At 55.8% G+C, this 461373-nt stretch carries 389 protein-coding genes, 2 tRNA genes, 2 pseudogenes, 1 CRISPR repeat array and 2 riboswitches (2 of these 396 only partly in view); of the genes and pseudogenes, 191 read left to right on the plus strand and 202 right to left on the minus strand.

All coding sequences use genetic code 11. The features are described 5' to 3' along the window. Together H7A51_01715 and H7A51_01720 are read left to right on the plus strand one after the other, a co-directional pair. Positions 1 to 2775: the 3' portion of a DUF1553 domain-containing protein gene (locus H7A51_01715; protein MCP5534930.1), read on the plus strand. The gene continues 579 nt to the left of window position 1, outside the view; only the last 2775 of its 3354 coding nucleotides appear in the window; its start codon lies beyond the left edge, outside the window; it ends in the stop codon at positions 2773 to 2775. A 19-nt stretch (positions 2776 to 2794) separates the two neighbouring features. Beyond that, complete coding sequence (locus H7A51_01720) at positions 2795 to 4267, plus strand: DUF1501 domain-containing protein (protein MCP5534931.1); 1473 nt, start codon at positions 2795 to 2797, stop codon at positions 4265 to 4267. Positions 4268 to 4337: 70 nt separating this feature from the next. Here H7A51_01720 and H7A51_01725 read toward each other — a convergent pair whose 3' ends face one another. Continuing rightward, positions 4338 to 5273, minus strand: a complete 936-nt coding sequence (locus tag H7A51_01725; protein MCP5534932.1) for a helix-hairpin-helix domain-containing protein — start codon at positions 5271 to 5273, stop codon at positions 4338 to 4340. 193 nt (positions 5274 to 5466) lie between these two features. Between H7A51_01725 and H7A51_01730 the strand changes: the two genes are divergently transcribed. After that, entirely contained in the window at positions 5467 to 5706 is a 240-nt protein-coding gene (locus H7A51_01730) for a helix-turn-helix transcriptional regulator (GenBank protein ID MCP5534933.1), read from the plus strand. Positions 5707 to 5719: 13 nt separating this feature from the next. After that, on the plus strand, positions 5720 to 7315 hold the full coding sequence (locus H7A51_01735; protein MCP5534934.1) for a DNA cytosine methyltransferase: 1596 nt from the start codon (positions 5720 to 5722) through the stop codon (positions 7313 to 7315). A gap of 11 nt (positions 7316 to 7326) precedes the next feature. Here H7A51_01735 and H7A51_01740 read toward each other — a convergent pair whose 3' ends face one another. Genes H7A51_01740 through H7A51_01755 form a run of 4 tightly spaced genes read right to left on the minus strand, consistent with a single transcriptional unit; the run spans position 7327 to position 11009 of the window. After that, on the minus strand, positions 7327 to 8076 hold the full coding sequence (locus tag H7A51_01740; protein MCP5534935.1) for a hypothetical protein: 750 nt from the start codon (positions 8074 to 8076) through the stop codon (positions 7327 to 7329). Further along, the gene (locus tag H7A51_01745) at positions 8073 to 8840 is read right to left on the minus strand and encodes a hypothetical protein (GenBank protein ID MCP5534936.1); all 768 of its coding nucleotides are present in this window, start codon (positions 8838 to 8840) and stop codon (positions 8073 to 8075) included. Before H7A51_01745 ends, H7A51_01740 begins: the two co-directional genes overlap by 4 nt. After that, a complete protein-coding gene (locus tag H7A51_01750; protein ID MCP5534937.1) occupies positions 8837 to 10777 on the minus strand; it encodes a hypothetical protein in 1941 nt (646 codons plus the stop codon). The genes H7A51_01745 and H7A51_01750 overlap by 4 nt, the downstream gene beginning before the upstream one ends. Positions 10778 to 10781: 4 nt before the next feature. Beyond that, the gene (locus tag H7A51_01755; protein ID MCP5534938.1) at positions 10782 to 11009 is read right to left on the minus strand and encodes a hypothetical protein; all 228 of its coding nucleotides are present in this window, start codon (positions 11007 to 11009) and stop codon (positions 10782 to 10784) included. An 800-nt stretch (positions 11010 to 11809) separates the two neighbouring features. Here H7A51_01755 and H7A51_01760 point away from each other — a divergent pair. Together H7A51_01760 and H7A51_01765 are read left to right on the plus strand one after the other, a co-directional pair. Continuing rightward, positions 11810 to 12034 carry a DUF433 domain-containing protein gene (locus H7A51_01760; protein MCP5534939.1) on the plus strand — a complete coding sequence of 75 codons (225 nt, stop codon included), beginning with the start codon at positions 11810 to 11812 and terminating at the stop codon, positions 12032 to 12034. Continuing rightward, positions 12031 to 12360, plus strand: coding sequence for a DUF5615 family PIN-like protein (locus tag H7A51_01765; GenBank protein MCP5534940.1), 330 nt, complete (start codon positions 12031 to 12033; stop codon positions 12358 to 12360). The genes H7A51_01760 and H7A51_01765 overlap by 4 nt, the downstream gene beginning before the upstream one ends. A 213-nt stretch (positions 12361 to 12573) precedes the next feature. Here H7A51_01765 and H7A51_01770 read toward each other — a convergent pair whose 3' ends face one another. From H7A51_01770 to H7A51_01795, 6 genes are all read right to left on the minus strand, one after another. Next, positions 12574 to 13245 carry a 2OG-Fe(II) oxygenase gene (locus H7A51_01770; protein MCP5534941.1) on the minus strand — a complete coding sequence of 224 codons (672 nt, stop codon included), beginning with the start codon at positions 13243 to 13245 and terminating at the stop codon, positions 12574 to 12576. A 193-nt stretch (positions 13246 to 13438) separates the two neighbouring features. Beyond that, a complete protein-coding gene (locus tag H7A51_01775) occupies positions 13439 to 15328 on the minus strand; it encodes a 1-deoxy-D-xylulose-5-phosphate synthase (protein MCP5534942.1) in 1890 nt (629 codons plus the stop codon). Further along, positions 15303 to 15641, minus strand: coding sequence for an exodeoxyribonuclease VII small subunit (gene xseB, locus H7A51_01780; GenBank protein ID MCP5534943.1), 339 nt, complete (start codon positions 15639 to 15641; stop codon positions 15303 to 15305). Before xseB ends, H7A51_01775 begins: the two co-directional genes overlap by 26 nt. A 20-nt stretch (positions 15642 to 15661) precedes the next feature. Continuing rightward, positions 15662 to 17479, minus strand: coding sequence for a hypothetical protein (locus H7A51_01785; GenBank protein ID MCP5534944.1), 1818 nt, complete (start codon positions 17477 to 17479; stop codon positions 15662 to 15664). Positions 17480 to 17564: 85 nt separating this feature from the next. Then, positions 17565 to 19007 carry a sigma-54-dependent Fis family transcriptional regulator gene (locus tag H7A51_01790; protein MCP5534945.1) on the minus strand — a complete coding sequence of 481 codons (1443 nt, stop codon included), beginning with the start codon at positions 19005 to 19007 and terminating at the stop codon, positions 17565 to 17567. Then, a complete protein-coding gene (locus H7A51_01795; GenBank protein ID MCP5534946.1) occupies positions 19004 to 20212 on the minus strand; it encodes a PAS domain-containing protein in 1209 nt (402 codons plus the stop codon). The genes H7A51_01790 and H7A51_01795 overlap by 4 nt, the downstream gene beginning before the upstream one ends. Before the next feature lie 52 nt (positions 20213 to 20264). On the opposite strand from H7A51_01795, the gene H7A51_01800 reads away from it, so the two are divergent. From H7A51_01800 to H7A51_01830, 7 genes are all read left to right on the plus strand, one after another. Beyond that, a complete protein-coding gene (locus tag H7A51_01800) occupies positions 20265 to 20585 on the plus strand; it encodes a divalent-cation tolerance protein CutA (protein ID MCP5534947.1) in 321 nt (106 codons plus the stop codon). 245 nt (positions 20586 to 20830) lie between these two features. Continuing rightward, positions 20831 to 24475 (plus strand): DEAD/DEAH box helicase, encoded by a 3645-nt coding sequence (locus H7A51_01805; GenBank protein MCP5534948.1) that lies wholly within the window; start codon positions 20831 to 20833, stop codon positions 24473 to 24475. Between the two features lie 219 nt (positions 24476 to 24694). Next, on the plus strand, positions 24695 to 24931 hold the full coding sequence (locus tag H7A51_01810; GenBank protein MCP5534949.1) for a DUF1232 domain-containing protein: 237 nt from the start codon (positions 24695 to 24697) through the stop codon (positions 24929 to 24931). 61 nt (positions 24932 to 24992) lie between these two features. Further along, positions 24993 to 25448 (plus strand): biopolymer transporter ExbD, encoded by a 456-nt coding sequence (locus H7A51_01815; protein MCP5534950.1) that lies wholly within the window; start codon positions 24993 to 24995, stop codon positions 25446 to 25448. Between the two features lie 186 nt (positions 25449 to 25634). Next, positions 25635 to 26321 carry a prepilin-type N-terminal cleavage/methylation domain-containing protein gene (locus tag H7A51_01820; GenBank protein ID MCP5534951.1) on the plus strand — a complete coding sequence of 229 codons (687 nt, stop codon included), beginning with the start codon at positions 25635 to 25637 and terminating at the stop codon, positions 26319 to 26321. 153 nt (positions 26322 to 26474) lie between these two features. After that, the gene (locus H7A51_01825; protein MCP5534952.1) at positions 26475 to 27239 is read left to right on the plus strand and encodes a hypothetical protein; all 765 of its coding nucleotides are present in this window, start codon (positions 26475 to 26477) and stop codon (positions 27237 to 27239) included. A gap of 63 nt (positions 27240 to 27302) precedes the next feature. Beyond that, the gene (locus H7A51_01830) at positions 27303 to 28232 is read left to right on the plus strand and encodes a type II secretion system protein (protein ID MCP5534953.1); all 930 of its coding nucleotides are present in this window, start codon (positions 27303 to 27305) and stop codon (positions 28230 to 28232) included. A 157-nt stretch (positions 28233 to 28389) separates the two neighbouring features. On the opposite strand, the gene H7A51_01835 is transcribed toward H7A51_01830, so the two are convergent. Continuing rightward, positions 28390 to 29979: a S8 family serine peptidase gene (locus tag H7A51_01835; GenBank protein MCP5534954.1), complete on the minus strand. Its 1590-nt coding sequence runs from the start codon at positions 29977 to 29979 to the stop codon at positions 28390 to 28392. A 432-nt stretch (positions 29980 to 30411) separates the two neighbouring features. Here H7A51_01835 and H7A51_01840 point away from each other — a divergent pair, with 432 nt between their 5' ends. Together H7A51_01840 and H7A51_01845 are read left to right on the plus strand one after the other, a co-directional pair. Beyond that, complete coding sequence (locus tag H7A51_01840) at positions 30412 to 30756, plus strand: hypothetical protein (GenBank protein MCP5534955.1); 345 nt, start codon at positions 30412 to 30414, stop codon at positions 30754 to 30756. 139 nt (positions 30757 to 30895) lie between these two features. Then, positions 30896 to 31849 (plus strand): methionyl-tRNA formyltransferase, encoded by a 954-nt coding sequence (locus H7A51_01845; GenBank protein MCP5534956.1) that lies wholly within the window; start codon positions 30896 to 30898, stop codon positions 31847 to 31849. Positions 31850 to 31860: 11 nt separating this feature from the next. Here the strand turns inward: H7A51_01845 and H7A51_01850 are convergent, their stop codons facing one another. Continuing rightward, positions 31861 to 32598 carry a hypothetical protein gene (locus H7A51_01850; GenBank protein ID MCP5534957.1) on the minus strand — a complete coding sequence of 246 codons (738 nt, stop codon included), beginning with the start codon at positions 32596 to 32598 and terminating at the stop codon, positions 31861 to 31863. 133 nt (positions 32599 to 32731) lie between these two features. Next, positions 32732 to 35011 carry a ribonuclease R gene (gene rnr, locus H7A51_01855; GenBank protein MCP5534958.1) on the minus strand — a complete coding sequence of 760 codons (2280 nt, stop codon included), beginning with the start codon at positions 35009 to 35011 and terminating at the stop codon, positions 32732 to 32734. Positions 35012 to 35287: 276 nt separating this feature from the next. Between rnr and H7A51_01860 the strand changes: the two genes are divergently transcribed. Beyond that, entirely contained in the window at positions 35288 to 35866 is a 579-nt protein-coding gene (locus tag H7A51_01860) for a type II secretion system protein (GenBank protein MCP5534959.1), read from the plus strand. A 173-nt stretch (positions 35867 to 36039) separates the two neighbouring features. Here H7A51_01860 and trmB read toward each other — a convergent pair whose 3' ends face one another. Then, the gene (gene trmB / locus H7A51_01865) at positions 36040 to 36678 is read right to left on the minus strand and encodes a tRNA (guanosine(46)-N7)-methyltransferase TrmB (protein ID MCP5534960.1); all 639 of its coding nucleotides are present in this window, start codon (positions 36676 to 36678) and stop codon (positions 36040 to 36042) included. Between the two features lie 42 nt (positions 36679 to 36720). On the opposite strand from trmB, the gene H7A51_01870 reads away from it, so the two are divergent. From H7A51_01870 to rpsD, 5 genes are all read left to right on the plus strand, one after another. Further along, the gene (locus tag H7A51_01870) at positions 36721 to 37860 is read left to right on the plus strand and encodes a beta-lactamase family protein (protein MCP5534961.1); all 1140 of its coding nucleotides are present in this window, start codon (positions 36721 to 36723) and stop codon (positions 37858 to 37860) included. Between the two features lie 79 nt (positions 37861 to 37939). Further along, positions 37940 to 39232, plus strand: a complete 1293-nt coding sequence (lysA, locus tag H7A51_01875) for a diaminopimelate decarboxylase (protein ID MCP5534962.1) — start codon at positions 37940 to 37942, stop codon at positions 39230 to 39232. Between the two features lie 242 nt (positions 39233 to 39474). Then, positions 39475 to 39843 carry a 30S ribosomal protein S13 gene (rpsM, locus tag H7A51_01880; protein ID MCP5534963.1) on the plus strand — a complete coding sequence of 123 codons (369 nt, stop codon included), beginning with the start codon at positions 39475 to 39477 and terminating at the stop codon, positions 39841 to 39843. Between the two features lie 208 nt (positions 39844 to 40051). Further along, positions 40052 to 40429, plus strand: a complete 378-nt coding sequence (gene rpsK / locus H7A51_01885) for a 30S ribosomal protein S11 (protein ID MCP5534964.1) — start codon at positions 40052 to 40054, stop codon at positions 40427 to 40429. Between the two features lie 37 nt (positions 40430 to 40466). Then, entirely contained in the window at positions 40467 to 41078 is a 612-nt protein-coding gene (gene rpsD, locus H7A51_01890) for a 30S ribosomal protein S4 (GenBank protein MCP5534965.1), read from the plus strand. Positions 41079 to 41165: 87 nt separating this feature from the next. Here the strand turns inward: rpsD and H7A51_01895 are convergent, their stop codons facing one another. Next, positions 41166 to 42884, minus strand: a complete 1719-nt coding sequence (locus tag H7A51_01895) for an ABC transporter ATP-binding protein (GenBank protein ID MCP5534966.1) — start codon at positions 42882 to 42884, stop codon at positions 41166 to 41168. Between the two features lie 160 nt (positions 42885 to 43044). Between H7A51_01895 and H7A51_01900 the strand changes: the two genes are divergently transcribed. Both H7A51_01900 and H7A51_01905 read left to right on the plus strand, forming a co-directional pair. Then, complete coding sequence (locus H7A51_01900; protein MCP5534967.1) at positions 43045 to 43824, plus strand: hypothetical protein; 780 nt, start codon at positions 43045 to 43047, stop codon at positions 43822 to 43824. A 66-nt stretch (positions 43825 to 43890) separates the two neighbouring features. Beyond that, on the plus strand, positions 43891 to 44700 hold the full coding sequence (locus H7A51_01905; GenBank protein ID MCP5534968.1) for a hypothetical protein: 810 nt from the start codon (positions 43891 to 43893) through the stop codon (positions 44698 to 44700). Positions 44701 to 44932: 232 nt separating this feature from the next. Here the strand turns inward: H7A51_01905 and dnaG are convergent, their stop codons facing one another. After that, positions 44933 to 46777 (minus strand): DNA primase, encoded by a 1845-nt coding sequence (gene dnaG, locus H7A51_01910; GenBank protein MCP5534969.1) that lies wholly within the window; start codon positions 46775 to 46777, stop codon positions 44933 to 44935. A gap of 99 nt (positions 46778 to 46876) precedes the next feature. On the opposite strand from dnaG, the gene H7A51_01915 reads away from it, so the two are divergent. The 3 genes from H7A51_01915 (at position 46877) to H7A51_01925 (ending at position 50296) form a co-directional block, all read left to right on the plus strand. Then, entirely contained in the window at positions 46877 to 47902 is a 1026-nt protein-coding gene (locus H7A51_01915) for a chorismate-binding protein (GenBank protein MCP5534970.1), read from the plus strand. 150 nt (positions 47903 to 48052) lie between these two features. After that, on the plus strand, positions 48053 to 49222 hold the full coding sequence (locus tag H7A51_01920) for a helix-turn-helix transcriptional regulator (protein ID MCP5534971.1): 1170 nt from the start codon (positions 48053 to 48055) through the stop codon (positions 49220 to 49222). 177 nt (positions 49223 to 49399) lie between these two features. Beyond that, complete coding sequence (locus tag H7A51_01925; GenBank protein MCP5534972.1) at positions 49400 to 50296, plus strand: PEP-CTERM sorting domain-containing protein; 897 nt, start codon at positions 49400 to 49402, stop codon at positions 50294 to 50296. A 437-nt stretch (positions 50297 to 50733) separates the two neighbouring features. Here the strand turns inward: H7A51_01925 and H7A51_01930 are convergent, their stop codons facing one another. From H7A51_01930 to H7A51_01945, 4 genes are read right to left on the minus strand one after another with little or no spacing between them, the layout of a single operon-like run. Continuing rightward, on the minus strand, positions 50734 to 50964 hold the full coding sequence (locus H7A51_01930; protein MCP5534973.1) for a hypothetical protein: 231 nt from the start codon (positions 50962 to 50964) through the stop codon (positions 50734 to 50736). Positions 50965 to 51014: 50 nt separating this feature from the next. Continuing rightward, the gene (locus tag H7A51_01935; GenBank protein ID MCP5534974.1) at positions 51015 to 52562 is read right to left on the minus strand and encodes an IS66 family transposase; all 1548 of its coding nucleotides are present in this window, start codon (positions 52560 to 52562) and stop codon (positions 51015 to 51017) included. Between the two features lie 51 nt (positions 52563 to 52613). Next, a complete protein-coding gene (gene tnpB, locus H7A51_01940) occupies positions 52614 to 52967 on the minus strand; it encodes an IS66 family insertion sequence element accessory protein TnpB (protein MCP5534975.1) in 354 nt (117 codons plus the stop codon). A 4-nt stretch (positions 52968 to 52971) separates the two neighbouring features. Continuing rightward, entirely contained in the window at positions 52972 to 53340 is a 369-nt protein-coding gene (locus H7A51_01945; protein MCP5534976.1) for an IS66 family insertion sequence element accessory protein TnpB, read from the minus strand. A gap of 86 nt (positions 53341 to 53426) precedes the next feature. Here H7A51_01945 and H7A51_01950 point away from each other — a divergent pair, with 86 nt between their 5' ends. Continuing rightward, positions 53427 to 53927 carry a PEP-CTERM sorting domain-containing protein gene (locus H7A51_01950; protein MCP5534977.1) on the plus strand — a complete coding sequence of 167 codons (501 nt, stop codon included), beginning with the start codon at positions 53427 to 53429 and terminating at the stop codon, positions 53925 to 53927. Positions 53928 to 53996: 69 nt separating this feature from the next. Here H7A51_01950 and H7A51_01955 read toward each other — a convergent pair whose 3' ends face one another. The 6 genes from H7A51_01955 to H7A51_01980 all read right to left on the minus strand — a co-directional run bounded on the left by H7A51_01955 (position 53997) and on the right by H7A51_01980 (position 60489). After that, the gene (locus tag H7A51_01955; GenBank protein ID MCP5534978.1) at positions 53997 to 54929 is read right to left on the minus strand and encodes a sugar phosphate isomerase/epimerase; all 933 of its coding nucleotides are present in this window, start codon (positions 54927 to 54929) and stop codon (positions 53997 to 53999) included. Positions 54930 to 54975: 46 nt separating this feature from the next. Continuing rightward, the gene (locus H7A51_01960; GenBank protein MCP5534979.1) at positions 54976 to 55704 is read right to left on the minus strand and encodes a hypothetical protein; all 729 of its coding nucleotides are present in this window, start codon (positions 55702 to 55704) and stop codon (positions 54976 to 54978) included. 106 nt (positions 55705 to 55810) lie between these two features. Next, on the minus strand, positions 55811 to 57955 hold the full coding sequence (locus H7A51_01965) for an AMP-binding protein (protein ID MCP5534980.1): 2145 nt from the start codon (positions 57953 to 57955) through the stop codon (positions 55811 to 55813). 162 nt (positions 57956 to 58117) lie between these two features. Next, on the minus strand, positions 58118 to 58873 hold the full coding sequence (gene nusB, locus H7A51_01970; protein ID MCP5534981.1) for a transcription antitermination factor NusB: 756 nt from the start codon (positions 58871 to 58873) through the stop codon (positions 58118 to 58120). Between the two features lie 110 nt (positions 58874 to 58983). Continuing rightward, on the minus strand, positions 58984 to 59487 hold the full coding sequence (ribH, locus tag H7A51_01975; GenBank protein ID MCP5534982.1) for a 6,7-dimethyl-8-ribityllumazine synthase: 504 nt from the start codon (positions 59485 to 59487) through the stop codon (positions 58984 to 58986). Positions 59488 to 59568: 81 nt separating this feature from the next. Continuing rightward, positions 59569 to 60489 (minus strand): hypothetical protein, encoded by a 921-nt coding sequence (locus H7A51_01980; GenBank protein MCP5534983.1) that lies wholly within the window; start codon positions 60487 to 60489, stop codon positions 59569 to 59571. 113 nt (positions 60490 to 60602) lie between these two features. Here H7A51_01980 and clpB point away from each other — a divergent pair, with 113 nt between their 5' ends. From clpB to H7A51_01995, 3 genes are all read left to right on the plus strand, one after another. Beyond that, positions 60603 to 63197 (plus strand): ATP-dependent chaperone ClpB, encoded by a 2595-nt coding sequence (gene clpB, locus H7A51_01985; GenBank protein ID MCP5534984.1) that lies wholly within the window; start codon positions 60603 to 60605, stop codon positions 63195 to 63197. Positions 63198 to 63588: 391 nt separating this feature from the next. Beyond that, positions 63589 to 64635: a hypothetical protein gene (locus tag H7A51_01990; GenBank protein MCP5534985.1), complete on the plus strand. Its 1047-nt coding sequence runs from the start codon at positions 63589 to 63591 to the stop codon at positions 64633 to 64635. 86 nt (positions 64636 to 64721) lie between these two features. Next, positions 64722 to 65315: a hypothetical protein gene (locus tag H7A51_01995; GenBank protein MCP5534986.1), complete on the plus strand. Its 594-nt coding sequence runs from the start codon at positions 64722 to 64724 to the stop codon at positions 65313 to 65315. 22 nt (positions 65316 to 65337) lie between these two features. Here the strand turns inward: H7A51_01995 and gatA are convergent, their stop codons facing one another. The 16 genes from gatA to H7A51_02075 all read right to left on the minus strand — a co-directional run bounded on the left by gatA (position 65338) and on the right by H7A51_02075 (position 83897). Further along, positions 65338 to 66765, minus strand: coding sequence for an Asp-tRNA(Asn)/Glu-tRNA(Gln) amidotransferase subunit GatA (gatA, locus tag H7A51_02000; GenBank protein MCP5534987.1), 1428 nt, complete (start codon positions 66763 to 66765; stop codon positions 65338 to 65340). A 105-nt stretch (positions 66766 to 66870) separates the two neighbouring features. Further along, positions 66871 to 67161, minus strand: a complete 291-nt coding sequence (gene gatC, locus H7A51_02005; GenBank protein ID MCP5534988.1) for an Asp-tRNA(Asn)/Glu-tRNA(Gln) amidotransferase subunit GatC — start codon at positions 67159 to 67161, stop codon at positions 66871 to 66873. A gap of 62 nt (positions 67162 to 67223) precedes the next feature. Next, the gene (locus H7A51_02010; GenBank protein ID MCP5534989.1) at positions 67224 to 67613 is read right to left on the minus strand and encodes a hypothetical protein; all 390 of its coding nucleotides are present in this window, start codon (positions 67611 to 67613) and stop codon (positions 67224 to 67226) included. A gap of 297 nt (positions 67614 to 67910) precedes the next feature. Continuing rightward, positions 67911 to 68267, minus strand: coding sequence for a hypothetical protein (locus H7A51_02015; GenBank protein ID MCP5534990.1), 357 nt, complete (start codon positions 68265 to 68267; stop codon positions 67911 to 67913). Between the two features lie 27 nt (positions 68268 to 68294). Beyond that, a complete protein-coding gene (locus tag H7A51_02020; protein MCP5534991.1) occupies positions 68295 to 68936 on the minus strand; it encodes a hypothetical protein in 642 nt (213 codons plus the stop codon). Positions 68937 to 69491: 555 nt separating this feature from the next. Next, positions 69492 to 70445, minus strand: a complete 954-nt coding sequence (locus tag H7A51_02025; protein ID MCP5534992.1) for a homoserine kinase — start codon at positions 70443 to 70445, stop codon at positions 69492 to 69494. Between the two features lie 99 nt (positions 70446 to 70544). Then, a complete protein-coding gene (locus H7A51_02030) occupies positions 70545 to 71375 on the minus strand; it encodes an amidohydrolase family protein (GenBank protein ID MCP5534993.1) in 831 nt (276 codons plus the stop codon). A 39-nt stretch (positions 71376 to 71414) separates the two neighbouring features. Then, a complete protein-coding gene (locus H7A51_02035; GenBank protein MCP5534994.1) occupies positions 71415 to 72965 on the minus strand; it encodes an AMP-binding protein in 1551 nt (516 codons plus the stop codon). Next, positions 72962 to 73909, minus strand: coding sequence for a GNAT family N-acetyltransferase (locus H7A51_02040; GenBank protein MCP5534995.1), 948 nt, complete (start codon positions 73907 to 73909; stop codon positions 72962 to 72964). Before H7A51_02040 ends, H7A51_02035 begins: the two co-directional genes overlap by 4 nt. Beyond that, complete coding sequence (locus tag H7A51_02045) at positions 73906 to 75204, minus strand: hypothetical protein (protein ID MCP5534996.1); 1299 nt, start codon at positions 75202 to 75204, stop codon at positions 73906 to 73908. The genes H7A51_02040 and H7A51_02045 overlap by 4 nt, the downstream gene beginning before the upstream one ends. Before the next feature lie 5 nt (positions 75205 to 75209). Next, a complete protein-coding gene (locus H7A51_02050) occupies positions 75210 to 76301 on the minus strand; it encodes a DUF3419 family protein (GenBank protein ID MCP5534997.1) in 1092 nt (363 codons plus the stop codon). Between the two features lie 19 nt (positions 76302 to 76320). After that, positions 76321 to 77202, minus strand: a complete 882-nt coding sequence (locus tag H7A51_02055) for an SdiA-regulated domain-containing protein (GenBank protein ID MCP5534998.1) — start codon at positions 77200 to 77202, stop codon at positions 76321 to 76323. Between the two features lie 31 nt (positions 77203 to 77233). Continuing rightward, positions 77234 to 79756, minus strand: coding sequence for a phosphoenolpyruvate synthase (locus H7A51_02060; GenBank protein ID MCP5534999.1), 2523 nt, complete (start codon positions 79754 to 79756; stop codon positions 77234 to 77236). Position 79757: 1 nt separating this feature from the next. Beyond that, on the minus strand, positions 79758 to 80636 hold the full coding sequence (locus H7A51_02065) for a UbiA family prenyltransferase (protein ID MCP5535000.1): 879 nt from the start codon (positions 80634 to 80636) through the stop codon (positions 79758 to 79760). A 74-nt stretch (positions 80637 to 80710) separates the two neighbouring features. Further along, complete coding sequence (locus H7A51_02070) at positions 80711 to 81967, minus strand: hydroxymethylglutaryl-CoA reductase (protein ID MCP5535001.1); 1257 nt, start codon at positions 81965 to 81967, stop codon at positions 80711 to 80713. Positions 81968 to 82082: 115 nt separating this feature from the next. Continuing rightward, a complete protein-coding gene (locus H7A51_02075) occupies positions 82083 to 83897 on the minus strand; it encodes an APC family permease (GenBank protein MCP5535002.1) in 1815 nt (604 codons plus the stop codon). A 184-nt stretch (positions 83898 to 84081) separates the two neighbouring features. Here H7A51_02075 and H7A51_02080 point away from each other — a divergent pair, with 184 nt between their 5' ends. Next, positions 84082 to 85026: an AEC family transporter gene (locus tag H7A51_02080; GenBank protein ID MCP5535003.1), complete on the plus strand. Its 945-nt coding sequence runs from the start codon at positions 84082 to 84084 to the stop codon at positions 85024 to 85026. Between the two features lie 75 nt (positions 85027 to 85101). Then, positions 85102 to 86172, plus strand: coding sequence for a succinylglutamate desuccinylase/aspartoacylase family protein (locus tag H7A51_02085; protein ID MCP5535004.1), 1071 nt, complete (start codon positions 85102 to 85104; stop codon positions 86170 to 86172). A gap of 9 nt (positions 86173 to 86181) precedes the next feature. On the opposite strand, the gene H7A51_02090 is transcribed toward H7A51_02085, so the two are convergent. Further along, on the minus strand, positions 86182 to 87066 hold the full coding sequence (locus H7A51_02090) for a helix-turn-helix domain-containing protein (GenBank protein MCP5535005.1): 885 nt from the start codon (positions 87064 to 87066) through the stop codon (positions 86182 to 86184). 82 nt (positions 87067 to 87148) lie between these two features. Between H7A51_02090 and H7A51_02095 the strand changes: the two genes are divergently transcribed. Both H7A51_02095 and H7A51_02100 read left to right on the plus strand, forming a co-directional pair. After that, positions 87149 to 88813 (plus strand): sugar porter family MFS transporter, encoded by a 1665-nt coding sequence (locus H7A51_02095; GenBank protein ID MCP5535006.1) that lies wholly within the window; start codon positions 87149 to 87151, stop codon positions 88811 to 88813. A 38-nt stretch (positions 88814 to 88851) separates the two neighbouring features. Beyond that, complete coding sequence (locus H7A51_02100; GenBank protein MCP5535007.1) at positions 88852 to 92202, plus strand: DUF5107 domain-containing protein; 3351 nt, start codon at positions 88852 to 88854, stop codon at positions 92200 to 92202. A gap of 16 nt (positions 92203 to 92218) precedes the next feature. On the opposite strand, the gene H7A51_02105 is transcribed toward H7A51_02100, so the two are convergent. Beyond that, the gene (locus tag H7A51_02105; GenBank protein ID MCP5535008.1) at positions 92219 to 92443 is read right to left on the minus strand and encodes a LapA family protein; all 225 of its coding nucleotides are present in this window, start codon (positions 92441 to 92443) and stop codon (positions 92219 to 92221) included. A gap of 225 nt (positions 92444 to 92668) precedes the next feature. Between H7A51_02105 and H7A51_02110 the strand changes: the two genes are divergently transcribed. Beyond that, positions 92669 to 93013, plus strand: coding sequence for a Dabb family protein (locus H7A51_02110; GenBank protein MCP5535009.1), 345 nt, complete (start codon positions 92669 to 92671; stop codon positions 93011 to 93013). A 72-nt stretch (positions 93014 to 93085) separates the two neighbouring features. Here the strand turns inward: H7A51_02110 and H7A51_02115 are convergent, their stop codons facing one another. The 6 genes from H7A51_02115 to H7A51_02140 form a co-directional block, all read right to left on the minus strand. Continuing rightward, the gene (locus tag H7A51_02115; GenBank protein ID MCP5535010.1) at positions 93086 to 94447 is read right to left on the minus strand and encodes a sugar porter family MFS transporter; all 1362 of its coding nucleotides are present in this window, start codon (positions 94445 to 94447) and stop codon (positions 93086 to 93088) included. Between the two features lie 15 nt (positions 94448 to 94462). Further along, positions 94463 to 95353: an SMP-30/gluconolactonase/LRE family protein gene (locus H7A51_02120; protein ID MCP5535011.1), complete on the minus strand. Its 891-nt coding sequence runs from the start codon at positions 95351 to 95353 to the stop codon at positions 94463 to 94465. Positions 95354 to 95366: 13 nt separating this feature from the next. Then, a complete protein-coding gene (locus tag H7A51_02125) occupies positions 95367 to 96221 on the minus strand; it encodes a fumarylacetoacetate hydrolase family protein (protein ID MCP5535012.1) in 855 nt (284 codons plus the stop codon). A gap of 41 nt (positions 96222 to 96262) precedes the next feature. Next, positions 96263 to 97051: an SDR family oxidoreductase gene (locus H7A51_02130; protein ID MCP5535013.1), complete on the minus strand. Its 789-nt coding sequence runs from the start codon at positions 97049 to 97051 to the stop codon at positions 96263 to 96265. A gap of 55 nt (positions 97052 to 97106) precedes the next feature. Then, positions 97107 to 98276, minus strand: a complete 1170-nt coding sequence (gene dgoD / locus H7A51_02135; protein MCP5535014.1) for a galactonate dehydratase — start codon at positions 98274 to 98276, stop codon at positions 97107 to 97109. 181 nt (positions 98277 to 98457) lie between these two features. After that, positions 98458 to 101415 carry a discoidin domain-containing protein gene (locus H7A51_02140; protein ID MCP5535015.1) on the minus strand — a complete coding sequence of 986 codons (2958 nt, stop codon included), beginning with the start codon at positions 101413 to 101415 and terminating at the stop codon, positions 98458 to 98460. 244 nt (positions 101416 to 101659) lie between these two features. Between H7A51_02140 and H7A51_02145 the strand changes: the two genes are divergently transcribed. Beyond that, positions 101660 to 102466, plus strand: coding sequence for a PEP-CTERM sorting domain-containing protein (locus H7A51_02145; protein ID MCP5535016.1), 807 nt, complete (start codon positions 101660 to 101662; stop codon positions 102464 to 102466). Positions 102467 to 102579: 113 nt separating this feature from the next. Here H7A51_02145 and H7A51_02150 read toward each other — a convergent pair whose 3' ends face one another. Further along, positions 102580 to 104799 (minus strand): alpha-N-acetylglucosaminidase, encoded by a 2220-nt coding sequence (locus tag H7A51_02150; protein MCP5535017.1) that lies wholly within the window; start codon positions 104797 to 104799, stop codon positions 102580 to 102582. 939 nt (positions 104800 to 105738) lie between these two features. Between H7A51_02150 and H7A51_02155 the strand changes: the two are divergent. From H7A51_02155 to H7A51_02170, 4 genes and pseudogenes are all read left to right on the plus strand, one after another. Further along, a pseudogene (locus H7A51_02155) lies at positions 105739 to 105813 on the plus strand (PEP-CTERM sorting domain-containing protein). 107 nt (positions 105814 to 105920) lie between these two features. Then, positions 105921 to 108359 carry a PIG-L family deacetylase gene (locus H7A51_02160; GenBank protein MCP5535018.1) on the plus strand — a complete coding sequence of 813 codons (2439 nt, stop codon included), beginning with the start codon at positions 105921 to 105923 and terminating at the stop codon, positions 108357 to 108359. Positions 108360 to 108421: 62 nt separating this feature from the next. After that, positions 108422 to 109615, plus strand: a complete 1194-nt coding sequence (locus H7A51_02165; protein MCP5535019.1) for a DUF5009 domain-containing protein — start codon at positions 108422 to 108424, stop codon at positions 109613 to 109615. Further along, positions 109612 to 110166, plus strand: a complete 555-nt coding sequence (locus H7A51_02170; GenBank protein ID MCP5535020.1) for a hypothetical protein — start codon at positions 109612 to 109614, stop codon at positions 110164 to 110166. Before H7A51_02165 ends, H7A51_02170 begins: the two co-directional genes overlap by 4 nt. A 76-nt stretch (positions 110167 to 110242) precedes the next feature. Here H7A51_02170 and H7A51_02175 read toward each other — a convergent pair whose 3' ends face one another. Next, complete coding sequence (locus tag H7A51_02175) at positions 110243 to 111142, minus strand: helix-turn-helix transcriptional regulator (protein MCP5535021.1); 900 nt, start codon at positions 111140 to 111142, stop codon at positions 110243 to 110245. Between the two features lie 128 nt (positions 111143 to 111270). Between H7A51_02175 and H7A51_02180 the strand changes: the two genes are divergently transcribed. Both H7A51_02180 and H7A51_02185 read left to right on the plus strand, forming a co-directional pair. After that, on the plus strand, positions 111271 to 112041 hold the full coding sequence (locus tag H7A51_02180) for a sugar isomerase domain-containing protein (GenBank protein MCP5535022.1): 771 nt from the start codon (positions 111271 to 111273) through the stop codon (positions 112039 to 112041). A gap of 32 nt (positions 112042 to 112073) precedes the next feature. Next, positions 112074 to 113105, plus strand: a complete 1032-nt coding sequence (locus H7A51_02185; GenBank protein ID MCP5535023.1) for a hypothetical protein — start codon at positions 112074 to 112076, stop codon at positions 113103 to 113105. 46 nt (positions 113106 to 113151) lie between these two features. On the opposite strand, the gene H7A51_02190 is transcribed toward H7A51_02185, so the two are convergent. The 4 genes from H7A51_02190 to H7A51_02205 form a co-directional block, all read right to left on the minus strand. Then, positions 113152 to 114735 carry an arylsulfatase gene (locus H7A51_02190; protein ID MCP5535024.1) on the minus strand — a complete coding sequence of 528 codons (1584 nt, stop codon included), beginning with the start codon at positions 114733 to 114735 and terminating at the stop codon, positions 113152 to 113154. Between the two features lie 48 nt (positions 114736 to 114783). Continuing rightward, on the minus strand, positions 114784 to 116241 hold the full coding sequence (locus H7A51_02195) for a sulfatase (protein ID MCP5535025.1): 1458 nt from the start codon (positions 116239 to 116241) through the stop codon (positions 114784 to 114786). A gap of 103 nt (positions 116242 to 116344) precedes the next feature. Further along, positions 116345 to 118897: a protein kinase gene (locus tag H7A51_02200; GenBank protein ID MCP5535026.1), complete on the minus strand. Its 2553-nt coding sequence runs from the start codon at positions 118895 to 118897 to the stop codon at positions 116345 to 116347. A 237-nt stretch (positions 118898 to 119134) separates the two neighbouring features. Next, positions 119135 to 120178, minus strand: coding sequence for an IS5 family transposase (locus H7A51_02205; protein ID MCP5535027.1), 1044 nt, complete (start codon positions 120176 to 120178; stop codon positions 119135 to 119137). 221 nt (positions 120179 to 120399) lie between these two features. On the opposite strand from H7A51_02205, the gene purM reads away from it, so the two are divergent. The 8 genes from purM to H7A51_02245 all read left to right on the plus strand — a co-directional run bounded on the left by purM (position 120400) and on the right by H7A51_02245 (position 128280). Further along, entirely contained in the window at positions 120400 to 121392 is a 993-nt protein-coding gene (gene purM, locus H7A51_02210) for a phosphoribosylformylglycinamidine cyclo-ligase (GenBank protein MCP5535028.1), read from the plus strand. Between the two features lie 39 nt (positions 121393 to 121431). Further along, entirely contained in the window at positions 121432 to 123357 is a 1926-nt protein-coding gene (locus H7A51_02215; protein ID MCP5535029.1) for an amidophosphoribosyltransferase, read from the plus strand. Positions 123358 to 123537: 180 nt separating this feature from the next. Next, the gene (locus H7A51_02220) at positions 123538 to 124188 is read left to right on the plus strand and encodes a PEP-CTERM sorting domain-containing protein (protein MCP5535030.1); all 651 of its coding nucleotides are present in this window, start codon (positions 123538 to 123540) and stop codon (positions 124186 to 124188) included. 247 nt (positions 124189 to 124435) lie between these two features. Beyond that, positions 124436 to 125095 carry a DUF805 domain-containing protein gene (locus tag H7A51_02225; GenBank protein MCP5535031.1) on the plus strand — a complete coding sequence of 220 codons (660 nt, stop codon included), beginning with the start codon at positions 124436 to 124438 and terminating at the stop codon, positions 125093 to 125095. A gap of 60 nt (positions 125096 to 125155) precedes the next feature. Beyond that, entirely contained in the window at positions 125156 to 126232 is a 1077-nt protein-coding gene (locus tag H7A51_02230) for an HD domain-containing protein (protein ID MCP5535032.1), read from the plus strand. A 128-nt stretch (positions 126233 to 126360) separates the two neighbouring features. Further along, positions 126361 to 127041 (plus strand): sigma-70 family RNA polymerase sigma factor, encoded by a 681-nt coding sequence (locus H7A51_02235; GenBank protein MCP5535033.1) that lies wholly within the window; start codon positions 126361 to 126363, stop codon positions 127039 to 127041. Next, the gene (locus H7A51_02240) at positions 127038 to 127298 is read left to right on the plus strand and encodes a hypothetical protein (GenBank protein ID MCP5535034.1); all 261 of its coding nucleotides are present in this window, start codon (positions 127038 to 127040) and stop codon (positions 127296 to 127298) included. Before H7A51_02235 ends, H7A51_02240 begins: the two co-directional genes overlap by 4 nt. An 82-nt stretch (positions 127299 to 127380) precedes the next feature. Further along, on the plus strand, positions 127381 to 128280 hold the full coding sequence (locus H7A51_02245) for a mechanosensitive ion channel (protein MCP5535035.1): 900 nt from the start codon (positions 127381 to 127383) through the stop codon (positions 128278 to 128280). Positions 128281 to 128525: 245 nt separating this feature from the next. Here the strand turns inward: H7A51_02245 and H7A51_02250 are convergent, their stop codons facing one another. Beyond that, positions 128526 to 129275, minus strand: coding sequence for a hypothetical protein (locus tag H7A51_02250; protein ID MCP5535036.1), 750 nt, complete (start codon positions 129273 to 129275; stop codon positions 128526 to 128528). Positions 129276 to 129518: 243 nt separating this feature from the next. Here H7A51_02250 and leuC point away from each other — a divergent pair, with 243 nt between their 5' ends. After that, positions 129519 to 130931, plus strand: a complete 1413-nt coding sequence (gene leuC / locus H7A51_02255; protein MCP5535037.1) for a 3-isopropylmalate dehydratase large subunit — start codon at positions 129519 to 129521, stop codon at positions 130929 to 130931. 24 nt (positions 130932 to 130955) lie between these two features. Continuing rightward, a complete protein-coding gene (locus H7A51_02260; protein ID MCP5535038.1) occupies positions 130956 to 131552 on the plus strand; it encodes a 3-isopropylmalate dehydratase small subunit in 597 nt (198 codons plus the stop codon). A 60-nt stretch (positions 131553 to 131612) separates the two neighbouring features. On the opposite strand, the gene metH is transcribed toward H7A51_02260, so the two are convergent. After that, positions 131613 to 135473, minus strand: a complete 3861-nt coding sequence (gene metH / locus H7A51_02265; GenBank protein ID MCP5535039.1) for a methionine synthase — start codon at positions 135471 to 135473, stop codon at positions 131613 to 131615. 153 nt (positions 135474 to 135626) lie between these two features. On the opposite strand from metH, the gene H7A51_02270 reads away from it, so the two are divergent. The 5 genes from H7A51_02270 (at position 135627) to H7A51_02290 (ending at position 142122) form a co-directional block, all read left to right on the plus strand. Further along, complete coding sequence (locus H7A51_02270) at positions 135627 to 137111, plus strand: DUF2868 domain-containing protein (protein MCP5535040.1); 1485 nt, start codon at positions 135627 to 135629, stop codon at positions 137109 to 137111. Positions 137112 to 137208: 97 nt separating this feature from the next. Beyond that, the gene (locus tag H7A51_02275; GenBank protein MCP5535041.1) at positions 137209 to 138690 is read left to right on the plus strand and encodes a GTPase/DUF3482 domain-containing protein; all 1482 of its coding nucleotides are present in this window, start codon (positions 137209 to 137211) and stop codon (positions 138688 to 138690) included. Between the two features lie 139 nt (positions 138691 to 138829). After that, the gene (locus tag H7A51_02280; protein MCP5535042.1) at positions 138830 to 141475 is read left to right on the plus strand and encodes a YdbH domain-containing protein; all 2646 of its coding nucleotides are present in this window, start codon (positions 138830 to 138832) and stop codon (positions 141473 to 141475) included. Between the two features lie 45 nt (positions 141476 to 141520). Then, entirely contained in the window at positions 141521 to 141718 is a 198-nt protein-coding gene (locus H7A51_02285; GenBank protein MCP5535043.1) for a YnbE family lipoprotein, read from the plus strand. Positions 141719 to 141744: 26 nt separating this feature from the next. Next, positions 141745 to 142122 carry a YdbL family protein gene (locus H7A51_02290; GenBank protein ID MCP5535044.1) on the plus strand — a complete coding sequence of 126 codons (378 nt, stop codon included), beginning with the start codon at positions 141745 to 141747 and terminating at the stop codon, positions 142120 to 142122. A gap of 81 nt (positions 142123 to 142203) precedes the next feature. Here the strand turns inward: H7A51_02290 and prfA are convergent, their stop codons facing one another. The 3 genes from prfA to H7A51_02305 form a co-directional block, all read right to left on the minus strand. Then, complete coding sequence (gene prfA, locus H7A51_02295; GenBank protein MCP5535045.1) at positions 142204 to 143280, minus strand: peptide chain release factor 1; 1077 nt, start codon at positions 143278 to 143280, stop codon at positions 142204 to 142206. Between the two features lie 225 nt (positions 143281 to 143505). Next, positions 143506 to 144240 carry a tRNA pseudouridine(55) synthase TruB gene (gene truB, locus H7A51_02300; protein MCP5535046.1) on the minus strand — a complete coding sequence of 245 codons (735 nt, stop codon included), beginning with the start codon at positions 144238 to 144240 and terminating at the stop codon, positions 143506 to 143508. 91 nt (positions 144241 to 144331) lie between these two features. Continuing rightward, positions 144332 to 145309 carry a bifunctional oligoribonuclease/PAP phosphatase NrnA gene (locus H7A51_02305; protein ID MCP5535047.1) on the minus strand — a complete coding sequence of 326 codons (978 nt, stop codon included), beginning with the start codon at positions 145307 to 145309 and terminating at the stop codon, positions 144332 to 144334. A 134-nt stretch (positions 145310 to 145443) separates the two neighbouring features. Here H7A51_02305 and H7A51_02310 point away from each other — a divergent pair, with 134 nt between their 5' ends. The 7 genes from H7A51_02310 to mnmE all read left to right on the plus strand — a co-directional run bounded on the left by H7A51_02310 (position 145444) and on the right by mnmE (position 152104). Next, positions 145444 to 146280 carry a TIGR00159 family protein gene (locus H7A51_02310; GenBank protein MCP5535048.1) on the plus strand — a complete coding sequence of 279 codons (837 nt, stop codon included), beginning with the start codon at positions 145444 to 145446 and terminating at the stop codon, positions 146278 to 146280. A gap of 84 nt (positions 146281 to 146364) precedes the next feature. Then, positions 146365 to 147009: a dethiobiotin synthase gene (gene bioD, locus H7A51_02315; GenBank protein ID MCP5535049.1), complete on the plus strand. Its 645-nt coding sequence runs from the start codon at positions 146365 to 146367 to the stop codon at positions 147007 to 147009. A gap of 46 nt (positions 147010 to 147055) precedes the next feature. Further along, complete coding sequence (locus H7A51_02320) at positions 147056 to 147529, plus strand: GNAT family N-acetyltransferase (protein MCP5535050.1); 474 nt, start codon at positions 147056 to 147058, stop codon at positions 147527 to 147529. Between the two features lie 37 nt (positions 147530 to 147566). Further along, positions 147567 to 148238 carry a ubiquinone/menaquinone biosynthesis methyltransferase gene (locus tag H7A51_02325; GenBank protein ID MCP5535051.1) on the plus strand — a complete coding sequence of 224 codons (672 nt, stop codon included), beginning with the start codon at positions 147567 to 147569 and terminating at the stop codon, positions 148236 to 148238. Positions 148239 to 148285: 47 nt separating this feature from the next. Next, a complete protein-coding gene (locus tag H7A51_02330; GenBank protein ID MCP5535052.1) occupies positions 148286 to 149380 on the plus strand; it encodes a histidinol-phosphate transaminase in 1095 nt (364 codons plus the stop codon). A 91-nt stretch (positions 149381 to 149471) separates the two neighbouring features. Beyond that, complete coding sequence (locus H7A51_02335) at positions 149472 to 150755, plus strand: hypothetical protein (GenBank protein MCP5535053.1); 1284 nt, start codon at positions 149472 to 149474, stop codon at positions 150753 to 150755. A 5-nt stretch (positions 150756 to 150760) separates the two neighbouring features. After that, complete coding sequence (mnmE, locus tag H7A51_02340) at positions 150761 to 152104, plus strand: tRNA uridine-5-carboxymethylaminomethyl(34) synthesis GTPase MnmE (protein MCP5535054.1); 1344 nt, start codon at positions 150761 to 150763, stop codon at positions 152102 to 152104. A gap of 62 nt (positions 152105 to 152166) precedes the next feature. On the opposite strand, the gene H7A51_02345 is transcribed toward mnmE, so the two are convergent. The 5 genes from H7A51_02345 to floA all read right to left on the minus strand — a co-directional run bounded on the left by H7A51_02345 (position 152167) and on the right by floA (position 158646). Continuing rightward, positions 152167 to 154023, minus strand: coding sequence for a SulP family inorganic anion transporter (locus H7A51_02345; protein MCP5535055.1), 1857 nt, complete (start codon positions 154021 to 154023; stop codon positions 152167 to 152169). Positions 154024 to 154028: 5 nt separating this feature from the next. Further along, positions 154029 to 155882, minus strand: a complete 1854-nt coding sequence (locus H7A51_02350; GenBank protein ID MCP5535056.1) for a SulP family inorganic anion transporter — start codon at positions 155880 to 155882, stop codon at positions 154029 to 154031. A gap of 6 nt (positions 155883 to 155888) precedes the next feature. Then, entirely contained in the window at positions 155889 to 157001 is a 1113-nt protein-coding gene (locus H7A51_02355; protein ID MCP5535057.1) for an LptF/LptG family permease, read from the minus strand. 70 nt (positions 157002 to 157071) lie between these two features. After that, positions 157072 to 157557 carry a hypothetical protein gene (locus tag H7A51_02360; protein MCP5535058.1) on the minus strand — a complete coding sequence of 162 codons (486 nt, stop codon included), beginning with the start codon at positions 157555 to 157557 and terminating at the stop codon, positions 157072 to 157074. A gap of 84 nt (positions 157558 to 157641) precedes the next feature. Next, positions 157642 to 158646 (minus strand): flotillin-like protein FloA, encoded by a 1005-nt coding sequence (gene floA / locus H7A51_02365; protein MCP5535059.1) that lies wholly within the window; start codon positions 158644 to 158646, stop codon positions 157642 to 157644. Between the two features lie 180 nt (positions 158647 to 158826). On the opposite strand from floA, the gene H7A51_02370 reads away from it, so the two are divergent. The 3 genes from H7A51_02370 to H7A51_02380 all read left to right on the plus strand — a co-directional run bounded on the left by H7A51_02370 (position 158827) and on the right by H7A51_02380 (position 160681). Next, positions 158827 to 159021, plus strand: coding sequence for a hypothetical protein (locus H7A51_02370; GenBank protein ID MCP5535060.1), 195 nt, complete (start codon positions 158827 to 158829; stop codon positions 159019 to 159021). A gap of 97 nt (positions 159022 to 159118) precedes the next feature. Further along, positions 159119 to 160048 (plus strand): hypothetical protein, encoded by a 930-nt coding sequence (locus H7A51_02375; protein ID MCP5535061.1) that lies wholly within the window; start codon positions 159119 to 159121, stop codon positions 160046 to 160048. 27 nt (positions 160049 to 160075) lie between these two features. Then, a complete protein-coding gene (locus H7A51_02380; protein MCP5535062.1) occupies positions 160076 to 160681 on the plus strand; it encodes a SprT-like domain-containing protein in 606 nt (201 codons plus the stop codon). 11 nt (positions 160682 to 160692) lie between these two features. Here H7A51_02380 and H7A51_02385 read toward each other — a convergent pair whose 3' ends face one another. Next, positions 160693 to 160995: a DUF3817 domain-containing protein gene (locus H7A51_02385; GenBank protein ID MCP5535063.1), complete on the minus strand. Its 303-nt coding sequence runs from the start codon at positions 160993 to 160995 to the stop codon at positions 160693 to 160695. Between the two features lie 240 nt (positions 160996 to 161235). Between H7A51_02385 and chrA the strand changes: the two genes are divergently transcribed. Continuing rightward, positions 161236 to 162432 (plus strand): chromate efflux transporter, encoded by a 1197-nt coding sequence (gene chrA / locus H7A51_02390; protein MCP5535064.1) that lies wholly within the window; start codon positions 161236 to 161238, stop codon positions 162430 to 162432. 307 nt (positions 162433 to 162739) lie between these two features. Here chrA and H7A51_02395 read toward each other — a convergent pair whose 3' ends face one another. Together H7A51_02395 and H7A51_02400 are read right to left on the minus strand one after the other, a co-directional pair. Then, the gene (locus H7A51_02395; protein ID MCP5535065.1) at positions 162740 to 163210 is read right to left on the minus strand and encodes a hypothetical protein; all 471 of its coding nucleotides are present in this window, start codon (positions 163208 to 163210) and stop codon (positions 162740 to 162742) included. 30 nt (positions 163211 to 163240) lie between these two features. Continuing rightward, positions 163241 to 164017: an RHS repeat-associated core domain-containing protein gene (locus tag H7A51_02400; GenBank protein MCP5535066.1), complete on the minus strand. Its 777-nt coding sequence runs from the start codon at positions 164015 to 164017 to the stop codon at positions 163241 to 163243. Between H7A51_02400 and H7A51_02405 the strand changes: the two genes are divergently transcribed. Further along, positions 163901 to 164665 carry an RHS repeat-associated core domain-containing protein gene (locus tag H7A51_02405; protein MCP5535067.1) on the plus strand — a complete coding sequence of 255 codons (765 nt, stop codon included), beginning with the start codon at positions 163901 to 163903 and terminating at the stop codon, positions 164663 to 164665. The genes H7A51_02400 and H7A51_02405 overlap by 117 nt on opposite strands. Positions 164666 to 164697: 32 nt before the next feature. Here the strand turns inward: H7A51_02405 and H7A51_02410 are convergent, their stop codons facing one another. Then, positions 164698 to 165870 (minus strand): IS256 family transposase, encoded by a 1173-nt coding sequence (locus H7A51_02410; GenBank protein ID MCP5535068.1) that lies wholly within the window; start codon positions 165868 to 165870, stop codon positions 164698 to 164700. A gap of 220 nt (positions 165871 to 166090) precedes the next feature. Between H7A51_02410 and H7A51_02415 the strand changes: the two genes are divergently transcribed. From H7A51_02415 to H7A51_02435, 5 genes are all read left to right on the plus strand, one after another. Further along, complete coding sequence (locus H7A51_02415) at positions 166091 to 166858, plus strand: hypothetical protein (protein ID MCP5535069.1); 768 nt, start codon at positions 166091 to 166093, stop codon at positions 166856 to 166858. 306 nt (positions 166859 to 167164) lie between these two features. Beyond that, a complete protein-coding gene (cyoE, locus tag H7A51_02420; GenBank protein ID MCP5535070.1) occupies positions 167165 to 168091 on the plus strand; it encodes a protoheme IX farnesyltransferase in 927 nt (308 codons plus the stop codon). A 34-nt stretch (positions 168092 to 168125) separates the two neighbouring features. Continuing rightward, complete coding sequence (locus H7A51_02425; GenBank protein MCP5535071.1) at positions 168126 to 168914, plus strand: hypothetical protein; 789 nt, start codon at positions 168126 to 168128, stop codon at positions 168912 to 168914. Next, positions 168911 to 169606, plus strand: coding sequence for an SCO family protein (locus H7A51_02430; protein MCP5535072.1), 696 nt, complete (start codon positions 168911 to 168913; stop codon positions 169604 to 169606). Before H7A51_02425 ends, H7A51_02430 begins: the two co-directional genes overlap by 4 nt. A 4-nt stretch (positions 169607 to 169610) precedes the next feature. Further along, positions 169611 to 170165 (plus strand): DUF420 domain-containing protein, encoded by a 555-nt coding sequence (locus H7A51_02435; protein ID MCP5535073.1) that lies wholly within the window; start codon positions 169611 to 169613, stop codon positions 170163 to 170165. Between the two features lie 9 nt (positions 170166 to 170174). Here H7A51_02435 and H7A51_02440 read toward each other — a convergent pair whose 3' ends face one another. Together H7A51_02440 and H7A51_02445 are read right to left on the minus strand one after the other, a co-directional pair. Then, positions 170175 to 171614: a nitronate monooxygenase gene (locus tag H7A51_02440; GenBank protein MCP5535074.1), complete on the minus strand. Its 1440-nt coding sequence runs from the start codon at positions 171612 to 171614 to the stop codon at positions 170175 to 170177. A gap of 209 nt (positions 171615 to 171823) precedes the next feature. After that, positions 171824 to 173017: a metallophosphoesterase gene (locus tag H7A51_02445; GenBank protein MCP5535075.1), complete on the minus strand. Its 1194-nt coding sequence runs from the start codon at positions 173015 to 173017 to the stop codon at positions 171824 to 171826. Positions 173018 to 173234: 217 nt separating this feature from the next. Between H7A51_02445 and H7A51_02450 the strand changes: the two genes are divergently transcribed. Both H7A51_02450 and H7A51_02455 read left to right on the plus strand, forming a co-directional pair. After that, positions 173235 to 174779: an arylsulfatase gene (locus H7A51_02450; protein MCP5535076.1), complete on the plus strand. Its 1545-nt coding sequence runs from the start codon at positions 173235 to 173237 to the stop codon at positions 174777 to 174779. 104 nt (positions 174780 to 174883) lie between these two features. Then, a complete protein-coding gene (locus tag H7A51_02455) occupies positions 174884 to 176170 on the plus strand; it encodes a DEAD/DEAH box helicase (GenBank protein ID MCP5535077.1) in 1287 nt (428 codons plus the stop codon). Between the two features lie 269 nt (positions 176171 to 176439). On the opposite strand, the gene H7A51_02460 is transcribed toward H7A51_02455, so the two are convergent. Next, positions 176440 to 177309 carry an elongation factor Ts gene (locus H7A51_02460; GenBank protein ID MCP5535078.1) on the minus strand — a complete coding sequence of 290 codons (870 nt, stop codon included), beginning with the start codon at positions 177307 to 177309 and terminating at the stop codon, positions 176440 to 176442. Positions 177310 to 177374: 65 nt separating this feature from the next. Then, entirely contained in the window at positions 177375 to 178055 is a 681-nt protein-coding gene (gene rpsB, locus H7A51_02465; protein ID MCP5535079.1) for a 30S ribosomal protein S2, read from the minus strand. Positions 178056 to 178291: 236 nt separating this feature from the next. Here rpsB and H7A51_02470 point away from each other — a divergent pair, with 236 nt between their 5' ends. The 3 genes from H7A51_02470 to H7A51_02480 all read left to right on the plus strand — a co-directional run bounded on the left by H7A51_02470 (position 178292) and on the right by H7A51_02480 (position 179439). After that, positions 178292 to 178894, plus strand: coding sequence for a polysaccharide biosynthesis/export family protein (locus tag H7A51_02470; protein MCP5535080.1), 603 nt, complete (start codon positions 178292 to 178294; stop codon positions 178892 to 178894). Positions 178895 to 179008: 114 nt separating this feature from the next. Continuing rightward, complete coding sequence (locus H7A51_02475) at positions 179009 to 179218, plus strand: type II toxin-antitoxin system HicB family antitoxin (GenBank protein MCP5535081.1); 210 nt, start codon at positions 179009 to 179011, stop codon at positions 179216 to 179218. Beyond that, positions 179215 to 179439 (plus strand): type II toxin-antitoxin system HicA family toxin, encoded by a 225-nt coding sequence (locus tag H7A51_02480; protein ID MCP5535082.1) that lies wholly within the window; start codon positions 179215 to 179217, stop codon positions 179437 to 179439. Before H7A51_02475 ends, H7A51_02480 begins: the two co-directional genes overlap by 4 nt. An 8-nt stretch (positions 179440 to 179447) precedes the next feature. Here H7A51_02480 and H7A51_02485 read toward each other — a convergent pair whose 3' ends face one another. Continuing rightward, positions 179448 to 180728, minus strand: coding sequence for a hypothetical protein (locus tag H7A51_02485; protein MCP5535083.1), 1281 nt, complete (start codon positions 180726 to 180728; stop codon positions 179448 to 179450). A 333-nt stretch (positions 180729 to 181061) separates the two neighbouring features. Between H7A51_02485 and H7A51_02490 the strand changes: the two genes are divergently transcribed. Together H7A51_02490 and H7A51_02495 are read left to right on the plus strand one after the other, a co-directional pair. Continuing rightward, entirely contained in the window at positions 181062 to 181595 is a 534-nt protein-coding gene (locus tag H7A51_02490) for an acyloxyacyl hydrolase (GenBank protein ID MCP5535084.1), read from the plus strand. Positions 181596 to 181685: 90 nt separating this feature from the next. Then, on the plus strand, positions 181686 to 184340 hold the full coding sequence (locus H7A51_02495; GenBank protein ID MCP5535085.1) for a hypothetical protein: 2655 nt from the start codon (positions 181686 to 181688) through the stop codon (positions 184338 to 184340). 106 nt (positions 184341 to 184446) lie between these two features. On the opposite strand, the gene H7A51_02500 is transcribed toward H7A51_02495, so the two are convergent. From H7A51_02500 to trpE, 4 genes are all read right to left on the minus strand, one after another. Beyond that, on the minus strand, positions 184447 to 186021 hold the full coding sequence (locus tag H7A51_02500; GenBank protein ID MCP5535086.1) for a sulfatase: 1575 nt from the start codon (positions 186019 to 186021) through the stop codon (positions 184447 to 184449). Between the two features lie 117 nt (positions 186022 to 186138). Beyond that, positions 186139 to 190566 carry a hypothetical protein gene (locus H7A51_02505; protein ID MCP5535087.1) on the minus strand — a complete coding sequence of 1476 codons (4428 nt, stop codon included), beginning with the start codon at positions 190564 to 190566 and terminating at the stop codon, positions 186139 to 186141. Between the two features lie 300 nt (positions 190567 to 190866). Next, complete coding sequence (locus H7A51_02510) at positions 190867 to 191430, minus strand: aminodeoxychorismate/anthranilate synthase component II (protein MCP5535088.1); 564 nt, start codon at positions 191428 to 191430, stop codon at positions 190867 to 190869. 33 nt (positions 191431 to 191463) lie between these two features. Then, positions 191464 to 192996, minus strand: a complete 1533-nt coding sequence (trpE, locus tag H7A51_02515) for an anthranilate synthase component I (GenBank protein ID MCP5535089.1) — start codon at positions 192994 to 192996, stop codon at positions 191464 to 191466. Positions 192997 to 193229: 233 nt separating this feature from the next. On the opposite strand from trpE, the gene H7A51_02520 reads away from it, so the two are divergent. The 6 genes from H7A51_02520 to H7A51_02545 all read left to right on the plus strand — a co-directional run bounded on the left by H7A51_02520 (position 193230) and on the right by H7A51_02545 (position 198940). Next, complete coding sequence (locus H7A51_02520) at positions 193230 to 194909, plus strand: chloride channel protein (GenBank protein ID MCP5535090.1); 1680 nt, start codon at positions 193230 to 193232, stop codon at positions 194907 to 194909. 170 nt (positions 194910 to 195079) lie between these two features. After that, positions 195080 to 197434 (plus strand): RNA-binding transcriptional accessory protein, encoded by a 2355-nt coding sequence (locus tag H7A51_02525; protein MCP5535091.1) that lies wholly within the window; start codon positions 195080 to 195082, stop codon positions 197432 to 197434. Between the two features lie 109 nt (positions 197435 to 197543). Continuing rightward, positions 197544 to 197780, plus strand: a complete 237-nt coding sequence (locus H7A51_02530; GenBank protein ID MCP5535092.1) for an RES family NAD+ phosphorylase — start codon at positions 197544 to 197546, stop codon at positions 197778 to 197780. 48 nt (positions 197781 to 197828) lie between these two features. Then, positions 197829 to 198167 carry an RES family NAD+ phosphorylase gene (locus H7A51_02535; GenBank protein MCP5535093.1) on the plus strand — a complete coding sequence of 113 codons (339 nt, stop codon included), beginning with the start codon at positions 197829 to 197831 and terminating at the stop codon, positions 198165 to 198167. Positions 198168 to 198260: 93 nt separating this feature from the next. Further along, entirely contained in the window at positions 198261 to 198581 is a 321-nt protein-coding gene (locus tag H7A51_02540) for a DUF2384 domain-containing protein (GenBank protein ID MCP5535094.1), read from the plus strand. A gap of 20 nt (positions 198582 to 198601) precedes the next feature. Then, positions 198602 to 198940 carry a hypothetical protein gene (locus H7A51_02545; GenBank protein ID MCP5535095.1) on the plus strand — a complete coding sequence of 113 codons (339 nt, stop codon included), beginning with the start codon at positions 198602 to 198604 and terminating at the stop codon, positions 198938 to 198940. Positions 198941 to 198971: 31 nt separating this feature from the next. Here H7A51_02545 and glpX read toward each other — a convergent pair whose 3' ends face one another. The 3 genes from glpX to H7A51_02560 all read right to left on the minus strand — a co-directional run bounded on the left by glpX (position 198972) and on the right by H7A51_02560 (position 202876). Next, positions 198972 to 200030: a class II fructose-bisphosphatase gene (gene glpX / locus H7A51_02550; GenBank protein MCP5535096.1), complete on the minus strand. Its 1059-nt coding sequence runs from the start codon at positions 200028 to 200030 to the stop codon at positions 198972 to 198974. Between the two features lie 134 nt (positions 200031 to 200164). Next, positions 200165 to 201070, minus strand: coding sequence for a GNAT family N-acetyltransferase (locus H7A51_02555; protein ID MCP5535097.1), 906 nt, complete (start codon positions 201068 to 201070; stop codon positions 200165 to 200167). 63 nt (positions 201071 to 201133) lie between these two features. Further along, positions 201134 to 202876, minus strand: a complete 1743-nt coding sequence (locus H7A51_02560; protein ID MCP5535098.1) for an aminopeptidase P family protein — start codon at positions 202874 to 202876, stop codon at positions 201134 to 201136. Positions 202877 to 203093: 217 nt separating this feature from the next. On the opposite strand from H7A51_02560, the gene H7A51_02565 reads away from it, so the two are divergent. From H7A51_02565 to H7A51_02605, 9 genes are all read left to right on the plus strand, one after another. Continuing rightward, a complete protein-coding gene (locus tag H7A51_02565) occupies positions 203094 to 203690 on the plus strand; it encodes a hypothetical protein (GenBank protein MCP5535099.1) in 597 nt (198 codons plus the stop codon). Positions 203691 to 203763: 73 nt separating this feature from the next. Further along, a complete protein-coding gene (locus H7A51_02570; protein ID MCP5535100.1) occupies positions 203764 to 203949 on the plus strand; it encodes an endonuclease in 186 nt (61 codons plus the stop codon). Then, positions 203927 to 204031: an endonuclease gene (locus tag H7A51_02575; protein MCP5535101.1), complete on the plus strand. Its 105-nt coding sequence runs from the start codon at positions 203927 to 203929 to the stop codon at positions 204029 to 204031. The genes H7A51_02570 and H7A51_02575 overlap by 23 nt, the downstream gene beginning before the upstream one ends. A gap of 105 nt (positions 204032 to 204136) precedes the next feature. Then, positions 204137 to 204208: transfer RNA gene (locus H7A51_02580), tRNA-Arg, on the plus strand. A 299-nt stretch (positions 204209 to 204507) separates the two neighbouring features. After that, a complete protein-coding gene (locus H7A51_02585) occupies positions 204508 to 207606 on the plus strand; it encodes a type I restriction endonuclease subunit R (protein ID MCP5535102.1) in 3099 nt (1032 codons plus the stop codon). Then, entirely contained in the window at positions 207603 to 209237 is a 1635-nt protein-coding gene (locus H7A51_02590; protein ID MCP5535103.1) for an SAM-dependent DNA methyltransferase, read from the plus strand. Before H7A51_02585 ends, H7A51_02590 begins: the two co-directional genes overlap by 4 nt. Next, positions 209234 to 210514 carry a restriction endonuclease subunit S gene (locus H7A51_02595; protein ID MCP5535104.1) on the plus strand — a complete coding sequence of 427 codons (1281 nt, stop codon included), beginning with the start codon at positions 209234 to 209236 and terminating at the stop codon, positions 210512 to 210514. Before H7A51_02590 ends, H7A51_02595 begins: the two co-directional genes overlap by 4 nt. Before the next feature lie 4 nt (positions 210515 to 210518). Then, positions 210519 to 211460: an ATP-binding protein gene (locus tag H7A51_02600; protein ID MCP5535105.1), complete on the plus strand. Its 942-nt coding sequence runs from the start codon at positions 210519 to 210521 to the stop codon at positions 211458 to 211460. A 1-nt stretch (position 211461) separates the two neighbouring features. Next, the gene (locus H7A51_02605) at positions 211462 to 211770 is read left to right on the plus strand and encodes an STAS-like domain-containing protein (GenBank protein MCP5535106.1); all 309 of its coding nucleotides are present in this window, start codon (positions 211462 to 211464) and stop codon (positions 211768 to 211770) included. Positions 211771 to 211880: 110 nt separating this feature from the next. Here H7A51_02605 and H7A51_02610 read toward each other — a convergent pair whose 3' ends face one another. The 7 genes from H7A51_02610 to H7A51_02640 form a co-directional block, all read right to left on the minus strand. After that, the gene (locus tag H7A51_02610; GenBank protein ID MCP5535107.1) at positions 211881 to 212054 is read right to left on the minus strand and encodes a hypothetical protein; all 174 of its coding nucleotides are present in this window, start codon (positions 212052 to 212054) and stop codon (positions 211881 to 211883) included. 14 nt (positions 212055 to 212068) lie between these two features. Beyond that, positions 212069 to 212245: a hypothetical protein gene (locus H7A51_02615; GenBank protein ID MCP5535108.1), complete on the minus strand. Its 177-nt coding sequence runs from the start codon at positions 212243 to 212245 to the stop codon at positions 212069 to 212071. A gap of 2 nt (positions 212246 to 212247) precedes the next feature. After that, positions 212248 to 212493, minus strand: coding sequence for a hypothetical protein (locus tag H7A51_02620; protein MCP5535109.1), 246 nt, complete (start codon positions 212491 to 212493; stop codon positions 212248 to 212250). Positions 212494 to 212776: 283 nt separating this feature from the next. Further along, complete coding sequence (locus H7A51_02625) at positions 212777 to 214555, minus strand: family 78 glycoside hydrolase catalytic domain (protein MCP5535110.1); 1779 nt, start codon at positions 214553 to 214555, stop codon at positions 212777 to 212779. Positions 214556 to 214599: 44 nt separating this feature from the next. Beyond that, positions 214600 to 214776 carry a hypothetical protein gene (locus H7A51_02630; GenBank protein MCP5535111.1) on the minus strand — a complete coding sequence of 59 codons (177 nt, stop codon included), beginning with the start codon at positions 214774 to 214776 and terminating at the stop codon, positions 214600 to 214602. Further along, a complete protein-coding gene (locus tag H7A51_02635; GenBank protein ID MCP5535112.1) occupies positions 214773 to 216209 on the minus strand; it encodes a hypothetical protein in 1437 nt (478 codons plus the stop codon). The genes H7A51_02630 and H7A51_02635 overlap by 4 nt, the downstream gene beginning before the upstream one ends. Positions 216210 to 216350: 141 nt before the next feature. Further along, a complete protein-coding gene (locus tag H7A51_02640) occupies positions 216351 to 217328 on the minus strand; it encodes a ThuA domain-containing protein (GenBank protein ID MCP5535113.1) in 978 nt (325 codons plus the stop codon). A gap of 462 nt (positions 217329 to 217790) precedes the next feature. Here H7A51_02640 and H7A51_02645 point away from each other — a divergent pair, with 462 nt between their 5' ends. Together H7A51_02645 and H7A51_02650 are read left to right on the plus strand one after the other, a co-directional pair. After that, entirely contained in the window at positions 217791 to 219614 is a 1824-nt protein-coding gene (locus H7A51_02645) for an arylsulfatase (GenBank protein MCP5535114.1), read from the plus strand. A gap of 334 nt (positions 219615 to 219948) precedes the next feature. Then, a complete protein-coding gene (locus tag H7A51_02650) occupies positions 219949 to 221646 on the plus strand; it encodes an alpha-L-fucosidase (GenBank protein MCP5535115.1) in 1698 nt (565 codons plus the stop codon). A 168-nt stretch (positions 221647 to 221814) separates the two neighbouring features. Here the strand turns inward: H7A51_02650 and H7A51_02655 are convergent, their stop codons facing one another. Continuing rightward, entirely contained in the window at positions 221815 to 222195 is a 381-nt protein-coding gene (locus H7A51_02655; GenBank protein MCP5535116.1) for a hypothetical protein, read from the minus strand. A 274-nt stretch (positions 222196 to 222469) separates the two neighbouring features. Here H7A51_02655 and H7A51_02660 point away from each other — a divergent pair, with 274 nt between their 5' ends. The 7 genes from H7A51_02660 (at position 222470) to H7A51_02690 (ending at position 230236) form a co-directional block, all read left to right on the plus strand. Beyond that, positions 222470 to 223660 carry a hypothetical protein gene (locus tag H7A51_02660; GenBank protein ID MCP5535117.1) on the plus strand — a complete coding sequence of 397 codons (1191 nt, stop codon included), beginning with the start codon at positions 222470 to 222472 and terminating at the stop codon, positions 223658 to 223660. Between the two features lie 54 nt (positions 223661 to 223714). Then, complete coding sequence (locus tag H7A51_02665) at positions 223715 to 224584, plus strand: trypsin-like peptidase domain-containing protein (GenBank protein ID MCP5535118.1); 870 nt, start codon at positions 223715 to 223717, stop codon at positions 224582 to 224584. 84 nt (positions 224585 to 224668) lie between these two features. Next, positions 224669 to 225211 (plus strand): sigma-70 family RNA polymerase sigma factor, encoded by a 543-nt coding sequence (locus H7A51_02670; protein ID MCP5535119.1) that lies wholly within the window; start codon positions 224669 to 224671, stop codon positions 225209 to 225211. Next, on the plus strand, positions 225204 to 226175 hold the full coding sequence (locus H7A51_02675; protein MCP5535120.1) for a hypothetical protein: 972 nt from the start codon (positions 225204 to 225206) through the stop codon (positions 226173 to 226175). The genes H7A51_02670 and H7A51_02675 overlap by 8 nt, the downstream gene beginning before the upstream one ends. Before the next feature lie 354 nt (positions 226176 to 226529). Continuing rightward, positions 226530 to 229169: a chitobiase/beta-hexosaminidase C-terminal domain-containing protein gene (locus tag H7A51_02680; protein MCP5535121.1), complete on the plus strand. Its 2640-nt coding sequence runs from the start codon at positions 226530 to 226532 to the stop codon at positions 229167 to 229169. Positions 229170 to 229292: 123 nt separating this feature from the next. Further along, the gene (locus tag H7A51_02685; protein MCP5535122.1) at positions 229293 to 229883 is read left to right on the plus strand and encodes a dual specificity protein phosphatase family protein; all 591 of its coding nucleotides are present in this window, start codon (positions 229293 to 229295) and stop codon (positions 229881 to 229883) included. Positions 229884 to 229963: 80 nt separating this feature from the next. Beyond that, positions 229964 to 230236 (plus strand): type B 50S ribosomal protein L31, encoded by a 273-nt coding sequence (locus H7A51_02690; GenBank protein MCP5535123.1) that lies wholly within the window; start codon positions 229964 to 229966, stop codon positions 230234 to 230236. Between the two features lie 119 nt (positions 230237 to 230355). On the opposite strand, the gene H7A51_02695 is transcribed toward H7A51_02690, so the two are convergent. Further along, positions 230356 to 230565 carry a hypothetical protein gene (locus tag H7A51_02695; protein MCP5535124.1) on the minus strand — a complete coding sequence of 70 codons (210 nt, stop codon included), beginning with the start codon at positions 230563 to 230565 and terminating at the stop codon, positions 230356 to 230358. A 67-nt stretch (positions 230566 to 230632) separates the two neighbouring features. On the opposite strand from H7A51_02695, the gene dprA reads away from it, so the two are divergent. The 6 genes from dprA to H7A51_02725 all read left to right on the plus strand — a co-directional run bounded on the left by dprA (position 230633) and on the right by H7A51_02725 (position 236053). Continuing rightward, complete coding sequence (gene dprA, locus H7A51_02700; GenBank protein MCP5535125.1) at positions 230633 to 231763, plus strand: DNA-protecting protein DprA; 1131 nt, start codon at positions 230633 to 230635, stop codon at positions 231761 to 231763. Between the two features lie 96 nt (positions 231764 to 231859). Next, positions 231860 to 232207, plus strand: a complete 348-nt coding sequence (locus tag H7A51_02705) for a P-II family nitrogen regulator (GenBank protein ID MCP5535126.1) — start codon at positions 231860 to 231862, stop codon at positions 232205 to 232207. Positions 232208 to 232291: 84 nt separating this feature from the next. Continuing rightward, on the plus strand, positions 232292 to 232780 hold the full coding sequence (locus H7A51_02710) for a hypothetical protein (protein MCP5535127.1): 489 nt from the start codon (positions 232292 to 232294) through the stop codon (positions 232778 to 232780). A 266-nt stretch (positions 232781 to 233046) separates the two neighbouring features. Continuing rightward, positions 233047 to 234408: a transposase gene (locus H7A51_02715; GenBank protein MCP5535128.1), complete on the plus strand. Its 1362-nt coding sequence runs from the start codon at positions 233047 to 233049 to the stop codon at positions 234406 to 234408. 295 nt (positions 234409 to 234703) lie between these two features. Next, the gene (locus H7A51_02720) at positions 234704 to 235222 is read left to right on the plus strand and encodes a M15 family metallopeptidase (GenBank protein MCP5535129.1); all 519 of its coding nucleotides are present in this window, start codon (positions 234704 to 234706) and stop codon (positions 235220 to 235222) included. Positions 235223 to 235234: 12 nt separating this feature from the next. Next, a complete protein-coding gene (locus H7A51_02725) occupies positions 235235 to 236053 on the plus strand; it encodes a VanW family protein (protein MCP5535130.1) in 819 nt (272 codons plus the stop codon). A gap of 11 nt (positions 236054 to 236064) precedes the next feature. Here H7A51_02725 and H7A51_02730 read toward each other — a convergent pair whose 3' ends face one another. The 9 genes from H7A51_02730 to H7A51_02770 all read right to left on the minus strand — a co-directional run bounded on the left by H7A51_02730 (position 236065) and on the right by H7A51_02770 (position 252351). Continuing rightward, positions 236065 to 237267 (minus strand): terpene cyclase/mutase family protein, encoded by a 1203-nt coding sequence (locus tag H7A51_02730; GenBank protein ID MCP5535131.1) that lies wholly within the window; start codon positions 237265 to 237267, stop codon positions 236065 to 236067. Beyond that, entirely contained in the window at positions 237267 to 240803 is a 3537-nt protein-coding gene (locus H7A51_02735; protein MCP5535132.1) for a hypothetical protein, read from the minus strand. The genes H7A51_02730 and H7A51_02735 overlap by 1 nt, the downstream gene beginning before the upstream one ends. Before the next feature lie 28 nt (positions 240804 to 240831). Then, complete coding sequence (locus tag H7A51_02740; protein MCP5535133.1) at positions 240832 to 243261, minus strand: hypothetical protein; 2430 nt, start codon at positions 243259 to 243261, stop codon at positions 240832 to 240834. After that, complete coding sequence (locus H7A51_02745) at positions 243258 to 246158, minus strand: BatA domain-containing protein (protein MCP5535134.1); 2901 nt, start codon at positions 246156 to 246158, stop codon at positions 243258 to 243260. The genes H7A51_02740 and H7A51_02745 overlap by 4 nt, the downstream gene beginning before the upstream one ends. A 15-nt stretch (positions 246159 to 246173) precedes the next feature. Further along, positions 246174 to 247085 (minus strand): DUF58 domain-containing protein, encoded by a 912-nt coding sequence (locus tag H7A51_02750; protein MCP5535135.1) that lies wholly within the window; start codon positions 247083 to 247085, stop codon positions 246174 to 246176. Between the two features lie 53 nt (positions 247086 to 247138). After that, on the minus strand, positions 247139 to 248149 hold the full coding sequence (locus H7A51_02755; protein MCP5535136.1) for a MoxR family ATPase: 1011 nt from the start codon (positions 248147 to 248149) through the stop codon (positions 247139 to 247141). 463 nt (positions 248150 to 248612) lie between these two features. Beyond that, positions 248613 to 250730 carry an excinuclease ABC subunit UvrB gene (locus H7A51_02760; protein ID MCP5535137.1) on the minus strand — a complete coding sequence of 706 codons (2118 nt, stop codon included), beginning with the start codon at positions 250728 to 250730 and terminating at the stop codon, positions 248613 to 248615. Positions 250731 to 250822: 92 nt separating this feature from the next. Further along, a complete protein-coding gene (locus H7A51_02765) occupies positions 250823 to 251215 on the minus strand; it encodes an ACT domain-containing protein (protein MCP5535138.1) in 393 nt (130 codons plus the stop codon). Beyond that, positions 251212 to 252351, minus strand: a complete 1140-nt coding sequence (locus H7A51_02770; GenBank protein MCP5535139.1) for a histidine decarboxylase — start codon at positions 252349 to 252351, stop codon at positions 251212 to 251214. Before H7A51_02770 ends, H7A51_02765 begins: the two co-directional genes overlap by 4 nt. Positions 252352 to 252418: 67 nt before the next feature. Here H7A51_02770 and H7A51_02775 point away from each other — a divergent pair, with 67 nt between their 5' ends. Together H7A51_02775 and H7A51_02780 are read left to right on the plus strand one after the other, a co-directional pair. Then, positions 252419 to 252964 carry a hypothetical protein gene (locus H7A51_02775; protein MCP5535140.1) on the plus strand — a complete coding sequence of 182 codons (546 nt, stop codon included), beginning with the start codon at positions 252419 to 252421 and terminating at the stop codon, positions 252962 to 252964. Positions 252965 to 253263: 299 nt separating this feature from the next. Then, positions 253264 to 253779 (plus strand): YbjN domain-containing protein, encoded by a 516-nt coding sequence (locus tag H7A51_02780; protein MCP5535141.1) that lies wholly within the window; start codon positions 253264 to 253266, stop codon positions 253777 to 253779. Positions 253780 to 254029: 250 nt separating this feature from the next. Here the strand turns inward: H7A51_02780 and H7A51_02785 are convergent, their stop codons facing one another. Next, the gene (locus tag H7A51_02785) at positions 254030 to 254950 is read right to left on the minus strand and encodes a hypothetical protein (protein ID MCP5535142.1); all 921 of its coding nucleotides are present in this window, start codon (positions 254948 to 254950) and stop codon (positions 254030 to 254032) included. Positions 254951 to 255112: 162 nt separating this feature from the next. Here H7A51_02785 and H7A51_02790 point away from each other — a divergent pair, with 162 nt between their 5' ends. Next, entirely contained in the window at positions 255113 to 256483 is a 1371-nt protein-coding gene (locus H7A51_02790) for a DUF2851 family protein (protein MCP5535143.1), read from the plus strand. 110 nt (positions 256484 to 256593) lie between these two features. Here H7A51_02790 and H7A51_02795 read toward each other — a convergent pair whose 3' ends face one another. Further along, positions 256594 to 257910 (minus strand): C39 family peptidase, encoded by a 1317-nt coding sequence (locus H7A51_02795; protein ID MCP5535144.1) that lies wholly within the window; start codon positions 257908 to 257910, stop codon positions 256594 to 256596. Between the two features lie 44 nt (positions 257911 to 257954). Then, positions 257955 to 258899, minus strand: a complete 945-nt coding sequence (locus tag H7A51_02800) for an MBL fold metallo-hydrolase (GenBank protein MCP5535145.1) — start codon at positions 258897 to 258899, stop codon at positions 257955 to 257957. Between the two features lie 109 nt (positions 258900 to 259008). On the opposite strand from H7A51_02800, the gene pdxA reads away from it, so the two are divergent. Both pdxA and H7A51_02810 read left to right on the plus strand, forming a co-directional pair. Then, positions 259009 to 259890: a 4-hydroxythreonine-4-phosphate dehydrogenase PdxA gene (gene pdxA / locus H7A51_02805; GenBank protein ID MCP5535146.1), complete on the plus strand. Its 882-nt coding sequence runs from the start codon at positions 259009 to 259011 to the stop codon at positions 259888 to 259890. Between the two features lies 1 nt (position 259891). Next, positions 259892 to 261808, plus strand: coding sequence for an ATP-dependent DNA helicase RecQ (locus H7A51_02810; protein MCP5535147.1), 1917 nt, complete (start codon positions 259892 to 259894; stop codon positions 261806 to 261808). A 34-nt stretch (positions 261809 to 261842) separates the two neighbouring features. Here H7A51_02810 and H7A51_02815 read toward each other — a convergent pair whose 3' ends face one another. Then, complete coding sequence (locus H7A51_02815; GenBank protein ID MCP5535148.1) at positions 261843 to 261998, minus strand: leucine-rich repeat domain-containing protein; 156 nt, start codon at positions 261996 to 261998, stop codon at positions 261843 to 261845. A gap of 30 nt (positions 261999 to 262028) precedes the next feature. Here H7A51_02815 and H7A51_02820 point away from each other — a divergent pair, with 30 nt between their 5' ends. Then, positions 262029 to 265730 (plus strand): hypothetical protein, encoded by a 3702-nt coding sequence (locus tag H7A51_02820; protein MCP5535149.1) that lies wholly within the window; start codon positions 262029 to 262031, stop codon positions 265728 to 265730. Between the two features lie 28 nt (positions 265731 to 265758). On the opposite strand, the gene H7A51_02825 is transcribed toward H7A51_02820, so the two are convergent. Continuing rightward, on the minus strand, positions 265759 to 266625 hold the full coding sequence (locus H7A51_02825; protein MCP5535150.1) for an SMP-30/gluconolactonase/LRE family protein: 867 nt from the start codon (positions 266623 to 266625) through the stop codon (positions 265759 to 265761). 274 nt (positions 266626 to 266899) lie between these two features. Here H7A51_02825 and H7A51_02830 point away from each other — a divergent pair, with 274 nt between their 5' ends. Continuing rightward, positions 266900 to 267775: an N-acetylmuramoyl-L-alanine amidase gene (locus tag H7A51_02830; GenBank protein ID MCP5535151.1), complete on the plus strand. Its 876-nt coding sequence runs from the start codon at positions 266900 to 266902 to the stop codon at positions 267773 to 267775. A 14-nt stretch (positions 267776 to 267789) separates the two neighbouring features. Here H7A51_02830 and H7A51_02835 read toward each other — a convergent pair whose 3' ends face one another. From H7A51_02835 to grpE, 4 genes are all read right to left on the minus strand, one after another. Next, positions 267790 to 270003 (minus strand): hypothetical protein, encoded by a 2214-nt coding sequence (locus tag H7A51_02835; protein ID MCP5535152.1) that lies wholly within the window; start codon positions 270001 to 270003, stop codon positions 267790 to 267792. A 207-nt stretch (positions 270004 to 270210) separates the two neighbouring features. After that, complete coding sequence (locus tag H7A51_02840; GenBank protein ID MCP5535153.1) at positions 270211 to 270939, minus strand: 16S rRNA (uracil(1498)-N(3))-methyltransferase; 729 nt, start codon at positions 270937 to 270939, stop codon at positions 270211 to 270213. A gap of 175 nt (positions 270940 to 271114) precedes the next feature. Beyond that, on the minus strand, positions 271115 to 272269 hold the full coding sequence (gene dnaJ, locus H7A51_02845) for a molecular chaperone DnaJ (protein ID MCP5535154.1): 1155 nt from the start codon (positions 272267 to 272269) through the stop codon (positions 271115 to 271117). 3 nt (positions 272270 to 272272) lie between these two features. After that, on the minus strand, positions 272273 to 272911 hold the full coding sequence (grpE, locus tag H7A51_02850) for a nucleotide exchange factor GrpE (GenBank protein ID MCP5535155.1): 639 nt from the start codon (positions 272909 to 272911) through the stop codon (positions 272273 to 272275). A gap of 112 nt (positions 272912 to 273023) precedes the next feature. Between grpE and H7A51_02855 the strand changes: the two genes are divergently transcribed. After that, the gene (locus H7A51_02855; GenBank protein ID MCP5535156.1) at positions 273024 to 273440 is read left to right on the plus strand and encodes a hypothetical protein; all 417 of its coding nucleotides are present in this window, start codon (positions 273024 to 273026) and stop codon (positions 273438 to 273440) included. 253 nt (positions 273441 to 273693) lie between these two features. Continuing rightward, positions 273694 to 274779, plus strand: coding sequence for a transporter (locus tag H7A51_02860; protein MCP5535157.1), 1086 nt, complete (start codon positions 273694 to 273696; stop codon positions 274777 to 274779). Between the two features lie 796 nt (positions 274780 to 275575). On the opposite strand, the gene H7A51_02865 is transcribed toward H7A51_02860, so the two are convergent. The 9 genes from H7A51_02865 to H7A51_02905 form a co-directional block, all read right to left on the minus strand. Then, positions 275576 to 277102: a GIY-YIG nuclease family protein gene (locus H7A51_02865; protein ID MCP5535158.1), complete on the minus strand. Its 1527-nt coding sequence runs from the start codon at positions 277100 to 277102 to the stop codon at positions 275576 to 275578. After that, entirely contained in the window at positions 277086 to 278636 is a 1551-nt protein-coding gene (locus H7A51_02870; GenBank protein ID MCP5535159.1) for a sulfatase-like hydrolase/transferase, read from the minus strand. Before H7A51_02870 ends, H7A51_02865 begins: the two co-directional genes overlap by 17 nt. A 14-nt stretch (positions 278637 to 278650) precedes the next feature. After that, positions 278651 to 280177 carry a DUF1566 domain-containing protein gene (locus H7A51_02875; GenBank protein ID MCP5535160.1) on the minus strand — a complete coding sequence of 509 codons (1527 nt, stop codon included), beginning with the start codon at positions 280175 to 280177 and terminating at the stop codon, positions 278651 to 278653. 222 nt (positions 280178 to 280399) lie between these two features. Beyond that, complete coding sequence (locus tag H7A51_02880) at positions 280400 to 283726, minus strand: SUMF1/EgtB/PvdO family nonheme iron enzyme (GenBank protein ID MCP5535161.1); 3327 nt, start codon at positions 283724 to 283726, stop codon at positions 280400 to 280402. 134 nt (positions 283727 to 283860) lie between these two features. After that, a complete protein-coding gene (locus H7A51_02885; protein ID MCP5535162.1) occupies positions 283861 to 286170 on the minus strand; it encodes a glycoside hydrolase N-terminal domain-containing protein in 2310 nt (769 codons plus the stop codon). A gap of 81 nt (positions 286171 to 286251) precedes the next feature. Beyond that, positions 286252 to 287667, minus strand: coding sequence for an efflux transporter outer membrane subunit (locus tag H7A51_02890; GenBank protein ID MCP5535163.1), 1416 nt, complete (start codon positions 287665 to 287667; stop codon positions 286252 to 286254). Then, positions 287664 to 288902 carry an HlyD family efflux transporter periplasmic adaptor subunit gene (locus tag H7A51_02895; protein MCP5535164.1) on the minus strand — a complete coding sequence of 413 codons (1239 nt, stop codon included), beginning with the start codon at positions 288900 to 288902 and terminating at the stop codon, positions 287664 to 287666. Before H7A51_02895 ends, H7A51_02890 begins: the two co-directional genes overlap by 4 nt. After that, positions 288899 to 291262: an FtsX-like permease family protein gene (locus H7A51_02900; protein ID MCP5535165.1), complete on the minus strand. Its 2364-nt coding sequence runs from the start codon at positions 291260 to 291262 to the stop codon at positions 288899 to 288901. The genes H7A51_02895 and H7A51_02900 overlap by 4 nt, the downstream gene beginning before the upstream one ends. 13 nt (positions 291263 to 291275) lie before the next feature. Continuing rightward, complete coding sequence (locus H7A51_02905) at positions 291276 to 292037, minus strand: ABC transporter ATP-binding protein (protein ID MCP5535166.1); 762 nt, start codon at positions 292035 to 292037, stop codon at positions 291276 to 291278. A gap of 164 nt (positions 292038 to 292201) precedes the next feature. On the opposite strand from H7A51_02905, the gene H7A51_02910 reads away from it, so the two are divergent. After that, on the plus strand, positions 292202 to 294046 hold the full coding sequence (locus tag H7A51_02910) for a GNAT family N-acetyltransferase (GenBank protein ID MCP5535167.1): 1845 nt from the start codon (positions 292202 to 292204) through the stop codon (positions 294044 to 294046). Between the two features lie 68 nt (positions 294047 to 294114). On the opposite strand, the gene H7A51_02915 is transcribed toward H7A51_02910, so the two are convergent. Next, entirely contained in the window at positions 294115 to 295002 is an 888-nt protein-coding gene (locus H7A51_02915) for a PEP-CTERM sorting domain-containing protein (GenBank protein ID MCP5535168.1), read from the minus strand. A gap of 268 nt (positions 295003 to 295270) precedes the next feature. On the opposite strand from H7A51_02915, the gene H7A51_02920 reads away from it, so the two are divergent. Further along, a complete protein-coding gene (locus H7A51_02920) occupies positions 295271 to 295981 on the plus strand; it encodes a YebC/PmpR family DNA-binding transcriptional regulator (protein ID MCP5535169.1) in 711 nt (236 codons plus the stop codon). On the opposite strand, the gene H7A51_02925 is transcribed toward H7A51_02920, so the two are convergent. From H7A51_02925 to H7A51_02935, 3 genes are all read right to left on the minus strand, one after another. After that, the gene (locus H7A51_02925) at positions 295982 to 296185 is read right to left on the minus strand and encodes a DUF4177 domain-containing protein (GenBank protein MCP5535170.1); all 204 of its coding nucleotides are present in this window, start codon (positions 296183 to 296185) and stop codon (positions 295982 to 295984) included. A gap of 6 nt (positions 296186 to 296191) precedes the next feature. Continuing rightward, positions 296192 to 296467, minus strand: a complete 276-nt coding sequence (locus H7A51_02930) for an acylphosphatase (protein MCP5535171.1) — start codon at positions 296465 to 296467, stop codon at positions 296192 to 296194. Between the two features lie 108 nt (positions 296468 to 296575). Then, positions 296576 to 297166 carry a YhgN family NAAT transporter gene (locus H7A51_02935; protein ID MCP5535172.1) on the minus strand — a complete coding sequence of 197 codons (591 nt, stop codon included), beginning with the start codon at positions 297164 to 297166 and terminating at the stop codon, positions 296576 to 296578. A gap of 66 nt (positions 297167 to 297232) precedes the next feature. Between H7A51_02935 and menA the strand changes: the two genes are divergently transcribed. The 6 genes from menA to H7A51_02965 all read left to right on the plus strand — a co-directional run bounded on the left by menA (position 297233) and on the right by H7A51_02965 (position 303115). Continuing rightward, positions 297233 to 298096, plus strand: a complete 864-nt coding sequence (gene menA / locus H7A51_02940; protein ID MCP5535173.1) for a 1,4-dihydroxy-2-naphthoate octaprenyltransferase — start codon at positions 297233 to 297235, stop codon at positions 298094 to 298096. A 5-nt stretch (positions 298097 to 298101) separates the two neighbouring features. Then, positions 298102 to 299073 carry a hypothetical protein gene (locus H7A51_02945; protein ID MCP5535174.1) on the plus strand — a complete coding sequence of 324 codons (972 nt, stop codon included), beginning with the start codon at positions 298102 to 298104 and terminating at the stop codon, positions 299071 to 299073. Then, a complete protein-coding gene (locus H7A51_02950; GenBank protein ID MCP5535175.1) occupies positions 299055 to 300215 on the plus strand; it encodes an AMP-binding protein in 1161 nt (386 codons plus the stop codon). Before H7A51_02945 ends, H7A51_02950 begins: the two co-directional genes overlap by 19 nt. 254 nt (positions 300216 to 300469) lie before the next feature. Beyond that, entirely contained in the window at positions 300470 to 301999 is a 1530-nt protein-coding gene (locus H7A51_02955; GenBank protein MCP5535176.1) for a PhoH family protein, read from the plus strand. 108 nt (positions 302000 to 302107) lie between these two features. Then, positions 302108 to 302665: a hypothetical protein gene (locus tag H7A51_02960; protein MCP5535177.1), complete on the plus strand. Its 558-nt coding sequence runs from the start codon at positions 302108 to 302110 to the stop codon at positions 302663 to 302665. Between the two features lie 120 nt (positions 302666 to 302785). Then, a complete protein-coding gene (locus H7A51_02965) occupies positions 302786 to 303115 on the plus strand; it encodes a hypothetical protein (GenBank protein ID MCP5535178.1) in 330 nt (109 codons plus the stop codon). A 35-nt stretch (positions 303116 to 303150) separates the two neighbouring features. Here H7A51_02965 and H7A51_02970 read toward each other — a convergent pair whose 3' ends face one another. After that, complete coding sequence (locus H7A51_02970) at positions 303151 to 304293, minus strand: M20 family metallopeptidase (GenBank protein ID MCP5535179.1); 1143 nt, start codon at positions 304291 to 304293, stop codon at positions 303151 to 303153. Positions 304294 to 304436: 143 nt separating this feature from the next. Here H7A51_02970 and hpt point away from each other — a divergent pair, with 143 nt between their 5' ends. Further along, the gene (gene hpt / locus H7A51_02975) at positions 304437 to 304970 is read left to right on the plus strand and encodes a hypoxanthine phosphoribosyltransferase (GenBank protein ID MCP5535180.1); all 534 of its coding nucleotides are present in this window, start codon (positions 304437 to 304439) and stop codon (positions 304968 to 304970) included. Positions 304971 to 304983: 13 nt separating this feature from the next. Beyond that, positions 304984 to 306111, plus strand: a complete 1128-nt coding sequence (locus tag H7A51_02980) for a hypothetical protein (protein ID MCP5535181.1) — start codon at positions 304984 to 304986, stop codon at positions 306109 to 306111. Between the two features lie 22 nt (positions 306112 to 306133). On the opposite strand, the gene H7A51_02985 is transcribed toward H7A51_02980, so the two are convergent. The 3 genes from H7A51_02985 to H7A51_02995 form a co-directional block, all read right to left on the minus strand. Further along, positions 306134 to 308332, minus strand: a complete 2199-nt coding sequence (locus tag H7A51_02985) for a DUF5110 domain-containing protein (protein ID MCP5535182.1) — start codon at positions 308330 to 308332, stop codon at positions 306134 to 306136. A gap of 15 nt (positions 308333 to 308347) precedes the next feature. After that, positions 308348 to 311200 (minus strand): hypothetical protein, encoded by a 2853-nt coding sequence (locus H7A51_02990; GenBank protein ID MCP5535183.1) that lies wholly within the window; start codon positions 311198 to 311200, stop codon positions 308348 to 308350. Positions 311201 to 311381: 181 nt separating this feature from the next. Continuing rightward, a complete protein-coding gene (locus H7A51_02995) occupies positions 311382 to 311711 on the minus strand; it encodes a hypothetical protein (protein MCP5535184.1) in 330 nt (109 codons plus the stop codon). A gap of 254 nt (positions 311712 to 311965) precedes the next feature. Between H7A51_02995 and H7A51_03000 the strand changes: the two genes are divergently transcribed. Both H7A51_03000 and H7A51_03005 read left to right on the plus strand, forming a co-directional pair. Then, a complete protein-coding gene (locus tag H7A51_03000; GenBank protein MCP5535185.1) occupies positions 311966 to 312739 on the plus strand; it encodes a redoxin domain-containing protein in 774 nt (257 codons plus the stop codon). A gap of 15 nt (positions 312740 to 312754) precedes the next feature. Further along, positions 312755 to 313054, plus strand: a complete 300-nt coding sequence (locus H7A51_03005; GenBank protein ID MCP5535186.1) for a TlpA family protein disulfide reductase — start codon at positions 312755 to 312757, stop codon at positions 313052 to 313054. A gap of 90 nt (positions 313055 to 313144) precedes the next feature. Here the strand turns inward: H7A51_03005 and H7A51_03010 are convergent, their stop codons facing one another. From H7A51_03010 to H7A51_03110, 21 genes are all read right to left on the minus strand, one after another. Then, on the minus strand, positions 313145 to 313387 hold the full coding sequence (locus tag H7A51_03010) for a Dna2/Cas4 domain-containing protein (GenBank protein ID MCP5535187.1): 243 nt from the start codon (positions 313385 to 313387) through the stop codon (positions 313145 to 313147). Between the two features lie 15 nt (positions 313388 to 313402). After that, the gene (locus tag H7A51_03015) at positions 313403 to 313828 is read right to left on the minus strand and encodes a PIN domain-containing protein (GenBank protein ID MCP5535188.1); all 426 of its coding nucleotides are present in this window, start codon (positions 313826 to 313828) and stop codon (positions 313403 to 313405) included. A gap of 7 nt (positions 313829 to 313835) precedes the next feature. Then, a complete protein-coding gene (locus H7A51_03020; protein MCP5535189.1) occupies positions 313836 to 314054 on the minus strand; it encodes a hypothetical protein in 219 nt (72 codons plus the stop codon). 205 nt (positions 314055 to 314259) lie between these two features. Next, entirely contained in the window at positions 314260 to 314412 is a 153-nt protein-coding gene (locus tag H7A51_03025) for a hypothetical protein (protein MCP5535190.1), read from the minus strand. 8 nt (positions 314413 to 314420) lie between these two features. Further along, positions 314421 to 318171: a CRISPR direct-repeat array (repeat unit 29 nt; unit sequence CGGGTCATCCCCGCGTGGGCGGGGAAAGC). A gap of 71 nt (positions 318172 to 318242) precedes the next feature. After that, complete coding sequence (cas2e, locus tag H7A51_03030) at positions 318243 to 318554, minus strand: type I-E CRISPR-associated endoribonuclease Cas2 (GenBank protein ID MCP5535191.1); 312 nt, start codon at positions 318552 to 318554, stop codon at positions 318243 to 318245. After that, positions 318551 to 319441, minus strand: a complete 891-nt coding sequence (cas1e, locus tag H7A51_03035; protein MCP5535192.1) for a type I-E CRISPR-associated endonuclease Cas1 — start codon at positions 319439 to 319441, stop codon at positions 318551 to 318553. The genes cas2e and cas1e overlap by 4 nt, the downstream gene beginning before the upstream one ends. A gap of 3 nt (positions 319442 to 319444) precedes the next feature. Next, the gene (locus H7A51_03040) at positions 319445 to 320605 is read right to left on the minus strand and encodes a DUF1016 family protein (protein MCP5535193.1); all 1161 of its coding nucleotides are present in this window, start codon (positions 320603 to 320605) and stop codon (positions 319445 to 319447) included. Further along, entirely contained in the window at positions 320602 to 321363 is a 762-nt protein-coding gene (gene cas5e, locus H7A51_03045) for a type I-E CRISPR-associated protein Cas5/CasD (protein ID MCP5535194.1), read from the minus strand. Before cas5e ends, H7A51_03040 begins: the two co-directional genes overlap by 4 nt. A gap of 3 nt (positions 321364 to 321366) precedes the next feature. Then, on the minus strand, positions 321367 to 322437 hold the full coding sequence (gene cas7e / locus H7A51_03050; protein ID MCP5535195.1) for a type I-E CRISPR-associated protein Cas7/Cse4/CasC: 1071 nt from the start codon (positions 322435 to 322437) through the stop codon (positions 321367 to 321369). Positions 322438 to 322473: 36 nt separating this feature from the next. Continuing rightward, positions 322474 to 323109 carry a type I-E CRISPR-associated protein Cas6/Cse3/CasE gene (cas6e, locus tag H7A51_03055; protein MCP5535196.1) on the minus strand — a complete coding sequence of 212 codons (636 nt, stop codon included), beginning with the start codon at positions 323107 to 323109 and terminating at the stop codon, positions 322474 to 322476. 5 nt (positions 323110 to 323114) lie between these two features. Continuing rightward, positions 323115 to 323612, minus strand: coding sequence for a type I-E CRISPR-associated protein Cse2/CasB (gene casB, locus H7A51_03060; GenBank protein MCP5535197.1), 498 nt, complete (start codon positions 323610 to 323612; stop codon positions 323115 to 323117). Positions 323613 to 323653: 41 nt separating this feature from the next. Next, the gene (gene casA / locus H7A51_03065) at positions 323654 to 325129 is read right to left on the minus strand and encodes a type I-E CRISPR-associated protein Cse1/CasA (protein MCP5535198.1); all 1476 of its coding nucleotides are present in this window, start codon (positions 325127 to 325129) and stop codon (positions 323654 to 323656) included. A 15-nt stretch (positions 325130 to 325144) separates the two neighbouring features. Beyond that, the gene (gene cas3, locus H7A51_03070) at positions 325145 to 327829 is read right to left on the minus strand and encodes a CRISPR-associated helicase Cas3' (protein MCP5535199.1); all 2685 of its coding nucleotides are present in this window, start codon (positions 327827 to 327829) and stop codon (positions 325145 to 325147) included. Between the two features lie 596 nt (positions 327830 to 328425). Continuing rightward, complete coding sequence (locus H7A51_03075) at positions 328426 to 329664, minus strand: hypothetical protein (GenBank protein MCP5535200.1); 1239 nt, start codon at positions 329662 to 329664, stop codon at positions 328426 to 328428. 112 nt (positions 329665 to 329776) lie between these two features. Further along, positions 329777 to 332242 (minus strand): BatD family protein, encoded by a 2466-nt coding sequence (locus H7A51_03080; GenBank protein ID MCP5535201.1) that lies wholly within the window; start codon positions 332240 to 332242, stop codon positions 329777 to 329779. 65 nt (positions 332243 to 332307) lie between these two features. Continuing rightward, on the minus strand, positions 332308 to 334269 hold the full coding sequence (locus tag H7A51_03085; protein ID MCP5535202.1) for a VWA domain-containing protein: 1962 nt from the start codon (positions 334267 to 334269) through the stop codon (positions 332308 to 332310). Between the two features lie 129 nt (positions 334270 to 334398). Then, positions 334399 to 335397, minus strand: a complete 999-nt coding sequence (locus H7A51_03090) for a VWA domain-containing protein (protein ID MCP5535203.1) — start codon at positions 335395 to 335397, stop codon at positions 334399 to 334401. Further along, positions 335394 to 335924 (minus strand): DUF4381 family protein, encoded by a 531-nt coding sequence (locus H7A51_03095; protein ID MCP5535204.1) that lies wholly within the window; start codon positions 335922 to 335924, stop codon positions 335394 to 335396. Before H7A51_03095 ends, H7A51_03090 begins: the two co-directional genes overlap by 4 nt. Before the next feature lie 19 nt (positions 335925 to 335943). Then, positions 335944 to 336834, minus strand: coding sequence for a DUF58 domain-containing protein (locus H7A51_03100; protein ID MCP5535205.1), 891 nt, complete (start codon positions 336832 to 336834; stop codon positions 335944 to 335946). Positions 336835 to 337086: 252 nt separating this feature from the next. Further along, entirely contained in the window at positions 337087 to 337665 is a 579-nt protein-coding gene (locus H7A51_03105) for a helix-turn-helix domain-containing protein (GenBank protein ID MCP5535206.1), read from the minus strand. A gap of 3 nt (positions 337666 to 337668) precedes the next feature. Next, positions 337669 to 338217 (minus strand): hypothetical protein, encoded by a 549-nt coding sequence (locus H7A51_03110; GenBank protein ID MCP5535207.1) that lies wholly within the window; start codon positions 338215 to 338217, stop codon positions 337669 to 337671. Positions 338218 to 338479: 262 nt separating this feature from the next. Between H7A51_03110 and H7A51_03115 the strand changes: the two genes are divergently transcribed. After that, positions 338480 to 339130, plus strand: coding sequence for a PEP-CTERM sorting domain-containing protein (locus H7A51_03115; protein MCP5535208.1), 651 nt, complete (start codon positions 338480 to 338482; stop codon positions 339128 to 339130). Positions 339131 to 339227: 97 nt separating this feature from the next. On the opposite strand, the gene H7A51_03120 is transcribed toward H7A51_03115, so the two are convergent. Next, a complete protein-coding gene (locus H7A51_03120) occupies positions 339228 to 340301 on the minus strand; it encodes a substrate-binding domain-containing protein (GenBank protein MCP5535209.1) in 1074 nt (357 codons plus the stop codon). A 153-nt stretch (positions 340302 to 340454) separates the two neighbouring features. Here H7A51_03120 and H7A51_03125 point away from each other — a divergent pair, with 153 nt between their 5' ends. The 4 genes from H7A51_03125 to H7A51_03140 all read left to right on the plus strand — a co-directional run bounded on the left by H7A51_03125 (position 340455) and on the right by H7A51_03140 (position 344566). Then, positions 340455 to 341165, plus strand: a complete 711-nt coding sequence (locus tag H7A51_03125; protein MCP5535210.1) for a PEP-CTERM sorting domain-containing protein — start codon at positions 340455 to 340457, stop codon at positions 341163 to 341165. Positions 341166 to 341505: 340 nt separating this feature from the next. Further along, a complete protein-coding gene (locus tag H7A51_03130; GenBank protein ID MCP5535211.1) occupies positions 341506 to 342222 on the plus strand; it encodes a hypothetical protein in 717 nt (238 codons plus the stop codon). Positions 342223 to 342274: 52 nt separating this feature from the next. Next, positions 342275 to 343270 carry a biotin synthase BioB gene (bioB, locus tag H7A51_03135; GenBank protein MCP5535212.1) on the plus strand — a complete coding sequence of 332 codons (996 nt, stop codon included), beginning with the start codon at positions 342275 to 342277 and terminating at the stop codon, positions 343268 to 343270. Between the two features lie 54 nt (positions 343271 to 343324). Next, positions 343325 to 344566, plus strand: coding sequence for a hypothetical protein (locus H7A51_03140; GenBank protein MCP5535213.1), 1242 nt, complete (start codon positions 343325 to 343327; stop codon positions 344564 to 344566). Here H7A51_03140 and H7A51_03145 read toward each other — a convergent pair. Further along, positions 344535 to 345038, minus strand: coding sequence for a low molecular weight phosphotyrosine protein phosphatase (locus tag H7A51_03145; GenBank protein ID MCP5535214.1), 504 nt, complete (start codon positions 345036 to 345038; stop codon positions 344535 to 344537). The genes H7A51_03140 and H7A51_03145 overlap by 32 nt on opposite strands. Positions 345039 to 345129: 91 nt before the next feature. Here H7A51_03145 and H7A51_03150 point away from each other — a divergent pair, with 91 nt between their 5' ends. Further along, complete coding sequence (locus tag H7A51_03150; GenBank protein ID MCP5535215.1) at positions 345130 to 346707, plus strand: hypothetical protein; 1578 nt, start codon at positions 345130 to 345132, stop codon at positions 346705 to 346707. Between the two features lie 71 nt (positions 346708 to 346778). Here the strand turns inward: H7A51_03150 and H7A51_03155 are convergent, their stop codons facing one another. The 5 genes from H7A51_03155 to H7A51_03175 form a co-directional block, all read right to left on the minus strand. Then, positions 346779 to 348251, minus strand: coding sequence for a hypothetical protein (locus tag H7A51_03155; GenBank protein ID MCP5535216.1), 1473 nt, complete (start codon positions 348249 to 348251; stop codon positions 346779 to 346781). A 204-nt stretch (positions 348252 to 348455) separates the two neighbouring features. Further along, positions 348456 to 349463, minus strand: a complete 1008-nt coding sequence (locus H7A51_03160) for an iron ABC transporter permease (protein ID MCP5535217.1) — start codon at positions 349461 to 349463, stop codon at positions 348456 to 348458. Positions 349464 to 349473: 10 nt separating this feature from the next. Then, positions 349474 to 350271 (minus strand): ABC transporter ATP-binding protein, encoded by a 798-nt coding sequence (locus tag H7A51_03165; GenBank protein MCP5535218.1) that lies wholly within the window; start codon positions 350269 to 350271, stop codon positions 349474 to 349476. 70 nt (positions 350272 to 350341) lie between these two features. After that, complete coding sequence (locus H7A51_03170) at positions 350342 to 351277, minus strand: ABC transporter substrate-binding protein (protein ID MCP5535219.1); 936 nt, start codon at positions 351275 to 351277, stop codon at positions 350342 to 350344. An 80-nt stretch (positions 351278 to 351357) separates the two neighbouring features. After that, the gene (locus H7A51_03175) at positions 351358 to 353211 is read right to left on the minus strand and encodes a TonB-dependent receptor (GenBank protein MCP5535220.1); all 1854 of its coding nucleotides are present in this window, start codon (positions 353209 to 353211) and stop codon (positions 351358 to 351360) included. Between the two features lie 32 nt (positions 353212 to 353243). After that, positions 353244 to 353406: riboswitch (cobalamin riboswitch) on the minus strand. Between the two features lie 171 nt (positions 353407 to 353577). Between H7A51_03175 and H7A51_03180 the strand changes: the two genes are divergently transcribed. Next, positions 353578 to 353931 carry a TraR/DksA C4-type zinc finger protein gene (locus tag H7A51_03180; GenBank protein MCP5535221.1) on the plus strand — a complete coding sequence of 118 codons (354 nt, stop codon included), beginning with the start codon at positions 353578 to 353580 and terminating at the stop codon, positions 353929 to 353931. 60 nt (positions 353932 to 353991) lie between these two features. Here the strand turns inward: H7A51_03180 and H7A51_03185 are convergent, their stop codons facing one another. Further along, positions 353992 to 355410: an arylsulfatase gene (locus H7A51_03185; protein MCP5535222.1), complete on the minus strand. Its 1419-nt coding sequence runs from the start codon at positions 355408 to 355410 to the stop codon at positions 353992 to 353994. 11 nt (positions 355411 to 355421) lie between these two features. Continuing rightward, positions 355422 to 356957, minus strand: a complete 1536-nt coding sequence (locus H7A51_03190; protein MCP5535223.1) for an arylsulfatase — start codon at positions 356955 to 356957, stop codon at positions 355422 to 355424. Positions 356958 to 357167: 210 nt separating this feature from the next. On the opposite strand from H7A51_03190, the gene H7A51_03195 reads away from it, so the two are divergent. The 4 genes from H7A51_03195 to H7A51_03210 all read left to right on the plus strand — a co-directional run bounded on the left by H7A51_03195 (position 357168) and on the right by H7A51_03210 (position 365514). Continuing rightward, entirely contained in the window at positions 357168 to 359606 is a 2439-nt protein-coding gene (locus H7A51_03195; protein MCP5535224.1) for a glycoside hydrolase family 95 protein, read from the plus strand. 189 nt (positions 359607 to 359795) lie between these two features. Next, positions 359796 to 361883 (plus strand): DUF2961 domain-containing protein, encoded by a 2088-nt coding sequence (locus H7A51_03200; GenBank protein ID MCP5535225.1) that lies wholly within the window; start codon positions 359796 to 359798, stop codon positions 361881 to 361883. 168 nt (positions 361884 to 362051) lie between these two features. Then, entirely contained in the window at positions 362052 to 363440 is a 1389-nt protein-coding gene (locus H7A51_03205) for a sulfatase (GenBank protein ID MCP5535226.1), read from the plus strand. Positions 363441 to 363468: 28 nt separating this feature from the next. After that, positions 363469 to 365514 (plus strand): raffinose synthase, encoded by a 2046-nt coding sequence (locus tag H7A51_03210; protein MCP5535227.1) that lies wholly within the window; start codon positions 363469 to 363471, stop codon positions 365512 to 365514. 147 nt (positions 365515 to 365661) lie between these two features. On the opposite strand, the gene H7A51_03215 is transcribed toward H7A51_03210, so the two are convergent. From H7A51_03215 to H7A51_03245, 7 genes are all read right to left on the minus strand, one after another. Further along, positions 365662 to 365749 (minus strand) — tRNA-Leu (locus tag H7A51_03215). 124 nt (positions 365750 to 365873) lie between these two features. Continuing rightward, the gene (locus H7A51_03220; protein ID MCP5535228.1) at positions 365874 to 366638 is read right to left on the minus strand and encodes a hypothetical protein; all 765 of its coding nucleotides are present in this window, start codon (positions 366636 to 366638) and stop codon (positions 365874 to 365876) included. A 118-nt stretch (positions 366639 to 366756) separates the two neighbouring features. Then, positions 366757 to 368370, minus strand: a complete 1614-nt coding sequence (gene nadB / locus H7A51_03225) for an L-aspartate oxidase (GenBank protein ID MCP5535229.1) — start codon at positions 368368 to 368370, stop codon at positions 366757 to 366759. A 65-nt stretch (positions 368371 to 368435) separates the two neighbouring features. Further along, positions 368436 to 369104, minus strand: coding sequence for a DUF4349 domain-containing protein (locus tag H7A51_03230; GenBank protein MCP5535230.1), 669 nt, complete (start codon positions 369102 to 369104; stop codon positions 368436 to 368438). A gap of 99 nt (positions 369105 to 369203) precedes the next feature. Next, positions 369204 to 369956 carry an ATP-binding protein gene (locus tag H7A51_03235; GenBank protein MCP5535231.1) on the minus strand — a complete coding sequence of 251 codons (753 nt, stop codon included), beginning with the start codon at positions 369954 to 369956 and terminating at the stop codon, positions 369204 to 369206. After that, positions 369953 to 370471, minus strand: coding sequence for an AAA family ATPase (locus H7A51_03240; protein MCP5535232.1), 519 nt, complete (start codon positions 370469 to 370471; stop codon positions 369953 to 369955). Before H7A51_03240 ends, H7A51_03235 begins: the two co-directional genes overlap by 4 nt. A gap of 151 nt (positions 370472 to 370622) precedes the next feature. Continuing rightward, entirely contained in the window at positions 370623 to 370886 is a 264-nt protein-coding gene (locus tag H7A51_03245) for a HigA family addiction module antidote protein (protein MCP5535233.1), read from the minus strand. A 381-nt stretch (positions 370887 to 371267) separates the two neighbouring features. Here H7A51_03245 and H7A51_03250 point away from each other — a divergent pair, with 381 nt between their 5' ends. Then, positions 371268 to 371714, plus strand: a complete 447-nt coding sequence (locus tag H7A51_03250) for a hypothetical protein (GenBank protein MCP5535234.1) — start codon at positions 371268 to 371270, stop codon at positions 371712 to 371714. Positions 371715 to 372172: 458 nt separating this feature from the next. On the opposite strand, the gene H7A51_03255 is transcribed toward H7A51_03250, so the two are convergent. Further along, entirely contained in the window at positions 372173 to 372853 is a 681-nt protein-coding gene (locus tag H7A51_03255) for a helix-turn-helix transcriptional regulator (protein MCP5535235.1), read from the minus strand. Between the two features lie 212 nt (positions 372854 to 373065). On the opposite strand from H7A51_03255, the gene H7A51_03260 reads away from it, so the two are divergent. The 8 genes from H7A51_03260 to H7A51_03295 all read left to right on the plus strand — a co-directional run bounded on the left by H7A51_03260 (position 373066) and on the right by H7A51_03295 (position 384033). Further along, entirely contained in the window at positions 373066 to 373851 is a 786-nt protein-coding gene (locus tag H7A51_03260; GenBank protein MCP5535236.1) for an SDR family oxidoreductase, read from the plus strand. Positions 373852 to 373861: 10 nt separating this feature from the next. Continuing rightward, positions 373862 to 375271, plus strand: a complete 1410-nt coding sequence (gene uxaC / locus H7A51_03265) for a glucuronate isomerase (protein MCP5535237.1) — start codon at positions 373862 to 373864, stop codon at positions 375269 to 375271. A gap of 59 nt (positions 375272 to 375330) precedes the next feature. Next, complete coding sequence (locus tag H7A51_03270; GenBank protein MCP5535238.1) at positions 375331 to 376308, plus strand: phosphoglycerate dehydrogenase; 978 nt, start codon at positions 375331 to 375333, stop codon at positions 376306 to 376308. A 64-nt stretch (positions 376309 to 376372) separates the two neighbouring features. After that, a complete protein-coding gene (locus H7A51_03275) occupies positions 376373 to 377461 on the plus strand; it encodes an Ldh family oxidoreductase (GenBank protein ID MCP5535239.1) in 1089 nt (362 codons plus the stop codon). 37 nt (positions 377462 to 377498) lie between these two features. Then, the gene (locus H7A51_03280) at positions 377499 to 378596 is read left to right on the plus strand and encodes a sugar kinase (GenBank protein MCP5535240.1); all 1098 of its coding nucleotides are present in this window, start codon (positions 377499 to 377501) and stop codon (positions 378594 to 378596) included. Positions 378597 to 378814: 218 nt separating this feature from the next. Beyond that, complete coding sequence (locus H7A51_03285) at positions 378815 to 381064, plus strand: glycosyltransferase (GenBank protein MCP5535241.1); 2250 nt, start codon at positions 378815 to 378817, stop codon at positions 381062 to 381064. A gap of 14 nt (positions 381065 to 381078) precedes the next feature. Then, the gene (locus tag H7A51_03290; protein ID MCP5535242.1) at positions 381079 to 382533 is read left to right on the plus strand and encodes a glycosidase; all 1455 of its coding nucleotides are present in this window, start codon (positions 381079 to 381081) and stop codon (positions 382531 to 382533) included. Between the two features lie 48 nt (positions 382534 to 382581). Then, the gene (locus H7A51_03295; protein MCP5535243.1) at positions 382582 to 384033 is read left to right on the plus strand and encodes an SGNH/GDSL hydrolase family protein; all 1452 of its coding nucleotides are present in this window, start codon (positions 382582 to 382584) and stop codon (positions 384031 to 384033) included. A 19-nt stretch (positions 384034 to 384052) separates the two neighbouring features. Here H7A51_03295 and H7A51_03300 read toward each other — a convergent pair whose 3' ends face one another. The 4 genes and pseudogenes from H7A51_03300 to H7A51_03315 form a co-directional block, all read right to left on the minus strand. Continuing rightward, positions 384053 to 384424: a DUF3127 domain-containing protein gene (locus H7A51_03300; protein MCP5535244.1), complete on the minus strand. Its 372-nt coding sequence runs from the start codon at positions 384422 to 384424 to the stop codon at positions 384053 to 384055. A 131-nt stretch (positions 384425 to 384555) separates the two neighbouring features. After that, positions 384556 to 385349 (minus strand): annotated as a pseudogene (locus tag H7A51_03305) (topoisomerase DNA-binding C4 zinc finger domain-containing protein). Further along, positions 385346 to 387424: a phosphomethylpyrimidine synthase ThiC gene (gene thiC, locus H7A51_03310; protein MCP5535245.1), complete on the minus strand. Its 2079-nt coding sequence runs from the start codon at positions 387422 to 387424 to the stop codon at positions 385346 to 385348. The pseudogene H7A51_03305 and the gene thiC overlap by 4 nt, the downstream one beginning before the upstream one ends. Before the next feature lie 71 nt (positions 387425 to 387495). Continuing rightward, positions 387496 to 387609, minus strand: a riboswitch (TPP riboswitch). An 80-nt stretch (positions 387610 to 387689) separates the two neighbouring features. After that, positions 387690 to 389072 (minus strand): cobalamin B12-binding domain-containing protein, encoded by a 1383-nt coding sequence (locus tag H7A51_03315; GenBank protein ID MCP5535246.1) that lies wholly within the window; start codon positions 389070 to 389072, stop codon positions 387690 to 387692. Positions 389073 to 389197: 125 nt separating this feature from the next. Here H7A51_03315 and H7A51_03320 point away from each other — a divergent pair, with 125 nt between their 5' ends. From H7A51_03320 to H7A51_03355, 8 genes are all read left to right on the plus strand, one after another. Further along, on the plus strand, positions 389198 to 390010 hold the full coding sequence (locus H7A51_03320) for a glycoside hydrolase family 16 protein (GenBank protein ID MCP5535247.1): 813 nt from the start codon (positions 389198 to 389200) through the stop codon (positions 390008 to 390010). A gap of 167 nt (positions 390011 to 390177) precedes the next feature. Next, entirely contained in the window at positions 390178 to 391626 is a 1449-nt protein-coding gene (locus H7A51_03325; GenBank protein ID MCP5535248.1) for an efflux transporter outer membrane subunit, read from the plus strand. Positions 391627 to 391665: 39 nt separating this feature from the next. After that, complete coding sequence (locus tag H7A51_03330) at positions 391666 to 393003, plus strand: efflux RND transporter periplasmic adaptor subunit (protein MCP5535249.1); 1338 nt, start codon at positions 391666 to 391668, stop codon at positions 393001 to 393003. Next, complete coding sequence (locus tag H7A51_03335; GenBank protein MCP5535250.1) at positions 393000 to 393695, plus strand: ABC transporter ATP-binding protein; 696 nt, start codon at positions 393000 to 393002, stop codon at positions 393693 to 393695. Before H7A51_03330 ends, H7A51_03335 begins: the two co-directional genes overlap by 4 nt. A gap of 8 nt (positions 393696 to 393703) precedes the next feature. After that, positions 393704 to 394921 carry an ABC transporter permease gene (locus H7A51_03340; protein ID MCP5535251.1) on the plus strand — a complete coding sequence of 406 codons (1218 nt, stop codon included), beginning with the start codon at positions 393704 to 393706 and terminating at the stop codon, positions 394919 to 394921. Positions 394922 to 394936: 15 nt separating this feature from the next. Continuing rightward, positions 394937 to 395590, plus strand: coding sequence for a response regulator transcription factor (locus tag H7A51_03345; GenBank protein ID MCP5535252.1), 654 nt, complete (start codon positions 394937 to 394939; stop codon positions 395588 to 395590). Between the two features lie 4 nt (positions 395591 to 395594). After that, a complete protein-coding gene (locus tag H7A51_03350; GenBank protein MCP5535253.1) occupies positions 395595 to 397004 on the plus strand; it encodes a HAMP domain-containing protein in 1410 nt (469 codons plus the stop codon). Positions 397005 to 397503: 499 nt separating this feature from the next. Next, complete coding sequence (locus tag H7A51_03355; GenBank protein MCP5535254.1) at positions 397504 to 399543, plus strand: hypothetical protein; 2040 nt, start codon at positions 397504 to 397506, stop codon at positions 399541 to 399543. Between the two features lie 14 nt (positions 399544 to 399557). Here H7A51_03355 and H7A51_03360 read toward each other — a convergent pair whose 3' ends face one another. Continuing rightward, positions 399558 to 400913 (minus strand): SGNH/GDSL hydrolase family protein, encoded by a 1356-nt coding sequence (locus H7A51_03360; GenBank protein ID MCP5535255.1) that lies wholly within the window; start codon positions 400911 to 400913, stop codon positions 399558 to 399560. Between the two features lie 116 nt (positions 400914 to 401029). Here H7A51_03360 and H7A51_03365 point away from each other — a divergent pair, with 116 nt between their 5' ends. The 3 genes from H7A51_03365 (at position 401030) to H7A51_03375 (ending at position 405446) form a co-directional block, all read left to right on the plus strand. Beyond that, positions 401030 to 401743, plus strand: a complete 714-nt coding sequence (locus tag H7A51_03365; GenBank protein ID MCP5535256.1) for a DUF502 domain-containing protein — start codon at positions 401030 to 401032, stop codon at positions 401741 to 401743. 177 nt (positions 401744 to 401920) lie between these two features. Next, entirely contained in the window at positions 401921 to 404491 is a 2571-nt protein-coding gene (locus H7A51_03370) for an autotransporter-associated beta strand repeat-containing protein (protein MCP5535257.1), read from the plus strand. A 97-nt stretch (positions 404492 to 404588) separates the two neighbouring features. Further along, positions 404589 to 405446 (plus strand): hypothetical protein, encoded by an 858-nt coding sequence (locus H7A51_03375; GenBank protein ID MCP5535258.1) that lies wholly within the window; start codon positions 404589 to 404591, stop codon positions 405444 to 405446. Positions 405447 to 405659: 213 nt separating this feature from the next. Here the strand turns inward: H7A51_03375 and dusB are convergent, their stop codons facing one another. Together dusB and H7A51_03385 are read right to left on the minus strand one after the other, a co-directional pair. Continuing rightward, entirely contained in the window at positions 405660 to 406670 is a 1011-nt protein-coding gene (gene dusB / locus H7A51_03380; GenBank protein ID MCP5535259.1) for a tRNA dihydrouridine synthase DusB, read from the minus strand. A gap of 97 nt (positions 406671 to 406767) precedes the next feature. Beyond that, complete coding sequence (locus H7A51_03385) at positions 406768 to 407406, minus strand: hypothetical protein (GenBank protein ID MCP5535260.1); 639 nt, start codon at positions 407404 to 407406, stop codon at positions 406768 to 406770. A 173-nt stretch (positions 407407 to 407579) separates the two neighbouring features. Between H7A51_03385 and H7A51_03390 the strand changes: the two genes are divergently transcribed. Next, positions 407580 to 408260: a DUF4230 domain-containing protein gene (locus H7A51_03390; protein MCP5535261.1), complete on the plus strand. Its 681-nt coding sequence runs from the start codon at positions 407580 to 407582 to the stop codon at positions 408258 to 408260. A 58-nt stretch (positions 408261 to 408318) separates the two neighbouring features. Here H7A51_03390 and H7A51_03395 read toward each other — a convergent pair whose 3' ends face one another. From H7A51_03395 to H7A51_03415, 5 genes are all read right to left on the minus strand, one after another. Beyond that, positions 408319 to 409428 carry a PilT/PilU family type 4a pilus ATPase gene (locus H7A51_03395; protein MCP5535262.1) on the minus strand — a complete coding sequence of 370 codons (1110 nt, stop codon included), beginning with the start codon at positions 409426 to 409428 and terminating at the stop codon, positions 408319 to 408321. A 38-nt stretch (positions 409429 to 409466) separates the two neighbouring features. Beyond that, positions 409467 to 410549, minus strand: a complete 1083-nt coding sequence (locus tag H7A51_03400; protein ID MCP5535263.1) for a type IV pilus twitching motility protein PilT — start codon at positions 410547 to 410549, stop codon at positions 409467 to 409469. A gap of 200 nt (positions 410550 to 410749) precedes the next feature. Beyond that, entirely contained in the window at positions 410750 to 411199 is a 450-nt protein-coding gene (locus H7A51_03405; protein MCP5535264.1) for a hypothetical protein, read from the minus strand. A 65-nt stretch (positions 411200 to 411264) separates the two neighbouring features. Then, positions 411265 to 412017: a 7-carboxy-7-deazaguanine synthase QueE gene (locus tag H7A51_03410; GenBank protein ID MCP5535265.1), complete on the minus strand. Its 753-nt coding sequence runs from the start codon at positions 412015 to 412017 to the stop codon at positions 411265 to 411267. Positions 412018 to 412070: 53 nt separating this feature from the next. Further along, positions 412071 to 412973, minus strand: a complete 903-nt coding sequence (locus H7A51_03415; protein ID MCP5535266.1) for a sugar phosphate isomerase/epimerase — start codon at positions 412971 to 412973, stop codon at positions 412071 to 412073. Between the two features lie 80 nt (positions 412974 to 413053). Between H7A51_03415 and H7A51_03420 the strand changes: the two genes are divergently transcribed. Then, on the plus strand, positions 413054 to 413572 hold the full coding sequence (locus tag H7A51_03420) for an ATP:cob(I)alamin adenosyltransferase (protein MCP5535267.1): 519 nt from the start codon (positions 413054 to 413056) through the stop codon (positions 413570 to 413572). Between the two features lie 45 nt (positions 413573 to 413617). Then, the gene (locus H7A51_03425; protein ID MCP5535268.1) at positions 413618 to 414100 is read left to right on the plus strand and encodes a hypothetical protein; all 483 of its coding nucleotides are present in this window, start codon (positions 413618 to 413620) and stop codon (positions 414098 to 414100) included. Positions 414101 to 414113: 13 nt separating this feature from the next. On the opposite strand, the gene H7A51_03430 is transcribed toward H7A51_03425, so the two are convergent. Continuing rightward, positions 414114 to 414641, minus strand: a complete 528-nt coding sequence (locus H7A51_03430; protein ID MCP5535269.1) for a rhomboid family intramembrane serine protease — start codon at positions 414639 to 414641, stop codon at positions 414114 to 414116. A gap of 2 nt (positions 414642 to 414643) precedes the next feature. On the opposite strand from H7A51_03430, the gene H7A51_03435 reads away from it, so the two are divergent. Continuing rightward, positions 414644 to 414751, plus strand: a complete 108-nt coding sequence (locus H7A51_03435) for a hypothetical protein (GenBank protein ID MCP5535270.1) — start codon at positions 414644 to 414646, stop codon at positions 414749 to 414751. A 205-nt stretch (positions 414752 to 414956) separates the two neighbouring features. After that, positions 414957 to 415136, plus strand: a complete 180-nt coding sequence (locus tag H7A51_03440) for a hypothetical protein (protein MCP5535271.1) — start codon at positions 414957 to 414959, stop codon at positions 415134 to 415136. On the opposite strand, the gene H7A51_03445 is transcribed toward H7A51_03440, so the two are convergent. Beyond that, on the minus strand, positions 415127 to 415564 hold the full coding sequence (locus tag H7A51_03445) for a 23S rRNA (pseudouridine(1915)-N(3))-methyltransferase RlmH (GenBank protein ID MCP5535272.1): 438 nt from the start codon (positions 415562 to 415564) through the stop codon (positions 415127 to 415129). The two genes, H7A51_03440 and H7A51_03445, sit on opposite strands and share 10 nt — an antisense overlap. 23 nt (positions 415565 to 415587) lie before the next feature. Then, positions 415588 to 416988: a glycine--tRNA ligase gene (locus H7A51_03450; GenBank protein ID MCP5535273.1), complete on the minus strand. Its 1401-nt coding sequence runs from the start codon at positions 416986 to 416988 to the stop codon at positions 415588 to 415590. A gap of 56 nt (positions 416989 to 417044) precedes the next feature. Here H7A51_03450 and xseA point away from each other — a divergent pair, with 56 nt between their 5' ends. Then, positions 417045 to 418406, plus strand: a complete 1362-nt coding sequence (gene xseA, locus H7A51_03455) for an exodeoxyribonuclease VII large subunit (protein ID MCP5535274.1) — start codon at positions 417045 to 417047, stop codon at positions 418404 to 418406. A 5-nt stretch (positions 418407 to 418411) separates the two neighbouring features. Beyond that, complete coding sequence (locus H7A51_03460) at positions 418412 to 419398, plus strand: hypothetical protein (protein MCP5535275.1); 987 nt, start codon at positions 418412 to 418414, stop codon at positions 419396 to 419398. A 59-nt stretch (positions 419399 to 419457) separates the two neighbouring features. Here the strand turns inward: H7A51_03460 and H7A51_03465 are convergent, their stop codons facing one another. From H7A51_03465 to H7A51_03475, 3 genes are all read right to left on the minus strand, one after another. Further along, positions 419458 to 420492, minus strand: coding sequence for a PEP-CTERM sorting domain-containing protein (locus H7A51_03465; protein ID MCP5535276.1), 1035 nt, complete (start codon positions 420490 to 420492; stop codon positions 419458 to 419460). A gap of 106 nt (positions 420493 to 420598) precedes the next feature. After that, positions 420599 to 421651 carry a hypothetical protein gene (locus H7A51_03470; protein ID MCP5535277.1) on the minus strand — a complete coding sequence of 351 codons (1053 nt, stop codon included), beginning with the start codon at positions 421649 to 421651 and terminating at the stop codon, positions 420599 to 420601. Positions 421652 to 421840: 189 nt separating this feature from the next. Next, entirely contained in the window at positions 421841 to 422899 is a 1059-nt protein-coding gene (locus H7A51_03475) for a hypothetical protein (protein ID MCP5535278.1), read from the minus strand. 233 nt (positions 422900 to 423132) lie between these two features. Here H7A51_03475 and H7A51_03480 point away from each other — a divergent pair, with 233 nt between their 5' ends. The 4 genes from H7A51_03480 to H7A51_03495 are packed head-to-tail and all read left to right on the plus strand — an operon-like array spanning position 423133 to position 426213. Beyond that, positions 423133 to 423540 carry a hypothetical protein gene (locus H7A51_03480; GenBank protein MCP5535279.1) on the plus strand — a complete coding sequence of 136 codons (408 nt, stop codon included), beginning with the start codon at positions 423133 to 423135 and terminating at the stop codon, positions 423538 to 423540. A 42-nt stretch (positions 423541 to 423582) separates the two neighbouring features. Next, positions 423583 to 424554, plus strand: a complete 972-nt coding sequence (locus H7A51_03485; GenBank protein ID MCP5535280.1) for an ABC transporter ATP-binding protein — start codon at positions 423583 to 423585, stop codon at positions 424552 to 424554. Next, positions 424551 to 425567 (plus strand): ABC transporter permease, encoded by a 1017-nt coding sequence (locus H7A51_03490; GenBank protein MCP5535281.1) that lies wholly within the window; start codon positions 424551 to 424553, stop codon positions 425565 to 425567. The genes H7A51_03485 and H7A51_03490 overlap by 4 nt, the downstream gene beginning before the upstream one ends. Before the next feature lie 13 nt (positions 425568 to 425580). Continuing rightward, on the plus strand, positions 425581 to 426213 hold the full coding sequence (locus H7A51_03495; GenBank protein ID MCP5535282.1) for a LysE family translocator: 633 nt from the start codon (positions 425581 to 425583) through the stop codon (positions 426211 to 426213). A gap of 75 nt (positions 426214 to 426288) precedes the next feature. Here H7A51_03495 and leuB read toward each other — a convergent pair whose 3' ends face one another. Beyond that, positions 426289 to 427392, minus strand: coding sequence for a 3-isopropylmalate dehydrogenase (leuB, locus tag H7A51_03500; protein MCP5535283.1), 1104 nt, complete (start codon positions 427390 to 427392; stop codon positions 426289 to 426291). 84 nt (positions 427393 to 427476) lie between these two features. On the opposite strand from leuB, the gene H7A51_03505 reads away from it, so the two are divergent. Next, entirely contained in the window at positions 427477 to 428499 is a 1023-nt protein-coding gene (locus H7A51_03505) for a calcium/sodium antiporter (protein ID MCP5535284.1), read from the plus strand. Between the two features lie 129 nt (positions 428500 to 428628). On the opposite strand, the gene H7A51_03510 is transcribed toward H7A51_03505, so the two are convergent. The 3 genes from H7A51_03510 to H7A51_03520 all read right to left on the minus strand — a co-directional run bounded on the left by H7A51_03510 (position 428629) and on the right by H7A51_03520 (position 431928). Beyond that, a complete protein-coding gene (locus tag H7A51_03510; GenBank protein ID MCP5535285.1) occupies positions 428629 to 429057 on the minus strand; it encodes a hypothetical protein in 429 nt (142 codons plus the stop codon). Positions 429058 to 429117: 60 nt separating this feature from the next. Continuing rightward, on the minus strand, positions 429118 to 430191 hold the full coding sequence (locus tag H7A51_03515; GenBank protein MCP5535286.1) for a PEP-CTERM sorting domain-containing protein: 1074 nt from the start codon (positions 430189 to 430191) through the stop codon (positions 429118 to 429120). A gap of 105 nt (positions 430192 to 430296) precedes the next feature. Further along, positions 430297 to 431928: a fumarate hydratase gene (locus tag H7A51_03520; protein MCP5535287.1), complete on the minus strand. Its 1632-nt coding sequence runs from the start codon at positions 431926 to 431928 to the stop codon at positions 430297 to 430299. A gap of 127 nt (positions 431929 to 432055) precedes the next feature. Between H7A51_03520 and rpsN the strand changes: the two genes are divergently transcribed. The 4 genes from rpsN to H7A51_03540 all read left to right on the plus strand — a co-directional run bounded on the left by rpsN (position 432056) and on the right by H7A51_03540 (position 435034). Then, on the plus strand, positions 432056 to 432325 hold the full coding sequence (rpsN, locus tag H7A51_03525; protein ID MCP5535288.1) for a 30S ribosomal protein S14: 270 nt from the start codon (positions 432056 to 432058) through the stop codon (positions 432323 to 432325). Positions 432326 to 432452: 127 nt separating this feature from the next. Beyond that, positions 432453 to 432713: a zinc ribbon domain-containing protein gene (locus H7A51_03530; protein ID MCP5535289.1), complete on the plus strand. Its 261-nt coding sequence runs from the start codon at positions 432453 to 432455 to the stop codon at positions 432711 to 432713. Between the two features lie 2 nt (positions 432714 to 432715). Further along, positions 432716 to 434104: an HlyC/CorC family transporter gene (locus tag H7A51_03535; GenBank protein MCP5535290.1), complete on the plus strand. Its 1389-nt coding sequence runs from the start codon at positions 432716 to 432718 to the stop codon at positions 434102 to 434104. A 42-nt stretch (positions 434105 to 434146) separates the two neighbouring features. Next, positions 434147 to 435034 (plus strand): tyrosine recombinase, encoded by an 888-nt coding sequence (locus tag H7A51_03540; GenBank protein ID MCP5535291.1) that lies wholly within the window; start codon positions 434147 to 434149, stop codon positions 435032 to 435034. A gap of 72 nt (positions 435035 to 435106) precedes the next feature. Here the strand turns inward: H7A51_03540 and H7A51_03545 are convergent, their stop codons facing one another. Then, the gene (locus H7A51_03545; GenBank protein MCP5535292.1) at positions 435107 to 435508 is read right to left on the minus strand and encodes a phnA protein; all 402 of its coding nucleotides are present in this window, start codon (positions 435506 to 435508) and stop codon (positions 435107 to 435109) included. A gap of 139 nt (positions 435509 to 435647) precedes the next feature. Here H7A51_03545 and H7A51_03550 point away from each other — a divergent pair, with 139 nt between their 5' ends. Beyond that, positions 435648 to 436550, plus strand: coding sequence for a LysR family transcriptional regulator (locus H7A51_03550; GenBank protein ID MCP5535293.1), 903 nt, complete (start codon positions 435648 to 435650; stop codon positions 436548 to 436550). Positions 436551 to 436615: 65 nt separating this feature from the next. On the opposite strand, the gene H7A51_03555 is transcribed toward H7A51_03550, so the two are convergent. Then, positions 436616 to 437716: an alanine--glyoxylate aminotransferase family protein gene (locus H7A51_03555; GenBank protein ID MCP5535294.1), complete on the minus strand. Its 1101-nt coding sequence runs from the start codon at positions 437714 to 437716 to the stop codon at positions 436616 to 436618. 191 nt (positions 437717 to 437907) lie between these two features. Between H7A51_03555 and H7A51_03560 the strand changes: the two genes are divergently transcribed. From H7A51_03560 to H7A51_03580, 5 genes are all read left to right on the plus strand, one after another. Further along, positions 437908 to 438243 carry a hypothetical protein gene (locus H7A51_03560; GenBank protein MCP5535295.1) on the plus strand — a complete coding sequence of 112 codons (336 nt, stop codon included), beginning with the start codon at positions 437908 to 437910 and terminating at the stop codon, positions 438241 to 438243. A 34-nt stretch (positions 438244 to 438277) separates the two neighbouring features. Beyond that, a complete protein-coding gene (locus tag H7A51_03565; GenBank protein MCP5535296.1) occupies positions 438278 to 439279 on the plus strand; it encodes a hypothetical protein in 1002 nt (333 codons plus the stop codon). 17 nt (positions 439280 to 439296) lie between these two features. Next, positions 439297 to 440370 (plus strand): hypothetical protein, encoded by a 1074-nt coding sequence (locus H7A51_03570; GenBank protein MCP5535297.1) that lies wholly within the window; start codon positions 439297 to 439299, stop codon positions 440368 to 440370. Positions 440371 to 440498: 128 nt separating this feature from the next. Continuing rightward, entirely contained in the window at positions 440499 to 440780 is a 282-nt protein-coding gene (gene rpsO / locus H7A51_03575) for a 30S ribosomal protein S15 (protein ID MCP5535298.1), read from the plus strand. 322 nt (positions 440781 to 441102) lie between these two features. Then, positions 441103 to 443244 carry a polyribonucleotide nucleotidyltransferase gene (locus H7A51_03580; GenBank protein MCP5535299.1) on the plus strand — a complete coding sequence of 714 codons (2142 nt, stop codon included), beginning with the start codon at positions 441103 to 441105 and terminating at the stop codon, positions 443242 to 443244. 266 nt (positions 443245 to 443510) lie between these two features. On the opposite strand, the gene H7A51_03585 is transcribed toward H7A51_03580, so the two are convergent. Beyond that, complete coding sequence (locus tag H7A51_03585; GenBank protein ID MCP5535300.1) at positions 443511 to 444968, minus strand: Gfo/Idh/MocA family oxidoreductase; 1458 nt, start codon at positions 444966 to 444968, stop codon at positions 443511 to 443513. A 313-nt stretch (positions 444969 to 445281) separates the two neighbouring features. On the opposite strand from H7A51_03585, the gene H7A51_03590 reads away from it, so the two are divergent. The 4 genes from H7A51_03590 (at position 445282) to H7A51_03605 (ending at position 447450) form a co-directional block, all read left to right on the plus strand. Next, complete coding sequence (locus H7A51_03590) at positions 445282 to 445899, plus strand: hypothetical protein (GenBank protein ID MCP5535301.1); 618 nt, start codon at positions 445282 to 445284, stop codon at positions 445897 to 445899. Positions 445900 to 446253: 354 nt separating this feature from the next. Next, the gene (trxA, locus tag H7A51_03595) at positions 446254 to 446574 is read left to right on the plus strand and encodes a thioredoxin (protein ID MCP5535302.1); all 321 of its coding nucleotides are present in this window, start codon (positions 446254 to 446256) and stop codon (positions 446572 to 446574) included. A gap of 30 nt (positions 446575 to 446604) precedes the next feature. After that, positions 446605 to 447075, plus strand: coding sequence for a VanZ family protein (vanZ, locus tag H7A51_03600; protein ID MCP5535303.1), 471 nt, complete (start codon positions 446605 to 446607; stop codon positions 447073 to 447075). A 111-nt stretch (positions 447076 to 447186) separates the two neighbouring features. Further along, complete coding sequence (locus H7A51_03605; GenBank protein MCP5535304.1) at positions 447187 to 447450, plus strand: 50S ribosomal protein L28; 264 nt, start codon at positions 447187 to 447189, stop codon at positions 447448 to 447450. 72 nt (positions 447451 to 447522) lie between these two features. Here the strand turns inward: H7A51_03605 and H7A51_03610 are convergent, their stop codons facing one another. The 3 genes from H7A51_03610 to H7A51_03620 form a co-directional block, all read right to left on the minus strand. Further along, complete coding sequence (locus H7A51_03610; GenBank protein ID MCP5535305.1) at positions 447523 to 449313, minus strand: heparinase II/III family protein; 1791 nt, start codon at positions 449311 to 449313, stop codon at positions 447523 to 447525. Between the two features lie 76 nt (positions 449314 to 449389). Beyond that, a complete protein-coding gene (locus H7A51_03615; GenBank protein ID MCP5535306.1) occupies positions 449390 to 450499 on the minus strand; it encodes an 8-amino-7-oxononanoate synthase in 1110 nt (369 codons plus the stop codon). A gap of 52 nt (positions 450500 to 450551) precedes the next feature. After that, a complete protein-coding gene (locus H7A51_03620; protein MCP5535307.1) occupies positions 450552 to 451418 on the minus strand; it encodes a D-alanyl-D-alanine carboxypeptidase in 867 nt (288 codons plus the stop codon). Between the two features lie 345 nt (positions 451419 to 451763). Here H7A51_03620 and H7A51_03625 point away from each other — a divergent pair, with 345 nt between their 5' ends. Further along, the gene (locus H7A51_03625; protein ID MCP5535308.1) at positions 451764 to 452678 is read left to right on the plus strand and encodes a hypothetical protein; all 915 of its coding nucleotides are present in this window, start codon (positions 451764 to 451766) and stop codon (positions 452676 to 452678) included. A gap of 68 nt (positions 452679 to 452746) precedes the next feature. Further along, the gene (locus H7A51_03630) at positions 452747 to 453358 is read left to right on the plus strand and encodes a hypothetical protein (protein MCP5535309.1); all 612 of its coding nucleotides are present in this window, start codon (positions 452747 to 452749) and stop codon (positions 453356 to 453358) included. Here the strand turns inward: H7A51_03630 and H7A51_03635 are convergent, their stop codons facing one another. The 9 genes from H7A51_03635 to H7A51_03675 all read right to left on the minus strand — a co-directional run. Further along, a complete protein-coding gene (locus tag H7A51_03635) occupies positions 453359 to 453700 on the minus strand; it encodes a hypothetical protein (protein ID MCP5535310.1) in 342 nt (113 codons plus the stop codon). It abuts the gene before it with no gap. A 64-nt stretch (positions 453701 to 453764) separates the two neighbouring features. Further along, positions 453765 to 455354, minus strand: coding sequence for an Rne/Rng family ribonuclease (locus tag H7A51_03640; GenBank protein ID MCP5535311.1), 1590 nt, complete (start codon positions 455352 to 455354; stop codon positions 453765 to 453767). A gap of 65 nt (positions 455355 to 455419) precedes the next feature. After that, complete coding sequence (mrdA, locus tag H7A51_03645) at positions 455420 to 457543, minus strand: penicillin-binding protein 2 (protein MCP5535312.1); 2124 nt, start codon at positions 457541 to 457543, stop codon at positions 455420 to 455422. A 47-nt stretch (positions 457544 to 457590) separates the two neighbouring features. Beyond that, on the minus strand, positions 457591 to 458157 hold the full coding sequence (locus tag H7A51_03650) for a hypothetical protein (protein MCP5535313.1): 567 nt from the start codon (positions 458155 to 458157) through the stop codon (positions 457591 to 457593). Between the two features lie 57 nt (positions 458158 to 458214). Next, a complete protein-coding gene (mreC, locus tag H7A51_03655) occupies positions 458215 to 459030 on the minus strand; it encodes a rod shape-determining protein MreC (GenBank protein ID MCP5535314.1) in 816 nt (271 codons plus the stop codon). Between the two features lie 48 nt (positions 459031 to 459078). Next, positions 459079 to 460110 (minus strand): rod shape-determining protein, encoded by a 1032-nt coding sequence (locus H7A51_03660; GenBank protein ID MCP5535315.1) that lies wholly within the window; start codon positions 460108 to 460110, stop codon positions 459079 to 459081. 294 nt (positions 460111 to 460404) lie between these two features. Beyond that, positions 460405 to 460905 carry a hypothetical protein gene (locus tag H7A51_03665; GenBank protein ID MCP5535316.1) on the minus strand — a complete coding sequence of 167 codons (501 nt, stop codon included), beginning with the start codon at positions 460903 to 460905 and terminating at the stop codon, positions 460405 to 460407. Positions 460906 to 460973: 68 nt separating this feature from the next. Continuing rightward, positions 460974 to 461270, minus strand: a complete 297-nt coding sequence (locus H7A51_03670) for a DUF4190 domain-containing protein (protein MCP5535317.1) — start codon at positions 461268 to 461270, stop codon at positions 460974 to 460976. Positions 461271 to 461287: 17 nt separating this feature from the next. Continuing rightward, positions 461288 to 461373 carry the end of a tyrosine--tRNA ligase gene (locus tag H7A51_03675; protein MCP5535318.1) on the minus strand. It continues 1099 nt past the right edge of the window, so the window shows 86 of its 1185 coding nt (coding positions 1100-1185); the start codon falls outside the window, past its right edge; it ends in the stop codon at positions 461288 to 461290.

Consider the following 461373-nt stretch of genomic DNA (forward strand, 5'->3'; position numbering starts at 1 on the left):
CCGGTAACGCGCACCAAGGAGCTGGAGCACTGGGCGACCAATCCGATCGATCAGTTCACGCTGGCGAAGATGGAGGAGAACGGGCTCGAACCCAACCCGGAACAGGCACCCCGCCGGCTGCTGCGCCGGATCTATTTTGATATCACAGGCCTGCCACCCACCCCCGAGGCTACGGAGGCATTTGTCACCGCCCATGCCGCCAATCCGACGAAAGCCGTAAACGATGTCCTGGACCACCTCTTTAAATCCCCGGCCTACGGTGAACAACAGGGCCGGCTTTGGCTCGATGCCGCGCGCTACGCCGATACCCACGGCATCCACATCGACAATTACCGCGAAATATGGCCCTACCGCGACTGGGTGGTTGACGCCTTCAACCGGAACATGCCCTTCGACCAATTCACCATCGAGCAGCTCGGCGGCGATTTGCTTCCGAATCCAAGTCTCGACCAGAAAGTGGCCACCGGCTTCAACCGCTGTTTGCCGACCACCGGGGAAGGCGGGTCGATCGCCGAGGAGGTCAACGCCATGTATGCCACCGACAGGGTGAATACAACCTTCGGCGTGTGGCAGGGCTTGACCGTTGGGTGCGCGGAATGCCACGACCATAAATTCGACCCGGTGTCGCAGAAGGAGTTCTATCAGATCTCAGCGTATTTCCGTAATACCACCATGGCCGCACTGGATCGCAACGATGGCCGCCATCCTCCAAGCATCTACGTGGCGCCGCGTGGTGCCCGTTCCCGGATGGATGCCATCACCCGGGAAGTCGAGACACTCCAGAAAACGCTCGCGGCCAGGAAGAAGGAGCAGGACGCTGCCCGTGAGGCCGACTACCAGGCCTGGCTCACCCAGTTGGTGAAGAACAAGCCACCGGGTGTTGACCAGCCGGTCCCGGGCCAGGAAGTTTACCTGCCGCTGGTGAATCCTGCGAATGACCTCCTCACCGGAACAGCCAACGGTCAGCCGGTCTCGCTTCATGCTGCTGTAAAAACACTGCCTGGCGTGTTCGGCCACGCTCTGCAGATCGGGGACCGCCCCAGTGTGGAAATCGGGGATTTCGGGAACTTCAAAAACAACCCGGGCTTTTCCTACGGAGGCTTTATCTATGTCGATGGAACTCCCAACGGCGCGGTCCTTGCCCGCATGGACCCCGCCGACAAGCACCGGGGGTGGGATCTATGGCTCCAAAGCGGACACGTGGCAGCCCATGTGATTGAGCAATGGCCCACCCAGGCTGTTAAAGCGTTTACCCAATCGCCCCTGGCACCCAGGCAATGGCATCACGTCATGGTGGTGTATGACCCCTCCAGAAAGAAGGACAGTCTGACGGTGTATCTCAACGGCAAGCCGGCACCCCTGACCTATTCCCACAATCATCCGGGTCAGAATATCCAGACCCGCGTGCCCCTGCGCCTGGGAAGCCGCGCCGGGAACGATTCACTGCTCCGCGGGGTGGTGGCCGCCCAGGACCTCAGGGTGGTCAGCCGCCCCCTGAAGGAGAAGGAAGTGCAGGATCTGGCATACCAATGCTTGGTAACGGCCCTGCATCACTCGCCCGAAAGCAAGCTGCCACGCACGGCCTTGCGCCACCAGTTTGACGCCCGTTTCCCGGCCAAGCCGTTGACCGGACAATCGCGGATCGCGGAACTGACCAGGGAAAGGGAGGCTCTGGCCAAACGCGGCTCCTATTCATTGATCATGGAGGAAAAGCCGAAAAGCCAGGCGTTTGCCCACATTCTCGAGCGTGGCAATTATGCCTCCAAAGGGGAGAAGGTGTTTCCCGGGGTGCCCTCTGTGCTTTCGGGCAAAGACACGAAGGTGCCCCCGAACCGCCTCGGCCTCGCCCAGTGGCTGGTGAATCCGGAAAACCCCTTGACCGCCCGGGTCACCGTCAACCGCTACTGGCACTACATGTTCGGCAGGGGTATTGTTGAAACCACCGAGGACTTTGGCATCATGGGGAGCCGTCCCAGTCACCCGCAACTACTCGATTGGTTGGCCACCGAGTTTGTGGAAAGCGGCTGGGATGTGCAACACATGCTGCGCCTGATGGTTACCTCATCGACCTATCGCCAGTCGGCGGTTCTCACCGACGATAAAAAGCAGACCGACCCGAAAAACATCCTCTTCGCACGCTCGTCCCGTTTCCGCCTCCACGGCGAGCAACTGCGGGACCTGGTGCTCAGTGCCTCCGGCTTGTTGGTCGATGAACTCGGTGGCCCCCCTGTCAAACCATACCAGCCGGACGGGATCTGGTCGGCTGTGGCCATGAAGGAATCCAATACCCGTAACTACCAACGTGATACCGGGGAGAAGCTCTACCGCCGGTCGATCTACACCATCTGGAAACGCACCGCTCCGCATCCATCGATGGAGTTGCTCAACGCGCCCCCGCGCGAGACCTTCTGTGTGCGCCGGGAGTTGACCAACACGCCGCTCGCCGCCCTGGTCACCATGAACGATGTGCAGTTTGTCGAGGCGGTCAGGGTATTGGCGACCAAGGCGATCAAGGCAACGGCCGATGATGCCGGACGTCTCGACTACATCACCCTGCGCCTGATGTCCCGGGAGCTGGACACCGGGGAAAAGGCGATCGCTGCCGATACCCTGGGACATGCCCGGGAAAAATTCAAAGCGACCCCGGAGGAGGCGGCCAAGCTGGTTGCCGTGGGCGATAGTCCGGTGGACCCGTCCATCCCACCCGCCGAACTCGCAGCCTGGACCTTGATCGCGTCCCAGATTCTCAACCTCGACGAAACCCTCACCCATTAATCCTCTAACATTTTTCATCATGAACGACCTTTTTGACCTCAACGGTATTATCAACCGCCGACAGTTCTTCCGCAAAAACGTCACCGGACTGGGTGCCGCCGCGCTGGCGTCCCTGCTGCCCAAGGAGCTGATGGCTGCCGGCGACCACGGGGCGCTGGACGCCGCCGCAACGCTTCCCCACTTCGCGCCTAAAGCCAAACGTGTGATCTACATGTCGATGATCGGCGCCCCCAGCCAGCTGGATACCTTCGATTACAAACCGGGCCTGGAAAAACGCTTTAAGGAAGACCTGAGCGGGTTTCTGAAAAAGTCCGGTGTCCGCCTGACGACCATGACATCGGGCCAGAAAGGTTTCCCCGTGGCGCCCTCCCGGTTTAAGTTCAAGCAGCACGGCCAGTCCGGCGCCTGGATCAGTGAGTTGTTACCCTACACCGCCAGGATGGCCGATGATATCTGTATCATCAAATCGATGCACACCGATGCCATCAACCATGAGCCTGCCAACTATCTCATGTACACCGGCTCCATGATCCGTGGTAAGGCATCCATCGGCTCATGGCTTTCCTATGGCCTTGGTAGCATGAACCAGGACCTGCCGACGTTCTGCGTCCTCCACGCCTACCACACCAACCCCAAGTCCAACGTGCAGGCCATTTCCGCAGGCCTCTGGGGAAGCGGGTTCCTTCCCGGTGAACACGCCGGTGTTTCCCTCCGTGGAAAAGGCGACCCCGTGCTCTACTTGAAAAACTCTCCCGGGATTTCACGCGAAATGAGACGCATGATGCTGGATGGACTCAACGACTTGAACAGGAAATCCTACGAGCGGGTCGGCGATCCCGAAATCCAGACCCGCATCCAGCAGTACGAGATGGCATTCAGAATGCAGGCCAGCGTGCCGGAACTCACCGATATCGATAGCGAGTCGCAGCACACCTTTGACCTCTACGGCCCCGAGGTAAAGAAACGCGGCTCTTTCGCCAACTCATGCCTGATGGCACGCCGTCTCGTTGAGCGGGGCACGCGCTTCGTCCAGATCTTCCACCGCGGCTGGGACCAGCACGGCGCTCTTCAGCGCGACCTGCCCGAGCAGTGCAAGGACGTCGACCAGGGGGCTTACGCCCTGATTCAGGACCTGAAACAACGCGGTATGTTAGACGACACCCTCGTCGTATGGGGCGGTGAATTTGGCCGGACCGTCTACTGCCAGGGCGCGCTGTCAGAAACGAATTATGGACGCGACCACCACCCTAAATGTTTCACCATCTGGATGGCTGGCGGCGGTATCAAGGGCGGCATGGTTTACGGTGACACCGATGAGATGTCATTCAATATCTCCACTCCGGACCAGGCCGTGCATGTGCGCGACCTGCAGGCCACGATCCTACACCAACTCGGCATCGAGCACGAGCGGTTGTCGTTTAAATACCAAGGCCTGGACAATCGACTGACTGGCGTCCTGCCGGCCAGGGTGGTGAAGGACATCCTCGCCTGACCTGGCGCGGGGACGGCCTGTTGTTGAACCGCCTCCAGGATCATCCAGCCAACAATCTAACAAAGTCGTCCTACCCTGCGGGGAAAACTAGAAACGGCCTGAGCTTCTCCAACGTCTTTTTGCCAATGCCGGTCACCTTGAGCAGGTCCTCTGCCTTCCGGTAGGGTCTTTTTTCGATGATGCGGTTCGCCATGGCTTCGCCGATGCCAGGTAAACTCATCAGCTCGTCCCGCGAGGCCTTGTTGATGTGGATTTTGTTCGCGGGCACCTTTTGTTTTTTATCGATACCGATCTCGTTCTCCCGGTCGTCATCGCGTTGCGCTTGACGCTGCCCGGGGAGGTTTTCCCAATCGGTATGCTCCCACACGCCGGCACCCTTCTTCGCCGCCTGCAGTTCCAGGTCGGCGAGCTGCGCCTTGTACTCCTTGGCGGTCCGGCCATCAAAGGTCTCGCGATACACGCCAAAGGCCCTGGCAAGCCCCTTCGACACCAGCAGGGACGCCAGATCCTTACCGTCGGCAGTAACCACAAAGGCATAATACCGCTTGAAATTGGGATCCCCCCGGCCGTCAGCAAACGCCGTCTGGACCGTGAACGGCTGCGCCAGCAAATCCGGAATCTCTTTCGCGGCGATGTTCCCATACTTCAGCGCAAGGGCAATCGACGCCTGCGGACTGCCGCCCACCTCCGTGATGCCGAAATACCGCCGCTGTGCACGCACCCGCCTGCCGTCCGTGGCATCGTGGATCTTCGACTCAATACAGTCCGCCCCATAAAGCCGGACGTTGATTTCCCGCGCCTTGTGCCCGGGATTTTTCCCATCCCCCGCCTTCGCCGGAATCTGAATTTGGAAACTATCGCCATCCGCCCACGGGGCGGGAACAAGCGTGCAGTTCTCAATTTTTTTGAGGCCCGCTGTATGGGCCACGCCGGAAAGCAACACCCAGGCCACCACGGCAAACACACGAGCCCCGGACACGCAATCAACCCAACAAGCCCTTTTCATGGCCGGACACTATCGCCCATATTTCAAAATGCAAGGAGATGCGGGATGGGCTGAGTGAGGTTCAATGGCTCCGTCGCTTGAGCATCAATTCAGTCAATGAAACTATGCCTGTCGCCTAGCCTCATATCAAAAATCACTCTGAAGATACTCATAGTCCGTGGACTGTTAAGTATCATCCTGCCCATGGTCTGGCATGAGCGAAAAAGACCCATGCCTTGTTAAACTAGGTCAAAATATAAGGATGATGCGTGAAGCTAGGCATCTATCACAAGAGGACCTAGCGCTTAGTGCTGAGCTGGATCGAACTTACGTCGGCGGAGTGGAGCGTGGCGAGAGAAACATCACCATCCTCTCAGCGCTGAAACTTTGCAAAGCGCTAGATTGTGATTTGGTCGACTTGGTCGATGGAATTTCCGCCATTGCTAACAAATAAACTGTTTATTGTTATGCAAAATAAACAGGGGCCGATCCCTATCATTGATTTATTTGCTGGACCTGGCGGGCTGGGAGAAGGTTTTTCCAGCGTTCTCGGAAAGAATAACGAACCCGTTTTCAAAATTAACCTTTCTATCGAAAAGGATCCAGTAGCACACAAAACACTGACGCTGCGTGCCTTTTACAGGCAGTTCCCTAAGGATAGAGCCCCTGTTGAATACTACGAGTATCTACGAGGCAACATAGAACGCGCTGAGTTGTTTGCGGCATTCCCAAAACAAGCCAAAGAGGCACGCGAAGAGGCAAGATGCATGACTTTAGGTAAAGACGATGTTTCTTCCCGTGTCGGAGAAAAACTAAAGGGCCGTAAAGATTGGGTTTTAATCGGAGGACCTCCCTGCCAAGCATATTCGCTTGTGGGTAGGTCCAGAATGTCCGGGGCAGGCGCAAGAAAAGAGGGCGAGTCAAAGGCGCGCTACAAGCAACGAGCAGCCGCGAAGCAGTCTCAGTTCCAAGAAGATCATAGACACCTATTATATCGGGAGTATTTGCGGATTATCGCCGACCATTCACCTGCGGTCTTCGTGATGGAGAATGTGAAAGGTATTCTTTCGGCTAAACTGAAGGGTGAGAAAATCTTCCCTCAAATAACGTCTGATCTCCAATTTCCAAATAAGGCACTTGGAAGAAAAGTTAAAAGCACGGGATACACAATTCATTCTTTTGTAGCTGAATCTGACGACTTAAACGGAGGGGCGCTCAATAATACCGACTATCTCATACGCTCAGAAAAATATGGAATACCGCAAGCGAGGCACCGCGTAATCTTACTCGGGATTCGTAATGATCTTGGTGTCAGAGAAATTGGCAAGCTGCAGCCAAAGCCCCAAGTGTCTGTTGGAGAGGCGATTGGAGACCTTCCTCCATTAACGCCGGGGTTGACTCGGGAGAAGGGCCTAAAGCCTGTTGATGCGCTATTGAAATTATTGGAGGCGGATTGGTGGTTGGAATTTGAAAATAACGAAAGGACTTCGCAATTAGCCAAATTCATGCGGAAGCAACTGATCGGGTCTAAAGGCGTGCGACATAGAGAAAGTCGAGGTGGGCCATTTGTTGAATGGCATAAACATGCACTATTTGATTGGTACAAGGATAAGAAACTACAGGGAGTATGCAATCACGAAACTAGAGGCCATATCCGTGAGGATTTATGGAGGTATTTTTTCTGTGCGTGTTTTGCTAGAAAAGAGGGACGTGCTCCCCATTTACGGGATTTCCCCGAGGGGCTGTTACCCAAACATATGAATGTAGAAGAAGCTGTAAATGGTTCAAAATTTGGGGATCGATTTCGTGTTCAGCTAGAAGATGAACCCTCAACAACAGTAGTCTCTCATATATCAAAAGATGGGCATTATTATATTCACTACGACCCTAGGCAATACCGTAGTTTGACAGTGCGAGAAGCTGCTAGACTTCAAACGTTTCCAGACAACTATTTTTTTGAAGGGCCAAGAACCCAACAGTATCATCAAGTGGGAAACGCTGTCCCTCCGCTATTGGCTGCAAAGATAGCTGAAACAGTACGGGGTCTTCTGGAGGGGGAATGAAATCGAAGAGGCTATGACTCAAGCCATCGTCCAAACTCATCTGGCAAAAACGAAAAGAAAGCATCAGGTTGAGCTTCGTAGATGTCATACACACGAGCTAACTGATTAGTGACTTGGCCGAATCTTCTAAGGGTTCCTGGTTTGCCGATTGTTTTTTTCTTTGAACCTTTTCGCGAAAAAGTTTCTGTGGTCGTAATCCCTGTTAGAAGAGATTTATCGGTTTTTGATAAATATAGAGTTTTCAAAATTGCGAGTAGGTTTGGATTCCCTGCAATCTGTTGACGGCTTCCGAAGTTAGATTCGTATTCACCCATCACGTGCGGAGGCACATCAAAAAAAGGCTCCACATTTTTCCTTCCTGCTAGCACCAACGTTATGGGGCCAAGAATCCTGTGGCGATACCGCCTTTGCGAGTTCGGGTTATAGCAATAGAATTCTTGGCCCGATAGCTCCTTGGGAGCTGGCGGGCAGATTAAATTGAAGTATAGAAGTGCCAAAGTATCATACACAAGGGGGAAATTTGTTTTTTCAAATTCGCCACTCTCTAACTCCTGTATTAAGGGTATCAGTTCATCAGCGAAGGTGAATTTATTTATATAATCATGATAGACGGGTAGTTCAAATTTTATTGGATGGTAAAATGACATGTCCGTATCATAGAGCAATTTAAGCGGAGGTTCTGTGCGTGTGCGATGCCCATTTTTTACCTCAATTACCCAATTGCGGTACGCTTTTTGCCCTTCATTGTTTAGGAATCTCATGGCGTGTTAGATTTGAATAATTTATAATTTTGTACTATGTCAAAATGACTGCAAAAATTTTGGATAGTTGTTTCAGCCCACTCCTCAATTTCTCTATCTGATTCATCTGAGTCTGGATCGTGAACCGGAGGTGCGCAGGGGGCGAATTGTTTGCTGAACTTTGCCCAAGAATCGTCATCTTCTGCAAGGGCTTCATTCTTAGCCAATATAATGAGTATTTCCTCAAGCACTGCAGGGAATACAAGACCTGCAAAATCTGGATCAGCACGTACAATTGCGTTTATATCCTTTGTTTCACTAACTCTACTATTTACGAGCAGTCGAGGACTCAAGTCGTTCCACTCAAGTTTCCAAAGTCTGTGACCAAGATCCATAGCTCTGACAGGTAATATACCTTTTCTTCTGTTACCTGAGCCATCATAAGAAATAGGGGAGATTGAATCCTTCCATGCAATTAATGGTTTTTCGGGTTTGGATTCGTCTACAATTTTGAGCCGGAACTTCACCTCTTCAGATGTATCAAAAAGTGTGATGGGTATGCGTTTTTCGGTATCGGGCGAGCCCCATGTACCTAGAGAGAATCTTTCAGTATTTGAATTTACATACGCCTCGACTTTTACTGATGAGTCGTTTGGAAAATTATAATTTTCGTGTGTATGAAAACTAAGCATGAATTCATACGCACTTCCAACCTCGAACCTTGAGATCGTAAAATCCTTATTATTCAGGCGTTTTCTGCCTGTATAGTTGTATGACCTCTTCATAACACCTCCCTGTTCTTGCGGGGTATTGCTCTAAAGTAGATATCTCTGCTGCCTTGAAATCCGGTGACAGAAAAAGTAAAATCAGAGTCAACGATTTCTAAGATGATTTCGTTGAAATTTGCCTCGAGTATATTGCACCCCCCACATAAAATGTTTAAATTATCACCAGAAAAATCAAAGTCTGCTGGGTGGTAGCTGTTTAGCGGGTTTCCATACTCAGTGTCGAAAGCTGCTGCTATAAAAATTTCATCAGGAGTGTCGGTCGCGTCTGGATCTGGAGATATCTTAAATCCCCGGGCTTTGATTAAGGGAGATGTGGCTATGTATTTTGGACGAGGTACAATATCCTTAGTGCCTGTGGGCTTCTTTTTACCTCGTTTATTTGTAGGTTTCTTTTTGTTCCCTTCTTCAAGCTCATCTATGCCGAATATATCTTCAAGAAGAGATGTGAGATCTTCGTTCTCTATTTGACCTAGAGCATTGGCAATTCTGGATGCAGAAAATTTTACATATTTTAAAATAGCCGCACCTGGCTTATACTTTCCCTTGAAATGTTCCGTAGATTCTAACCACTTGGTATGAGCTGGGTTTTCCGAGTCACCTAGAAATTCAGATAATACCGGGTCCTCAGCAAGTACCAGTGATCTAATGCCTTTTGTTTTCATGCATTTCTCACCAATAATTGTTAGGCCATCACGGATATACATCTCATCACAGATTCTGACATCTTCACTTTGTTGTAGGTAAACTAAAAATGAAGCGTCTTTCTTTTGGCCGCTTGCTTTAAAGCCTATTTCAATGGGACACTCAAAGGCTATCAACTCATTATCGGCATATTTTCTTTTTGCTATTTCGAAGCTTTCAGTATCTGGAAAGATAGATTTTATGTCAGGGTTGCTGTAAGAACTTGGTGTTGTCAGGCAATAGTAAAGATCGGGCGTTTGTTTTGGGGACAGGTCATCTGCTTTTTTGCAAAATAACAACCTATCCCGTAGCTGAATTTTGTCTTCGTCACTAAAATGAGGCCAAGTCTGAATCTCATCCATGATTGTGTCTTTATCCAGTAAGGTTGTTCTTCCTTCTCCATTATCAATTACGCACTCTAACGTACCTCGGAGAAATTCCCAAAAAAATTGATGAATTAAAGCGTTATAAATGGATTCATAGTTGATGCCCTTCTTGGGGTGTGGTATCACAATTGACAACCCCGGCTCATCTGGATTTCGATCTAAGCGGAAATCTTTTCTAAATTCTGCCAGTTCGTCGGCTTCTGTGCATGGCGAGGCCCAGTATGGATTAGTACCTTCATTTAGGAATTCGCCTCCATAGCCTTCGGAGACATATTCATTAGCCTCTCCTGGGATTTTATGAATAGACAGCACGGATCTGCCCATCAAGGTGTTGTTCATACCATTTTCTTCTACACTGTAGCTGAAGAACGAACGTAGTTTTGAAGAAGCTGGATAAACGATCTTTCCAAGCCCCCATTTGCCTCTAGTTCCTTTTTTTCTGCTACGTCCGACATTCCGGAGGAACCAAAAAAAATGTTGTGGTTCTTCATTAGGCTCAGGATCAAGTTTTTGCTCAGTGTTGCCGACTAATCCAGTGGTTTTAAAGCATTCAATCGCACAGTATGGGAGGGGGGCATCTGAATTAAATTCGAAAGTTCCTATCTTCTCTTGAACTAGTGGGGCATTCACATGGGGAGCTAACCCATCAAACCATTTGGATGCTTTATCTGCTGGAAGCGGGGATTTAGGAATGAAATACCTTATTAGTATTGGCTCCGTGGTAGATGATGATTTTGCATCCAATCGGTTTTGAATATCTTCCCGGATCAGGGCACTGGTCGCATCGTCTAAAGCTTCATCGTCAAAATAGCTCAGATGAGAAGGGTCGTCTTTGGTATTATTGGGAGGTTCAAATTGCCATTTCATTTTCCTAAAGTTTAAATTTAAATTCGGATCCTCCGTTAGATTGTGAAAACCGCTCCTTCATACCCTTTAGTTCTTTCTGGAGAGCATTGTAAATCTTGTCAACATCCTTCTCTGTAAATGAGTAATTACCTCGGTTAGAAAGGTTTCCTATCAGTTTGATTTGCTTAATGGCATTGTTAGTTCTGGCCTCGGCCAGCTTAATAAATTTGTCTCTGCGTTCGTCGGTACTCATGGTCAGGATGCCTTTCTATGTTGTGGGATGTTAGCCTCTGAGGGTGTATTCCTTTGGATCTCTTTATTACTGCGCATTGCTTCCCACATTTGCTTAATGTTCAGCTCCGGAATGGACGAAATTTTTATTTCAGGTCGCGGGTAGGACTCTATTTTCCTCAGTTACACGTGCTGATATTGACATATTACAGAACAAAAGCAATAATTATTTGCATATATAAGCCCTATATTATCAATATTTAGGTTTTCAAATTCACAACTGGCTCATTATTGGTATGTTGTGTAACAACGGATAAATCAAGATGTCACTTATTTATGGTCATATTTCTACCACATCTACTTTCTGATGGCTACATCAGCGTATTTTTATTTAAACACAGATGGCCACAGATCCCCACAGATGAGCACAGATCCTGGAGATCCGCCCGCGCAGATGGAAAGAGATTCTATTTTGCGGGCAAAGTCGATGTCAGGTTATAGCTGTGAGGGGTGGATGAATAGCCAGGATTTGATCTGTGTTTATTTGTGGCGATCAGTGTCATCCGTGTTGAAGATTAGTTTTTTAACACAGGTGGCACAGATGAGCACAGATCCAGGGTATCTGTCGATGACCCCGATGTGTCGGGGCTCGCGCAGATGAATTGGAACCCTCCCCCCTTGCGCGTCGATCAAGACCTTCGTAGCTTCAGCGCAGTAGGCCTGTCATTCGCGGTCAAAAAATGTAATGCTGCTGGCAACAGCTCCATTCTGTTCGCTAATAAAATATTCGCCATCGCATTCATTAGGGAATATAATGCACACATGAGCCAGAAAAACTCGCGTATTACAACGAATCTCAAACAGTGCGGAGGGCGTCCTTGCATTCGAGGAATGAGGATTCGAGTTACCGACATACTGGATTTATTAGCCTCTGGATTGAGTTTTGATCAGATTTTAGATGAGATGCCTGATCTTGAGCGCGAGGATATCGTTGCCTCCATCAGCTATGCCTCGGAAAGTATTGACCATCCAGTGATTGCGGCATGATTTGGGTAGATGCTCACTTGTCACCTAGAATCGCCGGGTGGGCACAAGATGAACTTGGCTACGAGGTATCGGCTCTCCGAGACCTCGGATTAAGAGATGCTGCTGATGATGAAATTTTTACCAAAGGGAGGGAATCAGGAGCCATGATATTGACTAAGGACAAGGATTTTGCAGAGATGGTTGTTCGTCTGGGGTCACCCCCCAAAGTTATTTGGTTACGGTGTGGAAATACATCCGAATCAAGTCTTAAGGATTTGCTCTCCAAGCATTTATCGGAGGCAATTGAGCTATTAGACGCCGGTGAAGATTTAGTCGAGATCCGATAACCCAAGCGAACAATGCAAGTGAAGCGTGTTCAGAGGTAATTATTAGTGCCGATGGGGCGGCTGGAAGGTGTAATGTTTCAATAGCCCAAACATTCTGGATTCAAATCCAGCCATCCGATGAAGACCCCGATGTGTCGGGGCTCGCGCAGATGAGTTGGAACCCTCCCCCCTTTCGCGTCATTTCGCGTATTTCGCGGTCAGAAAATCTTCAGATCAAACCATGGTTGGATCCACCTCCCTGCCGCGGAGCCAGCCGGTGAGGGAGAGCCTTGGCACGTGGGCGGGGAGGACCTCGTGCCAGAAGTCGGCGCTGCGGAAGGCGATGATGGTGCCGGCGGTGGGTGCGAAGTCGAGGTATGGGCCGTGGATGCCCTCGGTGGGCGAGGTGTAGAGGCGCAGCTCGCCGCCGTCGCCGGGTTGCCAGCGGGTGTTGAGGTAGGCGATGATGGTGATTTGGCGGGTGGGCGACGCGTGGTGCTGGTCGAGGTGGGGTTTGTAGAATCCGCCGACCGGGTAGCGCGCGAGGTGGCCCTCGTAGGACTCCAGCGGCAGGAAGAGGGAGCGGCGCAGGTGCTCGCGGATCTGGCGCATGGCGGAGAGCCAGTGGATGACGGCGGGGGAGGCATCGACGTCGTCGAGCCAGAAGATGGAGTCCGAGCGGATCTCCGGTTTGCGGTCGAGCGCCGCGCCCTTGCCGACACCGGCGAGGCGGAGGTCGTCGGCTGCCTCCTTTTCCTCGATGATGCCGATGAGCTCGGCGACGGCGGAGGCGGGCATGATCTCAGGAAAGTGGGCGTATCCCGGCGCGGCCAGAAGATCGGCCAGGGTGTCCAGGGGGAATGGTGGTGCGCTGAGTTCGACGAGGGGGTTGAAGAGGTTGATCATGTGCGGATGGCGATGGGCGCATATGGATCGTTTTTGCCGCCGGGGTCAATGTAATTTCAGTTTTCAGTTTTCAGAAATCAGAAATCAGAAATACCCAATGGGTGAGTGGAAACATGAGCCTTTCCCCTCTTGAATTCCTTATGGAATGAGGGTTTTTCACTTAGCAGGTGAAATGCAACTGCGGATTCCAGGATCAGGCGAGGTAAGGGCTGAGCCGTTCGACGGCATGGCTGGAGGTCAGGCCGTGTTGTTTGCGGAGTTCGGTCACTTTGCCGTGTTCGATAAATGCATCCGGCCAGCCGATGCGCTCGACGGGTGTGGTGATCTTGGCATCACTCAGTAATTCGATGACACTGGCGCCGAAGCCGTTTTGAAGCACGTGGTCCTCCATGGTGAGGATGACCTTGCATTGTTCCGCGTAGCGGATGATCAGGTCGGCGTCGAGGGGTTTGATAAACCGTGGGTTGATCAGAGCCACCGAGTGGCCGAGGGCTTCGAGTTTGTCCTTGGTCTTCAATGCCACTTCATACATGTGGCCGAGGCTGAAGATGGCCACGTCGCTGCCGTCCTGGAGTACTTCCCCCTTGCCGATTTCCAGCAGGACAGGTTCGGGTTTGGGTTTGGCCCCAATACCGGCGCCGCGTGGATAACGGATAGCCGACGGACCGTCCTCGTAGTTGGCCATGGTCCAGAGCATATCGATGAATTCATCCTCATCCTTGGGCTGCATGTGGACCAGTCCGGGGACGGCACGGAGGTAGGCGATGTCAAACAGGCCGTGGTGGGTGGGACCATCGTCGCCCGAGAGGCCGCCGCGGTCCATGCAGAGCCTAACAGGAAGTTTTTGCAACGCCATGTCGTGGATGATCATATCGATGGCGCGTTGCATAAAGGTCGAGTAGATCGCGAGGAAGGGCTTGAGCCCCTGGGTGGCATGGCCGCAGGCGAAAAGGGCGGCGTGTTCCTCGGCGATACCGACGTCGAAGTAGCGTTCGGGGATTTCCTTTTTAAAGATCTCGAGCTTGGTGCCACCGGGCATGGCGGCGGTGATCGCGGTGATGGATTTGTCTTTTTTGGCGAAGTCCGTCACGGCCCGGCCGAACAGTTCCGAGTAGGTGGGTTTGCCGACCGGGGTTGTCGAGCCGTCTTCCACTTTATAGGTGCCAAGGCCGTGGAATTTCCCGGGGTTGGCAAGGGCGGGGTCGTAACCGCGCCCTTTTTCCGTGATGATGTGCAGGATGACGGGTTCGTCCTGCTTCTTGAGGTGTTCGAAGGTCCGGATCAGGAGCGGCAGATCGTGGCCATCGAGCGGGCCGTAGTAGCGCATACCGAATTTCTCAAACAGGACGTTGGGAAGGATCAGGTTTTTGGTGTTGCGCTCCACCTTGTGGGCAAACTTGCGCACGCTTTCACCACCAATCCGGCCTACAAACTCAGCGGCCTTGTGGCGGACGGAGGAAAACGTCGGGTGTGTTTGCAGGGCGTTAAAATACTTTGCCATGGCACCGACGTTGCGGTCGATCGACCACTCGTTGTCGTTGAGCACGACGATTAGCTTCTCGGTGGTTTCCTCGATATTATTCATCGCCTCGAGTGTCGGGCCACAGGTGAATGCGGCGTCACCGGCGACAGCGACAACGTGGTTTTTATCCCCTTTGAGATCACGCGCGGAAGCCATGCCGAGCGCTGCGGACAATGCCGTGCCGGCGTGGCCAGCGCCATAACAATCGTGTTCGGATTCCGTGCGCAGCAGGAAACCATTGAGTCCGCCGGGTGTGCGGATCGTATTGATCTTGTCGGCCCGGCCGGTGAGCATCTTGTGAACGTATCCCTGGTGGGAGACATCGAAGAGGAACTTGTCCTCGGGGCTGTCAAAGACCCGGTGCAGGGCCACGGTCAGTTCCACGACACCCAGGTTCGGCCCGAGGTGGCCACCAGTGCGGGCCAGGGAGTGGATGAGCGTGTGCCGGATTTCCTCGCAAAGGTCCTCGAGCTTGCCATCAGGCAGAGCCTTGACATCCTCGGGGCTTTTTATTTGGGAGAGAAGCTCGGGAAGTTCAAAAGAGCCTGATTTCGTCGTCATTATTATCGTTAGAGGCCGAGGTGCCCTCTTGAGCCTCCTCTTGGGTTGATTGGTTTAAACCGTCGTCAGCGGAGCCGCTTGATTCCTGGTTCGGTTTGAGAGTGATCAGTTCGAGCCTCTTGCGAGCGTCACCCAGGACGGACTCACAATGGCTGATAAGAGCGGCACCCCGCTCGTAGTTAGAAATGAGTTGTTCCAACGGCAGCTGGCCCGATTCCATGGTTTCGACCATGGCCTCAAGCTGCTCGAGTGCTTCTTCGAAGCTCAGGGGCTGCGCTTGCTTGGGGGGTTTTGCTTTTTTAGCGGACGGCATTTGAAGTGAGCGGGTGCGAATTATTCGGCGGACTCCACCACCGGACGGTTTGAATAGTACATGATGTAACCGTAGCTGAAAAGCGGCTGCTTGTGCTGGTAACGTTGGGAGAGTGGCTTGAATGACGGGTGGATGTCGATGAAGTTAGGTGCGTTGCCGAATCGTGCCCAGGCACCGAAAACGAGCGGGTAAAGCTCGCCGTAGCTACCATTTTTGGGGTCGCCTACGCCCATGATGTTTTTATCGTTGAACGAGTAGGGCGAGATCAGGATGCCGCAGACCGGTGTTTGTTGATTGGTCGCAAGTGCTTCGACCTGCTCGATTTGCTCCAGGCTTTGAGGCAGCCACACCGCCATGCGGTCGGCATACCAGGCCACGGCCCAGGGGGTGTCACTGATGATCACATCCTTGCTGGTGGTGTTGTCAGCGAGGGTCCGGTTGTATGCCTTGGGGAAATAGGGTGGCCAGTGGGGGAAGCCGCCGTATCCTTCTGCCCGGAGTCCCATTTGCAGGCTCTGCGGGATGGAGAGAAGCATCGGGCCCGCACTGATCGCCACGATGATGATCAGGTGGGCATAACGTAGCGCATGCATGGAATGCGGAATATTGAGCCGTCCCCAGAGGATCGAGACCATGGCCAGTCCGTAGGCTGCCATGATCGGGGCGAAGAGGATATGAATCTGGTTAGGGTCCATGGCGCCCGCCTTCAGGCCGTAGATCGACATGCCGATACCCGCGAACACCCACATCAGGAGAATCAGCCAACGGAAGGAGGCGAGGGATGCCCGTTTGAACGGATGCAGGAGAGCAAGGAAAAACAGTGGTGCCACGAGGATGCCGCCGAAGTTCCTGTGCAGGTCCGAGATCTGGCGCAGCGTGGTTGCCAGGATATTGAGCAGCAGGCCCTTGAGCCCAAGCTCCTCGTTGGCTGGGGAGAGCGAACGCATGATCGCGTCCTCGGAGGACCCCAGTCCATTGTGAATGGCGTAATAGGCGGTGCCGAACGGGCTGCCGGTCGGACTGACATAGAGGAAGTAAACCACGGGCAGGACAAACAGTGCCAGCATGCCCATGAGGACGGCGGCAATGACTCCTCGGGGTTTGAAATAGATGGCGGCAAAAATCACAAAGCCGATATACATCCACAGCGTCAGCCAGTGGGCCAGCACCAGCAGGCACATAAACACCCCGGAGACCAGCACCGGACCGAGCGCTGATTTGTTTTCCTCGGAATTCTCCACCCCGCGCCAGAGGAAGAACATGGCGCAGGAGAAAAGCATCAGCATCAGCATCTGGGGCATGCCCGACTGGGAAAGGTTCCACATCAACTCGCAGAACAGCATCAGGATCGCGGTTACTGAAGCGATGGTGGTATCAAAAATCCTCGACACAAGCAGGTAGTTCACACCGATCGAGATGAGGAAAAAGATGACGCAGGTTGCGGCGATGACGCGGTCGAGCTGATAGATGTTGGATTTCTGGGGCATTCTCCAACGTGTGTTGTCACCGGCGTCGGTCGCCTTGAGCACCGCTGCATAAACACAGGGGTTCAGGGGCGCATGGTAGGTGTCGGGTAGGTTTTCCAGACTGGGTTTTTCGTGGTTGGCCTCCTCCATTTGCCACAGGGCAACCGGTCGGATCACCTTGGTGGAGTAGCCGTTGCCGCGGGCAATCTCACGTCCGATCTGGGCCTGTTCCATTCCCCGGGGTGAGGAGAGCCCCTGAAAGGTGAAAAAGATACTGACAACGGCCAGGCCGATGAGAATGACAAAGAAGGTTGCACGGCGAATGATCTTAGCGGGATCGTAGGCACCGCCTGAAGAATGGGAAATACTCATAAATGATTGTGCTTGGGGAGAAGTGGGCTGGGTAGAAAATAAAGGAGTACGTGAGCAGGGCAAACACGGCTTGGTTTAATAGGCATTAATGATGATCGTCGGGTTCCTTGAGTTTTCGTTGGAGGGTGCGGCGGCTGATACCAAGCAGGCGCGCAGCATCGGTGCGGTTGTTCCCTGTGTGTTGCAGCGCACGCCGTATGGCGTGCATTTCCAGCACATGCAAGTTGAATTCGCCCTCGGAGGCAAGCGAGATTTCGACCTTTTCATCCAATTGGCCGATTTCCCGGTGCGAATCGATCCGGTGCTGGCTCTCCGGCGCCGTTCCATGCTCGGAGGATCTGAGGAAGTAGGGGAGGTGACGACTGTGGATGACGGGGTCATTGCTCATGACCACACCATGTTCGATGGCCGTACGCAACTCACGGACGTTGCCGGGCCATGCGTATCTCCGCAACAAGGTGAGCGCGTCGTCGCTGAGCGGTTTGAGCTCCTTGTTGTTTTCCGAGGAAAATTCGCGCAGGAACGCCTGGGCCAGCAAGATGACGTCCTCGGCTCGGTCCCGGAGCGCCGGCATGAGAATACGGACGACGTTCAACCGGAAAAACAGATCCTCGCGGAACTCGCCCTGGCTGACCAGGGTGCGCAGGTTCTTGTTGGTCGCCGTGATGACCCGGACATCGACGCTGACCGGCTTGTTCGACCCCACACGCTCGATGGTCCGCTCACTCAGGACGCGCAGCAGCTTGACCTGGGTGGCCTGGTCGATTTCTCCGATTTCATCGAGGAAAATGGTGCCTCCGTTCGCCTGTTCGAACCGGCCGATCCTTTTCTGGGTGGCTCCGGTGAAGGCTCCTTTTTCGTGGCCGAAGAGCTCGCTTTCCAGCAGTTGGGGGGAGAGGGCGGCGCAGTTGACCACTAACAGCTTTTCAGCCGGTCTACCGCTGAGCTGATGGATGGCATGGGCGACGAGTTCCTTACCCGTGCCGCTTTCCCCCTCGATCAACACCGTGGCGCGGGTGGGCGCCACCTGGGTGACGAGCTCCCCCACCTTTTGCATTGCGGGGGATTTGCCGATCAGGCTTTCCAGGCCATGTTTGCTGGAGCCGCTTTTTTCCCGCAGGCTCTGCACCTCGTGCTCCAGCCGGACATTGCTTTTTTCCAGCGACCGGCTCCTCAGTGCCCGCTTGAGCAGGAGTTCCACCCCATCGAGGTTGAGGGGTTTGGTCACAAAGTTCCACGCCCCGCGGCGCATCGCCTCCACGGCGGTATCGACCGATCCGTAGGCGGTCATCATGATCGAAACCGGTGGGCTGGGTAGCGCCAGTGTCTGGTCGAGCAGATCCATGCCGCTGTCGCCGGCAAGGCGGAGATCTGTCAGCATCAGGTCGATGGGCTCACTTTGGAGCAAGGTCATGGCTTCCTTGATGTCGGAGGCGACATAACAGTCAAATTCATCCTCGAGCGCCATGCGCAGGCCGTCGCGGGTGGATTTTTCATCGTCAACGATGAGCAGGGTGGCGGAGGTCATGATGGTTCAGGTTTGGAGACGGGTTCGATTTCAATGACGGCGGTGTCATGATGGTCTTCAAGTAACCGGACGTTGCGGTTTTTGCGTGGCAGCGAGATGGTGACGGTTGTGCCTTCCCCGTCTTTGCTGTTGATTTCAATCTCGCCCCCATGCTCCCGGACGATCCGCCGGACGATCAGGAGACCGAGGCCGGTGCCGGATTTTTTGGTGCTGTGATAGGGTTCGAAAATGGAGCCCATCACCTCGGGGGGGATGCCCGAGCCATGGTCGCGGATGGTCAGTGTCACTTCGTAGTCGGTGACCCGGGACAGGATATCGATCTGTCCGCCACTCGCGGGCAGGGCCTGGAAGGCATTTTTCAGCAAATTGTAGAGCGCCTGTTTGATCTGGCTGCCATCAAGCTGGAGCAGGGGAGTGCTGTCGGCGAGGTCGAGGCTCACTTTGACGTTGCGCTCCTCGAGCTCGGGCGCAAGTAACCTGAGGGTGTCGCGCAGCAGGTCATGGAGTTGCAGCGTGTCGCGTTCCGGTTGGGTCGGGCGGATCGCCTGGAGGAACTGTTTCAGGATGGTATCGAGCCGCCTGATTTCGCCCTGGGCGGTTTCAAGGTGGTGCGACAGGCTTTGTTGGTCGTCCGCCGGGAGTTTGCGAAGTTTTCTACCCAGTAGCTGGAGGTGGATGTCGAGGGCGTTGAGCGGGTTTCCAATCTCATGCGCCACCCCGGCTGCGAGCAAGGTCAGGGCGTTGAGTTTTTCGCTTTCGACGTTCTCCTCCGCCTGTTTGCGTGAGTGGGTGATATCGCGGACCAGCAGGACGTAGCCGAGCAGGTGGTCGTCGCCCTCCACCTCACTGCGCATCGGGGAGAGGTAGAAGTTGAGATGGCGTTGCTCCGGGTAAAGGATCTCCATGTCCCGGCTGACGATGTGGTCGGGGTCGGCGAGCTTGTGCCAGTCGAACCCCCGGATGGTCATCGACAGGCTCTGGCCAATACTTCTCGAGGCATCAATGCCAAAGATCCGCGACGCAGCGTGGTTGACGAAGGTGATCTGGCCATCGGGGTCGAGGATCATCACGCCCTCCTGAAGCGATTCAAAAACACTCTCGAGAAAGCCCTTCTCGCGCACCAGCCGCATGACCAGCCGCTGCACCTCCTCCGGCTCAACCTGGTCGAGGCGGGCAATGAGTTTATCGAGGAATCCGGATTTCATGGTCGGTGGGATTTCGTTGCAGAGGGGCGGTTTTTTTCCTAGGGTGACAACTATGACTGAGGCACTGGTGGTATTATGCACCTTTCCGAGTGAGGAGAAGGCGCGACAGATTGGCACACATCTGGTGGAAAGGCAATACGCGGCCTGCATCAATATTTTGCCTGTCGTGGAGTCGATCTACCAGTGGCAGGGGAAGTTGTGCCGGGAGGGTGAAACGCTCGCGGTGATCAAGACAACGCGGCAGGCGTTCCCCGTGATGAGCCGTGAACTGGCCGCATTGCACCCCTATGATGAGCCGGAAATCATCGCTTTGCCGGTCGTTGACGGCTCGGCTGGATACCTCTCGTGGCTGGTCGACCAGACCCGGGGATGAAACGGGTGTATGACCTCTGGGGCAAAAAAGTGCTGATAATACGGTGCTTTTTATTGCATGAAACGGAAAACCAGCTATAGAATACTGCCCCCAAGTTCCGGGTCGCCTGTCTCCGATAGTATTTCGGGGCTAATGGCGTGCCCGGTTTTTACGCATTGAGACTCGGCGATGACGATCGGTCATAATGCATGGTCGGACAAGCAGTATTTCAGCACAGCATTTCAGCATAGTAACCTTAGCATAGGATGAATCCAGATAGAGCTACACTCAACTTTCTCAACAGTTTCCCGGAAAAAGCGCGCACCCGCGGCGAAGCTCTGCAAGAAGAGGGTGCCGTTACCCAGATTTTCGGTAACCACCTCTTTATCCAGGGCCGGGTTGAGGATTCCACCGGCACCTACCGCACCAGTCTGCGTCTTCAAGGGAACCGCTGGTTTGGTAGCAGCACCGCTGAGGACGAGATTGTAGCCGGTGCCTGTATGTATGCCACCATGATGGAGCGCATGCACCGCGGCGAGGACCTGCCGGAGAGTCCAAACGAATTTGACGACACCCCCATCATCGATGTGATCGAGGAAAAGCTGGGACGTGAACTCGACGACCGGGAGGCCGACTTTGTCAACAAACTCGAGAAGCGCTACCGCCGCTACGTCATAGAAGGGGAGATTCACGACCACGACCTCGTCCGTCTCAACCCACGTTGGGAAATCGTCAGCTATGAGCCCCTTGAACTCTGGCCGATGCCCCCGGGCGATATTCTCGAGTTTTGGAACTACATCGCCTACGCATTCTATAAAAAGAAACTTCCCTACGCGGAATTCCTCAATGCCATCACCGACCTTGAGGCGGTGCAGAAGAAAATGCACGAGTGGGAGCGCGAGCGGGAGGTGGCAGCCTGGTATGACCGTATCGAGAGTGTCAACGAACGTCCGCCGATCGATAAACCCATTTACGTCAAGTTCCGTCTGCTATCCACCATCAACGAGGCACGCGTGGAGTTCTACGAGGGCCAGGCTGAAGGTGGCGAGTGGTTGCCGCTGCGTGAAAAAGGGGACATCGACCGCTTTCTTGCGCTGTTTGATGATTCCGCCCTGCGGATGGACGCATCCAGCCAGCTGATTTGGGACCAGTTCCTGACCTTCTACCAAAAAGAAGGTGACGCCCGCATCGATCTCGATAGCGAGGCGTCCTGCCAGTTCATGAACCGCATCTTCCGCCAGCCCGCGCTGAAAGGATATGTGGTGAACCTCGATGAACGCGAATTCAGGGTGGTTAAAAAACCCCTCCGGTGGATCTGTGAGGATGACCCCTACGTGCCTAACTGTTTTGCCCTGCAACTGGTCACCTCCGCCGGTGAGCACGTCACCCACTCTGTGCGCCTGCTGCCCGGACGGGAGGTCCTTTACCAGTCGGACGAAACCGTTTTCCCCGGTCCGCCACGCTGGTTGACAGAGACCGATATCCAGCCACGCTACCACATCCCCAAGGATGTCATCGACAGCTTGGAGGGCGTTGAATTTCTTCGTAAAATAGGATCCAGCCTGCCTCATTCACTGCGTAAGCGGGTAATCGACCTGGACCTCTATCCTCGCTTCAAGATGAAGATCGAGCAGGGGCTTACCGCCGCCGAAACCGAGCACCTCGTCATCGATGTCCGTGCTTTGGAGAAAAAGGAACGCCGCGAGGAAAAACGCGTCAAGGACGAGTGGGAACTGGTCGAGCAGAAACCCGTCAAAGGAAAGCAGCTCCTCCGTTTCGCCCGCGAAGAACTCTATCCGGTCCCCGGCCTGCTGGCCCAGATGGGCTTGACCTACGATGAGAAGCTCGATGCCTTCAAGGCCCGGATCACCAAACTTTTCCCCGAGAAATTCTCGGAGTGGGCCAAGGCCCTTCCCGAGTCCCTGGTCGCCGAGATGGACGGCAAGCTGCAAACGCTGTTAGCCGACCCCGTGACTGCCGCCATTCGCTTTGAGGTGGTGAACCAGGAAATCGACTGGTTTGACCTCCGGATCGTCATCGATGTCGAGGGTGTCACCCTCACGAATGCCCAGATCCGGTCGCTCGTTGCTGCCCGCGGTGGCTACGTCCGCATGGACGACGGTGGCTGGATGCGCTTGGAGATCAAGCTCGATGCCGACCAGCGCGATGCGGTGACCCGGCTCGGCCTGGACCCCTTCGACCTCACCGGCGAGACCCACCGGATGCACGCTCTCCAGCTTGCCGATCCGAAGGCGGCCGAAGTCTTCGATCCGAAAGCCTGGAAGCGCATCAAGGACCGTGCCCGCGACATTCAGATCGAAGTGACCCCGGCGGTGCCCAAGAACCTCAGGGCGGAATTGCGTCCCTACCAGGTGGATGGTTTCCATTTCCTTGCCTACCTTGCAACCAACCGCTTTGGTGGTCTGCTGGCGGATGACATGGGTCTTGGTAAAACCATCCAGTCGATCACTTACCTCCTCTGGCTTCGTGATGAGGAAAGGAAGGAAAAAGGTGCCAAAGGCCGGATTGCACCGGCTCTCGTGGTTTGTCCCAAGTCGGTTATCGATGTCTGGCATTCCGAGACTGAGAAATTTGCTCCCGAGCTCCGCGTCAAGATCCTGCGCACCCGCGATGATCTCGATCTCAAGGTGCTGGAAAGCGAGGTCGATATCTTTGTCCTTAACTACGCCCAGCTCCGCCTCTGCGGGGAAGAGCTCGCCAAGGTCAAGTGGCTCACCACCATCCTGGATGAGGGGCAACAGATCAAAAACCCGGACTCGAAAGCCGCCAAGGCTGCACGCGACCTCAACTCGAAGAATCGACTCGTCCTCACCGGTACTCCTATCGAGAACCGCCTGATGGATATGTGGTCGCTGATGTCGTTTGCCATGCCCGGTGTGCTCGGCAGCCGTGCCTACTTCAAAAAACGCTTTGATAAACGCAAGGACCCGAGTGCCCAGAGCCGCCTCGCCTCGCGCCTTCGCCCGTTCCTCCTCCGCCGGACCAAACTCCAGGTGGCCAAGGACCTGCCGCCAAGAACCGAGGAGGAAGTCTTCGCAGAAATGGAAGGCGTCCAGGCCGAGATGTACAAAGCCGAGCTGAAACGTATCCAGAAGGCGTTGTTAGGATTCGATTCGGATGAAGCGGTGAAGAAAAACTCCTTTGCCATCCTGCAAGGCTTGATGCGCCTGCGCCAGATCTGCTGCCACCCTGGCCTGATCGATCCGAAGTTCCTCAAGGAGGAAAGTGCCAAGATGAACGCACTCTTCTATCTGCTCGACCAGCTGCGCGAGGAGGGTCACAAGGTGCTTGTTTTCTCCCAGTTTGTTTCCATGCTCGATATCATCAAGGCTCGCCTCGAGGTCGAGAGCCGTCCGTTCCACTATCTAACGGGACAGACCAAGGACCGCAAGGGGGTGATCGAAAGTTTCCAGACCACCAAGGACGCATCCGTCTTTATGCTGTCACTCAAGGCAGGTGGTGCCGGTCTGAACCTGACATCCGCATCCTACGTCATCCTCTACGATCCGTGGTGGAACCCCGCTGTGGAAAACCAGGCGATCGACCGGACACACCGTATTGGCCAGAAAAACAAAGTCATCGCCTACCGCTTGCTGACCCGTGAAACGGTCGAGGAGAAAATCCGTATCCTGCAGCACCAGAAGACCCAGCTGGTTACCAATGTGTTAGGTGACGAAGGCTTTGCCAGCAGTCTGGCCATGGATGACCTCGCCTTTATTCTTGGTGCCAACGGTTTCGAGGAAGATATGGAGGAGCCGGAAAAAAAGGCGCCACGTAAGGCTGCTAGAAAGAAGTCTTCGACCGAACTCATCGATGTGACACCGGCCGACGATGCCCCTGCCGCAAAGAAAGCCGCTAAAAAAGCCGCCAAGAAAACGGGTAAGAAGTAGTCAAGGTAGGACAAGTTGCAACGTGTCGACAGGATGTGTGCGTTCGTCATGCATGCACGGACCGGATGCCCAGGCATCCCCCCATGCAGTGGAGAACGCCTGTGGCGGCTTGCATGGCTTGTCGACGGGTTTGCCAACTCGTCTTACTCTGGAACCACGGCAAGCAATGATCCTCTTTTCTGCATTTGCGTATTTCCCGAGGAAGAGTAGTGTGGCGGCATGAAAGGGATCATTGTCTTCATCATCGCCGTATTCAGCGTCATTTACCTCATTAATCCAACCATGGGGGTCATTGAGTTGATTCCTGATAATTTCCCGATTATTGGTAATTTAGACGAAGCAACGGCGACGGCGGTTCTGCTTGCCTGCGCCCGCTACTTCGGCTTTGACCTGGCCAGGTTTTTTGGCCGTAGGAAAGATGAGGAGGGCAAAGGTGAAATCATCGACATCGACTAACCGGCCCACGGTGATTTTTCCCTAAGTTTTCCCGTGCGGTAGGCGTTCCAGAGTTGGAACGATGAAAAAACACCAACGACCCACCCGCGAGGATTCTCTCGCCCCGGACGAGCCAGGCCTGGATATTTCCTCACTGATCGACGTCTGCTTTCTGTTACTGATCTATTTTCTGGTCACCACCACCATTCAGCCCCGCGAGCAGGATCTGAGGACCACGGTGCCCGGCATCATCCCATCGGATCATATCCCGCCCATCCCACCCATGCTGATCGAGCTGCGGCAGGACGGTGGCGTTGTTGTCAATCCGGGTGATGCCGCCGAGGTATTCGACGGCGATATCGACAGCCATGAGCTGCCCAACCTGCGCGATCGCCTCGCATCCGTGGCCGCGCTGGGGCCGTCAGGAACTCCGCGTGTTTTACTCAGGGTGGATAATGAGGTGCTTCAGCAGCGCTATGTCGATGTCCTCAATTGCCTGGCGGGGGCAGGGATCAGCGATATCGCCCTTCAGGATTGAGGGGTAGGCCCGGAAATTAGGCCCGGCACCGGTGATGGTGGCAGGGTTGAGGCGTCTCCGGTCCATTGAAAACCTGTATTTTACGTTGTAACCACATTGATTTCTTGCAGGACGGGAAAAAATAGGCTAATGGTATGAAAAAGGAGCTTCCATCACGTCGGAAAGTCCGTAGCCTGTCCATCAACCATGAAAAATATCCCGTTCCCTTCTCGAACTCGTTTTCAACCGGCGCCCGCATTCACACTTGTAGAGATGCTGGTGGTCATCACGATCATCACCGTTATGCTGACGATAGGAGCGCTGGGTTTGAAAAACCTGTCCAAGGCGAGCGGGGTAAGTGCCGGCCTGCCCATTGCGGAGGCCGTCTTTGCTGAAGCCCGCGCCATAGCCGTTGGCAAGGGCACCCGCGCCCGGGTCCTGATCCACGGCACCAATGACAAGGATGATGAGCTTCACCGTGAGCGTTTTCTGCGTTACATGGCGATTGCCTACGAGGAACTCGATAATGACGGCAACGGCAATGGCAACTGGATCATCGCATCACGCGGTAGCAAGCTGCCTGATGGTGTCTATTTTTCAAAGGACCTCACGGAAAAACAAGGTTACACCCTTGAGTCACCAATGACGATTGAACTGCCGGGCAAGAGCTCAACCAGTTGTTACTACTATGAGTTCAATGCGGAAGGCATGATTCAGCCAGCACCTGTCGGCAACGATGTGCCGCGCTTCGTAATCCGTGCCGGCACCCTGCGTCCTGGTGATACCGAGCCACAGGCCACCAGCGGCAATAAACGAAATATCGGAGGGTTTGTCATCTGGCGTAGTGGCCGGACTTCCGTGTTCCGCCATCCGGATCAAATTGAAATTGAATAAACCAAGTCAGCCCCTTTTCCTTCCCTTTTCCCTTTCCCTCGATTGCCGCGAATTTTTCACACACATAGATCAAAACAGATGAAGTATCCCAATAAAACGTATAACACCCAGTGCCAACCTAACGGAACACGCCGAAGCAGGGGTTTCACACTTGTGGAAACCGTGATCGCCATGGGTATTATCACCATCATGGTCACCGCCTTCCTCGCCGCCTTTGGCCCTGCCGTACAAGGTATCCGCAAGTCGATGTCGGCCAAGGAAGCCAACCGTCTCGCGACTACTCTCGAACATGAACTCAGTGTCTTAAGATACGATGAGCATAAAGACAATGGAGGCGAGTATACAACATCATTTGAAAAGGCCTATGAGTGGATCAAAAATTCTGGAGGTTCGGATGAAAAAAAGATAGTATTACTCTATCAGTACCGCGGCAACCCAAATATAGAGCCATACGATGATGGATCTTTGAAGCCGTTAGAAGATAAAAACTTGGACATCGCGGGTAAAGATTATGTATTACAATCTGTCGTCAGGCTCCTTGGTGATGATAAGGTTCAAAAGGAGTTGGCAGCAGGCGTTGTCGAGGGAAGAGTGTTCTATGTCCGGATGACCCAGTTAGTCTTTGCCAAGAAACTTGTGGATGGAAAAGAACAAACTGCTTTAACTGTTGCTGGCGAAGACGAAGTTCCCGGGGGCAAAGGAAAAATCATCGATCCCACCGAGCCTCGTGCGGCCACCACCACCCATGAGGACTATCCGGAAGCCGTCATCGCCTTCCAAGCTGAATTCTACGTTCTCAAGAGCAGCATTTATGCCTACGTGAACGATACCTTTACGCTCGACGATGACAACGGCGACGGGCACCCGGATGCCGCGGGCAAACCCGTTTTCACCCGGAACATGGCGATTCGCCGATAAGCTGTCCCACGCATCGTCTGTCCATTCCTTTCATTATTTACCTATCCCACATTCTTTCATCTGATGAAAACAAACCGATTCCCCGCCAAACGCTCCAAGTCCTCAGGATTTACCCTCATCGAACTTCTGGTTGCGATGTCCATCACCGTTGTTTTGATCGGTGTGCTGGTCTACCTTACCGCAATCTCGATGGACACCTACCGGGACAGTCGCAACGAAGTACGCGCTTCAAGGCAAGCGAAGGAGGCGCTTGAAACCATTGCCAAGGACCTGGAAAGCATGGTCTCCCGCAGGGATGGCAACACCTACGAATGGTTGTATGCAGGGGAAGAAGGGTTTTCCAACATGGGTCCCAGTGGCAAGGAGATCACCAACACCAGTCAACTGATCTTTTTTACTGGGGCAACCGACCGCTATAACGGTCAGATCGGTGTCAATGGTGTGGACAATGGTGGTGATGTTTCCTGTGTCAGCTACCGTCTTGTTTATCGCGACCAGATTGGCGACACCAACGATGATAAATTTGCCGTGTTCTCGTTCTACCGTCATCTGGTAGACCCCGATGACGCGTTCGAACTCCTCGCGGTGAATGATTTGGAATCCGCCTACTCGACAAAATTCAATGATGGTGACGCCCTGACGGCAAACAATTTCCTGGTTGAGAATATTTATGAATTCACCTTGACCTTCCTGGTGGAATACACCCCATCCGGGTCTAACACTACAAAGATTGAACGTGTTTCACTGCGTCAGAATGGTAAGGACAACTACACGGAGTTTCGTTTGAAAGGTAACAAGATCCAGGCTACGGGTCCTGGTGCTGGTGTTATAGCGATTGAAAACGGAGTAATCGTCGGTGCGGAGGTCAGTATCACCGTGCTGACCGACCGGGGGATTACCCTGGCCAAGAATGTGTCACCGGAGATTTGGGAAAGGGAAAGGAAAAAGCATAGCTACCACTACACCAAGACCATCACCACACCCCGCCCCTAGGTGATCAAATGCGGACGGCTTGCCTTCGCTTTGTGGTTGGCGAGCCGGCTCAGGAGAAAGCGGAGGCAATGCACGATATCTTATCAGCCCGACGGAGGAGGGCTGCAAGTCAGCATGGCGTGAGTGGCGAACGCAACCCTCAGCACTCCATAGCCCATTACGGCTGTTGCTGTGTGAAGCTGTCGCTCCGGCTGTTGTTGCCGGGCTCCTGGTCTGTTTCCGTCGTTTGCACCGATGAGCTTACCGAGACAGAATCACCGCCAAAGGGGAGCATCACAGGCACGGGAAATGTCTGGATTTGTCCAGGTGCCAGACTGCTGATATTGATCGTCTGGGTTCCCGTGGGGGAGGTAATACGGACGGGGCTGTTGATCAGCGTTTCAGTCCCCTGGTTTTGCACGGTCACCAGGACCTGTGGCAAGCCGGTTGGTTGGCTGGGCATCACAAGAACCTGGCTGGTAATGGCGGCATCGTAAATTCCCGGGGTGCCGTACTCCATGACGCGGTCCATGGCGAGTATGCCGCTGCCGTAGGCTATGTCGTATCCCGGGTAGCCCGCGTCGTTGGTAACCGACAATACCAGGTCGGCAGCCTGCCTGGCCGTCATGGTGGGATACTGTGACATGGTGGCGGCAATGGCACCGCTGATAAAGGGCGCACTCGCAGAGGTTCCGGAAAACGATGTGAGCTGTGCGTCACCCCACGCCGCATTCACCTGATAGCCCGGTGCAACAACATTGAGCGACTTGCCGCTGTTGGAAAAATCGAGATGCTTACCATTGGCCTCGACGGCACCTACGGCGATGACACCATCATAGGCGGCCGGGTAGGCAATGGCCTCCAGTCCCTCGTTGCCTGATGACGCCACGATCACGGCACCTCGTTGCTGGGCGTATTCGACAGCCTCCTGGACCACGGAGCTGTTGCCGTAGGACCCCATTGAGATATTGATGATTTTCGCCCCGGCATCAGCCGCTTCAAGAATACCTTGGGCGAGGGTAAATGAATCCGAAGTGCCCAGGGCATCGGTAATGCGGATGGAAAGGATATCAGAGGCGGGTGCCACACCGGGTGTGAGAGGATGGTCGCCTGAAATAATGGACGCCACCGCAGTGCCGTGTCCAAGCTGCTCGCTACCGTTGAGAAGTTCAGTGAGCGCCAGGAAAAACAGGCTGCCATTTCCTCCGTTCAGTGCCATGTGGTCGTTCACCCCGGAGTCAAGGACGGCAACGAGGATGCCCTTGCCCCAGGCCGAGTTGTCACCGTCGATTCCAAGCCAGGCCAGGGCATTGCCCCCAAAACCAGCCGCCCCTGCCTGGGCCTGCGCATCGGGTGGAGTCGGGATGCTGACGAGGTAGTTGTAAGCGAGTTCAGCGTCGTCCATGTCGCTGAGGTCGGATGCGCTGTCGAAGCCGAACCTTACCGCGAGCAGCTGGTCTGACTTGCCAAGCAGCCGCAGCCCGCGTCTTTCAAGGCTGGCGAGGAACCTCCGGTAGGCGGCATCGTTTTTAAAGCGCGCAATACGCTCGTTGGCGATGGCGAATGGCGGTGTCTCGTCATTGATGTTGTTGCCATCCGTGCGCCGGGCCGACCGGGTGAGGGGTTTGTTCTCGGGCAAGGATGACGGCCGTGTTTGCACACCCGGGTGCTGCCCGGTGTTGTTGCTGACAGCCGGAGGTGCCGCGGTCTGGGTCAGATAATATCCCGCGACCACTGCCAGTAAAAAAAGCAGGGGGAAGATAGACATTGTGCGCGGTAGTCGGGGCATGGGGATATGGGAAAGTGGTAAATAGAGCAGCTAGGGATAGAGCAGCCAGGGAAGGAGCTTCGGGAGAATAAACACCAGCGGCGGGATTTGGGTGTGTTTTCTCTCCACAAAAAGCGATACCGGTCACATTACATTGTCTTTGCGATGCTGCCTACGGAAAAATTTCCCTCTGTCCAGTGGTGAAAATGGAGGCAGGGTGAGCCGTTTCCACGCTCTGGTAGTGGGGTGATGGATCGGCAGCCTAATCCTCAGCAGCCATTGATCTATAATGGATGAGGGACGGCAAAATTTTCGGCCTGGCACAAATAATAGTGGCCATGGTGTTTGGTTTCTGGTAGAAACGCAGCTTACTTAGCCACGAATAAATCGGGCCGAGAATATGAATACCAACAACAATACCAACAACAGCATATGAAAAAACTAATTCAACTTACCGCTTTGGCCACGATTGCCCTGACAAGTTTGTTTGTCAGCTCATGTGGACCTACTTCTACACCTAGCAGATCCAGCGCATCGACAACCTATGTGCAAAAACCCAAAATCAATATCCGCAACAACTCCTACCGCAATATCGTTGTTGGCGTTGACGGTCCTGAGAGAAGGTTTATTTCCGTGCCCGCCCGCAGCAGCCGGATCGTGTATCTTCGTTCCGGGGTGTACAAGTACGCCGCGGCCGCGAACAACACCCGCACGATCTCTGGCTACAAGGCATTTTCCGCCAACCAAAGCTACACGTGGAATTTCGGGGTCAACTGATTTGACCGGTTCAGTAGAACCTGACGCTTCCATTTACGGGTCGGCTCTCCATGGGTCGGCTCGTTTTTTGTCTGCTGTTTTCTCTTTTTTTATCGATTTTGGGGTTTGGAATTATTGGCCTCGCGTTTAAATACACGGCATGTCGAAACTTCGTATCGTTTTCATGGGCACAGGGGATATCGCCCTGCCTTCTTTTTCATCCTTGATGGAAATGGATGGCGTTGACTTGCTTGCCCTGGTCACCCAGCCGGACAAACCCGTCGGGCGGAAGCAGCTGCTGACACCACCCGAGATCAAAGAAAGGGCCCTCGCCGCCGGTATCCCCGTGATGCAGCCTGAGCGTGCCCGGGACAAGGCGTTTCTCGACAAGCTGATCAGTCTGAAGCCCGACGTGATTGTTGTCATGGCCTACGGCCAGATTCTTCCGCAGGCCTTGCTCGATATTCCCGGCCTGGCCTGCATCAACCTACACGCGTCCTTGTTACCCAAATACCGTGGTGCCGCATGTATCCAGGCGGCGATTGATGCGGGGGACACCCATACAGGCATCACCGTGATGCATGTGGTCAAGGCGCTCGATGCTGGGGATATCATCCTGAAAAAGGAAACAGCCATCGGCAAGCGGGAGACAGGCGGCGAGCTGCATGACCGCCTCGCCGCCATCGCCCCCGCCGCCCTGGCCGATGCATTGGCACAGCTGGCTGCCGGCACGGCAGCGCGTACCCCGCAGGATCAAAGCCAGGTCAGTTACATCCCCAAGCTGATGCGCGAGGATGGGGAGATCGACTGGTCACAGCCCGCCGCCTCCTTGGAACGGATTATCCGCGCCTACGAGCCATGGCCCGGGACCTCCACGACATATACCGATAAAAAGGGGCGGAAACGCCGGTTGAAAATCTTCCCCCAGGTCACCGTCGGTGCATCATCGGGTCGACCAGGCGAGGTGCTCGCCGTTGAAGACTCCCTCTGTGTGGCTTGTGGAGAAGGCTCACTGCTAATCGACCTGCTACAGCCGGACGGATCGCGCCGGATGAGAGCGGCGGAATTCATGTTAGGCTCACCGCTGGCGGTGGGGGACGTGTTGGCCGAGTAGAGGGGAGGAGGCTAATCGTTGTCCTCAGGACTCTCAATGGCAATGGTGCCATCGGTGATGCTTTTGACAACCTCACCATTGACCACAATGTCGACCTTGCATCCAAGCAGGAGGTCCTTGCGCCGACCACCCGGTTTGTCGACGACTTCCTCGGTATAGGGGGTGCCGTTGCCATCCCGTTTTGTGACCTGCTTGAGCACGGGGTCAAGCTTGCCGGAGACGATGTCAACGGTTTCGGTTTTCAGCGTCACGGTGGCCTGGGAAGCGATTTTTTCGCAGCTCAGTGATCCGGACTTCTCCTGGCGTGTACGCTCAGGCTTCAAGTAGTCCTGGACACCGTAGTAGAGTGTGTAGTTGATGGTGATATCGGTATGGGTTTCTTTCGCCCTGTTGCTCAGTGATATCGTATAGCCGCTGGGATAGACGCGGTTCTCGATGCGGGGCTCCAGAACCTTTTTGCTTTTCTCCTTGAAATCCTTGAGCGTTACCCGGATGTCGTTGCCAATGGCAAGCCGGGGGCCGTTGACGGTAACGTATTTTTTGTCGTCCTCACTGAGGATGTCGATGGAAAAGGTGCTTCTCCGTCCATTCTTCAGTCGCACCGAGACCTGTTTGGTCTTGGTATCGTAACCGGTAAGCTCGGCAAAAAAACTCTTGGTCTCGTCGGCATTCTGGAAACGACGGAGTTCTGCCCCGAGATTGAGGGCGAGTAAGGTGAATACTGCGATGGTCAGGGCTTTACAGTTCATGGCGTGGGTTCAATTTATCGAAGAGGTGGGAGGATGTCAAATTCATGCTGGCAAGGATCATGCGCCCGTCTCCGCGGGTATCACCATACGACAGGGTTCTAACAGGTTGTAGGGGCCGGCTTGGCAAAACCGATCATTCCGCAAACTTGAAGTCCACCATCTGGCGTTCCATATCGACGTTGGCGACAATGCAGTCGTGTTGCTGGCCGACCTGGTAAGACAGCCCCTTGGGGCCGGTGAAGCGGGTGAGGTTGGCTTCAAACCTCCAGTCCGTTTCGTGACCGGGGAAGTCCTCGGTTTTAACCAGCCCCTTGGTCATGATGTCGATGGCCTCGACAAACAGGCCGAAGTGACGCACATCGGTAATCACGGTTTTGAAAACCGGCGGGTTTTCCTTCAATGAACACATGTGCAGGTACTGAAGCATCTTCAGGCGACGCGATTCATTTTCCGCCTCGGCACTGGTACGCTCGGTTTCAGAAATATGCTGCGCAATCTGGGCCGCCTCGCCCGGGCTGGGGACGCGGTCGGCCTTTTTCGGTGGATTGCCAAGGTGCTTTTGCAAGCCACGGTGGACGATCAGGTCCGCATAGCGTCGGATCGGGGAGGTGAAGTGACAGTAGTCTGCCTTCGATAAGCCGTAGTGACCTAACGGATCCTGGAAATAGGCGGCGCGTTTCAGCGACTTGAGCAGCCCGATCTTGATGGCGTGCTCCTCAAGTGAACCCTTGGCCTCGTCTAACAACTTTTGGATATGCCGTTTATTGGACAGGTTGCCAGGCTTGTAGCCGTGCAGTCGGGCGAGTTCGGCATATTCGTTGAGGCGATCCGGGTCCGGGTCTTCGTGGATGCGGTAAATGGTCGTCTGCGAGCGGTTTTTGAGGAGCTTGGCGGTGGCTTCATTGGCCAGCAGCATGAATTCCTCAATCAGCTGGTGGGACTCATTGTACTCGCTTTTTACTATCCCCGTAGGCTTCCCCTTGTCGTCTAACAATACGCTGACCTCCGGCATGTCCAAATCCAGGGCGCCATTGTCAAAACGTTTTTTGCGGAGCAGTGAAGCGAGGCTCCAGGCTTCGTGCAGCATGCCAATGATATTCTGGTCCTCATCAGGGAATAGCCTGGCGACTTCTTTTGCTGGTTTCATCAGGATGTCCTGCACCTGCTCGTAGGTAAAGCGGCGGCCCGAATGGATGACAGCGCGGGTAAAGTGGGCGGAGCGGACCTGTCCATCCTTGTTGATCTTCATCAAGCAGCACTGCGTGAGGCGGTCCACCCCGGGCATGAGCGAGCAGAGATGGTTGGAAAGCTCGCGCGGGATCATGGGCAGGACGCGGTCTGCCATGTAGGTGGAGTTACCACGTTCGCAGGCTTCCTTGTCGAGTGCGGTTCCGGGTTTTACGTAGTGGGAGACATCGGCGATATGCACGGCAAGCTGCCAGCCGGATGGTGTTTTCTGCACCGAGATGGCATCGTCGAAGTCCTTGGCATCGTGCGGGTCGATGGTGATGACGGGAAGCTCCCTCCAGTCGTCCCGGCCTGCGGTGTCTTGTGCGGTGACCTTGTCGCCAAAGGCCTTGGCCTCTTCTAACACGGCATTGGGAAACTCGTCACGCAAACCGTGTTTGTGGACGATGGACAACATGTCGATACCCGGGGTATCGGGCCAGCCTAACACCTCGGTGACCCGACCGACTGGTTTTGAGTTCGGGTTATCCCAGCGGGTCAGTTCGACCGCGACGATCTGGCCGGATTTGGGGCCGTCTTTTTTGTCCTGTGGCAGGGATTCGCGTTCGATGTTGACGTCTGGGATTTTTGCATCGTCCGGCTGGACGTGGGCGAATTTCCCACTGCGGAAGTAGGTGCCGATGATGCGGGCCATGCCACGGGTGATGATTTTCTCCACGTAGCCAGCCGCCTCGTCATCAGGCTTGGCCATGCCGGCGGCCCTCTGGCTGCGGCCCTTGCGGTGTTTGGTCCAGTCGGGCTGGCCAATGCGGTCGACCCGCACCGCCACCTGGTCGCCATTCATGGCGGTGCCGGTTTTGGTCGAGGAGATGAAGATACGGGAGTATTTCTTGAGATCCATGCCGGCGGCCTCGTTGGTGGCGTCGTTGGCGTCGGGGTAGAACCAGGCGTTGCCGTTGCCCTGGAAGCGGAGGGTGCCGATCAGCAGGGCGCCGGGAGCTGATTTCCCCTTGCCGCCTTTACCCTGGGATTTGGCGCGCGGGGTGAAGCGGCCCTTTTTACCGCGGACGATCTCGCCTTTGCTCTCGAGACGTAACAGCTCGGCGCGTAAAGCGGACCGCTCATTGGGCTTTATCTCCAGGGCACGGGCAAATTCCGATTTGTTCAGAGCTTGGAAATCGGGTGAATTCAGCAGCGTCTTGATTCGCTGGCGCAGGTTTTTCATAGGTGGATACTGGGTCGAATTAGCAGGATGAACATGATAATCTTTGAAAATAGGCTGATCAATGAGTCGATTTTTCGTTTGCGGCGCTGTCTTTACGGTGGTATTTGTCCTGTGTCTGTATTCGCAATGTATTTTCAAGGGAAACTCCATGGTTGCAGGCATGCGGAAATTCTGTCTGATTAAGGTCAGTAAAAGCCGAACCACATCCACGATCGTTCACTGAATACTAACATCATTATATTAACCTATCCATAAATCCACAAACCCATATTCATTATGAAACTGAAAACAAAGCAATCCAAGGGTTTTACCCTGATCGAGCTGCTGGTAGTGATTGCGATCATTGCCGTTCTGGCCACCCTGGCCTCCCCCGCTATTCTTGGCGCATTGAAAAAAGCCAAGATCACCAAGGCGACGGGTGTCTGCACCGCCTTTGAGGTGGCTGTCGAAAACTTTGAGAGCGAGTACAACTACCTGCCGTTTGACGGCGGTGGCACCGCCCCATCGTCTGACCAGGAGCTTCGTAGCGACGATGGCCTTATCGCCGTTCTTGCGGGCCGTGAGGACACGGTCAACTTCAAGCAGATCAAGTTTTTCGAGCAGCCCAAGCCAAAGGGTAGCAGTGACACCAACTACAAAGACGGAATGCATGTTTCCGATAGCACGGCGAAGCTGTACGATCCATGGGGAGAGAAGTATTACATCTCGATGGATTACGATCTGAACGGTGAACTCGATAATCCGCTTGGCTCAGATCAAATTCACGGCAAGAAGTGCCTGATCTATAGTACGGGTCCTGACAAAGAAAAAGGGGACACTGCGAAGAACAAGGACAACCCGAGCAACTTCAAATAAGAAACCGGTCATCAATTTTTCAAAACGGCACGGTTGATACTGTGCCGTTTTTGTTGGAGTGCGGACGGCTTGCCTCCGCTTTGTGGGTTGGCACGGCAAGCCGATTCTGGAGTAGGCGGAGGCAATGCACGATATCTTATCAGCCCGACGGAGGAGGGCTGCAAGTCCACAAATTACTTGCCAAACCTGAGCCGGTGGATGCTTTTCCCCTGGCTTTCCCAGAGCAACTGGAAGTCGGTTTTGGGATAGAAAAAGGAGCCCGCCTCACCGGCATCCGGCCATGGCAGCCGGGTGAATTTTTCTCCCGACCGGTTGAAGGTCTCCATTTCCTCGCAAACCCACTCGAAGTATTCCGGGTGATCGGTTTTAAAGAGAAACTCACCATCGGGGGTGAGGGCGTTTTGCAGGATTGTTAGAAACTGCTGTTGCACGAGCCGGCGTTTGTGGTGCCTGGCTTTCGGCCATGGATCCGGGCAGAGCAGGTGGAGCCGGGAGACGGAGTTTTTGGCGAGCAGCCACTCGAGGGTGTATTGGCTTTCGAGCCGGAGCACCTTGGCGTTGGCCAGCCCAAGGTCGTGGATGCGCCTGCAGACGCCGCGGACCCGACCGAGCAGTCGTTCCACACCGAGAAAGTTGCGGTCTGGAAAGTGTTTTGCCATTTCGATGAGAAAGCTGCCATCACCACAGCCGAGATCAATTTCCAGCGGGTGGTCGTTGCCAAAGATGTCTTCCGGTGTGTAGCGACGGAAAAAATCATCCGGCATCAATTCGCATGATTCCGCGGGTCGGGCGCACTGTGGTGTGTCGGGCATGGTGAAAGTTTGTCGTTTCAAGTTTGAAGTTTCAAGTAATCAGTGCATGAAGCGTCTGTGAATGTTGCCGAGCTCGAAAAAGCCTTTCAGAAGAATTTCACCCACAGGGGTGAGCTTGGTGCCTCGGTGAGTGTCTGGAGGCGTGGTGAGGAAGTGGTGTCGCTGCACCATGGGTGGTGCGAACGCGAGCAGCAACGGCCGTGGACAGCCGCTACGCTGGTGCCTTTTTACTCCACCACCAAAGGCTTGTCGGCGGCGACTTTGCTGGCGGTGCTGGATCGGCACGGCCTGACACCGGATGACATGGTGCGGAGCGTGTGGGAGGCTTTTCCGGTGGAGCAGGGGACACTGGGGCAGCTGATGTCGCACCGGCTTGGTCTGGTGGCGTTGGATAAAGCGGTGTCGACCTGGGATCATGACGCGGTGATATCCGCGGTGGAGGAGCAAGAGCCCAACTGGCCATTGGACGGTCCCGGGACAGGGCACGGCTACCACCCGAGGGTGCTGGGTTTTATCCAGGATGAAATCGTGCGGCGCATCACCGGCCGGACCCTGGGGCGGATGTGGCGGGAACTCATTGCCGAGCCTCTGGAGCTGGATGCCTGGATTGGCCTGCCCGAGTCTGAATTCGGCAGGGTGGCGACACTTTATCCCGGAAAACAAGACAAGGCCGACCTGGACAGTGGGTTTTACAAGGAGCTGCATACACCGGCTTCTTTGGTGAAACGCGGCTTCTTTTCGCCGAAGGGCATGCACTCGGTGCGCGAGATGAACGAGCCCCGTGCATGGCAGGCGGGGTTTCCCGCGATGGGGGGGGTGGGCAACGCAAGCTCGGTGGCCAGATTCTATCAGGCCGCCTGTGGGGCGATCGACTTTTTCCCCCCGCAAGTCCGTGAGTGGATGGGCTCGGTCAGATGCACCGGCATGGATAAGGTGTTACAGAGCCCGACCTCGTTTTCCTGCGGGTTTCAGTTCGATCCGCTGGACGGGTTCGGCAGGAAACTGAGGCATCACTACGGCCTGTCGCGGCGGGCTTTCGGGCATCCCGGTGCCGGTGGCAGCCACGCCTTCGGCGATCCCGAAAGCGGCTTGTCATTCTGTTACATCATGAACCAGATGGAGCTCAGCCCATTTCCGAAGGAGAAGTGCCTGGACATGATCAAGGCGATATATGTGTTGTAGGGGACGCGCAGGAGGGAAGAATCCACCGTCTTGAATCTTCTATCTTGTATCTTGCATCCCGCTAGTACAAACGATGGGCATGCACTCATTCCATTACCAAAATGGCTCACTCCACTGCGAGGATGTGGATCTGGCAGCACTGGCAGACGCACACGGCACCCCGGCTTACGTCTACAGCGCGAATACCATCCGCGACCACTACCGTCGGCTCGACCAGGCACTGGCTGAAATCGACCACGGCATCGAATACGCCGTCAAGGCCAACTCCAACCTCTCCGTGCTCAAGCTGCTTGTCGACGAGGGCAGTGGCTTTGACATCGTCTCCGGTGGCGAACTCCGCAGGGTCATCGAAGCCGGTGGTGATGCCGGCAAGTGCACCTTTGCCGGCGTGGGCAAGACCCGCGCTGAAATCGAATACGCCCTCGCCGAAGGGATTTACTGCTTTAATGCCGAGAGCGAGGAGGAGGTCGTCTTCATCGACCGGGTCGCTGGCGAAATGGGCAGGGTCGCACCTGTCGCCTACCGCGTGAACCCCAATGTCGATGCCAAGACCCACAAGTATATCTCCACCGGAAAATCCGAAAACAAGTTTGGCGTCGATTTTGAAGCTATCGATGCCGCCTACGAACGCGCCTCGCAGCTCCCCAACATCAAGTTGCGTGGTCTCCAGATGCATATCGGCTCCCAGCTGACCTCGCTGCAGCCGTTTATCGAGGCGGTGGAAAAGGTCTCCCCGCTCGCCGTCCGCTTGAAAAACGCCTACGGCATCGAGTTTTTCTCCATCGGCGGGGGCGTCGGCATCGTTTACGATCCAGCCCTCGAATCCGGCAAGCCCGACTGGTGGCAAGCCCAGGAAGAACAGCAAAAGCCCCTCACGATCGAGCAGTATGCCGCCGGAGTGATCCCCGCCCTCAAGCAAACGGGCCTTAGAATCCTCCTCGAGCCGGGCCGATACATCGTGGGCAACGCCGGTGTTCTTCTGACCCGTTGTCTCTACGAGAAAAAGGGAACGGCCAAAACCTTTCGCATCGTCGATGCCGGGATGAACGATCTCATCCGCCCCGCTCTGTACGAAGGTCACCACGACATCGTGCCGCTCAAGGAACCCGCCGGTGGCAGTAGCGCTGTCGATGTGGTGGGGCCCGTGTGTGAAACGGGTGACTTTTTCTGTCAAAACCGCGAGTTGCCCGACTTCGCCCCCGGTGATGCGATCGCACTGCTCAGTGCCGGTGCCTACGGCTTTGTCATGGCCTCGAACTACAATTCCCGGCCACTCCCCGTGGAAATCCTGGTCGATGGCGGCGGCTCCCGCGTGATCCGGCCACGCCAGACCATGGATGACATCCTCGCCACCGAAAAAGCGGCTTTGTAAGGCAAATCGCCCCGCATGGGGTGGCAGAGCTTGGCGATCATGGGTAAAACGTGTAAAATCAGGGGTTTATGCGAATAAATCCTAAGTTCTCACTTGCCAGACGGTTGATCTCTGCTATCTACCCCGTCCCGCGCGGCGTGCAGGATGTCCAGACGGACTGTCATACCCATTTCCTCAAAAGGGAAAAAGCAACGGTATGAGCACGCCTACCAACTACAAAATAACACCACCTAACTAAGGATATGGCACGTATATTCGGCATCGAAATCCCGAATGAGAAGCGCATCGAAGCTTCTCTTCCCTACATCTATGGCGTTGGTCGTCAAACGGCTAAACGCATCCTCGAGCAGGCAGGAGTGGATCCAGACATCCGCACCGGTCAACTCACTGAAGAGCAACTCGTCAAGATTGCCCAAGTCATCACATCGGAAGGTATCATCATCGAAGGTGACCTTCGCCGTGAAAAACAAGCCGCCATGAAGCGGTTGTCGGCTATTAACTGCTACCGGGGAATCCGCCACAAGGTGGGGCTTCCTGTGCGTGGCCAACGTACCAGCACCAACGCCCGCACCCGCAAGGGTAAGAAGCGCACCATCGGTGTAGTCAAGTAACCCATTGATCTAAAAATTTATTATTATGTCTGAAGAAGAAATCAAAGACGACGCAGTGGCAACCCCCGCTGCCGACGAAACTCCAGCTCCCAAGGAAAAGGCTGAAAAGGCTGCTCCTGTGGCTGAAGAAGCTGCCGAGGAAGCACCCAAGGCACCGGAAAAGAAGCGTGACATTTTTGCTGAAATCGCCGGTGGTGAGGAAGAGCAAATCCGCATCCACAAAGCCAAGAAAAGCAAGAATGTTACCACCGGTATCGTGCACATCACCGCGACCTTCAACAACACCCTTGTCAGCGTGACCGACCTCAATGGCAATGCCATCGGCTGGGCAAGTGCCGGTAAGATGGGTTTCAAGGGATCACGTAAGAGCACCGCGTATGCCGCTCAGGTCGTTTCCCAGGATGCCTGCCGCCAGGCAATGAGCCACGGACTGAAAGAAGCTGAAGTGCGCGTCAAGGGACCCGGCTCCGGTCGTGAGTCAGCCGTTCGTGCCGTGCAAGGCCTCGGTATCAACATCACCTCCATCAAGGACGTTACTCCTATTCCGCACAACGGTTGCCGCCCTAAAAAGGCCCGCCGCGTGTAATCAACCATCATTTTAACACTCTAACTACTTTAATATCATGGCTCGTTACACTGGCCCCAAAGATAAAATCAGCCGCCGCTTCGGCGTCGCCCTGTTCGGACCTTCAAAAGCTCTCGAACGTCGCTCCTTCCCCCCCGGCCAGCACGGTGTCCGTGCAGGTCGTCGTAAGAAGTCCGACTACGCAGTAGCACTTGGAGAGAAACAAAAACTCCGTTTCCAATTTGGCGTTCTCGAAAAGCAATTCCGTCTCTACTACGCGGAAGCAAGCCGTCGCCGCGGAATCACCGGTGAGGTGCTTTGCCAACTGCTTGAGCTCCGCCTCGATAACGTGTGCTTCCGTCTCGGATTCGGCAATACCCGCTCCGCCGCCCGCCAAATGGTGAACCACGGTCACATCCAGGTGAATGGCAAGCGCGTTGACATTCCAAGTTACCAATGCAAGCCCGGTGACACCATCACGGTGCAGGCCAAACCAAGCTCACAGCAGCTCGGCCTCCGCTACATGGACCTCACCCAGGCCGTGCCCCTTAAAGAATGGCTCACCCTGGACCGGGCCGCGATGAAGGGTCACATCACCCGCGTTCCTGAAAACGAGGACTTCGACCACCAGGTCAACGTCCAGCTCGTGGTGGAACTTTACTCTCGTTAATCAACAGGTTGGCAACACTCTCAAAACGGCGATTTGCTTAGGCAGGTCGCCGTTTTTTCGTGGCGACCAGAGGCCACCGCCACGGCGCTACCCCAGAAACGACTGCTTGCTCAGCTCGGCATACTTGCCGTCCTTGGCTAACAACTCGTCGTGTGTGCCTCTCTCGATGACCCTGCCACGATCCAATACGTAGATGCAGTCGGCGTTACGGATCGTTGATAACCTGTGCGCGATGACAAAGGCGGTCCTGTTTGCCATCAGGCGGTCCAAGGCCTCCTGGATGAGGCGCTCGGTCTCGCTGTCGACGGATGCCGTCGCCTCATCTAACAAAAGTATCGGAGGGTTCTTTAACAAGGCGCGTGCGATCGACAGGCGTTGCCTCTCGCCGCCGGAGAGTTTGACGCCGCGTTCACCGACGACGGTATCGAGTCCCTCGGAAAGTTCGCGCACAAAGTGATCGGCATTGGCGGCGGCCAGAGCCGACCACATTTCCTCGTCGGTAGCGTCGCGTTTGCCGAGCTGGAGGTTTTCCTTCACCGGGCCGTTGAACAGGAATGGCTCCTGCGTCACGTAACCGATCGTGGACCGCAGCGACGCCTTGGACACCGTGTTGAGCTCCACGCCGTCGATGGTGATGGAGCCGCTGCCGTATTCATAGAACCGGCACAGTAGATTGACGATGGTGGATTTCCCGGCGCCGGTAGAGCCAACCAGGGCTATGGTCTGCCCCGGTTTTGCCTCCAGGGAGATACCCTTGAGCGTCGGCTCCTTGTCGTAGGAGAAATTAAGCTTTTCTAACACAACGTGCCCGCGAACCGGTTGTTGCAGCTCCACTCCGGTGGTGGCATTCACTTCGATCTCCTCATCAAGGATGGCGAACACGCGCTCGGCGGCTGCGCGGGACGATTGGGTCATCTGGTTGAGCTGGTGCAGCCTGCCGAGCGGTTCATAGAGAGCCCAGATGATGGTGAAGAATTCCAACAAGACATCGATATTGAGATGGCCGTGGTATATTTGCCACGCCCCCACCCCGAGCACAAGCGTGTAGCCGATGGAGTTGAAAAAGCTCATCGCCGGCGCGTACAATGCCCAGGCTTTCATCACCACCAGGTTGGCATCACGGACCCGCGCCGAGGAATCATTGAAGCTCTTGAGTTCATCATCCTCGGCGGCATAGGATTTGATCTGGCGTATACCGGCGATGTTGTCGTGGAGGAGTGCATTCATCTCTCCGGTCGCTTTTCTTACCAGTCTGTATCGCTTGGCCGCATGCCTCGAATACAGCCAGGCACCGATGACTAACAGCGGCAGGGGAGCCAATGCGGAAACGGCCAGCAGCGGAGAACGGGTGAAGAGGAATGCGGTGACAATGGCGACCTGTAAAAACGCCACCAAACCCTGCTCGATACCATCGATCAGCACACGCTCCATTTGCGGCACATCCTCCGCCACACGGGTCATCACATCGCCCGTGCGGCGGGAATCAAACCATTTCAGCCGCAAACGCTGCAGTTTATCGTATAACTCGGAACGCAGATCGTAGATCGCGCGCTGCTCGAAGGTGTTGTTGATGAGGATGCGGAGGAAATTGAAAAAATCCCGACCGAAGAAGGCGACGAGCACGATGACGATGTAGGGCCAGAGCTTGTCGATCTGCCCCTCGGTGATCACCTCACGGGTAACGCGGCCCGTCATCAGGGGGAATGCGAGCAGCATGACGGTCATCAGGATGGCGCATACCAGCTGGGCTACAGCCAGTCTGGGGTACTTGCCTAGGTAGGAAAAGATGCGGAAAATAGTCTTCATCGGCGGGGGGCAGTAATAAAGCCCCTTGAGTAGCCATTGTAAAGACAAGGAAAAATAAGAGGAAATTTGGCAAATTTGGGATTGCCCCAGCCCCCCCTTGGCCACTAGTTTATCCATAACACACCGAAAACCCACGATCCCAACTCAATAGTATACGATTATGTCAAAAGTATTTGGAACCATAGCAGCCGTTTTCCTCGCTGCCTCTGCCTTCGTCGCATGGAAAAACCAGGAAGCCTACAAGGGGGAAATCAAAACCTACCAGACTGAACAAGCTGAGGAGAAGAGTACCATCAAGGAACTCAACAAGCAGCAGACACGCCTTGCCGACGCCGATGCCGCCAAACAAGGTTACATCACCAAAACGGCCGAAGTGCAGACCAAGCTGGATGGTGTCAACGCCGATCTGGAAAAAGCCAAGGAGGTGGTTGATGGTCTGAAAGAAGATCACAAAAACAAGGAGGCTGAAATTGCCAACGCCAATGACATTCTCAAGGACCTGCCCAACCCCAAGGAACTCGTCCCCAAGATCAAGCGGATGCGCTCCGAGCTGGCTGAAGCCACCAGCGGTATCGCTACCGAGGAGGCACGCCTCGCGAACCTGACCCGGCAAGACCAGAATGGTAAGCAGCGCATCAAGGAGACGCGCGAGCTTATTCGTTTGCAGACAACCGGTAAATCGTTCCCGACATTGAAGACCCGCATTAGCTCGATCTACCGCAACTGGGGATTTGTGATTCTCTCCGCAGGTGACAAGCAGGGCGTGGTTTCCGGATCCACCCTTGATGTCATGCGTGGTGGTGAAGTAGTCGGTAAACTCAAGGTCACCGCTGTTGAGGCTGGCCGGGCATCGGCCGACATCATCCTCGACTCCGTAGCCGAGGGCACCACCCTCCAGGCCGGAGACACCGTCGTGGCTGAGCGTGCTGCCGCTGAGTAAGCCGAGAGGCATCATCAAGACATTTCACACACCAACACCTACCAATCCAATACACATTTACTGACTATGAAAGCCATACTCTACGTCATCGCCATCGCCGCCATCGGAGCGGGCGGATGGTTCTCTTACGAGACCATGAACAAATTCACCCAGCTCAAGGCGGATCGTGAAGAGCTGGATAGCAACAACAAGAATCGCAGCGCCAGTATCGTCGATACCAAGAAAAAGGCCAAAGTGATGGAGACTGAACGGGATGCTGCCAAGTCAAAGCTGGCCGATACCGAGGCAGAGCTGGATACATCCGAGTCCAACCTCAAGCTCTCCAAGCGTGAGGCCGCTACATGGCAAAGCAAGATTGCTGAGCAAGACGAGAAGCTCGAGGAGATCCAGGCACTGATCACAAGTATCAAAAATGCCTTCAAGGAGCTTGGCGAAGACATCCAGCTCGACCAGGTTCCCGGTCTCGTCAAGCAGCTTGAGGATGACCTGAAAGAGGCGAACAGGAAGCTTGAGGAACTCCAGTCACTGGCAGGTGCCGCCGACAAGCGTGTGGCGACCAACAATGCCCAGATCAAGGATCTCTCCGAGCGGATCGCCAAACGTGCCGCACGTATTGCCGGTAACTCTGCCGAAGGAACCATCACGGCCATCAACCACGACTGGGGCTTCGCCATCGTCAACGTTCCAAGCAACATGCCTGTGGACGAGTCATCCAAGCTGCTGATCAAGCGTGGAACCTCCTTTATTGGCAATCTCAAGATCAATGCGATCGAGGGATCCCGCATTGTGGCTGATGTCGACTACAAGAGTATGAGCCCAGGGATGGTCGCCCAGCCTGGTGACGTCGTTGTACTCGCCAAGCCGGTGACTAACTAACGGTAACTAACGGCAAGTAATCGACCTCTAACCATTTTCAAAACGGAGTCCGGCAACGGGCTCCGTTTTTTATGGAGTGCGGACGGCTTGCCTCCGCTTTGTGGCTGGGAAGCTCGCTTCCTGCGGCGGGGTTTCATCGTGCTAGGAATGAAGAGCATTTGCAGCTATCGCTGGAATAGAAATCGGCAAGCTGATTCAGGAGAAAGCGGAGGCAAGCCTCGCGCACTCCATATCACCTAATAAACCTCTGCTGCAGATTCCGGAGGATTTCCTGCAGCTCCTTGGCCTCATTCATGAGTGCGATCATACGTTCCGGTCCGAGGTCGGGCTGGCGTAGCTTCGCGCGTATGGCCGCCTCCTTGTTCTGAAAATGGGTACTCACCAGCATGGCGGTGGTTTCCTCGGCGGCACGCACGGGGTTGCCCGGAGTGTCGCGGGTGAGTACGTCACGCAGTGCCCATTGGTCGTCTTTGCTCAGTGAGGTCAGGTAGGCCTGCACTGCGGACGGCTTTGTCGGGTCGGGTAACTTGGCGAGGATGGCGCGTAGAATCGAGCCACCCGGGAGTGATGCCAGAGGGTCACTGAGTGCCTCAAGTTGCTCCCCGAGCCATTCCTGGGCCTCTTGGGATGTCAGGGCCAGATGACAGAGGTAGGCGACGGAGCCATTGATGGGAGTGGGCGTCGTCTGTGTGGTTGCCGGATGTTGGGCATCGTGATCTTTATGCAGCTGGCGGTTTTCATACATCCTGGAGCGTGCCTGTTGTTTTTCCGCTTCCACCACAGCACCGCGCATTTCCTCGGTGCCGATCCCGAGCCGGGTGGCCACCTGGTTGATCAATGCGTCCTTGGTCATCTTGTCCCCCACATGGCAGATCAGTGTGGCGAGTTCATTGGCCAGGGCGGCGCGTTCCCGCACCGATGTGAGGTCGCGGGTGCTGGCCTCGTGCTCAAGTTTGACGACAAAGTACTCACGGGCGTTGTCGACCAGAGCCCTGAAGGCATCGGCACCGTTGCGCTTGATCATGGAGTCCGGATCATCCCCTTGCGGCATGGTCACCATCCGGATGTGCATGCCCTCGGGCGCCAGGATGGAAAACGCTTTGTCGGCCGCCTTGAAGCCTGCGGAGTCGGCATCAAAACATATCACCACGTCATTGGTGTAACGCTTGAGAAGACGGGCATGGTCGGGGGTGCAGGCGGTCCCCAGGGTGGCCACGGCACTGCCAATACCACTTTCATGGCAGGCAATGACATCGATCTGACCCTCACAGAGCAGGGCGAACTTATCCTTCGCCATACTGCGGCGTGCTTTGTCGAGTGCGAAGAAGACCTTCGATTTTTTAAACAGGGCGGTCTCCCGGGAGTTGATGTATTTTCCGCTGTTAGGATCTTCCCGGAGTTGCCTGCCACTGAAGGCAATGATGTCGCCGTAGTCGTTATGGATGGGAAACATGAGCCGACCCCTGAAGCGCACATAGAGTCCTGCGCCGGAGTTACGGTCGTCTTTTTTTCCCGCGAGGTCGCAATTGACCAGCTCCCGACCGCTAAAGTGGTGTTGACGGGCCCAGTTGAGGAACACATCGGGATTATCCGGCATCCAGCCAACCATCCAGCGTTCAGCCATGCCCTTGCCATAGCCGCGTGATTTGAGATAGTCACGGGCATGCTGGGCATCGGGTGAGCTGAGTAGCTGCTCGTGCATAAAGCGTGCCGCCTGGTTGTGTAGCTCGATCAGTCGAGACCTGCTGCGTCTACGTTGGTCCGCCTCAGGGTCGTAGGCGTCTTCCTGGATCAGGACCCCGGCGCGGGTGGCGAGTTTTTTGACGGCATCGGGGAAGGGCAGGTTCTCGTAGGCCATCACGAAGCCGATGGCGCTGCCGCCTTCACCACAGCCGAAGCAATGGTAGGACTGCCTGGCGGGATTGACCATAAACGAGGGGGTTTTCTCATTATGGAAGGGACAGTTCGCCTTGAAGTTGGAACCAGAGCGTTTTAACGGCAAGTAGGAACCCACCAGATCCACGATATCCGTGGCGGCGAGGATTTGCTCAATGGTTTCTTCTGGAATACGGCCCACGGCATCTTTTTAAGTTCCAAAATCCAAATACCAAATACCAAATGCATCGAAGGGCAAAATAATCTTGGAGTATTGCCTTTGTGGCTGTTCATTAGGGGTGTGCAAGCGACGAAGCATAAAGAGGGGTTGGCGTTTATGAAGGCTGGTGATGGTGCTTACGTTGTCGGTATCGGCCCCTTTGAGGAACATGCCCGGGCACCTGAGGGTGTCACAGCGTTTTACTGTAATGATTTCACCTTGTCGGATTCCCGCCCTTGGAAGATTCCCGCGCAAACATGCGAGCTCCGGAGCCTTGCCGAGATCGGTTTTGATTGGCAGGAGCTCGCTATCGACTGGCACGAGCTCGAGGCCGAGGGGTTTGCCAAGGTCTTTGCCGAGATCAATGAAATGATTATCCGTGGGGTGATTGAAAAATCAGTTCCAGTGGCGACGGAGAGGGGCCGGCTGGACGGCGCTGATGGAGTCATGGGCAGCGCACTGATCGGAAGAATGAAATCACTGGGTGCTCCCTTTTTCAGTTACGGCTGGAGTCTGGGTGAGATCGGTTTTTGCGGGGCAACCCCCGAGCTGCTTTTTCAACTGGACGGACAACACCTGAAAACCATGGCACTGGCCGGAACCGCCAAGGCGGATGAAAGGGAGGTGTTCGCGGTGGATGGCAAGGAAATCCGCGAACATGAATTTGTGGCGCAAACCCTGGTGGCCAAGCTTTCGGATATCGGAACCGTCACCAGAGCCGACCGCAGTATCATGGACTTGGGGCAGTTGGTCCATTTTCACACAGCCATCGAAGTGGAGTTGCTTGCCGAGCGTGGGATTGACGAATTGATCCGCCGTCTGCATCCCACCCCAGCACTGGGGCCGTTGCCGCGCACGGAGGAAACTCTGCAGATGCTTGCTGAGTGGCGGAGCAGGCTCCACTGCCCGTCGTGTTTCGGAGCCCCCTTTGGTTTGCTGAAAGACGGTGTGTTTAATTCCGTGGTGGCCATCCGCGGCGTGCACTGGCAGGGGCAGGAAATTGCTATCCCATCGGGCTGTGGCGTGATCGAAGCGTCACGCCTAGTGAATGAGTGGCGCGAGCTCAGGCTCAAGCGCGAGGCTGTGAAGGCGGTGATGCAATTATAGCAGGAAGTAAAAAAAATGTTGGATGATGTGACTTAAGCAAGTATAGGTCATGTCTACTGCTGTGTGGTGTGTTTTGCGTGAAATGGCACCACGGAATATGACGTATGGTTAATTGGATCATGGTCATGTAGCTCCACCAACCCATCGACGATGAATAAACCTGTAACTGATAGTAGTGTATTACGTGTAACGAGTTGCATCCTGACGGATTGTGAGAACCGCATTCTTCCTCTGAGTGAAGACGCCGCGCAGTGCGATGCGTTGGCTCTTTCCTTGAAAATTCAAAAATGTGAAAGGTGGAATGAGCTGGCGGAGTTGACGGTGCAAGGCATCGCCTCCCTGTTCGACGCTGTGGATGTTAGGTGGCTTGAAATGACGGCCGATGGAAAAACATCCCTTTGGACGTGTTCGTCGTCGGAACAATATGCCGGTTTTCTGGAAGAGAACCTAGAGTCGATCATCACCAGGTCGTCTGAAATGGGTGATTTTTCGGTCAAGGTGGGAGCCTTCCTGCACGCAGAGGAAGCGGAAGTCTACAGTCTGAGCGATTTCCTTTCAGCCTCAGAATTAGCAAACAATGACTATGTACAAACATTTCTGGAGCCCTTGGGTGTGGATGATATTCTATGCTTGCAGCTGTATTTTTCACACGGAGGCACGGTTATTCTTTCCTTGAGTATGCCAAAGCGGGAAATACTGAGCTCTGAAATCAGGAGTTTGAAGTTTCTTCAGTCGCATATCAGAATGGCTTGTTATAAGCTTGCGAAACTGGCGAGCTTCTCAAATCTAACCAGTGCCCTCAATGAACTGAGGCAGCAGGGGCAATCCGTCGGGATCTCAGTCATCTCGAGAGATGGCAATAAGCTGTGGGAGACTGATGACACCTCCCGCGATATTCTCAGAGAGTTAGGTGGAGGCGAAGACGATAACGGTAATATCCAAATGCCTGCTGAACTTGCTAGCTGGGTAAAATTGACCCTCGATGCGAATACCCGGCTATGTGCCGAATCGGCCGAGTATAAAAAGGTGCTCCAGCTCAATAAAGGCCGGGACATTGATGTCCGTTTACTTTTGGAAAGAGCGGGTAGCGGCGCATTGCTCGTTCTCAAACGCAGCAAGGCCACTGGCGACTACGGTGGCATGTTTACCCGCCGTGAGCTGGATGTGATCCGCTGCATCTGTGAGGGCATGTCTAGCCAGGTGGTTTCGGAGAAATTGTCGATTAGTAAAAGAACCGTCGATAAACACCTCGAGAATGTTTACGCGAAGCTTGGCGTAAGTAATCGACTGGCCGCTGTGATGCGGCTTCAGGGACTCTAATAAGATCGCTATTTCAAGCGGTGGCTGCGTGGCTGACCTACTACCAAACTCATAACTTAGTAATTTTACTTAATGGAAATTAACAAAAAAATATTGCCCTTTTTTTTAAAAACAATATTAATTTCGTGCGAGGCCTCAATGAACCGCTGCCTGTAAAACACCAAACTCTTACATATTATGAAACCAGTTAAAAAAATGAAATTGATCAATACTGCCGCCATGTTAGCGCTGACACTGCCTGTGTTGGCACAGAATCACACCCTTGAATTTACGGATGCTAACTGGAAAAACAGTAGCACGGGAAATACGAGTGAGTTCCTTAGCAATGGTAGTGGTAGACGTAATAGTGCCGGTTGGGATGCTTCTCATACACTTGCCAATGTAGATAGTTCAGGTATCGGAGCGACTCTGGAGATCAGCCATCAGCCCAATGCATGGAATATTGAAAACCGCCCAGCCTTGGCCACTTACTTCCCCAGTAATTCTGGAAGTGCTGGAGATATTTTGAGGTCTTGGAATAATGAATCTAATATACCGAACGGAGAAATCCCCAAGTTTACACTGACGTTTGATAGCACGGTCGCCCTGTTTCAAATCAGCCTTGAGGGCTTTAGGGGTGATGATGCTTGGCTGGTTCAAGCATACGATGCCAGCGGAAATCTTGTGGCTCCAAACTGGGCCAATGCCAATCAGGCTACCGTAACCAACCCCGGTGCGGCCCTGGGTAACACGGCTATTAATCTCCTCAGTAAGACTGGGGTGAACGGCGCGACGGGAGCCGAGGCTCTGGCTGCTGGTAAGTATGACAGATCAAACAAAGGCTTTACCGTGTGGAATCAGGACAACGTCTTCGAGCGTGGAGCTGCCATCCTCGATTACAACGGTGCTCACATCAACAAGCTCGTCTATAGTATGATCGAGGTAGATACTGCGGATGGCACCCCGACAGGGGCACCCGCTGATCAGTCGATGTATATTGGTAGTGGTATCGTGTTCCAGCAAGTTCCCGAGCCGTCCAGTGCCGCCCTGCTTGGCCTTGGCGGTATCGGAATCCTGTTACGCCGTCGCCGCTAGTTTTCTTTATTATTCAATATAGAATCTCTACGTTAACCCGCCTCTTTTCTGGAGAGGCGGGTTTTTTGTTTATTGCCTTGCCATGTTTCTGGGGTCGGATCATTTCGCTTTCACTGGGTAGATCTTTTTAGAGGTAGCGTAATTCCACACCGATCTCATGCACTTAGCCCGCCTTAAGGGTTACGCATTATTGCGTAATTTTTGGGTGCGTGTGTATTTTGAACTTATATGGCCATGTGGGATGGTAATTATACATTTTTCTTGGTTTTTAATGTATAATTTTAATTAAATCATTTTTTTATAAAAAATGGTTGACTATCAACCACGACCATTATAAATATACCAGTGTTGAGTAAGTCATAACCATGAAAAATTATAATAAATTCTATATAGGCAGCTGGATTGCATTTGCTACCATGGCTTGTAGTCTGCTAAATTCATTGGGTCAGAGCATCACTGGCAACGTGCAGAATGTCTATACGCATACCCGATATGCCACCATCGAGTCGTCTTTTCGCATCGACAACTTGACGGTAGGAGGCACCGAGTTTTTTGGAGGCGCTGGAAACATCCTCTGCTCGGATTTCGATGGTAAGTCGATCGACGAGGATTCGGAAGTATACCGTAAGCGATCCGTGAAGAGCCTTCTGAGTAGGCTTGATATTCACGATGAAAGTGTGATATGTGTCACACTTTTAATTTTTCCCAATAGCCGCGTTCAAGCAGCGGCTGCGTTTTCCTGAGTTGCGGTCCGCACCCATGCGGCGGGGAGGAGTTGATGCAGGTCGTCCTGGTTGGTTGTGGTCAGGAGTTTTTCAAAGACCCATTTCAAATACGCGTAGGGGTCTTTGCCGAGGATGCGGCAGTTTTCAACCATGGTGTAGAGTACGGCACTGCGCCAGCCGGTTTCCTCGCCTCCGATGAAGAGCCAGTTCTTGATGCCTATTTTTGTGGGACGCACGCCGCGTTCGACGGAGTTGTTGTCGATGTGAACCTCCCCATGGTGAAGGTAGACGATGAGTTTGCTCCACTGGTTCAGTGCATACGCCGCCGCCCCACCCAGGCCGCTTTTGGGCAGGTGTTTGTTTTTAACTTTGGTGATGAGGTGGTGGAGGCGTTTAGTGATCGGGCGGCTTTGCCGTCGTCGGTAGTATTTGCGGACTTCGGGAGCCGAGTCCTTGTATTTTTCTTCGATCCGGTAGAGTTGCTGGATGAGGCGCAGGATCTTTGCCGCAAGCACGGGGTCTTCCTCCAGGTTGTCGTAAAATTTGCGACGGGCGTGTGTCCAGCACCCCGACTGGGTGATGCCTTCGTTGTCGCCGGACCATTTGTTGTAGGCACCGTGGCCGTCACTTTGGAGGATGCCTCTGAAAGTATCTTCTTCGTCTGCGTTTCCGAGGATGGCGGCGAGGCAGCTGGAGTCACGGCCTGTCTGCCAGTCGTAGACGATGGTGTTGTGCGCGGGGTTCTGGTAGAGCCAGAGGTAGCCTTTTCTTGTACTGCCGTGTCCGGGGCTGAGGTAGTCGATGGGGGTTTCATCGGCTTTGACGTAGCTGCTTTTCCGGAGGTCGCTGACGAGGAGTTTCCAGAGGGGCTGGAGGAGGTCTGCGCCAACTTCCATCCAGTGGCTCATGGTGTTGCGGGGGATGTTGATGCCGTAGCGACGCGACATGATTTGCTCCTGCCGGTAGAGCGGGAGGTGGTCGCAGTATTTGCCGGTGACGATATGGGCTAACAGTGAGGGGCTGAGGATGCTTCCCTCGAGGATAGTGGGCGGCAAGGGCGCGGTGTGGATGCTGGGTATGGCCTCGTTCTTTTTGACGTAGGTGGGCCGGATGATGAGTCGGCGGGTGTAGCGGCCGGGTTCGACATCGAGCCGCTCGCTGGTGCGCTGGCCAATGCGGCGGTAGTCCTCCGGCTTGGCGCGGACTTCATCGGGGATGATGACCTCCTCGACGGTGGGGAGGTTGGCGGGCAGCCGGGGTTCGCGGGGCTTGCGCTTACAGACAGGTTTGAGCTCACGCTTGAGTTCTTCAGCCGCCGGTGCGTCCTCTTCGCAGTCGGCGGCGCAGGGCTTTTTTGCGGTGTCTGGGTCGAGCAGAAGTTCGAGCTGGGCGGGGTCGAGCTTTTCACTCTTGCTGCCATAAATGATGCGGATGAGGTGGTCGATTTTCTTTTCAAGCAGGGCGATTTTCTCGCGCTGGCTTTCTATAATCTCACGCTGTGAGGCGATGATTTTGTCTTTATCCTCTTCCGTTTGGCTCACATACTAACAACGTCAGCGGGCGGTGTTTTCTTTCTAACATTTATGGTTTTTTTACGGCTTTTCATACCATGCGCGTTTGCATCCGTCGCGCAGGTCGATGCCGTCGGTGAGCATGGCAAGGGCGGTGGCCTCAAGGCTGATTTTGCCATGCTTGCTGTGACTGTGTTTTGGCCAGCTGTAGCGTCCTTTTTCGAGACGCTTGGAGAGCACCCAGAGGCCGCTGCCGTCCCAGTAGAGTATCTTGAGCAGGTTGCGGCGTTTGTTGGTGAAGAGGAAGGCGGCTCCGCTCTGGGGGTCGGCACGGAGTTTGCTTTGCACGACAACGGAGAGTCCGTTAAAGCTCTTGCGCATGTCGCAGGGTTCGGTGGCGAGGTAGATTTTGAGGCCGCTGTTGAAGGTGAGCATTGTTCTAGCGGGACAGGACTTTGATGAGTTCGGCGGCCAGCGACACCTGGCTGGCGTCGACAAGGTGGATGCGGTTTCCTCCACTGAGCTCCACGACAAGGCCTGTTGCGGATGAGGCGGCCGGAGTGATTTCCACCAGTGAGTCAAGAGAAGGCTGAGCTTGCTTCGCCTCCTTGCGTTTGCGAACCCAAGAGGCGAAGGTCGGGTAGGTCAGGCCATACTTACGGGCGAAGCCCAGTCCGCTCATTGAGCTGCGTTCGAAGGCGTCGAGCAGTGCTTCCTTGTGTTCCGGACTGAGGCGCATCCGCCCTAGCTCGTCGGTGGTGATCGGGATCAGGGGAACGTCATTTTCAATAAGTGTGATAGATTCCATAGCTATGACACTTACACCATCTTCCGACCTCAGAGGAGATTTGAGTGAGGGCTCTTCATCGACCGCTTACAGTATACCCGCGTCAGGTGACGCTGCAATTAGGGGCAATCGAGGATCTGGACATCTGGGATCGTTACACGACAACGCAAAACGAATCCCTGGCGGTCGCCCAAGTGCGCTGGATGATCGACAACCGTTACGATTCCTATTTTCTGAATCCGGAAAGCAACACCAGTGTCATGCAGTATTCATTTCAGAACGTGATATGGGAAATCATGGCCGACGGAGGCACGGCTGCCGGGCTGGATTTTGCAACTGGTGATATCGATCGCACGATATACAGCGACACGAGTTACTATGGTTCATCACTGTGGACAAACATGAACCAGTTGCTCAGCGATGTGAAAAACTCGGGAGTGACCGAAAGCTATGTGGGCACCACGAGAATATACGCTGCGCTCGACACTCGTGCTGGGTATCAGGACTACCTGTTTCTCGCTAATGGGGTAGACACGGTTCCCGAGCCATCTGGCGTTGCTCTGCTTGGTCTCGGTGGTATCGCCATGTTGCTTCGCCGCCGCCGATAATTTTCTTTGACATTCATTGTAGAATACCTGTGTTGCCCGCCTCTTCTCTAGGGAGGCGGGTTTTCTCGTTTACCCTTCCAGGGTTTCGGGAAACGCGGCCTTCCAGACCTGGAGGGCTTCTTTGATCTGCTCGGCCTTCCGGGTAGGGGAGAGCTCCCAGACGAAGGGTTTGTGTGGGTCGATGTGGCGCAGGAGCTTTTTGAAATCAAGCTCGCCTGTCAGCGGGACTCGGTGATCGCGCTCGGGCCAGTAAACATCGTGGACGTGGCAGCCGATGAGGTAGGGAGCCATTTTCCCGAGCCATTGGTCGTGGTCGAGTAGCCCGAGGTTGTGTTTGAGCTGGACGTGACCGAAGTCGTGCCAGTAGCCGATCCATGGGTTGTCCTTAAAGTAATCCTGGAGCCGGACCATCTCGTTTTCGCTGGGCACGTCTTCGAACCGACTGCGTGATTCTACCGCTAGCGGGATCTTGAGTTCAGCGGCTTTTTCTGCGAGTTTTTCCAATGCTTCGATGGCGCGTTGGTAGTAGAGGGGAGAAAGTTTTTCGCGTTTCTTGACGAAATCAAGTTTGGCTTTAGCAAATTTCGGGCTCAGTTGCTGGCCCTCTTTAACCATGGATGTGATGCGTTTGGTCCATTTTTTTGACGGCATGGGAACCGAGCCCATGTGCATGACGATGTAATGCGCTTTAAATTCCGCAGCCACTTCAAGGGTCTTTAAGGTCATCTCCATGGCGCGTTCGCGGTCGTAAGCACGGTGTGATGTAAACTCGTAGGCGTCCGGGGCGTCGATCATGACTTCGACGGGTGCCGGAAAGTAGTTATGCACGCCGGAGCAGCGGAATTTTCCTGCACGGTAGGCTTTCTGGATGCCAGGAAACTTGCTAATGGTCATACCATGGCTGAGCTCCATGGTGTCGAAGCCTAGTTCAAGGATCTCATCGATCATCTCATCACCTTCGGTGTGGCGTGAGTTGTTCCAACAGGTAGAGAAGCTTAGCATCTTGGGAATGGAGAAATGGACGAGTGAAAAATGAAAAATTGGTGCGTTAGGGGAGTTTCCATGTTTTTCTAAGTCGTTGATACTCCGATTGGGGTAGGAGGACGTAGACGGGGTTTTTGCCGGGGTCGATGCGGGCGATGAGTTGTTTGAGCATGGCCTCGTGCATCGTGGTGCAGCCGGCGGTGGGTTTGCTGCCGCCGCCGCGCCAGATGTGGAAGAAAATGGCCGAGCCAAGGCCGGGGACAGGTCGACCGCCGAGGATGGCGTCGTTATGGCCAATGTAGAGCTTCAGTGAGTGCGCGTGGTCGTTCTGGCGCATCTGGGCCTTTTTTTCGAACGTGGTTTTTGGCGGGTGGTCGATAACCAGATGCCGGTTGTAATGGGGGGATGTCCGGTCCTCGACCCACAGGTCCTGTGGGGTGATACGACGGTACTTCAGCCCCGGATGGTGGGCGATCCGTTCGGCGTATCCGTAGGCACCGCCGATTTTGAAAATACCCGCCGGTGCCCGGCCGTCGCCCTCACGTTTGGTCGGGGCGGTGGAGCTTACCTTGGGGTGGATGCCATACCCCCAGGCAAGGCCGTTGCGACCGAGCCGGCCGGTCCAGGGCTGACCGATGGTTTTCCACGCGCGGCCATCATTTTCATAGACGGTGAGGGTGACGTGGGAAGAGTTCCAGCCACTGGATACACCGACAACGACCTGGGTGCAGTTTCCGGGAACCTGGGCGACAGCCCATGGAATGCTAAGGAAAAGAAGAATGAGGGCTTTCATGGGGGCGGGAGGGCTGGGCGAGGTTCTAACTTGTCGGCGGGATATGAGAATCCGTTGTGCTTGGGTTGCGTGTTCCTTGGGTTTGTAGGCAAGTTGCAAACTTGCCCTACCTTTCGGCCAGCTCCTGGCAGCCTTTGATGTCGAGCTTGCCGGATGCGAGGATCGGGATTTCTTCCGTGGGGATAAACGTTTTAGGGCACCAGAGGCTGGGCAGCCCCTCGTCCATGAGTTTGTAGCGAAGATCGATGCACTCCTGCTCCAGGGTGTCACCGCAAATGGTTGTCAGTAGAGCGATGGCCTCCCCCTTTTGTTCATCAGGGATGCCGACCACTGCGATACGGCGTTCGGTGTCCTGGTCGAGACCCAGCACCTTGGTGATGATCGCTTCCACGGTTTCGTGGGGAACCATCTCGCCGCCGATCTTGGAGAAGCGTGACAGGCGGCCTTCGATGTAGAGGAAGCCATCGGCGTCGACACGACCGATGTCGCCGGTGTTGAACCAGCCATCGACAATGACTTCCGCGGTTTTCTTGGGGTTGTCCAGGTATCCGGGGAAGATGTTGGCGCCCTTGAGCCAGATGGTGCCCTGGGTGTCGATGGGGCAGGTCCTTCCCGTGGCGGGGTTGGTGATCTTGACAGCGATGCCGGGCAGGAATTTCCCAACTGAGCCAAAGCGATTGGTTTCGATCACCGGCGCGTCGCCTTGCTGGGTCAGGGTAGGCAGGTTGACGTTGGTGGCCGGTGAGGTTTCGGTCAGGCCATACCCTTCCATGGGGAGGATGCCGAATTTTTCCTTGAATGAAGTGGCGAGCGACTCGGGGAGTTTTTCAGCACCGGTTACCACGTAGTCGAGCGATGACAGCTGCTCAGGCTTGACCCGCTTCATGTAACCCCGCAGGAAGGTGGGGGTGGAAAGCAGCATGTTGACGCCGTGCATATCCACCAGCTCGGCGAGGCGTTTGGTTTCCAGGGGGCTGGGGTAGGTTACCAGGTTGATGCCCTGGATACAGGGATACCAGAGGGTGACGGTGCTGCCGAAGGAGTGGAACAGCGGCAGGCAGCCAAGGACTTTGGCATCGTGGCCGAGGTGCATGCGACAGCCGAACTGGCAGACATTCGCCAGCACGTTGCGGTGGGTAAGCGGCACACCCTTGGGCTCGCCCGATGAGCCGGAGGTAAAGAGCAGGACCGCTTCGTCGTCGCCCTTGGATTTTCCCAGGCCGAGGATTCCGGCAATCACCCCTGCCGGGAGGATCTTGCTCAGGATCACCCAGCGGATGATTTTTTTCTTGATGGCGGGGAGTGTGCGTTCGATGAAAATCAAGTCCCTGTTAGGTGGCCATGGGAAAGAGGGGACCTTGCGCACAAACGGATCTGCGGTGATGAACTTATCAACGCCGGACTGGCGGATCGATGACTGCACCGCGGAGTGACTGGAGGTGAAATTGATGTTGACCGGGATTTTTCCGGCAAAGAGCACGGCCAGGTTGGCGACCATGCCGCCTTTTCCAGGAGGGAGGAGAATACCGACGCGCTTTTTGTTCGTCTGTTTTTTGATCTCTATGGAAAATGCAATGGCGGCACCGAGCAGTTTGTCAAAAGTCGTGGCTGAGTCGTCGGTGCCATCAAACAGCGTCGTGGTGGAGCCATGTTTTTTGAGCCCCTTGAGGATGGTGACCGGCAGGGAGTCATTGAGGAACGACCGAGCGGAAAAAGCGACCTCCTCCGCTGCGTGGATGGCCTGCCTCCATGCGGCCGCACTCAAGTCTTTGGCGGGAATAAGGGGGGCAAATGAAAAGACGGATGCCGGTAGTCGACCCAGGTTCTCCGGTGCGTTTGCCAGTTCCGCCGGCTTGCTGACAGAGACCGGGAGCACCGGGAGGCCGAGGGAGCAGAGCTGCTTCAGTGTGTCCGCTTGAATATGGCAGCACTCGCCGTCATGTGCAGTTACCAGGCCGGCCAGGTAGATGATCATTGCTCCGTCGTCCAGCTTCTCTCGCAGCGTATCCCCGATCGACTTGGGAGCCTTGTCCTTGGCTGAGAAGGCGACGGCCTTGACGCCATCGCGCTCAAGGTAGCTTCTTACCGGCGCATCCAGCACAACGCCCTCCTCACACAGCCAGGTGAGCTTCTTACCGGCTAAAATTTGCTCAAGGTGGAGCATCTCATGGAAATCGAGCCGCCCGGGTATGACCAGTGCCCCTTCTTGAGGGATGTTTTTTTCTCCGTGGATTTCGATTTTATGACTCATGAGCGAGATGGCGTGTGTGTGTTGTAGAGCGAGCGTGGTGCATGAAAGCGATTCGCTGGGAACGATAAAACCATCTCCCCATTCCCGCTGCAAGCTGTAAGCTTACATTCCTGCCATATTCTACCCGGCTGGTGTTGACCGCCGTTCAGGCGCGGGAGCGGGTTAGAGTGCATCCAACACCCCGTTGATGAAGCGGGCGGAATCGGTCGTACCGAATTTTTTGGCGATTTCAATCGCCTCGTTGATACTGACGGCCCGTGGAATGTCATCACAGTTCTGGATCTCAAAGGTGGCGAGCCGGAGGATGGCCCGGTCGACCGGATCAACCCGCTCAGGCGCAAAGTTCTCAACAATCCTGGCAAGTGCGTCATCGATGCGGGCCTTGTTGTTGAGGATGCCTTGCACCAAGGTCTGGGTTTCACGGCGAAAGAGGGTGATTTCCGAACTGCTCGCGCGCAGGTGGACGAAGTCGCCTACGGTCGAATCAGGGTCCTCGATCGCGTCAAGCCTTTCGGATACCCGCTGCAAGTGATTGATGGCGGCGGTTATGACTTCGAGCTTGTTTTTCCAGGTGGGAAAATCCTCGATGACCTGGTGCCATGTCGCCCGGAGTCCGGTGAGGGACCGGTTGGTATTGATCACATCCTCAATCGTATGGCTGGCTAGTGGGTCACCGCTTTTGCTGTGAACCGCCGTTTTCAGGGACTTGATAGATTCTGTGAGCTTGTTTTCCCGGGTGAGTATTTTGTTGAGCGCTGAAATGATTTCGGCTGTGCCATTGGCTGCCTTGAGCTCGGCCAGGCAGGCAGGCGACTTGTCGACGAGTCTGGCGAGGCGGTTATCGCGGCCTTGGGCGACGTGTAGGATGGCTTTGGCTTTTGCCAGGGCGAGTTTCCTCAGGCTGCTTTCCTGGATCATTTGCCAGAAAGCCTCCTGCATGTCGGCAGCCTCAGGACCGTCCTCGAGGTCGGCAAAGTAGAGAAACTGGACAGCGGTTTCGCGGATGTTGCGGCGTTGTAGCATTACCGTCATGCGTTGCTTGGAAAAACGCGGGAGGTGGAGCGTTTAAGTTGTTGGAAGGTGTCACAGATGGCAACGGCGGCCCTGGCTGCTTCTTTGCCCCGGTTGAGTTTGTTGCCAATGCACCGGGCATAGGCCTGTTTTTCATCGGCACAGAGGATGACTTCATGGATCACGGGGGTGGCATGACTGACGGCAATGCGCTGCAGGGCGTGGGTGACGCTTTCGGCAACCAGATCCCCGTGGGCAGTTTGACCCCGGATGATGAGACCCAATGCAATGACGCAGGAGGGCCTGTCACTACGCATGATTGCCTCGACCGTGGCTGGGATCTCAAAGGCGCCGGGCACCCGGACGAGATCAATCTGGGCATTGGTGGTGAGTTCGTTGAGTTCCTGTTCGGCATTTTGCACCAGCGCATCCGTAAACTCGGCATTGTATTGCGAGGCCACGATGGTGATGGTGGTTTTATGGTTCAAGCTGCGGGGCTTGGGTGGCAAGACCTTGGACATGCTGGTGGATAATGCCGAGGGGTGGTGCCTTGCAAGGGTGAAGTTTGGAAGTTTTCATGCGAGGCGCCGGTTTTTTAAAAATCAGGGTAGTGGAGCAAAGACGTTGAGCGCGCTTTTTGTGCTGATGTTTTGATTTTTTGCGTAAGCCTTGGCCGCACGGAGTCTTAACGCGTCGCGATCCTCAGCTCGAAACCATCCCTCCAGCACATCGTGGAGGATAAAGGCGCCGGGGTACATATTGGAGGCGGTCATACATACCGGGCGGACTTCCGCTTTGCTCAGGTTGTTGGCAAAAAACCGTTTGCTTTTGCAGCAGAGCACGGCCACATCCACCTTCTGCGTCCGATGGGGGTTGGCTGTGGGGGTGGGAACCCTGAATTCCATCAGCCCGTTATGCCCAATGAAGGCCAGGAAATCAGCCCCGCCCTCCAGGTTAAGGTGGTATTCCCTGGTGCTGTCTTTGATGGCGATACTCTCGTAGCGCTGTCCGGCGGCACTTTGGCAGAACTGATCGATACTCGTCTTGATGCTCGACCCCTGCCACGCATCCACCACCATGATCGCCTGGCTGCGCTTGTGTTGAAAAACCAGCCTTTCCAGGACCTGTGGGTTTTTGGGTGCCTTGCCGACCGATAAGCGTTTCCACAATGCGCTGTTGGAGAAGTATGACCGCGCCCCGTCGGTACAGCCCCAGTAGAGGTTGTTGGCCGGGTCATCCCCGTTTCCAATCTTGGCCGGGACCGGGGCGATCCCCTGCGATTCGTTGTCACACAGTGCCACATAGACGTGGATCATCTTGAAGTTTCTCCCCGTCTCGGCAGGAGGCTGCGGATTGGGTGTGATGTTTTTCGCATCGCCCTGATTGCATGCCGTTAGCATGGGTAGGACGACCAAGGCGACGATACTTGTTAGAATACCTGGTTTCATGGATCTTTCCATAACATACGCGTAGCGATAGACCGTGCTGTCATCCAATCGATGGTTTTCACGGGGTTTGAACATAGTAAATAAATAACACAAAAATAAGTGAACAAAAACTTGCTATGATGAGGTCTATGGAGTAGAAGAGGGTAACAAAAAACCTCTTGCAGAATAAAAATCTACTCTTATCCAATATCATGGGACTCGATAAAATAACCACCAAATTCCAGGAGGCTCTTCAGGCCGCCCAGCAGCTTGCCTCACGCTCGGCTCATGCGGAGTTGAAGAGCCTGCATGTGTTGCTTGCCCTGCTTCAGCAGGACGGCGGGATCATCGTGCCTATACTCGAAAAGGCGGGTGCCGATGTCACCCGGCTCAAGGCTGGTGCACTCACGGCTCTTGAGCGTGAACCCAGTATCAAGGGTGCCGCTGCCCAGCCCCAGATGAGCTATGGCTTGCGGGCCAGTCTCGATGCAGCCGACAAAATACGTGAGCAGATGGGCGACGATTTCCTGAGTGTTGAGCACTTTCTGTTAGGATTGCTTGATTCGGACTCTCCGGCAGGAAAAATCCTCAAGGACGCAGGGCTTGATCGCAAGGCCGCGGACAAGGCTCTCAAGGAGATCCGTGGCAGCCACAAAGTGACCGACCAGGACCCGGAAGGAAAGTACCAGGCCTTGGAAAAATACGGCACCGACCTCACCGCCAAGGCGCGTGCGGGTAAAATCGACCCGGTGATCGGTCGCGATGAGGAAATCCGCCGCATCATGCAGGTGCTTTCCCGCCGGACCAAAAACAACCCCGTCCTGATCGGGGAGCCTGGCACGGGTAAAACCGCCATCGTCGAGGGGCTTGCCCGACGTATCATCAGCGGCGATGTGCCCGACTCGATGAAAAACAAACGTCTCATCGCCATGGATCTCGGCGGCATGATTGCCGGCGCCAAGTACCGGGGGGAATTCGAGGACCGACTGAAGGCATTCCTCAAGGAGGTCACCGAATCCGAGGGGGAGATCATTCTGTTTATAGACGAGCTCCACACCATCGTCGGTGCCGGGGCCAGTGAAGGTGCTGTGGACGCCTCTAACTTGCTCAAGCCGCAACTCGCCCGCGGTGAGCTGCATACCATTGGTGCCACCACCTTGGATGAATACCGCAAATACATCGAAAAGGACGCAGCTCTCGAACGCCGGTTCCAGCCGGTCCGGTGTGACGAGCCAAGCGTGGAAAGCACCGTGGCCATTCTCCGCGGTTTGAAGGAGCGCTACGAAGTCCACCATGGTGTTAGAATCAAGGACAGTGCCATCGTGGCTGCGGCACATCTATCAGATCGGTATATCACGGATCGTTTTCTCCCCGACAAAGCGGTCGATCTCATGGATGAGGCCGCATCACGCTTGAAAATCGAACTCGACTCGATGCCAACCGAGATTGACCAGATCGAGCGCCAGGTCATGCAGCTGGAAATGGAGCGTCAGGCACTGGAAAAGGAAAGCGATGATGCCAGTGCCGTGCGTCTGGAAAAGGTCCGCGAGGAAATGGCGAACCTGAAAGAGGAATCCGCCACCCTCATGGCACGCTGGAGGAATGAGAAGGATGTCATCGATGTCGTTCGTACCGCCCAGGAGCGTATCGACGAACTCAAGACCGAAGCCGAGCAAGCCCAGCGCCTTGGCGATCTGAACCGGGCCTCCGAGATCACCTACGGTAGTATTCCGCAGGCGGAAAAGGAACTCGCGGACGCCCATGCCAAGCTTGCCCAGCTCCAGGGAGACGCGCGGATCCTCAAGGAGGAGGTTACCGAGGAAGACATTGCCCAGGTGATTTCGACCTGGACCGGTATCCCCGTGTCCCGGCTCCAGGAGGGTGAACGTCAGAAGCTGGTCAAAATGGAACAGCGTATCGGCAAACGTGTGATTGGACAGCAAGACGCCATCGCGGCGGTCTCCAATGCCGTGCGCCGCGCCCGCGCCGGACTCCAGGATGAAAACCGCCCCATCGGTTCCTTTCTGTTCCTCGGCCCCACCGGAGTCGGAAAAACGGAGCTCTCCAAGGCACTCGCCGAATTTCTCTTCGATGACGAACACGCAATGGTCCGGATCGATATGTCCGAGTACATGGAAAAACACAACGTGGCCCGCCTCATCGGAGCACCTCCCGGATACGTCGGCTACGAGGAAGGCGGACAACTCAGCGAGCATGTTAGAAGGCACCCCTACTCGGTGGTTCTGTTTGATGAAATCGAAAAAGCGCATCCGGATATCTTCAACGTCCTGCTGCAAGTGCTGGATGATGGCCGGATTACCGATGGCCAGGGCCGCACCGTCGATTTCCGTAACACCGTGCTGATCATGACCTCTAACATCGGTAGCCAGTTCATCATGGATGAGGAAAATGCCGAGCAGCGCGAGGCGAAGGTCACCGAGGCTTTACGCGGCCATTTCCGTCCCGAGTTCCTGAACCGTGTCGATGAAACAGTCATCTTTGACCGCCTTAATCGTCAGGAACTCACTGAAATCGTCGGACTCCAGCTTGAGCGGGTGCGTCAGCGCCTTGCCAAGCAGGGGATCGGACTGGCGCTCTCCGCCGAGGCCAAGGAATTCATGGCCAACCAGGGATACGATCCCGTCTATGGAGCGCGTCCGCTGAAGCGGGCCATTCAGAAACACCTGCTCGACCCGTTGAGCCTGGAAGTTCTCGAAGGGAAATTCCAGGACGGCGATGTGATCCTCGCCGATGTGGCGGATGGGGAGGTCGTCTTTCAGAAGGATGCCGCAAGCTCCCGGTAGTCTGGCATGGCGGTTGGTTTTCGAGTGCCATCATTGAACAGAAGCTGCATGGCCCGTCTGGTGGGGTGGAAGGTGATGGAGTGGTGCCTTATTTTAAAATTTATTTTGAACATATCTTGATTTCTTATTGTCTATGACCGTGGAACTCATATACTGTGTTACGCGGACGCGGAGAGCATGTTGAAATGCTGTCGGCCCCGTGTGACTATCCATGACAAACAGAAAACGGACAGGATAGAAAACGGATCATGGCTGGATGGGTGTTTGATAGCGGTAGCAATACTGCCGGACATCTGTGCAATGCAGGATCCCCGGTTTCCTAACCGTGATTACACTGCAACAATTACCCCCGACAATTACCCCCGACTTACCAACCATCCCCCCAAAGAACATGTCTCAACAAGGAATTTTCAGTATCGCCCCTGACTCTCGCGGGGGGAATGCCTCCGCTTCACGCCCTGTCAACGGAGGTAGCAACGGCAGCCCCTTTACGGCTGTCTCCAATGCATCACCGCAACACTCGCCCTTTACAAGTGTCAATGGGGACTCTCCCTTCCAACAAACCCAGCGCAGTCAAGCCGATGAGCAAGGGCGTGGTGGTATCCCCCAGCCTCGTCCCGAGGGACAACCTCCTGCGCTTGGTGGTGGTATGGCCGAGGCCGAAGCCCCCACGCGGGCCTCGACGGGTGCCAATATATTTGAAGCCGTCCGCAATAACGCCGTTCACCAAGACACCGCTGGCGGACCATTCCAGATGAATGGTTTCCCCGAGCAACGAGGTAATCAGGTGATGGAGGCAGCCCCGGTGGCAGCCTCGCATGAAGCCTCGCCCTTTATTGCGGTTCAGGATGCCCGGCCCGACTTTGAGGCGGCCAAGGCCCATCTTGAACCCCAGCAGGACTTTGCCGCAGTTCCACCGCGGTACACACAAGAGCAAGCCCCGCCCCAACAGGCGCAGCCGATGTACAGCCCTCAACCTGCGCAGCAACCCGTACCACAAGGACAACAGGCCCAACCTGCGGCCGCCGCGCCAGCACCTACACTGACGCCTGTAGCAACAGCGGCCATGGCCAGGAGCACTGGTGGTGGCGTGGGGGTGGCACCGGCATTCCAGCAGCTTGAGCTTCGAGCCATCTTTGGTGTGGATCATTTGCTGGATACCTACGAAATCCTTCAGCGTGCGCGGACCTTGCCGGGTATTCGGAATGTGGCCATTGTGGGGGCTAACGAAGCGACTGCGCTCTCCAATTTCCGGCAGGCGATGCAGGGGATGGGCTTTGGTGATTCCAATGCCATGAAGCTGAATTCCAGTGGTGGATCCGTTGATTTCATCAGTGAAGGTGAGACCACCATCGCTGTGCTGCTAGAGGGGTCCTATGCCCCCGGCGTGCAGGAAACCCTGATAATCGTGGCTCGCGAGATCGGCAAGCTTGCTTGATTTTCCAAGGCCCCCGTGGAACCGCGATGGCTCGTGATTCCTGGGGGCTTTTTCTCGATGCATTCACTGACACCTAACACTAGATCATGGCAAAGTGGGCAACTGAATCCGGTGAGGTGGGTATCAAGGTGGCTGTGATAGGGCAGCCCGGATCAGGAAAGGGGAGTATCGTCCGGCAGTTGGCCAATTTCCACGGGCAGTCAGCGGTTCGCACCGGCACGGTTTCAGAGGCCGAGGTGATCCGGACCGAGTTTATCTGGCCGGACCCCTTGCCCGATGGCCCGTTTGTCAGGGTCAGGGTGTTTGCGCTTTCCGGAAGGCCATGCCATCAGGCGGCGGAACAGCTTTTGTTGGTGGATAGCGATGCCCTGGTGTTTGTGGTCGACTGTGATCCAAGCTACATCGCGGAAAGCAGGGATTGTCTGATTTCTCTGATGGCCAACGCAAAGCATGTTGGCCTCAATTGGGCGGAAACGGTCACGGTGATGCAGTATAACAGGGCCGAGAGGTATCCCCAGCTGAAGCCTCACGAGCTGGATGCATGGCTTGGGATCGTCAACGGCAAGGTGGCGCGCTTTATTACCTCGTCCAATGATGGCGAAAACCTGGGGGTCGCTGTCAATGAGGCTGTCCAGAAGGTGATATCCCGTCTGAGTGCGAAGCTCAACAAGTCGGAGTAGGTTCTTGCTAGGATGTTAGGTCCTAATCCATAAGCTCGGTTGCCCGGGCGACTTGAAGTATGGTTTGCTCACCCATGTGGGGGCCGAGGATTTGCAGGCCTACGGGTAGCGTGGTGCCGGTTTCAGTGGCCACCCTGCCGCAGGGGACACTGATGCCGCAGATGCCGGCCAGGTTGGCGGAAAGGGTGTAGATGTCAGCGAGGTACTGCTGTAGAGGGTTGTCCTTGTCGGCACCTAACAATGGAGCGACACTGGGCGCGACAGGAGAGAGGATGGCGTCCACGGTTTGATAGGCATTTTGAAAATCCTGGCGTATCAGTGTCCGTACCTTTTGCGCTCGGTTGTAGTAGGCGTCATAATAGCCGGACGACAATACATAGGTGCCGAGAATAATGCGGCGTTTGACTTCCGGGCCAAACCCTTGCTCCCGGCTGAGTCGGTAGAGCTCAAGGATGTCGTCAGGCTTTTCAACGCGATTGCCGTAACGGACGCCGTCGAAGCGGGACAGGTTGGACGAGGCTTCGGCTGGCGCGATGATGTAGTAGGTGGCCACATTATAGGCGGTGTGAGGAAGTGAAATCTCCACCAGTTCCGCACCTGCCGACTCGAGACCTGCTATCGCTTTGTCCACCAGCTCGCGCACCGCGGGGTCGATCCCCTCGCCAAAGTACTCCCTGGGTAACCCGAGTTTCATACCGGCCACTCCATGGTCGAGCCCCTGGGTGAAATCGGGCACCTCCTGTTGCAGGGACGTCGAATCTGAGGTGTCGTATCCGCAAATGGCATTGAGCATCAACGCGGCGTCTTCAACGTTTTGCGTGATCGGGCCAATCTGGTCGAGCGATGAGGCAAAGGCCACCAGTCCATAACGCGAGACCCGGCCGTAGGAGGGTTTGAGCCCCACCACACCACAGTGGCTGGCTGGCTGGCGGATCGATCCTCCGGTATCAGAGCCCAGTGCCGCAATGGCAGTGTGTGAGGCAACGGCTGCGGCTGAGCCGCCGGATGAACCGCCGGGCGCGCGTGTCGGGTCGTGCGGGTTGACGGTTGTTGCCAGGGCGGAGTTCTCGGTGGTCGAGCCCATCGCAAACTCATCCATGTTGGCGCGGCCAAAGGGGATGGCACCCGCTTTGCGGAGTCGGCTGATGACGGTGGCATCGTAAGGTGCCGTGTAGGCACCGGCGAGGAACTTGGAGCCACAAGTGCAGGGTTGCCCCTTGACGTTGATGTTGTCCTTGATTGCGATGGGGATGCCCCCGAGCGGCAGGCTCAGGTCTGCGGAGCTGGCTTCTTGTTTCGCCGCCTCCAGGTCGTAAGAAAGGTAGGCACCGATGTCGCCGTTTGTTGCGTCAATGGCACCGGCAAGGGAGTCAAGGATGTCGCCCGGCTGAATCTCACCCGAGGTGAGTTGCTTGCGGAGGGTGGAAATGCTTTGGGATGTTAGGGACATGGAGGGGTCAGGGGTCAGGGGTCAGGGGTCAGGGGTCAGGGGTCAGGGGTCAGGGGTCAGGGGTCAGGGGTCAGGGGTCAGGGGTCAGGGGTCAGGGGTCAGGGGTCAGGGGTCTACGACTTTGGGGACACGGATTTGGCCGAGAGCACTTTCGGGGGCGTTACGAAGAAGGTCGGCCTGGCCCAGGCCCGGACGGGAAAGGTCCTCTCGAAGCCGGTCAAACACCGGCGAGGCATGGGCTGTGGGCTCGATGCCCTCGACATCCACGTCCTTGAGTGCCTCGATGTAACCGAGTATGGCGTCCAGTTGCCCTTGGAAAGTATCACATTCCTGGTCGTTGAGTTCGATGCGTGCCAGGTTTGCAACGTATCGGACATCCATGTGTGCATTGCTCATGCGGGGAAGCTGCATGGATGCCGGGATAATTTCAAGCCCTGATGCACACTCACTGTGTCAGGCTATCTCCGGGTCTTGGTGGTGCTGAATGGTTCGCCACAGTAAGGGCAGCGGTAGGCTCTACCGAGAACGGTCGAAGTGGCTATTCCAAGCCGGTAGCTGACGCCCAGTGTCTGAACAGCCTTCTGATGCCTGCGGCAGCCGGTATTCACCCACAGCCTTCCCATGCACAGTGGACATTTCCATGAGTAACTTAAAATAAAAAACAGGAAAATGGAAACAACCCAGACGGTCATGATGGCAGCTCCCGTCCAGATCCAGTCTTTATTGTGGATGATCAGGCCGGCACCGACAAAAACCAAGCCTGCCATGGCCAGGATGATATTCAAGAGGAAATGGCATGCTCCAAGCCTGAGTGAGCGTAACGACTGGGGAGACTGTTGGCGATGCATGGACGGGAAAAAGGTTTTGTGGCAGTTCTTGAAATTCTCAAATCCACAACCTGCGGACACACTGTCGTCCTACGACGAGTGGATCCAGCGGCTATTCATTGATGTTAGAGATGTGGCGGCTATGCCAATTCTCAGACAAGGCTGAAGAGCAAAACGTCACACACATATCCCGATCAAAGAAAAAACGTTGTGGTGATGATGTCTAGCCAAAAAGACAGTGCATCCGCAGAAGAATGCCTACACCCCCCCTTTGTATGGGGGGAGAAAAGCGTAGTCGACGAACTACTTCACCGAAAATTACTGCAGAGCCTGGAAAATCCACAGTCCGACAGCCAGGATCGCAAGAACCAGAAGAAAGAGGAGAAAGCCGCTTTTCGCCTGGTTGCGTTTTTCGTTTTTTAACTCTCCGCGGGTAAGTTTGCCCATGAAGGCCTCCTCACGCAGGATCCGCTCGACCTCCGATGGCGGTGGCAGGGTGCGCATACGCTCCTCCATGGCTAGGCGTTCACGTTCCGGAGCGTGCTCAACGAAGTCTTTTAACCTGGCGATCTTATCCTGCAGCTCTTGCTCGCGCGCGCTCAGGGAATCAAAATCGGGCCCGGTAGGGACGCTGACGTCCTTATGGTTTCCGTGCATCGTCATGGTGTGGCTCATGGATCAAAACAGAGTAAAGAAGGTGGCTTACTTCAGAAAATAGATTATCAGCGCGATGGCTCCGAGTAATACCACAGGAAGATTAAAGGCAAAACCGTTGCGCAGCATGGTGGCGAAATCGCTCTCACCAGAAGAGCTGTTACTGGGTCTTTTGGATTTGCCGCCGCCGAAGATGGAAGCGCTGCGGCTTCCTGAGAAGTGGGCTACGGCTTGCTCATATTCATCCTCGGCGAGGTCGAGCACCGAGATGGCACGGGCGAGGTCCTGGCGCAGGCTCTCATTATTCCAGCCATCCGGGTTGAGCTGGTTGATTTTTTCCAGATGATCGGCAAAACAGATCCTGGCCTGCTCAAGCTCGTCGAGTTCCTGCCGGGTCGCAAATATCTCCCGGTCCAGGGCCGTCACGGCGGTGGTGAGGGTTTCGTGCAGTTCGACCTGACCGTGGAGAAAATCCTCCTTGGCCTCGTTGATCTCCTGCAGCTCTCTTTTCTGGCGTTCCACCTCAGCTTGTTGCTTCTGGAGTTGCTCAATCTGGGATTGCGCTTCCTGGAGTTTGCCGGTGAAGTCCTCGGCCAGAGGGTTGGCTCCGCCCACAGAGCCCCGGGTGTTCATTTCCATCTGGGTGGATCGGACGTTGATGTGCTGTTTGCGAGTAGTTGTGGTAGACATATAAGGGAGGACTGGTTTTAACTGGCGAGATTGTAGTGAAAAACCATGAGGCTGGCCAGATAATAGTTAATAATTCTTGACAATAAACCTGATCCTCATTTGACGCGCGGCCAGCTGGTCGAATGGGCTGTATCACAGCCAGGAGAAACGTGGAAACCGGACAGCGATGTGAATAACTTTCACCGAAGGTCCGGCGATGCTGCAGGGAGTGGTGAGGATAAACAGGAAAGAGACCTAACTGACTGAAAATGGATGATTTCCAAAGGGTGGTTCGGTCGTGTTGAATATCATATTATACAGACCTAACTGATGCTGGTTTGGTTGCATGAGTCTAGCAGCTAATACCGTTAAATACTGGGTTTGAGAGGGTTGTGGGAGATGGGTATGAGCGTCTGGCAGGCTGGTTGGATACCGGTAAATTTCCAAACGAGAGCAGGAAAAACGCTCACCCAAGCCGATTTCCGGCCACTCTGTCCAATGCGCCCATCGTAATGTGAATAACCTGGCAGTAAGTGGCCGGTGTTGTCAAAAACTCCAGAGGCGATGTCAATTCCCTTACTGGTTCGGGATGACGTGAACCCCTTCGTTATTGATCGGGGAGACGTAACACTGGTTGCCGAGATTGATTTTGTTGAACACCTCGGAAATGGCCTTGCCGGCGCGTCGTGCTGTTTCCTCTCCCTCGCAGAGGGCAAAGACACTGGGTCCGGCTCCCGAAATGGAGAACCCGAGTGCTCCCTGGGCCATGGCGGCGCGTTTGGCGTTATAGAACTGGGGGATGAGCTTTTGCCGCCGGGGTTCTGCAATCACATCGTGGATGGATCTTCCGATCATGGCGTAGTCCTCCTGGATCAGGCCACAGATCAGTCCGCCGAGATTGCCGATCTGCTGGGTGGCGTTGACCATCGGGATTTCCGTGGGCAGGATTTCACGGGCCACCTTGGTAAGGATCTCCATGTCCGGGTGGACGACCGCGGCCCAGAGGTTTTTCGGGACCGGGAGCTGGGCGATATCGAGCTCCTGGTTCGAACGGATAAAAACGATACCACCGAGCAGGCTGGGACCGACGTTGTCAGCGTGCCAGGCTCCATCGGCGCTGGCTTCCCCCTGCATGGCAAAGGGCAGGAGCTGCTGTTTGGCAAGGGGTTCGCCGATGAGTTTGTTCACGGCGTAAACGCCGGCGACGGCAGAGGCGGCGGAGGAGCCGAGACCACTGCCAAAGGGCATTTTCTTATGGATTTCCAGCTCGATCCCGCGGTCGCTCATACCGAGGTGGCGGAGGAGGTCGAGAGCGGCCACGCCGGCGGTGTTTTTTTCGGGCGTCTTGGGAAGCTTGCCGTCATCGCCGGTGATTTGGGTGATGCGCAGCCCCGGCTTGTCGGAGTGGCGGGCGACGACTTCATCACCCGGGGCCTGGATGGCAAATCCGAGCACGTCAAAGCCACACGCGACGTTGGCGACGGTAGCAGGGGCAAATACGCGGACTTCTTTTGGGGCATCGGTGGTCATGGCGCGGTTTTCTTAGTGGAGCCGGAGTGATTTGGCGAGGCAAAGAGGTGTCATGCAGAAGAAACGATCCGTCTGCACTCCGAGGCTCTCGGCAATCGATCATAGCTTGTAAAAGCCGATGGCCGTTTCCCGTTGGATGGCCTCCTTCTCGTTGCCACTGAGTGCATAAATCAAGTCGTCCACGATGTTGAGCCAGGCGGGGTAGGTTGTGTTCAGTTTGCAAACCGGCCAGTTCGAGCCATACATGAGGCGTTCGGCTCCAAAGGCATTCAGGATGACGTCGAAATAGGGTCTGAACACGCCGGAGTCCCATGGGCCTGACGCCACCTGGGTGGTGAGACCTGAGAGTTTGCAGTAAACGTGTGGCCTGCGCGCAAGCTCCCTGATATGGCGCGCCCACGGGGTGGGAAACGAGCCGGGGCGAATCGTCGGGCAGCCGCAGTGATTGAGAACCATCCTTTGGTCTGGATGCCGGTCGGCAAATGCGATGGCTGCGGGAAGTTGGTCTTCGGAAACAAAGAGGTCAAAGGCCAGGTCCTGACGGGTCAGCTCGTGGACCCCGTAATCGAAATCCGGGTTGTCGAGAAACTGTTCGTTGCGGGTTCCGCTGATCATTTCCCTGATTCCTTTGAGCAGGGGTTCGTGGATGTACTGGTCGAGAAAGACACGGAGTTCTGACGAATCGAGTGGTGCCCAGCCGACGACACCCGCGACCAGGTCGTCGGATTTTTTCGCCTGCTCGATCAGATAGCGGTTCTCCCGGTCAGTGCGTCTGGCTTGTATGGAGACCACCTGGTCGATTCCGCTGAACTCCAGATCATCCTCGAAACCGGCGATTTGGTGGTCGTGCCGAAGGACATCCATGCCCGGCTTGATCCATGGGAAATCATCGGGTTTGTATTTCCAAAAGTGGTGGTGGGAGTCGATCACGTGCCAGAATGCTAGAAAACAGCGGGTAGAGCACAAGTGTTATGTTGCGTCCGTGCTGGACAGGAGCTGTCGCAGCGCGGGGTAATCGATCTTGGCATTGTGGCGCTTGTCGACCGGGATATGTGGGATGACCGTTACTTTTTCGACCCCGAGATGAGAGAGCCTCGCCAGAAGGTCACCTTGCTGGCTGGTATTGATCGCGCCTTCAACAAAGAGCGTGATGGTTTCCCGGTGGTCAACGAGGGCACAGCGCTCGACGCCAGGGTAGCTCATGGTGGCGCACTCGATGCCGAAGGGGTAGGTGGGTGCCCTGCCGCTTCGTTGGATCGCAGCCGAGCACCGCCCGACCAGCCAGAGCCTTCCCGATGTGTCCTGCCACGCGGCGTCACCCGTCCGGTGCCAAACCTCGTCACCGACTTTGATTTTGCTCTCTTCATCGCCCTTGCCGTGGAGGTATCCCTTGAGCACGTGGTCGCCGGTCACGGTGATCTCACCGATTTCGCCACAGGGGAGTTCAAGCGCATTCAACGCGGCAGTGGACATGGGGGCGATCGGCTTGCCCGTTTGATCGGGGATGATTTTCAATTGTGTGGCACTGACCGGCTTGCCCACCAGGAGGCCCTTGCCTTCTAACATTTGTTTGTGGTCTTCTGCAGAGGTGTCCTGCCAGCGGATGTGTGCGATGGGTTCAGCCTCGGTGGAGCCAAAGACGGTGACCACTTCCATCTCGGGCCGGGCGGATTGGATGTGATCCAGTAAAACGGGAAACACCGGCGCACCTCCGGTGTAGATGGTTTTAAACCTGGGCAGTTGATGGTCCCGGAAAAGCTTGGTGAAAAAGGCGGGCGATGCGGCACAGCGACTTACCCGGTGTGTCTCGCACTGCCTGGCAATGGCCGCCGAATCGGCCCGCGCGGGAAAACGCAAATCCGTGTCAGCCAGCACGGATGTGAGGCCGGACGCTAAATTGGCCAGGGTGAAAACAGGCAGCGTCACAAGGTCGACTTCGCCTTCGATGTAGTCAAGTGATTCAGCAAGTGCCTTGTGCTGGGCAAGAAGAAAGCCATGGGTTCTGCAGGCGGCCTTGGGCGTGCCGGTGCTGCCACTGGTGAAGGTGATCAACGCGGGCGACTCATCAGTCGAGTCAACCGGGGGCACAGGGTGTGATTTTTCGGCCTTCCATTTCCGGCTGCCCGGCACCCATCCAGAGCTATGATAGAGACAGCGGATACGCCGGATCTCCGGAATGGTCATACGCAGCAGGTGGGCTTGACAGGTTCCGATGAATGCCGTCGGTTGATGCAGTGAGAGGCTGTTGCGCATCATCGGCCTACCTGCCGACGGGTCGATAAACATGACGGTGAGGCCGGCGTGAAAGGCAGCAAGAAGGCTGATATAGAGCGGGATGCCGACGGGTTGAAGAATCAATACCGTGTCGTCCGGCCCGAGCCCGTCGCTACACAGTTGCCGGGACGCTCCGCATACGTGGGCATAGAGTTCCCCGTAGGTCATCGATGCGTCGGCATCAACCAGGGCGACCCGTTCCGGGTGCTTGTGGGCACGCTCAGCGAGGTGGTTGACGAGGTTCATGGGGAGGGAAATGATTTGACCATCAGGGCGTAGCGACGGAAGACGCTGGCCTTGAACCGCTGGCTGATCCTCAGCGAGCTGTTACTCTCGTATTGCAACGCATGGATGGCTTCCGTGTAACCCTTGTCGCGGGCGATTTGTTGGGCCTTGGCCACGAGCACCGTGCCAACTCCCGACAGTGACCGGTCGGGAAGTGCCGCGAGGGTCTTGATGATAACGGACGGCTTCTTGCCAAGCTGGTGGGCAATCAGATCCGGCATACAGAATACGTATCCCATCAAACCTCCGTCACGTTCGGCGAGGATGACCATGTCCGGATCAATGTGTTCGCGCGTTGACATGTATTTCCCGACAAATGCAGCCTTCGACAACGGGGTGTAGAGGAAATTACTTGAGAAACTTATCAGGCTGAGATCGAAGATGGCGGTGAGGTCTTGGGCAAAGGCATCGGGGTTGATGCTGCGGAAGGTGACACCATTTTTTCCGAGGCGTGATGCCATGGATGCGTAGTCTTTTTGCGGTATTGTTAGATCGATGGTCGATGATGAATACCGGGAGAGAACGGAAAACCCGGTAGCGGCGAATGTGTTGAAAAAATACCCGGGCTCCACCGGTTCCATGAAAAAGGGATCGCGGCCGTTTGACTCGATCACCAAACGGTGCTGGAGCCACGTGTTGCCATTCATCGGGCCAACCACGGTGCGGCACTGATGGTGTTGATGGAGGTAGCTTGCACAGTCGGATAAAAACCTGGAGGCGTCAGCAGAATCATCAAGCCGGCAGCCTCCGATGGTTCCGATGGGGTGGTTTCCGTGGATGGGGGTGTGGTTAAACCACAGCCCGGCCAGGTAGGAGCCGGTGCTGGCTATCAGGTCGGCGCCTTGGGCGAAAAGCTCCCTGTGCGTATCCGTTAGGTTTGATGATGTGGGTTTGTGTAGATTCATAAGACAACGGGCAGCATGGCAACGATGGAAAAAATGGCGGCGAGGATGCCGAGCTGGAGCCAGTGGCTATATACTTGATCGTCGGGGCCGCTTCTCCAGTAAAAGTAGAACCTCGCCAGCGGTAGTCCTAACAGGATCGTGGGGAGGTAATGAACAGGCGCGATATCGAGCATGAGGGCGGGCGCAAGCACGGCAAGCGACAGGATAAACCCGGTCAGTAGCGATGCCTTTTCACGGTACATGTGTTTCTGGGTTCCGGTGTGCAGCATGTAAATGACCAGGGAGAGCGTGCAAATAAACCCGAACTGGGCGACGGGGTAATCGATGATTTCTCCCCGCCCGAGTGTCAGCCAGAATAGCGAGGGGATGGCGATCACGATGATGACATCGATCGAATGAGTGACCACATACTCCGCAGGCATGCGGTGTTGGGCCATGATGTGGCGTGCAAAGAGCATCAGTGCCGCCAGCAGGCAGGGTACACCACCCAGGGTGAATGCCGAAAACCCGAACAGCATCGCGGTAAGGATGGCACCGCCGTCGAAGGTATGTTTCCGGTGGGTCGCCAGCAGTAAACCCAGGAGCGCCATCAGCACAACGGAGCGTAGAAAAATCACATGGTCTTCCAAGCCAATGTAGTAATCGAGCAGAAGGTAAGCACCAAGGGGGATGAGCAAATTATCAAGCCCGTGCCCCGACGCTCCCTCAACAGCCATGGTAAACAGGGATATGGTGAGGGAGAGAAAAAGAATCAGACCGATCGATAAGTCGGCAAAGAAATACAAGGGCAAGGCGATACAGAGAAAAGCCGTGACGAAAAACGCCAGAGACCCCTCCAGACTCTTGGTGGCTGCGGTGGTTTGATACATTTTTTTTCCATACCTGGTTCCCGCCAAAGCACCTGCCGTGTCTGCCAAGGTAAGCAGCAGTAGGGCGATGGCGTAAAGGATCGGCTTGTCCCAGCCGATGGTAAATAGCCATGCCACCGCCAGAGGAAAAAGCAGCTCGCCGATCGAGAGCCGTTCAACGGAAAAAAGGGCCGGGCCAAGTGACCTGCGCAATTTTGTAAGCCGGACCACGAGTAAGGTGAGTATGGCGATCCCGGCCATTACCTGGACAGCCAGGATGGAATCGAACAGCCAAGGAAAACAGAGGCACAGCAATCCCATACCGACGTGTACGGCCTTGCGCGCCATTTCCCCCGACAACTTCCCGCTTTTGACTCCCAGGCTCGATAGTAGGATGATGCCCCCAAGGCATGCCAACGTAATCAATATGGAGATGGCCGGGTGCATGCGTGTTAGATGGTTTCCTCAACAACGAAGGCCGAGTAGAAAAAGGCCTTGTCTTGATCGAAAAGTGCAGCGCTTAGCTCCGGAAGCGGTTTGATGGACTGCGCCAGGTGTTCGGGTCGGGACCGTGGTGCGAGCATGTTCCAGTAGGCAAGGCGGGCGCCCCTGTGGCTATGGGCATCAATGCTGCGAAGCAGGGCTCCGGTATTCTCCCCGGACATGTATTCAAAGATGTCACTCAGGTTATAAGCTCCGAACGGCTCTTGCGCATCGGCCAGGACAGCTTCCAGCGGGCGGGGGTCGATGGTGACTTTGTCGAGCTTCGCACGGATGATGGAATAGTTCTCCTGGCGTAAGGCATGGGGCAAACGCTCTCCATACCGCCCGGTGAGTATCCAGTTCAGGTAGGGGTTTTGAGAGGGGTCGAGAGTGACGAGGGCGTGCCGGGTACGGGTGAGAATACGGTCGGCCACCGATCCTTCCACGTATTTGAAAAATGCGGGGTCGCGTCCGAGTCGACCCATGACAAAGCGGGAAAAGAAGACCTTGAACAGGAGCCTCCATCGCCATGTGTTCCATGTTTGCTGGTAAAAGCTTTCCCGCGCATCCCGGCCTTTCTGCCCGAGCAGTGCACCTACGGTTTTACGGGAATGGACGAGAGGTAACATTTTTTCACGAAACAAGGTGAAGTAGCTTTCAAACTTACCAACCCGACCGAATCCGTCGCGGATGTGATCCTGGAAATGGCTCCAGTATTGCCGGGTTGTCTCATCGAGCTGCGTTGCGCACCGTTGATAGAGGTCGATGCGATTCCCTTCCCGTTCGCCAAGGAGTGTAAGAAATTCATCATGTTCGAGCACCTGATAGGCCGCGATACGGAGTTTGATACAGGCGATTTGAGCCGGGTTCATCTCGGAGATGGTGACATGGGTGGCACCGGCTGCGAGGAGGGAAAACGAGTTGTCACCTGCGGAGCCGATGCTGACACAGTGCCGGCCTTGCGGCTCCAGCGCCCTGATCAGGATGTCGGCATCCTCCCAGCAATTCGCATACCGGACTTTGGTGAAATCGGCGTGTTGCTGGATCTCGGATTGGGTCATACGGATGATGTTGTTTTTTCTACGGCTTGCGTCGCTTGATGATACCACCCGAGTCCTGGGCGAGATACATGTTGCCGGCATCGTCGAAGGCAATGCCTTCCTGGTCACGACCCGGCAACGGGGCTGTCCGTATCAGCTTGCGACTGGCAGCATACTCAAGAAAGGTATTTTTATGATCGCTGATGGCATACAGCCGCCCACTCCGTTGGTCGTAGTGCAGTCCGGCAATATCGCCTACAGGGGGGATGATTTCCCCGACGATGCGTGATGCCCCGCCTGTGCGTACCGGGATTTCCACAAAGAAAATCCCCTTTTCATCCTGCGGGTTGCCTGTGCCACCCTGGTTGGAGACACAGAAAATCCCTCCCTGGGGGTGTCGTGGATCGGGGATGAAGGTGATGCCTTCAACCCCGTTACCACCCGCCGCCATCACCGTCCGTCCACGGTATGTCCTGGGAATACTGAACCGGCGCATGGTCGCAAACGTTTCCGGATGGATCTCGATGATTTGATCAGAGCCCTCGGTGACACCATAGAGTAATCCCGATGACGGGATGGTGGTGATGCCCTCAAAGTTGGCACCCGGGATATGGCGGAAGTTGACCTGTGAGCCGTCCGTCCGGAACTCGGCAATGTCACCATTGTCTCCCACAGCAAACAAGGTTCTGCGCTTGGCATGCCAACAGATGCCGGAAGGCTCATTGAGTCTTCCCCGGCCAAAGGTGCCCGTGCCGTAGGTGGGCGGATTCAGGGCGCCAAGCCCCTTTTTCTGCAGGAAATCACCGACGTGCCGGGAGGATGCGATTTTGTCGTAGGGGATTTCCGCACAGGTGGCAAGCAGGGCTGTTAGGGAAAGGGCTCCCAGGAACTTGGGTTTGTGGAAGAGGGAGGTGTTTTTCATGGATAGATGGGGGTATGTTCTGGACAGTATCCTATTTTTCACCCGATGCATCGAGAATTTTAATTTCCCCTGTGCTGCCATTCATTTCGACAAGGTCACCGGTCTTTAACAGGGTGGTGACGCTGCGAATGGAAACAATGCAGGGGAGCTGGAGTTCCCGGGCGACAATGGCGGAGTGGGAGAGTAACGAACCGCGCTCGACTAACAAGCCGGAGGCGGCGGGAAACAGCACCACCCAGCCGGGGTCGGTTTGTTGGGCCACGAGGATCTCTCCTTCCTGAAGTGTGGCATTACGTGGATCGGTGACTACGCGCACGGGGCCACGGACGATACCAGGACAGGCACCCGTGCCGTGGAGTTGTTCTCCATCGTGGGGTTCGTCTGAAGTTGTGGGCGTAAAAAACGGATAGAGGTCGAGTGGTCCACGGGTTTCAAACCGGTCCGGTGGGGGAGTCTTGAAGGTCGATTGTTGATGCCGGCGTTCGTGACAGATGGATAGATAATTGATGGATTCCTCAGCCACCGGGTAAGCATTCATGACTTCGGTGATGGTGAGGAAAAAGACATCCTCCGGGGCGTCGAGACGGTTGTCGTGGTGCAGACGCTTGCCAAGTTCGACGATGATTTGCCGGACCCGGCCAAACAAGCGTGTGCGCTCGAAACGAAGGTTCTCGCGGTCGCGCACGCGGTTTTTGGCATTTTCTAACACCCATGGGAACAGCCTGCGTTTGACGCCGCTCAGCTTCTTAGTGGGGTCATCGGCAGGTACAGGATCCGGTGCTGTGGTGCTCTGGCCTTTGTTGATACGGACGGCCATCACACCGATACCGGTGAGCAATGATTGAGGGTTGTCGCTGACGGTTGGGGACTCCAGTTTAAGCTCTTCAAGACAACGGTCGCCGAAGTCGGTTAAGTAGTTTTCATACAGCTGATGGATAGATTCATAACCACGGAGTGCGGTGAGTTTTTTGTCGGGTTCACATTCCGGGTCGGCAAGCAGCCTGGTGAGTTCATCATGGCTTGCCACAAGTTCTGCCATGGCTTTGATGCGCCGTGGTGGTTCGGCGCTGATGATGTCGCCAGCATCGAGTAAGAGGGTGTTTTGCAATGAGGCGTCACCGAGCCATTTTTCACAAAGCGACTTCAGCAGGCCGTAAAAAATCATGGCAAAGAAGTCGTTGATCAGCGGTGCGTCCCAGCGTTTGAGAAGCTGGGATTCAAGCTCTTGGTAATGGGCCGTGAGTTCCTCGCCACGCATCCCGGTGAGTGCTTTCCCGGGGGAGCCAAGCGCTGTGTTTAGGCGAAGGTAAAATGCATCAATCTGTTTTTGCAGCGAGCGGTGGTTTCTGATCAGGCCGAGGCAGGTCCTGACCAGTGCCCAGCAGTCCTTGACCTTGGATGTCCGCGTTTTCTTGAGGATAGCCTGCACCACCTCGTCGGGCATCGGCTCTTTGACCCCCATCATTTGCTCCATAAACGACCGGTTGACGGAGAAGCCTGGAAGCATGGCCAGCACATGGTACCAGCTGTTCAGGTTGTAATACACATGGCCATGGATGTGACCGAGCATCTGCGGGAATACATCATCGTTATCCATGATCCGCTGCCTGGGCACTGAGAGTAATTTGCAAAACTCCCGGTAAACATGCTCGTAAGCACGCTCGGCAAAGGAGAATGTCATCGGCGAAGTAATCCCCGAGTAACTTTCCGCAATGTTGCTGTTGTCCCACACCGTCAGCGGCGCATCGGGGTCGGGGATGTGCGCAAGTGTGGTGATCGGCCGACTCTGGAGCAGGTAGAGTTTTCCTCCTTCCATCGCCCACTCGATATCCTGCGGGCAACCAAAGTGGTCGGCACACATCCTGGCCAGGTTGGCAACGGCGATCACCTGCGCGTCGTTCAGGCACGGGATATCCTGTTTTTCAACAGCTACCTCAGTGCGTTTGACCCCCTCTTCTGTGAGTGGGTCGGCAGTGTGCTGATGGGTCTTCCGGGCGATATTCCGATCGAGGATCTGATAGTCCTTGTCGACCGACCATGTATCCGCATCGGCTTCACCTGAGACAATCGCGCTGCCCGTCCCCCAAAGGCCGGAGACGATAGCGTGGTCCCTCTTTCCCGTCACGGGATCAGCACTGAATGCGACCCCGCTGACATCCGGTGTGAGCATCGCCTGGATCAGGGCGATGGGGCGGTGGGCAAGTGCAATTTGTCGGCTCGATTGATAGGTCTTCAAATGTGCACTCTGGTTGCTCTCCTGGACTTTCCTGATTTTCTCAAACAGATCGGGAAGTTCGACATAGAGGAAGGTATCGTATTGACCGGCAAAGGAGTGCTCAACGCCATCCTCACCACGGGCGGAAGACCGCACCGCAAACCTATTTGAGCCCAGCTTGCCGGCACAGCGGGTGATCTCATCGCGCAGTGAATCATCGAAGTCCGTGACCGCAAACCACGGAGGGATTTCGCAACCCACCCCGGTGAGTAGTGCCAGGGCTTTGGCTTTGCCGCCTAAGGCATCGAAGTGTTCGGATTGATGGGGATGGATAATCATATCAGTGTGCGAGCATGGGGATGATGCCAAGCGACAGGTAAAGTGCCAGGGTCCATACCCCGGCGATGAGTTCGAAGGTCCTGGATTCCGTTTTCTGATAGCCAACCACGTGGATAAGCGCCCAGACTAACAAGATGGTAAGCGTGACGAATACAGGGAGTGTGAACTGGATGATACTGGCCGCAACCGTGGCAAAGACACAGGTCGCCAGCAGACAGCCAAACCATACCCATGCGGCCCTTTGCAAGCCCCAAAGTTTGCTGTAGGTGGGAACGCCTTTTTCCTCGCCCGACGGCTGACGGAGTTTTCTTCCCAGCTCAATCACCAGGCCGTTGCAAAAGCTGGCGGCGAGGAAAAACCCCAAGCCGGCCCACGGCTTTTCCCCACTCGGAATCCAGTGACATGCCGTGGCGTAAAAATCGACAATCGGCATGATCAGCATGTGTGTCCACAGGTAGGTGATGGGGCGGGCCTTTAACCAGTCGCGGGCAAAAAACTCCACACTCATCAACGCGAGGTAGGTCCAGGCGATGGCGAGAACGATCACTAACAGGGGCGAATATACCAGTGCCAGAACGAGCTGGACGACGGCCCCCAGCGCAAACACAAGCCCAAGCTCGCGCAGCGTCACCAATCCCCGAGGCACGGCACGGTAGGGGCGATAAGTGGCATCCTCCTCAGCATCCTTGAACTCATCCGCAATACGTAACTGGAGGAAAAATACCAGACAGGTGACAAAGGCAACCACAAAGGCCGGCCACACAGGTGCCGTGCCAGTCAGCATCGATGAGTAAGCCACCGCACAGGAGCTGAAAGCTGCCACCAGAGGGCCGTGCTGGAAAATCGGGAATCGTTCTTTCTGGTAAGTCCACCAACGCATAACTGTGTTTTAACCGGGATGGGTGAATCTTGGAAAGCGATAATAGTTTTTACAACATCGACAAAACCAATAATCTATCGGGCCAGTTTATGGTGGGCTTTGGTGAAGTCTCCCGTGGCAAGCGCGGCGATGATGGAGAGTTCACCACCTAACAATAAACCGGCGCAGACTTCGGCGAGCGCGCCGCTGTGGCCTGATCCATGCAGTCCCATCAGTTCGAGGCAGGCTTTCTGACTCGGTAGCCCGGTGCCACCACCCACCGTGCCCACCATCACGCCGGGCAGGGTGACGGAGGCGTAGAGGCAGCCTTCCGCGGTTTCCTCGAAACGGGTCACCCCCATCGCGGATTCCGCGACACAGGCGGCATCCTGACCGGTGGCGATATAGAGCGCCGCCAGGCCATTGGCAAAGTGACCATGCACCCCCATGGTGCCACTTAGCACGCCACCTATCGCCGACATACGCCAGTAGTCGATGAGTTGCCGTGGTGTCGCGTGCACATATTTTTTCAACACCTCGGGGCTCAGCACCACTTCAGCAGTCACCTTGCGGCCGCGCGTGGTGGTGTATGCCTGGGAGCTGGCTTTTTTATCACCTGATAGATTGCCCTCGACGTAGAGATGCTGGATGGGGACCGGGCAGTTGTTTTCAATAAAATCGCACACCGCCTGCGTCGCGATGGTGACCATGTTCTGGCCCGACGCATCACCAGTGGTAAATTCAAAGTTCAAATAGACATGGTTGCCTTCCAGGGTGGTGCCGACATCGACCAGTTTGCCGTGCCCCGTCGTGCTGTTGGCTTCTTTTTGAAAATCCTCAAACGAATCCATCGCCCAGGCGACGAATTGCCCGGCGTTTCTCATCGAGTCAAAGGCAAAGGCCGGCGACCGGTTCAGCGCCTGATAGATCATCATCGAGGTGCAGCCGCCCGCTGCGGAAATCATACAGGCGCCCCGGTGGTAGCTGGCCACCAGTGCGGCCTCGGATGTTGCCAGCGGAAGGGGGAAATCGCCTTGGGCAAACAGTCCATTCACCCGCAGGGGGCCGGCGATTCCGATGGGGAGTTTGACCGTGCCGATGAAATTCTCAATATTGCCATCGAACTGCTCAAGACGTTCACGGGTCCACGGGTCGAGGATATCGGGGTGGGGGGCTTCACCGATGGCTTTCCAGAGCTTCTGGGTCCGCTTCTCGGTGACCTTGGAGTTGGGGAAGTAGGGTTTGACCGGTGGCTCGAACTTCGGCTCCAGCTGTTTTACCAGGGATTCGATGTCATTGTTATCAAGCAATGATTTCAGATGAAGCGATGTGAGCGATCTTTTGCCAGCCATGGCTCCAATCTAGCGGGTCAGCTGTGATGGTCAAGTGGGGAGGTGGCCGATAAACAAGCGATATGAACGCAATGCCCACGCTATCACAAAGAATTCGAGATGGGGGGCTGTCCACTCAGATGATCAGCCTGACCCCGCCGAGGTCAGCAATGTGGTGGGACAGCTTGCCTGTGGGTGAGCCTATGAACATCAGGTTCGTCGGGATATTCCACTCCTTGGACAGTTTGGAAATCATCTCCGGACAGAACTCGCCATGTACAGATACAAACTCGATGTCGATTTCCGGGTAAACCTCGTCAAGAAATCGCAAGTGCTCGTCCAGTTGCTTGGGGATAGCCTGCTTGTCTTGATAGATATGCACAAATTTAACGCGCTCCGTGTGTTCATTCTCCAGGATGTAGAGCATCACGAGATTCAAATTGCGCAAGTGATCGCCACGGGTGAAAAAAACCAACTGCTGCGAGCGAATCTTGTGTAACAGGTTGTGTATCCACACATTCAGCCGGTGCGCCCTGCGTCCCGCCTTGGTGAGTCGCGCCGCCTCGGCATCCTCATTTTGAGCAATGGCCTCATGCTTCAGGCTCTTGACCCGTCGCCGGATTTCATCCACGAAAAACACCACCAGCTCCAGAATTTTCTCACGGGTCAGCATCACCGTGACGATCAGAACGGTGGGGACCAGATACTCAAGGAACACGACAAGATAGGATGCGTTCAGCCGGGCATTGCCCCAGATGGCGACCATCACCGCGGAAAGTGCCACCAACACCGTCAGGTAACTAGCACGGCTGGGCCGGGGCAGGTTCGCCCGCTTGATCTTCAATAATAAATTCCCAATGGCAAACAGAGCCATCACGGATAGGAAGGACAAGGTATAGACCGCAGCAAGCGACTTCAGGTCCCCCCTTGTAATCAGCAACACGGATACCGACAGTATAAAAAACGCGATGATGATTCGGTGAGAGGTTCCCCTGCTTGACTCCTTAAGCAGGAACTGTGGCAGACACCGGTCTAGCGTCATGCGTTTCACCAGTCCGGTCACGCCTACGTAGCTGGTCAAGGTAGCGCCGCTCAGCACCAGCACCGCGTCAATGCCGATCACCCACGCCAACCAGTCTCCGGCGGCCACCTCACCCACATGCGAGAGTAACGCCGTCTGGTAGACATCCCTGACCTCCGGTGTGGACACCAGGGCCAGTGCCAGAATCGCCATGCCGGGATTCAGCACGGTTACTGCAATCCACATATTTCGCAGTGTCTTGGGGAACACGCCGTCCTCCTGCTCCTCGACAAAGTTCGCAGAGGACTCGAACCCGGAAATGCCCAGCATCGCCGACGAGAATCCGAAGAACAACGCCAGCCAGAACCCGCCAGGTGCCGGTGTGCCCAGATTGTCCCACAACATCGCAGGTCCCACCATCAGCACGGTCCACAGGCCGAACACCATCAGCAGTGCCATCGAGGTCATGTGGAAAAGAAAGATCACCACCGCCAGCACCGCCGACTCGGTGATCCCGATGATCGAGAGGATCATGAAAAAAGCAAGCAGCCCCACCGTGGCCTGCATCACCGGTAGCCCGTGCCAGAGAGAGTGCAGGTAATGCATCGCCTCGTTGGCGGAAATCACCGCCGTTGCCATGTAGGAAAGGATGGTCAGGCAGGCCGCGATCGACGCCCGGTACTTACTCGTCGTGTTCAGCAACGCATTATACGCACCGCCGTTCAGAGGTAATGCCCCCACCACCTCGGCATAGACAGAGCGGAATAGGAAGAGTGTGCCCGCCACCAGCAGCAGGCAGACCGGAGCGAGTCGTCCAGCATAACCAATCGCCAGCGCGGAGACATAGAGACAGGATGAAGTGATGTCGTTACCGCAGATTGCCGTCGATGCCAGTTGTCCGAGGCGGGTGTGAGGTTTGTTTTCAGCCATGGGTAAAAACGTGGGAGTGGGAGGGAATGACACCACCCTAGCAAGCGTCGCCCCGTCCGCAAGTCACAATCCCGTCCGTCGTTCAGTCGCTGGATGTGGCATTCAAGTTCCATTGGGAAATGGAAATGAAAATCCTGTCATTGCTTGCGTGCCAAATGGTACGGGCTGTGTCTATCATCCCGCCATGCAAGAAAGTCTGCTGGTGCTTCAAGCTGCATTTCCCATCTACATCATTGTGGTGTTGGGTGCCATGTTGCGCAGAACCGCTGTACTCACACCGGAAATGGATAGGGGTATCATGACCATGACGGTGCAGTTGTTCATGCCGTGTCTGATTCTTGATAAAATGTTAGGTGCCGAAATCCTTCGTGATGCAGGCGTGGTTATCTCCGCTGCCAGTGTCGGCTTTGTCGTCATTGCCGTGGGCATGATGCTTGGTTATGGGGTTGGCCGGATCATGGGTCTGGAAATGGGTGGAGGGAGGCGGACCTTTGCCGTCAGCAGTGGCTTGCAGAATTTTGGCTACATCGCCCTGCCGCTGATGCTGTATGTCTTTCCGGATGATAACAATGTGTTGGCGGTACTGTTTACCCACAACCTCGGAGTTGAGTTGGCACTGTGGTCTGTTGGTCTGATGCTGATTTCTGGAAATTTCAAACCATCGTGGAGGGCCTTTCTCAAAGGTCCGATCATTGCGGTCATCATGGGGATCATTCTGGTGCAGACCCGGCTTGACCAACATGTGCCAAGCATCATCGGCAGGGTCTTCTCGATGCTGGGAGAGTGCGCTGTGCCGGTAGCTCTCCTGCTGGTGGGCACAACGCTTCACGATCTTGCCAGGAAGATGAAATTCGACTGGAAAATCTCCACAGGCGGCATCCTCGTCAGGCTTGCATTGGTGCCCTTTTTTATGCTGTGTCTCGCCAAATTCCTGCCACTCGCCACGGAGCTTAAACAAGTCCTTGTCATCCAGGCGGCGATGCCCGCCGGGATGTTTCCCATCCTGATGTCACGCCACTACGGAGGGCGCGCAGACGTTGCCATCCAGGTGGTTGTGGCAACGACCCTGGTGAGCCTGCTGACCATGCCGGTGATTGTCTACTGGGGGATGAAATGGCTGGGCTTGTAAGCGCGAAGTTATCCGGTCAAGACGATGATGAGCAGTTGACCCGTTTGATCCGGTAGGATTTAATGGTGCCTATCAATGAATACTCTCACGGTCAACGGCCAGGAAATCAAACGTGGTGAGCGCAAGCTCATCAGCCTTCCTGTAGGTATGCTTACAACCCATGAGCCTGTCACCATGCGGGCGTGGGTGATCCGGGGGAAAACAGAGGGGCCCACCTTGATGGTGACGGGGTGTATCCATGGCGACGAAATCAATGGGGCTGAAATCATCAGGCGATTAATCAATTCACCGAGCTTGAAAAAGAGTTTCAAGGGCACCTTGATTGCCGTGCCCATTGTGAACGTCCCTGCGTTTTCGAATAGATCCAGGTACCTGCCCGACCGTCGCGACTTAAACCGGCTCTTTCCCGGCTCCGCAAAAGGTTCGCTGGGGGGGCGACTCGCCCATGTGCTCACCACCGAGCTGCTTCCGCACTGCGATGTCGTGGTTGATTTTCACACAGGGGCAGTCAATCGCGCCAACCTGCCCCAGATCCGGGTAAGTCCGGATGACGAGGCGTCACTGGAGATCGCCAGGGCGTTTGGTTCACCGGTGACCTTGCAGGCCTCTGTCAGGGAGGGGTCCTTCCGGCATGTGTGCAACGAAGCGAACATCCCCGTGGTGTTGTATGAAAGTGGTGAGGCGTTACGTCTCGATACCGCGTCCATTCGCTTTGGTCAGCAAGGAATCCATGCCGTGATGCGCCATCTGGGGATGCTGCCAAGGCGCCCGGAGGCGGCGAAGAAACGTGCCAGGAATGCCGTGCTGTCTGAGAAAGGCCACTGGGAGCGTGCCCAAGTCGGTGGCGTGTTCACATCCCTTACCGCCCTGGGTAAGGCGGTGAATGTGGGTGATGTGTTAGGGTTTATTGCCGACCCCCTCGGAGATTACGAGGAGTTGGTCAAATCATCACAAAGTGGCATCCTGATCGGTCGCACCAATGAAGGCCAGGCCGACGAGGGTGACGCCTTGTTCCATATCGCCCTCGTAAAAAACCCCGACAGTGCGGAGAGGCGCATTGTCAAGTCGGGTGAAGGCTTGCCTGACATTGCAGCAAAAGACGACGACCACCCGGTGCACTACGATCCGTATACAGACGTCATCTGACAGCCTGTGTCAGGCGTGCTCCAATCGATAGGCGGAGGGGGAGATACCGGTGACCTTTTTGAATGATCTGGAAAAGTACAACTGGTCGTCGAATCCTAGTTGCCAGGAGACTTCCTTGATCGATAAGTGCGTGTCATCAAGGAGTGCCTTGGCTCGCTGCATGCGCAGCTCCGTGAAATAGGCCATCGGACTGGTGCCGTAGTGCCGTTTGAAAAGATGGCTGAACCGGGAGACCGATAGTCCGGCCTCGCGGGCGTATGCGTGTAAAGACAAGGGGGCGGACACGGTTTGCCTCATCGTATCCATCGCCTTCTCAATGACGTCCTTTTGTTGGATCTCCCGTTCAGACCCTGCCTCGACATGAAGCAGGTTGGTCAAGCTGACAAAAAACCGTGAAAGCTCGAGTAGGGTGTGGTCGGTGTAGCCAAGTTCCAGTCGCTGGATCAGCGCATTGAACTGCCTTCTCAAGGCGTTGGTGTTAGAAAACGAGGCCGTTGGCCGTGTGTCTGACAATGATGTCCAGGCCAACAAATCCTCCACCAGTGAGCCGTAGGCGTGCACCCAGTAGATTTCCCAGGGGTCGGAGCGATGTGCGCCATAGGCGTGGGCTTCTCTGGCGGGAATCCAGAAAACATCCATCGGCACCACCTCGCGGCGCTTTCCCCTGCGGCTGAACCAACCTTGGCCACTCAGGCAAAATACAAGAATATGACTCTTGAGTCCCTTTTTCCGTTCTACCAAATGCCCCTCGGCCCGCGGGTAGTAGCCCACATCGGAAACCACCATATCCTTTGTAAACGATAGGCTTAGCATCCTGGCCTCAGCGCGGGTTGGCAGGCGGAACAACTTTTGCCGGTCGAACCCTTCACGTTTGAACTCAGTAATATAATCCATATGTCTCGGAATATAGTCTATTCCAAAGGAGCCGTAAATATGTTCTTTTATGGACCGGTCATAGATATCATTGATTACTAAAATGCAAACCAATCCATCATCGTTAGCAGGGGGTCGAGCTACTTCATTCAACATGGGGTTCATTCTGTTCATTTCACTGGCTTCTGCGTTGGGCGGCTTGCTTTTTGGTTATGACCTTCTGGTCATCTCGGGAGCCAAGCAGTTTTATGAGTTGCACTTCGGCCTCGATACCCCGGTGCTCCAGGGCTGGGCGGTGAGTTCGTGTATTGTGGGGTGTATCCTCGGTGCTCTCGGTGTGGGCAAGGCGGCGGACCAGTTCGGGCGGGTGAAGTTGCTCATTCTCTCCGCCCTGTTTTTCCTGGTTTCCGCCATCGGCTCGGGCTATGCGCCGAGCTTCACCCAGTTTGTGCTCTATCGGCTTCTTGGCGGCATTGGCATGGGAATGGCGTCCACCCTGTCCCCCATGTATATCGCGGAAGTCTCCCCCGCCAAATACCGCGGGCGTTTTGTCTCGTTAAACCAGTTAACCATCGTGTTAGGTATCCTTCTTGCGCAGTTGGTGAACTACATGATTGCCGATTACAAACCTGTGCCGGAAGCCATCCAGCAGGAAAGTGCCATAGCGGCCGACCTGAATATCAAGGGGCCGCTCAAGCTGAAGAATGGTCTGTACGATACGACGGTGTTCAGTGACGAACAGATAAACGCGATCCTTCAGGGTGACGTTTTCACCCAAGCCCCCGCAGAGGCTTTTGATACCCGGAAAATGATACCCTTGCTGCAATCCGGTTCTCCGGTTCCCAAGGAGCTGATCGATGTTGAAAAACTTACGGCGTACACCAACCGGCAGCTGTCCGCCACATGGAATGGTCGGACGGGCTGGAGGGTGATGTTTGCGGCAGAGGCCATACCGGCGGCCATCTTCCTGGTGCTGATGTTCTTCGTTCCTGCCAGCCCCCGCTGGCTGACCAAGAAAAGCCGGGACGGTGAGGCACATGAAATCCTGGCCAGAATAGGTGGTAAGGAATACGCCGACCAAACGCTTGTCGAGATCGAAGCGACTTTGGATGAGGATCATAAAAAGGCGGGGTTTGGAGCAATCCTCAAGCCGAAGATGTTAGGTATTGTATTTGTGGGTATCTTCATTGCCGTGTTCCAGCAATGGTGCGGAATCAATGTGATCTTCAACTACGCGCCGGATATTTTCCGTGACGCCGGATTCACTGTCAGTGGGATCATGTTCAGTCTGGTGATCATCGGGGTCACGAACATGCTCTTTACCTTTGTGGGTATGGCGGCCATTGACAAGTTAGGCCGAAAGCCGCTGATGGTCATTGGTTCCGGCGGGCTGCTTCTGTCCCATCTGCTGATCGGGGTGTGCTACTACACCGGTAACACAGGATGGTATGTCGTGGCTTTTGCGCTGCTCGCGATTGCCTTTTTCGCAGCCACGCTGGGGCCTGTCGCCTGGGTGTTGATTTCTGAAATTTTTCCCAACTCGATACGCGGCATTGCCATGTCCATGGCGGTGCTCTCACTCTGGGTGGCGAACTTCATCCTGTCGTTCACCTTCCCGATTTTACGGGACAGCTTGGGGCCGTCCGGAACGTTCTGGACCTACGCCGGGATCTGTTTGGCGGGTATGTTCTATATCCAATCAAAGATACCCGAAACCAAAGGCAAAAGCCTCGAAGAGATCGAATCAGAGCTTCTCAATGGAGCCTGAAATGTTCACCTAACATTCATTAAACAGATCATCAAAAAATGTCAGTCATTGCCAGAATCGAACCCCGGGTCATCCCCACCTACCCACTGGGTGAGCCGGAAAAAAATCCTCTTTTTTTTGAGAAACGCGTCTATCAAGGGAGCAACGGAAAAGTGTATCCTGTCCCGTTTGTCGACAAGGTGTACGATGAACCCGTAGACACCACTTACCAGTCGGCTCTGTTGGAAAACGAGTATGTCCGGCTTGTCATGCTGCCCGAGATCGGGGGGCGCATTTTCCTTGGTCAGGACAAGTCGAACCACGACTACGATTTTTTCTATCGCCAGGATGTGATCAAGCCGGCCCTGGTGGGGCTTGCCGGTCCATGGATTTCAGGGGGCGTCGAGTTCAACTGGCCGCAGCATCACCGGCCGGGCACCTTTATGCCGGCGGATGTCCACATCGAGGAGGAGGCGGATGGTGCACGGACGGTGTGGATGTCCGAACACGATCCCCTGAACCGGTTAAAGGGGATGCACGGTATCCGTCTTCGTCCCGGATCGTCCCTGATCGAGCTTCGTGCCCGACTCTATAACCGCACCCCATACACCCAGACATTCCTGTGGTGGGCAAACGTGGCAGCCAAAGTGCACGACGCGTATCAATCGTTTTTCCCAACGGACGTGCATTATGTGGCCGACCATGCAGTCCGTGCGACCTCGTCGTTTCCCATCGCCAACAATCCCTACTACGATATCCAGTACCAGGACCGTCCGGGTGCCAACGACCTTGGCTGGTACAAGAACATCCCGGTGCCGACGAGTTACATGGTCTGCCAGACGCAGTTTGATTTTTTCGGTGGTTACGATTATTCGGAGAACGGCGGGTTCGTGCATGTTGCCAGTCGTCACATAGCGCCCGGGAAAAAACAATGGACCTGGGGCAATGATGCATTCGGCTACGCATGGGATCGCGAACTCACTGACGAGGGCGGCCCCTACGTCGAACTCATGGCGGGGGTTTATACCGATAACCAGCCCGACTTCACTTACCTGCTTCCTTACGAAACCAAGACATTTTCCCAGTATTGGTGGCCGATTCAAGATATCGGGCCAGTTCAGCAAGCGAATACCCGGGCAGCGCTGGCCTGTGCCGTCAATGAGGACCTTAGCGTCGCGCTGGGTCTTTGCGTCTCGGAAAAAGTCGAGGGTGCCCGGCTTCTGGTGCTCGATCATGGGCGGACGGTCGCCGTGTTTACCATCAATCTCTCGCCTGGTGAATCGTGGATGGATACATCGGCAAAACTTGAAGAGTATGGAGCCAGCGGACTTGAAGTCAGCTTGCTGGATTGCGATGGGGTGGAGATTCTGAATTACCAGACGATCGACCGGGCCTTGCTAACCAGGGACCGTGAGCAGGCAACCGAACCACCGGCGCCGGAAGAAATCACTTCGGCGGATGACCTGTATTTTGTCGGTGAACATCTCGAGCAATACCGCCATCCTACTCGTAGTCCCGAGGATTACTGGAGGAAAGCACTGGAGAATGATCCTGGCGATGCCCGGTGTCACCTCGCGCTAGGGAAACGAGCCCTCGGTCGTGGTGAATTCGACAAGGCCATCGGGCATTTTCAATTAGCCATCACGCGACTAACAAGTCGGCATCCCAACCCTGTTACCGGCGAGGCACACTACTTGATGGGGGTAGCCAGAATTCATCTGGGGGATGTTCTGCCAGCCTATGATTTTCTCTACAAAGCGACGTGGAACTACGAGTGGCGGAGTTGTGCTTACTACCAACTGGCGACACTTGATTGCCGGAAACATGATTGGTCGACCGCGTTGTCCCATCTCGAAGCGTCGCTAGACACAAATCGCCATAACAATAAGGCGCATGTTTTAAAGGCTGTTGTATTACGTCATCTTGGTCGTGAAGCTGAGTCGGCGCATGTCCTGGAATGCTTTTTGAAAATGGATCCTCTCGATCATTGGGCGCGTCACGTGGCCGGGGTTTCCTGTCCCGAAGCCAAACAAACATTTCTCAACCTCACCCGCAACGATGCCCAGACCATACTCGACCTGGTGTTCGACTACTGTGAAGCCGGATTTTACCGGGACGCTCTCGGTTTGCTGGAGATTCACCACGAGCATGCGGTGATCCCGGTTGCTGTGCCCAATCCGATGGAACGCAGCCCGATGACCCGTTATGTCGAGGCGTGGATCAAGCAGATGATCGATGATCCCGGGGCGGGTGCTTCTCTCGCCACCGCACGCAAACAATCGGCTGACCATTTTTTTCCAAGCCGCATCGATGAGCTGCTTGTCCTGCGGTGGGCACTCAAGCAGGGTGGCGAAGATCCTCTGGCGGCCTATGCGCTGGGGAACTATTATTTTGATAAGCGCCGGTACCATGAGGCGATTGAAACCTGGCAGTCGGCCGTTGTCGCAAACACCACGATACCCCAGGTTTACCGGAACCTGGGTATTGCCCATTGGAACCACGGCAAGGATGGTGATAAAGCGACGGCTTGTTATCAAAAGGCCATCCAGCTCGATGCCAGCGACGCCCGCTTCATCAGCGAGTTCGATCAGCTGTCACAGAAACGTAACCGCCCTGTCAGAGAGCGACTGCAATTTCTCGAGCAGCACCTTGGACTCGTCAACCAGCGCGACGATGCCACGGTGGCTCTTGCCAGCCTCTATAACTTGACCGGCCAAGCCCGGAAGGCATTCGATCTGGTGACATCACGCCGCTTCCACCCCTGGGAAGGGGGGGAGGGCGCGGTGCTTAGGCAATACAGCACCGCTTGTATTCTGTTAGGACAAGCAGCGCTTGAACGCGATGATGCCGGACTCGCTCTCCGGCAATTCAATCTTGCCATGGATACTCCGGAATCGCTGGGTGAAGCCTACCACCCACTTCAGGCGAAAGCTGATGTCAACTACTGGACCGGCCTCGCACTGAAGCATCTCGGTAGAGCCGAAGAAGCCGCACAGCACTTCAAACTCTCTGCCGAGGAGTCGGGAGACTTCTCGTCAATGGCGGTTACCGAACACAGCCCGCTCAGCTATTATCGTGGTTTGTCGCTGCGCGAACTTGGTCGTGACCAGGAGGCGAACAGCCTTTTTCAATCGCTGCTGGACTACGGAAAAAACGGGCTGAAGCAGACGGCTAAAATTGATTACTTCGCCACAAGTCTCCCTAACCTGCTCGTCTTTGATGAGGACATGCAGGCAAGGTCAGATGCTGGCTTCCACATCCTCATCGCCCTCGCGCACCATGGCTTGGGCAATGATGATGCACTGAAGGTTCATCTCGACCACGCCCTGTCTTTTGCTTGTGATGACCTGCACGCAAGCTATCTGGCAAAGAATCTCAAGCCATCAATGGAGCATCCAGGAATAAGGTAATATCCACCCGCTGGATCTACTCCTTTGGTTTGGGGGTTTTCTTTTTAGCTGTGATCAGGCTGAGTATCCACCCTGCCACCATACCGATGGCGAAGGTGAGTACGAGCATGAATGCGAGCGGCATCTCAATTTTTGCAAAAAGGATATAGACCTCCTGGTCTTCGAAGTTTTGGAAGATGATGATTCCCATCAGCAGGATCACAATGCCTGCCGCGATGTACTTTATTTTCTTGGTATCCATGATGTAAGAGAGTCCCGCCTGCGGAGGAAATAGTCAAGATGCGAAGCTGAAATGACAAATATGACAGACCCGTCTGTCGCCCTGTTGCCACCGTCCCGCCGATGGCGGTGCATCCTGGAAGGTAGGGCGGCTTTGCAAGCTGCCGACAGGATGTGCACTTAGGTTGTCGGCAGCTTGCAAAGCCGCCCTACTTTTTTGCGCGCTTTTTGCCCTCACCTTTTCCTGATGATTTGCCTTGGCGAAGGAGTGCCGGAGGACAATGATCGCGGCATGGAACACCATGTGTATTTTTGGCTGAAAGAAGAGAATAAAAACGAGGCGGATCGCGCTGCCTTTGAGCAGGGTTTGGACGCTTTGCTGAAAATTGAAACCATCGCTTCGGGAATGTGGGGGGCACCATCGGCGACCCCTGAACGCCCGGTCACCGACAAGAGTTTTGACTACGCGATCTCGCTCAGATTCGACAGCATCGAGCAGCACAACATTTACCAGGACCACCCGGAGCACCACGTGTTTGTGGATGCGTTCAAGGATTTATGGGCGGCGGTCAAGGTGATGGATGTGGGCTGATAACCGCCAGCGTCCGCTCAGTGCTCCGCTCCTGTCTGCCCCTATTTGCATCCGGGCTGCCCTGCCGGGAGTTCACTTGTTTTCCTCCAGCGACCTGCCTTTGGTTTCGGGCAGGCAGATGAGGACGAAGAGAATGGTGACGATGCAGAGGCCGCCGTAGATGAAGAAGGGGAAGCCGTGGTTGTATTTTTCCACAAGCGCCTCGTTTTTGTCCATCATCACAAATGTCTGTGAGACCACCGAGTTGGTGAGCCAGAGGAAGACGGTGCAGGTGGCCATCGCCAGGGAGCGGATTTTGTTGGGGAAGATTTCGGAAAGCAGGACCCAGACAACAGGCCCGAGGCTGAGGGCGAAGCTGGCGATGTAAACGATGACCCAGAGCAGGAGGCTGCTGTCGGCCTCGCCCTGCGCCCCGGCGGTGCCCATGACAAAAAGCGAGAGCCCCATGCCGGCGGCGCCGGTGATCATGAGGGGTTTCCTGCCGATGATGTCGACCGTCCAGATGGCAACGAGGGTGAAGAGGACGTTGGCACCGCCGACGATGACTTGCTGGAGCAGGGCGGCATCGATTTTCTCACCGCCGAGCGAGCCGAAGATTTCCGAGCCGAAGTAGAGAAAGACATTGATGCCGGTGGCCTGCTGGAGGAAGGCGAGGGTGAGGCCCAGGGCGAGGAGTTTGAAGTGGCCGGGGGTGAAGAGCTGGGAGAGCCCCGCCTTTTCCTCGTTGAGTGATGTCTCGATGGCGCGCATTTCCTCGTCGGCGGTTTCCTCGCCCTCGATTTTCACCAGGACGGCGCGCGCCTCATTTTTGCGACCATGCATACTGAGCCAGCGTGGGGTTTCCGGAATAAAGAAGGTCAGCAGGAAGAGTCCGGCGGCGGGCAGGGCCTCAGAGCCGAACATCCACCGCCATCCGGTCGCGGTGTTCCATGCCATGTCGTCCGGGTTGGTGATGAAGTAGTTGACGAAATAGACGACGAGCATGCCCCCGACGATGGCGAGCTGGTTGAGGGAGACGAGTCGGCCGCGGATGCGTGCGGGGGCGATTTCGGCGATGTACATCGGGCTGGTCATGCTGGCGGCGCCCACGCCGATGCCGCCGATGATGCGGAAGATGATGAAGGTGTTGATGTCGTTGGGCACGGCCGTGCCGATGGCGGAGATCAGGAACAGGAGGCCGGAGATCATCAGGGTTTTCCGGCGGCCCAACCAGTCGCCGAAGAAGCCGGCAAGGATGGCGCCGGGGATACAGGCGAGCAGGGCGCTGGAGGCGGCAAAACCCTTCATGCCCGCATCCAGGGAAAAGCGGGCTTCAACGAACTGGAGGGAGCCGTTGATGACACCGGTGTCGTAACCAAAGAGCATGCCGCCGAGGGTGGCTACAAGGCAGGCGGAGAGGAGGTAGAGCTTTGAACTGGATGGTGGGGGTGTCATTGTTAGGTGGGGCGGTTAGTTGGTGCCGGCGAATCGATGGGCGGGGACTCCCGCGATGGGGCTGCGGGCACGGAAGAGGGAGCCGGCCAGAGGCTGGTCGCGAAGGTCATCCTCGCCCAGGTGGACCGTGGCGCTGGTGATGTAGATGTCCTGCAGGTCGTCGCCGCCGAAGGCACAGGACGTGATGTTGGAGGTGGGCAGGGTGATTTTGTGTGTGCGTGCGCCGGTGGCGGGATCGATGCGCAGGACGGACGCGCCACCGAACATCGCCACCCAGAGGCCGTCGTCGGCATCGATGGCCATGCCGTCCGGGAGCCCCTCGGCATCCTGGTCGAAGGTGGTGACGGTTTGCCTGTTGGATACTTCCCCGCTTTCCCGGTCGTAGCGATAGCAGTCGAGGCGGTAGGTGAGTGAGTCGATGAAGTAAAATTTCGTTGCGTCCCGGCTCCAGACCAGGCCGTTGGAGATGGTGAGATCGTCGAGCTTGCGGTGGATGCTGCCGTCGGGCTCCATGCAGTAGAGGCTGCCGGCTCCTTCGCGGCAATCGTAGGCCATGGTGCCCGCCCAGAAACGGCCCGCGGGGTCGCACTTGCCGTCGTTGAATCGGACCTCGGGGTGACCGGCCTCGGGGTTTCCAAGGTGGGTGAGTTGCCCGTTTTCAGGATCCATGCGGGCGAAGCCGTTTTGGGTGGCGAGGAGGATGCCGCCCTGCTCATCGAGCACGACGGTGCCGACGTGCTCGCCGACGTCCCAACTGCGGTTTTCGCCGGTGGCTGGATTGAAGCAATGGACGGCGTTGCCGTGGATGTCCACCCAGTAGAGGAGTTTTTCACGTTCATCCCAGAGGGAGCCCTCGCCGACTTCGGCGTTGTGTTGCCAGGCTGGGTGCGCTTCGATTTCGGTCATGGCTGATGAGGGGTTAGGTGGTTGGGAGGCGATCGACGGGATTGGTTAGGGTGCCGATGCCATCGATAGTGATATGGACGAGATCCCCCGGATGCAGGGTGAAGTCATTGCCGGGAATGATGCCGGTGCCGGTCATGAGGAAGGCACCGTGGGGAAAGGAGCTTTCGCGGAAAAGAAAGCCGGCCAATTCCTCCGGGGTGCGCTTCATGGCACCGAGCTGGGTGTCCCCGGCGAAGACCTCCAGGCCGTCGCGTTCGATTTTCAGGGAAATGCCGGTTTCCGATGAAAGTTCGTCGGTGAGCAGGATTCCGGGGCCGACCGAGGCGCAGCCATCGTAGGTTTTTGCCTGTGGCAGGTAGAGCGGGTTTTCGCCCTCGATGCTGCGTGAGCTCATGTCGTTCCCGGCGGTGAAGCCGATGATGTTTCCCGAGGGGTTGAGGACGAGGGTGAACTCCGGCTCCGGCACGTCCCAGGTGGAATCGCGGCGGATGCGGACCGGCGCGCCGGGGTGGGAGACGCGCAGGGGAGTGGCTTTGAAAAAAAGTTCGGGTCGGTCGGCCGCGTAAACGCGATCATAGAAGTCGCCGCCACCCGCGTCCTGGGACTCCTCCATGCGGGCGTCACGGGAGCGGTAATAGGTCACACCGCAGGCCCAGAGCTCCTGCTTGCTGATGGGGGCGAGCAAGTGATGGCACAGGGCGTCGGCGGCCTGCTCATCGTGGCTGGCGGTGGTGGCGGCGGCCTCGACATAGGACTGGAGGTTCTCCCGGATCAGCAGGGCGTCCCAGTCGGTGTCGGGAAGAAAAAAACAAAGCTCGGATTGGCGGGCGACGATGCCCTTGCTGGTTCGGTAAATGGATGTGTTCATGGAGATGATCAGGTTGTGTTAGATGGTGTGGGAGCGTTTGGTCAGGCGTTGGCCTGTCCGCCCTTGTAAGAGAAGCCGCCGTCGCAGCGGATGTCTGCGGCGGTGATGTTGGCCGCCTCCTCGGACGCGAGGAAAACAAAGGTCGCCGCCACCTCCTCGATGCTGCCGACTTTTCCCCGCGGGTGGTTTTGATCAAACGAGCGGAACAGGGCCTCGGGGTCCTCGCCGCTTTCCGCGACGTAGCGGTGCAGCATGGGGGAGTCCACGGTGCCGGGGGAGACCGAGTTGACGCGGATGTGGTCCGGGGCGAGTTCCATCGCCTGGCCGCGAGCCAGACCGATAAGGGCGGCGTTGCAGGCGCCATAGACGGCGTGATTGGCAAACCCCACGTTCCCTGTGACGCTGGCCATGTGGATGATGGAGCCGCCGCCGCATTGTCGCATGGCGGGGATGCAGAACTTGGAAAAAAACACGGAGGACTTGAACTTGACGTTCACGCAGAGGTCGAACTGCTCCTCACTCATATCCTCCACCGCGACGACGGGCATGACCGCGGCGTTGTTCACGAGGATGGAGGCCGGACCGAGCTCCTTGTTGGCCCGCGCCACGAAGGCCTCGATGGCGGCGGTGTCAACGATGTCGAAGGCCTGGTGGCAGGCCTTCACCCCGTAGGATTCAATCAGCCTGGCGGTTTCCAGCAGGTTGGGTTCCCTTGAGGCGCAGACGGCGACGTTGGCGCCCTCGCGGGCAAAGGCGGTGGCGATTCCCCGACCGATGCCGTCGCCGGCACCGGTGACGATGGCGGTTTTTCCTTTTAATCGCTGGCTCATGATGCAGGTGTCAGTTGTTCGGTGATTGTTAGGGTGTGTTAGATTGTTAAATAATTTACCAGTCAAGAATGGCTCCGTCCTCGGCCCGGATGGTGTTCGAGTGGATGATTTCCTGCTCGAAGGGGTGCTTGGCGGCCTCCGCCTCATCGACCTCGATGCCGAGACCGGGAGCCGTCGGCGGTAGCCAGTGGCCGTCCTTGGTTTCGAGGCTGGATTTGACAACATCCCAGCGCCAGGGGACATCGGTGAGCATGTCCTCCTGGATGATGAAGTTTGGCGCGGCGAGGTCAAAGTGGAGGGCGGCGGCGTTGGCGATGGGGCCGAGCGGATTGTGGGGTGCCACGCCCATGTTGTAGATTTCCGCCATGGCCGCGATCTTGCGGGCGGCGAGCAGACCGCCGCAGTGGCACAGGTCCGGCTGGATGACGTGACAGGCGTGTTTTTCGAAAATCTCCCGGTACTGGTGCATGCTGACGAGTCGCTCGCCGGTGGCGATGGGCGCCTTGACGGCGCGCGTGACCTCGCAGAGGCTGTCGACATTTTCCGGAGGCACGGGCTCCTCGCAAAAGTAGGGGGAAAACTCCTCGATGGCGTTGATATACTGGGTGGCGACGATGGGGGTGCAGCGGCCGTGAAAGTCGACCATGATGTCGATGTCATCACCGACGGCGGTGCGGAGTCTTTCCATCAGGCTGGCGAATTTCTTCACCGGACGGATGCCCTCCAGCGGGCGCGAGTAGGGTACGAAGACGACCTTCAGGGCGGTGTATCCCTTGGCGACGACGGCGTGGGCGAGATCGATGAGCGGGCCGGGGTCAAAGGTTTCATAAACCGCCTTCATATCGCCGCCGCCGAGGTGGGTGTACATCCTCACCTTGTCGCGGACACGCCCTCCCAGCAGATCAAAGACGGGGACTCCCAGATCCTTGCCCCGGATGTCCCAGAGCGCTTGTTCAATGGCCGAGATGGCGGACATGCCGATGACACCGAGCCGCCAGAAGGACTGACGGTACATTTTCTGATAGAGGTGCTCGATGCGCCGCGGGTCCTCACCAATGAGCATGGGTTCGAAATCCTCGACGGCACCGACCAGGGAGCGGGTTTTCCATTCGAGTGAGGCCTCGCCCCAGCCGTAGAGGCCGGGGGTGTCTGTCTCCACTTTCACAAAAACCCAGTTTCTCATCTGGGCATTGACAACAAAGGTGCGGATGCGGGTGATTTTCATGGAAAATACGGTGGTGCGGCAATGAGCTTGGGAATCATTGTCCATGTGTGGGCACGTGTGTCAACGATCATTGACGAACGCGCCAACAGGCTATCGAGCATTCCGATGCTCTATGAAATTCGATGCTCTATGAAATAAAACACCAGGTTAAATCGGCACGAGTGAAATCCGGTTCCAAACTTCACTTGGCAATCAGCTCGACGAGATGGCTGCCCGGATTGAGGTTACTGCCGAACATTTCCACCCGGATGTAGCGCATCGGAGTGAGTTGGAAGCTTTCTTCACAGCCGCGGGCACCGAAGGACTCCTTGTTGTCGCGTTTGTCGATGTGGACATCCCAGTTTTTGCCGTCCATGGAGGTCTTGACGATGAATTTGTAGGCGCGTTTGTCCTTGTGCAGGGGGACGACGTTGATGGTGGAGATGTTGACGGATTTTCCGAAATCGATTTGATACCAATCCCCTTCCCAGTATTCCGCGTTGTTGATCTCGCCATCGTTGGCAAATTGCGGATTGGTTGAGCCGGGTGAGCAGGTGACTTTGACGCCTTTTTCCGCGGCGAGGTTTTTGATTTTAACAAGGACGGATTTACTGCGCTCGGCGGGGTCCTGCATGGCGGTGGGATGGTAGGTTTTCACCTTGCCGTTTTTGCTGACATGTTCTGCGAAACGGCGTGCGTATTCCGTTTTCCAGGCAGCGAGGATGAGCTTGTAGGAAAGCGGCTGGGTCGGATGCGCCTTCTCCCCATCCGTTAGAAACCCCTTGGGGATCGGGGGCATTTCGGAACGTTTGCCCGGCCAGAAGCCGGGTTCGGTGCGGTAGGCGAGCAGGGTGTTCTGGAAAAGGTTTTTGTCGGCATCGGGGTTGAGGGTCCATTCCAGAGCGAGCTTGGTGGCATCCGGGCTGAGGTGGATCACGTTGCCATCTTTGTTAGATCGTTTGGCGTCGGTGGTGAAGGATTTGAGATTCACAAAATACGGGATGCGCACAACCAGGCTGCGGGGCTGTTGGAAAAGGTCTGTCTTGATGCTGACATCAGCGCCATCGTTGCGGGGAGTCATCAGGGCGGTGACGAGTCCGAAGGAGGTGGGTGCTTTTTCAATACCGAGTGGTTGGCCATTGACGAGCCAAGCGGGGGAGACGGCATTGAAGAGCAGGATGTCGCGGTTCTGAGGTTCCAGTCCTCCACGACCACCGAACTCGGCGACAAAGAGATTGCGGATGAGTCCGTTGTAGGTGGAGCATCCCCAGGCGTGAGGCGGTGGGCAGAACTCGACATCGCGGTCGGTCCAGGGGCGGATCATGTTTTCAAAACTCTCGTAGGCACTGCCGGAGTGCATCATGGCGTGATAGGTGTCGATCAGCGCCTGTTGGGGGTCGCCGTTGAGGATGGACTGGTTGGCGGCGCGGGAGGTCATGTACTGGTGGAGGTGCTGGCCGTTGCGGTAGGTCATGATGCCCTCGCGGTATTTGGTGGCGTGCAGGCGTTTGAGGGTGCCGGACACGAGTGGGTCACCCGGCTGGACAAGCTCGGTGGGCCAGAGCAGCATCTCGTTTTCCCAATCCTGGTCGGTGCGGAACTCCGCGAAGCCGGCGCGGGCAGCCGGGCCGGTGATGAATTTGTAGAGACCGGTGGGCACGTAGCCATCGGCGTGGGCACTGTCGCGGACGGCTTTGAGGACGAGTTTTTCATAGCGGTCGTGAAACTTGAGCCAGGTGGCGGCGGTGTCGTTTTCGCCGAGTAATCTTGCCATGTTGATGGCGGAGCGCAGGGCGATGAGTGCCCAGTAGTTGTGGCAGGTGTACTGGCCCTTGATCATCTCGTTGTCGTAGGGGATGGAGGGGCGCATCAGGCCGTGCGGCTGGGTGTTGCTGTCGTGCATGATGCACTCGACACCGCGCTTGATCGCCGGGAAGAATTTCTTGCCGAGGTCGATGTTGCGACTGTTGACGATGTGATCGGTGATGGCCGCCATCGGCTGGCCGTGGCCGCAGAAAATTTTCTGCCCGTGGCTGAGTGCGATGTCGACAAAAAGGCCGTCTTTTTGTTGCCGGTCGACAAAGTTCTGGAAATTCGGTTGGAGGAAATCCTTGAGGCCGAAGCTGTTGTAAAGCAGGGCGTAATCGTAGACGGGAGTGAGGAAGAGGTCGGGGTAAGGGAGACCGTCGGTTTGGGTCTTTCTGCCGTTGTAGGTGCGGGTGGCGAGCATGACATGCACGGCGGTGGCGCGATGGGACTCGGCCAGTTTTGGCTCGCCCGGTGTGCGGATGAAGCTGAACCTGGTGACGGCGTTATTCCAGTAGTCGATGACCCGGGCGCGGGATTGTGTGTAGTCGGCGGCTTTCAGTTCTGCTAGGTAGGTGGCGTCGGAGGTGGGGACACGGGGGAGTTTGAAGATGAGGGTCATCGATTCACCGGGAGCGAGTTTTTGGGTGTATCGGGCGATGCCGACTTCTGTGCGCGGGGAGACCCCGAGTTCGGTGCCGATGAATGGTTTGGTATAAGCTTCACCATTGGCAGCATCCCAACTGTCAGGGGTGGTGTAGAGGCCAACCGTTTCCCCGGAACGGAGCAAAGCATCGTCTTTGATTTCATATTCCCATTTGGCATTAAACCCGGCGTTGCGTTCGCGGTGGCCGATGCCGCACTGGCGGAATGCGGCGGCGGCTTTGGCGGTGACGGGTTTGTTTCCGGCATTGCGGACGACGAGTTTGGCAAAGATGGCCGTGTTTTTATTTTCCGAATCGGAGGGCAGCAAGGCGCCAAACACCTCATACTCATAACGTAAAGATCCGTCGGTCCAGTTATCGGAGACGACAGGAATGTAGCCGTCTAAAAACTGACGTTGTCGACATGCCAGCGGCGTGTCATTTTCACCCCAGAACAGGCAAAGCTCGGCACGGCCTGTGTAGATGTTGCCCTCGGGAGTGACTTGAATCCCGATCGGGTCCGGCTGCCAGGGCATGCCGATACAGGTCACCGGATGGGTAAAGTAACACCAGGGTTTGGAGGCGTCATCGAGCTTCGGGTCCACCATCGGCCAGCCGCCGTCGGTGATGCCTTGGGCGGAAATGATGTTGGTTGTGATAGCTGTAACAACTAGTGCGATGAGCCATTGAAGATACTTGTTAGGTCGCATGGTGGGAACAGTTTTATTGGGGGAAAGGGGACAGGTTGGAGTTTTCCTTCCTCTTTTTCCCGCTGCCAACGATGTTCTCGATCCTCTCATCCCGAAAGCAAATTTTCAGCCATTCACCCAAGATTGTTTGAATTTCTCCTAGGGAGAAAATCGAACGCCAGGGGGCGAGAATAACGTGTAGGATGCAAATCAGTCGTGGGTTAACACGCAAATTCAGGTTCCCTAGACACAACCAATGATAAACATGAAAAGAAAACGAATGAAAACAGGCGGGGTCACGGCATTGGCTTGCTGTGCTATGGCGGCATCGCACACCGATGCAGCTTTATCTGCTTACGACGGATTCACCACGACGGGAGACTTGACTGGCCAAACCGGCGGGTCCGGCTTTACAGGAGCCTGGGGTTCTTCAGATCAATCACTCACGGTGGTGTCAGGCACGCTGTCTTATTCCACGTTGGTAACCACCGGAGGTAAGGTAGAGGCCAATTCTACAGACGAACTGGAGTTCCGCGGGCTGCCAAGTACCAGCACTGGAACGGTTTGGATGAGTGCGCTCATGCAAGTGAATGGGACGAGTAATATCACTTCTAATATGGCATCTATTGGGCTTTTTACTGGGACGACCAGCCAACGCACTTGGCTGGCCGTGCGTCAGGGGCAAGTTCAGTTCTACACCCGAAATGCAGCTGACACTGCCTGGGATATCAACAACTCGACTTCCTACACCAACGGCGACACGGTGTTTCTCGTTTCGCGTATTCAGTATGGCGCCGGCACTGGTGGAAGTGATTTGGTGGACTACTGGGTGAATCCTGCATTGGGAGCTTCACTGACAAGCGGGGATATCACGGTCGATAACAGCGGTGTGGCTTTCGACTCCATCCGCATCAGCGGAAGTGGCGGAACTGGTGGAACGAACACGCCCAACTACATCGACGAGATTCGCTTTGGCAATAGCTATGCCGAGGTAGCACCCGTGCCCGAGCCATCATCAGCAGCTTTGCTTGGTCTGGCTGGCCTTGCCCTGATCTTGCGCCGACGCAAGTAGATCGAATTCCTTCCGTTGGTTCTTTTTCAAGCGCACCCTTGGATCGAGGGTGCGCTTTTATTGTGTGTTTTGGAAACAGGGGCAAACCTCCAAGAGTCCACATTCTTTGGTCTCTACTTTCCCTTGGTCTCCACCGTGACATACTTGGCTTTGATTTTCCTGGCGATGGCGATGGGGTCGCCCTGGGCTTTTGTCGGGTAGTCGTTTTGGGAATGGACCCACTTGTCCTCGTAATTGCGGATGGCGGCCTCCGTAGCACCGCCGTTGAATTTGCCGTTGCCGTGCAATGCCTTGCTGATGGCGTCGAGGTAGATTTTCCATCGGGTGTAGTTGAAGTCGCCCATCATACCCCCGTATTGCCGCTGGGCATAATCGTGGAGGTTGTTGTTTTTATCGCCCCAGGTAGTGATGATGTTTCTGGCGTTGAGCTCGTAGAGGTTCCTTTCCTGCTCGTTGTCGCCCGCCCGGTTGCGCGCCATCCCGATCCAGTGGGAGGCGAGGAATTTGTGGTGCGAAGAAAGCAGTTCGTCACAGTCCTTGATGGCCTGCAGATAGGCAGCGGCCGCCTGGTCGAAGGCCTTGGCGTTTTTTTTGTGATAGGCTGAGCGGAGCTGGGCGTGCATTTGCTGGGATTTGTCGGAGAGCACCTGGCGGGCCAGATCGACAAGGTCGTGGCGGTAGGTGTCCATGTGACCCAGCGTGTCGGCTGCCGAAAGCAGTTTGACAAACGCCTCTTGCACCCGTGCGGTGTTGTAGAAAATCTGCGCCCGCACGAAGTTGGTGCCGTTGGCGCCCATTCCCGGGCGCATGGCTAGAAACGAGCCAACGGGGCCGCGCTGTGCGTCGTTGTCACAGGTGTAAACCTCGTCGATGAGGATATGCCACGCATCCTTCACCGCCTGGGGGGCTTTGCCATATCGCCTTTCGGCATACTGGTCCACCCACGCGTGAAGATCCATCGGCTGGTCGTGCCATGTCATTTCATAGAATTGATCAAAGACGACCGGGTTGATCTCGCCGCCTTCATTGCCGCTGCCGATGCCGACAAGATTGCGTGACGCCGGGTTTTTGACGGCATTGGGAAGAGTGGTGCCAACGCGGTGCATGCGACCATACATGCCCTGTTTACCGCCCCAGTTGTGCAACATGCACCAGATCCATTGTTTGCCACCGAATGCCTTGGTGTGCGTCCAGTGCGGGTCGGCTGTCGCCCAGAGGTCGAGGATGATCATATTGTCGTCGGGGACGCCTGAGAGCAGGGCTTCGATCCTCGGTTGCGTCCAGAGTTTGCGTTCACCAAAAAGCCAGCTATACATCACCCAGACCGCATCGGGATCGGCGGACTGCATGGATTGATAAACCGCCTCGCTGATGCTCTTGAGATAATCCGGCTCCAGGCTGGGCGGGTGCATCTCGTTGAATGTCTCGGCGCTGTAATAGTGATCCGTGCCGAACATTTTTTGGGTTTCCTCAATCGTCAGCGCACCGATGCGTTTGAAGAGCGGATCGTCTGGAGCGAGGATGTAGGTGCCGGGGAAACCTCCCCAGGATTTCATGCGTTGGATTTTGGCATCGGGGAATTTTTTGGCAATCGCCTGAGGCACGTGGCCACCGAACGCGGGCAACACGGGTTTCATCCCCAGCGACCTGGCGCGGGCGAGGATTTTTTTCTGCAGCGCCTCCTGTTTTTGATACCAGTTCTCAGGCAAGGGGCCGCCCCAGCCGTCGAGGTTGGCCATGAAGAACCACGGAAGATACGACGGGCCTGAAATGAATTTGCCGATCTCTTCATCAGACACCCCGAGCTTGCGATAGACCTCGCGCAGCACACACTCGGCGCCGGTCATGGCGAGCGGCAGGTTGATGCCGTTGAGCGCCATGAAATCGAGTTCCTTTTGCCAGCGCTCCCAGTCCCAGAATGTCATGGTATAGCCGAAGGTGCAGTGGTTGAACGCGTAGCGATATGTGTATGGGGTGGGGTGGCGTTCTTTTTGGCTAGGCAAGGGCAGGGGGCTGGGGATATTCATCTGCTCACCGCACCATGAGGTGTGCGCCTTGCAGTGGTATTTGAGATACCAGTTCAGTCCGCTGCAGATGGTGACACCGTTCGTCCCCCGAATGACCACCTTGCCGTCCCGGGAATCGATTTCGAAAACATCCTTGCCGTTTTCCAGCGGAATTTCCTCCAAAACAAACTCACCGGCCCGGCCGGGCAGGAGGCGGTTCAGGACACCTTCCGCTGCCGACTTGGCTTGCATGGCTTCTTCGGCGTGAATGCTGGTGCTTGCAATCAGCAGACCGCAAGTGAGGACGAGGTGGATGAATGATTTCATGTGGATGTTTGTTGTCTATGGATTCTTTACGGTGGGTGGCTGAACCGGATGTTGTTTTAAGACATCCCCGCCCGGTAATTGCTGTGTGCGGTAACGGCTTATCACAAATACGGTCGTCAGACAATTCTGTTACTAAAATGCGCGAGCGGGCAACCCCTTGTTTGTTCGATTTTCTCGACAAGAGAAAATCGAACGCGCATTTACACATTTTCGTGTAGGTAGCTTAACTTGAAAGGCGGGTTGAAAAAGCCCCCCTCCAGAAATTGAACGTCATAAACAACGAACACGCAAACCATGAACAGACTAAATATATCACTACTCAGCCTGCTGGCCCTGTCGGTGACCTCGCGGGCAGCCGTCGTATCCTACACCAGCCAGCTCTTTACCAATGCTACGGACGTTTCTACGAACGGAACACTCGTCAAGGCAGTCAACCTCGGCAAAGGCGGTGGAACCGGGACGAACAACGGACCAGCAACAACGGTTGTCGTGATCAACGGAGTCACCTTCTCCTCAGATTCCGGCACTGGAACCAGTGATTTTGCCGATAGTGCCGGTGATTATTACTATGATAACTACACTGGCACTGGAGTCATTACAGGGGTTCCGGATGTGGACGCCAACGCCATGTTAGACTCCATTGAATTCGGCCCTGGTATTGGGAACTCCCTTGCCACCCTGACTAACTTAACCATCGGGCAGGCCTATGAACTCCAGATCATTGATCTAAGAGCAACGCCCGCAGCCGGCGGCTCAATGAGTTACGGTTATGCGGCAACGGTCGGTGGAACCGAGGTCTATGACTTGACCGGTCTCGTACGGTCGGCACCTCGTATTACCACAGGAACATTTATAGCCGATGCTGTGAGCCAGGAAATCCACGTAGCGACTACGTATGCCAATGGAAACAACCTGGAGGTTGCTGCCTTTCAGCTCAGGGCGGTGCCGGAACCATCCTCCGCAGCACTACTCGGCCTCGGTGGACTTGCGCTGCTTCTACGCCGTAGGAAGTAGTCGATCCGACATCCATCTCAATCAAGAAACAGGCTGAGGGCGTTCGGTTTCCCTGAGCCTGTTTTTTCTGCCCAAGCTATATCCGAGCTTTATTAGAAATCCACATCATGAAGGGTTACATCACTATTGTTTTGGTATGCTACTTGAACCTATCCGGATCGCTCACGGCAGCCTTGGTAACCTGGAGTCAGCCTGCGGGCTTCACTAACACCAATCAAATCAATACCGATGGCACTCTGGTGGAAGCGAAGAACCTCGGCGGTTCCTCCTCCGTCACAATGAACGGAGTCAGCTTCTCCGATGCCAGCAGCGTGCAATACACATCTCCCGGAGGCATTTACTACAATGTTGGAAATTACACCGGATCAGCCATCACCGGTCTCGACCTTGCCGATACCGAACTCTTGTTGGATACACTGGAATTTGGCTCCGGAGACGGCAACTCGGCCTTTACCCTTACTGGTCTTACTCCAGGCAAATCTTATCTGGTGCAAGTGCTGCTCTCCCGGGATCAGATGAATAAAACCATCGACCTGGGTTATGCAGATACTGTGGGAGGGACTGAAGTTTATACCGTGTTTGCGGTGCCCTATGGCAACACAAATGCGTCAGCCCAGATGGCAACAGCCACATTCACCGCCAATGCGACATCTCAGGAGCTTCATTTCCGGAGTTCGAGTGGCTTCAACGCAGAAGTCTGCGCCCTCCAGTTACGACAACTCCCGCAGTTCGATCAGGACGGGGACCAACTTCCGGACGCCTGGGAAAGATCCTACGGACTCGATCCCAATGACGACGGAACGATCGATTTCAACCATGGGGCCGACGGCGACCCCGACAGTGATGGATCTAACAACTACGAAGAATACCTGCGCGGCACTGACCCGAAGGATGCTGACTCAGACAATGATCTGCTGCTTGATGGTGTGGAAACAAATACGGGAACCTATGGCGGCGCATCGGATACCGGCACTGACCCCAACGATGATGACACGGATAATGACGGGCTCAAGGATGGGTATGAGGTGAACACCTCCCTGACCGACCCGACTGACTACATGGACCCCGACCCCTATGCTGATGCCGATGATGATGGCATGCCTAACATTTGGGAAACTAACCATGGGCTCGATCCCGCTGACGATGGCAGCATCGATCCTGACAACGGTTACGAAGGTGATCCGGACGGCGATGGACTTCCCAATGGTGAAGAGTATTTTCGCAGCCTCCCCTACCACGACGGCGTTGCATACACATCATACGACCCTCAGGTGAATGAATTCACGGATCATGCCTGGGAGCAGCGGCCAGGCAAAGCGCACCTGATGGTCATCCATGCCCACCCGGATGATGAAGGTATTTTCATGGGAGGCCTGATATCCTACGCTACCCAGGCCAGAAAGCTCAACACCGTGGTCGTCAATATGGTCAGCTCCCGCAAAGCCAACAACCCCAACACCCGGGAAACCGAGCTGCGCAATGCATGCTGGGCCTACGGATTACGCAATCATCCCATCAACCTCAGATTCATGGATCACGCTCAGCTCAACGACAGGGATAATGTCATTTCCGCATGGGATGCATGGGACGGGGATGATGCGGATGGCGTGGCTGATGCCAACGGCAACGGGATACCCGACGGTCGGGAAGCCGGAGCGCTTGCGATAGCAAGCCAGATCCGCCGTTACCGCCCCGAAGTTGTGGCATCGCACGATCTCGGGGGCGAGTATGGTCATGGTGCCCATCAGGCGACCGGGATCTGCGCCGTCGACGCTTACAGCATGGCTGCCGACCCCACACTGGAAATTGACGGACTCCCCCCCTGGCAGGTCAAAAAACTCTACCTCCATCGCTACGGCAGCAACCGCCTTTTCCATGATTACTGGCAGGACGTGACGGTGGACACAACGGGAAATGGCACCCCGGACAAGTCCCCCTTCCAGATGGCCAATGAGGGTCTTGACTTCCATGTCTCCCAAGGAAAGCCCAACGTCTCCACGATCTATCAGACGGGGGAGGTGCCATCTGATTGGGCTCCGCATGTGTCCGAGGAATGGGGACTTCACTCGACCGAAGTCGGGCTGGACACCACCGTGTCTGTCGCCTTCACAGAGGGCACCGGCTCCTACGACCCATCCTGGGCAAAGGGGGATTTCTTTGAAAATCTATCTGTATTTCCAGACACCGATTCGGACACTCTGGCAGATGCCTGGGAAATGGACCAATTCGGTAGCCTGTCGTTCGGCCCCGCAGCCAATACCGATGGTGATCCCTTCAGCCATGCCTTCGAATTTGTCGCTGGTATGAATCCGAATGCACCTGACGCCGACCCGTTGACTCTAACGTCTAGTTATGTCCAATTTACGCCACCAGCGGCAAGCGGTCCCGGCTACGACGGTCTGACACGCCGTTACAGGCTGTGGCGATCCACCGACTTAGGCTCGTGGAGTGTCGTCGCAGAGGGAATCGCCAATGGTTCAACCATCACCCATGCCCTTACGGGTGGCTCCCGTGAGTTTTTCAAACTCGAATTCATTCTTGAATGATAGGTTAGCAAGGACTGTGTCATCACCATTCCATCAACCATGTTGCATTACCTAACACGATTATGACTGCTGAAACCGATGAGGAGAAACCGTCAACCGATGACGAGCCCACCACGACTTCGGAGCAATCTAACAATGAAGGGTCTTTCGTCAAGTCCAAGCGGCTCAAGTCACTTGATGCCCTGCGCGGTTTTGACATGCTCTGGATTGTCGGTGGTCACACCCTTGCCGGAGCCATGGCCAAATTCACCGATTGGGAATGGGTCAAATGGTTTTCCGGTCAGCTGCACCATCCGGGTTGGAGTGGATTCACTTTGTATGATCTCATTTTCCCCCTCTTCCTCTTTCTAGCAGGTGTTGCCATGCCCTATTCGTTAGGTAGACAGGTCGAGCTTGGAAAATCAAAATGGCAGCTGCTTAGAAAAGTCGCTGTCCGGGCAGCCCTGCTCGTTTTCCTAGGTGCTGTTTATAACGGGCTGTTTGCATGGAAGCCGCTTGCGGATACCCGCCTGTGCAGTGTGCTGGGCTATATCGGCCTCGCTTATTTCTTTGCCGCCCTAATCTACCTGTTTAGCAACACCCGTCACCAGATCATCTGGTCGCTGGGTATCCTCTTTGGTTACTGGGCGGCCTTGATGTGGATTCCTGTGCCCGGTCACGGGGCAGGAGTATTGACACCGGAAGACTGTATCACCGGCTTTATTGATCGCTCGTTGCTGCCATGGAAATTCAATATTGCGGGGCAGCTCTACGATTCCCAGGGCTTGTTTGTCACCATTCCAGCGATCGTCACCGCATTGCTGGGAGCGCTCACAGGGCAATTTATCAGGCACACCAAACTGAACCCATTTGCCATTGGCGGAATTCTGATTGCCGCCGGAATCGTCTGCTACGGTCTTGCCAAACTCTGGGGCACGCAGCTGTTCATCAGCAAGGAACTCTGGAACCCGACCTTTGTGCTGCACTGCGCCGGATGGAGCCTGATGTTACTCGGTATATTCTACCTGATCATCGATGCCCTCGGCTTCTGGCGCTGGTCGTTTTTCCTGATCGTCATTGGTATGAACTCGATCACGATCTACCTCGCTGTGCGCATGGTCAACTTCCAACACACCTCCAATTTCCTATTTGGCGGTTTGATCAGCAAGTTTGGAAGCCCCAGCCTCCAGCCCGTCCTGGCTTCCATTGCCTACATTCTAACATGGTGGCTGGTGTTGCTGTTCATGTATCGTAAAAAAATCTTCCTCCGAGTATGAATCACGCTTTCAAAAAATATTTGACCATCAGTGCATCCTTTGTGCTCAAAACCCTCCTCGTTGCCGTCCTCATCCTCGGGCTGGGATGGTCGCTGATGCAGCTTGCCGTTTGGAAAAACAGCAAACCTGTGGTCGAAGCCAACGCGGATGGCACCATCACCCTGACCGCCGACGATGCAACGATTATGGGCAGCGGTGGTGCCAAAGCCAATCTCCACGCCGGCAGACGCAATATCGGCTGGTGGGATCACACCTCCCAATCACTCGAGTGGAGGGTGGATGTCAGGGAGGAGGGCAATTATCGCGTGATGCTCGATTACGCACTGCCCGCCCGTATGAAAACAGACTGCCGGCTCAAAGCCGGTGGCTCTTCGCTGGATTTCAGCACCGGCTCCACAGGCGGATGGGCCAAGTGGGACACGCTCGAAGCCGGAACCATCAAACTCAAGGCAGCCAAGGGGCAGCTCATTCAGCTTATCCCCACGCAAATTCATCAGCCTGCGGGAGTCATGAATTTTGCTGAACTCCGGCTGATCCCTACAGATGAATGAAGTGACAGGGGAACACTGACCGCTTCAGGGTGACTAGAGGTATGCCTTGAGATTTTCTGCAGGAATATCAAACCCACTAAGACAGCTTGTTTTTATGCATCCATTGGCTGGGTGATACCCTGGTATAGCGCTTGAAAACTGTTGCGAAATACTGCGATGAGCTAAAGCCTAACAGCATGGCCAAATCGGTTATGCCCGGAGCGTTCGGTCGCGACAATATCCGCTGGGCTTCGATAATCCGCCGATGCCTTATGTATTCCGCTGGTGGTAAGCCTGTCTCATCCTTGAATTTTGTATGGTAACGACTTGGCGACATACCGGCCGCTGCAGCCAGCTTGCCCGCGTCTAACTCGGTATTGGATAAATGGTTTTCGATATATTTCAAAGACTTCATAACCGCTTCGGATGTATGCTGGTCCGATCCAGCTCCTAACACATCATACAAGCTAAGCAACAGCAGCCCGCAGTGCATCCATAATTCGGTCAACACCATCGGGTCGGAACTTGGTAGGTCAGCTTGAAAGAGACGGGTTAGACGAACCCGGGCTTGTTTGGAAATAGGAAACCTTCTGGGGGATTGCGGGTCTACCGCCTTACTCCACCACCTGTCCGCAGCATCCTGCTTGAAACCGGGCAAACAAATTTTCCTGCCTATCGGGGCATCCACGACCAACCAGTAAAACTCCCCCCGCTGTTCAGGCAACCCAGCGCTGCTATAGACGGAACCCGGCAAAAAACGAATCCCCTGGCCGCCGCGCAGTATCAGGTCCTGGCCATCGACGCGATACCTCTGCAAACCGGAGATTAAAAAGCCAAACACTAAACGCTTACTGCTTTTCTGCTCAGGAATCGGAGGCATGGCATGATCGTAGTGATAGTGCCCCAAGGCGGAAACATCCCCGTCCAGGCAGGTACGCAAATCAATGATCGTCCGATAGCGGGTTGTTTTTAAATCCAGCCAATCCTCCTCAGCCATAGTGGTGACAAGTAGAGGGTGCACTGGATCAAGTCAACCAGGCATTCGGCAAGATGTTTGATATTTTACTGTGTAGAAAATCGAACGCTCAAACAGGGCCGGGCTGCTATACTTACGCGCATACAACCATGACCCATAACACCGACATCAAGACCGACCGCCGTTTCCTCGACACCTTTAACGGGCTCGCCGAGCGCTTTGAGGGTGAAATGGGAGAACAACTCCTCGCCGCAGCCCAACTCATGGCCGACGCCATTGAGCAGGACCGTTTGATCTATATCTTCGGTGGCGGTGGGCACACCTGCCTCGTCATGCAAGAGCTCTTCTGGCGTGCCGGGGGGCTTGCGAACCTCTGCCCGATGATCGACTTTGCCATCCACCCGGTGACCCCGGCCTATATGTATCTCTCCCACGAGCGGATGCATGGTGTCGGCGATGCCTTGGTCGATTACTACGGAGTGGATAAAGGGGATGTCATCCTCGTTTTCCATAGCTATGGGTTCAATGCTCCCACCATCGACTGCGCCCTGCGAGCCAAGGAGAAGGGCGCCAAAGTGGTGGGCATTTCCTCCAGCGACTGGCACAATTCCATACCGAAAGATTTTCCGATCCGCCATAACAGCGGAAAAAACCTCTTTGATATCGCCGACATCTGTATTGATGACTACGTGCCCTATGGTGACACCGTTGTTGAAGTGGAGGGATTCGCCCAGCCCATTTCCGGGATTTCCAGTACGATCGACTTCTACATTGCCCACCGACTGGAAATCGAATGTGTCAAAGCCTGTGTCGCCCGTGGTGTCCAGCCGCCGGTCTGGTCGAGTGCCAACATCCCCGGGGGCGACAAGAAAAACGAAGAGCTGCGTAAGAAATACAACCCACGCGTCAAGTTCCTCTAAGCTAAATCCTAACAACTAACCGCTGAATCATCATGGCCGTTACAGAAACAGGTGTCAGCTACTACGGGATTTCCTACCCTGAGCATGCGCGCAAGGATTTCGAGGAAATGAAGGCGCACAACTGTACTGCGGTGTTACTCGCACTCACCGAGTTTGACATCTTTTTCTGGAAACACAATATCCCGAGGATTGTCGATGAAGCCAAGAAACTGGGCTTCAAGGTTTATCTCAACACCTGGGGGGTGGGTAAATTCTTCGGAGGTGAGCCACCTTCGCTTTTCCTTCAGGAATGCAGTGTCGAGGACCGTCAGTGGTCGGCCCTGACCGGCGAGCCCCTTGCGGCGGCCTCACCGAGTTCGCCCGCGTTCCGCGAGTATTTCTGGGGGCTTCTCGAAGAGCTCGCCCGCACCTGTGATGCCGACGGCTTCTTCTGGGACGAGCCGCATTACGCGATGCCCGTTTACCCGATCAGCTACCAGAGCACGACCGATTTCACCTGCCGGAGCCCGATCACCCAGGCGATTTTCAAGGAAAAGTACGGCTACGAAATGCCGAAGACGCTGACCAAAACGGTGCAGAAGTTCCGTTTTGACCAAGCCAACGAGATTCTCAGCGAGGGAAGCCGTATTGTCAAAGCCATCAACCCGAATCTCTCGGTGACCCAGTGTTCGCTGCCTGCCGACAACCACTTCTACTCGTCCTACGCGCGTGGATTCGACAACTGGGAGCAAATCGCCTTCAACCCGGACTACGATGTGTTTTCCACCTCGATCCTCGTCGACGGCAACGACCCGATGGTCGCCCATCGCAACCTCGCCAGGAAAACCGTCGAGCTGGCGCGCCAGAACAACAAGCCGTCCCAGCGCTGGATCCAGTCGTTTTTCCGCTCCCCGGAAAACCTGGAAACCCTCAAGGACATTTGTAAGGTCTATGCGGAAGAGGGGGTCGACTCCATCTTCTCATGGACCTACCGCGCTGGAAAAGGAACCCTGCTCCAGGCACCTGACCCGGATGCCGTCTGGAAAATGCTCGGTGAAGCCTACGGCGAGGTTTTGGAAGGCTGAGTGGCAGGAAAATAATCAAGGTGGGCAGTCGCATGCAGGGTGATTTCTAACGTGCGGCTTCGGGATATGCTTTAAGCAGCTTGGCGTTGAAGGCGGGCACCGGGGTGTCGTTGTCCTGCCTGGGGCCGGGGGTGGTGCGGCCGGAGGTGATGGCCGTATTGACAGCCTGGATGAGAGTGCTGACAAGTTCGGGGTTTTTCGACGCGAGGTTGGTTTTTTCCGCGGGATCGGCTTCGAGGTCGAAGAGTTGGACGGGTAGGAGGTTTTTGTTTTTCCATGCCGTTTTAGGCATGGGGGCCGACCAACCACCGGAGCCGGGGCAGAGGCAGAGTTTCCATTTCCCCTGGCGGATGGCGAAGGATCCATTGATGGAGTGATGGATGGTGAAGGGGCGGGCTTTCTGGTCGTCGCCTTTGAGTGTGGGTAGGAACGAGAAGGAGTCCACGGCACCCGATTCCGGGATACTGGAGGCTTTTCCGATGGCATCCGCAGCGGTGGCAAAAAAATCGGTGGTGCAGATGGTGCGGGTAGAGGTGGTGTTCGCCTTGACCCCTGCTGGCCAGCGGACAATGAAGGGCACGTTATGGCCGCCCTCGTAGATGTCGGCTTTGTGACCGCGGAGATCGCCGTTAGGCTTGTGCCCCTTTTTGACAAGGTTGGGGATCTTGGCGGCGGGTGAGCAGCCGTTGTCGGTGGTAAAGATCACCAGGGTGTTGTCGGCGATCTTATTGTCATCGAGTGCCTTCATGACCTGGCCGACCACCCAGTCGGTTTCCATCAGGAAGTCGCCATAACTGCCGATGGGGGATTTCCCCTGCCACTTTTCAGAGGGCACAATGGGGGTGTGCGGGCTGGTCAGGGGAAGGTAGAGGAAGAAGGGTTTGCCGGGGTCCTTGGCGCGTTCGTTGATGTAGCTAACAGATTCGCGGGCAAAGTCCCGGAGGCAGTTGACGGCCTCGAAGTCAGCGGCGGCCGCACCTGGTCGGTGAAAGGCTTTGACGTGGGTGGGGATGGAGATGGCTTGGTCGTTTTTAAGATAAACATAGGGTGCCATGTCGAGTGAGCCTGCGATGAAAAAGGACTGGTCGAAGCCCAGCGTGGTGGGGCCACCGCCTGCTTTTTGAGTGAAATCGATATCCCATCCCGCGCCGTGGGTTTTGTATTTTCCGGGGTGTTCCGGTATGCGTGGTTTATCGAGGTAAGTCCACTTGAGGCCGAGGTGCCATTTCCCGACGAGGGCGGTGTGGTAGCCGTTTTGTTTGAGGAAGGCGGCCACGGTGAGACGATCCTGGGTGATCATGGGCCCCCGTTTGTCGGGCGACCAGATCACGGCGCTTTTCAGCCATGACCGCCAGTTGTAGCGACCGGTCATAATGCCGTAGCGGGTGGGGGAGCAGACCGAGGATGATGTGTGGGCGTCGGTAAAACGCATGCCCTCCTTGGCGAGTCGGTCCAGGCAAGGGGTGGCGGCCTTGCCGGTGGTGTGGGAGACATCGCCCACGCCCATGTCATCGGCGAGGATGAAGATGATGTTCGGGGGGGGAGACGCTTGCGCTCCCTTTTGGTCGTCCGCAGGGGCAGAGACAAGAGGCAAGAGGCAAGCTAGAAGGTAGAGGATGGGACGGTTCATTGGTTTTTGTGACTTGGAATTTGGATCCTGCGGCTGCGGGATTGGAGTTTAATCGCGTGGTGTCGTGTTGTTAATCCACTCGTTGAGCTCTTTGTCCAGAGCCTTGACCTTGTCGGGGAATTTCTCCGCGAGGTCGGTTTTTTCACCGAGGTCCTTGGCGAGGTTGTAGAGCTCGTGGGTTTTTCCCTTCTCAAAGTGGATGAGTTTCCAGTTGTCCTTGCGGATGGCGTGGGACGGTCTGTGGCCGGAGCCGTGGCCGTGCGGGTAGGTCCAGTAGAGGGCGCGTGACTTGAGGGTGTCGTCCGGGCGGGTGTTGAGGTCGGACGCGAGTGAGTGTCCGTCGAGGTGTTGCTTCGGCTGCAGTGCCTGCCCGGTCAGTTCTAACAATGTTGGAAAGAGGTCCATGGTGATGCAGGGGGTGTCCGAGCTGCGCGGGGTGATTTTTCCGGGCCATGAGATGATGGTGGGGATGCGGATGCCGCCTTCATAGTTCCAGCCCTTGCCGGAGCGGAGGGGGAGGTTGCAGGTGGCGCCGGGGTTGCTGATCAGGTGGCAGTAGCCGCCGTTGTCGGAGGTGAACACGACGATGGTGTTGCTGGTGAGGCCCCGTTTTTCGAGATGGTCGAGCACGCGGCCGATGTTCATGTCGAGGTTTTCCGTCATGGCGGCGTAGGCGGCATGGTCCTGGCGGCCGCGGGAGACGGTGTTGTAGCGATCCGGGATTCGGGGGGTCGGGGTGTCGCCGTAGAGTTTTTCGCGTTTCTGCCGGTACTTTTTCACCAGTTCCAGGGGGGCTTGAATGGGGGCGTGAACGGCGTAGTGGGCGAGCTGGAGGAAAAAGGGGCGGTCTTGGTTGGCGTCAATGAAGTGCAGGGCCTGGTCGGTCAGGGCGTCGGTGAGGTAATCGCCTTTTTTACCCTCGGAGAGGTCGGGGACATCCCAGTAGGTTCCCCGTTTGCTCACCTTGGAGAAGGGGTAGAAGTAGCTCGCGGGCTGGCCGGCGCGATTGGTGGCCTTCATCCAGGTGAAGCCGTGGGATGTCGGTAACTGGTCGTCCTTTTCCCCGAGGTGCCATTTCCCCGTGTAACCGGTCTGGTAGCCGGCGGCCTTGAATGCCTCGGCGATGGTGGTTTCCTCCTTGGGTAGTGTTTTGTTAGACGGCTGGTTGATCCAGTTGGTGATACCGACGCGCTGTGGCGCTTTGCCTGTCATCATTGCCGCGCGGGTGGGGGAGCAGACGGCGTGGGCGGAGTAGGCCTGGGTGTAGCGCACTCCGTTTTGCGCCAGCTTGTCGATGTGGGGGGTCTCGTGGAAGGTGGAGCCGTAGCAGCCGAGGTCCGCCCAGCCGAGGTCGTCGATGAAGAAGACGATGACGTTGGGTTTTTTGATAGAAGCTTGCACTCCCTTGGGGTCGTCCGCTGGGGCTTGCACTCCCTTGGGGTCGTCCGCGGCCAGAGAAACAAAGGATAAGACGAGGGAGGCGAGGGGCAGGATGATGTGTTTCATGATGTATCGGACGTGTATACAGAGAGTTTTTTGGTTTGATGTAAAGAGCTGTCTTCGTCAGGTCTGAAGACCTGCCCTTTGGCCGCCGCCCTGTCCAAGCTGTCTACAGTCCAAGCAATGAGATGAATTTCTTGGAGTCATCACCGATTTTCTCGACAGAGTCCTTGATGGTGTTTGCCGCTGGGTAGTAGCCCGTTTGAGCTAGTTCAGCGGCTTTTTTAAGGAGGCCCTGGGTGTAGAACTCAAGGTGGGCCTTGAGTTTTGCCTGGTAATCCGTGTCGAGTTTATCCAGCGACTTTTCAGTTTCCTCATGGACTTCATGGAAGACCTCGGGGGCGCGCTCGGGGATCTCATCGGGCAGTTCCCCGGTTTTTTCGACTTCGTCCATGGTTTCGTTGACGAGGTTGACGATGTAGTTGGCGCGATCGCCGCGTCCGCCTCTGCCGCCACGGCCCGGGAAGTTAGGGACTTCATATTTCTTGGCAGCCCGTTTCATGGCGCGGACGTATTTATCAATGAGGGCCTTGCGGTCCTTGTCGTATGCCCTGACATCGGGTTCGACGCGATCCTTGATTTTCCGATTCACGGAGTCCAGCCATTTATCAAGATCGAAAGTGACGACAGTGGCCGCAGGCTTTGGATGGCTCCACTCAATGAGGGTGGCATCGGCTTCGCCTTTGGAGCCCCGGGAAGTGACCCATGACTGTGGTTGATCCGATGCGGTCATCAGCAGGCGATTGTACGAGGGGTCGCTTTTAGGTTCGCCGGGTTTCCATCCGGATGAGTGCCAAGGCTCGCGTGTGGTCCATTGCCACGGGTCGGTGGGTTTAAGAAGAAAGCCGCCAAGCCAGTAGCTGGATTTGGCAGAGAAGGTGGTTGCCAGCCATTGGTTTTCGACTGGAGAAGAGGGTACCGCCAGTTGGGCACGGTAGGACTTGGCAAGCTGGTGTGCGTTTTCCCATGTCGACGACTGTGGGATGAGCAGGAAATGGGATTTCTGGTAGCTGCGCGTGCCGACGGGGTATCGGGCGTTGTGGACGCCTTCCTTTTTCACGCTTTCCGAGGCCCGCTTGAGCTGGGCCTCGAGTGTACATGGATTGGTGCCGTCATTGCGCCACTGGAGAACATAAGCGAGTGATTGGTCGGGTTTGGCGCTTGCTAATCCTCCTTCGGGTGTGAGTGATAGATAGCGGTGTTCTTTTGAAGTGGCTTTGATTTGGTCCCGGCCGTTCCATTTGGAATCGTCGAGCCACTGCCACTGTTCCCTGGCAGCGATGCCGGCACCGAGCCAGATCGATTCCTTGATGGCCAAGGTATCCAGCAGCCATTTCCTGTTTTCAGCACTGGGGGCGATGGCGAGATGACCGCCGTGTTGCTCGGCAAAACGCAAGGCATCATGCCATGTCATTGGCTGTTTGAGGTAGAGGTAGTGGCTGCCATTGTGCTCGATGGTGCCCTCCGGAAACTCGTCCCTGGCGCCAGCTGCAAGTTTTCCCTTGAGCTGGGCGAGAGCTTCTTGCGGACTCGTTTTTCTTGGGGGCGGTTTGATTTCCGGGGTGGTATCGGTATGCTCCGGCTGGATTTCGGGAACCGGCACGGGGCTCGGCTCTGGCTCTGGTTGTGGAGTCGGGAGGGGAGGGGTTTGAGCCGTTGGTGTCTGGGTGGATGAGTTGTCTTTGTTCTGCGTGAGAAAAAATGCAAGCACCCCCAGAGTGACGATCCCGAGAACTGTCAGGGTGACGACGGTGCTGGATGTTGCTTTCCTGGGTGTGACCACCACGTGTGAAGCGACTGGTTTGGGTAAACCGGCGGCAGGTGTGAGGTTCAGTCGGGTGACAGCGGGGGTCGACTTGAGGGCTTTTTCCAAATCGTCCGCCAATTCACCCGTGGTGGCGTAGCGAAGTTGCGGGTCTGTGTGCGTACTACGGGCGATGATGCGGTCGAATGCCAACGCACATCCACAAATGGAAGAGGCGGGTGTCCTTGAGCCGTCTGGCAACGATCCGGTGAGTAGCTCGTGGAGCATGATTCCCGTAGAGAAAACATCAGCCCGGCGGTCGACCGGCTGCCGGTGAATGACCTCGGGGGCGGTGTATCCCGGGGTGCCGTAGATAATGTCATCGGCGGAAGCAGTTGCGTTCAACGGGCTGGCCAGTCCGAAGTCGCCGATCTTGGGTGTGGCGTCCGGGGAGAGCAGGATGTTGGCTGGTTTGACATCGCGATGGAGGATGCCGGAGGAATGCGCATGGTCGAGGCCGCGGCAGATGGCAATGACGATTTCGGCCGCTTGGGTGGGGTCGATGGACTTGCCGTAGGATGAGTGGTAGAGTGATTTTCCTTGGACAAATTCCATCACAAGAAAAAGCATGCCATCCACTTCACCAAAGTCGTAGACCCCGATCAGATTGGGGTGGTTGAGGCGGGCCATGGCTTTGGCCTCTGCTTCAAACGAGGCCCGGAACGCGGGGTCTTCACCGAATTCGCGCGGGAGGATCTTGATGGCGACAGGGCGGTCGAGCGAGATTTGGCGAGCCTTGTAAACGGCTCCCATACCCCCTTGCGCAATGAAATCCTCGATCTCGTAAGTTGGGAAAAGCGGCTGTAGGTAGTCGACAGACGGTGCTTCAAATTGATTGGACGGTGTAGGCGCTTCCATGGATATCAAATGTCGAGGGTAGGTGAGGTCTCAAGGGTAAACCGCCGCAACCGGGGAACGTTGTGTAATTAGGGCACCTCTAAAAACTGACGTTTCCACCATATCATCATCTACCGCCGGTTTTTAAAGTTGTACGGGCAGGTGACGATGTAGTCTCGGGGCTTTTATGAGGTGGTTCGGTGTTGTTGGTTGCTGGCTTCTTACGTTTGGGAATCGGGTTGCCCCTTGTTTTGGCTGTTAACGAGCTAACAGGGCGTAGCGATCCATGTTGTAGGTGAGGTTGCAGAGGTGGTTGTGGCTTGTCACCCGCCTCAGGCCAATGCTCCGGCAGAGGTCGGCTCCCATTTGCGCCATCCGACCGAAGACGTGCTCCACCCGCACACGCATCCGGCTGATGGTGTGGTTGGTTCTGAGTTCCTGTTCTGTCAGCGGCTTGTTCCTGTGGGATTTGCGCATGAGGTGTTCTTCCGCGTTGATTTCCTCTAACACGTATTCCTCGTTCTCTTCGCTGTGGTAGGCACTGTCGGCTAGCACGGCATTGTCCTTCTCATCAAGGAGTTGTTTGAACACCCGGCTGTCGTGGACTTCCGCTGAGGTGGTTTCGCTGCAGATAATGAGTTTGCTCTTCAAATCCACCTTGGCGTGGTTCTTGTAGCCGTAGTAGCTTTGGTTGTTCTTCTTTGTCCAGCGGGCGTCGGTGTCTTTCTGGCGTCCGACGGATTTGTTGGTGTCAAATTCTTCGGGGCGTCCGCCTTGCTTGATTCTTTTGTTCTGGCTGCGGGTGTTGCGCTGGCGCGGGGCCTCGGTGAAGCTGGCGTCCACAATGCTGCCTTCACGGGCGATGAGGTTTTTCTTTTCCAGTGCCGCAGTGAAGGCATCGAACAGCCGACGGCTTCCTTCGCGGCTGTTTTCCTCGATACGTTCCTTGAAGACCCAGATGGTCTTGGCATCGGGGTAGTCGTCGCCCAACTGAAGGCCAAGGAAGTGCAGGAAGCTCAGGCGGTCGCCGATCTGTTCCTCGGTGGCGTCATCGCTGAGGCCGTGGTATTTCTGGAGGATGAGCACTTTGAGCATGAACACGGGGTCGAAAGGGGGGCGGCCTCCCTTGTTCCAGTCACGGTTGGCGTAGCCGCAGAGTTCCTCAAGTAGCGGGCGGAACCCTTCCCAGTCAATGATATCGCGCAGCTTCAGGATGCCGATTTCACGTTTCGCCACCGCCTGCTGGTGTTCGATGGCCGAGAACAGGTTGCCTCCCTTGTCTTGCTTCCGGTAGTTGCTCATGCAGGGAGTTTCGCTGCATTGCCTTTGTTAGGAAAGGTTAAATGAGCGCGCAGGGGTTTTTAGAGGTGCCCATTAGTAGGGAAATGTATGACATGACAGGGGCTGGCAATGCAAACTTTCTCCGCGGGATTGTGCCCGGACACAGGAACTTGAAATAAACCATTGCCAGTCCCCTACATGCTGCTACAAAACTCTCTCAAGAGCTATTCAGCTATCCATTTATGTCGGGCAAACTTACCTACAAGGAATCAGGTGTGGACACTAGAGAAGCGGCAGCCCTGGTCGGGGACATTGGCGCACATGTTCGCAGAACGCAGCATCAACGGCAGCTCTACGGGGCTTTTGGCCTTTTCGCCGCCGCATTCGATCTGAGCGATTACCAACAACCCGTCATCGTCACTGGCTGTGATGGTGTCGGCACCAAGCTCGAGCTTCTTCTGGAGCACGACGAGCTGGAGGCCGCAGGCAAGGATCTCGTTGCCATGAGCGTCAACGATATCCTGACAACAGGTGGTGATCCTCTGCTCTTTCTCGATTATATCGGTATTGCGGCTCTGGACAAACCCCTGATCACTCGCCTGATCGCTGGAATGTGTGACTACCTCGAAGACTGTGGCTGTATTCTTGCCGGTGGCGAAACCGCGGAAATGCCGGGTATTGTGCCCGAAGACGTGGTCGAGCTTTCCGGATTCTGCATTGGCTGTTGTGAAAAACCCGACCTCATCGATCCTACCCGGATCGCGACGGGGGATGTGCTGATTGGTTACGGCTCGGACGGCCCTCATGCAAATGGCTGGAGCCTGATCCGCCGCGTGCTCGCCGAGCATGGTGATGCGTTTTCCAAGGAGGAAATCGTCAGCCTGCTTGCCCCGACCCGACTTTACCACGATGTCGTCGCCGATATCAAAACCGCTGGCGTCAAACCCAAGGCGATGGCCCACATCACCGGCGGCGGACTTCCTGAAAACCTTGAACGGCTGCTCCCCAACCACGGTGCGGATATTGTCATTCCCAACTGGGACAATGCCGCCATGCAAAAGCTCTTCGAATTTGTTGATGCCGAGGACAAATTCCACACCTTTAACATGGGCTTTGGCTGGGTAGTGATCGTTTCTCCCGAAGAAGCCGACAGTATTCTATCAGCTGGTCCGGGAGGTGTGAAAATAGGCACCATCACCGACACCCACGGCGTGCGTGTAAGTATGGAGTCGTAGTCCTGCCAACTCACAACGGATAACTGATACCCGAACTTCATGAGCGATCCACTGAAACACGAATGCGGCATCGCCGTTGTGCGCCTTCGCAAACCTCTCTCCTATTACCAGGATAAATACGGGACGGCTCTCTGGGGGGTGAACAAGCTTTTCCTGCTCATGGAAAAGCAGCACAACCGGGGGCAGGACGGTATCGGTATCGGCTGTGTGAAACTCAACATGCCACTCGGGCAACCGTATATTTTCCGTCGGAGAGACGCAGCCAAGGACTCGATGGCTTCTGTTTTCAGCAAGGAGTTGAAGAGCTTCAACAAGATGGCCCGCAAGGGGATTCTCAACCCCGGAGATCCTGAGTCCGTCAAAAAGAAGTTTGATTTCGGTGGCGAGGTTCTGATGGGGCATCTCCGTTACGGTACCTCGGGAGAGTTTGACTCGGGCTCCTGCCATCCCTACCTGCGCCGCAGTAACTGGCCCACCCGGACCCTGATGGTGATGGGGAACTTCAACATGACCAATGCCGGCGAGCTGAACAGCAAGCTGATGGACCGCGGCCAGCATCCGGTGTTTGGAACCGATACCCAGACGGTGTTAGAGGAGATAGGTTTCCACCTCGATGAGCATCATACCGATCTCTATCACAAGCTGCGCGATGAAGGGGTTGACGGCCGCGAGATCCCCAGGCTGATCTCGGAACAGATCGACCTGCCAGCCATCCTCAGGGACTCGGGAGAGCCGTGGGATGGTGGTTATGCCATCAGTGGTGTGGTTGGCAATGGCGATATGTTTGTCATGCGCGATCCCCGTGGTATCCGCCCGTGCCACGTCTACCAGGATGATGAAGTGATTGCATTTGCCTCCGAACGGGTGCCGCTGATGACCGTTTTTGAGGCGCCCAAAGAAGAGGTGCGGGAAGTCGAGCCGGGCACGGCGACCATTATCCGGCGTGATGGTTCGCAGAGCACCCAGCGCTTCCACGACGAGCGTCCACCAAGTCCTTGTTCCTTCGAGCGCATTTATTTCTCACGCGGCAATGATCCTGCGATCTACCGCGAGCGTAAGGCGATGGGGGCGGCCCTGGTCGACCAGGTCTATCAATCGATTGGCTCCACTTTTGAGAAATCCGTTTTCGCCTTTATTCCTAACACCGCGGAAACCGCTTATTACGGGTTCTTGGACGGCCTGCGTCTGCTCCGCCGTCAGCAGGTGCGCGCCGAGATCATGGATGCTTGTGAAAAAGGAGTCCTTACCGAGGAACTGCTGGATGACCTCATCATGCGCAACTGGCCACGCGGCGAAAAGGCCGTGCACAAGGACATCAAGATGCGCACCTTTATTTCCCAGGAAAAAGGACGGGCGCAACTGGTCTCCCACGTCTACGATATCACGTACGATCTCGTCAAGGAGGGGGACGCTCTGGTCGCCCTTGATGACTCGATTGTCAGGGGGACAACACTCAAGGAATCCATCTTGAAGATTCTCGCGCGAACGAACCCGCGCAAAATCGTGGTGTGCTCCACCGCCCCCCAGATCCGCTACCCGGATTGCTACGGCATCGACATGTCCCAGCTGGGTAAATTCATTGCCTTCCAAGCGGCGGTCAATCTGATCAAACGAGCGGGAAAAAGCCAACTTCTCAACGATGTCTACCTGGCTTGCAAAGCCGAGCTCAACAAGCCGGGCGAGGACCGGGTGAATCAGGTGAAACGCATCTACGCAAACTTCACCGACGAGGAAATTTCCGCCGAGATCAGTCGGATGGTCTACCCCGAGGACCTCGACTGGCATGGTGAGGTGGAAGTGATTTTCCAGACCATCGAAAACCTCCGTGCCTGCATCAAGGGGCCGTGTGGCGACTGGTATTTCACCGGCGACTACCCCACACCTGGAGGTTTCGCCACAGTCAACCTCGCCTACGTCAAGTGGTTCGAGGGGGCGGATGGCCGCAGCTACGACCTGCCACTTTGATTCGGGAGTGAATGATGCGCTGGTCGTGGATTCGTGACTAAAAACAACTTGCTTTCCTTGGGCGGTTGTTGTAATCCCAGTATTAGCTCGATGCGGGTGGTTGCAGATATGTGTGTCAGGACGTATCTATCACAAAGCATCCTCCCCTGAAACCACACATCAACTATACATATGAAAACAATGACATATCCCCTATTCATTACAACGGTACTTACAGCACTTACCATGTCGGCCAACGCGGCAGTTGTCGCTTTCCATGTTTCTGGGAACAATAACGGTGCCTTGAGCTACCCGGGTGTATTGGACACCACTACCAGAAACTGGAGTCAGATCGGATCGCAAACTGACACATCGGACTCCGTGGCATTGGATGCGATGACCGTGACGGCAACGGTTGACTCGGGTACATGGAGCTATCAAAACGACACCGTACTCGATGTTTTTGACCGTAGCTACTATGCCCAAGGCACTCCCATGAATGTCACCATATCCGGTCTGGATAATGCCCAGACGTATAATCTGGCGGTATTCATGCGTCGGGCCTTTCTGGATCGCGGAGCTTTGGCTACGGTTAATACGGTCGGAGCCACCAATCCGCCGGCCGAGGGAACCACGGGAGATGATGCCACTTCCTATATTGAGGGCACCAACTATGTTCTCTTCGAAGGTCTCAGCACGGATGGCGCAGGAAACATCACCTTTGCCATGACAAACGGGGTGGATAACTTCACCGCATTCAACGGCTTTGAAATTCAAAATGTGCCTGAGCCATCATCCGCCGCCCTGCTGGGGCTTGGCGGACTTGCGCTGATCTTGCGTCGTCGCCAATAACACCATCCCAACCAACACTTTAAAACCCTGCCTCCGCATATCAGGAGGCGGGGTTTTCGGGTAAATGGTGTCAGAGCTTTTCTTGGGCCAAGCTACGGACCATTACATACCACACAAGGTCTTGTCATGATGTTAGTGATCCAGGGTGTCGTCGGCAGACATTGCAAAGGCGGAAGTCATCAGCGACCTCCCTAATTGGTTGAGGAATTGAGTTGAAATAACCGGGTAATTCCAACTTAATCCAGCCATGAACGCACCAAAGCAGTGGTATTACGTGGACGGCGGGGGACAACAGGTAGGACCCATGCCCATTGAGGAGATCAAGGGGCATGTCTCCAACGGATTGGTAACAGCCCGGACCCTGGTCTGGTCGGAAGGGATGGCCGACTGGTTGGCCGCATCAGCCGTGGACGGTATCCTGTCGGCTCCGGCACCCGCGCCACAACAAGCCCAGGCCAACCTGGCTGCACCGCTGGCTGCGCAGTCGGCTCCGGCGCAAGTCAATCCCTACAGCACCCCGCAGGCGAACCTGGGCATGGCAGCGGGCATACAGGCCAAGCCCGGCTTCTGGGCCATGCTGTTTTCTTTCCAAGGAAGAATCCCCCGCAGGCAGTACTGGGGTTACACGTTTTTGGTCGTCGGAATTTTTTATGCCATCGTGATTGCTGCCTCAGTGGTTTTCGGTGAGCAGTCCAACATCACCATCGCCATCGCGCTTGGGTTATACATTCCGCTGATCTGGTCATCCATGGCATTGCAAGTGAAACGCTGGCATGACCGTGATAAATCCGGTTGGATGTACCTGGTGAATTTTATTCCTTTTGTGGGGGGGATCTGGGCATTTGTCGAATGTGGTTGCCTCCGCGGTAGCTTCGGCCTGAACAATTACGGTGAAGATCCCACCTAGTTCGTTACCGGAAACAAATCCGGGCTTGAGACTACGGGCTTACAGTTTACGCTGGGGCCCGTGAAGCATGTTACGATTTCCCAACTCAGGCTGAGCACCGGCGCAGACCCGCTGGTCGCCAGCTTTGACGCCCAGCTTGAACGCAAGGCTGAACGCGAGACGAAAACGGGGAAACCCTACTACGAGATCACACTGGTCGATGGCACCGGTGACATGAAACTCAAGGTCTGGGAAAACAGGCCCCAGTTCCGTGCACTCCAGGAGCTTCCCGACGGCACCTTGCTCCGGTTCAGCGGCGAGTGGACGCAGAACCAGTATGGGATCGATTCCTCGAAGTGGGACATGCGCCTGCTCAACGAAGGTGAGGGCGCGGACTTTCTGGCAGGTGATCCCGAAACAAGGGCGCGGCAGGATGCCGACTGGGCGGATGTCGAGCTGATGCTCAATGGCATCGCCGACCCCCGGCTGAATGAAGTCTGCGCCGAATTTGTCCGGCAGTATGGCGACCGGTTTCGCCGGAGCGCCGCGGCCCGGAAAAACCACCACGCCCGCCGGGGTGGCTTGGTTGAACATGTTGCGCAAATGATGCGTGCGGCCCAGGCGATGTGCTCGGTTTACCCCAAGCTGAACAGGGACCTGATGGTGGCCGGCGTCCTGTTTCATGATTGTGGGAAAATGTGGGAAAACAGCTATCCCGAAGCAGGGTTTACCCAACCGTTCAATCTGCACGGTGAGATGTTGGGCCACATTCCGCTGGGGATCGAGACAGTGAACAAACTCTGGCGCGATTTGTTGGAAAAGCCGGTCGCAAAAGGCTGGGGGGAGCTTGAACCCGCAACCGAAGAGGTTCACCTGCACCTCTTGCACCTTATCGCCAGCCACCATGGCACCCACGAGTGGGGGTCGCCGACCTTGCCCCGGACCCCCGAAGCGATGGCACTGCATTACATCGACAACATGGATGCCAAGTATGAGATGATGCGCATGGGATACGAAAGCTCGCCCGAACTTGCACCCGGAATCCAGGAACGGCAATTTCCATTGCCCGCCAGCCTGGTGACTCCGCTTGCCCATTTTCCAGCTCGATCTGTCGAGCCCGCTTCGGGCGACACCTGTGCCGGGGATGAGCTTTTCTAGCAGGAGCCAACCGGGATAAGTGGGCCTGGCCGGTTAAGGCGAATGAAGGCGGCGCATGGAATATTATCCCCCTAAAAGACTGGTATCTTTTTGCTTGGCTGCTAGGGTTTCACCAGTTTCACAACAACGTGACCAAGCCTCTACGCATTGTTTCTGCCGCAGATGAAGCGGATTTGGACAAGCTCTCGGATGAAGAGCTGGTCCAGCTGTGCCAAGACCAGTTACCCCACGACCTTGCCGCATACCGGGAACTCGTAAAGCGCTATGAGGGGCTCGTTTACAATCTGTGCATGAAATTTTTAGGCTCCCGTGAGGATGCCGAGGAGGTGGCGCAAGACTCGTTATTACAAGTGTTTCACAAGATCCACCAGTTCCAGGGGAGGGCCGCATTCAAGACCTGGCTCTATAAAATTGTGCACAATTACTGCCGTAACCGCATCAGTAGGATTATAAGAAAGCGTGAAGTGCAGGAAGCCTACGAGGAACATGCCAAGGAGGATCTGCCGGTCGCCAGCTTTGAAGGTGCCGATTCCTCGGAAAAAAGTGCCCGTATCCAGGAAGCCCTCAATAAACTCAAACCCAAGGAAAAGGAAATCATCGTCTATAAATTCATATCAGGCATGACGCTGCAGGAGATATCCGATGTGACAGGCATTGGTGTCTCAGCCGCCAAGATGCGTTACTACCGCGCCCTTGAGTCGTTCAAGGAGGCCTACGAACGCACCGGCAAGAACCTGCCAGCGGCTCCCGTTGCCCCGACTGAGCTACCCTCTTCCCCAGCCACGAACCAGCCACCCAGATTATCATGACCCCAGCTGACGCCATACCCATCGACGAGGCCCAGATCCACCTTCTTTTCAAAGAGGCGGGTCTGATCCAGAGCGAGGATGTTGCGCATGTTCCCGACATGCGACGCGTGGACGCGGTGATCGAGCGGGCCATGCATGAATGTGTGGTCAAGGACACGACCTCGTTTATTTTCAAGGGTTTCCCCGCTGTGATAGCCGGCATGATGGCCGTGGCTACAGGCTGTGTGGGGCGTTCGGAAACGGATTATAAAGCCTGATGTCCCCTGGGGCCGGTTGTGCTGCCCCTCCCCCCCCAAAAAAAATTCCAAGTGATTTGAAACCTGAACAACGCGTAAAACAATGCACCTGATAGCCGCTGCGACTGAAACACCCGCTACCGCCCCCTCGCTGGCGGGATCGACCGAATTTACCTTTACGACCTTTTTTGAGAACATCAGGGATGCCCTCATTAAAATGGCCGAGGACTTTGCGGAATTTATTCCCAAGATCCTGCTGGCCACGGTCCTGCTTTTCCTCGGTTTTGTGTTTGCCAAGTTGATGGCCAAGGCGGTGACCGCGGCATTTGCCAAGCTCGGGGTTGATAATTTACTGGAGCGCTCCGGTGTCACGGGTGTGCTCCAGCGTGCGGGCATCAAGGCAGCTCCGGGTGCTTTCCTGGCGAAGCTGCTGTTCTGGGTGACCATGCTCTTTGTGATCAAGATCGCGGCGCAAGAGGCATCGATCAAGGATATCTCGGACATCGTCATCAGCATCATCGCATTCATGCCAAACGCGATCACCGCCGCGCTGATCATGCTGGTAGGCTTTGTCGTCGCCGACATCATCAAGAACACCGTTTTCAACGCACTGGACGCAGCCGGGCTCGAATACGCCCGGACACTTTCCAAGATCATCTTCGGCTTTATTTTCATCCTCGTGCTGACGGTGGCCCTGGCCAAGATCAACATCCAGACCGAGTTGCTGAATGCCACGGTGAAGATCATCCTCGCCGCACTCGGCCTCGCCCTGGCGCTGGCTCTCGGACTGGGCCTCAAAGGCATGGCCCACAGCATCGTCTCCGGTGTCTACTCGCGCGATATTTACAAGGTCGGCACTGAGATTGAGTTCGATGGCGAAAACATGACCGTATCCGGAGTCGGACCGGTGACCACCAAGCTCAGGCGCGCCGACGGCGGCTTCGTCATCGTCCCCAACGAAAAGCTGATCACCGAGCCTGTCCGGGGCCGTAGTGCATCCTAGATACCGGGGCCGAACGCTACGCAATAGTACGTAAAAATCTGGGGTGGAAACAGGTTTTCCGCCCCTTTTTTATTTTTTGACTCTTTTCTGTGACCCTGGGCAATTCCCGTGAATCTATTAGGGTGTTCCTTCGGGAACGTGCGTTGTTGTTCCTCCTCCCCCCAGAGGAGGGCACGGGCGGGAGTCGGAGCGATCCGGCTCCCGTCTACTGTTTTCAAGGGGTAGGTGAGAACCATCAGGCCCGGCTATTCGGTGATGGGGTTGCTTATCCTGGGAGCGCGTGGTAGCCGTGGGGGGGCAGGTGGAGAGGGGAGTTTGCAACCGGTCACTCCCCCTGTGTCCTCCATCAGATCGACATATATTTCACGCTCAATTCCGTGGCTGCGCAACAGGTTGATCAGATCAATGTAGCGTTGATACGGCGCCTCCCCATCGATCCATACCTGGAACACGGGCTCTTGTGCACCTGCACGGGCGACAGCTTGATAGGCTTGGATCCGCTGCCTTAAGCCGGGTAATTCATGCGACTCGGGAGTTGCGTTGATCAGTTCCTGTCCCGGACCGCTATGCACATAAACCCAACCATGTCGATCCACCTTGATCAACATGGATGCGATGACGGGCAGACCGCATCCGTAACCCATGGAGATTTGCGTATCGAAAGCCAGCGCATACTCCAAGGCGTCCGGGTGCATCGGGTGTTGCCTGACGGCAAAAAGAAATACATCGATCCCCGCCTTCGCGGCTGTGCGGATCGCAGCACGCACTTTCTTGAACGCAAGCCCTTCGTCGGCCTCGATAAGAACAACGGGGTTGTGCCCCTGACTATGAAAATTTTCTCGGGCTGCCTTGATCTGGTTTTCAATTTTCTCAAGGTCATCCGTCGTTGTTCCTCCCTGGACGTTCCATCCAAGGTGGCTAGTCTGAACCTCGATGAAATGAACCTGCTTTCCCTGGATCTTATGGGCCGCCGATGCTACCGGCAGATGCGGCATGGCCGGATTGTGTGAAGCAGGAGGCGGTTTGCCTGGGGGCGCTTTGTGACAGCCCATGAGCAAGCAGGCTGAAACCAATGCCCAACAAACGGTTCTCATACCATCAAGACGCCGGAGGCCAGTGTTTTCTTAGAGCTTGTGTACTTTGGCGAAAATAAACCCGAGGGAATCCACATTTGCATTTCGGGTGAAATAGGTTATGCGTTCGCTCACAAAGATCGACGCATCATGGGGGAAAATATCATGGGGAGGAATTTATATCAAAAAGTGTGGGACGAGCATACGGTTGGCACGCTCGCAGACGGACGTACCCAGCTCTTTATCGGCACACATTTGATCCACGAGGTCACCAGCCCGCAGGCCTTCGGCATGCTTCGTGATCTGAACCTGCCGGTGAAATACCCGCACCGGACGTTTGCCACGGTCGACCACATCGTGCCCACCGACCGCCAACAACGCCCTTTTGCAGATCCGCTGGCGGATGCCATGATTACCGAACTCCGTAAAAATGTTGAGGAGTTTGGTATCACCTACTTCGACCTCGCATCCGGTATGCAAGGCATTGTCCACATCGTGGGGCCCGAACAGGGGATCACCCAGCCGGGGACCACGATTGTCTGCGGGGATTCCCACACAGCTACCCATGGTGCCTTCGGTGCGATTGCCTTTGGGATTGGCACGACCCAGGTGCGCGACGTGCTGGCCACCCAGACCATCGCGATGGAGAAACTCAAGGTCCGTCGAATCAACGTCGACGGCGAACTTCGGCCAGGTGTTTACTCCAAGGATGTGGCACTGCATATCATCCGTTTGTTAGGTGCCAATGGCGGTATCGGCTACGCCTACGAATACGGTGGCAGTGTCTTCGATCACTTCACCATGGAAGAGCGTATGACCGTATGCAACATGTCCATCGAGGGGGGGGCACGCTGCGGTTATGTCAATCCGGACCAGACAACCTTCGAATACCTGAAAAACCGCCCCTATGCCCCCAACGATGGACAATGGGACGAAACCGTCAAGCGTTGGGAGTCGTATGCATCGGATGCTGATGCCCGCTACGAGGACGTCGTCCATATCAACGCAGCCGAGATCGAGCCAACTCTGACATGGGGGATCTCACCCGATCAGGGGATCGCTATCTCTGGAACGATACCCGATCCTGAAAATGCGAACAGTCAGGCAGAACGGAACTCCATCGAGGAGGCCCTGGCCTACATGAAGCTCCCTGCCGGCACTCCGATCAAAGGGACGCCCATCGATGTCGCCTTTATCGGTTCCTGTACCAATGGCCGGATCTCCGACTTCCGTGAGGTGGCGCGGTATCTTAAAGGTCACAAGGTTGCCAAGGGGGTTACAGCCCTCGCTGTGCCCGGCTCGCAAATCACTGCGGCGATATGTAAAAAAGAAGGGATCGACCGGATTTTCACCGACGCCGGATTCGAATGGCGTGCCGCAGGCTGCTCGATGTGCCTGGCGATGAATCCCGACAAATTACAGGGGGATCAACTCTGCGCCTCCTCATCGAACAGAAACTTCAAGGGCCGACAAGGCAGCCCCACGGGTCGCACCGTGCTGATGAGCCCCCTGATGGTCGCCGCCGCCGCCGTCAAAGGAAAACTGGCCGACGCCCGTGAAGTCTTTTCCGTTCACTAACATCCATTTCAACTCCCCCGCATTATGTCCATACCATCTATCAAGCAAGTTGCCGGCACGGCGGTCTATGTCCCGGGTGCGGATATCGATACCGACCGCATCATCCCCGCACGTTTCCTGAAGTGCATCACCTTCGACGACCTCGCGGAAGGTTTGTTTTATGACGTCCGTTTTGATGGCGGGGGAAACCCACTGGGTCACCCGATTGATGATGCGCGTTTTGCGGGAGCCTCCGTGATGCTGGCCGGACCTAACTTTGGTTGCGGCTCATCGCGTGAGCACGCACCGCAGTCGATTTACCGTTCCGGTTTCCGCGCCATCATCGCAGTGAGTTTTGCCGAGATCTTTTTTGGTAATTCCACAGGGATAGGCATGCCGTGTGTCTGCGCCACGATGGGGCAGATCGAAACCATGGCTGCCGCTGTTGAGGCTGAGCCTAAGCTGAAAATCAACATCGACCTCGAATCCATGACGGTGCGTTACGGGGAAACATCCATTCCTGTCACGATGCCGGATTCCGCACGCGAGGCACTGCTGTCCGCCCGCTGGGACCCAATTGCCGAGCTGCTGGGGAACGAGGCCGCTATCGACGCCCGGGCGGATGCCCTGCCTTATGTGTAACATGACCGGGACGGGGCATGCCGACAGAGCATATCAAGCTTTTCTACCGTATGGTTGATGTTAGTAGCCGAGCCACGGGCCGAGCCATTTTTCGGCTTCATCCATGGTCCATCCCTTGCGTTTGGCGTAGTCTTCCACCTGGTCTTTCTGCAGATCGCTGATGGCAAAATACTTGCTTTCGGGGTGGGAGAAAAGCAGACCCGAAACGGCGGCGCCAGGGTGCATCGCACAGGATTCGGTGAGGGCGACGTCGGTCTGTTGGGTGGCGTTCAGTAGTTTAAACAGGGCTTTCTTTTCCGTGTGGTCGGGCTGGGACGGATAACCTGGAGCCGGGCGGATACCCCGGTAGATCTCCTTGATCAGCTCGTTGTGGTTAAACTCGTTAGGACGTTCATATCCCCATGCGACGCGGGCACGATGGTGCAGGAGTTCGGCAAAGGCTTCGGCCAGACGGTCGGCAATGGCCTGCACCATGATGGCGGAGTCCACTTCATGTTTTTCCCGCAGCTCCGCAGCCCAGTCGTCTGCACCATGGATACCCACCACAAAGCCACCGATGTGGTCTGTGACGGCGGTTTGCAACCGCCTCGTCTGACTTGGCGGTTGCAAACCGCCGTCACGGACAAAATCACTCAACGCGTAGTTGGGTTTGCCGGAGGATTTTTCAAGCTGCTGCCTCAGGGTGTGGAAGGTGACGCCGTGATCGGGTAGGACGATGTCGTCGCCCTCGGAATAGGCGGGGAAAAATCCATAGATGCCCTTGGCTTTGAACCGTTTGGATTCGATGATGTCTTCCAGCAGTTCCTGGGCATCGGCGTAGAGTTTTTGGGCAACTTCCGCTGCCTCCGCATTCCTGGTTTTTAGGGTTTGGGTTTCCCTGTCCCAAACACCGCGGAGTTCCCAGGCATGGAAGAAGGGGGTCCAGTCGATGTAATCAACCAACTCACGGAGCGACTGGTTTTCGATGACCCGGGTGCCGGTGAATTCAGGTTGGGCAGGTTGATAGTCGTCCCAGTTGAACTTAGGGGCGTTATTACGCGCTTTTTCGAGGCTAACAGTAGCCTTGTCCTTGTTGTTGAAATTGGCTCTGAGCTTTTTGTGTTTAGCATTATTCTCAGCGACCAGCTTGTCATGCCCGTCCTCGCTGAGCAGTGCGGTGGTCACGGGAACCGAGCGTGAGGCGTCGAGTACGTGAATGACCGGGCCGCTGTAGTGCGGGGCGATTTTCACGGCGGTGTGCGCCGGGCTTGTTGTGGCACCTCCTAACAAAATAGGGGTCTTGAGTCCGCGTCGTTCCATTTCCCTGGCGATATTGACCATTTCATCGAGTGATGGAGTGATCAGGCCGGAGAGGCCGATGACATCGGCGCGTTTTTCAGCGGCGATCTCGAGGATTTTTTCGCAGGGGACCATGACCCCGAGGTCGATGACATCGAAGCCGTTGCAGGCGAGGACGACGCCGACAATGTTTTTGCCAATATCGTGCACGTCACCTTTGACGGTAGCCATGACGATACGACCGGCGGTCATGGATTTCTCCGCTTCCTCACGGGCATGATGCTCGGTCAGTGAGCTGTCCTTTGCCATCATCGCTGCCGCGATGGAGGTGATCTTGATCTGCTTCTCCTCCTCCATAAACGGCTCGAGGTGGGCAACGGACTTTTTCATCACACGGGCTGATTTCACCACCTGGGGCAGGAACATCTTCCCGGCCCCAAAGAGGTCGCCTACAACCCCCATGCCATCCATCAGCGGACCTTCGATGACCTTGAGCGGAATCTTGTACTTGAGCCGGGCTTCCTCGGTGTCTTCGACAATAAACGTATCGATACCCCGGAGAAGCGCGTGTTCGAGGCGCTTTTCCACCGACAGCTCACGCCACTTGAGATCGGTTTCCTGGGCTTTCTTTTTAACACCCTTGAATTGCTCCGCAAAGTCGAGCAGCCGTTCAGTCGCACCCGGGTCACGGTTGAGCAGTACGTCCTCGACGTGTTTAAGCATCTCCGGTTTGATCTCATCGTAGACTTCCAGCATGCCGGCATTGACGATACCCATATCCATACCCGCCTTACCGGCGTGGTAAAGGAAGGCGGAGTGCATCGCCTCGCGCACCGGGTTGTTGCCACGGAAGGAGAAGGAGACGTTGGAGACGCCGCCGGAAACCTTGGCTCCGGGGAGGTTCTCCTTGATCCACTTGGTGGCTTGGAAAAAATCAACGGCGTAGTTGTTGTGTTCCTCAATGCCAGTGGCGACGGTAAGTATGTTAGGGTCGAAGATGATGTCCTGCGGATTGAATCCCACTTCATCGACTAAAACGCGGTAAGCGCGTTCGCAGATGCGGATTTTCTCTTCGTAGGAAGCGGCCTGGCCATTTTCGTCAAAGGCCATCACGACCGCTGCGGCGCCGAACTTCATGATGGTGCGGGCGTGGGATTTAAATGCCTCCTCACCTTCCTTGAGGGAGATGGAATTGACAATGCCCTTGCCCTGAAGACACTTCAGGCCAGCATGGAGAATCTCCCATTTTGATGAATCCACCGTGATCGGCACCTTGGTGATGTCGGGCTCCGATTGCACAAGGTTCAAGAAACGGGTCATCATTTCGACACCGTCGATCAGTCCGTCGTCAAAGCAGATATCGATCACCGGGGCACCATTTTCAACCTGTTGACGCGCCACACTGAGAGCGTCTTCGAGTCGGTCCTCCTGGATCATTTTCCTGAAAACAGGTGAACCGGCAACGTTGGTGCGCTCGCCGATCATGAGGAAGTTTTTATCGGCCGAGTGGTTATACGCTTCGGTTCCGGAGAGTCGGAGCAGTGGCTCGATGGTCGGGCGTTTGCGCGGTGTGACTCCCTTGACGGCGCGGGCGATAGCCTCGATGTGTTCGGGTGTGTTGCCACAGCAACCACCGGCGAGGTTGATAAAGCCGGCCTCGGAGAAGTCGCGCAGCTTGTCATACATGTCATCGGGTAAAAACGGAAAACCGGTTGGCGCCAGCGGGTCGGGCATACCGGCATTCGGGTAGCAGGAGACAAAGCTTTCAGCCACCCGGCTGAGTTCGGAAATAAACGGGCGCATCTCATCGGGGCCGAGCGAGCAGTTCAGTCCCACGGCAAGCGGTTTGACATGTGCCACGGCATTCCAGAGGGCCTCGACTTTTTGTGCCGAGATCATCGTTTCCCCTCCTCTGCCGACAGCGGCGGAGATGATGATGGGGAGCTTGAAGCCACCTTCTTCAAAAACATCCTGGCAGGCAACAAGGGCGGCCTTCGAGTTCAGGGCGTCGAAAATGGTTTCGACCATCAGGATATCCACACCACCCTCCACAAGGGCGAGAATCTGGCGTTTGTAATCCTCGTAGACCTGATCAAATGTCACCGTCCGGAAACCCGGATCATCGGGGTCCACGGCGGCGTTGTTCAGACCCACAGTCATCGGTCCGATAGAGCCGGCGACGTAGCGTTTTACCCCGGTGGCTTCGGTGACATCGTCACATGCCTTGCGTGCCAGTTGCGCAGATTCCACATTGAGGTCCCAGGCGAGCTGCTTGAGGAACTCGTTATCGAGCACTTTTTGATAGAAATCAGGATCTTTCCGCCCCTCGCCGGATTCGCGCGGGTCCTCGACAAAAAACTCCGACTGCGCAATCGACGTTCCGGAAAAGGAATTGGTCTCGATAATATCCGAGCCCGCTTTGAGGAAGCGGTGGTGAATATCCAGAATGACATCGGGTCGGGTCAGGGTGAGGATATCCCCGTTGTTCAGCAGATCCTTGGGCGCATCCTTGAATCTCTCGCCCCGGGCGTCCGCCTCCTTCAATCCATATCCACGGATCGTTGTTCCCATGGCTCCATCGAGCATCAGGATACGTTGCTCGAGAGCTGCGGTGAGTTCGGTGGTCGCGTCTGGTCTTGGCATGGTTTGGATCGATGTATGTAGGGTTGAAATAGAATGAAATGTCGTTCGGCGGCGTGAATCTAGGTGCAAATCACGAGAAAACAAGAACAAATCTACATATCTTGATATCTTGATTTGTTTGTCGCGGTGGGGTAATTGGATAAGACTGCCGCTGTGAATCCTGTGAGGAAGAAAAGCGGCTGGAGTCTGGCTGATTTGGTCGATTTCGAAGCCCTGCTGGGAAATATCAAACCATGGAAACAGGCGTGGCGCGCTGGTGTGAGGGAGGAGGTGGAGTCTGCCGCTCCCGGCACCGAAAAAGCGCGCCGCAGGCTGGGGTTGCGATGGATGCTGGAGGATGTGCGGGGTGAGGTGTCGATTGGAGCCAGGGTGACAGCATCCGCCAGAATGCTCAGCGTGGTCATCGCGGTGGTGATGTTTCTGATAGGCGTGGGGGTGGTCCGTGGTTTGCTAACAGAGTTCACCTATGTGGAATGGCAGTTGGTTGCGGCCCCGGAGGGCACCGTGGCTACCCGGGTGGATGACCCGGTGGCACTAGAGCATGTCACGGCAAAGGCGAGGGGATACAACGTATGGATTTTGCTCGCGGTGACACTGGGCTTGCAGTGGTGTTTTCTTCTGGCTGGAGTGTCAGGATACTGGCTGTGGCGGAAATGGTCGGGCTCGCTGACGATCTTTGAAAGTGGCATCGAGTGGTTGGTCAGAAAGGCGAGCGGAGGGAGGATGGATTCCGCCGTCTGGACCCAACTGAAGCGCCGGGTTAGTGGTGGGCGCAGTGTGTTGGCCTGGCGGCTCACCCGATTGTTGCAGGCTGGTGGAGTCGGGTATAACGTGGGTTTGTTAGTCGGCCTGTTCGGGTGCCTTTGGTTTCTGAATGTCGGCTACTACTGGGAGACCTCATTGCCGCAGTTTGGCCAGGAAAGCCTGAACCAGGTGACCCGGGTCATGTCGTGGCCGACGGGTGAGCATTTGCCGGGAGAGCGGACCGTGGAAATGACCCGGCTTGGCGCGAAGCCGGACCTGTACCGGTTTTTCGCAGGATTGGCTCATTCGGTTTCTCCAAGGCAACAGGCAAACCTGGATTGGTCGATCTTCTTTTTTGTATCCCTCGTCATCTATGGACTGTTACCCCGACTGCTGATGTGGTTTGGCGCGTGGTGGATGGAGCGAAGGGTTCTAGCGGGTCTCGATTTCCAGGAATCCCATCACCGCTCGCTATGGAGGGAAGCGACCAACGTTGAGCGGGGCGAAGTAAAATCGGGCCAGGCCGATGGGGTGGTGATCCTTGATGTCGGGGGATTGGAAATAGAGACCGGCGAATTGCGCCCGTATTGCCTGCAGAAGCTCCGCGTCAATCCGGAGGCACGTTACTCACTGGGAACCCTGGACGAGGAAGGTGAGGTGAAAGCGCTGCAAGCTGCCCGCGATGCCGCGATGGGTGTGGTGTTTTTAGTGGAAGGTTGGAATTTGAGTCCGAAACAAATGGCCGTCCATCATGCCCAAGTCCGCTCAGCCATCGGTGCTGATCACATGATACGATACCTCGTGTTAGGAAATGATGAGGAGCTGAAACAATGGTCGGCATTTGTCGATGGCCTCCGGGACAGTGAGGCTGAGGTGTTTCACTTCAGAAAGTAGCGTCCCGCAGGCGCGGGATCGACACCCCAGGGAATAATCATCCCAATTCTGCCGACGGCTTGCAAAGCTGTCCTACCCTGCCTAGACTGCCGTGCGAATGAGTGACCGTGATACAAGACCTCCTGCCCAGGACGTGCCCGTTTTTGCCGTCGTGGGCAAAGTCAACATGGGCAAGTCCTCAGTGTTAGCGACTTTGCTGGAAGTGGATGACGACCGGATTATCCGTATCAGTGCCACGCCGGGCGAAACGACACAATGCCAGGTGCTTCCCCTGGAGTTCGACGGACAGGAGTGTATCCGCTTCATCGATACCCCCGGTTTTTCCCGACCCATCGAAGCCATGCGCGAGATCCAACGTATTGCCGGGCACAGCCCTCCGGGGCTTGAGGCGGTCAAAACCTTCGTGGCGGAAAACAAAGAATCGGGGGAGTTTGATGATGAATGTCTGTTGTTAGGTCCCTTGGTGGACGGGGCAGGCCTGCTCTATATCATTGACCCCAGCAAACCCTTGCGTGATGAGTTTATCGCCGAAATGGAAATCCTGCGATGGACAGGACGCCGCCGCATGGCGCTCTTGAATGCCAAGGAGGATACCAATGATCATGAGCGAGCTTGGAGGGATCGACTCGGCAGTTACTTCAATTTGGTGAGAACCTTTAACGCCCATCACGCCAGATTCGATGAGCGGCGAAGGCTGTTGAAATCGCTCCTGGAAATTGACGAGGAACACGCGGGCGTAATTGGATCGACCATCCGTTTCCTCGACGACGAGTGGCGGCAGCGCAGAGAGGAAAGTGCCGAGGTCATCGTGGATGTGCTTGAAAAGGTGATGTTGCTTCGAGAGACACGCGTGCTCGATGAGCGTGATCTCGAAGTCGCCCATCGTCGTGAACGGGTGATGGATGAGATGGCGGCGGCCTATTACCAGCGCGTCACCACGATGGTGAAACAAGGGGTTGATCGCTTGCTCAAGATTTACCGTCACCACCTTGTCCAAATCGACTGGGAGGAGTTCGGGTTTGAAAACATTGATCTCGAAGCCGCGGAAACATGGTCGAAGTGGGGGCTCTCCCGCAGTCAGCTCGCGTGGGCGGGTGGTGCTGCTGGTGCCGCTGCCGGGGTCGCGGTCGACGTGGGCACCGGTGGACTGACCCATGGTGCCGGCACGTTGGTAGGCACACTTGCCGGAGCTGCGGCCGCCTTTTTCAAAGGCAATGAATTGCCTGATCTGAAAGTGGATGTCCGCGGAGGTGTCAAGCTTCAGAGTGGCGAAGGGAGGAAATTGGAACTCGGTCCGCCGAAAAACGAAAACTTCCCCTGGATCGTGTTAGACAGGCTGTTGGTGACATTCCGTGAGATCCAGAACCGCGCCCATGGCCGGCGCGACAAACAGCTCCTCAGCGGTGGGGAAGGTATGGTCAAGCAGATGGGCGCCAGCCAACGAAGCGCGCTTACAAAATGGCTGACCAGCTGTGCCAAAGGTGAGCCGGATCGTGGTATGGAGCCGGAAGTTTTCAGTCTATTGGTTGCGACACTTGAAGAAGTGGAGCAGAGTGATGAATTAAAACGGGATGAGTAAAAAGCAGACAGATGAGACTGTGGCTGACAAGCCACGCCGAGGGTGGCGATGGCTCAAGCGGGGTATTCTGGTTAGTGTTTTACTTCTTCTGGTTGTCGTTTTGTTAGCTTGGATATTTCTCCCTCGCATAGCCGAGCGCATGATCCGACAAAAGATTGCAGACGCCGGACTGGATCAAAGCGAACTTCGTGTGGCAGACGTTGGCTGGCGAAGTGCTGTGATCGAGGATGTTTCCGTAGGCGAAGGTATGTGGTCGATGCAGGTGAGACGTCTGGAGGTGAAATATGACGCAACCGACCTCCTTAGTGGAACAATCGAAGGTATCAGGTTGATTGATGCTAAGGTGGTCATCGATTTATCGACCGAAGAATCTCATTCTGCGCCAGAAGAAGCCGGTCAGCAAGATGAGTCGGTTGAACCCGATGCCAAAGCTTACTGGTATAAAACGGTGGTCGATGCTCTGAATCAGATTGGTGAAGTGCATGCGGAAGACGTTGATGTATGGCTCAAGAGGGATGGCAGGGAATGGCGAAGCGAGCTTGATCTCACGATTGATGATGGGGATAAGGGTCATCCCACGGTGCACCTTGAGACGGAGAGTTTTATTTTGCACTCCTTGCTGCAAACATTCTCGGAATCGGCTGAGTGGAAATGCGATGCAAAGGTGGTGGATACTAACAAATTTATCGATTTGATCGAATTGGCGGTGGGTTACGAGGGAGCGTTGCTGCCAGAAGGAATATCGTTGGATGGGGCGACACTGAAGCACACCATGCGTGCCCAAGGAGACAAGGTTTTGCCATTTGAAATTGATGGCCTGCTGAGCGGTGTGAAATATGACGGGGGAGATAAGCCTGTGAGTATGACCTGCGATAGGGAGCTGCTGATGTCTTTGATCGTTCAGCCGACAGGAACGGGCGAAGTTCAGTTTTCTGGTAAACTTGATAGGGTGTCACTGCCATTGGACCCGTCAGCTGATTTTGAACTGAAACTGAAACCTGATACACTTCCTGATTTGGCAGTGCGCGTGGTTTGGGGTGAGCAAGCAACTCGGGTAGAAGGCGGGGTGAAGGATATGAAGTTGATCGGCGCCTATAACGGTCGGGCTGTTGATCTGGATGATATCAATCTGGATTTTGAAATGGTCGGTGGTGAATTAATCGTTCGAGGCGGGTTGACGAATGAGGGGATTAAAGTGCCTGTGAAGTATGCACACGGAATAAAGGAGGAGACCGGGAAGTGGATGATGAATGGGGAGATAATTGTTGGCCCGTTTGACCACGACCGTAATCTTCCCATGCTGAGTGCTGTGGCGGATGTGTTCGATCATGTTGCTGTGATTGGATCGAGTCGGGCGTTGGTTCAGTTTTCAACAGGATCACACAAGCCGTTTGAAGGTAGCTTGTCTGCAAAATTAACAGACGCCGAAGTCAGCGTGGAAGGGGGGAAGGTGAAAGCGTCTGGGGTAAACGGAGTCTTCAATCTCCACATCATCCCGCTACCTGATGATGATCCTGAGCGTAAAGATCCAAGTTATTACACTTTCGATTTTACGACTAAAGAACTGAGTGTTGCGAGCAAGGATGCGCTGGATTTCGATTTGCACCATCAGGCTGAAACCCCGGTGCGGATTTCAGGGAAAGGGAATTTGGGTTCGAGCGAAACCTTGCTTACCGGAGACGTCAAGGGGCTGACTCTCCATGGCGAAAAGGAAAATCATACACTGGACCTCGAAAACACGGCATGGGGATTCGAGCTGAAGGGGGACAGGCTGGTTGCCTCCGGTTCTACGGTGATGGCAGGGAACAAGATTCCATTTTCCTATCAACACAACCAGAAGGAGGTCGATGGCGGCTGGGAGCTGGACGGGACATTCGAGATCAAGGAAGCCGAGCTGAAAGAACCTGTCGATAATGCCGTCATGTTTGTCGACGCCATGGCTGGTAACAAACTGGGTGGCAAGGTGTCGATGAAGATGGATTTCAGCATGGGGAGTGAGAAGGATTTCGATGGTGTGTTTGTCGCGGCTATCGATAAAGGAACTTTGACCATGGCCGATGAAGGTCCGGTGATCGAGGGGCTCAAAGGAGATGTTAGGCTCGAATCGATGAAACAAAAATCGACCAAGGGCTTCCATCGGGTCACCGCGACCAGGATCAAGGCCTTTGATATGGAGATGAAAAACCTCCGGCTTGACTACCAGCTGCTACCGGATGGTGATATCAAGCTGCGGAACATCGTGGTGAATGCCCTGGGTGGGGAAGTCTGGCTTGATCCATTTACCCTGCCTGGAGGGGATGAGGATTATCAATTCAAAGTCAGGGCAAAACGATTGGATATTGCGGAGCTGGCCAAACTTTTTCCTGATTTTAATGGGGCGATCACTGGTCGGATCGATGGTTTGCTACCGATGGAAAGCGTGGGCGGAGATATCCGCCCGGGCAAAGGGGGGATGTATCTAACACCACGCACCAAAGGGAGGCTGAGATACGATGCCGGAGACAGGTTCAGCGCGGGGCTGAACCCCAAATCGGAAGAATACAAGAGGATGAAAATGCTCGAGGATTCACTGCGGAACCTTGATCTGGAGGTGCTGAGTATCCGGCTCTTCGATCCGCAGGATCAAGACAAGGCCATTGTCTTGATCCTGCGGGGGCAGGCGCACCATGTGCCGGGATCACCACCGATCCATCTCAATATCAATGGCTTTAAACCGGACGACGACACCGTTGATTTTTTTGATCTGCTGTTAAAACATCGGGATCGGTTGGATTTTGGCCTGTAATTGTGAATAATGTGGGTTAGGATACGTCCCAGTAACCAGAAGCTCATGAAAGTACCGTATTGTTTTCCCCTGTTTGCCACATTCGCCGCCGTATCTGGTTTCACCAGCTGTGCCAAGGTGAAGGTGGAGCCGATCGAAGTCAAACCCATCGAGATTAACGTCAATGTCCGGGTCACGGTGCAGAAGGAGCTGGATAATTTCTTTGGTGACCTCGATGCCAAGGAACAGAAAATCGCTAACTAAACCCATTCACTCCACCCATTTTTGTTATGAAAAAACCAATTGCCATGCTCGTTGCCATCACCGCCTGTTTCTTTGTCGGGACTCCTGCAAGTCAGGCCGACAATGCTTCCGAGCTCAAGGCCCGTATGGAGCAGCGTCTTAACCAGGTGGTTGCGCTGAAGCAAAACGGCTCCGTGGGCGAAAACAACCTCGGCTATCTCACTGCTAGAAAAGCTCTCAGTGGCGATGATGCAAAGCTTGTTGCCGCTGAAAATGCCGACCGCAAAGCAGTCTACACCATCATTGCGGGGAAGACGCATTCGTCCGCCACAACTGTCGGAAAAACACGCGCTGCGAGTATCCGTAAATCGGCTCCCAAGGGTACCTGGGTACAGCTCGCCGATGGGAGCTGGAAGGAGATGTAGCTGTGGCGGCGGTTTGCAACCGCCATGCCCGGGTGTTTCCCCATGGCTCATTGACGGGGCGGTTGCAAACCGCCGTCACCCTTATTCCATGCCCGCATCTTCGAGGCGTTGGGCCATTTCCGCGGTTTGCAGGGCGGCGGTCAGGTCGAAGAGGTCGCCGTCGAAAACACCATCCATGTTGTGGGTGGTGAAGCCGATCCGGTGGTCGGTGATCCGCGACTGTGGAAAGTTGTAGGTGCGGATTTTTTCTGACCGATCGCCTGAGCCGATCAGGGACCGGCGCTGCGCGGAGTATTGCTCGGCTTGCTCGCGTTGTTTGACTTCAAACAGCTTGGCGCGAAGGATTTCAAAGGCTTTTTCCTTGTTCTGGGTCTGGGACCGGCCGTCCTGTGACTTCACCTGGATGCCGGAAGGAAGGTGGGTGATCTGGACGGCGGAGTCGGTGGTGTTGACGTGCTGACCGCCGGGGCCTCCTGAGCGGGTCGCCTGGATGTGCAGGTCTTCCGGCTTGAGCTGGATATCCACCTCCTCGGCTTCGGGCATCACCGCCACAGTGACCGTCGAGGTGTGAATACGGCCCTGGGTCTCCGTGGCTGGGACCCGCTGGACCCGGTGCACGCCGGACTCGTATTTCAGGAAACGGAACACCTCCTCACCGGTGATCTTGAGGACCACTTTGGAAAATCCGCCGGCTTCGGATGGCGTGGAATCAAGGTGTTCGTGTTTCCAACCGCGTTGCTCGGCGTAACGTTGGTACATACGCATCACCTCGCCTGCAAAGATAGCGGCTTCGTCACCGCCGGCACCGGACCTGATTTCCAACAAGGCATCGCGGTCTTCGGCTTCGTCGCGTGGCAGCAGGGCGTATTGCACGTCCTGGGAAAGTTTTTCGATGGTGGCCTCAAGCTCGGGGATCTCCATATTCGCCATTTCCGCGATTTCTTCATCGTCCTCCTTGGCGAGTTCACGGTTTTCCTCGAGATTGGTCCTGGCGGTTTCGAGGGTTTCCCACATTTCCAGCAGCTCTTTGAGCCGACGGTGCTCGCGCATGGTCTCGGTGGCCTTTTTCTGATCGGAGAATAGGTCGGGGTCGGTGATGAGCTTTTCGACTTCGGCAAAGCGTTCACGGCGTTGTTCGATGAGGGAGGAGTAGTCCATGGGATAAGTTTGGAGTAATTGGTTTGAAGTTGGAAGAGGGTAGGGCTTTGTTTTGGAGTGCTGAGGCTTGCCCCCGCTGTGTGTGGGGGGGGGACGCTGGCTACACGCGGAGGGGTTTCATTGTGCTGGTGCTGCTGGATGAGGGAAGTGCGGCTATCGCCGGAATAGAGTTCGGCAAGCCGACCCAGAAGAAAGCGGAGGCAAGCCTCGCGCACTCCATGGTGGTCAAGCGCCGCGCATCAGGGAGATTTGTGCGAGAGAGATGAGGGATTTCTGGATGTCTTCGGCGCTGGCGGATTTAAGCTCGGTGGCGGTCATGGCACCCTCGACGGTGAACTTCCCCGACCTGGTGCGTCGCAGGGCGGAGAGGTGGGCACCGCAGCCGAGATCCTGGCCGATGTCGTGAGCGTAGGTGCGGACGTAGAAACCCTTGGAGCAATTGACAGTGAAGTCAACCTCGGGCAGGACGATACGGTCGAGCGAGTAATCGGTGACATAGACGGCGCGTGGTTTGCGTTCAACCTCGATGCCTTTGCGGGCGAGTTTATAGAGTGGCACACCATCCTTTTTAATAGCGGATACCATTGGCGGGATTTGCTCGAAGCTGCCGACGTATTTGTTGAAAGCGGCATCAATTTGTGGCCCGGTGAATGGCGGGACTTCCTTTTCTTCGAGAATGTCGCTTTCCTTGTCTTGTGAAGAGGTGGTGGCTCCAAGTGTTAGAGTGCCCTTGTATTCCTTGTCCTCGGACATAAGCAGATCCTGGATCTTGGTGGCCTTGCCAATGACCAGCATCAGCAGCCCGGTGGCCATCGGGTCGAGCGTGCCGCAGTGGCCTATTTTCTTGAACTTGAGTTGTCGGCGGCAGATGGCGACGGCATCGTGGGATGTCATGCCGGGTTCTTTATCGATGAGAAGAACACCGCAGGGTGCGTCAGTCTGGAGTGGATTTTGTGTCATTGGGAAATGGGGTGAAATGCGGGGCTGGGGAGCTGTGGGTTGATTGTGGTCGGGGACCTCCTTCACACGAGGTTATGGTGGGCAGGCAGGATTATGCCACGGCTTGGCTGATGGCGGCGAGAACCTTGGACCGGGCGTCTGCGATGGGGCCCGGCATCCGGATGCCGGCGGCACGGGTGTGGCCGCCGCCGCCGAATTTCCGCGCGAGCTCGCTACAGTTGACGGTGTCGTCCTTGGCGCGGAGTGAGACGCGGATTTTTCCTTCGGGAAGCTCTTCAAAGAAAACGGCGACGATAACCCCTTCGATTCCCCGGATGAGGTCGATGAGATCCTCGCTGTCCTCGGGTTTGAGTTGGTGTTCGACTTTGACCGCATTGAGTAGTTCCCAGTGGGCGACCTTGCCCTCGTTTTCAAGCTCAAGAGTATTGAGTAGGGAGCGCAGCAACTCGATCCGTCGGTAGGGTTTGTTATCGTAGGTCAGGGCATTGATGGTGCCGACATCGATACCGCGGCGAACGAGGTCGGCGGCCATTTCATAGGTGTCGGCAGTGGTGTTGGAGTATTGGAATGAGCCGGTGTCGGTGGAGACGGCGACGTAAATCGAGTCACGGGTCAGCTCGGAAAAGGGGAAGTCCTGCTCGGTGATCAGATGGTAGAGAATCTGTCCGGTGGCGGGTGAAGAGGCATCGATGTGGTTGAGATCGCCGTACTTCGGATTGGAAACGTGATGGTCAATGTTAATCCAGAGGCTGGCCTTGGAGGCTGCGTTCAGAGCCTTGTCACCGAGTCGTGGCTTGGTGGCGCAGTCGAGGGCGATAGCGACTTGCACATCGAGTGGCCCGGCTGGCGGCGTTTGTATTTTATCGCTGCCAGGAAGGAAGGCGAGGTTGTCGGGCAGGCCGTCTTCATTGATGTAATGGACGGTTTTTCCCATCTCTTCGAGAGCGTGGCCGAGGGCGATCTGGGAGCCGATGGCATCGCCGTCGGGGCGAAGGTGGCTGAGGACGATAAAGGAGTCGTGGGCGCGGATAGCATCGGCGATCTCCTGGAAGCTGTTATTTTCACTCATACGGATGGAACGTGTGGTTGCAGGGGATTTAGACAGAATGAACAGAAATGACAGATTTTTTTTAAGTGGTTTGTGTTGTCATGTCAGATTGAAGTTTCCAGTCAGGGGTTTTAGGTCTATGATTGCGCCACGAAATGGAATTTCTGTATGAACATTGGACCGACGGTATTGAGATTCTGATCTTGTGGATTGGGCTCTACCAGATTTACCGGGCGTTTAGAAAAACCCGCGGTGCCCGTATTCTGGTGGGATTGGTATTGCTGCTGATGGTGCTGTCGCTGCTGTCCCAGGTGCTGGGGCTGGATGTGATCTGGTGGTTGCTATCCAAAGTGCTCGCGCTGATGGCCTTTGGTTTGATCATCATTTTCCAACCGGAGTTACGCAATGCGCTGGCGAGGCTGGGGAGTAGCAAGTTGTTTATGTTTTCCCAGACGAAGAAACACGAGTTTCTGGATACCTTTGCGGAAGCTGTCGGACAATTATCCAAAAAGCGCATCGGCGCCTTGTTCGCCTTTGAGCGGTCCATTTCACTCAAGGAGCATTTGGAAACAGGGGTGGAGCTGGATGCTGTTTTGTCGCCCGAGTTTGCGCTAACGGTGTTTTATCCCAAAACGGCCTTACATGACGGCGGTATGATTATCGCCCAGAACCGGGTGGCCGGTGCTGGCTGCGTATTCCCGGTGAGCTCCCGCGAACTGGCGGACCGGAGCACGGGATTGCGACACCGCGCTGCGATCGGTGTGACCGAGGAAACGGACTGCGTGGCTGTGGTGGTCAGCGAGGAAACCGGGCAGATATCGATTTGTGTGGATGGCAAGCTTGAAAGGAATTTAAGCGAGCGGGAATTCCGTGAGAGAATGGAATCCATCTTTTTACCCAAGGAAGAGACTCATGAAGAACGTACTGAAGAAGAACTGGCCAGCGAAACTAGCGACCTTGATGGTAGCGGTAGCGATCTGGTTTCTGATTGATTATATTATCAAGAACGAGACGCTGGGGGGCTCCAAACCAGGAGCCGTCGAGCAGGGTGAGTGAATGGTTGTAAGCAATAGGAAATGAAAGGGATATTTGTCACAGGAACCGATACCGGAGCTGGGAAAACGTATGTAAGCTCGTTGATTATCAAAGCGCTCCGGGCTGAGGGGGTGGATGCCGTGGGGTATAAACCGATTTGCTGTGGCGGTCGGGAGGATGCCTACGCATTGCAGAATGCATCGGGTGGTGCGGTGGATCTGGATCGCGTCAATCCATGTTATCTCCGCACTCCGGCGGCACCGTATGTGGCGGGAATGTTTGAAAACAAGGAGCTGACCATCGAGCCGTTGGTGCAAGGATACAAAGACCTTGGTGCAGAGTATGAGGTGGTGGTGGTCGAGGGGGTCGGTGGCTGGCAGGTGCCGATTTTAAAAGACTACATGGTGGCGGATTTTTCCAGGGATCTGGGGCTGCCCACGGTGCTCGTAGTGGGAAATCGCCTCGGCGCGCTGAATATGACCTTGCTGACAGTACAGTCGATGCGCGCCAGCGGTATCGAGCCCGCCGGGTTGGTTTTCAATCACCTCGATGATGAGTTGGATACCGCGGCGATAACCAACAAGGGGATCGCCGAAGATCTGACTGGAGTGCCGGTGCTCATGGATGTCATCCGTGATCAGGAAGAGCTTGAGGCGTGGCCGTTTTTGGAGTTGATTGGCCGATGACGAATGGATCATGGACAATGCCCAACGGGTGATGTAGGAAGTCGGTATGATTGACATGTTGGTGAGGCTGTATGAGCTACCTGAAACCGGTGGGATTTACTCTCGGGTTGAGAAACAGGGGATTGTTTTGCGTCGCGCGCGCGCCTATGAGCGACACATCGTGGCTGCGTGGGCGGGAGCCCATTTTTCTCCGAAGTGGGCAAGTGAAGTGAAGGTCGCGTTTTCGCGGCAGCCGGTCAGCTGCTACATCGCCACCAAGGATAAAGAGATCCTGGGATTCGCCTGTTATGAAACGACAGCCAAAGGATTCTACGGCCCCACGGGTGTTAGTGAGGCCGCCCGTGGCACGGGGATAGGCAAGGCACTGCTGTTCAAAAGCATGCAGGGACTCAAAGACCTCGGTTATGTCTACGGCGTGATTGGCGGTGTCGGACCACGTGGCTTTTATGAAAAAGCCTGTGGTGCCGTGGAGATCCCGGGCAGTGATCCGGGTATCTATCGTGACATTTTACCCGATTAAGTTGGTATTTGGCCTTTGAAACTTGGAGTTTAAAAACGTGCAGGATCCTAAGTATGTAAAAGAGGCTTTCAGCCGAATCGCAGACCGTTATGTGGTCACCAACCATGTTCTCAGCCTGGGGACCGATATTCTGTGGCGGAAAAAAGTGGGTCGGATCGTCGCCGACTGGGAGCCCGGGACCATTCTCGATGTCGCCACCGGCACAGGTGACCTTGCGTTGGAAATCCAGTCGAAATGTCCCGGTGCCGAAGTGACGGGATCGGATTTCTGCGAGGAAATGTTGGCCTATGCAGCGGATAGCGGCGTGCGGAAGACTGTCGTGGCGGATGCGATGAATTTGCCGTTCGAGGACGATTGTTATGACGTGCTCACCGTGGCATTTGGTCTGCGTAACATGGCGAGCTGGCCGGATGCGCTGAAGGAAATGCGTCGTGTGCTCAAGCCGGGCGGCCATTTGCTGGTGCTCGATTTCTCATTGCCCACGGGGATGTTGCGTGGCCCGTATCGCTTTTACCTGAATAAAATCCTCCCCAGGATCGCAGGCCTGATCACGGGTGAGGGCGATGCCTACGAGTATCTGGCTGGAACGATCGAAGAGTTTCCAAGCGGTGAAAAAATGACCGTTCTGATCGAGTCCTGTGGATTTACCGATGCGGTGGCCGATCCGCTGACCTTTGGCGTCGCGTCCATCTATACTGCCACGGCGTGATGATATATTCCGTTGCGAAGCGGGAAATTGTTGCTTAGCCTGCCGCCATGTCGATCCAACCATTTTCCAACCAGTTTGTCTGTGATCTCGTGGCTTATGAGCCGGGGAAACCCATCGAGGAAACCGCCCGCGAGCTGGGCCTCGATCCATCGACCATCGTCAAACTCGCCTCCAACGAAAACCCGCTCGGTCCGGCACCTGCGGCCAAGGAGGCAATGCGTAATGCAATCGATAGTGTGCACATCTACCCCGACGGCGGTGGATTTCAATTAAGGTCCGCCTTGGCTGAAAAACACGGCCTTGGCTTGGAACATGTCGTCCTCGGTAATGGCTCTAACGAAATCATCGAGTTGCTGTGCCACTGTTTCCTCAATCCCAAAGCCGAGCTGATTGCTGCGGAGCACGCCTTTGTGGTTTATAAACTGATGGCCACCCTGTTTGGTGCCAAGTACGTGGAAGTGGCGGATCCCGGTTTTGTCCATGACCTTGAGGGGATGGCGGATGCGATTACCGATGATACCCGGCTCGTGTTTATCGCCAATCCTAACAATCCAACCGGCACATTGGTCGGGCAGGCGGCACTGGACCGGTTTATGGACAGGCTACCCGGGCACGTGGTCGCTGTTTTTGATGAAGCCTACTACGAATTTCTCAATGATGCACCGGATACGCTGAAGTACATCAAAGAGGGGCGCAACGTCTGTATCCTGCGCACCTTTTCCAAGGCCTACGGCCTGGCGGGCCTCAGGATAGGTTACGGACTTGCATCCCCGGAGGTTGCCGCCATATTGCAAAAAGCGCGCCAGCCGTTTAATGCCAATGCCATGGCCCAGGCAGCTGCCTTGGCGGCGATGGATGATGCGGACCATGTGGCCAATACCCTGGAGACTAACAATCAAGGCCTCAAATTCTACGAAAAAGCATTCACTGAGCGGGGTTTGGAGTATGTGCCCAGCGTGGCCAATTTCATCCTCGTCAAAGTCGGTGATGGCGATGCCCTGTTTAAGAATATGCTGAAAAAAGGGGTTATTGTCCGCGCCATGAGCGGCTACAAGCTGCCGGATTGGGTGCGCATTTCCATCGGCACCCAGCCTGAGAACGAACGTTGTATCGAAGTGCTCGATGAGGCCCTGGGCCTGTGAATGATGATCCGGCCGTGTTGCTGCGTCCGATGCATGGTTGACACTTGGCGGTCAAAGATTATGCTGAACCAGCTATCAACTATTCTTGACCATGAGCGGCTCATCCCAACTATCACAGGCCAGTTTTCCCTGTCAACATTGCCAGAAATCCATCTATATCCCGGCTGGGCTTCCACCGACGACCGCCCCATGCCCCCATTGTGGCAAGGAAGTGACCTCGCCGGACCAGAATTTGCCGGCGGTTCCTGCTGCCACCAGGCCCGTGCAGGAAAACCCGGTCGACCAGCCAGTGCGGCTGGAGGCTCCTGCGAAGGGACGGGACAGACCGGCACAGATCGAGGATCTCGTCGAGACCCAACTGCCGGGTGCCGGTGGTAACCAACGACGACGCAAGGGCAACATGGCCGCGGTGATTGCCGCTGTTCTGATTTTGTTAGTCGCTGGGGGAGTGACCTTCTGGTTGGCACAGAAGTGGAAAAAGGATAAGCAGACACTGCCCTCCTCCGATTCCTCCACCGCTACGGCTCCCTTGTCAGAAGAGCAGTGGAGGACAACAGGATGGAAAGATGAGGCATTCAAGGTGTTAAGTGGATTTATGACGGCCAAGTCACCGATTGACCGGATGAAGTATGTCATTCCCAACGAAGGCGTGATGGATGAACTCGAGATGTTCTATCCTGAAGGCAGCGACGATTCAGACACGCCGAAAGAATCCTTCGGCTATGTGATGGGGAGTGAGCTCGACCACAAACGTGGGATTTTTCTAATGCAGTACCGTCAGCCGGCGCAAATCGACATGCGGGAGTATTTTGCACCCATCGGGTCGTTGGACCGCGTTCTGGGGCAAGAGCCGAGCACGCTAATGGAAATGGCCTACCGCATCGACGAGGACAACCTTTCCAAGCCGATTGGGATCAATGCATTTTTCAAGAAGACCGATCAGGGGCTCAAGTTGGATGCCTCGGTATTCATTCAAGGTAAATTCCGGACGTTCCGGGCATTTGTGGATTACCCCAGACCAGGAAAGACACAGGTGTTCCGCGTGGTTGCCAGTGAGGCACTGAGCCATGAGCTGCGTGATGACAAACGCTACCGCACCTACAGGCTCGAAGACTTTGCCTACCCCAAGGACTACGTGAACGTGCCTGTGCTGGTTGAATCAGAAACGGGCAGAATCCTCTCGGAGCTCAATTGGCGGGGGATGAATCGCGATAGGAAGTTACGTACCGCAACCGTCGAATTGGGCTGGAGCAATGAAAGCCCGTCCAAGTTGCAGATTGTGAAAATCGTTTGCTGGGAGTTCCTCGGTGTGGGAGGGGAGGCTGGTAATACGGCTCCCGAGGCACCCGTTCCACCGGCTGGCGGAGGTCATTGATTGCTATGGAAACGACCATCGCAGCCATCGCGACTCCTCCCGGAATGGGGGCGGTAGGGATGATCCGTGTCAGCGGGCCGGATACCTTCACCTTCTTGAATGGCTGTTTGCCCCGTGGTCAGAAAACTGCTGGGTTTCCCGAGCGTTATGCCAAGCTAACAAACATTGTCGATGCCGACGGCGAACCGATCGACGAGGTGTTGGTTACCTGTTTTCATGGCCCGAGAAGCTACACAGGTGAGGACACTGCCGAGATCGCCTGTCACGGTGGCGTGCTGGTCATGCGGCGGGTATTGCAGAGGTTGTTAGATGTCGGCGTCCAGCCTGCCAGTGCCGGTGAATTCAGTCAGCGGGCATTTATGAATGGCAAAATGGATCTGACCCAGGCCGAGGCAGTGATGGATCTGATCTCTGCCCAGACCGAGCTGGCGATGCGTGCGGCTCACGAGCAGCTCCAAGGTACACTGGGCGACAGCTCGGAAGCCATACGGGAGGAAATTCTCGGTATCTCCGCCCATGTCGAGGCGTATATTGACTTCCCCGAAGAAGACATCGATACCGACACAGGTGCAGCCTTGTTAAAACGCTTGCAGGATGTGCGGCGGCAGATTGCCAAACTGTTGCAAACAGCGGAACAGGGGAGGATTCTACGTGAAGGTGTCAGGACGGTTATCTTCGGCTCTCCCAATGCCGGCAAGTCGAGCCTGCTGAATCGTTTGTTAGGCTACGAGCGGGCCATCGTCAGCGATATCGAAGGCACAACACGCGACACGGTTGAGGAGGTATTAAACCTCAAGGGTATCCCTGTGCGGTTGATTGACACCGCCGGTCTACGGGACTCGGAAGACAAGATCGAGCAACAGGGGGTGAAACGGACACGTGACCAGCTTGAAACGGCTGATTTGATCCTGGAAGTAGTGGATGGCACCCAGCCACACATCAGTCATCTCACTCGAGAGGAGATCGGCGGTCGACACCACATTCTGATCATCAACAAAGCCGACCAGCCACTGCATGCCGACTGGACAGGAACTCCCGATCCCCGGATTTCCTGTGTCACGGGTGAAGGGATCGAGGAATTGATCGGAACCATTGCCCATGAACTCTCCATGGGCGCCGGCGAGTGGGGCGGCCATGCCGTTGCGATCAACGCACGACACCAGGCATGTTTGAAACGGGCCCAGACGGCCCTCCTGGCGGCAGAGAACACCTTGGAGAACGGCGAGGGACCCGAGTTTATTTCCGTGGAATTGCGGGATGCCATGGATGCCATTGGCGAGATCGCAGGGCGGATTGATACGGAAGAGTTGTTAGGCGAGATCTTCAGCAGCTTTTGTATTGGAAAGTAGGACAGCTTTGCAAGCTGTCGGCAACCCAGGTCCTCATCCTGCCAACAGCTTGCAAAGCTGTCCTACTTTTGCTTGTTCTCATCGATGAAGATCTTGATGTCAGCCTTCTTGGTTCCGAGCAGCTCCTGGGCACGGATCAGGGCATCGCGGGTGGATATGTTAGGGTTGGGCTGGAAATACATAAACAGATTGGTCTCTCCCGCTGAGCGGTCACATCCTTCCTGGAGGGTTTCAAGCACCCTGGATTTTTTCAGGATGGCGTAGACCTCGCGGGTGGCACCGGAAATGAGAATATGCACGCCCTTTTTCCTGGTGTCTTTGATCAGGTCTTCAAGGGCGATGACACTGGTGGCATCCAGGTGACGCGCATTTTTGAGTCGGAGGATGATTACCTTGAGGTTTTTATCCGCCGTGGTGCGTTGCACCTGGGTGCGAAACAAATCGGCCGCGCCAAAGAAGAGATCGCCCTCGACGTGGACAATCGAGATGGCGGGAATAGGTCGCTTGCGTTTTTCCCCGAGTTCTATCAGGTCCCCCGCATCGCTGATTTCATACTCGATCAGATGGGGGATGGAGGCTTTGCGCAGGAACAGGCAGAGTGAGACCCCGACGCCGATAAAGATGGCGTAGTCCAGTCGGGGCAGGAGCAGTGTGGCGCAAAGCGTGGTGATGATGACGATCGCATCGTCACTGGTAGAGTGCAGACAGATGCGGATGTTTTTTTTGTTGATCAGGGAGATGGCGATGGCGATGACCAAGGCGGCGAGAGAGCATTTGGGGATGTTTTCCACAATGCGCACCTGGGTGAGAAAGAGGGTGCCGAGCAGGCCGAGTAGCCCTGCAAAGAGGGAGGCGAAGCGGGTAAGGGCGCCGGACTCGTAGTTGAGCGCAGAGCGGGTGAGTGACCCGGATGCGGGCATCGGCGCAATGAATGAGGTGACAATGTTGGTCAAACCCAACGCGAGCATGTCCTGGTTGGTATTGGGTCGGTCGCCGGACTTGCTGGCGAGGGATTTGGCCATCACCGTGTTTTCGAGTGACGCGAGAAAGGCGATGGCGAAGGCAATGCCGAGCAGTGCGGATATGTCGTTCAGGCTGCTGTCAGGTAACGTGATGTTGATGTGGCTGATGTGCAGGGGAGCGAATGTCCTGATGTCGGAGAAGGCCGGCAGTAGGTGGCGCAGGGCATAGGCTACGAGCGACGAAGCCATGAGGGTGATGGCAAAGTTCGGCAGCTTGGGCGCTTTTTTCTGTAGGAGAAAATAGAGCAGGATGGTGCCACCTCCTAACAAGGTCGGTTGCCAGCTGATCTGGTCGGCGACAAGCGCGGTTTTTTGAATGATGGCAAAAAATGTCTTGGGAACGGAGCCCTCGGCCATGGGTTCTGCAATGCCTAGCAGGTGTCGGGTCTGGTTGGTCAGGATAAGGATGGCAGCACCGGTGATATAGCCTACCAGGACGCTACGGCTGACAAACTGCAGCAGGTCGGAGATTTTCATCAGTGCCCCCGCCAGGGTAAGCACGCCGATCATCAAGACGAGTAGCGGCATGTATTCCACCGGTTCCTTCGGCAGGGTGCCGTGGGATGCGGCAAAAAAACTGAACACCATAAATGCCGTGGCATTGGTCGGGCCAAGAATCGTGTGTCGGGAATGGCAAAACGGGGTGGCGGCAATGGGTGCCACCGAGGCACAGAGGATACCAAAGTAAATGGGTAAATCAGCAATGGCGGCAAAAGCAATTCCCTGCGACAGACAAAGGATGGCTACGTTGATCGAGGCCCGGATGTCGAAATGGAACTTTCTGCGATTGTAGCGTGCCAGGTCATGACGCAGTGGCAGCCAGTCGAGTCCGTTTCCTGATAGAATACGGATTGCAGCACCCAGAAATTTTCTGAGAAATGCTTTCAAGTGGCGCATGGGGGCTATTCCTTGTTGGGGTCGTAGAAAATCCTGACCTCTGCTTTTTGGTTCCCGATAAGCTCCTGGGCTCGGATCAGGGCATCACGGGTAGAGAGGTTCGGGTTCGATGGTGACTGTAAAAACAAGTTGGTCTGTCCTTCCTCACGGATACATCCTTCCTGCAGGACCTGAAGGGTGCCGGACCTTTTGAGTATCTGATAGACATCACGGCTGGCACCGGAAATAAGGGTGTGGATGCCGCGCTTGCGGGTATGTTTGATCAAGTCTTCGAGGGCGAGGACGCTGGTCGCATCAAGGTGGTGGGCATTTTTCAGTCGAAGGATGATGACTTGCAGGTTTTTATCAGCCGTCGTACGCTGGACCTGGGTCCGGAACAGGTCGGCGGCGCCAAAAAACAGGTCACCTTCGACATGGACGATCGAGATCGCCGGGTTCGGGCGTTGGCGTTTTTCGCCGAGCTCCGCCAGATCACCGGCGTCGTTGAGGCCGTATTCCACCAGGTGGGGGCTGGAGGCTTTGCGCAGGAAGAGTGTGATCGACAGGCTTACCCCGATGAATATGGCGTAATCGAGACGCGTTAGAAGCGTGGCAGCAAAGGTCACGATGATCACCAGGGCATCATCCGGCGTGGTGCGCAGGCAGACCCGGATGTTCTTCCAGTTGATCAGTGAAACTGCGATACCGATGACGAGGGCGGCGAGCGAGGTTTTGGGGATGTTTTCAACTATCGGAAGTTTCACCAGGGCATAGAACCCGACCAGGCAGAGGAGGCCGCAGAACATCGAGGAAAAACGCGACTTCGAGCGCGACTCGTAGTTCAGCGCCGAGCGTGTCAGAGAGCCGGATGCGGGCATGGCAGCGACCAGGGAGGTGACGATGTTGGCCATACCGACCGAGAGCATGTCCTGGTTGACATCGGATCTGCTTCCGGAGCGGCTCGCCAGGGATTTGGCCATCACCGTGTTTTCCAACGAGGCGAGGAAGGCGATGGCAAAGGCGACTCCGGTGAGGGCTGAGATATCATCCCAGTTGAAGTTGGGGAGGGATGGTGTGAGTTTATCAAGCTGGAACGCATTGAATGTTTCCAGTGAGGCGAAGGGGGGCACCCACATACGCAGTATCCAGCCTGCGAGTGCGGATAGGGTCAGGCTGATGGCGAAGTTCGGGAGTGTAGGGATTTTTTTCTGGAGCACGAGATAGAGCATCAAGGTGCCGGCTCCCAACACAACAGGCTGCCAGTGATAATGCTCCCAGAGTCCGGCCATCTTCTCGACGATGGTAAAAAAGGTTTTCGCCGATGCGCCTTCGCGCATGGGGTCTGCAATACCTAACAGGTGTTTGAGCTGGTTGGTGAGGATGAGTAAGGCGGCTCCGGTGATATAACCCACGAGAACACTGCGACTGACGTATTGCAAGAGGTCAGCCACTTTGAAAAGTGCGCCAAAGACGGACAGGATACCGACCATCATGACCAGTAGCGGCATGTAATCCACGACAGGTTTGTCCATGGTTCCAGACGCTGCTGCAAAAAAACTGAACACCATAAACGATGTCGCGTTTGTAGGGCCGAGGATGGTGTGACGTGAGCTGGAGAAAATGGGTGCTACGATGGCCGCCATGGCCGAACAGAGGATGCCATAATAGATCGGGAGTTCCGCGATGGCGGCGTATGCCATGCCCTGGGGCAGTGCGAGCAAGGCAACGTTGAGCGCGGCCTTGATATCGTAGCCAAACTTTTCGCGGTTGTAGGTCTTGATCGATTTTCTGATAGGAAACCAATCCAAACCGTTACCGGAGAGAATCCGAAAGGTTTCTCTCCGCACCTTGCGCATGGTGGATTTGAAATGGCGCATCATAACCGGTTATTTCCTGCGGGCCTTGAAGAATAGCAAGACACCGAGGCCAAGACAGGTGAAGTTGGGTAGCCAGTAGAGCAGGATGGCTGTGTTGCCGGGTTTTTTCTGGAATGAGTCGGCAATCATAAAAAAGAGGAAGTATCCCAGTCCCACCAGGATACTGATGGCAAGACCGGTGGAGGTTTCTTTGCGGCGGGCATTGATCCCGAGCGGAACCGCCACCAGGGAAAGTGCGAGGCAGGCCATGGAGAACGCATAACGTCGATGGACCTCGTTGCTGAGCTTGTAACGGTCTTTATCCGCCATCCCGGGGTCATCAGCAAGGGCCTCCCGAATCTGGGCATTGGTCATGGTGCTGGCTTTCTGCTTTTTTTTACGGTCCACGGCGAAGTCAAAGAGCAGCGGTTCTTGCTCGCCAATGAAAGCGAGTTCGCGTTTGCCGTCCGGGGTGCGCGTTTCCATATACGCATCTGTCAGATGGAGACGGATCTGCTTGCTCTCCTGGATGATCTTGAGTTTCGCCTCGCGAGCGTAGACACTCGACTTCGGGAAGCCCGTTTCATTTTGCTTGTCGAGCATATAGAGGTGCATGCCCTTGAGGAGGTCGCCATCACGTGCTTCCACAAAGATCTTCTGGTCTTGAAAACGTGTCTGGACCACGCCGGGGTCGAGCATGGCATTCGGGTTTTCCTTGACCGCCTCATACAGGACGTATTTCATCTCGTCTTTCGCCTTCGGCGCCATACTGATGTTCAGCCATAGGCAGAAACAGCAGAGCAGGGTGGCAATCACGTAGACAGGTGCGGCGACACGCAGTAGGCCGACACCGGCCATACGCATGCTGACGAGCTCGTTTTCTGCGGAGATCCGGCCGAAGACTAACAGCACCGCGACGAGAAAGCCCCATGGTATGGTGTAGATCTGGGAAAAGGGCAAGACACTGAAAATGAAGCGGATGACGAGGGCGGGGGAGGCGTGCTCCTCGACCAGCAGGGGTCTCAGTTCCTTAAAGAGGTTGCCCATCACCAGCAGCACGCTGAGAACGATGACACCAAAGATCGTGGCAGCAACAATCTGCTTGCCGATATAGCGATCCATGATGCGTAACATGGAAGGCATTTTGGGGCGAAATCGGGGGACTGTCGAGAATCGACTGCTGGGCGGCTTCATTTATGCCACGAAAAATACATCAAGCGTCCTGCATGGACTTCGGCTTGCCGAGGATCTCGGTGAGGACAATGGCCTGGCGCGCCGACTGCGGGCTGGAGAGTAGTGCGTGCACCGAGGTCTGTGGCTTGCTCCGGCGTCTGCGTTTACCGGACGAGAGCTGTTGGAAACGTGCGGCGGCGGCTTTTTCCTCAGCTGTTAGCTGTCTCACCTGGGCTTTTTTCGGCAGCGACACCTGTTGCGGCTGTGGCCGTTGTTGGGCGTGCTGCGGATGTTGGACAAGGGGTGGTGGCGCCTGGGGGAGCGGCGGCGGCGATGGGGCGGGCTGTTGTACCGTCGTTTGACGTTGCCGGATCTCCTCGCGGAATTCTTCATAGATATCCTCCAGCGACTCCGAGATGCCGTGCTGCTGTTCGCCCTTTCCCTTGACTTTCTCCAGGAGCCACTTAATGGCACTGACCACTACAAAAAGGATCAGGATGATAATCCGTCCGTCGATTTCTTCCATGGTGGATTGAGGGTGGGGTGCAGGGAGTGGCGTTTGGGGGGAGGAAGCCGACCACGTGTTGGTGGTCGGCTCTGCTAGCCGGATTTACTCGTTCGTCTCACCGCTGTCACCGGCGATGGAATCCCGCATCTTGGTGTCGGCCTTGACGTTCTGGTATTTGACATAGTCCATAATTCCGAGGTTGCCGCTGCGGAACGCCTCGGCGATCGCCATCGGGATTTCCGCCTCGGCTTCCACCACCTTGGCGCGCATCTCCTGGGTGCGGGCGCTCATTTCCTGCTCCACAGCCACGGCAGCCGCGCGGCGCATCTCGGCCTTGGCCTGGGCGACTTGTTTGTCGGCTTCAGCCTGCTCGGCCTGGAGTCGGGCGCCGATGTTGTCGGCCACGTCGACGTCGGCGATATCGATGGAGAGAATTTCAAATGCGGTGGAGGCGTCGACCCCTTTCTCCAGAACGAGTTTGGAAATGTTATCGGGGTTTTCCAGGACGTGTTTGTAGGAAACGGCGGAGCCGACCGAGGTGACGATGCCCTCACCCACGCGGGCGATGATGGTTTCCTCGGTGGCGCCACCGACAAAGCGGTCGAGGTTGGTGCGCACGGTGACCCGGGCGCGGGCGTTGACGGCGATACCGTCTTTGGCCACAGCGGTGATCTTGGTGGTGCCCATGGCAGGGTTCGGGCAGTCGATGACTTTCGGGTTGATCGAGGTGCGGACGGCTTCGAGCACGGTTTTTCCGGTGTCCTTGGTGGCGAGGTCGATGGCGCAGGCGCGGTCGTAGCTCAGCGAGATTCCGGCTTTATCGGCGGCGATCATGGCGAGGACGACGTGGGTGATGTCGCCTCCGGAGAGGTAGTGGGCCTCCAGTTGGTCCGTGGAAAATGGCAGGCCGGCCTTGACGGCCGTGATGCGGCTGTTGACGATCAGTGCGGGCGGCACCTTGCGGAAGCGCATAAACACGAGGTTCATCATGCTGACCGGTGCTCCGGCGGTACGGGCTTGCAGCCAGATACCGAAGAATTTCATCAGGACGACCAGGAAGATAAGAACGAAGATGATCGCCACACCGAGGAGGATGACACCGATCATGGGTGGGAATTTGGCGACGATTGGGGTGAGGGTAAGAGCGGGCATGGTTTGAGTGGGCTGTTGGTTGGTAGTTGTCAGTAATCTGTGGCAACTATGGCCTGGTTGCAAGAAACATCAGTAAAAATTACCCTATAATGACGCCTTGCTTTCCCGCTGGGATGGGTTATGCAACTCCCTGACATGAAACAGTTCATTTTTAGCACATTTGCAATCGTTGGTTTGTTCGCCTTTATTTCCTGTGAACGCCACGACTGGGAAGACAGTACCGAAGGTAAGAAGGACGGGACAAAGAACCTCTACCCGAAGGAGGATAAGAAGGCCGGGCACGAGCAGGAAGGTCACGGTCATGCTTCAGGTGAAAGCGATAATCACTAGTCATCTTTTTTAGCCTGCACCATGGTGAGGCAAGCCTTGAAAACACACCAGAGGCTCCACCATCGGCGGGTTTTCCGTTGTAGGCGATCAAACCCCGATGAACCAACGCCGAACTCCAATCTGGTTGCTGCCCAATCTGCTGAGCGTGGATGCTCCATTGGTGGCCGTGGCGTGGATGTGGATGCTGGCACAGGCACTGCGGGTGGAATACATCCAGACGGCAGCGTGGATCGTCCTGCCGACCTCGATCTGGTGTGTCTACGTGCTCGACCGGCTCATTGACGGATGGGTGCACCCTGGGGTGCGCGCGTCGTCGCCCCGGCATATCTTCCACTGGCGCTGGCGCTGGCCTCTCCTGGCCGCAGCACTCATCGCGGGCGGGGTGAGTATCTATTACGCGATGTTCGTGCTGTCGCGGTCGATTTTTTCCGCCGGTCTGGTGGCGGCGCTGCTGTGCGGGTTTTATTTTGTGCTCGCCTTTATCAGAACCGGGGATGTGCCCTACGCGAAGAATTTTATCGCCGGGATGATTTTTGCCATGGGGATTGGGATTCCGGTCAATGCCGCCAATGCCACCTTGTTGGTGACCGACTTGAATGACGTTCTTTATGCCTTCAGGCACACCGGCATGGTTGATGCCACGTGGAATTTTGGCAGGATGGTGCTGAGTACGATGATCGTGATTTTTGTCCACTGCCGGGAAGTCTGGGTGTTTGGTCTGCTTTGTATGATGAACATCACGGCGATCGACCTGTGGGAAAAAGCAGCCGGTTCGGTGGATGAACATGCGGTGGACAGGCACGAGCAGACATTGACCCTGGGGCTGATTATCCTTGCCGGTGGCTCGCTGGTGTTTGCGGCGATGTATGCCGACCAGTATTCCAAGCCGTTTTTCTATGCCGTGATGGTGGGAGCGGCGGGGCTTCAGGTGATCAATCACTACCGGGACCGGTTTTCCATGAACTCCCTGCGGGTGCTGGCAGACGTCGCCCTGCTCGTTCCCGTGCCAATTTTTCTGGTCGCCTGAGCGGGGTGGGTTACTCTAAAAGCACCGATGCGATTCGACCGACAGCTGGAGTTTTTATTCTTCGGGAACAAGAAAAAGGCTCTTCAAACCTCCGCTCCGCCTAAGCAGCAGGAGGCTCGGGAAAGAGGTGGGATCGATCAAGAAAGGACCGCGCAATGTGCGGCCATGCTGCGCACCCTGGGAATGGATGAGCTGGCGTCGAGGGTGCTTGTCATTTGGAACAAACGCATGCGAACCACGGCTGGCCGGGCATTCTGGCCGGAGGGGAAAATCGAATTGAACCCGAAGCTGAGGCAGGTGGCGGAGGAGGAAGTGCATGGCACCATGCTGCATGAATTGGCCCATCTGCTGGCTTACGCACGGGCCGGGCGGAAGAGGATTGCGGCCCACGGTGCCGAGTGGCGGCAGGCATGCTGCGACCTCGGCATCCCCGGTGAGCGGGCCACCCATTCGCTGCCCCTGCCAGGAAGAACCATGGTGCGGAAGTGGCGCTACACCTGCCCTCGTTGTGGTGAGGGCTTTGACCGGGTCAGGAAAATGAAACGCTACGCCGGATGTTACACCTGTTGCAAAACCCACAACGGCGGCTACTACGATAAGAGATTCCGTTTGCAGGAGACGAAACTCGGTTGAAACCCGGCCTGCTATCCCTCGCTCGCCACCTGGCTCTTCAACCACTTCTCCACCCAGATCGGGGCGAAGGGGACGAGCGAGGCCATGAAGATCCAGAATGGCGGCCTGAGACTCCATTGTTGCCTCAGCTTGGCATCGAGCAGGGCGGCACAGAAAATGCAGAACAGGACACCGTGCGCCATACCGACAATGCGCACGGCCAGCGGTTCGTCCCAGATATATTTGAGCGGCATGGCAATACCGAGAAGAACAAGGTAGGAAATGGCCTCGACGATACTGATGACACGGAGTCGGTTGATGGCGTTGCTGAACATCGCGGGGTGATACGCACGGATGACGGAAATGACAAGAATTTGGTATTTGGAATTGGATCCAGCCCAATCTGCGTGAGCGGATGTCTTGATCTGTGGCCATCTGTGTTTGATGGATGTTTTCAACACGGATGGCACTGATCGACACAGATGACCACGGATGGCAGATATGGGAAGGTGATTTTGTGAATGACAAGAATTTGGTATTTGGAATTTGAAACCAGGAGTTTAGCATTCCACCCCATGCCGCACGAGAAAACCGGAGTCAAGGGACTGATAGAGTGTTTTTGGGTCTCGCTGAAACTAGGTCTTACCGCGTTTGGTGGCCCTGTGGCGCACCTTGGTTATTTCAGGGAAGTGTATGTCGAACGCGTCAAATGGTTGGGCGAAAAACGTTATGCAGAGCTGGTGGCACTGACCCAGTTCCTGCCTGGGCCGGGTAGCAGTCAGCTGGGGGCGGCCATTGGTTACGGGCGGGCTGGTTGGTTGGGCGCGCTGGGAGCATGGCTTGGCTTTACCCTGCCGTCGGCCGTGTTGATGATCTCCTTTGCCATTGGCATGGGAGGTGTGCAGGAGTGGTTAGGCACGGGGTGGCTGCATGGATTGAAACTGGCTGCGGTGGCCGTGGTCGCGGTTGCTTTGTTGGGGATGCGGAAAAACCTCTGCCCCCGCTGGCCGGAGATGATCCTGGCCGTGGTGGCATTGACCATTCTTATTTTGGTAACGCAGGCGTGGGTGCAGCCTGTGCTGATTCTCCTGGGAGGTGTGGTCGGGGTGTTTGTTTTCAAGGAAAAGGACAGCGAGCCCGCGGATGAAAAATACGCTGGGCAAGGCGGTTCACATGTTCGCGGTGTGGTCATCGCGGCATTGCTGCTGGTCGTATTGCTGACAGTGCCGATGATGTTTCCCGGACACAAGGATGTGCAGGCGACCGGTGGCCTGCTCCAAGCCGGCTCGTTGGTCTTTGGTGGCGGGCATGTGGTCCTGCCCCTGCTGGAGACGGGGGCGGTCGACAGCGGCTATGTCAAAGCAAACGATTTCCTTGCTGGCTATGGTGCCGCCCAGGCCGTTCCCGGACCCCTGTTTACCTTTGGTGGGTTTCTAGGTGCCTCGATGAAATTGTTCGGGAACGCATGGGTCGGGGGCGCTGTCGGGATCATTGCCATTTTCCTGCCCGGCATGGTTCTGCTGGCAGGAGGACTTCCTGTTTGGAACCGGCTCAAACATTTTGCCTGGGCGCGGGCTGGTGTCCGGGGGGCGAATGCCACGGTCGTCGGGGTGCTCGGCGCGGCATTGTTAGGGATGCTTCGCAATGGCAGCGTCGCCGGAGCCGGTGACGCCGCGGGAATCGTGCTGCTTGCCCTGGCAATCTACTTCAAATGGCTCCCCGTCTGGGCGCTGGTCATCATTGCCGCCGTGGTGGGGGGTGTATTTGCCTAGTTCACGATTCGCCCAGCCTGGTGGTTATGGAGTGACTTTAACTTACCCCACATCGTAAAAAACAAAAAATCTACAACGCCAATGGTAACAAAAATCAATGAAAGCGTGGAATTCTATCAGAAATCACCCGATATCAATTCGGCAATACTACACGATGATAATTTGGTGCTGTACATCTAACCGAGGCAAAGAACTTCCGCGTTGACCATTCCCTGCATGGACTCGCAAGGCTGAAAACAAGCATGTTTTCCAGCGCGACCTAACACGCCTGCGATTCAAGACCCAAAAAAACTCAAAAAATCACTTGCTAAAGGTCTGATACTACTGACCCCTCTCTGACCCCTCTCTGCTTGTCCTCCTCCGCTGACCCCTCTCTTGATGAGAAAAAACAAATTTTCGATACGGTAAAATACTCTTCGCCATCAAAAGAAATACTACGAATAAATTTTCCAGCCATTACAATCAGTTTTCCCTGATGATCTTCTAAATTTATTTCTTCTGTAATTTGATCGCCGTAAGAGAGTATTTCAATTTCATTATTATCTACCAACACCCTAAAAGGCTTTTTTTTGCATCTCACTATCCCTTGGTAAACAATAGCATACTCAACGTCTGTTTTTGGTGTCGAAACCGCCAAGTTATTAGATTTTTTGTAACCTACAGGAATCACGCCCATCTTTACAGGAGCCATGCCTTGTATAGTTGTATCTCTCGTATCACATGAAGGTAAAACCAACGCAATCCCAACAGCTAAAAATATAAGACCAATATTTAACATTCTATGTTATGATTATGATTTAATACGCTATTAAGGGCATTCATGGTCGATCACTTTCGTTCTTACCTTTACACGTTTAACCTTAGGAAAAACACCTCTCTTATTCTTTCTGTCATCTTCATTAGCATGAGGATCACCTCTATCAACTCGAGTTTTCCCTTTCCAATCTGGGTAGCCTACAAAGGCTGGCAAGTTATTTCTATTTGATACACGAGCATCACTGCCGCCCCTATCTTCGGCACTTTGGCTGAAGCTGTGGGAAAAAGGATGTGAATGATACCACCCCGCAACAGTCCACTTGCTGCCAAAAGCTTTTTTACAAGCCTTGTCTCGCATTGAACGACTAACTGCCTTTGTCATGCCCCCAACATTCCCTCTCAAATGACGTGGATGAACTCCCTCCTGCGGAGGTGTATAATTAAATAGATCGCAAGCGCATTTACACAAGTATCCCCAATATTCCATTGCTTTGGTTTTATCAACCCATTCCTTATTTTGGGGATCTTCCATCCATTTTTTTGTCATGTCATGGGCGGCCTTACTAGCTGCAAAACCAGCCTCGTTTAGCGATTTATAAGCCATTCCTAACACATCAATTAGGTTTACTCCATCGTTTACCACGAATCCATACAGGTTTAAGCCGCCCTTTTCAGCAATGGGGTCACGGTTTGGCCATCTGCCCGTAACCGGATCATAGTATCTGTATACGGTTACAGATACTACGATCCGAACGTAGGACGGTGGATCAACAGAGACCCGATTGAAGAAGAAGGGGGCTTTAACCTTTATGGCTTCGTTAATAACGATGGAATCAACAAATTTGATATATTCGGGTTAAGTCCTGATACAGCACAAGAGGAAAAAAAAGATTGCTGGGTTGGTGTATTATGGGGGCATAAATCAACCCCTAATCCAGATGGCTCAAATGTTACTACAGAGATCACAGAACTTCTCTCTCAGTTGGGTGAAGGCTCTGAAGTCGGGGGGGTATGTTGCAATAATATGGGGATACCTAAATCGGGAATCAAAGGATTTCCTCGGTATTCGGGAAGGATCGGAGATGGTAAAACCTCCAAAAACGCTGGACTCAATGCTAAGGTGAGCGATTTTAAGCCTTATAAAGAATCGGGGTTAAAAGGAGGAGAGAGGCAACGGGCAGCGAAACGAGTAGGGTTCGCTCGTTTAATTAACAAAGCTTGGCAAGCAGCTATAGCACAGGCAAAAGCAAATTGCGATGAATGTGATTGTAAGGAAATTACAGTGGAATTTGTATGTGTCACAAATGTTAGAGATAACAGTACTCTCAAACGAAGATATGCTGCATTAAATCACCTCAGCGACAGAGGGAAAAGAAGACTTAATATTAATTTCAAAAGTGAGGATCTTCCTTTGTGTGGCACAAAAAAAAGGCCGCGCAATGTTTTTTCTGTAAAAGTGGCTGATGGCTTTTGTTGAAGATTCGGTTTTTGTTTCTGTTTGTTTTTTTGTTAGTTGAGCTTGAGGTAGGATTTTCCTGTTTCCCAAGTCTCGGAGATTTCGACCAATACAGCGGTCACGAGCCGCAGTAGCGAGTCTTCGTTTGGAAAGAGTCCGACGACCCGAGTGCGGCGTTTGATCTGGCTGTTGAGTGTTTCGCAGGCATTGGATGTGCGCAAGCGCTTGCGATGTGCCTCAGGCAAGGTAAACACGGCAAAACCTTCAGGAATGTTCTCTTCGGCCCAGGCTGCGAGCTTTGGCTGGTCTTTGCGATAAGTGTTGACGAAGTCCTTGAGGCGTTCTTCTGCGTGCTCCCGACTGTCTGCATTGAAAACGGCTCGCAGATCTGCCGCGACCTTGCTTTTGAGGTGCTGTTTGGTGATGTAGTTCTGGGCGTTCTGCTGAAGGTGGAACTGGCAGCGTTGCCACGGACTGGCATTGAACGTGGCTTTGAGGGCTGCCCTGAGACCTGTGTGTGCATCGGATGTGATCATGTCGGGAATGCCGATGCCGCGCTCCTTGAGGTCGGTCAGGAACTCTCGCCAATGAATCTCTGCCTCGGAGAGGGCGCAGGAGACGCCAAGGATCATGCGTTTGCCGTCGTCACGTCTCACCCCGATGGCTTTCAAGGTGGCGCAATCCCTTACAGTGCCGTCGATGCGGACCTTGTAGTAGGTGGCGTCGAGCAGCAGATAGGCGACTTCGGGTAGAGGGCGTGAACGCCATTTTTTGAACTCGGCATCAAGCTCAGAGGTGAGCTTGGAGACCTGTGCTGATGAAACGTCAAAGCCGCAAAGTCCCTTCATGACCTGGGTGACACGGCGTGTACTGACTCCCTGCACATACATGGTGGCGATGGCGGCCTTGAGTGATCGGTCACTGCGCGAACCCTTCTCAAGCAGTGAGGTGCGGAATGTCGTGTCACTGTCACGAACCTGGGGAACCTGCAGGTTGATTTTGCCTACGGCAGTCTGGAAGGACCTCGGCTTGAAACCGTTGGCATATCCATTGCGCTCAACGGCGTCCCTTTCATAGGGGGCGGCTCCGATGTGGTGGATGCGCTCAAGCAGCATGGCGGTGTTCATGAGGAGTTCAGCGATCTTTGAGAGACTGTTTTCGAGTCCGTCGGCGAGAAGAAGGTTGATGATTTCGTCGTTATGGCTAGGATGTGTCTGTTCGTTCATTGCTTTTGTTTGGTTGTGTTAGAACCTTCATTCAAAAGCATTGGGCGGACGCTGGCAACCCCTGAGGGGGGATGGCGCGCCGCCGCAACGGCAGCCGATTCCGCTACGCTCCATCGCCTGCCGTTGCGGCGGGGTCAGGGTATAGCAGCTTTTACAGACAAATATTTACACTACCAAAAAAAATTATTCCTTGTGAAAAAAACAGCAAATAAAATTAGTAATGAAAAACTTAGTAATAATTATGGCTTTGTTGTGTTGCATCCGTTTGCATGCAGGACCCCCTTCCGAAGGGAAATTGTTTTATGGTGATTGGATTGATGAAGGCACCCCATTGCATCAAGTAATTGTTGTAAATGAAAAAACGGGAATAGTCCATGTTCCAAAGTATGCAAAGGGAAACGTAGGATTACTTAAAAATATCGATATTAATTCAATGTATTCAGTGCATCTTTGTTATTCAGATGATCCTCCTATTGAAGTGTCAGCGGTTCAATGGGTGGCTGGAGCAAAGCTCATCAAGGGTATGGCGCTTCCCGAATTGTTTATCGGAATTGGCTGTATCGGTGTGTATGATATACCAAGTCAAGTATGGGGCGTTAGGATTATTGGGGTGAAAAATTTAAATCAAAAAAAAGTGTTGCATAAATATGTTTTTTTTGAAGAGGTGATACCTGGAAATGGCTGGCTTTGTCTTACGGATATTGAACCTGGTGTGTATGCATTAATACCTGTTAGAAAATGGGATGCTGCATCGAATCTTCCTAAAGGCAAATTGTTGACCGTTAAAAAAACGGATTTATCTCCCAGTAAGAGCAATATTGATATCAAAAGATTTGATTGGGATTTATTGCCTGAAATCCAACCCGGTTTAGCAGTCTTGGCCGGCAAGTGTCGGGCATCACATGCCGAGACTCTTATTAGAAAACAAATGAATAAAAACAGAAACACTCAACCTGAGCCCCGTGATAAACCGCGGAGAGGGAAATGAATAACTCAAGAGAGGGGTCAGAGAGGGGTCAGAGAGGGGTCAGTTGGCATGAAAGGCGGTAGCGAAGAAGCCCGATAGCTGCGATAATGGTAGTGAAGGACTAACAAACAACCTCCTTCGCACAGAAGCCATGAACCAGCAAAACTACTACAGCATGGGCATCGATGCGCACAAGCGTTTTTGCCAAGTCCACGTCCTTGACCCCCACGGAGAAACTGCAGGGGGGTGGAAGTGAAGAAGCAGTGGACAAAATGGCTCATCCAGCGCAGTAAGGGGGGGACGACCACTTTTTTCCAAGAACACTCCATGGCCCGTAAAAAGAAAGCAGACATGCCGCCCACGCTCCGAGGTGACCTGGCAACGCTCACCAAGGTGAATTTGAACACCTTTGTGGTGATTACAACCTTGTTTGGTTACTTGCTGGCATCGAAGTACTTCCACGGTGCCTGGCTCTATGACGGTTGGTTGCTTTTCCACACCATCCTCGGCACGGCGTGTACCGCCTTTGGCTCGGCAGCGTTTAACCAGCTGATGGAAATCGAGGAGGATGCCCGGATGAAACGCACCGCGGACCGTCCCCTGCCAGCACGGCGGATGTTGCCGGTGAATGCCTTTGGCATCGGCTGGGGTTTATCGGCTTTTGGCATCATCCATCTGGCTTTGAAAGTGAATCCGGCATCAGCCTATCTCGCTGCGATTGCGCTGGGCGTTTACGTGTTTCTATACACCCCTCTGAAGCGCCGGAGTTCTACCAACACCCTGCTGGGGGGTATACCGGGTGCCATTCCGCCGATGATCGGCTGGGCCGCCGTTGCCCATGCCACTGGCGGCGGTGGCACGTGGTCCGACGGACGGAGCTGGTTCTTGTTTGCGCTCTTGTTTCTCTGGCAAATGCCCCACTTTGTCGCAATCAGCTGGCTCGTCCGCGAACAATACGAGGAGGCGGGTTATGTCATGTGGACCAATGGTGATGTATCGGGAAAAAAGGCCGCGGGCATCGCTGGTGCATTTACCATCCTGCTGACCCTGCTGGCACCTTTCGGCTGGTTGCTGGGTTATGCCGGCCTGACCTGGCTGGTGGGCGGCACCGTGGTGGGCGTGGTCATGCTGTGGCTGTGTCATCGCTTTTCCAAGGCCGGGGACCGTCCGGCTGCGCGCAAACTCTTCCTCTACACCCTGCTCTATCTCCCGCTCGCATTGGGATTGCTTGCCATCGGCTGGAAGCAGGGCTAGTCTCCGCCGACTTCACCCAAAACCCCACATGGAAATGGACAAGCATCTGGAACCCGCTGAAAGAGACCCCGCCGTGCTACGCCGCACTGCCTATAAGCTGGTAGGCATCATGCTGATCGGAGCTGTCGCCGTCCTCAGTGCCTATGTCATCAAAACGAAGGCGAAGGCGAAGGAAAACATCGGTCGACCACCCATCACCTCCAAAATCACCCGCAATTTTGCCGCCAAAAACCAGGACGACAAATTAGTGGCGATCTACGACCTTGAAGGCAAGGTCTGGTTTGCCGTTCCTATTTGTGTCAGCCAGCTGGACGAAAACAAACACGCCCTGGCCATGATGAAGGAGATAACCGAGCACTACGCCGGCAATGAGGATGTGCGCTTTGTCGCGATATCGATCGAAGGGGTTGATCAGGGGGTGAAGCCAGAGGACCTGAAACGTGCGATGGCTGATCTGGGAATCACCGATCCGCGCTGGTGGTTTCTAACGACGGGTGATACCAACAAACAACGTGGCTACCTCAAGGACCAGTTGCGCCTCGGTCTGGTGAGCGCCCGGCAAGAAGGGGATGCTGCAGGAAAATGGAGGTTTCCCTCGCAAATTGCCTTGATCGACCGGAAAATGCACATCCGCCAGCGATACGACTTCCACGAGGCCCGTGAGTATGAAATCAAGGCGGCGGCGGAGTTGGCTAAACGCCCTGAATTGAAGGATGCCAAAGGCTTCGACCTCGTCCTCAACGCAGTGGCTGAATTAAAAAAAACCCTCTACACCAACACCGAATTTGTTCTCAAGGAAACTCAAACAGGTAGCAAAGAATGAACGATAAACAAAAAATAGTCCTCATTTATGTCAGTGTGGCCGTGATCTCCGTGCTGATCCTCTACACCACATGGATGATCCGTGGTCGCCACGTCGAGGTCGAGCCGCAGGATCAACCATACTACGCCCAGGAAGCCGACTTCCAACCGCAGCTTACCTTGCAAAAGGATCTTGTCCTTAAGCGACAGGATGGCAGGGAGGTGAGGATCTCCGACCTCAAAGGCAAGGTGTGGGCATTCGCCCAGTTCTATGCCTCCTGCCCGATGTGTGCCAAGCGCAACGCGCAGGGACTCAAGGCACTTTATGAGAAATACAAGGATAACCCCGACTTCGTGCTCGTCTGCATCACGGTCAACCCGGAAAGCGATGGCGTCGAGGAAATGCTTTCCTACGCCGAAGGCCTGGATGCCAATGCCTCTAACTGGTGGTTCCTCACCGGTGATGCCAAGCAGCTCAAGGACTATATGGTCAACGAGATGAAGTATCAGGAAATCGTCAAACGTGAAGATCCGGAAGAGGCTGCCCGACTCGGGGAGTATGAGCACGACATGTCGATCGCGGTGTACGACCGGGACCTGTCCATGATCAAACGCCACGATCTTTTTCACGCCCTCCAGAAGGGTGAGGCGTTTTTCAAAGGTGAGGAAAACAAGCTCTACTTCACGGTGGATACTTTGTTGAACCAGAACTAACGGCATGTCTGATTACCAGGACTACCTCCAGCGTCAGCCCGATACCGCGATGCTCAAGAAACTCACACGCGCGGCGTGGGTGGTGAGCGGCCTGGTCTTTGTCCTCGTCAGCGTGACGGGTAGTTATAAATGGGACATCGGAATGGGTCTGCCCTACCTGCCGCCGCTGCACGCGGTGCTGAATACCCTGGTTGCGATCAGTTTGTTAGTCGCCGTTGTGGCCGTCAAAAATAAAAATATCACCCTGCACAAACAAGCGATTGGCTGCGCGGTTGTGTTCTCCGTTGTGTTCCTCCTCAGCTACGTGCTCTACCACGGCACCCAGCAGGAAGTGCGGCACGGGGGGGAAGGGGTGGGGAAAACCATCTACCTCTGTGTGCTTGCAAGTCACATTGTGTTAGCGGCTGTTAGTTTGCCGTTTATCCTGATCACACTTTCACTCGGATACACCAACCACTTCGCCCGTCACCGGAAAATGGCGCGCTGGGTGTTTCCGCTCTGGCTTTACGTCGCGGCGACAGGTCCCGTTTGCTACCTGCTGCTCAGACCGTATTATTAGCCACGGAAATCAGGTAGCCAACATGTAGTCCAGCACATCCTTGGCGGTGTAGTTAGGCTTTTCGACCGTGGCGAGTACGGAGACAGCGGAGATGTTGTCGCCACAGGTGACCAGGGGCAGTTCTTCGACCAAGCCATCGCCGTCGTTTTCTTGTGGTTTGCGCAGCTGGCCCATGCCGATGTTGGCCATCAGGCTGTTACAGAGGCATTTGCGGCCCACGGTTTCATCGAGATTTCCTCCTTTTTTGGCAAAGGAATCGAGTGGTTCCGATCGACAGCGCCATCCGAGTGTGCCGTTTTCTTTTTCGTAGGCTTCACGGAGGTAACCCAGGTCGCAGACGCGGCAACGGTCTTCGTAAACATCCTTTTCGGACAAAGAGCCGGGAACGGTGAGTACCTGGAACGGGAACCCGGTGGGCGATGCCACAGGGTCTTTGTAGATGTTGGGTTTGCCGTGCAGACATTCCTGGATGGTATTGCGTTTCAGGTCTTCACGCAGGCCTGATTCGTCGGTAAAGGCAAAGACGGTGCCCAGCTGGACACCGGCCGCCCCGGCAGCCAGGGCTTCCTTGAGTTTCTCTGGAGTAGCGTAGGAGCCGGCGAGGTAGAAGGGGACACCGAGCGCCTTGATGGCTTCGAGATCGACCTCATCCCTGGGGCCATACTGCGGCTCGCCTATTTCGTTGTAAGTCGTTTTTCCGCGCGGGGGGGCGTTGTGGCCACCGGCGGAGGGCTCCTCGATGATCAGGCCGTCGACGATACCACCGGACTTTTTCACCATGACGGATGCCAGGGTGACCGATGATACGATGGGGAAAAACATGGGTCGTGGCAGGGAGGTGATATCCTTGGCCATGATACCGCGCGGATCGAAGCGCAGTTTGTGATCGGCCCCCTTGGTGGCGCCGTGGACGTGGACTGCAAACTCGACAGGTTCCCCCCTGGTCAGGCCGTCGATCACCTTGGGGAGTTCGATGGGGATACCCGCACCGACGATCACCACATCCACTCCGGCCAGCATGGCGCCGAAGATACCGGCCAGAATCGGTGTCTGGATTTTGTGCAGGCAATTGATGCCCACCATACCGTTGTGGCCTTCCTTGGCCAGGTAGACCTCGCAGAAATTGGATACCATGATCAGCTGCTCGGTGAAGCGGCTCGGTTTGTCGCCTATCATCGGTTTTGTGGCATATGGCTGGTCGGCGGCCTTGCCTCCTTCGATGAAGTAGCGGTCGAGGATTTTCTGCACCAGCGCCTGATCGGGAAACGCGGCCAGTGCCCGGCGCATGTAGCCGTCAGGGTCTCCCAATTGGAGAACCCGGACCATGACCAGGTCGATGGCGGTGCTGGAAACTACTCCAAGCTGGCCTTGGGATGCCACCGATTTAGCTAATTGCCAACTGGAGATGGCAATTCCCATTCCACCCTGGATGATTTGAGGAAATTTCATGTGCGGTGGGAATGTGGGGGCAAACAGGTGTTTTGCCAATTAAATACGGGTACTGATTCTGCCTTTTATCCCGCATATCTTGACCCCAAACTGTGCATATCCTGTCGTTTGCTGTTTTAAATGGATGTTGGGTCTACGTTTGGATCGATTGATAATCCTTGGGGGGAGGACGGGGATGAGTCAGGTTCCGGGCCTGGCATCACCCGGCATTACCCGAGGCGTGGGAAGACGTGGCTACTCGTTGTTTTTCCCTGCATATCGATCATGCGGAAAACCAGCTGTTGAGGGTCGGCCTTGCCGGTGATGAGCCGGGCCTGGGCCATCTTCGGGCCTCCCCCGACGAGTTGTGCGTAGGGGAAATCCTTGTTTGCGGGGATATAGGCGTCGCGGTGGATGTGGCCGGAGATCACAACCTGGGTGCCCCATTTGACGAGTGCGTCGTGCCAGAGGTCACGGCTTCGTCGGCTATACCAGTCGAACTCTGTTTTTCTGTCCTCATCTGTCCAGCGCAGCGGAATATGGCAGAACATGATGCGGTAGGGGGCGTTTTTGATGTCGGGCTGTTCGATGACCTTTTCCAACCACTCAGCCTGTTCCCGGCGCATGGGCTCACAGGCCACCCGATCAAAAAGATAAGGGTGGTCGTCCGGTTTGTCCTCGCCGGTGTCCATGCAGATCACGGCGACAGGGCCTGAGCGGAAGGCGTGCCATGGCTTGCCGTCCGGGGTCGCTGCGATGTCTTCGACTTGATGGGCCAGGGTGCCGCGCAGGTCATGATTGCCTCGCACAAGGATCAGCGGGCTATTGGCTGTGAAATCGACGCCACTCCCGGCGCCTGCGGGGGTAAGGATGGTTTCAGCAACTTCGCCTTCTTTGTACCAATCGTTACAAGTGTCACCATTCCATAAAAGAAAGTCACTGGCAGGGGTGATGGACGCGAGTTTTTTGATGGTGTCGTTATGTTGATGGGTATCATTCCAAACACAGAAGGATGCATTCTCCGCCGTTGCTGAGAGTGTTTTAAAGCTGCGTAGTGCGCCGGTTTCCCTACGCGGGGATTTTCTGTCAAAGTCCTCGGTCACCACTCGGTAGAAGTAGGTTGTTCCAGGTTTGAGTCCGTTGATCCGGACTCTCAACACCCCCTTGCCGGCCGGCCGTAACCCCCAGCCATCGTTCCTTGCGACACTGCCCGGATCTTTACTGGTGCCGTACTCAACGAACCCTTTGGCCAGCCCGTTGATACGCCACACAATTTCAACACCGTCAGTGCGGGGGGCCATGACGACCGGGTGTCCTATGGCAAGTGGGGCAACCTTTGCCGCCTTCCCTTGAGCTGCGACCATCGTCGCGGCCCCGATTGCAGAGCCTGCGGCAGTGAGTTGGATGAATTGACGTCTGTCCATAGGCGGTATACTCGCCGGATAGGTAAAAACTATCAAGAAGGAACAGCTAACCATCATGCCTGTGCTGATACAGCCGCCGGTGACCGGATTGTAGTGATGTGGTCCCGGAGGGGGGCAGGAGGGCATGATGACTTTACTTTTGCGTGTCCATGGTTATGGATGTTCCGTGCCGTGGTTGGCCAGGCCGTCCACTTCCGTTATCTTATTTTGACCTCTTATGAAATCCCTGATTCTCCTCCTATCAATCCTCCTGTGGACCCTCAGCGTGCAGGCTGCGTCGCGACCCAACATCATCATCATGATGGTTGATGACCTCGGCTATTCGGACTTCGGTTGTTACGGCAGCGAAATCAAAACACCTCACATCGACAGCCTCGCCGGGAATGGGCTTCGTTTTAGCCAGTTCCACAACACCGCCAAGTGCCACTCCTCCCGGGTGTGCCTGCTTACCGGTCTCTACAGCGACCAAGCGGGGGACTCGAGGCTGAACCGGGGGGTGACCATCGCGGAGGTGATGAAAAAATCGGGCTACACGACCGCCATGGTCGGCAAGTGGCACCTCGATAATGAACCGACTGCCCGCGGTTTTGAAAAATACTTTGGCCACCTCTCCGGGTCGACGAACTATTTCAAGGGGGACAAAACGTTCCGGCTGAACGGCAAACGGTGGTCGGATTTTGGTAAGGACTTTTACACCACCGATGCCAACATTGACTTTGCCACCAGATTCCTTGGTGAGTCGCTCAGCGAGTCGCCGGACAAGCCGTTTTTCCTCTACATCGCCCACAATGCCCCTCACTACCCGTTGCAGGTTAGAAAAGAGGACTATAGAAAGTATGAAGGCACGTATGACGCAGGGTGGGATCAAATCCGTGCTGCCCGTTATCAAAAGCAGTTGAAAATGGGATTGATTCCCGAGACCTGGAAACTCTCAGCCCGACCCGATCTCGTGCCTGCTTGGGAGAGTCTGTCGGATCAGGAAAAAGCCTGGGAGTCACGCCGTATGACCGCTTTTGCCGGAATGGTCGACCGCATTGACCAGACCACAGGAAAACTCATCAAGTTTCTCAAGGACAAGGGCGTTTACGACAACACCCTGATCATGATCTGTTCCGATAACGGAGCCTGTCCCTTCGACCGCACCAAGGTAGCCGGCAAAGAGCCATGGAACCCCCAATCCTTCTGGTGCTACGACACCGGATGGTCGCATGTCGGTAATACACCATTCCGTCTCCACAAACAGAACCAGCATGGCGGTGGCATCAATTCCCCGATGATTGCACATTGGCCGAAGGGCATAAAAGCCAGGGCTGGTTCGATCACGCCCCAACGCGCCCACTTGATCGACTTTATGGCCACCTGCATCGATCTGGCAGGAGGCGAATACCCCAAGTCCTGGCCAGGGATCGAGCTGGAGCCGCTGCAAGGCAGATCGTTGAAACCCATTTTCGAAGACCAAACCCGCGATCCCCACTCGTCGTTGTTTTTCCGTTTCGCAAACAATCGTGCGATCATCCAGGGCGACTGGAAACTCGTCACCCACCGGGCGTCACAATGGGAACTCTACAACATCGTCAAGGATGGAACGGAGCTCAACGACCTCGCCAGCCAGTATCCTGAAAAAGTAGACGCGTTAGCAAAGCTCTGGAACCAGGAGGCCACCGGGATAGGTCATCTTAAAGGTAAAGACGTGGCTCCTGTTTCCGGTAAAAAACCACCACTTTTAAAAAAGTCGGGTGTCCCGGCGGCCCGTGGAAAGTAGGACAGCCTTGCAAGCTGTCGGCAACCCATGGAATAATCAACCCAAGCTCACAGCATCCACACGATAAGACTTGAAGTTTTCCCGTTCCCGCCTACGGAGCGTGTATGTCATTCCAGTCACTCGGGCTCCACACGCGTATTCTTCAAGCCATTGATGATGCAGGATACAGCCAGGCCACACCCATCCAGGCCAAAACCATTCCGCCCATTCTCAAGGGCCAGGACCTGATAGGTCTTGCCCAGACGGGCACAGGTAAGACGGCCGCATTCACCCTGCCGCTGCTTTCCCAGCTATGTGAAAAGTCGGGCGACCAGGCGGCGCGCGGGGTACGGCTGCTTATCATCGCACCTACCCGCGAACTGGTGATGCAGATCAATGAGAGTATCCGGACCTACGGAAAATACACCAACCTCCGCACCGCCATGGTGATTGGTGGTGCCAGTGAGAAACACCAGATTGAAAAACTGCAAAGCAATGTCGATATCGTCATCGCCACCCCTGGCCGACTGATGGCACTGATGGAAGCAGGACATGCTACCTTCGGGAAACTCACCCACCTGATTCTGGACGAAGCCGACCGGATGCTGGATATGGGCTTCCTGCCCGACATCGAGCAGATCACCATGAGTCTGCCCAAGCGCCGCCAGAGCCTGCTTTTTTCCGCCACCCTGCCACCCCAGGTCGAGCGACTGGCAAGAAAGACCCTCAAGGACCCGGTCACCATTGAAGTAGGCAGCCGCAGCAACCCGGCGGAGACCGTCACCCAGTTTCTCTACCCGGTGGAGCAACACCTGAAGGCGGAGCTGCTTATCGAACTGCTTGCAGACCATCAGTTCTTTTCCGTCATCGCCTTTGTTAGGACCCGTGAGGATGCTGATGTGCTGGCGAAGACTCTCACTGGCTCCGACATCTCAGCCGTTGCCATCCATGGCGACTGCTCCCAGAACCACCGCACCCGCACGCTGCGCGATTTCAAGGCGAGTAAAATCCGGGTTCTGGTCGCCACCGACATCGCCGCCCGTGGTCTCGATATTCCCGATGTCACCCACGTCATCAACTATGATTTCCCATTGCAAAGCGACGACTACATCCACCGCATCGGCCGCACCGGTCGGGCAGGAAATGAAGGCTGCGCCATTACTTTTCTAACATCATCCGATGGAGAACGTCTGAAGAAACTCGAACGCCATATCGGCATCACCTTGAAAAAGCGTTTCCTCGACGGTTTCAACTACAAGAAACCGGTCCCCGAGGAGGAGGAAGGAAAGCATTTTCAGAAAAGAAAACCACGCCGCCATTCAAGCGACCGCTACGAGCAGTCGGGTCGATTCTCGGCCAAGAAGACCGCCAAAAAACGCACCGACTGGCGCAAGCCGAAGAAGCGGAAATAGGTGGCCCACTGGGGGACATTGTTTCACTTCATCGTTGATGCATGTATGGAGTGTCACTGGTTTTGGTGCACTAACATGGCGCTTCACCCAACAGGTGGCTGCCGAAACCGCTATCGGTCATCGAGGCGTCATCGAGGCCTAAGCCTGCCGTGTTCCATGGGTTGCCCCGGGTTGCAAACCCGCGCTCCATGACATAAAAAACCCGCCGTGCTCGGGGGCAGGGCGGGTTTTGAAAGGTTGGGACGTGTCGGCCAGAGGCCAAGGTCACGTTAGGCGCCGACGTTGAAGCGGGCGAAACGGACGATATTCACCGTGTCGCCGAGCTCCTTGGCCTTGGCGGCGACGTGCTGCTTGACGCTGACCTTGTCGTCTTTAACAAACGCTTGGTCGACGAGGCAGGACTCGGAGAAGTACTTGTTGATCTTGCCGATCAGGATCTTGTCGATGATCTCGGCGGGCTTGCCCTCGGCTTCGAGCTGCTTGCGGTTGATCTCGTTCTCTTCCTCGATGGTGGAGGCGTCGAGGTCATCGCGGGTGAGGCCGGCCGGGTTGAGCGCGGCGATGTGCAGGCAGATGTCGCGGGAAAGGTCCTTGAAGATCTCACTGTCCTTGCTCTCAGGTTTTTCAGCACTGAGCTCAAGAAGCACGCCCACCTTGCCACCCATGTGGATGTAGCTGGAGACGGCGCCGTTTCCTTCTGCAACAAAACGGGTGACGCGCTTGATCTTGATCACCTCACCCAGCTCGGAGAACTTGGCGCCGAGGGCGTCCTGGACCGTGCCATCGGTGTAGGCAACGGCTGCGGCAGCCTCGGCGTCGGTGGCGTCGGATTCAGCGATGGTTTTGGTGATGTCGGAAACAAAGGCACCAAAGGCTTCGTTTTTGGCAACGAAGTCGGTCTCACAGTTGACTTCAGCGAGAAGTCCGCAGCAGCCCGTGCTGTCGACGTGTGCGGCAATCAGGCCTTCGGACGTTTCGCGGTCGGCGCGACCTGCGGATTTGACAATACCTTTTTCGCGGAGAAGTTTAACGGCTGCGTCGAGGTCACCCTTGGTTTCGGTGAGGGCCTTTTTACAAGCCATCATCCCGGCGTTGGTGATCTTGCGGAGCTCTTGGACAGCGGATGCAGTGATCATAATTGAGTTATCAGTTATTCGTTATTAGTTGAGAATCAGTGGTGGCTGGTGCCACCATTGAAGTGAAATTAGTCTTTGGCGACTACGATGGAGTCGACGAGGTTCTGCAGCAGCAGGCGGATCGAGCGGGTGGCGTCGTCGTTGCCCGGGATCGGGTAGTCGATGACAGACGGGTCCGCGTTGGTATCGACGATGGCGATCACCGGGATGTTGAGGCGGCGTGCTTCAGACACGGCGATGGTTTCACGGGCGGAATCGACGATGACCATGGCGGCAGGGAGTTTTTCCATGTCGCGGATACCACGCAGGTTGCGCAGCAGTTTCTCGCGTTCACGTCCGAGGGCGGAGAGTTCCTTTTTGGACATTTTCTTGAAGTCGGGTGACTTCTCGATGTCCTCAAGGTACTTCAGGCGTTCCACGGAACGGCGGATGGTGGCGAGGTTGGTCAGGGTGCCACCGAGCCAACGGTGATTGACGTAATACTGGCCGATGGCGTTGGCCGCTTCTGCCACGGCGTCCTGTGCCTGGCGTTTACAGCCGACGAAGAGGATCTTCTGGCCTTTGCTGGAAAGCTCACCGAGGAAATCGGCTGCTTTGTCGAGACACTTGACCGTTGCCTCAAGGTTGATGATGTAAATGCCACCCTTGTCCTTCATCAGGTAGGGTTTCATTTTCGGGTTCCATTTGCGGGTCTGGTGTCCGTAGTGAACACCAGCGTCGACCATTTCGTTAATCAGTTCGTTGACCATTGTTTTAGTTGTGTCCACCCTTGAATCAGGGTGGCTCTGGATTGTGTGGGAAATCCGCCGCGTTTGTTATAAGTCCTTCAATTTCCCGTAGTTGATGCGGCGGCGTGACGAAGGTTGGCGGGTTCCTAGGGGATGACACCCGGTTTGACAAGGTCTTTTTGCTCTCCGGCGGGGAAAAATCGAACAAATACCCCATAACCCTGTCTGTATCCCTGTAAGCCATCGTTGTTCATGTTATGAGACTATTAAAATATGTTAAGTTGTTAGGCGTCGTTTTCGGCGTGTTTTCCCTGTCCGCCGTAGCCCATGCGGGAGTGATCAAGTCGGGCGATACGGTAATCATCTCTCTGAAAGGAGTGCCCGCATCGGAGCAAGCGAAAGTAAACGGAGAATATCAGGTGCGCGACAGTGGTAACATCCGGGTTCCCATCATCAATGTGAACATCCGGGCCTTGGGCAAGAGGCCTGAGGATGTTGAGCGCAGTATTGAAGAGGCATTTAAAACGGCTGAGATCTATGTAGCACCTACGATCTCAGTGCAGGTCAGGGAGCGTGGTGACATCAGGGAAGTGGTGAGTGTGGGAGGAGAGGTGGCTCGTCCGGGTGCGGTGCAGTATCGACCTGAGATGACGGTGATCCAGGCGATTCAGCAGGCGGGTGATCGCAAGGTCTTTGCCAGTAAGTACTTCTACCTGTTACGAAAGGATTCCCAAACGGGTAAAACGATGCGTTACAAATACAACATCAAAACTCCGTCGCATCAGAATTTGAAAGTGTTCCCCGGGGACACAATTACCATACCTGAAAAAGGAGGACTCATTGATACGGGGAGGGAGTAATTGCCCCTACTCCACCACCACACACGGCACCAGGATGCCGTCATTCACGCCGTGGATTTTTTGACCGGGATTGTGGTTGGTAGTCATTGGAAAGTTGTGATAAAATAGCCGTAGATGGAGAAGAAAAAGTTCAATGTCATTGTGGAGCGCGACAGCGATGGCTGGCTGGTTGCCAGCGTCCCCGGACTGAGCGGCTGCCATACCCAGGCGAAGACATACGATCAGTTGTTCGAGCGGATCAAGGAGGCGATCGAGTTGTGTCTGGAGGATCAGCCGGACTACCAATCCGATGAGTTTCTGGGGGTCCAGCAAGTCGCGCTATGAGCAGCTTTCCCAGCATCACCGGCGGGGCAATGCTCAAGGCACTGGGCAAGGCCGGTTTTGAAGTGGCTCGCATCAAGGGTAGTCATCACCGGGTGGTGCATGCAGATGGACGAAAAACCACAGTCCCGGTGCACGGCAAGGAAACGCTCGGGCCGGGTTTGATCAACAAGATACTTCGTGATGTGGAAATGACTCGTGACGAGTTGCAGTCGCTGCTGTAATCGCGAAGCTACCCCACCACGCAAGGCACCAGGATGCCGTCCTTCATGCCGTGGATCTTCTTTTTGTCAGCGGGCACAATGGTTGCCAGGCAGCCGCCGAAAGATGTCTTGTCGTTAGAGTCGGAAAAGAAGTAGGGGCAGAGCCGGACGCGGCCTTGCATGATTTTTTCCTCACCGGTTTCGGGGTCGAAGTAGGGGTGCTCGATGATTTTTCCGGAGTGATACTGCTGCATCATCCTCGGTTGGTAGTCGAAGGCTCCGACCGCTTCCTGGATGTGTTCACGCCATTCGTTGCCCGGCATGTCGTGGCCGATGTAGACGCCGCGAGAACCCCAGGCGAGCTCGGAGAAGCCGCTGATTTTCAACACCAACTGGCGTTCGCTCTGGGAAAAACCGGCCACCTCGTCCCAGGAATGTACGCCGAGCCGTGGGATCGCCGCATGCGGTGGTAGCGGGTGCGGGTCGACCACCCAGCCGAACGGGACGATTTCCTTCAACCGCTGCAGGTGGTTGCCGCGCAGGGCCTTTTCCCAGATCCCGCGCAGCGAGGGCGACCACAGCAGTGCCAGCCACAGCTTCTCCTCGAGGTGCGGCTTGCACGGGGAGCTGAGCAACGGCGATGAGGCGAGTTTGTGCGCACAGGGGATGTTTTCCCAGTCGAACCATTCGAAAAACCGATAGGTCGGCGTGTTGCCGATCTTGCCGCAATCGGCTTCCTCGGCGCGCAGCACGTCGATGTTGTTGCACCTCCCGGCGAGCCATTCCATCTCCGGGCGGTAGTCGGCGGATTCCTCACTGACAAGTATCTGCCCACCATCGGCCATCAGCGATTGGAACCCGTCACGGATGCCGTTTGCGCCACCTAACACATTATGGCCGTGTTCCGTATAAAATCGCGACAACCAGAGGGTGATACCCATACCGCCGGGCACGGAGTCGATTTCCGTGAGTGCAAACGATTCCGATTCCGCGTCACCGGTCAGGATCAGGTCGGGTCGGATCACCCTCGGCATGACGTCGCGTAAGGCAGCCGACTGCTGGGTGTCGGTGATCCAGTGGGGTTTGTCGGCATCGAGTAAGCGGTGAATCCAGGCAGGCAATTTTCCCTTGGCGCTGCGCTGGTAGATCCCGTCGGATGCCCGTTGGAACTGCGCCAGCGGATGCCCGAGCCGGGTGAGTCTACGCGCGGTGGCTTTTTTCAAAACGAGCGGCTTGGGAGAAAACAACCAGCCGGCCCCATGTCGGAGTTTTGACCCGGGGAGGGCGTTTTGGATGGTTTCAAGTTTCAAGGTTCCGGTTTTGTGTAGTGGCGTTTCCTCGCTTTAATGACAGTTCGTAAGCAGATTGCCAAGTGTCCAGTGATACATCCTCCATTTAATTTCAATGGATGCGATGCTCCGTGCCACTGCTCGATTGCCATTGGCCGCCCCGCCAGCAGCGCGTCAAACGGGAGAGGCTCCGGCCAGCACCCTCGATAAGAATCCGCTGCCAAAAATCACTTGGCAAGGAGGAAAAGGAGATTAAATTCATATCTAACGAAAGGATGCATGCACTATCATCCCGCCGTTCAGTCCGGGGGTAATGACCCTGCAATACCTGTAAAATACTACCTAACAAAAACCATGACCAAGACAATCCTAGTTACGCTCGTTCTCGCGCTGCCCTCTGTTGTCAGTGCCCAGTCAACCCCAAAGACCTACCGTTTTGATTCCGTCGGCTTGCGTGGTGGAATCGACAGCCAGGGCGATATCAACATCAACACCGCGGAGCTGTTCGCCACCGTTACCACCCCCTACCAATTTCAGCTTGGAGATACCACGGTGCTTGATTTCAATCTTGAGGGGGGTGTGGGTGCCCTCGACCACAAAGCCGGAACCGGTTTCTATTTGCGTATCGGGCCACAATGTACCGTCAGTTTTGGCGACAGCCCGCTGCATCTTGTCATCGGCTCCGGTCCCGCCTACCTCAGTAAGCACACCTTCGGTCGACGCAACCTCGGCGGTGACTTCCAGTTTTTTACTTCCATGGGTTTCGATTGGGATATCAACGACCGCTGGACGCTGGGCTATCGCTGGCAGCACATCTCCAACGCCGGTCTTCAGGATGTCAATCCAGGTATGAATATGCACACTCTCGGACTTTCATACCGCTTCTAGCGATTGCGCTGCAAAGCACCCGGCTGGTGGTCCATCCGGATACCCAGGTCATTCCGCTGTCGTGAATGATGAGGGGGGGCTTGTTCAAATATGGAACAACTCCCTGGAACCCCCTTCTTTCCCGAGCGGCGTGAAATGCCTGCGCGGGTGCCGGCGTATCCGTTTCCGGACTGTATCATCAACCTCGCTCGACATAACGTAGAGCGCAAACACGCCACGGTAAAAAACCCCATGACAAAAAGTTTCCTAACACTTCTAACGCTCGCGCTGACCGTCATCAGCGCGCAGGCCCAGTTTGAAAACCCGGACCAGTACAACATCAAGTGGCACAGTCCGTCGAGCAACTCGGGGCAGTCGATGCCCTGCGGCGGGCGGGACACCGGCTTGAACGTCTGGGTGGAGAACGGCGACATCCTGTTCTACATGCAGCGCAGCGGCAGCTACGACGCCAACGGGCAGTGTCTCAAACTGGGGCGCGTGCGGGTGTCGTTTTCGCCAAACCCGTTTGCGTCGCCGGATGCGTTTCTCCAGGAGCTGAAGCTGAAGCAGGGTCGGGTCGAAATCTCCGCCCGGAAACAGTTCATCGACCATGGCGAGGTGACGGCGAAGGTGCTGATCTGGGTGGACACGGAGGATTCCACCATCCACTTCACCAGTGAGGCCAGCGAGAAAACCACGATGCGCGTCCGATATGAAAGCTGGCGGCACGAGGACAGGGAGTTCACCGACAAGGACGGCTACGGTGAGTCCTTCGCCATTTTCGGCACCGGTGGCAAACCGGGGAAATACTTTCGGAAAAAGGACACTTTCGAGGTGCAACGTGGAGACGACGGCGACTCGATGTATTTTTATCACAAGAATCCTGACGAGTCGGTGATCGGGCTCTACATCCAGCAGCAGGGGCTGGAGAAGTATCGAAAACAGATTCACGACAACCTGGCGAACCGCATCTCCGGCGGCCAGCTGATGGGGGGAAACCTCGAGTATAAAGGCGAGCAGACCGGCCAGTATCAGAAGAATGGGAGTAAAAAAACAAAGCTGCCGGTGTACAAGGCCTTTGTCTTTGCCTCCCGCGATGCGGAAAAATCGCATGCCATCCGCATCGGCACCCACATTTCCCGGACGGGGGACGTGGCTGCGTGGAAAGCCGGGCTGGAGAAGCGCGCACTCGCGGCGGAGTCGAAACAGCGCAGTGAGAAATGGTGGGGCGCGTTCTGGGACAAGAGCCGCATCGTCATCAACCCGATGACCGGCGAGCAAAACACGCCGTGGCGGGTGGGGCGGAATTACCAGTTGTTCCGCTACATGTTAGGCTGCAACTACGCTGGCGAAACCCCGACGAAATTCAATGGCGGCAACTTCACCGTGGACCCGTTTGTCTCGATCAACGGCGATGTTTACAAGGACTCGGACACAACCGGCAAGGACTACGACGCCGACTGGCGGGCCTGGGGTGGGCATGTTTACACCGCGCAGAACCAACGCCTGGTCTATTGGCCCTTGCTCAAGTCCGGCGACGGCGCGGCGATCCGTCCGCAGCTCGACCTCTTCAAACTCGGCCTCGGTGGTGCGCAGGCGCGTTGCCGGGAGCATTTCGGGCACGACGGCGCCGTTTACTGCGAATACACCAATGCCGCCGGGCTTGCCATCGCCAGCGGCTGGGGCTGGGACGCCGACAAGGATTTCATGCCCGATAGCCGCTTCGGCTGGAAGGCGGACAAGTCGTGGAACGGCTGGAGGAAACGTGGCCCCGAAGTCCCCTTCGGCGATCCCCGCGCCGATGCCACCAAGAGCTATGGCGAGCCGGTGGAGAAGGGGGTCATGGCCAACGGCGCGATCGCTTACCACTGGGAGTCCCAGGTGGAGCACGCCTACATGGCGCTGCTTTACCGCAAGTACACGGGCGCGGACATCGGCGAATACCTGCCGTTCATCAAGGCGTCACTGGTGTTTTTCGACCAACACTATCAGAAAAGGGAAAAGCTGCGCGGCGGCAGCGGTCTGGACAACAACGGAAAGATCGTTTTTTTCCCGTCCACCGCCTGTGAGTCCTACCGGGGTGCGAAAAACCCGAGCGACCTGGTCTCGGGCATCCGCTCCTGCCTCAACGAGCTGTTAGCCCAGGAGCTGTATGTGGACGCCACGGAGAAATCCTACCTCGAGGGCTATCTCACCCGACTACCGGAGGTCTCCTTCGGCAAGGCGAAAAACGGCGACGCCATCGTCCTGCCCGCCGAGACGTGGAAATTCTATCAGAACGTCGAGTGCCCGCAGTTCTACCCGCTGTTTCCCTTCAACCGCTACAACCTGGTCGAGCACGACATGACACCGTTCAAGAACGCGTGGAAACATGGCGATTTCCCGAAGAATATGTATTGGAGCTGGCACCAGGACGCGATCTTCTACGCCCGCATGGGCATGACCCAGGAGGCGGCGGACTTCACTGTCAAGAAACTCGACAACAGCAACCGCCGCTTCCCCGCGTTCTGGGGGCCTGGCCACGACTGGGTGCCCGACCACAACTGGGGCGGCTCCGGCATGATCGGCCTGCAGGAGATGCTGATGCAGACCTTCGACCGCAAAATCGTGCTCTTCCCCGCCTGGCCGAAACACTGGGACGTGGACTTCAAACTGCACGCCCCCTACCAGACGGTGGTCGAGGGGAAACTGGTCAACGGTAAGGTCGAAAACCTGCGGGTCACCCCAGCATCCCGCCAGGCCGATATCGTGAATCTGCTGAAATAAGCCAGTTCCAATGGCTGTGCCGACTGGAAATTGTTAGGTGTCAGCTGCCGCAGCGCGGATGATGCCTGGATGCACACCTCATTCGCTCCGCCGACGGGGCTGGTGTTTATTTCCCCTCCTGGTATTTGGGGTTGTACTTGCCTCGGCTGTGGAAGCCCTCGAACATGCGGGTGGTGGAATAGCGCGGGTAGCTGTCGAAGACCTCGCTGCCGGACATGCGGGGGTCGCCTTGGCGCGTGAGCCGGCTGTCGAGCTGCTCGCGGAGCCTGGCTTTGACGTCGGCGTACTGCGGCTCCCGGGCGATGTCCTTGAGGCAATGGGGGTCGGACTTGATGTCGTAGAGCTGTTCCGCGGGGCGCATGCCAAAGGCGATCTTGAAGAGCTCCGGGTATTTCCCGGCGTTTGTGAGCATGTAGCTCTTGCTGGGCGAGGGGTCGATATCCAGGTAGCCCGGATACATCCCGGCAAATCCGGGGGTGCGGTTGCGGCGGTCGTTTTCCGGGGTGACCGGCACGGGATCACCGAGCGGCCAGCGGTCCGGGGTGTAGTTTTTGATATAGAGGAAGTCCTTGCTGCGGATCGCGCGGGCGGGGTAGCCGAGGTTGTCCGGGCGGGCGTGGGTGTGGCGCTCGCGCCCGGTGAGCACGTAGTCGCGGTGCGGTTTCCGGTCGGCAGCCCCGTTGTTGAGCAAGACCGGGGTGAGTGACTTGCCGGTCATCTCCGGAGCGTCCTTCACACCGGCGAGTTCAAGGAAGGTGGGGGCGAGGTCGATCAGGCTGACGAGCTCAGCACATTTGGCGGACGGCTTGATTTTGGCCGGCCAGGCGATGGCAAGCGGCACGTGGGTGCCGAATTCCTGGAGGTTGGCCTTGGCGTAGGGGAAGGGCATGCCATTGTCGGCGGTGACAACCACGATGGTGTTCTCAAGCTCACCGGCCCGTTCGAGCTGCCGGAGCATGTTGAGCAGGTGGGCGTCGAAGTACTCTATTTCCAGCGCGTAGTCGAGCAGGTCCCCCCGGGTGGCTTCGCTGTCGGGCAGGAAGGCGGGGATCAACGCCTTGGCGAGGGATTTGCCGGACTCCACCCCGGAGCCTTTTTTATACGGGCGGTGGGGTTCGAGGCAGCCGTACCAAAAAAAGAAGGGCTGCCTGTCTTTGCGCTTGGCGAGGAAATCGGCGAAGTTGCCGGCGTAATCGATCGGGCTGATGGAATTGTTCGGCAGGTTCTTGACTTTTTTGCGGCTGTAGCCGGGGCCCACCGGGTTGCGTTTGCGTCCGCTGACGCGGTAGTTGCCCGGCCCCCAGGCTTTGCCGGTGTAGCCGATGTGGTACCCGGCGGCTTCAAGCTGGTCGGTGAAGGTGGTGAATTTTTTCGGAAACGAGCTGGCGTGGGTGCCGGCCTCCTCAAGCTGCCAGATGTTTTTCCCGGTGAGGATGGCGGCACGCGAGGGGCTGCACTGCGGTGCCGCGACAAAGGCATTTCCGAACAAAATGCCTTCACTGGCGACCCGGTCAAACGCGGGGGTCTTCACATTGACAAAGCCATAGGCGCCGGCATGGAGGAACGACTGGTCATCGGCGATGGCAAAAAGAATGTTCGGGCGGTCTTCCGCCTGCACGGTGACAGAAAGTATGGAAAACACGGACAGGACGGCGAGGCGGATGGCGGTCAGGAGTTTCATGGTTGTGGCGACGGGTTCCATAGAGGTTGCGTGGCGGCAGGTCAATTTCATAGCGTAGGGGGTGCTGGGAGGATGAGGATTTGCCGAGCATAAAACACATGGCCGCTCTCAGCGTTTTCAGCGCAGTTCGCGGGTTTCGGGTTTGCCGCGGTAGCGGTCGTCGGGGTCGTTGCTGCCGCGCAGCGGGATGGCGATCGCGCGCGGGGCGGGCAGGCCGGTGAGGGCGGGGTGCAGGGTGGCCTTGAAGGTGTCGATCATCTTGCTTTGCTCGCTGAGGCAGGCGGCGGTGGGGTCTTGCACGGTGACGGTTTGTTTGTCCTTGCGCCACATGATGGCGGCGGCGGTGGGGGTGGTGATGAGCGGGGTTCCCTGGGCGTTTTTGAGCTCGCCGGGGAGGTGGAAGAAGGCGTGGGTGGTGCCGTCACGGGTGTCGGTCACTGCCTGGAGTTCGCGGGTGTTCGAGAGCACCTCGACCGGCGCTTTGGCGAGCCATTGGGCGGGGTCGATGTGTTCCGCACGCATCGAGACGAGGTAGGCGCAGGAGGCGTCGACCGGGCGCGGGCCGTGGTCGATGGAGAGGTGCAGCACTTTGGCGGAGCGGTTCGGGATCTCGCCGCTGGCGATGGCTTGCGCGACGTGCGGGCGTGATTTTTCCGGGTCGCCGGGCACCGGGGTGAAGGGGTTGCGGGTGACGAGTTGGAGTTCGAGGTAGCCGGCGCCGGAGGTTATTTGCACCGGGTTGTCGGGTTGGTTGAGCGGGTCGTTCGGCTTTAGCTGGGCGGGCGATGTGCCGGCCTCTTTGCCGGTGGGGAGGATGAGGTAGGCGATGCCGGCGTGGGTGATGAGGTAGGGTCGGTCGATTTTCATCCGCAGCGTCTGGTCGCCGGATGCCAGCGGGATGGTTTTCGGCGATTGCCCGGGGGTGTGGATGGTGACCGGTCCGGTCCAGTCGGTCTGGTTGATGTTAGAGCGGATGGTGCAGTCGGCTGTCGGGTTGCGCGAGGCGTCTTTTTCGCGGTCGAGGAAGTTGATGCCGGTGTTGAGCACGGCGATGCCGTCGGTGAGGAAGGCGTAGAACTTGTGGGCGCTGGTGGCGAATTTGTTGTTCTCGAAGAGGAAGGCGGCGTGGCCGAGCTCGCCGTCGCTGACTCCGCCGGCGGCGTCACCCGCGCCCTTGCGGTAGCGGTCGAAGCTGTAGATCTCGTCATCGCACATGGTGCTGCCGGGCAGGGCGCGGTATTGCCAGAAAGAGAGATCGCCGGTGATTTTCCTGCGCTCGGCGATGGCACCGTTGGGGTTGTTACGGTGGATGTTGTCATACTCGTTGCTGCTGCGCATCAGGGTGTAGCTGCCGTCGCCAAAGTTCATATTCCAGAAACGGTGACCGGCGAAGGTTTCGGTCGGGCCGGAAAGTGGCGAGGTCATTTTGGAATCGATGTAATAGTCCTTGCGACGGTGCAGGGTAAGAAGGTTGCGGTAGAAGAAGTGGTGGCCGGTGATCGAGTTGTCGGGCTGGCTTTCGATGCGTTGTTTCAGCGCCACGAGCTGCTGGCGGGTGTCCGGGCTGTAGGCGGTTTCCGGCAGGGAGAGCAGTTTGTCGGCGCGGCCTAACAGGATGGATGCGTTGCCGTGGTGGGTGTTGTGGCGACCGTTGATGTGGAAGGATGAGGTGTTTTTGTAGAACACCCACTCGTAGGCGAGAAGGTAGTTGGCGAGGCGGCGGTATTGCTCCGGCGTGTAGCCCCAGGGGGTGCCGAGGCGGCGACCGTGGCTGACGCGGTCGAACCAGTTGATGCCGTATCCACCCATGTGGATATGCCGCCCGTTGGCGTTGTGAAATGCCCAGATGCCGTCGGCATGCAGGCCTTCGCCACGACCGGCGGCGTAGCGGAAGTGGGAGTCCTGGAGGCTGGCGGCGGCGTCGAGGGCGTAGGGTGAGTCGATGGCTTCGGCGCCGCGCCAGAAGTTGACCAGCAGGTTGTCGTTGTCGCCGTATCCGTCGTTGGTGCCACTGTGTTCCTCGGTAAAGCATGGGCGGGATAAGCAGGTGGAGGAAGTGTAGGAAACGAGGTCGGCACGTGTGGCGAGGGCTGCTTTTTGCAGGGCGGGGTGGTTTTCGCAGGTGCCGAGAAAGCCGCGCAGGCTGACGTGCAGGGTGATGAGTTTGCCGTAGGTTTTACCAAATCTGGGAGCCTCGATTTGCTCGGGTGTCTTGCGGATGAACTGCATGCGCGCGCGGATGAGGTCGAACGCGGCGGTGGCGAAGCGGAGGTCGCCGCTGTGACCGAAGGCCTCGGTGAGCGGGGTGAGTGCCGCGATGAAGTCTTCGTTGTTAGAGCTGTGTGCCTCGGGGTCGAAGGTTTTCAGACTTTCCAGGACGGCGAGGGTTTGGCCGTCGTCGCCGGTGCTGATGCGCAGTGTGCGGTAGTCGAAGTTGCCGACAAACTGCTGGTAGGGGGCGAGCCGCTCAGCCTCGACGCTGTGGCTGAGCAAGGCGGCGGGCACGTCGCTGAAGGCATCGTCGCCGGGTTTTTTCCAGCGCACCCGGAGCTCGGTTACCTCGGCTTCCGCCGGGTGGTTGAAGGTGAGCGAGACGGGAGCGCTGCCTGCGCTGAGATCAACCGTGAGGGTGGTGGTTTTTTCGCTGGTGGTGATGGTTTTTCCTGCGATGGAAAAGCGCACCGGGTGTTTGTGGGTGAGTTCGAAGGTGTAGCTGCCGGCTTGGTCGATGAGGAGCTGTCCGGCGATGTGGGCGGAGACCGGGTTGGATTTTTTCAGGTCGCCGAGCGGGAAATTGTGCGGGGTGCGGGCGGCGATGATGGTTTCCCGGTCGTCAACAAGCTGCAGGCTGGGCAGCACGGTGTGGAAGTAGGACGGGAGGGCAAACCACGGCTTGGTGACATCGTCGAAGGGCGGGGTGTGGATGGACGGGGAGGTGCGGAAGGCGGGGTAGCTCAGGTGGGTCAGGCCGGTGGGCCAGCTGGCGTGGGGGACGAAGGCTCTGTCGGCCGGGATTTCGCCGGGCTCGCCGGGCAGCCGGATGATTTTGGCGAGCAGGCCGGGGTAGAGCGGCGGGGTTGCGGCGTCGAGTTTGAGCTGATAGGGTTTTTCGTTTCCGAGGATGTTAGAGGCGTCGGAGAAGCGGGCGATGAGTGAGAGGTCGCTGCGCAGGGCGTGGAAGGTGAGCTTGAGATCGGCGGCGGGGCCGTCGAACCAAGTCATGCCGCTGGCGGCGTCGGTGAGGGTGAGGGACTGGCCGGGGGCGTGCTGCGCGGCGGTCAGGGTGAGGTATTGCCCCGGGGTGATGGTGGTGGTTTCACTGATGGGTTCGCCGTTGACCGCGAGGGTGGCGGGGGAGGCGCTGACGGGTGCTCCCTGGATGACGCCGAGGGTGTAGATGGCGGTGGTGAGGGGGAGGTTGGCGAAGTTGATTTTGCCGTCCGCGGTCGCGGAGGTGGTGGCGACTTCCTGCCAGGGGGCATCGGCGGTCGGGCGGGACAGCAGGGCGTAGAACCCGTTTTCGCCGAGGTAGTTGGCGGGGATGGTGTCGGATTGTGCGAACGAGAGGTTGGCGGTGGTGTTCTCCGGGGTGCTGAGGTGCCAGCTGCGCCCGTTGATCAGGGTGATGCCGGAGTGGACTTCCGAGATGTCGAAGGGAGCGGCTGGGGAGGCGGCGAGGTAGCAAGGGGTTGACTCGGCGGGGTCGGTGAGCTGCAGGGTGAGGCCGGCGGAGCTGACGACTGCTTGGTCGCGGTTGGCAAGCGTCGGTTGCTCGCGGTGCGGCGCGGGGTAGGCGGAGTTGTTGTCGAGCTGCCACCAGGCGCGGAGTTGTTGTGAGATTGTTTTGCGCTGGATCGGGGTGAGGTTTTGGTAGGCGGCGATCTGGCCGACGTGGCCGCGGAACTGGTTGCCCGCGTAGCCGCCGCCGAAAGTGGTGGCGGCGATGTCGGACTTGATGGTGGCGGCGGGGATGCCGTTGATGGCGATGTTGGTTTTGCCCTCGCCGTCGGGGTGGAACTCGATCAGGCGTGGTGCGTCCTGTGCGAGGTGGGCATCCGGGGCGATGTTCTGGTGGTTGCTGCCGCCGGTCCTGGTTTCCGAGCGGAACCGGGAGGTGTTGTCCTGGTGGTGCTCGAGCATGATAAAATTGTCGTAGGCCCTCGCTCCACCGGCGATGAGACCGTAGCTGGACTGCTCGGCTTTTTCGGGTTTGACGACGAGGTAGAGGGAGGTGTCGTTGAGGGTGAACGGCTTGGTGAACGTGGCGTAAGTCATCGCAGTCCACGGCAGGCCGCGCTCGTCCGGCTCCGGGAGGGTGGTGGTCACTAGGGCCTGGGACAATGGGGTGGCGCCGCCGCCGTTGAAAAGCGCGGTCAGCGGAGCGGGCGCCGGGAGAGTGAGCGGCTGCGCAGCAGGGACGGGGCGGGGTTTTTCCGCAGGTTTCTCGTCAGTAACCCCTGGAGTGGCATCAAACAACCAGGGGTAGATGATGTAGCCGAGGGCAAAGAAGGCGAGAAAGAGGATGACTTTAGCGGGGAACTTCATAGTGGGATAACGCAGATTGTCAGGATGGTGACCGCAGATGCTTGGTGAGTGTTATGGATCATGGGCTTTGGTCAACCAAGATACTCGGCCGTTGGATGAAATTGTTCTCCCTGATGCGGATAGGGGTGATTTTCCATCGACTTGTCCAATTGTGGATACTTTTGCCACCACCGGGCAAAACTGCGCTGGTAGAATGCCGATGTGTGGCCAGCGTTTTTTATCAGACAGATGGTGACACCCGCCATCAGGTAGCCTGCGGCCTTCGATCTGTAGGCGACCAGCTCCCAAGGCCTTCGATGACTAACAGGTCAGGAAGTTTTCCAGCATCTTCATCCCGTCCTCGGTGAGGATGGATTCGGGGTGGAACTGGACACCGTGGATGGGGAACTCCTTGTGCATCAGACCCATGATGGTACCGTCCTCGGTTTCGGCGGTGATCTCCAGGCAGTCGGGGAGCGTCTCGCGCTTGACAATCAACGAGTGGTAACGGGTGGCGGTAAACGGTGAGGGGAGACCGGCGAAAACGCTTTTTCCCGTGTGGAAAACGGGGGAGGTTTTACCGTGCATGAGTTTCTCCGCGCGGATGACCTCGCCTCCGAAGACCTGACCGATCGATTGGTGCCCCAGGCAGACTCCGAGGATGGGTGTTGTTTTTCCAAACTCACGGATCACATCGCAACTGATGCCTGCCTCGTTCGGGGTACAGGGGCCGGGAGAGATGCAGATACGCTCCGGGGCCAGCTCATGGATCTCGTCGAGCGTCATGGCGTCGTTGCGCACCACCTTCATCTTCGTGCCAAGCTCGCCGAAGTACTGGACGAGGTTGTAGGTGAAGGAATCGTAGTTATCGATGACGAGCAGCATGAGAATAGTGAATGTAGAATAGTGAATGGTGAATTACCCGGTTTGACGAATCGTTTTTGCTAATCCGATGGCGCGGATGATGGCCATGGATTTGTTGACGGTTTCTTCGTATTCGTAGGTGGGATTGCTGTCGGCTACCACCCCGGCGCCGGCTTGCACGTAGGCCTTGCCGTCTTTAATGAGGCAGGTGCGCAGGGTAATACAGGAGTCGTGGCCACCATCCCAGCCGAAGTATCCGACCGCACCTGAGTAGGAGCAGCGTTTGCTTTTTTCCAACTCGTTGATGATCTGCATGGCGCGGATCTTGGGTGCCCCGCTGACGGTTCCCGCTGGAAATGTGGCGCGGAGGACATCGTAAGCCGAATACTCATCATCGAGCTCGCCGTGGACGTTGGAAACAATGTGCATGACGTGGCTGTAGCGCTCCACGATCATAAAGTCGTCCACGGTGACGCTGCCATGTTTGGAAATACGGCCTACGTCATTGCGGGCGAGATCGACCAGCATCAGGTGCTCGGAGCATTCTTTTTCGTCGGCTAACAGGTCCGCTGCCAGGGCGTCATCCTCTTCCTGGGTTTTCCCCCTCCAACGGGTTCCGGCGATTGGCCGGATATCGATCCTGCCGTCAATCGCCCTGACATGCACCTCGGGTGAGCTGCCGACCAGTGAGAAGCCGTCGAGCTGGAGGATGAACATGTAGGGGGACGGGTTGATATGGCGTAGGGCGCGGTAGAGGTCGACCGGACTGCCGGCGAAATCAGTTTCAAAGCGCTGGCTCGGCACGATCTGGAAGGCGTCGCCTGCGGCGATGTATTCCTTTGCCTTGACCACCATGGCCACGTATTCCTCCTGCGTGGTATTGCTGGTGGCCACGGGCGTCTGGAATTTTGCCAGACCATTGAGCGGGGAGATGTGAAGCTCGGTATCGAGTTTGCCGATCAGTTCCCCGATCCGTGTGCATGCATCCCGGTAGGCGATATCCGGAGTGCTGAACTCATCGACAAAGGCGTTGGCCACCACGATGAGCCTGCGCAGGCGGTGGTCGAAAATAAGCAGGGTATCCGCGATGATAAACAGGGCATCAGGCAGGCCGAGCTCGTCTTTGGCCGCAGGGCCGATGCTCGGCTCGAACTGGCGCACGGCGTCGTAGGAGAGGTATCCGACCGCACCCCCGTAGAATGGCGGGGCGTTGCCATGGCTGACCGGCAGGTAGTTTTCCATCAGCTCTTCGAGCTCGGCGAGGATGTCTTTATCCGCTGTCCACGTCCTCACCTCATCACCGTCGGTATGGGTGATCTCGTGTCCTTCCGCCTTGATGACGGCACGTGGGTTGCTTCCCAGAATGGAATAGCGGCCGCTGTCGCCGGTGCTTTCCGCGCTTTCAAAAAGAAAGGCCTCACCCTCACCGCTGATTTTGACGTAGGCGGAGAGAGGGGTTTCGAAGTCGGCGGCCAACTGAGCATAAACGGGTACGACATTGCCCTTTTCCGCAAGCTTGCGAAAATCATCGATGGTTGGATTGACAGGTGGTGTGGTCAACGCGGCAAAGCATGGCGGGAAATTCATGAGGCGCAATGGAAAATCGTGGCAGAATGATGCAATTTCCAAAATAGATGGGTAAAAAGTAAATGCTCACTGGACGTTTTGTGGTGAGTGATTATGAACGCCCTGAAACGATGTCAGTATCCCGGAGGAACTGGACGACGCGGATCTCCGATAGGTTACGTGTCCGATTAAATGACCGCCAACGCTTTCTATTGGCGTGTGTGGTCTGTGGGTTGCTGTGTGGATTGCTGGCGGTGGCTTTTCACCTATCGATCCACTACACGTTCCAACAGCTATGGAGATTTGCGACGATCCAGGTGGAAACGTGGCAGTTTATCCTGGTCATGTTGACCGCTCCCGCCGTGGGGGGATTGATCTGTGGGCTGGCGATCCGGTACTGGGTGCCGGGTGCCGTTGGCAGTGGAATTCCCCAGACCAAGGAGGCCTATTACAATAAAGGCGGCCATATCCAGACATTTACCGGAGTCTGGCGTGTGGTGCTGGGCACTCTCTATGTGGGTCTGGGAAATGCCCTGGGACGTGAGGGGCCGATGGTGCACGCGTCGTCGGCGATCGCCTCGCGTATCGGGCGGTTTATCTTCATAGACCATGAGCGGGTCAGGGCGATGATCCCGGTCGGCATGGCTGCCGGTATAGGTGCGGCATTTAATGCGCCCTTGTCCGCGATCACCTTTGTTTTCGAAGAGCTGCTTGATAACTTTTCCACCAAAGCAATCGGCGGTATGGTCGTGGCCGTGGTGATTGCCGCAGCCGTTTCCCGGTCAATCCTCGGTGAGGAGCCGGTGCTCTCGACCCACCTGTCGCTGCATTATGAAACGGCCATCTGGATGCTGGTGGCCATTCCGTTAGGTGCGATCGCAGGCGTGCTGGGACATTTTTTTGTGGGCTCCATCATCCACTCCCGGCGTTGGGTGAGGACGAAACCATGGCTGCGCCATTGGTATGCCCCGGGCATCGGCGGCCTCATCTGTGGGGGGCTCGGATGTATGGGTTGGTGGGCGACGGGGCTCGCAGGCAATGCCCAGAGCGGCGTTTTCAGTATCGGTTACGAGTCGCTGGAGGCCGCGTTTGAAAACCAGCTGGTCATCACGGTGCTTGTTGTCTTGCTGTCTTTTAAATTCATTGCCGTGGTGGTGAACTACAGCACGGGCGGCAGTGGCGGGCTGTTTTCACCGACGCTCTTTCTGGGTGGCATGCTTGGTGGGGCGGTGGGTATTGGACTGGTCGAGTTTCACCATTACTCGGGGCTTTTGGAAATGGCTGATGAGTCTCAAATCATCGGCGGCTGTGTCTTGCTGGGGATGGGTGCCATGTTTGGCTCGGTCATCCGCTGCCCATTTACCTCGATTATCATCATTTTTGAAATGACCGGCAACTACTCGCTGATCCTTCCCCTGATGGGGGGCAACATGCTCTCATGGGCGATAGCCAGGAAGCTAAGGCCCATCGCCATCTACGATGCCCTGTTGCTCGACGACGGGGTTTCCCTCAAGCGGATGCCCTCCTACCGGGGAGCCCGGGATTACCGGAACCTGCCCGTGCGGGCGATCATGACCCACGATGTGGTGTCGGCGCATAGCTGGGAGTCCGCAGAGAAAAACCTGTCACACCTCGCCCGCTCCGGTGTCTACCATCACGCCTACACCGTTGTCGATCAAGAGGGACGCTTTACAGGAATCGTGACCTACCATGAACTGAGGGAGTGTGATCCCTCCATGACGGTAGCGGAGATCATCGCGGATCAGGAAACCGTCTCCGTTGATCCCGATGTTTCGGTTCGGAACGCTTCGCGGTTGATGATCAAACACGATATCCAGCAACTGCCGATCGTCAGTGCCTCAGACAAACATCGCTTGCTGGGAATACTCACCCTCAACGATATAGCGCGGCAGCAAAATGCCTCGGAGCTCTAGCTGCTTTAAACTCCAATCCCGCAGCCGCGGGTTCCGAATCCCAAGGAGGGCTGGCTTCGCCTGGGGAGGTTTTTTGTTTTGTGCACCTTTCGGGCTGCCGAAAATTTACTTCATTTTATCTTTTCCTGATGAGTGATTAAGGCAGACTCCCGCCGCCCCGAATATTCACTATGAGCAGTATCGATTCTTCCCACGTTTTTGTCTCCCGCATCGCCAGCGAACTCTCCCTGAACACAACTCAAGTCGCGGCCACCGCGAAAATGTTTTCCGAAGGTGCTACCGTCCCCTTTATCGCCCGATACCGGAAAGAGGCGACCGGTGGTATGGACGAAGTCCAGATCATGAACGTGCGCGACCGCCTGGTGCAGCTTGCCGATCTCGAAAAGCGACGCGAAGCCATCATCAAGAGTCTCGATGAACGTAAACTTCTCTCCGCTGAGCTGAAAAAGAGCATCGCCGAGGCGGAGACGATGACTCGTCTGGAGGATGTTTTTGCCCCCTACCGCCCCAAACGCCGCACCCGTGCGACCATGGCGAAGGACCGCGGCCTTGAGCCCCTGGCTGATTTCATCTGGGACAACCGCCAGAATACCACCGCCGACCCCGTTGCCGAGGCTGAAAAATTCATCGTCAAAGACGCAGACAAGGAGAAGTCCGTGCCTCTGGGAGTCGATGCCCTGGCTGGTGCCCGCGACATCCTGGCCGAGCGGTTCAGCGATGATGCCGACGCCCGCTCCGAGCTGCGCGAGCTTATTCTGAAAGAAGGCACCGTCACCTCCAAGGTGATGTATGGAAAAGAAAAAGAGGAAGGTGCCCAGAAGTTCAAAGACTACTTCGAGTGGAGTGAGTCGTTTGCCACCGTGCCGTCCCACCGTATGCTGGCCATGCGCCGGGGTGAAAAGGAAGGCTTCCTCTTCATGCGCATCCAGGCCGACGAAGAACGTGCTTTGACGATCCTGCGAGGTCGCTTTGGTGTTACGAACAGTGGTTCGTGCGCGGAGCAACTCGACCTGGCTATCGTCGATAGCTACAAACGACTGCTGGCACTTTCCCTCGAGACGGAATGCCGGATGAAGGCGAAAAAAGACGCCGACATCGAAGCCGTGCGTGTCTTTGCCGATAACCTGCGCGAGCTTCTGTTAGCCTCGCCGCTCGGTCAGCGACCCATGATTGCCATTGACCCAGCATTCCGGACTGGCTGCAAAACGGTTGTGCTCGATGCCCAGGGAAACCTCCTATTTGATTCCGTGCTCTATTTTACCACCAGCCATGCCCAGGCGATGGAAGCGGTTTCAGTGCTTCAGAAAATGGTGGAAAAATTCAACATCGAAGCCATTGCCATCGGAAACGGCACTGCGTCCCGGGAGACAGAGGCCGTGGTTCGTGCCGCCGGGCTTCCCAAGTCGGTTGCCATCGTTGTTGTCAACGAGTCGGGCGCGTCGATCTACTCCGCCAGCGAAGTGGCACGCGAGGAATTTCCTGATAAGGATATCACTGTGCGGGGCGCGGTATCCATCGGTCGCCGCCTCATGGATCCGCTCGCTGAGTTGGTAAAACTCGATCCCAAAAGCATCGGAGTCGGCCAGTATCAACACGATGTGGATCAGAATTTATTAAAAACCGGTCTCGACGACACCGTGGTCAGCTGTGTGAACGGTGTCGGAGTGGAAGTGAACACCGCGTCACGTCAGCTGCTCGGATACGTCGCCGGACTGAACTCAGGTATCGCTTCTAACATTATCGCCTACCGCGCGGAGCACGGTCCGTTCAAAACCCGGGATGAACTGAAAAAAGTCCCCCGGCTCGGCGATGTCGCCTACGAGCAGGCGGCCGGTTTCCTCCGCATCCGTGGCGGCACCCACCCGCTTGATGCATCCGCCGTTCACCCGGAGCGCTACGCCCTGGTCGAGCAGATGGCCGCCGACCTCGGCTGCGATGTGCCCACGCTCATCCGTGATGCCGATGCCCGCAAGAGGATTGATCTGAAAAAATACGTCAGCGACGAAGTCGGCCTGCCCACACTCAAGGACATCATCGCGGAGCTGGCCAAGCCAGGTCGTGATCCACGTGCCCAGTTCGAGCTGTTCACCTTCGCCGAAGGTGTCAACAAACCCTCCGATCTCACCCAAGGGATGAAACTTCCCGGCATCGTGACCAACGTCACCAATTTCGGTGCCTTTGTCGATGTGGGTGTCCATCAGGATGGTCTGGTGCATATTTCCCAACTCGCCGATAAATACATCTCCGATCCCGCAGAGGTCGTCAAAGTCGGACAGAAGGTCCAGGTCACCGTGACCGAAGTCGATCTCAACCGCAACCGCATCGCGCTCTCCATGCGTGCCAATCCCGAACTGGCCGGCCAGGGCCAGCCCCGTGAAACCCGCACCACCAACGCGCCGCGTCGCAATCATGGTGGAGGTGGTGGGCAGCCCCGCCCAAACAACGGTAGCGGTAGTGGCGGAAACCGGAACAACAATTCCTTCGGCGGCAATTGGTTCGATCAGGCGGTGAAAAAAGGAAAATAGTTACCCTGTTTCCTGCATAAACGTGGTGAGATGTCAACCTGTTGCTTGAGAAAGCTTGGTTTTTCATCGCTCAGCCTATCAGATTATGATCTGCTGTTAATCCTGAGCTATGAAACACAACCCGAGATACGATGATATCTTCAAAGCTATTGCTGAACACAAGGACACGCTGATTGTGCCTTGGCAGGGTGAATGCTGGCGGTTTCAAGCAGCCTCGTATCCGACAGGAAAGGAAATACTCAGCGGTCAGGGTGCCTATGTGAACGGAGGACGGTGGAACGCAGCTGGAACAACCCAGGTAGTTTATGGCAGCACTTCTGAGGAAGTAGCACTGAAAGAAGCCTAGGCAAACGATGATTACTTCGGTTTCCCCACACGTAGCCCCCGTATATTGGTGTGTATTTCACTCAAACTTCGCCGCGTAATTGACCTTACAGATGCAAAGGTTCAGCGACGGCTTGGCTTGGTGCTCAAACATCTAAAAGAAGAGGACTGGAGAAAAATTCAGGATGGTGGTGCCGAAAGTTTAACTCAAACAGTAGGGCGTGCAGCTTTTGATTCGGGCGTAGAGGCTCTCATCGCCCGATCCTCTGCTGTCAGAGGAGGTGTGAATACCGCTTATTTTCCTGCTAACAAAATGAAGTCGAGTCAGGTATCCATCTACGATCAAGAGACGCTGGATCGGATGTTATGCACAACAGCGAAACAATGGAAGGTGCGCAAGAAGCCATAATTTGATGAATTGTTTCTTGCAAATATACAGGAAATAGTGCACGTATTAACCATGGCTACGATAAAAGAGAACAAACCTCGAACAGCGACATCCATGAAGATCCGGGCATTACAGGATCGCTACGGGTTCACTCAACCCGAGATTGGCCGGCTTAGTGGTTACGCTCCTCGTTCTATTGCCAATTGGCTCGGTGGGAAAAAAGTGGCCCCGCCCGCCCGCCAGAAATTTACCGAGCTTGATCGTCTTCTCTCCGCATTGGAAACCCTTGTGCAAGAAGCCTCGGAGGTTGCTGATTGGTTAGATGAACCCAACAAAGCCTTCGAGGGATCCACACCCATGCAGGTTATCGAACGTGGAGAAAGCGACCGCATCTGGCGCATGATCTACTTTCTCGAATCTGGTGAGCCTGGTTAAAATAGCCACAGAATATTGCCATGATGCCCTACGAACAATATGAGCAACAGGCCGTTATCGCTCATTTGGGGAAATTAAGTAGAGACTTCAATGTATGGTCTGAATGGATTGATGCTATACACTCGGAAAGGGAGGCGATTGCTAATTTGATACGACTTCGAAATGAGATGAGTCACCCAGATTTCATTCTCGTTCCTGAAAAGATTCATCAATCAGATCAAGAGTTTGAGGTTTTATTGACTCGTCTTATACCGAAGCTTCGTGCCGCAGTGATGGGTGTTGACTTGCTTCTGCACAAGTCACGTTCTCCAGCGGGAGTTAGAGATGCGCGTTGGCGATCATTTGTCTCGTCGCGATAAGCGGCAATCAGTTAATCGCTTGCATGGGCTGTTACCCCATCCTGGTTTCCTGATGTGTGGATCGTAAATGGATGGTCTTGGTCCTGAGGTCGTGGTGTGCCTCGATAAAGCGAACCGTTTTACTCCGAATACGCATCAGTACCGAGTGGGTGATGGCGGTATGCCCGTCGACGTGGACGCCTTTCAGCAGGGGGCTCGGACTGATACCGGTGGCTGAAAATATAATGTTGTTCCCCTTTGCCAAATCGCGGGAACGGAAAATGGTGTCCAGTTTGTCACCCCAGCCACTGGCGATGAGTTGCTGTTTTTCTGCCTCGTCGGCTGGCCAGATTTTGGCTTGCTGGCCGCCGCCCAGGCAGCGTAGACCTGCTGCTGATAGAACCCCTTCGGGTGATCCGCCAATGCCCGCGTAGAGGTCGACGTCAGTACTCGGTAACGACGGTGCCATGGCTGCCGTGATGTCGCCGTCCGCGATCATGCGTAGCTTGCTGCCGATGCTGCGTATTTCTTCGACGATGTGCTCATTCCGTGGCCGGTCTAACACCATGACCGTGATGTCCCGGATATTTTTGCCAAGGATTTTGGCGGAGATCTTGATGACCTCTGAAATAGGGGCATCCACACTGATGGGTAAGGAGGGGTCCTTGATCCAGGCCTGGCGCACGGCCTCGGTGTACGACAGCTTGTTCATGTAAAATGCCGGGATCTCCTGGAGCGCGCAATCCTCACCTTCCTCGGGGATGGCGGCTGCGATGCAGCTGATCGAGTTGGGCATTCCCTTGGCGACGTTTGTCGTGCCGTCGACCGGATCGAGGGCAATATCAAAACTCGGGCTGCCTTCTGACCAGGTGCCGACTTTTTCCCCTTTGAAAAGTCCGGGTGCTTCGTCCTTGATACCTTCACCGATAACGACCTCGCCACGAATATCCATCAGGTCGAACATGCCTCGGATCGCATCACAAGCTGCATAATCGGCTGATTCCTTTTCACCGCGCCCCATCCAATGAGAGCTGTGCAAGGCCGCGTTTTCAGTGGCTCTTAGAAACTCGAATTCAAGGATACGCTCTTCATCTTTGGGGATCATACTCATGGTTTGGCCAGTTGGTTGTTGATTGCATGGAAGCCGTTCAATGGCTCGCATCATACGCGGATTACATCCGGATGCGACCCTATTACCTGTCATAAGGAAAACCGACCCTCCTCCTGCGGTCTCCAAGCCTTTGACTAACCTGTCTCCGGCATGAATGTTGGCATGACGACACCCGTGGTCGTGATGGACTCGCCAAGCACTTGTGAGACGTGCAGTTCCAGGTTCCGGGCACCGAGCCGGTAGAGTCGGCTGATCAGCCCGGCTTCGTCCGCAGGAACCAGAAAAACCGGTTGTCGCCCCGGCGCGCGTTTGTGGTGGGCGAGGATCAAGCGGAGAGCTACCTGCCAGTTGCGGCAGACTCCAGGGCCTAACATACAACTGGCTGGATGGTTGATTGCCGTGAGGAACCCGGTGATAGTTCCACCTTCCTCGCACACAAGGGTATGCCAGACACCTTGTTGGTTTGTGATGAAGTAGCGGTAGTCTTTTTCTCTTCGGATTCCGGTGAGAGCCATTTCAAGATCCGCCATTTGCCGGGTATCATCGATGGTGGCCCCACGTATGGTTTCTGTTGCGCCTGGAACATCACCGGTATCGGGTGGTTTGGGAAACTGCATGTCCTGATAGAGTGCAAGCGGTGTGAACCCGGCCTTGGTATAGAGTGAGTAGGAATCCAGGTTCATCGCGCTGGAAACGAGCCTTACCGGCATGCCCTCCGCCCGTTTGATGATTGCATCGAGCAGTGCCCTCGCCACACCCCGGCACGCTGCCCCGGGGTGGACATTCATAATGCCCAGCGAGACGTGTGTTTCCCGGGGATGATAGAAACAACTACCGACGATGCCTCCGTCGTCAGCAACCGCGACCAGGCAGCACCCCGGGTCCAGATCCTCGTAGACATCGGTAAAGAGGCGGCAGTCACCCGCTTCTCCGGGAAATACCTCAAAGCCACGGTTTTTCTGATACCAGTGATTGGTGCTCTGATGGATCAGTAACGCGACTTGATCGCGCTCGTCATCACGCATGGGGCGTATGGTCATGCTTGTATCCTAGACCAAGGATCGCGCTCTGGCCAAGTCGTTTGATGGCGTGCTTGACGTGTGTTAAACCTCCAGGGGACGACATTCGTTTTTCAACCACTCTTTTTCCTCCTCATTCAACAATGGGGAGAGTTTTTCAAACACCTCCACATGGTAATTGTTGAGCCAGGTAATCTGGTGCGGCGGAAGCATGGACGGCTCGATCAGATCGGTGTTGATCGGGCAGAATGTCAGGTTTTCAAATTTAAAAAACCGACCAAACGCAGTCTCCCGCGCCAGCACCGTGTGGACCATGTTTTCAATGCGGATACCATGCTCGCCAGGACGATAACAGCCTGGCTCGATGGTGGTGATCATGCCCGGTTTCATGACCTCGGTGGAAATTCCGGAAATATTCTGCGGCCCTTCGTGCACTTCCAAGCCAAACCCGACTCCGTGACCCGTGCCGTGTTTGAAATTGCGCCCATGACGCCAGAGTGCCTGACGGCAGATGCCATCGAGTTGTGCGCCGGTAGCACCTTCGGCAAATACTAACAGAAGCAAGTCAAGCATGCTGCCAAGCACCGCTGTGTAGTCTTCCTTTTGCTGTTGGGTCGGCTCACCCATTGGGATGGTTCGGGTGGTGTCGGTGGTGCCGTGGACAAAATTTCCACCCGAGTCGATCAGGAAGATGCTTTCTAACAAAACGAGTTTATCGGTAGTTTCATCCACCGAGTAATGGTTAAGGGCACCATCGGGGCCGTAACCCATGATGGACTCGAAGCTGACGTGACGGTAGCCGGTAACCTCAGCGCGGAAGGCCTCGAGTTTACGGCTGGCTGATAGCTCGGTAACGGTGATCCCATGATTCAGGCTGCGGTATAACCAGGTGTAAAATTTTACCATCGCAGCCCCATCGTCAATGAGCGCTTGTTTCAGGTGCTTGACCTCGGTTGCGTTTTTAATGGCTTTCAGGTCAGTGACGATAGCGCGGCCTTCAACCTGCACACAATGCTCCGCTGCCTTCGCAAGGTGATAACTGATGTAGGCCGGGACCAGAAGTAGGCGTGTGGATGGATCGAGGGATTTTAAAACAAGCTCCACCTCGCCGTAGTCTCTGATCGTCACACCGGCGGATTCAAACCTCGCCGTCGCTTCACCGGTGAGTTTATCGGAATCGACAAAAAACAGCACCTCGTCCATCGTCACCAGGGTGTAGCAGTAGGGGGTTGGGTTGGCAAAAATATCTGTTCCACGGAAATTGAGTAACCAGCATGATTCGTCTGTGCGCCCCAGCAGATGGGCACCGATTTTCAGCTCCCGCATTTTACGGCGGACGGCGGTGATCTTCTCCCCGGTGCTTTGTCCGGCGTATTGGTCATCCACCAGAAACAACTCACCCTTGGGTGCTGCGGGGCGGTCGGTCCAGATGGTTTCTATCAGGTCGAGGTCGGTTCTGATTTTGAAACCGGCGAGTTCGAACGCCTTAATCCATTTTTTGGCCTGATTGAGATCGGTGTCCGCGCCGTTGAAGGCGACGGTTTTGCCGTTTTCGAGATTAGCTTTCAGCCAGTCATCGATGGATAGGACACCCAGATCACTCATGCGCATCAGTTCAATCCCGGTTCCTTTGATGGCATCCGAGGCAATTTCGTAATAACGGCTGTCTGTCCAAAGCCCACACCAGTCGGGGGTGATCACCACCGTACCAGCTGAACCCTTCATGCCAGTGAGCCATTGCCGACAGCACCAACGCCCGGCCACGTATTCGTTATGATGCGGGTCGGCGTTGGCCACGATCAGGGCATCGATGTTTTCGTCCGCCATGGCAGCGCGGAGGCTGGAAATCTTATCATTCACTTGCACGACAAAAACAAAGTCCAAAGCTGCTTGAGCCTCAAGGTAATTCGGTTGCTAATCCACCGGGCTGATGGCGGGCCTGGTCGCGTCCGGGGAGGGCAGTCTCCCCTGCACCGATCCCGCACCATTTTTGCACAGGTGAATTTATTGTTTCACTCAACGTTCATTCGATTACAATACAGGTATGAAAAAAGTATTCCTCACCCCCCTGGTCAGTCTGATTGTCCCGTTTTCATTGATACACGCTGCCAACGATGAAGCCAGGGTTCCCGTTACGGTCACGATCAAGACTCCTACTTTGGGATGGAAATTAAAAATCCAAAGCGCGCATACACGGGGCGATCAACTCCTGCTGGTCTGCTTGGCGAACCCGCCCGGGGGTGTCGGGTTAACCGCGATCGGTAAAGCCAGCGATACGATCCAATTAGGCAAAGGCCTGGCTGATAGGAAAAGAGTGGTTTATCTGTTAGGAAAAACCTGGAATTGGGATCAGGAGGGTGTCATTGGTGTCACTCCCAAGGAATTGCAAAAACACCTCGAGGGAAGCCAGCCGGTCTACACGGCCAAGGATGGAAAAGCGGCAAAGCCACTCAAGGGTAATGACGATGACTTCATTGGCCTCAGCTACGAAAAAGCAGTGGAACTGGCCAAGCAGCGCAAGCTTCCCTGCCGGGTTGTTCTCAAGGATGGTCGACCACTCCCCGCCACCATGGACCACCGCCCGGATCGTTTGAACTTTGTCCTTGAGAATAACGTGGTCACCAAGGTTCGCCGGGGCTGACCGCCCTGTCAGCGATGACCACGGAGGAGAAAAATTCTCACACGATATCGATTCATGGGAGCCCCCCAACGGGGTGAAAGGAGACATAGCCCGTGCCTTGTTTTATATGGCGGTGCGCTACGAGGGGGATGAGCCGGGCTCCGTGGATCTCGAATTATCAGATACACCAAGCCTGACCCAAGGCGTGCGCGGGAAACTTTCGGTTCCCCAAAAATGGCATCAGTTTGATCCTGTTAGTGAAGAGGGAAAAAACGCGTAACAACCAGATCCACCGGAGTTACCAGGGGAATAGAAACCCCTTTGTTGACCACCCGGAGTGGGTGGAAAAGGTTTTCCAATAAGCGGCGTGTAAGCTCACTGCTGCTTGCCGTCCGATCTGGGAGTTCCGGGAAAATCCTGCCAACACTACTTGACTAGACAGAAAATAAACGTCAAACATTCCCCGCGCTCCCGTAGTTCAATGGATAGAACAAGGGTTTCCTAAACCTTAGATACAGGTTCGATTCCTGTCGGGAGTATTTTTATCAAAACGCCTGTGAGCCTTGTAAATCAAGGGGTATGGGCGGTTTTATGGGTCGGGGCAGACAATCAGAGTTGCCTCTATTCCCGCCAGTTTCCAAGGCGCGGTTCGAGTGGGTCCTTGAATTTGACAACGATGGGTAAACCGCCAATGATTCTTTCCAAGACGGTATGAGGAAAACCATTCTATTTTTGGATATTGACGGGGTTCTCGTTCCCTTTGATGTTGTTTGAAAAGATGATGGTTTACCCCGCTCAATCATTCTGCTAGGTGTAACTTCAAAGAGCAAACAGCAGCATGTCGGCCAAATTCAACGAAGACTCCAGGGTGAAAATCCCGTCCATCCTCCATCTGGTCAGCATGGGCTACGATTATCTTTCGTTGAAGGACCATAAATGGGACAGCTCGAACAATATTTTCACCGATGTTTTCAAAGAAGCCGTTGACCGCATCAATGGCGGGCTGGAGCCGCCGGAGCTGAACCGCATCTACAAAGACCTCTCGCTCAAACTCGACAACGAGGACCTTGGCAAGGCGTTCTACGAGGCGATCACCACCCAGTCAGGCACAAAGCTGATCGACTTCGAGGACTTCAGCAACAACACCTTCCACGTCGTCACCGAGCTGCCCTGTGTCAATGGCGACGAGGAGTTCCGCCCTGACATCACGCTGCTGATCAACGGCATGCCCTTGGTTTTTATCGAGGTGAAAAAGCCCAACAACCGCAACGGTATCCTTGCCGAGAGGCGGCGCATCAACACCCGCTTCCAGAACAAGAAATTTCGTCGCTTTGTCAACATCACCCAGCTCATGGTGTTCTCCAACAACATGGAGTATGACGACAGCTCGCCGGAGCCTCTGCAAGGTGCCTATTACGCATCCCCCTCCTACACCGAACCGATATTCAACTACTTTCGTGAGGAAAATGAACCCGACCTCGCCAAACCCCTAACCCAGGTGGGTGAGGTTACTGAGAACTTCATCCTGAAAGACACCAACCTCCAAAGCATTAAGGACACGCCTGAGTTTGCCACCAACAAATCACCAGACACCCCCACCAATCGCCTCTCCACCGCCCTTTTCAGCAGGGCCCGCCTCGCCTTCCTACTCAAGTTCGGCATCGCTTACGTGCATGGCACCCATGGAGGCTATGAGAAACACATCATGCGCTACCCGCAAATCTTCGCCACCATGGCGATTGAGCAAGCCCTCGAAAACGGCACGCGCAAGGGTATCATCTGGCACACCCAAGGCAGCGGCAAGACCGCGCTCGCCTACTACAACGTCCACCACCTGACCGATTATTTCAGCAGAAAAGGCATCATCCCGAAGTTCTACTTCATCGTGGACCGCATCGACCTACTGACCCAAGCGAGCCATGAGTTCAAAAGCCGGGGCCTGGTCGTGCATACCGTCAATTCACGCGATGCATTTGCCCGCGACATCCGGTCCACCCACGCCATCCACAACGACTCAGGCCGCCCCGAGATCACCGTGGTCAATATCCAGAAGTTCAAAGACGAGTCCGATGTGGTCACCGCCGCCGACTACGACATCAAGCTCCAGCGCGTTTACTTCCTGGATGAGGTTCACCGCTCGTATAATCCCGAAGGGAGCTTCCTCTCCAACCTCAATGAGTCCGACCCCAACGCAATCAAGATAGGACTCACAGGCACCCCACTCATCGGCGACAACCTCAGGTCACGCGACCTGTTTGGCGATTACATTCACAAATACTACTACAACGCCTCCATCGCCGACGGCTACACCCTGCGCCTGATCCGGGAGGAAATAGAGACCAAATACAAAATGGAACTCGCCGCCGTGCTGGAGGAAATCGACATCCTCAAGGACGGCAAAAACCGCAAGCAGCTCAATGCCCACGCAAAGTTCGTGGAGCCGATGCTCGACTACATTGTGCGCGACTTCGAGCAATCCCGCATCGCCTATGGCGACCCCACCATCGGTGCCATGGTCATCTGTGATTCAGCCGAGCAAGCGCGGATGATGGCGGAGGTCTTTGAAAGAAAATACAGCTCCCACCACTACGATTACTCCAGCGGCATAGGCGACTACGCACGCGCTGCCGGTAAAACGGTTCCCTACCATACCCGCGAGGTCAAGGCGCACACGGTCAACTCCCACGCCCTCATCCTGCATGACGTCGGCACCAAGGACGACCGCCGGCAATGGGTGGAGGACTTCAAGGATGGAAACATCGACATCCTCTTTGTCTTCAACATGCTGCTCACAGGTTTCGATGCAAAGCGTCTCAAGAAACTCTACCTTGGCCGCATAATCAAGGCCCACAACCTTCTCCAGGCACTCACCCGCGTCAACCGCACCTACAAATCCTTCCGCTACGGTTACGTGGTGGACTTCGTGGACATCAGCAAGCAGTTTAAAAAAACCAACGAGGACTACTTCAGGGAACTCGAGGGCGAGCTGGGCAGCGAGATTGACCACTACTCGAACCTGTTCAAAACCGAGCAGGAGATCACCGCCGAGATCGAGGAGATCAAACACGTCCTACTCCACTTCGATACCGACAACGCCGAAACCTTTTCCCAACAAATCAGCGAGATCCAGGACCGCGACACCATGCGCGAACTCACCCGCGCGCTCAACAACGCCCGCAGCCTCTACAACCTGATCCGCCTCTCCGGCCAGTATGAAATGCTCAATGAGCTTGATTTTAGAAAACTGACCAGGCTGTCAATCGAGGCCAACAACCACCTCGCCCTGCTCAATGAAAAACATGCCCTGGAACAGGGAGACGAAACCAAAAACCTACTCAACGTAGCCCTCGAGGACATCCTCTTCATGTTCCACAAAACCGGCGAGTCCGAGCTGGTCATTGCCGACGAACTGAAAAACAGCCTGCGCAAAACCCGTGAAGGCCTCGGTGGCAGCATCGACCCCGGAGACCCCGAGTTCCTGTCGCTGAAAGCCGAGCTGGAAAGGATTTTCCAAAAGATGAATCTCCAGGAAATGACCCAGGAGGACATGAAGGCCTACATCGAGGCACTGGATGACCTCCACGCCCGCGCCCGCGAGCTGGAGCGCAAGAACCAGCTACTGCGCGCCAAGTATGCCAACGATGCCAAATACGCCCGCATCCATAAACGCCTACGCGAAAAAGGAGAACCCACCCGAGACGAGCGCAAACTCATCAAGGCCCTGCAAGACCTCAAGAAACGCACCGATGAACAGCTCGTCCACAACTCCCAGATCCTCAACAACGAGTCGTTCTCGGAAAAGGAAATGGTGCGTATCGTCATCGAGCAGTTCAAGGGAGAACACAATATTTCCCTGACTCCAGACAGTGCCAAATTCATCAAAAACCTTGTGATGAAGGAGTATCTTGCTGAGTATCACGGACAGCAACCAGCATGACCACTACACGCACTTTTCAAACCCAGGCGACCACTCTCATCGACGACCTCAAGGCCGTCTGCGCGAACTACGGCCTCGGCAACGATGGCAATGAGTTCAAGATCATCACCCAGGTCTTTCTCTACAAGTTCCTCAACGATAAATTCGCTTATGAGGTCAAGAAAATCGACCCCAAGCTCAGGAAGGCGGAATCGTGGGAGGACGCGCTCGCCGCCTACCCGGCGGACGACTACGAGATGCTCCTGCTCCAGCTCGGCGCAGGTACCGCCCAGCTCCAGCCCGCACACCTGATCTCCGCCCTTTTTGCCAAGACCAACGATGACAACTTCGCCACCACCTTCGACGACACCCTCATCGACATCGCCGCGCTGAACTCGGACATCTTTTCGGTAAAAACAGAAGGCGGCTCGAAGATCGTCCTCTTTGAGCGCATCAGCAACTACATCTCCGATCCCTCGAAACGCGACAGCTTCTGCCGCGCGATGATGAACAAGCTGATCCACTTTTCCTTCGAGCAAATCTTCTCCGAGAAATTCGATTTCTTTGCCACCCTCTTCGAGTATCTCATCAAGGATTACAACAAGGACGGCGGCGGCAAATACGCCGAGTATTACACCCCGCACGCCGTCGCCAAGATCATGGCCGCCTGCCTGGTCCCCGGTGGCGGGAAAATCCGGAACGTCACCTGCTATGACCCCTCCGCAGGCTCGGGCACGCTGCTGATGAACCTCGCCCACGCCATCGGTGAGGACAAGTGCTCGATCTACTCACAGGACATTTCACAGAAGTCTTCCAGTCTGCTGCGCCTGAACCTGATCCTCAACAACCTCGTCCACTCGATCCCCAACATCATCCAGGGCAACACCATCCACCACCCCTACCACAAGGACGCCGACACCGGCACGCTCAGGAAGTTCGACTACATCGTCTCCAACCCACCCTTCAAGCTCGACTTCTCAGACTTCCGCGACGACCTCGATACTAAGGCGAACAAGGACCGCTTCTTCGCAGGCATTCCCAAGGTCCCCGCCAAGTCCAGGGACAAGATGGCCATCTACTTGCTCTTCATCCAGCACATCATCCATTCACTCAGTGAAAAAGGCCACGCCGCCATCGTGGTGCCGACAGGATTCATCACCGCGCAGTCCGGCATCGATAAAAACATCCGCCAGCACCTGGTTGAAAACAAGATGCTCGCCGGCGTGGTCTCCATGCCCTCCAACATCTTCGCCACCACCGGCACCAACGTCTCCATCCTCTTCCTCGATGCCACTAACAAAAAAGACGTAGTCCTAATCGACGCCTCTAACCTCGGCACCAAGGTCAAGGAAGGCAAAAACCAGAAGACGCTACTCAGCTCCGGGGAAGAAGACCGCATCATCGCCACCTTCAACAACAAACAAGCCGTCGATGACCTCTCCGTCGTGGTCAGCTACGACGACATCACCGCCAAAAACTACTCCCTCAGCGCCGGCCAATACTTCGAGGTGAAAATCGAATACGTGGATATTACCCACGAGCAGTTTGAACAGAAGATGGGCGGCTATCAGGAAAGGCTGGATGAGCTGTTCAAGGAGTCGCGGAAATTGGAGAAGGCGATTGCCAAGAACCTTGAGAAAATTGATTTATGATGGATCTGACCAAACATAAATTTAGTGAACTCTACGCGATGAGTTCCGGTATTTCTACTGGCAAAGATCAAGCTGGGCATGGATCTCCATTTGTATCGTTTACATCGGTGTTCAATAATTATTTTTTGCCGACAAGCCTCCCTGACCTCATGTCCACTTCAGAAAAGGAACAGGAAACTTATTCAGTCAAGGAAGGTGATATTTTCCTAACAAGGACAAGCGAAACATTGGATGAGCTTGGGATGAGTTGTGTGGTGACAGAGGACTATCCCAAAGCGACATATAGTGGATTTTTAAAACGGCTGAGGCCAAGTCAATCGAAAAAGGCATATCATAAGTATATGGCGTTCTACCTGCGGAGCGGATTGTTCAGAAAGACGATGAACAATAATGCGGTGATGACCCTCAGGTGTAGTCTGAATGAACAGATCTTTTCGTATCTGAATCTGCTTCTCCCAAATTACGATGAGCAAGTCAAAGTGGGTGATTTCCTTTATCTGATCCATCAAAAAATGGAACTCAACAAGCGCATCAACGCGGAGCTGGAGGGCATGGCGAAATTGCTCTACGACTACTGGTTTGTGCAGTTTGAGTTCCCCGTCACCGCCGCCCAAGCCGCCGCCATGGGCAAGCCCCACCTCGAAGGCAAACCCTACAAATCCTCCGGCGGCAAAATGATTTATGACGCACAGCTCAAACGCGATATACCCGAAGGCTGGCAAGTTGGAAACCTACCGGATATTGCAACCTTCACAAACGGCATAGCTTGCCAAAAATACCCGCCAAATGGCGGCGATACGCTTAGGGTCATTAAAATCCGGGAGATGCGTGACGGCTTTACCCAAAACTCGGAAACAGTGACCTCAGAGGTTCCGGCTAAAGTAATTGTCCACAATGGGGACATTCTTTTTTCGTGGTCAGCATCCCTTGAAGTCATGTTGTGGGCCGGAGGTAAAGGCGCTTTAAATCAACATATATTCAGAGTCACATCAGCAACCTATCCTCGCTCCTTCTGCTATTTTACGCTCTTGAACTATCTGCAACATTTCAAGATGATCGCCGAACTGCGTAAAACTACCATGGGACACATTACCAAAGACCATTTGGATCAAAGCCGTATTGCGATCCCTCCACTGGAACTGACGGAACAGCTCGATGCAAAGCTCAATCTCATCATTGAGCAAACACAAAACCTCCATCAACAAAACCAACACCTAACCACCCTCCGCGACTGGCTCCTCCCCATGCTCATGAACGGGCAAGTCACGGTGGAATAACCCCATGGCACACGAACTCCGACTCCCGGCAGAAGCCAAGGAACGCGGTCTGAGCGTGTTGGTTCCGTTGCTCAATGCGGCCGAGGGAAGGGACGAGGTGAGGGTCGATTTTCAGGAGGTGCGTTTTTACCATCCGGCATCCATTGTTGTGCTGCTGGCTCGTCTCAGGCAATGGGGCAAGGATGGCAAACAACTCTACGGCTGTCATTTTAACAAATGCCCCGCGCGCGATTACCTGAAGCGGATGGACTTTTTTGATCAATTGGGCCTTCAGCTCGATGAACCGTTCCAACGTCACAACGCCGCAGGACGTTTTGTCTCGATCAGGAAAATTACCAGCGGTCATGGCATTGATCGTATTGCCCGTGAAGTGGCATCCTGCATGGCTCGTGAATCAACGGACGTCCTTGAGTGCCTCAGTTACGCCATCGGTGAAATCATCACCAACGTCGCCCAGCACTCACAGGGCGAAGGGTTTTTATGTGCCCAGCGCTACCCTGCCACCGGGGTGGTGCGTGTGGCCGTGGCGGACAACGGCATAGGCCTCCGCCGCAGCTTTGATGGAACCCCTCTGGAACAAGAACTCCACAGCCCTCTGGACGCCCTGCAAAAAGCCATGGAGCCCAAGGTTTCCGCCGCTTTACTCCGTCCACCCACCGGCCCTTACGCGCAACCCGTCAACCGAGGTGTCGGGCTGTCAATGGTCGATGAACTGGTGCGCCAAACCTACGGAAGAATGCAGGTCATCACAGAAGATGCCGTTTACACCCGCATCGGTGACACCGGGGCAAGATTCCAGCAAAACAGCGGCTTGACGACTCCTGGAGTGCTCGTCAGCATTGAGATGACAATCGATGAAATCGTTGATTACCAGAGCATTATCAACGATGTCCGTGCCCGTATCCTTCCCTCTGGGCTTGACAACTGGGATGAAATGTTCGAATAGTATGGCCGTGAATCTCGAATTCAAACTACACGATCACGTGGGAACCTTTGCTGCCAATGGCACCTTGGGCGATCAGTTGCGTCGTCAGGAAATCGAGCCACATTGGGAAAAAGCAGATAAGATCGTGCTCAATTTCGTGGGTGTCAGCTCGATGACAGATTCCTTTGTCAACGCCTTTATCGGCAACCTGGTGGAAGGCCATCCCGCCGATTTCAAGAGCAAGCTACGTTTCGTGAATTGCAGCCCGCTGGTAACCACCTTCATCAAGGGTGCCCTACAATTCGCCAGTAAGCGCATGAGCCACGCTTGATTCGCCAATGCCCTCTACCTGCTCAAAGGCAACTGGGTAGGACAGCACTACGGGACAGGCCTTTTGCAGTTCAAAAGATTGTTTTTACGGGGGGCGAAGATGATTGTTCGCTACGGTTCCGGGCAGTCGTCCTCGCCGTGGATGGCGGCCTCGATGTAGTAGGCGGCGACGACGGGGTCCGAGCCGAGGGCGATGAGCTGGCGGACAGCTTCTTTTTCGGAGAGTGTGCCCTCACTGGCGGCTTGTTTGATGGCGGCGGCCTTGGCAATTGTTTCCTGGTCCATTGGAATTTCTGGCGTTAGTCCTCCACGTGCAGGTCACTGTGGCCGGTGGCTACGTGTACCATTTCCCGGGCGTGGTCGGGATGGGTGCCAAGTTTGATGAGTGCGGCGATGGCGGCGGCTGGCTCGAGCTTTCCGGCGGCGACATCGTTGGTGATGCGGAGGGCTTGTTTCTGCGTGTCTGTGAGGTCCATGTTCAGCAGATGAGGGTTGGGCAGTCACCGCCGTCGTGGGTGAGGGTGTAGGTGGTGCCTGGGCGGCGTTTGCAAAAATAGGCGACGGCTTGCTCGAGCTTTTCAGCGGGGACGGGGAATTGGGCGTTGTCAAAGAGGTTGGGGTTTCCGTGGATTTCAATGTTGCTGCGGATGGTGTCATAGAGGTATTCCTGGATGATGGTGAGGCTGTTCTGCCCCTTGTGGAGTGTAATGGTGTAGGTTCTCATGGCGGTGGTTATTCAAAGATGGAGTGGATGAGCTGCCAAGTCTCCAGGAAGGATTAGTGCCATTCAGGTCTGTCACGTAGTGTGGTCCCGTAGTGTGCGTAAATCAAGGGGTATGGGCGGTTTTATGGGTCGGGAAAAAATTGGGGTTGCCAGAATATCCTTACCGTCTCGGGGCGTTTTTGCGTATTTCGTGTCAAAAATAAAACCCTTGTTCTCCATGCCTCCCCCTGGATTGTCTGCCCGGACCCGACCACTTGTCGCCTCCCGCAAAAAAACGTGGCTGTTATCGCACCTCGATTTCCACCGTGCCGGAGACGGTGTCTGTTAGGGTCCAGCGCGTGCCGCTGCGGGTGGCGGCGACCTTTTTGCCGTCCACCAGGACCGTGGATGAGCCGGCTGCGGCGGGTAGGTCGATGTGCGCAGGGAGCTTCGCGGGAAGTGTGAGGGAGAGCTTGAATGTCTTGTCCTGGATCCAGTGGATGAGGATCGGCCCGCGGGGGGTGGGCACCTTGCCCTTGGCGTGTTTCAGCCCGCCGGTGTGCGGTCGGATCGAGGCGCGTTTCCAGCCGGGTTCGGCGGCTTGGGCGCCGAGGAGGTAGCGGGGCAGGAGATTGGCCGGGGCGGCGCCCCAGGCGTGGTTCCAGTCCTGGTTCGGTTTGTATTTCTGGTCCCAGGCCTCCCAGGTGATGGTGGTGCCGCTGTTGACCATGTGTTTCCAGCTACGGTCGTTGTCGGCGGTGATCAGGTCGAGCGCCTTGTCGGCGGCTCCGTTTTCAAACAGGCCCTCCAGCAGGTACTGGGCGGCGTAAACCGAGCAGTCCATGCCCTTGGCGCGCAGGAAATTGATGACGCTGGCTCTGTTTTCCTCCGGCACAAGCCCGAAGGCGAGGGGGAAGAAGTTCGCGTGATGGGACGCGTGCCGGGTGCCGACGCCATCGACGTAGATGCCGCGCTTTGTGTCGAAGAGCTGGTTCTGGAACTCGGCGTGGGTCTTGTTGAAACGCGCCTCGAGCTCCCCGGCCTCACCGTCCCTGCCGATGGCGCGGGCCAGAGCCGCCAGGCGTTGAATGGCGGCGAGGTGGAAGGCGTTGACCACGGTGTTTTTCGCGGTGAAGACGTAGCCGTCGCGCTCCGTCTTCGGCCAGTCGACGATGTCGGATTTTTTCCTCTGCCGGGCGTCGCTGGTGACGAGTCCGTCGGGGCCGGCGCGTTCAAGGAGGGCCTTGGTTTTGAGTTTTTCGTAGCGCGGGGCGATCCATTCCCTGTCGCCCGTTTGCATCCAATCGGCGTGCGCGATGAAGATCATGTGGGGCGCCCACTCAGTCGGCCAGGTGGCGAAATGGATCAGTCGGTCGTAGGTGTCGCGTGCGAAGCGGATGTCGTTGTCGGTGTAGTAATGGCTGAGCTGGTTCAGATAAGAATCCGCCTCGTAGGGGATGCGCTCGCGGTCGCCATCGACATAGACGCCGGCGAAGGTGGTGGCCTTGATCGAATACCGGCAGAGTTCCCAGATACGGTTCAGCGTTTCATCGGAGCACTCGAAGGCGGCGGCGTCATCGTCCCAGGTGGCGGAAAACGCGGCCTGGCGGGTGATTTGGGTGGGTTTCAGCTCGCCGGGCCAGCCCTCGACCTCGATCCAGCGGAAGGGCAGGACAACCCCCCACTCCCCGGGCGTCAGGATGGCGGGCGGGTGGGCGTCGTTGGTTTTCTTGGTGTTCCGTTTGTCGGCTGGAGGAGCGATGCGCATCACCGTGCCGGGCTTGGGCTGGATGGTGACGGAGGCGTAGCGGACGGTGCCGGGTGGCTTGCGGTTGATGCGGCCGTTTTTCAATGCCTCGCCAAAATGCACGGTGATCGGTTGGTCCGCGTTGGCGGGGATGGCCAGCCGGATGTTGGCGAAGGCCACGCGGCCGAAATCGACGAGGACGGTCCGTTGGTCGGGCGCGGTGACGGCGGCGGGTTGCTGGTCCACCAGCTTCACCGGGGCGGCGGTCAGCGGCCATGCGGTGAGGGTGGTGATTGCCGCGAGAACGAGGGGTCGGCGGGTCGTGGGAAAATGCATTGTCTGGGGACGGGTGTCCGGTGGTGTTTGGTGTGCGGCGGCGGTCATTCCGACTTCATCCAGAGTGAGGCGGATAGAAACCAGATGAACGTCCCGGCAAGCAGGAGCTGGTTCATCAACGGCGCGCCGATGCCGCCGGTGAAAAACAGGATCGGCGGCAGGATGATGAGCAGCAGTGACGCCCAGCTAACGGGTTTTGCGTATGCGGGTAGGTTTTTCATGAGGATTGGGAATGGCTGTTGTTCGTGAACATCATTTTTCCGAGCACGACGTAGAGGACGGCCGAGGCGAGCCACGCGGGGATCACGAGGTAGGCGGCAAAGACCCCCTGATAGAGCACCAGCCAGAGGCCGGGGACGGCGGGGATCAGCCAGGCGAGCAGCACCGCCGTGTTGAACGACGAGCGGGTGGCGTCCGCCGCGTCCTCGTGGAAGCCGAGCCGTTTGGCAAGGTAATGGTTGACAAAGATGATGCCGCCCATCGGCCCCAGGATCATGCCGTAGGTGCCGACGAAGCCGAGCAACTGGGCGGAGAGGTTGGGGAAGGCGCCGGCGCCGGTGGCCACCAGCCCGGCGAGCAGCACGCCGGTGGTGCGGGGCGCCCTGGGGAAAAGGGACTGGAATGCCAGGCCGGCGCGGTAGATCGTCGGGTTGGCGGTGGTCCATCCGGCGATGACCACGCAGATGATGCCGGTCCAGCCCAGCGCGTTCCAGGCGAGGAATCCGGGGTCCGCCTGGACTTTTCCGGCGCTGTTCACGGCGGCTCCGGGGTTGGTGGCAATCAGCGCCGCCAGCAGCAGTGCCGCGCAGATCCACGCCATGTAGTGGCCGAGGAACATACCCACGGAGGGCGCCCAGCCGGCGGATTTGGACCTGGTGAAGCGGAAGATCGAGAGATCCGCCATACCGAAGTGCATCGCGGCGTTGCAGAGCCAGGCGAAGACGACGATTTTCCAGAACCCGAAGTTCTCCGGGCCGTTGGCGACCTGGACAAAGGCGACGCCGTCGTTCCAGACCGTGTTGAGCCGCTCGAACGAATGGGCGTCCATCTGCGCGAGCGAGACGACCCCGCAGGCGGCAAACACGAGGATCATCCAGGGCGCGGCGATGTTGGCGAAGCGCGACACCATGTTGTATCCCGCGGCCGCGACCGCCGCGATGACGATGCCGACCACGGCCACGATGCCTGTGAAGCCCGCCCCGCTGAGACCGAAGGTGGCGTCCGGCACCTCGAAACGGATGTCGAAGGGCACCCCGACGGCGGATGCCGACACCGTGATCATCGCCCCGGCAAGGAAACAGAACAGTACGCCGTTGGTGACGTTGTAGATTTTCACCATGTTGCGCCCGGCGATTTTCTCCAACTGGAAATAGAGGGTCAGGCGGCGGTTCATGGCGATCGGCAGCACCAGGTAGCGCCATGTGAGTACGGCGAGGATGTTTCCTAACAACAGGCCGAACATCAGGTCCTTGAGGGAGGCGCCCGCGGCGAGAAACAGGGGGCCGATCATGAACTCCGTGCCCGCGGCGTGCTCGCCGGCGTACATCCCCCAGAACGCCTTGGGGCCTTTCCAGGCTTTTTGCGGCACGGGCTCGCGCTCGTATTCACCGCCGACGATTTCATCGACCGCATCCTCGTCTGTGTGTACTGTCATGGGGTAATTGGGTGGGTAGTGGTTGATAGGAAAAAGTAAAAACTGCGGCAGTAACAATTACAGATGGGAAAGGTTTCTTGTTTGCTGGCAAGCAAGTCTATGTATGGGAAGCGGTTTAAGGCATCGCCTTCAGGGGGGGCATCACGGCTTGGCGCCGGCCGGGGTCTTGAGGACGAACTTCCGTTGCACGTTTTTCTCCGCGGTGGGAAAGTCCGCGGGGATCGGCTGGGTGACCTTGCCGGTGGCGGCCCATTCCACCCCGCGTGTGAACGAGACGATGAATCCGACACCTTCGAAGGAATAGTCGTCATGCCCGAGGGTGGTGTGGAACACGCGGCCCTTGTGGTAGTCGAGGACCATGAGGATGGGCTCGTGGCGGTCCGTGGGTGGTTTGCCCGAGCTGTCTTTGCCGGTGGCGAGAATGGTCATGTTCTGTGCCGGTCCACGGAGTTTGGCGTAGCACTCGTCCTTGGAGGTCAGCCAGTTTTTGGGCATGCCCTTGGTGATCGGGTGATCGGTGACACGCACGGTGATGGGGATGTTGTGCTGCGGGCCGTGGGTGCCGGCGCTGCCCTTCGAGGTGTCGTGGATGAGTTTGCCGTCGTTGTTGTAATAGACATAAGGGCCGTCTTTCTCATTGCGACCGTCCCAGCCGCCGAGGCCGATCATCTTGTTGTACTCCGCCCATTTTCCGAACGAGTTGTCGGCGGCGTGAACGGAGACAAAGCCGCCGCCCTCCTGCATGTATTTTTCAAACGCCCTCTGGGTGGCCTCCGGCCAGTTCGCGGCACCCCAGCCGAAGTTGGAGATCACCACATCGTAGTCGGAGAATTGCGGGCTGAAACCAGGGTCCGGCTTGGATTTGTTGAGATCCTGGGTTTTACCGGCGTCCGCCAGGGGAAGGAATGCTTTTTCGCGATTGCCATTCCAGGTGAAGCAGGTGCGGATGACCTTGACGTCAAACAGGCCGGTGTCCTCCAGATACTGTTTCATCATGATCGTGGACTTCGGCCACACCGCGTGGTTGTTCTGGCCGTCGATGATGAGCGCTTTCAGTTTGGCGTCGGCGTGGTGAGGCAGTAATAGGACGGTTACAAGACAGAGTAGTGCGGTTTTCATAGTGATGGTTTTTTGATGAGAGGGTGAGTGAACCCGGTGACAAGGCTACGATCATCAAAGTGATCTATTTTCAGAAAAGAGTAGGAGCTTACCGGAGGAAGGCAAGCTGATAAGGCGGAACGATTCATTCATTATAGGATGTTCTTTCATAGAGAGCGTTCAAGTGGGGGGCGGTAGGGGATGTCTGCCGCACTGGTCGGAATCCGCAGGTGGCGGTCGGGGGTTACTCGAACCAAACATGCGGTTCTACCGAGCGTCAGGCTTCCCAGACTCTAACCATTTGAAGAGCTGGTTCTATGCATCATGCTGTGAATGGCCTGGGGGGCTCTGCAATCTCTTGTTTTGTCTATAAAATCCCCGGTTTGGCGCCAGGCTGGTCCGGTTTTTTCATTGCAAATGAAAATAAAAAACCAAGAATGGAGCTAGGGTTGCCCTCACACATCGTCAACTAACAGCAATATGATGAATCCATTCCCACTTAAACCGCTCTGGTCAGGATTAGCGGTATGTCTCGTTGCCGCGTCAACCATTGCAGCAGCTCCCAATGTGATCATTGTGATCACCGATGACCAGGGATATGGTGATTTTGGTTTTACCGGTAATCCCGCGATCAAAACTCCCAGCATTGATAAACTTCGGGCACAGGGAACATTGCTTGATAATTTCCATGTCGACCCCACCTGTGCGCCTACACGATCGGCCCTCATGACAGGGCGTTATTCTAACAGGGTTGGTGTATGGCACACGGTGCAGGGTCGGAGCATGCTGCGTCGTCGGGAGGTCACCATGGCGGATGTGTTCAGTAAAAACGGATATGTGACCGGACTGTTTGGAAAGTGGCACCTGGGTGATTGTTATCCATACCGGCCCGAGGACCGCGGCTTCAAGCACGCCGTTTACCATGCCGCTGGTGGGGTGGGGCAGGCGCCTGACTACTGGGGCAATGATTATTTTGACGATACCTACAGCGTGAATGGCAAGCTTCGGAAATTCACTGGATACTGCACTGATATCTGGTTCGACGAGGGCATGAAGTTTATCAAGGCCAACAAGGACAAGCCGTTTTTTGCCTACATCTCGACCAATGCCCCGCACATACCATTGAATTGTCCTGAGGAATATTCCAAACCGTATGAGGGTAATCCCAAGGTTTCCGATGTGAAGTTCTACGGGATGATTCGCAACATCGATGACAACATGGCCAGGCTCACTGCGATGCTGGAGCGTGAGGGGCTGGCGGATAACACCATCCTTGTGTTTATGACCGATAACGGCACGGCCAGTGGCGTCAAAGGGAAACGTGGGTACGACGGCAACATGCGTGGTACCAAAAATTCCGAGTATGAAGGTGGCCACCGCGTCCCGTTGATCATTCGTTGGCCTGGTGGAAAAATCGAGGCAGGGAAATCCATCAATAACCTGACCGCCCATATTGATATTTTACCGACCATGATCGAGCTCTGTGGCCTCAAGTCCCCCGGGATCGCATTCGATGGCTCGAGTCTGAAGGATTTGCTTTATTCCGACGGCAAGGCCTGGCCCGGTCGCTCACTTGTTGTCGAAACCCAACGGGTCGTTGATCCGGTGAAGTGGCGTCATTGTTCGGTGATGACCGATCGCTGGCGGCTGGTCAACGGAGAAGAACTCTATGAGCTAAAGGAGGATGCCAAGCAAACAAAGGATATCGCGGCCCAACACCCGGAAGTGGTGAAACGCCTCCGTGCCGATTATGACAAGTTCTGGAATGATGTTTCCCGTGAGCACAATCTGACCAGTTATATGGTGATCGGCTCGGATCACTCGCCGGTCGTTTCCCTGTCGTCTCATGACTGGTTGCTGGATGAACTGCCGCCGTGGAACCAGCCGCATGTGGCTGCCGGGGAGGTGGCGGTGGAATCGCACTGGGCGATTGAAGTCGAGCGTGACGGCGACTATGAAATTTCACTCCGTCGCTGGCCCGTGGAAGCCGACAAAGGCATCAACGACGGAACCTACGGCAAGGCCTACAGCTACAAAAAAGCGCGGCTACGCATCGGTGGTATTGACCGGACCGTGGACATCCCCCTGGGTGCCAAAGAAGTGACTTTCAAGGTGACCCTGAAAAAAGGAGTCACCAAGCTGGCGCCCTTGTTTATCGACGGCGACTTCCAAGCCACTCCTTACTATGCTTACGTCACCCACCAGGCCAAACCGGGTTGGCAAACACCCGGAGGAATGGGCGTTCCAGTTTACGATCCAAGTTACGGACGTGATGCCAATGGCAAGAAGAACACGGCGGCGAAATAGTCTGTTTGACCCCTGCAACATCGATGCAAACAAGCGGTGCAGTCGTTGCCACAGCGCCGCTGGTTTGTTTCATGGCCCGCGTGTGGTTTTCCAGCCAGAAGAAGTATTCCAAAAGTTGCCGTATAGGGTAAATTGCGGATGGGCAAGGGGGTGGGATTGACCTAGTATCCGGCATGGTTGTTCGCTGGGATGCCGCCATGGCATGCTCCGCCGCCGCATACAATCCATGATGGATACCCGACATCACTAGAAAAATATGAAAAAGAAACTAGCAAATAACTGTCTCCTCGTCATCGCTTCCATAGGATTGGCCAGTGCTGTATCGGCTCAAGAGATGGATGATCTCTGGGGTGACCAGATCGTCAAACTACGGGCTGACAATGCCAAGCGCGGCCAGCTCTTTGCGGATGGTAACTACGCGATGTTCATCCATTGGGGCCTGTATTCCAACCTCGGTAACAAGGTGGGTGAAAAGACCTACTACGGCATTGGCGAGTGGATCATGAACCCACGTATGGCGGGAATCCCCCCCAAGGAATACCGTCGGCTCGCCCAACAGTTCAACCCGGTTAAGTTTGATGCCATGGCCATCGCCAAACTCGCCAGGGACGCGGGCATGAAATACATCATTATCACCAGTAAACATCACGATGGGTTTGCCATGTATCATTCCAAGTCGAACACGTTCAACGTGGTCGATGCGACCCCGTTCAAGCGTGACCCGATGAAGGATCTTGCCAAGGCGTGCAAGGAAGTAGGCATCGGTTTCGGATTCTACTACTCCCACAACCAGGACTGGACATTCCCGGGAGGCAATGGCGGACCGAAGACGGATGCCGATGGAAAACCTGCCGGGTTTGATGACTACTATCAGAAAAAATGCCTGCCCCAGGTAAAGGAAATCACCAGTGAATATGGCCCGATCGAGCTTGTCTGGTTTGATACCCCTGGCAATATGCCCAAGCGCTATGTCGAGGAGCTCATTGCTGTGGTGCGTAAAAACCAACCTAACGCCCTGGTCTCAGGTCGTGCCGGTCACGGGCTTGGCGATTACCAGTCGCTCGGTGACATGGAGGTGCCTAACCACAACGTGGAGGGCTTGTGGGAAACGGTCGATACCACCAACGACTCATGGGCCTATGCCTGGTATGATGAAAACTGGAAAACACCGAAGACCATCTTGAAGCGGTTGATTTCATGTGTCGGACGAGGTGGCACCTACATGCTTAATATTGGCCCCCGTGGGGACGGCTCAGTGCCGCAACGAGCCGTCGATTCCCTCCGCGCCTCGGGTGAGTGGATTCGGCGTTACCCACAGGTTGTCTATGGAACCGACGCCTCGCCGTGGAAACGTGAACTTCCATGGGGTGATGTCACCGTCAAAGGCAACAAACTCTTTCTCTCCGTATTCGAATGGCCTGCCGGTGGCTCGCTCTACCTGCCTGGTTTGAAAAACAAGATCAAATCAGCCAGGTTGCTGAAAGGAAAAGAACACGAGGTGGTCGCCCACACGGCACTCCCGGGGTGGACCCGGTTCACGCTTCCCGCCACCGCTCCGGAAAAGCTCGTTTCTGTGATCGAGGTCGAGCTGGATGGAACGCCCGATGTGGACCCCGGCTTCGCGCTTGATCCCACCATGACCACCCGGATACTCGCTGAATTCGCTGCGATCAATGGCGCCAAACGTGATTCCAGACGCTGGATGGAAAAATTTGGTGAGTGGAAACACATGATCCAGATCAACGAGTGGCAAGACGGAGGAAAGGCGACCTGGGAAGTGGATGTGCTGGTTCCCGGCGACTACCACGTCGATCTCACCTACGCCGGGCAGGACCGCTTGGTCTGGAAGGTGGAAGTCGAGGGCGGCCAGGCCATCCAGAACCAACAGAACGCATCCCACAACTACCAGTCGTTCCCGATTGGCTGGCTCAATTTCCCCAAGGCCGGTCGCTACAAGGTCAGTGCTTCATGTATCGAAGGGGAAACCAAGTCGGCTGCGCTGTCGGCGATCCAATTCACCCCCCTGCAATAATTCGATAGAATCGATAGAGCCAGTTGGAGTGGTCGAGGCCGTCGTCGTTCTCAGCCCGTCGGATCAAGAAGAGCAATCAACACAAGTGATGGGTGGGGGCGCCTCTTCCTGCTCCAAAGTGGCCAGGTTGGTGTTGCACAGCTTGTCGGCCAGACCGCGAACAAGCCGTTATTGCTCATCGGTGGAGACCTGGCACACCGCGGAAAGCAGGCTGAGCAGGCACAACCCGGTGGTGATGGCTCCGATCATGACTTTGCCCTGGGTAAAATTGATGTAGGTGACCACGGCAAATACAACAAAGACCAGGGAGGCAAAGCCGAATCCAGCCCAGGAGCATTCCTTTTCATCACCGTAGTTTCTCTTCAGTCGGGCTTCAATGCGTTTGCGTAGCTTGTCCGCATAGACCGAGGTCGGGGGCAGTAGTTTGAGAATCTCAAGGTCATGCTTGAGTGAGATCCGCGATTTAGAGAAACGGGCAAGGATTTGCCACACGATAAGGATGGCGCCGGCCGTTAGTGCAACGACCGCGATCATATCGAAGTTATTCATGTTAGGTAAGGGTGTGCCCCGATCCGCCAGAATCGGAATTGCGCCCCCCATTGGGTCGAATTCATACTGCGCGGAAGAGAGGTGAGTTACGTTGTTGTAATCCCTGGGAAGAGATTGGCTAAGATATTAATAATATCAAGGTCTCCGTCAAGAATGTAATTCTATCGTTGTTTGAATCGTGATCCGGCATTGAGGATTCAATGGCTGTTAGTAGGGGGGGCAAGATGATCAAACTTCCACTTGCACCCGGCGTCTGCCTGGCTAGGGTCGGGTCATGTCTTTACCTGATTATTTGCAAAAAGAAATTTTAGCTGACCCCGGTAAAAGGGAGTTTGGGGATTTTAGCCTGACCCGTTTGTTGGGGACCGTGTTTGAGCCGACGAATGGGTGCCGCATTTGTATCCTGACGGACTTTGATGATCCTGCTGCCATGATGAAAAACCACGCCTACCTGGAAGCGGATGGTTTTCCGGTGCAGAAAAACGCCTATCAACATTTCTATCAGGCGCTTCACAACGGGGTGATGGAGGAGCTTGGCATGAGCGGTGGTGAGATGTTTGCCTATTATTGCACCCATGGATCCAACCTCGACTTGCAGGATCCGTGTTGGGATGCGGACGGCAAAAAACTCTCGTTGAACGGGGATATCTATCCGAACTACGATATTGTCCTGTGTATCACCGACTGGAGTGCCACGGCGCCACTCACCGAGAAGTGCAAGGAGTATGGTTTCCGGGGGGCGACCCTGCACGGTGTCAATGATGTGATTCTTAACTCGGGGCTGTCGGTGAATTACAATGAAGTATCAGCGGATGCCGAAAGGGTGCGCCAGGCGATGAACCATGCCGATGAGGTGGAGATCGACTTTACCCTGGAGGATGGTCGGGTGCTGACTGCCTGGCTCGGCCTGGACGGGCAGGAGGCCCAGAAGAGTCACGGGCTTTGCAAGGGGCATGCACCGGACGTCGCCAATCTCCCGGCGGGTGAGGTTTATTTTGTCCCGGTGGATGCCCGTGGCCAGTTTCCCATGAAATACGAGGACGGTACACTGGGCGTGTTAGACGTGGTGGACAGGAATATCATCAGTTCAACGCTCATCGAGGGAAACCAGGCCACCATTGATGAACACAATCAGCGGCTCGCGGATGACCCGATGACGGGCACCCTGGGAGAGCTCGGTTTTGGCACGCAGGTCTTACCCGTTTCCCATTCGGATATTCAGGATGAAAAAATCCTGGGGACCTGTCACCTGGCGACAGGTCGGGACGATCATCTGGGCGGGGATATCGTTCCGGGTATGTTTAAGAAACACGAGAACAGTACCCATGATGACATCCTCTTTGCTCCGCATAAGACCCCCAATTTCAATATCTCCGAAGTCCGGATGAAGCGGGGCGAGCAACAGGAGGTCATTATCCAGGACTTTATGCCATCCGGTTTCATTCTGTCTGCCCTCGAAAGATAATGGTTTAATTCTCAGACGAAAGCCAGTAGGGCTATCGCTTATTCCCACACAGTGATGAAATATTTACCGAACCACCTGCCGGCCCTATTGGGATTCTCGTTGATTGCCCAAGGGCTGGCCGTGTCCGTTGGTCATGCGGCCCCCGAAACCGTCGATGATGCCGTTATCATAAAGTCCTTGTCGGAGGGCATCGGGGCACTGGTCGACGGTGGTAAAGCATCTCCCTCCAAAAAGTTGACACCACAGCTCGAGCGCAGGAAATGCACGGTCAAAGTGGATAGGGCGTCGTCAAAGGCGCTCGACAACCTCTACGGCCAGTGTGCCGACAGCGTGATCGCCATAGCCTCGGTTTATAAATGCGGTAAGTGCGACAACTGGCATAACTCCGGGGCGGCGACGGGATGGATTCTTTCCGAGGATGGCGTGATGGTAACCAATTATCACGTATTCGACGGCAAGGAGGTCGCTGGTTTTGGCATCAGGACACGCGATGGGAAAGTGGCGCCCGTCACCGAAATCCTCGCTGCCAGCAAACGTGATGACGTGGTGATTTTCAAGGTCGCCGGATCTGGATTCAAACCCCTGCCCCTGGGGCCGGATGCGAACGTGGGCAGTGATTTGCACATCATCGCGCACCCCGATTCCCGTTTTTATACTTACACCGCAGGTAAGGTGTCGCGCTACTACCGCAAACGTGTTCCCAAGGGGGATGGACCATCAATCATGGCGGTCACGGCCGAGTTTGCCCGCGGGTCGAGCGGAGGCCCGGTAATGGATTCTGCCGGTAATGTGGTGGGTATGGTGGCCAGCACCCAGAGTATTTATTATCCGCCCAAAAAGAAGACCGACACACAAGGGCCGTTCCAGATGGTGATCCGGAACTGTGTGCCCGTCAGCGCGATCAGGGCGCTGATTGAGAGGTGAAAAATTCCGGCGAGGGCAAGCTCTGCGGAAAAGGGTGAAATAAAACGGGAATAATTATCCGTCTGTGCCATCTTAGATGGCGTCATGTCCGAGTTTGAAGAACTAGTCGATGCGCACTACAAGCCGCTCTATCGCTTTGCCTATTCCCTGGCAAGGAATCCCGATGGCGCGTCAGACCTGGTGCAGCAAACTTTTTGTATTTGGGCGCAAAAAGGCCATCAACTGAAGGACCGGAGCAAGGCCAAGACCTGGCTCTTTACGACCCTGTTCAGAGAACACCTGGCACTGTCGCGCCGACAGCAGAGGTATTCAGACAGCGATATTGATGATATCGAATACCAATTGCCGGCCCACGAGGAGGATAGTGGCAGGCAGCTGGACAGTAAACGCGCGGTTTATCTGCTCGGGCAGTTGGAAGAGAATTACCGAGCTCCCCTGACTCTTTTTTATCTTCAAGAACACAGCTACAGAGAGATCGCCGGGATTCTCGATGTGCCGATCGGCACCGTGATGTCGCGTATTTCCCGGGGTAAACAACAACTGCGAAAAAAGATGCTGGCAGAGCCGTCCAGCGCCCCCCGGAAAGTCATTCAACTTACCTCTGAAACCCTTGAGAACCATGGATAAGGAACAAGCCAAATTCATCTTACAAAGCTTCCGCCCGGATGGGGCGGATGCCGCTGCAGCCGACTTCGCAGATGCCTTGCGGCTGGCTACCGAAGATCGTGAACTGGGTGAGTGGCTCGCCGACGAGCGGGCTGCCGACGCCGCATTTGCCGCAGCCCTGGCAGAAGTGGAAATACCCGAGGAGCTGAGGCAGCACATCCTGGCTGTTATGCGTGGCGAGAAACCCGGTGACCCGTCGATCGACGAGGCCATGGATGATTTTCTCATTAGCGCCATGGGAGAGGTCCAACCACCGGCAGGCTTACGGGACCAGATCCTGGTAGCCATGAATATGGAAAGCCGCCAGGGTGAGCAGGGCGCAACGAAAGGTAAGCCGTCTAACATTGTGACACCAAGTGCCTCCCAAGCCAGTTGGCAAGGGAGTTGGTTTTCCGCTTGGGCAAAGGTAGCCACGATTGCCGCAGCCGTCGCGCTGGGTGCGTTGTTGGCATTCCAGTTGACTTCAGACGATTCGCCAGACCGCCTCTTTGCGTCCCACGAAGTGCAGCAGGAGGCGGGACGGTTGCTGAATGCGGGTTTTGAACTGGACGTGAAGGGCTCCGATCCAGAGAGCATCAATACATGGTTGATTAATCATGAGTTGCCTACGCCATCCAACATTCCAGAACGGCTCCGTAAGATGAAAAGTCTCGGCTGCAAGGAAATGGTGCTTCCGGGCGATAAAAAAGCCTCCTTGGTCTGTTTTCGCCAGGACGATGGGGGGACTTTGCACCTGATTATTGTGAAAAATGCCTATATCTCCGACCGCGACCTGCCGGCGCTAGGTGAGGTTAAGAAAAGGGACTGCTATCATTGTAGGGCAACGAACTGGAACGTGGCCCGTTGGCAGGACAGGGAGAATACATTTATCCTGCTTGCCAAAAGAGAGCCGTCCCAGAAGGACGAGTTGCTCCGGTTTTTCTAATTCGCTCATTAAGGAATACGATGGTCTGTAGCGGCTGAAGCAGGAGATGAAATGCGGACTAACATATAAAACGCCCTCTTGCCGAAGTGGGTGGGAATGTTATTATCACCCGCGATCTGAGTTTCAGGTGATCTTCCCCCGCGCGTTACAACGAGTCCACTTATGAGCGGGTGGTGGTGGGTAACTTGGTCTTCGGTCAAGCTGTCGGAAGATCCGTTATAGGGATCTTGATTGAGGTTCTTAACCCAGGGCCCTGGCGGTTACCCTGCTTTCCACCGGGGTACATTTTCTGGAAGACCTCCGGGGGTGAAAGGACCAAGCCTGTTCAAGCGTTACAGGATATAGATGCTGCTTATGAGAAGACCACATTATCTCCTGCTGGTTGTCCCAGTCTTGATGACTGCGATCCCGGCCCGTGCAATGGAATTCAACATTCCCAACCCATCGCTGGCTCCCGCAAAGAAGGTTCTTGCCAGCGAGCCCGGTTTACCATCGAAGTGGAAGCTAACCGGGGGCAAAGCGGACGATTGTAGAAAGTGGGTCGGAAAAAACAGGCAGGGGGAGGAAATGGCACACGTCGCCCTGTCGCGTGGCGTCACTCTGACCACCCGTTTTGCAATCCCTCCCCTTACCGACAAGGAGAAAAAAGCCAAAGGTGAGTGGTCGGGCCTGCTGAGCCTGGACCACCTCGGGGTCGGTGGGACGGGAGCCAGCAATACCTCGGGCATCCGGGGGATAGGCACATTCAAGCTTACCCTGCACACCGTTGAAGATGGCCGGATGAAGGCATCGCTAACAGGAAGGGCACGCTACGCCACAGATACCGATGCGCTCAAGGTGACAAGGGTATGGTGTGAGGTTCCGGTGCAAACCATGTCGGAACTTGAGGGGAAGCAGGTGGAACTCAGGCTGACCGCGGCCGGTAGTGCGCCGGTGGTCATCTCGGCAGTGTCATTGTGCCGACTTCACAGTGCCCCTTCGGGTAAATTGTTCGGTCGCTCCAACGGGGGTTCCGGACCCGATTTGTTAGGAGCCGGTTCGCTGGGGTTCAACGGTATGACCGAGCACCGGCAGAATGTTCTCACGGTGATCAGTGTCACGAAAGGCGGGCCAGCAGAAAGGGCCGGGCTCAAGGAAGGTGACAGGATCATCGGCGTTAATAAAACCCCGCTCCCGGTCAATGACCTCAACCCGGGGTGGGCGTGGTTTTACCATAGTCATGAAGCCGTGTTAGGTAGGGCGGTCACAGCGGCATGGTCGGCAAACCCCCCGCTGGGCAAGGGGATGGTTGAGCTGGTCATTCTGCGGAAAGGGAAGCCGTTCCCCATTTCCTGCGAACTTACCCAGTCGATGCCATTTGATACGCTCATTGCAGGCAAGGACAAGGAGGCACTGCATGCGCAGATGATTGGTTTTCTCGAAAAGAGTCAGCGGCCCGACGGCAGCTGGGGGTGTCCGATCCGCACGACCTTTTCCGCCTTGGCGTTATTGGCGACACAGGATCCCAGGCACGCACCAAGGATTAAAAAAGCGGTTGACGGGATGCTCAACAAATACCCGGAGCCGGAAAACTTTGGCAACCTTGGGTTCTGGCACAGCTCCTATGCAGGAATCCTTTACTGCGAATACTATCTTGCCACCGGTGACAAACGCGTGCTGCCACGGATTGCGTCGATATTGGACTGGATTCACAGCGGGACACACACCAGCAAGTGGGGTATGGCGTGCCTCGGCCATGGTGTCGGTGGACTTCCCTACGGGCAAAAAGCCTTGGTCGCCCCCGCATGTCACGCCCTCGTATTGGACGCCCTTGCGGAAAAATGTGGTGTCTCCTCCGGTTTGTGGAAAACCCTGCTTCCCTACATGGAATACTCCTGGTCGGATCCCGCCAAAGGTGGGCATGGCTCGCTGGGATACAACGCATCGTTTAAAGATAAAGGGCAGTTCTGGTCGCGCTCGGGCCTCTTTGCCATGGCCGCACACCTGCGCGGTGAACGCACCGATATGGAAACGGCCATGATCGGTTTCATGCGCGGCCATCACCCATGGATTCGCAACTCCCACGCCTACGGTGAACCAGGTGGATCGATCGGGCTGCTGGCATTGAATCTCTGTAACCCGGATGCCTTTCACGAGGTGTTCAATGCCTACGGCTGGTGGTTTGCGCTCGCATGGGAGCCCGGCTACGGACTGCGTTTTACCACACCTCATATGGGTGCCCCCTACATGGGAACAGACGATCTCATCAATGCCACCTATGCGCTTGTGTTTGCCGCGCCCCAAAAATCGCTGTGTATCACCGGAGGCGAAAAACGTAGTTGGCTGGATGTTTCCCAACTCGAAACAGAGCCCAACCCTGTCCTCATCCGGCGAAACAAGGATGGCAAGGTGCGTCTGGCCTGCCGGATTCCCGGGCCGGAAATTCGCTACACGGTCGATGGCACGGAGCCGGGGAAAGATGCTCCGATCTATACCGGTGATTTTGATTTTGCCAACGGCGGAACGATCAAAGCCCGCGCGTCCGGTTCCTCGGGTCGGCTTGGGGAGGTAACGACGCAATCATACGGCCCCGCCAAGTCGGGCTGGCGCATTCTCGCGGCCACCGGCCACAAGGACCCGGCCGAGGCCATCCGCCGCGCCAGCTATGCCATCGACCACTCACCGACCCACAGCTGGTTGACCGATGTCGGCCAGGACGCCAAGGGCTATCCTCACTTCATTGTCATCGACCTTGGCCAGGAAACCGAATTCCGGTCCGTTAGGTTAGGGTTTTTTAATGACCGTACAGCAGCCAAACAATGTACGGTCAAAGCGAGTAATACGCTTGACCAGACTCCCCGGACTGTGGCGCAAACAGCCTGGGAGGCTTTCCAAGCTACAAGGACCATCGTTCTGCCCGAGCCTGTAAAAATGCGCTATCTGAGGTTGGAATTTGCCCAGCCTCTCCATGAAACAGCCACGGCCCTGATCCTCCGCGAGGTCGATGTGGAATAATTGTAAACAACGCTAACAGGGGGGCACAGCGTCTGAGCCAAGGTCAAGACACGCCCCTTAAAGCCTCGGAAAAAACGTATTTACTCCGCGGTCAATGAGCGACACATTGCGCCTATGGAAAAAATGCTCACTATTTTTACATGTTGCCTCTTGATCCTCCCGGTTAACGGGCTACAGGCGCGCCCGGAATCCTGGGCACAGCCTGTGAAGCTCGACGGGGTCCCCAATCTCCACAAGATCAACGCAAACATCTACCGCAGTGCCCAGCCCTCAGCGCAAGGTATGCAGAATCTCAAACAGAAGGGGGTTGCCACCATCATCAACCTCCGGACCTTCCATTCCGACCGGGATGAAATTGGCAACAGTGGGCTCGGATACGAACACATTTTCATGAAAGCGTGGCACCCGGAGCGCGAGGATGTCATCCGTTTCCTTGAAATCGCGACAGACCCCAAACGCACACCGGTTCTCGTCCATTGTCAGCACGGAGCGGACCGGACGGGTGCCCTTTGTGCCGTTTACCGCATGGCCGTCCAAGGCTGGACGAAGGAAGAGGCGATCCAGGAAATGGTCAAGGGGGGGTATGGTTTCCACGGGGTTTGGGAAAACCTCCAACAATGGATCGAGTCACTCGATATTGCAACGATGCGAAAAGAGGCTGGAATAAAGAAGCCCCGGAAAATATCCGAAAAAAGTCTGATTCCTCGCGGGTAACGACTTGACAGCTCGTCTGAATAATGCATTTTCCACCTCCCGCCGCGCCGGAAACGTGGTGGCAGTAACCTAATCCAACCATGAAAACAGATTTTCATCCCGACTATCACCCCGTTGCTTTCCAGGACATGACCACTGGTGTGCGTTTCATCACGCGCTCCACTGCCAAGTCAGACAATGTTGAGCAAATCGACGGCGTTGACCACTACATCATCTCGATGGGTGTCACCTCCGATTCCCACCCTTTTTACACAGGCTCCAAGATGTTTGTGGATACCGAGGGTCGTATCGACAAGTTCGAGAAGCGTTTCGGTGCCGTGCGCCGCGCCGGCAAGCCCAAGCTCAAAGTATAGGCCCAGCTTGCCCCCATCTGGAAACCATCCGGATTTCTACTATTCCTTTATTTTTCCTTTTTTTCCAAAAACCTCCCTGTGTGATGCAGGGAGGTTTTTTATGGCCCTGATGACCGGCCTTAATCACGGAGACGGATTCTTATTTTAATCCATTCCCCGGCAGGGCCATGGACGAACTCCTCGTAATCCCAGTCATTTGCCTGGGATGAGTCGGGTGCTGAGTAGAAGGACATCGAGGTCTGGGGGCTTGGGCATAACTCCACGTCGAGGACGGCAGGGTTCTGCCTCAACACATCAATCACAGGGTGCACCCTGATGAAACAAGCCATCTGATTTTTCCTATCGGTTTTTCAATTTGGTGTTTGGCAATGAAGACTAAAAACATATACTGTTCACATGACCCCCCGTGAAGCTCTCGTTGCACTGAATATGCTACCCAGGATAGGGCCGGTGCGGGTGCGCCGGCTGATGGATCATTTTGGTGGGGCCGAGGCGGTGTTGCGCGAGTCCGCTCGCAGCCTCATGGCGGTGCAGGGAATTGGGACGGAGACGGCCGAGATTATCAGTGGCTGGGAAAACAGCATTGATTTGGCCGCCGAGATGCAGGAGGTGACGGCCCGGGGCCTCACGATTGTGACCCAGGCCGACCAGGAGTATCCGGCGGCTCTCAGACAGAGCTATGATCCGCCACTGGTTCTTTATGTCTGGGGCGAGCTGAAAGAGGCCGACCGCCATGCCCTTTCCATTGTGGGCTCCAGAAAGACATCCCATTACGGCATCCAGACGGCACGCCAGTTTGCTTTCCAGCTCGCGAGCAGTGGCCTGACCATCGTCTCGGGGCTCGCCCGTGGTATCGATACACATGCCCACGAGGGTGCCATTGCCGCGAATGGCAGGACGATAGCCGTCATCGGCTCAGGGCTTGCCCAGGTCTATCCGCCTGAGAACATGGCCTTGGCTGGGAAAATTGCCTCGGGTTACGGTGCGGTTGTTTCCGAATTCCCCCTGAGCACGGCACCGAGTAAAAAAACCTTCCCCATGCGCAACCGGATTGTTGCCGCGTGGGCCAAGGCGGTGATCGTTGTCGAGTGCCCCGAGTGGTCGGGTGCCCGTATCACCGCCAACCTCGCCGGGGAACTGGGTAAACCCATTTACGCGGTTCCCGGCCAAATCGACCGCCCAAGCTCGGCGGGTTGTAACGCCCTGATCCGCGAGGGTGCCACGCTGGTCACCAGCGGCCAGGATATTCTCGATGATATCTCCGTGCTGTCCCTGGGCGATGCCCCGGCCAATTTGGGGAATACAACGTCCCCAGCCGGGGATGGCTCACCAGATTGTGGCGCATTAGCCAGGCTGGAGGGGGCGGAAAAGAGTGTTTATGACGCCCTCGGTGGCGAAACCTTGCGCATCGACGAAATCCTGGCAAGCACCCTGCTACCTCTCCCCGAAGTGAATGTGACCCTACTAAAGCTTGAAATACAAGGCTTGGTGAGGCAACTTCCCGGCGGGCGGTTTGCCCGGAAATAGATCATAACAGCGAGTTTTTGACGAACGTATCAAAATTGGCACGATGCTTGCTTGCCATAAGAGTCACAAACCATAGACTACCAACTACCGACCATCATGAAAAAAATCGAAGCCATCATCAAACCCTTCAAACTTGAAGAGGTCAAAGAGGCCCTCGCCGACGTAGGCGTCCAGGGAATGACTGTCACTGAAGTCAAAGGATTCGGCCGCCAAAAAGGCCATACCGAAATCTACCGCGGCAGTGAATACACCGTTGATTTCCTTCCCAAGGTGAAACTTGAAATCATCGTCGATGACGAAGATTCAGCCACCGTGGCCGAGGCCATCGTCAAGAGCGCTAACACCGGCAAGATCGGTGACGGCAAGGTCTTTATCTCTTCTGTTGAACAAGCCATCCGTATCCGTACCGGCGAAACCGGCTCTGATGCCGTGGCTGTCAACTAGACAACCTGCTTCATCCATCTCTAAATAGCGCGCGGGCAAAGATCCACTTGCCCGTTGCGTTATTTTTTTTATGCTGCTGGGGCGATGATATCAATCGACCCCGTTAGTATCCACTTCCACATTCCCGCGACAGACCCACTGGGGAAGGATGAGGTGTTTGGGAAGTTGCGTTTCTTACCTGAACACGTCTCCCTCAGTTGGCGTATGAAAGGCAGTGTCTTTAAAGGTGGCATGGGGGAGATGACCACCATCGACCTGCCCTATGGTGAAATCGAGCACGTCGAGCTGGTTAAAAAATGGTTCAAGGTCCGGCGGATCGTCCTGCGGATATCCAACCCCGTGCTGGTCAAAGACATCCCAGGAGTCGATATGGGGAAAATGGTGCTCCACATCGATGACCGCTCGCGTCAAGAGGCCAGAAAACTCACCGGTCTGATCGATTTCAAACGATCCATGTTCATCCTCGACGACCACGAACAACGCCTCAAGGCGATGCGTGAAAGCGAGGAAACTCCTGAGCCATCGATTCCCTCAGATGCAGGGCAAGAGGAAGAGCCTGATGGGTTAAGTTAGTTTTTTTGACAGGATTCACAAAATTGACAGAATTGGGTTTTCAAATAGCTGGATTACAGAAGGCTGAATGGTCTGTGGAATGCGTGTTTGGATACAAATACGGCCTGCTTATCATGAAAAAAATTCTGTTGATTCTGTAATTTCTGTCCAGCGCCGCAGGCATCAACCCAGGAATTCCCCAAATCTCCCTAATCATTAGCGACGCTGGGGATGATTCACCCTGAAGGTGATTTTGCAACTTTGACTGATATTGTGTATAAGGGGGCATGTCACGACACTACTCCCTGAAGCCGCGCAAGTTTGCAATGGAGCTAAGAACCTCGGAATCATGCTCGGTGCATGGAGGGCAACTGGCCATTGTCGGCTTGATCCGGCAAAGCGGACTAATGGGCTGGATCAGTGATTACCCGCAGCTCGAGCACCGCAAGAACCGCAACCGGGGCTTTGATCCCGAAGTCTACATCAGCACCTTTCTCTACAACTTCTGCACAGGAGGAAGCAGCCTGGCGGATGCGGAGGCTCTCAATGAAGACAAGGCACTGCTAAGGCTGTTAGGAATAAAAAAACTGCCCGACCAGAGCGCCCTGGGCGAATGGCTCCGGGCTCTGGACCCCGCGGGCCTTGATGCCCTCAAGGCGATCAACCGCCGGTTTTGCACATGGGTGCTCAAGACGGCTCCGGCCAATACATACAGCTACGGTGGCAACGAACTCGAATGGTTTTTCGATGATACCCAGATCGAAGTCAGCGGTAAAAAATTTGAAGGTGCCGCAATCAACTACAAGGGGGATGTATCGCTTGGTTGGCAGACGTTGTGGGCCGGGCCTCTCATCCTCGAATGCGAACTCGGGGGACAGCGCGGAGTAAGCGAGTGTTTCGGCAGGTTCTGCGCTAACAGCGGTAAGCTGCGTAAAAAAGGAAAACACTATCTCTACGCCGACAGCGGCAGCAGTGACGGGGAGGATCTTGAACACGCGGCCAAACACTTCACCCGCCACAGCATCAGCTACAACAAATGGACAAGTCCCCTGGAACGCATGGCCGGAGGACTTCCCGAGGAAAGTTGGGGCGAGTCCGAACTTACCCACTGGCGTGGAGGAATCAAACATCTCGTATCCTACAGCTGGGTAAGACACCAGCCCTCGGGCTGTAGGCAAGCGCATAACTTTGCGGCCCTGCGTCACAAACGGGAAGACGACATGTTCTGGAGCTACTGCTTCGTCGAAGTTGAAGAAGGACGGGGTCACACAGCGGCCCAATCCAGGGCAGCCTTTGAACGTCACCGGCTCAAGGGTGAGTGTGAACGCCGCTTTGGCGAAGTGCTCAGTGATCTAGGGCTTCACAGGCCGCCCTGCCACAGTCTCAGCGCCAACGACGGATGGTATAGCCTCGGGGCGTTGGCCTACAACATCCTCGGGGCCCTCAAGCTGTTGGTGTTGCCTGAAAAAGACCTGGCCAAGCGTCCGCGCACGGTGATGCAGCGGCTGTTGTTATTGCCCATGGAAATCAAGCGTCATGCCCGCCAACTCAAGGCGGTGGTTTACATCTGTCATGAGAGGATGAAAGCTTGGCGGCAGATCTTTGAGGAATGGATGCCGGATCACCGGCTGATGTATCCAAAGGCCTGAAGCCGCCTTGCGCAAAAAGTTCCGGTTGAAGACCTCCCGTGCCGGGGAGGAGGAAGGACAACGCCGTCGACTGGGAGTTGGGAGCAATCCAGCCTGAGAATGAGCAGGTAAAAACGCCAGAACATCGTTGCTCCATCACCGTAAGCGATCAACGCGATGGATTTACAACCCCTCAGCATGAATATCACACAAAAATTAATCCAGCCCAATCCTCGCTAACGATCAGGGCAAATCTAGTCCCGATAAAAACAAGATTGATGAAACCGAATGGCGTGCGACAATTAACGCCGACACAATGGACGTGGCATCACAGGAAATTTTCGAGCAACTTGGTCTGACCGTAAGCGACTTCACCGGGCGTGGGCTGGTGCCATTTGCGGATGCCGATGAACTGGAGACGGTTCAGGTCGACGAGGATGGTCGGGTCCATGAATTGGTTCCCGCTGCGTGTGCCGCCTGGGAGGCCATGAAACAGGCCGCCCAATGTGATGGCGTCGAGCTCTATATCGTGTCGGCATTCCGCAGTATTGCCCGACAGGCGGAGATTGTCCGTGCCAAGTTTCTAGCAGGCCAGGGGAATGATGAGATTTTCGCCGTATCCGCTCCTCCAGGATTCAGTGAACACCACACCGGTCGGGCAATCGATGTCTCGGCACCCGGCGAAGCCGTTCTGGAGGCAGAGTTCGAGCAATCCTCCGCCTTTGACTGGCTCGAGCGGAACGCCACGAGGTTTGGTTTCACGATGACCTATCCGCGCGACAATACTTATGGCTTTTCCTACGAACCCTGGCACTGGTGTTATCATGGTGACTAACAATTTTTGCGTGTGACCTCCATCCCTGAACCCATCAAGCGCAGCAAGATTCGGCAGTTGCTTGGAAAGGAATTCTATATCCTCAGGCGCCACCTCGATTGGAAATTCGGTGGTAAAAAATGGGCACAGAAAGATGACGGCTCATTTGCTGGCGAGACAGTATTCGAGCACCGCTCTACCATTCTTCGCAAGCTGAGGGATGTCGACATGCAACTGCAGCGCAACAAACGGACCAACCTGGAGCTTGCCATTGCGCATCTCGACCAGATGGTCATCCACCGCGGCGAGACTTTTTCCGTCTGGAGAAATGTCGGCAGGCCGACCAAGGCGAAGGGATACCTCGATGGGCTGGTTTTAAAGCAGGGGCAAATGGCCAGCGGTACCGGCGGCGGACTTTGCCAGTTAGGGAACCTGCTGTTCTGGCTCTTTGCCCACAGTCCACTCACCGTGACCGAGCGTTACCGGCATGGATATGATGTTTTTCCCGATGTCAACCGCACGGTTCCCTTCGGTGCCGGTGCGACGCTTTCCTATAACCACATCGACCTCCAAGTGCTCAACGATACGATCTACGATTTTAAAGTCGAGCTGTGGCTCGATGAGAAATACCTGCACGGTCGACTCCTTTGTGAGTGCCGGTTGGAAAACTCCTACCGGGTGGAAGAGCGGAACCACCGGATCAAACAACAGTTCTGGGGTGGCTATTCGCGGCACAACGAAATAGTCAGGATTGAAACCGATCCCGAAGGCAATGAATCGGAACAGTTGCTGGTCAAAAACGATGCCATCATGATGTACAGTCCTCTACTCGAAGATCGCACAGAGGGGTGACGACGGTTAGCCTACTCCTCATCCACTGTCTCATCGCGTTGGTAGATGGGGAGCTGGCGGTAGGGGACGGTGAAGGCGAGTACCATCATGGAGGTGCCGTAAACATCGCCTGCCTCCCGGCTATACCACGAGCCGTCGTCCTTTTGTTTGGGAAGATAGTTGTCATACATCCAGGTGGCATATTGCTCCCAGTATTTGCCCCCGAGTTGGAACATCCCCTGGGCATTGTAGTAGTTGCCATAGATCTCAAACTGCTGGCTGCCGAGCGACTGGTAGGTTTTTAGAATGAAATCACCGGCTTTCAGAGTGGAGGGTTTGCCGTGCTCGCCACAGAGTTCAAGGCAGAGCAGCCCCATGCCGGTCAGGGTGGTTTTATGGTCGTCGGTTCCGGTGTAGCCGAAGGTGCCGGTTTTTTCATTGTGGTGACGATAGAGGTAGGCGACGGCGTCGGCAATGGCCTTGTCGGGCACGGCAGCACCATTGAGCTTGGCTGAACGAAGTGCCATCAGCGCCCAGCCGCTGCATGATGTGTCACTACTGTTGGACGCGGCATGATAACGCCAGCCGCCCTGGTCGCGGTCATTCTTTTTAACCTCCTGGGCCTGAAGGATGAGTTTGAGTGCCTTGGGTAGGGCCTCGTCGATTTTTTTCTGTCGGCCAGGGTCCACCATCCCTGAAACCTCGGATAAAAAGAGGGTTGAGATGCAGTGGGCATACATGGGGCCGGAGCCGGCATTACCCGCTTCAAACACACCACTGGATTTCTGGTGGGAGAGGATGAAGTCAATGCTGAGATTGATGTTATCAGCAAAAGGCCCCTCGGTGGGCAGGTGGCCCTTGGAAAGAAACGCCATGCCGGCAAGCGCGGGGATACCCGTGGAATCACCAAAACGTTCGGGGAATGAGCCGTCTTTGTTCTGAACCTGGGCAAGGTAGTTGAGTCCCTTTTCAATGCTGGGGTCGACCCTGTCTCTGTATTTGGAAAATACGGTTTTGGGTGACTCTTGGGCGGAGCTGAAACTAGTTAGACAAAGAAGAAGGGTGACGGCGATCCATCGCTTTGGAGTGCGGCGAGGTATCGCCGCTTTTGAATGACCCTTGCGTGTGAGTTGGTTATTCGACCTGATAGAGTACAGCGACTTCTTCTCGAGAAATAACATTTTCCCTGATTCCAAAGCGGCGATACCTCGCCGCACTCCAAAGATGCCTATCATTATTTTTCCTCCTTTCCTTCGCGGGCGACTTCTTGGAAATATTTCTTAACGAGGTTGCGATAGTCTTCGGGGATGCCTGCCGCCTCGCTGCCGCCGACGTCCGAGCGCATCATGGCCTTGAGTTTTTCCCAGTCCTTGAGTGAGACACCCAGCTTGGCAAGCTCGGGTGGGACACCGGGGTCGGGGGTGGGTAAACGAGGACCGGCGTCGGGTCTGTCTCCCTCGCCGGGTGTCGGTTGTTTGGGTTCACCCGGTTCACCCTGCTGGGCTTGGGCTTGCCCTTGCTCGCCGGGTTTTTGGCCTCGCTGCATGTTTTGCATTGCCTGTTCGGCGAGCTGACTGAGAGCTTCAGCCGCCTCTTGGGATGCCTGGGCGGCCTCGGCGGGAGAATCGGCCTGGGCGGCGTCGGCGGCTTTTTGGTAAGCATCCGCGAGCTGTTTGTTGTCGGCTGGCGCCTGATTGTCCGGTGCTTTTTGTCGGGCAGCCTGGGCTGCTTGCTGGGCGGCTTGGGCATCGAGCTGGGCGGCTTCGGCATCCAGCGCTTCGGCGGCTTGATCGAGAGCCTCGGCTGCCTTGTCATTGCGGTCGGCTGCGGCTTCCTGGTTTCCTTGCCCGGCCTGTTTGGCGGCTTCCCTGGCGTGATCATCGGCTTGTTGGGCGGCCTGTTCGGCTTGTGCCCTTTCACCGGATTTTCCATCGATTTCAGGGATGGCCTCGATGTCGTCGGCGAGTTCCTTTGCGGCTCCGGCTTGAAGTTCTTGCAGGGCTTCCAGTGCCTTGTCGGCATCGCCATCGCCGAGCGCCTCGAGAGCTTGCGCGACTTTCTCCTGACGTTCTGCTAGATTCTGAAGCTCGGGGTCGGCTTTGTCTCCTTGATCATGTTTTTCTCCTTGGTTGGCTTTTTCCTGCGCAGCCTCTTTGGCTTTGGGTTTGGCGAGTGCTTCAAGTTTTTCCGCGGCTTCGCGAGCGGCGTCTGCGGCTTTTTCGGGTTGGTCTTGGCGGATTTCGTCGAGGGCTTTTTTAGCTTCGGCGACGGCCTCGGGTAATTGGTCGGCGCGCTTCTCGCGTTGTTGCCGGGCCTCGTCGAGTTGCTCTTTGGCTTGTTGATGTATACCTTCCTGTTCCTTTTCAATTTGCTGACGGATGTCTTCCGCCAGCTTTTTCTTGTCCTTCCCTGGGTCGGCCTGCTTGTCGGGTTGATTTTTTTTCTGTCCCTGGGCTTGGCGTGTCAGGTCTTCGAGTTGCTCTTGTTTCTCGCTGAGGTCGCGTGCCTCGTCGGCGAGTTGACGTGCTTTCTCAGCCTGTTTTTTAGCGGCCTCGGCTTTGGCTTCGGGGCGTTCGTTGACTTCGCGGCGAAGTTCTTCCTGGACTTCACGTTGTTTCTGTTTCCAGTCGTCTGCCGCTTTCTGCTGCTGCCTTTCCTGCTGCCTGGCTTCTTGTTTATTTTCAGGAGTTTGTTGTTGGTCCTGTGCATCGGCCTGTTTGTCCGCCTGGCGGGCGAGGTCCCTTTCCTTTTGGGCCAGCTCGTTGAGTTTGGCGACGTCCTCGACCTGCTGGCGGTCCTTCTCAATCTCCTGACGCATTTTCTCGATTTCCTCGAGAGCTTCATCCGCAGCCTTGCGGGCATGATCGAGTTGTTGTTGTTTTTCCTCCGGAGTGTCCTGCAGGGGGGATGTCTCCAGTTTTTCACGTGCCTCTTTGACTTTCTCGGCGGCCTTTCCAGCCTTGTCCGCTTTGGGGGCATGCACGGTGTTTTCCATTCGCTCGGCGAGTTCTTCCAAGGCTTTTTCGGCTTTGGCCAGTTTATCACGTGCTTCCTCAAGTTGCTTTTGGGTGTGTTTGGGCAGCTCTTCCTGTTTGATGTCTTCGCGATGGGCGTCCATCTTTTGTTTGGCCTCCCTGATGTCTCTGGCTGCCGCCTCGGCGGTTTCGCGTATATCCGACTCCTGGGCCCGGAGTTCTTGTCGAACCAGGGACTCGGCCGAGCGGGAAATTTTCAGCACGATGGTTTCAGATTCGCCGATATTGGCGCCGCCCAGCTTGTCGGGTCGGTTATCCTTGATACGGAGCTTCAGTTTGACTTCCCGGGCCTTGGGGTGCTGTTCGATCAGGGCGCCGACGTAAACGGGGATTTCACCATTCCATAGCGGCTTTTTCGATCGCTTCACCTTGGTAGGGAGCAGCTGCGGCAAGGGGGCGGCTTGATTGCCGTTGATTTCCACAAGGAGTTCGGCGGTCTGGAGACCCACCTCTTCGAGCACCTGGTAGGTGATGGTGAACTGGTCGCTGGGTTTGACACGCAACTCGCGTTTCACGGGTGTTAGAATGCTGACGACCGGTGCTTCATCGGGCAGGGCTTTGACCGGAAAACGGGCCGCTTCGATGACGTGGCCAAGACGGTGTTTAAGCACGATGGTGCCCACGCCTGACTGATTGCCATCCATCGGAAAATCGATTGAGATACGACCACCCGTGGCGCTGCCTTCGATTTTTACCGGGCTGATTTCTTTCCCATCGATCAGGAATGTCCCTGAATCCACAGGAGTGTTAGGCGTGCCATTCAAATGAATCCGGGTTCCTACAATGGCCTGGACGCCCTTGGGGTCGAGTTGATGTCTGACGGGTGCCCAACCGGTGTAGTCTGGGTAGTTGTAGTTGACATCCAGCCGTGCCAACCTTGGTTGTGGCCAGACGGTGACTTTGTAAGCATCACTTTCGTTTCTTCCTGCAGTGACTCGATAGCTGAAGCTTTCGCGTGCGGTGGCAAGTTGATAGACGGCGACATGTTTACCATCCTCCTTGGTTGAAAAATGAAGACGTTCCCGGGTGACATCCCCGTTTTCACGGGTGGTTTCCAGCGTCAGGACATCGTCTTCTGATCCTTGGTAGAGGACCTTGATCTCGATCTTGTCGTTTTCCAACACCTCAAGGTTCCCAGGGACAATATCAAAGGCGATGGCACCTGCATTACCGGCTTGGGAAAATGGCGCGACTGCGCGGACGAAGAGTCGGCCAATTTGTTCGGGCCAGATGGAGAAGAGCATAACAAAGGCAGTCACCAGCCCTGCGGCTGGCCAGAACCACGCCAGGACCTTTTTCGAGCGAACCTCAAGCACCGGGTTGAGATCCTTGACGTCGAGTTCCGCCTCGTGGACGAGTTCCTTGAGAAGGTTTTCGGAAACACCTGGTCTTGATGAGCCGACGAGTTCCAGCGAAGTGCTGATTCTTTCCTGGATGCCAGGGTGTTTGACTTCCAGCCATCGTGCCACCTGGAGAAGCTCGATTTTCCGATTCAGGGGTTTGAGGAAGAGACGCCAGAACGAACCAGCGGTTACCAGAACGAGTCCGAAGAACAAGGCCCATCTGATAGAGGATGAGAGCGGGGCGAATAAGTAGTCGGCCGCCATGAGCACTGACACAGAGGCAAGTGTCAGGGTGAGGACTCCGAGCATGCCTCTGAAAAACTGTAGACGTCGCACCCGTCGGAGGACGGCCTCGAGGCGTTCCGTGATCTGGCTGGGTAGTTTGTCTTTCATTTGCAAATGAGGTTGGGGTGATAAGTAACTACGGCAATCCGGCACCTCTTCTTACCATCCACTCGGCGGTGAGAACGGCAAGGAGGATGATGAGCAGTAACCAATGATCCCAGAGAGTAGTCTCTCGTAACTCTTCCCGGGTTTCATCGCCAGTTAAAAACAGGGAGGCTAGGGAAGAGGATTGACCAGGCTCAATCACGCGACCACCGGAAAGCTCGGCAATGGTTTCGAGTAACGGGCGGTTGAGAGTGGTCTCGGACAATTCGACCGGGCTCTTGGCACCGAGCACCCTGATGCCTGTTGTTACCGATGCATCCGAGCCTCCCAGGAGCGTGCCTACCTCGGAACCCTGGAGGGTGATCTCGTAGTTTCCTTGTTGCGCAAAGGGGCCGGCGAGTGCCCGGTGCAGGCCATTGGAGCCATCGATGTATGGCATCGGGAAGGAGGCGATTTGTTTGCCGTTGAGGTGGACCAGGGCGTGCAGACTGGGGTCTTTGACCGGGAGTAGATCCTTGTCCCTTAACCTGGCGGTTATCTCCACGCGGTCATCCGCCGAGTAAGTGAGTTGGTCGGTGCCGAGTCGGACACCTGCGACACCTGAGCGTAGGTTGGGACCTGCTCCCCAGCGCACCAGCTGTCCCCAGAAGCGGTGGTGGTGAACGTCACCGACTCCTTCACGAAGCCGCCAGGTCCTGTCGGTGAGCAGCATGGCCACTTTGCCATTGCCGACCTGTTGGGCGACAAGAAGCGCGTTCTTTTGCTCTTCTTGTTTTTGTTTTGTCAGCTTGTCAAGTGCGCTGTCCAGGTCTTCGGCAGAGCGGGGTGCTGTGGCTGATTTTTCAGATTCTGGTTTTGCCATCAGCAGGACCTCGGCTCCTTTTTTGACCCCGGTGATCGGGTGGCGCCAGCGCATGACCGGGAAATCCGACCAAAGACGCGCATTTTCAATCCCACTATCCGATTGAGCCGTAACCGGGTGGTTTCGACCTTCAGACGTGAGAGTCATTTTAAAAGCTTTTTCACCGGAGCCGAAGTAGGTGCGTGCTGTGAGGTTGTATTCGACGGGGAGGAGTTTTTCTAACACTGGATCGCGATGTGCATGCGGCATCCAGCGAGGGCCGGCGACCGCGACCAGCAGGGCACCCCGATCCTGCACGCAGCTCTGAAGGATTTTCCAATGGTAATCCGTCAGCGCATCTGGAGCGATGTCACCGAGGATGATGACATCAAATTTTCTCCATTCCTCTTCCGAGCCGGGTAGTTGGGTGGCTCTGGCATCGCCAAATGGCCGGGCGGCGGAGGCTACGACGGGTTCATCTTTCTGGCCTTCAATGCGATCGGGGTTCAGCAGGACGTATTGAAGGTGGATGGACTTGTCCCGACCGTAAAAGAGGTTGCGCAAATAGCGGAATTCCCATCGGGCGTGTGAGTCGATGATGAGGACGTTGGTGCGGGCATCGGTAACGGCGGTTTCGAACGACCAGCTGTTATTGTTTTTAAAGCGTTCGCCGTCCATGGCACTCATTTCGAGGCGGTAGCCAGTGACGCCACCTTTATCGGGAGTGTGGCGGAACTTGATTTCCTCGCGATGCCTGTCCTGGGCGATGGAGATGGTGCGCTCCTCAAGAACGGTGTCGCCTTGGAGTAATTTTACCTTGGCCTGTTTGCCGCGATAGCCGTCGAACTTTAGTCGGGCGGACACCCGGATGCGGTCGCCGAGATAGACAGCATCTGGTGATAACACGGAAAGAATCGCCGCATCCCGGGGCGGGGCATCGCTACCGAGGGCAACGGCCGCGATCGGGGCATCCAGGATGCCAAAGCGCCGCGCGACATCCTCGACCCTGCCGGGGCGGTTGTGACGACCATCACTGAGTAAGACAACCCCACCTAGATTATCAGCAGGGATTTGTTCGAGCACGGTTGACAGTGCACCTGCTAGATCGGTGGATTGATTCCATCCGTCGTTGGGTGTCTGTTTCGTAGAAAGGACCTTGCGGGCGGCACGGAGTGTGCGGACGTTGACTTTACCATCGAGCACTTTGAGTAAACCACTCTCATCTAGGGCGCGCTGGCCGATTTCCTGGCGGGTCTCTCCTTGCCCGTCGTCTTTCAAATGCATGGATGCCGAGTCATCGATCAGAACAACGACTTCGCGCAGGATTTCCCGTTCGACCTTCCTGCTCCAGACCGGTTGTAAAAGCATCCAGAGAAGTCCGAGTAGAGCGATGAGCCGAAGGGTCAGTAACCAGCGCCCTTTGCGGGGGGCTACGGCACTGCGTTCGTAACGATAGAGCCAGAAAATGAGTTCTGCGGCGAGGGCGCCAGTGGCCGCCACCGACATGATCGACCAACTGGTGCCGTATTGTAATCCCCGTCCGAGGAGCCAGAACAGCCCCCACAGGGTGAGAAAACCGGCCAGTAATCGGATGGCGCTATGGAGCAAGGTCCCGGTCATTTCCCGGTCTCCTTAATCCGGTTGAGTTGATCCATGAATACCTTGTTAGGGTCGCCGCGATGTGCAAAGTCGATGCTGACGTCCTCACCGGCGCGGCGGGATTTTGAAATCCAGCGGGCGAGTGCGATTTCCAGGATGAGGAGGAAAAAGGCAGCCATTGCGAGTAGCCTCCAGAGTTCTTCACCGAACCCTTTGCCGCTTAAAACGGCGAGTACGTCCCCGCGGTTTCTAACATTAACGACATCCAGGTGCTTCCCGATCAGCGCCCGGTCATCTTCGGTAAGCGGCTCGAGCCTGCTTTCGGCAATGTCCCGACTGACCACCATGGGGATCATGCTTCCGGCTTCACCTCCCATTGATTCTGCGGCCGCTTGGGGAATCTTGAGCTGATAGATTCCCGGGATGGCGGCACCGTCTATTTTGAGCATCCTGCCGCGTCGGCCCGCTGCAAGGTGGGCATTACGGGTGGCGCCATGGGGGTCGATGACCTCAGTTTCCTCGAGAACAAGCTCGGCACCGCTTGATTCCTCGACAGGTGGGAACAAGACGGAAGACGGGACGATGGACGGTTTTCCACCAGGCGGTGTCCATGAAAGAGTGGCAAAAGCCAAACCTCCATCTTCCCAATAGGTCACCTTGATGTTGACGGCTCTGCCTTCTTCAAGATCGATGTTTCCTGTCGTGTTGGAATGTTCATTGGCTTTGATGATCCGGGTGCCATTGATTTCAACCTCCATGCGGTCGTCGACTTTGGCTGTAAACTCGTATTTGCCGGAAACGGGGGGGAGTAATCGTCCGGTCCACTGAACAACAAAATGATCGGAGGGTAACTTTCTATCAGGGGCACCCTCTTTCCAGTCGAAATCAATGGCAGCATCCATGCGGGTGATCACGGCTCTTTTGCCCGGTTTTGAGCCGCGGAAATACTCTCCTTGGAGGCCACCTCCGCCGGGGAGGTAGAGCGTTGGACTCCAGCTGGCTTTGACGTTCAAATCGAGTCCGCCTGCACCTGCGAGCCATGTCACCATCTCGTGGATGAAGGGGACAAAGGACCTTCTGGCGGGGAGATTGCCACTACGGCTGTCAAACCCGCAGGTGGCCAGCACCACACGACCTTGTCCGTAGGATTTGGCGGTGATGAACGGCTCGCCATTGGCGAAACGGGCGACGACGTGACGGGCGGACTTTTCTTCGTCCACCTCTCTGAAAATTGTGACCAGCGAGTTGCCTAGATCGCTTTTTTTCTCATCGGAAAACAGACTGAGCATCGGGTGGTCAAATGTTTCAGGAGCCGGGGAAATACCTTGCTGCTCGGTTTTTACTCCTAGTAGTCCAACCGGGGGAACCGGGCCATCGGCTCCTTCCCAGGCATTGTAAAAAGGGGCGTCTGCGCGCTCACCTGTGAGTATGAGGAGGCCGCCGCCATTGGCGACGTGGCGTTCGATGCGTTGTGCCACAGCAGCAGGCAGGCGGGGGACATCCGCCAGAACGATGACACTTTGGGGGGCGAACTCCTTGATTCGGGCGATGTCGGGTGCGGCTACGACTTCGGGCTCCATCAGGTAGCCATCCTTCGATTTTGTTCCCTGGATCAGCGCATTGGTCGGTGCCAGTGCCAGGGCGGTGAAACCTGCTGCGCGTTCAAAAAAACCTCCAGTTGGGTTGCCGTCGACGAGCAGCACAGGCAGGCGTTTTCTAACAATGATGGCGCGTTCATATCGGTCGTCCTCCTGGATGTCGTCCCTGGCATCCATGCGGGCGACCATGACCTGGGCACCGGGCTTGGCAAAACGGTGCCTGAACTCGACCGTTTCCTGCTGGCCTGGGACCATCTGACCGATTTTACCAGGCTCGAGGGTTTTGTCACCAATGGTCAGCTCGATCTCACCTGGTGTCACGGCTTCGGTGCCGGTGTTTTCGATGGTGACAAGCAAGGCGACTTCACGGTCGGTTCCGACGACGTCTCGCGATAGTTCAATACTGCTGACAGCGAGGTTACGCAAAGTGCTTGGCGGTGCATAATGGCGTAGCATGAGTCGGGGTCTTTTAGGCAGGGAGTCAAGCGCGTCGCCAAGTGACCGCCACGCGGGTGGGCTGTCGGTGCGCCAACCAATTCTCTGGCCATCGGTGAGGACCAGGATTTCCTTGCCTGCGTTTTCGCCCTGCGCAAGGCTGAGCGTGGCGACCCCCAGGGCGTCTTGTGCGCGAAACGGGCCGCCTACGGGACGTAGTTGGTCGAGCACCTCAATGACATCCTCCCGATGGGTGAGGGGGGAAGCCGTTTTTAGTTCGGGGGCGGGGCCGCCGAGGATAACGGAGAATGCCGTGCCGCGCGGTGCTTCTTTGACGATTTGGCGGGCTTCCTCCACAGCGAGTTCGAATGCCGTTTGGCTGCCGCCATTTTCCCCATGGATCATCGTCATCGAGGTAGAGGCATCGATGATCAGCGCGACATCGCGGCCCCCTTCGAGGCGGAAACGCTTCAAGTTCAGCTGGCGTTCCATCACCACGGCACCCACTGCAAGGAGCAGACAAATGACGCCTGCGGCACGCACGATGATGCGTGTTTTCAGTCGGGATAAAACCACCGAGCCAGCAAGTGCCGCGACGCCTAACAGGACGAGCGGAAGCACGACCACCCATGGCACGGACGAGTTGGGCGGAACAAATGGTCGGGCGATCGCTAACGCAATCAGCGTGATTAACAGACAGCGTGTCGCCATCAGCAGAAGGTCCTCCCACTCGATTCTACGACGGCGCATGGCCACGGTATCAAACAAAAACCGCATGGCGCCCCACTCCATCGGCTTCGCTGCCTGACGACGTATCAGGTGCAGGATGATCGGGATCGACACCCCGACCAGTCCTAACAATAAAATGGAATTGAGAAATAACATGGTATCGTCATTGCGCTATCTGCGCGCATGCATTCTCCTTCCGAAATAACGTAACAAGGTATCACGCAGTGGCACCTTGGTGGTAATAGGGACATAATCGGCCCGCAGGTTTCCGCACGCGGCTTCCATGGATTTGACAAACTCCTGGAGCCGTTCGAGGTAAGCGGCACGCACCGCCTGCGGGTCGATCCTTAACATCGGCTCGACCCCTTCGAGATCCTTGAATCTCTGAAAGTCTTTAAAGGGGAAGGTCAGTTCCTCTTCTGCAAGGACATGGAAGAGAACCAGCTCGTGCTGTCGAAAATCAAAGTGGTGCAGTGCCTCGACCATGGCTTTCGGATCGTCAAAAAAATCGCTGATGATGATCACAAGACCGCGTTTGGGAATACGCTCGGCGACTTCATGCAGAACACCCGCGACCTCGGTTTCATCACCGGTCTGGGTGTCCCAGAGTTCATCGAGTATTCTCCTGACCTGACTGGGCCGGCTCGCCGCGCGGATCTGGGTTCTGATCTTGCTGTCAAAAGTAACCAGACCCACACCGTCGCCCTGCTTCACATAAAGATAGGAAAGAGCCGCCGTTAAATAGCGTGCGTATTCGAACTTCGATCGTGCCACGCCAGCGATTTCGGCGGCCTGGTCGCCCCGGTAATTCATCGAACCCGAGACATCCACCGCGATGGTCACCCGGAGGTTGGTTTCCTCGATGTATTGTTTGATGACGTTGCGGTCATTTTTCGCCATCACCCGCCAGTCGAGGTTGCGCGGATCATCACCCGGGCAATACTCGCGGTGCTCAGCGAACTCGACCGAAAACCCTTTGTCGGGGCTGGTGTGTTTTCCCGACAGTGTGCCTTGCATGCGTTTTCGCGCCAGCCATTCTAGACGGCGAAGCACGTTCATCGTCTCCTCGGGGAGAAGAGACATACTTTCGGGCAATTGGAAGGAATCGGACATCGTGGCGACAAACAACAGCCTTCTTACAGCTCGAGATCCGCCTTCGGTGCCAGCTCCTTGAGCAGCATCCTGACAATCTCGTCACTGGTGACTCCGGAGGCTTCCGCGTTGAATGTTGTTAGGATCCTGTGGCGTAGCACAGGCGCGGCTACGGCGGCAACGTCTCCGGTGGTGGCGTGGAATCGACCTCGGAGCACAGCATAGGCCTTGGCTGCGGAGATCAGGCTGATGCCAGCGCGTGGACCCGCGCCCCAGCCGACCATTTCCTTGACAAAATCCGGTGCGTCCGGACTCTTGGGTCGGGTTGCCCGGGCGAGTTTGGCGGCAAAATCAATCACATGGTCACCCACCGGCACCCGCCTGACGATACCTTGCAGGGCGACAATTTCCTCCGCAGTCATCAGCGGCTCGACCCTGGCATCGTTCGGACTGGTGACGCGACGGATGATTTCCCTCTCCTCCTCCTCGGATGGATAATCAACGACGATATTAAAAAGAAACCGGTCGAGCTGTGCCTCGGGCAGCGGGTAGGTGCCCTCTTGCTCGATCGGGTTTTGCGTCGCCAGCACAAAAAACGGCTCAGGTAGCGGGAATGTCTTTTCGCCCACCGTGACGTGGTGCTCCTGCATCGCTTCTAACAAAGATGCCTGGGTCTTGGGTGGCGTCCGGTTGATTTCATCGGCCAGCACCATGTTGGCAAAAATGGGGCCGTGCACGAAACGGAAGTCGCGCCGACCTGTCGCCTGGTCCACTTCCAGCACATCGGTTCCGGTGATATCGGACGGCATCAGGTCGGGGGTGAACTGGATCCGTTTGAAGCTCAGGTGCAGTGCCTCACTGAGTGTCGAAACAAGAAGGGTTTTTGCGAGACCGGGCACGCCGACGAGAAGGGCGTGGCCCCGACAGGAAACAGCCATCAGCACCTGCTCAATCACATCGGTTTGTCCCACGATGACCTGGGAAAGTTCTTCCTTCATCCGCTCGTAGGCGGCGTGTAGCTTTTCGACGGCTTCCTTATCGTTGATCTCATTCATAGTGCCAGTTGGTATTCGGGATTTGGGACAACTTGGTCCAGCTATCCTAATACCCTTCTAGCGTGTAGCATCCTTTCACGCAAGCTATGGAAAAACAGGATATCTCATGATTCAAGTATGATCCGGCGGAGCAAATTGCCGAATTGAGTCAGAAAAAAAGTACCGGTTTTCATTGTACACGGAACAACCGATATTCAGATTCCGGTTCTGGCGGCTAAAACACTCCATGCCAGCGCCCCTGGTTCGAAGTTAAAAATCATCGAAGCCATGAACCATGTCTTAAAACCAGCCAATCTCGAAAAGAAAAGCCAGAACGCCGATTACACCAATCTTGAAGTTGCGCTGCATCCGAAGCTGGGGGAAGTAATTGCTAAGTTTGTGAAGTAGCCGCGAGGCAAAGCAGGGTAGCTTTGCAAGCTGCCGACAGGATGTGCAGGGGTTGTCGGCAAGTTACCCACTTACCCTACTTTTCTTTCCGCAGCTGTTTGATCTGGTCGCGTAAGTGGGCGGCGCGTTCGAACTCCAACTTGGCAGCGGCCTCCCGCATTTCCTCTTCAAGCTCCGCGAGAACCTGGGTGGTATCGTAGGTGGTGGCATCCTCATTTAATACGGCGCGGTTAATCTCGTCGGCTTCCCCGGCGTAATGCGTTGCTTGGCTGAGGCTCTCCTGCACGGGGCGGATGACACTGCGTGGGGTGATGCCGTATTGTTCGTTGTACTCGATCTGCTTGCTGCGGCGGTGCCCGGTGATGTCGAGCAGGGCTTGGATCGAGTCGGTGACCACATCACAGAAAAGGACACACTCACCTTGCAGGTGACGGGCGGCGCGGCCCGCGGTCTGGATGAGGGAGGTTTCGTTGCGGAGGAAGCCTTCTTTGTCGGCATCAAGGATGCAAACGAGTGAGACCTCCGGCAGGTCAAGTCCTTCCCTGAGCAGGTTGATACCTACTAACACATCAACCTCGGCAGCGCGTAGAGAGCGGAGGATTTCGACCCGTTCAATGGCACCGACATCGGCGTGGATGTAGCGGACTTTGAGTCCGGTTTCCTGAAGGTATTCGGCGAGGTCCTCGGCGGTTTTTTTGGTCAGGGTGGTGACCAGGACACGTTCACCGCGCTCGACGCGATCCCGGCACATGTCGATGGTTTCATCAATCTGCCCCTTGAGGGGTTTCAGGGTGATGACAGGATCTAACAGGCCTGTGGGGCGAATGATCTGCTCGACGATCAAATTGCTTCCGGCTGAACGCACATCGAAGTCGTCGATATCCTCATCTGCGCCGCTGGTGGTGATGTTTTTGCGGATTTGTTTGAGTGCCTGCGCGGCGGAAATCTCGCCACGTTTCCAGGGGATGAACTTTTTATTGTCGGGTCGTGAGTTGATGAACTCAAACGGCCCGGGAGTCGCGGAGACATAGACCCGTTGATGGGTCATCTGCATGAACTCATCGAATTTGAGCGGACGGTTGTCGAGCGCACTGGGGAGTCGGAAGCCGTGTTCCACCAGTGTGGATTTCCGGCTTTTATCGCCTTCGTACATGCCTCCGACCTGCGGCACACTGACGTGGCTCTCGTCCATGAGCAGCAGGTAGTCGTCGGGGAAGAAATCGAGCAGCGTGTAGGGCCGGGCGCCAGGCTCGCGCCCCGTCAGATGGCGCGAGTAGTTCTCAATTCCCTGGCAGAATCCCATTTCCTGCATCATCTCGATATCAAAATCGGTGCGCATCCTGATCCGTTGGGCCTCGATCAGCTTGTTGTTTTTTTCAAACCAGTCGACGCGTTCCGCGCATTCCTTTTTGATCGCCCGGATTGCTGTGTTGAGTTTGTTTTTATCGGTAACGAACTGCTTGGCCGGGAAAAAGGTATGGCTGTCGAGCGTGTCGATCCGAGTGCCGGTCATAGCATCGATTTCGGAGATGCGCTCGATTTCATCCCCAAAGAACTCCACCCGGATCGCCGTGTTTTCAAGGTAAGCGGGATGGACTTCCACCACGTCACCCCGGACGCGGAACTGGCCACGGGAAAAGGCGATGTCGTTGCGCTCGAACATCAGGCTGACAAGGCCGTGCAGGAAATCCTCCCGATCCAGCTCGTCACCGACTTTGACCGGCAGCATCATATTCTGATAGTCCTCGGGAGAGCCCAGGCCGTAGATACAGGAGACGGAGGCCACCACGATCACGTCCTCACGCGTGATGAGTGAGCCCATGGTGCTGAGGCGCAGTCGTTCGATCTCTTCATTGACCGCGCTGTCCTTCTCGATGTAGGTATCCGAGCGCGGGATATAGGCTTCGGGTTGATAGTAATCGAAGTAGGAAACAAAGTACTCGACCGCATTGTCGGGGAAAAAATTCTTCAGCTCCGAGTAGAGCTGGGCTGCGAGTGTTTTGTTGTGGCTCATCACCAGCGTCGGCCTACCCACGCGTTCGATGATGTTGGCCATGGTGAATGTTTTCCCCGATCCGGTGACGCCCAGCAGTGTCTGGTGGCCGTTGCCTGCCTCGATCGATTTGACCAGCTTCTCAATCGCTGGTGCCTGGTCGCCGGAGGGCGAGTATTCACTGTGAAGGGTGAAGGGCATTATTGAATGGATAATCGGAGGAACCTACTACGCCGAGGCTATGAAGGACAGGATGGATGAATGGATGAATGGATGAATGCGTGTGTGGTTTCTCAGCGCACGAGCAGGTCATGGACGAGTTTGGCGGCTTCCTCGTTGTTGTCACTGACGAGGCTGACGTGATTGATGTTGCCACTGCGCCGGATGATGTGAAGGCTGCGGAGATTGATGTTTGCCTGGGCGAAACGCTGGGCAACCTTGGCGAGGGAACCGGCTTCATCCGGCACGCGGATGACGATGGCGTCCTCGGTCACAGGCTGGTAGCCGGCGGCACGGAGGCAGTCGAGCGCTTCATCGTATTCTTCCACACACAGCATGATAAACCCGTGCTCGCCGTCTTCCATGGCATCGATATTGAGCAGATTGATCTTGTGGGCGGCCAGGATACCCGTGACGGTGGCGATCTCGCCGGGTTTGTTGTTGGTTGGAATGGTGAGTTGTTTCATGGCGATTGGGAAAGGTAGTCGTGGACAAAGCGGTCGATGATAGACTTGGTCATGTGGGGGAGGCAGACGATGTGCGCGATGTGATGGTCGGTAGCGAGCGACCAGTGCCTGGAGAATTCTGCGGCGGGTTTCGGGAAAACGACGATGGGTGAGTTGGCGTTACGCCACGCGGGGATGTTGTTCTTTTGGAAAAGCTCCACGGCGTACTCGCCGAGTTCGATGCTTTTCCGGATCATCTTGCGCAGGCCGGTGTCGCCGTTTTTACTGAGTCCGTACCAGAGCATGAGCGGGGCGAAGGCGGAGCGGGAGCCGCTGATGGTGGTGTCGTTTACACCCACATATTCCACGGCGCGGGAGATCCGTTTGACGTGGCTGGAGCGTGCCAGGGCGATGCCGCAGGGGATCGGGGTGCCGAGCCATTTGTGGCCGCTGATCGAGAGGGAGTCGATACCGCTGGCGAAGTCCCACGGCGGCGGGTTGTCGATGAATGCCAGCGCCAGGCCGTGCAGGGCGGCATCGGCGTGGATGTAGTGCTCGCGGATGGCGAGGTCGCCGAGGATGCGGTGGATTTGATCGAGGTCGTCAATGGCACCAGTCATGGTGGTGCCGATGTTGGCAAAGATGATCGGCGGCAGGTGACGGTTGATCCGGATGGATGCGCTCAGGTCGTCGTAGTCCATCTCGCCGTTTTCCTGGGATTTGATCATGATGCTCGGCGTGTGCTGGAGGCGCAGGATCTTGGCCACCGAGTAGTGGCTGTGTTCGGAAAAATAGACCATACCCTGCGGAAAGAGTTCACGGGCGAGGTAGAGGCCATACATGTTCCCCTCGGTGCCGCCGTTGGTCACGTAGCCCCAGTGCTGCCCGCGGGGAAGGTGGGTGAGATCGGCGAAGGTATCGATCACCTCGCGTTCATACTCGAGCGTGTTGAGCTGGTAACTCGATGTCTGGAAGGGATCACCGACGTTGTTGAGCGGCATCTCGAGGAAGGGCATGAGCTCCGAGTAGTCGAATGCCTGGTTGCACGGGTAGCCCAGACTGGTGCGGGCCGTCTGCTGGAGCTGACGGTGGCTCTTTGCAAGACGGTCACGATCGACCCCACCCTGGAGCAGGTCATGGCTTCCGTGTGGTTCCATGGCCTAGATCTATCACAGGATTGGGGATTGAACAAATCCTCATATAGGGACACAAACAGGAAACCAGATGGAGGAAAACGAGAAATTAGGGGACAAGCTGCGTGAGGTGGTGATGCCACGCGGACCGAAAACGATTGCCGAGCCGGAGAAGGAGCTACGCTTTACCCGGGCGCGCCAGGCACCTTTGTTTTTGACCCTGGCTGTGGTCGTCTTTACCGCGAGCATGGCGGTATTTATCCTCGCGACCCAGGACTGGGGGATGGATGGGCCTTTGCTGGACGGTTGGTGGTGGCTTTGTCTGCCGGGTTTGCTGCTGTGCTACGGCATGACCAGGCTCGGCTTGCGCTGCACCCGCCACGCCTACATTATCGTCAGCCCGCTGGGTATTGAGATCTTTCCCTTTTTCAAAGCCAGGAAAAACCTGCAAGTGATCTACTGGACACAAGTCGCTGATGCGGAGTTTACCCCGGGCGCCAAACATCTCGTGTTGCACTTCACCGAGGAAAAAAAGAGCGGGGTCATAGCTTCGCTCAAGCCGATTCCCGAGGCACGCCGTTATTTGCTGGAGGAAGCCGTGTTAGGCGTGTTGGACAAACGGGATGAGGAGGAGTAATCTGCTGTAGTCTTTCGGAGTGCGGGGATCTTAATCACCGCTTTTCATATTCCATTGAAGTTGCCTGAACCCAGGCACGATGAAATACCCAGCCCACCGTGACCTAACCCCTAAGCTGAATGTGAATGGAGCGTTAAGATCGATTATGACGGTCGAGAGCTGGCCACGCGCCAGGGAGCATTTAAAGCGGTGATTAAGATCCCCGCACTCCAAAAGAAAAAACCCGCGCCAACGTCGCAATGCAAGATGGCAAACTTTAGTATTTGGAATTTGGAGTTTAGTATTTAGAACTTCCCCGCATGCGCCCGACATCCATCCAGATCCAGTCCGTCATGGACGCCTTTGGCCAGCAAGGCTGGCAGTATGAGCACCTTGAGGGGAAAGACGTGATCCGCACCGCCTTTGAGGCCTATCACACCCAGGTCCACCTTCATGCGCAGGCATTCCCGCAGCTGAATGCCCTGTCCGTGGTAGGCGAGACGCCCATGGCCGTTGAAGCGGAGCAGGAGCCATTGATCCTGGAATTGCTTGCTCGCGCCAACAAACAAATCACCTTGGGAAGCTTGGAGTATGACCTGGACCGGGAGCAGCTCATGTTCCGCATCACCAACCTCTTTGAACGTGACAAGTTTGATGCCGACATCGTTTCCTCGATGGTTCACGCGACCATTGCCGAAGTCGACCGGATTACACCCTACGCGGGGGTGATTCAACAGACGCCGGAAGACTTGTTGGACGACCTTTCCATCGAGCGACTGTTGATGCGTGACGATCTGATCCCGCCTGTTCCCAGTGACGAGGACGACTACAATTAGGCACCACACGAGAAACAGGGCGAGGGGGGCCGTCTTAAAATCCTCCTGGCAGGCGTCCTTTTGAAGGGGTTGGAAGCAGGATATGCCTATCAAAATGACAGCCCCGTCAACTTCGTCCTAGGACTATGCTGACGGAGCTGTTCCCCCCCAAATACCGCTTATTGCTAAGCGATGACTCGACTATGTGGGTTTTTTTAAGAAAGGCAAGCTGAAATTCACGAAATTTTAACACTTTTATCATACGAGTGTTTTAATTTGCCAAACTATTAAGTTTTCCGAGAAAATTTTTCAAATAGGTGCCTGCGTCCATGAATTCATTGACCCAGTGATGCCAGGTGAGGTTTCCGGGGGCGAGACAGAGCAGGATGGAGAGCACGACGACGTTGGCCAGGTAAATGACGACCAGTGAAAAAAAGACGCCGTTTTCCTTGAGGTCAGGCTGATCACGGGGGATCATCCACAGGGTCCAGAGGAGGTGGAATGACCAGCTGAAGCCGATCAGGAAGTAAAGGATTTCATTGTGGTAGGGGATGGGGAAAAAGACGCCAAGCAGGGTGGATAACCCAAGGATGATGACCGACCAGAAGGGCACAAAGTAGGGGGAGAGCGAGATCAGCACATTGCTTTTATTGGTCATCACATAACCGCCGTCAGCTGTGACGTGGATGCCGCCCACCCTTCCTCCGCAGGCGTAGACAAAAACCGCGTGGGTCAACTCGTGGCCGAGTACATAGAAATACAGGAACAGCCGCTCCATCAAACCAGTGAAAAACCAGCCCATCATCAGGATGCAGCCGATAGCGAAGTAGAGGAAGTGCCTGGTGGCAATCAGGTCCATCCAGAACCTGGCCCCGACTCCCGAGGCATCACTGACGTTAAACAGGGCCCGGGTGGTGATGATGCAGAAGGGGAGGAGCAACAGCGCCATGAGCCAGCGGATTATCCTTTGGCCCAGGTTCAGGTGAATGATGCCGTCGTCGGCTGTTTCCGCAATGGCGGCCCGCATCGATGTCAGTCCGTCCCTGCGGCCCAGGCGACGGTTGGCGCGCTGTTTGGCCCTGACATTGGCATCGTGGAACGCCTGTCGTAGGCTCGGGCGTCCTTTCCGCCTGCTGTTGCGTGCGCGCGGTTTCCGTGGGCTACGGGTAAGGGGGCTTCTTCGTGAACTCATACTCGGCGGTGACCCTTGGGGAGGGTGGGGTGTGGACGATCATTAGGATTACTTAAATATCGCCTCACTGCAATGCGAAAAATCCTAGCATGCTTGCTGAGCGGTGAGAAATAGCACGCTTGCGACTTGCCACCTGCTGCTCGGCGCTTAAACTCATCCCCCATGTGTGCTTATCTGGATTTATTGGAGGAGGTGCGGGCGAATTCCGGCTCGGTTAATGAGGATACTGCACTGGTGTTACCCAACGAGATCCAACTTCAGGCGTTGTGGTTTGCCGGGCAAATGGGACGGGAATTTACTACTGTGGACGGCAGGCAAGTGCGCATCGTACAATTGGGGCACTGGAATCATGCGGCGGGGCCGGATTTTCTTCACACCTCGGTCGAGATCGACGGCGAACTGCAGTGCGGTCCGCTGGAACTCGATCACGCGGCCTCAGACTGGGAGGCGCACGGGCACTCGACCAATGAGGCCTTTAACAACGTGGTGCTGCATGTGGTGTTTACCGCCGGCGACCGTGCCTATTTCACCCGCACCCAGGAGCACCGTGAGGTTCCTCGGGTGGTGGTTCCTTTGGAAACCGTGCGGGAGGCGCTGAATTTGCCCTTGCTCGAAACCGCGTCGGCTCATCCGGGGAGATGTTTTGCGCCACTGGCGGAAATGCATGACGGGAATGTGGATGCGCTCCTGCGCGAGGCGGCAAGGCACCGGGCCAGGGTCAAGGCGCTGCGCAGGAGCAGGACGGTGGATATGTTGGGTGAGGACGAATGGCTCTGGCAGGCGTTTGCGGAAACCCTGGGATACCGACCTAACAAGCTGGCGATGACCCTGCTGGCCCAGCGTCTGCCCATCTTGGAACTGGTGAAGTCACGGGATGAAATGGAGTCGATTATTTTCGGCGCGGCCGGTTTCCTGTCGGTGGAAACACACGATCAGTCGCATGTCGATAGCCGTGATTACCTGCGTGGACTTTGGGAGACCTGGTGGCGTGTCAGGGATGGTTACGAACCTGTGCCGGAACGCCGTATCCCATGGAAACTATCCGGTATCCGACCCGTGAACCATCCCCAGCGAAGGCTCGCCTGCCTGGCCCGGGTGGGAAGCCGTTGGCAGGAGTTCGCCAAAGCCTGCAAGACGGTGGACGGAGTGACATCGTTTTTTGAAAACCTGGAACACCCGTATTGGAGCCGGCACTACACCCTCAAATCAAAACCCTGCGCACGTAGTCTGGCTTTGTTAGGGAAAGACCGGATCAAGGATTTTCAAATCAACCATCTGATCCCTGGCAGGTTGGCCGATGGTGATCGTGCCGCCTGGGAGTATTACCAAAAAGCCCCCGCGCCCGCACTGAGCGAAAAGGTCGACAAGGCTGCGCTCCGCCTGTTTGGCAATACCGGCAAACGTAAAAAATATCTCCGCAAGGCATGGCAACACCAGGCGCTGCTGCAGATTTACCAGGACTTCTGCCTCCGCGATGTCAGCGACTGCGAAAAGTGCCCCTTCCCCGAACAGCTCGCCCAGTGGCGAGGCTGATGGGAATGAGTGATTGGATAAATGGATGATTGGATGAATGGATGAATGGATGAATGGATGAATGCGTATTCTGTGGATTCATTTCTTCATTCGTCCAATCATTCATTTCTTCACTGCGAGGGTTTGATGGTGATGAGGTGCATGGAGGGGGTGAAGGCATCCGGAGTCTTCATGCGTTTGAACTCGTGGCCCGGCCCCCAGGAGTCGGTGTAGATGATCTCGTCGGTCTTGTCGTTGTAGCCGAGGATCAGGCGCATGTGTCCGCCGCCCGTCTGCGGGATGCCGCGCTCCTTGATAACGCCCACCTGAAGCGCCCAGAGAAGTGGCACGCCGGTGTCGATGGTGTCTTTGATGGATTTTTTAAAGCGGTCGTAAGTGGACCCCTTCGCGCGCACCTCCGTGAGGGTGGGGGCGTGGCAGGCGCTGAGAAATTGCTGGTAGGCCACATAGCCGTCGTCCGGGAAGGGGTTGCCCTCTTTGTTTTTTTTGATCGCTCGGTTGTAGGCCTTGATGTCCGACTTGATCTCGCGCTGGTCGATTTCATAGAGCACGTGCAGCCGGGTTTTGGTGCGACCGGCGACACGTTTGAGCGACTCGATCATTTTATCGGGGTTGGTGCCTCCCTGGGCGCTGCTTTCGGCGATCTGGGCCATGGCGTGCTGGTCGATCTGGAGACCGTAGTAACGGAAAACCCGCTCGGCACTGGCGACCGCACAGTAGCCTTTGCGCCCCTGGTCCACCATCGGCACCCCCTTGATGAGAACGTCTCCGTTTGGCTTTTTCTCGATATTGACTTTTAGCTCGCTGCGACGCGACATGGTCTTGGTGATGCCGCCACGGCCTGCAAACATCTCTTTGCCAAATTTCGGTGATACCAGACTCAGCTTGAGGAACTCCGGTTGTTTACTCGTTCCCGAGCCGGAACTGCTGGAGGTGAGCGTGATGTAGGCACCCGGGCACTCCCAAAGCCAGCGGTCGGCTGATACCACGCTGCCTTTCTGAGTGCGGTTCATTTTTTCCCCCTCCAGGGAGGTTTTTTGTCGGACTAACTCCAACCATCGCGTGCTGAGTTGCTCGAACTGCTCCCTGGTGATGTTACCCATGTCGCCGCGGTTGTAGATGGAGATTTCAAACGACTGGAGTGTGCCGTCGCGACTGCGGAGGATGGTTTCGCCGACGGGTTGGTTCCAGAGTCGGAGGTTTTTCTGATTACTGCGGGCGTCCACTTTTTCCTTGGAGAGCCAGCGGAATCCAAGTGGGCCACGTTTATTGATGACCTCACTGACGGACTGGTTCCACATGTTGGCATCCATAAACAGAATCTCAAGATCGGGGATCTGGGTTATCTCTGGCGCAGCTGTCAGCCGGTCTGCCGGGACGAGGGCTGCCCCACTGAGGATGAGGGTGAAAATGAGTTGTCTGAGCATGGTCTTATGCGTGATTGTTAGATGGCAGGTTGGTGGGGGGATGGTTAGGATTTGGTCTCGGCAAGGCACTCGACTTCCACGCCCACGCCTTCCTCGAGCACCAGAACGCGGTCGGCGATGCCGAGACGGTTGGCTTCGGCCACGAGGCGTTCCACCGGTTCGTGGTCAGGCTCATTTCCTAGCGGAAACGTGCCGTAATGCATCGGGATCAGGATGCCGGCCTCCATTTCGATAAATGCTTGCACCGCTTCCTCCGGGTTCATGTGCACGTCCCTGCCGCTGGGGGCATCGTATGCACCTATCGGCATCAGCGCGACGTCGGGTGTGTGGTGTTTGCCGATTTCCCGGAAGCCGTCGAAGTAGGCACTGTCGCCACAATGGAAGACCTTGCAGACACCGGAATGGATCATGTAGCCGCCGTAATCGCGGTGGGTGTCGTGCAGGTAACGCGCGCCCCAGTGGTGGCTTGGCGTGTGGGTTACGCTGAGATTGTCAAAGCGGATGGTATCCCAGACTGACATCTCATGGACGGTGTGAAAACCGAGTTTTTTTACCAGCGGACCACTACCCGTGGGCACGACGATGCCCTCGTGCGACTCGAGAATCTTCAGGCTCTTTTTATGCAGGTGATCGAAGTGCGCGTGGGTGACCATCACCAGGTCGACCAGTGGCATGAGTTTGAGGTCGAGTCCGGGCGCGCGCTGGCGTTTGACGACCCCATGCCAATTGGCCCAGTTCGGGTCAATGATCACCGAGTGGTCGGGGAACTGGACAAGAAAAGAAGCATGACCGATCCAGGTGACCCGGATTTTACCCGCTTCCGGCGGGTTGGGGATGGGCTCCCTGCTGGAGCCGTCACGCTTTTGAAAAACCTGGGGTAACAGGCGGTGCCTGAGGAAATGATAATTCCGCCTTGGCCAGCCCTTGGTAGGAAGGATGCCGGCATAGTCTTTGCGTGCTTGGGGCGCCTTGTTTTCAGATCGTGCCATTCGGGATTTACTATGCTCTTATGGCAAGATGTTGCAACCCATCTCTTATTCTCGTTGATATTATCAGCATCCCGGCGGATGATCGCGGGGAGGAGTCTACGACAGAACCATGAGCGGAAAACACAAGGGCACGATAGGTATTACCAGGGGAGACCAGGCAGGAATCGGGCCTGAAGTCGTCGCGGCTGCCCTGGCGTCAGGGCAGCTTCCTGATGGGTACCAATACCGGCTGATTGGTGAGGAAATCCATGCCGTCGCAGGAAAGCCAAGCAGTATGACAGCCCGGGCGGCTTTGGATGCACTGGAGCGATCGGCCGAGTTATTAAACAAGGGGGAGATTGACGCCGTGGTCACCGCCCCCGTGGGCAAAGAAGGGCTGCACGAGCTGGGTTTCCGGTTTCCCGGGCAGACGGAGTTTTTTGCCGACAGGTTGGGGTGTAAAAACCACGCGATGTGCCTGACCGGTAAAAACCTGACCGTAGCCCTGGTGACGATCCATGTGGCCCTGGCCGATGTCCCCCGTTTATTAGAGAAAAAGGAAATTGTCCGTGTTGGCAGGCTGCTCGCTGATTTTTGTAAACAGCGTGGGAATCCATCGCCACGTATTGCCGTCTGTGGTTTGAACCCCCATGCCGGTGAGAATGGCGCTTTTGGAAACGAGGATATCAAGATCGTCGAGCCTGCTGTTAGGGAGCTGCAGGAAAATGTCGGCGAAGCGCAATTCAGCGGTCCGCATCCGCCCGATACGATTTTCCGCCCTGCCGCTGACGGTGAATACGATGCCGTGCTCTGCATGTACCACGACCAGGGGTTGATTCCTCTTAAATTGTTGGATTTCGATACCGGGGTCAATGTGACCCTGGGGCTGCCCAAGCCCAGGACGAGCCCCGACCATGGGACGGCCTATGATATAGCAGGTAAGGGGAAAGCGAGTGCCAGTTCGATGATTCATGCGATCCAGTTGGCATGTGAGATGGTGGGGAATCAATAGGATGGAAGAGGCAAGAAGCAGGATTCTGAAACGCTACTTCGGCCATGACGCGTTAAAGCCGGGGCAGGCTGAGGTGATCGACCGTGTGCTGGACGGGATCAACACGCTGGCGGTCCTTCCTACCGGTGGTGGCAAGTCCCTTTGTTATCAACTGCCGGCAATGTGTATGCAGGGGTTGACCGTGGTGGTGTCGCCGCTCATCGCACTGATGCGTGACCAGGTGGAATCGCTTCTTCAAATGGGGGTTCCGGCACTGCGGCTCGATTCATCCTCCACGGAGGAAAGCCGTGAACTGGCCCGGCAGCAGATCAAATCGGGCGAGTTGAAGCTGCTCTATGTCTCCCCCGAACGCCTCGCCGATCCAGCGATGTTGAAGCTGCTCAAGCAATGCCCGGTTTCCTTGGTGGCGATTGATGAGGCCCACTGTATCTCGGAGTGGGGGCATAGCTTCAGGCCGTCGTATATCAAACTGCCGAGGCTTGTCAGGTCGATCCAACCCGAGGTCGTCCTTGCTCTCACGGCCACGGCGTCCAGGCTGGCGGCCAGTGGAATCCGGAAAGCCTTTAAGATCCTCAAGAAAGACCACGTGCAGACGTCGTTCTACCGCGATAATCTGGTATTCGATGTTACCGTGTGCCCTGCGGATGGCAAAAAACCACACCTGCTCGAGTCCCTGAACGCGGCGGCTCGCACCCCTGCCATCGTTTATGCCACCCGCCGTGGGGATGTCGAGGAGCTTGCCTCTTTTCTAACAAAGTCAGGCCTGTCCGCCCGCGCCTACCACGCCGGCATGCCCGCCGATGCCCGTGCCGAGGTCCAGGATGGATTTGTGGAGAACCGGTTTCCGGTAATCTGTGCAACCATTGCCTTTGGGATGGGGGTTGATATGCCCAATGTGCGCAGCGTTATTCATTACCATCCACCGAAATCGCCCGAGGGATGGATTCAGGAGAGTGGCCGGGCCGGGCGCGACGGTAAGGCTGCTTATTGTGAACTGTTGATCAATGGTGACGACCGCGCAGCTCTCGAAAGCCTGGTGATGGCCAAGCAGCCAGGAAAAAAAGCCGTGGAATCCGTGTTGCATCATTTGTTTTCCCAAGGGAAAAGAGCCGTTATCTCCCGCTATAATGCAAGCACACTCAATGACCTCCCCGTAGAGCTGCTCGATGTCATGTTAGCCCGACTCGAAACCGCCGGTTGGATCGTGCCCGACGGTGGTTCATGGATGTGGTGTCAGGTCGTTCCCTTGCGTTGGGATGAATCCGCTGGAAATCGAAACCTCCACGGGTTTTCTAAAAAAGACCAGTCCCTCCTCACTGAGCTGATCGAATCCAAACAGCGTGTTTCCTTGCTCGAACTGGCGGATCACCAGGTGGTGAAACTCAACCGGCTCGTCACGCTGCTGCGAGAGATGGAAGCCGGCGGCGAGGTCAGGCTGAAGCTGAGCCACAGCCTCACGCATTATCGGATCAAGCGTGAGCCTGGGCGGCTGACAGAACTTGTTGACGAGATGCTGTCAGCCTTTCAAGAACACGCACAACACGATCTGGCTCGGATTGATTCTGTATGTAGAATGGCGACCTCGCGCAAGTGTATTGCGGCCTCTCTCGTTGGTTATTTTGGTGAAAAACTTAACGAGCCATGTGGTCGGTGCGCGTCCTGTGCCGGTAAATCCCGCCCCCGGAAACTCCCTGTAAGTCCGGCAGATGAGCTGGCCATGGAGGAGTTGGAAAAAATCCAGTTGTTGATCAAGGAAAGGCGGCCAGCCCTGTCGAGTCCGCATCGTCTGGCCCGGTTTTTATCCGGGGTCTACAGTCCGGCCATGATGCGATACCGCCTCTATAACCATCCATCATGGGGTATGCTGGAACGCCTTTCCTTTGATGATGTATTAGGTGTTGCAAAAGCCAACATTTGAAATTTTCGTTAGCTGAATCGAGGGCTACAGCGCGTCAAGGTGTTTCAATAAACACGATTTTGGCACTCCCTTTGAGCATGGCATAGTCGGTCACCTTTTTGCAGTTCTTGAGAATCAGCATTTCAAGCGATGGGAACTTTTCAATGCCCTTCAGGGAGGTCAGTTGATTGCACGTAAATCGATTGGACAAATGCAATGGATTGGTTGATGTTCCCTCCCCATGAAGTATTTGCGTTTTTTATTGGTGGCTCTCGTGTTGTTGGGTGCCTATTTCCTTGGGCAACATATTAACCTGTATCCAAATTCTGCTGACGAGGCCGCTCGTGGCACGGGGAATCATCAAGACAGGGCGATCCCGAGGCTGGTATCAGCGACCGATTTTACCTCCGCATGGAACAAAGCGGAAAAGGGATCGACTGCGCAGACGGAGCTCATCAAGCGCGCCACGTTGCGCCGGGACCGGTTCTTGAAGCTGATGGCGGATGAGCCGTCCGAAGCGATCAAGCGCGCGATTTCATTGGCCGAATACGCAGCCCTGCCTGAAGCGATGCGCCCGTATTTTGAGCAGCCTTTGAATACCAGCGGAAGTATTGATCTCTTGTGGGCGACCTCAGAAGTGCCAGACCAAGGACGTGAATGCCACCATCACAACACGGTCACCATACAGGGGGAAAAATTGAGAGCGTATCCTGCTGGTCGACATATGTTGCCGGTGATGCACGAGGTTCCGATTTCCGGCATTCGACTAGGGGGAGTGGCCGTCATCGGGAGTTCGCCTGTAAGGAAAATCCCCGAGTCAGAGCGAACGGCGGCCAAGGCGTTGTTTGCGGCGGCTGAACTAACAAGTGATCCGCTGACCAACCGTCCCGTGGATGGGAAGCATGTTGCGCTGATTGCGGGAAAAGTCTATCAGTTTGAGTCGGCGGCCACCCTTGCTTATGTTGAGCAGACCTTGCTTGAATCCATCGACCAGGCTGAAAAAAACCGGGTAGCTGTGGTGAAACATCCCTTCGAGTGGTTGGCGGGTAATACAGGCGGCGATAGTGGAGAGGGCGTCGATGCCACACCCTATCAGGAGGAACAGATTGATGTTTTGTTCATCCGTGTTGATTTCAGCGATTTCCCGGTCTCCCCGGTCTACAAACCTGATTTGGAAAGCACATTGAATACGGTGGACGGCCATCTGAATAACTACTCCTACGGTCAGGCCGGCATTACCTACACCGTCAGTGACTCTGTCTACCGCATGCCTCGCACGGGTGCCAGCTATGCGACGGCAGGTGACAATGACGGGATTCAAACCGATGCCCGGGCCCTGGCGGCAGCGGATTACACGATTGCTGATTACGATGTGATCGCGGTGTTTTTCCCCAATTTAGGTGGCGTGTCGGGTTCAAAGATCACCTATGGCGGACTGGCATCCATCGGCGGTGCCAACCATTGGGTCAATGGCTATAACAATGTGGGGATTATCCTGCATGAGTTTGGTCACAACTACGGCCTGTATCACGCCAACTATTACCACCCGGAGCAAGAACTCGGCGGCACCTACCAGCTTCCTGACAGCCTCGAGTATGGTGATATTTTTGACGAAATGGGCAGTGGCGACTCCCCCCAGGCACACTTCAGTCATTTGGCAAAAAACTACATGCAATGGATGCCCGATTCCAAGGTGGTGGAGGCAACAGGTGATGCCACTTACACCATCTACCGCTTTGATGATGTCAACGCGACATCGAACCCCCTGTTAGCCGTGAAGGTGCCGATGTCGGGTGATGTCAACTACTGGATCGGCTACCGCCAGCTATTTACATCCGCCTCATACAATTTGGAGAATGCCGCCTACGTGGTCGCCGAGAATCTCGCCCAAAACAGGGAGACCAGCCTCATCGACATGACTCCTGAGTCGGCAGCCTCGGAAACAGACGATCGCAAGGATGCGGGCCTTCCGGTCGGAGGAACTTACTATGACAGCGACGCCGGTGTGCGATTCAATGCCCTGGAGAGAGGGGGGACCAATCCCAACCAGTGGATCAAGGTGCAGGTCGTTTTTGACCCTCGGATCGCACTCAGCCAATCCGAGATCAGCATCGATGAACAGTGCGGCGTAGCCCACGTCGTGGTGCAACGCAGCTTCAGCTCCACGGGCGCAGTGAGTGTCGATTATTCGACAAGCGATGGCACGGCGAGTTCCGGTAGCGACTACTATCCGGTCTCAGGCACCCTGAACTGGGCCGATGGCGACAGCTCGGACAAGACCATCATCATCCCCATTTGCCCTGATGTGGTATCCGAGGGGCTGGAAACCCTCACCTTGACCCTGTCTAACATTAGTGGTGGCGTGCTCGATCCAGCGCTCAGCCAGGCGACCATCAACCTCCTCGACGCCGGGCAGCGCATCACCTCGTTTGCGCCCCCGTTTTTTAACGTCACCGTCAGGGCCATTGCCCCGCTGGATGACGGCCGGGTCGTCGTCGGTGGCGATATTTACAGCGTCTCGGGTTTTCCTGACATTAACAATATCTTCCGGCTCCATGCGGACGGCTCCGTGGACACCACCTTCGTCACGGGGATCGGGTTTGATGACACGGTGGAAACCATTGTCGTCCAAACCGATGGCAAGTACCTGGTCGGTGGTAGTTTCACCTCCTACAACGGCACGTCCTGCAAGCGATTGATCCGTCTGAATGCAGACGGTAGTGTGGATAATACATTTCTCACCAATGTCGGCACGGCGGCGGATGATGTTGTGAGAAGCATCGCCATTGAAAACGATGGCAAGATCCTCGTCGGCGGCTCCTTTGACAATTTCAAAGGAGTCACTGCAAACGGCTTGGTTCGGTTGAATGACAATGGCACGCCCGCCACAGCCCTGGCGAATCCTTTCAGTGGTAGTGCCACCATCTACGATATTCTGGCAGAGCCGGACGGGAAGATCATGGTGGTGGGGAGCTTTAATCTGGGCTGGATGGGGTCAGGTTTCCGTTCCGGTGTTGCACGGCTCACCAGTAGCGGTGCCCGTGATACGTCGTTTGACGCGGGCGCCGGTGCCCACGCGGATGGCAACCGGAATAGTTTGAGGCCTGTCTATGCGGTCAGCCGACAAGCCGATGGCAAGTACATCATTGGCGGCTGGTTTACCGCCTATGATGAGAGTGCGGCGAACTACTGCGCCCGGATTAACAGCAACGGCAGCATCGACGGTACATTTACAGCTCCTGGGTTTGATAATACTGTTCAGGATGTTATTGCCCAAGCCAATGGCAAGACGGCAGTCGGCGGGTGGTTTACAAGCCCGGCAGGAAGACTAGAACGCCTGACAGCAAGCGGTGTTGCGGACAGCACATTTATGCAGGGCACAGGTCCTTCTGGTTCCGTGTATGAGCTTGCGACGGATAACGACGGATCACTCTGGGTAGGTGGGAATTTTTACTCCTACAACGGCAGCTCGTGCCGCCCTGTGATCCGGATTGCGGGAGGAGAGACTCCCTATGATATCTGGGCAAAAACACGTTTCAGCGCGGCGGAGTTCGCCAATGGTGATGCGGACCCTGACGCGGACCCCGATGGTGATGGTATGATCAACCTGGTTGAAATGGCGATGGGCACCAACCCCCTGGTTGCAAACAGCGATCCGGTTTTTGCAATCCCGGCCAACGGTGGTGTCACCCTGCAAAACATCGCTGGCCAGAATTATTTGCAAATCACACTCGATAAAGCGTCCCTGGAAAAAGGGGCCTGGTTTTTGGCCCAATTCAGCAGCGACCTGGTCGCATGGAGTCCGGTAAGCCCAAGTCCCGCTGCGAATGCGACCTACGAGGTGATCGAGGATTCCGCTACGACCTTTACGGTGCGCGACAAAACCCCGGTCTCAACCCTGGCACCTCGCTTTGGCAGGATCCTGATCAAGCAGCCTGAGTGAACCAGCCGTGCGGCCGCTTGCTGGTCGGTCAACCTGAAAAGGCGCTGGCTGCGACGCCGGTGACACCCAGCCCCTTGATCCGGAGAAGCCTGCCGGCGTCCTCTTCCTCGATGATGCTGTGGATGCCGGTGGTGACGTAAAGCTCGTCGAGGTTTTCGCCGCCAAAGGCACAGGCGGTGGTTTCCAAACAGGGAAGCTCGACGCGGTAGAGTTGTTTGCCGGTGGCGGGCTCGTAGCAGATGACACAGGCACCGTGGCAGAAGGCGACCCACAGGTTGCCGTTGCTGTCGATGGCCATCCCGTCGGGAGAGGCATTGATGTGCCTGGTCGGGAAGGCCGTGCGCTGATTACTGAGCTGGCCGGTTTCCGGTGTATAGTCGAAGGCGATGACTTCCCGGCGCGGGGTATCGATGTAATAGCAGGTGGCGTGGTCGTGGCTCCAGACAATGCCGTTGGAGTTGGTGACACCAGCGAATGCGGTGTGCAAAGTGAGATCGGAGTCGAGTCGGTAAAGGGAGGCAGCCCCCGTGTGTTTTTCCAGACTGATGGTGCCTGCAAAAAAGCGACCGTCGGGAGAGCATTTGCCGTCGTTGAAGCGGTTGTCGGGCTTGTCCGGCTCCGGATCGGCAATCGGGGTGGTGGTGCCTGTTTCCGGATCAAGAAAATGCAGACCGGTATCGCCAGCGACAACAAGGCCACCTGCGGAGCGGGGAACGACCGTGCCGACGCGGCCGACCGAAGTGCTGAGATCCCATTTTTTTTCGGTATGATTGGATGGATTGTATTCGATGACGCTGTGGTTCTCGATATCGACGTAGATGAGCTGGTTTTGCCACCAAATAGGCCCTTCCCCCCATTGGGCGCGATAGTTTCCAGCTAAATCAATGGTTTCCATGGGCAAGTGCTTAGCAGCGGACTTCTACCGTGTCGAGCGCATCGGACGAGGATCGCGAGAAATACCATTGTCATTCCGCAGAAACGAACTAGAATTCCCGAACCTACGTTAATCCTAACCTATGAATCAACCGATGTTGCGACATCACCGGACTATTCTGATCCTGATTATAACTTGTTGTGTTTTATTAAGCACAGGGACGCGTTCCCTGGCGCAGGGCTTTCAGTGGGAGGCTGTCAAATACAAGGGCGGCGACTATGTCACCCTGAGGAGCGTGAAATCATTTTATTATTTCACCAAAATCAAATACGGCTCGGTGATTACCCTGGAGAATAGCAAGGTGAAGATGGAGATACAGCCGGGCACCCAGCAGTGCCGTATGAATGGTGTGTTATTCATTTTGAGTCATCCTGTGATTTCTTATAACGGGCGTTATCTGCTTTCCCGGACGGACTTGGTGAAACTGGTCGATCCCGTGATGCGACCCACCTATATCCGCAATGCGCATACCTTTAACACCGTCGTGGTCGATGCCGGGCACGGTGGCAAGGACCCGGGGAGTCGCGGCTTTTACAGCGATGAAAAAGTGTACACCCTCAAGATGGCCCGCCTGGTCCGCGACATGCTCCAGAAGCGCGGCTACAAGGTGGTGATGACGCGGGATAGCGATGTGTTTATCAGTCTCGCTAACCGGGTGAGTATCGCTAACAAATACCCGGGTGCCATTTTTGTCAGTATTCATTTCAACTCAGGAAACTCCCGGGCCAACGGCATCGAAACATTTACCATTTCCCCCGTTGGGGTGCCTCATATGGGTCGTGGTGTTAGATCCAGGGATTACAACATGGTCCCGGGGAACATCATGGACTCGGCCAGTATTGCGCTCGCCACCGCAGTCCACAGCCGCACCCTGCTTTATCTCAACAATCCCCAGTATGGAAACAACTTCAAGATCGAGGACCGCGGTATCAAACGTGCCCGGTTCAACGTCCTGACGGGAATAAAAATCCCGGCGGTGTTATTTGAGGGAGGCTTCCTCTCCAACCGCGCGGAAGCGGCAAAAGTCCACTCCAGCGCCTACCAGCAAACATTGGCGGCCTCCATCGTGAGGGCGATTGATGTTTACAAGGCCTCGGTCACCAAGAACTAGTCAATTAACCGGCATTACGGTTCGATCGCTTTCCAGCGGATGAAACACTCGGTTTTTTCCGCAGGCACCGCAAAGCTGGCTGTGGCTACGCCACCCGAGTTAACGACGGTGACCGGGTTCCAGCTACCGGCTTCGAGGCTGTAGGAATATTCAGCTCCCACGGTGCCACCACTAATGATGGAATGGGAGAGTTCGAGGTCACCACCGTCCAGAGTAGGTGTCAAAGCCGCAGCCCCATCACCACTATCCATCGGGTTGAGGTCGAAGACATGTTCGACTCCGTTCGGGATGCCATCGGCGTCGTAGTCATCGTCGAAGTCACCGATGATAGCGTAGCTGCCTCTGAACCAGAGTTCGTAGGTGCTGAGGGAGGCTGCGGAGACGGGCGTGACTTCGAGCGCTGATCCAAATCCATAGTTCTTACAGCCAACCGTGACCGATAGGCTGAGTAAGTATTTCTTTCCGGAAACCAATGACTCCCCGGCGGTAGAGGCATCGAGCGACACCCTGTCCAGATTGGGGGTGTTGTAGGTGAAATCCCCCAGATTGCTCAGATCATCACAGTTTACCAAGGATATGTCATCCGTAAAAACCCCGACGAGTGAATGTTGCGACATGATAAAGGGGGGCGTGGCATCCCGACGGTATACGATTCTCAGGCTGGAGCTTGTGCCGTGATACTCGGCGGGTATGTCCACCGAGTGGGACACGAAGCTGCTATCCAGGGGGTATGATGTTGATCCTGTATGGTTTGTTAGGGTCTTTAAATCCGCCCAGGGTCCGTTGCCATTGCGGATCTGGATAGCCCATACCGTAGTGCTTAACATTACACCACGCCTTGTGTAAAAATTAACTTTGCTGCCTGTGTTAGGGATGAAGATGCGGTTTAGCTCGACGGAAGCGTTTGTCTCGGTGCTGCTGACAAAGGCCATTCTGAGCGCACGGCTTCCAGTCCGTTTGGTGTTGGTTGAACGCAACTCGGAGTCAAGCATCGCCGTCTGGTTCACCAGGAAGGCGGAGCTTTCTGCCCCCTCCACCCATGTGGAGGGGGTCAGTGCGGAAACGAGGAATCTATACTGATCGGCATAGGGGACCGGAGTAAAAAAATAATCAGCTCCACTGTCGGGTGGATTGGTGCTGCCTGTCAGATTTGTCGAATTTAAAAGTCTGTCAGGATCAATGACAGTTGTTGTGAAGGTATAGGAGGAAGCTACCCCAGGGCCTGTGATACCAGAGATGGTCACCGTGAAGGTGGCATCGTCAGTTGCGCTTGAAGGGATTTGGGAGGTGTCTGGGATCCATACACATGAGGATACTGGTAGGCCAGTGCCCGCATATCCGATCGGGGTCACGGAGACGGTGTTGTTATCCCCGTCTTTCATGGTGATGGTAGCACTTGAAAAATCAGCATCGGGATGGGTTAGTGACCATCGGTCCGGGGTGATTTGGTAGGGGATGTATCCGGCATTCGGCCATGAGGTGAAAACACCCGCTGGTGTCGGGGAAATAAAATTCCCAAACACGTAGAGGGCGTTGGCCGTTGAGCTTCCTTCTTTGGTATCGCCGCTTGCTATTTCCTGCAGATCCAGACGGAACAGGGTTCTTCGATGGCCGATGTTGTCATTGGGGTTGTTGCTGATGCCGCCAATGTCTTCACTGATATAGGAGTCTACAGCACCGGGGCCATAAAGGTTCCTCGCGAGATTGGACCAGTAGGCCCCGTTGCGCGCGACGGAGTCATCGCATGTCCAGCTTGTGGGTGGGTTGTGAGGATTTTCCGTCGTAGAAGCATTGGCCAGTCTCATCAGGGCGGCAGCCTGGGCTGCTGCGAGCTTGGTAGTGCTGGCCGGTGGTTTGGCCGCTGCTGGTGTATCACCACCAAGATAGACGGTAGAGGTAGTGGTGAAGGAAATGTCACTGGGCAAGCCTGCCATCGCCCGGTAATAGTTGAGACGCCGCAATATATCATTCCTCAGAGCCGTGGAAGTGGTTCCAGGATTGCACGTCGACGTGGAAACCCCGGTGATGTCATTGCTTCGTCCCAGATACTCCTCGGATTTTTGGTAGACGCAATTCCAGAACGAAATGACATCGTTACGCGACTGCGTGTTGACGGTGAAGCCAGAAGTGTCGGATTCATTGCCGGCTCCCGGAGTCCAGGCATGCGCGTATGAAGTAAGCGCAGCCAGTAAAACCGACAGCAATGAACGTGTAAAGGGTGAGCTCATCAGATGAAGATTGTTTGCTGATTTTCTTAAGGGAGAACTGAGGGCATAGCGGAAGTGGTTCAACGTGTCAAATAGTCAGCTATTCATTATTTCATGTATTTTGTGAATAGGCAGGGCCAACCAGCTATACGGGACAGTCTAACGTGGCGTTCTGGCCGAGTCAAGTTGGCGTGATCTACCCCGGCTATTATGGAAAACCGGCGTGGGTTATAATGCCGACAGCTCGTGCTGGAGGATGCTCAGGCCATAGAGGGTGGCGGTTTCCACGCGCAGGACGATGTTGCCAAAGCTGATGGGCTGGAAACCTGCGCTGTAGGCGGCCTGGTATTCCCCGGTAGAGAAATCCCCTTCGGGACCAATGAGCAGGGCGATGCTTCCCCGGGGAGGGGATACCGCAAAATGGGATTTCAAATGCACCGATTGTGCATCGAGAGCTGCGATCAGGGCGGTGCCGAAAGGCTCCGGGTTCTGGACCCAGGGGGCAAACAGGACGGGCTCCCTGATCTCCGGGAGGTGGTTCTGACCACATTGTTTACAGGCTTCGAGCGCGATGCGTTGCCATTTGAGGCGTTTTTTATCGACCGATTCCGGTCGTGCCACGGTGTGGGTGGTGATCAGCGGCTGGATGGCGCTGACGCCGAGTTCAACCGCTTTTTGTACGATCAGCTCCATATTCCCCCCCTTGGGAATGGCCTGGCAGAGGATGACCGGGTGGTCGGTTTGTGGATTCTGTTGTTGGCTGAGCAGGCGGCACGTCACCTGGTCGCGGGAGGCCGAGAGGATTTTACAGACGGCGGATTTTCCCTGGCCGTCAAAGACCTCGATCTCGTCGCCCACGCGCGCGCGCATGACCCGCGCGCAGTGCCTGGCCTCGTCGCCGGTGAGTGTGAGGGTGTTATCCTTCCAAGCACCGGCGGGGAGATAGTAGCGGTTCATGGTTTGGAGTGCGGATGGCTTGGCTCCGCCTGGTGGGCGGACGAGGCTTGCCTCGTGTGGCGGGGTTTTATCTTGCTGGTGAGCTTTACGGGAAGCAAAGTGCGGCTATACGCCGGCGGGAAAAATCGGCGAGCCGATTCAGAGGAAAGCGGTGGCAAGCCACACGCACTCCATATTAAGATCCAAAGAAGCGTTTGGCCTTCTCTAGAAACGACTCCTGCATCGGGTTGTTTTTGACCCCGATCGACTCGGAGAACGCAGTGAGTTTTTCTTTTTGCTCGTGGTTGAGCTTGGTGGGCACTTCCACGTGGACTTCGACGTGCAGGTCGCCTTTTCCTCCGGAACGCAGGTCCTTGATACCGCGATTGCGGAGCCGGAAGGTCGTGCCCCCCTGGGTGCCTGGCGGGATCTTGATCGACGATTTCCCTTCGAGTGTCGGCACTTCGAGCTCACCACCGAGGGCGGCGGTGGAGAAGGGCATCGGCACCTCACAGTAGAGGTCGTTATCCTCGCGTTCGAAAACATCGTGACGCTTGATGTGCAGGAAAACATAGAGGTCGCCCGGCTGGCCGCCGCGGAGGCCGGCGTCGCCATTGCCGGTGGAGCGAAGGCGGGTGCCGTCGTTGACCCCGGCGGGGATGTTGATCTTGATGCGGGTTTCCTCGTTTTTGCGTCCCTCGCCCCGGCAGTCGGGGCAGGGGTCGGAGATGGTTTGGCCGGCGCCGTGACAGGCGGGGCACTCGGATTGCTGGACAAAGATACCGTGCTGGCGTGTTACCGCGCCATGGCCGCCGCAGGTGGTGCAGGATTTACGACCGTTGCCGCTTTTGGAGCCAGTGCTGCTACAAGTCGAGCAGGCTTCGAGTTTTTCGATTTCGAGTTCCTTCTGCACTCCCCCGGCCGCTTCCTCCAGGGTGATTTCGAGGTCGTAGCGGAGGTCGCTGCCCGGTTGTCTGCCGGACGGGTCGCGGCGTCTGCGGCCACCTCCAAAGATGTCTTCGAACCCACCGCCGCCAAAGGCACCGCCAAAGACCTGGGAGAAGATGTCGGAGGCATCATGGAAACCACCAAAGCCACCGAATCCACCACCGCCGCCGCCACCATTTTCAAAGGCAGCGTGTCCGTAGCGATCATAGGCGGCGCGTTTGTCCTCATCACTGAGGGCCTCGTAGGCTTCGCCAAGTTCCTTGAACTTATCCTCGGCTTCGTGGTCGTCCGGGTTTTTGTCCGGGTGGTATTTGATCGCCAGCTTGCGGTAGGCTTTTTTCAGCTCAGCGGCAGTGGCGTCTTTGGAGACACCGAGGACATCGTAGTAGTCGCGTTTAGACATGGCTTATTCGCTTTCTGGCTGGTCAGAGGATTCTCCGGCTGAGGCACCGAGGGCTACGATGACGTTGGAGGGGCGCAGAAGGCGGTCGCCGATGGTGTAGCCCTTGCGGACAACGCGGACGATCTTGCCTTCCCCGATCTCGTCGCTGGCCTCCTGGCTGAGTGCTTCGTGCACCTTGGGGTCGAACTCGCCACCGATCTCGGCAGGAATCTCCCGGACGTTCTGTGAGCAGAGAAACTCGCCAAGCTGCTTGTGAACCATATCCATACCCATGTAGAGCATCGATCCCTGCTCCTGGGCGGCGGCTTGCATGCCCATGTCAAAGTTGTCCAGCACGGGAAGCAGCTCCTCGAGCAGGCTCTGGTTGCCGTAACGGACGGCGTCGAGTTTCTCACGGGTCATGCGTTTGCGGAAATTATCCAGCTCGGCGGCGGTGCGGATGGCCTGGTCCTTCCACTTGGCGGCTTCGATTTCCAAGGCTTCCCAGGGGTCGATTTCCACTTCCTCCGCGGATTCTCCAGTTTCATCAGCCGCTGCCTCGGGGGCAGGGGATGACTCCTCCACAGACAGTTCATCGTGAACGTCCTGGGCTGGGTTTTCTTCGTTGATGGTGTCTTCGCTGTTTGGCGTCGGCTCGTGCATGGCGACACACATAGCCAGACATCAGGCTTCGTCAACCATTTCATCGGTCAGAATGGGAAGAAAAAAGAACAGCTTGACTGTCGGGCCAGCAAAAGGCAATGGGTGCGTGGTTATGCCCACCTGGCTAGGAAAGTGCTTATGTATTGCCGCTGCCATCGGGGTGCTCGACGGGCACCTGATGCTGGCACAGTCGTGGGCATGGGCTACGATGCTGCATGACAGGGCACCTGAAATGGGGGTTTCGGAAGCGCTCGACAGCACGTTCAGCGGTGCCGCCCCATGCCCGATGTGCTGCGCCCTCCAGGAGGAAAGGCAGGAAAAGAAGGAGCAAGAGTCTGTGCCGGAGAGTAAACCGACGGTTGAATACCCTCCGGCCGCCCGAATTGCGGCATTTTTGTTATTTCCCCCAATGGTTGGATTTGAAACCCGGGCCATGAGAGAGGATTCACTGCTGGCGAGTCGCCTGGAGGCTCCTCCATTGCCGCCGCCCCGGCTGGTGTTTTCTACTGCCGCGCATCAAGATTTGTGAAAGAGCAGCTTTCGTAGCGAAGCGTTTACACCCTTCGTTGGTTGGCGCGCTGAAAACCTTGAATCAAACGAAGGGTGCAAACCCTTCGCTACGGGGAATCATCATATGCTCCAGCATCGTTTTTGATGCACGGTCCTTAGCTCATTTGAGAGGTTCTCTCATGAGAATCCATGTTTCCCCATATTGAATGGGGGTGAATGTGGCTTCATCTCTGATTTTAATCCAATTTCTAATTTCTAAACTCAATTTTACTATGAAAAACTATTTCTATCTCTCCGCCACCGTTTTAGTGGCTTTTACTGGTGCCCTTTCACCTTGTGTGAATGCCGGCGTGCCTATTGCGGTTTGCAAAGATTGTAACGATCCCGACTGCACCTGTACCGATGCCTGTGGCTGCGATGCCGACGGCCATGATTATTTTACCCACGCACCGATAGGGGTGATGGGGGATCACATCCACCGCAAGGGTGGGCTGATGGCATCCTACCGATACATGTTTATGAGCATGCAGCGTAACTACGACGGTGATTCGCAAATCTCCGATGCCGCCGCGCGTGCTGGCTACATGGCATCGTCGGCCGACATGGATATGCAGATGCACATGCTCGGTGTGATGTATGCGCCCAGTGACCAGGTCACCCTGATGCTGATGACCAATTACCTCGATAGCAGTATGCTCAATATCAACATGATGGGTGCGAGATCCATCATGCGATCCGCAGGCTGGGGCGATACCTCATTGTCTGCCTACTACAGCCTCTATAAAAAAACCGACAGCAGCGCGCACATCGGCTTGGGGCTTTCTGCTCCAACGGGGTCCATCGATGAAAAAATGGCCGGTGGTGCACACATGGGGTATCCCATGCAGCTAGGCTCGGGCACCTGGGATCTGAAACCTTCCCTCACCTGGCTTGGCGGGGCGAACGACTGGTCGTATGGCAGCCAGCTTTCCGCGGTCATTCATCTGGATGAAAACGACAACGGCTACACTCTCGGCGACAGTGCCAGTCTGACAGGCTGGGTGAGTCGCAGGCTGAACACCTGGTCGGCTGTGTCCTTGCGCCTCACTGGCAGCAGTTGGGAAAACGTCGATGGTCACGACAGCAGGATGCCGGTCATCCCAATGGGACCATTGGCCGGCCAGCCGATGGCTGGGGTCGCTGATCCGGACGCGCGGGGCGGTTCCCGCATCGATCTATCACTTGGCTTGAACCTGTGGGATACCCAAAAAGGCACCCGTTTTTCAATCGAAGCCGGAGCGCCCGTCTATCAGAACCTCGATGGCCCCCAACTCGGCACCGAGTGGTTTGTAAGCGCAGGTTTCCAATTCTCATGGTAAATGCCAGTTAAAGAATCCTAAGAATCCAAAATCTCCTAAGAGAATCCGGTCTCGTGTCGTTTCCCCTCATGAAGCGGGAAGCCGAGCGAGACCGGCTGACTGTATTCTCCGTTCCGCACCCTGACACATGTGTGTGTTCCCCTGGAGGTTTCCAGGGTGCGGGACGGTTTTTTTGCTGATCATGCAATGATGACGCGCGTCGGCAGTTGATCGCCTCCCGCGACGGCGGCTGGTCTTTGAAGGGGCGGGTTTTACCCAGCGAAATACCTTGATGCAACAAATCGTTTCCTGACCCCATTTTCTGCCTGGAGCCCCATTTGGTATGCCCTCATTTTTTTGACCCCTGACCAGTTTTATTCTTTCTCAAGCAGGCTCCGAATTATCTTACGGGCCAATAACTCGTTAATCTCCCTATGTCGTGGAACAGGCTCAGATCGGCCTGTCGAAGGATGATGAAAAATGTCGTGCTTACCACCATGACGCAGTATCTCACATCCTCTAATCTATTGGTCTGTACCTTAGTAACGTGCTGAGACTGGGAGCGGCAAGGGACAAGGTGAAAATGGCGAGCCGAAGTCGAAAAGGGCCATGGAGGATAGCCAATGTGGAGGTCGTGCGCTTTGCAATGACCAATACGTGGCTAGAAAGCCAAGGGCTCCATAGTCTGGAAAAGCAGTGGGTGAACGCTCGCTACCCTGAAAAGCAAAGGAACAGCCTAAGGGTGTAAGACTGACGCATCGAAACCGCCGTGCTACGGATCCGTATGGCCGGTGGTGTGGGGGGCGGTAGTTAGAACCTACCGCCTACCCGATTCGGCTCTTGGTTTTTGCGATGCATCGTCCCCATCGAACGACGCTAGGAAGATGGCGCCGAGCCAGTCGTTGGAGGTTATCGCCCGCTTCGGGTCGCCGTTCTCCAGAAGCTGTTCGATAACCGCTTTAATGTCGGAACTCGAAAGTTCGAACCACTCACCACGGCGGCGTAGGTGGGCAAAGTCGCCGTGCAGCTCATACTCGAAATCGCTTTCAGTGGGCACGGCAATCCTCAACTCGACTGTAGGTGCTTCAGACTGAAGCGTCTTCTCCCGCCGTTCTGGATTCTTGCTCTTGCCAATCTTCATCAATCCGTTGCGCGTATCCTCCATCAAATAGGTGAAGACATCATAGGACGACCGAAGGATGGCATCGTCAAATCGCTTTGCAGCTTCTTCAGCCTGTCGTCGTTCTTCCTCTTCAATGATGGCCAACGCAGCGCACTCAATCATCTGTCTGCGCTCACGGAGATACCTCGTCTTCCTGAAAACGTAGGTAGAACTATGTCCGACAGTAAGCAGCTGATGGTGCTCGCTCTCGGAATAGGATTGAGTAAGATCGTGATTCTGGAACGTCTCTCGCATCCAACTCTGAAAAAACTCCCGCAAAACGATAGTTCCGGACTCCGTGAATTGGTGGAAAGCCCAGTAGGCCTCAGAGGGAAAGGGATCTTGACAGTATGCAGCAATAACCTCCGCAAGGTCTCTAATGATCTGAGGGTATGGGCGATCCTCGAACAACGGAGGGAATTCTTCGAACTTAAACTTCAAATCCCATGAGCCGGGTTTGTCGGGGATACCAAAGCTCTCGGGACAAAAATCCTTATATGAGTAGGGAAACTTGATCGTAGGTTTAAGCCCGAAAGATTCAATTTCCTCGATTGCAAGGCGGCCTGAATCCTGGATCAAGTCCCGGGGAGATAGATACCGGACAACTCCGGGTCCCAATGTGATGGTGAGGTGAGGAGAATCGTAGGACCCTTCTTCTGTCTTCAGGACCTGAGGCGGCCGAGTAGGAATTGGATCAGGAGGCTTGGACTCCAAGACAGGCTTCTGCGGCTGCGGTATGGAAGGCTGCGGTCGAATGTAGCCAGAGCTTCTTGTCTCCTTCAGACATGGCATGCAGACTCCCCCGGTATGTGATGCCGTAGTGGGCAGAATCAATGCACCACATTTGGGACATGGAAGTCTCTCGATCATCTCTTCAATTTCTTTTCCTAACATTGTTATTCGTTGACTCGGGTAATAGGAACTTACAGATGCTTGACCGTTTAGGATGATTAAGCAGAGAGTGTTTACCCAATCTAATTGCTGTGATGCTATTATTTTCTGTTGGGGTAGGTCAAACAAAATAATAGTTAGGTTTTGGATATCTTCGGGTTTCTCTTGTTCCTGGAGGTTTTGTTCTATTACGGGTTTTGCTTCCGTGTCTTCTGTGTTTTTAAAAAACATCTTCCCTTTTTCGCGCATTTCTTGCGCTCGACCGTAGCACCTGTTAGCGAGGGATTTCATCCCCTGAAATGACGCCGTCGTTGTTGCTGTCCAGATGGTTGAATCGGGGTGGCGGGCCGGTAAATTCCTCACGGGACACCTTGCCATCGTTGTTTTGATCAAAGCGACTGAGGAACCCCCGGTTTCCCCCTGGACCACGCTGGTTCTGTGGTTTGGCAGCGGCATCGTAGGCGGGGTTGGGTGACGGCATCTGGGCATGGATTTCCCTGAGGTAGGAGGTCAGCATGGCATGCATCTTTGCGGCCTTCTCCGGCTGGGATTGACTCAGGTCGTTGCTTTCCCCGATGTCGTTTGTTAGATCGAACAGCTTCGGTTTCCCCGATTCATAATCGAGGATAAGTTTGTCGTTTCCTACCCGGATCGCCGACTGCGGCACCTGCTTTGGCCCCTTGCCGTAATGGGGGTAGTGAAAATACAAGGCGTTTTCCGGTCGTTGGACCTTAGCTCCTCCAGAGCTGAGCAGGGGTTGCAAACTCACACCTTCGACCCCTTTGGGGAGAGGGGCCTTCACTCCTGCCCATTCAGCAACCGTGGCAAACAGATCACTGCCGATTACCATTTCCTGACGGCGGACCTTGGCTGGCACGTTCGGCCCGGCGATGATCATAGGCACTCGAACCCCTCCTTCCCAGAGGCTACCCTTGCCACCGGACAAGGGTGCGTTTTCCTGATTCCTGCCGGGGCTGGCGGCACCATTGTCGGAGGTGAAAATCACATAGGTGTTGCGGGTGATTCCCAGTTCATCGATGAGGTCTAACATTTTACCGACCGAGCTGTCGAAGTCTGCGGTCATCGCGGCGTAGTCGGCATTCTGATGGCGTTTGCCTGCCGGGAGTTTGGAAAACTTCTCGCGTGTGCTGGTCAATGCCGACACCGGTGCATGCACGGCGTAGTGTGAAAGCTGTAGATAAAAAGGAGTGTCACCCTTCGACCGGGCCCGGATGAAATCGATGGCCCGCGTGGTGATGCCGAACATATCCTTCGGGTTCGACGCGCTTTCAGGGGCGTTATTTCCCGTGTCTCCGTCGTGGACATCAAAGCCATGTTTGCCAGGTCCTCCGCCATTGAGATGCCACTTGCCGAAGTGGGCGGTGGCGTAACCCTGCTGCTTGAGTAATTCCGGCAAGGTGATTTCGGCCTCCGGCAAATCCGTGATGTGCCTGGGCTGGGCGACCTTTTGCCATGTCTCGGCTTTGCCGCCCCTGCCTGGTGTGGTCATGTGCAGCTGCGCCGGACTTTTGCCCGTCAGGATCGACGCCCTGCTTGGTGAGCACATCGGTGCGGGTGCATAGGCGTTGGAAAAACAGGTGCCACGGTCTGCCAACTGGTCGAGCCGTGGAGTCTGGTAGAAGTCGCTACACGACTCAGCAATCCCGGGGTCCAGCTGGCGCGACAAACCGGTCCACCCCATGTCATCGACGAGGATGAAGATGATGTTAGGTGGCTTGGTTTCGGAGCCAGCGGCTGTGGCAAACATCATGCCAACGAAGAGGCTGATGAGGGAGACCATGGGAAATAAGCGGGTTGTTCTCATGATGGCGTTGGGGTTTAGCGGCGATGCGGTGGGCTGGGACGTCTGTTAGCTGGCGGGCCGGTGGGGGCTTCCTGTTGCGAGATATAGCCGTCGCCGTTTGTATCGAGATGGTTGAAATGGTTTTTCGGCCCGTCGAATTCATCTATGGAAACCTTGCCGTCCTTGTTGCGATCGAGCCGCGCCACAAACCCGGCCCGGCCAGCGGGAGGTTGGCGGTCGTCCCTTGTGATTCCTCGCTCCGGCGCTGCTGGAGCTTGCTGTGCTTCCGGGTTGGCTGAATGGTCGGGTTTTTCCACCGCCGGCCCGGTCGTCACCGGGTTTGCCTTCCCTCCGCGCACGCAGCGGACGAAGTTGTAGATCCGCAGCACATCACCCTGTGGCCCGCGACCGTGCGGGGTGGCCGAGGGGTCGCCGGATTTGGGATCACTGCGCTGGCAGCCGGCACCGTGGACATCCATGAGGATTTTATCGCCGGTCCGCCGGTCCGTCATCCAGCCGTATCCTTTGCCAAAACAAACATACACCGCCGATCTTCCGCCGCCGCCCCTTCGGTGGGTGGTGCCCGTCCAGTAATACGGGTAATCATTTTCCCCGCCTTCCGTGACCCGACTGGTCTGAAACAGGGGATCAATGGCCGCCGAGATTGTGGTCGCCGGGGAGCGCGAGTAATCGACGATGCTTTGCAGCTCCTTGGCATTGGGCAGCCGCCAATCGGAATGGCCTGCATAGTCGAGCGACTCGGACCACGCCAGTGCCTGCTGCCAGTTTAACTTGCCGTCCTTGTCCTTGCCCGCCTTCAGCATCCCGCTATCCACCGTCATCCATGTGAGTCCGGTCGCATGATCGGTGATGGTGCCATCCTTGTTGTCGACCAATTTGTTTTTCCCGTAATGATCATTCCCCCGGACGTAGAGGACAAAAAACTTTTTATCAGCATTTCCGCGCGGGTCTTTCATCGGGTATCCCTTGATCCTGCCGTCTGCAAAATTCACCCCGAACACGGTGTCATTGCCGCGCATCGTTTGGTGGACATATTTTGTTGAAGTGGCGAACTGGGAGTCGATGATCCGCTCGGACTGGGCACCGTTGTTAGGGTTGCCGTATTGGAATTTGAAAACCTGTGTGTCGATAAACGGCTTGAGCCTTGAGGTATCGGTGCTGTGGACATCCGGATCTGTGCCGCTGAACAGGATCAACGAGTAGAGTTCCTTGATGGTCGGTAGCCGCCAATCCGAGTGGCCACCGGTCCGGCACTTCGAGGCTCCTTGCACCGCCTGCCGGTAGGTCATTTTCTCCCCGGGATCGGTCTGCCACATCAACCCGGTAACCAGATCGGTGGCGGTGCCATTGCCGTGCACCTGGTAACTTGGTTGATTGCCCGCATAGTGTGCGTCCTGGCCGAAATACGGTGATTGGACTTGAGGAAAAGCCACCTGCACCTTGTCGTCATAGCAGCGTATCTGGCCGGTATCGACAATCGGGTAGGTCGGCTGTTTCGCTGTTTCAGCTGCGGCCAGGCATGTTCCGGCGAGGGTGCCCATTGAAAAACAGGCGCCAACTAGAGGCAGTGCAATGCGTGTCGTTTTCATTGTGATGTGGGGGTGTTTTGGTTTCCGTATTGTTTCAGTCTTGGTTTCAAAACGCATACTGATGACACTCTATTAAGCGGATGTGTTTTCCCAACATCTTTTTTGTTAAGCTGGTGTAAAAAGTGAATGGCGGCCGAGGGAGCTTCCAGAGTGGAGTTTGGCCCGGTTTTGAGTTCATTCTTCAATGATGATGCGGAAGCCGACGTTATAGACCTTTTGGTAACGAGGGTAGGCAAGGCGGTGGCTTGAGGTGGCCCGGTGGGGTCGGTCTCTCCATGAGCCGCCACGCACGGTGCGGAGGATGTTGTCGGGCTCGGTTTTTGAAACATCGGGATACGACTGATAGGTGGAGCGTGTCCACTCGGCGACGTTGCCGTGCATGTCGTGCAGCCCCCACGGGTTGGCCCGGTATTTTTTGGGAGGCTGGGCGAGGAAACTGCCGTCGTTGACGCTGTTGACGGCAGGGGTGTAGGCTTCGTAGCGGTTTGGACTGGGGATTTTTACAAGCTGGAAATACTGGTATTTCCCTTTGGCGGAATCCTCGACGTAATCCTGGAGCCGGATATCGGCGAGATTGGAGTAGGCGCTGAAGTCGGTTCCATGCTGGCCGTACCAGAAGGGGGTTCCCGTGCCGGCGCGACATGCCCATTCCCACTGGGCCTCGGTGGGCAAGGTGACCTTTTTTCCCGTCTTATTAGACAACCAGCTACAGAAGGACATGGCCTGATCCCAACTGAGACGTACTGCGGGGAGTTCATCCTTGTTAGTGTCATAACAGGCTTGTCCGAATTGATAACCCTGCCGGTCTTCGGAGCGGCTGTCATGGGCTGGTAAATAGACCCTCAGCTGGGCATTGGTAATTTCCGCATCAGCCATCCAGAACCCCTTTTGGATGGTTTGGTGATGCATGGGGAGCTCGTCTAACGATCCATCAGGTGAACCCATGGTGAATGTTCCGGAAGGAATATAAACAAGACGGACCGATTGCCCGCCACCGAGGTCTACAGAGATACTGTCGCGCTTCCCGGAGGATACTTTGGCGGTGAACTTCAATGCCCCTGATTGACGGGTATGCTTTTCAGCCTGTTGATCAGGAATGGGGTGTTGTTGGGGAGCTTTCGCAGGTTTGGGGTTGGTGGCTCCGAAGGGTTTGCGATAAGCGCTGTGGAGTGCTGCCAGTTCGTTGGAGCGTTGCATGCCTTTTTTGACCCCCGCCTCCACGGGAAGTCCGCGCACGATGTCGAGACGGTTTCCGTGGTAGGGAGTGTTGAAATCAATCCAACGGTAGATGCACTGCCACTCATTTTGATCTAACTTCACTCCATGGTGCCCTTTTTTCAGCATCTGGACAAGTTCGGTGGTGTCGGCACTGTATTCCTTGGGTGTTAGAATGCCCATGTCGCTTTCAATACCAGGTCCACGGGCGAGTTTGAAAAGTTGGTAGTAGCTTTCGGAGAACCGACCACCAAAGGTAGGGCGGGCTGATCCTGAGTAACGCACATTCCAATCCTTCAAGGGGATTGCGGTGAGATTGGGGATCGGGTTGGTGAGGTAGTCTTGACGCGTGCTGGTGTAACGACCATTGGCGGGATGGCCGTCGTGGCAACTGACGCACTTTTGGTCAAGGATCGGCTGGAGCTCGGAGGTAAAACTGAAGTTTGCAACATCCTCTAACCAACTTTCCAAAGGGAATGGTGTGGAGGTGGCTGCCGTGGTCTGTTTGGGTAAAGGGCTTTCGTGTGAGCTTTCGTGGCAGCCCACACAGGACACCCGCTCACCGGGTTGGCCGATGAACCAGCTGCGCATGATTTGCAGTGCCTGGCCTTCGGCATCGAGTGGCAGTAAAAAGATAGGCGTATTCGCCGGTATGGTGAAGTGGGCTGAACCATCGGGGTGGACAGGAACGGTGCCGAGGACTTTTTTGATGTCCCAGGGGCCGTCCATGCCAATTGTGCCTAACAATCCTCCACTTCCCTGTCCGGGATGAGGTGAGCTGGGTGAGAACTCGTATGAGCAGACGCGCAGGGACTTGACCGTGCCACGAGGAATGCCCTTGAGTCCGGGGCCGTGGTAAATGTCCTGGATATAGACACTGGCAGTGCTTTGGCTATCGTCCACCCGGTTGGCAAGAATCGGAGGGGGCGCGGTTTTTTTCAGGGGGATGGGTTCAAAAAACCCGTAGCCTTCCTGCTCCATCAGCAGGGTGCGGTTATCAAAGATATCAACCAGATAGACACCCCACAGTGCCTCGGGCGATGGTTTCATGGAAACCAGGAAATACTTGCCGGCTCCCTTGTTGGTATTGCTTTGGGCGACAGGAAACGGCTGAGTCATTTGCGGCCAGATGCCATCGGCGAGACGGTCACGAACCGGAGCATCAACCTTTTTCCCATAACCGGGGATTTCCTGGACCACACCATCCGCGTCGTGTTCACCGAGACGGGGGTCGACGAGTAACATCCTTCCCGTGCGTGAGTTGCCGTGGTGTCCCGTGGCAATTCCCACCACCATGGACGCGTGGCCGGGGATGGGTCGGGCGTAGAAAAAGGATGTGGGGAAGTAGGAGTTGGTAAACAGATAAGATTTCTGGCTGGTGCCATCCGGGTGCATGGTCATCAGGATACGCGAGTTCGAGTGGGGGAGGTCGCTGTATTCCCAGCGGAGATAGAGAACCCGGCCATCGTTCATCATGGTGGGGCACCAGCTGCTGTCCTGGTCGAATGATAACTGCCGGCTCTTTCCTGTGGCCGGCGTGAATCGGTAAACACTCGACATGCGGGGTTTGCCATCGATGCATGGCATGCCGCAGAAGGTGGCGGTGGAGGTGAAAATGATATCGCCATCAGGGAGGTAGCAGGAATCGAAGTGATCCACATCCATGCCGTCTGAGTCAGGAGTGATTTGGTTGAGGTTCTTGCCATCGGTGCCGATTTCAAACAACCGGTATGCGCCCTGGGCGTTAACTGAAGAGAACATGACTTTATCACCATTGAAATGCAGATCTAGATCGCTGATGAGCTGCTTCTTCGGAGTTTGGAAAATGGGCTGGTAGGAGGGGCTTTGTTTGAACGATTGAATCAGCGCGATTTCGCTGGATAGGTTGCGGTTTGAATTCCACATCGAAGAGAAATTTCCAGCCGGCATACCGATGTTTCTGCCCATGGAGGTTCTATCCCTGTTTTTGCCAAGATGCCTTCGGACTAACAGGATGTTGTCAAAATCAAGAGCCGGGTTGGCAAGCAGGGCACGCTTCTGAAGTCGGTTGAGAGCCTCGATTTTCGGGGTGGTCTCACTGAGTCGCTCGACCATGCGCAGCTCCGCAAGAAACTTTTCCCCCTCATAGGCCTTGCCGTGGTCTTTTTCAATATCGTCGATCGCCCTGCGCAGAGAGGTGATTTTTTCCTCCGTCGTTTGGGTTTTGACCACCTCGGGAAAAGGCACCGATGTGCGGCCCCCTGGCTTTTTCCCCACCTGTCCGTCCGCCGCGATCGACAAAGACATGAACAAACTCAAACACACCAATCCATTTCCAGGGGACCTGACCGTCATAGTGGTTTTCACTACGTGTTCCGGGAGGTCGATATATCATCAGATGCCATATTGCGATAGAAACCCGGGTAAGCAGTCGATTGAGCTTATGGAAGAGGCGATACGGCGCGGCCGGCTGTGAGCTTGATGGTTTTTGTCTTGCCTTCGATGACGACATCCACCGATTGATCGTGCTGTGAAAGAAGTTCCGCGCTTTTGAGTTTTCCGTTTTCCCAATCCATATTGACGGTGATATTCCCCCTCGCTTTGAGGCCTTTGACGGAGCCTGTCTTCCAGCGGTCTGGCAGGGCGGGCAGGAGCAGGATTTTGACGCCGTGGCTTTGCACAAGCATTTCGGCCACGCCAGCGGTGTAACCAAAGTTACCATCAATCTGAAACGGTGGATGGGCGCACCAGAGGTTGTCGTAGACCCGACTGCTGATAAAGTTGTTGATCAGCTTGTGCGCCCTGTTGCCATCGTGGAAACGTGCCCAGATGTTGACTTTCCAGCCCATGCTCCAGCCGGTGGCGCCGTCGCCCCGGTAGTTCATCGATTGTTCGGCAGCGGCTGTTAGTTTTTGGTCGCGTCCTTTGATGATCTGGCGACCTGGGTAGACGGCCCAGAGATGGGACATGTGGCGGTGCTGTTTTTTGTTGATGCCTTCTTCATACTTATCCTGTCGCCACTCATGGAGCTGGCCGTATTTTCCGATTTTGAGTGGCTGGAGTTTGCTTCTCAGTTCTTTGAGCCTGGTTGCCAATGCTTGGTCGGTGCCGAGAATGTCGGTTGCTTCAATGCAATTGGTGAACAGCTCCCAGATGATCATGGTCTGGTAATAGGCACCATCGGAGAGAGGCCCCCATTCCGGGGAAAAACTGGGTGAGGCAACGAGGTGGCCCTCCTTGCTCGTCTGGAGGCTATCGACCCAGAATTCGGCGGCGCCCTTGAGGATCGGCCAGGCGACTTCCTTGAGGTATGTTTGGTCCTGGGTGTATGCGTAGTGGTCCCAGATATTCTGGCAAAGGAAGGCGGCGCTTTCGGCCTCCAACATGTGGATGCCACGGTTAGGCCCCGGAGGTGTGTATCCCCAGACGTTGGCTGAATGGTGGGCCACCCAGCCGCGGGCGTTGTAATGAACTTTCGCGGATTTCTCTCCGTTTTTCTGTAGATCACGCGTCCAGCGGATGACAGGTTCAAAGCATTCTGATAGATTGCACTGGTCGGTAGGCCAGTAGTTCATCTGCATGTTGATATTCAGATGGTAGTCGCCATTCCATGGGGGGGTGTTGGAGATGTTCCAGAGCCCTTGCAGATTGGCTGGCATTGAGCCGGGTCGGGAGCACGCTATCATCAGGTAGCGACCGTATTGGAATACGAGATTTTCAAGGCCGGGGTCGTTTTTATCTTTGGCGTAGGCCTTGCGTCTCTCATCGGTGGGGAGCTTGGATCGGTCGTTGCCGTCGATTTGCAGGGTAACGCGCTGGTAGAGATTCTGGTGGTCGGCAACGTGATCTTTTTTGATGGCGGGGTAGGGTTTTCCTTTGATGTCGGATAGTGTTTTTGTGTTTTTGCTCTTCGGTGATGAGCCTAGATACCGGGCTTCCATGGATAGTCGGTAGTTGGTAGCGCCGGTCATGATGACGGTGAGTGCATTGGCGCCTTCGATTCTCAAGGCAGAGGCATCGTTCACAGCGGTGACCTTGCCGCCTTGGGGGTGAAACTGGTAGCGGGCTTCGAATTTCATGCCTGTCTTGCCGGGCGTGCCGGTATCGATTTCGCCTGTAACAACCAGGGTATTCCCCTCGACGGTCACTTGGCTTTTTTTATGCAGGGATGAAAGTCCGAAGGTCAGGTTGATCGATCCTTTTTTATCGGCAGTAAAGCGCATTACGGAAACCTGGTCAGGATAAGAACAGAAGTATTCACGCTGGTAGTGCGTGCCCTGGTGGAGGTAGCTGACGTGGGAAACAGCCGTGTTGAGATCGAGGCTACGACGGTATTCGCTGACATTGTTGAGGTCGTGGCCGATGTCGATGTTGGCATTACAAAACGATTGGTAGGCTCCGAAGTCGGGTTTTCCGTAGCCATGGAGGCTACAGAATTCCATGGCGACTTTTTTGATCTCCGACTGAGGTGCATCTTCCTTGATGAGCTTGCGAAGTTTTTTGAGTGTCTCATAGGAGCCTTCTCGGTCGTTCTTCGGTTCGAACCAGCCGCTCCACATGCTGTCTTCATTGAAGACGATGGTTTCCTTGTCAGTTTCGCCGAAGGGGATCATGCCGATCCGGCCATTACCAAGCGGCAGACCATCCGTCCAGGTCTTGGCTGGCTTTTTGAACCAAAGGGATGTGGCGTTCCCGGCAAGGGCGAGGGTGCTTGTTAGGCAGGCGAGGAGTAGATAGAGTATATTCTTCATCATTCTATGGATCTGATGAAGGAAATACGCCCTAGGATCGGATTTCGTTCAAGGTATAAAAGAGTATTTGGTACAGCGTTTCTAATTCCACCCACCACCGAGACTTTTATGGAGGCGTATCCAGAGTTGCATCATCTGGCTTTTTACCCTGATCTCGGTGATTTCGACCTCGCGCAAGCGCTCTTCTTCGACGAGTACATCGATGCGATCGGTAGCGCCTGCCTCATAGTTGCTTTGAATGCGTTTGACAGCTGACGCGGTGGCGGCCCGGGCACGTTGCACGATGGCGAGTTTGCGTGTTTCTGAGTGGAGGTTGGCCAGGCTGGATTCCACTTCGCCAATTGCGGCGAGCGATGATTTCTGATAGCGCAGCATGGCGGCTTTTTGCCGGGCATTGGCAGCTTCGAGAGCCGCTTTGTTCGAGCCGGCTGTAAATGGTGACCACCGTACTTGCGGACTGTATTGCCAGAAAAAGTCGGAGGGGTTAAATAGATTGCCGGACGAGCTGCTGACATTGGCCGGACCGCCGCCGATGGAAAATCTGGGATAAAAACTGGATACCGCCACACCTATGTCCTCGGTTGCGGCTGCCAGCTCACGTTCTGCGATGCGCACATCGGGTCGGCGCAGAATCAAGTCGGCGGGAAGTCCCGTGCGCACCATGGGTAGCGAGGCAGGCAGGGACCGGGCGGCGACGCGACGCCCGTCCAGGGCACCGGGTTGGATACCTAACAGAAGCGAGAGGCGTCGGAGTTGGGTAACGATGCCGGCTTCGAGAGGTGGGATGTTTGCTTGGATCATCGCGAGCCGTGCGCGTGCGCGGTCGAAGTCCAATCGACTACTGGCACCGGCGGCAAGGCGTTGTTTGGTGTCATTGGTTTGCGATTGCTGGAGTTTGACCTGTGCATTCACCTTGGCGAGCTGCTCACGCATTCCTGCGATGGTGAAATAGGTTTCAGTGACCTCGGCGGCGATAGCGAGTCGGGTGGCATGCAGAGCTTCCTGGGCGGCTTGCTCCCGCGCCTTGGCGCCACGGATTTTTCTTTTACCTCCGCCAAAGACATCGATTTCCCAGCTGACATCAATACCGGCACTCCAGTATTTCAGTGAGCTGTCCAGAAAGCCAGCTCCGGCCATGGTACCGAAGGAATCGAGGCCGGGCATACTGGACAGGCTGGTATGTGTGTATGAGGTGCTGGCATCAGCCCGCGGCAGGATGGCACTGGCTGCCTGTTTTCGGAGTGCCCGGGCTTCACGTATGCGCTGCCCGGCGATGGCGATGTCGTGATTGTTTTCCAAGGCTTGGTCGACCAGGCGGTTCAGCTCGGAGCTGCCGAGCTTGCGCCACCATTTGTCAAGACTAACAGGTCTGCTGCCGCCGCCCCTGAACTTCGCGGCATGCCCGACCTTGGGTGGGCCTTGGTAGTCGGGCCCCACCGGTTTGCAGGCGCTGAGTAATACACACAGGGTAATGGACGTGAGTTGGATTGTTTTCATGATCTTGGTTTGATGAGGGTGCCGTCTTCGATGCGGTCGCTTGGATGCAGAATCACCTGGTCACCGGCATCGAGGCCGGTAAGGACTTCGGCGGAATCACCATTGTTCCGGCCAATTTCGACGGTGGTGAGTCGGGCGCGCCGCCCCTCGATTTTATAAACCGCCCAGTTCTTGCCGTGGCGAAACAAAGCCCCTGCGGGAAGCTTCAGGGCATCCTTGCTTTCCCAAATGATGATACCCGCCTCAACGCGATAGCCGTCACCTATCGAGTCAGGGATGGTGTCGGGTTTTTCAAAATCAGCGATGACATTGACCCGTTGTTCATCGACGCCAAGAGCCGAGACCTTGGTGAAAGCCGAGGGTTCTACCAGACGAACGCGGCCGTGGAGGGCGGGGGTGCCGCCCCAATGCCGGATGATGATTTGCTGCCCGGGCAGGATACTGACAGCATCCTGGGAGAGCACATCAATCCGTATCTCCAACTCCCTGGGGTTGCCGATTTCCAGCAGGGGAATCCCCGGTTGCAGACTGCGGCTGCTTTTTTCATGAACCCGCAGCACTTGGCCATCAACGGGGGAGTGGATGATAAAAGTAGCGTCGTCGTCATTGTTGTTAGTCTCGTCAAAATGAAGCAGTGCCGCCTCGGCGAGCTTGAGCTCGAATTCTGCGATGGCTACCGCTGACCTGGCGGCTTCACGTGCGTGTTTCGCGGCGAGGTAGGCGCTTTCGATTTGCTCATAGGTCGCATCGGAGACGCTGCCGTTGTTATGGAGGGATTGGTTGCGCAAGTAGGATTTTTCCAACTGGGCAGCCTCCATCTTGCGGGCTTCCCACTGCGTTGTGGCGCTGTCGATACCCGCTTTGGCGGCGTTGACTTGCGCCACGGCCTGCCGTCGCGCACGCGGGTCCAGCAGCCCCGGGGCAACCGGGTTGATGATGGCGAGCACATCCCCCTTATTGATGATGTCTCCGGGGTTCAGGGAGATGCGCTGGAGCTGTCCCGTCAGCGGCGTCGAGATGGTGTATCGATCGCGGACGCGCGTTTCTCCGTCGTCGTCGATCGTTACGGTCATGGCACCTTGTCCGACGGTACCAAGGTCGACCTCAATGGCTTTTGGCATAAATGCCAGGGATACCAGCCCGACAACAATCGCCAATGGAACCAGCCATTTGAGTGAACGCATCAGGCTTCGTAGCCTGGTGCTGGTGGAGTTGTTTTTTGGGGAGGAATTCATTCGCTAGTTTTGAGGGCTGTGACCATATCGAGCTGGTCTATTTTACGCCGGACGATCAGACCTGAAACGGCGGAGGCACAGAGGATGACAATGGCGGAGAATCCGTAGGTCGAGGGGTGGATGACAAAGGGCATGCGGTAGAGCTCGGTTTCCATGGCCTTGGCCATGAGCAGGCACAAGCCATAGCCAATGAAAAGCCCCACAGGAATGGCCAACAGGGTGATGACGGCAAGTTCGCCCAGCAGGATGGCTGATACTTCACCTCTTGTTAGTCCGATCACCCGCAAGGTCGCCAGGTCACGGCTTCGTTCTGAAAATGCGATCCTGGCACTGCTGTAAACCACGCCGATGGCAATGACGGATGCGAAAAAGATGTTGAATAGCCTCATGCGCAGGAGGTTTTCAGCAAAGGTGTCCATAAAGCTCTTGATGGTGACTTTTTTCAACGAGATGCCAGCGACACCAGGTTTGTCTTTGAGGGTAGTAAATACCTCGTCTTCGTGGCGTTCGTCCAGAATAAGATAGGCGCCGGATACCGCCCTGCCCTCTCCGAGCAGTCGGTTGAGAGATGTTAGGCTCATGTAGGCCGCGGTGCCGGTGAAATCCGCCACCAAACCGGAGACGCGGACCCGGCGTATCGGACGCTCTCCCTCGAGAACCTCCACTTGCACCCAGTCGCCGACCTTGAGTTGGAGGATTTTTGCCAGTATTGTTGAGATGATGACTCCGCCTCCGTGCACCGGGATGACCTGCTTGTCTTGATCGAGCAGACGGAACAAGTCCTGCCCCTCGGCAATGCCCGTGATGCCGAGCTGTTTGGTTCGTTGTCCATGGCGTAATCGTGCCGCCACCATGCGGAATGGCTCGGCCTTGATGACACCAGCCACATGCTCCAGCTCAGTGATTGCACGTGCGGGCATGGCATCGACAAACTGGACCCGGGCATCATCGCGCTCGGCGGTGCCGTATTGGAGATCGATCAGGTAATCGATCGAGTCCTTGCCAAAATTTCCCACAATCAGGATGGCGCACGAAAAAGCGATGCCGAGTGAGGTCAACATCGACTTCACCGGGTGGCGACCTATTTCCCGAACCACCATACGGGCGGGTTGAGAGAGCAAAGAGCGGAGGCCGATACGTTCTAACAATGAAGGCTTGTAGCTTGCCGGAGGTGCTGGGCGCATGGCTTCAGCAGGGGGGAGTTTGATCGTGGCACGCACTCCTCCTACAACGCCAAGGAATCCCGCTGCGAGAGCCATGGCGAGCGCTCCCAGGTAGACATTGAGTCCGGGAGATACTTCGATGACAGGAAAGCGGTAGATGGCTTTATACATCGAGATCATACCGCTGGACATCCATGTGCCAAAGAGGCAACCGACGACAGAGCCCAGCAACACGATCACCGAGGTGAGTTTGGTGTAGTGCCAGCCGATTTCAAAATGGGTGTAGCCAAACGCCTTCAACGCCGCCACTTGCTCACGCTGCATGGCAAGGATCCGGCGTAGCGAGATGTTGAGCAGGAAGGCCGCCACGGAGAGGAAAATCATCGGCGGGATCATGCCCATGGTCTTGAGCCCTTTGAGTTCGTCCTCGATGAAGCGGGCCGATTGATGGTTGTGTCGCGTGATCGCCCCCGTCCCTCCGTAGGGTTTGAGCAGGAAGTCCAGCTCCCTGATGACCTCGTTTTCATTGGCTCCTTTGGAAATGGTTAGAGATAAATGGTTGAAGGCACCTTCCATATCGGCGACCGCCGCGAGCTGCCGCCGGCTCATCCAGAAAATGCCGAAGCGTTTGTCGTCTGGAAACATGCTGCCGGGTTGCACCTGGATCAGATACTCCGGCGACAGGGCGATGCCGACCACTGTTAGGTGTTGTCGGCGACCACGGATCGTGGCGGAGAGTTCTTGCCCCAGCCTGATCATGTGGGCATCGGCAAAGGGCTCGCTGATGACGACCTCGCCCGCGCGTGTGGCTTCTGGGCGACGTCCTGATAGAAGATGAATCTGGTTTAGTCCGGAGTTGGGGCGGACCGGGAGCGACACGGCCTGACCACTGGCAGGCTCGGACATACCCGGCATATCGAGAGTGATGGCATCAATGACCCGATGATCAACTGCGGCGACGCCATCGATCAGCGCCGCCCGCTCCGCGATGTGCGTGGGGGCCCGGACGAGTGCCGTGAAAATCTCTGCAAAGCGGTTGTCGGCGTAATAGCGCTCCTTGGCCTCGGAAAGCGATCTGAGTGTGGTCATCGACATCACAAAAACAGCGATCCCGCAGGCTACCACCGAGCTGATCGCCAAGGCCTGGCCTTTCATCGAGGAAAGGTCGCGAAGCAGTTTTCTATTGAGTGCTTTCATCGCCGTTGGTGGTTTACCAGTTCAGGTCGGATGCGGGTACACGATGACCGTTGTTTTCAGTGTGCACAATGCGGCCGTCTGCTAGAGAGACGACGCGATGGGCCATCCCGGCAATCACGGCATTGTGGGTGATGATGGCGGTGGTCGTTCCGAGTGTGCGGTTGACGTTATCGATGGCTTCGAGAACGGCTACACCCGTTTTGACATCCAGGGCACCTGTCGGTTCATCGCAGAGCAGGACATTGGGTTTTTTGGCGATCGCCCTGGCAATGGCAACGCGCTGCTGCTCCCCCCCGGACATCTGGGCAGGAAAATGATTGAGCCGGTGCCCCAGTCCCACCAGTTCCAAGGCATCGGCGACATCCATCGGGTCCCCGGCGACATCCGTGACCAGCGCGACATTTTCACTCGCCGTCAAGCTGGGGATGAGGTTGTAGAACTGGAAAACAAAACCCACATGCTCGCGCCGATAGTAGGTGAGGTCCCGTTCGTCAAAACGGGTGATGTTTTTGCCGCAGTAGTGGACGCTGCCCTCGGTGGGGGTGTCCAGTCCTCCCATGATGTTGAGCAGGGTTGATTTGCCGCTTCCCGAGTGTCCTAACAGCACAAGAAACTCGCCCGAAAACAGTTGCAGGTCGATGCCACGCAGTGCGTGAACCTCCACCTCACCCTGATGATAGACTTTGGTAATGCCCTCGACCTCAAACACGACATCGCGTTGGGCGACGGTATTTGCAATGGTACTCGGTACGGGGTTGGACGATTTTGTGGGCATGGCAACGATGGCGTGCACAGCGGCTATACTATCGCCTACACCATAGAGCCTGATGACGTTAGTTCAATCCAGAATGGATTGGTGAGCAAAAAAAGAGCAGGAAATAACAAACCAAACGTTTGTTCAGGCTTTCTAGTCAGCGTTTGATGTGGCAGGTTCTCATCGTGAAACCGTTGACATCAGAGGCTTGGAAACAAATTGTCCGACCTGGAAGCCGGGTCTTTATCGGCAGTGGAGCATCCGTGCCGTTTGCGGTGGTCGATTCCATGCTCAATGCATCGGAGGATTTTCGCGATGTCGAGTTAACCCACATCCATACCATCGGTGAAATGCCATGGGTGGCTAAAAAATACGACGGCTCGCTACGGACCAACACTTTTTTCCTGACCCCGGCGATCCAACAAGCGGTGGCAGCTGGGCGGGCTGACTACACCCCCTGTCCCTTGTCGGATGTCCCCACCATGTTTGGGAGCCATCTCCTGCCGGTGGATGTGGCATTGATCCAAGTCAGTCCGCCGGATAGCGATGGTGATGTATCGCTCGGTGTATCCGTGGACGTGGTGAAAGCGGCGGTCAAGGTAGCCCGATGTGTCGTTGCCCAGATCAACCCCGCCATGCCGCGGACCGGTGGTGCAGCGAGATTGTCCGCGAAGAAAATCCACTACTATCTCGAAGCCGGGCAGGCGCTGCCGACCTTGATATGGGACAAAGCACGGGCAGCCCAACTCAAGGCGGCGGAGTACGCCGCCCAGCTTGTCGAGGACGGGTCCACCATCCAGGCCGGGCTAGGCAACACCCCGCAGGTGGTTCTTGCCGCACTGAAAAAACACAAACACCTGGGCATCCACACCGGTTTGTTCAGCGATGCGATGATGGCACTCATCGAGTGTGGTGCAGTGGACAACTCGATGAAAAAATACCACGCTGGCAAAGTGGTGTGTTCCAATGTGTTAGGAACGAAAAAACTCTACGATTTTGTCGATGGCAACGACATGCTGGAAATGCAGAGCTCCGACTGGGTGGGCGACGTCGCCCGTATCCAGAAGAACCATCGCATGGTTGCCATCCACGGTGCCTACGAGGTGGATTTGACTGGGCAGGTGGTGCGCGACTCCCGGGGGCATCGTTTCTACGGAGGCATGGGCAGCACCCAGGATTTCATCCGCGGTGCCGGGCACAGCAAAAAAGGCAAGCCCCTCATAGTCCTGACCTCGATGTCAGATGATGGTAAACACTCCCGCATTGTATCAGGGTTCAAACCGGGCAGTGGTGTCAACACAGGCCGGGGGGACGTCCATTACGTGGTCACTGAATATGGTATTGCCCGTTTGCGCGGCCGGAGTATCCGCGAGCGAGTGCTTAACATGGTCGAGGTGGCCCATCCGGACCAGCGGGAGGGATTATTGGAGGATGCCCACAAGTGGGGGTGGATTCCCAAGTTTTATAACGTCACCCCCACCGGGATCACGGATGCCAGCGCCGAAGTGGAATCACGCCGGGTGACGTTCAAGAACAGGGGTTTTATATTCCGACCTCTCCACCCGAGCGATACCCGGGCCTTGCAGGAGTTTTTCTACTCGCATACCGAGGAAACCGTGAACATGCGCTACGGCCACGCCAAAGACAGGTTGAACAATGAGTCGGCCTACAAGATGACCTCGGTGGACCAAACCTCGGACATCGCTTTGGCCCTCTTCGCCGAACACGATTACCGGCAGGAAATCTGCGCGGTGGGACGTTTTTACCGCGACCCCTCGGGCGACTCCGCGGAGGTGGCCTTTATTGTCGGGGAAAAGGTCCGCCGACTCGGCATGTCCCGTTTCCTGTTAGCCGAACTCGCCGCCGTGGCACAGAAACGGGGCATCAAAACCTTCTGGGCGTCGGTCCTGAAACGCAACAAGCCAATGGCCGCCCTGTTTCTGAAATATGGTGCGGAAAAAGACTCCTGCCTCGGCGAGGATAGCGACGAATACACCATGGATGTAAAGAGGCTGATCAAGGCGCTGTAACAAGCGGCGGGAACGGATGTCCGGCAAAGGGCTTCCCGGGGGAGGCAGGGCTGCCGTTTTAAAAACGATCAGACACGCCTTCTCCTGCCAAGAGTGAATAGCCCGGTCACGGCCAGCAATGCCGCAGCGGATGGTTCTGGAACGATGACAGGTGTGTCGAAGCTGCTGTAATCCCCCTTGAGCATACTGCTGTCGCCATCAATTGCCTGGAACACAGGATTGGGTACGGTTCCGGAGAATGTGTTTGACTCGAACACCAGCTTCACATGACTGCTGTTTTTGTATGTCAGCAGCACAGCGGCGGTGGTATCCGTCGAGCTGAGGTTGTAGCCGGGGCCATCAAAGCGGATGCCGTCAGAGATCGGCGAAGCCTTGACGCTGTTAATATTGTCGGCAAGCCGGTAGCAGTACAGACCGTCCGGGGTGTAGGCACTGAGTGATTCCGATTGCTCGACTTTGCTATACCTCTCCTCGCCATCGACATCGTAGACCAGCAGGTCAAATTCCGAGATGGCGTATGGCGTGGTGAATGTTCCTCCCCCTACGTAAAAATCCAGCTCATACTGGAGACGCCCGATACCGAGCGCATTGGCGGTGTATTTGCTTCCAAGGTCACCAGACAGTTGGCTTGACGATTGGCTATAGTTGGCGAAGTGCCCCTCGAAGGCATAGTTCTTGTCCAGGATCGTCGCGGTGGCCCGCATGTCGATCGATGTTCCGCCCACAGTAGCGACGTTTGTAAAATAGATGACCGAGCTGCTGTGGGATGGGCCGTGACCATACTCCGAGTCGTAACCATCCGCTGCCGTTGTCACATTGGTGAAGTCGAGCTTGACGGCCTGGCCATGTGCGTTGGGCGACCAGGCAAGTGCAAGAGCAGCGACAGCTGTTAGCCATGAAAGCTGCACAGTACTGAGGAGAACTGCGATATGGGTGGCTCGTGGGGGCTTTTTCATAAAAAACAGGGGTTGTTTTGGCTGTGGGTTATTCATTATTATAAAATCTCTTAATTGTAAAGCGTGAATTATTAAAAACTTATATTGAATATAAGGACACATCGACTGAAGGGTGTGGTGCTGCCCCGACATGCCGCTGGTAAGTTGCTGTGGGAGCACGAGGAAATGACCGATGCCATCGCTTGCGCAATGAAAGCTTGAGCCTGCGCGGAAATCCTCTATTTTTTGCCCGCCGAAACATTTTATTCAACTACCAATCATACATACCATGGGAAGAGCCTTTGAAGCACGCCGTGCAGGAAAAGAAAAACGTTGGGGCGAGATGTCCCGACTATATCCTAAACTGGGAAAAATCATCACGATGGCTGCCAAGGCCGGTGGGTCCGATCCTAACTCGAATACGGCCCTGAAGACGGCGGTGAACAACGCCAAGGCCCAGAACATGCCGAAGGACAATATCGAGAAGGCCATCAAGCGTGCCACCGGAGCTGACGCCGCCGACTACGATGAGATCAGCTACGAGGGCAAAGGTCCACACGGCTCGCTGCTTTGGGTGGAATGTGCCACTGATAACAGCACCCGCACCGTGGCGAATGTGAAGATGATTTTCAACAAGAATGGCGGGCAGGTTGTTAACAGCGGCTCTCTCGACTTTATGTTCACCCGCAAATCAGTCATCGAATTCGAAAAACCCGAGGGGCTCGATCTGGAGGAACTGGAGCTGAACCTCATCGACTTCGGTCTCGAGGAGATGGATGTGCAGGACGACCGGGTGGTGGTCTACGGCGAGTTCACCAGCTTCGGGGAGCTTACCAAGGCATGTGAAGACCTGGGTATCAAGAATTTCAAAGCCAACCTCCAACGCATCGCCAACAGCCCGGTCGAGCTAACAGAAGCCCAGATCGAGGAGGTGGAAGTCCTGATCGACAAGCTGGAGGAAGATGATGATGTCCAGTCGGTGTTTACCAATCTGGCGTAATCACCGTCTGGGTCTTTTCAACAGGGCGAGAAGATACATCGTCTGGCCTTGGAGCCCGGTCAGGCTTTCGGTGCTGACGAGCTCCCAGCCGTCACGTCCCCGGGCGTTGAGGTGGTCGGCGATTTCCTGTAGCTCGATGTCTGCCGACCGGCTACCGGCACCGACAGGAAAACGCAGCGTCATGTATTCCCACTGGGTTGTCATGTTCCGTTAGGATGTAATGGTAAACCCCTGGATGTTTTCCAGGTGGGGGATAGCACGGATGTGCACGTCCTTGATGTAGTGGGCCATGCTGCTTTCCTCGATGATCTCCTTGAGAAATTCCTCCACTTCCTCCTCCTCACCCATGAGGTCGAGTTCGACGCTGCCCTCGGGCAGGTTCTTGACGGTCCCGGCGACATCAAAACCCATGGCGATCTGCTTCACGGCGTAGCGAAACCCCACACCCTGGACCCGACCCTCGAAGATGACTCGTTTGGAAACCATGGCCCCAGTCTAGCTCTAAAAGTGCCGATGTAAACATGTGAGTCGGTGACAACGGGAAATACGGGGCACCCGCTTGAATCCTTACCCGCTCGCCGGCCTGCCAGGCTGTCAAAGCTCCCCAAGATAGCCCGCCAGTCCGTCCATGAACATCTGTATGGAAATCATGACCAGCAGCATCCCCATCAGTCGTTCCAGTGCACGGGTCCCTTTTTTGCCCAGGAAGCGCATGAAAAAGGGCGAGGCTAACAAAATGACGGCAGCCACCAACCAGGCCGAGAATGTGGCGATGGCGATCATGCCTATTTGATCGTGGTATTGTTTGGCGAGGATGAGCAGCAGGATCAGGGCTGAGGGGCCGGCGACCAAAGGGATGGCCAGCGGCACAATAAAGGGCTCTTCATCGTTGTCCCCTCCGAGAACCGATTTGGACGGGAAGACCATCCCGAGAGAAACGAGAAACAGGATCACGCCGCCTGATAAGAGCAGTGTGGCTTGTTCGAGCCGGAGAAAATGAAGCAAGGGCTGGCCACAGAACAGAAACAACATCAGCACCAGCAAGGCGATCAGCAGCTCCCGGACCAGGATGCGGGGGCGGCGCTCCTCGGGGGTGTTCGATAGCACGGTATGAAACATGGCGAGGTTGCCAAAGGGGTCCAAGACGATAAACAAGGTCACAGCCGTGGAAAGAATGAGCTCCATAAGCACTCCTTGCCTTATTTTTTCCTCGGAGGAAAGCCCCATTCCGGGTTTTATTGCTGTGCGCCCATGAAGTCGTTCATCCTCGCCTCCCGACCCAAAACACTACCCGCCGCCATTGTGCCGGTGTGGGTAGGTTGCGTGCTGACCTTCCATCTCACCGGCACGTGGCACGGGTGGTTGGCGTTTTACACGGTGATGGGGGCGGTCTGGATCCAGATCGCGACGAATTTTTTCAACGACGCAATCGATGCGGACAAGGGCGCCGATACCGGGGCCAGGCTGGGTCCCGTCAGGGCAACCGCCTCAGGAAAGCTGTCGCGCCATACCGTCTATATCACGGCGATGGTTTGTTTGTTGCTGGCGGCAGCCTTTGGTTATCCCTTGTTCGTGGCGCGTGGCTGGCCGATGATCGCGATTGCCTTGCCCTCCTTTTACCTGGCCTACGGCTACACGGGGGGACCGCTGCCCTTGGCATACAAAGGCCTGGGGGAGTTGTTTGTGATCCTGTTTTTTGGACTGGTTGCGGTGATGGGAACGGTTTTTGTGCAAACTGGAGTCTGGTATCGGGAGGCCGCCATTCTGGGGCTGGCCATCGGATGTTTGTCCGCTGTCCTGATATCCGTCAACAACCTCCGTGATGTGGATGAAGACCGGTCTAACGGAAAAAACACCCTGGCCGTCAAATGGGGGCGTGCCGCCTCAGTGAACCTTGTCAGGGTGATGACGGTCACAGCTTATGTTTGTGCCATCACCTTGTTTGATGCCGACCCCAAACTGCTCTGTTTCCTGCCTGCATTCATTCTGGGCCTGTTGATCATCCAGGGACTCTGCAAACATTCCCCCGGGGTGATCTATAACAAGTTTCTCGCCATCTCCGCGCTACAGCTGATTCTTTTTGCGGTTGCATTCCACCTGAACGCCTGTGTCTAGTAGAAATGAATCCATCCATCCCCAGCCATCCCATCTCCATCCATCGGTATGCGTTGCGCAGCAAGACATCATTGAATGCCGGGTCCACCCGGTGTGAGCATCATGGTGCCTTGATCAGGGTCGACGGAGGATATGCGTGCATCCACCCGTGGCCGGAACTGGGGGATGAGGACCTGGACCGGACGCTGGCTCTCCTGGCGTCTGGCAAACCAACACCTCTGGCCCGCCGCGCCTGGTATTGCGCTCAAATGGATGGCGCGGCGCGGCGCGATGCCATCAGCCTGTTTGATGGACTGGTCGTGCCCGAAAGCCATGCCACTCTGACGACCGACGATGCGGCTGTGCGGTCCGCCGTAGAGGCGGGTTTTGAGATAGCCAAGCTCAAGGTGGGCAGGCACCTGGCCCAGGAGGCAGCCTTCATCCGCGAGTATGCCGGGCAGTTTCCCCACCTTGCATGGAGACTCGATTTTAACGGCACGCAAAGTCCGGAATCCGTAGCGGTATTCCTGGGCACGCTGGGTGATGAGGTCCGCCAAAAGATCGATTTTATCGAAGACGCCTACCTGCCTAACACCAGCCCGTGGGTCGACGCGCTGGCAGCCTATGATATCCCGGTGGCGGTGGATCGCGAAGTCGAGGATGTCTGTGGTGGCTACGGTATCGCGGTGATCAAACCGGCACGCAACATCCCGGAACCCCTGCTTGCTCGCGCAGCAGAGGAAGGAAAACGCGTGGTCTTCACCAGCTATATGGATCACCCGTTAGGGCAGAGTTTTGCTGCCTGGGAGGCAGCTGTGGCCAGGAAGTCACATGGGAGTCTGGTCAGCACATGCGGTCTGGTGACCCACGGTTTGTTTGAGCCGGATGCGTTTACCGAAGCGCTCGGCAAGCCGGAGCCCTCTTTTCACCCGGCGGCGGGAACAGGCCTGGGCTTTGATGAATTATTAGCGGCATTGCCATGGACACCCCTGAAATGACATCAGCCTCCTTCTGGCAATCAGACCCATGCCGGGTGATGGCCAATCCCCTCGATGCCGTTGCGCAGGGTGAGGCCGGCTTGCTCGCACGCTGGGCGGAAAACATCCCCGGGCTGTCAGGTCACATCCTCTTTGCCACCTCGGGCTCAACAGGTGACGGCAAGTGGGTCGCCCTTTCCCGTGGTGCCCTGCTCGCATCCGCCCGGATGGTCAACCAACATCTGTCGGCATGCCCTGCCGACCGCTGGTTGCTCGCACTCCCGGAATTCCATGTGGGTGGTATGGGGATACTGGCGCGCTGTTATCTTGCAGACTGTGAAGTCATCCGGATGGAAGGGAAATGGAACCCACACGTTTACCACGACCTCGCCTGCTCTGGGAACGCGACACTTTCCTCGTTGGTACCGACACAACTCTTCGATCTTGTGCAGTCCGGAAAACAGGCGCCACCCGGACTGCGGGCTGTTTTGATTGGTGGAGGTCGTCTCGATGACGCGGTCTATCAGCAGGCCGCCGAACTCGGATGGCCCGTGATGGAAACTTACGGCATGACCGAAACCTGCTCCCAGGTGGCGACCGCGCAGCCGGGTGGCCGGGAGCTCAACATCCTGCCGGGCTGGCAGTCCAGGGTGACAGAAAAGGGACGGCTGATGCTCAAGGGGGAGGCTCTGCTGAGCGCCTATGTCTCGTCCGGGCACGGTGGCTTCCGGATGTCCGATCCCAAAACCGACGGCTGGTTTGCCACCGGCGATATCGTCGAGCTGCGCAACAACGCGCTGCGTATCCTCGGCCGGGCGGACCGCTGTGTGAAGATCCTTGGGGAGCTAGTCAACCTGGCGGAGGTGGAAACAACATTGGCGGCCACCGCACGCAGGCTGGCAACGCCGGTGAACATGCCGAGCGGTGAACTTATCGTGATCGCCTGCGCTGACCACCGCCGGGGTAGCCGGTTGGTGCTGTGCTCTGACCAGGCGATCGACGGCCACCACCTCATCGGGCAATACAACCAAAGCTGTAAGCCTGTCGAGCGCATCGATTGTTATTGTTTGTTAGAAAATATTCCGCGCAGCCCGCTGGGGAAAGTGAGGTATGATCAATTGCAGGCGGAGGTGGCCAGACAACGGCTTGCGCAGGACCAGTAAAATAATGATTGCCATGCAGTGGGCGATAGGTGATACTTTGGGTATCTTGATAATTAAATTATACGACCATTTACGAACGAATGGGAATTTAATCCTAACCTGCGTTGGGAGATCTGGAGACCCCGGAATCCTGGCTGCATCCTCACTCCGTTTGAAATCACATCTTAGTGATACTACCCAACTGCCGTTGAAGTGGGCTGCCGTTGCGTACAACAGATTCACCCGCCACTTGCCCGTCGTTAACCACCAACCCCATGATTCAACCTAACCACCCTGAGCAAGCCCGCCTTTTTACGGAAAACCCGGCTGTCCCTGATAACCCAAGAAAGAAACCATCCAGTGTGAGGAAGTCACGTATCCAGGAATTCGGTCTCAAGGCACCGTCCAGTTTAGCAAAGAATTTTGTCCTCGATACCAACGTGCTGTTGCACGATCCAGGATGTCTCAACCAGTTCAAGGAAAACCATATTTGCATCCCTGTGGATGTTCTTGCCGAACTCGACAAGTTCAAGGGGGAGCAAAGTGAACGTGGTGCCAATGCCCGCCAGGTTCACCGTAAGCTAACCGAGATATTTGCCTCTGGTGATGCCGTGACCAGCGGGGTGCCCACCGATGGCGGCGGGACCATCCGCCTGGTGATTTACGATCCCGATTTCTGTGAGAAAAACTCGGAGGAGCTTGGTCAGTTTCTGCGTGTGTTCCCGGACCGCGAACGGGTGGATCACCGTATCCTGGCGGCCACCGTCTTACTGATGGAGCACAATTCCGCACCTGTCGTCCTGGTGACCAAAGACCTCAATATGCAGCTCAAGGCGCGCGCCGTAGGTATCAAGTGCGAGGATTACCTCAACGACAAGGTCGATCCGGTCGAGATCAGCAGCTACGATATGCGCTGCGTGGATGTGGACCCGTTAGAACTGCAACGCTTCGCCAGCTCGGGTGAGTTGGAGTTAGAGCACCCGCGCCGCAAGGAGATCGTACTCAACCAGTATGTCCTGCTGAAAGCTGGTGAGAAACAAACAATGCCTGCCCGTCTTGATGCGAATGGCACCTTTGTCCGACTACAGATTCCGGAGGTCTTGCGTATTCCTGACGGACATCATCTCAAGCCTCTTAACCTCGGGCAGAAATGCTTGATCGACGCATTGCTCAACCCCGATATTTCACTGGTCACCTGTTACGGCCAGGCCGGAACCGGGAAAACGCTCGTAGCCGTCGCCGCTGGCTTGCATGAAATGTTTAACCGGCGTTACAACGGCCTGACCATCAGTCGGCCCGTCATATCCATGGGCGACCAGTTAGGGTTCCTGCCCGGAAGCCTTGATGATAAAATGAGGCCGTGGTTGCAACCGATCTACGATGCGCTCGACTTGTTGATGCAGCCCACCACCCCCCAGGGGCCGCGTCGCAAGCAGCAGAAAAAGGACAACATCAACGAAGGCGCAAGCAAACCCTATGATGAGCTGATCGAACGCGGGATCATTGAAATCGAAGCCCTTTGTTACATCCGGGGCCGATCGATACCGAATCGGTTTTTCATCCTGGACGAAGCCCAGCAGTTGACCCCCCAGGAGGCTAAAACCGTGGTCACCCGGATGTCCCGTGGTTCGAAACTGGTGCTCTTGGGGGACCCGGCACAGATCGACAACCCCTACGTGGACAGTCGGAGCAACGGCCTCGTGTTTACCAGGAATCGATTAAAAGGCCAGACCTTCACCGCCCACGTCACCCTCTCCCGGGGTGAGCGCAGCCCGTTGGCTGAAGCCGGAGCCCAGCTGATGTGAACAAGGGAGCGTGGGCATCCTGCCCGCACCCACGATGCCCAGGCACCTGTTATTGACACCGGGAGAGCGCCGCGCTAGTCTGAGCCGCCGCGTAACTCCCTGCGAACCATGCCGTATTTTACCCGCATTCCTGCCCTCGTTCTTCTCGTTGCTCTAGCGGGGTGCAGTAGCACATCCGAATCCACCCAGCCGTGGATTGGGACCTTGCGCCATGAGCTCAATTACCTGGGCGCGCGCAACTGGATTGTTGTCGCCGAGGCGGCTTTCCCGATCCAGAGCCGCCGGGGTCTGCGTGTGGTCCAGATTGACGGGGATATTCCCGAGATCGTCGATGGGGTCGAGCTGGTGATCGAGGAAAAACATCACGTCAAACCCCGTTTATACGTCACCTCTGAAATAGCCAGCGTTCCCTACGATTACGCCCCTGGCATCGAAAACTACCGCAAGCAGTTGAAAATAGCTCTCCATGGCAGGGAGACGGTGCAGCTCGATAATGCCATGCTGATGCGCATGCTCAACGATGCCACCAAGACCTACCGTGTGCTGGTGATCAAGACCCGGACCGCGCTGCCGTATTCCTCGGTTTTCATGGAGCTGGGCAGTGGTTACTGGGATGCGGAATCCGAATCCGCCCTCAGGGATGTGATGGACAGGAAGAAGGGGTAGTTGTCGGTTAATCGTTATTAGTTATTAGGGAATGCATTCGCCTCGATGGCGGCTCCAGGCATTGGAATTTCGAGTTTAGAACTTAAAACTTAAAAACAGTAGATGGCCGCACCGAAGAAAATGGATGAAGAGCTGATGCGTGAACGTGAGGAAGCGTGGGTCGGCGATGCCGTGCTCGCGCTTTTTATGCGTCGACTCATCCTCAGGGAGCAGGGGAGGATGGATGGTGAGATGTTTATCCGCTGCACCTCGAACGACTTCCTCCGCAACATCGGCAATGCCACTTCCGTCGAAGCGCTGATCGGCAGGATCTATGAGGAGCAGGGCCTTGAAGCCGCCTTTGAATGGATGGAGTTCCAGCTGGTTCCGGTGTTTCGCCAGCAGGAAAAAAACCATCGCAACCGCGAGGCCCAGAGGCTTAAGAAGGGGGGTAAGCGGAAGAAAAAGTAGGACAGCTTTGCAAGCTGTCGGCAGGATAGGGAGGGTCAGGAAGCGGTCCCTAACGACCGGATCAAATTCTCAAAATAAACCACTCCATCCTCCAGGTCTTTGATTTTAATAAACTCATCCTTGGTGTGGGCCTGGTCGATGGAGCCGGGGCCGATACAGACCGACGGGATACCTGCGGCATTGAGGTGGGCGGCATCGGAGAACCACGGGGCACCGACGGTTTTTGATCCGGGGTTGGCCTTTTGCAAACGTTGGATCCATGGGTGCCCGGCCGGGACATCCATCGGGGGGTTTTCATGGGGATTGACCACCTTGATGGGGAGTTTTTGTTTGGCGATAACCCGCTCAACCAGATGCAAGGCTCCGGAGTCATCATAGAGGGCCGGGGTGGTCCGGATGTCGATCTGGCATGATGCGAAATCGGGGACGATGTTAGGCTGCTTTCCTCCAGTGATGGTCCCCACGTTCAGTGTCGAACCCCCAAGGACCGGGTGGGTGTATTGAGCCAGCTTGTGAGTGAGCTTTTTTTCAAGAAGGTCGAGTGCGCGGACAAGTTTGAGGATGGCGTTGTCGCCCAGCTCTGGTTGTGAAGCGTGCGCGGCCTTGCCGGTGGCGCTGAGGGTGGCCCAGAGCGATCCCTTGGTGACGTTGACGATCTCGAGGGAGGTGGGTTCACCCGCCATCGCGAACTGGTATTCAGTGGCGTGGTGCCTGGCAAAGTGCTTGGATCCGTGCTGGGAGGCTTCCTCACCCATGAAGCCGACAAAATCGATCGCCACAGCAAGCCCGGGAAGGAGCTCTTTGCAGTGGTTGAGGGCTTGCAACATCGATGCCATCGGGCCTTTGGTGTCGGATGCCCCGCGACCGAGTATGCGGTCGTTATGGATCATACCGAAGCTGTCGATATCCATTCCGGCAATGCTGACGGTATCCAGGTGCGGGGCGAGCAGGATGCGGGGGCGCGGATCCTCGCCGTCACCGGAGTAGGGGCAGCGGCCGATCACATTGGGTCGCCTGGGGTGGACTTCTTCCTGGGCGACGGTGTATCCGATCTCCTCGAGGTAGTTTTGCACAAAATCAGCCATGGCGGCTTCACCGGTCCCGTCAGGTGAGCAGTCGGGGTTGACGCTGGGGATTCGGATCAGGGTCTGAAGGAGGCTGACGACTTGGCTTGGCATGGGCTTTTTAAACCACGGAAGACACGGAAAACACAGAAGTTTTTTCGGCAGCCATCGGTCAGGGCGGCAGGGCGGCTTGTGGACACCCCCAATATGAGGTATTTGGTATTTGGAGTTTAGGGCTTAGGAGTTAACATCCGCGTATGCACGGTGACATTGAGAAGGTATTGATAGATGAGGACGTGATCCAGAAGCGCCTGGATTTGCTGGCTGAAAAAGTGACGACGGATTTCGAAGGCAAACCGATCGTGGTGGTGGCTTTGCTCAAGGGGGCGATTCTGTTTATGGCCGACCTGCTGCGCCGGGTGCCATTGCCCATGGAGATTGAATGTCTCAATGTGGCGAGTTACCATGGCGGCACCGAAAGTAGCGGTGAGGTGTCGTTTCTCGATAAATCCCTGCCCGAGGTAAGCGGTAGGTCGGTATTGTTGCTCGACGACATCCTCGATACGGGGCGGACATTGGATGCGGTGATGAAGAAATTGAAACAACAGGGCGCCACTGAAGTAAAAACCTGTGTGTTGTTAGCCAAGGACATCCCGCGTGACCTGGTGATGGAGGCCGACTACACAGGCTTTGTCATCGGTGATGAATTTGTGGTGGGGTATGGGCTTGATTATAAAGGCCGCTACCGTAACCTGCCGTTTGTGGGTATCCTCAAGAAATCTGCCATCTAATTCGTTTGATTGTATGAAAAACGCCACGATCCGGGAAATCGACACCCTTGCAGAGATCTACCGACAAAAGGGAAAGCTTAATCATGCCGTTGTTCAGGGCCTGGATTTGACCAAGGTGCCGATCCATTGGGAGACGGTCGAGTGCCAGGGTGCTTTTTTCCTCGGTTGCCTCTTTCCCGATCATCTCGACCTGGAGATACTGCGCCACAGAGGGGCGTTGATCTATCCCCGTATCCCCGGGCTTCCATACCATGCCAACCGGCATACCCTCTACTCGCGGGAGGAGCTGATGGAGGGCTGGACACCAGCGGTCGACAATAGCCTGGACAAGCGGATCTACGACCACTTCCACGACAAGGGCAGGAATCGTCCCGACGTGCTTGAGGCCCTGGCCCAGAGGATTCACGACCATGCGGTTGATGATGCCTTGCATGATTTGTTAGATGGTGGCGGTGACCACGGTGAGAAAAAGAAAGTGGTCGCCGTCATGGGGGGGCACGGCACGCCACGCACAGACCCTTATTACAGGAAAGTGGCCCGGATCACGCGTGACTTGACCCGGATGGGGTATTTCATCGCCTCCGGAGGTGGTCCGGGGACCATGGAGGCGGCGAACCTGGGTGCGTGGCTGGCCAATGCGCCCGATGAGGCGCTTGACGAGGCGCTTGCCATTCTCGGCAGGTCCCCCGTTTTTACCGATGATGGTTTTATGAAACACGCGCAAGCGGTGATTGATCTGCATCCCCACGGTAGTGCCAGCCTGGCCGTGCCAACGTGGTTCTACGGTCACGAGCCGACCAATTTGTTCTCCCGTCATATCGCCAAGTATTTTTCCAACAGTATCCGCGAAGACGGTTTGCTGGCCATTGCCACTTACGGGGTGATCTTCGCGCCCGGCAGTGCCGGTACGACCCAGGAGATCTTTATGGACGCCACCCAGAACCACTACGTGACCTTTGATGTGATCAGCCCCATGATCTTTTTGGGTGAAAAACGCTACCGCCAGGACACGATGCTCTTCGAGTGTATCAGCCAGCTTGCAGAGGGACGGGAGTATGCCAAGTATCTGTTATGTACGGATATGGTGGAAGAAGTGGTGCAGGCCATTGCAGCGTTCCAGCCGGGTTCCACCCAGGGCTAACAGATCCGATTCATGCAATCGGCTACTTTTCCATCATCTTGCGCAGGGTGACCGCCGCGTAGACCGCTTGCGATTGTTTGTGCAGGTAACGCTCTGAGAGCTTGCCCGCCTTGACCGAGAATTCCCTCAGGGTGTAGGCGCCTTTTTCATAGTCGAAGCTGGTGCCGTCGTCCTCGTAAAGCAGGCAGGTGCCGTCCTGGCCGCCGTAGTGCCGGATCTCGATGTCCGAGCCGACAAGGTCCCGCGTGCGGTTGACGGCCTGGGTAAGCATGGGGATGAGGGCACCCTCGCGGACGAAGAGCGGGGGAAGGTCCTGGGTCTGTTTGCTGGTGACGGTGATTTTGCCGCCCTTGCCAGCGAGTTTGCCGGTGTGGAAATCATACCAGTTTCCCTCGGGAAGCTGGACTTCACGCTGGGTGGCGTCGTTGTGGAAGGGGGCGACCAGGATGTCGGGGCCGAACATGAACATGGTGTTGTCCTCGGAGATTTTCTGGTGAAAACCATCGGCGTAGGGATCGGTCTCGCCGTCGAGTTTGCGTTGCTGCTCCTTGACCTGCGCCTTGGCCTGGTTGCTCTCTAACAACATCGAGCGGATCGGCGGGATGCCGTGCAAGTTGTAGTCGGCGAAGGCGGTGTAGAGGTAGGGGAGCAGCTTCATCCGCAGCTGGATGGTGCGGCGTATCGCATCGGTGGCGTCCGGGTAGCTCCATGGTTTGGTGCCGCTCGCCCATGCGTTGAGCTGGGCCATGGGGGAGAAACAGACGGTGTGCATCCGGTTGATCCACTCGCGGCTGTTGCGGGCGCTGCGTATCTCCGGGCACCAGAGGATGCCGCAGAGGCTGGCGGACGACAGCCCTGTGATGTACTCGCTGTGTTTGTAGGAGTCCGAATAGATGGCAAACGGGTGGTTCGACGCGGCTCCATTGCTGGCGCGGACCTGTGAGTAGGTGCGCCGGTTGTTTTTGCGGAACAGCTCCTGATAGAGCATTTTCTGCATCAGCATGCCGTAGCTTTGACGCATGGTTTCCGCACTGGTGCCGGAGGGGAAGGTGGCGTGGTCCGGCCATAACCAGAAGTCATAGCCGTCGACCTCGTCGATTTTATAGCCGGAGACACCGATGTCGAAATGGTCCGACTTGTGCTGTTCTAACAATATCCTCCGGGCCGCCGGCAGGGTGTAGTCCGGGACGATACCCAGCCAGACCATGTGAGAGCCGGAGAGCGGGTAGAGGTCCTTGTAGATGCGGGCGTGCTGGGAGACGTAGGGGTTGACCCAGAGGTTGAGGCGGATGCCGTCGTCGAGCAGTCGCCGGGTGAAGCCGGCGGGATCGGGGAAGCGTTTTTTCTGCCACTCAAAGGTGCAGGGGTATGACTTGCTTTGCCACCCCGGCTCCAGGCCGATGACATCGAGCGGGATGTTGTGCTGCTTGAATTCCGCGACTTCCCGGGTGGTCTGGGCGGCCGAGTATTGCGCCGGTGTGCGGTGCCAGAATCCCAATCCCCAGAGTGGCGGCATGGCGCCGCCGCCGCTGTAGAGGTTGTAGCGGGCGACGATATCCTGGTGGCTGGTGCCCGTGAATGCGACGAGCTCCATGCCGTCGCCATGAATCAGCGCTTCGATGGCATCCCCGGGGGGGACGGCCAGCCAGGGGCCGGGTTGTTTTTCGTCGGCCGGCGGGTTGCGGTCGACTTCACGCGGGTTGTTCGCGGAGTCCCTGCGGTTGCCGATCTGGTTGTAAATCTTGATGTATTTGGCGGTGTTGAAAAACACGCCGTATCCCTTGCTGGAGATGTAGAAGGGAACCGGCGCGTGGGTGGCGCCGCCGCCTTTGTTGAAGTGGTCCACCTTGAGCTCGACGATCTGCCCGCTCTTCATCGTGTTGTCAAACTGGATGCCGTATCCGTAGATTTTTTCGCCGTGTTCGGTCGGGATGCGCACCATGAGTTTGTGGTCCTTACTGATGCGGTAGCGCGCCCTTTTCAAAGCCTTGGCGAGGGGTGTGTCGGGGAGCTTGTTGAGGGTGTCGAGTTTTGGCGGGGCGCCGGCCAGGTCGCTGTAGCGGCGGATGTCCTTCTCATCGCCGACCACGGCGGTATAGACACCGTTGGCGAGTTTGTTCCAGTTCCGGATGGGCCGGGTGTCGTCGATCGTGCCCTGCGGCGCCGCAGTCAGCGCGGCTGCTATAGATGACAGGCAGAGTAGCATGATGTGTGCTTTCATAATGAATGCGTTTGTTTATTTGAAAATGGCGTAGCTGTATCCATGGGCCGGGATGGTGACGGTCAGTTTCGCCCGCGATGTGTTGTCTAACTTGAATTCCGTGGTACTCCTGCCATCGACGGAAACCAGGGCGCTGCTGCGCAAACCGGAATAGTAGAGCGGCACCAGAATGGTCCTGGTCATCTCTTTGCCAGTAGGGTTGTAAGCTGATAGAAAAGCTTTTTCGTCAAGCTTGGGATTGACGTGCAGCATCCAGTCGATGTCCCTGCCATCGGCGCGGCGACCATGGATCAGGTCGGACTCGAGGATGGCGCGGTGTTTTTTATACCAGGCTACGGTATCGGTGACCATTTTCCTGGTTTTGTCCGTATCATAGAGGCGCGGGCCTCGATAGCAGGCCTGGACGCCAAGCCCGAGATTCGAGCGCATCATGATCTCGTAGTGGTCACGGTGCTGATCAAGCGGTTCAATAGTCGCCTCAGCGCCACCGCCGTGGTACTGGGTGAGCGGCACAAACATCCATCCCATACTGGGTGTTTTCTGCCAGGTGCCATCGTAGATGTTTTGCCGGGTATGGATACGCTGCTGTTCGCGGGGGAGCGACCAGTTGACTTCGCGGTACCCCATGCCGCACTTGTTAGAGCCGCTCATGAAATAATAATCAGGGAGGTTCATATAGACACCCTTGGCGCGAAGATGCTTGTAAAAGTCTGTCCAAGTTCTCCAATGTACCCAGCGTGAGTCATTGATGCCTTTTTGTAATGGTGGGCGCGCGGTGATATCGACATCTCCAGGGTAGGGGCCATCGTTTTCGAAGACCATGAATTCCGTTTTATCAAAGAGCTTATAGAGTTTTTTCAGGTAAGCCTGTCCCCACGGGCTGGTGATGGCTGGGCACTGACCATGAGCATTGTGTTGCCCTGGAGGGGTAACGATGTTGTTCCCCTTGCCAGCGTTCCGTGACGAGTAAAGTGAGTAGCTCCCCAGGTGGATGCCTTTTTGGGTGGCGTAATCATTGATGCCTTTCCAATGGGACAGGTAGTCAGGGTTGTCGTTTTCCGAGTTAAACCCTGAGCCGAAGGAGAGGATCACCATTTCAAAACCTGTTTCCGCCGCTTGGTCAATTGCTTTTCTAACGGTTTCTTCATGCGATGATTTGCAGTGCAGCATAAGCGGGTTTTCAGTGACCCAAGGTGCGAGGGTGCGGTATAACTTTCTCAGTGCCAGGCCGCGACGTTCCCGGTCTTCGGAGTCATAGGCCATCTCGAACACACGGAAGCTTTCAAAGTTCTCACCCGCCTTGATCGTCTGGTCCGGCCCGTAAGCAGGCTCGACCTTGAGTAAACAGGGTTGTTGAAGCAGGTAGTTCACCTGGGTTTTGTATGTTGCATCGGTGTGCCAGTGCACGCTGTGTCGAGAGGAGTTCGCATGGGTGAAACCACCGAATGCCATGTCGGTTTCCACGTGTAAAGACCGTGGCACGGTGAGCGCTACCCCTTCGCGGGTCTCCACGGTATTGTCGTTTTCCACGACGGAAAGCGTCTCGGCGTTAAACTTATCGAGGTTGATTGGGGATGAGGTCTGGTTGCTGACAGTGACCCATTTGCTCAGGGCCGGGATGCCGTCGTAGATCTCGTAGTGGACTGAGACGGTGACGTTTTTCTGTTTTCCCTGCATCTTCCTTAATTCCGCGAGTTTGTCTTGTTCAAACGCACCGTAGAATGCCACCTGATTGATACGCAGCCGGACCAGTTCGCCGTCTTTGGATGCATCGGTGCTGCCACCTGTTTTATCGAGTTTGCCCACACGAAACGCAATGGCGTCACCCAGGTTGGCGGGGATAGGCTGGGTGTAGTAATGTTTCCAATGGCCACCTTGAGGTTGAGCATCGAAGTATAATTTGTCTGTCGCGATACGAATGCGCAGAGTGATCGGTTTGGTGAGATCGATTGTATCGTTGCCACTAACATGCGGGACTTCATTGGTGCCGTCAAAGACACCGAGTACGGGACGGGTGATCCCTGACAGGCCTGCTGGACGGATATTGAACTTGATGGTGCGGTTTTTATAAACGAGTCCAATGCCAGGCCCCCAACTCGATGAGGTATCGGTGCCGGGGGCAATGGTCGCCTCAACGATGCTGGTGCCTTCGGGCAACGGCCGCTCCGCATAGACGGCGGTATGGGGGAGCGTGTAAATCTCGCCCGGTTTGCCTTCGTTGCTAAAGCTCGCACGTGGATGGGCTTTGCTGCTGTGGATTTTCCAAGAGGCGTCGAGCTTTTCAAACGTGTCTGTGAATAGGGCCGTCCTACCGAAATCAGAGTCCGGAAGTGCTGTGCTAAACAGCTCGTCAGCACTGGGTTCGGGAATGGCGTAGTCGAGTCGGATATAAGCCCCTTTAGGTGGCCAAACGGCATCGGGGGAGGTGTGACGCACACGTTTCCATTTCAACCGCTCTGCTGGTTTTCCAATCGAGTAATTGACCAGCTTGAGTGAGTTCGGGAGTGGTTTGAGCTTCGCTAACCAATCGTCAGTCAGGAATGCTTTATTAGGTTGTCCCTGGGCGCCGCCAATGACATAGGTGACACCATCCAGTGTGACCGAGCCCTCGGGTTCGACAGCCCGGATGATGCTGTCGCCTGTCATCAGGTTGGTGAATTTCACCGTAGTTCCGAGTCGGGCATCAATGACCCGTTCAAAAAGACCATTGCTGAGGGTGAGCGTTTGTTGGGATGTATCCGAATCAATTGTCGCCTCGAATCCTGCGTTGTCGACAAGCCAGTCTTTATCAAGTTGGTAATTCGATGGGGGCTGAGCACCGGCAAGTGAGGGGTGCAGGAGGAAAACGAGTGGCATGAGAAGTTTCATTGGATAGGGGCAGTGGCTGGTGAATGATTTGACAGTGAATGACCTGGATGTATTAGATACGAGGCTAGAAAGGGTGTTTATCATCTGGATGGGGGATTGCAAATGGATATCGAAGGAGAAAGCGAGCACCGTCGGGTAAGGCGGGTTTCAATCAAATACCGGCCCAATGAGAAGATACGTATCAGGTATCCACCTGGGCAGTCAGCAGTGCGGAAACCAAGCCGATGAGGAGCATGATCACCAGGTAGCAGACTGTGATCCACCAGGTATTTCTCCGTGAGGTGTCACAGATCCATTCAATGGAAAAAAACAGCACCGCCAGACTGACCAGTAATGTGAATCCCCCGATCAATGGACGGAGGGTGAATGACATCACCAGGTTGCATGTCATCACGATCATGCAGATGGTGATGGCTTTGCGCTCTCCCCCTTCATCGCCCCTGGTGAAGTAGCTGATGAGGAACCAGAGAACCCCGGCACTGATGACGAAGTTGAGAATGAAGCTGTACATCGGTTTTTTAAGGCAGTTGTTGTCGTTTTATAAATGGACGTTACACCCGATCTAGCAGGAGTCGATGCTATTCCTGTGCACGCCGTTGAGGAACAAGCTCATTCCGCCACAGTTGATTTCCTGGATACATACGACGGGTAAACGCTGTGGATGTTTCCCAACCAGCCGCCCTTGCGCCCGATACGATGGCCGTGTTTGAATTTTAGGGTGGAAACCCCGGCGGATTCACTTAGGATTCACCCACTATGAAAACAATGACAATGATCGCACTGGTCGTGATATCCGGGGGCCCGGTGGTATTCGGGCAGGCCGGGCAAGCTGTGGCCCCACCGTCACCTACTGCCGCGACAACTACCGCAGCCACAACGGTCAAAGAACAGATTAAGGCCGCCAGCAAAGCCTTCGACAAGCAGAACATGGAGTTCATGAAAATGCTCCGTGCTGAGAAAGATAACACCAAAAAAAGGGAGCTGTACAAGACTGGTCGACCAGACCCGTCCGGGACGGTGAACCTGATCCTGAAACTGGCCAGGGAGAACCCCAAAGCTGACGGTGTCGAAAATGGTCTGGTGTGGACGTTGAGGGTAGCCAATCCAACCCAGCGTAGAGAAGTCACCCAGTTTATGTTAACGCATTATCAAGACAGTAAATCCATTGGTAACCTGGCCCAGTATTACGGCCGCATGTACGGAGGCGGCGAGCCCGAACTCCGTGAGATCGTTGAAAAAGCCGGCAATGAAGCAGTGCGTCTGGGCGCCACTTACTACCTCGCGGAAAAGCTGATGAATAATAAGGCAACCCAACAGGAAGGCCTTACCCTGATGAAACAGCTGGCCAGGACCCCTGGCCTGGACAAGAAAAACCCCAATCTGTTAGCGCAGGCAAACATCAAGATCATGGTGCTTGAGAAACTGGGTATCGGCTGTATCGCACCTGATATCGTAGGCACCGACCACGAAGGCAAGGAATTCAAACTCAGTGATTACCGGGGGCAAGTCGTCCTGCTCGATTTCTGGGGGATCTGGTGAGGCCCCTGCAAGGCAATGCTTCCACATGAGCGGTCGCTCGTGGAGAAGCTGAAAGGGCGCCCCTTCGCCATCGTAGGTGTCAATAGTGATAAAAAGGAACGCCTCAAGGAACTGGTGGCCGACGGCACGACGACATGGCGGAACTTTACCGACGAACAGGAATACGGGAAAATCTCCACAGCATGGGGAGTCCGTGGCTGGCCTACACTTTACCTGATCGACCACAATGGCGTGATCAAACACAAGGGCCTCCGTGGTGAAGCCATGGAAACAGCGATCATGGAAATGGTTGCCGAAGCGGAAAAGGCAAAATAGCACCCACCCGCCCGCCCGTGGGGGCAAAAAGGGAGCGTGGGCGTCCCGCCCGCATCCGCCATCACGCATCACGCATCCGCCATCAACAGTTCAATCCGCGCCCCCGCGTGGGGGGCGATGAGGTGCGGCGAGCGGGTGCGGCGAGCGGGTGATGCGGGCGCCCGGGCGGGATTCGTCCGGGCCATCGTGGGCGCGGGTATGCATCTGGTTGCCCTCGGCGGTGAATCGGTTCTCGGCCCACGCCTGTTCCAGGTGGATCAGGGCGCATTGGCGCGGGCAGTAGAGGATGTGCTGCAGCGCGGAGATGGGCAGGAGCTGGTTCTCGGTGAACATGGGAGGTGAGGTGTTTTACTCGAGAAAGGGGTTGAGGATTTGCAGGTCTCCGAAGCGGCGACCGTGTTGGAGGTCTTCGCTGAAGAGGATGCTTGCTTTGGAATGGAGGGCGGCTGCGACGATTTGGGAGTCGTAGAAGCGGTATTGGGTTTCTGACTGGATGCGGAGGGCATTCTGCCAGACGGAGGCGTTGGGGTAGATTTGACAGTGGGGGATGAGGAGGATGTCCAGGAGTTCGCTGAGGTATGCGGTGTCGAGCGGGATGGTGAATTTGTGGATGGCGACGTTGCAGAATTCCTGCACAGCTTGCCAGCTGATGAGCCAGGGTTTTTCTGCGGCGATGAGGTCGCGTGCACGTTCCATTTTATCTGGATACTTATGGTCGTAGGCGTAAACGAGGATGTTGGTGTCCAGGAAGTATGGCGTTTCTTGATTTGGCATAAGTCGGTTATCGTTCGTTCATTTCGTCACGGGTGTAGGGGCCGCCAGCGTTGTATTTGTCCATGTCTTCGAAGAGTTTTGCGATTTTTTGTTGGCGTTCTTCTTGTGCCGCGATCTCAGCGAGCCAGTTGCGAAAGAGGGCGTTAAGGCTGGTTTTGCGGCGGCGGGCTTCTTCGCGGGCAGCCTCGATGAGGTGTTCATCAGCGCTGAGGGTAATGTTTTTCATTACACTAAAGTAGTGCGCACTGGTTTAGTGCGCAAGCATATTCGACAGCAGATTCGGATGCGGGGTGGTGGACTTTGGCAGTGGGCAGTTTTTTCAGGCTGGATAGCCTGAGCAGGGGGGGACTTGCAGTTTTTTTGTTCCGCCAGAGTGAGGATGCCCTCGTGTTCTTTGTCGATGTCCTTGATTTTTACCCTTACGCGTTTGCCTAAGATGATGCCCCAGCGCTGTTCGATGGCGTGCTTGCGGGCAGCGAGATCGACTTGCCAGGAGGTGTAGCCGGATGCGTCACCCGGGGCATCGAAGATGAATTGACCTTGGTCGATGTTTTCAGGCCTGGTGCGGTGTTTTTGATAGTCATGTTAGTATGCGGGGTATGGGATGGGGGCGGGGAAAGCATCTGCTTGGTGCGCTTGATATAGTTCCAGAGCGGATCATCCCCGCGTGGGCGGGGAAAGCCCGATCCAATTTCTACGCTTGCCAGCACTGTGCGGGTCATCCCCGCGTGGGCGGGGAAAGCATGCCCACCTGCGAGGACGCCACGGCAATCACCGGGTCATCCCCGCGTGGGCGGGGAAAGCTATCCGGGTCTTTCGACCACTTACTAGCCAGGCGGGTCATCCCCGCGTGGGCGGGGAAAGCGGCCACGCTAGACGGTGGATTTTTTTCCGCAACGGGTCATCCCCGCGTGGGCGGGGAAAGCTAATTCTATGTTCGTTATGACCATACGACCCTCGGGTCATCCCCGCGTGGGCGGGGAAAGCCTCCAGTTTCTTACCTGTTGGATCAAATATTGCGGGTCATCCCCGCGTGGGCGGGGAAAGCACCCATTCAGAGTCCTCGGCTATATTAAACTGCGGGTCATCCCCGCGTGGGCGGGGAAAGCGCACCACCAGCCAGACCAGCCACACCGGCAGCCGGGTCATCCCCGCGTGGGCGGGGAAAGCAACCTAACTAGGTTGATCCCCACCCGGTCAAACGGGTCATCCCCGCGTGGGCGGGGAAAGCCACAAGGGGTTATAAACAAGTGCCTGTTAGTGCGGGTCATCCCCGCGTGGGCGGGGAAAGCATGAAATGGTGAGGAAAGCGCATCATTCATCCCGGGTCATCCCCGCGTGGGCGGGGAAAGCAATAGGCATTGGCCTGATGGGTTCTACAAATACGGGTCATCCCCGCGTGGGCGGGGAAAGCTTAGGTAGACTGTCGTCGTTGTCGGGTCGGGACGGGTCATCCCCGCGTGGGCGGGGAAAGCTCCTCGAGGCCCGCGCCGCCTATCGTAAACGCCGGGTCATCCCCGCGTGGGCGGGGAAAGCCAACTTATTCTCCGTTTTTTTCCACAGCCCGACGGGTCATCCCCGCGTGGGCGGGGAAAGCACGCTACGGTTCCACCCGCAGGCGGCGGTGAGCGGGTCATCCCCGCGTGGGCGGGGAAAGCCAGCCACCGCGCCCGCTCAGCTCGTGCACCTCCGGGTCATCCCCGCGTGGGCGGGGAAAGCCGGAGCGATCTAAAATACTCATCATCCATAACCGGGTCATCCCCGCGTGGGCGGGGAAAGCTCCAAGCGCGAGAACCCGGACAAGGGCGACGACGGGTCATCCCCGCGTGGGCGGGGAAAGCTCACGGGCAGCGTGTTGCATTCTCCTGGTTCTCGGGTCATCCCCGCGTGGGCGGGGAAAGCAAATCGGCGACGGACAATGGCCGCTCCGCATCCGGGTCATCCCCGCGTGGGCGGGGAAAGCGCGCGGCGCGTTGAAGTTTGTAATTTTGCCGCCGGGTCATCCCCGCGTGGGCGGGGAAAGCAGACGATCATGCGTAGCCTCGACAATATGCGCCGGGTCATCCCCGCGTGGGCGGGGAAAGCGCCGTCTGGATCGCCTCCTCACAGGTGACGTTCGGGTCATCCCCGCGTGGGCGGGGAAAGCCTCCATGGTGGTGAGGTCGTCGCCGTTGGCCGCGGGTCATCCCCGCGTGGGCGGGGAAAGCGGCGACAACGGGGAGAAGATCGAGGAAACAACCGGGTCATCCCCGCGTGGGCGGGGAAAGCAGCAAGACCGGCTTTTGTGTAGGGTGAATCTTCGGGTCATCCCCGCGTGGGCGGGGAAAGCTCCCAAACCTCTGTCGAAGACTAGAAATCCACCGGGTCATCCCCGCGTGGGCGGGGAAAGCGCCACCAGGTCATAGACCTCCCGCGCCTCGGCCGGGTCATCCCCGCGTGGGCGGGGAAAGCTTAAAATCGCAGGAGCGGAACATGCGGCGGAGCGGGTCATCCCCGCGTGGGCGGGGAAAGCGCCCATCCGACGGCACATGCTGATGCATCAAACGGGTCATCCCCGCGTGGGCGGGGAAAGCGACGGCGTATTGTTTTGTTTTGTCTTCAACAACGGGTCATCCCCGCGTGGGCGGGGAAAGCTTAGCCTGTGCCGATCCAGAAGTTTATGACGACGGGTCATCCCCGCGTGGGCGGGGAAAGCAAGCAATACGCCTGTGATCGCTGCGCCCTGGTCGGGTCATCCCCGCGTGGGCGGGGAAAGCGAGGAAAGGGAGTCGTCCGCGCTGATGGCTGCCGGGTCATCCCCGCGTGGGCGGGGAAAGCTCGATAGCCTTTACCGTTGCTTCAATCGCCTCCGGGTCATCCCCGCGTGGGCGGGGAAAGCCGAATAGAAACGCCTGCATGCGGTCGAGGAATCGGGTCATCCCCGCGTGGGCGGGGAAAGCGCACCATCCAGACCGGACGTGGGAAATGGCAGCGGGTCATCCCCGCGTGGGCGGGGAAAGCATCAGCCCGTTCCAGCCCGTCGAAGAGCAGCACGGGTCATCCCCGCGTGGGCGGGGAAAGCTTGCCGATGCTGCGAACCTTGCGTTTGAATTTCGGGTCATCCCCGCGTGGGCGGGGAAAGCTTATTTTATCCAGTCCTTGACCGTCCTGACGGTCGGGTCATCCCCGCGTGGGCGGGGAAAGCCATTGCTTGAAGTATTCAGATTAACCGAAGAACGGGTCATCCCCGCGTGGGCGGGGAAAGCTCTTTTAGCATCATATTAGTAGCAAGCAACGTCGGGTCATCCCCGCGTGGGCGGGGAAAGCAGGAGCTGACCGCGCTGGCGGTCACCATCCCGCGGGTCATCCCCGCGTGGGCGGGGAAAGCGCTATCTGACGCTGGATGGTGGTGACGGTCTCCGGGTCATCCCCGCGTGGGCGGGGAAAGCGCCCATCGCATGTGTGTGGTGAGATCATCGGCCGGGTCATCCCCGCGTGGGCGGGGAAAGCTCTCATGGAACCTCCGGCAGGAGAAACGGGGGCGGGTCATCCCCGCGTGGGCGGGGAAAGCCGCTCGCCCAGCACCCGGCTGCGGGCCACATGCGGGTCATCCCCGCGTGGGCGGGGAAAGCAGGTTCGCCGGGCGGGTGTTGCTCACCCAGGCCGGGTCATCCCCGCGTGGGCGGGGAAAGCGTGGTGGGGGATTGCTGGCCTTGATCGTTCTGCGGGTCATCCCCGCGTGGGCGGGGAAAGCGTACGCGTGCCACCCTCGTCCACGAGACACAGCGGGTCATCCCCGCGTGGGCGGGGAAAGCATCTCCCGCAATGCACACAGTCACCATCATACCGGGTCATCCCCGCGTGGGCGGGGAAAGCCAGCCACTCGTATCCTGGCCGCATCGGCAACTCGGGTCATCCCCGCGTGGGCGGGGAAAGCTTGTGCAGCGCGCTCATCCGCCCGGGCAACCACGGGTCATCCCCGCGTGGGCGGGGAAAGCTCACAGTGCGGGCAGGCGTAATAGGCCCCCGCCGGGTCATCCCCGCGTGGGCGGGGAAAGCGGAGGGAGCTGCACCCGGGGATTGATCTGTGGCGGGTCATCCCCGCGTGGGCGGGGAAAGCTCTTGCGGAGTCGTGTCGCGAATACCTCAAGACGGGTCATCCCCGCGTGGGCGGGGAAAGCACTCTAGGCCGGTGGGGGATTGGCTGCGCCGCCGGGTCATCCCCGCGTGGGCGGGGAAAGCCTATTCCAAAACGTCTTCTCAAAATCCCCCCACGGGTCATCCCCGCGTGGGCGGGGAAAGCGCACTCGCGGCCGTCGATGGCCTGGGCATTCTCGGGTCATCCCCGCGTGGGCGGGGAAAGCTCTGCCAATAGCTTGATTGGTAGAGTATCGAAGAGCAAGAATTTTGACCGACTGGGGTGTGTCAAGATGTCTCAAAAAGGGACGTTTTCGGGGTCGATCCAGTTTTCTGCGATGAGGGGGATACCGGAAAGGTTGATTTCCTTCCTGCCCGTTTTGCCTTCGGGGCCGATACGCTGGATGTTGTAGCCCTGGCAATTGGGAGCCGAGGAAATGATGAGAAGTCCAAATTCCGTTGGGGCGTGCCGGAGGATGAAATCGAGCACTTTTTTATGGGTGCGTGCGTTGAGCGTGCCGACAAACACGTTCGGTTTAGGTTCGATAAACCAGCGCTTGAGGTGGCCACGGATTGCAGGTGGCGTGTCGTTGGCTACGAGGACGGTCATTGTTTCGGCTGAAGTGGGTGAACGTGCGCTTCCGCCGGGCCGTTGCCGGGCAGCTCGTTGAAGAGTGCTTTCAATTCGTTGGGCATGCGGCGGAGCATACGTGTTTCCTCGATGCGGCGTTTGAGGATTTTGCGCACGAGTTCGCCACGGTCATTCGGGTCGATGGAGATGGCTTCAAATGCCGCTGGCCAAGAGGTTTCGTGTTTGTAGAGGTCGGCGACGTCGTAGATAAAGGGGAGGGTGCCGGCTTGGTGGACAAAACCGAGTTGTGGGATGAAGCCCATGGAGCAGCAAACGGCGGCAGATAGGGAATAAAGTGAAGCATTGGCGGTGGACAGGGCACGATTGATGCCATCGGCGAGATTCCAGTTGGTGGTTTTGTAGTCGCGGCCTTTCCAAGTGACACCAAATTGTTTGCCGAGTTCGGCGTAAATGGCTTTGACGCGTTTGCCTTCCATGCCGCGCAGTTGTTTGATGGAAATGCCGTGGACGTTTGCCTCGGGGAAACGGTTGAGAAACATGCGGCGTGCGATTTCGGCGCGTTTGCGGGGATGTGCCCATGCGTCGGCATGGAGGCGTGCCATCGAGTTGTCGTGGTTCGGGGTGATACCGAAGGAGTAGAAGCGCATGCCGTCCTCGCCCATCCAGAAGACGGGGCAGTTTGACTGGGCACAGGTTTTGACAGCGGCGTGGGTGACAGTGGTGCCGGGACCGAGGATCAGGGCCGAGACGGTAGCCACAGGGATACGGATGATGGTTCCTTCAGAGCTGATCCATTTGATCGAGGCATCATCGACTTCGAGACGTCCGCGCTCGAGATAGACGGGAGTCCACCGGTCTTTCGCCGGGGAGAGGGTATCGAGTGGAGGACGTTCGAAAATGGGCATGGTTTACGAGTTTTCTGCGAGTTCTTTGCGGAGAAATGCTTCGAGTTCCTTCGGGTCTGGGAGCTGGAGTTGGTATTGGGAGACGAAGAGGTTTTCGTCCATGCCTCCGAGAGTGTATTTGGCGAGTGGGGATTTGCGGTCGGTGCAGAGCAGGAGGCCGACGGGCGGGTTGTCGTCTGGTTGCATTTCGTGTTCTTTGAACCAGCTGAGATAGGTGTTGAGCTGGCCGGCGTTGGCATGGGAGAAGGGCTCGACCTTGAGGTCGATGAGGATGTGGCATTTGAGGAGCCGGTGGTAGAAGACGAGGTCGATGAAGTAGTGTTCGCTGCCGATGAGGATTTTTCGTTGGCGTGTTTCGAAACAGAAGCCACGACCGAGCTCGAGGATGAAGGCTTGCAGGTGGTCTAACAAGGCGGTTTCGAGGTCGGATTCCTCCATAGTATCACGGGCGTGGAGGCCGAGGAACTCAAAGATGTAGGGATCGCGGATGAGGTCGCGCGGATGAAATTCGGCCGACCCTTGGTTGGTGAGTTCGATGAGTTTTTCTTTGTCCTTGGAGAGTCCGGTGCGTTCGAAGAGGAGGGAGCCGATCTGGCGTTTGAGGTCGCGTACGGACCAGCGACCTTTGATAGCTTCGATCTCATAGAAGGCGCGCTTGAGAGGGTCGTCGATTTTGAGGAGCTCGACGAGGTGGGTGAATGAAAGCTGGGTGAGGATTTTGAGTGATTGGGCGCGGGGGAGATTGGACGAAGTGAATTCGTCAGTCAGTGACTGGCGAATTGGCTGAGTCGTGTCTATATGAGATGAGACCAATAAGTGCGACAGTGTCGAACTTATTGGTAAGTTGCTGATGGAGAGGTTGTTTTGGAATTGGTCAGTCACTGCCTGACCAATTGAGGGGTATTGCTCGAAAAATAGGCGGCAGAGCTTGAGATTGGTTGAGCTTAAGCCTTTTACGCCCGCACTTTTCAGCCGCTTGGCCAGTTCCGGGATGAGCTTTGCGCCATATTGCGCCCGGTCTTCGCCGTTTTGCTCAAACTCCACCAGGTAGGCGCCGATGAGCCAGTTGCGGGCGGTCAGCGAGACGTTGACCGCCGAGGCCGCCCTTTTGACGAGCGCGGTGTCGAGGTGCTGGATGTCGGAGATGAGCGTGGGGAGTTTCATGAGGACTCGGGGCGGTGGTGGCGGATGGCGCGGGATCGGTAGGGGGAGGGGACGGCACCTTGGTGCTGACCAAAGGCAACCGGTTGGTCGCTTTGGAAGAAGTCGCCGTCTTCGGGGGCGCCGGTGACCTCTTGCTGGTATTCGAAGGCGTCGAGTGACGCGGTTTCGCGCTGGGGGAGGGCGTCGAGGAGGGTGGCGAAGGCTTGTTCCCGCGTTTCCGCCAGGGTGGGGGTGAGCGGGGTGGAGGGGAGGCAGGTTTTGCGTCCGAACCAGATCCCCCAAACAGGGTTTCGGAGGGCCTTGCTTAGTTGGTTTAGGGTTTCTCCATCACCTTCCAGGATGGCGACGAAGGAGGTTCCCGTGAGGTAGCTTCGCCAAGTTGGAACTGTTCTTTTTTCGGGACTCTTCCATTTGAGCGTGCCTGATTTGTTCTTTTCTGCAACCGGCGGAACATTCAATTTTCCGAAAGGTGTATCAGGATAACCACCTCCCACGGTATGGAAGTCCGTGAGGCGGGTGCTGTTGAGTTCGCGGCCATTGGCGGATTTGGGTAATCGGGCGACGGTGAGTGTCAGGCTGGTGAGCGGGATGAGTTTTTCCGCTTCGTCCGGGCTGTGTTTATCAATGCCGAGGGCGGCTGCAAGGAGGCCGACGATGGCGGATTTGGTCGGGAAGGGGGAGGTTTCCCGATATTGGTATTTGGAGGACGCTCCCCATGATTGCATGGGGGCGTCGAGGTAGAAGGCGAGTGCGGGCATGGCTTAGTCGGAGAGAAGGTTGTCGAGGAAGGTGTCGAGGCCGTCTTCGGTGAGGTAGGTTTTCTTGCCTTGGTCGCCCCAGGTTTTTTCGATGTCGGCGAGGTGGTTTTTCATCGTTTCCAAGGATGCGTCGGCAAAGCCTGAGCCGTTGGCGCGGACGGGCTTTTCAAAGGCGTTGATAAGTTGAAGTGGTTGGCCTGAGCCTTTGCGGATGCCGAGCACTTCGTGCGGAAGGGTGGCGGCGCTCATGGAGTTTTTACGCGCTCCTGGCACGGCGGTGAGCACGGCCTTGATGAAGGCGCGGAGGATGTCCTTGCGCTCGTCCTCGCTGAGACCGCCGAGGTGTTTGTCGTCGGCTAACAGGTCGAGGTTGATGGCGGCGTAGCGGTAATAGGTGGCGGAGTTGAACTCGAGGGTGCCGATCATACCGGCACCTGCGTCTTCGGCATCGCCTTTGCGGTCATCGACGGCGGAGAAGAAATCGACTTCGTTGTCCGCGCGGTGGGTGGATAAGGCATGGGAGAACATGGCCGCGCCGTCGATGTTGAGGTTGGGATCGTTGGCGACCATGCGGCCGAAGAGGGCGATGTCTGCTGCATCGTTGCGGGTGGCGGCTTTGGCTGCGTCCTTTGCAACTTTCTTGATGGCTGCAGCGGTCTTTTTATCGTCGGTTAGAGTTCGAATGTCTTCGATGTTTTCCTTTATCGCTACGGCCATACCTTTAATTTCCGCAGGGGAGAGATAGACGGCTGTTGTCACTTGGTTTTCGTTTTTAGGATCTTGTTTGCTAAAAACTGTGCAAAGCTCGTTAGCAAAAACATTGGCCTCATCATCGCTAAGTTGTTCATTCAACAGAGCGGAAATAAATGGTTCTTTAAGATGACGCGAGCGGATACCTTCGAAGCCAGTGGAGTCACTTGCTGCGGTGATGCGTGACGCTCGTTTCAAGCACTGGCTGGAAATACGGGCGCGTTTGGTGCCGCCGAAGAGGGCGGATTTTGGTGAGCCGACGTCGTCGCGGTTGAGGCAGGAGACGGGGAAGGATTGGAGGATGTGGAGTTCAATTAGTTTCATGGTTTTGTAGTTGTTAGTTGGTTGATTGTTTGAAGGTTAGAGGTTGATGGGTGAGAGACAGAGCATGCCGAATCCGAAGGCTTTGGCGGAACCGATGCCTGAGGTGGCGGCTTGTTGGAATTTGTCTTTGTCGGTCACTTGAAGGATGCCTTGGAACTCGGTGGCGGTGTGAGTGCCACCTTTGCCTTTTTTGAGGAAGTTCTGGCGCGGTCGCGGGACGGTTTTCAGGGAGTCGGTAGCGACGCTGAACCCGTGGTGTTCTGCTTTGCGTTGCATCCAGGTGATGAGTTCCTCGCGGTTGACGATGGGTTCGCGGCGACCGTTTTTCTTTTTGCTGCCGTCGGCGAGGCGCACCACGCGGGTGACGGTGGGGTTGGCGAGGAGGGAGAATTGGTAGGCGCTGTGCGTGAAGAAATCGTCTGCCACGGTCTTCGATTGCCAGCCGTCGGACGGACACCAGTCGGGCCGTGTGGGTGGCTCGGGCGAGAGGATGAGGAGACGGAAGTCATTGCCGGTGTCATCGAGGCGGGTGAGGAAGTCGCGGTCGGCTTCCGGTTTGCCGGGGAAGGCTTCCCAGATGCGTTTGTGCCAGGCGTAGGAATCGCGGAACCCACCGTCTTTCCACGGGCGTGCGGCGATGTCGTAGGGGATACGGGCTTGGGTGAGAATCATGGGATTTAGGATTGGAGATTGTTGATGGCCTCGGAGGCCTGCCAGAAATCGGCGGCCCAGTAGAGTTTGACTTCGTCGCGGTAGTTCGCCCAGAAGTTGAGGCGTTTGTGAAGATCGGCGTAGTCGAGTCCGATGCCTTCGCGTGAGATGCGTTTAATCAGGCGATGGAGTTGCTGGCCGAGGTCAGTGAGATCGTCGCAGGCGAGGAGACGGCGGAAATGGCGGTCGTAGGGGTGATCGCCGTCCTTGCGGTCGCCGAGAAGGAGTGCGGCTTTGCCGACAGAGATGTTTTCACGGTGTTCCGGGTGTTCGGCGAAGAGGGCGGCGGTGATGGTCTTGCGCTCGTCGCCGAGAGCGCCTAGCAGCCCTAGAATGGGGTAGGCTTGATGACGGGTGGTGGGGCTCCAATATTTGCGGAGGGCTGCGCGATTTCCTCGGTCATCGGTGATCTTTTGCAGCCGCTTGATGAAGTCGGCGTGGTTGGGTTTGTTGTCGGTGCTCATGGTTTGAATGATGTGGAATTTCTTGGTCGCTACTTGATGGGCTACTTAGTCGCTTTGGCTGCGGGTTTTGTTTTTTGTTTTGAAGGATATAGGGCTCGGTAGAGCGGTTTGATTCCAGCGGCGTAGGCTTGGATTTGCCGTGGTGTGGTGCGTGGGCAAACGGCTTCGTAGGCGGCGAGGGCGGCTTTCTGGATGGTTTTGGTCCAAAGGTCGGTTGCGCCTTCACTGCCGATAGCTTTCGGTAATGGGTAATTTTCGGCCTGTTCGGCGAGGTGGATGAGTTGGCGGTGCTCATGATCGAGGGTGTGCCAGTAGTTTTGCTGAGCGGCTTCGGTGGGGGCGGCTTCACTGCCGAGCTGTGAGGCGAAAAATTTGACGGCACCGTAGAGTTTTTTCGAGATGTTGTCGGCGAAGTCGATTCCGGCATGGTAGGTAAGGTGCCCCTGAGGAGTGAAGATGGTGGAAGCAACGGTGAAGGAGGATTCGGTGGAGTTGAGAATTTTTGCGTCATTGGCTTTGATGAGTTCGCCGACCCAGAAGCGGATGTTAGAGCCGAGATGTTCTTCGCGCTCGTAGTAGGCTTTGAGGACGAGTGAGGGGTCGCCGGTGGATTCTTCGCCGACTTTGAGGCAGGTGAGGAGGTGGAGGTCTCTCCAGACGCCGCGGCCGGGACTGGCTCGGAGGAGGTATCGATCTCCTTTTTTGGGGTCGATGCGCAGCGTGGTGGAGGGCTCGCGTATGGCGTCGAAATCGAGGTATTGGTGACCTTGGGCGATAGAGACGGTGGTGAGGTCGTCTGAAAGCCAGAGAGCGCATGGTCTGGGGGCGAGGCGTGAGAGTAAGGTCTGGTCTGCGGGGGCTTCCCAGACTGGTTTGCCGAGCGGTTGACCTGTGGAGGCGATGGTGTGGTGGTCGAGGCAGTTGGCGAGGATGGTCTGAGTCAAGGAGTCGCCCTGGAGGATGAGATGGAGAGCTTTCAGCGCGGGGCCATTTCCTTTGACGGCGGAAGCCATACTACCGCCGACGAAGAAATTTTGGAGGCAGAGGAGGAGGAGTGCGGCGTCGGATGCTTGCCAAGGTCGGGTGGCTTCGCCCCAGTGGTCGAGCAGAGTTGGATTGTTTCCAGAGGCTAGGTGAAAGGAGAGTTTGCTGAGAGGTTTTTGGTCTTTCGGGGAGATGTTTTTGGGTTTGGTTTGGAGCCAGCGTGGGCCGTCTCCGGTAAGATTGAAGTGAGGGTGGATGTTCTCTTGATTTAGGTATGCGGGGATTGAGGAGGCGAGGTTGGTGTCGAAGGTGTTCCAGTCGTCTGGAGTAGCGGGCGCTTCTAATGCCGATTGCGTGATGCAAACAAGTAGTCGCATAAGGGCGATGCGCTCGTGAGGGAGGCAGTCGAGGTCGGCGATTTCTTCTCCACGGGAGAAGGCGTCGTTGAGAGAGACGAGGGGTGGGTTTTCCGCTGAGGTGGATTTCCAGCGGACGGGAATCCAGGGGTGGTCGATGAGGTTGAAATTTTCCATGGTGGTGAGTGTTGGTTAGAACCAGTCTTCTTCCGGTTCGGTATAGCTTGGTGATTGTTCGTTCTTTTTGGAAGTGATTCCGGTTTCCGGGTGGTAGTGGAGCGTGTACTTGTTTGGCGTGCCGAGCAGGTCGAGTTCGGTGGAGTCGTCCTGAACAACGGCGATGACAGCGTCGCGCATGTGTTGGGGGAGCCACGGGTAATGAGTGGGCTGGTGTTTGAGTAGCTCTGCGGCGAGGTATCTGGAGATCTGGACGGCGTTTTTGTGGAGGGATTTGGCGAGCGGGTAGGAGAATTGCTCGGGCCGGATGGTGAAGGAAGAGGGGGCGTTCTCGCCCTGTTGGTATGGAGTGATGGTGATGTTGTCGTTTTGGGTGAGGGGAGGTTCTTTGAGCAGGATGACGGCGATGGAGGGTTGGATTTTGTAGCGTGTTTCGCGTCCTTCTTGATCGTCGATGGCGGTGGTGAAGGTGTCTCGGATGCGGGCGGTGCCGGATTGCTGGTTTTCGAGAAGCTGGTATTCGCTGAGGAATTCTGAGAGTGCAGGAGATGTATCGTCCGGAGTTTCTGCAGATGCGTTTTCGAGAAGATCGCGAATCTGCGTAGGGAGGGAGATGGTCTTTTGGTTGAGTAAGGTTTGTTGGGCTTGCCAGAGTGTTAGCGGAGGATAGATAAAATGGTGAGGATAGAGCTGCTGTTTGACCTCCTTGGCGCTGCCCTGCCAGTCGGTATCCGGGTGAAGAATGTGGCAGGTGGGGGTGGTGAATTCGGTGGGGCGGTCGTGCTGGTGGCGGTGGAGGCGGCCGATGCGCTGGAGGATGAGGTCGGTGGGTGCGAGGTCGGTGACGAGGAGGTCGGCATCGATATCGACGGATTGTTCGACGATCTGGGTGGAGACGAGGAGCGATCCCTTCGGGCGTTTGGCGGGATTTTTACCAAGGCGCTCGACCCAGGTGGATTCGTTCGTTTCGCGTTTCCACTGCGGGAAGCGGGAATGGATGAGGGAGGCGGGTTGATCCGAGTTTTCGCGCAGCAGGGATTTGAGGGTTTGGTATGTTTGCTGAGCGAGGGCGACGGTGTTGCGGATGACAACGACGTTGGCACCGGCGTTGACGTGGTCGGCGATCGATTGCCAGTAGGCGGTGTCGTCGTCGATGAGCGTGTGGTGGTGAAGTTTGATGGATTTCTCATCGACCTTTTCGGCGACGGGGAAGGGTTCGGCGGTGGTGTTACCTGTGGCGACTTTGGTGATGAGAGGATAGTCGTGTGGAGCGGTGGATTCGGTGGCTCCGGCGGCGGCGACGAGTTGTTGACGTCTCGCTGCTGTTAGGGTGGCGGAGAGGATGATGATGGTAGAGCCGCACTCGAGCTGATACTGGATCAAGCGGTCGATGAGGGCGGACATGTAGGGGTCGTAGGAATGCACTTCGTCGATGACGATGACTTTGCCAGCGAGAGCGAAGTGGCGCAGGGCGGCAAAGCGTGCGGGGAGGATGGAGAGTAGTGCTTGGTCGATGGTGCCGGTGCCGAAGGGTGCGATGAGCTGCTTGCGGGTGGAGGAGAACCAGCGCAGGGCCTCGTCGGTGTCGTTGTGGTCTAGCTCGGGGTGTGTGTCTTTTTCTTCGAGCTGATTTGAGAGGGAGATGGTGGCGTCTTCGCTGAGCCATGCGTTGCCGTGGATGAGGGTTTGGAAGGTGTCGGCATCGATGGTGTTTTTGAGGAACGCGTTGATGCGTTCGTGGATGCGGTTGGAGGTGAGTTGGGTGGGCAGGGCGAAGTAGAGGCCACGGGCGTGACCTTTTTCCCAGAGTTGGTAGGCGGTGGCGAGAGCGGCTTCTGTTTTACCCATGCCCATCGGGGCTTCGACGATGTAGAGGCCGGGCTCAGTAGCGGCGTCGAGGAGGGTTTGCTGGATGGGTCGCGGGGTGAATGCTTCTGGATTCTTAGCGGTGAACTGCTGGCCGAAGGTGAGTGACGACTTGATCGTGGGAGATAGGCGTAACTGGGTGGTTTTCTCTATGGCTTTGCTGGTGACGGTGGGTTCGTCGATGGTGAGATCGATGGGAAACCATTCCGTGTTTGAGCCGATCCAGTCTGCGAGGATGGTGAAGCCGGTGAGGAAGTGGAGGCGGGCGGCATCGGTGACGGGGTCGTCAGGTTTTGGTGGGTATTTGGCGATGGGGGTAGTGGGGAGTGGACCGAATACTTGGGTGAGGGTGGCGAGGAGTTCGTCGCGCAATGGAGCGAAGATGTGCTCGAGGCCGCCTTCTGAGATTTTTGGGCGGAATCTCGAGTTTTTGAGGGTTGACCATCCTTCCGGGTAGGAGCCGTGGTGGCCTGCGCTAGAGACCGTCCAATGTTTGGCCGTGTCTTGAAGATGCCATTGGCTGATGAGTGCGTGGTTGGTGGTGAGACCGTTTGGGAGGATTTGAGCTGATACCGATGTGTGATGCTGCCATAGTGGGCACTTCAATTGAAAGCCGGGTGTGATCTTGCCGATGTCGTGGGCAGCGATGAGTGTGTTCCAGCCGTTGGGTAAGAGAGATTGGATTTGTGGGGGAAGGGATGAGTGGAGGTTTTTTGCGACCCAGCCCACGGTGAGGCAGTGATCGGCAACAGAGAGGCAGGGGGTTCCTGTCTCGGGGTTGGTTTTAGCCCAGCAGTCTTGGATCTCTAGGATGGGATGGGATCTTCTTTGCATGATGTGCGGTTGGTTGTGTTGCTGTCCTTCAGGGTGGTGGTGTGGGCATGGAATGGGGGGTGCACGGTATTGTTCTTGTTAGGTGGTGCTTGTTGCTATGGCTTTTATGGATAGGGTAGGTTTGTTATTTGGTGTTGACTAGTAAAAAAACACGAAAGAAGCGAAAAATACGACGGAGGAGGAATGGGCCATGGTGATCTGAGTATACGATCCGTGGGATCGGAGGGAAGACTATGGCCGGCACCCGGCCTTCGCGCGAGGCTATGCCTGGGAGGCCTCGGGTGAAGTGGGGTTCCTGGTCTTGTTGGGATGTGCCTTCGCGGGGGCGCGGATAGAAATTTTTACACACGGATACCACTCTGCTAGAAAGATGCTGAGTGGCAAGAATGAATGTGTGGGAATTCCTGGGTGGCGCAGGGGCTCTGCTGAGGTGCTTTGGGTTGCGCCGGGAACTGGTGATGAAGTGGACAAGGAGTGTCCACCCTCCCTGGGAGGGGCAGAACGTGCCGCCACCTTGCTGTGCGAATTGTGGTGGCTTTTGCTGTTTACTATTTTGAGCGAGTCAGCACGGAGCCGGGGGCGACCATGCGAGGGGGCTACTTGCCGGCTGTGTTTTTCAGCATGGCATCGAGGACTTTTGAGATGGCTGGGATGTGGCCGTAGGTCTCTTTGAGTTTGGTGACAGCGCGGTTTGATTTGGAGTTTTCGTGGTTGAAGCTAGAGCCTCCGTTTTTACCGAGTGGTGCAAAATATTTTTTTGAGACCTCGTTGATCTCCAATAAGGCCTCGTGGTAGAGTACGTTGTCGGGGGCGCTTGCCAGATCCTTGATGAGTTTATCCAGTGCGGATGCGTTCGCGCCTGATGGACCGTAAATTTCCTTGAAAACGATCGCGTTAGAGTAGGCCCGCTGGGGGTTTTTGTCCTTCATTGTTTCCAGCCAGCCCAGGGCTGAGAGTTCAAAATCCTTGGCCTCCCCGGAGTGTTTGCCTTTTTCTTTGGCTAGAAACTTACAATGCATCCAGAACATGCCGTCGCCCCGGTGATCGTCCGGTGCGGAGCCGTGGCCATTGGCGGCCATCCGGTGAAAGCCGTTTTTTTTGTACTTACTCACGGCGTATGCGGTGAGGTAGCGGTTGTAATCATGGCCACCGCCAAGCCCGTAGATGACGGATGTCTTTTCTTCGACTCCTTGCGGGATATAGCCGATATTGGGCATCACCCCGTAGGCTTTTTTAATCTCGGTGTTGACAAAGGCCTGCGCGCCGCCGCCGGAGTTACCTGTGTAGTGTAGTCTTTTTTCATCGACGGGAAGGTTGTCGAGGATGTGTTCCAGGCAGTTTTTGCAGTTGCTGGAATTTTTGTCCCAGCCGGCTTGATTGCTTGATTCCACTGAGATGGCTAAAACCCAGCCGAACAGCTCGGCATAGTCGGTAAGGCCCTTGATGAGTCCCGGGTTGCCTCCACCTGAATTGGTATAAAAAAGCATGGGTGCCTTCCTCCCTGCCTTGAGGCTCTTGGGTAGATAAACGTAATACGTCGAGCCTCCCCCTGCGTCAACCGGTCCGGATACCTTGCCAAGCGGGTGCGGTAAGTTCGCAGCTGTCTCAGCGCCGCTTCCTTCACCCTTGGCTGCGTCGTCAGAAATCTCGAAGTGTTTTTTGAGTAATTCCTGATCAGCGTCCACCAACTTGTGCACGGGGACGATGACGGTTTTTCCGTCCGCCTTTTTGAGATGCACTTTGCCGTTTTCTACTTTGAGCGCGACAGCCCGGACCTCATGGCCCGACTTGGCCTTCCAGCCACGCTCTGCAATCGGCTCGGCTGCAGACACCATTATACACCCGAACAACAAAACCCATAAATACGTTATTACTTTCATCATTTAAAAAACCTCTGAGACACGAACATAGACCGTGAATGACTGCAACCCAATAAATACCCAATAATTACTCGATCTGGGTGGAGTCAGGCGCGACCATGCCGATGTTCTCGCTGGCAACCCAACCGGATTGTCCGTCGGGGGTTTCGACGTTTGTCCATGGGCCGCGGACGGCGACGACCTTGAGGTAGGACGCCTCGGGTATGCCGCCGGGGTCCTTTTCCTGTCGATGCGCCTCGGTGTAGAGTGGTGATTTTTTTAGGCTAACAGCTTGTGCGTCAAAGGGGGTATGGAAATCCGAGTCCGGGAAATAATAGACCCCCAGCGCAGCAAGGGTCGCTGCGATGGGAGGCAGGAAAAGCAGGATGATCCAAGGAACCTTGTGCCGGGGCCTCAGGAGGATGAGGATGAGTGATATGATCAGGAGCATCCATAGAGAGGTGTAAAACAGGGTCTTGTAAACCTGGGGGGTGGTTAGGGTCAGGTAGTTCTGCCAAGTGGCGATGTTGACGGAGAACGCGCCTTGCTCAAGTTCCAGGTAACGGAGGTTCTGCCGTGCCTTCTGGTGGTCGGGGGCCACGGCCAGGGCGCGCCTCCAGGCGAGGGCGGCGTGGCCGAACTGATCGAGTCGATAGTGGCAGTTGCCGATGTTGTAAAGCACATCGGCGGGAGTTTCAGCGGGGTTGGGATATTCTTTCTGATAGATGTCGATTGCCTGTTGGTATTGCCCGGCTTTCCAGGCATCGCGGGCGCTGGTGATTTGTGATTTGTGATTGGTGATTGGTGAATTGTGATTGGTGATTGGTGATTGGTGATTTTCTTGGGCGGGGAGATCAGGGGTGGTGAGGATGGTGGACAGCAGGATGAGGGTGATTCTGGAACAGCGCTTGAGTAGAGCGATGATTTCCTTTTTCCGGTCGGGCGCGATATCCCCGACATCGATGTCATCGGGTAAAAAACACAACTTGTCGCGCTCCGAGAGGATGGTTTCGAGTTCTTGGTTAGGGTGTAGCCATTGGTCGATGAATCGACCTGCGCGTCGGTAAAAAGTGCGTGTGTCCGCAGGCTCGGAGAGATTTTTCAGAGCCTCCTTTTTCTTCTGGTCGTCGGGGTGGCTGGCTGAGGCGGCCTTGATTTTCCGTCGAATCGGGATGGCGACGATGATGAGGCAGACGAGGGCGGGAAAAAGATGATAGAAGAGCGAGTGGCGGGTGGTGAATGCCGGGCGGGGTGCAGTCGGCTTGTCGATAAATCCGAGGATGCCGCGCATATCGTCGGGTGCGGACCCTACTTTTTCGTTGATTTCCGGCTGGTCTGTGGATGCTCCGTTTGGCTTGGCTGTTGGGATGATGTTCACCGGGATATCGGTGGTGGTGAGGGTGTGGTATGCCTTGTCGTCGGGGTCAAAGTAGCTGAATGAATACGGCGGGATTGATACGATGGAGCTGGGAGTGTTAGGTGTCGGGTCAAGATCGGGTCGGAGCAGTTGGCGGTAGGTGACCACCCCGCTGATGAAGCGCCTTTCCTCACCCCGGGTGATCTTGGAGGTATCGATCACTTTCCAGTCGCTTCCTGTTAGTTGGGGCGGCTGGATGTTTTCAAGGTTGCCGGTGCCGCCGACTTGGAGAATGACTTCGGTTGTGTCGGTGTCGTTGAGTGTCAGCTTGGAGCACTCCGCCCTGATTTGGAACTGTCCGACAGCACCTTGGAAACCCGCCGGAGCGCCTTCGGGGAAGGGCAACACCGTGAACTTCACCGGTGGCAGGGTGAGTTCCAGGGGGATGTCTGAGATACGTGGGCCGAGCCGTGGGTCGATGGTCCGCTGCCTGATGACAAGGCGGAGCTGGGTGGGGCCGAGCGTGGCGGTGCCGGGTTTGATGCCGCTGAGGGTTGTTTCATAGCTCGCCGACAGATGGGGGATGCCGTTGACAGTGGCCTGACCCAACTGGTGGAGTGGAGGCATGGAGAAGCGCCATGCGAGGCAGTTCTCTTTTTTGGGGTCAGGCAGCCCCCAGCTGGCGAGGCGCAGTTGTTCCGGCACATAGAGCTTGAGGACGAGTGGGCATTGCTCCCCTTGGTAGAGGTTTGTTTTCGCGGGGAACCAACCGGCGAGGATGTTGTGGCCCGACAGTCCTGTGGGTAAGCTGACCAGATTGGCAGGATCGTGGACGTGGAATGTGACCGGCGGGCTTTGCAGTTGTTTTCCACCCGCGCTCATGGCGACAGGGGGGATGGTGTATGTGCCTGGTTTTGCGGAGGTCAACCGGTACTGAAACACCTGGGTCAGCTGGCGCTGGGTGTCTATCTGGGTGACAGATCTAACAAAATTGACGGCGGTGTTAGGAACGGCGGGAGGCGCTGGCCTGAAATCCGGCTGGGCGCCACGGAGCTGGATGACCAGGCTGGTTTGTTCACCCGGAATGAGGTGGTCGCTGGTTAGTGCGGCTTCCGCGTAGGGAGCGGGATGATCCTGGGCGTATGCCAGGAGGGGCATAAACAGAGCCAGGAAAAGGATGGAGGCTGGTGTTGTCAAATGGATGTTTGTTCGGTGGCTTCGATTGGGGCGGTGGGTGCGGGCGGGACGCCCACGCTCCCTTGTTACCAGTCCTTGACGGGGCGTCGCAGCTGGATGAATCGGCGGTTGACGGGGCGGGTTTCGGCATCGGCGTGTTCCTTGAGGATGCGGGCGGCGAAGGCCTCCTTGCTTTCGCCCGCTTTTCTCTCGGGCTGTTCCTTGGGTTGGTTTTTTTGCGGATTGTCATCGGGTTTATCCCCCGGGTCATCGTTTTTCTGGTCACCCGGTTCAGGTGTTTCAGGTTTATTGTTGGAGTCACCCTTGCCCTGGTTGTCGGGATCTTGTTTGGGGTCCTTGCCGTCGCCTTGCTTGTCGTTTTTGTTATCGGAATCCTTGCCTTCACCCTGCTGGTCATCATTGCCGTCCTCGGATTCCTTTTCCGCCTGGTCGAGGGCGTCTTGAAGCTGCTTGAGCAGTTTTTCAACCTCCTTGCGGTTATCCTCCGCCTCCTGGTTGTTAGGATTGATGTCGAGAGCCGCCTGGTAATGGGTGATGGCATCCTGCCAGTTTGTCATGACCTGCTGGACATCCGATTTAGTCAGCTGGGTTTGCCCGGGTGGTGATTCCGTGGCTTTTTCCTGAGACATGAGCTTCCGCATCTGTTCGATAAACGGATTGGGGGTTTTTGTTGCCTTGGGTGGGTTGAGGACCGTCCAGCCCGATTGAAACAGGGTGTTGCCGAGGTTGTAGTGGGACTGCTCCTGGAGCTGGTTGTTATTTGAAAGCAGGGCTTGAGAGAAGTAGCGTGTGGCGTGGTGCCATTGCTTGAGGCGATAGGCCGAGCTGCCTTGGGAAAACTGGACGGCCCGCCGGTCCTCGCCATTGAGCGATGGCAGGGCCTTGGTGAAAAAATCGAGTGCCGCATCGTAGTCCTTGCGCGCGTAGGCGGCGGCAGCGTGTTCGATGTCGGTGGCCGCCAGCAGTCGGTTCTCCCCGGCGAGCAGGCAGAGGATGATCACCAGGCACGGGATGGTCGGAGCCGATGGCGCGCGAAGTTTGTTAGTAAAAAGGTTGGACCTGACCAGCATGGAAATCACGAGCAGGATGATGGCGGGCAACAGAAACCACTGGTAGCTCTCCCTGGGGATACTGATCTTGCGACCCGCTTGCTGATCGCTTTCCAGGAACGATAGGGCGGAGCGGATGGCGCTGTCGGCCCCGGTGGAGGCGGGAACGTATGTGCCCCGACCGGCGCGGGCCAACTGGTCCAGGGCACCGGGGTTGAGCCGACTATGCACCGTGTGCCCTTTGATGTCGCGGTATTTGCCATCGGGCTGTCGGGGATCGGGGATGATGCCGCCTGCTTCCTTGCCGATGCCGATGGTACAGACGGCGATACCAGCCTCGCGGATTTCGGAGCCCGCGAGATCGATTTGCTCCGAGTGGTCCTCACCGTCACTGATGACGATGAGAGCGTTGGATTTATGGCCTGATTTTTTAAATGTCTCGATGGCCAGCTGGACCGCTGCGGCGAGGTCCGAGCCACCGGAAGGGATGACGTTGGTGTCGAGCTGGCTAAGTGTTTCGTGCACCGAGCTGTGGTCGATGGTCAAGGGGGCCATGAGCACGGGTGCGCCGGAGAATGCGATGACACCTATCCGGTCGTTAGGAAATGCGGCAAGCAGCTCCAGAGCCATCGCTTTGGCGCTGCCTATGCGGTCGGGTGAGGTGTCCCGCACGAGCATGGAACGTGAGGTATCGATGGCGATCAGGATGTTGCGGGTGCGGATCTGGGCCGTGGTGGTGGTTTCGCCTTGGTAGGGTCGGGCAATACTCCCGATCAACAGCGCACAACTCGCCAGGCCGATAGCCAGCGATACCCAGCGTCGGGTGTTAGAGCCTTCCTTGACCAGTTGTTTCCGTAGGCGTGGTGCCACCATCCGTTGCCAGGCCTTGCTACGTCCCTGCTGGGCAAGAATCGCGCCGAGAAGGATGAAGGGAAGGATGAGCAGCAGCAGAAGCCAGCCTGGATGGAGAAAGGACATACGTTTTAAGTTTCATTAAGTTTCAAATACCAAACTCCAAAAACCAAGTTGCGGTGGAGGGGTGAATGGTAGTGTTGAGATTATTTGGTATATGGGTTTGGTATTTGGAGTTTAATCCGCCAGAGGCGCCTACGGTGCCGGGGGTGGGTTGAGGGCTTGGATGGTGAGCGCGATGATGGTGATGATGAGACTGGCGGCGATCAACCAGGGGAAGAGCTCCTCGGTGGTGACGGTACTATGCTGCTTGATATCGGTTTTTTCAAGTTGATCGATGGAGGCAAACGTGTCGCGCAGCTTGGCGGTGTCACGGACACGGTAGTATTCGCCGCCGGTGATGCGGGCGATATCCTGAAGCGTCTTGGTATCGAACTCCTGCTGGGGGTGGCTTTGCATACCGTTGGTGAGCCTCCCTTCCTCGGTGCCGATGGCAATGGCGTAGACCTTGACTCCGAGGACGGCTGCTTGTTTGGCGGCCTCAACGGGGGCGATGCGACCTGAGTTGTTAGAGCCGTCGGTTACCAGCACGACCACCTTGCTTTTGGCTTTTCGATCATAGAGCCGGGTGGCGGAAGCTGCGATGGCCGAGCCGATGGCGGTGCCCTGTTCCTTGACCAGGCCGGGGCGCAGTTCGCGGAGCTGGTCGATCAGCCAGTCGTGTTCCAGGGTAATGGGGCTGGTGACGTAGGGTCGGCCAGAGAATGCGACGATACCGATGCGGTCGTTAGGTCGTTGTTTGATAAACGCCTCCGAGGTGGCCTTGGCGACGGTGATGCGTTGTGCCCTGCGGTTGTTGAGTTGAAAATCGACGATTTGCATCGAGTAGGAGATATCGATGGCGAGGATGATATCGACGCCGCTTGCCTTGCGTTCGGTCAGTTCATTTTTGAGCTGTGGCCGGGCCAGGGCGATGATGGCGGTGGCCAGGGCGAGGGTCATCAGGGCGAAGGACAACGCGCCGGGGAAACGTTTTGGTTTTTCTCCCAGGCTGACAAGGATGGAGAGCGACGAGTAAGTGATGGCGGTGGGGGTGCCGTGTTTTCCTTGTAAAAAAAACAGCGGCACCAGCAGTGGCAGGCCGAGAAGCCACCATGGGTGGGCGAAGGTGAATTGCTGGAAAAAATCAATCATGTGCCCGTGGTGGGTGATTGCTCAGGTGAGACATTGAGCTCGATATGGGCGAGGACGTCAGCCGCCTGGTCGATGAGATGGGAAACGTGCTCCAGGTTGACGGAGGGGGCGTATTTGAGCTGTGAGAGTTCGTTCAGGTGGCTGGTGACCGGTTGCCGCGAATCGGGGTGAAGTTTTTCCAGGGCATGGGGGCGCAGGGTAAACTCCTCGTTGGTTTCAAAGAGTGCCGGGTCATCAAAGGCCGCTTCGAGGTACTGACGGATGATCAGTGAGATGCGGACGGCGATGGTCTGGGGCTGCTGATTCTCCGCCTCCGTTTTGAGCTTCTCCAACCGCTCCCGCGCTTTGTCCAGCAGCGTCTTACGGTGCCTGGTGGCAGATGTTTTTCGAAAAATAAAATAGAGGATGGCAACAATGACGAGAACCCCGATGCCGACAACTAACAGAAACCACCACGACAGCCACAGCGGTGTCGGCTCGGGCAGGAAGCCTCCCGGGTCGGTGATGTCATGGATAGCGGGTTTCATGTGGGTCAGGGGTCAGGGGTCAGGAGTTGCGGCGGCGGGTGCGGGCTTTGAACAGGCGGTGGAGGTGGGGGAGATAATCACCGGTGGTGGTGAGTTTGAGGTGGTCGATTCCTTGTTGTTTGAACAGCTTGGTGATGCCTTCGTTGTGTCGCCGGGTGAGTTTGCTGAAGCCCATGCGGAGGTTGCTGTTGTTGGTGTTGACGGTGGTCTGCCAGCCGGTTTCCGGATCGGTGAGGGTGACGGTGCCGATCTTGGGCAGCTTTTCCTCCATGGGATCGACCACGCGCAGGGCGATGGTGTCGTGTTTGCTGGCGAGTGCGCCGAGAGGACGTTTCAGATCGTGGGCGAAGAAGTCCGAGATCATAAACACGAGGGCCTTGCGTTTGACCGTGTGCAGGAGGAAATTGCATGCGGCTGGAATGGAGGTGCGTGGGTCTTCGGGATCGACGGCCAGGATTTCCCGGATCATGCGCAGGATGTGTTTGCTGCCTTTGGCGGGTGGGAGGTAGAGCAGGGGCTCGTTGGCAAAGAGCAGCAGGCCTGTTTTGTCGCCATTGAAATTGGCACTGAAGGCGATGACGGCGGCGAGTTCGGCGGCGAGTTCCCTTTTACTGAGGTATGTGCTACCGTAAAGGCTGGAGCCGGAGATGTCGACGGCGAGAATGACGGAGAGTTCACGTTCCTCGCGGAAGGTGCGGATGTAAGGGTGGTCCTTGCGGGCGGTGACATTCCAGTCGATAAAACGGGTTTCGTCGCCATGCTGGTATTCGCGGTAATCCTCGAAATCGAGACCGCTGCCCTTGAAAGAGGATTGGTATTCGCCACTGAAGGTCTCCCTGGCCAGTCGCCTCGCCTTGATCTCAAGGAGGTGCACTCGGCGCATGATTTCTTCGATGGAGTCGGGGGTCATGTTGTAGGGACAGGAGTCGGGAGTCCTCCTTGGCGGAGGCTTTGGTTTGCTGCCGGGGGAGGTTTGGTATTTGGAGTTTAAAGCTTAAAACTTAGCACACCGGGAGGATGTTGTTTGATCCTTGATTAGTCAATAGACTTGAGGGGGCATTTGCAACCCTGGAGAAGCTGGCGGTCTCCCCTGAAAAACCACGAAAAACCTGGAATTTGCAAGTGTAGCACGCGGAACCCGAATTCCCTCCTGATGATCATGCTATTGTAAACTATCCGATCCAGCCGCCGCATGGAGTTCTCGGTATTCGCCACAGGTTAAGCCTGATTCTTTTTTGAATAAGCGATAAAACTGGGCAACTGAGGAGTAGCCCAATTTGTCGGCAATAGCTGTGGCTGACATGTCGCTTTCAATGAGCAAGGCTTTGGCTTGATCCATGCGCCGGCGTCGAATCTCGGTGGCGACTCCGCAGCCAAATGTCTCTTTGAACTGGCGTTGTAATGATGCTCTAGAGATGCCTGCTTTGAGGGCAAGCTGATCCACAGTGATGGGGTCCCCGATATGTTGATCAATGTATTCGGTCGCCTTTGACAGCCCTTTTTGGGGCAGTGCGGTGGAGTCTCGTTGGATTATCTTTGCTCCTTGTGTGAAGTATACCTCAGCAGCGAGCTGCTCTCCCTGGATGAGTTTGTGGAGAGCCTCGGCAGCGTTGTAGCCTTGTTGCTTCATGTTGAGATCGATCGTGGTGATAGGGATCGCCAAATAGGCGGAATCTACCTCACGGTGTTGACCACTAATGATGGCGATGTCTTCAGGTATCTTTAGCCCTAGTTCCAACACGGCTTAGATCAGCTCCGCTCCCACTCGGTCGTAGGAGACGTAGATCCCTGCTGGGAGTGTTAGTGACTCGAGGTGTTTTAGCATCAGGGTGTGACGTGATTCTTTCTGATGGCGGAAATAACAGAGCTTGGTTTCGCGGCCTCGTTGCTTGGCTGATGCTTGGTAGCTTTTTACACGTAAATCATCGTGCCAACTGTGTCCCCAGCCTACGTAGCTTAAGTCTTTCACGCCTTGGCTTAAAAGATGGCCGGTAGCTAATTTAGCAGAAGTGCGCAGATCTGGAATGTATCTGGGGATTTCATATGCGGGGTAGTTGAGAGTGAGGTCGACCACCGGGCATCCGATGTCCATGAGATATTGAGACATGCCGGACTCCTGATTCTCTGGCATAAAGGAGCTAACAATTCCTGCTATTTCGCCCTGGTTATGTAGGGTGTGAAAGTTGTGGGGGTGGATGACTCTAATCGCATATCCATTGGATTGACCATACTTTGCTATGCCGCGATGAATTTGCTCATCATAGTCGTATGTTGCGTAGATGATGGTGCTCAAAAACATATGATAACTATTGTTGAATAGAGTGAGAATCAAGAGTGTGAACCAGTCATAGCTATGATTAAGGGGTCTCTAAACTGCCCTTGACTTTGTCTCATATTGAGACGTTTTGCAACTGTTTTTGAGATGTTGAGCTATAGGCAGGCACCGTAAACATGTGTATATATCTGATCTTCGTTTAAAGTGATTTAAAATGATGCGTGGTTACCTCATTCTGATGATCGAAAGCTGAATCAATGAATAAAAAACAATACTAAATATGAAGAAAAAGATACTATACACATCACTCAGCCTTGCTCTTGCAGCGTCAGCCCAAGCTGCAACTGTGGCTGTCGGTAATTCAACACCCATCTATGGCGCTACTCAAGGCATAGCGATCGATTTTGATACGACGACTGGTATTGCCGCTGACTGGACTCCAGACCTTTCCTCGTCAACGACCTATAACATTAACAGTGTTTCTGTCAGAGAAAGCAATTCTGTTGATGCGGATATTTACCTTGTTGTATACACAGGCTATGATGGCACTAACCTGACTGGCTTTCAGGGTGCTTCTACGAATACCGTAAACTTCAGCAGCAATACTGATGGAACCTTGGTTACCTGGAACTTTGCAGATGGTATCACAGTAACACCTGACAGCACTGCCGGGGGTGGTGCAGGAGTTCGCTATTTTGTCTTCCAAACAGGAAACACAGCAGAAGCGACCATCCACTCCAACGACTATGGGATTCGAAGAGCTGCTGATAGCTTTGATAACACGCTGTCTGCGATTATGAGAAATGGGCAGCCTGCAATAAACGGACGCAACCCTGATTATGCGGCTACGATCACTCCTGTGCCAGAGCCATCGTCCGCGGCCCTGCTCGGCCTCGGTGGTCTGGCGCTCATCCTCCGCCGCCGTAAGTAAGGCAAACGGGACCGCAAAGTAATTGAATTTTACAAGTCCGGTGCGGGTGTATTGCCAGCGCCGGATTTTTTTGTCTTCCGGCACGCTTTCAGGCAGCCTAGCGGGAGCGGACATTGGCCAGACTGTCTCCTTTTATCCAGACGGGAGGGACGAATGTTTCACGTGGGGGTTGCGGCTCCTGTGTTTGTTCTATGAGCAATTGCAGCGCTATTTCGGCGATGCGGCTGGGAGACAGGTCGAAATGTGCGATGGTGGGGAGCATATAGCGGAGGTGGTGATCCTGGGAGAGGAGAATCACGGAAACGTCATCGGGGACGGTGAGGTTTTTTGAGGTTAAAAATGAGTTGGTCATGAGCAAATCGGAGAAAACACTCAGGATCATACACGTGGGTGGAGTGAGTCGGAACAGGGGCTCAAGGCACTGGTGAAATTCTTGCACCGAATGCCCTTGGAGAAATGGCAGGTGGTAATTGGGTGAGAATTTCTGTCCGCACTGGGCGAAGTGATTTTCCAGGACGGAACTCAGGCGTTGATGAGCCGTCCCGGGTTTATTCCAGAGCGGGGCGCAAATGCGCTGGTGGCCATGTTCACGCGCTTTGCGAAATGCGGCCAGCACAAGCTCCTCGTAGGGGGTGCTGACCCGGGTGATCAACGGGCAGCTCGAGCCGATGCCGACGGCCGGGATTTTCATGGACGCAATCACTGTGGTATCGGCGGGTGAAAGGACGTAGAGAACCATCATTTGGGGGTTCAAGCGGCGTATCAATGCTTTCAATTCAGCTGGATCGGATGGTGATTTGATGAATTTCAATTCGATCGACCGGGCCGCGCACATTTTTTCCGTGGCCTGATAAACAACGTGCATCAGTTCTGAAGAATCATCGAGCGGTGTCCTCGCGATGAACAGGGCGAGATGAAGTTTTTTTGACCGCTGCGCTGCTATTTTCCGGAGGATTTTCTGGTTCACCCGGCGTTTCATTCCTTGTGAAGCCGGTTCGAGAACCCCTATTCCCTCCATGTGGCGGAACGCCTGGATGATGGTGCCCTTGCTTACTTGGTACTTGATGCTGGCTGCCCGTATGCCGGGTATCTTCGCCTCGGGGGTCTGGATTAAATCCTGCAGCAACTCTTCGGCGGTCTGCTTCCACAGGTAGTTGCGGGGTTTGGGCATGTCGGGAGAACTATACTATTTTGGGGTACAGTTCAATGGCCAGTTTTGCTGGAGGAGGGGGTGGAGTACGTCAACATTGTCGCATTGGCAGGCAATGCCTGACCGAAGCGGATATATTCAATATCTAACAAAACACGAAACTAACCATTAAACATGATGAAGACAACAATACTATCAATAGTCGGCGCACTAGCGGCCATGACGACAGGAACCCATGCCGCGCTGGTCAGTGTCATTGACGCAGCGGGGTCAGGAGCGGTGGACTTTGCCGGCACCACAACAGGTAACCGGATAAGCATGTCTGATTTTCAGACGGTCATCAATACGGTTGGCGACACTTCATTAGCGGGTGTCTTTGACAATGAAACGACTAACTCGGGCAACCTTAGTGGGGATGATGATTTTGGCGACCTCGCATCCGGTCTGACGATCACACACACCGGTGGTAACCGCTATGGGCGCAGTGATGTTGGTGAAGCCCGTGGTGTAGTCAGCGGGACAAAAGGCATGTTTATTGCCGGGACCGATACGTTTACCCTCTCAGCACCAGTCGGGCGATTATTCAGCCATTTTGGATGGGTCGCCTGGGGCACAGCCACGGATGGCTACAATGCGACAGCCAACTTCAGTGGAGGTGGTAGTGCAACAGGCACAAGTGTGGGAAACAACGGCCAGACATTCATCGGGTTTGTCGCACCGTCCGGTGAAAGCATCACTTCGGTCAGCTTTACGAAGAGCAGTGGTCTTTCTGGCTATGGTGGTGGTGATGATATAGCTTTTGCTACCGTTGCAGTCCCCGAGCCATCTTCCACAGCTCTGCTCGGCCTTGGTGGTCTGGCTCTGATTCTCCGCCGCCGGAAGTAATCCTTGGAAAAAACCGAAATCAATCTGCAAGCCCCGTGAGCCGTTCGGTTCACGGGGTGTTTTATTTATTTTTTGTTATTTATCTGAACCCTTGTCCTTGGACTCAGGCAGCGCCGATAGCGCAACGACCGAGGCGGATCGGCGAATGTTGCGCCGGCGGGGTTCCCAGGGGGGCTGATGGCGCGACAGTTTTGCCGAGCCGTCCTATTCACGGGCAGGGAGGGATCTTGGTCGGGATCTTGGTTCCCCACGATCATTCTGGTTGATCCAACGCGCGATGAGTCATACTCAGGACTTTAGCCTCGACATTAGGGACCTGGCTGACTAGGCTTCGCACCCCATGCGCGTTCTACTTTTGAGCCTTCTAATGCTGGCCTGTTCAGGTGTTTCCGGGCTGTCTCCGGCTGCCTATGCCGCAACTTCCGTAGCCAACCAGCGTCACATCATCCTCTGCGGTGGCCCCGCCCTGCGGAAATGGGAGAATTATCGCGTGCAGCGTGACCAGCACGACCGCTGGTGGGCCAATTTTGTCCGTGCTTCAACACTGCGTATGGACGAAATCCGTCGTGCCTATGGCAATGAGGCCCCGATCACCTGGCTTGTCTATCGGGCAGGCTATGCCGCCAGGGGGCGTGAGGACGGCAAACCCTACACCACCTGGCTCACTGAGCTTGCCGCAAAACGCAAGGTCACCCTCGTCTGGGTGAACGATGGCACGGAAGTCATCAACGCGATCAATCGCCACCCATCGAACTCCGTCATGACCTTCGATTTTTTTGGCCATTCGAACAAACACTGCTTTTTACTCGACTACAGTGGACAGATCATCGGTGCCAGCAAGGCCTGGATTCATGAAAACGATCTTGCGCGTATCCGCCGGGGCGTTTTTGCCCGTAATGCCCAATGCCAGAGCTGGGGGTGTCATACCGGCGAGAGTATGAGCGCATTTTGGAAACGGGCCACCGGGCACAGCATGCTCGGTGCCAGGGGTAAGACCAACTACGAGGCCGTTGGCCAGGGCCGGATGCCCACCGTATCCGGCAGTTGGGTGCGCTAGACCAATCCCCGGACCCGACTTTTACGAACCACCATCCACCACAACCAAATCAATGAAATACGAACAGCTTAAGGAAATCTACGAACTTCCGTTTTTTGAACTCTTTCACAAAGCCCGCGAGGTGCATATTGCCAATTGGCCTGAAAATGAAATCCAGCTGTGTACGCTGCTCTCGATCAAGACCGGCGGCTGTTCCGAAGACTGCTCGTATTGTTCGCAATCGTCACGCCACCAATCTGAAATCCAGCGTGAGCCGCTGATGGAGCTGCCTGCCGTCATGGAGCGTGCTACGGCCGCCCGCGACAACGGCGCGACCCGCTTCTGCATGGGTGCCGCCTGGAAGGGTGTGAAGACCGGGACCAGGCAGTTTGATGATGTGCTCGAAATCGTGCGCAACGTCGCCTCCCTCGGTATGGAAGTCTGTGTCACCCTCGGCGAGCTGGGGGCGGCGGAAGCCAGGCAGCTCAAGGAGGCCGGTGTGACCGCATACAACCACAACCTCGATACCTCCCGCGAGCACTATCCCAAGATTGTGACCTCTCACACCTATGATGATCGACTGAAAACCATCCGCCACGCACAGGACGCGGGTATGAGTGTTTGCTGCGGCGGTATCCTCGGTCTGGGTGAAACGGTGGAGGATCGGTTGAAAATGTTGGAAGTGATCTCCGAGTTCAACCCGCAGCCCGAGAGTGTGCCGATCAACTCCCTGATGCCGATGCCGGGGACTCCGCTGGCTGAAGCCAATTCGGTGGATATTTTTGATGTCATCAAAATGGTAGCCGTGGCGCGTATCGCTTGTCCCAAGGCCAAGGTGCGGCTCTCTGCCGGTCGTCACCAGATGTCGGAAGAGGGGCAGACCATGTGTTTTTACGCAGGTGCCAACTCGATATTCTATGGCGAGAAACTGCTCACTTCCGAGAACTCTGCCATTAAGAAAGATCTCAGCCTGATTGGTAAACTTGAGATCAATCCTCTCAAGCCGAACCCGGACATGGAGGCTCCGGCCAAGGAGCTTACCAAGGAACTCGCCCCCTGTTGCGAGTAATGCCGTGGTAGGGCGGATTGGCCTCGATCCGCCGCAGCTATCACCACAAACATCATGAACATCGCCATCACCGGCATTGGCCTGACCAGCGGTCTGGGCGACGGTGCGGACGTGCACGTGCAGAAAATCTCCGCCGGGCAACACGCGCTTCGTCCATTGTCCGGCTTGTTCGGCAAGGATTTCCACCACGCCGAACTCAACGCCGCATGGATTGAAAACAGGAAGATCATGCTGTCCCGCAAATGGGCACCGGCATCGATGTTGTCACTGCATGTGGCGAGGCAGGCCATTGCCGATGCCGGTCTGGACACATCCGACCTCAGGGATGCCGCTGTCATCGTTGGCAGTAGCCGTGGTAATGTTGCCGGCTGGGTATCCGACTGGCCGACGCGTCGCCCCTTCGCCCTCATGGCAGCCAGCAATTCGATGCATGGGGAGCTCGCCTCCGCCGTGAGTATCGAACTTGGTATCAAGGGACCCTGGCAGGTGATTTCCAGCGGCTGCGCCGCCTCCCTCGACGCCATGGGAATGGCGTGGATGATGATCCGACAAGGTATCGTCAAACGCGCCATCGTCATCGGTGTCGAACTGCCGTTGATCCCGGAGGTGTTAAAGGCCTACGAGCGCACAGGGGTCCTGGCAACGGGTTCGGTGAATGATCCCTACTCACCTGACGCCGGCGGTTTCTTTCCAGGTGAGGCAGGCGCGGCGGTTGTGTTGGAATCGGTGGATGCTGTGGTTGCGCGTCGACAGGCGATGGAGTCAGCCTACCCCGGTGGTCATCTTACTTCCAAACTAACTCACAAAGAGCAGGCAAACGCGATGATTCAAATGACCGGTTACTGGTGTAACTCGGACGCCGACTCCCCCATTGGAATGCCCAGTGATGGAGCGGGCTTGCGCGACTGCTTGGCCAGGGCGGTGCAGGATTTGGAAAACGAACCCGAAATCGCCGCGATCTGCCCTCACGCCAGCGGAACCTTGCTGCACGGTAAAGCCGAGCTGGCGGCACTCAGGGCGGCATTGCCGGATGATCAAAGGATTTCCCTCCACCCGCTGAAACCCTTTACCGGTCATACCGTCGGCGCCAGTGGCATCCTCGATGTCGCCATCCTGGCACGTTTCCTCCGTGACCGGCAACTGCCACCGAATTTACCCGACAATACCAGCCCGGATGAGCCGTTTACCCTGGCTCCTAACAAACTCGCAGCAGAGGGATCCACCCTGTTGAAAATCGCCGTCGGCATGGGGGGGCACAACTCGATTATCTCGCTCCGCTCTCCATCTGTTTCCTAACATATTCAAGCAACTGCGCGCAACCGTCCTCCAGCATATCGGCGACCAGTTCAAAACCCGAACCACTCCCGTAATAGGGGTCCGGGACTTCGGGCAGCTGATGATCCGGATCCACGCAGAATGTAGTGAACTTACGGACTTTCCGCTCATATTCCGGACTGCCGGCCAGAGCGATCACACGCTGGTAGTTATCGTTGTCCATGGTCAGAATAAGATCAAAATCGAGTAAATCCTGGGCGGTGAAACGTCGCGCTTTCCCAGCAACCGGAATATCCCGGTTGCGTAAGGTCTTGCACATCCGTATGTCGGGCGGCTTGCCCGGGTGGTAATCGTGGGTGCCTGCGGAGTCGATGTTGATGACCTCTTCCAGCCCGGCTTGTTTGACCTGGTGGCGGAGAATGTTTTCAGCAGCAGGTGACCGGCAAATGTTGCCCATACAGACAAAAATCACATTGAAAGGCGTTCTTGGCATGATGGCCCGATGCTGTAGAATTTTCCCCATGCTGGCAAGGATGGTATTATGGATGTGTGTGGTGATGTGCCCTGGGGCCATAGCTGCGGAGATGAAGCCCAATGTCATCGTGATCCTGAACGAGGGGGAGGGGCCATTTGGGGAGAAGGGGGAGAACTCGAAAATGGAGAACTATTTCCGCCCCGACAAAGGTGAGGAGACCAAGACCGGGGTTGTCTGGGATGTCTATGAGTCCACCTTGCTGGCGGCCCAGGGGCGGGCTGCGCTGACAGCGGCGTTGATCCATGGGAAAGAGTCGTTGCAAGCGGGTGTGGTCGAGGAAATGGGGTGGCGGCGTAAAGCTGTCACCGGTCCGGGGTTGTTGGATGTTTATCGCAAGGCCGGTTATACATCACTTTTTTACGGAAATTGGAAATTGGGGGACAGTCCTCCCTTTGATCCGCGATCAAGGGGCTTTGACGCAGCGCTGGTGGTTCAGTCGGGTCACCTCAACCACGAATGGGGATCTGGCGGACTGGCTTCGGTGGATCACCAGGCGAGGCTCAAGAGCTTCACGGAGTGGACGACGAAGGGTAGGCCGGTTTTTTGTTTGATCGACGATGGTCATGCATCCTCCCAGGCAGCCACGGCCAGGATGATAAAGGACTTTGCGGTCGCCCAGATGAAAAATGAGGCGAGGCCTACGGTGCTTATCGTGATTGCTGTCAACGAGCACCGGGGGCTCAAGGAGGGGGAGGCGGGGTTCTATGATGTACTGAAATGGTCCCTCTATGCAGCAGGTATAAAAAATGAAGAGGCCAAACACCTTGCGTGGCGGCAATCGGTCCGCGTCGACAAGGATTTATCCACGGGGCTGGCTGGTCTTATTGGCGGGGCTGGCGAGCTCAAGCGTGATTTCTACTTTTTTCATCAAGCGGGTTGGAAGGCAGACGCCGCACCTGAAAAATACCGCCACCGGGGTTCTCTCGTGGTTGGCAAGGGGCATGCCCTGGTGAACGGGCTCGAGCTATACCCCTTGTCCGGTGGGCTCGAGCCGGATCTAACCAAGCCGCTTGATATCAGTGAAAACCAACAACTTCACAGCGCGCTGCTGGCAGCCCATGCCAGGTGGTGGCAACAGACTCGTGAGGCATTGTATGACCCCCGGGCTTTTTCGGTGGGAGCTGAAAACCAACAAGTGACCCGGTTGACAGCGGAGGACTGGAGACCCTCAAAAATCATCCATCAAGATGGCACGGCGCCGTCTTCCAAGCCGATCATTTTTCAAGACTCCCTGGTGGATGTGCTCAACGCTCTTCGCACGGATGAACACTACCGCAATACGTTCCCCGCCTATTCCGGTAGCTGGTCGGTGAACATCATCCGGGCTGGCCGGTATAGAATCACAGCAAGCCTGTTACCCAGGGAGGTAAGTAAACCCGAAGAAAAAGCTTTAGCCGTCCTCCGGGGGGGAGAGGCGTTTGTTCAATGGGGTCGCAACAAAGTGCAACTCCGTTTACTCGATGGGGCGACTGCCGTGTCTGTCCTGACTGACGCCGATGCCGGTGTCACCGACCTCGAGTGCTGGTTTACTGGTCAACTCGCCCTCGAACGGGAACTCGGTGCCTTCTTTGTGGAAATAGAACGCGTAGGCGACAAAAAATTCGACCTCAAGCCAGAGGCCCGTTGATGAAGCCAGCGGGGAACTCTGGCGGGTAGGTGTTCATTGTTTGCGTAACGAACAACATCAAATGCAGCGCGTCATCTGGGGACCAGCTCAGCATGTTTTCCTTGTATCAATATCTGGTTTTGATCAAACGGGAGTCGCCTCAAGATCGATGACGCTGAGTTGCTCTCCAGGAAAAGTGGCAGTAGCCTGCCGTTCTGTCCCGCTACTTTTGCTTCAATACAGCGTGGTTTACCTTGGACACGGTAGTGGGACCATGCAATCCCCTGCTTGTCTAACCAGTCAGCGAAGTAATCAAGCTGCGAAAAAAATCGATAGACTTCAGGCATATCCGTGGCAGGTCCACTTGCAATGTTTTTCAGGTATTTGAAGCGGTGTGTAACCAGTTCGCCGGTGTCGACACGACGCAAAGGGATTTCGATCATTGGCATTGCAGGGTCCTGAACATAGGCGGGCTGAAGCCACGTCGTTCTGGTCATTTGACAGGATGACCGTGCCCTTTCCGACAGGTCGATGAGTTGTTTTGAATGCTGGTTGCAAACAGCTAGGAAAACATCGATACACAGCATCTGCTTGCGAACCCGCTCCTTGATGTTGCGGGGGGTAGGATAGGTGCCTGTGGATGTATCCAGTCGGTTTTCCAATAAAAAAGAAAGCGCACCCAGCAGCCCAGCCTTGTTACGGAAATTGTGTGCCGACAGGCCGCCATGGGTGATGTTCTGATGGGTGCGGGTAATTTCGCCGAAATAGTGATTTGCCCGGAGTCCGTTGCTTCGAACCGTTTTCAGAATGCGGGGGAGCATGACGGTTGCGCTGAAGTCTTGTAATGGTTTGTCCACATTCGGGTTGTTGGCATACTCGAACTGGGCTTCAACATCCGTTAGCCATCCTTCCGCGCCCAGGCTTTTTTTCTTCAGCACCGCCGATTCATGGACATCGAGGACCACATGGGGCTTGAACTCCATAAGGGCTTTGTTCAAGGCCGTGCTTTCCGGCGCTGCCAGCAGACCGTAGTCGGTACTCAAATTGACACCCCGGGCATTGACCCTTTTTTTATTTTCAATACCGTCCGGATTAGCTGCGGGAACGATCAGGATTTCCATGTTCCTGAGCCAATCCGGTCGGTTTCGGCCCGTGGTCCAGTTTCCGACCATTACCAGCAGGGCTTCGCATCCGGATATCTCGCTACCATGCTGGGCGGCCAATAACATGACGCGCAGTTTTTTTTCGGATTTTGGATTCTCTCTTTCGCCCGTTTCAATATGCAGGGCTTCGATAGGATGCTGGTTGACCGTTTTCCCGAGGATACGCAGTTGCACCGTGATTTCCCCTGATGGGTATGCGACGAGCCGTTGGAGGTATTCTGAACGTTTTGCGGCTCCCGACAATTGCTGGTAATTGCTCTGTTCAAGGGGGCTGTTCAGCTTTTCTGATGCCTCCGCAGGCACAGTCGATGTTAAAACAAGAAAGCACAAATTGTAGCCAAGCTGTTTCCAGCCACCGCCGGAAATAAGTTTTTTACCTATGTATGTTAGATTTGCTGTCATCGTGGAGGCTGGGGTTGGGTATGGCTGAGATGGGTATCGAACCCGGCATGGGGAATGGCCGTTTACCGGGGAAGAGAATGGCCGGGTTGTCGCTGTGTGGGTGCGTATTTCCACATTCCCAGCCACCTTGCATCATAGCCCTCCCAGCCGCCGCGCCAAGGAGTTTTTTGGGGTGGTTGGTTACCGGGCTCAAGGCGAGCTGGCTTACCGATATGTTTCCGCGTTACGCGATTTCCTAAACAACAGCCAGAGGAAAAACGGACCGCCGAGGATGGCTGTGATAATACCTACGGGGACTTCCGCAGAGGTGGAGATAGTGCGGGCAAGGGTGTCACACAGGGTGAGGAAGACTCCGCCAAACAGGATGGATGCCGGGACCAGGTTACGGTGGTTGGCTCCGACGATGAGTCGGCAGATGTGGGGTGCCATGATGCCGACAAATCCGATTGGCCCGCAGACGGTGACGATACCGGCAATCATCAGCGAGACGGCGATAAAGAGGATGATCCTCATCCGCTCGACGCGGAGTCCGCAACTGGCAGCAAGGTCGTCATTGATGGACAGCAGGTTGAGCTCGCGATGCAAAAAACCGGTGATCAAGGCACCGCTGGCTACGAAGGGAAAGATCTGCAACAGGGTGTCCAGACTGGCTCGGCTCAGGTCACCCATCAGCCAGTGGAGGATGCGGAAGGAGTCGCTCATATCCCCGAGGTATTGGAGCAGGAGGATCAGGCTGGAGAAAAAGAAACTGATCGCCACACCAGCTAACAACATCGTGTTTGGCGAGATGTTGCCGGTGGCTCTCGCGATACCATAAACGACCGTGATCGAACCCATGGCTCCCAGAAGGGCGGCGAGAGAGAGTCCGGAGATTCCCAGGATGGTCAGGTTGAGACCAAGGAAAATGGCGAGTGTTACCCCGAGTGATGCGCCACCGGCCACACCCAGGGTAAACGGCGTGGCCAGGGGGTTGCGGAAGATCGCTTGGAATACAACGCCACCGAGTGACAACCCCATTCCCGCAAGCATCGCCAACAACACACGCGGCACCCGTATTTTCCAAAAAATCATGGTGTCGAGACCGTCACCCGTCGGTTTGAAAACCACATCCCACGCAGGCCGGTATTCCCCGAGCCATGGCATCACAAGCAAGGTCACTGCCGCCAATGGCAGCAGCACGAAGTAGATGAAATGACGGGGAGATTTGACCATTTTACAGGGGTCAGGGGGTGGGGTGGTGGCGTGTGGGCAGGATAATGGGGTGGCCGCTTTCCGGGTGCGGTTGCACGATCCAGTGGGCGTCAAATACCTGATGCAGGATTTCCGGGGTCATGAATATCGCGGGCGCGGCATCTGCGATGACCCGGCCGCGTGACATACCGATGATGCGGTCAAAGTCCATCGCCGCCCAGTTCAGGTCGTGGGTGACCGTGACGATGGTGGTTTGACGATTTCCACCGATTTCCCCGAGCAGCAGCTGAATCGACTCATGTTGTTTGGGGTCGAGATGGGCCGACGGTTCATCAAGCACGAGGATGGGTGTTTGCTGGGCGAGGGCGGCGGCGATGTTGACCTTTTGTCGTTCGCCGCCACTGAGTGTGGAAATGGCTTGGTTCTCGAGGTGTTGGATGCCGGTTCGGTGGGTGGCTTGTCGGGCGATGCTTTCGGCATTCGGGTCACGCGGGATGATGCCCCCCCTCTGCGCATGGGCGTAGCGGCTCATCATGATGAATTCCAACACGGTGAACGGGATGTTGTGCTCAAGTTGCTGGGGGACGTAGCCTATTGCCCGGGCTATGTCCTGACGGCGTAGTTGTGCCAGAGGTTTTCCATTGAGCTCGATCGATCCCGACCCGCTACGGATAAATCCTAACAAACAGCGCAGCAGGGTGGTTTTCCCTGCGCCGTTCGGGCCGACGATGGCAATGCGCTCACCCGTCTCGACGGTGATGGAAACATCATCGAGTAAGCGTTTTTCACCAATGCTGAGGGTGAGCTTATGGAGGTGGATGGATGGCATGGAGTAGGAATCCGCGCCTGCGGCACCGGCAGGATGTGGGCATGGGATGTCGGCAGGTTGGAAAACTGCCCTACTTTGAGACAGCTTGGGCGAAAATTTCAAGGGTGTCGATAAATCGTGGTCCCGGGATCATGTGTTTATGTTCGTGGAGGAAGATGATGCGTTTGTTTTTGACTGCTTTGAGTTCGTTGTATGCCTGCCACTGTTTTTCAAGTGTATCCCGGCCTTTTTCTTGCCAGACATCCTCGCGAATCAGCTCGATGATGATGTCCGGGTTGAGGTGGATGAGTTTTTCCCGTGAGAGCAGGGGGTAGGCCACGGGTCCTTGATAGGCATTCTCCCCTCCCACCATGTTGATGTATTCCTGGTGCACGCCCTTGTTTCCCGCTGCGATGACCCGGTCAGGAAATGCGGAGTTGGTGTCACGTTCAATGCAGACGAGAATGCGTGGCTTGATTCCCGAGTCGCCTGCCTGGTGGGTCAGGATGTTGACCCTTGCCCTCATCGTCTCGACGATATGGTTCGCCAGGGCCTCCCGGTGTAGGGCTTTGCCTAGAATGGAGATGGATTCGATCACCCCCTGTGTGCTGGTGTGATCGAGGCTAATGGTGTGGATACCCATGGTTCCCAGCTTTTCTGACAAGGCCCGCTGCTCTTCTAACAATATGACGCAATCGGGTTCGAGCGCGAGCACCGCTTCATAGTCGAGATCGACATAACCACCGACCACCTTTTTGTCCTTGGTCTCGGGTGGGTAGTTGCAGAAACGGGAAACGCCAACGAGTTTATCGTCCAGTTCGAGTTGATAGATGATTTCGACAATGCTTGGTGAAAGACCGATGATCCGTTGGTAGTCGGTGGCTTGCTCCGAAGCGGTGGGCTTTTCACTCGCGCATGCCTCCATCCATTGCCGTGCGGCGTAGCAACCGAAAAAGGCGGTTGCTATGGCGATGGCAAGCAGGACAAAACGTGATCGCTGCAGGGTATGGGAACGGGTGTTATTCATCGGTGCGTCATCGGACAGTATGCAGGAACAAGACCCGTGTGCCAAGCGGGTCTTGCATGAATAAATGCGCGCGGATCAACTTACCATTCGATCGTGATACCGGCGAAGGCACCGGTGCCACGGGCTGGAAACCCGTCGATTTCAGCATACTTCTGGTTGAAGAGGTTTTCGACCCTGCCATTGAAGCTGACGGAGTCATTCAGCTGGTAGCGCAGGTAGAGTCTGGCAGTGGCGTAGTCTTCGGCATCAATCCGGGCAAACGTGGAGGCATCGACGTCCTCCCGGTTGGCGACCCAGGTAACGCCTGCACCGAGTAGCAGTTTGTCAGTGATCTTACCATTGATATCGGCGTTGAGAGTGTGGCTGGGACGGCGTAATAAGCGGGTTCCCGTGGTGAGGTTTTCCGCTTGCAGCCATGTGTAGGCAAGCCGGGTCTGGATGCGCTCATCCAGGAATGTGGCTCGGTAGCTTAGCTCGACGCCGCGTGTGCGCGCCTCTTGGATGTTCATGGCCGTGTACGTAGGAGGCGGGCCAAAGGCGATCATATTGTCGATCTCATTATGGAAATAGGTGAGGTCGATTGATGATGTCTTGGAGGTATCCAAGGTGATCCCGGCATCCCAGCCGAGCGATTCCTCTGACTGGAGATCGAGGTTGCCACCGGAGCCAAAGAAACCAAACAGGTCCACCGCCGACGGCCGGCGGAAGGCACTTGCCACGGATGCGTGGAGTTTCGCCAGTTCACAGGCTTGATATGATCCGGCAATACGGAAGGTGGTGCTGCTTTCACCCTCATCGTAATGGTCGTAGCGCATCCCCCCGAGCAGGTCAAACTGACCGTCAACGTGCCAGCGGTGCTGGAAATAAATGGATTCACTTTGCTCGGAGAATTTTCCGATGCCTGCCCCACTGTTGGTGGTATCCAGGTAGGTGACGCCTATGCCGGCGCTGGTTTCGTGTTGTTCATTCCAGGTGTACCGGTTTGCCCAGCTGACATTCTGCGACTCGGATTCGACCAAGGAGTCGGCAAACCCGCCCGTGTTCGTGAACTTGCTTTGGTAGCCGTTGAAACTCAGTTTGGTGTACCACGCATCGGTCAGATGGTGTTCGATGAATACGGAGTAAACCGTGTTTTCCGTTTCATTGACAGCATAAGGGGTGAAGCCGAGGGGAGGAAGTTCGGTCTCGAAATTCAACACGCGAAGAGTGAATCCGACGCTGGTGGTATCTGAGATGGAGTAGTCGAGCCTGACCCCGGCGTGTAACGACTCGTGGTCGTTGAGCTTGCGGTCATTGGCGGTCTGGTTCCAGGAAACAAAGCTGTTATAGGAGAGCTTGCCCTCCTGGCCTTGGAAACTGATACCGCTGTTGGTTGTATCAAATGACCCGAACTCTAACCAGGCCCTGTTTGTGCCATGGTCACTCCCTTTGTCGAGTGACAGGCTGAGCACGCCGCCGATGGCATCACTGCCGTAAAGCGCGCTTTGTGGCCCACGCAAGAGCTCAATACGTTCTCCAGAATGGATCCCGGCACCCGAAAGAATGTTAGATGCGGGGAATGGGAACACCCGGGAGTTGGTGAGTTTGACACCGTCGACAAAGAGGGCGGTGTGGTCGGATTCCGTTCCCCGGGTGAACAGGGAGCTGATAGTGCCGTTTCCTCCACTGGAGAAGATGTTGACCCCAGGGGAAAACAGAATGGCATCATTCAGTGTTCTAATACCGATATCCTGTAGGAGTCCGGCATCCTCGACGTTGACCCGAAGGCCTGTGTCTTCCTTGCCGGTCGAGAATCCTGTAGCGAGAATCGTCGATTCATCAAGGGTTTCGGGGTGGGCGAATAGCGAAGCGTGGGTGAATAGCGAAGCGGCCAAAAGCAGGCTTCCCGTCGGTGTGGGCGCTTTGCATGAAAGCGCGGTAGTTGTTTTTTTCATGTTGTGTTGAGTGTTTCCTGTTATCCGCAGGAAGTGAGCTCAACCTCTGTGGCTGGTTTTCTGGCTTTTCATGTCATTGGCAGTGAACATGGATTACAGTGGCGTAACCGCTCCGGAATGATTGCTGTTTTTCAATGGCAATGTCACCGGATTCCCCATCTATTTCCTGCCCGTGCTACGGGCTTCCCTAGAGGTGTCACGGGGGGTGTTTGTTTACGCCCCCGTGACTTGGTGGTGCTGGACATACGGGGGGATCCAGGGAATGGCAATGAGATAGCAAAATAAGCACAGTCAGAAACCGATCATGCGTAGCGCATCACACAAGGTTGTGCTACCTTTGGCGTGTTAAACAATCCAATCACTATTATGACTGAAAACGAAAAAAATGAACTGCGTGCAGCTCTGGTTGGTCAACGAAATCACGTACTCAGAGATGTCAATCGGCATGGGGTGAAGACGGGAGTTGGCAGCGGGGTTATTGCGGATGAAACGGAGCGGGCTGATGTGATCGCCGAAAACATGGTAGAGCATCGGTTAGGATTTTCTGAGAGTAAGCTGCTGGAGAAAATCGAGTATGCCCTGGAGCGGCTTGACGAGGGGAGCTACGGAATTTGCGATGACTGTAAAAAGCCGATTAACATCGAGCGTCTGAAGGCCAAGCCCTCTGTATCGCTCTGTATCAAATGCCAGACCGCGAAGGAGGCGTTGATGAGTCGTTAAGCCACGTCTTGTGGATAGAGCCTGACCAACGGCTGACACTGGGTGTGGCCGTTGGTGCATTTACTGTTGCGTTGGCGTACTCCGACCGCTGGATTTGTATTTATTCAGTAGGGTGGTTAGCTCCTGAACGATTTCCGGGTGGGCGTGATAGACGTTTTTTGTTTCTCGTACATCAGCCTCCATATCGAAAAGTTGGAGTTTGCTTTTGTCTGACTTGTCAACCTTGGTCCGGCCTCCGGAGCCGCGGCCGACAATGAGTTTCCACTTGCCTTTGCGGATGGCAAACATGCCGCTGATGGAGTGGTGGACGGTGGCCTCGCGGAGTGCCTTGTCGCCCTGTTTGCCGGTGAGTACGGGCACGATGCTGTAGCTGTCTTCGCCGGCGTCTTTTTCGAGAGTGGTGCCCGATACCTCGGCGGCGGTTGCCATCAGGTCGGTGGTGCAGACGACTTGTGTACTCACAGTTCCCGAGGCTGCCTTGCCGGGCCAGGTGACGATGTAGGGAACCCGGTGGCCACCTTCGTAGGCGTCGGTTTTCTGACCTTTGTAGATGTGGTTGGGGGAGTGACCTGTCTGGACGACGCCGTATTGTTCTGGCACGGCAAAGGAGGCATTGTCGCTGGTGACGATGAGCAGGGTGTTTTTGAAGAACCCTTTTTGTTGAAGCGAATCGATCACCTGGCCGATCACCCAGTCCATTTCGTGCACGTAGTCACCGTAGTCGTTGGCTTTGGTTTTGCCGCGGAAATCGGCGTTGGGAACAACGGGTTTGTGCGGAGCGGGGAGGGGGAGATAGAGGAAGAAGGGGGTCTCTTCGCTTTGTGATGAGATGAATTCAACGGCCTGTTTGCCGACAAGGGGGAGGTAATCCTCGTGCACAAAATCCTTGGCGATGGCACCTTTGCGCCAGTATTTGGGGTAGGTTGAATCACCGATGCTTTCGGTCGGCTGGGAAACGACCCGGTCATTTTTTATCAGCGTGTAGGGTGGCATATCGAGTGATGCGCTGATGCCGAGAAAGTAGTCGAAGCCCAGAGTGGTTGGTCCACGTTTGATCGGTTGGGTGTGATCCCAATGCCTGCCCTTTTTGGCGAAATTCATGCCGAGGTGCCACTTGCCGATGCAGGCGGTGTGGTAGCCTTGTTTTTTGAGCAAGGAGGCCACGGTCTCGCGGCCTTCCTCGATCAGTGCGGGGCTAAAGCCATTGAGGACGCCTCTTTTGAGTCGACTGCGCCATGCGTAGCGTCCTGTCAGCACGCCATAACGGGTCGGGGTGCAGACCGAGGAGTTGCTGTGCGCATCAGTAAACCGCATGCCTTCAGCGGCGAGAGCATCGAGGTGTGGGGTCGGGATTTTCGAGTCCTTGTTGTAGCAGGAGAGGTCGCCGGAGCCCAGGTCATCGGCGAGGATGAAAACAATGTTAGGTTTTTCAGCGGCCTGCACAAAGACACTGGAGAGCAGGCTGGTGATGAGTAGGATGGTTGTTTTTTTCACTTTAGGTCGACCCTTTCCGAGTTGAGTTGTGCTTTGAAAATGGGGATGAGAGTTTTGACTACCTCCGGATGTTGTTTTGCGATGTTGTGATGTTCGCCGGGGTCTTTGAGGATGTCGTAGAGTTGGAAACGGTTATCCTTGAGTTGGATGAGCTTCCAGCCTTTGCGGGTGATCAGGGTGCTTTTGCCCATCGGGCCCCCGCTTTGGATGAAAATCCAGTCGTGGTCATGGGTTTGATTTTTTCCGAGGAGGGTTGGGAGGTAGGAAATGCCGTCTTTTTTCGCAGGTGGTGCGATACCTGTGATGTCTGCGAGGGTCGGCATGAAGTCGTAGTGGGTGGACAGAAGCGGAGTCTTTGAGCCGGCTTTGATTTTACCAGGCCAGCGCACGATCATCGGGCAGTTGACGCCACCCTGGAAAGCACACCACTTCAGTCCCGCGCGGCCACCTGCACCATCAAAAATGTCCCCCCCGTTAGAGGTTCTCCATTTTTTATCCGTGAGGTTGGCCTTGGACCCGTCAGCAAGTTTTCCTGATCTCCAGGTGTGCTTGGGAAGTTTCCCCTTGTTGTTCATGTAATAAGTTTCATGTCCATTGTCGGAGGAGAAAAAGACAATGGTCTTGTCGTCGATGCCTTGCGTTTTAAGTTCTGCCATGATGGCACCCACGGTATCGTCTAACATTTTGACCATGGTGGCGTATTTTTTCTCGGAAAGAGTCAGGTCATTGCGGTTTTCGTAGTCGGGATGGAGCTTGTTGACGGCCACGGGGCCGTGGGGGAGCTGGGTAGGGTGGTAGAGGAAGAATCGTTCATTTTTGTGTTCGCGGATGTATTTGAGGATGCCCTCCTGAAAAACGTCCTGGGAGTAGGTCTCACCACCTGAACCTACAGGGTCCAGTCCCTTTTCATCTCGTTTGCCGCAATCGATGGAGGTGTTGCCTTTGAGTATGAATTTTTCCCCGTTGCGCCAGAGGTAAGCTGGGTAGAACCCGTGGGCGCGGACGTGATCGTAGTATCCCTCGTAGTGATCCCAACCGTGGCGGGTGAGCAGCGAGTGCCAGGTGAGGAAGCCGATATCGAGTTTGCCAAACTCAGCGGTGTGGTATCCGGCTTGCTGGGCGACCTGGGCGAGGAATCGCTCGTTTTCCGGCACCGGTTTCGCGTTGTCCTGGATTTTCTTGAATGCAGCGTCCCATTGTTCCGGGCTGAGTTTTTTTGAATCGAGTTGTTTGAGTTTGCCTCCACCCGTATGTGAGCCTGAGCCTTTCCGACCGTTGTGCATGCCGGTGATCAGACTCCAGCGGGCCGGCGCACAGAAGGGGTTGCCGTAGTAGTTGGAGAAACTCATGCCCTCGGCGGCCAGTTTGTCGATATGTGGGGTGGTGACAATTTTCTGTCCATTGTGGCCGAGCATGCCCGGGCCGAGGTCGTCTGCCAGGATCAGGATGACGTTGGGGCGGTCGGCGGTAGCTGGCGGAGTTGCCGAAACAGTGGCGACAAGGATGAGGGCAAAAAGGATGAAATATTTCATATCGGTAGACTAGGTGAACACATACGTAGCCAGAAGTAAGAACTTTGCATTATGGCGGAAATCATCGCTGGATTCGAAGAAATGGGTGGATTTTTGTCGTCAATTTTCTCAATATCCGTCACGATGGGAAAAAGCCATTACCTGGGGAAAAAGCCATTACTTGGGGAGTAAGTGCTTTTCAAACCAATCACTCCAATTAGCTGGAAACCGATGAACGTAACCCGACGAACGAAGTTAAGCCTGGTGTGGCCAGTGCTTGTATCCGCCTCCCTTGTTCATGCCAACGAGTTATACGACCGCACCATGTGGTTTGCCAAGCCTGCTGAGTCGTATGGCATGAAAAGTCCACTGCAAAGCTGGAAGGTGGAGAACCAGAAGCGCACCCACAAACCCAACCCGGATCAGGCGTGGGAGAAGTATGGCTTGCCTTTGGGGAATGGATTTATTGGCGCTATGATTTATGGCGGAACCTCGTATGAGCGGGTGCAGCTGAACGAACACAGCATCTGGAGTGGTGGGCCAGGCTCAAAGGATTTCATCAAGGATCAGAACAAACACGATGCCCACAAACACCTTGCCGAGATCCGCGCTCTTCTTCTCAAAGGAGATAAAGCGAGTTTAAAAGAGGCACAGGCATTGAGCACGGAACACCTGCGTGGGCTGGGTCATGATGATCGCGACCAGGCGGATGTGAACTTTGGCCGTTATCAAACGCTGGGCGAACTGGTCATCGAAACCGGGCATCCTGCCGAAAGTGATGGGCTGAAATACCGCAGACAGCTCGACCTCACCACAGGCGTGCATAGCGTGAACTACCAACACGCTGGCGCTGCGTTCACGCGCACCAGTTTTTGTTCAAACCCCGACCGTGTGTTAGTGTTGAATTTCTCCGCCGACAAACCGGCTCAACAGAATCTGAAACTCAAGTTTTTTACGCCACACGACATCAAACCGACATCGGAAAAGGGAGTCTTCATCGCCTCCGGTAAACTGACAAACAACGGCCTGCAAATCGAAGCCCGTATCGGAGTGGTTCACCAAGGTGGAAAAGTATCTACCTCCGGTGAGGGAATCGAAGTCACCGGCGCGGATTCTGTGAGCTTCATCCTGGTAGCAGGAACCGACTACGCCCAGAGCTACCCGGATTACAGGGGCGTGCATCCTGCTGAAAAGAATACCAAAACCCTGTCCTCCGCGATGGCCTTGGGCTTGGATAAACTGAAGGAGCGTCACATTGCCGATCACAAGAAGCTCCACGGACGAGTTGCCATCGATCTTGGCGAGACTCCTGAATCGATCAGAAAACTTCCACTCGATGAACGGGTGAAGCTGAATAAAAAAACAGCCGACCACGACTTAGAAGAACTCTATTTCCAGTTTGGTCGGTATCTTCTCATTGGAAGCTCCCGTCCCGGTGGTCTTCCAGCCAACTTGCAAGGCATCTGGTGCAACGAAGTGATTCCTGCTTGGAACAGCGACTACCACCTCAACATCAACCTGCAAATGAACTACTGGCCGAGCGGTCCGTGTAATTTGTTAGAATGTCAGGAACCGCTGATTGCCTACACGGATTCCATGCGCAAGCCCGGCGCCATCACAGCCAAGGCTTACAGCAATGCACGTGGCTGGACCGCTAACCTTGCTGGAAACCTTTGGGGATACACCGTGCCTCATCCCGGAAAAGGGAGGCCTCGCTTCTGGGCGTATTTCCCTCTCGCTGGAGCCTGGTTGTCGACACATGCCTTTGAGCAGTATGCCTTCGGAGTTGATGCGGATTACTTGCGCCAGTCAAGCTGGCCGATTCTTTCAGAAACAGCCGACTTCCTGGTCGATTACCTCTATCTGCTGCCCACCGGCGAGCTTTCCAGCACACCGAGTTGGTCGCCTGAGCATGGTCCGATTTCCAAAGGAACCACGGCCGACATTGCGATGGCGCGGGAAGCATTGAAAAATGCCATCCAAGCAGCCGAGGTGTTAGGTGAAAAAGGTCAGCGTGTGGAGTCGTGGAAAACTGCCATGGCTAAACTCGTCCCCTACAAAATCGGCCAGCACGGCCAGCTCCAGGAATGGTATGAGGACATCGATAATCCGAAGGACAAACACCGCCACCTGAACCACCTCTTTGGTCTGCATCCTGGAAGTCAGATTAGCCCTGTCCATACACCTGAGTTAGCCAAGGCTGCGAAGACGACTCTGACCATGCGCGGCGATGGCGCTACGGGCTGGTCGATGGGTTGGAAAATCAACTTCTGGGCCCGCATTCACGATGGTGACCACGCTTACCTGATGGTGCGCAATTTGCTCAAGAACGGCACCAATCCCAATCTTTTCGATGTGCATGCGCCATTCCAGATCGATGGTAACTTCGGTGGGTGTGCAGGTATTGCCGAGATGCTGATGCAGAGTCATTACCGCATGGATGGTGGGGAAATCGATCTCCTGCCAGCCCTCCCTAAAGACTGGCCGGCTGGATCGGTCAGGGGTCTGTTGGCGCGAGGTGGATTCACCGTTGATCTGGCTTGGAAAAACAGTGTGCCTACATCCGTCACGATCAAAGCGTCCAAGGCGGGCTTGGTGACGGTCCGGTTTAAGGGCAGGACATGGCAGCGCCAGATGAAGGCCGGCGAAACCTATCAGGTTACACCCTGAGGAAACGGCGCAGCCGGCAAACAATGCCACCGTTTACCGAAATTGGTTTATGCCTCCGGGAATATCGAGGCTCGGCTCCGGGCCACGTTGCACAGACAATCGTCAATGTAGCCTGGGATGGGATAGGATATGCGCAGCTTGGTCATTGAAATGTAAGAAATACCACAATCAATGGTATACCTCATACGTATGAAATCAGTATGCATAGCTTGTTCGGTTTTGCTGGGGATGGGTTCGCTACAAGCGGCGGCGCCGGTAAGCATGGAGTCGTTGTTACATGAAATGGTGGATCGCGACGCGGTCAGTCGCTTTCCCGGGTCGGATTTCCGCTTAAAGCAGGAAAGCAGCTACAGCCGAAAATCAAAGACTCCCGACGATGCAAAAGGCTGGTTCAATAATAAGGATAATAACACCAGCGCCGACCATGATTCGTTTATCCGGATCGATGAGGTCAACGGTGAAAAAGAGTGGGTCCTGATGGATCACAAGGGCGCGGGCACGCTGGTGCGGACATGGATGCCGTTTCGTAATATAGGAAAGCCGACCACTGATATACAAATCCGTGTTTATATCGATGGTGCGGTCGAGCCAACGCTTGAGGGGAACATGTTGGGATTGTTCAATGGGGATGATTTTTTCCCCTACCCGTTTGCCCATAAATCGCTGGCTTCGGCTGTGAATTTCTTTCCGATTCCCTATCAGAAGGGCCTGAAAATCACGACGACCCATTACCCGTTTTTCTATGTCTTGACTTACCGTGAATACCCGGAGGGAACCGCTGTGAAATCATTTACTGTGGCCGACTACAAAGCGGCGGCTCCTTTGATCAAAGAAGTGGGTAAAACACTACTCAACCCGACGGCGCAAGGGGTGGCTGACACGGTCCGCTTCTCAGCCCAATTGGGCAAGGGGGAATCGGAGTCGATTGAATTACCCAAAGGGGCGGCGGCCATTCGTGAACTCTCGGTGAAACTGGCTGATTATCACAAAATGTCAGTCACCCGCACGACGGTTTTGAAGATTGAGTTTGATAACAAGGAAACGGTTTGGTGTCCGGTTGGTGATTTTTTTGGCTCCGGGATGGGCCTGAACCCGCATCAAGGCTGGTACCGCACGGTGGAAGACGATGGGACCATGCGCTGTCGGTGGGTGATGCCTTATCAAGGCACGGCCAAGGTTTCCTTGGTGAACTTTGGCGACGACCCGGTTGCGGCGGAAGTCGAGGTCAAGACGGGTGCTTACCAATGGAATGGCCGTAGCATGTATTTCAATGCGGGTTGGCGTGGCCAGTATCCTGTGCCGACGCGACCTTACTCGGACTGGAACTACCTGACGGCCAAAGGTCGCGGCGTCTATGTTGGCGATACACTCACTGTGATGAACCCGGTCGAAAAATGGTGGGGCGAAGGTGATGAGAAAATCTGGATCGATGGAGAGGATTTTCCGTCGATGTTTGGCACGGGAACCGAAGACTATTATGGTTACTCGTGGGGTGGGCAGAGTACTGATTTTTATCATCACCCGTTCCACGCGCAACCACGGGCGTATGTTTACAATAAGCTGAACCGCAAGAAGGGCAATGAGCGGAATACGATGGGCTACAGTGTCGAGACGCGGAGTCGGTCGCTCGATACGATACCTTTCGGCAGTTCAATCAAACTGGATATGGAGGTGTGGTCGTGGACGGATTGCAATATGGGTTACGGAGTAGGTGTCTATTGGTATGCATTTGCAGCTACCACCTCGAACCGTCAGCCTGAACCCGTGGAGGTGTGCAATGTGCCCCCACTGCCTAAAGCCTATTTCTCGACTGGAGTCCAAAAAGAAAATGTGGGAGCAGCAACGTTCAAAGGCGCGATTGAACTCAGCCCCGGGCGTATTGTTTCGAAGTCTGAAAACTTGAGGATCCAGGTGCATTCCGCAAGGGCTGCCAAGAAGTCATGGAACAAGGGGGATTATCTTTTTACCAGGTCAGCCCTTGGAGATTTTGTTGAGTTTAAAATAGCGGCGCGAAGCCCAGTGGCTGAGAGGTTGTTTTTGAATGCTACGAAGGCGCCGGACTTGGGGATCCTCGGGTTCTCAGTCAATGGCAAGGTGGTCAAGGCGACCGTGGACCTCTATTCGAAGAAAGTGGAGGCGACCGGCCTGATCGATCTGGGTATCTTTGATCCTGTGGATGGCTTCTATGTCCTGCGCGCTGAAGTGGTAGGGAAAAACCCCAGGAGCAAGGGGGGCTTCCTCGCCTTGGATTGTATCCAGTTGAAGGCCGCACAATAAAAGAAAAAACCACCTTTTCAGGGGATATACAAAGGAGGGTGCTTAGTCTAGGCTACAACTATGAGCAGACTCAAAGATCTTTCCTTGAAAACATGTGTCAGCGCAGTGTCCCGATTACCCGGTGCGCTCTCGCTATTCGTTGTCATCTTCTGTTTCATACCTGAGAGTATGGCGGAAACCCGCCCTCCTAACATTGTGGTCTTCCTCGTTGACGACCTTGGCTATATGGATATTGGTGCCAACAACCCGTCGTGTTTTTATGAGACTCCGAGTATTGATGAGTTTGCCAAGACAGCCATGCGATTCACCCATGGCTACGCCGCAAACCCGGTTTGCTCGCCAACGCGTTATAGCTTGATGACGGGCAAGTATCCGACGCGTGTGGGGGCGACGAATTTCTTTTCCGGTATGCGGTCGGGCAAGTTCAAACCGGCGCCCTTGAATGATGAAATGCCCTTGGACGAGATCACCCTGGCCCAGGCGCTGAAAAAAAAGAACTACGCGACGTTTTTTGCCGGGAAATGGCACCTCGGACATACCGAAAAACACTTACCGCAAAATCGTGGATTTGATGTCAACGTTGGTGGCCACAAAGCGGGTGGCCCCTACACTGGAAAAAAATACTTTGCCCCGTTCAAAAACCCGCAGATGGAAGAAAGCCCTGAGGGGGAGCACCTGCCGGATCGTCTGGCGCGGGACACCGCTGCATTTATCGAGGCGAATAAAGACAAACCCTTCCTTGCCTACCTGTCATTCTACTCCGTCCACACCCCCTTGATGGGTCGACCTGATCTGGTGAAAAAATACCTAGCGAAGGCAGAAAAGGTGATGGGCAAGCCGTTCACCGAAGTGCCGGGTGAACTCATGGGTAAAAAACGCCAGAAGGTGCGGACGCTTCAGAGCCATGCTGTCTACGCGGCGATGGTCGAGGCCATGGATCAGGCGGTCGGCAAAGTGTTGAAACAACTGGAGGCTTCCGGTGTGGCTGACAATACCATGGTGATTTTTACATCCGACAACGGGGGTCTATCCACAAGTGAGGGCTGGCCGACCAGTAACCTGCCGCTACGAGGAGGCAAGGGATGGATATACGAAGGCGGCATTCGCGAGCCATGGATCATCCGCTATCCCGGAGTGACCAAGGCTGGCTCTGTTAGTGAAGAGACGATTTGCTCGATTGATCTGTATCCGACTGTGATGGCGGCGTCGGGGATTGAAACCAAGCATGAGATCGACGGGATCGATATCTCCCCCGCGCTCAAAGGTGGCACTCTCGATCGTGACACCCTTTACTGGCATTACCCGCATTACAGCAATCAAGGGGGGCCTCCCGGTGGGGCGATCCGGGTCGGCGATTACAAACTGGTCGAGCGTTACGAGGACGGCAAGGTCATGCTCTTCAATCTGAAGGATGACCTGGGCGAAACGAAGGATCTGGCGGCACAGTTCCCGGAACGCGTCGCCAAGATGCGTGCCAGCTTACACAAATGGTACCAAAGTGTTGATGCCCGGTTCCTGCAAAAAAACAAGAATGGTCCCGAGCCATGGCACCCATAGTCTGCGGCAAAATACCTGATAGAATCCCATGAAGAAATTACTGATCCCCGCCATAATTGGCTTTGTTTGCTGTGCCGCCGTGTCTGCCCAGGAAATAAAAATCACCTCCGAGCCAACCGGCTTCATTGTCGAAAAAGGCATCCGTCAAAAGCCGGACAAGGCAGGCTTTGTGTTATCCCGGGAGGTGAAGTTACCCGCCTTCAAACGCGGGGCCTTTTATCGTCCTTTTTCCGGCGGGGCAGCTCGTGGAAACCGCGTCGAGGCGGTCGCTTTTACCACCCTGGATGAATTGGCCGGATACACTCCCCCGAAGACCAGGAAAGACCACCACCATGTCCAGGAAGGGCAATTCATTTTGCTGGAGGTTGACACCGATCAATATCTGGCACTGCTGCCAATGACCTCCGGGAAAGTCTATGGTCAGTTTTTCAACGAGAAGGGCAGGCTGATGTTGAAAACAGGAAACTTTGGCACCCAGGCCGTCCAGGGCGACATTCCGCTGTTGATATGGGCTTATGGAAAATCCCCCTATGCCGCCACCTCCGCCGTGTGGAGGCAGGTGATTGAGTCTGGCTACGTGAACGCCGACTGGCGGTCTAACAAAAAGTTTCCAGAAGAACCATACGGCTACCTCGGTTGGTGTTCATGGGAGTTTTACAAAACGAGGATTTCTGAGAAAATTATCAGTAACGCCTTCCATACCCTGGAAGATTCCGATGCGCCTTTTCGATGGATCATGGTCGACGATGGTTATCTCGACGAAAAGGGAAGGAGGCTTCTCAGCTTCGGGGTCGATAAAAGGAAATTCCCTAACGGCTGGAAACCCATCATGGATCTCAAAAAAGACGATAAGATCAAATGGGTGGGTATCTGGCGAAACTGCGCCGGTTACATGTCGGGAGTTTCAGCGCAACACACGATGCCGGATCTGAAGCCTCATCTCACCAAAGCCAGGAAAGGCGGTATGATGTTGCCAAACGGTACCAAAGCGGCAGCTATGGCCTTTTATGATAAGATGACACTTGATACCAAAAAGAATGGTTTCAATTTTACCAAGGTCGATTTTCACACCAAGGCCTTCGACCTGTATCGAGGCATGCCCGATCCCGTCGGTGCCATGCGCGCCAACAATGAAGCGCTGGATGCATCCACCCATGAGCAAGGCATCCCGTTGCTCAACTGTATTGCCCAGCCTAACATTAACTCGCTACAGACCAAATACAGTGCCGTGACCCGCTCCAGTCCCGACTACAATCAGAAGGACAAGGACAAAAACAAGTGCAACACCTACCAGAGTTTCGCCAACCATTTGTGGATGGGACAGACGGTCTGGGGTGATCTGGATATGTTTCACACCCATGACCAGCGCGATGTCGTGCCGATGTCCATAGCGCGTGCCATTTCGGGTGGCCCGGTATATGTCTCCGATGAACCGGATAAGGTTGTCCCTGGGATACTGGCACCCTTTGCTTACCAGGATGGTAAACTTCTTCGGACCCAGGCACCTGCCACGCTATTACCGGAAAGCTTTTTCATCCATCCGTTCCGTGATGAAGAGGTATTCCGTGTGGTTGCTCCGTTAGAAGATCACGTTGCCGCGATCGCGTTGTTCAATTTCTCCGAAGCAGGGAAGACTCTTGAAAGCACAATTTCAGCCAAGGATTACCCCTATGCGGGTGAGCTGCTCCAGCCGGGCACCGGCCCATGGGAACAGCCTGAGGAGGGTTTGTTGGTCTATGACCTGGATCAGAAGAGAGTCGTCCCCCTGAGCGGAGACTTCAAGACGGAGGTTGCTGACTTCGGTGCCAAGCTCTTTCTGCTCTACCCCAAGACGCAAGGCTGGGCGGTGATTGGTCGTACCGATAAATACCTGCCGAGTGCCGCTGTAAAGGTGAAGTCTGTTTCCGAAAAGGAAATCGTGTTCACACTCAAGGAAACTGGCCCCTTGGCAATCTGGAGTGATCAAGGTGCGCCAATATTGAAAGGCGCGCGTTTTCAGCGCATCGCCGACAACCTGTATCTCGCGGATCTTCCCATCAAGGCCGGAGCGACAGAGCTTACCGTGACACGCTAGCTGGTCACAGCCCGGGGACATGCCGCCCATCAAACCATGGTCATCTCCGGAAGGTCACCATGGGGTTGGGGCATGGTTTTTGGAAACACGGTTTTACCTGGGCACAAAAAAACCCTCGATCCGTATGAGGGAAGGAGGGTTTTTAAATGGTGCTCGAGGGGGGACTCGAACCCCCACAGGATTAACTCCCACTAGATCCTTAGTCTAGCGCGTCTACCAATTCCGCCACCCGAGCACTGGTGCCAATCGTAGAAACGTGGTGCGGAGGAATTAGTGCCCCAGCGGGAAAAAGGCAAGCCAAGTTTTAAGAAAAATGAAGAAAAACGCTTGTTCAGCCCCAGGGTGCCGAAAAAGCCGGCTTATCGGCGGTTGTTTTTTTGCGCGTAGGCCTCGTCACGCAACTTGCGTAGGTAGACCATGTAATCCTGCCGGGCCTTCAGGTCGGGGTCGAGGCTGGGGTCTACAAACGGGTTGTTTTTCCCGTAATACGACCATGGCCCGCGGGGAATACGGGCGAAATCGATAAAGCGCCAGTGCACTTTGGCCGCGGAAGGCATGCCGAGGTAGTCGCGGACAGCCGGTGAGACATCGATGCCCGCACCATTGTTGTTGGCGTTTTTGGGTGGCTTGTTGCCAAAGACATACTCCCAGTCGTCGGTGGTGAAGGGGCCACAGTCTTCCCACTGCGCGTAACAAATTTTCGTGCCGTAGACGATCTGGATCCAGCGGCCTTTGCAGGCGGACTTTCCGGGACGTTTGTCAGGCCGACGGTTCCACCAGGGGATCACGTGGCCGGCTTCAGGCCGGCTTTTGTTGTAACTGAGGCAGTCGTTATAGGGAAGCGCGACGTAAAAGGGGTTCAGTCCGGGGGTGAAGGCCTTGGGCCGGTATTGGACACGGGCCGCCGCATCCGGGTTGTCATAGCCGCCGTAGTTAAGTTGCCATTGGGTATCCCATGAGCTGGCGTGGTTAGGTGTCGGGTTGTTCTGGGTGGGCTGTTCACCGATCCAGAAGACGGTGGCGGTGATGAATTTTTTCCAAGGGTAACGGATCGGTTGAAACGGATTGGTGGGTGCCGTTGGCGTGCTGACCCGTGGGCCCGGCGTGTTATTCTGCGCCGACAATGGCAGGCAGAATACGAGGAGGACCAGTGGGACGAGGAGATGCATCGAGCGCGTCATGGTGGGAGTCAAAGAGGGAGGTAGAAACAGGAATAGCGGGATGGATGGATGCTGGAAGCGTTTAGAAACGTCGTAGGATGGAGGGGACATTCTGGCGTTCGTCTTTATCGGGGAAATCGAGGGTGTAGTGGATACCGCGGGACTCGCGTCGGCGTAGGGCGCTATCCACGATCAGCGAGGCCGTGGCCACCAGGTTCCTGAGTTCGAGGATATCAGAAGTGACACGATGCCCCCAGTAAAAACTTCGGACCTCCCGCCGCAGGTTGCTGAGCCGGTTGGCCGCCCGGTCGAGCCGGTTGGTGGTGCGGACAATCGAAACGTAGTCCCACATCAGGCGGCGGATTTCATCCCAGTTGTGGTAGATGACGACTTGTTCGTCCGGTGGTGCGGTGTCGCCGTATTCCCAGGCGGGGATATCAGGTGCGGCAGGTGAGGATTTGGCAAGTGGGAAGAGACTGAGGATTTTTTTCAACGACCGGCGCGCCAGCACATGGCCTTCGAGCAGGGAGTTGGATGCAAGTCGGTTCGCGCCGTGCAGACCGGTGCAAGCAACTTCACCGATGGCAAACAGGCCGCGTATGTCGGTTTGGCCATGGGTGTCGGTGAGCACACCTCCGCACTGGTAGTGGGCTGCGGGAACCACGGGGATGGGGGTCGTTTCAGAATCGAGTCCGAACTCCATCAGGGTGTTGTAGATGTGTGGAAAGCGCTCTTTCATAAACCCCTTGGGCTTGTGGGTGACATCAAGGTAGACGCACTGGGCACCGGTTTTTTTGATTTCGTGGTCAATGGCACGGGCAACGATATCACGGGGGGCCAGCGATTTGCGGGGATCGTATTTTTCCATGAATTCGATGCCGTCGGCGTCCCGCAGGATGCCGCCTTCACCCCGCACCGCCTCGGAGACGAGAAACGACCGGGCTTTGGCTCCGGTGGCGGCGGGGTTGAAAAAACACGTCGGATGAAACTGGACAAACTCCATGTTGGCAATGGTCGCGCCAGCCCGCCAGGCCATGGCGACCCCGTCACCGGTCGAGCTGTCGGGGTTGGTGGTATAGAGGTAGACCTTGCCACAACCTCCGGTGGCCAGGATCACACGGTCTGAGCGGAATCGGTGGACTTTCCCCGATATCTCATTCAGCACATAGGCACCCAGGACCCGGTCCTCCGACACCATGCCGAGCTTGCCGGTGGTGATGAGGTCGATGGCGAAGTGTTCTTCGTAAAACGTGATGTTCGGCGTGTTCCGGGCCGTTTCCAGAAGTGATTCCGCGATTTCCCTGCCGGTGGTGTCCTTGGCATGGAGAATGCGCCGATGGCTATGGCCCCCTTCTTTGCCAAGGGAGAATTCCTTGCCTTCCTTGTCGAAATCCACCCCGCACGCGATCAGTTCCTCGATGGTTTGCGCCGCTTCGCCAAGGATGGTGCGCACGGCGTTTTCGTCACAAAGCCCGGCCCCGGCATCGAGTGTGTCGGCCACGTGGCTTTCCACGCTGTCGTCCTTTTCCCGCAGACCTTTCGGTAAAACGCTGGCGATCCCGCCCTGGGCCCAGGCGGTGTTCGACTCCAGCGCTTTCCCTTTGGTGATAATGGTTACCGTACCATGCTCCGCAGCCCGGATGGCAAAGGAAAGGCCGGCGATACCGCTGCCGATGACGAGGAAATCACTTTTCATGAGCGGCGATTCTAAGCAACAGAACCGCCTTGTCCAGCATCGGCTTTACTTACTCTTCCACCGTGTTATTTGATCACAAACAGTTTTTTGACACTCCACCAGGCACCTTTTCCTACGGCACCCAGCGGGCCGGGGATGTTTTTCTGCCGGATCCTGACGGTCAGTTTGCTGTAGGAAACATGTTGTTGCATCGCCTGGATTTTTCCCTCCAGGGAATCGAGCTCACTCTGGACGCGGGTCAGTTCTTTTTCCACCTCGAGGGTTTCTTTGACGGTCTTCGCCTGCTGGAGCAGGCTACGCAGTCGGTCACGCAAAGCCCGCATGTTGTTCAGTTTCGCCTGAAGGTCGATCCATTCATCCGTGACATCCTTGACCTGCACATGACGGGAGGTGACTGTTCCCAAAGTGGCCAGGCCATCCATCACGGAGACCAGTTCGGTTTTCGGCACACGCACATTCAGGTCAGCGTAGGCATCGCCGTCATCACTGCTATCGATACTCTCCAGATAGCCCCGGTGTTTTTTTACCAGTGCCTTGGCATCGGCGCTCGCTTGTTGGACGTCACTCACCCGGACCTGCATCGTTCCCGTCTTGATCAGCACACGGGATGAACTGGCTCTGGTAGCTTCTCCATATGCGGATTCGACAACCGGACTCGGAGCCGCCAGATGGCTGCTGCAGGAAACGGTGAACAGTGAGGCAATGGCCGGTAATAGGCAGGCAAGTAATTTCATGGTGCTGGAAAAACAGCACATAAGACCGGCGGGGTCAATGATTAAATGCTAAATAAGCAGCATATGGCTGTTGGCAGGGAGAGGGCGCCGAGTTAAGCGTTACCGGGCGAGCATCCATTGCCACGCCGTCATCAGTTGGGTGCCGGCTGGGATTTCAGGATAGGGCAGGCTGGTTTCAAGAATGAGCAGCAGCAGGGAAGCTTGCGGGTGATCGACCGCCGCATCCTGAAGTGCCCGGACTTCACGGGCGCGGGTGGCGGCGTCATCAATCGATTGACAAACTTGAATCAGGGCCTCCGATCCGTCGGGGATGCGGGCGAGGAAATCCACTTCGTATCCACGGGTTGTTTTCACATAACTGACCTCTGCGCCACGACGCTGAAGTTCGATAAACACGGCGGTTTCCAGGGCATGCCCCGTGTTGGCTTTTCCGCTCCGATCATACACCGGGATCAATGCCGTGTCGGCGGGGTAGATTTTGCGGGGGTTGACCTGTCGGCGTTTTTCGGAGTCGGTGGCGACAGGCACCGATTTCAGGAGAAAGGCGTCTTCAAGATGGTCGAGAAATTCATACAGGGTTTCGCGCCCCACCGGGATGCCTTGGGATTTCAGGTCGGCGGCAAATTTTGTGACTGAAAAGAGAGACGCCGGCGCACTCAGTAAACGGCGCAGCATCCAGCGCAAGGCGGTGGGATTGGATATTCCATGGCGCTCAACCACATCCCGTAGCAATAGGATATCGACGTATCCCGACAGCAGCTGCCGCGCATGCGCAGCTATCAGACCCTGCGCCTCTGGAACCCCTCCGTCATTGAGATACGCCGCGAACTTTCGATCAAGCTGCAGGTTCATCTTGCGGCTATCTTGCGGCTAAGGTGAACCGGGTCGGCTGGAATGCTCTGCTGGTGATGTGATAGATACTCCCTGAAACTAAACGGATGGATGACAATTTCCCAGCCCCGGCCACGCATGGACGTCGCGATTTCACGACTCAACAATTTGGCGGATGATCCGGAAAGAAAGACCTCATACCCCGGCGTATCCAACATTCTGCGGACAAAGACCTCCCAGCCGGAAACCAACTGGATTTCATCCAGATACAACGTGGTCGTGGTTTCTCCGGATTCGCCAAAAAGGCGCAGATGCGTTTCTGAAATCAAATGTAAATGCCCGGCGGTCATTCCCGCCAAACGTTCATCCTCAAAGTTCAAATAAAGGTGCTGACGCGGGGCGCTTCCCGCCTCAATGGCATCGGCCCGGCATTGGTGTAGAAAACTGGTTTTCCCCGCCCTACGCATCCCGATCACCGTCATCGCCTTCCCTTTGACCGGTGGCAACTCCACCTCCCGCCGCGTGAGAGCCAGCAAGGGAGACTCGATCCCCGACAGGATCTTTTCTTGGATGATTTGCTGAAATTAGGCTTCCATGAAGTCCAAAATCAACACGTATTCAGACTTTTTAAAAGTCTAAATAGAGATATGTGAGGGGAGTATTTGGGTAGCAACCCAAGCGCGGCATTTATGCTGACTTCAGACCCTGCCTGGCTTGGTGGATCTCATAATTAAGCTGAGCTTCCAACCAGATGTTGGCTTTGATACCTAGGAATGCTTCCAGCTTGAGGGCCATGTCCACGGAGATACGTTTCCTGTCGTGGAGTATATTCGAGATCATCCCCTTGGATACTGAACATGCAGCGGCAAGTTGGGTTTGGCTGATGGCTCTGTGTTCGAGCTCACTCTTGAGAAGTTCAATCGCAGGGTTGATTCTTGTTATAGTTTTCATAATATCTTGTTGTGTGTTGAGAGTTAGTGAGTGTCTTCAATTTTTACTAGGGCGACGTCCAGAAGTTCATCATCATGCCACTGAAAGGTGATTCTCCATTTGGATCTTCTGGATTCTGCATCGATTGAATATCTGTCATTATGGAGGGAGTGGTAGTGATATGAGGGAGTCAGTAGAAGGTCTTTTTCTGAGGAGATATTTAGGATGTCCAGTCTGGCGAGGGCTTACTGCAAATTCAGACTGCCAAACTTGCGGAGTTCTTTTTTAGTGAGCGGCTGATTTCGAAAGATTTTTTCAGTGGTTGTATCTGAGAAACTTTTGATCATGGGTTGAGAGTATGCCAAAAGGTAAACTTCAGCAAGTGAGAAAGTATGCTAAAAGGTGAACTTTGTGATTTCTAAGGTTTCGTTCTCTGTGGTTGGGTGCCACAGATGCCTCGCTCCAAGGGTAGTTTTTGCAAAGATTTTTCAAGAGGCAGCCTATGATCGCCGTTTCGAGGAAGTGAATTTATTTAGCCTCAATCACGATCGCTTGCTTGAGAATTTTCTAAGATCAGAGGGAATCCATGTAGTTGATGGATTCGATGTGGAAAACACTTATGGCATCCGTCCATGGAATCCTGTGCTGTTCGGCCCCATGCGAACTCAATCATCAGGGCCTGTCGTGCGTCTGCTCAAACTTCATGGCTCTATTGATTGGCAGCGGTTTCGCCCAAGGGAAGCACAGGGTAGTAAATATAATTCGAACCCTTGGCGTGAAGAATACGTCGGTATACGAACTAATTCCGAGCTGGCAGGAGTGAAAGACGAGAGCGGTCTGACCACATGAGGGGATTGGTCGTGCGCTCTTTCTGGCTGGCACTTTCAATAAGATGTTCGGCTATTTGAATCACGTATTCCTAGAGCTTCACTACCGCTTCCATAGCACGTTGATCGAGGCCTCGGGATTGGTTATTTCCGGTTACAGTTTCGGTGACAAGGGTATCAATAGTCGCCTTACCGATTACATGTGTCTTCCAGTTAATCGAGGTGAAAAGAAGGTGGTTTTGATTGATCCTAGGCCACTTGAGGAAGTGGAACAAAGTGCTAGGGGTGCGATTGCTGGAAAACTGATGGCATGGAGGGATGACGGAAGATTAGTCCACCTTCGTGCTGGGATTGAAAGCGAAGACGTGACTTGGGCGAGAGTATCAGATGAATTACTTTCACAGTGACTGCTCATGGCACTTCGCCATCGCTTCTTCTGCATCATTCGCGGTCATCCATTCTTCTTTCTTAAGAACTGGACTAATGCATGAACGACTTCCGGTAGTTGATCGGTGACTGGCCGCAGCAGGACTTGAACTGTCGACTGAAAAAGTAGATGTCTTTATACCCTAACGCCTCGGCGATTTCCCCGACCCGGAGGCTGCTGCTTTCTAGTAGTCGGCGGGCGTGGATCATCTTGCAGTTGAGCAGGAATTGCTGCGGCGGCTGGCCGACGAGTTTGGAAAAGGCGCGGTCGAAGTGTGAACGTGAGATTCCCAGTTGTCGGGCGATGGAATCCATCGATTGCACCGACGCGGGGTCTTCGCGAAATATTCGGATCGCCTCGGCCACCCGCGGGTCGAGTGAGGCGCCGGCATCGACTCCGGATTTTTCACACGACTGGATAAGCAGCTGATAGATAAGCTTGGCGAGATCCTCATCGTGCTCCCGGCTAATCGCGGTGCGCATCACCACGTCGATCTTCCTTTGCATCAGCGGCAGGGATTCGATCATTCCTCCGAGCAGAGGGAAATTGTCCACCTTGTCGAGAACCTCGCCATTCATTGTTGGTAAAAAGTGGGCGGAGAAACGGGTGATTCTGGGGCCGGAGTAGTGGGCTGCGGAGATTTCCTGCTGGGGAGAAAAGACAAAAAAGCTACCGGGTTTAACCGGATATGTTTCGCCGTCGCAGCTCAGATAGCCTTCGCCTGAGAGGGCCACCCAGAAATTGAAGTGCCGTTCGTCGCGTGTTTCCCACCGCCAGTGCTCGACCTCGGTGCAGAGATAGGGGAACCATGGGCGGTCGACCAGGAGGACGCCGTCGAAGCCTTTCGGGAGGATGGAATGTGAGTCGCTGATAAATGATGAAATAATGCAAATAGATGATGATGCAATCCATTTCCTTGGGAAAGATGTTTTGCTATAACCCGGTTGTGACTCCTTCAGAATATCTTAGCTCAGTCTTTAGTCTCGAAAACAAAGTTGCCGTGGTGATCGGCGGCACGGGGGTGCTTTGCGGTGCGATGGCCGAGGCCCTGGCCGCCGCAGGTGCGGAAACGGTGCTGGTCGGGCGCAGTGAGGAAAAAGCCAGGGAACGGCTCGCCACCATCGAAGCAGCGGGTGGAAAAGCCTACTTTGAAAAAGTGGATGTCAACTCCAAGGCCTCCATCCAGGAGTTGCTCGACAACGTTCTCGCCAAGTCCGGAAAAGTCGACATCCTGATCAACGGCGCGGGGATCAACTCGCCGACACCGATCTTTGAGATCGAAGAGGAAGAGTTCGACAGCATTCTCAACACCAACCTCAAGGCGGTCCTTTTTGCCTCGCAGGTATTTGGCAAATACATGGTTGATCGCGGCGAGGGTGGCAGCATCATCAACATCGGCTCCATGAGTGGCGTGGTTCCCATTTCCCGTGTGTTCACCTACTCCGCCACCAAGGCCGCGGTGCACAACCTTTCCAAAAACCTTGCCCGCGAATGGGCGGAGAAAAAAGTACGTGTGAATACCATCGTGCCAGGGTTTTTCCCCGCCGAGCAAAACAGGAAGATCCTTACCCCCGATCGCGTGGCCAGCATTATGAAGCACACGCCGGCAAACCGCTTTGGGGAAGCCCATGAGCTGGTGGGTGCCACCCTTCTGTTAGCCAGCGATGCCAGCAGTTTTATGAGCGGTGCCGAACTTGTCGTGGATGGCGGTTTTGCCTCGATGACTATCTAACCAGCAAACGATGAGCTACTTGCACGAAAATTTTCTCCTGCCAAACAAAACCGCCGAGAGGTTGTTTCATGAGGTAGCGGCATCCCAGCCGATCATGGACTACCACTGCCATCTGTCCCCGGCGGAAGTGGCAGGCGATGTCGGTTTTTCCAATCTATCCGAGATCTGGCTGGGTGGCGATCACTACAAATGGCGTGCCATGCGCGCAGCCGGGGAGCCTGAGGCACTCATCACGGGAAAGGATGCCGACCCGAAGGATAAGTTCGATGCCTGGGCACGCACCGTGCCCCAGACTGTGCGTAACCCGCTGCACCATTGGACCCACTTGGAGCTGAAACGCTACTTTGGAACAGATCTGGTGCTGAGTCCGAAAACGGCCGATGCCATTTGGGAGCTTGCCAATGCCCGTATTGCCGAGTCGGACTTCACCACGCAAAACATCTGTAAAAAATTTGATATCCGTGCAGTCGGCACCACCGATGATCCCACCGACACCTTGGAGCACCATCAGGCGTTTAACAGCTCGGGCCACATCACCAGGATGTTTCCCACCTTCCGGCCTGACAAGGCGATGATCACCACGGATCTGTGCGCCTGGAACACATGGACGGATCAACTGGCCTCGGTTTCCGGGAAATCACTCGATACCGCGGAGGCCTTTATTGCCGCCCTGAAAGCCCGTCACGACTATTTCCACGACCATGGCTGCCGCCTATCGGACCACGGCTTGGAAAACTGCCCGTTCATCCCATGTCCGGACGAGGAGGCAGAACTGATCTACCAAAAACTTCGTGGCGAGGAATTGATCGCACTTGATGAAGCCGAACAGTGGATGACCTACATCATGCTGCACGTTGGAAAGTGGAATGCAGCCCGTGGATGGACGATGCAACTGCACATCGGCCCGATCAGGAACAACAACACCCGGATGTTCAACCAGCTTGGGCCTGACACCGGATATGACTCGATGCTTGATGAACCGGTGATCCGGAAAATGGCAGCCTACCTCGACAGCCTTGCCTCCGGGGACGCCCTGCCCAAGTGTATTTTCTACCACATCAACCCGGCTATGCTTTACCCGCTTGCCACGCTGATGGGGAGCTATCAGGACGGTGTCACCCCCGGAAAAATGCAACTCGGCTCCGGCTGGTGGCACGTGGATACCCTCGACGGCATGCGCACCCAGATTGATGTGCTGTCCAGTGTGGGATTGCTTTCAAAATTCGTCGGCATGCTCACCGACTCGCGGAGTTTCCTCAGTTTCCCGCGCCATGAATACTTCCGCAGATTGCTGTGCGGTATCATCGGCCAGGAGGTCGAGGCCGGCTTGATCCCCGATGACCAAGACCTTCTCGATGCACTCATCGAAGGTATTTGCTATAAGAACGCACAAAACTATTTCCAGTTCCCCGGAGTCTAGCAACGAACGATCCGGCCTGTCCGTCTGATCTGACCGATTTATTAAAACCAACAATAACCATGAAAATCCTACTATCCACCACATCCTATCAAGATTGCCCAGGCGATCATCACGCGCTGCTCGAAAGCACCGGAGCGGAAATTATCCGCGAGCGTGGACCGCTTAATGAGGCGCAAATGCTGGCACTTCCCGATGACATTGATGCCTTCCTCTGCGGCGATGATGACATCACCAGGGCGGTTATCGATAGAGCGCTTCCGAAGCTCAAGATCATCGCCAAATACGGCATTGGAGTGGATAAAATCGATGTCGCCTACGCCACGGAGAAAGCCATTCCAGTCGCATTCACCCCTGGGGTGAACCACACCACGGTTTCCGAGCACGTGTTCATGCTGATGCTGGCCCTCAACAAACATCTGATGGAACAAGCCAACGCAGTGGCTACCGGAGGCTGGAAACGCATCACTGGCCACGAGATCATGGGGAAAACCATCGGTATCGTCGGGCTTGGTCGCATCGGTAAAGAGGTGGCTGTCCGCGCCCAGGCCTTTGGGATGAAATGCATCGGTTATGACCTCTACTGGGATGATGCATTCTGTGCCAAGTACGGTGTCGATCGCGCCGACAGTGTGGCCGACCTGTTAAAGGTCAGCGACATCGTTTCCCTGCACACCAACCTCAATGCGGAAACGCGCGAGATGATTGATGCCGAGTCGATCAAGCTGATGAAAGACGGTGCCATGCTGATTAACTGCGGTCGTGGTGAACTCATCAACACCGCCGATGTCGTCGCGGCTCTCGAAAGCGAAAAACTCTCCGGATATGGTGCTGATGTCCTCGACGAGGAGCCTCCCAGAGCCGACCACCCGTTACGGACTGCCAAGAATTGCCTGATCACCCCCCACGTGGGCTCACGCACCTACGAAAGCGTGCAGCGGCAGGCCGGTATGGCGACCCAGAACCTCGTCAATCTGCTCAAAGGCCAGCCCGCCCTTGCCCAGGTCAACGATGCTCCAGTGCCCGACGCCCTGATCTAACACGATTAGAGTCATCCAGCGAAAAAATTCACAACTCACCAGTCACAACTCACCATTCCCTCCCATGTACGAACAATTTTACATCGTCCCATTTGCCAGACACAACGAGTTGGTGGTCAAAGCCTATCAACACCGGGGCTACTCCGCTGAAGAAGCGGCGCAGGCGGCCCGCTTTTCCGATCTCGCCGCCCAGCACGGTATCCGCACCCACAATGCCATCAAGGCACTGCACCTCGACCACCTCTTCGGCAGCGCTGCCGACGGCTGTGTGCCGGGTGCGGAAATTGAAAAAATCGAATCGCGCTTTGCTGCCAGTGAGACCTGGAATGCGAACAAAAAACTCGGTCAGGCAACCGCCTACGAGGCGATCGACGCCGCCATCGAGCTTGCCGACAAGTACGGTATCGGCCAGGTTTCCGTGGATAATGCCTTCCACTACCTCTGGGGCGGGGGCTACGTCATGGAAGCCGCCAAGCGGGGTTACATCGCCTACACCAACTGCACCGCCGCTCTCGCGGAAGTCGTGCCTTTTATGGGGAAATTTCCAACGCTCGGAACCAACCCGCACAGCTGGGGGTTTCCGACCACGGACGCCTGCGGGTTTCCTATCGTGATCGACTGGGCGACGTCCGTGCTCGCCATGGGTCGCGTCCAGCAGTTCCAGCGTGAAGGCGTCGCCTTGCCGCCGAATGCCGCCGTTGATAAGGATGGAAACCCAACCACCGATGCCAACGCGGTGAATGCCCTGATGCCCTTTGGTGCTCACAAGGGATATGGTCTCAGCCTGATCAATGAAATCGTCGGTGGATTTATCGGCGGAAGCCTACCGACATTACGCAGCCGTGCAATCCCCGAAGGGGAAAAACGCACCCCCGCCTTCTACTTCCAGGTCATCCATCCTGATGCTGTTAGTGGTGGTGCCTTTGCCAAAGGCCGCAACCAGATCGAAAACGTCAAAGCCGTCATCGACGACATCCTTGGCCACGGAAACGAAAACTGCCTGCTCCCCGGCCAACTCGAAGCCCAGTGGGCCAAACGGGTTGAAAAGGCTGGTGGACTCCTGTTTTCCGCCGCCGAAATTGACGCCTTCAACGAGATCGCCAAAGAATGTGGAGCGCAGCCATGGTACCCCAACGACTTCACCATTGAATAAATTCTCATTTAACAATCCAATCTAACCAACCCATCCCATGTCCATCGAAATCAAACCATCCGAATCCTGTCAATACGCCTGCGTCTCGCTCGGCGAAGTCATGCTCCGTCTCGACCCCGGTGAGGGTCGTATCCACACCACCCGCCAGTTCCAAGCCTGGGAAGGTGGCGGCGAATACAACGTCACCCGCGGACTGCGCCGTTGCTTCGGCCTGAAAACCGCCGTGGTCACCGCCTTTGCCGATAACCCCGTTGGCCGCATGGTCGAGGACTTCATCCTGCAGGGGGGCGTCGACACCGACCTGATTAAATGGGTCGACTACGATGGCATTGGCCGCACCGTGCGCAACGGACTGAATTTCACCGAGCGCGGATTTGGTATCCGTGGTGCCGTGGGCTGCCCTGACCGTGGCAACACCGCCGCCAGCCAGCTCAAGGTGGGCGACATCGACTGGGAGGAAATCTTTGGCAAGCGTGGTGCCCAGTGGTTCCACACCGGCGGGATCTTTGCCGCCCTCAGTGCCACCACTCCCGATGTTGTGTTGGAAGCCGTCAAGTGTGCCAAAAAACATGGCACCATCGTCAGTTACGACCTCAACTACCGTCCGTCGCTCTGGAAGGATTTCGGAGGACTGGCAAAATGCCAGGAAGTGAACCGCGAGATCGCCCAGTACGTCGATGTCATGATCGGCAATGAGGAGGACTTCACCGCCTGCCTCGGCTTCGAGGTCGAGGGGGTGGACGAAAATATCTCCCACATCCCGGTGGAGGCGTTTAAAAACATGATCAAAGTGGCTACCTCACAGTTTCCCAACTTCCAGGCGACGGCGACCACGCTTCGCGCTGTGAAAACCGCGACCGTCAACGACTGGAGCGCCATCGCATGGCATGACGGCGAGTTCTACGAGTCGATGAAGTTCCCGGGATTGGAAATCCTCGACCGGGTCGGCGGAGGTGACAGTTTCGCCTCAGGCCTCATCTACGGTTTCCTCACCAAGGGCGATCCGCAACAAGCGGTCAACTACGGCTGCGTGCACGGTGCTCTCGCGATGACCACACCGGGCGACACCACCATGGCGTCACTCAAGGAAGTGGAGAAAATCATCGGCGGCGGCGGCGCACGGGTCGACCGATAGTGTGATTATACGCGGATGCAGGTGATTCCGATCGATTCACCTGCGGGAAATTCAAGCCCGGTGGAGGTCATCCACCGGGTTTTTTCCATGCTAGAAATCCCTTGACTCTGGAGAGAAATAAACCAGTGTGTCAATGGAGTGATCGCGCATCATTCCCGGTTGGAAAATCAAACCGGATCGGGTTTTCCAATGGGTGAAACGGATCCGATGATTGAGAGATGAGTGCGGCTCCCCGGATTCAAAATGTGGCTTTTCTTGGCGGCCACATCCCACGGCAATGTGGTATTGCCACCTTTACAGCTGATTTGCGCGCCGCCGTGGCCCGCGAGTACCCGCAGGCGGCGTGTCGGGTAGTGGCCATGACCGACCGGGAACAGAGGTATGATTTTCCCGGCTGTGTGGCCTACGAAATTTTTCAGGAAAACAGGACGGATTACACGCAGGCAGCCGATTTCCTCAATTTGCGCGGTGTGGAAGTGCTCTCTGTGCAGCATGAGTTCGGTATTTTCGGCGGGCCATCAGGCGTCTATCTTCTGGATTTGTTGCGGAGTGTTAGGATGCCTGTGGTAGCCACGCTGCATACGGTGTTACGCGAGCCCAATGACGATCAACGACACGTCATGAACGAGCTGAACCGCTTGTGCGACCGCTTTGTAGTCATGGCCGAACACGGCAGGCAGATGCTGGGCGAGGTGTACGGCATTTCAGAAATGAAAGTGGATGTCATCCACCACGGTGTCATCGATGTCCCTTTTTTAGATCCTGAGTTCAACAAGGAGCAGTTTGGCGTCCTGGGTCGGACCGTGTTACTCACCTTTGGGCTGTTGTCACCTAACAAAGGTCTGGAGAATGCGATCAAGGCACTGCCTGAAATCATCGCCAAACATCCTGACGTGGTTTACGTGATCGCCGGGGTGACGCACCCCCATCTGCGGGCCCATGAAGGGGAAGTGTATCGTGAAATGCTCCAAGCCCTGGCGGTCGAACTCGGTGTGGAGGATCACGTCAAGTTCGAGAACAGGTTTATGGACCTGGCCGAGCTTACCAACCTGATTGAGGCATCGGATATCTATATCACGCCGTATCTCAATGCCGCCCAGATCACCTCCGGTGCCCTGTCCTATGCCTTTGGTGCGGGTAAGGCGATTGTCTCCACGCCCTACTGGCACGCCGAGGAATTGCTTGCCGATGGAAGGGGGCTGATCGTCCCGTTTTCCGATCCTGCGGCGATCGCCTGTGCAGTGGATCAATATCTGACAAATCCATGCCTGATGACCTCCGTCCGGAAGCGGGCCTATGAAATGGGGCGGGCCATGACGTGGCCCCATGCGGCACGGGCCTACATGGCCTCCTTCGAACACGCCCGACAACAGCGGAGTGGCAGAGTGGTGGGGCAGAGGGGAAAAACCAGCAAAGTATTACCGCCCCTGAATTTCAAGCACCTGGTGGAAATGACCAGCCACCTTGGAATATTCCAGCACGCGGTGCATAATGTCCCGAATAATTCCGAGGGTTATTGCGCCGACGACAATGCCCGGGCCTATCTTCTCACCGTGCTTGCAGAGGGCCTGGGTAGCGGTGGTCCCGACCAGGCTTCATTCTGCGCCAAGGCCGGAACCTACCTGGCGTTTTTATGGGATGCCTTTGAACCGCGGACCCGCCGGTTCCGCAACTTCATGAGTCGTGGTCTGGAATGGATGGAACTCGAGGGCTCGGATGACAGCCATGCCCGGGCAATGTGGGCCGTGGGAACGGGAGTGTCACAGACCAAGGATTCCGGTCACCGGTCGGTCTGCGGTATGCTCTTCCATCGCGGTATGGAACAGCTGGCCCGTGTGCGCTCGCCGCGTGCCTGGGCGTTCGGGTTGTTAGGGTTGAATGCCTACCTGGCCAGCTGTCCCGGAGACCGGGAGGCCATCAGGTTGAGGGAACAGCTTGTGCGTTCGCTGATGGCTCTTTACCACGCGAATGTGGAGGACGACTGGAGGTGGTTCGAGCAGGTGGTTTCCTACGACAATGCACGCTTGCCCCAGGCGTTGATTCAGAGCGGGTTGAATATGAAGTGCGGGCAGACATTGGCCGCTGGACTGGACACCCTGGAGTGGCTGGTGGAAGTGCAGACATCCGAGGGTGGCTGGTTGTCTCCCATCGGTTGTCACGGGTTCTGGCAAAAGGGAGGGGAGCGGGCGCAGTTTGACCAGCAATCACTGGAGGCAAGCGCGATGGTCTCTGCTTGTTTGCAGGCAGAGGCTGCGACATCCGACCCCAGCTGGGCTGACCAGGCAGCCACCTGCATGGCCTGGTACACCGGTTACAATGACCTGGGCATCGAGCTTTACGACCGCGTCACTGGAGGCTGTCATGATGCGTTGTTAGCCGACCACATCAATGAAAACCAGGGAGCCGAGTCTACAATTGCCTGTCACCTGGCATTGGTGGAGATGATACTGGCCCAGCGGAAAAACTAACAAGTATACAGCTTATGAAGAGTATAACCATCCATCCAACCGGGGTGGAATTCTATCCCGATGTTTTGAGGGTTCTCGTCAGGCCTTTTAACCCCGGGGAAGAAGCCCGCTGGGACAACATTATTTCCAGGGCCTTGGGCATGGCCGAGGATGATGTAGTGCGGGAACTGGAAACAACACGCGTGGACTTCGGGTTCAGGCACAAGGCTATTGAGCAAGTGTGGATGAAGCGCTTCTCACAGATATCCGGCCGCATTGCCGGCGCCGACTCGCTTTCGCAGGACCGGCAAATGTTTCTAGGTGCCCTCTTTTCACACGAATACTCGTTGGAAGCCGCCGCGTTGTTCAATCCGTCCATTGTTGCGCACCCGGACCAGTCTGGCTTGGCGGAGGGGGAGTTGAGGTTCATTATGAGTCTGCGGGCCACGGGGGAGGGGCATATCTCGTCCATCGAGTTCAGGACCGGTGTGGTCGGTGCCGACTATTCGGTGAAGATGGACGCGGTGTCGGGCTTCGTCACCGCGCCGGAAAAAAGCAAAAACCCGAAGTACAGGAAAGTGAGTTTCATCCACAAACTCAGGGAACTCGAGATTGGAAACAACTGCATCAACCCTGTGATGGAGAAGCTGGGCCCCTTGTTCTCGTTGGACGAGTTGACGAATGCCATCCTGGAAACAAGCAGGTGTAAGACGGATGCCGCCTACAATACCGAGCACATCATGAACCAGGTACACTGGCTTGCGGAATCGAACTATGATGTCGCGTTCTCGGATGACGTGCCGCTATCCGAGCGCATCGTGTTCCCGGTCTCCACCAATGAGAGCAACGGAATCGAGGACGCCAGGTTCGTCCGTTTTGTGGACGACGATGGCACAGTGACCTACTTCGCGACGTACACCGCCTATAATGGTCGGGTGATCCTACCCCAGCTGATGGAGACCGAGGATTTCCACTATTTCAAGGCGCGCGTCCTCCATGGCTCAGCGGTGCAGAACAAGGGGATGGCCCTTTTTCCACGAAGAATAGGTGAGCATTACGCGATGCTGTCCAGGCAGGATGATGAAAACCTTTTTCTGATGTATTCCGATGAAATCCACCGTTGGTCGGCGCCGATCCTGATCCGGGAGCCGGTCTATCCCTGGGAGTATATCAAGATCGGGAACTGTGGCTCACCACTGGAAACGCCCCACGGCTGGTTGGTCATCACCCATGGTGTGGGGCCTATGCGGCAGTATTGTCTGGGTGCCCTCCTGTTGGATCTGGATGACCCGACCAAAGTGATCGGCGCATTGCCAGAGCCTTTGTTAAAACCCGAAGGCCATGGTCGTGAAGGATACGTACCCAATGTTGTCTATAGTTGTGGCGCCCTTATCCATGGGGATCGATTGATCCTGCCGTATGGGAAAAGCGATACCCTGACCACCGTGGTCACCGTAGAACTCAGCGACCTCCTGGCGGCGATGCATTAACGTGATTAAGGAATGGACGCGTTTTGGGGCGGATACTATAAGTGACGGATGCAAAAATTACTCCCACGCGCGTGTTCGTGTTTTTTGGCGATGGTTACCCCGTCGGTGGCGGCGGAGCAGATTGTCACCCTGGGGGATTCGTTGACCTTCGCTTACGAGGCGGAGTTTGGCTTTGAAGAAACCATCTTTGGCACCACCTATGGTGATGGCTTTGGCCCCGAGGTGAGGAATTGGGTCGAGATCTTGCATGATCCGCTTTTCCGAAACGCATACTTCGACCAGGGCGGGAGCGATGAGATTAGTCTGCTGGCGTCCATTTTCCCACCGCGCACGGTCGACCTTTATTTTCGGCGCGAGTATAACTGGGCGCTACCCGGATTGAAAATTGATCAACTCCGTCGATTTATCAACAACGAAGCCGAAGGCCTGGATCTACTTGCGGAAAATCCCGCGTTTGCGCCCCTCGCTTCAGCACTGGCTTTTTCGGATTATGATGATTCGGATTTTGCCGTGGAAGATCTTCAAAACCAGATTGAAAACACCGCAGAGAGACTGGTCCTTTTTATTGGAGGGAACGATATCAACCAAGTTTACGGAACGATTTATGAAGGCGAGGGAGCAGGGACTTTTGTCACTGATTTTGTCGATGATGCGGCATACATCATAGATTGGGTGCAAGGTTTGAACCCCAACATCCAGATCGTCCTGGCCAATGTGCCCCATGTGGGGATTACCCCGGACGTGCAGGCGACATATCCCCCGGATCCGGTCAAAACCGAGAGGGTAAGCGCTGTGTTGCGCGACTTGAACAGTCGGCTCAAGGCACTCGCGTTATCGCGGAACATCGGTTACGCGGATATTTACACAGGAACGTTACCGTTACTTACCCCCGCGCCGCTTTGTATCCACGGGATCCCGTTTGCCAATGCGGGCTCGATTAGCGGTGATCTCGATTATGTCTGGCTCAATGGCCCCATGAGTAACAATTTCCATCCTAACACGAATGCGCAGGCAGTGATCGCCAATGAGTTCATCCATGCCTTCAATAGAAAATACGGAACAGGTATCGCGCCTTTGACGGCGACAGAAATGTTAGGCGGCCTGCTTGGGAAATCGTCAGCGGAAATCGATATGCCATTCGCCACGTGGATGGCTTGTTTTGGCTTGGGTGGTTTGACTGTGGCTGATGATACCGATGGCGATGGAATGCCGGCAGGACTCGAGTTTGCCCTCGGCTTGAACCCGACTCTGGATGATGCCGGCTTTGTGACACAAGGAGCGGTCGATCTTGATGGAACCTGGCAGTGGCAGATTGCCTACCCGATGCGGCTGCCGGCATCGGCACGTTATACTCTGGTGCCAGCGCAGTCGACGACGCTCGGAGGATTCACTCCCCTTGAGCCGTTGCCAGTGGTGGGTGCGGATGGTCGCGCCCGTGCGAGTATCGCCGTGAGCGGGAACTCAGGGTTTCTCCGACTGGAAAGCACGGTGATACCGTAGACCTGTAACTAAAACGCGACTAAAACGGTATGTCGTCGTTGATCAGATCATCCGGTGACGGCTCGATCTCGGTGTTGGCGTTGCTGGCGGATTGCGCAGGTGCCTGGTTGCCGCCACTGTTTGTGCCCTCACCTCCTTGGATTTTCCAGCAGTTCAGGTTCACGTAGTACTTACCCTTGAACTCGTTGCCGCGGATGTCGAAATTGACCGTGGCGTCTTGCCCTACTTCGAATTGATCCAGCCAGGTACACTTGTCCTTGATCATTTCAAATTTGAGATCCTGAGGGTAGTTGTCATCACCGACTGTGAGCACAAATTCACGTTTGGTGAATCCGCTGGGGAATGTCTGGGTGTCAAAAATGACCTTAATTTTTCCGGTTGCTTCGTACATGGCGGAATTTTAAACAGGTATGCTATCAGATTGCGAACGAAAAAAAATCAGGAGGGTATTCGGCAATTGAAACTGAAAGGTTGCGGAGTGGAAATAATGACCTTTGGGATGGCCGTCATCCACTGGGATGGCTATGCCGGCATGGTTTGCTTGCAGTCGGGGTAGCCGGTGCAGCCCCAGAACTGGGAGCCTTGGTTGGGGCCGGATTTGGCGATGCGGATGGCCATGGGTTTGTTGCAGGCCGGGCATTGGGGGGCTGGTGTTTTTGATCGGTCTGAGCCGTCGGATTGGACGGATCTGAGTGATCGGACCGATCTTGGTTTCGCTTCGCGATGCGGGCGGTGGCGAGGGTTTCACGGTAGCCTCCGTCTTCTACAAAAGCCTGCTCCATGGCGATGAGCTGCTGGTCGAGCAGGAAGTTTGCCTGGTGGATCAGGCAGATGATGGCGTTGGCTCGGGTGGCGGCGGACTCATGTTCGAGCCAGGGGCGGTAGAGTGCGTAGCGGGCCCGGTCCCCGGCGTCGTTGGGGAGACTACGATCCGTCTGATCAGACCGATCCGACGGATCTTGTTTTTGGCACTGGCGTGCCAGTGCCCGGACCTGGGATGCCTCCGGGGCTTCCTTCGGCCAGAGCGGGAGATCATTCTGACGGAGGTAATCCTCAAAATCCAGTAACAGCTCCTCCTGGGAGGCGCGGGCTACATTGGTGAGCTTCAGCTCGGAGTGGGTGCTGGTGGAGCCGGCGCGGTTTCCTTCGGCAATGTTCTGGCGGCCACTTCGCGCCGCCTGGATCATTTGATCGCTGGTGCGCGAGTAGGGATCGATGAATTTTTTACAGAAGGCTACCGTGGCATCGTAGATGAGGGTGGTCGTCTGGAATGACGCGAGTTTACGGTAGCCGCCGGTGGGGCGGAGTTTTTTCATGACGCGGTGATTAGGTTCAGATCGGTCTGATCCGACGGATCCGACGGATCTGTGTAGCCGTTTTCAGCGGCATACTTACGCACATCTGCGGTGATTTTCATCGAGCAGAATGTAGGTCCGCACATGGAGCAGAAGTGGGCGGTTTTGGCGCCTTCGGCGGGCAGGGTCTCATCGTGGAAGTCGATGGCGCGTGCGGGATCGAGTCCGAGGGCGAACTGGTCGCGCCAGCGGAACTCGAAGCGGGCCTTGGAAATGGCGTTGTCGCGCTCCTGGGCGGCGGGGTGGCCTTTGGCGAGGTCGGCGGCGTGGGCGGCGATCTTGTAGGTGATCACCCCCTCGCGCACGTCGTCCCTGTTAGGCAGGCCGAGGTGCTCTTTCGGTGTGACGTAGCAGAGCATGGCACAACCATACCAACCAATGTTGGCAGCGCCGATGGCCGACGTGATGTGGTCGTATCCGGGGGCGATGTCGGTTGTCAGCGGCCCGAGGGTGTAGAACGGCGCCTCGTGGCACCACTCCAGTTGTTTCTGCATATTTTCCTGGATGAGGTGGAGCGGAACGTGGCCGGGGCCCTCGTTCATGACCTGGCAACCCTTCGCCCAGGCGCGGGTGGTGAGTTCTCCCTGCACCTCAAGCTCGGCGAGCTGGGCGTAGTCGTTGGCGTCGGCGATGGAGCCGGGGCGGAGCCCATCGCCAATGCTAAAGGAAACATCGTAGGCGGCGCAGATGTCGCAGATGTCGTCCCAGTGGGTGTAGAGGAAATTTTCCGCGTTATGGTGCAGTGCCCACTTCGCCATGATCGAGCCACCGCGTGAGACGATTCCGGTCATCCGGCGGGCGGTGTGAGGCACAAAGTCCTTGAGCACGGCGGCGTGGATGGTGAAGTAGTCGACTCCTTGCTCGGCTTGCTCAATGAGGGTGTCGCGGAACAGCTCCCAAGTGAGGTCCTCGATCTTGCCGTTGACCTTTTCCAGCGCCTGATAGATCGGCACGGTGCCGATGGGGACGGGGGAGTTGCGCAGGATCCACTCGCGGGTGGCGTGGATGTTTTTGCCCGTGCTCAAGTCCATGACGGTGTCGGCGCCCCATTTCGTGGACCAGCGCATTTTCTCCACCTCTTCATCGATGGTGGACGCGACCGCGGAGTTGCCGATGTTGGCGTTGATTTTCACCAGGAAGTTGCGGCCGATGATCATAGGCTCGTTTTCCGGGTGGTTGATATTGGCGGGGATGATGGCGCGGCCCCGTGCGACCTCGGAGCGCACGAACTCGGGTGTGATTGTCTTCGGGATCTTGGCTCCAAATGGTTGACCCGGATGCTGGTGATTCATCGCGTTACGTGAGACCTGTTTGAAAGGGTCGATCTCTGAGGGTCGTGGCATTTCATAGTTCTCAGGTGAGCTGCAGATCTGATCGAGACGTGAGAGCACTTCGTTGGGTGCCTTTTCCAGATCGGGATACTGGTCACAGATGGTTTTAAATTCCTGCAAGCGTCCCATGTTCTCGCGGATGGCGATGAACTCCATCTCGGGGGTGATGATGCCTTGGTCGGCATACCATTTCTGGGTGACGGGATGTGACTTGGCTTTCAGTGGCTTGCGCTTCAGTCCGGGGTATTCCTTGAGCTTGTTCTTGGACTCTTTGGTCTCGTTGTATTTTTCCGCATGAGCTTTTGAGAGGTAGCCGTTGTCGGCTGCTGTGACTGCACGGCCGTCATATTCCTCCACATCACCGCGGTCGAGGATCCACTGTCGGCGCAGGGCAGGGAGGCCTTGGGTGACATCACCATCAAAGTCAGGGTCGCCCCACGGACCGGAACAATCGTACACACGGATGGGGGCGTTCTTTTCTACCCGACCGTTCTGGTGTTCTGTGTCCGACAGCCTGATCTCTCGCATTGGGACTTTGACAGACTCGTGGATTTCTCCCTGCACATATACGCGGGTCGAGTTGGGGAAAATGGTCGGGTCTTTGGCGATGGCTTCGAGTTCCTCGGAGTTATCGATGTCCTCGATGAAGTTGCCGGTGTAGTCGGAGCGCTGGTGGGAGTTTTCGGGTGTGATGTCTTCGATCATGATGAGTATTTTGTTTGAAATGGAATAAAAAAGCCCGTTGCGGAAGACACAACGGGCAGGGTGGATTTCTCGGAATGAAAAATGCGACTCCCTTCGCCGGTGCTAGCCGTGGCAGGTTCGGAGGGTTTGCGTGGCGCGGGCAGCACGTCTCAGTCCCCGGTCGCGGGACTCCCCTGTCGTTGAAAGCAATCTGGAGCTAATCCGCTGATTTTCAAGGACGAATTTAAGCCAGTCGGCACATTAGCAAAATAGGCGCAATGGGTGTTTAGCGGGCCATCCGCTTGAAAACACTCATGTATTCCCATAGCGGACCGGCGATTTTGCGTTTGTGGAAGGTTTCGCGGACGGTGGTGAAAAGTTCCTCGTCCTGAAAATCGATCCAATTGTCGGTGTTGTCGAAACGCTCCTTCATCCTCGCGTCGATATGTTCCTGGGTGATTTTCGGGGATAAATAGAAGGTTGGCTTGATCAGCGGCTGGTCTTCAGTGATGACCCCCTCCTCGATCGCGACCCTCGCCAGATCGGTCCTCGGGTAGATGCGCATACCGGTGGATGGCAGGATCAGGCTGTCTCCTAACAAATCCGCATTGCGAAATGTCTCGTCCAGCGTCCCGGGCGTTTCCTTGGGGCCCCCGAGGATGATGAAGTGGCAACTGGTAATTTTCTGTCTGTCAAGTGCCTGCTGGCTTTCGAGGATCTGTTCGAAAGTGAACGGCTTCTGATATGACTTCAGCATGGTATTGGAAAAGCTGTCCGAGCCAAGTTCGGCATGTTTCATCCCGGCCTCTTTCGCCGCGCTGGCCAGTTCATCGGTGATAAACTGGGGTCGGAGAAAACCACCCCACGGGAATTTGAGTCCACGGCGGATGATCTTGTTGCACAAGTCGAGAAGGTGCCGACTGGTTGAGTTCAGCACGGAGTCGACCATAAACACATACGGCGCCCCGGCCGCCAGTGCGCGTTCAATATCGTCACAGACATCATCCATATCGCGACTGCGGGGCTCTCTTCCTTCGATCAAGGGGTAGGTGCAATAACAACAGCGGAAGGCACAACCACGCTGGGTCTGCACCGACAGGATCGTGCTCTCCTTGCCATAATAATGGGACAGGCAGGGGTCGTAGTTGGCGAGTTCGATGCGCTGCGGCTCGATCGGCTGCATGGGGGAGCTGTGCAACTTGTCGTTGGTCCGAAAATAGACCCCGGGCACCGATGCGAAGTCGCCCTGCTGGTCGATCACTTTTAACAAAGCGGGTAATGCAACATCGGCCTCACCAACGACGCCGAAGTCGGCGCGGGTGAGCGACATGATTTCCTCGGGGAAAAGGGAAAAGCCGCTACCTCCGAGAATGACCGGCACAGCAGTCGATTTCCGGATGTCTTCGACCAGTTCACGTAGGTTGTCGATGTATCCCAGCGGTGACCTTGAATTGACATTATCGATATTGCGAAGCGAGATGCCGATGTAGTCCGGCCTGAATGCAGCAATGGTATCCCTGAGGGTGGTGTCGGAAATCTGAATATCCCAAACCCTGGTTTTGTATCCGGCATTCATCAGGGTCTGCTCGACCACGGCGAGACCTAAGGGGAAAACCGGGTAGGGGGTGGTGAGCGTGTTCGGGTTGATAATTAAAAAATGACCGGACATGATTGGTGATGAGCAATGGATGGGATTCAACCCAAACAAACATGAAGTAGCTGGGATTGCGAGTGAAATTGAAATGGCGCATGCTCCAGCTTGCTTGTAAGATACCTCATCCTGGTAGAGTAATGATGCCCGTCACGATGTCCGTTTTTCCTTCTCCAGCTTATCTCGTTCTTTCCGCCTGCTTGGCGTGCTCTATGCCGTTGGTTAGGGCGGAACCTCCATCATCACCTGTCGCAAAGCCGTGGAAGCTGATCTGGCAGGACGATTTTGACCAGGCGTCACTGAATAAAAAAAACTGGTCGCGGTGCAAGCGTGGTCGATCGGACTGGAATAATACGATGTCGGACGACCCCCGGTTATTGAAAATCGAAAATGGCATTCTGCAGCTACGAGGTATCGTCAATGACAAGGCGGATGACCCCGCCCCATTCATCACAGCTGGAGTGACAAGCAAAGGGAAGTTCTCCTTCAACTATGGTAAAGTGCAGATCAGGGCCCGGTTTAAAAGTGCGCAAGGTGCCTGGCCTGCGCTTTGGATGTTGGGGGTTAAGGGACAGTGGCCGCAAAATGGTGAAATCGATCTGATGGAACACTTGAATTTTGACCATAAAATCTATCAGACGGTGCACTCCGAATACACCACCAAGCTGGATAAAACCAATACACCGAAAAAAGGAGGCACAGCGCCGATTAAGCGAGACGACTGGAACACGTATGGAGCCGAGTGGGATGCCGACAAAATTGTATTCACCGTGAATGGGAAGGCGACCCATACTTACCCGCGTGTGCCGTCCAAAGGGCCGGAGCAGTATCCTTTCAAGCAGCCCTTTTACTTTCTGTTATCAATGCAGATCGGAGGAAAATGGGTGGGCCAGGCGGATCCGGCTCAATACCCGGCATGGATGGAAATCGACTGGGTGAGGGTGTATCAGAAATAACACGGAACTCGCGCAGGTGAAGAATTAGGCGGACTTGGAAAAATACCTGTCCCGGCGTGACTGACGGCGCCGGTTGATTGAGTCCTACGGGGCAGCGGATAAATTTGTTGATAATAATTTCGGCTCTTCACCTTAACTAAAGGTTCGTTGTGCAATGATGCGGCGCAATGAAACCACACATCAGTCGATTTCTACCCAGGTTTAACGCCCGCTGGCGCACCGTCCTTCCGTTGATTGCGGTGGTGGCCACCGGATGCCAGACAATGAGTCCACGCGCACGGTCGATGGACGCGGTGAAACTTCCCGCATCATGGAAAACGGGTGCCGGTTTTTCGCAGGCGACAGTTTCTGTGGATTTGAGCAAGTGGTGGGGAGAGTTCCATGATCCGGTGCTGACCGCCTTGATCCGGGAGTCCATCGAGTCCAGCCCCAGCCTGAAATCCGCCCACTCGGTGGTCCGGGAATCCCGCGCCCGCAGATCTTCGGAGGGCAGTGCGCTCTTGCCCACGCTAACAGGTGGTCTTGGCTCCAGTGATGGTTGGACGCGGTCTGATTCAGCGACCGGTGCGGCTGTGAGTGATCATACAAAACTCTACTCCGCCGGATTGAATGCGTCCTGGGAGGTGGATCTTTTTGGCAAACAGAAAGCGTCTGTGGCGGCAGCCGGGGCGGATCTTTCGGAGGCGGAGGAAACTTTGCGCTCGGTGCAGGCCTCGCTGGCTTCGGAGGTCGCGCTTGCCTACCTCAACCTGCGCGCCGCCGAATCCCGGCTGGCGGTGGTGCGGGAAAACGTCAAGATCCTGGAGAGCACGCTAGAGCTCGCATCATGGCGTGAGCAGGCTGGTCAGGGGGATGCCTTGGATGCGCAGCGGGCGAAGAGCAATGTGGAGCAGGTGCGGTCGTCGATTCCCACCTTGGAGCAAGCTATTGAAAGTGCGAAAAACTCGCTGGCACTCCTGGCTGGAAAATCTCCCGGTGCGCTTGATGACCTGCTTGCCAAACGGACAGGCAAACTGCCCGAGCCCCCGAGAAAACTGGCTGTCGGCATTCCCGCCGACACCATGCGACAGCGTCCGGATGTCCGTGGTGCCGGCTACGCCTGGTTGGCGGCGGTTTACCGCACGCATTCCGCGGAGGCGGCGCGTATGCCGTCGCTCAGTCTGAATGGCAGCCTCGGGGTGGATTCGAGCGTCGCCTCCCATTTGTTGAACCCCGAACGGGTGGCGGCCAACGTCATCGCCGGGCTGACGTCTCCCATTTTCGACGGTGGAAAAATCCGCAGTCAGATCGCGATTCAGAGCGAGCAGCAGGAGCAGGCATTGCAGAACTACAGGAAGCAGGTGCTTACCGCCTTATCCGAGGTGCAGGATGCGCTGGTTGCCTGTCAGAAAAACGAGGAACGTGCAGCGATCACCGCCAAGGCCTTGGCGGCGGCGCGGGATGCCGAGCAACTGGCGCGCCAACGTTATGAGGCTGGCGTCGTCGATATCACCACCGTCCTGGACACACAGCAATCGCGGCTCTCTCTGCAAGAACAGGCGGTGACGGTTAGAGCCGACCGATCATCCTCCTTCGTGGCCCTTTACAAGGCGCTCGGTGGTGGCTGGAAGAAGTGATGATGCAATTTTATGAACCCGATTTTTTTACACAGATATATGAAAACAAAACAACAAGATGGTGATCTAGCAGAAAAGATCAGAGCTGGCAGACCTTCCCGGCGCAAACGGATGATTTTCATCGTGCTCCTGCTGCTCATGATAGGCGGCGTGGTATTGGGATACCAGAAATACTACCAGGGCAGAGATGATGGTATGCCGGACTACTCCACGGAAAAACTCAGCAAGGGAAGTATCTCGCTCACGGTGACGGCGACCGGTAATCTGGAGCCCACCAATGAGGTGAGTGTCGGTAGTGAGATATCGGGCACGATGAAAGAGGTTCTCGTCGATTACAACGACACCGTGAAGGAGGGACAGGTGATGGCGGTTCTCGACACCACCAAGCTGACGCAGCAAATGCACAGCTTGCAGGCGTCGCTGGCGGTTGCCCAGGCGAACGTCAGTCTGGCGAAGGCGACATTGGCTGAAAGTGAGTCATCGCTGAAACGACTGCAGGAGCTGCATCGCATCAGTGGCGGCAGAACTCCGTCGCAAGCGGATCTGGATATCGCGGTTGCGGCCAGGGACCGGGCGCAGGCAGACGTCGCATCGGCAGAAGCCTCGGTGAAAAAGGCGGAGGCTGAGATGAAGGTGATCCAAAGTGATCTGGATAAATCCGAGATCAAGTCGCCGATCAACGGCATTGTTTTGTCGCGCAGCGTTGAGCCGGGGCAGACCGTGGCCGCGCAGTTTGCGGCGCCGGAGTTGTTTGTGGTGGCGGAGAGCCTGACAAAAATGAAGTTGGAGGTATCCGTTTCCGAGGCCGACATCGGCGGGATCAAGGAAGGCCAGAAGGCAAAATTCAGCGTCGACGCATGGCCGGGCCGCAGCTTCGAGGCCAAGGTGGTCAAGGTGTCCTATGCCTCGGAAATTACGGACAACGTGGTCACGTATGAATCTGAACTGGAGGTGGCGAACGACGACCTAAGCCTGCGTCCTGGAATGACGGCAACGGCGGATATCCAGGTGACCGAGCGGAAGGATGTGTTTGTTGTTGCCAACCAGGCATTGCGTTTCAATCCGGATGCCGGCCCCAAGGAGGCGGGGCAGGGCTCGGGTAAAAGTTTTGTCGAAAGTCTGGTCGCCCGCCCGCCAAGACCGGGAAAACGTAAAAACGGCAATGCCCAGGCAGGTGAGGGTGGGCCGCCACCACAGGGCCCCTCCGGGGAAAAGGGGGGTGGACCGATGAAAGTCATCTGGGTGTTCGATGACGGTGCACCCCGGGCAATACCTGTCAAAACAGGGGTGACGGACGGCCGCTCGACGGAGGTGATGGGCCCCGAATTGAAAGAGGGCATGGAGGTCATTATCAGGGAGAAAACGCAGACATCATGAAACAGGAAGCATTAATCGATCTGAAAGGCATCACCAAGGCATACGGTCAGGGTGCCGCCAGGTTCGAGGCGTTGAAAGGTGTGGATTTATCCATTTTCAAAGGTGAATTTGTGTCGGTGATGGGTCCGAGCGGGTCCGGGAAATCGACATTGATGAATCTGTTGGGCTGCCTGGATGTGCCGACAAGCGGGCAGTATCAATACACGGGCATTGAAGTGGGTGAGCTGAATGCGGATGAGCGCTCGCTGTTGAGGCGCTATGCCCTGGGCTTTGTGTTTCAAGGGTTCAACCTGTTGGCCAGGACGTCAGCCCGGGAAAACGTCGAGTTGCCTCTGCTTTACCAGGGGTTCTCCGGGCGCGAGCGGAGGGCGCGGGCCGCGGAGGCTCTGGAGTCCGTGGGCATGGGTGACAAACTCAAGAACACGCCTGCCGAGCTTTCCGGCGGCCAGCAGCAACGCGTGGCGATTGCGCGTGCGCTGGTGAGTAAGCCGAGCACACTTTTTGCGGATGAACCGACGGGAAACCTCGATACGAAAACCAGCCATGAAATCATGAGTCTGTTAGTAAACCTCAACAAGGACTTTGGCATCACCATCCTGATGGTCACGCACGAGGATGATGTCGCCGAATACGCAAAACGCCAGATTCGGGTGGTCGATGGACTGATCCGATCGGATAAAATGAACCCTTAACGATTATTATGTTTTTAAATGCTTTATACATTGCCCTTAGTGAGATTCGGAGGAATCTGACGCGCGCGTTTCTAACGGTTTTGGGGATCATCATTGGAGTCGCTGCGGTGATTACGATGGTTACCCTGGGACAGGGCGCGACCAGTGCCGTGAAGAAACAGATTTCCAATCTGGGAAGCAACCTGTTAGTGCTGCGACCCGGCGAGGGCTTCGGTCCGGGTCGACCAGGTTCCGGCGTGCCTAACTTTACCCTGACGGATGCCACCGCCATTGAGCAGCAGGTGGCCGGGTTGGTGAAGGTGGCACCTGTGTCCTCGACGAACATCAGCACGATTTATCTGCAGAATGCGCGTAATACGGAGGTGTCGGGGACAACCCCGGATTACTTCTCCGTGGGCAACTGGAGCCTGGAAAGTGGTCGATTTTTTGAGGAGTCCGACCTGGTTGCCGGCAAGGCGGTCTGCGTGATTGGCAGCACGGTGAAAAGTGAACTTTTTGGAACGAGCGATCCTGTTGGAAAAAAAATCCGGCTGGGGAAATCCTCGATCGAGATCATCGGGGTCTTGAAAACCAAGGGTCAGGCCGGGCCGGGGCGCGATCAGGATGATACGATCGTGATGCCGATCACCACTTTGCAGAGGCGTTTGGTGGGCAGGCAATCCGCGCAAAACGTCGGCACCATTATGATCTCGACGGAAGATGCTGCCGATACCACCGCGATCATTGATGAAATAGGGGACCTGATGCGCGAACGCCGTAATTTGCAGAAGAACGAGGATGACGACTTCACGGTGGTTGACACACGCCAGATTGCCGAGGCTGTTAGTTCCTCGACACAGGTGATGACCACACTGCTCGGGGCGGTGGCCGGCGTCAGTCTGCTTGTGGGCGGGATAGGCATTATGAATATCATGCTCGTGTCCGTGACCGAGCGAACGAGGGAAATAGGGATCCGTCTCGCGGTGGGCGCGAGGGCACGCGAGGTGTTGCTGCAATTCCTGGTCGAGGCCGTGACGCTCGCCTTCATCGGCGGATTGGTCGGTGTGGCGTTGGCCTTCGGCCTTTGCATGGTGCTTTCGAGGGTCATTGCGGTGCCATATGTCTTTGATGTGCAAATCAACCTTGTCTCCTTTTTGTTTTCTGGTGCCGTCGGGGTCTTGTTCGGATTTATGCCGGCGCGCCGGGCATCCGCCCTTGATCCCATCGATGCATTGCGTCATGAATAACAACAGACAAAACGTATGAGACTGCTGGTCATCGAAGACGATCCCGATTTGCTCCGTAGCTTGGTTGCCAACCTGCGGGAGGAAAACTACGCCGTCGACGCCGCCGCGGACGGAGGTGAGGGACTGTATTTTGCCAAGGAGGCGGACTACGATTGCATTGTGCTCGACGGGATGCTGCCGGTGATGGACGGCTGGTCTTTGCTGAAGGAGTTGAGGAAAATCAAGAAGACCCCGGTGCTGATGCTAACCGCGCGGGATGGCGTCGCCGACCGCATTCGCGGCCTGGATGGCGGTGCGGATGATTATCTGGTGAAGCCGTTCGACATCGAGGAGTTGATGGCCAGGTTGCGGGCATTGATCAGACGCGCCAGCGGTGAGGCGGCGCGGGTGATTGAGTTGGGTGATGTTAGGCTCGACCTGGCTGCCAGGGAGGTCAGTCATGGCGGTGAAATGGTGTCGGTGACGGCGCGGGAATACGCCTTGGTCGAATACCTCGCCCTCCAGCGCGGGCGCGTGGTGAGCCGGGCGGAGCTTTACGAGCATCTGTTTGATGCCGACGATGACACCATGTCGAATCTGTTGGATGTGCATGTTTCCAACGTGCGCAAAAAGCTGGGTGCCGGGCTCATTGTGACCCGGCGTGGGCACGGATACCTAATACCGGAATAATCTGATGATGCGTCCTTTTAAATCGTTACGGTGGAGTTTGCAGCTTTGGCATGCACTGATTCTTTTGTTAGTGATCGTGGTCCTCTGTATCCTGGCTTATCGGATCGTCAGGTCGGAAAGGATGGCGAAGCTGCACGAGGATCTCAGAAACTTTAACAGGGGGCTTGAAACGGAGCTGGTATTTACGCCGCAGGAGGATGGAAAACGCGGAGACCCGGTGAGCAAGGAGGAGCTGCGTGCCGGATTGCAAAAACTGGCGCTGGAGCCGGACGCGGCACTGAAGGTGTTGGGGCATGTGGACTCGGAGACCGAGGGCAAACCGTATTTTGCAGCTTGGGATGACAATGCGCAGCCCTTGTTTGTTTCAAAGAACACCCCGGAGGAAGTATTGTCAGACGGGACCCTGATGGAAAACGACCGCAGAAGGTGGTTGCATGGCAACAACCTCTTGTTTGTTTACCGGACGCCGCAGAAGTTTGTTATCGTCAGCGGGATGAATGTCTCTGGTGAAATGGCGAAGCTCAGACGCTTTGCCTATTTGCTCTCAGCGAGTGGAGCCGGCTTGTGGCTGGTGGGGCTTGCCGGTGGTTGGTGGCTTGCCGGACGCGCGATCAAACCCATCGGCGCGATTGCGAGCACGGCGTCGAGAATCTCAGAAGGGGATCTGTCGGAGCGGATCGAGACATCAGGAGCCAACGATGAGCTGGCGTCGCTGAGTAATGTTTTGAACGCAACCTTTGATCAGCTCGAAGTGATGATCCGTCAGCAAAAACAGTTTGTTGCCGACGCCTCCCACGAGTTGCGCACCCCTGTGACCGTCATCCAGAGCGAGGTGCAGCGGGGGCTGAAAAGGGACCGGAGTCCGGAGGAATACCGTGAGATTTTGCAAACCACGGGAAGGATGAACAACCGGATGAAGACGCTGATAGGTTCTCTGCTGACGCTGGCCCACCAGGACTTGGCGGTGGTGGACGAGCCCTGCAATCTCGGCGCGATCGTGCGGGAGGCTTGCGAGATCTTGCAGCCGGTGGCCTCTGGACGGGGAACGAGATTATCGGTTGCCGCGGATGATGTGACCTACCGGGGAAATCCACAGGCATTGTCAGAGATGGTCAGCAACCTGGTATCCAATGCCGTTGACCACACACCCGCGGGGTCGGAGGTTTCTGTGCGCCTCGTTGAGGATGACGGAATCCGGCTCAGTGTGACGGATAATGGCCAGGGGATTGACCCGGCGCATTTGGAGCACCTGTTCGAGCGGTTTTACCGGGTGGACTCCTCCCGCAGGTCCGACGGACACAGCGGCCTGGGTCTGGCCATCGTCAAGGCGGCCGCCGAGAAGCATGGTGGCCGGGTGGAGGTGGTCAGCACACTGGAAAAAGGGAGCACGTTTACGGTGAGGCTGCCCCTGTAGAATGGAGGGAGAGTTTTGTTGCGAGATGGTATTGATGATTGCCGCTATGCTGCGAACATACGACTCTTTAGAAAACCGGGAGCCGCATATGAGGGGACGTTCGGGATGTGTTGTCGAATTTTCAACAACCACTATGGGATCCTAAGAATAACGGGTATGATTGTCACCATTAGGCTCTGCGGAAGTGCAGGGTAGCAGTTTGCCGAAGATCCTGGTGGGCAAAATGACGAGAGCTTCCAAAGATATGCGAAAAGGCCGAAACCTGACAAATGGGGCACGATTCATTACGAAATTCTTGATAGCCTAACCGGCTGATCTGTGTAAAACTGAGCGCATATTGATGGTGATGCGACAGCAACAACGTATTTTTCCCCCCGCCTTGAGTCAACGGACAAGGTTGGTCGGCTTGAGCTTGATCGCGAGTCTCTGGGTCGGCGTGTGTTCCCTTTTGGCTCAAACGGCACCTGCGCCTGCTGAACCGGGTGAAGCTCCTGGAGCCGTGGAAACGCCTGCAGGAGCTCCTTCGGTGCCCAGTGAGGATGCCGGGGTGGTCCAGGAGCCCAAGAATGGCGAGGGGCTGGAGGGGTCTGTCACCGGTCGCAAGGACGCCCGCACCATGACCCTGTCCATCCCCGCACCCAGGGGGCAGATCACGGACCGCCATGGCGAACCCTTCGCCCAGACCAGGGTGGTCTGGTACCCGGCATTGAAATTCGGCCAGTTTGAAAACGCTGACCGTGCCTACGTTCTTGATTGGGGGCGTAAACGCATTGAGCAGGCAAACGCCCTGTTTGGCATCTCCTGGGACGTAAGCGATGATGCCCTGTGGGAGCATTATCGCCACCGCCGCTGGCTTGCCATGCCTGTGACCCACGTGGTGGATGAGGCCAAGAAAAAGGAGGTCGAAACCAAGTTGATGAAGGGGCTGATTCTACACCCTGTCTACATGCGCTATTACCCGCAGGGAGAGTGCGCGGCCCACATCATTGGTTATACGGGTAGCTCGGGTAAGCTGGAAAAAGGCCCGATCAATTACGGCGATCCGCTTTTTGAACGGGCCGAAGGCCGGTCGGGGCTTGAGAAGATTTTTGACAAGGAGCTTACCGGCAAGGAGGGCTTGCTGCGGCAGGACTATGAGGCTGATGGCAGCCTGGTTCTGAAAAAATACGAAAAGCGCCCGGTCCCGGGCGGTACGATTGTGACCAGCCTCGATATGAGCTGGCAAAAACATGCGGAAAGTGTGCTGAAACGCTACTGTGACCGTGGTGCCTTCGTTGTCGTGGACATCCACACCGGCGAAGTGATGGCCATGGCCTCCAGGCCCTGTTTCGACCTGAATGATTTTATTCCCTACATCACCACTGAAAAGTACGCGGCATTGCGGGACGACCCGGGCACGCCCCTGTTTGCCAGGGCGTTTCAAGGTGGTTATCCACCTGCCTCCACCTTCAAGCCGGTCGTCGCGGTCACGGCACTGAGTAATGGTGAGGTGCACGAACAAAGTCTGATCAATTGCCCTGCAAAAATCAAAATCGGCAACACCTGGATGCACAACTGGTCGACCTCACCCGAAGGATACATCAACGTCAAACGTGCCATCGCAAGATCCTGTAACCCGTGGTTCTACCAGGTGGGTATCAAGACCGGGCCATCTGCATTCCTTTCGGTCGCACGCCGACTCGGATACGGCTCAAAAACAGGCCTGCCGCTCATCGGTGAAACAGACGGCCTCATCCCGACCAACGAATGGATGGTCAAACACCATAAACGGAAAATGATGGACGGTGACACTGCGAACCTGGCCATCGGCCAGGGCGTGATGCTTGCCTCGCCTCTCCAGGTCGCCCAGGCGATGGCAGGTATCGCCAACGGAGAAGCACTGCCGAAGCTCCGTTTGGTCAAGCAGGTGCAGAGTGTTAATGGCATGGTCCTCGTTTCCAACGATCCTGAGCGACGTAACTTCCTCAACCTCGATCCGAATGCGGTGAACATCGTTCACGAAGGGATGATGCAGGTGGTCCATGCAGGCTACGGCACCGGAAAGCAGGCCAGACTGAGCTATACCGTGCTTTGCGGTAAGACCGGCACCGCCCAGTGGGGCCCCCAGAGTAAGAATCAACGTCTCGCGTGGTTCGCCGGTTTCTTTCCTCTCGAAAACCCACGCTACGCCTTTGCGGCTCTCTACGAGGGGAAGCCGAATGAGAGGCTGAGTGGGGGGCGCAAAGCGGCTCCCATGGTCAGCGCCTTTTTCGAGCACTTCAAAAAAGACATCAAAAAGGCCATTACCCCACCACCCAAAGCGATGGTGATCGAGGAGGACGAAGACGGCGTGGAGCAAGAAGGACGCGTGCTCGATGACAGCCCGGCACCCCGTGCCATCCCCGTGGAGGAAGATGAGGACGAGGGAATCGTGCCAAGTGGAGAGGACCCCCGTCCGTTGCGTGCCATTCCCGTCGAGGAGGACGAGGAGGATGTTCCACCGGGGGCTACTCCTGGTGGCCAGCCATTGCGCGCCGTTCCCGTGGAAGAGGATGAATAGCTTTCCCCATCCGTTTAGGGCTTGAGCTGGAACTCCATCCGGAAAAAGCCGATGCCCGCGTCGAGCGGCATCCTTGCCTGGTACTGGCCACTGCCCATGTCAATCAGGCTGGCTGCGGGGACTTTGGTCCAGTTTGACAGATCAACCGATTGCTTCACCACAACATCGGCCAACCGCGCAGCACTGGCGTCGGGAGAATAATCGATGGTCAGCATGGGAGTGCCGGCGATGTCTTGCAGCTGGCCGACATGCAGATCATCCACAACCATCGGGTTCAGGTTGAGCAGGTATTCGCCCAGGTTGGGGATGCCGTCGCCATCCTTGTCGGCAGACATGCTGAGGTCTGTTAGTCCTGCTGTGGTGGCCCAGTCCTTATAAGGCTGATCCGGGTCCAGACCCATCACATCCGCCAGGATCTCACGGTCGGGGAGTAGGGGGATGTTGGAGTTGGTCGCTGTGTTGATGGCTGCTAACAATGTATTGGCGATGATTGCCTGCCCATTGGTGGATGGATGCAGGCCCCCCTTGCAAAAGAGGTAATTGGAAGGGTTCTCCGGGTCCTTGTCTTTGATCATTTCGATCGCGCCGATATAGAGAGGTTCTGAAGATAGGATTCTGTCGGTTAGGTTGGAGATGGGAGCTAGGGTGGCTCCCTCGCTTGTGGCTAGTGCCGCTATGGCGAGGTTGAGATCGTTGATGATCGCACTGGCATTAGCTCTTTTTACCGGATCCGGGTGGGCGTCAATTTTGTCTGGTGTGGCACCTAGATCGGGCGCGTCGGCCAGCACGATGGGAACTGCTGGGTTAACATCGCGTATTTCATTAATGATCCCGGTGAGGTTGCTGATGATATTATTGATGAATTCCGCAGGTGTAGGGTCACCGGGTTCCGGATCATAGAGCTCCCCATAGTGAGAACGGATGTCGTTTCCTCCGAGCATGATGACAACGACGTCGACGTCATCATATTGGCTCCTTAATTTGTCACGGCTTCTTGAATCGGGAAGGAGTTCCACCTCGGGCCAATCAAGTGAGGCATTGATGATATCCATCCACATGTCTGTGTCATATCCGGGGATACCCCAGTTATATTCAAATCCTGCGTCTCGCCAGTCCCGGTAACTGAGTAGTGAATTTTCATAACGGCCAAAATCAATATCGCCACTTCTTCTGGCATGAAGAATTTCCACCCAGTTCATCGTGTTTGCATCTAGCGGATCCGAGTCCGGAGCACTGAATGGAACTTCGAAGTAATACTCCTCCGTCATACTGTCCCCGATCGCCATGACCTTGAGAGCGGCCTGGGAGGACAAGGTGAGTCCAAGGCCGAGGAGGCAGGCCGGTAGGACAGCGGATGGACACCATTTCATGCGCACAGTGTAAACCTAAAAACTGAGGAATCAAGTGAACGGGTGGTTGCAGAATAGTCATTGCTGTTACATACTCTCCTTGTCCCTGGAAAGACAGGGGGATTCACTATTTTCCTATGCCCGAAAACGAAGTCATCAATAGCCCGATTGGAGAAATCCTGCCAGCCAGGCACCCGCGCATCCGCAAGGTGATGGGGCTGTTGCTAACAGGTTTTGCTGCCGTTATCCCCATCCTGGGAACCATTTGGTTGATGGTTGTCATCTACCAGGTCTTGATGCGAGTGGGGGATGAGATGATCAAACTCTTACTCAAGGGACTGAACCTGATGCGCTCAGGGCCGGATCTTGTGACCGAGGACTTTGCATTCTACGGATCCAATTTCGTCCGTTTCCTGATCCCTGTTTTCTTGCTCCTGCTGATAGGTTTCGGGGTGGCGAATCGCCCTGGTAAAAAAATCCTGCACTGGCTTGACCTGGGGATGCAGCATGTGCCGTATGTCGGATTCATCTATTCCGCGCTGAAACAATTTGTCGATGCTGTCAAGAACCTCGGCGGTGACCGGAAATTCAAAAGCGTCGCCTACGTCGAGTATCCAAGCCCCGGCTGCCGGATGCTTGGTTTTGTGACCGGTAATTACCACGATGCCCAGGTGGGCCGCGATGTCACCACGGTGTTTATCCCCACCAGTCCGAACCCGATGACGGGGTTTACCATCATCATCGACGATGACAAGGTGCAGGACAGCAGCATGACCCTTGAGGAAGCCAGCAAGCTGATCCTGTCCGCAGGCCTCGTCGCCCCGGCTTCGTTTCAGGAGGACAAGGAGTGATGGCGTTGATGTAAAGGGGGGTCTTTTTTAAGATAGGGGGGTATTTTTCTGAAACTCCCATTTCCAACCCGATGTTGGATGTTTTTTATTGATGGCGATGTCATTTTTCATACACTGGGGGTCAGATTTGTTTTAAATCGTAACGAATCCAGTAATCCCCGCCGATATATTGATCCTATGAAGATTAGACACCTCCCGACCTCGTTATCCGTCTTTGCCTCCCTCGCCGTTGGTCATGCCAATGCAGACATTCTCACTTGGGATAACGTGAGCACAGATGGACTATGGAACCAGACATCCAATAACTGGGGAGGCTCGCTTTGGAGCAACGCCAATCCTGATGATGCCATCTTTGGCGCTACCGGAGCGGGCACGGTGACTCTTGGTGAAAACATCACCGTGGGTAATATTACATTTTCGGCCGCAGGTTACACAATTGCCGGAGGGGGAAACAGCCTTGCCCTTTCATCACCAAGTACGATCACAGCCGATAGTGACGCAACGATTTCCGCTGTGTTGTCTGGCGGTGGCTTGACTAAAGAAGGAGGTGGAATTCTTACATTAAGCGCTACAAATACTTACACTGGAGATACGGTGATTAATAATGGGACTCTAAATATTACAGGCTCTGACTATACTCAGAAAATTGCTCCAGGATCTGCCATCACGGTCAATTCTGGTGCCACGTTGAAATATTCAGCCGGAGTCAATTCCCTCCAACGGAATGCCGGTGATGCCATGATCACATTGAATGGCGGAATACTGGACTATGCTGCACCTACCCATGGCCATATGGGGAATATAACTCTTCAAAATGGTGCCTCTTGGATCGCTAGCGGAGGTGGTGGCTACAGTGGCGAGAACATGCAACTCAATGGCACCGTCACGGTGTCAGGAACGTCCGCTTCTACCATCGGTGCGTTTAGCCAGGGGCTTGCCCTGAATGGAAACCGGGAATTCAATGTTGCAGACGTAACCGGCAACAGCAGCACCGACCTTACCGTCATCGCCGAGCTTGAAAATAATGATAGCGGCCCCGGCGATGGAGTCATCAAAACGGGTGCCGGAACGATGCTGTTTTCCAGCACCGGTAAATCCTATTCGGGTGAAACGGTAGTGAATGACGGCACTTTGGTAGTCAGTACCACCTTGCGTTCCACTTCCGGGGTTACCGTTGGATCGGGTGCTGTGGCTGAATTTGGAGCCACCAACATTTTCGTCGGAGGACACGGAACAGCACTGGACAATGGCAGGGTGTTAACGGCGAATGGTGGTACATTGCTGATGAATGGCTCGTTTGATTCTCGTTTTGGTAATGTAGCTCTTAACGATGGAGCTACCTGGACATCGAACCGCGTGCTTACCGGTTGGGACGCACTCATGGCTAATACAAGCGCAGGAGCCGCCACGGTCACGGTCGGTGGAACAGGTGCTTCGACCATGAATGGAAGTGGCGGGGTGCACCTTCAGGGAGTCCAGAATTTTAATGTGGGTGATGCCAGTGGCGACGCTGGTGGTGATCTCTTTGTGAACATGACTCTAGACAATGGCGGTCTTGCTGGTGGAACCGGCGGTGTCAACAAGCTTGGCGACGGTCGCATGGTCATCCAGAAGCGCATGACTTATACCGGCGGAACCACGGTGAATGCTGGTGTGCTCGAAATTGCAGGAGGCGGCAACGCCTCGGCTGGTGCCATCCGCGGAGCCTTGACCATCAATGACGGTGGGCGTGTGGAGCTTAATTTTTCGGATGCCCTCGGTTACGGGAGTGGATCTGACTCGATCAGTGCCATCAATATCAACGGCGGAGGTGTGCTTCACCGCATTGGAGGAGCTAACGAGACCCTCGGGTCTGTGGCGATTACCATGGATGGAGGAACAATCTCATCCAGTGACCCGGCACAACGCTATGACCTCTTCGGCGGTGGAACTTCCGTCACCGTTAACAATGCTTCAGGTTTGGGGTCGAATAAATCAGTAATCTCAGCACGGGTTGACTTACGCCAGGCGAATGTCGATTTCACAGTGAATGAGAACGCTACCTTGGAAGTGGGTGTGCTTGGATTGGACACCCCAGGGGCAACAATGACTAAAAAGGGCATTGGAACGATGGTGATCACAGACGCCAGCGACTACAACGGCGCCACTAATATTCAAGCCGGTACACTGGCACTGGGTTCAGGCGGCTCGATCTCGGATTCGCCAACCATTGATGTGCTGGGTGGAGCGACTTTCGATGTCTCAGCCGTTTCCGGAGGGTTTTCCCTTGGAAATGGCCAGACACTCATGGGTGCGGGCACCGTAGTCGGGCCGATTCAAGCGGCGCTTGGCTCGACCATCGCTCCCGGAGCCAGCCCCGGCACGCTGAACTTCGATGACAACCTCACCATTGCAGGTGGAGCGATCATGATGATCGAGCTAACAGGTACCTCCAATGGCGCATACGACATCCTGAAGGGTGACGGTGCCAATGCGCTTGCCATCAACGGCGGCACCCTGAATCTCGACACCACCGGCTACACGGCGACACTGGGGGACAGCTTCGTCATTTTTGAAAACTGGGGCTCAATTACGGGTGCAGGTTTCGATAGCATCAACGGTATCGATTTGGGAGCAGGCCTGAAATTTGACACCGCCAACCTCAACACCACCGGCACCCTCAATGTGGTCGCAATCCCCGAGCCAGGTTCCGCCCTCATGCTGGCCCTGGGTGGCCTTGGCCTCCTTGCCCGCCGCAAGCGTGGATAAGACAAGTCTGGAACAATTTCTTTCCAAAGGTGGTCCGGTTGTCCGGACCACCTTTTTTTGGCATGACTTCGACGTCGAATGAGTGCAACATGAAGACATGCCAAAGAATAAGTCGGAAAGTAATGCGCCTATGTTGATGCTGGTTGCGGTGGTAGCCTTAGGTGTCGGGTTTTTTATCGGTCGGATGGATATGGGCGGGTCGGAGGAGCCAATACCTGAGGGAGCTGAAGAGGAAACGAGTCCTGCCGCCGCAGCACCAGAGCCGTCAAACGTGCTGAGTCCGGAGCAACTGTCGAAAGATAAAAATGTTCCCGCCAAGATTGAATCAGCGGAAGGGGACTACACCCTGGTCGCGGTGGTCGAGGGAGAAGATGCAAACCGGTCGTTACATCGCAGTTTGCAGGTGGTGGGCGTGCAAAGGCAGCGGCTTGCCCAGCTGTCTCAACAGTATGACCAAACCGCACCAGCCATGGCCCAGCAGCGTGAGCTCATTGCGGGCCAAATCAATGATACCCGGGCGACTCTGGAGCAAAATCTCAAGTTTATGGCCCAGAACTTTGCCTATGTACTCTCAAACAATTACCTGCTCGTGCCTCACTTGGCTACCCTGGTTTCACTGGAAGGCACCGCAAAGGAACAGAAAAAAACACTGGTCTACACCTTCGGGGACGCAGCCAGCTATGAGAGTTTTCAGAAAAAAACGGAGGCCTATGCCAAATTGAAACAAGAGCAACGCCAGGCTCATCTCCAGGCGCAAAAGGAGGCTGCCAGTCAACCCGCCCAGCCCCTTCAACCACTGCCGCCGGAAACGCCCAAGACGAATGAGCCGCTGCCACTTACCCCCTCCATGAAGACGCTTCAGGCCGAGTTGATCAAGACCTACGGCTGTGATCCGGAGAAGCAGTACCTGGTTGAATATCAAAAGACAGCCCTCTACGCATGCAAGGCGAGGTGATAGAGCTCTCTTATCCTGCACGCGCGCATCATTTGTGAAATTGGGGGCGTAAAATTCAGCCCAGGGTTATCTGCGTGAGCGGTCATCATGATCTCTGGACATCCTCTTCAACTGCGTCTTTTTTAACACGGATGGCACAGTTGGCCACTGATGTAGATAGGGATATGGCAAACATTTCCCCTGATAACCGATAACTCTTCCCGCCCCCCTTGACTACGCTTGCCCACGGCTTTCGATTTCCCCTTGATGCGATTGCAAGTATGCCGCGGCGACGTCCTCGACCTCGCCGAGTGAGGATACGGTACAGAGTTTTTGGCGAAGCTCCCTGGCTCCCGGGAAGCCTTTGCAGTAGGTCATCAGGCGGGAGCGCATGGCCATGATGCTCTGGCGTTCGTTGCCGTAGCGGTCTGAGTCCACGGCCATGTGGCAATGACGCACGATCATCTGCCATCGCTCGGGAACGGGAACTGGCTGAGGCTGTTCTCCCGTGGCGAGGTAGTGTTTTGCTTCCCGGAAAACCCACGGGTTCTGCATGGCGGCCCGGCCAATCATGACTCCGGAAACCGCGGTCGTTTCGCGGCGGTGCTTGACATCCTCACCGCTGTGAATGTCACCATTGCCGATCACGGGAACCCCGACAGCTCGTGCGCAGGCATCGATGACTTCCCAGTTTGCCAGTCCCCGGTATCCTTGTGACCGGGTGCGACCATGGATGGAGATCGCCTGCATACCCTCCTCCTGGAGAATGTGGCAGACATCGGGGGCGTTGACGTTTTTCTCATCCCAGCCGATACGGATCTTGGCTGTCACGGGCACCTGGTCGCCTACCGCCCTGGCCACACCGGAGGCGACACTGGCGAGGATGCCGCAGTCCTTGAGCAGTGATGAGCCTCCGTTTTTGGCCACGACTTTATTGACCGGGCAACCGAAGTTAATGTCGATGAAATCGGGCTGTTTCCAGTCGATGATTTTTCTAGCCGCCTCGCCCATACGTTCGCCATCGCCCCCAAAAAGCTGCACGCCACAAGGGCGTTGGGCATCGGTGAACTCGGTGTATTTCCGGGTGCGGTCGTCCTGCCTGATGATGCCTTCCGCCGACACGAACTCCGTGACCATCACATCGGCTCCGAGTTCTTTACAGATCGAGCGGAACACCACATCCGTCACCCCCGCCATCGGCGCGAGATAGAGGGGAAAGGCGTTGTCGGAAAACCAAGGGAGCATGGAGGAATGAATAATTGGAGGAGCTAGGAGAGAGCTTTGAGGTCAAGCATTTCTTTGTCTCTGCCACTGGTGGACTTTTCCATAAGCGTATTCTAATTTATTCCTCCTCGTCTGTCGAGGAGGCAGGAACTTCCGCTTCTTCATCAGGCGCCCCTGGCCCCTGACTCCCGTTCCCCGACACCTGATCCCCGCCCCCCGCCTCCTGAATCTCCGGCTCCGGCACCCGACCACCATTCTCGAGCAGCATGGTCACTTCCTCCTGGACCTTGTCCACCTCGCTCAGAGGGATGTTAGGGTCTTTGACGATGAACACGTCTCCGGTTTTACGGTGTTCGTAAATGCGGATGATGCCGTCGCCCACGGGTTGGCTGTCGGCTTCGACGAGAAGTTTTTTGCGTTCAAGCATCACGGCGAGGATGTAGCGGGCGTTTTCAGTATGCTCTTCATCTTCCTCGATGAGACGGCGCAGCAGGTCCTCGGGGCTTTCGTCGGTGACCTCCACTTCCTCTTCCTTGACGGGAGCCCGGTAGATACTGCCCCAGAAGGAAAAGGGTGTTTCCCCGTCCTCACCCCGGCTTTCCCAGGCGCCTTTGCTAAAGTCCTTGCGGATGTAGCCACTGGATTCGGGATCGGGGAAAATAGCGGTGTAAAATGCTTCACCGTCCTTGAAGTGCTGTTCCGTGACAGCGCATACATGGGCGCGGGATTTGATTGACCAGGGTTCGTTGAGAGCCATGGCGGAACTCTAGGAGGCGGATTGTATTTGCCAAATAGAAATGAGTCCATTGACCCGGAAATTTGCCCTATTCCGGTATTTTTGTATTTTCGCAAGACAAGCGGTGATATTAACGTAGGTTAACCTTCACAACCCCATGCGGTCGCCGCTTTGTTTATCCAACAACTTTGATCATGACTGAGACCAAGGAAAAAGAGCCATCCAAACACGTTACCCATATCAAGAAATCACGGCTCCCCGGTGTGATCTGGGCTATGTTTGGCGGTTTAAGCCTGCTGCTGATCGCCGGATTTGCCTGCGCCTATTTCTTTTTTCATAAAGTAAGCACCGCGCCCGTCGACAGGCTGGCAGAAGCGCTCTCGACCGTTCTCGGCACTGAGGTCAAGGTGAGCGGCTCAACGGCTGTTCTGGAGAAATCCGAGATCGGCGAGTTGGCTCTGGTACAGAGAAAGACCCAGGCGATCACCAAGTATGAAACATCCTGGATGGGGAGTGACAAGGTTCTGATCGTGCGAGGGGATTTTCTTGTCAAAGCCGGGTTTGATCTCAGTGAAGGTGGCCAGTGGGGGGTGTTGGAGGGCAGGATCAATGGCCCGTTACCCAAGGGAAAAGTCCTCAGCGTCGAGCCCGTGGGTGAGTTGGAGATTTATTTCTCGGATAGCGGCACACTGAACCGACTGAACCCGCAGGATCATGCGAGCGCCTTTAATTACCTGATCAATCAAGCTCGCCGTGATGCTGAAAACAGCGACATCGCGGAGGAGGCCGAGCGCGCCCTGATACGGCGGATCAACGACCGCATGGGAGAGGTCGGTGAGGGCCTGGAGTGGAAAAAGGCTGAAGTGTTACCCTGACGCCATAGCCCTCCGGCTTTCCCTGTGACAGCCACTTGTCGGCCAAACCGCGGCCAGGTTAGTGCTCCAGCGGGCTTTCCCCTGATGCATCACCGAGGTGGGCGAGCTCCTTGGGCAGGAACTTCTTGAAGCGTGTCTTGTCGATCGCCTTCATGTAAGCCTCTTGGGGAGTGACCATACCGGCCTGGAGTTTGTCCCAGATAGCTTCGTCCATGAACTGCATACCCTGGGATTTTCCTCCGATGATCACGTCGTAGAGCTTTTGGGTCGCGCCTTCACGGATAATGGCGGAGACAGCGGTGTTGGCAAACATGATCTCGTTGACCGCGGCGCGTCCCGGTTTGTCACAGCGTTTCATCAGCAGCTGGGCGACCACACCTCGTAGCGAGGCGGCAAGCATGGTGCGCACCTGGCTTTGTTGGTCGGCCGGGAAGACGTCGACAATACGGTCGACCGTTTTACGGGCGTTGTTGGTGTGCAGTGTTCCGAACACCAGCAGTCCCGTTTCAGCGGCGGTGAGAGCCAGGGAAATCGTTTCCAGGTCCCGCATCTCACCCACCAGCACGATGTCGGCGTCCTCACGCAAGGTGGCCCGGAGACCATCGGCAAACGAGGGGGTCTGGATAGGCACCTCCCGTTGGGTGATGATGGACCGCTTGTTGCGGTGGACAAATTCAATCGGCTCCTCAATGGTGATGATGTGCCGGTTGAAGTTGATGTTGATGTAGTCAATCAGCGCGGCCAGAGTGGTCGATTTCCCCGATCCGGTAGGACCGGTGACCAACACAAGGCCTGAGCGCATGTGGCCAAACTCCTTGATCACGGGAGGAATGTTCAGATCTTCCAGCGAAGCGATTTCCGTGGGGATTAGACGGAAGACAGCCGCCAGTCCGTTTTTCTGTTTCAAATAGTTGCAGCGGAAGCGTGACTCATCGTTCATGGAGTAGGCAAAGTCGAGGTCGCCCGTTTTCATGTAGAGTTCAAACGCCTTGGGATCACATATTTCAGTTAATAGCGTGTGGATGTAATCATGGGTCAGCAGTTGCTGGTCCGGAATCTCAGTGATGGAGCCGTGGATACGGACTTTAGGCTGTTCTCCCTCGCTTAAGTGAAGGTCTGAACCCCCGGATTCAACGAGATACTGAAGTAGGCTGTCAATGGTGGCCATGGTAATGAAAAATAATGTGCTAAAAGGTTAAAAGGGGATTAAAGCGCAAAAAACTCGCGCATCTGGGACTTGTCCTCACAGCGGAACATAACATCCTCCTGGCTGATCAGCCCCTTGATGTAAAGGCGCTTCAGGGAGTCATCCATGGTGATCATACCGACATTTTTACCCGTCTGCATAATACCTGGAAGCATGTAGGTCTTTCCTTCCCGAATGCAGTTGGCGACAGCTGGAGTGTTGACAAGCAGCTCCAAGGCAAGCTCACGGCCCTCGCCATCAGCCCTGGGGATGAGTTGCTGGGAAATGATCCCGCGCAGGGACTCGGAGACCATGATCCGGATCTGGTCGCGCTGATCCACAGGGAACACGTCAAGGATACGGTCAAGTGTCCGCGGTGCGTTTCCGGTGTGCAGGGTGGCGAGGACAAGGTGACCTGTTTCAGCGGCTGTTAGTGCAAGCGAGATGGTTTCCAGGTCGCGCATCTCACCGACCACGATAATGTCGGGGTCTTCACGAAGCGCACCACGTAGAGCCTTGGGAAAGGAGTCGGTGTGTGTGTGAACCTCGCGTTGGTTGACGTGGCAGTTTTTTGATTCAAGGATATATTCGATCGGGTCTTCCAAGGTCAGGATATGGTCCTGGCGATCAGAGTTGATAAAGTCTGTGAGCGAAGCAAGCGTTGTGGATTTGCCCGATCCCACGGAACCGGTCACCAGCAGCAGGCCGTTCTGGTATCGCGTTAGAGGGAGCAGGGACTCAATGGGAAGACCAAGCTCCTCCATGCTGCTGACCTTCGTGTTGATGATCCGGAAGCAGATGTCATAGCCAAGTCGTTGCTTCACCACAGAAGCACGAAAACGGCCTTGCTCATTCTGATAGGCAAAGTCGACATCACCCTTTTCCTGGAGACGGTTCCACTCTCTCTCTTCCAGGAATGATTTTGTTAGAACCTCGACTTGCTCGGCACGAAGCGGGGGCGACCCTTCCCAGATAGCCTGCAGCTGGCCGAAGCGTCGCCAAGCAGGTGGAAACTCGGTGGCCAGGTGGATATCAGAGCATTGATACTCGATACCGATTTTTAAATATTCATCAACGTGGTCGTAGACCGGAAAATCAGACATAATGGTTTTGAAAGCTAAGTTCCTTTCAATCTGACAGTTTCACCGGTCTTGGAAAGGGAGAAGTTAAAAAAATAACCGTTGTGACAATGTAAATCCCATGGATTAAACTAACAGGAAAGCGTGATGGGGGGCGGGAATAGACCCGTGTCCATGAGCCTTTGCACGCCGACAAACCGACGGATGTATCAGGGTATGCAGCCCTAAAAGCCGATCATGGCCACAACTTCATCACGGGTGAAGATCGTGGGGTCTTCAGCGGCGGCATCTAGGCTTTCCTCGATCACCAGCTCTGTAAGGGCAGTGGTAGGTGCGGCGGCAGCAGACGGCTGTGTAGTACCAGGGGCCTGGGTGATGACTGGGTCAGGGGACGGCCACATCTGGTAGGCTGCGAGCACGCAGGCACAGGCAGCAGCACCGAGGGCGAGTTTGGCGGGGGTAAAGAACTCCACCAGACGTCCTGTCCATGAGCTGGCGGCTGCTTTTTGCTGACGGGTTTGCCGCACGATGTTACGGGCAAAAAACGCGCTTGGCTCCCGGCTTGAAGCCTTGCCAAGGAGGTCCCAGACAGGATCGTCCTGTTTCCAATCCTCCGCATCCCGTGCATTGCCGGGCCGGTTGGCATGGGTGGTATTGACTGATTCGCGTTTCATGATGCCCATTAAACAAGGTGTCCGGGAGGGAGTTGCACATATTTTTGATAAAAAAGACAGCAAAATCATACCCCCCGTGCACTTCCCCAAAGCTGGATATGCAAGCGGTCGCTGTAGCGGAAATTGTGGTCTCGACAGATGCCGGCGAGCCAGAGCCGGCGTTGCTGGAGCGTGTCGTCGTCCCTGCCCTCGGGCATCAGCAGGATGCGGTTGTGGGGCAGCTTGTAACAGCTGATCAGCTCTCTGATCTCCTCGAGGTCGTCCATCCGGGAAACAACAAATTTAAACCAGGCCTTTTCCGATGCGGCAAAGAACTTCAGGGCCCCGCCCTTGACCCGCAGGCCGATGTCGTTGCCCGAGTTTTTTAATTTCGGGGAAACATTGTACTGGCTGACGACTTGATCGAGCTCAGTGCTGGGTACGATCGTGCCGTTGGTTTCCACTTCGAAACAATAGTCGGGGTTCCTGGCAAGCAGGTGGGTGATCACACTTTGCCACGCCTCGTCCTGCAATAGCGGCTCGCCTCCGGTGAGGATGACACGGCTGCAGGGGAATGCCGCAATTTGCTCCGCCACCTGATGTGTGGGCAATTCGACCAGGTATTCCGGTTTTTTAAATTTCTGATAACCTGGCTCATCATCCTTCTCGTGTTTCCATGGTGTGTGTTCCCAGTTCCACGTATAATCCGTATCACACCATTGGCAGTGAAGATTACACAGGGAGGCCCGGACAAAGACGGAGGGGATGCCCACACTCACCCCCTCACCCTGGAGGCTGTGGAAAATTTCCGGCCCGCCATGCAGACGGGCCAGCTTGATGGTGGGTCCAGCCATGGTTGCTGAGAACTGCATTCCGTCGAATGCAGAGGTTGTTAGAGCTGCTGGAAGACGCGCTCGAGAAGTTTTTTCGTGGCGATGACCCCATCGTCTTCAGAGAGCTGGCTCCCTTCGTATTCAACACCGACATAACCTTTATACGCGGAGGCGGCGACGAGTTTCATGGCTTTCAGGAAGTCGGTTTTTGTTTCATTCCCCTGATCGTCAAATTGATGGCTCTTGGCGCTCACCCCCTTGGCATAAGGCATGAGGTCCTTGATTCCCTGATAGCGGTCGTAGCCATGGAAGTTCCCGAAATCAGGCAGGGCGCCGCAGTTGGGCATGTTGACTCCTTTGAGCACACCCGAGAGCCAGGCACCGTCTGATGACAGGCCACCATGGTTTTCAACGATCACATTGATCCCGAAATCCTTGGCGAAGGTGCTCAGCGACTGCAAACCGTCGCTTACTTGTTTGGCGAGTTCTTCACGCGAGCCGGGGCCGCCCGCATTGACGCGGATCGAGTGGCAACCGAGGAATTTGGCGGCTTCCACCCATTGCTTGTGATTGTCCACGGTCTTGGCCCGATCCTTCGGGGTCCTGGCCCCCAGCTGGCCCTCACCGTCACACATGATGAGTACGTTGCGGATGCCTTCGGAGTCGGTGCGGGATTTGAGATCCTTCAAATAGGCCTGGTCCCTGGCATGTTTTTTGAAGAAGGAGTTCACATACTCGACGGCGTGAATGCCGAATTTGTCCTTGCTGTACTTCGGAAAATCAAGGTTGGTGAGCTGTCCTTTCTGGAGCGCCCTGTGGAGTGACCATTGCGCAATGGAAATTTGAAAACGGGGGTCCATGGCTTTGTTGTTTTCAGTCTGTGCCGACAGGTAGCTGCCGGTGATGGTGGCTGCGGATGCGGCGGCGGTGGTTTTGATAAATTGTCTGCGTGAGGTCTTCATTGGGTTTATGCTAGAGGCAAATCACCCCGGTGCAAGTAATTTGATGGCTACGGGACGGTGGCCTGTGCTAAGCAATAGCCATGAGTATTATTACCCGCAGGGGAGACGATGGACAAACGGATGTGATGTATGGTGGACGGATGCCGAAACTCTCTCCCGAGGTGGTTGCCTGTGGAGCGGTGGACGAGTTGACCTCGGCCCTGGGGATGGTGAGGGTATCGGGGGTTCCCGATGAAATCACTGGACAAATCGATACCATCCAGGGGCATTTGGTGGCACTGATGGGTTTGCTTTCCGTGCCAACCGCAAAACGGGAAAAATACCTCGCGGACGGTTATCCGTCGGTCACCAAGGAAGACATCGATTGGTTGGAGTCGATTGCAGTGGAAATGCCCACCCAATTCGACGGCTGGGCGCGCCCCGGTGCCAGTGGTGATGCCGGAGCGGCATGGATGGATATGGCGCGGGCCGTTTGCCGCCGTGCCGAACTCGCAGCGTGGGGCCTCGGCGAAGGCGCGTCCATGGAGGCCTGCCGCTTTCTAAACCGGCTTTCCGACATCCTCTGGCTTTGGGCGCGGAAACTGGAAAAAGACACGTAAAAAAAATCCATTGCCATTTCGTTTGGAACATTCATGATGACCGGCATGAAAAAATACATCAGCCTCCTCCTCTTCCTATCGGTCACCCCTTTCCTCCAGGCTCGCGACATCACTCCCAAGTGGCGTGATACCATGGAGATGAAGGAACTGGATAAAGCGAGGAAAACGGCTGAATCCGAGAAAAAGCTGATCACCATCCTGGTGACCAACAAAACCTATGACTCCGACACCCAGGGGGCACAACAGGTGGTCGATGTCATCGAAGATACGATCAAGGCACTGAAAACCAGTTCGATCATCGTCAGGACTTCTTACGAAGAGGCCGGGAGTCTGAACCAGGGGGATGAATTCAACATGGCTGTCATCGACGGTCTGCGGAAAGCCGGCAACTCGCTCCCCATGATCATTGTCATCAACCCGATCGATAAAAAGCTGGTACAGGTGATCCCGCCCAATGAGGTGCTGCAAGATGGTAGCAAAGCATTCCGAGACGTCAAAAAGGCCGCCCGCAATTTGAAAAAGAAGTAGCCCGGCCTGCCAATCAGTCCACCTGGGCAAACAGGTAAACGATCCCCACGCATACCAGGGTCATCGACAAGCTGGCGGCCAGCCAGTACCAGCCGCGTTTGCTGCCCTTGCATGCCCACAGGCCGACCAGGAAGCCAAACACCATGCCGGAGATGTGGGCAGCGTTGCCAATGGGCAGCATGCCACCCCATGTCAGCAGGAAACAAACACCTTGCCAGAGCAGGAACCAGCGCAGGGTGCTGCCATTGAATCCTTCCAGGAAACCCGTGTAGCGCGGCCAGGCACCCCAGATGAAACCGCCCATCGCATAAACAACTCCCGAAAAGCCGATGCCGGGTCCGTCAATGACCTGGCTGAGCGTTGAGCTGACAAAGGCAGAGACCACAATGAAGGCCGCCGTTTTCATACTGCCCAGTCCTCTTTCCATCAACGTGCCAAGCCGGACCAGCCACAGCATGTTGAATCCGACATGCCACAGCTCAAAATGAATAAAGGCCGAGCCAATCAAACCCCACCAGCGCCCTTCGTGTAAATCCTGCATCGATGTCATGCCCAGTTTGTGGGCAAGCTCGTAAACATCGAGTGTGCCCGTCCTGTCTCTATTCAGCAGGAAAAAAACAACCAGGCACCATAGCAATACGGCATAGGTGACGACCGGCAGTAGGTCGCCAAAGCGCTCGTAGAGCCTCGACCGGTAGGTCGGGCCGGCGTCAGCCGGGTTGTCCGGTGGAAATTGGAAACGCATGAACGAACGCATGCCGGTTTTGTGTCAGCTTAGGTGCCGGTGGGCAAGAATAACATATCAGCTGGAAAAATAGCACTTGATTCGTTGCCGCGGGAGGTTATCCTCCCTCCCATGAGCAAGATCCTCTACGTTTTACTGACTGCCGCTTTCCTGCCTCTCCTTTCCTGTGGACAGAACGCACAGACGGCGAAAAAGCCCGTTGGTCCTAAATCGGACGAAAGCGACATGCCTTGGAACCGTCCCACCGGACCCGAGGGGGCTGGGGCACTTGGGATCCTTGATCAGCGGTGATACGGCTCGCCACGCTGGATGGTGGCGATGCGATAGAGTTGTTCTAACAGAACGACCAGCGCGAGTTCGTGCTGGAGTGTCAGCGGGGATAGTGCCCAGACCATATCCGCCTCGTCCCTGAGTTCCTGCGTATGCCCGTCCGAAGCTCCGATCAGGTAGCTGGCGCGTTTGACACCACGCATTTCCCAATCGTGGATGCGTTGGCAAAGCTGGTCAGTTGTCAGGCTTTCGCCGCGCTCGTCCATCACGATCCGCAGGGTGCCTGCACTCGCCTCGCGGAGGCGCTGGGAGACCTCCTCGCTGCTGCCGTCCTTGAGGTGTTTAAGCTCGTAGGAGCCGTAGCGAGTGAGTCTTTTAAGATACTCGGCGGTGCCATCCTTGCAGTATTTTAAGGCAGGCTTTCCGGCTACGAGTATCTGGTGTTTCATAGGTCTTATAAGTCCTATGGGACCTATACGATTCTAGCCAATAGCCACGGAAGCAGCTCGCTGATGGCAACGCGCTCCTGCTCCATGGAATCGCGGTGACGCACGGTGACGGTATCGGTGAGGTCCTCGCCGTTCTCGCCTTTTTCTCCGAGGGTCTCAAAGTCGATGGCGATGCAGAAGGGGGTGCCCACCTCGTCCTGGCGGCGGTAGCGGCGGCCAATCGCTGCCGCTTCGTCATAAAAGATATTCATGTGCGGTTGCAGCAGCGCCTTCACCTCCAAGGCCTTCTCCACCAGCTCCGGTTTGTTTTTCAGCAGTGGCAGCACGGCTGCCTTGATCGGGGCGATGCAGGGTTTGAAACGCATCACGGTGCGCTCGTCCTGCTTGCCACCCTCCTTGGTGAGGTCCTCGACATCGTATGCCTCGCAGATGACGGCGAGGACGGTGCGGTCGCAACCGGCGGACGGCTCGACCACATGCGGGATGAAGCGCTCCTTGGTTTCGGCGTCGAAGTACTCGAGGTTCTTGCCGGAGTGCTCCTGGTGTTTACCGATGTCGTAGGCACCACGATATGCCACGCCTTCAAGCTCTTGCTGACCGAAGGGGAATTCGTATTCGATGTCGTAAGTCTTCTGTGAGTAGTGGGCGCGGTCGGCTTCTGGAATGTCTAACACATGCAGCTTCTCACGTGGCACACCGATCTCATCGTAAAATTCCAGCCGTTTTTCCAGCCACTCATCGGTCAGGCGCAGGCCGTCCTCGGGTCGGCAAAAGTATTCGATCTCCATCTGCTCGAACTCACGCGAGCGGAAGGTGAAGTTACGCGGGTTGATCTCATTGCGGAATGCCTTGCCGATCTGGGCAATGCCGAAGGGGAGTTTCAACCGTGTGGAGTCCAACACGTTTTTATACTGCACGAAAATCGACTGTGCGGTTTCCGGGCGTAAGTAGGCGACGGCTTTGGGATCGTCGTCAGCAGCGGCGGCGCCGAGCTTGGTCTGGAGCATGAGGTTGAACTCTTTTTGCTCGGTGAGCTCGCAGCTTTTATCCTCGCCCTTGGGAAGCTGGGCTTTTTTCTCGCAGCGGGGGATTTCCTCCAGTTGGTCGGCGCGATAGCGTTTATTGCAGACTTTGCAATCGACCATCGGGTCGGAAAATCCGCCGACGTGGCCGGAGGCGGTCAACACCGCCTGGTGGGTGAGGATCGAGCCGTCCATACCGACGATGTCGTCGCGTTCCTGGACGTTTTTGCGCCACCAGAATTCCTTGAGGTTGCGTTTGAGCTCGGCTCCCAGCGGGCCGTAGTCCCAGCAGCCGTTGAGGCCTCCGTAGAGTTCCCCGGATTGGAAGATGAAGCCTTTGCTTTTGCAAAGGGATACGATTTTTTCCATACGTTCTGTGTCAGTCTGGTCTTTGTTGGCCATGGCGGGGGGAGATATAAGAATTAACAACTAAGAGTCAAGACTTTCAGGTTGTCATCATGGGCGGGGGAGTGGATGCTCTGCCCGTGGCCGAGGCAATGACAGTGACCCGTCTGGTCAGACGGATGAAAAACCTGCTCGAAATCGAGATCGGTGAGATCTGGGTGGAGGGGGAGATCAGTAATCTGCGCCGACAAGCCAGCGGGCATTGTTATTTCAGCCTGAAGGACGAGGGCGCGCAGATTTCCTGTGTGCTTTTCCGTGGTTCGGCGGCGAGGGCGAAAGCCCAACCGGAGGACGGTATGCAGGCGCGGTTGTTTGGTGAGGTTTCAGTGTATGAATCCCGTGGCCAGCTGCAATTGATAGTCAAGCAGGTCGAGAATGCCGGCCTGGGGGATTTGCAGGCGAAGTTCGAAGCCCTGAAGCGCAAACTTGATGCCGAGGGCTTGTTTGATCCGGCTGTCAAAAAGTCACTGCCGAAATTCCCCAGGACGATTGCTCTGGTGACATCTCCAACAGGTGCCGCACTGCAGGACATGCTCAACATCCTGACCCGCCGTGCCCCGTGGGTGCAGCCGGTCCTTTATCCGGTGACGGTGCAAGGCAAGGGGGCGGAGCTGAGTATTGCCCGTGCGATCGAAGAGTTAGGGAATCCTGAAAAATATGGCCTGCCCCGCGTTGATGTCATCATCACAGGCCGCGGCGGTGGCTCGCTCGAGGACCTATGGAATTTCAACGAGGAAGTGGTTGCCCGCGCCATTCATGCCTGCCCGGTCCCGGTGGTGTCGGCTGTCGGGCATGAGATCGATTTCACCATCTCCGATTTTGTCGCCGACATGCGTGCCCCCACCCCCAGCGCTGCCGCCGAGTTGGTGGTACCAGACGGGGCAGAACTGCGATCGAAGATCCGGCGCTCGGCTGATGCTGTGCAGCGGGCGGTGGCGAACCGGCTCAGGCATGATAGCGCTATTCTGACCTCGGCACGCCGGGCCCTGATGCCGCGTGATGCCGAGCGGGCATTACGCGAGCCGATCCAACTACTGGACGGGCTGCGCGAAGACTTGAAAAACGCCAGTGACTACCGTTTGGAAGCCATGCTTGGCAGGTTGAAACAAGCAAGCATGCTTCATGCCACCCATCACCCCAGGCGCGTGATGCAGCGCCGGGGAGAACGTCTCGACCACGCCCGGACACTCCTGGAGCGGTCGGGAAAAAATGCCCTGCAACACGCGGATGACCGGTTTAAAAGGTTGGCATCGTTGATCAAGACCCTCGGTCCCGACTCGACCTTTGCCCGTGGGTTTTCAATCACCATGGATGAGGCTGGCAATATCCTGACAGATACGGCGCAGGCCAGGGAAGGTGACCTGTTGATAAGTAAGTTTGCTGGCGGGGAACTAAGGAGTCGGGTAGAAAGTTAGAGGTCATGGCGCCTAGTAAACTGAATCCTCAAGATGCTTTTGACCTGGTGACGCGTCGACAGGGTAAGGAGTTGCCCGTCACCAAGGACCCCAAGGACATTGAGGCCGGTTTTGGTGAAAAGAATGCACGGTCGGAGGAGCCGAAACCACGCTGGAGGCGTTACTTGCTGTTGCTGGTATTGACGGTGCTCGCTTGCATCGTCGTGGCTGGTATATTCTCGTTTTACTGGTTTATTTCCACTCAATCCGAGCCTGGCTCCGCAGAAAAATCCCCCCTTGCAGCGGCACCTGCTGTGATTGATGAGGCCAAGGCCAAGGAAATGATCGAGGCGAATCTGCGGGCGTTTTTGCAGGCGGAAACGAATGAGGAAAGGCTGAAATATGTCTACATGCCGGAGGATGAAAAGCCGCAATTGGATGTCTACTATAACGAGCGTGGGCATGTGCACACGCCGGCATGGAAGATCGAACGTATGGAACATGTGAAATCCGTCCAGGGCGATGTGTGGTTTGTGGTTTACCGTGATCTCAATAAGATACAGCGATTGGTTTCCTTCCAAAGGTTTGGAGATCACTTCCTGCTGCATTGGTCGGCCATGACCGCCTTCTGCGAAATCCCCTGGGAAAAGTTCATCGTGCAACGCCCCTCGACCCCGGTGACGATGCGGTGTTATGTGAGGCAATATCAAGGTCAGTGGCCATTGGGTATCCCGTCAGACCAATATCATTGTTTTCTCATCGAGGACCGCGGTGGACTGTTCTCAGAATTAGCGATCATGGACCGTAGTAGCGTGGGATACACGACCTTGAAGGGGCTGCCGAATGCCAGTCGGCATCCAGTGACCCTGGAGCTTGGCTATCATCACTTCCCTACCAACGGAAGGGGGGGTGAAATTTTGGAGATTCAATCACTCAAACACCTGCGCTGGCAGCAAATGTCGATGGACGCCCGTGTGCAGGGGCTGGAGTTGGAAACGCCCGATTACGAGTAAAAATAGACGGCCTGCTGACATACAAGCCACCATGGGTTGATAGAAAACAGACGATTACATTAACTTCTCCGTCTAAACCCAAGCATGGCAATGGCTGACCCGAGTAACAGGGCGCCGGTAGAGGGTTCGGGCGCGGGAACCGCCATATCCCAGCCCATCACGTCAAACGCTTGAAGATCAAGCATGGTGACAGTGTTAGTCTGGCCTGCCGGGTTGGCTGTGGGGTCCATGATTCCAAGTCCAAGGTTGTCTTTCCAGTGACTCGCTTGATTGCCGTCGCCATTACTGCTTCCCGTTGAGAACAGTCCGAGGTTTGTGGTGCCGCCATCGACAGAAAAATAGGATGCGGTTCCCACAGATAGATCGTGCACGCCATCGGCACTGAAGCGGAACATATCGAGACCCGACCAGACACGGAAGTTTTCCAGACTCTGTGGGTTGTCCATAACGAAATCGACAGTATCCACACCACTGCGAAAACCAAGGCTATGGCCAAGTTCATGGATGGCGACCCCAACAAAATCCTGATGACCGGCATCGACGCCGTCCGAGTTATCGAAGTCCCATGTAAACGAACTGCTGAAGGTGATACTTGCGTCAGAATCACCGGCTCCTCCGGTGAAGAGGCCAACGGCCTTGGCGGTGCTGGTGTTAAGATTGAGAATCCTGTTATTGCCACTGTCGTCGCTGTCCGTACCAAGCACCATTGTGCCGCCACCTGCCGGGCTGTATATTTGCGTGATGTAGGTAAGTCCACCAGCGCCCGACAAGCCGGGGAGATTGGCCACAGCGGTAGCGTCGATTGTCGAAGTGGCATCTCCACCCAAGGCCGCAAAATAATCTGAAACGGAGACTGACTGGGTGGTCGATCCCGCTGAGCCGAGGACGCCTGCACCCAGTGCGGCAAAGTCGATGTCCACATTCACCGTGACGTTGTCGGTCAGAACACTTTCCCAGTAATCCGCAGCAGCCTGAAAGCCATCGATGGCATCTTGTGACATTCCCGCAGCAGGGACGAGGTTGATGTTCAGTGCGAAGGACGTAGCTGGCAGGCAGCAAATGAGGGCTGTAGTGCCTAGATGGGATAATTTCATCTGGTGTTGTCTGGTGTGTGTGTCCACGAATTCAATAGGTGTTCTACCTAAATGGCAACGTAATTTTTCAGCTCCCACTAACACAATTGGGCAGGATCATAGGAAATCAACGCTTTCTCCTTGGGATGACCATCATCAGGGCTCCTGCCAGCAAAGCGATCGTCGATGCCTCGGGAACCGACTCAGGTGCGCTGAAGCCGATGTCAGTGAGAAAGGCCAGGTCAAGCTCGGTAAGTTCCTTGCGGCTGCCCGGGGTGATGGACGGGGAAATCAGGGCTTCTTGCATGACCCCGTCGCTGATACGCGCACTCATCAGTCCGCTCAGGGCATGATGGCCGTCGCTGGAAATGAGGCTGGATGTACCGGCGGCAAGGGAAGCCTCGGTGCCGAGCCATTCGGTGCCGTTGATGAGGTTGTCCCATGTCTCGGAGGTGCCGAGGCCTATCGCGTGTAGGATTTCGTGCAGCGCCACCGAATAGAGATCGGTTTTCCCGGCGGCGACGGGTGAATAGGCATCGTAATGCCAGAAGCTTTCCAGGGTGGCGTCCGAATCGCGGGAGCCGTTGTTGTCGGTGTCGGAGTCGAACCAGAGGTTGCCGACCGAGAGGCCGTAGCCGAGTTCGTAGCGTCCAATGTAACCGGCATAGTTGGCTGCACCAGAGATGGTACCCATCGTCGGGCCGCTGCCCCGCGGCATGGAGGCGTTGGAGGCGGCTTCAGCGAGATCCACAGCATCAATCCACTCGTGGGAATAACCAGCCCCGGAAATGATCACACCGGCTCCGCCGGCACCTCCCTGACCAAGTGTCTGGCCACTGAGTTTGCGGGTGCCCACATAGATAACGACGGTGTCCTCGTCGATACTGGGTTGGCTGATCGTTTCATGGGCTCCGGTGACAGGATTGATGTAGCTCCATGACCAGTCGAACCGCGCTGTGGTGCTGCCATAGGTGCCGCTATAGAGATCACTACTGATCCTCGCCATGCTGTTGGTAAGCAGGTCGCCGATGTCCTTGGCGGCCTTTTCCACGGCCGAGGCGGCTTTGGGATTGGATGAGAAAAACTTGTCCGCAGCCTCATCGTGGAAGAAATCCAGCTGAATGTTGAGACCCATTACCGAGGTGGACAGGGATAGTAGGGCGACACACACATGTTTCATATCGGGCAGCAGTTAAATGACTGCCATAGCACGTATGAACTTTTTCAAATTTCATCAAGTAGAATATTACTGAAAGCTAAAATATAAAAAAACAAGCATCTTGTCACTGGTTTTTTGTAAAGAAATGCATCGGGAGGGCTGTGCAGGAGGGGTTTATTTCTAAAAATAGGCCGCGCTGACAGGGGGGGGCTACCGTGTTTTTTTCCAAACGCCGGCCAGGCTGGCAAAACAGAGTAACAGCAGCGCGGATGGTTCGGGCACTACATCCAGGGTGTCAAAGCCAAGGTCACGAAGAAACGCAAGGTCCAGCGCGGTGAGCTCCTTGCGCTCCCCTGGCACGATTCCTAGAGACAGGGCACTGCTTTGGTCGAGTCCATCGTTTACGCGCTGGCTCACCAGGCTGTCAAAGGGGTGATAGCCGTCATCGGCGATGAGCTTGGAGCTGGCTGCCAGACTGATGCTGTCGCTGCCGAGCCTGTTCTGGTTATCGGTCTTGGCGTTCCACGTCTGGGATGTCCCGGCCCCGAGGACGTGCATGATTTCGTGCAGTGCCACCGAATAGAGATCCGTTTTTCCGGCTGCCACCGGGGTATCGGCATCATAGTGCCAGAAGTCTGAGAGTATGGTATCGGAGTCACGCTTGCCATCATTGTTAGTGTCGGCATCAAACCACAGGTTGCCCACTGAGATACCGTATTCGAGGTCATATTTCCCTTCATAGCCAGCATAGTTGGCTACTCCGGAAATGGTATTGATGAGCGGACCCGCACCACGTCTCATCGATGTGTTAGAAGATGCTTCGGCGGCATCCACGGCACCAATCCACTCGGTGGGAATGCCCGCACCTGTGAGTTGCACAATCGCACCACCTGCTCCACCACGACCGAGTGAATGGTCGGTCATCGCCCGCGTGCCGACATAGATAACGATGGTGTCGGCTTCAATACTCGGGTTGGTGATGACCTGGGTGGCCCCGGTGACGGGGTCGAGGTAGGTCCACGACCAGTCGAAGCTGGCAGTGGTTCCGCCGTTGCTGCCGGAATAGATGTCTTTATTGATTTGATGGAGGCTGTTAGTGAGTATGTCGCCCAGGTTTTTGGCGGCTTTCTCGACAGCTGACCGGGCTTGGGGATTCGTCGCAAAGAAGCGGTCAGCATGCTCGTCGTGGAGGAAGTCGAGTTTGATGTTGAGCGCCATCACAGGGGTCAAGGTGATGAATGGCAAAATTAAAAAACCTGTGTGTTTCATGCCCATTTAACTCGGGATTGATTGAAATTTAGTATTTATTTAATATTTATGCAAGGATAATAATGTCTTTTTAAAAAGAGTGCCGTCCGGGCAGGGTGGGCAGTTGGCTCAGGGGTGTTTTTTGTGCGTGCATTACTCGGGCGAACGAGTAGGTCTTCGGCAGGTCGCATGCAGGCCGTGTCCGGACGTCAAGAGGAGTCGACCACAAGTTTACCTGCCAGACCTATCAACCGATGCACCATCAGCGATCCAACCATTCTTTGCGCCTCTTGAGGAGGGGCGCCTACCATGTCCTTGTCAATGTAGTCATGGGGATCAGTGCCCTGGTGGCGGTGGGGTACAGCACCTATCAATATAACGAAACCTGGCTGTATGCGAGTCTTGGCCTGCTCGCATTCTGGTTGATATCACTGGTGGTTTTTTATATCAAAGGGTCGGAGCTGCGCTGTTCTCTCTGCATGACGCCCATGTGGTCGGGTAGAAAATGCCAGAAACACAGAAATGCAAAAGCCGTGCTGGGCAGCTACCGCCTTGCTGTCGCGCTTTCCGTCCTGTTCAAAGGTCACTATTGCTGCCCTTACTGCGGTGAGACGTTTAGTGCGAAGAAAATCAGGGGCGCCGAGCGCACAGGTCGCCGATAATTAACAATTGATAATTGTCCGGGCTGGTGTTTGATGACGCCCGTGCCTGAAGTTGTCATAGATATTGCGGAAACCCGGAAGAGATACCGTGGCGGGGTGGAGGCCCTGCGCGGAGTCTCGTTGCAGGTCCCCCGGGGTGGTATTTTTGGCCTGCTGGGACCGAACGGCGCCGGTAAAAGCACCCTGGTGAAAATCCTGATGAGCATTGTGCGGCCGACCCGGTGCTCGGGCACCATGTTAGGTTTACCCGTGGGGCACAAGCCCACCCTGGCCAGAGTGGGTTACCTGCCTGAACACGCGCGGTTTCCTGAATACCTGAAGGGGGGGGAGGTGATCCGTTACGTTGCCGGGCTGTCCGGTATATCACGAGCCTCCGCAAAAAAGAGAACCGGGGAGTTGCTGGAATTGGTGGGCATGCAAGACTGGGGAAACCACCGGATGGGCACCTACTCCAAGGGAATGAAACAACGCATCGGCCTTGCCCAGGCACTGGTGAACGATCCGGAGATTGTGTTTCTTGACGAACCAACGGATGGGGTGGACCCCAAGGGGCGACTCGAAATGAGAACCCTGCTGCAACAAATGCGCAACGAGGGTCGGACTGTGTTTATCAACAGTCACCTGCTAGGAGAGTTGGAGATGATCTGCGATAGTGTGGCGATCATGGACAAGGGGGAGATTGTCAGGCAGGGCACGATCGCCGAGCTGACCGAAAAAAGCCAGCGTTATGAACTCCGAATCCAGGGTGATGTTTCTGCGGACTTGCAGCGTAGGATGCAGGCGGATGGAATCGAGGTCGCAGGGCATACCCTGAGTGTTTACCAGCGGGATCCCGGCCCCATGCAGCCGGTGATTGACGCCTTGCGCGCAGAGGGTGTAACCATCGTCGAGATGGGGGAAGTCCGGCAGTCGTTGGAAGAGCTTTTTATGGAGTCTGTCGGAGACGGCGGGGTGGGCGGCACCCGCAAAGGGGCGGCACCGCCGCAATTGCCAGGAAAGGAGCATTCACAATGAGGCAAATTCTAACAATACTGTGGGACTCATACCGCTTGTTGGCGGCGAAGAAGCTGTTCTGGGTGGTGTTGTTCCTTACGCTGTTGATAGCGATGACCTACGCTTCGGTGGGCTTTACCCCGCAGGGGATCTCGGTGCTTTTCGGCGCCTATCACATTGAGAGTGATGTGATTGTGGAGGGGAGTATTTTTGCGGAATACCTCTACATGATGCTGTTTACCGATTATCTTGTGCCGCTCTGGCTCGGATTGTTTGCCCTGGTCCTGGCCTTGATTTCGGTGTGTCCCGTGTTTCCCGATTTTCTGACCGCGGGATCGATTGATGTGGCGATTTCAAAGCCGATGAGCCGGGTCACCTTGTTCCTTGTCAAGTACCTGGGCAGTCTGTTGTTTGTGGCCATCCAGGTTTTTGTGTTCTGCCTGATCGTCTTTATTGCCCACGGCGTGAGGATGAATGCGTGGAACCTTGAGATTTTCTGGGCTGTGTTATTACTGACCTTTGTGTTCAGCCTGATTTACTCGGTGGCGGTGCTTACGGCGGTGTGGACGAGATCCACCCTGTTTTCCCTGTTGATGGCATTGTTGGTATGGGGGGTGACACTCGCCGTCCAATGGACCGAGAGTGTGATTTACAAGTTCACCTACGTGGCACCGGCATCCGGCTTGTCCGTGGATATCGGTGACGGGCAAACCCGGAAAACCGGCGAGCAGCTGGAGGTGGACGAGGGGATGGAGAAATTCTACCGTATTGTGAAAGCGATCGGCACCCCGTTGCCCAAGACACGGGACGCCACTTATCTCTTAAAAAACAAGGTGACCGTACGCGGCAAAAACATGACCAAAATGTCCGAGTTCCTTGAAGCCGGAGCCACGCCTCAAGAGCAGCGCGAAGCCAAGGCGATGGAGGATTATGATAACCGGCATTCGGCGGCCTACATCATCGGCACTTCGTTAGCCTTCGAGTTCTGTATCCTCGGAGTGGCGTGCTGGATGTTTGCCCGCAAGGATTTCTAACAATAATGGGAAAATGCCCGGGTGGACTGGAGAGTGGCTGGTTTTTGTAGGTGTGATGGCGCTTGGGCAGTTCAGCCCGGGTCCCGACATGTTGCTGCTGACCCGCACCGCGTTGGCATCGGGACGTATGCCCGGGTGCTGGACGGCCATCGGCATCGCCTCTGGCTTGGCGGTGCATGCCACCATTGCTGTAACAGGTGTTGCCGCCATCCTCGGGCAAGGCGGGTGGCTGGTTGTTTCCCTGAAGTGGGTCGCCGCTGCTTATCTCGTCTGGCTAGGTTGTCAGCTGATCCGCAGTGGCTTGAAATCGGGTCGACTGGATGTAGGTGGCAGCATGGTGATCGATGAATCGGCGTCGGCGTGTTGGAGGCGTGGCCTGTTCTGCAACCTGTTGAACCCGAAAGTCGCTGTCTTTCTTGCCGGAGTGACCGCGCCTTTTCTGGTCATCAAGGATACACCACAAGGGTGGCCTGTGATGTTGTGTGTGACGATTGTGTTGGAAGGCTTGCTCCTTTGGTGCGCGTGGGTCTTCCTGTTGCAGGCGTCAGCCGTACGCGAGCTTTATCTGAAATCGGCGCACTGGTTCGACCTTGTCTTTGGAGTGGCTTTGTTAGGCGTGGCCGTGGCTCTGGTATGGACCAGGTAGGGCGGCTTTGCAAGCTGCCGACAGGGTGTGCGTCCTTGGGTTGCTTGGCGACAGCTTGCAAAGCCGCCCTACTGTCTAGATCGCATTCGCAATCGCCTCAGCCATTGCCACGGTGCCCACCTTGGTTTCACCTACTTTACCGGTAAACAGGTCACCGGTGCGGAGTCCTGAATCAATCGCCATGTTGACCGCGGCTTCGATGGCATCGGCAGCGTCGTTTTCACCGAGCGAATAGCGCAGCATCATGGCGGCGGAAAGGATCTGGGCAATCGGGTTGGCAATGCCTTGACCTGCAATGTCGGGAGCGGATCCCCCCGAGGGTTCATACATACCGAAGTAGAGGCCGTTGTCGTTTTTATTGCCTAATGAGGCGCTCGGCAGCATACCAAGGGAGCCGGAGATCATCGCCATTTCATCAGAAAGAATGTCGCCAAAGAGGTTGCCGGTGACCAGCACATCAAACGAGCCGGGCTGCTTGATGAGCTGCATGGCTGCGTTGTCGACGTAGAGGTGGGAGAGTGTGACCTCCGGGTATTCCCTGGAGACTTCAATGACCGTTTCGCGCCACAGGACGGAGTTTTGCAGGACGTTGGCTTTGTCGACCGAGCAAAGACGTTTGTTGCGAGCCATGGCGGCGTTGAAGGCGATGTGGGCGATGCGGATGATCTCACTTTTTTTGTAGACCATGGTATCGACGGCAACGGGTTCGCCATCCACCACACTGATGCCTTTGGGTTGGCCAAAATAGATACCGCCGGTGAGCTCGCGCACGCAGAGGACGTCGAAACCATTCGGGATGAGTTCGTTTTTGACCGGTGACGCATGGGTCAGCGAGGGCAGGCAGACACCCGGGCGAAGGTTGGCAAAGAGGTTGAACTTTTTGCGCAGTGGAAGTAGCGCGCCACGCTCGGGCTGTTGATCGGGCGGGAGTTTTTCCCATTTAGGACCACCCACCGAGCCAAAGAGAATGGCGTCGGCCTTTTCGCAGGAGGCAACCGTTTCCCCAGGAAGCGGGCAACCTGTGGCATCGATGGCGGCGCCCCCGACGAGCTGGACGTCTTTTTCAAAGGTGATGGCAAACTTCTCGCTGACTGCGTCGAGCACAAGCATGGAGGCGTCCATGACTTCAGGGCCAATGCCGTCGCCGGCGAGTACGGAGATCTTATAGGTCGTTGACATGCGGGCTCTGTAATCACATTTCGAACAAGTTTGAAGTTTATTTAACAACGAAGCGTGTACATATTCCCGCCTGTGGAACTGACAATGCATTTTCTCTGGCTGACCGGTGGTCTGGTATGTCTCTATTATGGAGCCGAGTGGCTGGTGAAGGGGGCTTCTGAGATTGCGCTACGACTGGGCATTTCCCCCCTGGTTGTCGGGCTGACAGTGGTGGCGTTCGGGACAAGTATGCCGGAGCTACTGGTTTGCCTGAAGGCAAACTCACCCGAGGTGATTGCAACTCCTGCGGGATGGTTCGGATTTCAAATCGAAGCCAGCCAGGAGAGTCCGGATATGGCGCTGGGGAATATTGTGGGGTCGAATATCTTTAATATCGCGCTGATTCTTGGAGTAGCGGCATTGATCCGCCCGGTGGTCATCCACTCCCAACTGATCCTGCGTGAGCTACCCATCCTGCTGGTGAGCTCGATCGTATTTGCTGTGATGATGATGGATAAACATCTCAGCCGATGGGAAGGGGGAGTCCTTTTTGTAGGTATCCTGGTTTACATCGCAGCCAGTGTCAGGCTTTCCAAGAACTCGAGGCACATAGTGGGAGCTGACGAATTCGAGGAGTTTGAGAAAAAGGAGATCGAGCAAGCGAAAAAAGGAGGCCTCCGGATACTCACCGACCTGGGATTCATTCTGCTTGGCATCGTGACCCTCGTGGTGGGCGCCGACTGGCTGGTGGACCACGGAGAGAAAATCGCCGAGTGGTTCGGCGTGCCCGATGTCATTATTTCGCTGACCTTGTTTGCGCTGGGGACATCGCTCCCTGAGTTGGCAACCTCCGTTGTTGCTGCCCTCAAGCGCCAGGGGGATATCATCACCGGTAATGCCATCGGCTCCTGTATTTTCAATCTGCTCGCCGTCATCGGGATTACCGCCGGGGTCAAACCGATCAATGGCGATGCAATCTCATGGATCGATCTTGGTGTGATGCTGGGACTGACTGTCATTATCATCCCGTTGATGTGGTCCCGGATGAGGCTCTCACGTATTGAAGGCGGGTTGCTGGTAGGTGTGGCCTTTGCCTATTCGCTTGTGGTGGTCTTGTTGCAGAGATAGGCCATTTCCTGGTTGTCAGGTGGCCTGCCGACGTGTTCTTATCCAGATAAAAGAGCCAAAAAATCCCCGCACGCTGAAGAGCGCGCGGGGAACGAATGGTTATGCGTTGTTAGTTGTTGGTTGTTGTGCTTATTTGTAACCGATGATGAGCGCGTAGTGGGCACCATTGTATGTGCTGTTAGACATCTGCATTTTGATATAGAAGGTGCCTGACCACTTGGGCTTGACCCGCACGACTGGAACGGCATCCACCTTGGTGTCGCGACCGACCTCGTTCATGTTTTCATCATAGAGGATGATATCGACGTCATAGGCATCCGAGCAGCCGCCTCCTACGAGCACATACTCAGTGCCAGCCTTGAGCGTGGTTTTGATCGTTGTGCTGCCGCCTTTGCGGAGCAGACCGTGCCAATAATCGTTGCGGAAGCTAATACCCTGCTTTTTCAAGGCCTGGGCGATTTTAAGGGCACGACCCTTGGCTTCGGTGGTAGTGGCTTCTGCGCTTGGTGCTAAAAAGATAGCTAACAAAGCTAGGGCGGGGACGAGTAGTTTCTTCATAGTGGGACAATGCTAGCAAAGACCGTGCCGTTTCGTCAAAACAAATCTTTGTTGCGCAGGCTAAATGGGTCGGCCAACTGGTTGTTTGTTTCTCCTAAGAAAAAGGAAAACGGTGGCCGATAGAATGAGTATCGTAGAGGATGATTCAGGGACGGTACTGTAGCCGAGGTCCCTTAGGAATGCGGCATCCAGTTCGGTCAGTAAACGGCGTTCCCCCATGCCGATGAACGGCACTACAACGGCAGTTTGTGAGGACCCGTTGTCCAGGCGGGTGCTCATGGTTCCATCGGCGACGTGGCCACTGCCAGATTCGATCAATCCGTTGCCTGTGCCGTAAAGGTTGATGACGTGGCTGCCTGTCCAGTTGGTCGCTCCGCTGATTTGATCGTCCCAAGTAGTGGAAGTGCCTAGTCCAACAACGTGAAGCATTTCGTGCAAAGCGACCGAGTATAAATCGTATTTTCCCGCGTCCACTGGCGTGGTGTGATCAAAGTGCCAAAAACTTTCCAATGTGCTGTCACTGTCTTTGCCTTTTTTGTTGTCAGTGTCCACGTCGAACCACAGGTTGCCGATGCCGGCGCCAATATCGAGGTTGTAGCTTCCGGGATAACCTCCGAACAATGTGGTTCCGTTGATATTTTGAATGACTGGGCCAGCGCCACGACCGATCCCGTTGTTTGAATTGACAACGGCTTCATCAATGGCGTTTTGCAGGTAGGTGGGTGAGATGTTGGAAGCGGAAATGCCTAACTGCACGCCCGCTGGGCCTCCGGATGCCAAAGTGACCCCAGCCAGTTCGCGGACGCCCACAAAAATTTTGACTGTGTTGGCGGCCAGGGAAGGGTTCGAAATTGACTCCTGGGTTCCGTCAGTGGGATTAATGAAGAGGTAATCCCAGTCGAAGGTCACCGAGGTAAAACCATCAGAGCCCGTATAGGTTTCCTGAACCGGTGCCAATGTCGTGTTGATAAGGGCACTGATATCTGCCGCCGCCTTTTCCAAAGCCGACTTTGCCCGTTCATTGGTTTCAAAAAAATGATCGGTTCCCGCATCGTAGCTATAGTCCAGCTCGATGTTGAGTGCTTTTGATGGCGTAGTAAGTAAGGTTACTGAAGCAGCGATCAACCCCGCCACCTTCCTTGTTTTTGAAGAGCTTGATTTACACACGACCAATGCCATATCACCCCTCGCGGCTGGTGGCAAGTTAATATTATGGCCTGTATGATAGTCTGTATTTCCTTAGCAAACCGGACACTGGTTGATCTGCTGGAAGAAGTCGTTGCCTTTGTTGTCGACCAGAATGAATGCGGGGAAGTTCTCCACTTTGATTTTCCAAACGGCTTCCATCCCGAGTTCAGGGTATTCGAGCACCTCGAGTTCCTTGATGTTGTCGGTGGCTAACAGTGCGGCAGGGCCACCGGCTGAACCGAGGTAAAAACCTCCGTTGTTTTTACAGGCGTCAGTGACTTGCTGGGAGCGGTTGCCCTTGGCGAGCATCACCATCGAGCCGCCATGTTTTTGGAAAAGGTCGACGTATCCGTCCATACGCCCCGCTGTGGTCGGGCCGAACGATCCCGATGCGTAACCCGCGGGGGTTTTTGCCGGGCCGGCGTAGTAAACGGGGTGGTCTTTGAAATACTGCGGCAGGTCACCCTCGGCTTCCAGTCGTTCCTTGAGCTTGGCGTGAGCGATGTCACGGGCCACGATGATGGTTCCCGTCAGCGACACCGCAGTGGTGACGGGGTACTTGTCCAGCGTTTCCAGCACCTTGTCCATGCCTTCATCGAGGTTGATGTTGACGCCGCTGAACTTCCAGTCCTTGTATTTCTCGGGGATATACTGACCGGGGTTGGTTTCAAGCTTCTCGAGGAAAACCCCGTCCCTGGTGATCTTGGCCTTGGCTTGCCGGTCGGCTGAACAGGAAACACCGATGCCGACCGGGCAGGAGGCACCGTGTCGGGGGAGCCGGATCACCCGCACGTCCAGGGCAAAGTACTTGCCGCCAAACTGCGCACCGATACCGATCTCGCGCGCGGCGATCAGGAGTTCTTCCTCCATCTGGGTGTCACGGAATGCCTGGCCGTGCTCGTTGCCTTCGGTTGGAAGTTCATCGTAATACCGGGTTGATGCCATCTTCACGGTTTTCAGACATGTTTCCGCAGACGTTCCACCCACCACAATCGCGAGGTGGTAGGGGGGGCAGGCCGCCGTGCCGAGGGACTTCATTTTCTCAATACAAAACGCCTTCAGGCTGGCGGGATTGAGCAGGGCTTTGGTTTCCTGATAGAGGTAGGTCTTGTTGGCTGACCCGCCGCCCTTGGAAATAAAGAGAAACTTGTAAGCGTCACCCTCAGTGGCGTAGAGGTCGATCTGGGCCGGCAGGTTGGTCTTGGTGTTGACCTCGTCGTACATGGTCAGCGGGGACGACTGCGAGTAGCGCAGGTTTTCCTCGGTGTAGGTTTTATGGATACCGCGGGAAAGGTGTTCGGCGTCGTCGCCGGTGGTGCGGACGTTCTGGCCTTTTTTACCCATGACGATGGCGGTTCCCGTGTCCTGGCAGGCAGGCAGGATGCCGTGGGAGGCGATCTCCGCGTTTTTAAGTAGCATCAGTGCGACCATACGGTCGTTGTCGGTGGCTTCCGGATCATCGAGGATGGCGGCGACTTGTTTGAGGTGGGAACTGCGGAGTTTGAAGCAAATGGCCTTCGACGCTTCGTTGGCCAGCATCGTCAGGGCTTCAGGCGCAATCTTGAGGATGGTCTCACCTTCAAATTCAGCGGTGCTTACACCCTCGGTGCTGATTTGCTCGTATTCAGTGGTGTCAGGGCCCAGGGGAAAAGGTTCTTGGTAGTGGAAAGGTGTGATCGACATGATGGTGGGAATTAAGTCTGGAGAAGGCGCGGAGGCAACCGGAATCGACCGTAGGGCAAGAAAAGTGAAGATTTAAGCAAAAATGGCTTGATTTGCTCGCCCGATCCGCTATTTCCGCCCCCCCGTTATGGCAAAGAAATCATGGATCGCGCGCAACAAGCGCAAGCAAGCAACCGTCGCAAAGTATGCAGACCTGCGTAAGCAGCTCAAGGATGAGAAGGATTATGTAGGCCTCAGCATGCTGCCTCGCGACTCGAGCCCCACACGTTTGGTGAACCGTTGTGAATACACCGGCCGCCGTCATGGATTCCTCCGTCGTTTCAAGCTTTCACGTATCGCATTTCGTGAGCTTGCTTCGCATGGAATGATTCCAGGCGTCACCAAGTCAAGCTGGTAAGTTTGACACCGTTGTGATACTTTTTTGGCGCAAGGTGGAACCCGCAAGGGATTACTGCCTTGCGTCTTTGTCGTCTACTTCTTTGTTGCCTACGAAAAGCATCACAGATCACATCCAATAAACAGGAATGCCCCTCTACGAATATATTTCAGAACATGCCGACGACCCGGAGCGAAGTTGCCGCGTCTGCGCGAGGGGATTTGAACTGCGCCGACCTGTTGACCGTGAAGCATTACGCACTTGCCCCTTGTGCAAGAACCCGGTGAAAAAGGTGATCAGCAGGGTGAATACGCCCCGGATCGCCAAACCATTATCGATCAGCGACGCCAAAAAGGCGGGTTTCACGGTCTTGGAAAAGCGCGATGAGGGCGTCTACGAAAAACAGTGATGGTGGCTTCATTCGACATCCTGGCCTCTGGAGGCGCATTATACACGGAATACCCGACCTGGGATCTGGTGGTGAAATATCTTATCGGAATCACGGTCTTCCTGATTCTCAACGCGCTCTTTGTTGCCGCTGAGTTCGGGCTGGTGAAGGTCCGCAAGAGCCAGCTCATCGAAGTCCAGGGGAAAAAACCGGTCAAAGCGAACCTCGCTCTACACGCCCTCGGTATGCTGGATGGCTACCTCTCGGCCGGCCAACTTGGTATCACCGTGGCATCGCTCGTCCTCGGTATGTTAGGCGAGCCCTTGGTGGCTCACTTTGTCGGTCCGTTTTTATTGGATCTTGCCCCCGAATTCCCCAAATGGCTGGTGCGGGGTATCTCCATCACCATCGCGGCTATTTCGTTCTCCTTTGTCCACGTGATCATCGGCGAACAGGTTCCCAAGGTTCTCGCCATACGCAAACCTGTTGGAACCACCTTGCATCTCATCGGCCCGCTGCACCTGTTCTACAAGGTGTTTGGCTGGGCGATCCATATCATCAACAGCACGGCTAACTTCATTTTGAAAAAAGTCTTCCGCGTCGAGCCCGCCGGCCATACCGATGTGCACTCGGCCACGGAGCTGGCCCTGCTGGTGGAGGAGAGCGGAAAGCATGATGAGGTCACCGATACCGAGCGGGAGATCCTGATCAACGCGCTCGAACTCAATGATATTTCAGTCAAGGATGTGATGACGCCCCGTAGTGAGGTGGTCGTCCTGGATGTGGATTCTGATTTTGAAAAAAACCTCGCGGTTGCCACCCGCAGTCAACACACCCGCTTTCCCCTGGTGAAAGGTCATCTCGACCACGCCCTTGGTTTGATCCATATCAAAGACATCCTGACCTTGGTCAACGACGAGGACCCGGACCTGATCCGGATCAAGCGCCCTCTCAAGGTGGTGCCGGAAACGATGGCCCTTGATGTGTTGCTGCAGTTTTTCCTCAAGGAGCACGCCCATCTGGCGATGGTGGTGGATGAACATGGCGACCCCGCAGGCCTCGTTTTCATGGACAACATCATGGAGGAGCTGGTCGGTGATATCCAGGACGAGTTCGACAGCGATACCAGCTCAATCAAGAGGATCAACGAAAATGAATTCATCACCGAAGGGGCGCTGACCTTGAATGAACTCTCCGATCATATCCCTGAACTCGATCTCGAAAGCGGTGACATCACCACGGTCGGCGGCTACATCACCCGCGAACTGGGTTATATCCCCGAACTTGAGGAAACGCTTGTGGTGGAAGGTTATGAAGCCACAGTCACCAGCACCGACGGTCGCCGCGTCGAGCAGGTCTTGTTCCGCAAAATCGATCCGAACGAGGAATCGAAGGCAGAGGGACCGGAGTAGCGAAGGGTTTGCTCGCTCCGTCATTTTAGGTATAACTTACGCGTGACTTCGCAAATCGACCAGTTTCTGCTCTACATCGCCACGGAGCGCGGGCTGTCCACCGCCTATCAGCTGTCGGTGCGGCAGTCGCTGGACGCGCTTGTCGCCTGGGTGGAAAAAAAGGGGGTCTCCAGCTGGGATGACATCGGCACCCAGGAGCTGTCCGATTTTCTTTCCTATCAAAAAGGGCAGGGGCTCTCCGCCGCATCTTTGCGTATTAACATGGTGCACCTGAAGATATTTTTCCGTCGACTCGCCGGCCTCAACATGATCAAAGCCGATCCCGCCGAGCCGCTATTGCCCCCACGGGGCGAAATACACCTTCCGGAAACACTCAATGAACAGCACGTCAGCTCGCTGCTCGAATCGGTCGATGTGGCGAAGTTGTTAGGTCGACGCGATCTCGCAATCCTCGAGCTCTTTTATGCATCGGGCCTGCGCTTGTCCGAGCTCTGTGGTGCCCGACTCGAAAACCTCGACCTCGACGAAGGTTTTATCCGCGTCACGGGTAAAGGCGGTAAGACCCGGATTGTCCCCGTGGGCGGGAAAGCCCGTGAGGCGGTGGCGGCCTATTTGAAAAACGAACGCCCGGAGCTGGTGAAAAAAAAGACCTCGTCCTGGATCTTCCTGAGCATCCGCGGTGGCAAACTCAGCCCGGAGCGCGTCCGCGAAATCGTCAAACAACGCGCCAAGGCCGCAGGGCTGGAACAGAATGTCTACCCGCACTTGTTACGCCATTCCTTCGCCACCCACCTTCTGCAAAACGGAGCCGATCTCCGGGTGATCCAGGATATGTTAGGCCATGCCGATATCGCCACCACCCAGATCTACACCCACGTCGACCAGAAAGGCCTTAAGTCCATCCATAGGAAATTCCACCCAAGAGGGTGAGGTGACGGCGGTTTGAAACCGCCTCGTCCAAACAGATGGAAGAAGGCGCGGCGGTTACCAACCGCCGCCACGTCAAAGCCCCGCCTTAGCTGCCTCCTCCATCACCTCATCATCCAGATACGCTTCGTCCAGAATGTCCCGTGCCCAGTTTTCCTGTTTGGCAATGTAGCTGAGAATCCGGCAGGCCATGACCTGCACGGCTGGTGTTTCGCTCCAGATGAGTTCCCCCAGGTGCCGCCACTGGTCGGGAACGATCAAGCTGGGTTTGTTTAACTGGTCGATGACCTTCTCACAGAGCAGCAGGCACCGGCCTGAATCGGGCTCGTTAGGCACCGGCGGCATCTCATAAATATGCAAAGGCACGTTAGCCTCCCCGGAAAGCTCGCACTTGGACTTGGCCCGTCTAGCAAGATCCTTGCCAAATGCAGATAACGCCATCTGGCGTTGCTGGTGTTGATCATATCCTTTGGCCATGACAGTGGATCGCTTGCTGGCCGGTATTCTATCCATACCACCGCCACAGGCAAGGTCATTTCAATCGACCAATAACCGAAATCCCATGCCTGGTATTTGGAGTTTGGTATTTGCAAGTTAAAGGCTTATGCTGTCCCGCATGAACGTGCACCACCTTGAGCTGTTTTACTACGTGGCAAAGTATGAGGGGATCACCGCCGCTGTTAGGAAAATGCCATACGGTATCCAGCAGCCCGCCGTGAGCGGCCAGTTGCTGCAGTTGGAAAAGAGCCTCGGTGTCAAATTGTTTAACCGTCGGCCATTCAGCCTGACCGATGCCGGCAATGAACTCTACGACCACGTCTACCCGTTTTTCTCACGCCTGGGTGATGTTGAATCCCGACTGAAGGGGGAGGAAAGCAGGCACCTGAGAATTTGTGCATCCGCCTCAGTGTTGCGCCACCACCTGCCCGAGTTGTTAGCTGACCTCAGGGAGCATATCCCGGGACTCCGCCTCACCCTGCGCGATGCCGAGCCATCCGATGTGCAGGATTTCCTGGTCCGGCAGCAGGCGGACCTGGCGGTGAGTGTGATCCACCCACGACTCAGCGATGGACTCAAGGCGGTTGAGTTGATGCGACTGCCCCTGGCGCTTCTTCTGCCTGCCCGACACAAGGCAAAGTCGCTGTCGGACTTGCTCGACGATACATCAGGTGAGCTGCGGGCCAATGTGCCGCTGGTCGGGCTGCCTGCAAACGAGGAGGTCATGCAGCTTTTCCAGAAGGAGGTCGATGCGCGGCAACTCATCTGGCCGGTCGCGGTGGAGGTCGACTCCCTCGATGGCGTGCAGCAGTTTGTCCGTTGCGGGTTCGGGGCGGGTATCACCGTTAAAATCCCCGGTGCAGAACTTCCCAAGGGAGTGAAGGCGATCGAGCTGGTTGATTTCCCGGCCTTGGAAATTGGTATCGTTTACCAAGGCGCATTGAAACCTGTGGCCAAGCAGTTTCTCGAAGCCGCCAAGGCGCGCGCCAAAGCCATCGTATCGGGAGCCGCCAGAAAGTAGTCACCCAAAAGCAGCCTTGGCGTCTGTTGGCCAAGACTGCTTGCAAAGTTCGCATCGGTCAGGATTTACAGGAAATCCACAATCACATCATCGAGCTGGTCGATGAGTTCCTGCATCGTTTCCTCGGTCTCATTACCCATGTTGGAAATGCGGAAGGTAAGCCCCTTGACCTTGCCGTAGCCGCCGTTGATGAGCACGTTATACTTGGCTCTCAATGCCTTGATGAATGCGGGCACGTCGAGCCGGCCGTCGGTGTTGTCGATGGCGGTCAAGGTCTTGGATTGATACCCCTCGGGGGCGAAGTTCTTGAATCCATGTTTCTCCATCCATGCGTGGACCATGCCATTGAGTTTTTCGTGACGCGCAAAACGCGCCTCCAGTCCCTCCTCCATTATCGCATTCACCTTGTGCTGGAGAGCGTAAAGCAGGGAAACGGCTGGGGTCGACGGCGTGTTGTTTTTCGCGGCGTTTTTATCAAACTCGACAAAGTCGAAATAGTATCCACGTCCTTTGGTGGTGGATGCTCGTTCAAGAGCCGCTTCCGAAATAGCAAAAACGGACAGCCCCGGAGGCAGGGCAAACGCTTTCTGCACACCGGCGAGCACCACATCAATCCCGAGCTGGTCCATTTCGATCGGCACGGCGGAAAGTGACGATACCGTGTCGACCACGAGCAACACACCGGGGAATTCCTTCACCACCGCGGCAATACCAGCGAGGTCGTTCATCACGCCGGTGGATGTTTCATTGTGAACCATGGTCACCGTATCAAAACCACCCTCGGAGAGCTTGGCGCGCACGGCCTCCGGATCTATCGGCTGACCCCATTCGACCTGGACCTTCTCGGCCTGCTTATCACAGCTTTCGGCCACCCCATACCACTTGTCGGAAAAAGCTCCACAGCAGAGGTTGAGCACCTTGGTCTGCACCAGGTTGCGGATCGCACCCTCCATCACCCCCCACGCGGAGGAGGTGGAAAGATACACCGGCCGTTCGGTGCCGAGGATTTTTTTCAATCCCGGCTGGATACTGGCGTAAAGGGCCTCGAAGTCGCTGCCGCGGTGGCCCATCATAGGCTGGCACATGGCTTCGTAGGTTTCAGGGGCAATATCCACCGGTCCGGGGATATACAACTTGGGTAATTTAGTCTGGGTAGCGTCTGACATCGCGACGCGATTATTCTCGTTTCGCCAAGCTTGTCAAAGCTTGAGAGTGTCAGGCTCGTCAGCCACTCGTTTTTTCAAAAAGAACAATTGACGCAGTTAGATGGCAGGGGTATCACTTGATCGACCTTTTTCAATCCATCTCCTTTTTTGCATCCAAGGAGGCCATGTTGAGTTTTTACATGCTGATTTCCATGAAACTACACGATAGCACTGCCCATCGACTTGTCCTTTCCGCGTTTGCTGTATTTCTGCTGACATCCTGTGAAGATAAAGCACTCGTCCGGAAAAATGAGGATCTTCGCAAGCAGGTTTCCGAGCTTGAAGAACAGGTTGGCTTGTTGGAAATGGAGATTGGAGAGGACCCGGGTGATCAGACGGCTCTCATAAGCGAGGCGAATTCAGCTTTGAAGAAGGCACTCGAGCAGCTCGAACAACTCGATAACGAAAAGATGGACCTGGAGGCAAGCCATGAAAAGTTAGAGAAAGAGTTTAGGGACTATCAGAAAAAATACCCAATCAACGAGTAAGGCAGACTCTCATTAAATCTATCAAAATTCAATTATGATCAATGATTTATTAACGAGTTCAAAAGGGCCTGGAGTCATCGGCCTCATCTTGGGGCTGGCTGTGTTACTTGGTTTCGGAAGTTTGGCTTTCCTGGTCTTGGAAGATGATTCAGGTAGCAAGAAAAGCATTTACTCCCAGATCAAGGAAAAGGAGAGATACATACTCATTCTTGGAGACGAGAAGTCCAAGTGGCAGGAAAAAAGCGATGACTACGTAGCCAAGCGTGAGTCCGCAAAAAAAGTAGCCGAATTGCAGACCGAGCTGAAACGAAAACAAGCCGATATCGTAACCTCTACCAGTGCAGTGGCTGCTGCGGGCGATAAAATCTCTATTACTCAGAAGAAGTTCCAAGATTACAAAGAAAAATACCGGCTCACCGAGCGCGCGCGTGCGGTGGGTGAGAAAATCGCAAGCCTGACCATCAAAAACGGAAAAACTTACGAGGATGTTGTGATTCGCAGGGTATCCGCAGAGGGTATGGACATCCGCCACAAAAACGGTGGAACTCTGATAAAGCGTACCCTTTTGCCGGATGATATGTTGGATCGTTTCCAGTATTCGGATTCGGATACGGCCATTGCAAATAAAAACAAGGAAGCCAGGCTCATAAGGGCAAATAAAGGATCGGCAGCCTATGCCAAGTCCCTCCAGATCAATGCTCTCAAGACTAAACTGAATACGCGCAAGTTTGAGTTAAGCCAACTAACCCAGAGTATTGCCTCGGCTGAGGCAGCGATTGTCTCAAAAACTGCCGCCGCAGAAAGAGCGACAGCTAAAGCCGCCGAGCATCGATCGAAAGCAGACGCGGCAAGGGCGCAAGGCCGTCAATCAATGCAGGGAGCATTGGCTCAGCAAGAAGAGGCAAGGGCCGCGAATTACCTCCAGTCTGTAGAGAAGCTGAGATCTTATATTGCTTCAAAGCAAAGAGAAAGTGACAAGACCAGTGCTGATATCAGTGCATTGGAAAACGAATTGCGTCAATTGATGACCAAGTAATTTAACCCAAGTCGTCGATGCGAAATCCATTCACAGAGGAAGACCTGTCAGGGGTCGTATTTTTTGTGATTGGTATGATCATTTTGGTTTTTGCCGGTCTGTTCCTAGGGCTTGTTTCAGATATCGGGTCCAAGTTGTCGTTTGAGGGAAGTCATGGACTCAAGGATGAAAACGACCGACTAAACAGCCGGATTACCAAGCTGGAAACCCAAATAGGTGTTATTTCCCGCAAGCATGAGGCGGCAGCCCGGAATTTGCAGCAGGCAGCCATTGCCAAAGAGTTGCAGCAGCAAGCAGCCAATGCGGCAAAAGAGGCTGATATACTCCGGGAAATACTCAAAGCCGGGCAGTCCACCGCGAAGCTCATCACAGAGGCAAAAGAAGCGCATCGGTTGCAGTATCGCGAGGCCGTTCGCAGTGAGGCTATTGGTAAAACCTACGACACCATTACCTCTCGTATGGGGAAGGACTATTATGATGTGCGTGTTACGGATGTTACGCCCATGGGGGTCTCGATTTCTCACCGCACGGGTGCCACCCGGCTCGGCTATAGGCAGATGCCTATGGATTGGCAGAAAAAACTCATGTTTTCCGCCGTTGAGATGGCAGAGGCGGCCAGTGTCGAGCGAAAACGTCAAGCCGTTGCGAGAACAAAGATCGACCTTCGTGTGCAAGAGAAATACAGGGCTGAAAAAAGCGAATCCAGAACCAGGGAAATTGCCACGCTTCGCAGCCAGATAGCGGTAACCACTGCGAAGCTTGCTGCAGCACAATTGGAGGCAGGCCTCGCCAGAAACAAGGTGACTTACCAGGAGAGTCTCCGTCGCAGCAGAACCTATTCGAGTTCGTCTTATAGTTACCGCTACTACAATACGAGCCTGGGATCATACTACGTGAGAAGCTATCGGCCACGCTACCGCATTACGACGATTGGCAGCAAATCAGTCCCGGGTAGCCTGGAAACCTGGGAGCAACGGGCAGTGCGTTTCGAGCGGGCTACAGTCGCTTATACCGCCGAGTTGGCCAGTTTGCGGTCGCGCCTGGCCTCTCTGGATCCCGGATATATGGTTCCTGCGCAACAGGTGCCTTGAGCTGGTAAGGGTTTTAAATTCGGAGAGAATGTCGCATTAACCCTTGCAATCCTGCGGAATTCTGCTTTATTCCCGCCTCCCGCACAAGGGCTGACTGGCAAGGAGCTGGTCTGAAACCAAACAATACCATGAGCACAGAAGCTACAGAAAACGTCAAAGAAACTGAAATCAACCCCGCCGACTTCCGCCTTCACGAAGGTGACACCGGCAGCGCCGACTACCAGGTTGCCCTTCTCACCAAGCGCATCAAACACCTCACCGACCACATGGGTCAGCACAAAAAGGACTTCGCCAGCCGCCGTGGCCTGCTCACGATGGTTGCCCAACGCCGCAAACTTCTCGATTACCTCAAGGGGCAGTCGGAAGAGCGCTACGCCAAGCTCATCAAGGGCCTCGGACTGCGTCGCTAAACCACTTTCGCACAACGGTCACGGTTTTCTCCGTGACCGTTTTGCTTATCCTCCGGGGATTGCGCTTCTTGTCTCACGCAACCCTACGAGCTTCGGCTCAGCCTTTGAAAATTTTCCGCGGGTCACTTTGATCGACCTCGCATTGATCCTTTCCCAGTCCCTGTTCATTCAGGCTGGAGGCTTTGCCCGACAATACAACAAGAGACGCCCGCCCCACACTGAATACGTTGAAAAAAGAAAACCATCAGAGCACACACGGTGCTAACAGGGGCAACCAACCAAACGCTAAAAATAGCAAAAGAAGAAAAGAAGTAATATGAATATGAACATTGAAACAATAACGATCCCTGTGGGATCCAACCCGATCACTCTTGAAACGGGTAAACTGGCCAAGTTGGCCGACGGCGCCGTCCAGGTGCAATCCGGAGAAACCGTAATGCTTGTCACCGCCGTTTCCCAAACCAAAATCCGTGAGGGCCAGACCTGGTTCCCGCTCTCCGTTGAATACAAGGAGCGCGCTGCCGCTGCCGGTGTTTTCCCCGGTGGCTACTTCAAACGTGAAGGACGTCCCACCGAAAAGGAAATCCTCACCTGCCGCATGACCGACCGTCCACTGCGTCCGCTTTTCCCCAAAGGCTACCTCTACGACACCCAGATCGTCGCGCTGCTGCTCGCCGCCGACGGTATCAACGATGCCGACATCCTCTCCATGAACGGCGCATCCGCCGCCCTCTGCATCTCCGACATCCCGTTTGCGGGTCCCATCGGTGCCGTGCGCGTCGGCCGTGTCGACGGTGAGTTCATCGTCAACCCGACCTTCGAACAGCGTGAGGAGAGCGATCTCGATCTCGTTTACGTCGGTAACAAAACCGAGTGTATCATGATCGAAGGCGCTGCCAACGAGCTGCCCGATACCGAGTTTGTCAAGGCCCTTCACTTTGCCCAGAGCCAGGTGGCGATCATCGTCGAGGCCATCGAAGGCTTTGCCGCCAAAGTCGGTAAGCCCAAGCGCGAATACACCGTCACCGTGGCCAAGGAGGATCTCCTTGAGATCGCCTACGAAGTCGCCGGCGACCGCATCGAGGACGCCATCTACGCCCCTAACAAGGTAGAGCGTGGCAAGAAAGTCGGAGCTCTCCGCGACGAAGTGGAAGCCACCCTCAAGGAGCGTGTGCCCACCGTCACCGAGTTCGAGATTGAGCAATGTTTCGAGTATATCCAGAAAAAGGCATTCCGTATTGCGATCATGGAAAAAGGTGTCCGTGCCGACGGCCGTGACATCGATACCCTGCGCCCACTCTACGCCGAGGCAGGGATGCTGCCACGCGTGCATGGGTCATCCATCTTCGCCCGTGGTGAGACCCAGGCACTGGCAACCGCGACCCTGGCCCCCGCCGACGAACGTCAGTACTTTGACAACTACGCCGGTGGCGAGGACAGCAAGCGTTTCATCCTGCACTACAGCTTTCCTCCATTCTCTGTGGGCGAAGCCGGTCGCTTCGGTGGCCTGAACCGTCGTGAAATCGGCCACGGAGCACTCGCCGAGCGCTCCATTGAGCCCGTCATCCCGTCCGAGGAAGACTTCCCATACGCCATGCGTGTGACCTCCGAGGTGCTTGAGTCCAACGGCTCATCCTCCATGGCCACCGTTTGTTCCGGGGTCATGGCCCTGCTCGACGCCGGTGTGCCGCTGATCCGCCCCGTCGGTGCGATCGCCGTCGGTCTGGTGACCGAGATGGATGAAAACGACAACATCAAGGCGCACAAGACCCTGCTCGACATCATTGGCTCCGAGGACTTCTACGGCGACATGGACTTCAAACTCTGTGGCACCAGCGAAGGCATCACCGGTTATCAGCTTGACCTCAAGCTTCCCGGTATCCCGCTTTCCATTCTCGAGGAAGCCGTGGTCAAGGCCGCCGGCGGACGTGAGAAGGTGCTTGCTAAAATGCACGAAACCATCTCCGGACCGGGCGCTCTCTCCGAGTATGCTCCACGGATCGAATCCACCAAGATCGACCCCGACCGCATCGGTGAACTGATCGGGCCAGGTGGTAAAAACATCAAGGGCATCCAGGCTGAGTCCGGTGCCGACATCAACATCGAGGACGACGGCACAGTGCACGTCTACGCGGCCAAGAAGGAAAGCCTCGATCGCGCCATGGAGATGATCAAGCAGATGTTCGCGGAAGTGGAAGTGGGCACGGTTTACACCGGACCCATCGTCTCCACCACGAACTTCGGTGCCTTCATGCAGATCATGCCCGGCAAGGACGGCCTCATCCACATTTCCGAGCTGGCCGAGGGCCGCGTCGAGAAGACCGAGGATGTGGTCAAAAAAGGCGATGTCGTCACTGCCAAGTGCATCGGCGTCGACGACCGCGGACGCGTCAAGATGTCCATCCGCGCCGCCGCCCGCGAAGCCAAGCAGAACGAGGCATCTGCCGAGCCAGCCGAAGCCTAAAGTGACGGCGGCCTCCGGTCGCCAGGTCATAGCCAATCATCAACGGCGGGTCACGAAAGTGGCCCGCCGTTTTTCGGTTTCACCCTGGAATCCGCAGTTGACGTGACGGCGGTTTGCAACCGCCTGGTCAATGCTTCCATAGGCCTTGACGGTTATAAACCGCCGCCACATTCTGTTCCACACGCACCCAACTGCGGATTCCAGGATAAAAACGGCGACCCCGTGATGGAGTCGCCGTCCTGAAATGTGTCTTGGCCTGAATCTTACTAGCTGACAATGGCAAGTGGTTTGGTGGTCTTCCACTGGCCGCGGGTGAAGTCGGGGAAGTCCTGGGGCATACCGTCCTCAGCCACCGACTTGCGGGTGAGTGGGGTGACGGAGGACCAGAGGCAGCCTTCATAGACGTTCTGGTCGAGTGGCTGTCCTGTGCGGATACACTCGATGACACGGAAGTTCATGATGGCGTCCATACCGCCATGCCCGCCCATTTTCTTGGCGACAGCGGCCATGCGCTTGTAGAGTGGGTGGTCGAACTCATCATAAAAGGCTTTTAGATCTGTAGTCCAGCCGTGGTAGTTGGTGTGCTTTCTCTTGCCCCCGGTGAGAGCTTTGAAGAGGTTGTCCGGCAGGCCTTCGCCATCGGCATAGTCGAGTGCAATCCGGTTGGGGAAACCGGCGGCGGTGCCCTTGGTGCCTTGGATCAGGTTGTGGCGGGTGTATGGGCGCGGGCTGCTTTCGTCCCATTGAACCATGATGGTCCGTCCCAGGAAGGTTTTGATGATGGAGGTGTTCATATCGCCCCCCTTCGAATAATCGATCTGGTTCAGCTTGCTGTCCGGTTTGAAATGCTTCTTGGCATAGAGCTCGTGGTTGCGGGCGGGGGAGGAAAAGGATACGATGCGGCGGAAGGTATCATCGGTCCGGCCAATGTTCATATACTGGGCCACGGGTCCGAGTCCATGGGTCGGGTAGAGGTTGCCGTTTTCCTTGGCCCAGTGGTAGGTGCGCCAGCTGCCGGTGCCACGGCCTGCCTCCACCGCGTTCATCTGGCCGCGCAGTTCGTGGATATAGGCGGCTTCACCGTGCAGGAGTTCACCGAAGATGTTTTGCCGGCACATGTTCAGGTACATGAGCTCTTCACGTCCGTAGTTGACGTTCTCGAGCATCATACAGTGTTTCTGTGTCTTTTCCGAGGTGTCGATGACCTTCCAGCATTCCTCGATGGATGTGGTCAGCGGCACTTCCACACAGACGTGGGCACCTGCGTTCATGGCGTCAATGGCCATCGGGGCATGCCATTCCCATGGCGTGACCACGTAAACGAGATCGGGTTTGGTTTCCGCGAGCATCTTCTTATAGGCGAGCTTGTCGCCATGGTACAGCTTCACTCCCTGGTGACGCGTGCCCTTGCCATTGGCGAGAACCTTCTTTTTGGCGTGTTGGCAGAGGTCTTCGTAGAGATCGCAGATACCGACGAACTCGGTCCCTTCAAAGGCGGAGACATGGTCGAAATGAGTGCCGCCCCGGGCACCGCAGCCGATGATGGCCACCTTGATGGTGTCGAGCTTGGGCGCAATGAAGCCACCCATGTACTTCGCACCGCCGAGTCGCGCGGGAGCTGGGTTGCTGGCTGTGTTTGCGAAAGCATTCGCGGCGGTAAGGCTGGCTCCCACCCCTCCAAGGGTCTTGAGAAACTTGCGTCTTGAGTTGTTGTCTTGGTTCATGATGATGCGATTGAGATAGTCCTATAACGGTCGCTAGGCAAAGAATTATTCAATCCGTGCGCCGCTTCATCAAAAAGAACACGTTGAGCGAAAATCTGACACGTGCGATCACATTGTATTTCCAATCGAAAAAAAATGGTCTGCGGGTTTGACATGGGGGCCCGGTGAAGGCTTTATTAATGAAAAGGATCATTCCTTTTCAAGATCACACGACGACACCTCATGCAACGACTCAAGTAATTGCACAAGTGACTCTGCAAACCACGCCTCCAGTAACACCTCTACCAACACATCCAACAACTACGATACATTTATGAGCGACGAAACCGATCCCAAGCCAATGAAGAAGACCTCAGCGGTGCCTCTTCGTAAGGAAACCGTACGTGTCACCCTGAAGGCGACACCTGATGATAGCAAAGCTCCGGCCGCGCCTCCTGTGCCTACTGCAGCGAGTGCTCCCAGGCCGCCGGCGCCAGCACCTACCATTCCTCTCAAGACTTCCGGTCCCGGCACAGCCAAGCCACCGACACCAGCTCCTACCGTGCAGTTGCAAACGGGTTCCGCCACCAAGGCACCTACCCCGGCGCCTACTGTTAGGCTCAACACGCCTGGGGCGACCGGTCCCGGCACCGTGGCGCTCACGGGTTCCCCCGCTGGAACCTCCAGCCAGCCGTTACCCAAAGCCACCGTCCAGCTCCAGCAGACCCAGCCGATGGGTTCTCCTGCGACACCATCCCAAGCCGCGACCATTCGTACGGCCGACGATGATGACTCCGGTGCTCACAAGGGTGAAGGTGCCGCATCCGCTCTTTCGGTAGTGGCTCTGATCGCCGCCCTGATTGTGCTCGGTGTCCAGCTTGCGACTGCCAGCATCTGGGTGAATGACGAAACCAGAAACGGCACTCCTGGATGGGGCAGGCTTTTCGAATAAACATCGATTTTCAGCCGCCGACGTCCCAATTGATTTTTTAACACCTTAAAGAAATACAATCATGGTTATCCAAATTATTCTTCTCATCTTTGGTGGTCTTATTGCCTACCTCGCGTGGGCAACAAGTGCGCTGCCTTTCTAATGGCTGCTCATGAGCCGAGTGGTGACCCGCTTGATAGAGTGGTGCAGACTTGGCTACCTGAACGATTCAAAAACCGTCCGTGGCTCACTACGGGCGGTTTTTTGCGCCTTTGAAGTGGTGGAATGAAGATGGAAAAAGACGGATGTCTTTCTCAAAACAGACTAATTGATGAAGCCGCTTGACGTATGCCATGATCAGTACATATTTCGCACATGGCTAATGCATATAACGAAAATAACTTTGAGGCCGAGGTAATCAACTCGGATAAACCCGTTCTGGTTGATTTCTGGGCGGAGTGGTGTGGCCCCTGCAAGATGATCTCCCCTCTGATTGATCAGCTTTCCGATGCCATGGGAGATACCGCCAAGGTGGGCAAGGTGGAGGTTGATACCAACCAGGCTCTCGCATCCAAGTATGGTGTGCGTTCCATCCCATGTCTGCTGTTCTTCAAGGATGGCGAAGTGAAGGACACCATCACCGGTGCCAATGTCACGCTCGACCAATTGAAGTCCAAGCTCGAGGGGCTTGCCTAAACTTGATGGACTCACCTGAAACCGGGCATTTTGAAACTCGTTTCCGGTTTTTGCGATCTGATCGTCGCGCGGCTTCCACGGAGGCCCGCGGCGTATTTTTTGCTGTTTTTTACCTGGGCGGTAACACTCTGGTTCTTGTCGGCAAGCAATCCTGCTCCCAAGGACGGGCCTGATATCCCCCATTTGGACAAGGTGGCCCATTTTCTTTATTTCTTCGGTGGTGGGGCGTTACTTGCCGCCTTTGGTGGCCAGAAATGGCCGGGAGTCTCGCGCACCCGATTGTTCCTGGTGGTCGCGCTGATCTGTTGTGTGATTGGCCGACTGGACGAGTACCACCAGGGGTTTACCCCCGGTCGCAGTGGTAATGATACCGGGGACTGGTTGGCCGACATCCTGGGCGGCGTATCGGGAGCCTTGGCGGTGATCGGTCTGATCTTGCCTCGAATCAGGCGTGACAAGGGCTTGAAGGCCAAAAAAGCGTCAGAAAATACGGAAATATAGCAAATTCCCTTGACTGGTAGCCGCCGGAGTGTATTTCTCCCCGCCCGCGAGTGGCGCTTTTCCTTAGCGCACTGAGATTTTAGACAATTTAGATCAAACCAATTTAGAACAATGGCCAGAGTATGCAGCATCAGAGGTTCCCGTGTCCGTGTCGGTGGAAGAATTCACCGTTCCGGTCTCGCGAAGAAGAAGGGTGGAATCGGTCGTCACGTGACCAAGGTGGTGAAGCGTACCGTTTCCCCCAACCTCCACACCAAGCGTATCTACGTCCCTGAGCTGGGCCACCATGTGAAGGTCAAGCTGAGTGCCAAGGCGATCAAGACCATTAACAAGAATGGTGCCTACGCAACGCTGAAAAAAGCGGGCCTTATCTAAAGTCCGCGCTGATCCAGCAGAGATTTCCAAACGACGGTCGCAGGGCCGTCGTTTTTTTGCGTGGTGGTCACTTCACTGGCCAAAACTCACGCTCAGCTCCAGCTTGTCGGCGGCGGGGGCGGTGAATGCGAGGATGCGGACCCCTTTGTTCTGGTTCTCCGTGCTGCTCGGTGGTTTGGCCTCCAGGATTTCCCATTGTCCGCCGTGGTGATCATTGCGGGTAACCGTGAGTTGTTTGCCGGATCTCTTGAGGATGACGACACTGCCTTTGATCTCGATGCTGGCACGGGTCAACATAGCCCAGCGGACGCTCCCCCTGGGGGAAGTGATGGAGTCGGTCAGGGTGATCAGGTGGTTTTTCCGGTCGAGCCGACAGTGCCGGACCATCTTGTCGGCTTGTTTTTGATAGACCGGGCTCAGGTCAAAGGTCGCCGAGCCCTCATCCGCCGAGCTGGTAAAATTCGTCATCGGGCAGGTCTTCGCTTTTGCGTTTTGCAGTTTTCCTCCGATCACCAGGGTGTTGTGTCCCAGGTTGGTGAGCCGGAAGTAGCTCCAGCGTTTTGAGCCGAAGTAGCCGGGCATGTTGTAGTTGTCACTGCCCAGGTCCTCCGCCCAGCGGATGCCTCCGGAGTCGACGACAAACGAGCCTACATCCATCTGCCCGTGGCTGGCTCCAGGGTAGCCGCCCTTGACCGCAACGAAGAGGGCGTCAGGATCTTCCCAGGAGCTGCGGAATGTCGCCAGGGGTTGGCTTCCCTGCCATGCGGAATCGAGGGGGAGTGGAGGAGCTGCTTTTTCAGGCGCTTGAGGTAACCAGAGTAGGTGTAACGGGAAAAAACGGTCTGGCCCCGTGGTGGAGTATTTGGTTTGGTGGGTGATGTCCTTGGCGAGTTTGGCGCGGATGAATCCGCAGGTGGCGGGGTCATTGAACGCGCTGGCCATCCACGATTGCGCAGCACTGATACTACTTGTGGATGCCCAGGCATCAGCAAAATTAAAAACCATTCCCGATGGGCCAGTGAGATGCTCGGTGAAAAGTGGCGAGGCTTTGAACTCGGCAGGGGTGGGGATGTTGAGTTCCGGTCGGTCACCACGCTCCCCTCTAACAACAGCGAGGCCGAGTACATGGTAGTTCGACCCATAGTGCCAGTAGCTGGGGCCTTCAGGATAGGCACCGCTGGGGAGATAGAATGTCCGGCAGGCCGTGAGTGATTGACACGCCTTGATGCGTCCCGGATGAATGGCATCGCCCGGCTTTTCCAAAGCCCGCTCGGCAAAGAGCAGGCCGGTGGCACATACCTGCGCCCAGTTGTTGTTAGGGTGTGCCCACCAGGCTTTCGTTCGGTCGGTGAAACCGCTGCGGGCGGGTTCGAGACCTTTTACCCGGAGTGCGGTAGCGTAGCGCAGGCGTTGTTCCGCGCTGAGTGCGTGGTAAAGCCAGTCGTAGCCGATGGCCACAGCCGTGGACATCTCCGCCGTATCGAGAAAGTGCCTGGTGTTCCAATCCTTTAACCCGGACGCCGCATCAAGCTCGAGGATGGCGCGGTCGAGGTATTTTTTTTCACCCGATAGCCGCCATGCCATCGAGGTGTGCAGAATCGTGTTGAGTGCGTAGCGACTCTGCGTCAGCAGACGTTTCCCGTCGGGTATGTGGTAGCGGCACACAGGCCGCCTGAGCGCATGATCAGCCCGACGGAGAAGTTCCTTGTAGAGGGCTCCGGCCAGGGGGTCGGATTGGATGCGTTTTTTGACTGTAGCTTCTTCGGGTTGTGGAAAGAGGATACGCGGGTGGCTATCACTTCCCTGTAAAGTCAGATGGGCAGCGAGCGAGAAAAAAACCAGGGTAACGCAGACAGTTTTCATAACGACGGATCGGCGTGTCCAGATACGCCGGGAAGGATACCTCTCCCTGAAAATCCATCTTTCACCCAAACAAAGCTCAAACCAGGCCGACCGATGCAAGCAGCGACGCCAAGCGGGTGATATGCTCGCTGCTATGCGCTGCACTGACGGTGATTCTCAGTCGGGCGGTGTTCCGCGGCACGGTGGGGTAGCGGATGGCCGGAACGAGGAATCCGGCGGCGCGTAGTTCCTGCGCCTTGTCCATGGCGGTTTTGTTGTCGCCGATGATCCAGGGAATGATGGCGGACTGTGCGTCCTTCTTGAGCAGGCGGATATTTGCCCAGAGTGTATTTCGAAGCACGTGGCCTTCCTCGCCCCGGATGATCCGGATTGCCGCGGTTGCGGCCGCCGCTTGGGCCGGTGGTGGGGCGGTGGAATAGATAAATGAACGCGCACGATTGATGATGAGGTCAATCCACGGTTGTGAAGCTGCCAGATAGCCGCCCGCCACACCGGCTGCCTTGCCCAGGGTGCCCATATGGAAATCGATCAGCCCCTGGATCCCCAGCTCCTCGGCGAGGCCCATGCCGGTTGGTCCTAGCACACCCAGCCCGTGGGCTTCATCCACCATGAGCAGGCTGTCGTGTTTTTGGCATAGTGTGCCAATTTCCCTCAGTGGTGCGCTGTCGCCATCCATACTGAAAATGGATTCGGTGATCACCAGGGTTCTGCTGTCAGGCGCTACCTTGCTTGCAGTGGAAACCAACAGCGATTCCAGTTTGTCGAGGTGGTTGTGGGGAAATACCCTCAGTGTGGCGCCACTCATTCTGGCTCCATCGATCAGGCTGGCATGACAGAGTTTGTCCAGAATCACGGTGTCCCCTTTGCCCAGCAGGGCGGTGATGACTCCGACCGAGGTGGAGTAGCCTGTGGCAAAGGACAGGGCCGCTTCCGTTCCCTTGGCTTGTGCCAGGGTGTTTTCCAGCTCGGTATGCGGTGCCATGGAGCCGCAGATGAGGCGCGATGCCGTTGAGCCGGCGCCGTATTTTTCAACGGCTTCCTGATAGACCTGCTTGATGTGCGGGTGCTGTGCGAGGCCAAGGTAATCGTTGGACGCGAAATTGATCAACGAGGTGTCCACCTCTGGAACCTGTCGGAGTAGCGAGGCTTGCTGAAGCCCGGACAGTTCATCCTCGGGGTGGCGCATGGACGGACCTTAGCTGTTGCGAGCTGCGTGTTGCCAGATAAATCATCAGGAACTATCGTGCCGGCGGGCGCTCGAGGGACCAGCGCAGCAGCTTTTCAGAATCCGACCAGATGGTGTTTGAGGTAGCCCCCAGGACCACAACGATCGAAGCGCGGCCATTCAGGCTGCCACTGGAGATGAGGCACCGGCCGGACGCATTGGTGGTTCCCGTTTTCATGCCATTGCAGTAGGACAGTTTCTTGAGCACCCTGTTCGTGTTTTCCAAAAGCTTTTTACGACCATTGGAAAATTGGAAGGTGTAAGCCTTGGTACTCATGATACTGCGGAGGGTTGGGCTACTGTAGGCCGCCCGTGCGCAGATCGCCATGTCCCGCGCTGTTGAGTATTGGCCCGTGGCCGTCAGTCCGTGTGGGTTGAGGAAATTCGAGTTTTGCATACCGAGGCTTCGCGCCTTGCGGTTCATGACCTTGGCAAATCCGGTTTCGCTGCCCGCCACACTCCGCGCCAGCGCACGCGCGACGTCATTGCCGCTTTTGACCAATAAGGCACCAAGCAAGGTGCGCCGACTGTAGACTTCGCCTGGACTGATACCCACTTTGGTTGGCACCACCCATGTATCGCTTTTGGTGATTGTGAATTTGCGATTCAAGCTGCCATCGTCCATCACACAGAGCGCGGTCAACAGCTTCTGGGTGCTGGCCACTGCGCACCGCTGGGTGGCGTTTTTTTCATAGAGGACCCGACCACTGGCGTAGTCGACCACAATCGCACGCGGAGCTCCAATCGTCGGGGCTGGGCCGCGCGGCACGGTACCTACTTGCACCGGTGCGGCAGCCGTCGGGGATGTCACCCTGGGTGCCTGGGCGCAAGAGGTGAAGGAGCAAATGACGAGTAGTGTGGGGATCAACGGAATACGCATAGACTGGATGGAAAATGGATACCCCCCAAGCCTCTACCATCCCAGCTGCAAGTCAAGGAGGAAGAGGGGGGACGCGGACATAAGATGCTGTATGACGGGGTATATCATGCCTACCCCATTGGTAATACAGAAACAGGATACGGGAAATGAAAACGCACGGGCAGGGGCTCACCTAGGCATGATCTGATTTTCGACGCGGTACGGATTTTTCCAGGTAATTTCATAATCTGGGTGCGCTCTCCCTCTGAGAGGTTGAGCCTTGGTCGCTAAGTCCCACGGCTGCCTGCCGACGGGTGATCAAGCTACCCCAAGCTACCCGTCTGCGAAGATCGCCCACTAGTCCCCATGAAAAACAACCTGAAATACATAGCCTTGGTAGTCGCTTTGATGGTCGCGATCCTTACGTGGTTCGTTGTAAGGGAGCCGTCAGCAAACGAAGACAAAGCCGTTGGCTCGGAAGTGCAAACGAATGCCGGTCACTTGCCTGCTAACAGTTCATCGGAGCGCAATCGAAAGAGCGGACGGCCGGATGCCTGGCGGTTACCCTTCAAACTTAAACCCCGTCTGGATACAGAACAACGCGCCCAACTGGAGCATGACCCCGCTGCCGCACTCGAGGCTTTGATGTCGACTGCTGAAGATCCCGGGTTTTACTCTCGATGGGAACGACAACGGCATTTGCTGGTGGCATGGGCGGGGAGGGACCCGGAGGCCGCGATCCGCTGGGTCAATGCCCGGGAATACCCGGTTGGACGGGCCGAATTGCTGGGTGCTGTCGCCGCCGGCCACATGATCCACGGTGGACCGGAAGCCCTGCAAAGCTTCCTGGCGCAGTATAATGAAGACCCCGCACTGCTTCCCAAGTACCAAGGAAACCTGGACCAGTTTGCGCTCCGCCTGATGGCGCGCGCTGATACGATTTCCGACTGTTTGGAGATGCTGAAGGAATCCCGGAATGTCGTGCTGGCTGGAGCATTGGTCGAGGGGATCGATACTTCGGATCGGAAAATGGCAACCATCGATTACTTTGAAGCGAAGGGCATCAGGGTGGAGCCCAACTACTGGAGCTTGCAGACCGTGGCTACCGAAGACCCCCGCCTGTGGGTCGACTGGGCAGCGAGGCGGCAATCGGATCTACTGCCCGAGCTCATCCAAAGCTGGAACCGCCAGGACCCAGCTGCGGCCAAAAAATGGATCGAACAAACCATTCCCCGTAACGATCCCAGGCGCCGGGAAATTGAAAATTTGATACGGGAGTAAGCTGACTTTTTGATGGTGTGGCGGCCGTCTCACGGTAGAATAACGGAGTGATGTCGCAACCTCCACCCATGCCTTTGACGACAGGAGCCAAGTCGTCTGCGCCGCTTCCACCAACGGACGCCAAACCGCTCGAGTACGAAGCGCGCATCACTCTGTTTGACAAGGTCTGCGTTTACCGGCTGGATGCTAACAGTATCCGCGCCGTCAGTGAGCTGGGCGAGTTTGTCTATCCATTGGCAGACATCGTCAGTGTGCGCTGCCGGTTTTTCCCTACCCGGGTGCAGCGCAATCGGTACGAAACAATACTCACCATGCGCACTGGCGGTACGTTGAAAATTTGTAACCAGTTCTTCAAGGGAGTCGCCGACTTCGAAGACCGTTCACCCGCCTACGCCAACTTTGTGAAAGGGCTGCACAATCATCTGGCCACACAGAACCCCCGCTGCGCATTTCACGCTGGAACCACAGCGCTGGGCTTTTGGTTAAACGCGTTGTTTCTGGGTGCCGTCTTACTCATCCTGATCGTGTTAGGCATCATCATGATCACCGCCATCCCTGCCGTGGCGATCATCAAATTTCTTATTATCCTATTCTACACCCCCACCTGCTGGTGCTGGTTCAAACGCAACAAACCCCGCCGCTACGACCCCAAAAACATTCCCCCAGACGTGCTGCCGTGATTAACGCGGAGTCGAAATCGATCTAAGGAACGAGCGGATGATGAGGAAACAGAAAAAGATGAACCCGAGGGGGAGGGCTAACAGGAGTGCCAGCACGACGGCGGGTACGATGACGAGTTTGCCCCAGGGTTTGCCGCGCAGGAGCATGAACCAGCGGGTCAGCCTGAGGGTCCAGCGGGCTTTCCAGGGGAGGGTCCTTTGAAAATCGGCGAAGGGGTCGTCGGTTGGGAAGGGCGGCGCTTCGGAACCGGAAGCGGCTCCGCTACGGGACGATGAAGTATCACCCGGGGGTTTCCCCGGGGTGATGATTTCATCGATCTCGATGGTTTTGCTTTCCGGCATGATCTTTCGAAGCCTGCAAAGGCTTCGCTACTTGGTATTTGGAGTTTGAAACTTGGGGCTTAAGCTACGCTTGGTGCAGGTTCTTCTCCGTCTCGGCTTCGATGATGGCGAAGCGTTCGCGGTGAAGTGTGGGGTCGGTGCGGAAGGTGAGGCGCCCGCTGTGCGACCGCTCGAGTTCCACAAACAGATTGGAGTCTTCCTTCTTAAAGCGGTTGAGCACCTCGGTGCTGACGACGATGATGAGATCGCCGAGCTTGCCTTCTCCGCGCTGGATCACGGTGTTGAGGGCCCGTTGTACTTCCACACTCATGGTCATGGGGGTCTTCACCCGGCCACGGCCCTGGCAGTATGGACAGGGCTCTAACAGGCTATCACGGAGCGACTCATTGAGACGCTGTCGGGTCATTTCCATCAAGCCTATCGATGAGATTTGCAGCACCTGGGTCTTCGCTTTGTCGCGTTTCAGGCGTTCCTTCATGGCGCGGTAAACGGCTTGCTGGTCGCGACGGTGACGCATGTCGATGAAGTCGACGACAACCAGACCGCCGATGTTGCGCAGGCGGAGCTGGCGGGCGACCTCCTGGGCGGCTTCGATGTTGGTTTCGAGCAGCATTTTATCGACGTCCTTCGAGCCTTTGTTTCGGCCTGTGTTGACGTCGACAGTGATCATGGCTTCGGTTTCATCAATGACGAGGTAGCCACCGCACTTGAGCCAGACCTGGCGCGAGAAAGCTTCGTCGATCTGTTTCTGGATACCAATTTTTTCGAAGATCGACTGGCGTGACGGGAAGTAGTGGATGCGGCGTTTGGCACGACGGGAAATGCGGCCCGCGATCTCCCGCATTTCGTTGGTGGTGTCTTCATTGTCACAGATAACCTGGCCGACATTGTCGGTGAGGAAACTGCGCACACTGCGTTCGATGAGATCCGGCTCGCGGAAGACACAGAGTGGGGCGGGGTTGTTATCGCGCTTGTCCTCGACGGCATACCATTGCTCCAGGAGCATGGCGAGGTCGCGGACGAAGTGGCGGGCGCGCTGGCCCGTGGCAACGGTGCGCATGATGATACCCATGCCCTCGGGGACCTGTAGCTTCTGCATGATGCGGCGCAGACGCTGGCGCTCCTTGGGGTCATCGACCTTACGGGAAATACCGAACTGGTCCGAGTAGGGCATCAGCACGAGGTAGCGGCCGGCGAGTGATATATTGGTGGTGACACGTGGTCCTTTGTTTCCGATAGGTCCCTTGGAGACCTGGATCATGATCTCAGACCCTTGTGGATAGATGTTAGGGATGTCCTTGGAAGTGATGCGCTTTTGTTTTTTCTTCTTTTTCTGTCCTTCGCGCTGGATTTCCTCCAGGCCGGTATCGAGGGCGGCTGGGATGGCATCCCAGAAGTGCAGGAAGGCATTTTTATCGAGGCCGATATCCACGAACATCGCCTTGAGTCCAGGTTCAATGTTTTTGACGGTGCCCTTGAAAATGCCGCCAACAATATTGAGATCCCCCTCGCGTTCGAGGTTGTATTCTTCAAGCGAGCCCTCTTCGAGGAGGGCGACGCGGCGTTCGAGTTTTTCTGAGTTGATGATGAGTGAGGTGCCTTCGAGTGGCGATGGTGTGCCGAGCCCGAAAGCTTGTTTGATGCGTTTAATCATATGGTTAAGTTAGTTTGGTAAATAGTTGAGAGAGTGGTCAGTGACGGGCACTGGAGGGATTGGGATTATTCTTCGATGATGATGGCTTTCGGGGCTGTTGAACCCTCGGCATCCGCTTCTTGTTTGATGGTTGGTTTGGCAACGCGTGGCGTTGATGTGTCGGTGATGGGCGCCGCCATCGGGATGTCTGAGATTTCGTTACCGGTTTCACCGCCATCCTCGTAGGCGATGTCCAGCAGGCCTCCTTCATCGGGTAATTCGACTGAGGCGCGGACAATGAAGTCGCCATTGAATTCCTTCATCTTGGAGAGCGGGAGGGTGAGGCCTTCGTCACGTGCAAAGAGACCGCGCAGAATAAGGTGTACGAGAGGGCCGGCGACAGCTCCACCGCTGCTGCCGCGTTTGACGGCAACGACGACAACATACTTTGGTTGGTCGTAGGGGGCGAAGGCAACCGTCCAGGCGTCGTTTGACTTGATTCCCATATCGACGGTTTGCGCGGTTCCCGTTTTGGCGGAAACATCCCGATCCTTGACGGAGGCACGGCGCGCGGTGCCTCCGAGCTCGTTGGCCGCGAGCCACATACCTTTGCGGATGCGTTCGAGGTGTTCGGGTTTGAGTCCTTCCTGCAGGAGGTTGACTTTGAGGTTGGGCCGGTTCTGCACAATGATTCCCTGGCGCGGGTGGATGACACGTTTGACGAGCCGTGGTTTGTAATACTGGCCGCGGTTGGCGATGGTTGATACCAGGGCGGCCATTTGCAAGGGCGTGGCTGCGCTGTCCGACTGTCCGATCGACATCATACCGGTGATTGAAGGAGTGACCGAAGCCCCCGGGCGGAGTTCCCGACGCCAGTAGCGGTTTCCCGGGATGAACCCTGCTGATTCCGAGGGGAGTTCGATGCCTGTTTTTTGTCCCAGGCCGAGTAATTGGAAAGAGTTGAGCATCTTGGTGCTGCCGATCTCGTTGGCGATGCGCATGAAGTAGCAATTGCATGAGCGCTGGATCGATTCCTGAAGGCCGAGTGTGCCGTGGCCGGTGCGCTTCCAGCAGTGGATTTTTATGTTTCCGTAGGAGACGTATCCCGGGCAGGATTCAGAATCGTAAGCGTGCCCATGCATGGCCGCGGCAATGGCGGTGGGGAGCTTGAAGGTAGAGCCGGGAGTGAAATTATTGATGGCCTTGTTGACGAGCGGGTGGGCCCGGTTGCTGTTGTAGTTTTTCCAGGCAGCGGGATCGATGCTCGGCACAAAGAAGCTCGGGGTGAAATCGGGGATCGACGCCATGGCGAGGACTTCCCCAGTGTTCGGGTCCATGACCACGGCGGCTGCGCGACCAACGCGGCGTAGCGTGTTCTCGACGAGACACTGGACACGTGAGTCGATGGTGAGTTCCACACGCGAGCCGACGTCGGGTTTGATGTAGTCGACCATTTGCAGCACCTCGCCTTTTTCGTTTTTGAGAAGTGTCTTGATGCCTTCCTCGCCTGTCAGGTAGCCGTTCATCGTGGCCTCGATGCCGGCGATGCCCTTGCTGTCGCCAGTGTAGTGTTTGAACTTGCGTTTTTCCTCGGGCGAGATCTCACCTTTTTCCCACTGCTTGACGTATCCAAGGACGTGGGAAGCGAGCGAGCCATAGAGGTATTGGCGGCGAGGGCTGACACGGACATCCACGCCTGGAAGCTCAAGGTTGTGCTCGGCGAAGTGGGCAAACTGATCGTACGTCAGATCGTCACGGAAGGTAAAGGGGACGAGGCCGCCGTGGGTGATGTAGTGCGTGTCGAGGGCGCTGGCCCGGTATTTTTTGTCGAGTTTGTGCAGGGCGAGTTTCGGGCGCACCCATTCGTTGATGATCTCGTGGGTTTTGATTTTTCTGAAGTCCTTGACCTTGGGGTCGTCCTTGCCCTTGGTTTCGAGCAGGTGACGTTTGTAGTCGTCCCGGATTTCATCAAGATTGAAAACCACCTCATAGTTGCGCAGGTTCTGGGCGAGGATGACGCCGTTACGATCGGTGATATCTCCCCGGATACCTGGCTCGCGGATGGTGATGGTGTAGTTCGACGGGACCTGTTTGAGGAATCGGGAACGCTCCTTGATCTGGTATTGGTAGAGCCGCGACAACAGCGCACCAAACCCGATGAGGACCAGGGCGGTGAGCAGGTAAAGTCTGAGGCGGTAACGTGGTTCCATTTTATTCAGGAGTCGGGAGTCGGGAGTCGGGAGTCGGGAGTCGGGGATTAGTCGAGGTAGCGGTGTTCGCGTTTCAGGCCCTCGTAGCGGATGGTATGGTGGCAGGCTGAGGCAAGCTGGAAGATGATCCAGAAAATGAGTGGTGAAAAAAGCATGGTGAGCGCGCTGGTGAGGTAGATCCGGTAAAAGGCTGTGGGAGGGAACGCAAAGTCACCACGCACGAAGTTAATGAGAAGATACTCCGAAAAGAGATAAAGGAAAATGGCGATACCGGCGAGGATGGATGAGATGTGCCATTTACCTTTGCGGAACAGGGGTTGGATCCCCTGCATGAGAAGCCCCATCATGGCGTAGAGAAAGATGCTGTAGCCGAAGCGCAGTGATTCAACCGGGTCTGAATAAATCTCCGGATCACCTCCCTGGGGGCCGAGGGCGTGTTGGGCGTCCCAGAGAAATCCGCAAATGAAGGCCAGCAGCAGCATCGTGGCAAAGTTGACACTGACCGAACAGCAGAGGAAGACAAGGGGCAGGATTAATACACGCGCGCCATACAATCCGCTGATTGCAGGCAGGAACTGCTGCACCATGCACGCGGCAAGGGTCAGGAGTATCACGCTGATGGTATATTTGATCACTTGTGGGTCAGGCTGGCGGTGTGGCTCTTATCTCTGCTAGGGAGATTTCGGAGGTTTTGGGATTTTTACAAACACCGTGTGTAGTGCTGCAAAGTCCACCGCTGGCTTGACGAGTGCTTCTCCATACAAGGGTCCGGATTCGAACGTCTTGATGGTTCCAAGAAGGATGTCCGGAGGAAAGAGGCCGCCGCGACCGGTGGTGAATACCAGCATGCCGGGTTTGATTTTGGCGTCTTTACTCAGGAAGCGCAGACGTAGAGACGGGGAGTCTCCAGTAAGGCCTCGTTGTCCGCTGACGATTCCCACCTCCGGAGTGCCGTCAACTTTCGCTGACACCTGGCACTTTTCATCGGTGAGTAGGATTACGGTGGATGTGTTTTCAGATGGGGCATCGACTTTTCCAACAAGGCCCTCGGGAGAGAGCACGGGGAGTTGGACACCGACACCCTGTTTTTCGCCACGGTTGATCGTGACGGTGCGCCACCAGGTGGATGGTTGGCGACGGATGATTGTTGCTGCTAGAACGTGGAAGGGTGCTTTCTCCTGGAACTTGAGTGCCTGGCTGAGCCGGGCATTTTCCAACTCAAGCTTACGCAGGTGGGCGACCTCCATTCTCTTTTTATCGAGTTCCTCCTTGGCGAGTTTATACCTGGCTTCCCACTCCTGGGAGTGTTCGACCTCACTGATGAACTCGGATGCCTTGGTTTCGAGGCCTGATCCACCCTTGAGGAAAGGGCTGATGGCACTGTAATAGGTTTTTTGAATACTGCGCACCGAGTGCTCGCTCAGCGTCAGTGCCCATACGGCACCCACGATAAACAGCAGGAGAGCGATCAGATTCAGCGGCTTCATTGCATCCGGAGGATAACACAGCCAGGCAGGCTGTGAGAACTAACAAATCTAGCGTGCTTCCGAGCTGGTCACACGGCGGAGGAATGAAATCTCTTCGAGGACTTTGCCGGTTCCTTCGGCCACGGCACTGAGGGGGTCCTCGGCAACGTGGACGGGGAGTCCGGTTTCTTCACGCAGCAGTTTGTCCAGGCCGCGGAGCAGTGCTCCACCACCGGCGAGGACGATCCCGCGATCGACGAGATCGGCAGCCAGCTCGGGCGGGCATCGCTCGAGGGTGGTGCGGACGGCGTCCACGATTGTATTCAAGGGATCGGACATGGCATCGCGGATTTCCTGGGAGGTGATGGTGATTGTCTTGGGTAGACCTGCCACGAGGTCACGCCCTTTGACTTCCATGCTGGTCTCCTTGGGGAGGGGGGCGGCTGATCCAAGGCGGATCTTGATTTCTTCTGCTGTGCGTTCACCGATCATGAGGTTGTAGGCACGCTTCATGTATTGGATAATGGCTTCGTCAAGTTCATCGCCAGCGGTTCTGACACTACGGCTGTAAACAATACCCGATAGGGAGATGAGGGCCACCTCGGTGGTGCCGCCTCCGATATCCACGATCATATTGCCGGCGGCGTCTTGCACGGGGAGGCCTACCCCGATAGCGGCGGCCATGGGCTCTTCGATGAGGTAGACTTCACGCGCCCCTGCCTGTTCGGCGGATTCACGCACGGCGCGCCGTTCGACTTCGGTGATGCCTGACGGGACGGCGATAACCACACGCGGGTTGGAGCGACGGCGGCCGTTGTTGACCTTGCGGATAAAGTGGCGAAGCATGGCTTCCGTGACCTCGAAGTCGGCAATGACACCGTCCCTCAGGGGCCGGATGGCAACGATGTTGCCAGGGGTGCGGCCGAGCATGCGCTTGGCGTCGTCGCCGACTGCGAGCACCTCATTGGTGCCGGAATTGATGGCGACCACCGAGGGCTCACGCAGGACGATACCGTGGTCCTTGACGTAGACCAGGGTGTTGGCGGTGCCGAGGTCGATGCCGATGTCATTGGATCTGATGGAAAAAAATTTAGCGAACATTTTGAATAGTAGATTTGGTTAAGATGTTGAAATACAGTAAGTTGGTAGATTTTTCGGGGTGCGGGGGAAAAGGGGGGGAGGGCGTTGACGCATGGGGTGAAAACGCCATGTTTGGCAAAGCCATTGTGGTCACCGGTCCAAAGCACCTCAATTGGCCCTTCCGAACGGTGGGTGACTATTCATTCTTACCCCCCTAAGGTCAAGAGGTAAGACACGGAAAGCGTTGAAAAACAGGGGCTTGCCTACGGTTTGCCAATTGGGGCGATATGGTCGGAAACCGGCGGGATGCAATTGTCAGGACAGCTTCAGGCGTTCATCGCTCTCGAGCGCCTCAGCCAGTGACGACCAGCCGTCCGGTGTCTGGAGGTTGAAGGTGTGGAGATAGAGGGCAACCAGTGCCGGGTCATTGGCTTCCAGAAGAGCGTCGACGGCCGTCTTAAGTTGTTCCTTTTCAAGGGTTTCCGGTAGGTCGCCTTCGACCTGGCCCTTGCCGTCGTGAGCAATGCCCACAGCGTCGCAAAATGTCACCAGCATACCTTCCTGCCCTTTCATGAAGTAAACTTGCAGCAGGTGCTCGGCGATCATATCGCTGGTTTTCAATTGCAGTGTCTTATGCATCCAGGCGATCTGGTCGGCTGCGGATTTTTTTTGAAGGAAGGCCAGACGGAGTTTCCGGTTGGTGGCGAGGCTGCCTAGGGCTGTTTTGTAGAGGTTGCGGTCCGTGTCGCGCATCCACATAAACATGTCGGTGACGATGGATGGTTTGACGTTTTGGAATAGTTCGTATGCGTGCATGGGGAAGTGGTTTTTGGTTTTGAAGTTGATGGTTTATTTAAGTTGGGACTGTGTGCAGGGGATGGGGGTTATTTGAAAAAGAGGACGCTGAGGAACAAGAGATTGCCTATGACCGTGAGCGTGCCCAATACAATGGCAACCCAGGCATGGACTTGGCCACGCCTGCCGGGTTGCTTCAGATAGGCACGGAATCCGATGATGCCAAGTATGATTGCAGCCGGCCCAAGCAATAATCCGATCACCGGGATGAGTGAGAATACTCCAAGGTAGTATCCGACTAATGAGGGAACGTTTTTGTAGGGGATCACACCGCCCGTAGCGTCAGAGGCCGGTGTTCGGTGGATGGGGGGTGGTTGCTGGTTCATGGCGGGGGGCTGGTGACTCAGTTGAATTTGACGGAGTGTTTTTTGCTCAGGCGGAGGATGTCTCCGGCGGCTGGGGATACGCTCGCCATGGGGTCGGTGAGTT

It is taken from the genome of Akkermansiaceae bacterium, from assembly GCA_024233115.1.
Taxonomy (GTDB): domain Bacteria; phylum Verrucomicrobiota; class Verrucomicrobiia; order Verrucomicrobiales; family Akkermansiaceae; genus Oceaniferula.

Bases quoted from the DNA above. Each gene is read 5' to 3' on its own strand.
- H7A51_01820 (MCP5534951.1), top strand. From the start codon at position 25,635: ATGAAAAATATCCCGTTCCCTTCTCGAACTCGTTTTCAACCGGCGCCC.
- H7A51_03210 (MCP5535227.1), top strand. From the start codon at position 363,469: ATGAAGAAATTACTGATCCCCGCCATAATTGGCTTTGTTTGCTGTGCC.
- H7A51_02470 (MCP5535080.1), top strand. From the start codon at position 178,292: ATGAGACTATTAAAATATGTTAAGTTGTTAGGCGTCGTTTTCGGCGTG.
- H7A51_03230 (MCP5535230.1), bottom strand. From the start codon at position 369,104: ATGAAATTACTTGCCTGCCTATTACCGGCCATTGCCTCACTGTTCACC.
- H7A51_02640 (MCP5535113.1), bottom strand. From the start codon at position 217,328: ATGAAAACCGCACTACTCTGTCTTGTAACCGTCCTATTACTGCCTCAC.
- H7A51_02650 (MCP5535115.1), top strand. From the start codon at position 219,949: ATGGATGATCTCTGGGGTGACCAGATCGTCAAACTACGGGCTGACAAT.
- H7A51_02605 (MCP5535106.1), top strand. From the start codon at position 211,462: ATGGCCGTGAATCTCGAATTCAAACTACACGATCACGTGGGAACCTTT.
- H7A51_01800 (MCP5534947.1), top strand. From the start codon at position 20,265: ATGACTGAGGCACTGGTGGTATTATGCACCTTTCCGAGTGAGGAGAAG.
- H7A51_01955 (MCP5534978.1), bottom strand. From the start codon at position 54,929: ATGCTAAGCTTCTCTACCTGTTGGAACAACTCACGCCACACCGAAGGT.
- H7A51_02380 (MCP5535062.1), top strand. From the start codon at position 160,076: ATGCGATTCGACCGACAGCTGGAGTTTTTATTCTTCGGGAACAAGAAA.
- H7A51_02150 (MCP5535017.1), bottom strand. From the start codon at position 104,799: ATGAAATCATTCATCCACCTCGTCCTCACTTGCGGTCTGCTGATTGCA.
- H7A51_03280 (MCP5535240.1), top strand. From the start codon at position 377,499: ATGTCCATCGAAATCAAACCATCCGAATCCTGTCAATACGCCTGCGTC.
- H7A51_02780 (MCP5535141.1), top strand. From the start codon at position 253,264: ATGCGCCCGACATCCATCCAGATCCAGTCCGTCATGGACGCCTTTGGC.
- H7A51_02100 (MCP5535007.1), top strand. From the start codon at position 88,852: ATGTCAGTCATTGCCAGAATCGAACCCCGGGTCATCCCCACCTACCCA.
- H7A51_03425 (MCP5535268.1), top strand. From the start codon at position 413,618: ATGAAAAAATACATCAGCCTCCTCCTCTTCCTATCGGTCACCCCTTTC.
- H7A51_02185 (MCP5535023.1), top strand. From the start codon at position 112,074: ATGGCCGTTACAGAAACAGGTGTCAGCTACTACGGGATTTCCTACCCT.
- H7A51_02085 (MCP5535004.1), top strand. From the start codon at position 85,102: ATGAATACTCTCACGGTCAACGGCCAGGAAATCAAACGTGGTGAGCGC.
- dusB (MCP5535259.1), bottom strand. From the start codon at position 406,670: ATGCTCCCTTGGTTTTCCGACAACGCCTTTCCCCTCTATCTCGCGCCG.
- H7A51_03015 (MCP5535188.1), bottom strand. From the start codon at position 313,828: ATGCCAAATCAAGAAACGCCATACTTCCTGGACACCAACATCCTCGTT.
- gatA (MCP5534987.1), bottom strand. From the start codon at position 66,765: ATGTCCCTAACATCCCAAAGCATTTCCACCCTCCGCAAGCAACTCACC.
- H7A51_02130 (MCP5535013.1), bottom strand. From the start codon at position 97,051: ATGAGCCAGCGATTAAAAGGAAAAACCGCCATCGTCACCGGTGCCGGC.
- H7A51_02645 (MCP5535114.1), top strand. From the start codon at position 217,791: ATGAATCCATTCCCACTTAAACCGCTCTGGTCAGGATTAGCGGTATGT.
- H7A51_03095 (MCP5535204.1), bottom strand. From the start codon at position 335,924: ATGAAACCCGCTATCCATGACATCACCGACCCGGGAGGCTTCCTGCCC.
- leuB (MCP5535283.1), bottom strand. From the start codon at position 427,392: ATGTCAACGACCTATAAGATCTCCGTACTCGCCGGCGACGGCATTGGC.
- H7A51_03075 (MCP5535200.1), bottom strand. From the start codon at position 329,664: ATGGTGTCTGCAGCCGAGCCGATTGCAGAGCGTGGCTGGAAGGCCAAG.
- tnpB (MCP5534975.1), bottom strand. From the start codon at position 52,967: ATGCTCACCTTCAACAGCGGCCTCAAAATCTACCTCGCCACCGAACCC.
- H7A51_02750 (MCP5535135.1), bottom strand. From the start codon at position 247,085: ATGTCTCTTCTCCCCGAGGAGACGATGAACGTGCTTCGCCGTCTAGAA.
- H7A51_02160 (MCP5535018.1), top strand. From the start codon at position 105,921: ATGAAGGGTTACATCACTATTGTTTTGGTATGCTACTTGAACCTATCC.
- glpX (MCP5535096.1), bottom strand. From the start codon at position 200,030: ATGAGTATGATCCCCAAAGATGAAGAGCGTATCCTTGAATTCGAGTTT.
- H7A51_03330 (MCP5535249.1), top strand. From the start codon at position 391,666: ATGAAAACAAAACAACAAGATGGTGATCTAGCAGAAAAGATCAGAGCT.
- H7A51_03400 (MCP5535263.1), bottom strand. From the start codon at position 410,549: ATGTCTGATTTTCCGGTCTACGACCACGTTGATGAATATTTAAAAATC.
- H7A51_03090 (MCP5535203.1), bottom strand. From the start codon at position 335,397: ATGATTGATTTTTTCCAGCAATTCACCTTCGCCCACCCATGGTGGCTT.
- H7A51_02655 (MCP5535116.1), bottom strand. From the start codon at position 222,195: ATGAATAACTTCGATATGATCGCGGTCGTTGCACTAACGGCCGGCGCC.
- H7A51_02600 (MCP5535105.1), top strand. From the start codon at position 210,519: ATGGCACACGAACTCCGACTCCCGGCAGAAGCCAAGGAACGCGGTCTG.
- H7A51_02555 (MCP5535097.1), bottom strand. From the start codon at position 201,070: ATGACCATACGCCCCATGCGTGATGACGAGCGCGATCAAGTCGCGTTA.
- H7A51_02880 (MCP5535161.1), bottom strand. From the start codon at position 283,726: ATGTCTTTGTCGATCGCGGCGGACGGACAGGTGGGGAAAAAGCCAGGG.
- H7A51_03435 (MCP5535270.1), top strand. From the start codon at position 414,644: ATGTCATGCCCAGTTTGTGGGCAAGCTCGTAAACATCGAGTGTGCCCG.
- H7A51_02660 (MCP5535117.1), top strand. From the start codon at position 222,470: ATGTCTTTACCTGATTATTTGCAAAAAGAAATTTTAGCTGACCCCGGT.
- H7A51_02170 (MCP5535020.1), top strand. From the start codon at position 109,612: ATGAATCACGCTTTCAAAAAATATTTGACCATCAGTGCATCCTTTGTG.
- rpsD (MCP5534965.1), top strand. From the start codon at position 40,467: ATGGCTCGTTACACTGGCCCCAAAGATAAAATCAGCCGCCGCTTCGGC.
- H7A51_02310 (MCP5535048.1), top strand. From the start codon at position 145,444: ATGGAATTTCTGTATGAACATTGGACCGACGGTATTGAGATTCTGATC.
- dnaJ (MCP5535154.1), bottom strand. From the start codon at position 272,269: ATGTCTAAACGCGACTACTACGATGTCCTCGGTGTCTCCAAAGACGCC.
- H7A51_03445 (MCP5535272.1), bottom strand. From the start codon at position 415,564: ATGAAACACCAGATACTCGTAGCCGGAAAGCCTGCCTTAAAATACTGC.
- H7A51_02075 (MCP5535002.1), bottom strand. From the start codon at position 83,897: ATGGCTGAAAACAAACCTCACACCCGCCTCGGACAACTGGCATCGACG.
- H7A51_01750 (MCP5534937.1), bottom strand. From the start codon at position 10,777: ATGAAATGGCAATTTGAACCTCCCAATAATACCAAAGACGACCCTTCT.
- cas3 (MCP5535199.1), bottom strand. From the start codon at position 327,829: ATGCAAAGAAGATCCCATCCCATCCTAGAGATCCAAGACTGCTGGGCT.
- H7A51_02955 (MCP5535176.1), top strand. From the start codon at position 300,470: ATGATTCAACCTAACCACCCTGAGCAAGCCCGCCTTTTTACGGAAAAC.
- H7A51_03290 (MCP5535242.1), top strand. From the start codon at position 381,079: ATGAAGAGTATAACCATCCATCCAACCGGGGTGGAATTCTATCCCGAT.
- H7A51_02615 (MCP5535108.1), bottom strand. From the start codon at position 212,245: ATGGACCTCACAGACACGCAGAAACAAGCCCTCCGCATCACCAACGAT.
- H7A51_03190 (MCP5535223.1), bottom strand. From the start codon at position 356,957: ATGAAATATTTCATCCTTTTTGCCCTCATCCTTGTCGCCACTGTTTCG.
- H7A51_02195 (MCP5535025.1), bottom strand. From the start codon at position 116,241: ATGAAACACATCATCCTGCCCCTCGCCTCCCTCGTCTTATCCTTTGTT.
- H7A51_02630 (MCP5535111.1), bottom strand. From the start codon at position 214,776: ATGAAAAACCTACCCGCATACGCAAAACCCGTTAGCTGGGCGTCACTG.
- H7A51_01900 (MCP5534967.1), top strand. From the start codon at position 43,045: ATGTCAAAAGTATTTGGAACCATAGCAGCCGTTTTCCTCGCTGCCTCT.
- H7A51_03470 (MCP5535277.1), bottom strand. From the start codon at position 421,651: ATGAAACATGTGTGTGTCGCCCTACTATCCCTGTCCACCTCGGTAATG.
- H7A51_01795 (MCP5534946.1), bottom strand. From the start codon at position 20,212: ATGAAATCCGGATTCCTCGATAAACTCATTGCCCGCCTCGACCAGGTT.
- H7A51_02895 (MCP5535164.1), bottom strand. From the start codon at position 288,902: ATGAATTCCTCCCCAAAAAACAACTCCACCAGCACCAGGCTACGAAGC.
- H7A51_02715 (MCP5535128.1), top strand. From the start codon at position 233,047: ATGTCACGACACTACTCCCTGAAGCCGCGCAAGTTTGCAATGGAGCTA.
- H7A51_02120 (MCP5535011.1), bottom strand. From the start codon at position 95,353: ATGACCGAAATCGAAGCGCACCCAGCCTGGCAACACAACGCCGAAGTC.
- dprA (MCP5535125.1), top strand. From the start codon at position 230,633: ATGACCCCCCGTGAAGCTCTCGTTGCACTGAATATGCTACCCAGGATA.
- purM (MCP5535028.1), top strand. From the start codon at position 120,400: ATGTCGGGCAAACTTACCTACAAGGAATCAGGTGTGGACACTAGAGAA.
- trmB (MCP5534960.1), bottom strand. From the start codon at position 36,678: ATGCCCGACACACCACAGTGCGCCCGACCCGCGGAATCATGCGAATTG.
- H7A51_01735 (MCP5534934.1), top strand. From the start codon at position 5,720: ATGCAAAATAAACAGGGGCCGATCCCTATCATTGATTTATTTGCTGGA.
- trpE (MCP5535089.1), bottom strand. From the start codon at position 192,996: ATGAATTTCCCGCCATGCTTTGCCGCGTTGACCACACCACCTGTCAAT.
- H7A51_02490 (MCP5535084.1), top strand. From the start codon at position 181,062: ATGACCAAGACAATCCTAGTTACGCTCGTTCTCGCGCTGCCCTCTGTT.
- H7A51_02505 (MCP5535087.1), bottom strand. From the start codon at position 190,566: ATGAAGTTCCCCGCTAAAGTCATCCTCTTTCTCGCCTTCTTTGCCCTC.
- H7A51_01945 (MCP5534976.1), bottom strand. From the start codon at position 53,340: ATGGAATCTATCACACTTATTGAAAATGACGTTCCCCTGATCCCGATC.
- H7A51_02240 (MCP5535034.1), top strand. From the start codon at position 127,038: ATGACCCCAGCTGACGCCATACCCATCGACGAGGCCCAGATCCACCTT.
- H7A51_03545 (MCP5535292.1), bottom strand. From the start codon at position 435,508: ATGGCCAAAGGATATGATCAACACCAGCAACGCCAGATGGCGTTATCT.
- H7A51_02930 (MCP5535171.1), bottom strand. From the start codon at position 296,467: ATGGTTTCCAAACGAGTCATCTTCGAGGGTCGGGTCCAGGGTGTGGGG.
- H7A51_02670 (MCP5535119.1), top strand. From the start codon at position 224,669: ATGTCCGAGTTTGAAGAACTAGTCGATGCGCACTACAAGCCGCTCTAT.
- H7A51_03570 (MCP5535297.1), top strand. From the start codon at position 439,297: ATGCGAAATCCATTCACAGAGGAAGACCTGTCAGGGGTCGTATTTTTT.
- H7A51_02440 (MCP5535074.1), bottom strand. From the start codon at position 171,614: ATGAAATTTCCTCAAATCATCCAGGGTGGAATGGGAATTGCCATCTCC.
- H7A51_01740 (MCP5534935.1), bottom strand. From the start codon at position 8,076: ATGAGATTCCTAAACAATGAAGGGCAAAAAGCGTACCGCAATTGGGTA.
- H7A51_01850 (MCP5534957.1), bottom strand. From the start codon at position 32,598: ATGAACTGTAAAGCCCTGACCATCGCAGTATTCACCTTACTCGCCCTC.
- H7A51_03370 (MCP5535257.1), top strand. From the start codon at position 401,921: ATGAAGATTAGACACCTCCCGACCTCGTTATCCGTCTTTGCCTCCCTC.
- thiC (MCP5535245.1), bottom strand. From the start codon at position 387,424: ATGATCGAAGACATCACACCCGAAAACTCCCACCAGCGCTCCGACTAC.
- H7A51_02025 (MCP5534992.1), bottom strand. From the start codon at position 70,445: ATGACCACCGATGCCCCAAAAGAAGTCCGCGTATTTGCCCCTGCTACC.
- H7A51_03115 (MCP5535208.1), top strand. From the start codon at position 338,480: ATGAAGAAAAAGATACTATACACATCACTCAGCCTTGCTCTTGCAGCG.
- H7A51_01965 (MCP5534980.1), bottom strand. From the start codon at position 57,955: ATGAGTCATAAAATCGAAATCCACGGAGAAAAAAACATCCCTCAAGAA.
- H7A51_01925 (MCP5534972.1), top strand. From the start codon at position 49,400: ATGAAACCAGTTAAAAAAATGAAATTGATCAATACTGCCGCCATGTTA.
- H7A51_03320 (MCP5535247.1), top strand. From the start codon at position 389,198: ATGCCCGTCACGATGTCCGTTTTTCCTTCTCCAGCTTATCTCGTTCTT.
- xseA (MCP5535274.1), top strand. From the start codon at position 417,045: ATGGGCGGGGGAGTGGATGCTCTGCCCGTGGCCGAGGCAATGACAGTG.
- H7A51_03360 (MCP5535255.1), bottom strand. From the start codon at position 400,913: ATGAAATGGTGTCCATCCGCTGTCCTACCGGCCTGCCTCCTCGGCCTT.
- H7A51_02635 (MCP5535112.1), bottom strand. From the start codon at position 216,209: ATGACAGTACACACAGACGAGGATGCGGTCGATGAAATCGTCGGCGGT.
- H7A51_02720 (MCP5535129.1), top strand. From the start codon at position 234,704: ATGGACGTGGCATCACAGGAAATTTTCGAGCAACTTGGTCTGACCGTA.
- H7A51_03270 (MCP5535238.1), top strand. From the start codon at position 375,331: ATGAAAATCCTACTATCCACCACATCCTATCAAGATTGCCCAGGCGAT.
- H7A51_02455 (MCP5535077.1), top strand. From the start codon at position 174,884: ATGTCATTCCAGTCACTCGGGCTCCACACGCGTATTCTTCAAGCCATT.
- H7A51_03275 (MCP5535239.1), top strand. From the start codon at position 376,373: ATGTACGAACAATTTTACATCGTCCCATTTGCCAGACACAACGAGTTG.
- H7A51_02825 (MCP5535150.1), bottom strand. From the start codon at position 266,625: ATGGAAACCATTGATTTAGCTGGAAACTATCGCGCCCAATGGGGGGAA.
- H7A51_02835 (MCP5535152.1), bottom strand. From the start codon at position 270,003: ATGAGCTCACCCTTTACACGTTCATTGCTGTCGGTTTTACTGGCTGCG.
- H7A51_02260 (MCP5535038.1), top strand. From the start codon at position 130,956: ATGTCCATACCATCTATCAAGCAAGTTGCCGGCACGGCGGTCTATGTC.
- H7A51_02500 (MCP5535086.1), bottom strand. From the start codon at position 186,021: ATGAAACTCCTGACCGCCATCCGCCTCGCCGTCCTGTCCGTGTTTTCC.
- H7A51_01770 (MCP5534941.1), bottom strand. From the start codon at position 13,245: ATGATCAACCTCTTCAACCCCCTCGTCGAACTCAGCGCACCACCATTC.
- H7A51_02290 (MCP5535044.1), top strand. From the start codon at position 141,745: ATGAAAAAACCAATTGCCATGCTCGTTGCCATCACCGCCTGTTTCTTT.
- H7A51_02705 (MCP5535126.1), top strand. From the start codon at position 231,860: ATGAAAAAAATCGAAGCCATCATCAAACCCTTCAAACTTGAAGAGGTC.
- H7A51_03490 (MCP5535281.1), top strand. From the start codon at position 424,551: ATGAGGCAAATTCTAACAATACTGTGGGACTCATACCGCTTGTTGGCG.
- H7A51_01995 (MCP5534986.1), top strand. From the start codon at position 64,722: ATGGCAAAGTGGGCAACTGAATCCGGTGAGGTGGGTATCAAGGTGGCT.
- H7A51_01810 (MCP5534949.1), top strand. From the start codon at position 24,695: ATGAAAGGGATCATTGTCTTCATCATCGCCGTATTCAGCGTCATTTAC.
- cas2e (MCP5535191.1), bottom strand. From the start codon at position 318,554: ATGACCGTCCTCGTAGCCAACGACACGCCACCTGCAATCCGTGGCCAC.
- H7A51_02480 (MCP5535082.1), top strand. From the start codon at position 179,215: ATGAGCAGCTTTCCCAGCATCACCGGCGGGGCAATGCTCAAGGCACTG.
- H7A51_03085 (MCP5535202.1), bottom strand. From the start codon at position 334,269: ATGTCCTTTCTCCATCCAGGCTGGCTTCTGCTGCTGCTCATCCTTCCC.
- H7A51_01725 (MCP5534932.1), bottom strand. From the start codon at position 5,273: ATGAAAAGGGCTTGTTGGGTTGATTGCGTGTCCGGGGCTCGTGTGTTT.
- H7A51_02050 (MCP5534997.1), bottom strand. From the start codon at position 76,301: ATGACCCAATCCGAGATCCAGCAACACGCCGATTTCACCAAAGTCCGG.
- H7A51_03660 (MCP5535315.1), bottom strand. From the start codon at position 460,110: ATGTTCGCTAAATTTTTTTCCATCAGATCCAATGACATCGGCATCGAC.
- H7A51_02510 (MCP5535088.1), bottom strand. From the start codon at position 191,430: ATGCTGCTCGTCATCGATAACTACGATTCCTTCACCTACAACCTCGTC.
- H7A51_02190 (MCP5535024.1), bottom strand. From the start codon at position 114,735: ATGAACCGTCCCATCCTCTACCTTCTAGCTTGCCTCTTGCCTCTTGTC.
- H7A51_02430 (MCP5535072.1), top strand. From the start codon at position 168,911: ATGAACGATAAACAAAAAATAGTCCTCATTTATGTCAGTGTGGCCGTG.
- H7A51_02125 (MCP5535012.1), bottom strand. From the start codon at position 96,221: ATGAACACATCCATTTACCGAACCAGCAAGGGCATCGTCGCCCGCCAA.
- H7A51_01895 (MCP5534966.1), bottom strand. From the start codon at position 42,884: ATGAAGACTATTTTCCGCATCTTTTCCTACCTAGGCAAGTACCCCAGA.
- H7A51_02220 (MCP5535030.1), top strand. From the start codon at position 123,538: ATGACATATCCCCTATTCATTACAACGGTACTTACAGCACTTACCATG.
- H7A51_02060 (MCP5534999.1), bottom strand. From the start codon at position 79,756: ATGATTATCCATCCCCATCAATCCGAACACTTCGATGCCTTAGGCGGC.
- H7A51_03295 (MCP5535243.1), top strand. From the start codon at position 382,582: ATGCAAAAATTACTCCCACGCGCGTGTTCGTGTTTTTTGGCGATGGTT.
- rpsO (MCP5535298.1), top strand. From the start codon at position 440,499: ATGAGCACAGAAGCTACAGAAAACGTCAAAGAAACTGAAATCAACCCC.
- dgoD (MCP5535014.1), bottom strand. From the start codon at position 98,276: ATGAAAATCACCCGCATCCGCACCTTTGTTGTCAATGCCCAGATGAGA.
- H7A51_02215 (MCP5535029.1), top strand. From the start codon at position 121,432: ATGAGCGATCCACTGAAACACGAATGCGGCATCGCCGTTGTGCGCCTT.
- H7A51_03205 (MCP5535226.1), top strand. From the start codon at position 362,052: ATGGCGGAAACCCGCCCTCCTAACATTGTGGTCTTCCTCGTTGACGAC.
- H7A51_02415 (MCP5535069.1), top strand. From the start codon at position 166,091: ATGAAAAACTTAGTAATAATTATGGCTTTGTTGTGTTGCATCCGTTTG.
- menA (MCP5535173.1), top strand. From the start codon at position 297,233: ATGAAGTCGTTCATCCTCGCCTCCCGACCCAAAACACTACCCGCCGCC.
- rnr (MCP5534958.1), bottom strand. From the start codon at position 35,011: ATGAAAAACCTGCGCCAGCGAATCAAGACGCTGCTGAATTCACCCGAT.
- H7A51_03345 (MCP5535252.1), top strand. From the start codon at position 394,937: ATGAGACTGCTGGTCATCGAAGACGATCCCGATTTGCTCCGTAGCTTG.
- H7A51_02545 (MCP5535095.1), top strand. From the start codon at position 198,602: ATGATGCCCTACGAACAATATGAGCAACAGGCCGTTATCGCTCATTTG.
- H7A51_03350 (MCP5535253.1), top strand. From the start codon at position 395,595: ATGATGCGTCCTTTTAAATCGTTACGGTGGAGTTTGCAGCTTTGGCAT.
- H7A51_02540 (MCP5535094.1), top strand. From the start codon at position 198,261: ATGAAGATCCGGGCATTACAGGATCGCTACGGGTTCACTCAACCCGAG.
- grpE (MCP5535155.1), bottom strand. From the start codon at position 272,911: ATGCACGAGCCGACGCCAAACAGCGAAGACACCATCAACGAAGAAAAC.
- H7A51_02785 (MCP5535142.1), bottom strand. From the start codon at position 254,950: ATGAGTTCACGAAGAAGCCCCCTTACCCGTAGCCCACGGAAACCGCGC.
- H7A51_02945 (MCP5535174.1), top strand. From the start codon at position 298,102: ATGAATCCATCCATCCCCAGCCATCCCATCTCCATCCATCGGTATGCG.
- H7A51_03120 (MCP5535209.1), bottom strand. From the start codon at position 340,301: ATGCCCAAACCCCGCAACTACCTGTGGAAGCAGACCGCCGAAGAGTTG.
- H7A51_02590 (MCP5535103.1), top strand. From the start codon at position 207,603: ATGACCACTACACGCACTTTTCAAACCCAGGCGACCACTCTCATCGAC.
- H7A51_03430 (MCP5535269.1), bottom strand. From the start codon at position 414,641: ATGCAGGATTTACACGAAGGGCGCTGGTGGGGTTTGATTGGCTCGGCC.
- H7A51_03390 (MCP5535261.1), top strand. From the start codon at position 407,580: ATGACTGAGACCAAGGAAAAAGAGCCATCCAAACACGTTACCCATATC.
- H7A51_03625 (MCP5535308.1), top strand. From the start codon at position 451,764: ATGAAAAACAACCTGAAATACATAGCCTTGGTAGTCGCTTTGATGGTC.
- H7A51_02045 (MCP5534996.1), bottom strand. From the start codon at position 75,204: ATGCACCCGGCCATCTCCATATTGATTACGTTGGCATGCCTTGGGGGC.
- H7A51_01830 (MCP5534953.1), top strand. From the start codon at position 27,303: ATGAAAACAAACCGATTCCCCGCCAAACGCTCCAAGTCCTCAGGATTT.
- H7A51_02525 (MCP5535091.1), top strand. From the start codon at position 195,080: ATGAGCAGTATCGATTCTTCCCACGTTTTTGTCTCCCGCATCGCCAGC.
- H7A51_01720 (MCP5534931.1), top strand. From the start codon at position 2,795: ATGAACGACCTTTTTGACCTCAACGGTATTATCAACCGCCGACAGTTC.
- H7A51_03510 (MCP5535285.1), bottom strand. From the start codon at position 429,057: ATGAAGAAACTACTCGTCCCCGCCCTAGCTTTGTTAGCTATCTTTTTA.
- H7A51_02375 (MCP5535061.1), top strand. From the start codon at position 159,119: ATGAACCAACGCCGAACTCCAATCTGGTTGCTGCCCAATCTGCTGAGC.
- H7A51_02665 (MCP5535118.1), top strand. From the start codon at position 223,715: ATGAAATATTTACCGAACCACCTGCCGGCCCTATTGGGATTCTCGTTG.
- H7A51_02450 (MCP5535076.1), top strand. From the start codon at position 173,235: ATGAAATCCCTGATTCTCCTCCTATCAATCCTCCTGTGGACCCTCAGC.
- mrdA (MCP5535312.1), bottom strand. From the start codon at position 457,543: ATGGAACCACGTTACCGCCTCAGACTTTACCTGCTCACCGCCCTGGTC.
- gatC (MCP5534988.1), bottom strand. From the start codon at position 67,161: ATGAGCAATGCACACATGGATGTCCGATACGTTGCAAACCTGGCACGC.
- H7A51_03495 (MCP5535282.1), top strand. From the start codon at position 425,581: ATGCCCGGGTGGACTGGAGAGTGGCTGGTTTTTGTAGGTGTGATGGCG.
- bioD (MCP5535049.1), top strand. From the start codon at position 146,365: ATGAAAGGGATATTTGTCACAGGAACCGATACCGGAGCTGGGAAAACG.
- H7A51_01790 (MCP5534945.1), bottom strand. From the start codon at position 19,007: ATGACCTCCGCCACCCTGCTCATCGTTGACGATGAAAAATCCACCCGC.
- H7A51_02675 (MCP5535120.1), top strand. From the start codon at position 225,204: ATGGATAAGGAACAAGCCAAATTCATCTTACAAAGCTTCCGCCCGGAT.
- H7A51_02970 (MCP5535179.1), bottom strand. From the start codon at position 304,293: ATGCCAAGCCAAGTCGTCAGCCTCCTTCAGACCCTGATCCGAATCCCC.
- H7A51_02355 (MCP5535057.1), bottom strand. From the start codon at position 157,001: ATGCCTTCCATGTTACGCATCATGGATCGCTATATCGGCAAGCAGATT.
- mreC (MCP5535314.1), bottom strand. From the start codon at position 459,030: ATGAAGCCGCTGAATCTGATCGCTCTCCTGCTGTTTATCGTGGGTGCC.
- H7A51_02285 (MCP5535043.1), top strand. From the start codon at position 141,521: ATGAAAGTACCGTATTGTTTTCCCCTGTTTGCCACATTCGCCGCCGTA.
- H7A51_03335 (MCP5535250.1), top strand. From the start codon at position 393,000: ATGAAACAGGAAGCATTAATCGATCTGAAAGGCATCACCAAGGCATAC.
- H7A51_02070 (MCP5535001.1), bottom strand. From the start codon at position 81,967: ATGGCTGGCAAAAGATCGCTCACATCGCTTCATCTGAAATCATTGCTT.
- H7A51_02990 (MCP5535183.1), bottom strand. From the start codon at position 311,200: ATGAAACTTCTCATGCCACTCGTTTTCCTCCTGCACCCCTCACTTGCC.
- H7A51_02330 (MCP5535052.1), top strand. From the start codon at position 148,286: ATGTCGATCCAACCATTTTCCAACCAGTTTGTCTGTGATCTCGTGGCT.
- H7A51_02855 (MCP5535156.1), top strand. From the start codon at position 273,024: ATGCCCACCTGGCTAGGAAAGTGCTTATGTATTGCCGCTGCCATCGGG.
- H7A51_03665 (MCP5535316.1), bottom strand. From the start codon at position 460,905: ATGCACGCATACGAACTATTCCAAAACGTCAAACCATCCATCGTCACC.
- H7A51_03000 (MCP5535185.1), top strand. From the start codon at position 311,966: ATGACAATGATCGCACTGGTCGTGATATCCGGGGGCCCGGTGGTATTC.
- H7A51_03505 (MCP5535284.1), top strand. From the start codon at position 427,477: ATGCATTTTCTCTGGCTGACCGGTGGTCTGGTATGTCTCTATTATGGA.
- cas6e (MCP5535196.1), bottom strand. From the start codon at position 323,109: ATGATTCTCACCCAAGCCCGTATCCCCTACGACATCGCCGCACGCCCG.
- H7A51_02370 (MCP5535060.1), top strand. From the start codon at position 158,827: ATGAAACAGTTCATTTTTAGCACATTTGCAATCGTTGGTTTGTTCGCC.
- H7A51_02475 (MCP5535081.1), top strand. From the start codon at position 179,009: ATGGAGAAGAAAAAGTTCAATGTCATTGTGGAGCGCGACAGCGATGGC.
- H7A51_03005 (MCP5535186.1), top strand. From the start codon at position 312,755: ATGCTTCCACATGAGCGGTCGCTCGTGGAGAAGCTGAAAGGGCGCCCC.
- H7A51_01840 (MCP5534955.1), top strand. From the start codon at position 30,412: ATGAAAAAACTAATTCAACTTACCGCTTTGGCCACGATTGCCCTGACA.
- H7A51_02040 (MCP5534995.1), bottom strand. From the start codon at position 73,909: ATGAATCTACACAAACCCACATCATCAAACCTAACGGATACGCACAGG.
- H7A51_02560 (MCP5535098.1), bottom strand. From the start codon at position 202,876: ATGGCGGACGAAAACATCGATGCCCTGATCGTGGCCAACGCCGACCCG.
- uxaC (MCP5535237.1), top strand. From the start codon at position 373,862: ATGAGCTACTTGCACGAAAATTTTCTCCTGCCAAACAAAACCGCCGAG.
- H7A51_02065 (MCP5535000.1), bottom strand. From the start codon at position 80,636: ATGCGTTGGTGGACTTACCAGAAAGAACGATTCCCGATTTTCCAGCAC.
- H7A51_03010 (MCP5535187.1), bottom strand. From the start codon at position 313,387: ATGTTCACCGAGAACCAGCTCCTGCCCATCTCCGCGCTGCAGCACATC.
- H7A51_02140 (MCP5535015.1), bottom strand. From the start codon at position 101,415: ATGCGACCTAACAAGTATCTTCAATGGCTCATCGCACTAGTTGTTACA.
- H7A51_02035 (MCP5534994.1), bottom strand. From the start codon at position 72,965: ATGAACCTCGTCAACCACCTCGCTGAGCGTGCCCACAAGCACCCGGAA.
- H7A51_02105 (MCP5535008.1), bottom strand. From the start codon at position 92,443: ATGGATACCAAGAAAATAAAGTACATCGCGGCAGGCATTGTGATCCTG.
- H7A51_03550 (MCP5535293.1), top strand. From the start codon at position 435,648: ATGAACGTGCACCACCTTGAGCTGTTTTACTACGTGGCAAAGTATGAG.
- H7A51_02860 (MCP5535157.1), top strand. From the start codon at position 273,694: ATGAAAAACTATTTCTATCTCTCCGCCACCGTTTTAGTGGCTTTTACT.
- H7A51_03630 (MCP5535309.1), top strand. From the start codon at position 452,747: ATGCCTTTGACGACAGGAGCCAAGTCGTCTGCGCCGCTTCCACCAACG.
- H7A51_02165 (MCP5535019.1), top strand. From the start codon at position 108,422: ATGACTGCTGAAACCGATGAGGAGAAACCGTCAACCGATGACGAGCCC.
- H7A51_02800 (MCP5535145.1), bottom strand. From the start codon at position 258,899: ATGGCACGATCTGAAAACAAGGCGCCCCAAGCACGCAAAGACTATGCC.
- H7A51_03160 (MCP5535217.1), bottom strand. From the start codon at position 349,463: ATGGTCAAATCTCCCCGTCATTTCATCTACTTCGTGCTGCTGCCATTG.
- H7A51_02775 (MCP5535140.1), top strand. From the start codon at position 252,419: ATGGAGGAAAACGAGAAATTAGGGGACAAGCTGCGTGAGGTGGTGATG.
- H7A51_03415 (MCP5535266.1), bottom strand. From the start codon at position 412,973: ATGAAGACCTCACGCAGACAATTTATCAAAACCACCGCCGCCGCATCC.
- H7A51_03520 (MCP5535287.1), bottom strand. From the start codon at position 431,928: ATGTCGATCACACCTTTCCACTACCAAGAACCTTTTCCCCTGGGCCCT.
- H7A51_01920 (MCP5534971.1), top strand. From the start codon at position 48,053: ATGAATAAACCTGTAACTGATAGTAGTGTATTACGTGTAACGAGTTGC.
- H7A51_01755 (MCP5534938.1), bottom strand. From the start codon at position 11,009: ATGAGTACCGACGAACGCAGAGACAAATTTATTAAGCTGGCCGAGGCC.
- H7A51_02115 (MCP5535010.1), bottom strand. From the start codon at position 94,447: ATGACACCCCCACCATCCAGTTCAAAGCTCTACCTCCTCTCCGCCTGC.
- H7A51_02735 (MCP5535132.1), bottom strand. From the start codon at position 240,803: ATGAAAGACAAACTACCCAGCCAGATCACGGAACGCCTCGAGGCCGTC.
- H7A51_03615 (MCP5535306.1), bottom strand. From the start codon at position 450,499: ATGCGCCACCCCGAGGATGAACTGTCCGGGCTTCAGCAAGCCTCGCTA.
- H7A51_01730 (MCP5534933.1), top strand. From the start codon at position 5,467: ATGAGCGAAAAAGACCCATGCCTTGTTAAACTAGGTCAAAATATAAGG.
- H7A51_01815 (MCP5534950.1), top strand. From the start codon at position 24,993: ATGAAAAAACACCAACGACCCACCCGCGAGGATTCTCTCGCCCCGGAC.
- H7A51_01775 (MCP5534942.1), bottom strand. From the start codon at position 15,328: ATGACGACGAAATCAGGCTCTTTTGAACTTCCCGAGCTTCTCTCCCAA.
- H7A51_02925 (MCP5535170.1), bottom strand. From the start codon at position 296,185: ATGACAACCCAGTGGGAATACATGACGCTGCGTTTTCCTGTCGGTGCC.
- H7A51_03465 (MCP5535276.1), bottom strand. From the start codon at position 420,492: ATGAAATTATCCCATCTAGGCACTACAGCCCTCATTTGCTGCCTGCCA.
- H7A51_02885 (MCP5535162.1), bottom strand. From the start codon at position 286,170: ATGAAGAATATACTCTATCTACTCCTCGCCTGCCTAACAAGCACCCTC.
- mnmE (MCP5535054.1), top strand. From the start codon at position 150,761: ATGGAAACGACCATCGCAGCCATCGCGACTCCTCCCGGAATGGGGGCG.
- H7A51_02740 (MCP5535133.1), bottom strand. From the start codon at position 243,261: ATGACCGGGACCTTGCTCCATAGCGCCATCCGATTACTGGCCGGTTTT.
- H7A51_03325 (MCP5535248.1), top strand. From the start codon at position 390,178: ATGAAACCACACATCAGTCGATTTCTACCCAGGTTTAACGCCCGCTGG.
- H7A51_03145 (MCP5535214.1), bottom strand. From the start codon at position 345,038: ATGCCAAGAACGCCTTTCAATGTGATTTTTGTCTGTATGGGCAACATT.
- H7A51_01805 (MCP5534948.1), top strand. From the start codon at position 20,831: ATGAATCCAGATAGAGCTACACTCAACTTTCTCAACAGTTTCCCGGAA.
- H7A51_02565 (MCP5535099.1), top strand. From the start codon at position 203,094: ATGAAAAAAGTATTCCTCACCCCCCTGGTCAGTCTGATTGTCCCGTTT.
- H7A51_02445 (MCP5535075.1), bottom strand. From the start codon at position 173,017: ATGGACAGACGTCAATTCATCCAACTCACTGCCGCAGGCTCTGCAATC.
- chrA (MCP5535064.1), top strand. From the start codon at position 161,236: ATGCCGCACGAGAAAACCGGAGTCAAGGGACTGATAGAGTGTTTTTGG.
- H7A51_02680 (MCP5535121.1), top strand. From the start codon at position 226,530: ATGAGAAGACCACATTATCTCCTGCTGGTTGTCCCAGTCTTGATGACT.
- H7A51_03040 (MCP5535193.1), bottom strand. From the start codon at position 320,605: ATGAAACTCCCCACGCTCATCTCCGACATCCAGCACCTCGACACCGCG.
- H7A51_01745 (MCP5534936.1), bottom strand. From the start codon at position 8,840: ATGAAGAGGTCATACAACTATACAGGCAGAAAACGCCTGAATAATAAG.
- xseB (MCP5534943.1), bottom strand. From the start codon at position 15,641: ATGCCGTCCGCTAAAAAAGCAAAACCCCCCAAGCAAGCGCAGCCCCTG.
- H7A51_02920 (MCP5535169.1), top strand. From the start codon at position 295,271: ATGGGAAGAGCCTTTGAAGCACGCCGTGCAGGAAAAGAAAAACGTTGG.
- H7A51_03580 (MCP5535299.1), top strand. From the start codon at position 441,103: ATGAACATTGAAACAATAACGATCCCTGTGGGATCCAACCCGATCACT.
- H7A51_03155 (MCP5535216.1), bottom strand. From the start codon at position 348,251: ATGACAGCAAATCTAACATACATAGGTAAAAAACTTATTTCCGGCGGT.
- rpsM (MCP5534963.1), top strand. From the start codon at position 39,475: ATGGCACGTATATTCGGCATCGAAATCCCGAATGAGAAGCGCATCGAA.
- H7A51_03340 (MCP5535251.1), top strand. From the start codon at position 393,704: ATGTTTTTAAATGCTTTATACATTGCCCTTAGTGAGATTCGGAGGAAT.
- H7A51_03170 (MCP5535219.1), bottom strand. From the start codon at position 351,277: ATGAATAACACCCGTTCCCATACCCTGCAGCGATCACGTTTTGTCCTG.
- H7A51_03315 (MCP5535246.1), bottom strand. From the start codon at position 389,072: ATGTCCGGTCATTTTTTAATTATCAACCCGAACACGCTCACCACCCCC.
- H7A51_02250 (MCP5535036.1), bottom strand. From the start codon at position 129,275: ATGCCGCATCTGCCGGTAGCATCGGCGGCCCATAAGATCCAGGGAAAG.
- pdxA (MCP5535146.1), top strand. From the start codon at position 259,009: ATGAGCGGAAAACACAAGGGCACGATAGGTATTACCAGGGGAGACCAG.
- H7A51_03605 (MCP5535304.1), top strand. From the start codon at position 447,187: ATGGCCAGAGTATGCAGCATCAGAGGTTCCCGTGTCCGTGTCGGTGGA.
- H7A51_03565 (MCP5535296.1), top strand. From the start codon at position 438,278: ATGATCAATGATTTATTAACGAGTTCAAAAGGGCCTGGAGTCATCGGC.
- H7A51_02095 (MCP5535006.1), top strand. From the start codon at position 87,149: ATGCAAACCAATCCATCATCGTTAGCAGGGGGTCGAGCTACTTCATTC.
- H7A51_03530 (MCP5535289.1), top strand. From the start codon at position 432,453: ATGCCCCTCTACGAATATATTTCAGAACATGCCGACGACCCGGAGCGA.
- H7A51_03200 (MCP5535225.1), top strand. From the start codon at position 359,796: ATGAAATCAGTATGCATAGCTTGTTCGGTTTTGCTGGGGATGGGTTCG.
- H7A51_03560 (MCP5535295.1), top strand. From the start codon at position 437,908: ATGAAACTACACGATAGCACTGCCCATCGACTTGTCCTTTCCGCGTTT.
- H7A51_03670 (MCP5535317.1), bottom strand. From the start codon at position 461,270: ATGAACCAGCAACCACCCCCCATCCACCGAACACCGGCCTCTGACGCT.
- H7A51_02790 (MCP5535143.1), top strand. From the start codon at position 255,113: ATGTGTGCTTATCTGGATTTATTGGAGGAGGTGCGGGCGAATTCCGGC.
- H7A51_03285 (MCP5535241.1), top strand. From the start codon at position 378,815: ATGAGTGCGGCTCCCCGGATTCAAAATGTGGCTTTTCTTGGCGGCCAC.
- H7A51_02870 (MCP5535159.1), bottom strand. From the start codon at position 278,636: ATGAGAACAACCCGCTTATTTCCCATGGTCTCCCTCATCAGCCTCTTC.
- H7A51_02435 (MCP5535073.1), top strand. From the start codon at position 169,611: ATGTCTGATTACCAGGACTACCTCCAGCGTCAGCCCGATACCGCGATG.
- H7A51_02610 (MCP5535107.1), bottom strand. From the start codon at position 212,054: ATGGACCAGGAAACAATTGCCAAGGCCGCCGCCATCAAACAAGCCGCC.
- H7A51_02090 (MCP5535005.1), bottom strand. From the start codon at position 87,066: ATGGATTATATTACTGAGTTCAAACGTGAAGGGTTCGACCGGCAAAAG.
- H7A51_03405 (MCP5535264.1), bottom strand. From the start codon at position 411,199: ATGAAACGCGAATCAGTCAATACCACCCATGCCAACCGGCCCGGCAAT.
- H7A51_03365 (MCP5535256.1), top strand. From the start codon at position 401,030: ATGCCCGAAAACGAAGTCATCAATAGCCCGATTGGAGAAATCCTGCCA.
- H7A51_02755 (MCP5535136.1), bottom strand. From the start codon at position 248,149: ATGAATGAGATCAACGATAAGGAAGCCGTCGAAAAGCTACACGCCGCC.
- H7A51_02350 (MCP5535056.1), bottom strand. From the start codon at position 155,882: ATGATGCGCCATTTCAAATCCACCATGCGCAAGGTGCGGAGAGAAACC.
- H7A51_02395 (MCP5535065.1), bottom strand. From the start codon at position 163,210: ATGTTAAATATTGGTCTTATATTTTTAGCTGTTGGGATTGCGTTGGTT.
- H7A51_02335 (MCP5535053.1), top strand. From the start codon at position 149,472: ATGAGCGGCTCATCCCAACTATCACAGGCCAGTTTTCCCTGTCAACAT.
- H7A51_03395 (MCP5535262.1), bottom strand. From the start codon at position 409,428: ATGGCCACCATTGACAGCCTACTTCAGTATCTCGTTGAATCCGGGGGT.
- floA (MCP5535059.1), bottom strand. From the start codon at position 158,646: ATGATCGGTGTCATCCTCCTCGGTGTGGCGATCATCTTCGTTCTTATC.
- H7A51_03610 (MCP5535305.1), bottom strand. From the start codon at position 449,313: ATGAAAACTGTCTGCGTTACCCTGGTTTTTTTCTCGCTCGCTGCCCAT.
- H7A51_03420 (MCP5535267.1), top strand. From the start codon at position 413,054: ATGAGTATTATTACCCGCAGGGGAGACGATGGACAAACGGATGTGATG.
- H7A51_01845 (MCP5534956.1), top strand. From the start codon at position 30,896: ATGTCGAAACTTCGTATCGTTTTCATGGGCACAGGGGATATCGCCCTG.
- H7A51_02995 (MCP5535184.1), bottom strand. From the start codon at position 311,711: ATGTACAGCTTCATTCTCAACTTCGTCATCAGTGCCGGGGTTCTCTGG.
- lysA (MCP5534962.1), top strand. From the start codon at position 37,940: ATGCACTCATTCCATTACCAAAATGGCTCACTCCACTGCGAGGATGTG.
- H7A51_03020 (MCP5535189.1), bottom strand. From the start codon at position 314,054: ATGAAAAACATTACCCTCAGCGCTGATGAACACCTCATCGAGGCTGCC.
- casB (MCP5535197.1), bottom strand. From the start codon at position 323,612: ATGAGCACCGACAACAAACCCAACCACGCCGACTTCATCAAGCGGCTG.
- H7A51_02110 (MCP5535009.1), top strand. From the start codon at position 92,669: ATGATTTGCCTTGGCGAAGGAGTGCCGGAGGACAATGATCGCGGCATG.
- H7A51_02765 (MCP5535138.1), bottom strand. From the start codon at position 251,215: ATGAAACAACTCACCATTCCAACCAACAACAAACCCGGCGAGATCGCC.
- H7A51_02305 (MCP5535047.1), bottom strand. From the start codon at position 145,309: ATGAGTGAAAATAACAGCTTCCAGGAGATCGCCGATGCTATCCGCGCC.
- leuC (MCP5535037.1), top strand. From the start codon at position 129,519: ATGGGGAGGAATTTATATCAAAAAGTGTGGGACGAGCATACGGTTGGC.
- H7A51_02495 (MCP5535085.1), top strand. From the start codon at position 181,686: ATGGAACAACTCCCTGGAACCCCCTTCTTTCCCGAGCGGCGTGAAATG.
- nadB (MCP5535229.1), bottom strand. From the start codon at position 368,370: ATGAAAAGTGATTTCCTCGTCATCGGCAGCGGTATCGCCGGCCTTTCC.
- H7A51_02710 (MCP5535127.1), top strand. From the start codon at position 232,292: ATGATATCAATCGACCCCGTTAGTATCCACTTCCACATTCCCGCGACA.
- H7A51_03480 (MCP5535279.1), top strand. From the start codon at position 423,133: ATGCACCATCAGCGATCCAACCATTCTTTGCGCCTCTTGAGGAGGGGC.
- cas7e (MCP5535195.1), bottom strand. From the start codon at position 322,437: ATGAAACTAATTGAACTCCACATCCTCCAATCCTTCCCCGTCTCCTGC.
- H7A51_03440 (MCP5535271.1), top strand. From the start codon at position 414,957: ATGAGCAAGATCCTCTACGTTTTACTGACTGCCGCTTTCCTGCCTCTC.
- H7A51_02245 (MCP5535035.1), top strand. From the start codon at position 127,381: ATGCACCTGATAGCCGCTGCGACTGAAACACCCGCTACCGCCCCCTCG.
- H7A51_02745 (MCP5535134.1), bottom strand. From the start codon at position 246,158: ATGTTATTTCTCAATTCCATTTTATTGTTAGGACTGGTCGGGGTGTCG.
- H7A51_02530 (MCP5535092.1), top strand. From the start codon at position 197,544: ATGAAACACAACCCGAGATACGATGATATCTTCAAAGCTATTGCTGAA.
- H7A51_01990 (MCP5534985.1), top strand. From the start codon at position 63,589: ATGTCTCAACAAGGAATTTTCAGTATCGCCCCTGACTCTCGCGGGGGG.
- H7A51_02690 (MCP5535123.1), top strand. From the start codon at position 229,964: ATGAAAACAGATTTTCATCCCGACTATCACCCCGTTGCTTTCCAGGAC.
- H7A51_02080 (MCP5535003.1), top strand. From the start codon at position 84,082: ATGCAAGAAAGTCTGCTGGTGCTTCAAGCTGCATTTCCCATCTACATC.
- H7A51_02965 (MCP5535178.1), top strand. From the start codon at position 302,786: ATGGATGAAGAGCTGATGCGTGAACGTGAGGAAGCGTGGGTCGGCGAT.
- H7A51_02890 (MCP5535163.1), bottom strand. From the start codon at position 287,667: ATGAAAACAATCCAACTCACGTCCATTACCCTGTGTGTATTACTCAGC.
- H7A51_03620 (MCP5535307.1), bottom strand. From the start codon at position 451,418: ATGCGTATTCCGTTGATCCCCACACTACTCGTCATTTGCTCCTTCACC.
- H7A51_02950 (MCP5535175.1), top strand. From the start codon at position 299,055: ATGGACACCCCTGAAATGACATCAGCCTCCTTCTGGCAATCAGACCCA.
- H7A51_01760 (MCP5534939.1), top strand. From the start codon at position 11,810: ATGAGCCAGAAAAACTCGCGTATTACAACGAATCTCAAACAGTGCGGA.
- H7A51_02015 (MCP5534990.1), bottom strand. From the start codon at position 68,267: ATGAGCCACACCATGACGATGCACGGAAACCATAAGGACGTCAGCGTC.
- cas5e (MCP5535194.1), bottom strand. From the start codon at position 321,363: ATGCCCGCACTCGCCTTCTACCTCGACGCCCCCATGCAATCATGGGGA.
- H7A51_02685 (MCP5535122.1), top strand. From the start codon at position 229,293: ATGCTCACTATTTTTACATGTTGCCTCTTGATCCTCCCGGTTAACGGG.
- H7A51_03125 (MCP5535210.1), top strand. From the start codon at position 340,455: ATGATGAAGACAACAATACTATCAATAGTCGGCGCACTAGCGGCCATG.
- bioB (MCP5535212.1), top strand. From the start codon at position 342,275: ATGAAATACGAACAGCTTAAGGAAATCTACGAACTTCCGTTTTTTGAA.
- H7A51_02905 (MCP5535166.1), bottom strand. From the start codon at position 292,037: ATGCCCACAAAATCGTCCAACCCCGTACCGAGTACCATTGCAAATACC.
- H7A51_01905 (MCP5534968.1), top strand. From the start codon at position 43,891: ATGAAAGCCATACTCTACGTCATCGCCATCGCCGCCATCGGAGCGGGC.
- H7A51_03165 (MCP5535218.1), bottom strand. From the start codon at position 350,271: ATGCCATCCATCCACCTCCATAAGCTCACCCTCAGCATTGGTGAAAAA.
- H7A51_01835 (MCP5534954.1), bottom strand. From the start codon at position 29,979: ATGTCTATCTTCCCCCTGCTTTTTTTACTGGCAGTGGTCGCGGGATAT.
- H7A51_02595 (MCP5535104.1), top strand. From the start codon at position 209,234: ATGATGGATCTGACCAAACATAAATTTAGTGAACTCTACGCGATGAGT.
- H7A51_02275 (MCP5535041.1), top strand. From the start codon at position 137,209: ATGAGTGACCGTGATACAAGACCTCCTGCCCAGGACGTGCCCGTTTTT.
- H7A51_02915 (MCP5535168.1), bottom strand. From the start codon at position 295,002: ATGAAAAAGCCCCCACGAGCCACCCATATCGCAGTTCTCCTCAGTACT.
- nusB (MCP5534981.1), bottom strand. From the start codon at position 58,873: ATGATCCAGGAAAGCAGCCTGAGGAAACTCGCCCTGGCAAAAGCCAAA.
- H7A51_02625 (MCP5535110.1), bottom strand. From the start codon at position 214,555: ATGCATTTTCCCACGACCCGCCGACCCCTCGTTCTCGCGGCAATCACC.
- H7A51_02055 (MCP5534998.1), bottom strand. From the start codon at position 77,202: ATGAAAAACACCTCCCTCTTCCACAAACCCAAGTTCCTGGGAGCCCTT.
- H7A51_03245 (MCP5535233.1), bottom strand. From the start codon at position 370,886: ATGAAAACTATAACAAGAATCAACCCTGCGATTGAACTTCTCAAGAGT.
- H7A51_02840 (MCP5535153.1), bottom strand. From the start codon at position 270,939: ATGAACCGCTACTATCTCCCCGCCGGTGCTTGGAAGGATAACACCCTC.
- H7A51_03300 (MCP5535244.1), bottom strand. From the start codon at position 384,424: ATGTACGAAGCAACCGGAAAAATTAAGGTCATTTTTGACACCCAGACA.
- H7A51_02175 (MCP5535021.1), bottom strand. From the start codon at position 111,142: ATGGCTGAGGAGGATTGGCTGGATTTAAAAACAACCCGCTATCGGACG.
- H7A51_03460 (MCP5535275.1), top strand. From the start codon at position 418,412: ATGGCGCCTAGTAAACTGAATCCTCAAGATGCTTTTGACCTGGTGACG.
- H7A51_02795 (MCP5535144.1), bottom strand. From the start codon at position 257,910: ATGCTCAGACAACTCATTTTCACCCTCATCCTCAGTGGGGCAGCCCTC.
- metH (MCP5535039.1), bottom strand. From the start codon at position 135,473: ATGCCAAGACCAGACGCGACCACCGAACTCACCGCAGCTCTCGAGCAA.
- H7A51_02820 (MCP5535149.1), top strand. From the start codon at position 262,029: ATGAAGTATTTGCGTTTTTTATTGGTGGCTCTCGTGTTGTTGGGTGCC.
- H7A51_03555 (MCP5535294.1), bottom strand. From the start codon at position 437,716: ATGTCAGACGCTACCCAGACTAAATTACCCAAGTTGTATATCCCCGGA.
- trxA (MCP5535302.1), top strand. From the start codon at position 446,254: ATGGCTAATGCATATAACGAAAATAACTTTGAGGCCGAGGTAATCAAC.
- H7A51_02345 (MCP5535055.1), bottom strand. From the start codon at position 154,023: ATGCGCCACTTGAAAGCATTTCTCAGAAAATTTCTGGGTGCTGCAATC.
- H7A51_02225 (MCP5535031.1), top strand. From the start codon at position 124,436: ATGAACGCACCAAAGCAGTGGTATTACGTGGACGGCGGGGGACAACAG.
- H7A51_03590 (MCP5535301.1), top strand. From the start codon at position 445,282: ATGAGCGACGAAACCGATCCCAAGCCAATGAAGAAGACCTCAGCGGTG.
- H7A51_03475 (MCP5535278.1), bottom strand. From the start codon at position 422,899: ATGAAACACACAGGTTTTTTAATTTTGCCATTCATCACCTTGACCCCT.
- H7A51_01785 (MCP5534944.1), bottom strand. From the start codon at position 17,479: ATGAGTATTTCCCATTCTTCAGGCGGTGCCTACGATCCCGCTAAGATC.
- H7A51_02410 (MCP5535068.1), bottom strand. From the start codon at position 165,870: ATGAACGAACAGACACATCCTAGCCATAACGACGAAATCATCAACCTT.
- H7A51_02620 (MCP5535109.1), bottom strand. From the start codon at position 212,493: ATGAGAACCTACACCATTACACTCCACAAGGGGCAGAACAGCCTCACC.
- H7A51_02760 (MCP5535137.1), bottom strand. From the start codon at position 250,730: ATGCCCTTCACCCTTCACAGTGAATACTCGCCCTCCGGCGACCAGGCA.
- H7A51_03130 (MCP5535211.1), top strand. From the start codon at position 341,506: ATGCGCGTTCTACTTTTGAGCCTTCTAATGCTGGCCTGTTCAGGTGTT.
- H7A51_03640 (MCP5535311.1), bottom strand. From the start codon at position 455,354: ATGATTAAACGCATCAAACAAGCTTTCGGGCTCGGCACACCATCGCCA.
- H7A51_02695 (MCP5535124.1), bottom strand. From the start codon at position 230,565: ATGGCTTGTTTCATCAGGGTGCACCCTGTGATTGATGTGTTGAGGCAG.
- H7A51_02425 (MCP5535071.1), top strand. From the start codon at position 168,126: ATGGACAAGCATCTGGAACCCGCTGAAAGAGACCCCGCCGTGCTACGC.
- H7A51_02585 (MCP5535102.1), top strand. From the start codon at position 204,508: ATGTCGGCCAAATTCAACGAAGACTCCAGGGTGAAAATCCCGTCCATC.
- H7A51_03375 (MCP5535258.1), top strand. From the start codon at position 404,589: ATGCCAAAGAATAAGTCGGAAAGTAATGCGCCTATGTTGATGCTGGTT.
- H7A51_02200 (MCP5535026.1), bottom strand. From the start codon at position 118,897: ATGGAAGCGCCTACACCGTCCAATCAATTTGAAGCACCGTCTGTCGAC.
- H7A51_02020 (MCP5534991.1), bottom strand. From the start codon at position 68,936: ATGTCTACCACAACTACTCGCAAACAGCACATCAACGTCCGATCCACC.
- H7A51_01980 (MCP5534983.1), bottom strand. From the start codon at position 60,489: ATGTTCAAACCCCGTGAAAACCATCGATTGGATGACAGCACGGTCTAT.
- H7A51_03180 (MCP5535221.1), top strand. From the start codon at position 353,578: ATGACTGAAAACGAAAAAAATGAACTGCGTGCAGCTCTGGTTGGTCAA.
- H7A51_03385 (MCP5535260.1), bottom strand. From the start codon at position 407,406: ATGGCTCTCAACGAACCCTGGTCAATCAAATCCCGCGCCCATGTATGC.
- prfA (MCP5535045.1), bottom strand. From the start codon at position 143,280: ATGGACTACTCCTCCCTCATCGAACAACGCCGTGAACGCTTTGCCGAA.
- H7A51_02875 (MCP5535160.1), bottom strand. From the start codon at position 280,177: ATGGGCACCCTCGCCGGAACATGCCTGGCCGCAGCTGAAACAGCGAAA.
- H7A51_02865 (MCP5535158.1), bottom strand. From the start codon at position 277,102: ATGAAATCCCTCGCTAACAGGTGCTACGGTCGAGCGCAAGAAATGCGC.
- H7A51_01765 (MCP5534940.1), top strand. From the start codon at position 12,031: ATGATTTGGGTAGATGCTCACTTGTCACCTAGAATCGCCGGGTGGGCA.
- H7A51_03150 (MCP5535215.1), top strand. From the start codon at position 345,130: ATGAAGCCCAATGTCATCGTGATCCTGAACGAGGGGGAGGGGCCATTT.
- H7A51_02985 (MCP5535182.1), bottom strand. From the start codon at position 308,332: ATGAAAGCACACATCATGCTACTCTGCCTGTCATCTATAGCAGCCGCG.
- H7A51_02770 (MCP5535139.1), bottom strand. From the start codon at position 252,351: ATGGAACCACACGGAAGCCATGACCTGCTCCAGGGTGGGGTCGATCGT.
- H7A51_01860 (MCP5534959.1), top strand. From the start codon at position 35,288: ATGAAACTGAAAACAAAGCAATCCAAGGGTTTTACCCTGATCGAGCTG.
- H7A51_03175 (MCP5535220.1), bottom strand. From the start codon at position 353,211: ATGAAAAAAACAACTACCGCGCTTTCATGCAAAGCGCCCACACCGACG.
- truB (MCP5535046.1), bottom strand. From the start codon at position 144,240: ATGACACAAAATCCACTCCAGACTGACGCACCCTGCGGTGTTCTTCTC.
- H7A51_02010 (MCP5534989.1), bottom strand. From the start codon at position 67,613: ATGCATCGCCAACAGTCTCCCCAGTCGTTACGCTCACTCAGGCTTGGA.
- H7A51_02810 (MCP5535147.1), top strand. From the start codon at position 259,892: ATGGAAGAGGCAAGAAGCAGGATTCTGAAACGCTACTTCGGCCATGAC.
- cas1e (MCP5535192.1), bottom strand. From the start codon at position 319,441: ATGCCCATTTTCGAACGTCCTCCACTCGATACCCTCTCCCCGGCGAAA.
- H7A51_02730 (MCP5535131.1), bottom strand. From the start codon at position 237,267: ATGATAGGCATCTTTGGAGTGCGGCGAGGTATCGCCGCTTTGGAATCA.
- H7A51_02900 (MCP5535165.1), bottom strand. From the start codon at position 291,262: ATGAAAGCACTCAATAGAAAACTGCTTCGCGACCTTTCCTCGATGAAA.
- H7A51_03140 (MCP5535213.1), top strand. From the start codon at position 343,325: ATGAACATCGCCATCACCGGCATTGGCCTGACCAGCGGTCTGGGCGAC.
- H7A51_03635 (MCP5535310.1), bottom strand. From the start codon at position 453,700: ATGCCGGAAAGCAAAACCATCGAGATCGATGAAATCATCACCCCGGGG.
- H7A51_03235 (MCP5535231.1), bottom strand. From the start codon at position 369,956: ATGAACCTGCAGCTTGATCGAAAGTTCGCGGCGTATCTCAATGACGGA.
- H7A51_03195 (MCP5535224.1), top strand. From the start codon at position 357,168: ATGAACGTAACCCGACGAACGAAGTTAAGCCTGGTGTGGCCAGTGCTT.
- H7A51_02960 (MCP5535177.1), top strand. From the start codon at position 302,108: ATGCCGTATTTTACCCGCATTCCTGCCCTCGTTCTTCTCGTTGCTCTA.
- H7A51_01960 (MCP5534979.1), bottom strand. From the start codon at position 55,704: ATGAAAGCCCTCATTCTTCTTTTCCTTAGCATTCCATGGGCTGTCGCC.
- H7A51_02360 (MCP5535058.1), bottom strand. From the start codon at position 157,557: ATGGAAGAAATCGACGGACGGATTATCATCCTGATCCTTTTTGTAGTG.
- H7A51_02145 (MCP5535016.1), top strand. From the start codon at position 101,660: ATGAAAAGAAAACGAATGAAAACAGGCGGGGTCACGGCATTGGCTTGC.
- H7A51_03585 (MCP5535300.1), bottom strand. From the start codon at position 444,968: ATGAACCAAGACAACAACTCAAGACGCAAGTTTCTCAAGACCCTTGGA.
- H7A51_02205 (MCP5535027.1), bottom strand. From the start codon at position 120,178: ATGAGCAACTACCGGAAGCAAGACAAGGGAGGCAACCTGTTCTCGGCC.
- H7A51_02980 (MCP5535181.1), top strand. From the start codon at position 304,984: ATGAAAAACGCCACGATCCGGGAAATCGACACCCTTGCAGAGATCTAC.
- H7A51_03025 (MCP5535190.1), bottom strand. From the start codon at position 314,412: ATGACTATCAAAAACACCGCACCAGGCCTGAAAACATCGACCAAGGTC.
- casA (MCP5535198.1), bottom strand. From the start codon at position 325,129: ATGGAAAATTTCAACCTCATCGACCACCCCTGGATTCCCGTCCGCTGG.
- H7A51_02935 (MCP5535172.1), bottom strand. From the start codon at position 297,166: ATGGAGCTCATTCTTTCCACGGCTGTGACCTTGTTTATCGTCTTGGAC.
- H7A51_02320 (MCP5535050.1), top strand. From the start codon at position 147,056: ATGATTGACATGTTGGTGAGGCTGTATGAGCTACCTGAAACCGGTGGG.
- cyoE (MCP5535070.1), top strand. From the start codon at position 167,165: ATGGCCCGTAAAAAGAAAGCAGACATGCCGCCCACGCTCCGAGGTGAC.
- hpt (MCP5535180.1), top strand. From the start codon at position 304,437: ATGCACGGTGACATTGAGAAGGTATTGATAGATGAGGACGTGATCCAG.
- H7A51_03100 (MCP5535205.1), bottom strand. From the start codon at position 336,834: ATGACCCCCGACTCCATCGAAGAAATCATGCGCCGAGTGCACCTCCTT.
- rpsN (MCP5535288.1), top strand. From the start codon at position 432,056: ATGGCAAAGAAATCATGGATCGCGCGCAACAAGCGCAAGCAAGCAACC.
- H7A51_02385 (MCP5535063.1), bottom strand. From the start codon at position 160,995: ATGTTCAGCAACGCCATCAACCGACTCCGTGTCATCAGTATCGTCGAG.
- H7A51_02280 (MCP5535042.1), top strand. From the start codon at position 138,830: ATGATCCGACAAAAGATTGCAGACGCCGGACTGGATCAAAGCGAACTT.
- rpsB (MCP5535079.1), bottom strand. From the start codon at position 178,055: ATGGTCAACGAACTGATTAACGAAATGGTCGACGCTGGTGTTCACTAC.
- H7A51_03450 (MCP5535273.1), bottom strand. From the start codon at position 416,988: ATGGCCAACAAAGACCAGACTGACACAGAACGTATGGAAAAAATCGTA.
- ribH (MCP5534982.1), bottom strand. From the start codon at position 59,487: ATGTCCAAGGTCTTGCCACCCAAGCCCCGCAGCTTGAACCATAAAACC.
- H7A51_02180 (MCP5535022.1), top strand. From the start codon at position 111,271: ATGACCCATAACACCGACATCAAGACCGACCGCCGTTTCCTCGACACC.